Raw genomic sequence first — 461373 nt, 5'->3', positions numbered from 1 at the left:
ATTACCGATAAAGAAGGAAACATCATTTACGAAAGCGAAGCCCAAAAAGCCAAAAGAGTATTCACTAAAGAAAGCGCGCAAACCTTAACCACTATTTTACAACAAGCTGTTGAACAAGGAACAGGAGCTAGCATAAGAAATAGGTATAAAATTAAAAATCCACTAGCCAGTAAAACAGGAACTGCACAAGACTATACCAATGCTTGGTTTATGGCATACACACCAAATATTGTTCTCGGGACTTGGGTAGGGACCTCTAAAAATGACGTACATTTTACTAGCGGAAATGGTTCTGGTTCTTCTTTAGCACTGCCTATTGTAGCCAACATTCTAAAAGAAATAGAAAATACACCCGAACTAAAGGAAAAATACTTAAGCTCTTTTGATATACCAGAAAAAATATCTTCCTCAATCGACTGTCCCCCATACAGAGAAAAAGGAATTAAAGGATTTTTCAACAGACTTTTTGGAAAGAAAAAGGGAGAATAATTTAATGTAAACAATACAAAAATGCTGTCAGTTCGAGTATCGACCAAAGTGAGATGTATCGAGAACTATTCAATGATGTTAAAATGTCACGTCGAGTGATTCCGATACTATATCGGAATTGTATCGAGACGTCATTAGTAGGTTCTCGATACATTTTTTTCTTCTTCTCATCAGAAAAAATCACTCGAACTGACATGTTAAAAAAAGAATATTTAGTTAAATTAAAACTTAAGCAAACAACGTAGCAAAAGCCTCTTCAATCTTACTTACTAAAATCAGTTTTATAGAATGATTTTTGCTCGTAATCTTATTGTATTTTGAAGTCACAAAGGTTTTATACCCTAACTTTTCAGCTTCGGTTATTCGTTGATCTATTTTAGAAACAGGACGAATTTCGCCTGCTAAACCAACTTCAGCTGCAAAACACACATCTGGATTGATGGCTAAATCTTGGTTTGATGATAAAATCGCTGCTACCACCGCTAAATCTATTGCTGGATCGTCTACATGAATTCCACCAGTAACATTTAAAAATACATCTTTCGCTCCTAACTTGAATCCTGCACGCTTTTCTAACACCGCCAAAATCATATGCAAGCGTTTTAAGTTATATCCTGTGGTAGTTCTTTGTGGAGTTCCATAAACCGCTGTTGAAACAAGCGCTTGAATTTCTATCATTAACGGACGAATTCCTTCTAGGGTGGATGCAATTGCAGTTCCACTTAAATCAGCATCTTTTTTTGAAATTAAGATTTCTGAAGGATTAGAAACTTCTCGCAACCCATCTGATAGCATTTCGTAGATTCCTAATTCAGCAGTAGAACCAAAACGGTTTTTTTGTGAGCGTAAAATTCGGTAGGTATGATTTCGGTCTCCTTCAAATTGCAACACCACATCCACCATGTGCTCTAAAATCTTAGGACCTGCAATGTGTCCTTCTTTATTAATATGTCCAATCAATAATACAGGAGTAGCTGTTTCCTTCGCAAATTTGATGAGTTCTGCGGAAGTTTCTCGTATTTGCGAAATGCTCCCTGGTGAAGCTTCAATGGTATCCGTATGTAAAGTTTGGATAGAATCTATCACCAATACGTCAGGTTGCACCTCTTCTATATTTTTAAAAATCTGTTGTGTATTGGTTTCCGTAAGAATTAAACAGTTAGGATTTTTTCCTTCTATACGTTCAGCACGCATTTTTATCTGCGACTGACTTTCTTCCCCAGACACATACAACACTTTTTGTGGAATTTGTAAAGCGATTTGCAACAGCAACGTAGATTTCCCAATTCCTGGTTCTCCACCTAACAACACCACAGCACCTTTTACCAATCCGCCACCTAAAACAGTATCTAACTCTTGATTCTTGGTACCAAATCGCTCTTCTGGATTCAGTTGAATATCTTCAACTCGTAAAGGTTTTGCAACTCTTTTTTGTGAGTTTGATGGCGATTTCCAACTTCTTTTTTCTTCTTTTTGAATCACTTCTTCAACAATAGTGTTCCATTCTTTACACGAGCCACATTGCCCTACCCATTGCGCGTGTTGCGCGCCACAGTTTTGACAGAAAAAAGTAGTTTTGGTTTTTGCCATTCGATTTGTAAGATTTACTTACAAAGAAAAGAAATCTATTTGTTTTTATTGTAGATAGGAAGGAACAAAAACGCCAATCCACCAAAGACAATAATCATAAGTGTTTGAGCTGTCCACATAATCCAACCAAAGGCAGTTGCTGGTTCTTCTGCAATTCCAAATAATGCTAAAGCTCCAGCTACGGCAACAGGATACAATCCTATCCCTCCATTAGTCGCCGCAATCGCAAATCCACCAGCGATAAATCCGATTAAAACACCTCCTAACGGAACGTGCAATCCATCTATTGCCGGAATAGTCGCCCAAAACATCAATACATACATTAACCAAATAAATACGGTATGAAATATGAACGCCCATTTCTGTTTCATTTTCAAGATACTGGTGATTCCTTCAATTAATCCAACCACAAATTTTTTGATTTTTAATCCAATTCCAGATTGTGCTTTTTTTACAAACCTTGTAAAAATCACAAACACTAAAACCAAACCACCAGCAAGAATTCCAATTTTAATTGGATCAAAATTCTCGGTTAGTAACTCAAAAATAAAATCAAACTGTACAAAAAGTGTGATTACTATGATGCTAAGCATCATAATTAAATCTGCCATTCGTTCGGCAACGATAGTACCAAAACCTTTTTCAAACGGAATGTTTTCATAGTTAGTCATCACTGCTGCTCGAGATACTTCCCCTGCTCTTGGCACTGCATAGTTTACTAAATACGCTACTAAAACCGCCATAGTACTATTGCCAAAATCTGGTTTATACCCCATAGGCTCCAACAAAAACTTCCAGCGATAAGCACGGGATAAGTGACTTAACACCCCAAAGAACAACCCTAAAGCGATCCAACCATAATTAGCATCTTTAAAATATTGCACTAAGGTTTCAATTGAAATTTTTGACAATGAATACCAAACTAAAAAACCTCCCAAAATGAGAGGTAATAGTATTTTTGTGATTTTCTTTACTGATATACTCAAACTATTCTAGCAAGTTGTTTTCTTCGTTAGGAAATACTAATTGTGGTTTAAACTTTTTGGCTTCTTCTAACTCCATAAAAGCATATACAATTAAGATAAGTACATCTCCTTTTTGAACCCTGCGAGCTGCTGCTCCATTCAAAGTAATTTCACCACTCTTTCTTGGTCCTGGAATTGCATAGGTTTCTAAACGTTCTCCGTTATTGTTATTCACAATCTGTACACGCTCACCTTCAATAATTCCAGCAGCATCCATTAAATCTTCATCAATGGTGATACTTCCTATATAATTTAAATCCGCGTTGGTTACTTTAACACGGTGTATTTTAGATTTTACTACTTGTACTAACATGCTGCAAAAATAGTTGTTTTTTAATGAATACTAAGTTGTTTTTTGATGATTTTAACATTATTACAAACCTCATTCTTAACCCTAAACGCTAACTTTTTAATTATTCTTTAAACGAATATTATCAATTAAACGAATGTCTCCTGCAAAAACAGCTATAAAGGCACGATACTTCATGTTTTCTTTAATCTCTGTTACTGTTTGCAATGTTTTTTCATCTGCAATCGTAAAATATTCTAACTCAAATAACGGATGTTTTTTAAATTGTTTTTCTACCCATTTAGTTAGCTCTTCTGGAGCTTTTACTCCAAATTTCTTTTTTGCCTTTTTTAAAGTCTTATAAATAAATGGTGCTGCTTCTCTATGTTCTTTACTTAAACGAGTGTTTCTAGAGCTCATTGCCAGTCCATCTTCTTCTCTAAAAATTGGTCTTCCTTTTATTTTTACTGGGAGTTTGTATTTCTCAACTAGCTTTTTGATAATTTGCAATTGCTGAAAATCTTTTTTACCAAAATAAGCAGTATCTGGCTCTACTATTTCAAATAATGTTTTTACAATAGTACCCACTCCATCAAAATGACCATCTCTAAACTTTCCTTCCATTTGATATTCTAATCCATCAAAATCGAAGTTATCAGAAACTATATTTTCAGCATATATTTCCTGTACAGAAGGAAAAAATAGCACGTCACAATTAACAGACTCTAACAATGCCACATCATCCTCATATGTCTTAGGGTATTTATCTAGATCTTCTTTATTATCAAACTGTGTAGGGTTTACAAAGACGCTAACCACAGCAATATCATTCTTTTTTTTGGCTCTTTTAATAAGCGATAAATGCCCTTGATGTAGAGCTCCCATGGTCGGGACAAATCCGATTGACTTTTTATCCTTTTTTTGAGTGGATAAAAACTCTTTTATTTCGGATTTACTTGTGAAAATTTTCATTGTTATTTAATTGAAATGCATGCAAAATTAGCAATTTAACACGATTTTTGCATTAAATTTCGTATTTTTGCACCTTCAATAAAAGAGACCGATTTAATGAAGGATAAGAGAATTTTATATGTTTCATCAGAGGTAACACCATATTTACCAGAAACAGAATTATCGTCTACCGCATTTAACGTTGCTAAAAATGCACATTCTAAAGGAATTCAAACCCGTATATTCATGCCTCGATTTGGGGTGATTAATGAACGAAGGCATCAGTTACACGAAGTTATTCGTCTATCGGGTATGAACTTAATTATTAACGACATGGATATGCCTTTGATAATTAAAGTTGCTTCTATCCCTAAAGAAAGGATGCAAGTATATTTTATTGACAATGACGAATACTTTAAGCGTAAAGCTGTATACTCTGACGAAGATGATAAGTTATTTGACGATAATGATGAGCGCATGATTTTCTTCGCCAAAGGTGTTGTTGAAACTGTTAAAAAACTAAACTGGGCTCCTGATATTATTCATGTTCATGGGTGGATGGCTTCATTACTTCCTTTATATTTAAGAGAATTTTATAAAGAAGAACCATTGTTTGCTGAAAGTAAGATTGTAACTTCGCTTTACAATAGTGATATTGAGGACTTGAATAAAGAATTAGCTAACAAAGTTCGTTTTGATAAAATTGAAGATTCTAAAGTAGCTACAATCGAAACACCAAGTCATATTAATATTTTAAAGAGTGCTATTGAAAATTCAGATGCTATTATAAAAGGTAGCGAAGTTTTACCTGAAGAAATTGAAACTTTTATTGAAGAAAGCAATGTAAAAGTTTTAGACTTCCAATCTGAGGAAACTTTAACTGAATCATATTTAGAATTTTATAAAGAGAACGTTTTAGAATTAAGCGAATAATGATTAGAAAAATTGGTGTACTTGGTATTAGCTTGCTATGTTTAGCAGCTATTACATCTTGTGAAAAAGACTTTAGTGAAGTTGGAACAAACGTTATTAATAACGATAAATTCGAAACAGGAGAAATCTTATTAGATGTTAAAATAACCCCAATAGATGTAGAAAGCGTACAAGCTGATAATATTAACGCTACTATTAGTGATTATTGGCTTGGGGTATATAATGACCCTAATGCTGAAAAAATTGAAGCTTCAATAATTTCTCAGCTTAGCTACATATCTGGGCTGAAAAACAAAGAAAATGTTATTGATGGCGATTCTATTTTCAATTTAGATAAAGTTATTTTAAAAATTCCATACCAAGCTACCTCTACAGGTACTAATGATGGAATTACTAGTTTTAGGTTAGATTCTATTTTAGGCAATCCTGATATTGCAACTAATGTTCAGGTGTTTCAAAATGAAACATATTTAAACACATTAGACCCTAGTGATCCCTCTAAGAAAAACACGTTCTTTTCTGATGATGAATATTTAGGAAATAATATATTAAGTGAAGGAGGTATTTATGAGTTAAAACCTAAGGCTACTGATACTACTTTTATTTTTGACAGAATTGACAGATCCTCTTCATTAACAAGTACAACTACCTATAAAGATACTGTTAGAGCTATAAACTCACAAAAGCTTAAGGTTCCATTTTTAGCAATTCCTTTGGATATAACAAAAATGAAAGCATTATTTTGGGATAAATTTCATAGTGGAGAATTTGCATCTAAAGAGGCTTTTGACAATTATTTTAGAGGAATTAAAGTAATTGCAACAGGAAGTGATGGGTCTTTAGTTCCATTAAACTTAGCTTCTTCACCTACTCCATCTGTAGATTTTCACTATACTATATCTGAAGTAGATGGTACTACAGTAAAAGATACACTTCAAAAAAAGTACTCTTTCCCTCTTTCTGGTATAAGAAATAGTCATTACAAAATGACTCCTGCTACAAATCCAGCACCTACTAATAACTTTGTTATTCAAGGAACAGCAGGGAGTATGGCAAAAGTTGAAATTTTAGACGACACAAAAGTTCAAGAGTTAAAAAGTAATAATTGGTTAATCAATGATGCATCTCTTACTTTTTATATAAATCAAGCAATCAACAACGATTCTAACATTATTCCTCAGCAGTTATTCTTATATCAAAATAAAGAAAACGAAACAGGAGGTGTTTCACCTACTCAGTTAACTGATGCTTATGTTGACCCTACTTCTTTTGGGGGGCTTTTAGAGAAAACCGATGATGATAACCCCGAAAAATATACGTTTAGGATTACCGATTATATTTCCAAACTATTATCCGGAGAAGAAAACACAACTATTGATCCTTTAGTTTTAAAAGCATACAACCCTACAGATGCTCCTGTTAATAATAATATTTTAACAACTTCTGTTAAATCTTATAACTGGAACCCTAGAGCTGTGACGCTATTAAATGGCGATGAAGCTGCTAACGGAACCAAAAGAGCCGTTTTAAAAATATCATATTCAAAAGAAAAATAAGTTGTTATGTGTGGAATCACAGGATATATTGGACACAGAGATGCTTATCCGATTGTAATTAATGGACTAAAGCGTTTAGAATATAGAGGTTATGATAGTGCCGGTATCATGATGTATGATGGTGAAACAATGCATCTATCAAAAACCAAAGGAAAGGTTTCTGACTTAGAAGTAATTACAAACAAAGAAGAGGAAAGAAAAAAAGGACAAATAGGTATTGGGCACACTCGTTGGGCAACTCATGGCGTTCCTAACGATGTAAACTCTCACCCTCATTTTTCTCAATCTGGCAACCTTGTGATTGTTCACAATGGAATTATAGAAAATTATGATACCATTAAGAAAGAGTTAACCTCTAGAGGCTATGAATTTAAAAGTGACACAGATACAGAGGTTTTAATAAACCTTATTGAAGAAATTAAAAAAAGTGAGGAATGTAAATTAGGAAAAGCTGTTCAATTAGCTTTAACTAATGTAATTGGAGCTTATGCAATTGCTGTTTTTGACAAAACAAAACCTAATGAATTAGTCGTAGCTCGATTGGGTAGCCCAATTGCTATCGGAGTTGGAAAAAACAACGAAGAGTTTTTCGTAGCTTCTGATGCTTCTCCTTTTATTGAGTATACAAAAGATGCTATTTACCTTGAAGATGGTGAATTAGCTATTATAAAAAAGGACAAAGGAATTAAAGTTCGTAAAATTGAGAATGATAAAGAAATTGATGCGAACATTCAAAAACTACAATTAAGCCTTGAACAAATAGAAAAAGGTGGTTACGATCACTTTATGCTAAAAGAAATATACGAACAACCTAAAGCTATTATAGATACTTATAGAGGTAGAATGCTAGCTAATGAGGGGATTATAAAAATGGCTGGTGTTGATGATAATATGTCTAAATTCTTAAACGCTGACAGAATTATTATCGTAGCATGTGGTACTTCTTGGCATGCAGGTCTAGTTGGAGAATATCTTTTTGAAGATATGGCTCGTATTCCTGTTGAAGTAGAATATGCTTCAGAGTTTAGATATCGTAATCCAATTATAACTCCAAAAGATGTAGTAATTGCCATTTCTCAATCTGGAGAAACAGCCGATACTTTAGCTGCCATTAAGTTAGCTAAATCTAAAGGTGCTTTTGTTTTTGGAGTGTGTAATGTTGTAGGTTCTTCTATTGCAAGAGAAACACATGCTGGTGCATACACGCATGCCGGACCAGAAATTGGAGTAGCATCAACTAAAGCATTCACAACACAAATAACAGTACTTTCACTAATTGCTTTAAAACTAGCACAAGCTAAAGGAACTTTATCAACATCTGCAGTAAATACTTATTTACAAACGATGCAACAAATTCCTGCTCAGGTAGAAAGTTTATTGAAAATTGATGCCCAAGTTAAAGAAATAGCAGCCGTATATAAAGACGCTAAAAACTGTTTGTACTTAGGTAGAGGATTTAATTTCCCTGTTGCCTTAGAAGGTGCTTTAAAATTAAAAGAAATTTCTTATATCCATGCTGAGGGCTATCCTGCTGCTGAGATGAAACACGGACCAATTGCCTTAATTGATGAAAACATGCCTGTTTTTGTAATTGCAACAAGCAGAGGACATTACGAAAAGGTGGTAAGTAACATTCAAGAAATTAAATCTCGTAGTGGAAAAATAGTAGCAGTTGTTACGGAAGGGGATGAAACTGTTAAGGAAATAGCTGATCATGTAATCGAAATTCCAGATACAGAAGAAGCTTTCTCTCCTTTATTAACAACAATACCATTTCAACTACTGTCATATCATATAGCGGTAATGTTAGGTAAAAATGTTGATCAACCAAGAAATTTAGCTAAATCGGTTACTGTTGAATAACAATCGATTTTATTTAAAATATAAATCCTGAGAAAATTTTTCTCAGGATTTTTTATTTATCTTTTTCAAGAGTAATATAAACAGGAAAATGATCTGAAAAACCACCCTTATAAAAAGGTCCTATAAAAGTTCTAAACGGACTTCCCTCATATTTTCCATTGTATATTTTCAACCAATCTCTATTATAAATCTTTGCATTTAAAAAAGTATGCTTACTTTTTTCCGTGTCAAAAAAATCTCTAGAAAACATAATCTGATCAAATAAATGCCATTCTTTGAAATGAGTGGTTGTTCCTTTACCTCTTTCATATAAAGACTTCATTGGGTTATACAAGTCATCTGACACTAGGTACTCTTCAACACTTTTATTTACGGGGTTATCATTAAAATCTCCCATAATAATAAATTTTGCAGCACTTTCTTCTTCTTTAATCTTATCCATAACACTTCGAGTCAATTGCGCTGCTTTTATTCTATTGTTTTCAGTTTCAGACACTCCTTCTCTACGTGAAGGCCAATGATTAATTAAAACATGTATCTTTTCATTATTAAGTACTCCTTTAACCACTAACAAATCACGCGTATAATCTACACCCCCTTCTTCATCGGTTAATAAAAGTGAATGTGTTTCTGAAAATAGTACCTCAAAAAAATCTTTGTTGTACATCAAAGCAACATCAATACCTCTTTCATCAGGAGAATCGTAGTGAACATAATCATAATTGAAATTTGATAAATTTTTATGCTTTACTAAATCTTTTACAACTTTGGCATTTTCAACCTCTACTAAACCAACTATAATGGGTGGATGTGCGGATTGACTACTTCCCAACTGACTAATAACAGATGTTATTTTTCTCAGTTTATGACCATATTTTTTCCTATTCCATCTTAATTTACCATTTGGTGTAAAATCATCATCATAAGTATTTGGATTATCTACAGTATCGAATAAATTTTCAACATTATAAAAAGCAATCGTATATCTGTTTTTTCTCTTATTTGCTGTCATTTAAAAAAAATTATCTCTCGAAAATACAAAAATCAAAGAAGCTCTATAACATAAAGCTAACCTTAATTGTTAAGGTATTCGATAAAGTTTTAAAAACAACCTTATAGATTTTAATAAAAATTACTGAACTATTTAAAATTCATCAAAAAAGAAACGCAAAAAAAGGGATATTTTCAATATTAATTATATGTAAAACAGTTATAAGGCGCTTATTTATTTTACTTTAAAACAATATTTTATTAATCGTCAACACTTCATTAAAAACCTCATTTACAATACTTTTACATCGTTAAATTTTAACAAACAAACTTAAAACAAACCCTAAAACTCTAAAAAATGAAAAAGTTATTTGTATTAATGTTCGTCACTCTAATGAGTACTTCAGTTTTTTCAACAAACGAAAACCCTGCAAAAGAGCAAATTAGAACAAAAATAGTTGAACTATTAGGTAACCCTAACTTTGTTCTAGATAAAGAAGTAAAAACTACCGTAGAATTTTTAATAAACAAAAACGGAGAAATCGTTATTTTGAATGTTAACTGTGATACTGAACAAGTTTGTCACTATGTAAAAAGTAGATTAAATTATAAACTTATAACTAAGGAATTAACGGTGAAGAACCATATCTATAAAATGCCTTTAACTATAGAAAAAAGTAGTAAGTAATTACTTACCGATTATCCCCTAATAAAAAAAGCCTCATAGAGTTTCTATGAGGCTTTAATGTTATTATCTGTAAATTATACTGCTCCTTGATCAAGCATTGCATCAGCAACCTTAACAAAACCAGCAATATTTGCTCCTTTTACATAATCAACATATCCACCTTCTTGTGTACCATACTTTACACAAGCTTCGTGAATATTATTCATAATAGAATGTAACTTATTATCTACTTCTTCACGAGTCCAAGATAAACGTAAAGAGTTTTGAGACATTTCTAACCCAGATGTTGCTACACCTCCTGCATTTGAAGCTTTTCCTGGTGCAAATAAGATTTTTGCATTTTGGAATACTTCAATAGCCTCTGGAGTAGATGGCATGTTTGCTCCTTCAGCAACACAAATACATCCATTATCAACTAATGCTTTTGCTTCTTCTCCATTTAACTCATTTTGAGTTGCACATGGTAAAGCTACATCACACTTAGTTCCCCAAGGCCTTTCACCTTTAAAGAATTTTGCTGATGGATATTTTTCTACGTATTCATGGATTCTTCCACGTTTTACATTCTTTAACTCTTGTACAAAAGCTAATTTTTCAGCATCAATACCATCTTCATCATAGATATAACCTGATGAATCAGATAAAGTAACCACTTTAGCTCCTAATTGAGTTGCTTTTTCAGTAGCATATTGTGCTACGTTACCAGAACCAGAAACAACTACAGTTTTACCCTCGAAAGAATCTCCTTTGGTTTTTAACATATTTTCTGCAAAGTAAACATCTCCATAACCTGTAGCTTCAGGACGGATTAATGAACCTCCCCAAGAAGCTCCTTTACCAGTTAATACTCCGGTAAACTCGTTACGTAAACGCTTGTATTGACCAAACATGTAACCAATTTCACGACCTCCAACACCAATATCTCCAGCAGGAACATCAGTATCAGGACCAATATGACGTGCTAATTCTGTCATAAATGATTGACAAAAAGCCATTACTTCACGGTCAGACTTTCCTTTAGGATTAAAGTCAGATCCTCCTTTACCACCACCCATTGGTAAGGTTGTTAATGAGTTTTTGAAAACTTGCTCAAATCCTAAAAATTTTAAGATTGATAAGTTTACTGAAGGATGAAAACGTAACCCTCCTTTATAAGGACCAATTGCTGAGTTAAACTCAACTCTATACCCTCTGTTCACTTGAGTTTCTCCGTTATCATCAACCCATGGTACTCTAAACATAATAGTACGTTCAGGTTCAACCATACGCTCTAGTAATTTCTTACCTTGATATTTTGGATTATTTTCTATAAACGGAATTACTGTTTCTGCTACCTCATGTACAGCTTGCAAAAACTCTGGTTCATATGCATTACGTTCTTTTACGTAATCCATAAATGCTTGTATCTTAGATTCCATAAACTTAGTTGTTGTTCTGTTATTTTATAATATTAACAATTTTACTATGCAAATATAATTATTTTACTATTCGTTAATTTCTATTTTTCTGTTTATTTCCCTTATTTTATTGGTGTTTTTGCAAACACTATCAAAAGTCCTTTTTTTTACACAAAAAAACGTAAATTTGCACCTTAACTTTTGGAAAGATTATGTTAGACAAGGTAAAAGAATTGATTGGAGAGGTAAATGCTTTTAATGCCACTTCAAAAGAAGAAATTGAAACATTTAGAATTAAGTATTTAGGAAGCAAAGGAATATTAAAAGATTTATTTGCTGAATTTAAAAATGTACCTAACGACCAAAAGAAAGAATTTGGGCAAACCATTAATTTGCTTAAAAATTCTGCTGAAGAAAAAGTAAACATGTTAAAAGAAGCTATAGAAAATGCTGTTGAAGAAAAAGGTGTTTATGGCGATTTAACGCGTCCATCTGAACCAATTAATTTAGGTTCTCGTCACCCGATTTCTTTAGTAAAGAATCAAATTATCGAAGTATTTAACCGTATTGGTTTTACCGTTTCTGAAGGACCAGAAATTGAAGATGATTGGCATAACTTTACTGCTTTAAACTTACCAGCATATCATCCAGCGCGTGATATGCAAGATACTTTCTTCATTGAAAAGAACCCTGACACGTTATTAAGAACACATACCTCATCGGTACAAGTACGTTATATGGAAAACAACGAACCTCCAATTCGTACAATTTCTCCAGGACGTGTATTTAGAAACGAAGATATTTCAGCACGTGCACACTGTATTTTCCACCAAGTAGAAGGATTATATATTGATACTGATGTTTCGTTTGCCGATTTAAAGCAAACCTTATTATACTTTACCAAAGAAATGTTTGGTAAATCTAAAATACGTTTACGCCCGTCATACTTCCCATTTACTGAGCCAAGTGCCGAAGTAGATATTTACTGGGGATTAGAAACTGAAACCGATTACAGAATTACCAAAGGTACAGGTTGGTTAGAAATTATGGGATGCGGTATGGTAGACCCAAATGTATTAAAGAACTGTAATATCGACCCTACAAAATATAGCGGTTATGCTTTCGGAATGGGTATCGAGCGTATTGCAATGTTGTTATACCAAATTCCAGATATCCGTATGTTCTACGAAAATGACAAACGTTTCTTAGAGCAGTTTAAATCTGTAATTTAATTTTAAAGATAAATTCAAAAAAATAAAAGACGAAAGCGTTAAACTTTCGTCTTTCCATTTTAAAAAGTTTTCAATGAGAAAAGATATTGAAATTCCTAAAGTAACTGGCGTAGAAATCGCTGTAGTTTTAGAAACCAATGAAATTGACAACAAAGAAGATTGGAATGTGTACATTCTAAATAAAAAGGATGTCGATTTAGAAATGGTAGTTATTGTTTCTCAAGGATTCTCAGACACTAAAACTACTTCTGTTTTCCGTAGAAAAATAGATAAACTACCTGCAAATAGTTATCAAAAGTTTGAGCTAATGCAACCTGAGCTATTTGATTTAGACAACCGTTTTCAGGTAACATTTTTTGAAGACAAAAGACTACATGATAAAACTTTTATTTTTCAAGCAGAGACAATTCAAGAAGGTTTTTTAAGAGATATAGAATTCTTAGGAAAAAGAGGAATCGTTTGTAAATAAAAAACGAACCTAATAAAATTTACAAAAGAACGATAGTTGTTAATTCACAACTATCGTTCTTTTTTTATACGCACTTTTAGTATTTTCGTTAAAAATCCTGTTTCATGTTTTTAAGCATTCAAGACTTAGTTGCACAATTCTCTTCTTGGGTATGGGGAATCCCCTTATTAATATTACTTATTGGTGGTGGATTATACCTATTTATCTACTCAGGATTAGTCCCTTTCAGATATATTGGTCATGCTGTCGCCATTTTAAGAGGAAAATACGACAAAGCAGACTCTCCTGGAGATTTATCACATTACGAAGCCTTATCATCTGCCATAGCAGCTACTGTAGGAATGGGAAATATTAGTGGAGTTGCTATTGCCATTGCAACGGGAGGTCCTGGTGCTATTTTTTGGATGTGGGTAAGTGCTTTTGTAGGAATGGCAACTAAGTTTTTCACCTGTAGTTTATCGGTAATGTATCGAGGAAAAGATGAAAACGGAAATGTAAAAGGAGGACCAATGTATGTAATTACTGAAGGTTTAGGAAAGCGCTGGAAGCCTTTAGCTGTGTTTTTTGCTTCTGCAGGATTAATAGGAACTCTACCTGCTTTTCAAGCAAACCAATTAACACAAACGTTGATTGACGTTTTTCAGGTACAAGAAACCAATCATTTCACTGCAAAATTATTACTAGGAATTACCATTGCCATTATTGTAGCTATGGTAATTTTTGGGGGAATTAAACGAATTGGTAGTGTTGCAGGTAAATTAGTTCCTGTAATGGTAGTAGTATATCTTATTACAGTATTAACTATCCTGTTTTTAAGAATGGAACAAGTTCCGGGTATTTTTTCTTTAATTTTTGAAGATGCTTTTTCAGGAAAATCTGTTTTAGGAGGTGCTTTAGGGGTTTTGATAATTACTGGTGTTAAACGTGCTGCATTTTCTAACGAAGCAGGATTAGGTACAGCACCTATGATGCACGGAACAGCGAAAACCAAAGAACCTATCCGTGAAGGATTGGTTGCTATGTTAGGACCTGCTATTGATACACTATTAGTTTGTTCTTTAACTGCCTTGGCTATTTTAGCTTCGGGAGTTTGGAAAGGTTTTGAAGGTAACGGAATTTCTATGACATTGGCTGCATTTGATGCGGTACTTCCTCACAACATAGGAAGTGTTATTTTAACCATTTGTGTATTGATTTTTGCTTTCTCAACACTATTTACCTACTCCTTTTATGGATTGAGTTGTTTGAGTTTTTTAACCAATACTAAAATAGGAAAGAACTACAATTACATCTACATCCTTACCATTGTAATTGCCTCTATCATCAAATTAGACTTTGTTATCAATCTAATTGATAGTGCGTATGCTTTAATGGCAATCCCTACAGTATTGTCAACGCTGATTTTAGCTCCAAAAGTAAAAAGAGAAGCTAGAAAATATTTTCAGAAGCTAAAAACTAATTCGTTTTAATACGTTTAAGCTCTTCTATTATTTCAGAAGATAAAGAATCTATTTTTTTAGAGGTTTCTTTTATATTTTCTTGATGACTTATTGAATCCTTTACAACATCTAAAGTTGTTTTGGTTGAATTGATATACCAATCTTTCCAAGCTGAAATAATGGATAGTTGGGTTGATAACGAATCTCCCTTTTTTAATGCAATTTCGCTTTGCTTCTTTTCTTCTTGAAGTCTTGATATCGCCGCTTTTTCAATATCTTGAAGTATTAATTTTGCAGTAGTATTATCCGCATTTAATAAGGTATATGCTGAAGCCAATGAAGCAATTCCCACATTTTTCAGTGTTTTTTGAGACACTTTATCAATTCGATCATTATCCGTATGATAAAATTGGTCAGTAAAGTGCCAGAACAAAACACTAGGAATATTTCTCTTTAAAAAAGGCACATGATCGCTACCTCCTTCAAACGGATTTGTATTCACTACCCAATTTGTTCTCTTTCCTTGTTCTTTAAACTTCTTAATTAAAAAATCATTCAAATAGTGCGGAGTCATTTCTTCAAGCTTCATTTTGCGCCCTCCCCATTCGGTATGTTTGTCATTACCTCTTGTCCAAATAGCACTAGGATCAGGCATTTTTTCAATTAAAAAAGTACCGCCTGTTTTTTGGGTATCTTCTCCAACCATATCTAAAGAAATTCCCCATTTAATATCTTTTGCTCTAATTGTATCTTCTTTCACATATCTATTTGTTGAAATAATTTCATCTCCCCATAAAAAGGTTAAGCTTCTATTAGGTACAAATATGTTGTTTTTGATAAGCTTAGAAGTAAGTGTGGCCATTTCTAAAGCAACTCCAACACCTGTAGCATTATCGTTAGCTCCAGGTTCTTGTATGTGAGCACTAAAAATCAAACGCTCTTTAGGGTACTTATTCCCTTTTATATCAGCAACAATTGTCAGTTCTTCTGATGGATAAATATTGGTTTTAACTTGTACATTTAGAGATACTTTTCCTTTTAATAATGCTACTTTTAATTCTTCTTTCGCTTTATAAGACATGGCAACTGCCCAAGATTTTACTTCTTCATTTAACGGGATTGATCTAAATTGAATAGAAGTAGTATTTTTCTGAGGTTGTAAGTATTTTGGATTGCTATAGGTAATAAGCCCCAAAGCTCCGCCTTTTACAATAGCTTGATTAAATATTCTATGAGGGCTTGTTTCAGCAAAAACAATCTTCCCTTTAACATCTAACTCTTTCAACTTTTTTATGTCTTTAACATATACTACTTCAGCTGTCACCCCTTCTTTAGGTGTACTGTAAGAGTTTAAAGCAATCATATTTCTATTGGTGCTATGCTGTAAAAGAGGAATATCTTCTCCAACTATCATTACAGAAGCATTCACAGATTCCCAAGTAGGTTTTTTTAAGGGTCTTTTTTCTATTCTGTAGGTTAAAATATCTTTACTTGTAGCACTATCTTCTTTAACAAATCCTGATTTTTCTAATTCTTCTGCAATTTTGTATACACTTTTATTAAAGCCTGTGTTACCAACAACACGCCAATATTTTTCTACAAAAGAAGTTGTTTCATAAGCTAAATCTCCAGTAAACTCTTCATTTAAAATATCGAAATAATTAGAGGTTTTTAAAACTGGAACTACTTTTTCATTCTTACAACTTAGAAACAATAAAAGGACAGGTAATAAATAAAGTTTTTTTAGCATAACGGGATTTTGTGGCTTTAAATGTACACTTTTTATATCTTCTTGTACTGGTCAATTTTGCTTTCTTAATGACGACAGTTTATTTAATATGTTACAAAAAACTACAAACCGTATTGAAATTAAAAGTGAATGAATTTTAAGAGACTTTTGCTATTTCTTTATATAGTTTCTCCCTCTCCCTATCGGATAATCTTCATAAAAATCTTCAAAAGTTTTATCAGTCGTGTATTGATCACGTAGTACTTTGTAAACCATCAAAATTACTAATAGCTTACCTATCACTGTAAGTATAAACATCCAACTAAAGCCTATATTAGTAAAAGCCAAAACAGTAAGCACTAATAAAAAAATAGTGACAAACAACACCAAAAACATCGCTGAATTCTTCATAATCACACATTACCCAATAATTTACGAAAAAATTAATAAAAAAACAAAGCCCTAATTACTTTACAAAAAGTAACCTTAGGCTTTTAATGTTACTGTGGAGTATTTATTTTGAGATAGAAGAAAACGATTAATACTTTATTACTTTTCTACCTTTCACAAGCAAAGTTAAATCCTTAATTTTGCGCAGCTAAAATTTCTAGATTCCGAAATACCTTCGGAATGACAATTTGTAGGAAATCTCGCTATGCGAGAAAAAAACTTTTAAAAATGTACAGAACGCATACTTGTGGCGAGTTAAGAGCATCGCACATCAATACTGAAGTAACCCTTTCTGGATGGGTACAAAAATCACGTGATAAAGGTTTTATGATTTGGGTAGATTTACGTGATCGTTACGGAATTACACAGTTAATTTTCGACGAAGAGCGTACTTCTAAAGAGTTAATGGAAAAAGCCAAAACGTTAGGACGTGAGTTTGTAGTACAAGTAACTGGAAAAGTGATTGAGCGTCAATCTAAAAACGTAAATATTCCAACAGGTGATGTAGAAGTTTTAGTATCGAACTTAGAAATTTTAAACGAAGCTAAATTACCTCCTTTTACTATAGAAGATGAAACGGATGGGGGTGAAGATTTACGTATGAAATATCGTTATTTAGATATTCGTCGTAATCCGGTAAAAAACAGCTTAGTTTTCCGTCATAAAGTGTCGATGGAAGTTCGTAAATATTTATCTGACAAAGGATTTATTGATGTGGAAACTCCATATTTAATTAAATCCACTCCAGAAGGAGCACGTGATTTCTTAGTGCCTTCTCGTATGAACGCGGGACAATTTTACGCCTTACCTCAATCACCACAAACCTTTAAACAGTTGTTAATGGTAGGTGGTATGGATAAATACTTCCAGATTGTAAAATGTTTTAGAGATGAAGATTTACGTGCCGACCGTCAACCAGAATTTACACAAATAGACTGTGAAATGGCGTTTGTTGAGCAAGAAGATGTGTTAGAGATTTTTGAAGGAATGACACGTCATTTATTGAAAGAAATCAACGGAGTTGACGTAGAGAAATTCCCAAGAATTACTTTTGATGAAGCGATGCGTAAATATGGTAACGACAAACCAGATATCCGTTTTGGAATGGAATTTGGCGAGTTAAACGAAGTAGCACAGCACAAAGACTTTAAAGTATTTAACGATGCTGAATTAGTAGTAGGTATTGCTGTACCAGGAGGAGCTTCATACACTCGTAAAGAGATTGATAAGTTAATTGACTGGGTAAAGCGTCCGCAAGTAGGAGCTTTAGGAATGGTATATGTAAAGTGTAACGAAGATGGAAGCTTTAAATCGTCGGTAGATAAATTCTATGATCAAGACGATTTAGCAAAATGGGCTGAAGCTACAGGAGCAAAGGCTGGGGATTTAATTTGTGTGCTTTCAGGAAATACTAACAAAGTTCGCGTACAATTAAGTGCTTTACGTATGGAAATGGCAGAGCGTTTAGGTTTACGTAAACCAAACGAATTTGCTCCGTTATGGGTAATCGATTTCCCATTACTAGAATTAGATGAAGAAACAGGACACTACCATGCAATGCACCATCCATTTACCTCTCCGAAACCAGGTCAATTAGCATTATTAGATACTGATCCAGGAGCAGTAAAAGCTAACGCTTATGATTTAGTATTAAACGGAAACGAAATTGGTGGAGGTTCTATTAGAATTCACGATAAAGAAACTCAGGCAATCATGTTTAAGCATTTAGGATTTACCGAAGAAGAGGCAAAAGCTCAGTTCGGATTCTTAATGGATGCTTTTGAATACGGAGCACCACCACATGGAGGTTTAGCTTTTGGATTAGATAGATTGGTAGCTATTTTAGGAGGTCAAGAAACCATTAGAGATTTTATTGCCTTCCCTAAAAACAATTCAGGTCGTGATGTAATGATAGACGCACCTGCAACTATAGATGATGAACAACTACAAGAACTAAGCATCAAACTAGATGTGAAATCTTAAAAAATAAAAACCCTGCAAAATTTGCAGGGTTTTTTATTACCTTTAATGTACGTCTTGAAAAGGTAAAACTTCACGAAAACAAACCAATAACATATTATGAAACAAGCTATTTCTAAAAAGCTTAATGAACTAGAATCAACTGCTATTTGTGGTAACGACATTAGCTCTTCTGTTTTATATGTATCAGCATTGGCTATTGCTTTTGCTGGTCAGTATGCATGGATAACTCTATTAATTGTGTCGGTAGTATTGTTTTTATTTCGGAAAATTTACGGTGAAGTTGTTGGTGCAATGCCTTTAAACGGTGGCGCATACAATGCTCTATTGAATACCACAAGTAAGTTAATGGCCTCTTTTGCAGCAACACTTACCATACTTTCTTATATGGCCACAGCTGTTATTTCAGCCAATGAAGCAATTCATTATCTACACCATCTAATTCCCTCAATGCCTATTATTATAGCAACTGTTGGACTTTTAATGCTTTTTGCTTCATTAACTATTGGTGGTATAACAGAATCAGCTAAAGTAGCTGTCGGAATCTTTTTATTTCATTTACTATCGTTAATCGTTCTTGCCCTTTTTATTGTTTTCTATTTGTTTCAAAACGGAATTGGCACTCTTTTTAGTAACTGGGGGCATCAATCTGAAAACAGTATATGGTATGCTATCTTTTTTGGTTTTGCAGCATCAATGTTAGGGGTTTCTGGTTTTGAAAGTTCTGCAAACTTTGTTGAAGAACAACAAAAAGGAGTGTTTCCTAAGACGTTAAAAAACATGTGGGTAATTGTAAGTATTATTAATCCTTTAATGGCTATTTTTGCATTATCTCTTTTCGCAATCCCTGTTTTACAGAGTGCTGATTATCAAAACACCTTATTAGTTCAAATGGGAGAATTTGTTGGAGGTGATTGGGTTGCTGCAATTATTGCTATAGATGCTTTTTTGGTATTAAGTGGAGCTGTTTTAACAAGCTTTGTTGGCGTTACTGGTTTACTTGAACGTATGACATTAGACCGAATTATGCCTCAATTCTTTTTAAAAAAGAACAAAAGAGGTAGTTCTTATCGAATTATTATTTTATTCTTTATTCTGGCAGTTTCTGTGTTACTTATAACTAACGGAAATGTTGCTTTATTAGCTGGTGTATATACTATTTCTTTTTTATCGGTAATGGCATTGTTTGCTATAGGAAACATCTTATTAAAAATAAGGAGAAATCAATTACCTAGACCAGAAAAGGCAACGTGGGCTTCTGTTTTATTAGCTATAATTGCTGTATTATGTGCTTTAACTGGTAATATTTTAATGGAACCAAAAGATGGTTTACCTAGCAACACTTCTGTATTTTTAAACTACTTTATTCCAACTATAATTTTCATTATAATTATGTTAAATCGTACTGTTTTATTAAAACTAGTACTACAAATAATTTATGCCATCTTTAATCCTTTGAGACGATTAGTTTCAAGCATGGATAGGAAAATTACCAAAACCATTAACAAAATAAACGACCAAGAGTTTGTCTTTTTTACAAAGGGAGACAATATTGCTACTTTGAATAAGGTTATGCTATACATTATTAAAAATGAGCATACAAAAAAGATAAAAATTGTATTAGCACTTGACGAAGGGGATACAATTCCTGAAAACTTACCTAATGAGATCACTTTTCTAGATAAAGAATATCCCAAGATTAAAGTAAACTTTCAAGTTGTTCAAGGAAAATTTAGTCCTGAGTTAATTAGAGAACTATCTGAGAAATGGAATATTCCTATTAACTTTATGTTTATAGGCGCTCCAAGTGATAAATTCCCTTACAAAGTTGAAGAACTAGGTGGCGTCCGATTAATCGTCTGATAATTTTTTTTCTTCTTATTTAGTAAATCAAAAAGAGGATAGTATCTTTAAATATTCTTAACTAGCTTTTCAAAAATTAACTAAGCATCTAGAACACAATGCCTACATCTAAAGAAGCTTATAAAAAAATATTAATTTGGAGATACAAACATATCTCTGAACGACAGTTTGTATATGTTTTAAGTATTTTAGTAGGGTTTTTAGCAGGTATTGGCACCTTAATTCTTAAGAACCTTACTTTTTACTTTCACCGTATTTTAGAAGATGGGCTTATTAAAGATTATCATCATTCTTTGTACTTTATTTTTCCTATTATAGGGTTATTTTTAGTGTTTTACATAAAGAAATATTTCATCAAAAAAGATATTGGTCACGGTATTTCTACCACTTTACAGTCCATTTCTAAAAAGAATGGAATTATTGAGCGTTATAAAATTTATGCTTCGTTAATTACAGCCCCCATAACTGTAGGTTTTGGAGGTTCTGTAGGATTACAAGGTCCAGCAGTAAGTACAGGTGCTGCCTTAGGTTCTGGTGTAGCACAGTTATTTCATATGAACATGAGAACTCGTATGCTATTAATTGGTTGCGCTACTGCAGGAGCGATGTCTTCAATGTTCAAAGCTCCTATTGCTGCTATTATTTTTGCAGTAGAAATTTTTAGTTTAGACCTTGCTTTTGCTTCGTTAGTTCCGTTATTATTAGCATCTGTTTCTGCTGTAATTACTTCTTATTTCTTTTTAGGGAAAGATGTATTATTTAGCGTCCAACTTCAAGATGCTTTTGAAATTAACGATCTTATCTTTTACATAGCTTTGGCTATTTTTACAGGATTTTCTTCTGTATATTTTTCTAAAATCTATTTTAGAATCATTAATTTTTTCAAAAAATACAATCCTTTTAAACGATTAGTATTTGGTGGGGTTGCCATTGGTATAATGTTGTTTTTAATTCCTCCTTTATTTGGTGAAGGGTACGGAATTATCAATAATTTATTGTCTGAAAATGCTAGTGCCGCTCTCAAAAGTATCCATTATTCAATTGATTTTGACAATGTGTGGATGGTTATAATTTTTCTATTAATTATTGGTGTTTTTAAAGTAATTGCCATGACAACTACTTTTGCTGCGGGTGGAGTTGGTGGAATTTTTATTCCAACACTTGTTATGGGAAGTGCTTTGGGAAATGTTACTGCTAAAATTATCAACCAATTCGGATTTGATGTCTCGGAAACTAACTTCACGCTGATTGGTATGACAGGCTTAATGGCAGGGGTTTTACACGCACCTTTAACGGCTATTTTCTTAATTGCTGAAATAACCGGAGGCTATGATTTATTTGTTCCATTGATGCTCGTTTCAGCAGTTTCTTATGCCATTACCAAATACTTTGTTTCTAATTCAATTTATACTATTGAGCTAGCTAAACGTGGTGAACTTATTACGCACAATAAAGATAAAAATGTAATGATGATGATGAAGATTAGTAAAATTATTGAAAAGAACTTTATTAAAATTTACCCTGACATGACCCTAGGAGAGATGCTTAAACAAGCTGTTTCTAAATCGAAACGGAATATTTTTCCTGTTGTTGATAATGAAAATAAGTTTATGGGAATTGTTTTGCTAGATGATATCCGCCCTATGATGTTTAATCAAGAGCTGTACGATACAACTACTGTTAAAGATATTATGAAGATAGCTCCCGCCATTATTTTTTATGATGATGACACTGAAAAGGTGATGCAAAAATTTAAAGAAAGTGGTGCTTGGAACTTGCCTGTAGTTAAAAACGGTGTGTATGTTGGATTTATTTCTAAGTCAAAACTACTCTCTGTGTATAGAAACAAGCTAATTGAGGTTACTGTTTAGTTCAATGCTCTTAGTTCACATTTTGAAGTAAAAAAATAATTCCCTCCTTTAGATTGCTTAGGCACCCTATTATCCACACACATATAACGCAACTCACAATCTTTACATTCATCTATTACATCCTTATTAATGCTCCAATACTTTTGAAACTGTTCTGAATCTACAACCGCTTCCAGTTCCTTAAACGTTAGTCTTGCTATGTTCCCAAATAACTCTTCAGTTTCTGGAGCATTCAACACCCCTCCTTCTTTATTTATAAAAACCTTTTTATTAAAGTAGGTATTATATTTTTGAGATTCTGTAAATAAGGATATGTTTATCTTGAAAAAATATTCTTTTTTATTTACAAATCGTTTAGGTGATGTTATAAGAATTTTTGAAGATGATGTTTTTAACTGTTCGTCACTTAAGAGAAAAATTGTTTCTATCCTTTTATTCTCAACTATAAGTTGTTCATAATCGGTTATTTTTTCTCCTTTGTTAAATGGTGTTTCAAACACAACGGAAAAAATAGCAGAAGTGGTTAATTTTTCCATAATATTTTTCATAAGAAGAAATGATTTAGGAGCGTCAATTTTAAGATACAAGTATTCACAGCCTAATGCTGTAAGGTATGCTACTATTTTTTCGAACAAAGGATATGTTGTTTCACTTATCTCAATAATTGCATTTGATATTTTAGCAGGAGACCTCCATTTCATACTCAATTTAGGGAACAACTCTAACTCATCTTTATCTATTAAAAATGTAAGCTCTTTATTTGTTAAAAATTGAAAGTATTCTTCTACGACTTGCTCATTATCTTTACCACATAATTCAAATATTTCTGAAATAGTATGTTCTTCAAATAACTGAATGAAGTTGTATAAATCGTTAGGAATATTAAACATTTGTTTTCTTTGCAAGTCATATATAACAGATTTATCTCTCCCTAAAACTGGAATACAATTAGAAAACATTCTTACATATTTATTACTGTTCTTCATTAATTGGGTGTTGTATTGTTATTGGCTTGTAAAAACTTCTTTTTAAAGCATACCTATCGTGATATTTGCCTATTGATATTCTATTATGAATTAACGACATAGAGCTGTTACTAATAGATTTTATTTCTGATAAATAGATTACTGCAGATAATTTGTTTTTACACTCTTCTTTCGTTTTGTTCAATAACTGTTGAGCTTCTTTTTGAGATATCATAATTTTTGAGTTTGTACGCTATTTTTTCTTCTAAATAATAATTACATGGATAAGAAACCATACCAAATTGCCCTATAGGATTTACTTCTAAGAAAACATATTGTTTAGAGGGTGTGTAAATTAAATCGAAAGAACAACTCGTTAAATTTAGTTTTTCTGCCAACGTTTTTAATTTTATTTCAATGTCTGATGGTAGATTAAACGGAATTGTTCTATTGGGTTTTTGATTATTATAACATCTAAAATCTGTTTTAGTTTGTTCGTCTAACTGAGAGAAAATAGCCATTGAATAAAACTCTCCATCCAAAAAATAACTACGTATTTCGAGTGTTTTTTTAATGTTTTCTTGAAATAAACTAATCCCGAAAGTATCGTCAAATAAATCAGCTTTCTCTGTATTTATCGATGTTGTATAGGTAGGTAACCAATAAGTATCTCCGTACAAACTCATTGGGTCATTGATTGGCTTTGTAATTAACAATTTGTTTTTTAATTCTTCTCTTAAAACTTTTTTTTGATTTGTTATGGTAGTTTTAGGAATACACAGCCCCAACTGTTTTGCTAAGGTTAATACAATAAGTTTATTAACTTTTTTAAAGTTATAATTATTTATAGAAGGTTTTTGATGTAGTAAAAAATGTAAGTACTCAAATAAGTCTTTTTTTTCCTCATTATAAAACTCAGTTATTTTATCTCCTATAAAATCTTTTACCTCAATACAATCATACAGCGTAAAGTTTCCTCTTCGATACCAAACCGAAGTAATTTCATTAAAATTAACTGTTGCATCTTTAGTGCTAATAAGCACCTCTGAGGTGTTTATATTTACGGTTAAGCTGTTTATAAGCTCATTATTATTAAGCAGTATAAAATCTTCTTTTAAATAACTAAGCCATCTTATTATATCAATGGTGCTTTCATCTTGTTCTATAGATAAAATTAATATCATACTTCAACTATTTAACCCATTCTGCCAAAATAGAATTAACAGAATGGGTTATTAAGAACTAACTAATCTTTATAACCATCAGTTCCCATATTAATCCCGTCTACATAGGTTCCAATGTTAAAACTTCCTACATAGTCTTCTTCTCTCTCGTCTCTCCAATAAACACCAGATCCGTAGTAAAGACCTCCTTTAGTTGTGTCCATCTCATTTTGAGACATTTCAAACTCTTTTAATGATTTCATTTTTGAATTCATAATAAATATTAATTTGGTTACCTACTCTGTTTACTATGGGATTTTCGGCTTACTCCCTTTAATATCTGTATCAATTCTTACGTATTTTTACTTTCTTTTTTTAAAAGGTTGGATACAAATATTGAATTTTTAGCAAAGTGAAATTGAAGTGCTGGGGAACTATTTATAAAATCAGGAGGTACTATTTAAAAATTATAACAGCTTAATAAAGCTAATTTCTAATTCTAAAATCGTTTTTTGTTTGTTGTGAACGCTGTTACTGCTTATCGTTTTTCACATATTCACTAAGGTATTTTGTTTTTTATGAGCGTCTCCACAAAAATTCTTAAACAGCATTAAGTATTTACTTATTTTAAGACAAATTAGTGTGTCACAAACTTTTTTTTTGAGATACTGAAGTATTACACCTATAATCATCTACAAAAACTCTTGTTAACTGAACTCAAGTAATGTGGTTGTTACCATAGCAAAAAGAGCTACACTTTTAAAAATATAGCTCTCTTATTTTGGCAAATTGCTTGAAGTATATAAGTTTATTATCTAGTTAAAAAGGCAACCATTTTATCAGGAAAGTCGGTAAAACCACCATCTACATTAGCTTCAAAAAGTAATACTTGCATCATTTCTTCAAAAGAAGAAAACTCATCTAATTGATCAGCTCTAAAAGTGTACGGATGCACTTGTAATCCTAGTTTATGAGCTTCTTCAACCAATGTTGTAAACTGCCATTGATTTCCTTCTTTCTTATCTAAAAGTTGTTTATACCAAGGCCCTAACCCATCAGCATAAGTTGTGTAATGTTTTAGCTGTTTAGTTTCTTCTGGGAATTCAATCAACTGAACTAAAAACAAGTCAGATTCTAATTCTTTTCGAACCCTCTCCAGTTCTTTTGCATCAAAGCATTGAAACATACATTTGTCTTTCTTTGTTTTGTAACCATATTCTGAAAGGATATCCAATGTGATTTTGGCAATGTCTTTTCCATTTTGGTGATGGAATTCTGGATTCTTAATTTCAGGATAAATCCCGATATTTTTTCCTGTAGTCTTATTTAATCCTTGAATCAACTCTATTTCCTCTTGCAAAGAATGTAATTTAAAGTTGCCTTTTCCCTTCGGGAATCGATTTGGATACACCTGCTTTCCTGTTTTCGGATTAAAACGTTCTGTAACATTTAACTCTTGTAGCTCTTTAAAAGTAAAATCTATTACATAAAAACGTTTGTCTTCTCGCTTTCTTTCTGGAAACTTTTCAGCAACATTGGTAACATCATCCAAATATATATCGTGAATAACAACAGGGACATCGTCTTTACTCAATACTAAATCTTGTTCTATATAATCAGGACTCATAGCATACGCTATAGCTTTAGCTTCCATAGTATGTTCTGGTAAATATCCTGAGGCTCCACGATGAGCAATTACAATTTTCTTTTGCATATTCGTTGGTTTTATTTTTGGATTACATCCAAAGAAAAGAGATAAGAAAAACAGTATATAAAATTGTTTCATTATTTACAGATATACTTGAGCGGTTAAAACCAGCATTGTAAAAACTGTTAAGATAATTACCAACGGAATTACAAACTTCAACCATTTATCATAACCAACTTTTACAATAGCTAAGGATGCTAAAATTAAGCCTGTTGGGTTGATAAAAGCAAATAAACCCATACCGTATTGATATGTGTTTACAATTACCTCTCTACCTACTCCAACTGTATCTGCCAACGGAGACATAATAGGCATAGTCAAAACTGCCATACCTGAAGAACTTGGAATAAAAAACGACAACCCTGAATAAATAAATAACATTACATTGGTAAAAACACCTTTAGACATCCCTGTAGTAAACTCACTTGCGTGTTGTAAAATGGTATCGCTTATTAAACCTTGTTCCATTAAAACAGAAACTCCACGTGCAATACCTATAATAAAAGCAACTCCTAATAAATCACCTGCTCCTTTAATAAACGTATTTACAAAGTTTTCTTCTTTCATTTTGGCTAAAAAACCTATTAAAATAGCTCCTATTAAAAACACCACAGTCATTTCTTCAAACCACCATCCTAAGCGAGAAACTCCATAAATCATAATTATAAAGCACATTGCAAAAATGGTTAGTATAATTCGTAACCTACCCGTTAACGTATGCGTGTTTGAGGTTGAGCTACCAAAAAGATTTTCAATCATTTCTTTTTGATCGTAAATAATCGATTTTGTTGGGTCTTTTTGAACTTTGTTTGCGTAACGTAAAATGTAAATAACACAAATAACAACTCCTCCAATTAGCATTAACAATCTCCCTGTAAAACCAGTTGTCCAGTTAATCCCCGCAGCATCTGAAGCAATAATAACACTAAATGGATTTACTGTTGAGCACATTGTACCTATAGATGATCCAATATACACACACGCTAAAGCTACTATGGCATCGTATTTTGCTGCTAAAAATATTGGAATTAATATCGGATAAAAGGCAATAGTTTCTTCTGCTAATCCAAAAGTTGTCCCTCCTACGGCTATTAAAGTCGTTACTACAAATATGAGCCAATACTCTTTTCCTTTTAGTGTTTTTGCTAACCAGGTTATTCCAGCATCAAAAGCACCGGTAAAATTCATTATTCCAATAATTCCACCTAAAATTAGAACAAATAAAATTATATCAGATGATTGAATAATTCCTTTTATAGGAGATTTAAAAAATTCTAAAAAGCCTTGTGGTTTTGGATCTAACTGAGTATATGTTCCTGGTACACTAATTGGTTTTGCTATATCTCCATTTGTAAATTTCTCTAACGGAATTTTGATTCCTAAGCCTTCTAGTGTTTCTTGACTTGCAGGCAACGCTTTTTCGTCTTCTAAATGTAAATAAATAAATGAGTTACTGTTTTTTTGATACTGTAAGGTATCGAACTTACCTGCAGGTACAAACCATGTTAAAATAGCAACTAATCCTGCTATCAATAATAAAATGGTATGCGGGGTTGGGAATTTAATTTTCTTCAAGACAATGAGTTATTATTTATCTGCATAAAAGTAAAAAAAACCAAGAGATGCACATCTCTTGGTTTAATAATAATTAAAATAATTATTGGGAATTTGTTGAAAAAAGACTTTGGTTTTCTAATTTAACATAGAAGCTCTAGCTCCTCCTGGTTGAAAGATTGCTCTCATTCTGTTACGTTGACCATCTGTAAACATATACATACAAGCATCATCAGTATAATCCATATAGTTCATTGTCATATCTGCAGATTTACAATTAACTGTTGGATATGAAGGACAACCATAATTAGGTCCATCAGAAGCAGGTGTATCCTCTACAAAATCGTCTTGACGACATCTACCATCACCCCAAATATGACGAAGATTTAAGTAATGACCTATCTCATGAGTTAAAGTTCTCCCTTCATTATAAGGTGCTGCTGAACCTCCTGGCAAACTTGAATACAGTAACACTACACCATCAGTATCTGAATTTCCTCCTGGAAATTGAGCGTACCCTAAAATTCCTCCTCCAATATTACATACCCATACATTTAAATGAGTTTCTGGCGTAATTGGCGGATAAGCTTGCTTTACTGCATCGTTTGTTCCCCATGAAGATGTAGCGTCATCATGCCTAAAAGTGCCTGCTAACGTAAATGTTATTTCTGTATTGGTAGCATCGTTAATAAAATCAGTAGCTCCTGATGGTAACTGATTTGTGTTCGGGCTTGTAAAATCACTATTAATTACATTCATTTGTGATTGTACTTGCGAGTTTGTAACCGCACTAGCATCTGGCAATACGATATGAAAGTAAACGGGAATTGAGATATTTAAACCATCATCTATTGGTTCAACATCAACGTCTCCATCACCTCCTCCGTTATTTCCCCCATTTCCATTTCCTCCTCCTGGTGTTCCGTCTGGCTTTTTACTATTTAAAAATTTCCTTGTAGCGTATTCAACATCATACATTTTCTTATACAGTCCAGGGTTTTCTTTTACTTGTCGATTTAAAACTTTCATAGAATAGCATTTGTTAGACATAGTTCCTTTTGAAGCAACCTCATCTGTTTCAATGTAGAAGTCACTCATATCAACAGCTACTTCTTGAGCTATTTCTTGTTTATTATTTGTTTCATCTTGACAGCCAATTAGTAGACCTACCATTATTGCAAGCCCTAGAAAAAGTTTTTTCATTTTTTTGAGTTTTAAAGAGTTAGTTAAAATTTTCACTTTATAGCTATCCAATTTACAAATAACAGAAACAAATAGAAACAGGAAAAACACCTGATAAACAACAACTTAACCTCCTTTTCAACATTTGAAACTTATTTTTTCTAAATAAAAAAGCCAAGAGATTTAAATCTCTTGGCTTTTAATAATTGTAATAATTATTGAGAACGTCTTAAAAAAGACTATTGGTTTCTAGTTTAACATAGAAGCTCTAGCTCCTCCTGAAGCAAATAAAGCTCTCATTCTGTTACGCTGACCATCTGTAAACATGTACATACAAGCATCGTTTGTATAATCCATGTAGTTCATTGTCATATCAGCAGATTTACAGCTAACATCTGGATAAGTTGGACATCCATAGTTTGAAGCATCAGAAGATGGAGTATCAGCTACGAAATCGTCTTGACGACATCTTCCGTCTCCCCAAATGTGACGTAAGTTTAAGTAGTGACCTACTTCGTGAGTTGCAGTTCTACCCATGTTATAAGGAGCAGAAGAACCACCTGGTAAAGTTCCAGTTAATAATACTACACCATCAGTAGATGAGTTACCTCCTGGGAATTGAGCATATCCTAAGATACCTCCTCCTATTTCACACACCCAAATATTTAAGTGAGTTGAAGGAGTAATTGGAGGGTAAGCAGCTTTTACAGCATCGTTAGTTCCCCAAGAAGACTTAGGATCATTATGTCTAAAAGTACCTGCTAATGTAAATTGAATTCCTGTGTCAGTTGCATCATTGATAAAATCAGTAGCTCCTGAAGGAAGTTGATTTGTATTTGGATTTTTAAAATCGTCATTTAACACATTCATTTGTGCTTGAATTTGACTATCTGAAACACTATTTGCATTTGGTAAAACAACGTGTACGTATACAGGAATATTAATAGTTCCTAAACCGTCTTCAATAGGTAATACATCTACATCACCACCTCCAGATCCACCTCCTGGCTTACCTTTTGCTGTTGTAAGTTTTCTTGTAGCATACTCAATATCATACATTTTTTTGTATAATCCTGGGTTTTCTTTTACTTGTCTGTTTAAAACTCTCATTGAGTGACATTGTTCAGATCCTCCTTTGTGAGAAACCTCTTCAGTTTCTACGTAGAAGTCGCTCATGTCAATTGATTGTTGAGGGTCTAAAGCTTCGTCTTTAGAGTTTTCCTGACATCCTACTAAAACTGAGGCTGCTACAGCTAGTGTTAAAAAAATTCTTTTCATGTTGTGAATAATTAAAAAATTAGTTATTGATAAAACTGCCCATAAGGCAATAAACTTGTTAAAAAACTCAAAAGAGAAGGTTTCAACAATTAAATTGTTAAATACCTATCACTTTTACAATTATTTGAAGGGTTTTTTAACGATGTGCAATATATAATTTTTTTTCAATGCTAAAAAAAAGTTAAAAAAAAGTTAATTTCTTAGATTTTATCACTTGGGACCCTCCATTTCTTAACAATATATAAATGTTAAAATTTAACAAAAACAATAAAAAAACGTCAATTTTAAACAAATTAAATCATCAATAAGATAAATTCCAGGCTTTTAATATATGTTTTCAATAACACAAATACACTAATTTAAAATCACCTAAAAAGCATATCTTTACCTTCTATTTAAAAAAATTAATTATGGAAAATTCATTTAACTCAAAAGTGCTTGTTGCACAAGTCTCAGAAGCCGATAGAATTGCTTTTTACAAAAAAACCTATGCACACGTTGCTGGTGGGGTATTATTATTTGTTTTGTTTGAATATTTATTTTTACAAAGTGCTACTATTGTTGAATTTGCTTTATCTATGACACAGGGCTATAAGTGGTTATTATTATTAGGTGGTTTTATGTTAATTACTAATTACGCTGAAAGTACTGCTTTAAAAACCTCTGATAAGAACTTACAATACTTAGCATATTCAGGATATATTTTTGCTGAAGCATTTATTTTTATCCCTCTAATTTATATTGCGATAGCGTACACTAACAACTTTGATGTTATAAAACAAGCAGGAATTGTTACACTATCATTATTTGTTGGAATTTCATCAATCGTTTTTATTACCAAAAAAGATTTTTCTTTTATAAGAGCTGGATTATCTGTTGGATTTTTTATTGCTATCGGATTAATTATCGCTGGTGCTTTATTTGGGTTTAATTTAGGGTTATGGTTTTCAGTTGGAATGTGTGTATTAGCTGCTGGTTCTATTTTATATCAGACATCTAACTTAGTTCATAAATTCTCTACAGATGATTATATTCCAGCAGCATTAGGTTTATTTGCTTCTTTAATGTTGTTGTTCTGGTATGTATTACAGATATTTATGTCAAGAGATTAGTAAAACAAAACTATTATAAACTAAAAAGCCTCCAAAATTGGAGGCTTTTTATTCTTATCTAAAGTAAGTTCTTTTTAACTTAACATCATTTGTGCTTTCTTAACAGCATTTACCAATATATCAACTTCTTCTTTGGTATTATAAAAAGAAAAAGAAGCTCGTACTGTTCCTGGAATACAATAAAAATCCATAATAGGTTGTGCACAATGGTGACCTGTACGAACCGCTACTCCTAGTTTATCTAAAATAGCTCCAACATCATACGGGTGAATTCCTTCTAAATTAAAAGAGATAACAGATGTTTTGTTAGTTGTTCCATAGATTTTTAATCCATCTATTTTTTCTAACTCTTGTGTTGCGTACGATAACAATTCGTTTTCTTGCTTCTCTATGTTAGAAAAACCAACTGAATTCATATAATCTACAGCAACTCCAAAAGCTATTCCTCCACAAATATTAGGTGTCCCAGCTTCAAACTTATGAGGCAATCCTGCATACGTAGTTTTTTCAAAAGTTACAGTTTCAATCATTTCTCCACCTCCTTGGTATGGTGGCAATAATTGCAACAGTTCTTCTTTACCATATAACATTCCAACACCTGTTGGCCCGCACATTTTATGAGCTGAAGCCACATAAAAATCGGCATCTAATGCTTGTACATCTGGTTTTATATGTGGAACTGCTTGTGCACCATCAATCAACACATAAGCACCAAACTTGTGTGCAGCATGAATAATTTCTTTTATTGGATTAATTGTTCCTAGTGCATTCGATACATGATTACAAAAAACTAATTTTGTTTTTGGATTCAATAATTCATGGTATAAGTCCATGCGTAAAGAACCATCTTCATCCATCGGAATTACTTTTAAAATAGCTCCTGTTTTTTCACATAACATTTGCCAAGGCACGATGTTAGAATGATGCTCTAAAGCTGAAACAATTATTTCATCCCCTTCTTGTAAAATTGATGCGAAACCAGATGCTACAATATTAACCCCATGTGTTGTTCCTGAAGTTAAAATAATTTCATACGAATGCTTCGCATTGAAATGTTTTTGAATCTTAATTCTGGCTTCCTCATACTTATCAGTTGCTTCCTGACTTAATGTATGTACACCTCTATGAATATTTGCATTGTAATTAGAGTAATAATCTACAATAGTGTCAATTACTACCTTTGGTGTTTGCGAGGTTGCTCCGTTATCTAAATACACTAATTTTTTCCCATGCACTTCTCTATTTAAAATAGGAAAATCAGCTCGAATTTTATCTATACTAAACATGTAAAATATCAAATTTAGCACAAAGGTAGGGCTTGCGTTTCAAATACAAACATCAAACAATTAAATTCTTACATTTGCTAGAAACCCGTCACATGAAAAATTTAAAAAGAATCCTTTTACTCGTTTTAATTGCTTTAGCAATTGCTGTTTTTTACAACTACCCGAAGTTAAATATTTTGGCAGGATATTCTGCTAAAAACACTGCTTCATCAGTATTTCTGGCAGGAAGAAGTTTAGCTTTTACCGATGCTAATGACAATAATTTTTCTCCTATAAATATTACTTCTGATAAAATTAATACAGAAGAAAAATCAGCTACTGGTTCTGTGTATGGATTGCTAAAAAGAAAGGCTGTATACAGAGAAGGGCTTGGTGCTGTTTTGGTTACTAATGATTTTGATATTACCAAACCTCAACTTACTCCAAAACGTTCTGAACCTGATAATATCACTCCTTTTCCTTACGGAAACGCAGATCATAAAGACACTATTTTCGCTAACATTGATTATACAAAACTAAACGAAACTATTGATACTATTTTTAATGATAGAAATCAAACACGCTCGGTAGTAGTGGTATATAAAGACAAAATTATTTTTGAAAAATATGATACTGGTTTTACCAAAGAATCAAAACAGTTAGGTTGGTCTATGACCAAAAGTATTACAGGAACATTGTTCGGGATTTTAAAATGTCAAGGGAAAGTTGATGTTCAAGAAGACAACTTATTTTCTGAATGGGAAAATGACGATCGAAAAAACATTACGATTCATAATTTGCTACAAATGAATTCTGGTTTGGAATGGAATGAAGATTATAATAGTATTTCAGACGCTACTAAAATGTTATTTTTAGAAAAAGACATGACCAAAGTTCAAGTAAACAAGCCTCTCGTAGGTAAACCAAACGAAACTTGGAATTACTCTTCTGGAACTTCTAATTTATTATCGGGTATTTTACGAACAAAATTCGACACACACCAAGAGTATCTTGATTTTTGGTATAGTGGTTTAATTGATAAAATAGGAATGAACTCAATGATTGTTGAAACTGATATGAGCAATCACTTTGTAGGATCTTCATACGCTTGGGCAACAGCAAGAGATTGGGCTAAACTAGGCTTATTATATCTACATAATGGCGAATGGAATGGAGAGCATTTGTTTGATAAAGACTGGGTAAGTTATGCTACAACCCCTACTCCTACTTCAGATGGTTGGTATGGTGCGCAAATTTGGTTAAATGCTGGTGGTAGATATCCTGATGCTCCAAAAAATATGTTTTCTTTTAATGGATATAAAGGTCAAAATGTATTTATTTTGCCTAGTCAAGATTTGGTTGTAGTTCGTACAGGACTTACCAAAAACGCAGACGTAAATACCTTGTTAAAAGGAATTGTAAATTCTATTAAACTCTAAACCATGAATCCATTTTATTACGTGCTTTCTATAAACGGATTGCTTTTTTTATTCAGTATTATTTTTCATTTTTTCCCTCCTAAAAAAATCAATGCTATTTATGGGTATCGTACTAATAAAACTATGAAAAATGATACTATTTGGCAATTTGCCAATACTTTTTTCACCAAAGAGTTTATGAAGTATTCAGCAATTTCGTTAGTTGCTGCTTTAGTTTTAGCCTATATATCAAAAGAATTAACATGGCAACCTATGGCAATTATGTTATTGTCACTAGCCGTATCTGTTGTTAAAACTGAACAAGAAATAAATAAGAATTTTGATCAGGACGGAAATAAGAAGTAAAAAACTTATCAAGACGTATTAACCAAAAGACCTTGATGTTTTTATAAAAACATCAAGGTCTTTTTTTAAACTCATATGTGTCTTTTATACAGATTTCCTCTACAAATTACTTTTTATACTCTTCTTTGAATAAACATATTAACTTTCTCTTTATAAATTAAACACAACATGTAAACCAAAGAGCTATCAAAAACATAGTATATTTACTACCGGATAAAAGTATTTGTTAACCTATATATAACAACAAAATGAAGGGCCTGTAAAATTAATTCACATAATTAAACCAATTAATTACAATGGCTTTACTCAACAACAATGATAGCTCTACAACAATTTGTGAGCTAATTAACAAACAAATGATAGCTCATCCAAAACGAAGAGCTATTATAGACGGAACTACTTATATAAATTATGCTACTTTAATTAAGCGTAGTAATGAGGTAGCAGGAGAACTTAATAACAAAGGAATAAAACCTGGAGCTTTAGTTGGCGTATGTATGAACCGTTCGTGGGAATTGGTGGCTACTTTAATAGGCATCATGCAAGCAGGATGTGCGTACATACCTTTAGATCCTGCATACCCGAAAGATCGCATACACTACATGCTAGAGCACTCTCGCACCTCTGTTGTTTTTGTTGACTCTGATATTACAGCAAACTTATGTAACAGTGTTAATGAATTAATTCAGATAAATACAGTAGGTAATTACACAGACGTAACGATTAATACTTATCCAGAAGACTTGGCGTATGTAATTTACACGTCAGGATCTACTGGTCGTCCTAAAGGTGTAGCTGTTAAACACAAAAGCATTGTTTCTTTAGTAGAATCTATGAATGAATTATTTACAGAAGAGGATTTAAAAGGTATGGTTGCTGCCGCTTCTGTTTGTTTTGACACCTCCGTAATGGAAATTATAGGAACACTATCGTTGGGAGGAACCATCATTTTAGCAAAAAATGCCTTAGAACTCACCACACTTCCTGCAGTCGACCTTGTAACAATGTTTGTTATGGTTCCTTCTGCAGTACAAGCTATTATCTCTTCACAAAAATTACCTAAAAACTTACAATGCTTGGTATTTGGTGGTGAAGCTCTTAAACGCTCTTTGGTAGAACAAGTATACAAGCAAAAACCTAACCTAAAAGTATTCAATGCCTATGGGCCTACTGAAGACACTGTATATTCAACAATTGCTAAAATAAATAAAGGTGATCAATTAATTACAATTGGATCCTCCGTTCCTAACTCTTGTGCCTATATTTTAGACGAAAAACTAGTACCTGTAACTAATGGAGAAATTGGTGAGTTATACCTTTCTGGAACTAAACTAGCTCATGGCTATTTATTTGATGAAGAACTAACCAAAGAGCGGTTTATCAATGTAAATATTGGCAACCAAAATACAAGTATTCGTTTGTATAAAACGGGGGATTTGTGTCGTTGGACCCCTAATAATGAAATTGAATTTATTGGACGTTCTGATCAACAAGTTAAAATTAGAGGACATCGAATTGAACTTGAAGAAATTGAAGCTGTTATTGAAACTATGGAAGACATTGATACAGCTGCCGCCATAGTTACTGATGGAGGTATTGGTCAAAAAATACTTGTCACCTACGTAATCGGCAATAAAAACAAACAAATAAACTTTTCTGATGTTAAATCTTTTGTTGCAAAACACTTACCAAAATACATGATTCCACAAGTTGTTAAGCAAGTAGAAAAGCTACCACTACTTCCTAACGACAAGCTAGACAGAAAAAAACTAGCCAACCTTTCTATCAAGCTATCTTCTGAACTGGTAACCGAAGTTTCTCAACACTATCAAACCCCTCCAAAACAGCACACTTCTTCAAATGATTACAAAGAACACCTATTGAGAACCATTCAAAATGAAGTAGCTAAACTTCTTACCATGAACAACTCAGCAAATGTATTGCCTGATGATTCATTTGACAACCTCGGAATCGATTCGTTAACCACGCTAGAACTCAGTAGTAGGCTGAGCAACGTATTACAATTAGATATTAGTGCGTATGATATCTTTGAAAACCCTACGCCCAATGCCTTAATCAATCATATAATTGGCTCAAAAGAAAATACCAAAGAAAACAAGAATTTTAAATTAAAAACAGATACGCTTACAAGTTTTCAAACTCATATTCAGTCCAGTCACCCCACTTTCCAAGCAGCAAAAGTAACGGCTTGGTCAGTAAACGATAAAAGCAAACTAGTACAAGAAGTATTGCAAATGGTAAACGACACCCGTAGAAATCCATACAGTAAAGTGTTACTTACTGGAAGTGCTACCACAGGATTAGTAGGAGATGCATATAATGATGAAACACAAGAAGCAATTATTTGGACAACTAATCTATACCTAGGATTAAATCGTGATCCAGAAGTGATTAAAGAAGCTTCTATTTCTTTAGAAAAGTTTGGAACTGGTATGGGAACTTCAGCTGCTGCTTCGGGTATGACAAGTCAACATCTTGAATTTGAAGAAGAATTTGCGGACTTGGTAGGAAAACCTAGTGCATGTTTATTCCCTACAGGTTACACTGCCAATGTAGGTGCTGTTGCTGGACTTTTAGGGAGAAACGATATGGTTCTTATAGATCAACTCTGTCATGCTTCCATTGTAGACGGTGCTAGACTTTGTGGAGCCAAAGTTCGAACTTTTAAACACAATGATGCTGAAGATTTAGAAAGTATTTTACAGGCTGAAGTATCTCCGTATCGTTCTATTTTAGTGGTTTTAGAAGGAGTGTATAGCATGGGTGAAGGAGCTGCTCCCGTAGCAAAAATTATTAAAACAGCTAAAAAATATAATGCCCTCACTTTAGTAGATGAAGCTCACTCTTTTGGTTTTTACGGCAAAGGAGGTGCAGGGATATGTGCAGCACAGGGAGTAACCGAAGAAGCAGATTTTATAATGACAACGCTAAGCAAAGCCTTAGGAAGTCTTGGAGGTGTTGTAGCTGCTAGTAAAGAACATATTGATTTGTTAAAATCATCTTCCAGAGCCTATATTTTTCAAGCTTCTATTAGTCCCGCTGATATGGCAGCAGCGTTAACTGCATTAAGAAGACTTAGAAAAGATGATGCCTTACGTCAAAGATTATGGGATACGACTTACTACATGCGTCAAAAATTTGAAGATGCTGGTTATGATTTAGGTACTGGTGATGGTCCAATCGTTACGCCTCATTTTGAAAATAAAGACAAACTTTATGCTATTGTACAAGAACTTTACAAATTAGGAATTCAAACATCTGCTGTTACCTACCCTATTGTTGAAAGTGGAAGAGGGCGTCTTCGATTAATTTGTTCAGCTGCTCATACACGTGAAGACGTGGATAAGACATTAGCTGCTCTAATTAAAGCGGAACGTGAAGTTGACATTTTACTTGAAAAACAACAAAAGGACAAAAAAAATACAGCTGTTCCTTTTTTTGAATTAGAAAATTGGGCTAAAGATTTTTCACACTACTTAAAAACAGTAATCAATGAAAACACACCTAACTTAGCTATAGAGTTAAAAAACAATGAAAATCCTGACACTATTTCTATCTTACTAAAAGATAACAAGATTACTCTTAATCATAACATTACTTATGAACTACCTACTTGTTCTTTACTAATAAGTGAAAAAGATGCTTTAGATGCTTTAGAATCTTTTAATATTCAAGACTTATTACATACTATTTCTAATGGTTCTTGTACTTTAAAAGGTCAAATAGAGCCTTTTGTTTGGTTAATTGGGCGTATTTCAGAATATGATAAAGCTACTGTTTTACAAGTAAATTAAAAGGCTATTCATATTTTAAGACAAACTTATCTAAACGTTTTAACCAAAAGACCTTGATGTTTTAGCAAAAACATCAAGGTCTTTTTTTCAACTTATACGTGTCTTTTTTATTGACCGTCTTAATTGATTATTTTTTATACTCTTCTTTAAGCAGTGTAATATCATCAATAATTTTCTGCATATTTTCTTTTTTAGTTCCATCATACGAACCTCTTATGCGTCCTTCTTTATCAATTAACACAAAATTCTCTGTGTGAACCCAATCGCTTTCTCCGCCATCTCCTTCATCCAATACAGCAAAATAGTGTTTACGCGCTAAGTTGTAAATATGTTTCTTTTCTCCTGTTGTTACATTCCATTTTCCATCTATCACACCTTTTTCATCAGCATACTTTCGTAATTGTGGTACGCTATCCATTACTGGAGTTACGGAGTGTGATAAAAACATGATGTCGTCATCATTTTTATAATGCTCTTGCAACTCACTCATATTATACGCCATCGCAATACAAATAGTTTGACAACGTGTAAAAAAGAAATCAGCTATATAAATCTTTCCTTTATAATCAGCATTCGTAATGGTATCTCCATTTTGATTGATTAGGCTAAACTCACCTACTCTATGGTTTTTTGTTCTATTTCTTACAGAAGCATCCACCAATTTAGGATTGATATCAGCAGGGTTATAAATAGGTAATTTGTTATCAACTTTTACTAAATGATAAAAAACAGGAACTCCAACGGCGCAAAAAACTAAAATAAAAATTAAGGTGCTTTTTGACTTTTTAAAGAATTTAATATCCACAGTACTAAAATTTTCTGCAAAAATACGACTAAAAACAGGGTTTATAAACCCCTACCCTAAAAACTTTGTTAAAACAAATGCCCAACTGTTACACAAACTTTTAGAACTGTACTGAAAAACGTACATTTGTCAGATTTTAAATTTAGACGAACACCATATATGGAAATTTTAATAAAAGCATCACAATTCATTTTAAGCTTGTCGCTCTTAATCGTTTTACACGAATTAGGACACTTTATTCCAGCGAAATTATTCAAAACCCGTGTAGAAAAATTCTACCTGTTTTTCGATTATAAATTCTCTTTATTTAAAAAGAAAGTTGGTGAAACTGTTTACGGTATTGGTTGGATTCCGTTAGGTGGTTATGTTAAAATTGCAGGAATGATTGATGAAAGCATGGACACTGAACAGATGCAAAAGCCTGCGCAACCATGGGAGTTTCGTTCTAAACCAGCATGGCAACGTTTAATTATCATGTTAGGTGGTGTTATCGTAAACTTTATACTAGGTATTTTAATTTATATCTGTTTAATGTGGGCTTATGGTGAGAAATACTTACCGAATGAAAGCTTAAAAGATGGAGTTTGGGTTCAAGATCAACTAGGAAAATATTTAGGTTTAGAAACAGGAGATAAAATTTTAACAATTGACGGACAAAAAATAGAAAAGTTTAGAGAACTTCCGTTAGAATTTATTAACGGTACTTCTTATACTATTGAAAGAAACGGAACTGTTCTTGAAAAAGAAATCCCTACCGACTTTATCTCGAAGTTAGTAGACAGAGGTAAAGATGCTGGCGCTTTTATAACTCCAAGATATCCATTCGTTATTGCTGGAGTACAAAAAGACTCATTAAATGCTGATAGTAATATTTTACCAAAGGATATTATAACTGCTGTAAATGGACAAAACATAACTTATTTTGATCAAGCAAAACCTATTTTACATAGCTTAAAAGGACAAGAAGTTACATTATCTGTAAGAAGAGGTAAAGAGAACTTAAGTGTTCCTGCAAAGGTTTCTAATTATGGAAATTTAGGAGTTGCTCTTGGTGCTGTTTCTTTGGTAGATTTAGAAAAACTAGGTTACTATAACTTGGCTGAAAGAACCTATTCTTTTGGAGAAGCTATACCTGCTGGTACTCAAAAAGCATGGACAACCTTAACCAACTACATTAAGCAAATGAAAAAGATTTTAAATCCTAGTACAGGTGCTTATAAAGGTTTAGGTGGGTTTATTTCAATCGGAAGTATATTTCCTTCAGAATTTAGCTGGGAAACATTCTGGAACATTACAGCGTTCTTATCTATTATGTTAGGGTTTATGAATTTACTACCAATTCCTGCCTTAGACGGTGGTCACGTAGTATTTACCTTATGGGAAATGATTACAGGTAAAAAACCTGGTGATAAGTTCTTAGAATATGCTCAAATTACAGGATTTATCTTATTAATAGCATTATTACTATTCGCCAACGGAAACGATATATTTAGGTTATTCAAATAACCTATAAACAATACAAAATAAAAAAGCATCGTATTCAGTACGATGCTTTTTTTATGCTGTGTTTTAACTTAGTTTCTTTACTTATTTAAGTTTTCTGCCGCACGACGTTCTAACTCTGCTTGAAACTCTTCCATAACAGGCTTTACGGTACTTTCTGGTATATCTGCTACCTTTATATACATTAACCCATCAATAGCGTTATTAAACTTCGGATCTACATTAAATGCAACTAAACGAGCATTCTGTTTTACGTACTTTTTAATCAATACTGGAATACGTAACTCTCCTGGTTCTAATTCATCAATAATTTTATCAAATTTTTGCATATCAGCCTCAGTAGCATCAAATACAAAATCTTTATCAGCATCTTTTAATTTCACCTTGAATTCTTTCTTAGGGTGAATATATTGCGCTACATACGGATCGTAATAATGAGATTTCATAAACTCAATCATTAACGATTTTGAAAATTCAGAAAACTGATTACTTATACTTACTCCTCCCATTAAATATTTATGTTCAGGATAACGTAATGTAACATGCACGATACCTTTCCACAATAAAAATAGTGGCATTGGTTTTTGTTGATATTCCTTGATAATAAAAGCACGTCCCATTTCAATGGTTTTTTCCATCATAGGGTACAATTCTGGTTCTATTCTAAATAATGTTTGAATATAAAAACCATTTATTCCGTGTTTCTTAAAAATATCTTTTCCTAATCCCATTCTATAGGCTCCTACCAATCTGTTTTGTTGGTCATCCCATAAAAATAAGTGGTGGTAATATTTATCAAACCTATCTAGGTCAATAGGTTTATTTGTACCTTCTCCTACTTCTCTAAAGGTAATTTCGCGTAAACGACCTATTTCATGTAAAATATTTGGTATTTCTTTTGCACTAGCAAAAAACACCTCATAGTTCTTACTTTGTAATAATCTACTTCCTTTTTCTCGTAAAGCGTCAACTTCTTTTACAAATAAATCTGGTGATTTTTGAGAAGTGATTTTTTTGGCTTTCTTCGGAATTTTTAAATTGTGTGTTGACAATATTTTTGGAGATGCTTTCTCATACGGATTCGCCAACATGTAAGTTTTTCTACGTAAAAACTGGTAAAAATCAGGTATTTCAGTAAATGAATCTTGATCTTTAACTGATATAGGCTTACCAATTCTTACTTTAATAACTCTGTTTTTCTGAGATAATAATTCTGACGGAAGCTTTGCTGTTCTTAGTGTATCACTAATCTTAGACAATGTGTAAAACAGCTGACTATTTTTAGCGTGAAAATAAATAGGAATTACAGGTACTTTTGCTTTTTTTATCAAGCGTACAGCTCCTTGCTCCCATTCTTTATCAACCATTAATTTTCCATCACGATACGTAGATACTTCTCCTGCTGGAAAAAGTCCTAATGGCTTTCCTTCTCTTAAATGTAATAAGGCATTTTTAATTCCTGCTACACTCGATTTAGCATCCTTATGATTTTCAAAAGGATTTACTGGCATTACATAAGGCTTTAAAGGCTCTATTCTATGCAGTAAAAAATTTGCTATAATCTTGTAATCAGTTCTATGCTCTAATAAGAGTTTTAATAATAAAATACCATCTATCCCTCCAAGCGGATGGTTAGAAATTGTTATAAAAGGTCCTTCTTTAGGAATACGTTTTAAATCTTCTTCAGGAATTTCAAACTCGATCTGAAACTCATCTAACAAACCATTTAAAAAAGGTAAATCTTTTTTATGCTTGTGCTTGTTATAAATTTCATTAGCGGTAGAAATTCGCAAAACTTTCATCAGCAACCAACCTGAAAACGTTCCGAAAACGCCGAATTTGTCGGCTCCTATTGCTTTTGCAACTTCTTTAGGTGTTACTAATCCCATACATAGTTATCAATTGACATAACTGCAAATATAATCGATTTTTTGCAAGCTTTACATGTTTTCTTGAATCACTAACTGTGCTGTTTCAGTATTTATTTGACGAATGATTGATTTTCCTCGCTTTCTTATCGTTTTTATCGCTTCATCATTAAAATGACGAATTGTGTATAAAGTAGTATCCTTATAAGCTCTAATTTTATATGCTCCTTTTAAATCGTTATAAAAGTTTTCAAAATTATTGTACTTATCTTCTATACAAACAGAAAAACTAATTGCTGAGTTTTGAATTAGGTTTACTTTTAAGTTATAATCATGAAGCTTTTTAAAGACATCGCTAATATTATCTTCTACCATAAAAGAAAAGTCTTTTGCTGAAATTGCTACTAAAATTTGATTTTTCTTTACAATAAAGCATGGAACCTCAGGTGTTATTTTTTTTCCTCTTCCAACACATGTTCCTAATTTTGTAACATCTTCAAACGAACGCACATATAACGGAATGTTTTTTTGTTCTAAAGGTTGAATTGTTTTTGGGTGAATTACCGAGGCTCCGTAAAATGCCATTTCAATAGCTTCGGTATACGAGATTTCTTGTAACAAAGCTGTTTCAGAAAATACTCTAGGATCAGCATTTAATACTCCTTGAACATCTTTCCAAATAGTAACACTATCAGCATCCAAACAATACGCAAAAATACCTGCGGTATAATCGGAACCTTCTCTTCCTAACGTTGTTGTTTCTGTACCAAATCCTCCTAAAAATCCTTGTGTAATATTTAGTGTAGACACATCAACTTTTTCTTTGATTTGTTGCTCAGTTTGCTCCCAATCAATTTTAGCATCACGGTAAGTTCCATCAGTTTTTATGTACTCTCTTACATCTAACCATTGGTTCTCTACTCCTATTTCAGACAAATAAGCACTTACAATAGTAGTAGATAAAAACTCTCCAAAACCAACCATTTGATCGTATACATAGTTATAATCTTTAGAAGTATTTCGAGCCATAAACCCACTTAATTCACCAAATAAATGATTTACTTTATTATATACTTCATGGTTTGTGCTGAACAAATCGTTCAACATATTTTGATGAAAGTTTTCTACAAACTTCAAAGAGTCTTTAAGACTTTCTTTTTTATAGAAATAATCATTAACCACTTGCTCAAAAGCGTTTGTCATTTTTCCCATGGCAGAAATTACAACCAACGTATTTTCTGTACCTTCATGCTGCAATACTTTTGCAACATTTTTTACTCCACTAGCATCTTTTACTGATGCTCCTCCAAACTTAAATATTCTCATTACAAAATTGTTCTAAGCTTTGTTCATTCATATGGCACACTCTCCACTCATCATATACCGTTGCGCCTGTACTTTTGTAAAAATCAACAGCTCCCGTATTCCAATCTAATACTTCCCACGCCACTCTTTTGCAATTGTTTTTATGTGCATAATTCATAACAGCACTATACAATGCTTTTCCGGCTCCAATACCTCTTTTAGATTGAGTTACCATTAGATCTTCTAAGTGAATTGCTTTTCCTTTCCATGTAGAATAGCGTTCATAAAACAACGCCATACCTATAATCTTATTATCTTCTTCTGCAACAAAGGTTTTAAACTTCGGTTTTTCAGAAAATCCATCTTTAATAATATCTTCTACCGTAATTTTAACCGCGTTGGGTTCCTTCTCAAAAACAGCTAATTCGACGATTAAATCTAATATAGCTTGAGCATCTTTTTGCTCTCCTGATCTGATAATAAAACTCATTTCTTACTTTTTTTGGTAAAGATACTTCTCTTAAAACTTTCTGATAAAACAAATGAAAAATTAAAACACATCATATTTTTTTGTTGAAAATTTTAAAATACTAAATAAAAGTTGGCATCTTTGTACGCACAACACAAAAATTTGACATGAGTAACAAGCATATGACGCTGGGTGAGTTTATCATCAGCAAACAAAAAGACTTTAAATATTCTTCTGGTGAATTATCTCGTTTAATAAATTCTATCCGTTTAGCTGCTAAAGTAGTAAACCACGAAATTAGAAAAGCGGGATTGGTTGATATTACTGGAGCTGCGGGTGATATTAATGTACAAGGTGAAGCACAACAAAAACTAGATGTTTTAGCCAACGATTTATTTAAACAAACATTGATTAATCGTGAAATTGTTTGTGGTATTGCTAGTGAAGAAGAAGACGATTTTGTAGTTGTTGAAGGTCAAAACAAAGCCAACGAAAACAAGTATGTGTTGTTAATGGATCCTTTAGATGGATCATCTAACATTGATGTAAATGTTTCTGTAGGAACTATTTTTTCTATTTACAGAAGAATTTCTCCTGTTGGAACTCCTGTAACTAAAGAAGATTTCTTACAAAAAGGTAGCGAACAAGTGGCTGCAGGTTATGTTGCTTACGGTACCTCAACTATGTTAGTGTTTACTACTGGTAATGGAGTAAACGGATTTACGTTAAATCCTGCTATTGGTACTTTTTACTTATCGCACCCTAACATGAGTTATCCTGAAATTGGTAGAATTTACTCAGTAAGTGAAGGGTATTTCACACATTTCCAAGAAGGAATGAAACGTTTCTTAATTCACTGTAAAGAATTAAACGAAGCAGATAACCGTCCGTATACAGCGCGTTATATTGGATCGTTAGTTTCAGACTTTCATAGAAACATGATAAAAGGTGGTGTATATATTTATCCTGCTACTGCCATAACACCTAAAGGAAAATTACGTTTATTATATGAATGTAATCCTATGGCGTTTATTTGTGAGCAAGCAGGAGGTAAAGCTTCTGATGGGTTTACTCGTATTTTAGATATTAAACCTACCGAGTTACACCAACGTGTTCCTTTTTATTGCGGTAGTATACAAATGGTTGAAAAAGCAGAAGAATTTATGACTGAATTTTCATCTGATGATAAACCAACCTATTAAAGAATAGTTATTATTTATACTCAAATAAATTATCCATAAGGCAAACAGTTGTTTGCCTTATTTTTTTGGGTTAAATTTACATTCGGAAAAATGAAAAAATTAATCTATTAAAAAACAAATAATTATGGCTTTTAACTTACCAGAATTAGGATACGCTTACGACGCTTTAGAACCACATATAGATGCTAGAACTATGGAAATTCACCATAGCAAGCACCACAACGGATATACTACTAAATTAAATGCTGCTATTGAGGGTACTGATTTAGAAGGAAAATCTATCGAAGATATTTTAACTAACTTAGATATGAACAACGCTGCTGTACGTAATAACGGTGGTGGTTTTTATAATCACTCTTTATTCTGGACAGTAATGAACCCAGAAGATAGAGGATATTTATCTGGAGAATTAAAAGATGCTATCGAAGCTGAGTTTGGTTCAAAAGAAGCGTTTATCGATGCTTTTTCTAAGGCAGCTGCTACACAGTTTGGTTCAGGATGGGCTTGGTTATGTGTACACAAAGGAGGTAAAGTAGAAGTTTGCTCTACTCCTAACCAAGACAACCCATTAATGCCTGGTGTTACTTGTGGTGGAACTCCTATCTTAGGATTAGACGTTTGGGAACACGCTTATTACTTAAACTACCAAAACCGTCGTCCTGATTACATTGAAGCTTTCTTTAAAGTAATCAACTGGAACGAAGTAGAAAGAAGATATGCTGCAGCTAAATAATTTTAGCTTTAGTAATAAATAAAAAAGACCTGCATTTTGCAGGTCTTTTTTATTATGACACTTTTTGATATCGAAAACTTTTTGTTCTTTCTTCAAAACTAGTTTGTTCTATTGGTAGAACAGCATTTTCAAACAACTCTAATAAATCTTCTGAGTGTTTTGCTGTTGATAATTTTATCAAATCAAAATACACAAAAGAGCTCCAAAGTATTGCTTTCAATTCTGTCTTATCTTCATTCCACATGCGTATTTCAACTAACAAATTTCTTTCTCCATAATGAATTAACTGAGAATCTATCGTTACTGTTTCCATTAAGGTTGCTGGTTTTAAATAAGCTATTTGATGTGAACCTACCACCCAGCTCTTTCCTCGCTCTTTTCCGTGTTGGTAGATATCCAAATTATAATTAGCTATTAATTGATCTTCTCTAGCATTGATAAGATAATTGAAATAGGATGCATTATTTAAATGATTAAAAGGGTCACAATCTTGAAATCTGATTTTTGTTTTACTTTCTAAAATTTTTGGTATTTCCATGGTATTAAGTTTAAAATATACCAAACGGTATATTTTTGATTAAAAAAAAAGTTATTTCTGTAATTCTTGTTTTATAATTTGTTGTAGTACTGTAGATACATCTTTTAAGTAACTGTCATCTTTCATTATATGTGTCATATATACCGCTCCTTCAATCATGTAAAAAAAGCGTTTAGCATATAACATACTATCTATTGAATTTTTAATCTCATTGGCTTCTTTTGCTTTTTCAATGAGTATAGAAAACTGTTCTAAAATTCTGTGATTGTACGATTGAACCAGTTGAGCAATTACCTTATTTTGATTATTAGCATCTACACCGATGTTTAAAATAGGGCAACCGCCAAATTGCTTATTATATTCATAATAACCTTCATAAAAAAGTGCCACATTAAGTAACATTTCTATAGGTGTCTCACCCTTATTAACAGTTTCATTAAGGTCTTTTAGTACTTTTCTTACTGAAAACTTAAACGATGCTATGGCTAACTCTTCTTTATTTTCAAAATGCCCGTAAATGGCTCCTTTAGTCAAACCTGTAGCCTCAGTAATTTTAGATAAGCTCATGGCTGCATAGCCATTCTTATTAAAAATAGGCGATACGGTTTCTATTATAAAAGCCTTTGTTCTTTCTGATTTAGACATTTTTCAAAAAAGTTTGAGATACAAATATACACAAAATATACTGAACGGTATATTTTATACTCTGTAACATAAAAAACCGAAGGTTTGATGCTTCGATTTTTTACATTTTTATTCTTGATTGTCTTATTTATTTAGAAAGCGCTTGTTCTAAATCTGCTAATAAATCCTCTATATCCTCTACTCCAACACTTAAACGGATTAAAGAGTCGGTAATTCCTATTTTTAAACGATCAGCTTCAGGAATTGATGCATGCGTCATCGTTACTGGGTGACTTACCAAGCTCTCTACTCCTCCTAGTGATTCTGCCAAGGTGAAAATTTTAGTATTTTCTAAGAAAGATAAGGCTGCTTGTTTACTCTGATCTTTTAAACGGAAAGAAACCATGCCTCCAAAATCATCCATTTGCTTTTTGGCGATTCCGTGATTTGGATGTTTTTCTAACCCTGGATAAAAGACTTCACTTACTTTTGGATGTTCTAATAAATATTGTGCTACTGCTTTTCCATTTTCACAGTGACGCTGCATACGTAAGTGTAAGGTTTTTACTCCACGTAGTGCTAAAAACGAATCCATAGGTCCTGCAATAGCTCCTGCTGCAAACTGAATAAAATGTAATTGTTCTGCAAGTTTAGCATCCTTTACCATTAAAGCTCCCATCACCAAATCAGAATGCCCTCCTAAATATTTTGTTGCCGAATGCATCACTATATCAACTCCCAAATCTAACGGACGCTGTAAATAAGGGGTTGCAAACGTGTTATCAACCGCAACTACAATAGATGTTTTTATATTTTTTACTGCTTTGGTAATTTCCTCAATATCCGCAATTTTCATTAGCGGATTGGTCGGTGTTTCTATCCAAATGAGTTTTGTTTTTTCAGAAATAGCATTGGTTACATTCGTAACCTCATTCATATCCACATACCGAAATTTCAATCCATATTTTTCAAACATGTTGGTAAACATTCGATATGTTCCTCCGTAAATATCATCTCCTGCAATTACCTCATCACCTGAATTTAACGTTCTCAACACACAATCTATCGCCGATAAACCAGAGGAAAAAGCAAATCCGTGTGTTCCGTTTTCAAGAGTAGCAAACGCACTTTCTAAAGCAGTACGCGTTGGATTAGCTGAACGTGAATACGCATATCCTTTGTTAACACCTGGACTCGACTGTGCGTAGGTTGATGTTTGAAATATAGGAGGCATTACTGCACCTGTAGCTTCTTCAGGTTTTTGACCTCCATGTATGGTTTTCGTATTGAATTTCATCTGTTAACATTTATAGTTGCCTTACTTTAAATCAACATTATATTATTAGAGAACTAAACTAACTTACTCAAGTTCATGATAATTCCTAGGTGCATTCCCTCATGTAAATTATTAAAAGCTACAGCACTTTCAAAAGAATCTATCACAAAACCTGTACTGGTTTCGTATTCTTCATACGTTTTAAAAATTCCTGCTTCAAAATCTTCTTGTAAGGTATCTGGTAATCCAATTAACAGTTCTTTTACTTCTTCAAATTCTTCTTCAGTAAAATCTTTGGTAGGAAATGTTCCTTTTCTGTATCCTTCAATTAACTCATCAGGTGCTAAGCAATCCAATCCAGACATTTTATAATGCAATAGTTGCTGTGTAACCACTAAGTGTGCTACATTCCAAGCAATGTTGTTATTAAATCCTTCTGGAATTATATGTAATTGTTCATGCGATAAACCTTCTATTCTTTTTAAAACTAACGCTCTCGATTTTTTTAAAACTTCAAATTGTTTGTTCATTTTTCTAGTTATTTTAGCTATTTCAAAGATACCTATTTAGCCATGAAAACCTACAATGAGTGTTTGTTATTTAATGGTTAAAACTAAACTATAGCTAATACAATAAAAACGTAAACAGATGAAAAAAGTTTATTTTTTACAAACTTGTGATACTTGTCGAAAAATTTTAAAAGAAGTAAATATTGACGGATTTGAAAAGCAAGAAATAAAAACCAACCCAATTACAGTTGCTCAGCTGGAATCAATGCGCGAGTTAACAGACAGCTACGAAAGTTTATTTAATAAACGTGCTAAACTGTATCGAGAAATGGATTTAAAGAATCAAAATTTAACGGAAGCTGATTACAAACAGTATATTTTAGATGAATATACATTTTTAAAACGCCCAGTTTTTATTGTTGATGACCAAATTTTTATTGGAAACAGTAAAAAAGTAGTAGAGAACCTAAAAGAACTTGTGGGTTAAATAACAAAAAACTCCGACTGTAAAATGTCGGAGTTTTCTATAATGCTACTTTATATACTTCCCTTCGACTACGTTCAGGGAACATAGAAGTCTTCTAATTTGAAGCTATACTTTTATTTTTGGTAGAAGCCTCAACCATAGCGGATAACTCATCCATCGTAAGGTTGGTTTTAATTCCTAATAATACCATTTCATCACTTTTATCATGAACGTTGACGATAATTTCTTTAATACGGTCTTTTGTTTCTCTAAAGTACACCGTAACTCTTTCGTTGCCATCCTTAACTCTTACTAAAGTTTTCAATTTATTTCTTCGTGCAAATTTTTTAAAATCTTTTTGTACTGAAGCCATGTTGTTATTGAACACCATGATTTTATAATTTTTAGATTTCTTTAAGAAGACCCCAAACTCATCAGTATCTTCATCAGAGATGAACATATTGGCAAAAAAACTAGGAATATTTAAAGATACCTCGGCTCTATCTTTATTAGATTGGTAAAATGTTTTAAAGTTTTCTTTTTGCGCAAAAGAACTTAACACAAAAAGGCAGCAAAAGATGGTTGCAATTCGTTTCATAATAATAGTGTTTTAATTGAAGACGACTACTGCATGAATTTGTTACAAACAAAAAAGCCTTAACTTATTCAGTTAAGACTTTTTAGTTGGCCCACAAGGACTCGAACCTTGAATATCGGTACCAAAAACCGGTGTGTTACCATTACACCATGGGCCAATGTTTATAGTGCAAATATAAAAACAAAGTTTTATATTTAGAAATCATTAAACACTTTTTATAAAAAAATCCTCACGAAGTTCGTAAGGATTTTGTTGGCCTACAAGGACTCGAACCTTGAATATCGGTACCAAAAACCGGTGTGTTACCATTACACCATAGGCCAATTGCTTATTGCGGGTGCAAATATAAAACAAAGTTTTATTTCAGCAAATTTTTTACACTTTTTTTCGTTTACTTCTTTTTCAGCCTCAAAAATTTCATTTAACAGAACTTTATATGAGTCGCTATTTTAGAGAAACTGTTAAAATTATATTTTTGTTTTCAACGAAAAAATCATTAGTAATTAATACATTCGTACTTTATATCTAGATAAAAAACTATGACTGAGTTTAACTATAAAAAATGGAACATCATTTTAGGATGGGTTTCGTTTGCAGTAGCGTTAATCACTTATACCTTAACTCTTGAACCCACAGTGAGTTCATGGGATTGTGGAGAATACATCGCAACTGCTGTAAATTTAGAAGTTGGACACCCTCCTGGTGCTCCTTTATTTCAAATGTTGGGTGCTTTTTTCGCTATGTTTACTAGTGACCCTAGTCAGTTGGCTAAAATGGTCAACTTTATGTCTGGATTGGCAAGTGCTTTTACTATCCTTTTCATGTTTTGGACAATTACCAATTTAGCTAGAAGAATGGCTATAAAAAATGGAAAGTTAGGTAATAATGAAGCTATTGCTGTATTAGGAAGCGGATTAGTAGGTGCTTTAGCGTATACTTTTTCTGATAGCTTTTGGTTTAGTGCTGTTGAAGGGGAAGTGTATGCTATGTCTTCTTTCTTAATGGCGCTACTATTTTGGTTAGGGTTACGATGGGAAAGTGAATTAAATACCCCTAGAGGAAATAAATGGTTGGTATTGATAAGTTTTGTAGTTGGATTATCTTTTGGAGTTCACATACTATCCTTATTAGTAATTCCATCAATCGTTTTGGTATATTTCTTTAAAACGTATAAAGACATCAACATCAAAACAACTGCAATTGCTACGCTAGTTGCAATATTAGTTTTAGCGTTTGTGTTTAAGTTTTTATTCCCTTTCACTTTAAAATTCTTTAGTGCTGCTGAGTTATTCTTTATCAACCAAGTAGGACTACCTTATAATTCAGGAACTATTATAGCTGGAATTGTTTTAATAGCTTTATTCTTTTACGGATTAAAATATACACGTAAAAAGAACTTAGTTACTGCAAATACTTTAGTGCTTTCAGTATTATTCATAATGATTGGTTTCTCATCTTGGTTAATGTTACCAATTCGTGCGAATGCTGATACCATTATTAACGAGAACAACCCATCAAGTGCACGCGAATTATTAGCATATTATAACCGTGAACAATATGGTGATGCAAATGTTTTTTATGACAATTACTATTCTGTAGCTTACGATAGAGAACAAGATGCCGACAATCCTTATAAAGACGATAAACCTAAGTACGAAAAAATAGATGGTAAGTATGTTATTGTAAACAGATACAAAAATGTACTTCCAAATTATTCAAGTAAACACAAAGGGTTTATTCCTCGTATGGTAAATCCAGCTTCTGAGCAACAATACAAAAGCATTGCTGGAATTCCTGCTCGAAGTAAAAGACGTCCAACGTTTTTAGAAAACATCAGATTCATGGTTAAATACCAATTCGGCTACATGTACGGGCGTTATTTTATGTGGAATTTTGTAGGTCGTCAAAACGACCTTCAAGGACATTTAGATGAAAATGGAAACTGGTTAAGCGGTATCACTTTAGTTGATGAATTCTTTCTAGGCTCACAACAAAACTTACCAGATGACATTAAAAATAACAAGGGACGTAACACTTACTTCTTTTTACCTTTTATTTTAGGGCTTATTGGTTTGTTATATCAATTCAATAGAGATAAGAAGAATTTTTATGTACTAACACTATTCTTTTTATTCACTGGGTTAGCTATTATATTTTACACAAATCCTAAACCTTTTGAACCTCGTGAACGTGATTATGCGGTAGTTGGTTCGTTTTATGTTTTTGCTATTTGGATTGGCTTTGGAGTACTTGCTCTTTATGATTACTTTAAAAAGTACGCTAGTAAAAAAGTAGTTGCTATTGCCGTTTCAGTGGTTTCATTACTAGCTGTTCCTGCTTTAATGGGCTTCCAAAACTGGGATGATCACGATAGATCTGACCGTTATTTAGCTCAATTAAATGCACAAACCTATTTAGAGAGCTGTGACCCGAATGCAATCATCTTTACTATTGGAGACAATGACACTTTCCCTCTTTGGTACATGCAACAAGTAGAAGGTGTACGTAGAGATATTAAAATAGTAAACACAAGTCTTTTTCAAACAGATTGGTACATCGACCAAATGAAAAAGAAAACCTATGATGCTGACCCTATTCCATCACAGTTAACACACGATCAGTACAAGTATGGAACCTTGGATATGGCATACTACTACCCACTTCCACAGTTAAAAGATTCTTTACTTAACATAAAAGATTTTATGCGTTGGATAGCTAGTGATAATGATGCTACTTATTTAGACGCAGGAGATGGTGCTAAGGAAAAATTTTATCCAACCAACAGAATTCGTATCCCTGTTAACAAAGAAAATGCTTTAAAAACTGGATTAGTAGCACAAAAAGATGCTGATAAAATGGTAGATTATATTGACATTACTGTTGATGATAGAGGTTTATCTAAAGCAAGACTTTTAATGCTAGATATTTTAAATAATTTTGATTGGAAGCGACCTATTTACTTTACTGGTGGTGCAAATGCTGATGAAGAATACATTTGGCTAAAAGATTACTTACAATTAGATGGAATGGCGTACAAATTGGTGCCTATAAAAACATCTAATAAAGGGCGAACAATTTTTGACATGGGACGCATAGATCCTGAAAAAATGTATAACAATGTTAAAAAATGGGATTGGAAAACAATCAATAACGGAGAAATTTACCTAGATGAGCAAAGTAAGCGTAACGCAATTTCATTACGTAATAACTTAATTCGTTTATCAGAAGAATTCTTGCAAAAAGGAGATTCAGTAAATGCAAAAGACGTGTTAGATTTATCGTTACACAAAATGCCTATCAAAGACTTTGGTCATTACAACTTCTCTTTAGGTTATCCAGAATTGTATTATCGTATTGGTGATATTAATAAAGCTAGAGAAACTGCTGAAACTTTAGCTGATATTTTTCAACAGAAGTTAAAGTATTACAGTACGTTTAACACTGAAGATATTGATTTAATTATCGATAATTTAGAAACAACTCTGTATATGTATCAAAACTTAGTTCAGCAAATTACTAGATACGACAAAGATGAAGACTACGGTAAAAAGTTTTTTGAAGATTATATAACACATGCTCGTCTATTTAGTCATTTAATGCCAGAAGAAGAGCCTGAGCTTCCGCAAGAACTCGATACTATTAAGCCTTAATTTAATGAGGTTATATTTTATAAAGACACCACGTATACTTAAACGTTTATTCGCTAAATATACGTGGTCTTTTTTTTCTACTCAAAAAGAAATCTTTCTAACCTTTGATGATGGACCTATTCCAGAAGTAACGGAATTTGTACTTGATCAACTGAATGAATTCAATGCAAAAGCTACTTTTTTTTGTATTGGTGATAATATTCGAAAATACCCGGCTGTTTTTTCAAGAATTGTTAATGAAGGACACTCGGTAGGAAACCACACTTTTAATCATTTAAACGGCTGGAAAAACAGCAATACAGCTTATATTGACAACATAAGCAAATGCGAAAACTTATTATCGCATCAAAAAACAAAACTATTTCGTCCTCCTTACGGAAAAATAAAAAGAAAACAAGCCAAGCAACTTCTAGCAAATGACTATAAAATTATTATGTGGGATGTATTATCAGCAGATTTTGATCCGACTATTACTAAAGAAGAATGTTTACAAAACGTACTTAGAAATGTAGAAAATGGGAGTATTATCGTTTTTCACGATAGTATAAAAGCTAGCGATAAATTATATTATGCGCTTCCAAAAGTTCTAAAAGAATTTTCGTTGCAAGGTTATAAGTTTAAGGCAATTTCTTAAACAAACTGCTGAACTAATCCTATTAACGTATTAGCATCTTGCTCTCCTGTTTGGCGCCATTTCATTTCTCCATTTTTATAAATCATAAAAGTTGGATTTCCTTTGACACGTAAGGCATCAGCTAGAACTTCATTCTTTTTAATATCTATTTTAATTACTTTGGCTTTATCACCTAGTGCAGCAGCTACATCACGAAGTGTGTCTAAACTAGGTTCTAACTCACTCCAATCTGCATAAAAATCGATTAACACAGGTTTGTTAATGCTTATAATTTCACCAAACTTTGTCATCTTTTGCATACGTTTAATCACTAAAGAGCCTAAAATTACTAATTTTTTGTTAGGTAATTATTATGAAATTCTTAAAAATACTGAAAATCAGGCTTTTTTTAACTCAATTACAGTAATTTCTGGCCAAATTCCTACTCTACCAGGAAAGGCATGATATCCAAAACCTCTATTTACGTTAATGTATCTATCAAACTCTTTATACAATCCTGCCCATTGTTTATAAACATATTTTGACGGACTCCATTTTATCCAACCAGGAATTTCAATCCCAAACTGTAAACCATGCGTATGCCCGCTTAAAGTTAAATGATAATTAAAATCGTCTTCTTTTACTTTATACTCCCAATGGCTTGGATCGTGAGATAATAAAATTTTAAAATCGTTTTGTTGTACATCTTTAGAAGCTACTTGTAAATCACCCGCTTTGTTAAAACCCTTTCCCCAGTTCTCTACTCCTATCAATGCTATTTTTTGCCCATCTTTTTCAATATATCTATGCTCATTTAACAATAAATCAAATCCTATTTTAGGGTGAATATCTTTTACTGCTTGGAAATTTGCTTTTTTATCTTCTGGAGTTTTCCAATCAGAATAATCACCATAATCATGATTACCTAAAATAGAGTATTTTCCCATTGGGGCTTTCAATTCAGAAAACATTGATATCCAATCGTCCATTTCATGAGCAAAATTATTTACAATATCTCCTGTAAATAAAATCATGTCAGATTCCTGCTCGTTAATCAAATCTACTCCATATTTAATTTTTTCTTTATTATCAAAACTTCCTGAGTGAATATCGGTAATGTGAGATATGGTAAGCCCATCAAAAGCCTCTGGTAAATCTTTAAAACTTAACTGGTATTTTAGCACTTTGTAATTGTATTTTCCTTTAAAAATACCATACAGCATACTTGCAAAAGGTAGTGCTGCCAACCCTAAAGCTAGTTTTGATATGAAAGCTCTTCTACCAACCAAGTCTTTGGTTTCTTCTTTAAACAAAAATGAGATTCCCTTTTGAGACCATCTAACCACATCTTCACCAAACATCAATAAGAAAATCACCACCTTAGGAACTAAAACAAGTAAAAGCATTCCCATTGCCCATTGAAACTCTCTTGTTTGCCCCGAACTCCTATCATAACCAAAAATCACATAAAAAAAGTGTATGTAAGCTAATAACCCAATTAATAACCATCCATAACGAATAATTTTACTTCTTGTAAGTGTTTTTATTGCTTGAAAAGCATACGCTTCAAACACAATAATTATTGCGGATATTATAATAACTGTTACTAACCAACGAGACATCTATTTCATTTTTAAGGAGAAACAAAGATACTGCGATTCTTAAAATTGATTTTTAACATCTTGTTAAAGTTTTGTAGCTTTACCTCCAAAGTTCATAGAAACGATAGTTTTTCTACTTTTTCTGTAAACAAATCGATATCAACATTTTATTTCAATAGGCTTAAGACTTAACATGGCAAATCAAAAACGACTTTTTTTACTCGACGCGTACGCTTTAATTTTTAGAGGGTATTATGCCTTTATTAAAAACCCACGTATCAACTCTAAAGGGTTAGACACCTCAGCTATTATGGGGTTTACCAACTCTTTACTAGATGTAATAAAGCGTGAAAAGCCAGATTATTTAGCCGTTTGTTTCGACAAAGGAGGAAGTACTGACCGCGTTGAAGCTTTTGAAGATTATAAAGCAAACCGACAAGAAACACCTGAAGCCATTCGTTTAGCCGTTCCTTACATTGAAAAAATATTAGGAGCCATGAACATACCTGCCATTGTAAAAGAAGGATACGAAGCCGATGATATTATTGGTACGCTGGCTAAAAAAGCTGAGAAAGAAGGACTACACACCTACATGGTAACGCCTGATAAAGATTTTGCTCAACTGGTTTCTGATAATATTTTTATGTACCGCCCACCTCGTATGGGAAATGGATATGAAAAGTGGGGTGTTGAAGAAGTAAAAACTAAGTTTGGTGTGGAAAACCCGTTGCAAGTAATTGACTTTTTGGGAATGATGGGGGATTCTGTTGATAATATCCCTGGATTACCTGGTGTTGGTGAAAAAACAGCCAAGAAGTTTCTTGCTGCTTATGGTAGTATGGAAGGTTTGTTTGAAAACATCCATGAGTTAAAAGGAAAAATGAAAGAAAAGGTAGAAGCTAATCAAGAATTAGGCTTGCTTTCTAAAAAACTAGCGACTATTATGCTAGATGTTCCTGTTGAATTAGAATTGGATAAATTGGTTTTTGAGCAACCCAATATTGAAGCTACTAAAGAAATTTTTACTGAATTAGAATTCCGTCGTTTAACGGAAAACTTCTTAAAAACATTTGCTCCTTCTGAAGAAACTACTGCTGTAGTAGAAAAACCTAAAACAACAAAGACTAGTGCCTCAGGTCAATTCGATTTATTTGCAGCTCCTGGTAGTGGAAGTGCTAATAAAGACACAAATATTAATGGTTTTAAAACAATTGAGAACACGAATCATTTCTATCAATTAATAGATACATCTCTTTCAAGAAAATTATTGTTAGAGAAACTAACGCAACAAAATTCTGTGTGTTTTGATACTGAAACAACTGGATTAAAAGCCTTAGAAGTTGAACTAATTGGAATTGCTTTTTCTTGGGAAGTAGGTAAAGGATACTATGTTTCATTTCCAGAAAATCAAGAAGAAACAAAAGTCATCTTAGAAGAATTTCGTTCATTTTTTGAAGCTGAAAACATTGAAAAAATTGGTCATAATTTAAAATACGATATCAAAGTATTGTCAAATTACAACATGCCTGTAAAAGGGAATTTGTTTGACACCATGATTGCGCATTACCTTATCAATCCTGATATGCGTCATAATATGGATGTACTTGCTGAAACCTACTTAAATTACCAACCTGTTTCTATTACAGAATTGATTGGTAAGAAAGGTAAAAATCAACTTTCAATGCGACAAGTTGACTTAGCAAAACAAACCGAATATGCAGTTGAAGATGCTGACATCACCTATCAGTTAAAAGAGCACTTTTCTAAAGAGTTGGAAAGTGGTAATGTTACCAAGTTATTTAACGAAGTAGAAACACCATTAGTTTCTGTATTAACAGCCATGGAAATTGAAGGTATTAATTTAGATACTGACTTCTTAAAAACACTTTCAAAAGCCTTATCTAAAGACATCTCACAACTTGAGCAAAACATATACGAACAAGCCGGTGAAGAATTTAACATTGCATCGCCAAAGCAATTAGGACCTATTCTATTTGACAAGTTAAAACTAGTTGATAAACCTAAAAAAACTAAAACAGGGCAGTATTCTACAGCAGAAGATGTGCTTTCTTATTTAGCGAAAGATCATCAAATTGTAGCTGATATTTTAAAATATCGTCAGTATAAAAAATTACAAAGTACCTACGTTGATGCGCTTCCTAATGAAATCAACCCTAAAACTGGAAGAGTGCATACCGTATACGCTCAGGCTGTAGCAGCTACAGGACGCTTAAGTTCTAACAACCCGAACTTACAGAACATTCCTATCCGTACAAAACGTGGACAAGAAGTACGTAAAGCTTTTATTCCGAGAAATGAAGATTATGTATTGTTAGCTGCTGATTACAGTCAAATTGAATTACGAATTATCGCTGCTTTAAGCGAGGAAGAAACCATGATTAAAGCCTTTCAACATGGTGAAGACATTCACGCGTCTACTGCTGCAAAAGTATTCAACGTTCCTATTGAAGAAGTAACCCGCGAGCAACGTAGCAATGCTAAAACGGTAAACTTCGGAATTATTTATGGAGTTTCTGCTTTCGGATTGAGTAATCAAACCGATTTGTCTCGTAAAGAATCAAAAGAATTAATTGACACCTATTATGCAACCTATCCGAAACTAAGAAATTATATTTCTAAACAAGTAGATTTTGCTCGTGAACACGGGTATGTAGAAACTGTTTTACATCGTCGTCGTTATTTAAAAGACATCAATTCTCGTAATGCTATTGTTCGTGGTGCTGCAGAAAGAAATGCTGTGAACGCTCCTATTCAAGGTTCAGCTGCCGACATCATTAAACTTGCCATGATTAATATTTACAAGCGATTTGAACAAGAAAACTTCAAGTCGAAAATGTTACTACAAGTACATGATGAATTGGTTTTTGACGCACATAAAGATGAATTAGATATTATTAAACCGATTATTAAACAGGAAATGGAAAACGCCTTTAAAATGAGCGTTCCGTTAGATGTTGAAATAGATACAGGAGCTAATTGGTTAGAGGCGCATTAAAGTTTAGTAATTGCCTTTTCTAAAATCTCTTTTACCTGATGTTTTAAACTTTCAGGTTCAATTATTTTGGCATAATCTGAAAACACAATATACCATCTTGAAAAACCATGTTCAACATAAGATGTCATGAATGTCATTTCTACTTGGTTTCCTTTTACTTTTTCAGAGATAAAACCGTGTTGCATTTTACTATTGTTAATATATCGCACCACACTTTTATCAACAGAAATAACAACTTTTGTTTTTGGTATATTTTCATACTGACTACGGTATTCATCTAACGTAATGTGTTCTCTGGTAAAATTATGTTCAGTTGATTTTATCGCTAACATTCTATCGGTTCTAAATTGCCTGTAGTCGCTTCTTAAATGGCAAAAAGCCAATACATACCAAAATCCTGATTCGTGATAAATACCCACAGGTTCCACAAAACGTTCAGAAGGTGCTTCTCTATTTACCGCCTGATATTTTAAAAATACCTGCCTTTTTTCAGCAATACTTTCAAACAAGGTTTCAAGTGCATTTGGTAAACTATCGTTGAATAATTTATTTGTAGGATCCACCAATATTTGTGATTCTAAGGCAGAAATCCAATCTTTTTCACGACCACGTAGCACTGATTTTAACTTCATCATAGCAGACTCATAGTAGTTTCCTAATGATTTATCTACAAACTTCTGCATTAGTTTTTCGGCAGCCACAAAACTTCCTACTTCTTCTCTAGTAAACATAACAGGAGGCAAACGGTACCCTTCCATAATAGAATAACCAACACCAGCCTCACTTATTATAGGCACACCTGATGCTTCAAGCGTTCGTATATCACGATAAATGGTACGTAAGCTTACCTCAAATCTATCAGCCAATTCTTGTGCTTTTACTATACGTTTAGATTGTAACTGAATAAGTATTGCCACAATTCTATCAAAACGTTTTACCGTGTCTAAACTCATAATGCTATAACATATTTCCCAAAGATAGGATTTCAGGCTGAAGTATTTTTTAAATTTTAGCTTCAACATAATAACTATACTTTATACAAATAAACATACAGTAAGTGACAACCGCTTGTCAATAGACATTTTTAAAATTTATTTTTTCCTACTGACATAAAGCTGTCACCACCCCATATTAATTTTGGTTTCAAATAATAAAAATTACAATTATGGAATCAACAACAAGCACATTATTAGAACAAGTAATTACACCTTCTGAGTTATTAGCACATTGGCAAGGACATCGAGGTTTAACCCGAAGAACTATTGAAGCTTTTCCTGAGGAAGCCTTTTTTAATTACTCTATAGGAGGTATGCGCACTTTTGCTGATATGGTTATGGAACTTTTAGGTATAGCTGGACCTGGTATTAAAGAAATTGCTACTGGAGAAATTCAAGAATTAATTGAAGACGTTGACCACGGCAACAAAAAAACAAAAATTCTTGAACTTTGGGATGAAGCTACTGATGAAATAAACACCTATTGGGCACAGATAAAACCTGATCAATTTCAACAAAAGATTAAAATTTTTGGTCAATATGAAGGTACGGTTTGGTCATCAATATTCTATTTTATTGACAATGAAATCCATCATCGCGGACAAGCCTATGTGTATTTGCGCGCTTTAGATATTGAACCTCCATATTTTTATGAACGTTAATCAAACTAAAATGAAAACAGTTTTGGTATTTAAGACATCCATTACAAAAAACAATGAAATTAAAATTGTTCAACCTACTTTAAATCGTTTGATTACCAAAAATGACCGCTGGAATTTTGACTTAGAAGATTGCGATAATATTCTTCGGGTAGAGACTCAAATGATTAAAGCTGATGCCGTTTTAAAAGCAATACAACATCATGGTTTTTATTGTGAAGAATTGTTGTAAAAACGGTAATATTTTCTAGAAACAATAAAATATAATGTAAATAAGAAACCGAATAGAGAAGCAATTAGTTTCTCTATTCGGTTTATTTATTTTTTAAAAAGATATTATTTACTTAATTACAAATGTTTCATTTTCTACCACCCAATTAGCCCTTAATTTAAATACTGTTCCATAATAGATGATTTTCTCTGGCTGTTTTCTTAATAAGAAATCTCCAGTATCCCACATACGATTGTTATTTTCATCAACTATAGCTCTAACACTATATTCTTTGGGTTCTAATAAGGTAAATTCTATTTTTTTAGACGAAGTAATATATCTTTTTTCTACTACCTTATCTTGGCTTAATAGTTCAATAATAACAGGAGATTCTGTTTCGTTTTTAACATCCAACACAATACTTGCATAATCTTCTACTGTACGCGTTGTGAATTTATAATCTAACGTATCGTTCGTAGTTTCATAAATATCAGTTATTCCTTTAGGTAATCCCTTAAAGATGTAGCCATATTTAGGTTTCTTTTCAAACAATACAGCTAGTTTATTAATCGACTGCTTTTTCAACTCAAAAGCTACATCAACAGTATCTTTATCAATTAATGAGAATTTAGATTTATCAAAAGAAACAATTGGGTTGTTTGTTTTGATAAACATGGTGTCTTTTAGGTTTAGAACTCCACTTACACTAGATGACACAGATAAAGAGTCAATTTTCTTTTTTCTTAAAAACACAGTTACAGTATCTTTAAAATTCTGATTATTCACTATAAAATTCAATGAATCTCTCTCTATAGGTGTATACCAATAATTGAGTGTATCTTTATCTTCCTCAAACTGAGTGAATGACTTGTAGTTTTGTGGAACTTCCGATAACAGTTCAATACTCATATCTTCCTGCTTACCTTCAAAACCAAACTGAATTTTTCCTTTTGTTACTTCTTTTCCTCTTTTAAACTCATATGGCTGAATTTCTTTAAAAAAACGAATAGGTTTGTTTAGCAAAGTATCTTTTGGTAACGTAATTGTATCTACTACAAAACCAATTTTATCTGTTCTACTATTAAAAATATAATCGTTTGATGGTTCTTTTAATGCTAACATTAAATACTTTCCTTCACGCAGGTTACTAAACTCAAAATTTGTAGAATCTAACGTACTTGTTACATAATTTGGCTTTTTCTTAAAAATAATAGAATCGTTGTAGGTACTATCAAGCTTATACAACAAAACACTAACTTCTTTCACCTCTTTTTTATCAAAAGCATCAGCTACCGCACCTTTAATTTTTAAAGAGTCAATATAATTTCCTGTTGAAAACACATACTTAAAGCTCTCCAACTTATTGTTTTCGTTGTTATCTTGAACTGCATTTCCAAAGTTAAAAGTATAAGTAGTATTTTTCTGTAGCGTGTCTAATATTTTAATATTAATATACTTACTTGGTGTTCCTTGTGGTGTAATTAACGGTGGATTTTTCATTGGCGGAGAAACTACCAACTGTTTTTGTAGGTCTTTTAAAACAATATACTCATCAAAATAAATACGAATGTTATCATCTTTAAAATGAATAGTTTCATAAGGAGGATTTGCTGTAACCATTATTGGTGCAGCTTCATCTTTTGGACCTCCCTCTGGTCGTCCCTTACGTGCACAACTACTTACTAAAAAAGCGAAAAGAGTTACTAAAATAAAGTGTTTATTTTTCACAAATTAATGGTTTAAAATCCATTTTCAAAAGTAGTGAATTAAGATGGAATGGTATTAGTCTTTTTGTGTATACGCCATTGTAGCAACACTTATCTTTATGTTTTGCGCTTTTAAAAGTTCATTTGCACAAGCTTCTAATGTTGCTCCTGTAGTAATAACATCATCAATAAGTAAAACATGTTTATTTTCAAAAAGTGTGGTGTCAACAAGTTTAAACTTTGTTTTGTTATTAGAAAACCGTTCAAATCGTTGTTTTAATGTTTGCGTTTTAGTTTTGGAAGTTCTTATAAGAATATCTGGCTTATACTCAACATTCAAAATATCACTTAATCGTTCTCCAAACATGGTTACTTGGTTGTATCCTCTATTTTTAAGCTTTTTTGAATGTAATGGTACTGGAATAATGCAATCTACATCTACAAAAGTATTTAATGCTTTTAACCTCTCTCCAAACCAATCGGCTATGAATATTCCAATTTCTGGCTGATTCTTATACTTTAATTGATGGATCAATTTTTGGGTAACTCCTTTCTTTTTATAAAAAAGAAAAGAATGTACGGCTTGTATTGGTACTTTTCCATAAAAATTTGACATTAATGTAACATTTGTATGCTTATTATCGTCTATAATTGGTAAGTCGTTTTTACAGATAGTACACAGGAATGTTTCGTTTTGTAACAACGTTATTTCACAGTTTACACATAAATTGGGATAGAATAAGTAGAATATCTCTTTTAAAAATTGCATCTTTACAAGCCTTTTTTTAACAGAAAGATACAAAAAACAACAGAAGTTATATTTTGAGTAAAAAGTTTAATTTTTTCAAAGAAGCCGTAAAAAACTACAAAACATCGGGTACAGTTGTTCCAAGTTCAAGATACTTGGCAAATAAAATGCTAAAAGAAATTGATTTTAAAACTGCTGAAGTTATTGTAGAACTAGGTCCTGGAAATGGAGCTATAACACAATACATTTTAAAAAAACTTCACCCTAATACTGTATTAATTTGTTTTGAAATAAATGATGCTTTTTTTAAAGAATTAAAAAAGATTAAACATCCTCAATTGGTAGTTTTAAAAGCCTCTGCAGAAAACATAAAATTAGAAATAGAAAAACTAGGATACTCTAAAGCTGATTATATTGTTTCTAGTTTACCTCTAACTATAATTCCTAAAGAAATATCACACTCTATCTTAACAAAAAGCTACAACTTTTTAACTACTACTGGGCTTTTTATTCAATATCAATACAGTTTAACCTACTACAAAAAACTAAAAGAAGTTTTTGGTAATGCAATCGATTTAAGCTTTGAACCTCTAAATTTTCCCCCTGCTTTTATTTACAAATGTGTTAAAAAATAAATAGTATATTAGCACGGAGCATAACCCCTAAAATGATGCCTGCCTCAAAAATAAAAAACAATGGCTTCGTTGCCTTTTTAATTTTACTAATACTTGTTATTGGGTTTTTATCCTATGAAAATGCTAGAGACTATTCTGAACTCAAAGCTGTTTTTGAGCTGGAAAAAAAAGAGCTGGAAAACGAGTTAACAAATATTATTGAAGATTATGAAGAAGTAAACTATAAGAAAAGTGAATATTCATTAAAGTTAAGAGATGAACTTCATAAAGTGATTCAACTTAGAGATTCTGTTAAAAATTTAAAAGAAGTAGACTATAAATTTATTAGATACTACAGAAAAAGAACAGGGATACTTATTGAAGAAAACGAAAAGCTTTTTACTCAAATAAACCATCTTAATACCATAAATAATGAATTAATCACAAAAAATGATAGTGTACAGGAAGCTTTATTAGTTAAAGAAAAACAAAACGTTAAACTTACCAATATAAATCGTTTTTTAAGTAAAGAAAAACAAGCCTTAAAGAAAAAAATAGCTACTGCAGAAGTTATTGAGATTTCTACCATAAAAGCAGAAGCCATGAAAAAGAAAAAAAATGGAAAGTTTACCTCAACAACAAGATCTAATAAGGTAAACGCCTTTAAAATAGAATTTGATTTACTAGAAAACAAAGTAGCATCCCCTGGCCCTAAGGAAGTTTATATCCAAGTAATGGATACAAATAAAAAAGTTATTACTCCATTTAAAGAAGTAAGTTTACAAAACAAAAAAAAGATATGGTGTAGCGATATTTTAATTGCTGAGTACAATAACAAACAACTATCTATGATTTCTTTTGTTAGTGTAGATAGCAAAATTAGTTCAGGAACTTATCAAATAAATACATTTGTAAACGGTATTCAAGCAGGTAAAAAATATCTAGCCCTAAAATAAAAAGAACCCCCTTAAATTAATAAAACTTAATATAAATCAATCCCCCTAAACTATGAATCAACAAAAAACCAAAAATGTTTCAATTTTAGTATTAATTATTTTATCTCTTTTCCTTTTTTATTACTCGTTTCAAAAATCAAATGAAAATAAAAACCTTCAAAACATTTTCTTAGAAGAAAAAGCTGAGTTACAGCAAGATCTTGACGAAATGATTAAAGATTATACAGATGTAGTTGTAGGTAAAAAACGTTTGGCTGACAGATTAGAAGTAGAGCTAATAAAAATGAAAAATTTAAGAGATTCAATAAAACTCTTAAAATCTGACAACTTTGGACTTATAAGAAAATATAGAAGTAGAATTGCTAGCTTAGAGCGTGAAAACAAAAAACTTTTCATTCAGATAGATTCTTTAAATAGTGCGAATGATGCTTTAACACAAGAAAATGTTATTGCTAACGAAATTTTACAGCAAAAAGATAGTGTAAATGAGACTCTAACAGAAAAAAATAAAGAATTAGAAGCAAAAGTAGCTATTGGTGGAATTATTAAAACTAGCCCAGTAAAAGCTGTTGCAATGAAAGAACGTAGTAGTGGAAAACTAACATCTACTAGTAGATCTAGTAGAACTGATGCATTTAGAATTAATTTTGATTTATTAGAAAATCCAATTACTAGTGCTGGTGAAAAACGCGTATACATTCAAATTATTGATGAAAACAAAAATGTAGTTGCTCCAAAGGGAAAGACTGACTTAAAAAACGGGCAAAAAGTTCAGTATACAGACTCTCTTGAGGTTAACTACAACAATAACCGTTTAAGCCTTGTTTCTCTTGTTTTGGTTAACAGAGATGATATTAAAAAAGGAAAGTATGTAATTAGTGCTTTTGTGGATGGTGTTTACTCTGGAAATACAACGATAAAACTAAGATAAAAGCTTTAATAAGCACAAAATGTAAATAAAAAGTGAAGAGTTTAATTAAACTCTTCACTTTTTTCTTTTTCCATACCCTTAGTTTAAATCCTTATTTTATTTTTGCAACATGGCAAAACAAGAAGATCAATTTAAAAAAGTATTATCACACGCAAAAGAATACGGTTATGTATTTCAATCATCTGAAATTTACGATGGTTTAAGCGCAGTGTATGATTATGCTCAAAACGGAGTAGAATTAAAGAAAAATATTCGTGATTATTGGTGGAAAGCAATGGTGCAAATGCACGAAAACATTGTAGGTATTGATGCTTCAATACTAATGCACCCAACTACTTGGAAAGCCTCAGGCCACGTTGACGCTTTCAACGATCCTTTAATTGATAACAAAGACTCTAAAAAACGTTATAGAGCTGATGTTTTAGTTGAGGATTTCAGAGAAAAAATCAACGAAAAAATTCAAAAAGACATAACCAAAGCAAAAAAACGTTTTGGTGATGCTTTTGATGAAAATGAATTTAGAAGTACAAATCCTAACGTTTTAAGACGTCAAAAACAAATTGACGAAATAACAGTTGAATTAACAAGAGTTCAAGAAGAAAATGATTTAGAAGGATTTAGAAATTTAATTATAGACTTAGGCATTACATGTCCTGTTTCAGGCTCTAAAAACTGGACAGAAGTTAAGCAATTTAACTTGATGTTTGGAACGCAATTAGGAGCGTCAGCAGATAGTTCTACACAAGTGTATTTACGTCCTGAAACTGCGCAAGGTATTTTTGTAAACTTCTTAAACGTACAAAAAACTGGGCGTATGAAAATTCCTTTTGGAATTGCACAAACCGGTAAGGCCTTCCGTAATGAAATTGTAGCACGTCAGTTTATTTTTAGAATGCGTGAGTTTGAGCAAATGGAAATGCAATTTTTTGTAAAACCAGGAACTCAAAAAGAATGGTATGAAGAATGGAAAGAAACTCGTTTAAAATGGCATATGTCTTTAGGAATGGGAGAAGAAAATTATCGTTTTCACGACCATGATAAGTTAGCGCATTATGCTGATGCAGCTGCTGATATTGAATTTAAATTTCCATTTGGGTTTAAAGAGTTAGAAGGAATCCATTCTCGTACTAACTTCGATTTAAGTCAACATGAAAAGTTTTCTGGTAAAAAACTACAATACTTCGATCATGAAGACAATACTAGTTATGTACCATACGTAATTGAAACTTCAATCGGTTTAGATAGAATGTTCTTAGCTGTTTTCTCAAACTCTTTACAAGAAGAAGAGCTTGAAAACGGTTCAACAAGAACCGTTTTAAAATTACCTGCAGTTTTAGCACCTACCAAAGCAGCTATTTTACCGTTGGTAAAAAAAGACGGTTTACCAGAAATTGCTCGTAAAATTGTTGACGATTTAAAATGGGATTTCAATGTTGTTTATGATGAAAAAGATGCTGTTGGAAGAAGGTATCGTCGTCAAGATGCTGTTGGTACACCTTACTGTATTACGGTAGATCATGATACTTTAGAAGACAATACTGTTACCATTCGTCATAGAGATACTATGGAACAAAAACGTGTTAAAATAGAAGAATTAAGCAATATTATTAAACAAGAGGTAGATGTACGATCTTGGTTAAAAAAAATGGAAGCATAAATCTAAAAACAACAAAATAAAGTAAGAATCCTAAACGTAACTGTTTAGGATTTTTATTTTTGCAATAGTAAATAACTTTTACAAATCTTAATATCAAGTAATAGAAGCAACATTAGACCACAACTAAGAAAAATATAAAAACAGATGAAAACTGTACTTAAAATATTATTTGTCATCTTTTTACTTTGGATGATAGCAGGAGCTTATCTTTTAAACACAGAACACCCTAAAGCACAAGTAGTAATGGGCTTAGGCGTTTTGTACATGTCATTTATATTAATGCCATTATTTATATACTATAGGTACAAAGATGGTAAGTATAAAAAATATGTTATGAACTCCGATAAAGACAAAAAAAAAGCTGAAGATTAATCTTCAGCTTTTTTTACTTTATATTTTGTTCACTATTGTAAAGTAGGTGAGTAATTTGTTGGATAATCATCTGGTTTAGCTAAACCGTCTTTACCTATAGTAAAATTAGATCCGTAGGTAGCATCAATAGCAGCTAACATTTTATTAGCCATTAAAGCATATCCTCTACCAGTTAAATGAATTCCATCTAAACCAACTAAACCACCAGTTACTAAACTAGTATTCATATTGTAATTTCCAAATTCTAAACCAACTGTAGAAGCTTCTTGTAAAATAGCTTTAAAGTCAACAAAAGCATATCCGTTTGCATCTGCCATTGTTTTAAGGCTTGTGTTATAAGCGTCCGTTGCTACTTTTATTTCTGCCTGTTCACTAGGAATCAGAACCCACTTATCTTCCAAAGGCAAAGACACACCCTCTACAGAAAACATTCCTGCCAATTGTTGTGGTAAACCTTGAGACATTAAAAATGCAACTGAATCAGTATTCACCTCTCCTATCACATTCATACTTGGTAACACTAACAAATCATCAGCAGTAGCTTGTCTTGCTTGACCATAATAAGTACCTAATAAACCTGCTACTTTTTGCAATGTAGTTGCATCAGTAGGTAATCCAAAACTCGCTACAAAAGGAGGGAAAGTAGGACTTGCCAATAGAGCACCAACGATTTGAGCAGTTTTATTTTCTAACGATTCATCTTTAATCACAACAGCACTTGCAGCATCTGTAGCAAACACAATTGATCTTTCTGGAACACCAATAGCTTCAAAAACTCCATTTATCGCTCCAAAAACATTATTTAATGTTGGTATTTGCGCCCCAAAATCAGGGTTACTAGGATCTAATGGTGCGTGTGGAACTGTTGTAAAGTGAGGCAAACTTGTAATATATGGTAAGTTTGCCACTACACCTTTTGCTCCTGTTAATTTTAAGGCTCCTTCAACTGTACCTAAGGCAAAATCAAAAGTTGCTGTAGGTGTAATTGGACTAGAATCATCTCCTCCAGAGATAGCATAACCTAAAACATCGTTCCCTCCAAACTCAGACAAAGTAAAAAATGTTGGGTTTTGACCAACTGCCAATTCAATAATAGAAGCATTTGTATTTCCAGCTACTCTTATAGCATAAGGATTCGCAGCTGCTGGGAAATTAGCTAAATTACCATATCCTGGTGCAATAAAATGCGTACTTTTTGCTCCTGGCACCCCTACATTATTAAATGGTCCTGTTGGATTATTCAATGCAAAATCTGTAGTAGACATTGCCATTGGATTAACGTTACTTAAAGAGGTTGGACCGTCACCATTGAAAGTTAATCTTACATCAAACAACCTTTCTCCTGTTACCGGATGTAGTACAGGGTTTCCTGCTAAGATTAACCCTCCATAATTATCATTCATTAACGGTTGAGTAAATGTTCCTCCACCAATTAAAGCAAACTTCTTTGCCAACGTATTTGGAAAAGAATTTTCTTGCCCTGCTTTAAACAAAGCGTTATCTGTGAAACCTGCTGTAAAAGAAGCTCCAATAGCAACATATTTTGAAAAGTCTGCACTACCTGCTTCTAATGCTACAGTACTCTCTGCTTCTCCTTTAATTTCAGGTAATGTATTATCTACATCACAGGCGGCTAAACCTAGAAATAATGCAGACAAAAAAGTATATTTAATTGTATTTTTCATTGTTTCTTTTTTTAGTTGTTGATAGTCCAAGAAATGTAGTACTGAGAACCTACCGCTCCTACTCCAGGTGCACTTAAGTATTCTTCACCTGTTAAATTAGACCCTCCTACTTTAAACACTGATTTAATTGAAGGAACAGAATAGTTAATTTGAGCATCAAGAACTGTTCTTTCTTCTACAGTACCTTCTAAGAAAGTAGACTGCCAATAGAACTCATTTTGCCAACGAGCACTCACGTTAAATCCGAAGTTTTCAAATAGATTTGAATGACCAAATTGCATTTTCACTTTGTGCTCTGGTGTATTAAACCCAGCTTCAAAATCAGGGTCAGCTGCTTGATCAAAATCAAACTTAGACCATGTATAGTTTAATCCAACATCAAACCCATTAAATACCTTCGTGTTTAATCCTAAACCTACTCCATAAGAATCTACATCAACTGTTGAATTAGTTTTTACACTAAATGTTCTTACTAAATCTCTATTCGTTAAGTTCCCAACGGTTACTGGTGTATTTGGATCTACCAAAACAACTACATCTTTATTAGAAATGAAGTTTGAATACATATTATAGTATGTACTAAAATCAACAGATAATTTATTATCCCCTAACGGAACTGCTGCACGATAACCAACTTCAAAAGATTTTACTTTTTCTGGCTCTACTAAATCTGTAGTTGCCAAAGTAGGATTTCCGCTTGCTATAGAATTAGCAGAATACCCTCTTGTAAATACATCATTTCCTGTTAAAGTAAATGTTCCTGTTGTTGTTACGGCAGTAGCAGAAAAACGATCAGCGTTATCTGGAGCTGTTCCTAAAATGAATCCTGCACCAGTAGCTAATCCGATGTACTGATCTTGAGTCGTTGGATTACGGAAACCTGTTTGGAAAGATGCTCTAAAGTTATGGTTCTTGTTTTCCCCTGCAGCATATGCCAACGATACTCTTGGTGTAAAGTTACCATCAAAATTATCTGACTTATCAAAACGACCAGATAACGTTAATTTTAAACGATCATCCATCATTTTCTTTTGAAGCTGTGTATAAACACCGTATTCTCCATACTTAATAGGACCATTAGCATCTGTATAAATTGTTCCAAAAGAATTTAATCTATACTGTCTGTAAGAACCTCCTACTTGAACCTCTGCCCAATCAATGTAATCACGTAAGTTTAAATTTCCATCAGCATGATAATAGCTTGTATTATCTCTAAACTTTGAACCAGTTAGTAAATCTGGATCAGCGGTTACTTCGTTAAACAGTCTTGTAAATTCAGGCGTACCTGGTACAGCACGACCCTTATCAGCATAAATTCTCGCTGCTGCATGATTTGAAGCTTCAACATCAGGAACTGCACCTAAATAAGCTTTTGCATAATCTCCAAACCAGTCTGTATTAGATTTCCATTTGCTATTAATGTTAATTGCAGCAAAACGAGTATCATAAGAATCTCCAGCATCTTCACCTGCATAATACCCTCTTATGAAGAAATTTTTACCTCTTACTTCTAATTTATGTTGTTCCATAAAGAAGTTAGCTAAGTTATAACGGTTTTGTCCTTGATAAATGGTATTACCTGTACCGTATTTAGAATTCCAAATAATTTCAACACGGTCATTACCTAAAGGACGATAATGAATAGCTCCATTGAATTTTACACTTTTAGCTTCGTTAGACATTAAGTCTACTTCTCTATATCCTGTTCTACTAACCTTTCCAATGGCTCCTCCTAAATTAACAGAAACTTCATCTCCATATACATTTGCCCCATCATAGTTAGGGTCATCGTTATGACTCATTCCTGGAATGTATGTACCACCAATACCTGTTGTATTTCTATAATCAGTTGCATGCCACTCTTCTCCTTTTAAGTAAGAAAAACTAGCTTTAACTGCAAAATAATCATCAAAAGCATGTGCCATTTTAATTGTAGCATCATAATATCCATTATCTCCTGCTGCTTCTTGACTTGTTAAACCAGTTTTTAAACCAACGCTAATACCTTGTTCATTAAACGGGTTTTCACTACGCATTAACATAATACCGTTAAATGCATTAGCCCCATATAAAGCCGAAGCTGCTCCTGGTAAAATTTCAACACTTTTCACATCTACTTCAGAAATTCCTAATAAGTTTCCAATAGCAAAGTTTAATGCTGGAGAAGCGTTATCCATACCATCAACTAACTGTACAAAACGCTCGTTACCAAATGTAGCAAAACCACGCGTGTTTACCGTTTTAAACGTTAAACCTCCTGAGTTGATATCAACTCCTTTTAAATTTTCTAATCCATCGTAATATGAAGCAGAAGCTGTATTCTTTATCGCCCTTGAATCAAAACGTTCAATTGTTACAGGTGATTCCATAACACGTTCTGGAGTTCTCGAAGCCGATACAACTACCTCATCTAAAGATGTTGCATTTTCTGTTAAGCTAACCTCAACAACTTGGTTGTTTTTTGTTATCTCAACTGTTTTTGTTTGATATCCTAAAGAAGAAATTTCAATGGTAAACGGAGGGATATCTGTTACCGTCATTGTAAACTTACCATCAAAATCAGTAGACGTTCCTACTGCTTTTCTCGAAACTTTAATGTTTGCTCCTGGTAGTGGTCCACCAAGCGAAGCATCATTAACCGTACCTGTAATGGTAGTTTGAGCAACCATCATTGCTGTACCAAATAGCACAAATGCAACAAGTAATAGTTTTTTCATCATAATGTAAAATAATTTGTTAACTGTAGTGCAAAATACAATTTTTTTTCATTTGCAAAATATTTACCCTGCTTTTTTGTAATTATACTAATTATAAAGAGAAAAACTTACCAAAAACTAATTTTAGCTTTTATTTCTTAATTTATTATTTATCATCTTATACAAATTGTATTTTTGCCTAAATTTATTAGTTGTCTTGGAAATTATACATTCTATTTTTGATTTTACTCCTTCTCAAAAAACAATGGTCACCATCGGTACTTTTGATGGAGTGCATATTGGGCATCAAAAGATTATTGAAAAGTTAGTTAGTGAAGCAAAAGCTAGTAATAAAAAATCGGTTTTGCTAACATTTTTCCCTCATCCAAGAATGGTGTTACAAAAAGATGTTTCCATTAAGCTAATCAACACTATTGACGAAAGAGCTCAACATCTCGAAAAATTAGGATTAGATTATTTAATTATCCATCCTTTTAGTAGAGAATTTTCAAGACTAACCGCTTTAGATTTTGTTCGTGATATTTTAGTAAATCAACTAAACATTTCTAAATTGATTATTGGTTACGATCATCATTTTGGAAAAAATAGAGAAGGTAATATTGAGCAATTAACGGAGTATTCTCACTTATATGATTTTACTGTTGAAGAAATTCCTGCTCAAGATATTGATGAAGTATCGGTTAGCTCTACTAAAATTAGAAAAGCTCTTGCCAATGGACATTTAAAAACTGCTAATAATTATTTAGGTTATAACTTTTCACTTACGGGAAAAGTTGTAAATGGAAAACAGCTGGGTGGAAAAATAGGCTTTCCTACCGCAAATATTGACATCCCTGAAGATTATAAATTAATTCCTAAAACAGGTGTTTATATAGTAAAATCTATTATTGATAATACTACTATTTATGGAATGATGAATATTGGTAACCGACCAACAGTTGATGGTGAACACCAAACAATTGAAGTACATTATTTCAATTTCAACCAAAATTTATATGGTAAAGAATTAACTATTGAGTTACTTTACTATTTAAGAGACGAACAAAAGTTCGATTCTGTTTCTGGCTTAATTTCTCAATTAAAAAAAGACGAGCAAAACGCTATGCTTTTTTTAAAAAGTTACGCCAAGCTCTAACCTTAAAATCATACTTAAAGCCCCCCGGTTTCAAATAGCTTTAGAATTAGTATTATTGACGTAACTACATACAAAGTTAATTTTTTTAAACCTTACATAATGACAAGTATGTCATTATATATTTCATATGTTTTTAAGATTTTGTATCGAAAAAGAATAATGCTGTCAAAAAATGAGGTGACCTTAAAAAAGGTAGCCCTTTGCGTAAAAACTTTAAGAGAAGAGTATCATATTACTTCAAGTGAGTTTTATATTGATACTGGAATACATTTGGCAAGAATAGAACAAGGAAAAACAAATGTTACTATTACTACTCTTCAAAAAATATGCGATTATTTCAACATTACTTTATCTGACTTCTTTATGATGCTTGAAGAAATTTAGTATACAAAACACATTGCTTAAGTCTATAGCTTCTTTTATCTTTGCTTTTCTTAAAAAATTAAAAAGATGTTACAGGTTCAGTTTATTAGAGAAAACAAACAAACTGTTTTAGACGGATTGGCAAAACGTAATTTTGCTAATGCCGAAACAATTATTGAAGAAGTATTAACTGCTGATGAAACGCGTAGAGCTACACAAGTTTCTTTAGATACTATTTTAGCTGAATCGAACAAAATATCCAAAGAAATCGGAGGTCTTTTTAAGTCTGGTAAAGTTGAAGAAGCAAATCAACTTAAAGCAAAAACAGGTGAATTAAAAGAGCAATCAAAACAGTTAACAGAAGAATTAAATTCAGCTGCAGAGAAATTAAACGAATTATTATATCAAATCCCTAATGTTCCTCACCCGTCAGTAAAAGCAGGAAAGAATGAAGAAGATAATGAAGAGGTTTTTAAAGAAGGAATTGTTCCTGACTTAGGAGAAAATGCATTACCTCACTGGGAATTAGCGAAGAAATATGATATTATCGATTTTGACTTAGGTGCAAAAATTACGGGTGCTGGTTTTCCTGTATATAAAGGAAAAGGAGCTCGTTTACAGCGTGCTTTAATTAACTATTTCTTAGATAAAAATACCGCTGCTGGATATAACGAAGTACAGGTTCCTCATTTAGTAAATGAAGCTTCTGGTTTTGGAACAGGTCAATTACCTGACAAAGAAGGACAAATGTACCTTGTAACTGGTGACGATTTGTACTTAATTCCAACAGCTGAAGTTCCTGTAACTAATATGTTTAGAGGCGATTTAGTTAAAGAAGCTGATTTACCTATTGCAGTTACGGGTTACACTCCTTGTTTCCGTCGTGAAGCTGGTAGTTACGGAGCACACGTTCGTGGACTAAATCGTTTACACCAATTTGATAAAGTTGAAATTGTTCGTGTTGAGCATCCTGATAATTCATACAACGCTTTAAACGGAATGGTAGAACACATTAAAGAAATTTTACGTGAATTAAAATTACCTTATCGTATTTTACGCTTATGTGGTGGAGATACTGGTTTCACCTCTGCCTTAACCTTTGATTTTGAATTGTATTCTACGGCACAAGAACGTTGGTTAGAAATTAGTTCGGCTTCAAATTTTGAAACTTTTCAAGCAAATCGCTTAAAACTACGTTTTAAAAACAAAGAAGGTAAAAGTCAATTGGTACACACTTTAAACGGAAGTTCTTTAGCTCTTCCTCGTGTGTTAGCTGGAATTTTAGAAAACTACCAAACTGAAAACGGAATTAAAATTCCTGAGGTGTTGGTTCCTTACTGTGGTTTTGATATGATTGATTAATCAATCTTTAAATAAAAATGAAAAAATCCCAAGCCTCAATTACGATGCTTGGGATTTTTAATTAATCAATCCCCATTGAAAAAAATATGTTTAGTTGGCAACTACTGCTACCATTAATCTCTTGTATTTATTCATTTCTAACAAAGCTTCAAAATATTGAGGTATTTGACCTTTTCTCATAAACTCATTTGCATTCTGCTTCGCTATTTCATATTGTGTCGTAAAGTTTCTCATAGTTTACATTGTTTAGTTGTTTTACTAATAAAACAAAGTTCGTGCCAAAATGTTACATAGCTTTTCAAAAAAGCCCTCCTTTTAATAGTATTTTAACAATTTTGTTCTGTATTTTTGATAGATGAAATCCTCTTTACTGAATTAGGCTTAAAAGCGCAATGCTCAAAATTTTTCAAAATGAAAAAAATCATCATTCTATTTAATTTATTGATTTTAAGCTTGTTTTGTCACGCACAACAAAACGAGTTTATTATTGCTGAAAATTATTTTAGAAATAATGAATATGAAAAAGCAATTCAGTTGTACAAAAGATTATACGATCAAAGCCCTTATAATACAACCTACTTAAAAAAATTAATTACTTGTTATCAAGAAACAGAACAATTTACAGTTGCTGAAAATTTACTTACACAAAAACTAAAAGAAAAACCTAACTTATCTTATTTATATGTAGTTCTTGGTTATAATTTTGAACGTCAAGAAAAAATTGAGGATGCTAATAAATACTATCAAAAAGCAATAGAGTCCATTAATAAAAAAGCAAACTATGGTTCTTTAATAGCTGGTTTGTTTAAAAATTACAGCAAGTTAGATTTAGCCATTGAAGCATTTAATAAAGTAATGGAAATTAACCCTAAAGCCAATTATGGGTTTCAATTAGCACAAATTTATGGTGAAAAAGGAAACTTTGAACAAATGTTTAAATCCTATGTTGATTTGGTTGATAAAAATGAAGGTTACCTTAACAACGTTAAACGCTACGCTGGTAAATATTTAACTGATGATAGCGAAGATGAAAATAACATTTTGTTTAAAAAAGCACTATTGCGAAAGTCAATAAGTAATCCTAAAGATATTTGGAACGATCTACTTTCTTGGTTATTTATTAGACAAAAACAGTATAACAAAGCTCTTATCCAAAACAAAGCATTACTTGCAAGAAATCCTGATAATTTGGGTAAAATTAATGATTTAGGTAAAATAGCTCTAGAGAATAAAGACTATGAGACTGCAAAAGAATGTTTTAATCTTATTATTGAGAAAACGAATTACCCAAGAGATAAGTTCAATGCCATAAACAACAACCTAAAAATAGCAATTGAGACAAAACAACCTGATGTAGAAGAACGTTTTAATTCCATCTTCAAAGAATATGGAATTAACTCAAAAACACTTTTCACACAGGTAGAATATGCTAATTATCTAACTTTTACAAAGAACACCCCAGAAGAAGCAGCTACTGTTTTAAAAAACGCTTTAAACTTTACCAATTCAAAATTTATAAAAGCTTCCATAAAACTTAAACTTGGTGATGTTTTTGTTTACATGGGAAAGTTTAACAAAGGACTAATTTATTTTTCGCAAGTTCAAACACTGTTCAAAAATAATTACATAGGTCAAGAAGCTCGCTTTAAAGTAGCGCAAGCCTCCTACTTTAAAAATGATTTTACTTGGGCAAAAGCTCAACTAAAAATTCTAAAAGGATCTGCTACACAACTTATTGCCAATGATGCTGCAGATTTGTTCTTAACAATTTCCGATAACGAGCCAAAAGACAGCATTGATACAGGTTTAAAAGAATATGCGAAAGCTGATTTATTAGCTTATCAAAATAAAAATGACGAAGCAATTGCTATTTTAAACGATATAATTACTAATTATAGAGGGCAATCTATTGAAGATGAAGCCTTATTTAAACAAGCCCAGTTATTCGTTAAAAAGAAACAATATGATGAGGCTATTTTAAATTATGCTAAGATAATTGCCTTGGATAAAGAAGGAATTTATATTGACGATGTATATTATCACATGGCTGAATTATACAACAACGAATTAAATAACCCAGAAAAGGCTAAAGAATACTATCAAAAGATTATTTTTGACCTCCCATCGAGTATATATCTAGTAGAAGCTCGAAAAAAGTTTAGAAAATTAAGAGGAGACGATATTTAATAAATCAATTTTGAAAGTTTGAAAATAAAGTAATTGATATATTTTCAAACTTTCAAACTTCCAAATTAGAAGAAATGTACATATACAACGTAACAATAAATATAGACGAAAGTATACACTCTGAATGGTTAACATGGATTGAAAGCCATATACCAGAAGTATTAGCTACAGGACACTTTTTAAGTGCTAAAATGACACAAGTGTTGGTTGAGGAAGAAATGGGAGGTATTACCTACTCTATTCAATATACCGCGAAAACACGTGAAGATTTAGATAACTATTATAAACATAGCGCAGACAAACTACGTAACGACGGACTAAAAAAGTTTGCTGATAAAATGCTTGCTTTCCGTACCGAATTAAAAGTAGTAAATGAGTTTTTTCCAGCAGTAAATAGTAATTAGTTAATATCAAGAAACAAGATTATAGGCGTATAACGTCTAAAGTCTATCAATCTAAATCCATGACTGTAAAAGCAAAAAAACATTTAGGACAACATTTTTTAAACGATGAAAACATCGCTAAAAAAATAGCTGATACACTAACCGAAAAAGGATATGATAATGTATTGGAAATTGGTCCTGGAATGGGCGTTTTAACCAAGTACTTATTGGAAAAAAATCCAAAAGTAACAGTAATGGAGCTAGATTCAGAATCGGTAACCTATTTACAAGAAACATTTCCTGTTGAACATATCAAACTAAACACTTCAAAAGAGAAGTTTACCATTATTGAAGGAGATTTTTTAAAAAAAGACTTTACCGAAATATTTGATAAGCAACAAGTAGCCATAATTGGTAACTTTCCTTATAACATTTCTTCTCAAATCGTTTTTAAAGCTATTGAAAACCGTGAATTTGTTCCTGAGTTTTCAGGAATGTTTCAAAAGGAAGTTGCTCAACGAATTGCAGAAAAAGAAGGAAGCAAAACCTACGGAATACTCTCAGTATTAACACAAGCTTTTTACGATGCCGAATACTTATTTACAGTACCTCCTTCTGTATTCAATCCACCACCAAAAGTAGATTCTGGAGTTATTAGACTTATCAGAAAAGAGAACTACACACTTCCTGTTGATGAAAAATTATTTTTTAGAGTTGTAAAAACAGCTTTCAATCAACGAAGAAAAATGTTACGTTCGAGTTTAAAATCTTTTAATCTTTCGGATACCTTAAAAGAAGACCCTATATTTGCGATGCGTCCCGAACAATTATCGGTGCAAAAATTCATTGAGTTGACACATAAAATAGCTCAAAACAATAGTTAAAAGCTTATTTTTAATAAAACAAGTCTTCTTTTTGAATTAGATTTCAACATATTCAAAACCTCGATAATCAAGCAAAATCGCAAGCGATGGCATTAGAAATCACAAAAGACTTATTAGAAAACGTAAAAGAACTGATTCAACATCAAAAAGACACGGCTCTTTCTGAGGTTTTTTCTGACATTCACTATGCTGATATTGCAGAAGTTTTAGATGAACTGTCTTTTGAAGACGCTGTTTACATCATACGTTTATTAGATAGTGAAACAACTTCTGATGTGTTAATGGAAGTTGATGAAGAGGTTCGTGAAAAAGTTTTTGAACAACTTTCTGCCAAAGAAATTGCCGAAGAGGTTAATGAACTTGATACTGATGACGCTGCCGATGTTATTGCTGAACTTCCTGAAGAACGAAAGCAAGACGTTATTCAGAAAATCGAAGACCGAGAACATGCCAAAGAAATTGTAGAGTTACTTCGTTATGACGAAGATTCTGCAGGTGGATTAATGGCAAAAGAGCTTGTAAAAGTAAATGAAAACTGGAATGTACTTACTTGTGTAAAAAAAATGCGTCAGCAAGCTGAAGAGGTTACCCGTGTTCATTCTATTTATGTTGTTGATGATGAAGGTAAGCTAAAAGGACGTTTGTCTTTGAAAGACTTGTTAATGGCATCTACTCGTGCTAAAATTTCAGATGTTTACATTCCAAAAGTAGATTTTGTTCATGTACACGATGATGCTGAGGATGTAGCTAACATTATGCGTAAGTATGACTTAGAAGCTATTCCTGTTGTAGATGAATTAGGCGTTTTGGTAGGTAGAATTACCATTGATGATATTGTTGATGTAATTAAAGAAGAAGCTGAAAAAGATTATCAATTAGCAGCAGGTATTACACAAGATGTTGATTCTGAAGATAGTATTTTACAATTAACCAAAGCTCGATTACCGTGGTTATTCTTAGGTTTAATTGGGGGTATAGGAGCCGCAAGAATTATGGGCTTTTTCGAAGGTGCCTTAGAAGAAAATGCTATTCTTTTTATGTTTACTCCTCTTATTGCCGCTATGGCTGGTAATGTTGGTGTACAGTCATCAGCAATTATTGTTCAAGGATTGGCTAACGACGATGTAAAAGGAAGTGTTACTAATAGGTTATTAAAAGAAATGTCTTTAGCTGCTGTAAACGGACTTGTTTTAGCTATTATTTTATTTTTCTTTATCTGGGTTTGGAAAGGAGATATAACAATTGCCTCTGCCATTTCATCTTCATTATTTGCAGTAATTATTGTAGCCGGTTTAGTAGGTACTTTTATTCCTTTATTTTTAGATAAAAAAGGAGTTGATCCTGCCATTGCTACCGGACCTTTTATTACAACAAGTAATGATATTTTTGGGATTTTAATCTATTTCTGGATAGCAAAAATGATTATTGGATTTTAATCAATTGATTCTACTTTCTCTATCAGATTATCAATCTTGCTTTCAGGAATAAATCCTTTTAGCATTAATACAGCACCGAAAACAATTAACAATACTCCCATTCCTCGTTTTATTCTATAAATCACTAATGGAGTTAGTCTACTTTTTAATTGTTTAGCAAGTAATATTTTTCCTAAATCTGTAATTGCATAGCCTGCTATTACAGTACCAAAATACCAAACTAAATACTTCGGATTCATATCGTACGTAGGGCCTATAACCACGATTAAACCTAACCAAAAAGCCAACACCCCTATATTTATAAAGTTTAAGAAAAAACCTTTAAGAAGGAGTTTTAGGTAATTATTACTCTCTGGCAAAACAACATCAGGAGCTTTAGCTTCTTTCCTATTATTTTTATCTAAATAAGTAATTAACCCATAAATAATAAGTACCAACCCTCCAATAAGAAACAAGCGCGGATCATCTTTTATTTTTTCCAACAGACTTCTACTTCCAAAATAGGCTATTAACATAAATGAAATATCACCTAAAATCACACCTATATCAAAGGCAATAGCTGCACGAGCGCCTTTTAAAATACTTGTTTTAATTAGCATAAAAAAAACCGGCCCTATCATAAAAGCCATGAAAACACCTACGAAAAAAGCGTTTTTAAAGTCGTAAAAATCCATTCTATAAAGTTACGCTTTTACCTATACATCATCAAAATCTACTACTATTTTCTGTGTTGTTGGATGCGCTTGACATGTAAGTATTAACCCTTCTTCTAATTCATCATCGGTTAAAATAGAGTTTTTTGCCATTACAGCCTTCCCTTCCGTAACTTTTGCAATACAACTACTACAAACCCCTCCTTGACAAGAATATGGAGCGTCTAACTTATTACGTAAAGAAGCTGCTAAAACCGTATCGGTTTTTTCCATCATAAAAGCATGTTCTTCATCATCTAACACTACTTTAATTTCCGATTTCCCATCAGGAATATGTAGTGCTGCTTCTTCATCTGAAATGGTAGCAGTAAATAATTCAAAGTAAATATCTCTTTCATCAAACCCATTTTCCTGAAGTGTTTCAGAAACTGTTTGAATCATTTCTTCTGGTCCACATAAATATGCTGAATCGAAAGAAATATCTTTATGTATATTTTTTACGAAATAGTTTACATGCCCTTTATCAATTCTACCAAACTTAGTATTGGTTCTCACCTCTTGACTAAACACATAATGTAAGTTTAATTGAGAAGGGTGCTTTTCTGCTAACTCATTTAATTCAGCATAAAAAATAGTACTTTCAGCTCTTTTATTTCCAAAAACAAGTGTAATTGTTGAAGTTGATTCATTTTCTAACACCGTTTTTACCATTGATAAAACTGGGGTAATTCCACTTCCTGCAGCAAATGCTAGATAGTTTTTTTGCGCTTGAGGCTCTAAAATAAACTTCCCTTCTGGTTCAGAAACCTCTAAAAAAGTACCTTCTTTTAACTTGGTAGTTGCATAGGTTGAAAATTTTCCATGATCAACTGCTTTTACAGCTACTTTTATTTGTTTGCTATTAGGCGAAGCACAAATAGAATAGGCTCTTCTTATTTCCTTATCGTCTAAAGTAGCTTTTATGGTAATATATTGCCCTGCAATAAAAGTATAATTATCTTTTAATTCTGCTGGAATATCAAATAAAATAGACACAGCATCCGCTGTTTCCTTTATTATTTTTTCAATACGTAATTTATGAAATGTAGACATGTGATCTTTTTAAAGAACTACAAAAATAAGAAACTCAAAAAGAACAAAAGTTAGGGTTTTTATAAAATATATACCTAAGAATTTTATACATAAGAAAATTATGTATATTTGTTGCGAGTCGCAAAAATAAAACGCGTCTAAAAAATAAACCATTTAACAGATACAAAATGGGAAATCAGAAATTATATAAAGGTTCTTTACAAACAATTATTTTGAAGTTATTAGCTCAAAATGACAAAATGTACGGGTATGAAATCACACAAAAAGTAAAAGAACTTACCAAGGGTGAATTAAAAATTACCGAAGGTGCTTTGTACCCTGCCCTACATAAATTAGAAGCTGAGGGCTTATTAGATGTTGAAGTTACTAAGGTTGGCAATCGCTTACGTAAATATTATAAACTCACCGAAATCGGCACGAAAGAAACAGCTCATCGTCTTTCTGAAATGCAAGAGTTTTTAAGTACTATGCAGCAACTAGTAAATCCAAAATTTAGTTTAGAATAAAATTTCTCGCTATGGAATTAACAAAAGAACAAATTAAAAGAATAGATCTCTTCTTAGAAGGAATAGGAATTGAATATATAGACATCCGTTTTGAAATGGTAGATCATATTGCTACTGAAATTAAAAATAACATCGACGATACTACTACTTTTTTTGAAGGCAAAGGTTTTCAAGTACCTTTTATAAAGTATATGTTGAGCAGAAAAAAGGCTCTTAAAAGCCGATATGAAAAGCAGACCAAAAAATTACATTGGCACTATACAAAAGTTATCTTAAAAGACACCCTAAAAAAAGCTATACACCCTAAAAATTTACTCGTTATAATTTTACCTTCTTTTATCAGCTTATTTTTGGGCTCTAAATATATTAAAGAAACTTCCATTTTTATTTTTAGCTTATTAATGCTAAATCTTGTATACACTTCATATCTTTCTTATAAATTCACAAAAAAGCATAAGCTTATTAAAATTGTAAAAACTTATTCTTTTGTAAGCTCACTTTTTGTTATTATCGCTTTAAACTTTCCTAATTTTTTAGATGTTTTTTACAATGGTAATTATCAAGAAAGCACTATTTATATTCATTTATTAGCTTTTGTTTTTAATTACTTACTTACTCAAAGCTTTCTGGAAAAAAGAGATTTTATTGAAAAAAATATCAGTATTTAATTCAATAACTATGAAATTAACTGACCAACATATAGAACAACTATACAAATTTACACGTCAACATTTTGTTGAGCATTATGATGTACAAACTGAGTTAGTAGATCACCTTGCAAACGATATAGAACAAATTTGGATGGAAAACCCAACACTTACTTTTGAGCAAGCACGTGATAAATCGTTTAAAAAATTTGGAATCTTTGGGTTTATGGATGTAGTAGAGGAAAAACAAAAACAACTTGGCAAAAAATACCGTACGATTTTATGGAAGCATACAAAAGAGTGGTTTAGACTTCCTAAAATAATCCTTACTGCAAGTGTCTTTCTTTTTTTCTATTATTTTATACAAATTCCTATCGGCACATATGTTATAGGAGCTTCACTTTTTTTATTTGCTATACTTGATATATACTTAGTAACCAAATTGAAAAAAGATTTTAATACAAGAGCCAAAGAAAATAATAAAAAATGGATGCTTGAAGAAATGATTTTTAATGTAGCTTCTTTTGGAGGTGTAATGGTAGCTTCTAACCTTCCTCAATTATTTAATTACGCCAAAAATATTCCTTCTAATTTAGGGGCTTTGTTAATTTCATTTTTATTAACTATAGCTATTATTTACTCATATGTTACTCTTTTTGTTATTCCTAAAAAAGCTGAAAAGCTACTCGAAGAACATTACCCTGAATATAAATTAGCTAATAATTAATATAATCTACCTTTTCCCTTCAACCACAATCACTATTTCGCCTTTGGCAGGTTTTTCAGTATAATATGCTAGCACTTCTTTTGCACTTCCTCGTTTGGTTTCTTCAAATAATTTTGTCAATTCTCTAGAAACGGATATTTGTCTACCCTCTCCAAAATACTCTGCAAAGTTTGCTAAGGTTTTTAATAGTTTATGCGGACTCTCATAAAAAATCATGGTGCGAGTTTCCTCTGCCAAGAACTTTAATCGTGTTTGACGTCCCTTTTTTACAGGTAAAAAGCCTTCAAAAACAAATTTATCATTCGGTAAACCTGAGTTTACCAATGCAGGTATAAAAGCGGTAGCTCCTGGTAAACACTCCACCTCAATATTGTTTTGTACACAAGCTCTGGTAAGTAAAAAACCAGGATCTGAAATTGCAGGAGTTCCTGCATCCGAAATTAACGCAAACGTTTCTCCACTTTGCAAACGTTTTACAATCGTTTCAACCGTTTTATGCTCATTATGCATATGATGAGATTGCATAGGTGTAGCAATATCATAGTGCTTTAACAACTTCCCACTTGTACGTGTATCTTCCGCCAAAATATAATCTACTTCTTTTAAAATATTCAGTGCTCTTAGCGTAATATCTTCTAAATTTCCAATCGGTGTAGGTACCAAATACAATTTACTCATACAACAAAGCTACAACAAAGTTTTCTTACATTTGTCCTATGCCAAAAAAGCTGTTAAAAAATATTGATTTTCCTTCGGATGTAAAGAAATTAACACCTGAAAACCTACCACAACTAGCAAAGGAATTGCGTGAGTTTATTATTGATGTAGTTTCAACAAAAGAAGGACATTTAGGTGCAAGTTTAGGAGTCGTTGAACTTACCATTGCTCTTCATTATTTATTTGATACTCCTAACGATTTGCTAGTTTGGGATGTGGGACATCAAGCGTATGGACATAAAATTTTAACAGGAAGGAAAGATGTTTTTCACACCAATCGTCAGTTTGATGGAATTTCAGGTTTTCCTAAACGTTCAGAAACTGAATACGATACCTTTGGTGTTGGGCATTCCTCTACCGCTATTTCTGCAGCTTTAGGAATGGCAATTGCTTCAAAATTACAAGGTTTTGAAAAACATCACATTGCGGTGATTGGAGATGCCTCTATCGCAAGTGGAATGGCTTTTGAAGCGTTAAACCATGCGGGAGACACTAATGCTAATTTGTTGGTTATTCTCAATGATAATGCGATTGGAATTGATCCATCGGTAGGTGCGTTAAAAGATTATTTAACAAAAATCAAAGCTCCTCGATTAGAGATTGAACAGCATAATATTTTTGAAGCATTAAACTTCGATTATTCAGGACCTATAGACGGACATAATTTTGAAGAGTTACTACGTGAACTAGATCGATTAAAAAAGATTCAAGGTCCGAAATTTCTACATGTAATCACTACCAAAGGAAAAGGGTTACGACAAGCAGAACAAGATCAAGTAAAATACCATGCTCCTGGAAAATTTGATAAAGTTTCTGGGGATGTATTACCTAAAGAAGAAAGTAAATACACCAAATTTCAAGATGTTTTTGGAAAAACCATTGTTGAACTAGCACAACAAAACGAAAAAATCGTAGGAATTACGCCTGCTATGTTAACTGGAAGTTCGTTAAAATTTATGATGCAAGAGTTTCCTGATAGAACATTTGATGTAGGTATTGCTGAACAACATGCTGTAACCTTAGCTGCTGGTATGGCAACTCAAGGACTAATTCCTTTTTGTAACATTTATTCTACCTTTTTACAACGTGCTTATGACCAAGTAATTCACGATGTAGCTTTGCAAAACTTACCTGTAATTTTCTGCTTAGACAGGGCTGGATTAGTAGGTGAAGACGGAGCAACACATCACGGTGTTTTTGATTTAGCCTACTTACGTTCTATTCCGAATTTAATTGTTTTTGCTCCTCGTAACGAAAGTGAGTTACGTAACATAATGTTTACCGCTCAACAAGGGTTAGAGCATCCAATTGCAATTCGTTACCCAAGAGGGAAAGGCAAAGTAGAGCACTGGCAACTCCCATTCGAAACCATAGAAGTTGGAAAAGGAGCTTGTTTAAAAGAAGGAGCACAATTAGCAGTATTATCTATCGGAACCATTGCCGACAATGTTTCAGAAGCAATCAATCAACTTGAAAACAAAGAATTGGTTGCACATTACGATTTACGCTTTGTAAAACCTTTAGACACCCAACTTTTAGATACTATTTTCGACAAATTTGATACCATTATCACTGTTGAGGATGGCACTATCAAAGGTGGATTTGGAAGTGAAGTATTAGAATATGCTTCCGAAGTAAACTACCAAGGAAATATTAAACTATTAGGAATTCCTGATGAATTTATCCATCATGGAACCATTCAACAACTACAAGAAGTTTGTGGAATAGATGTTAATTCAATTAAAAAAATAATTCAAGACTTATTATAAAAAAAGCGAACCAAATTGGTTCGCTTTTTAACTCTTTATTTCAAAATTTATTTCTTCATTATCTTTTCAGAAAGTTTCTTTTGTCCTAATTCATCATATATTTCAACAATGTAAATTAAGTTACTTGAAACTGTAGAAACATCTATTGAGTTATTAATTACAGGTACTTCTATTACTTTTCTTCCTGATACATCTACTATTTTTGCGATCCATAAAATTGTATTCTTCCCTCCTTTAATATAAATCCTATCAACAGCTGGGTTTGGATAAATACTCATTTCCGAATTGTTTGTTTCTTCTATTTTTTTACTTCTTAGTTGCTCCTTTGCAGCAGTAGAAGTATTCAAACAAATTTGTTTGGTTTCAGAAGAGCCAAAACTTCCTCCTGAAGCTAATATGTCACTTTTGCTATTTGTTATTTCATATGAACCACTTCCATAACTGCAACATATACCATCACCATATTCGTCATTAATTGTAAAATCATAACACCCAACAGGTACACATTTTGACACAGTAATAGACTCTCCATTTCCTTGGGTATAATCACCTCCACTCATCACCGTTTGTCCATTGCTATCCTTCAAAGTCCAAGAAGTTTCATAAGAATATTTATCAAAAGTAATTGTTACGTTTATATCCTCACATTCTGGAGTCTCTCCTCCTCCATTATCAGGAGATCCTGTACTATAAGTAACCATCAATTTTGGAGCACTAGCACTACTTCCATCATATGATTCTGCTGTACGTTCTCCTGTTCCAGAAATATAAAACATCATAGAGTTACCAGAACTCCAATTGGACTTGTTCACAACGTATTGTACCAGTGATTTTAAATCAGGCGTTCTTTGTGCTGTTCCAGATGCTCCAACAGAACTCCAAGAACTAGGGTTCCAAGCAACCGATTGACTATAATAACTTCTTGAAGTTATATTATAGCTCTGAGAAGTAATGTCTGGTGCATTTGACGAATCTTGAACTTTGATTGCTAATGATGTACTTCCTGAATTTGTTTCATCTGTGGTAAATTGTATATATGCATTCGTTACTGTAGCATTTGCCGGTATATTTAAGTTTCTAAATAGCATTCCTACATGCTGGTTTCCTTTTGAGCTTCCATCATAAACCAATTCTAAATCAGAACTGTTCATATACATTTGCCCTGACGACTCGTATTGCTCAGCATCATCATTGGTACTATTGATTGTTGAAGTGACTGTTTTAGAAACGTTTCCTACAAAAACTGAAACTTCTTCAGAAGTAGTTTCATATCCATCATTATCTGTTGCTATTGCTTTCAGAATGTATGATTGGTTATCATTTGTTGGTGTCCAGTTATAAGAATAAGGAGCACTCATATCAGTTTCTACTAAAGTATTATTTACGTAAAACTTAACACTTGAAATAGTTCCATCACTATCGGTTGCAGTAGCAGAAATTGTTACTGGAGTGTTTACGGTATGTGATGAGCCTGATGATGGACTTGTAATTGCAACTTCTGGATAGCTAACGTTACTACTTATAATTGTTACCACACTACCATTAGATGGGCTCCATATATCTAAATTAGAAGGTATTGTGAATGGGTTTTGATTTGAAACTGAACCTACACTACTCGCATTATCTACCTTAATCGTTCTAACCTCTATTTTAGATTCTTCAACAAAAATCCATTTAAATTGATTAAAGGTACTCGCATCTCTCGTCCAGTTTTTTGAATCATTGGATGAACGTAAAGGAGCACCCCAGCAACCTTCTCCTACATAAACGGTTCCGTTTACATCATCTCTAACAAAACCTTCATCGCAATTACTTCCGCTGGAACAAGGTTTTACTGGCCATGTAGTTTTTACTGTGTGAGAATCCGATTCAAATACTAAATTCACTCCTTTGTCATAAAATAATTGAGCCCAACTTGAATACTCATCATTACCTTCTGATTTTGATGATACGTGTGGGCGCATCGGTTTATGGTATTGAGCAGATTTCCAAATAGAGTTATTAGCATTCAACTTTTGACTTAACCATGAATACTGACTCCCTCCTGCAGAAATCTCAGAGTTCAATGTATAAATTGTATATAAGTTGTTTCCAAATGTGATATCGTAATAAACACTCGTTGAAGGAACATTAAATAAATTATAAATACTATTATTTGAACCTTCGTGGTTTCCTCTCGTTGGTACAATAGGAAACATTCTTCCGTCACTTGCAGTTGTATATTGCCAATCGTTAAACCAACCTTGCCATTCAGAGCTTGAGTCTCCGTTAGTCATATCTCCTCCAAAAAACACAGCAGTTGGTTTTAATTTAGAAACTAATAAGTTAGCATCTCTTCTCGGTGTTCTATTGTTTCTTGAATCTCCTCCTGCAATAAACGACATTTTATCATTGGTGCTTGGAGCTGTTTTAAACCAAAAACGACTACTTACTCCTTGGCTGTCTTTAATTACAAAATAATAGTTAGTATTAGGACTTAAACCTGTTAGTTTAGCAAAAGTGTTACTCATTCCTTTGTAAGAAACTGAACGGTCTACAGATTTAGAGTTTGGATAATTTGACCAGTTGGTTCCATTATCTGTCGTTCCATAATACACAACTGGGTTAGATCCTGAAATTTGGTTCCAACCAATCATTATAGTGGTTGCTGGATTGTCTGTGATGATTAATCGATACTTATCATTAGAGGCATAAGTACTAAGAACTGCTAAGAATAACAGTGTTAAAATAATTTTTTTCATGGTGAGGGACTTTAAAGTTTACTAGTTAGTTACCACAAATATATTTTTTCCCTTTCAAATTAATAGATTATTTTTATTAAAATTAATCATATAATAACCTGACTAACATTAACCTAACTATTGTTTTATGGTTTACTAATCTTAGTTTAACAAACTACATACCCCCTATTTTTACTTTTGTTTAAACCTTACTTTATGAATACTAGAACCCTTCTTACTTTTTTAAAAATTTCTTCTTTTTTTATTTTTTCCGGCAGAGCTTACCAACATTTATTTTGGGATGCTCCATACAGAAGTTTCTTTTGGGACCAACACTTATTAGAACCCATAATTAATTTTGTTTTTGACATTAGTTGGCAGTCGTATGTTACTAACCTAAATACAGATTTTGCTATCCAAGTTTTAACTAGAAGTATTGGTGTTTTATACTTAGCATGTGCAATCATTTCAATAATAATAAATGAAGATTCAAAAAAATGGATGCGTAGTATCTTAAAACTAGGTGCAGTAAGTTTAGTTTTTTTAGCTTTAATGATTACTAAAAATAAGTTTTATCACCTTATAATGTTTTTTGAGCACACTATTCAGTTTGGAGTTCCTATTGCTTTATTATATTTCTTAAAACACAAAAACGCATCTCTTTTACTTTTTTATCTTAAGGTTTTTATCGCCTTAGCTTTTATATGTCATGGAATGTACGCTATTGGTATTTTTTATCCGTTACCAGGTAATTTTGTTACCATGACCTTAAACATCTTACCTGTACAAGAAGAAATGGCTAAAAACCTATTATTTGTAGCTGGTGTTTTAGATTTCATTATTGCTATTGCTATATTCATTCCTAAACTTTCAAAACCAGCCTTGTTATATGCTTGTTTTTGGGGCCTTGTAACTGCTTTGACTAGAATTTTTAGCGCTTTTCACTATGATTTTTCTTTGAGTATTATACACCAATACTTGTACTTAACAATATATAGGCTTCCTCATGGGTTAATTCCTTTATTAGTATACTTATACCTAAATAAAAATAGTTTGGAAAAAAGTAAGACTGTTAACAACTTAGTTTCATCTTAAATATATAGTACCATACTTAATAACAAATCTCAAGTTGTTTTATTCAACTTTCAGGAACTAATGGTTTGTAAGTTTTATATTCGCGAAAAATAACCCCCAAAATTTCAAAAATGAAACTATTATTTAAAACGTTAGTTTGTTCTTCTTTTTTATTCCTTTCATGTAGCGACAAGGAAAATATTCCTAACATTGAGCTTAAAACTTATTCATTTGATTCTGAAACCAATTCTACCTTAATGTTTCAAGATGAAGAACCTCAAGAAGTAATGACTTCTGAATCTCGTATGTACGAAATAAGCAAGGTAATAAGAGTTAAGCCTATTGATAATAAAACTATTGAAGTTGCTAATTTTGCTCCTATAGATATAGAAGATATAACTATTACAGCCACGATTGAAGCTGAAGGTTTCCTTAAACCGATTAAATTATTTAAGATTGATAAAATAAGAGCTCATGGAAAGCAAGAGATTAGCTATCCTTTTATAGATAACTCTTCAGTATTTTTAAACACAAGCAACCAAGAAGTTGATCTTTCTATTTTTAAGGATACAGGTATAGATCCTAATAATATTGTATTTGATTTTACTGGTGACAATGAAATTATCCAAAAGCTTAAAGGTTTACGTAAGCTAAATTGGGTGATAAAATACCACGACTTCGATGCTGAAAATAATCCTGATAATAATTGGGCTGAAGATATTACTGCAAAAGACATCCGCCGATTTACCGGATTAATGATTAATCTAGGATTAGTGTTTGCTTCTGATGATTTTAAAAATGAATTTATTAATGAAAATATTATTGGAAATGATGGTACAACTCCTTTAACAGAAAGCGAAAAGAAAGAAGCTTATAATATTATTTTAAACAAGCCACGCTATAATTGTGGTAAAGTTGTTAATGTTTCTGGTTTAGGGGGAGGTTCTACCTTTGGTTTAGCTGAACATGTACTTAGAGATTATATTCGTAAAGAAACTGGTTTTATAACTGCGCATGAAATAGGACATACTATTGGTTATAACCATTCTTCAAATATGACGTACCCTCATGAAGTAGATGGTGTAAGTACTGGAATTAGCCCTGTTACTACACGAATTATGAATCAGTTTTTTGAAAATAATTTATATCCAGTAACCTTAGAAAACTATTATATGTCATCTGATTTTGAATAAAAAAATAGCATAAAAAGAAAAGCGAACCAAATTGGTTCGCTTTTTTTATGATAATTCTCAAAATGTTTTGAGAAATTCTCTTTTCTTAGTTATTTAAAGCTTCTGCTCCACCAACGATTTCTAAAATTTCATTTGTAATAGCAGCTTGACGTGCTTTGTTGTATGTTAATAATAACTCATCACGTAATTCCGTAGCATTATCAGTTGCTTTGTGCATTGCAGTCATACGAGCACCGTGTTCGGCAGCAAATGAATCACGAATTGCTTTGTATAATTGCGTTTTTAATGACTTAGGAATTAACTCTAAAATAATTTCTTCTTTAGAAGGTTCAAAAATGTAATCTGAATTAGCATTTGATTCTCCTTCTACAGGTTGAATTGGTAAGAATTGCTCTACTTGTGGAATTTGAGTAGCTGCGTTTTTAAATCTGTTATAAATGATTTCAATTTTATCATAAGAACCATCTACAAATAAATTCATTAACTGCTCTGCAATTACAGCAACATTATCAAAAGTTAAGTCGTCAAAAACATCATTTCTGTTTTCAATTACTGTGTACTCTTTTGATAAAATATCGTCTCCTTTTTTACCAATTGTTAATAATTCAACAGCTGCATTGTTATATTTTTCGTTGATTGTTTTAACTGTTTCTTTGATTATAGATGAGTTAAAACCTCCACATAAACCTCTGTTTGAAGTTATAGTAACTAACAATACTTTATTTACCTCTCTTTCTGTTGAATATACTCCACCTGCATCGCTATCTAATGTAGCACTTAAGCTTTGTAATAATTCGGTAAGCTTAGATGAATACGGACGCATTGCTGTAATTGCATCTTGAGCTTTTTTCAACTTTGCAGCCGATACCATTTTCATGGCAGAAGTAATCTGCATTGTTGATTTAATCGAAGTAATTCTATTACGTATTTCTTTTAAGTTTGCCATTTAATTGAACTTAAAATTTATAAAACCCCCGTTGTTACACGGGGATGCCTTTTTTGTTTTTATTAAGCTGAAAATTTAGCTGAAATTTCTTTAGCAGCGTCTCTTAAAGTATCAATTACTTCATCAGTTAATTTTCCTGCTTTTAAAGTATCTAAAGTATCTCTATGCTTCGCGTTTAAGTACTCTAAATAATCTTTTTCAAATTCTTTTACCTTGTTTACAGGCACATCTTTTAACAAGTTCTTAGAACCTGCATAAATAATAGCTACCTGATCTTCTACAGTATAAGGATCGTTTTGCGCTTGCTTTAAGATCTCTACGTTACGCTTACCCTTTTCAATTACATTTAAAGTTGCAGCATCTAAATCAGAACCAAACTTAGCGAATGCTTCTAATTCACGGTACTGAGCTTGATCTAACTTTAATGTACCAGATACTTTCTTCATTGATTTAATCTGAGCCGAACCTCCTACACGTGATACAGAGATACCTACGTTAATCGCTGGACGAACCCCTGAGTTGAATAAATCAGACTCTAAGAAAATCTGACCATCAGTAATCGAAATTACGTTTGTTGGAATATATGCTGAAACGTCTCCTGCTTGAGTTTCAATAATTGGTAATGCAGTTAAAGATCCTCCTCCTTTTACTTTAGATTTTAATGATTCTGGTAAATCATTCATATCTTTTGCAATAGAATCATCAGCAATTACCTTAGCAGCACGTTCTAATAATCTTGAGTGTAAGTAGAATACATCCCCTGGGTAAGCCTCACGTCCTGGTGGTCTTCTTAATAATAAAGACACCTCACGGTAAGCTACTGCTTGCTTAGATAAATCATCATAAACAATTAAAGCTGGTCTACCAGTATCACGGAAATATTCTCCAATTGCAGCTCCTGCAAATGGTGCATATACCTGCATAGGTGCAGGATCAGATGCATTTGCAGCAACAATAGTTGTATATGCTAACGCACCTTTTTCTTCTAACATGTTAGCAATAGCTGCTACTGTTGAAGCTTTTTGACCGATAGCTACGTAGATACAGTAAACTGGTTGTCCTGCATCATAAAATTCTTTTTGATTTAAGATCGTATCAATAGCAACAGTTGATTTACCTGTTTGACGGTCTCCAATGATTAACTCACGTTGACCACGTCCTACTGGAATCATTGCATCGATAGATTTGATACCTGTTTGCATTGGCTCAGTTACAGGCTCACGGAAGATAACTCCTGGTGCTTTACGCTCTAAAGGCATTTCAAAAGTTTCACCTTCGATTGGTCCTTTACCATCGATTGGTTGCCCTAAAGTGTTAACAACACGTCCTACAATTCCTTCTCCAGCTTTTAAAGAAGCAATTCTTTCTGTACGTTTTACAGTAGATCCTTCTCTTACTGAAGTAGAAGCTCCTAATAATACAACACCTGCATTATCCTCTTCTAAGTTTAATACGATACCTTCTAATCCGTTATCGAATTCTACTAATTCTCCGTATTGTACGTTAGATAATCCATAAACACGTGCAATACCATCACCTACTTGTAATACTGTCCCTACTTCATTTAATGAAGCCTTAGACTCAAAATTTGTTAATTGTTCCTTTAAAATTGCTGATACTTCAGCTGGTTTAATTGCTGCCATCTTATTTCTTTTGATGTATAATTAAATTTTTGGAATGTAATGACCGTTGTCAAACTCTCTCCTTAACTCATTAAATTGGCTAGAGATGCTTGCATCGTACTGCACATCTCCAACTCGTAAGATAAATCCTCCTAAAATATCAGGATTTACTATATTCTCAATACTTGCATTGTTTCCTGTAAGGGCTACAATTTTAGCTTGTATTTTATCTTCTAACTCTTTTGTTAAAGCTACTGCTGTAGTAACTCTAGCAACTTTCATGTTCTTGTGGTAATCGTATATAACAGCATATTGCTTAGCAATAGGCTCTAACATTACCATACGCTTATTTTCCTCTAATAAGTTAAACAACCCTTTTACGATGTTATCTAGTTTATCACCAAAAAGTGCATTTAAAACTTTACGCTTATCTGCAGCTTTGATTACAGGACTTTTAAGCATAACATCTAAATCAGCGCTTTCAGCAATTGTATCAACGATTAACTTCATGTTATCGTTTACTAAAGTTTCATTTCCTGATTCTTTAGCTAAGTTTAAAATTGCTTTTGCGTAACGTAATGCTGCTCTTGATTCTTTCATCTACTGATTAGTTTAAAGTAACCTCTTCTAACATTCCTTCCACAAGCTTTAATTGATCATCTTGTGAAGCTAATTCTTTTCTTACAACCTTTTGAGCTATTTCAATAGATAAATCTCCTACTTTCTTCTTTAACTCAGCGATTGCTGCTTGTTGCTCTTGCTTAATAGTAGCTTTAGCGTTTTCTACCATAGTAGTAGTTTGCTCTTCAGCTTCTTGCTTTGCATCAGCAATGATTTTATCTTTAATTTCACGAGCTTCTTTCATCATTGCATCTCTCTCAGCTCTTGCTTCTTTTAATAAACGCTCGTTATCAGCTTGTAAATTTTGCATTTCTTTACGAGCATTTTCTGCCTGATCTAATGCATTTTGAATACCTTCTTCACGTTCTGTTAAAGCAGCCATAATTGGTTTCCATGCAAACTTGAACAATAAAACTAGTAAGATTACTAATATTAATGCTTGCATAGCAAATAGCCCTGGAGAAAAATCATTTATTAACTGATCCATTGTATCTGAAATTTAATCTTTTTACTGTTTTGTTTTTTGTTTAATTTGAAAACATTTCCTGTAACCAATCGTTACAGGAAAATGTTTTACTTCTGTTTTGTTTCGGAATTATTTTCCTAAGATTAAAGCACCAAATGCTAATCCTTCTAATAATGCTCCGATAATGATCATCGCTGTTTGGATTTTACCAGCTGCTTCTGGTTGACGTGCGATAGCTTCCATTGCACTACCACCAATTTTACCTAATCCTAATCCTCCTCCGATAACGATTAATCCTGCTCCAATTAAATTGTACATACTAATTGATTTATATATAATTAAACAAATTCTTATTCTAAATTAATGATGTTCGTGTTCTTCAACCGCCATACCAATAAATAATGACGATAACATTGTAAAAATAAATGCTTGTAAGAACGCTACTAAAATTTCGATTACTGTAATAAACAATGCTAACAATAATGAAATACTTGTAGACCCATATACCGTAAAATCTTTCTTAAGAGTAATCATTAATGCTATTAAGCTCATTACCACGAAGTGACCCGCTGTAATGTTGGCAAATAAACGCACTAATAATGAGAAAGGTTTAATTAACAAAAACCCTATTAATTCGATTACTGCTAATATTGGTCTTAAAATTACTGGCACACCTGGCATCCATAATGTATGCGCCCAGAAATCTTTACTACCATTTGTTAAATAAATCACTAACGTAAATACAGCCAAACAAACAGTAACTGCAATTTGTCCTGTAACGTTAAATCCAAATGGTGTCAATCCTAATAAGTTTAATATCCAAATAAAGAAGAATACCGTTAATAAGTAAGGCATAAACTTCATATACTTTTTCTCACCTATATTTGGTCTTGCAATTTCATCTCTTACGTAAAGCACTAAAGGCTCTAACACACGACCAACTCCTGTTGGAATTGCTCCTTTTTTATAACTTTTAGCTAACGAACCAAAACCTAACAACATTAACAAACCAGCGAACAACATACCGAATACACTCTTAGTAATAGAAAAATCTAAAACTTTACTTGCATTAGTAGCGTGGTGAGCTTCATCAAAAGAGACAGCTGTTTCTCCTTCGTTTAACTCGTATATTTTACTGTGAATTTTTACAAGTTTTACACCACCTTTTTCTACAACAACGTGACCGTCGTCGTTATGGTGAAATTCAGAAGACATAAAAGTTTTTAATCCTTGACTCGTCCAAACAATTACTGGCAAAGGAAAACCAACATGCTTACGTTCTCCTGCATCGTTTGTATACGAAAACAATGTAAAATCATGTGAATCTGCTAAGTGATGTTTAATATATCCATCAATTTGCTCTCGTGTATTAATCTGACCTCCGTTTGAAGTATCACCTCCTCCAGCGAATGCTGTAAATGAACTAAATACTATTGCTAGTACCGTTAAAAAATAGATAGGTTTTTTTGCTATCATCATACCTTACTAAATATAGAATTATGGTCTCTAAATTTCCGTGCAAAGGTACACAATAAATTAAAACTACAAACGGTTTTTTTATTTAGTTTTTCTGAGTCCTCCAAAGACATCAAAAAACAGTAAACTATCTATTATTCAATAACTTTGAAACACCAATAGCTTCAACCAATAAAAAAGTAAGAACAGGAAGTAGTATCGAAACTTTTTCAGGTTTAGTTAAACCTGTTTCAGAAAATATAGAATCTTGATATAACAAAATAAACACCCCAAACTTTACCAACATTAAACCAAGATACAAGTACCCTGTTTCGTTAGGTAAATAACTTATAACTATTTCTATAGCAGTGTAAATCACTAACGAGGCTATTAAGTTAAACGCGTACACTGATAGTAAAGAAAAAGATAAACTTACAGCATTATTTTCTATGAAGTAATTATTAATAAAGAATCCTAAAGCAGCTAATACAACTACAACTATAGTAAAAATTATAATACGTTTAATCATCGTTTTTTGTTAGATTGGTTACTTGTATAATTACCGAAAGCATAGCTCCGAAAACTGCCACAAGTGTACAAATTTTTACGTAAAGTTGGTTGTCGTTTGGATATTTTTGGTCTAACCATTCACCTAGTAAACTTCCTAGGTAAATAGTTAGTCCCATTTGAAGTGCGATTCCTGTGAATCGTATGTATTTATTAAGCGGTTTTTTCTTTGAGTCCTTGCTCATTCTTATTTAATTCTTTTACCGCTCCTTTCATGGCACAAGTAGCATTGAATTCAGCTCCTGGCTCTACAGATAGTTTTCCTATAACTACATCTCCTGTGATGTTTGCTGAAGATTTTACTGTTAATGTGTTTGATACAAACAACTCACCTGAAAACTCTCCTTCTACATCAGCATTAGTACACTCTACTTTTCCTTTAATAAGGCCAGTGTTACCAATTATTACTCTTCCATTAGTTTCTATGGTTCCTTCTAAAGTTCCATCGATTCTAAAATCTCCTTCAGAAATAATTTCACCTGTTATTTTAGTATTTTTTCCTATAATGTTTCTCTCTGCAACTTTGTTTTCTCCTGTTTTTTTACTCTCTTTACCAAACATATTCGGGGAATTTAAGGGTATTTATGTTTTATTTAATTGTTCTATGATTTCTTTTGCTTTCTTACCTTCTTCACTAGTTGCATAACTAACCGCAACAAACTCTAATGCTTTTTTATAAGTATCTTTATCTTGATATTTACCTATAGCCAAGGCTTTTAGGAGCGCAAATTTAGGGATTAAATTTGAATTTTTTAGTGTTGCTGAAAAATTATCTACCTCATTAACAACCTCTTCAAACTTGTTTTCTTTATATAAATAGTATATCTCTTTGTATTTATTTAAAACCTCATCTTCTTTTTTCTCTTCTACAAGTTTTTTATCAGGATTTAAAATTATTTTAGCAAAACTTGTTTCTGGATACTTCTGTAAAATAATATCCTTATGCTCATTTGCTTTAGTTATTTCTCCTTGCTTTTTATATATCTGATACAAGTGATAGCTTATAGGTAACTCTAGTTTATCATCTGTGCTAACTTTCCTTAAACGCTCCAAGTTCTTAATAGCTAATGTTTCATTTGTAAACTGCTCTTTATAAATTAACCCTAGCTGATATAATGCATCGTTACGTTCTTTTACTAAGTCACTAATTACATTTTCATCAGTAGGTATAGCATCAAGATATGTTGAAATCTCATATCTCTTATTTACTTTGTCACCATCAGTGTCATTGGACACATTATCTGCAACACTAATAGATTTATCTGATAATCGCCAATTATCTTCTAGTGGACGTGTTCCCCATATTTTTTGAAACTCTGCTCTTCCAAATCCTAATGCTTGTGTATTGTAAAAGTACCACTTCCCTTTATTTGCACTATTATTTATAGATGCTCCACCTCCAAAACCACTTCCAAAGTTCTGAGCATTGAGTATTTGTTGTCTTTTTTCCTCGTCTTCTTTCTTAATTTTTTCAATATACGCTTCAAAAAAAGAAGTTCTTTCATCTGGGGTCATAGCCACCAAGCTAAGAATACTATCGTTATTTTTAACGGTTTCTTCGTACTTTCTTAAAGTTGTAAGTCCTTTGTTTTTTCTACGAATTCTACGGATTCTTTTTTCTTGATCAAACTCTTTAGAAACCACTTGCATTACACTATCGTAATACGAACCTGCTAACAAATAGTCCTCTTTTTCAAAAGCCATGTTTGCTAAGCGTTCATAAGCATAGGTTTTTTGGTAATTGTTGTTATGCTTCGCTTGTAAAGACTTTTTATAATATTCTGCTGCTGCTTCAGGGTTATTTCTCCCTTCTTGAATTACCCCGGCTTGGTAGTATAACTCGTTTAAAAACTTACGGTTATCAGAATTCTTAATCAGTTTCCTTAACCTTACCAACATTAATATTGATGTTGAATCATTTGGAGTGTTTTTAGCAAGTTCTATATTTGCTCGAATACGGAACTTGTCTGGTGCTCTTTTAAATTCTGATAATTTTCGAAACACCATTCTTGCTGAGTCTTTTCTGTCTAATTCGCTATAAACCTGACCTAACACAAACATATTTCTGGCAGATTGTTCTCTATTATAATGTGTTTTAGTGGCTAATTTTAAATAGTCTACCATTTTTTGGATGGTATCTGTTTGTTCATAAGCCATTGCCATTGCAGTGTAAGCTTGCTCTTTAACCGATTTATTTATTTTTTCTTTCTCATCTAAAACATCTAACAACAGCAACAATGTCTCTATAGCTCTTTTCTCATTCCCTAAACGAATATTCGTTTTCGCTCTCCAAATTTTTGTCTCATAGTTTAAATCAGCTTTTGGGTAATTAACTATAACGTAATTAAAAGCTTCTAAAGCTGGAATGAAACGTTGAGTGTAGTATCTTGATTTTCCTAATAATAAATAAGCATCATCTATCTGACTGTTCCTTTCATAGCCATTAATGTTCATTGAGTGTGTTTGAACTGCTTTTATAGCTTTTTCTTCTGCTTTTTCAAAAGGTGTTAGATTTTTGTCTTCTTCTTCTTCGTCCGCTTTAAACCCTGTACCTGGGGTAAGTACTTTTGTAGCTAACTTACTCTCATCAAAAGTTATAGGTTCTATTTGTAAGCGTTTCCAGAAATTGTCTTCGTGCTTTTCTTGAATTTCTTCAAGTCCTTTTAAATACGCTTGCTCTCCATTAAAAAGCACATTGTATTTAGTAGTAACGGCATGGTAACTTCTATTTAAAAAAGCATCCTTTTTAACGCTACACGAATACACGATAGCTGCTAAAACACTGAATACTATTATCTTTACCCCTTTTTTCATATACTATTACTTTTACAGTACAACAACGTAATAATTGTGTTTTTTGTACGTAAAGAGGTAAAAATAATAATTATAAGATGATTTTTACCTTGTTTTATGCAGAAAAATAGCTTTCCAACTCTTGTAAGGTCTCTTGTGATGTATTTATGTCCTTTACAATATTTCCTTTATCTAATACTACGATACGCTCACAAACCTCAGTTACGTGACTTAAATCGTGACTAGAAACTAGTACAGTTACGTCATTATTTTCTGTTAGTTTTTTGATTATTTTTTTAAGTCGAATTTGTGTTGTAGGGTCTAAATTTGCAAAAGGTTCATCTAAAATTACCACTTGCGGATTCCCCATCATTGCAGCTACAATACCTACTTTTTTTTGGTTTCCTTTACTTAAGCTTCGTAAGTATTTTTTCTTTCCTAAAATTTCATCATTAAAAAACTCATCAAATTGAGCTAAGAAAGCTTTTACGTCAGCTTTATTCATTCCACGTAAATCTCCAACAAAATCAAAATATTCTTCAGGTGTTAAGTACCCTATTAAAAAAGTTTCATCTATAAACGAACCTGTGAACGTTTTCCAGTTCTCACTTTTGTTTACAATTACTTCATTATTTACAATCTCTCCTGTTGTAGGTCTAATTAAATCTAACAGCAAGTTAAACAAGGTTGTTTTTCCTGCTCCATTATTCCCTACTAACCCAAAAGATTGTCCGCTGGGTATTCTTAACTCTTCTAGGTTTAAAACCTGTGTACTTCCGTATGTTTTTGAAATATTATGTATAAATATCATTTTACTTAGTTTTTGGTTGATTATGATTTTTGGCTGAATGCGTGTATTGATGCGTACTTACTTTTAATATATCTTTTTTCTATAATGTTCATAAAGTAGTTTTTGAATGCTAAGGCTAAAGCTCCAGCAATTGCAATTGCTAAAACACCTGCATTGAAACTTACAAACTTGTTGAAAATCCAAAACAGAAACATAGGAACCCCCATTATTGGAATAATTATTAAAAATTGTGTTGCACTCGTACCTTGATAGTTTGAAAACCCACTTTTATTCAGGTCAATACGTTTTCGGTTAAAAGATCCTGCAAATAGTAAAAAGAGTGAATTAAATCCAATATTAAATATTGCCCCAGCGGTTATCATTAAAAAAATATCTAATCCATAGAAATAAATATAAGGGATACTTAACAAGTACAATGCTCCTGACATTACAACCATTAAATACCACTTGCTTTCTAAGAATTTTCGATAACGAATATTCTGACTCATAAGCATGTTGTAATACTCACTATCCCATGCTGGGATAAACTGTCCATAATTCAATGTAAAACCTCCCGTTACAAAAATTGCTGCAAATACTAAGAAAGCTGGCATTTTCTCTCGATATGTTTCTTCACCAAAGAAGATAGCTCCGTAAAAAAGAAATATAAACGACATAAAGAATACTGTTTTTGTACGTTTATTCCTCCAAATTTGGCGAATATCGTTTTTAATAAATGGTGCTACATCTCCCAACCTATCAACAAAAGATAAATCAGATTCCTTGGCTACTTCTTCTTTACTTTTTATAGCATCATCTAAATATGCTTTTTCTCTTAAGAGTTTAAAGTTTACATAGTATAGCCCTACCAACAAAACCACTCCTATTAATGACATAGCAGGAAAGTTATATACCGATTGAAAAACAGGAGCAAACACATCGTTTACGTTAAACAGCTGGTATTTATTTCCCAAAAACAATATCGCTAGTACAGCAATCATTACTCCTAATGCATAATTGTTTTTATTGATTAAAAAGTTAACATAGTTAGCACTTAATACTAGCATAATCATTAAAAACAACCACCCTAAAACTCCCATGGCATTGTATCCTTGCCCCATTAACACTATTGAAAAAGGCACATAAAAAAACAATGGCATTATATTGAAGAATGATAAAGCTGATTTTCCTAATACAAAATGAACAAGTTTTTCTTTTTTTACTGGTAAGTTTAGAAATGGCTTGATGTTTAATACTGGTAATTTTTGCATTAAATAGCGAAAAATTAAATCTCCAATTAATAAAAAAACAAGAAATCCATTAACAAAAAAAAGTGGATCTGTATTTGGGTATTCTTTTTTAATGAAAAAGTATCCTCCTATTCCTATCATTAAAAATGAAACTAGCATATACAATGCAAAAAATCCCATGATAATTTTTAATGCAATACTTTTTCCGAAATAAGAAGAGCGAAAAAACTGCTTCCATTCTAACTTTAAAAAATGTGCAATCATTTGGTTTTGTATTTGGTTGATTATCTTATTTGTCTTTTTCTACAGTTTTTTGTTACATAAAAAAAGCATCAATTTAAAAATTGATGCTTTTGAATATATTATTATGGAGATTTATTATGCCCATTGACAAATAACTCCTCCCATTAAGGCTAACGTAATAATCCAATACCCAGCATTAATAGCTACATATTTAACGCTTTTTCTTTCAAACAGTGCTTGAGTAGCTAAAATAGGTAAACCAATTAGTAAACCTATCATAGTTCCGTGAAGAGCTCCGTGTTTAAATGTTCTAAATCGATCTCCAAAGTTTGCCATAAATTCTTGAAAGTAAGCATAGGCTCCTCCTGTTTGTTCCATAAAACCTGCTTCTCCCATTAAGGTTGATTGTACTCCCCATTGATGGATTACTAACGTTTGTAAAATAAAAGCTAACAAAAAACTAAATACATAAGCTAAGCCAAAAATGAGTCCCATATTTGAACCCTTCATAGATTCATCGGTAAAACCGACCTCTTTCATCCATGCATTCTTAAAAAGCATAGGTCCATACCAAATAAAACCCATTACCATAGGTATTAATGCGGCAATTGCTGTGATTAAAAAATTAAATTTCATAAGATTATAAAGTTTTGGTTGTCAATCAAATATAACAAAAAAGCATCAAACTTACGTTTAATGCTTTTACTTGTTTCTTATGGTATTATCTTTTTTATTTGATTTTTAACGACTTTGCTATCGCTTCTAACTCAAAAATAAAGTCTCTTTTATTTACTGATGGCGCATAGGTAAAGCCTTCAAAAACAATAACGCGATTATTTTCTTTATCAATTATCGAGTAATTAATAAATGGACCTGCCATGAAATCATTCTTCACTTCCCACTTACCTCTTGTTTCATAAGCTTTTTTTCCATCTATTTCTGCATCAAAAGTAAATGGCGTATATGCTTGTTCGGTAATCATATGCATTCCTTCTTTACTTCCTGGAATATATTTTTTACCTATTGTATCTCTCATTCTTGTAATGTTATCAGCTACTTTACTTTCATCTTCTAACGGATAACTGTATATTAAAATATTATTCGTTCCATCGCCTCTTGCAATTCCACTTTTTAAGTGTTGACGCAACCATAAAAAGTCTCCAGTATCTTCAACAAGTCTAAATCTTTCAGGAATAGTTAATGTAATCCCTAAGTTTTTAATTGTTTCAAATTTACTTTCATCTAGTTTTTCTTTCTTAAAGATTCTCTGAGTAAACTTTACATCTTCATCTTTAAATAACTTAATTATTTCTTTTCCTCTGTTACGAATTAAATCTACTAAATCTCCTTTGCTTTTGGCTGTTGCATAAACTAATATCTGAGGATCAGCATATTTATTTTTTTCTACCTCAATTTTTTCTTTCTCTCCTTCTCTAAGAATTAAAACTGCTTTTGCATGCCTCATAAACCCATTAAACCCAACAGGGTCTATCTGACTCACAGAAAGCAATGTTTCAGGTTGCGGTAAACCTACTTGATGTTCTCCAAAAACAGAGCGAATTTCGTCTCCAATTTTACCCTCCCAATCATTTCCTTTGATTACTACCAATATTTTATTAGTATTTCCATTTGATGTTGGTAAAATATAGTCGCTCTTCCCTCCTTTATTTTTACACGAAACTGTTATAAAAATCAGGGCAAATAATGCTATTAGTTTATTCATAGTTTATGGTGTTTAGTAGTTGTTTTTTTTAGCTTTTAAATATTTTAAGTTTCATTCCTGGTTTCAAACTCTTAACACTCCAAATATTGTTCCATTTTTTAATTTCTTCAACAGAAACTGATGGGTACTTTTTTGAGATGGTCCATAATGAATCTCCTTCTTTAACAACATACACCTCATGCTTACCTGTTGGTGCTTTATATTTTTTCTTCGAAACCTTTTTTGGAACAGCCATTCTCTTAGGATAAATACTTAATCTTTGACCTATTTTTAAATGGTGAGTTCGTAAACCATTCCAACGTTTAATATCACTTACTCGTACTCCAAATTTATTAGCTATTTTACCTAAATAATCTCCACTTCGAACTCTGTAACGAATACGTTTATCCATTTCGAAGTACTTTGGTAATGGTTTCTCTCTTTTAGCATCATCTTCATTTGCCAGGGCATAAATTTCTTTTTCCTTTTCTAAGAAGTCCATTAAGTTTCTTCGAGGTAATCGAACTGCATAATTTTTTTCTTTTACATATGGAATAATATCTAGCTTATACGACGGGTTTAGAAACGCTAATAAATCAGAATCTATCCCTGTTTTTTCTGAAATCTGATCAAAACTAATGGTTCTTTTTACACGAACTGTATCTGTTTCAAAATTGAAGATTTTCGGTGCTTCAGGGTAAATATGGTGCTTTTCTGCATACTCAAAAATATACATCGTTGCATAAAACGCTGGTACATACCCTGCTGTTTCACGAGGTAAAAAAGGGCGAATATTCCAATAATTTTTATATCCTCCAGAACGTTTTATTGCCTTTGATACATTTCCTGGACCTGAATTATATGCTGCTAAAGCTAAATCCCAATCACCAAAAATTTTATATAGTTGACTTAAATATTGACAAGCTGCTTTTGTTGATTTTACTGGATCTTGACGTTCATCTACATACGAATTTACTTTCAAATCAAACTGAACACCTGTTCCATACATAAACTGCCATAAACCTGTAGCTCCTACCCAAGAACGAGCGTCTGGTCTTAACGCTGACTCAACTATAGCCAAATATTTCATCTCTAACGGAATGTCGTATTGATCTAAGTATTGCTCAAACATTGGAAAGTAATATTGAGCACGAGCCATTAATGCTGGGTAGTATTTTTTTCGGTATTTTAAGTAACTGTTTATTACTTTTTCTAACGCAGGATTATACTCTAAATGAAACGGCGTTTTTACATTTAAATCTTGTAATCTTTTCTTTAATAAATCAGTTGTTAGAATTGTGGTTGTATTTCCTAAAATATCTTTATCATTAATTACATATTGAATACTGTCAAACAACGATGAATTAAATTTTTCTTCAATCAATAAGCTATCAATCATCTTTAAATCTTCTGTAGAAAATAGCTCTTGGTTTTGCGCTAAGTTTATAGAGTCATTTACCACGACATCAATACTGTCTTTAGCTACGAATAAGCTATCAACAGGTTGTTGTGCAAAAATTGAAGTTGTAAAAAGTAGTAGTGTTAGTAATTTCTTCATGTTGGTTTTATAAATCTAATTCAACTGCAATTGGGCAATGATCAGAATGTTTTGCTTCTGGTAAAATATATGCTCTTGAAATTTTATCTTTTAATGGTTCGGTTACCATGTTATAATCAATACGCCAACCTTTGTTATTTGCTCTTGCATTTGCTCGATAACTCCACCAAGAATACTCTTGTTTTTCTGGGTGTAAATGGCGAAAACTATCAATAAATCCACTATTGATAAACTTCCCTAGCCATTCACGCTCTTCTGGTAAAAACCCAGATACTCCTTTCATTTTTGGGTTGTGAATATCTATTTCTTCATGACAGATGTTGTAATCTCCACAAATAACCAAGTTAGGAATTTCTTTTCTTAACTCTGTAGCATAGGTTAAGATTTCATCCATGTAGTTGAACTTATAGTCTAATCGAGCACTATTAGTTCCTGAAGGTAAATACATACTCATTACAGAGACCTCATCGAAATCTACACGAAGATTTCTTCCTTCAAAATCCATAGATTCTATTCCTGTACCATACTCTACATGGTTTGGTTCTTCTTTACAAAAAATTGCTACTGATGAATACCCTTTTTTCTCTGCTGAAAACCAATAATGGTATGGATATCCAGCGTTTTCAAACTCAGTTACATCTAATTGTTCTTTATGAGCTTTGGTTTCTTGAATACATATTACATCAGGGTTCGCTGCTTGTAACCAATCGATAAACCCTTTTTTTAATGCTGCTCTAATTCCGTTTACGTTGTATGAGATTATTTTCATCTATTTCTTAAAATACAAAAACGTAAAGCATAGTGCTTTACGTCTTTTTTAAATCCTATAATTTTGTTAAATATCCATTTCTGGAATGTCTCCTTCGACTACTAAAGTTCCTTCTGTAGCTGCTTGAATTTCTTCTACAGATACTCCTGGAGCTCTTTCTAATAAGTGAAATTTATTGTCTTTAATTTCTAATACCGCTAGGTTTGTTACAATTTTGGTTACACAACCTACACCTGTTAATGGTAATGAGCATTTTTTAAGTAACTTCGATTCTCCTCTTTTATTAGTATGCATCATTGCTACAATAATGTTGTCGGCAGAGGCTACTAAATCCATTGCTCCCCCCATACCTTTCACCATTTTTCCTGGTATTTTCCAGTTTGCTATATCTCCATTTTCAGCTACTTCCATAGCTCCTAAAATAGTTAAGTGAACATGCTTCCCACGAATCATTGAAAAGCTAGTAGCAGAATCAAAAAAACTAGCTCCTGGCATAGTTGTTATAGTTTGTTTTCCTGCATTGATAATATCAGCATCCTCTTCTCCTTCAAAAGGAAAAGGCCCCATACCTAATACTCCATTTTCTGATTGAAATTCTACCTCAATATCATCACGAACAAAGTTGGCTACTAATGTTGGAATTCCGATACCAAGATTTACATAATATCCGTTTTTTACTTCTTTTGCGATTCTCTTCGCTATTCCGTTTTTATCTAACATAACTAGCTTCTTTGTCTTACAGTTCGTTGCTCAATTCTCTTCTCATACTTTTCTCCTTGGAAAATGCGTTGTACAAAAATTCCTGGAATATGAATTTGATTTGGGTCTAATTCTCCTACTGGGACTAACTCCTCAACCTCAGCAACCGTAATAGTAGCTGCTCCACACATATTTGGGTTAAAGTTTCTTGAAGTTCCTTTGAAAATTAAGTTTCCAGCAGCATCACCTTTCCATGCCTTTACAAAAGCAAAGTCTGCTTTAAATGCTGGTTCTAATACATACATTTTTCCGTCAAACTCACGAGTTTCTTTTCCTTCTGCTACTTCCGTTCCGTAACCTGCTGGAGTGTAAAATGCTGGAAATCCTGCTTGTGCTGCTCTACATTTTTCGGCTAAAGTTCCTTGAGGTGTTAATTCTACTTCTAATTCTCCAGACAACATTTGACGCTCAAATTCATCATTTTCTCCTACGTAAGAAGAAATCATTTTCTTTATTTGACGATTTTGCAATAACAACCCTAAGCCAAAATCATCAACTCCTGCGTTATTAGAAATACAAGTAACATCTTTTACTCCTATTTTTACTAACTCAGCAATAGCATTTTCAGGTATTCCGCATAAACCGAACCCTCCTAACATAAAGGTCATTCCATCTTGCACACCTTGCAATGCTTCTTGTACGTTATTTACTTTTTTATTTATCATTATAGTTGTTGTTTTTAAGCTTTACTCACTAAGTGATTAAACATCTTATAATATACTAAAAATCTGTATCGTCTGGCGCTGTTTCTTCTTCCTCTCCTTCTTTTGGTTCCTCAGCTTTTGAACAGTCTAGGTTTATACTTATATCTTTAGGTTTTTCAAAACTTTCTTGACTAATCTCTAATGTTTTATCTTCATAACATTTTCTCATGAATATAGCCCATGTTGGTAGCGACATTGTTGCTCCTTGACCATACTTTAACCCTGCAAAGTGTGTAGCTCTATCTTCTCCCCCTGTCCAAACACCTGTTGCTAAGTTAGGAACAATCCCCATAAACCATCCATCTGATTGGTTTTGTGTTGTACCCGTTTTACCTGCAATAGGATTGGTAAATTTATAAGGAAAGCCTGTTGCTGCATCACCTGCTGAAGTCCAAGTTGATCTTAAACGTGCTCCTGATCCTAACTTTGTTACCCCTTGCATTAAGTCTAAAATTACATAAGCAGACTCTTCACTTAATACCTCTTTTGTTTCTGGTACAAACTCCTCTAAAACAGTTCCATTTTTATCTTCTATTCGGGTAATCATTAAAGGACTTACACGTAGTCCTTTATTAGCAAATGTTGAATAAGCACTTACCATTTCTAATAATGATAAATCAATTGCTCCTAATGCAATAGACGGATTTGCCTCTAATTTAGATGTTATCCCTGAAGATTCTGCAAGTCTAACTACATTTATAGGTGAAACTTTATCAATTAATTGTGCTGTAATTACGTTTATTGATTTTGCTAGGGCTTCTTTTAACGTAAGTTCTCCTCCATATTTACCTCCTGCATTTTTAGGTGTCCAATCTTCTGGCATTCCATATTTTTCCTTTGGAATAGTATATGGTGTATTTGGCAACTTATCACATGGTGACATTTTTAACTGATTAATTGCTGTTGCATATACAAAAGGTTTAAATGTAGAACCTACTTGACGTTTTTGTTGCTCTACTGCATCATATTTAAAATACCTGTGGTTTATTCCTCCAACCCAAGCTTTAATATGACCTGTTTGAGGCTCAATAGATACCAAACCTGAACGTAAGAAATATTTATAATGACGTATTGAATCATAAGGTGTCATTACCGTATCGCGTTCACCTTTCCATGTGAAAATACGCATATCAGTAGCTGTATTAAATACTTTATCTATTTCTTTTTCAGACTTGCCAGCAGCTTTCATTTGCTTATAACGGTCTGAATTTTGTTTTGCTCTTCTTATAATTTTCTCTATTTCCTTTTTGTTTATGTCATAGAAAGGAGCATTTTTATTTCTTTTTTGTTCTTTATCAAAATATGTTTGAAGGTTGGCCATGTGTTCATACACAGCTTCTTCTGCATATTTTTGCATACGAGAGTCTATCGTTGTATAAATTTTTAATCCATCTCTATAAATATTATACTCTTCTCCGTTTGGCTTCGGATGTTCTTTTACCCATTCTTTCAAGATGCTTCTCAAGTGTTCTCTAAAGTATGTAGCTAAACCATCACTATGCCCCTCTCTATTTATATTAAGCCCTAAACCTAACTTTTGTAATGAGTCTTTTTGTTGCTGAGTGATAAACCCATTTCTATTCATTTGTTTTAAAACAACATTTCTTCGTTGCTTTACCATCTCTTTTCTCCTTAAAGGATTAAAAAGAGAAGAATTTTTAAGCATTCCTACTAGCATTGCAGATTCTTCTACATCCAACTCTTTTGGTTCTTTTCCAAAATAAATTCTAGCTGCTGAACGAACACCTACTGCTTGATTTAAGAAATCATATTTATTTAAATACATGGTTATGATCTCTTCTTTGGTATATTGGCGTTCTAGCTTTACAGCTACTACCCATTCTTTTACCTTTTGAAGTACTCTTTTGAAAATATTTCGAGAAGCTTTTCCTGTGAACAACATTTTTGCTAGCTGTTGGGTTATTGTACTCGCTCCTCCACTTCCTGGTTTTAAAACGGCTCTTGCTGTTCCTCTAAAGTCAATTCCTGAATGTTCATAAAAGCGCTCATCTTCTGTTGCTACTAGTGCTTTTACCATACTCTCTGGTATGTCTTTGTACTTTATAGGTGTTCTATTTTCAACAGCATATTTCCCTAGAGTTTTACCATCTGATGAAATAATTTCTGTGGCTAAGTTATTTTCTGGGTTTTCTAACTCCTCAAAAGTAGGTAGCGCTCCAAACACTCCCCAAGAAGCTAGTAAAAAAAGCAGGCAAACAAATAGAAATCCTCCTAAAATGATACCCCAAAACCATTTAATGTACTTACTAAAATTTGTTGTTTTCTTCTCTGTCATTACTTTATTTTTTCTATTCTAAACCCTACGTGAGTTATTCCTTCTAATTCTTCAATTCCTTCCAGTTCTCCATTTTTACGCATGGCTTGTCGAACTTTAAAAGTATATTCTCCTTTTCGGGGAAACGTTATGTTTTCTTTATAAAAAAGTTTATTTTCTTTAATATCTGTAAAACCTTGCCCTAAAAATTTCCCTGTAACATCTGCCATATCATACTCCAATGTATCTATAATTATTTGTCCATCAGGAAAATTCATTTGCGTAATTAAAAAAAGATTACTGTATGCATAATCTTTATTATTTCTAAGGTTTATAAAAAGGTTTTTCTTACCAATAGAATCATTAATTGGAAATGTAAATTGTATTGCATTTTTTTTATTCCATGAACTTTTAGGAAGCGCAATATAATTGTCAAACTCACTATTTGAATCACATGAAGCTAATAGCATGGCTACTAAAAAAATGATGCCAATTTTACTTCTCATTATTGGTATTGTTTTTATTATCGCTATTATTTCTTTTTCGTTGATTGTTGTTTTTTCTTCTAGGGTTTCTCGGTTTTTTTTGTTGCCCTTGTGGTTTATCAGTTGTTTTACTTTCTGGTTTTGGCTTTCTAGTTTTTGGATTGTTTTTAGGTCTTGGTTTCCTGTTATCAACCCTCTTCTTTTCTGTTTTTTGGCCTCCTTCAGGTTTTTCCGTTTTCCCTTGTGGTTTTTTCTTTTGCCTTTTATTTGTTTGTGGTTGTTTATCTACTTCCGCTTTATTTGCTGGTTTTCTTTTTCTACGCCTACTGTTTTTACGACTTTTTTTAGGTGCATCAAAACGCGTTAAACTATCTTGACCAACAACATTCTCAAAATCGACAGAGACCTCTTCAGTTATCTCCAATTCATATTCTTCTAACGGTAAAGCAAGTTCATTATTTTTGTTTAATTCTATAATCTCTTGAACTTGATCTAACGATAGTTTATACCATTTAAAACTTTCTTCTTTGTAAGTGTACCAAAGTAGTTTTTTAAAGATATCCATCTTAACAAAGACAGCGTCTCCTTTTTCTGTTTTTAGCACTTTATCTTGCTTCGGAAAGCTTTGCAAGGCGTCTAAATATGTATCTAATTCGTAGTTTAAACAACATTTTAGTTTGCCACACTGCCCTGCTAACTTTAATGGGTTTAATGATAGCTGCTGATAACGGGCTGCTGCTGTATTTACTTTTCTAAAATCGGTTAACCAAGTAGAACAACATAATTCTCTACCGCAAGAACCAATTCCACCTAAACGAGCTGCTTCTTGACGCATTCCTACCTGACGCATTTCTACTCGTATAGAAAAAGCACTAGCTAAGTCACGAATTAACTGACGAAAGTCTACACGTTCGTCTGCTGTGTAATAAAAAGTAGCTTTGGTTCCGTCTCCTTGATATTCAACATCAGAAAGTTTCATTTTTAACCCTAAACGGCTAATAATTTCTCTTCCTTTTCGTTGTGTTTCTAACTCTCTTCCTCTGGCTTCTTGCCAAACATCAATATCTTTTTGAGAGGCTTTTCTGTAAATTTTCTTTACATCATCACTATCTGCAGTAATTTTCCTTTTTTTCATTTGAACTCTTACAAGTTCGCCTGCTAAAGAAACAATACCAACATCGTGCCCTGAAGATCCTTCAACTGCAACCACATCTCCCATGGAAAGGGTTAAGTTTTCAGGGTTTTTATAAAAGTGTTTTCGTCCATTTTTAAAACGGACTTCAAAAATATTAAATGGTGCTTCACCTGAAGGTAAAGTCATATTTGATAACCAATCAAAAACAGCGAGCTTATTTCCACTTCCACATGTGCCTGTAGCACAATTTCCGTTACTCTTACAGCCATTTGGCACACCGCTTTTGTTAGTTGAGCAACTGCTACAACTCATACAATAGTATATTTTTTTGAAATATTTTTTAAACCTGTGGTGTTTACAGTATCAAAAAATATTTTTATTATTTGATTTTCAGCTGCATAAAATTTACTTTATAACAACTATCCTTAATCTGTAAAGATACATATTCTAATGAAAAGTGAAAATTGATTTTTTTGTTAAAAAAAATGCTGCTTTTAAGTTAAAAAGCAGCATTTTTTATTTGTTTTTATGTCTTCATGGACTATTTGTTCTTTTTTGCCCAGTTATCTCTTAGTCCAACTGTTTTATTGAATACTAAGCTTTCAGCTGTTGAATCATCATCTACATTAAAATATCCTAAACGTTGGAACTGAAAACGATCTCCAATTTTTGCTGTTTGTAAGCTTGGTTCAACGTAAGCCGTAATTTTTTCTAGCGAATTCGGATTTAAAAACTCCATAAAATCTTTGTCTTTATGGCTGTCCGGTGCTTCATCTGAAAACAATCTGTCATACGCTCTTACCTCAGCTTTTACCGCATGTTTTATAGAAACCCAGTGTAAGGTTCCTTTCACCTTACGTTTACTTTCTTCTGTTCCACTTCCTGATTTTGTTAATGGATCGTACGTACAGTGAATTACCGTAATGTTTCCATTTTCATCTTTTTCTACACTATTAGCCGTGATGAAATACGCATTCTTTAAACGCACTTCTTTTCCTAATTTTAAACGGAAGAATTTTTTGTTTGCTTCTTCTCTAAAATCTTCACGCTCTATATAAATCTCTCTTGAAAATGGAACTTCTCTTGTTCCTGAGTTTTCATCTTCTGGATTGTTTTCAGCAATTAAAATCTCGTCTTGATCTTCTGGATAATTATCTATTACCACTTTTACCGGATCTAAAACAGCCATTACACGATTTGCTGTTTTATTTAAATCTTCACGGATTTTAAACTCTAGTAATGCTACATCAATCACGTTTTCACGTTTAGAAACCCCTACCGTTTCAATAAAGCTACGTATAGAAGCAGGCGTATAACCACGACGACGTAATCCTGAAATAGTTGGCATACGTGGATCATCCCATCCTGAAACGATTCCTTCTTCCACCAACTTCATTAACTTACGTTTACTCATTACGGTATAACTTAAGTTTAAACGTGAGAATTCTCTTTGTTTTGGTGGTAATGGGTATTCTGATTGACTATATTCATACACATTATCTCTAAACCAATTGTATAGTTCACGGTGAGGTTTAAACTCTAATGAACATAGTGAATGGGAGATTTGCTCTATATAATCACTTTCTCCGTGTGTCCAGTCGTACATTGGATAAATTACCCAGTCACTTCCTGTACGGTGATGCTCTTTCTTTAAAATACGATACATGATAGGATCACGCATTAACATATTTGGTGAAGCCATATCTATTTTAGCACGTAACACATGGGAACCTTCTTCAAATTCACCGTTTTTCATACGTGTAAATAAATCTAAATTTTCTTCAATACTTCTATCTCTATTTGGACCTGCTACTCCTGGTTGCGTTGGCGTTCCTTTCTGTTCAGCCATTGCTTCAGAAGATTGGTTGTCTACATATGCTTTTCCGTCTTTAATTAATTGAACTGCCCAATCATATAATTGTTGGAAATAATCAGAAGAATAGCATTCTTTTTCCCATTGATACCCCAACCAAGCTACATCTCGCTTAATAGCATCTACGTATTCTTGCTCTTCTTTTGCTGGGTTTGTATCATCAAAACGAAGGTTTACTGGAGCATTGTATTTTTCTCCTAAACCAAAACTAATACCAATAGCTTTTGTATGTCCTATATGTAAGTATCCGTTTGGTTCTGGTGGAAAACGAAAACGCAAATTTTCTTTTGGCATTCCGTTTGCCAAATCTTCTTCAACAATTTGCTCTAAAAAATTCAATGATTTCTTTTCTTCTGACATCTTTATAAATTATGTACGTGTTCTATTTTTGCAACCTTCTATTGTTCTCTCTTAAAACATAATCAATTAAGAGCTTCCTAAAAGGTTTAAACAACAAAATTACATAGAATCTATGAGATAATTACACAAAGAAAATTATGGATTATTTTTTTTAATAAAAAAACGGAAAACCTATATAGATTTTCCGTTTTTGGTATTTAATGTTTCGTTTGAATTTACTTCCCGTACGAATTGTTTTCTTGATTTACGTCTGCCATTAGTTTTGAAGGATCAATTTCAACTGATTTCACTTCTTTTTTTGTTGTAAAAGTGTACGTTGGATGTGCAAAAGTCCAATCAGTTATTATGGTTGCGTTGGTTGGTTTCTCTCCACGCATCATACGTAACGGAATATTAAATGATTCTTTTGAACCGTCTGTATACGTTACTTCAACATCAATAGGCATTGGCATTTGACCAATACGTTCTAAGGTAATTTCTTTTCCGTTTACTGATTTAATTCCGTAATCGATAGTATGTGTTGTCTGCGTCCATTCATTTAAATACCAGTCTAACTGAAGTCCTGAAACTTTTTCAGCTGTACGTTTAATGTCATTTGGTGTTGGATGCTTAAAAGAAAAGTCTTCAAAATATTTCTTTAGTGTTTTTGCTACATTTTCTTTTCCAATAATATATTCTAATTGAGATAAGAAAATGTTTCCTTTTGAATAACTCGCAACTCCATACGCTGTATTCGTGTGATACCTATCAGCGTGTGTTGTTAAAGGCTCTTCAATATTATTTTTTACCACGTAATTATACCCTCGATAAGATCCTGCATGTGGATTTTCTTTTCCTTCTCCTAAAATTTCATTTTCTGCTTTGTTTGAAATATAAGTGGTGAACCCTTCATCCATCCAAGGATGCTTACTTTCATTGGTCGCTAACAAGAATTGGAACCAAGTATGTGCTAATTCGTGTGCTGTTACTCCAAATAAGCTTCCCCATTTACGTTGTCCTGTAATTAATGTACACATTGCATATTCCATACCTCCATCTCCTCCTTGAATAACTGAGTATTGCTTATATGGGTACTGACCTATATGCTCACTAAAATACGTCATTAGTTCAGCTGTTTTAGGTTGTAACTTTTTCCAGTTTTCTAAATACTCAGCATCTAATGTTTTCTTGTAAAGGAAATGTAAGTCGATTCCATTGTCCATTTTATAGGTATCATGAATAAACTCAGGATCTGCTCCCCAAGTAAAATCATGTACGTTTGGCGCAGTGAATTTCCATGTTAATTTATCTCCTGACGGAAGGTTTAACGGTTTTATTTTGTCTTCGTAACCATGACCGACTTCTTGTGGGTTTTGTACATATCCTGTTCCTCCAACTACATAATTTTTATCAATATGAAGTGTTACATCAAAATTACCCCAAACTCCATGGAATTCTCTTCCTAAGTATGGTGGTGTATGCCAACCTTCAAAATCATATTCAGCCATTTTAGGATACCATTGTGTCATTGACAAAGCAACTCCTTCAGCACTATTACGACCTGAACGACGGATTTGTTTTGGTACTTGCGCATCAAAAATCATATCAAACGTTACACTTTCTCCTGGTTGAATTGGTTTGTTTAATGTAACTTCTAAAATCGTTCCAACAGTTTCGTGTTTTACTATCGAACCGTTTTGTTTTAAAGAACTTACTTTAATGTATCCTATTTCTGAAGGTGATAATTTACTAATACGATCTCCTACTCTTCTATCTGGGTCTTGGATATTTCTTGAACGAACATCCATTTGTGAGTTTGGTTGAAATGCATTGAAATATAAATGATAGAATACTTTATTTAACGCATCTGGTGAATTGTTTGTGTACACCAATTTCTGTGTTCCTTTGTATTGATATGTTTTAACATCCATATCAATATCCATAGTATAATCAACATGTTGCTGCCAATATCCTTGGCTAGATTGCTTGTGTACTTTTGTTTTTGTTACGGTTTTGTTTTTTGCACTATTTACGGTAGCACAAGAAATAACCGGTAACAATAAAAGGCTTAAGATTATTTTCTTCATATTAAACTGGTTTAATTCCCATTGAGGTTAGTGTTTTCTTAAAATCGCTTAGTTCTTTTTCATTTTTTAATACTGGAAAACTACGTCTTTTTCCATTATGTAATTTTAGAAAAACCCGCTCTCTTCCGTAGGCTTTTCTTGTTTCTATTCCTTCAATTTCATTAAGTAAGTGTTTAGATTTCCATGATCTTTTTACCACGTAATAAAATATTACTACTACAGAAACTACTGCAAGTAAAAACATAAAAACAAAAAGAGTTTCATTGTTTTTATAACTCATTAAATACAACTGAACTCCCATATTAATTCCATTAATTAACATCAAAGAGATTATTAACCATGAATGCATTGGCACTTCATCTTTAATTGTTAATTCCTGTGTTTTTTTGTTAAATTCTAGTTGCATGTGTTTTCTTATAACAAAAAAAGAGCATCAAAAAATAATGCTCTTTTTTAGCTTGTTTATACTGGTTTTATTTTCTTCCGTTTACCATTCTATCAGCCATTCTTACTGCATTGTATGCATTTACAACACGCCCTGATACTGATAATTCTGAGAAAGGAACTTTTACAGGCGCAGTACCATATCTAGCTCCTGTTCCTGGTTTAACAACCTCTAAATCTATTTTAGTTCCAGAGTTCATTAAAATGTGCTTTACCTGACTTGCCGTTAACTCAGGGTAGTAAGAACGTACTAATGCTGCAACTCCTGCTGCTGCTGGAGAAGCCATTGAAGTTCCATTAAACTTCTTGTATTCATTATCTGGAGTAGTTGAATATACTTGTACTCCAGGAGCAAATACGTCTACGTTCTTTTTACCGTAATTAGAGAAGTTTGCTGGTAATGTTTTATCATAATTAGCACTCATTGCTCCAATAGTTAAAAAGTTATCTGCAACTTCATTCATTAAATCTGGTGCATCGTTAGGGAAAGTCTTCTCAACATCAATATTTTTACCGTCATTTCCTGCTGCATTTACGATTAATACATCTTTAGATGCTGCATATTTAATTGCATCGTAAACCCACTCTTTGTTTGGTGAAAAAGCCTTTCCAAAACTTGTATTAATTACTTTCGCTCCATTATCAACTGCATAACGAATACCCAAGGCTACATCCTTATCGTACTCATCTCCTTCAGAAACTGAACGTACAGCCATGATTTTTACATTGGCAACCCCGTTCATTCCTTTATCGTTGTTTCTTGTTGCTCCAATGATACCTGAAACGTGAGAACCATGCGCTTCATCTTTTTCAGAATGACCTATATTACCATTTCCATATCCTGGTTTATCGTTAATATCATACGCATTATCACCAACAACAGTACGGTAATCTGTTTTTAAGTTATCTTCATTTATCGTAGCTATAGATTTTTTAATATCACTAGACAAATAATCACTGGTTTCTTTTAATGAAGAAAAACCATAGCCAAAGTACATTTTAGCTATACTAATTGCATCTTTTACGTTTTTATCTTTAGTATTTATACTCATTATCTCCTCAGCTGAGTATGCATCCTTATCAAGGTGCTTTTTTATTTGTTCTTGTGCTTTTTTAACATTTGCTAAACGGTTTTCCATATTTAATTTTCTCACTCTTGCTTCTTCAACTTTTTTCGCATGAAAATTCTTCACCTCAGCTAATAGTTCTGCACTTGCAACTTCTGGTTTCATTAGAATACGCTCGTATTCTAAGTGCTCTTTGTAAGAATCTCCTAAAAAGTTCCATCCATTAATATCATCAACATATCCATTTTTATCATTATCTATTCCATCTCCAGGTATTTCCTTGGTATTTACCCAAGCTACATCAACTAAATCCTCATGTTTTAAATCAGTTCCAGAATCAACGACACCAACTACAACTTCTACATTCTTTTTCCCTTTTAAAAACTCATAGGCTTTATTTACACTCATTCCAGGAATTGTATCTGTAGCCAAGTCTAAATGTTGCCAGTTTTCTTGCTCATAGTCTGTTAATTCAGCTTTTTTCGCTGGAATGTTCACTACGGTATTACTTCCTGCTGGCACAGGGATTTTGCTTACTGTTTTACAACTAGCCAAGGTAGCCACTGCAATTGCCGAGTAAAATACGGGCTTTAAAACTCTCATAATCTCTATCTTAATTTAAAACATTTGTAAAACTATTATTATTTTTCTACTTTTAGGCTTTATTAACAAAATTTTATAAATAATGAAAAAGTTAGAAAGATTCAAAACATTTGAATTAGCAAAAGAAAAAGTTAAGACAATTAAGGGTGGTAGTAATGGTCAGGATGCAGTTATGAAAAGTGAGATGGATGGAATATATGAAGAATTTTTCGGAGGAGGTACGCGTACTCGTCCTACTAAAAGATATTCTAGTAGACACGGTTGTACGGGTGATTGTTAAAAACAAAAAGCATGTTTTTTAAAAAACATGCTTTTTTAATTAAAAACATCTGTAAACTTAAATGTTTCCTTTAAACGAACTCCTTTTTCTGCATGCTTTACGGTTATTACTTCGTTGTAAGCATCATGTTCTAAAAACAGGTAAAATTCTTTATCTGCTGCTTCGTTTAAAAAAGCTTCTTTCTCTTTTAAGGTAAGTAGTGGCCTTGTATCGTACCCCATAACATAAGGCAAAGGAATATGACCTGCTGTTGGTAGTAAATCTGCCATAAACACCAATGTTTTTCCTTGATATTCTATTTTCGGTAGCATTTGTTTTTCGGTATGTCCATCTTTGAACAACACATCAAACCCAACATAATCTTTTGCGTTTAGATGTAAAAAGTTTAGTTGTCCGCTTTCTTCAATTGGTAAGATGTTTTCTTTTAAAAAAGATGCTTTTTCTCTCGCATTTGGGTGTACTGCCCAATCCCAATGACGTTGGTTACTCCAAAAACGTGCGTTTTTAAAAGCTGGTTCATACCCCGTTCTATCTTTGTTCCATTGAATTGCTCCTCCACAATGATCGAAATGTAGGTGTGTTAAAAACACATCTGTAATATCATCTCTATGGAAACCATGTTTTGCCAAAGAAGTATCTAATGAAAAGTCTCCATATAAATAATAATATCCAAAAAACTTATCGGATTGCTTATTACCAATACCTGTATCAATTAGTGTTAAACGATCACCATCTTCAATCAACATACAACGCATGCCCATTGAGATCATGTTGTTTTCATCGGCAGGGTTTGTCTTCTGCCAAATCGTTTTCGGAACTACGCCAAACATAGCGCCTCCGTCTAATTTAAAGTTTCCTGTTTCTATCGGATAAATTCGCATAGCTACAAAGATGCAGAATTTTAACGAATTATTTTGTTAAGGAAAACAAAAAGTGCCTAGTTTCTAGAAATGCTATCTGCCATAATTAAAGCATTGTAAGCATCAAGTTTTAAGTATTTATTGTATTCTAGTAAAAACAAAAAGATGAACCTAAGTCCATCTTCTTGCTTGTTTTAATTATATTACTACTAAGAATTATCTTCTACAGTAGCATTTGGTGCATTCATTTTTACTGAAGTTATACCATTTTCCATAGCATCTTTACTTGAATACATTTATAACTGAATTTATTTTTAGCTTCCATTCTTTTATAACTAAAAGAATAATAAAAAGTTCAATAGAAGAAATCAGACCTATATAGTAAAACAAGTATTTAGTTCCATGTGTTGAATTTAACACCAACTCAATTAAATAAAGAAATAAAGTAAAAACCCACATTTTACTTAAAACTGTACTCGGTGTCTCTAATTTTTTAAACTTAAAATAGTTTATAACAAGCAAAACTGATTTAATTATAAATAATATAACAAATACATTACTGAGACTAAAAACAACCTCTTTTTTTTCTATTAAAATAATATATGAACAAACAATCCAAAATAAATAATTTGATAGAATATTGTTGATATTATTCTCTCTAATTTCTTTATATGATATAATAAACCCTAGCAACAATAATAAAGCAATTATAATATCATAGAAAGTCTCTGGAATTTTATAGTTGACACATAATGATATACCTAAAAAAATTATAAATCTTATAGCTAAGTTTTTCATATCCTATTATTTATCAATTAAAACTTCTAAAGCTCCCAAAGGTTTTTTCTTCTTTTTGTCTTCGTAAAACTTTAAAGTTACTGTACTACCTACCTTAGAAGACATGCCATAGGTATTTGAAACACTTTTTATTTCATTATTTTGTATTGATAGCCATGTTAATTCATCATAACTTAATGAGTGACTTTTATAAGAGTCTTTATAACCTATTCTTAAAAATATTTTTTTTTCATTAATTGTGTTGTATGAAAAAAGTTTTAGCAGTCCAAAAGACTTATTAACTTTAAATTTATCAAACCATAAACTTAAATCATTTTCTATAAGTTTCTTAAACTCTTCATCTCCTTCAACTATTATTACATTCTTTTTTGGTACAATCCTTAAAAAGTTGGAATACTTTTTAGATTCTGAGATACTATTCGAAGGATAATGATAATAATTCACAAATTGTCCATGATTTGTCAATGTAATAGTGGCTACATAATAGACTATAGATAATAGTAGACACACTAATAAAAGCTTAATTATTTTGTTTTTCATTGACTTTTCAATTTGTTTTCTTTCTCTTTTTTATTTCAATCAAAATAAAAAAAGCTCAGCGATTATTGCTGAGCTTTTTGAGGTGTCGAGCGGATTCGAACCGCTGTAGATGGTGTTGCAGACCACTGCCTAGCCACTCGGCCACGACACCTTATATTGATAAGGACTGCAAATTTACAGCTTTTATCTTTTTTTGCAAGCTTTTTTTACTTTTTACGCACATCTGATAAAACAATTGCTACCTCAGCAACATTTCCTCCAATGGGTGGATTAATTTTAGCTACGCTAACTTCTGCTTCATCAACAAGTTGTATTTCTTTAAAAATTCTACTTAAAATTCGTTGAGCAACATGCTCTAATAATTTAGAACGAATCGCCATTTCTTCTTTTACAATTTGATTCAAATGCACATAATCTACCGTATCAACCAAATCATCGGTTTGTGATGATTTTTGTAAATCGGCTTTTACTTCGATATCTACTCGGTATTCCGAACCGATTCTTGCTTCCTCATCTAAGCATCCGTGATTTGTAAAAACACGAATGTCGTTTACACGTATAATTCCCATGCCGCAAAAATAGCAATGTTTACTTATTTAAAAGCATTCTTCGTGTTTTTTCAATAATCGTAAAAGACCTTAACAATATTATTCATTTCTTAAAAGAATAAGATTTCTCACTTCGTTCGAAATGACGTCTTTATTAATTCGTAAAGAAATCGAATATATTACTTAAAGCACTTGTTTTAGCCTTATAAAACTCTGTATAACTACATCTTTTACAGGTTACACTCGTAAACTTTTTATTTTGAACATCAAAAATTTTAGATAACGTTCCTCCCGTTGCTCTCATTTCAGCTACTTCATAGGTTTTATTCTCACATTTCGGACAGGTATAATTTAATGGCTTACTCATAAATATTTTTAGTTTTTTATTTATAAGAGTCGAAAAATTAAAAAATGTTACAAACTACTTTATTTCAAATGTTTGATTCAACTCACCCATCGTTACTTTATACTTTCCTTTTGGTAAATAGTATTTATCATTCTTTGCTTTTTTTATCTCAGTATCTTTGTGTTTCTTTAAGTAATTTTTTCTTCCTTTTTCAGAAAAAGAAACATCATACACTACTTCATTAAATCCTTTTGTTACATTAGTTTTTATAGTGTTTACCAAAACTTTATCTGAATATACTTCTAACTCAACTTCTTTATTGGTATTTACATAAAATGGAATTGTAATTTTTGGTGTATTTGGTTCCAACCATTTACTCCAAGAACTACCCCAAGATTTTCTTTTCTTAATGTCCTTAATACTAAAAATAGCTTCTTTATTATTAAATTCTTGCAACGAAGCAATATTGGCTTTGTATAAACTACGTCCATGTGTACCCACTACTAAATGTTTTGCTTTCGGTTGAATTACCAAATCATGTACTGCTACATTTGGCAATCCGTTGCTAAAAGCTTCCCATGTTGCTCCTTTATCAAAAGACACATACAATCCGTTATCGGTTCCTAGGTATAGTATATTCTCTTTTTTAGGATCTTCCTTAATCACATTTACCGCAGAAGTTGGAATATTATTACTGATGTTTTTCCATGTTTTTCCATAATCATCAGACATGTATACATAAGGAGTAAAATCATCAAAACGGTATCCGTTTAACGTAACATACACACGTTCTTTTTTATGTTTTGAAGCTATTACACGACTTACCCATAAATTTTGTGGAAAAGAATTGGAAATCTTCTCCCAGCTTCCTCCTCCATTTTTAGTAACATGTACTAGCCCATCGTCAGAACCCACATAAATCAACCCGAATTGGAATGGACTTTCTGAAATCGTAGTTAAGGTTCCGTAAGCAACATTTCCTTTTTTTCCTCCTTGAGTTAAATCATCAGAAGTAGTTTCCCAATCATCTCCCTGGTTCAAAGAACGATGCAATTTATTTCCTCCTAAATACAAAATATCTTGATTGTGTTTTGATAGGTGAATAGGTGTTTGCCAATTAAATCGAAAAGGACTCTCACCTAACTTGTGCTTTGGCTGAATATACTTTTGCTTTCCATTAGCTCTATCAATTCGATAGTAATTTCCAAATTGATATCCTGTATATACAATGTTCGGATTTCTATCATCAACTGCTACCTGCATACCATCACCACCCATTAAGCTTTCATAAGGGTTCTTTCCTGTTTGCTGCCATCTTTTATCAATTTTTGCATTATGATTTGCTACCCAAACACCATTGTCTTGTAATCCTCCATACACCTTATAATTTTTTTGATTGTCAGCATATACGGTATAAAACTGACCTACCGCTGGTTGGTTTAATTTCGTCCAACTTTCACCATCATCATATGAAATATTCAATCCGCCATCATTTCCATCAATTAAATGTCCTTGTTTTTTTGGATTTACCCACAACGCCTGATGGTCGGCATGTACATTTTCTTTACTGATAGATGTAAACGTTTTTCCGCCGTCTTTTGATTTTAAAATAGGAACTCCTAAAACATAAATCCCATTTTCGTCTTGCGGATCTACGCGAACCTCTCCGAAATAATAGCCGTATGAATAATACAAGTCATCTAAATATCCTTCGTGTGTCTTTTTCCATGTTTTCCCACCATTGCTAGTTTTAAAAACCTCGGCACCTACTACTGGTGTATCAAACAAGAGTGCATTTGCATCTTCTAAATACTTTGCCAAATCAATTGGTTTTACGGAACCTGATCGTACCATTTGTTTTACATTTTCAGCACGGTACTTTTCTTGAAAACCATTCATTTTTAAGTAGGTATTCAGTTTTTTATCTTTTAAATCCAAAAACTCAGCAACCGACATTGTTTTAAAATCTTCTTTCGTCAAAGCATTAGAATCTTCATCTTTTTTCGCCTCTTTTTTTCTTCGGAATTGACTATCGTGAAAAGCATATACCGTGTTTTCATTATATACAGCTAGCCCTATTCTACCTACTCCATCTCCATTTGGAAAACCATTGTTATCCGAAATTTTAGTCCACGTATTTCCTGCATCTGTCGATTTATAAATTGCAGAATTTTTTCCGTCTCCATCAAAATTCCATGCTTTTCGTTCACGCTCCCAAGCAGCAGCATATAAAATATTGAAGTTGTTTGGTACCGGTTGAATGTCAATAACTCCAGTATTTTCATCAATAAACAAGGTTTTTATCCATGTTTTTCCTCCATCAGAAGTTTTAAAAATTCCTCTTTCTTTGTTTGAAGAATATAAATGTCCTATTGAGCCAACGATTACCTCTTCTGGATTTTTCGGATTGATTAAAATTCGCCCAATATGATGTGAATCAGGTAACCCTACGTTTGTCCAAGTTTTACCTTTATCAGTAGATTTTAAAATTCCGATTCCTGCATACGATGAACGAGAAGAATTATTTTCTCCTGTTCCTACCCAAATTGTTCCATTTTTCCAATCTACAGCAATATCACCTACATTTTGTGTAGGAGAATTATCTAAAATTGGAGTAAAAGTCGTTCCGTTGTTGTTAGTATGCCATACTCCTCCAGAAGCATATCCTACATAAAACTCTGTAGTATTTGCTGGATTCACATCAATATCCACCACACGCCCACTCATTACTGTAGGTCCAATACTTTTAAACGGTATATTTTTTACTGTAGAATTTGTAATTAATACTTCCTTTTGTTGTAAAGCTTGTTTTATTTTCTCTGAAGATGTAGGTTGCTGTGCAACTATTGTAAACGGAAATAAAGCAATAAAAACTTTGGCTAAGACTCTCATTATAATTTGGTTTAGAAGAAGTGAAAATACTGTAAGCAAATACTATTTCAAAAAAATTAACAGAATATTGAGAGACTTCTTTTTGAAGTTCTTGTCAAACAAAAAAATGATTAGCTTTGTTTAACCTCAAAATTTTTAGGCTATGACTATTTTTATTCTTTCTGTTAGTGACCAAATTTATTCAACACAAAGAATATACAAAGAAGCTCGTCGTCGTGGACATAAAGTTGAAATTATAAACCATTTAAAATGCTCTATAAAACTTGGCGATGGTAAACCTGCTATTCTATATCAAGGTAAAAATATTATTGATATTCCTGATGTTATTATTCCTAGAATAGGTGTTTCTGCTATGAAACACGGAGCAACAGTTGTAAAAGAATTTGAAATAAATGGGGTTTACAGTACCGCTAGTTATTTAGGTATTGTTAATGCGCAAAACAAAGCTCGTACTTTGCAAATAATGAGTAGAAATGGACTTCCTATTCCTCAGACTGTTTTTTCTGTTGACGCTGAAAACATTAGTGAGCAAATAGATTTATTAGGTGGCTCTCCTGTCATTATTAAACTACAAGAAGGAACACATGGCTCTGGAGTAATTTTAGCTGAAAGCAAAAAATCAGCTATGTCTATTATTGAAACCATGCACGGAACAAATACCAGTATTTTATTACAAGAGTTTATAAAAGAAAGTAATAGTGAAGATATTCGTGCTTTTGTTGTAAATGGTAAAATAGTCTCTTCTATGAAACGTAAAGGACTAGAGGGTGATTTTCGTTCTAATATTCATAAAGGAGGCAGCGGACATAAGGTCACTTTAACTGCTGAAGAAGAAAAAATAGCTATTAAAGCAGCTCAATATTTAGAACTACCTATTGCTGGTGTTGATATGATACGATCAAAAAGAGGACCTTTATTAATTGAAGTTAACTCAACTCCTGGCTTACAAGGAATTGAAGCATATACCAAAGATAATATTGCCAAAGCCATTGTTAAATTTTTAGAAGAAAAATGTTCGAACAAAATTTTAAAAACGGAATCATAGAAATTCGTGGACAAAAAATTGGTTTAGGTGAATCTAAATTAATTAAAATCCCAATTGATAGATTGCCTACAGGAACTCTAATAGAAATTCCTGTGTATATTTTTAATGGTGATCAATTAGGCCCAACTATTCTACTACAAGGTGGTTTACACGGAGATGAAGTAAACAGTATTGAATTAGTCAGAAGAATGTTAATTGACAAATCGTACAAAATTCACCGAGGTTGTGTTATCGTTGTTCCCTTGTTGAATGTGTTTGGTTTTTTAAATATGTCGAGGGACATGCATGGTAAAGACGTAAACCGTAGTTTCCCTGGTTCAAAAACAGGTTCCTTAGCAAGTAGAATGGCGTATTACTTAATGAAAGAAATTACCAATAATGTAGATTTTGCTATTGATTTCCATACAGGAGGTGAACAACGAAATAACTTTCCGCAAATACGATTCACCCCTGAAGATGAAAAAGGATTTCAGTTAGCCAGCATTTTCAATGCCCCATTTATGTTTGGCTCTAAACTTATCCCTAAATCTTTTAGAAATCAATGTTATAAAAACAATATTCCTGTAATTGTGTACGAAGGAGGAGAATCTTTACGACTAGAAGAAAAAGCTATTCAGCAAGGTATTAATGGAACGCTTCGTGTTTTAAAACATTTTAAAATGATTAATAAAAGTATTGAAATACCTAAAAATACTACTTCAATACACATTAATAAACACAAATGGGTTCGAGCCAAGGTTGCTGGTTTATTTACTTCTATTGTACATAATGGTGAAAAAGTAAAAAAAGGACAAGTTTTGGGACATGTTATGGATACCTATGGGGAAACAAATTTTTCCGTAAAATCTCCTTACAATGGCTATATCATTGCTAAAAACAACTTTCCAATCATTAACATGGGAGATGCTTTATTTCACTTAGGAAAACCATAACAAACTGATTTTATTTGTTTTATAAATTATTTTTCACTTACTTTAATTCCAATTAACTAATCAAAAATTATAAAATTATGGAATTTCTTATTAGCTTATTAAGTGGAGCAGTAGGTGGTAATCTTGCAGGTGCTTTGTTAAAAAAGTACTCTTTAGGTACCCTTTGGAACTCAGTTGTAGGAATTTTAGGTGGTGGCCTAGGAGCTCAATTATTAGGAATGTTAAACATTGATATTTCTGGTATTATCGGAAACATTGCTGGAAGTGGTGTTGGTGGAGCTGTTTTACTGGTTATTGTTGGTATTATTAAAAGTGCCATGGCTAAAAGTTAAACACATATTAAAACTTAAAACTAAAGAAAAGACGCTTTAAATAAGGCGTCTTTTTTATTTATAGACGAAGCCCAATAAATAGCAGTACCTTTGTTGGCTCATAGTCGTGTTATTTTTTAATACTACTGAAGAATTATATATGACATTTACATCGTTAGGTTTATCAAAAGCTTTAGTAAAAGCGGTAACCGAAAAAGGGTACGAAACACCCTCTCCTATTCAAGAAAAAGCAATTCCAGTTATTTTAGAAGGCAAAGACGTATTAGCTTCTGCACAAACCGGAACAGGAAAAACTGCAGGATTTATCTTGCCTATTTTACAAAATATATCAGAAAAAAAGAATCCAAAATATCGTCCGATCAAAGCATTGGTACTAACACCTACAAGGGAATTAGCTGCTCAAGTATATGATAATGTGCGCGAATACAGTACACATTTAAATATTAAATCTACCGCTATTTTTGGTGGCGTAAAACCAAGCTCTCAAATAGCAACACTTAAAAACGGAATTGATGTTTTGGTAGCTACTCCTGGTAGATTAATAGATTTACACGAGCAAAATCAACTTTCTTTAAAACGTGTTGACGTTTTAGTTTTAGATGAAGCCGACAGAATGCTTGACATGGGTTTTTTACGAGATATAAAAAAAATAATCTCTTTTTTACCTCAAAAACGTCAAAACTTATTGTTTTCGGCAACTTTTTCAAAAGAAATAAAAAAATTAGCACAAGGTATTTTACACAACCCTGTATTGGTTGAAGCTGCCCCAGAAAATACAACGGCCGAAAAAGTAAACCAGAAACTATATAAGGTTCCTAAAAGTAAAAAAACCGAACTAGTTGGTCAGTTGATTTCAAAAGGTAACTGGAGTCAGGTATTAATTTTTACTCGAACCAAACACGGTGCTAACAGGTTGACTGAAAAACTAATTAAACGAGGAATTTCTGCCGCAGCTATACACGGAAACAAAAGTCAAGGAGCAAGAACCAAAGCTTTAAAAGGTTTTAAAGACAATTCTATTCGAGTATTGGTAGCTACTGATATTGCTGCACGTGGATTAGATATTCCATTGCTTCCACACGTTATTAATTTTGAACTTCCTAACGTTCCTGAAGATTATGTGCATCGAATTGGTAGAACAGGAAGAGCAGGCGCTAGTGGAGAAGCTATTTCATTAGTAGCCCAAGAAGAAGAAACTTACTTAAAAAGTATTGAGAAGTTATTAGGGCAAAAAATTACTATTTCTGAATTAGAAGGTTTTGATTTATCTACTATAAAAAATGAAGTAACTACTGAACGACCAAAGCAGCAATCTAGAAATAAACCAGCTAAAAAATCGTTTAAGACATCTTCTGATCCAAAGAAAAAAACAAAAAAAACCTCAACAGAAAATTCAAAAAAACATACTCCTAGAAAACGAAATAACCGTAAAAGAAGGAATAGCAACAAACCATCTTAAGAGTTAATTAAAATCGCATTTTATCTATTTAATTATCAGTATTTTTGGCACTTCACTAATCAAGCAAAACAATATTTTGGTATAAATATTGTTATATTTACTGTGTATTACAAAAACCAATAATTATGAAAAAACATGTTTTATTACTAGTTGCATTGGCAACTTTTTTTACCGCATTTGTTAGCTGTTCTAGTGACGATCCCCAAACGTCTCAAGTAGCAGTTCGCTTAGTAGACGCTCCTGGTGATTACGATAAAGTAAACATCGATGTACAGGACGTAATGATTAACGTTGGAGACGAAGAAAATGGTTGGCAAAGCCTTGGAAATGTTACTCCACAAGTATACAACTTACTTGAGTTAACTGGTGGAATTGACGCTTTATTAGTAGACACTGAAATTCCTGCTGGTAAAATTGGGCAAATTCGTTTAGTTTTAGGTGAAAACAATTCTATTGTAGTAGATGGAGAAACATATCCATTAGCAACCCCTAGCGCACAACAATCAGGATTAAAATTAAACGTACACCAAGATTTAGTAGGTGGTGTAAAATATACGTTTATACTAGACTTTATGGTTGATAAATCTATCGTTGTAACTGGTTCGGGTGACTACATTTTAAAGCCAACTATTAGAGTGACTACTGAAGCTGCTTCTGGAGCTATTTCTGGAATGGTAAATCCTTTTGAGTATCAAGTAGCAGTTGAAGCTGCTTCCGCTACCGATACAATTACAACAGTAACAAACGAAGAAGGTAAATTTATGTTACACGGTGTTCCTGCAGGTACTTACAATGTAACTTTTACTCCTGATGAAGCTTCTGGATTAGCTCCTAAAACTGTTGAAGGAGTTAACGCTGTATTAGGTGAAAATACTGATATGGGAACTGTGGAGTTAGAATAACTCTTCATCTATAAATTATCACAAAGGATGCTGTAAAAAGCATCCTTTTTTTATACTTTTAAGCTAAATTTTTTTCGTAAAATGGAAGCTTCAAAAAAAGCTATTACACAACGCATACAGAACATCGTAAATGATGAAAGTTTAAACACGTTAATTCCTGAAATCATTAACTGTTTTAACGAATTATCCTTATCTAGAAATGAATTTTTAGTTAAAAAAGGAGAACCTTGTCGTTATTTTTGTTTTGTAGAAAGTGGCATTTTACAATATGCTGTTACCGTTTCTGGACAAGAAAAAACCACCTATTTAGCCTTAAGAAATGGTTTTGCCTCTTCTTTAAAGAGTTTTTTACAACAAACTCCCTCCCCAAAAGACATAAAAGCATTAAGTACCTGTAAACTTTGGGTGTTAAAAATTAATGACTTTAAACACCTAATGAAAAACAACAAAGCTTTTCATCAATTTTATTATAACTTTATAGAAAATCAAATTTTTTTAATTGACGATTATCGTATTGACCTGCTGACTTTAACTCCTGAAGAACGTTATAAAAAATTACTCGTGAACGAACCCAAATTACTTCAGGAAGTTCCTCTTCATTATTTAGCTTCATTTTTAGGAATTTCTACCCGACATATGAGCAGAATTCGAAAAAACATAAATTAGCGCCAAATGGCTAATATTTGCACAGTTTCTTTCCGTATTTTTGAGGGAATCTTATCAATTTAATTGAATCATTATGAAATACCATGCAATAAATAGCCAGTTATTTATAAAGAATCGCAAAAACTTTATGGCTCAAATGAAGCCAAATAGTTTAGCTGTTTTTAACTCAAACGATATATATCCTGTAAGTGCTGATAGTACGTTACCTTTTGAACAACACCGTGATATTTTCTTTTTAAGTGGAGTTGATCAAGAAGAAAGTATATTAGTTTTATTCCCTGATTGTCCGAAAGAAAATTTACGTGAAGTATTATTTTTACGTGAAACTAATGAGCATATTGCTGTTTGGGAGGGAGAAAAACTAACCAAAGAAAAAGCGTTAGAAACTAGCGGTATTAAAAACGTACACTGGTTGCAAGATTTAGAAAAAGTATTGGCTGAAATGATGGCTTTAGCCGATACGGTTTATATTAACACAAACGAACATTACCGTGCTAGTGTTGAAACTGAAACTCGTGAAGCTCGTTTTACTAAATGGTTATTAAACAAATATCCTGCACATTCAGTAGCAAAAAGTAACCCAATTTTACAACGTTTACGTTCGGTAAAAGATCAAATTGAAATTGATTTAATTCAAACTGCTTGTGATATTACTGAAAAAGGATTCAGACGTGTATTAGATTTCGTAAAACCTGGTGTTTGGGAATATGAAATTGAAGCAGAATTTATTCACGAATTTGTTAGAAATCGTTCTAAAAAATTCGCTTATACGCCAATTATTGCTTCTGGTAACAATGCCAACGTATTGCACTATATTGAAAACAACCAACAATGTAAAGCAGGTGATTTATTACTAATGGATGTTGGAGCTGAATATGCAAACTATTCTTCGGATATGACACGTACCATACCTGTTTCTGGTCGTTTTACAGACAGGCAAAAAGCGGTATACAATGCTGTTAACCGTGTAAAAAACGACGCTACAAAAATGTTAGTTCCAGGAACTCTTTGGGCTGAGTACCATATTGAAGTTGGTAAATTAATGACTTCGGAATTATTAGGTTTAGGGTTATTAGACAAAGCTGACGTACAAAACGAAGATCCAAATTGGCCAGCATACAAAAAATACTTTATGCACGGTACCTCTCACCACATGGGCTTAGACACACATGACTACGGATTGTTACATGAGCCAATGCAAGCAAATCAAGTATTTACGGTAGAGCCTGGTATTTATATTCCTGATGAAGGCTTTGGTATTCGTTTAGAGGATGATGTTGTTGTTCAAGAAACAGGGGAACCTTTCAACTTAATGCGCAACATACCTATTGAAGCTGACGAAATAGAAGATATTATGAATAAATAGTATCATTTCCCATACTTTTAAAACGTCATTAAAACTCCTTTTTTTGGAAATTTTAATGACGTTTTTTCTTCTTAAGACAAACCATTTTACTGTCATTCCGAACGACAAAGGAGGAGGAATCTTTTTCTTTCAATTCCCAAAGGTTAACTTTTTTTACTACTTTTAGTACTCAAAATATTGTTATGATGATGACTTATATAGAAATGATTGGAGTATGGCAGCTGATTCTAATCTTAATTATTTTACTTGGAATTATTCCAACAATTATTGCCCTTATTGATATTTTAAAAAGTGAGTTTAAAGGAAACAATAAAATTGTTTGGATTCTCATTGTTTTATTAGCTAACTTTTTTGGTGCTGTTTTATATTTCCTAATTGGAAGAGAACAAAAAATAAAAGAGTAAACAAAACCCTTCACCATGAAAAACCTACTTTACATATTTGCTTTTGCACTAATTTCGTGTGCTTCTAGCCAAATTAACAAATTTGATAATTCCGATTTGGTCGGAACATGGAATTGGACCAATACCGATGGTGGTTTTGGAAACCATATTCATAAAACTCCTGAATCACTTGGTAAAAAAGTACAGCTTACCTTAGAAAAAAACTATCAGTTTTCAATTTTTGAAGATAGCAAAGAGACTTTTAAAGGCACCTATACTTTAACAATGAAAAAAGCTATTTATTCTAATAAAGAAGAAAGGTTTATACAACTATCTGGTGACCAACAAATTTCTGGAATTATACTCTCAGGAATCATTAGACTTACAAAACCTAACATCTTAGAGATTTCCGATAATAATTACGACGGACTAGGAAGCATGTTTTCACGTGTTGAATAAATAAAATGTCATCTTATTAAAAACAGTAAAAACCCTTACTATTTAGCAGGGTTTTCCTTTGTTTATTTCAATTTAAAATATTTATTTAGGCTCTTCTCCCTCATATAACTAATGAGTCTCTCAACTATCTTTCTGTACTTTTTATAATTAACATATTGATGCTCATTAGCTGATTTAAAAATAACTAAACTGTTAATTATGGAACTAAACGAAACTAAACTACACGATTTATTAGGCAAAGTGGTTACTGAAATGGGAGCCGCCGCTAATGGACCTCTTGTTACTATAGGTGACAAACTTGGATTGTACAAATCTCTTTCTAAATCTGATTCTTTATCTTCTAGTGAATTAGCCACAAAAACAAATACTTCTGAAAGGTATGTAAGAGAATGGTTAGCTACTCAAGCTGCATCTGGATATGTAGAGTATGATGCGGACAATAACAAATTTTATATGACGCCTGAACAAACGGCTGTTTTTGGTAATAGTAAAAGTCCTGTTTTTATGACAGGTGGGTTTTATGCTGTTTCTTCTGTATATCATGACGAACCTAAAGTAGAAGAAGCTTTTAAAACTGGAAAAGGAATTTCTTGGGGAGACCATAATACCTGTTTATTTTGTGGTACCGAAAAATTCTTCAGCCCTTCTTATGAAGGAAATTTAATTCAAAATTGGCTGCCTGAATTAGATGGAGTGGTAGAAAAGTTAGAAGAAGGCGCTAAAGTTGCCGATATTGGATGTGGTCATGCTGCTTCAACCATTATAATGGCAAAGGCTTTTCCTAATTCTACTTTTGTTGGGTACGATTTTCATGATGAATCCATAAAAAAAGCAAAGAAAAAAGCTAAAAAAGCCGGAGTTGATAATATTTCTTTTGAAGTAGCCACCGCTAAAGATTTTCCTGGAAAAGATTATGATCTTGTCTGTTTTTTTGATTGTTTACATGATATGGGAGATCCAGTAGGTGCTTGTAGACATGTAAAAAAAGCTTTAAAACCTGATGGAACTTGTATGATTGTTGAACCTTTTGCAAATGACGAATTAAAAGACAACCTTAACCCTGTTGGGCGTGCTTTCTATGCTTTTTCAACTACTATTTGTACTCCTTGTTCTTTAAATCAAGAAGTTGGGCTTGCGCTAGGGGCTCAAGCAGGTCAAAAAAGATTAGAAGATGTTGCTACCAGAGGGGGATTTACTCAGTTTAGACTAGCAACACAAAATCCTTTTAACCTTATTTTAGAAGCTAGACCTTAATAAAAGCCTTTATTCTAAAAAAAATAAAAAGAGCCCTGTGTAGGGCTCTTTTTCTATTATTAATCAATTTTAGATACTACTTCACTGTTAAAGTGTATTGTGGTGTTGGATTCAACGGACAAAAGTACACGTACTCCCCTTTTGTTAAGGTTACCTTTTTAGAACTTGACTTACTGTTGTTTTTTACTAAAGAAGTTACATATGCGTTTTTTATATGGTGCTTTTCTTCTGTTTTTCCTTTAGGTGCTAATACAAACCCTACATCGTGTCCTACATTCTTGTTTGAAATTTCAAAAACATAGGTTCCTTCTGAAAGGGATAACGATTTTTGAGTGAATTTTCCTTTTGTTTGTTCTAAAGAAATGGTTTTTGCTTTTTGTGCATTTGCTGTAAATGCTAACCCTACTAATAATACTAAAATAGCTACTACTTTTTTCATTTTTATTGATTTTTATGGTTTTACTTTTTATAGATGAATAGCTCTGTAACCTAAAACCCCATAACTACACTTTGTAAATAAGGCTACAAGAGCTATTCGTTTTTTATGCATTTTGTGTGAATTTTCCTGCTTCTACTTTTGGAAAATCAACTTCAGTTTCTGCTATGTGATTTACATAGTTTGTTAAAGTGTTGGCTACAACATTTAATACAATTTCTAAAATATCTCCGTCGTTATATCCTGCTGCTTTTACCTCAGCTATTTCTGCTGAACTTACATTTCCTTTGTTTTTTGTAACACTTTGTGCAAATTGTAAACCTGCTTTGGTTTTAGTATCAGAAGCCTCAGCTTGTCGGTTTTGTTCAATTTCTTCCTCTGACAAGCCATTGTTTTTTCCTATTGCCGTGTGTGCTGATAAACAGTAGTTACATTCATTTTCTTCTGCTATAACTAAAGCTAATTGCTCTCTAAATTTGTTTGAAAAATTCCCGCTTCCATTTAATTCTCCCAAGTTTAGATAGCTTTGTAAAAGTGCTGGTGAATTTCCCATTACTTTAATTAGGTTTGGAATAAATCCTAACTTATTTTGAACTGCATCAAACAATTCTTTTGATTTTCCTGTTGTGGTTTCTGGATTTAAAGTTTCAATTCTTGTACTCATAATTTTACTATTTTAAAGTTGTCTTTTTAGTTTGTTTTTTCACAGTTACATAATTCTCTTTCAGGAAACTGCTCATCGTATTCTTGATATCCCCAACAATTAGGGCATTGGTTAATTTCTGTTCTCATAATTCGTTGTTTTTGAATTCTGATACAAAGGTGCGACAGGAATAGACCTTAAAAAATGGACAAAGGTTCTTAAAACTTGGACAAGCTATTTTTGCTAACATTTTTCTTACAAAAAACTAGCTTTTTATTCATGGTTTCGTAAAATACAGGTAACGTAACAACACCTTTATAGCTGTACTTTTAAGGCGTCGAAAAGGTTGTTTGTATTAGTGTAACAAAAAACTTTATTAGTTGTGTAGTTTACCACGCGTTGCGTGGTTTTTTCTTTTATAAGCTATAGCTTCTTTTAAATTGTTTTGGCGATTGCCCAGTAGCTTTGGTAAAAAACCGAGAAAAGTAGGCAGGATCGTTGAATCCCAAATCAAAAGCAACTTCTTTAATAGAATCATCTGTGTACAACAACAATCTTTTTGCTTCGGTAATAATTCTATTTTTTATAAAGTCACTAGGAGTTTGTGTTCCTATTTTTTGAAGGTGTTTTGTTAGTGATTTTGGTGATAAACCTAACCGATAAGCATATCCTGTAACTCGGTGTATCTTTTTGAAGTTCTGTTCTACCAATAAGCTAAAATCTTTAAAAAGCTTGGTTTCTACACTCTCCTTTACAACATCTTTTTCTTTTTTTATACGTACAGAATATACAATAAACTGTTTTAAAAGAGATTGTAGCATATCGTATTGCGCTGTTTCTTCTAACTCAAACTCTTCTATTAGGTTTTGAAGAATAAAATCTAATTTTTGCGTTTCTTTTTCTGAAGGTACTACAAAAGGTGTTTCGTATATATTATTAAACAATACTCCGTTACATGACACCTCAGCATCGTGTGTTTGAATACAATAAAAATCTCTTGTAAAACTAAGCTGATAGGCTTCTTTAATTTTTTCTGAATCTACTGAAAAAACTTGTCCTGGTGATAAAAAAAACAGTACCCCATCTTCAAAAGAGTAACTTTTAAAATCGATATTATACCTCCCTTTTCCTTCTTTTATCCAAAACACCTTATATTGATCTATTTGCTGTGGTGAGTTTACCACACATAATTCTTCAAACTGAACTGTTTGTAACGAAAAAATATTTTGATAGGAATAGTTTTGAATATCTTGTACCGCCATTTACGCATAGTTTTTTCCTTTGTCGAAAAAAATGGAGAGAGCTGACAAGTTTTTTATAATTAAAAATTCGCTTTAAAACCCGAATAATTTATGATTCGGTTTTTAAAACGAATTTTAATAATGTAATTTATAGTGAAATTTAAAACCCTCTATATACTTTCCCTTTTATCAGGATTTAAATCTACTCTTAATGAACTAGAAGAAACAGTTATTTTTAAAATGGCACTATCTTTAGGCTCTATAATTACATCTGAACTTTCTTGTCTTTGCGAATAAGTAACATTTTGGAGCCCTTTTTTTATTGACTCTACTAAATTATTTATATTATGCTGATCAGTAAATTCAAAATACATCCACTCTGTGTAATAACAATTCTTATCTATGTCATCATATTTTTTAAAAACAACTTTTGTAATACCTTCTTTACTAATTTCCTTTTCTTCTAAATAAAAATCAATATCTTCATTTAGCTCTTCTGGATATGAGATATTATTATCTAAATCTCCTATAAACCTTGTCAACCAGTAAATATCATTTGCATATCTTTTAGTATAACTTAATATAAGTAACTCTACTAGATTTTCAATGCTTGTTTCTTTTACATATTTTTTAAATTTAATCGAGTCCGGTCTAAGCTCTTCTTTTTTTCATCTCTACCATCTAAAATTAACTCTCCTTTGTAGTATAAAAAATCTAGGTTAAAATCTAATTTCATAATTTGTTTAATATAAAAAAGCTTCCCATCTCTCTTTAGTTTTGAACTTGATTGACCTCTTTTAAAATTATACTCCTTTTTTCATTATTATCTTTCTGGAAATACTATTTCATATTCTTCACCTATTTGATTATCTTCCTTATCAATCTCGTTCCATTCAAATTGATGCTTTAAATTTTCCACTTTAAACCTCTTAGTTAAAGTATCTATAAACTTATTTGCTTCTTCAAATGTCCCTTTTAATTCACAATCGAAAATAAAACCCCGATGTCCATCTTCATGAATATAAATATCCACATTCTCATCGTTATAATTTATTTCTTTTTCTATATCAGAAGCATAACGATCTCTTACTTTAGATGCTATTAATAATTCTTTTAGTAAAGAAATTAACAAATTATAATCTACTTCTATATACCCTGAATATACATATCTTTTTATCATTATTTCTCTGTTTTTTCATTAGAATCATATTTCTTTGCTGGTATATAGAAATTGGTTACTTTTCTCTCCCTATTTTTATCAACAAAATCCCTAATTTCTTTTTTACCTTCTGCTGTTAACTCAGGGGTGAAATAAATAATTTCATCTTTCAACTTAAAAATATGGTTTAACTCAGGGCAATATTTAAAAAACATTTTCATTTCCTTTATAGAACTCTCATAATCAATCCCTTCATTACCTCTTAGTTCATTTTTTCAGAATCAACATCAGGAAGATTTAACAAAACAGGGTCAAGCCAATTAATTAATTTAGCAACTAAATGGTAAATTCCTCCTTTTTCCTTCATAAAAGAAAAGGCCTCTTCTAAATAGCCATCCTTCTCTATATTTTTAGGGGCTCTCAAATACTTTATCATTTCCTTTAGTAATGTTTTTACTTCTGTTTTCATATCGATATTGAAAAAGAAAAACCACCCAATATCAGGTGGTTAATTTTATAACTATAAAAACTCATCTATTTTTTCTTCATATATATTAATTAAAATATAATCTTTTGTCGCTTCAATATTTTTTGTGAGAGAATCTGTAAAAATATATTTTGTTACTTCTCCTACAATTTCTTTTGTATATATCTTTCCTTCAATTACTTCTTCTATCCAACTATGAATATTCAATTGAGGAGTCTTAAATCTAATTTTAAGTGACCTTAAATACCCAATTACCTCTTCATTAAACTCTAAAGGGTAAATATCTTGAAGCTCTCTAATATTTGTGTTTTCAATTAATTCTCTGTTTTTTTCGTCCCATTGCATTTGCCCTGTTTTAATATATCTATACTCCCAAGGATATTTATCTTTTAAAACCCAAATTAATGTACCTACAAAATCTTTTAAAGAACAACTTAAAAGCTTATTTTTAAAAACTTCTCTATGAGGAAAATTTAATTCTAAATATTTGGGGTCAACATATTCATTTGTATCAAGCGCATGTTTCAATGGAGATTGGTAAAATAACCAATCTGTTAATTCTTTATCTGTTATCATAATCTATTTTATTTGTAAATAATGTATTCAATTTTGTCTTTAATTTTACTCAAAATATATTCTTCTTCAAAACGTTCATATTTTAATTGAAATTTTACCTTCTCTTCAAAATATTGAGTTTTCATTATATTCTCAAGAACAAACTTTTCTCTTGCTACTGCTAAACTATCATAAATTTTAATAATTTCATTTTTCTCAAAACTTTTTCCTTTTTTAAGCTTCAAACTATAAACTACTCCATCTAAGTTTATAGCCCTCAATTCATTTAAACCGTATTTTAAAAAAATTTTTATATCATCATCACTAAACCTAGAAAAATTTGGGTGGTTATGTGTAATAATGGCTCCCTTTAACATTCTAATTCTGTCTATAGTCATTTTTTCCTTTTCACCAAAAGCCCTACTAATTAATACTTCATCATTACTCTTTGATGTGAAAGGTCTAGAGGTTTTAAAATGTCCTTGTTTATTCCAGATAAAAGCGTACTCCCATTGATCTTCAATTTCTTTTATTTTCCCTACTTTTTTCAGAATCAAATCTTCTACTTTTTTCAATTCTAAAGGTGCATTATCTAATGCTTTTGGTAGTTTCTTTGAGAATTTAGCAATAAAAGGACTAATATTAAGAGTAGTCTCTAAAAGCTTAACACCTGAAAGCTCTTCCAACACTCTAGTTTTCAAAATTTCATCAATCTCTCCTTTTTTAACCAAATCATCTAAAGATTTAGTGAATTTAGGGTTTTCAACAAGTTCCTTAGCAGTTGCAGATAACTTGTTTTTTAAAAACACGGTTGCTTCACCCGCTAGAGATAACATTTCTAAATAAAATAAGTACTTAGAAGTTGTTTTTCCTAATCCGGTATCATCTAGTTCTGTAAGTTTTAATAAGGTATTTACCGTACCTGAACTTACTTCTATGATCCCTGTTGTTGCTCTGGCTGCTCCTATTAAAGCTGTTAACTGTTTTGTTTTATACAATAAGGTTTTACCATTTTTTAATAGGTTGTAAATACGACCAGCTTTAAGGATGTTTCCTATCCCAGAAACAGTGGTTATAATATCTACTAAGTACTGGCTTCCTTTTAATACATTTTGCCAAAAAGCCGTTTCGTTATTAGCAAATAATACAAAGGCAGGTAATTTAAAGGATAATGTGTCTGAATCATCTCCTTCTTTTAAAATAAACTTCGGTGTTTTGCTATTTATCAACACAATAGGCGCAAAAGGATGATAGAAATACTGTTGTGATTGATAATCATCTACTACTTCTGTACGACCGGTTTCTATAAACCTAGATTTACCATCATCTCCAATATTAATTAGTTCTGGTACTTTTTTGCTGCCTACTTTAACTCTAACTTTAACATCTATTTCCTCCTTTTCTCCTTTCCAGTTTATTTGCGCATTATCATAATGAAATCCTAAGGCTGTATCAGAACGGTAATCTAATAATACGGGGCTTTTTTCAGTAATGTTGATTAGCTTATTAGTTTCAGGATTAATATCGGCATAAGAACTACTTTTCCAGATCTTCCAAATAAAATACACATAGGTTTGAAAATGCTCTCCATCTAGCCCTTTTACAAGCTTATATAACAATAATTTGCCATCCACTTTTCTGGTAATTAAATTGGAAATAAATTCATTATTAATACCTGCTATATGTTGTTTTTCTTTTTCGGTTTTAATAACTCTATTGCCAAATGTTTCTTCTACCTGTTTATGTGTGTATCTGTGGTAAATAATTTTTAACAGCTTTAGTATCAAATCTTCATCATTAATACTTAAATTATTACGGACATATCCTTTTGCTAAAATTTCTAAGGTGTTCCACAAAGAGGCACTCCCTTCAAACCTATCGTATAAAGGTTGTGATAAGTGATATATTAATGCTACTTTTTTTGCGTCGGCTCCACTTCTATTTAAAATCCCTACTATATGTGCTGTAACTTCTACTAAAAAATAGCTGCGCCATTTTGATCTGAAATCATTAAACTCATCGTAATAATAAAAGATGGTTTGGTTTAAAAAACTTAATACCGTTGTTAAGTCTTTAAAGTGAATTCGTATCCCCATAAAAGGATAATCTTCTTCAGCAGGTACAACTCTTCTAACTTCATTGCTATCTTTTTTATAATAATATGATAATTGATAAGTATATTCTCCTCTTGCACCACTTCTGGACAAAATTGGAAAACGGTGCAATAGCCCCCCTGTATTTTCAGATTCTATTTTTATTTTTTCATTAGCAGATTCCCCATATACATTTGTATAATGATACGTTACTATAGGTGTGTATTCTTTTACATATAAAAAAGTACTGGGCTTATAGCTTATATAATCATTAGAACTACTAGCATAGGTAGCAAAAATTACCGCTACTAAATGATTTTCTTCGTTTATATAAAATTCATATCCTTGGTTAAATATTTCATCTGGTATACGTACTTCTTTAAGGTTAGCTAGTTCTTCTTTATCAAAAACCCTATCATCTTTATCATAAGAAATGTTTTTATAAAAAACCTCTCCCGAACTAAATCCATGCAATGTATAAGCCACATTATTTTCATCTATATACAAGGTTTGAGGTATACTAGCTTCCTTGTATGCTTGTTGAAAAACTCGTATTTGCATCGCTTCTTCTTCATAAGATGCTTGCTGTGTAATTTTTTTTAAGATTACTTCTTGGCTTCCTTTTTCTTTGAATTCTGGTATTTTCAGATATTCAAGTAAATCTTCTATATCTATAATTTTTTTCATTCTTTCTCTTTTAATTCAACAATCGGTAACCTACACCTACATTATGGGTAGGTTGATTGAGTTGGTTGATGTTTACTCGGTAACTAGCAAACCATTTTCCTTTTCGGTTGTATTGCAGTCCGAAACTGAGGTTGTCAAAGGTTTGTGGGTTTCCTCCTATCTCGGTAAAGAGATACAAGCCACTTCTGTAGCTTTTTGGATGCTCAATCGTTTTGGTAATAGTTATTTCTCGGGGTACTTTGAGTTTATACGATAACTGACTATCTAACAATTTTCCTTTTACCAAATCGTAGTTATAAATTTCTACATCGGCATTCTTTAAAGTATCTCGGTATATTTTTGCGGCTACATAGTCGTTAGTGTCTTTGATAAAAATGGTGTCTTTTACAATCTTGGTGACATCATTTTTATGGACATACACTTTTTGGTATTTAATGGTTTGCACCTTAAACGTGTCTATTTTAGTTTGCCAAACGGTGTCTTTTCCCACGGTTATTTTAGGTTCTTGAGGTGCTACTTTTTGGTTTCTTTTATTAAAAAGATTGACAAATAACAACACTATAATGACACCCAATAGCAACCTATCGGTTTTATGATTAAAAAAATTCATGCTTTTTTGTTTTAGGTTTTATACCATTTACAACTTGAAATCATAACTGGTATTAGAAAAATGTTTGTCAGTTCAAAGAGCGAAGAATGCGTAACGAGAAATCACATAAAAATGAGATTTCTCCTCGTACCTTGTCGAAATGACACAAAACACTAAAATTTACTAGAAAAAGAACCACTAAAAACAAATGCTAGTGGTTAAAACTTTTGGGTTGTTGGTTATGGGGTGTATATATTAGTTCTATAAGTTATATTCAACCTAACTTCTCCATTAGAAAAATTAACATTCTCAATATAAGAGCCATTTAATTCTCTAAATCTAAGCGTTCCAGAACCTACATTGAAATCTACTAATAGTTTATCTGGATTTGCATAATTACTTCCATTAAAAAGAGTCATATTTGAAGAAATCCAGTAACCAGAAGCTGATGCAGGGAAAGGCATACCACCTATGTTTAAATCTAATGTACTTCCTGTCCCATTTATATTTTGTATTTGCAAATACAAATGAACTAAATTACCTATTCTAACATAAGATGAGCCAGTAGTACTACCATTAGTATAAGTGCCTCCTCCAAGTACTGGAGTAAAAGCACCCTCCTCATAAAAATTTGCTTTTTGTAAGCCTGCATTAGTGGCATCTGCTAGAGGAATTACTGCATCTGTTCCTGTGCTAGAAGCTACCGTTCTTGTGGCTGCATCATATGATAAATCGGTAGCTCCTCCACTGCCTGCTGTCGCATTAATTATAGGTTGTAGAGGGTCTGTAGCATCAATCGTAATGTTTGAACCTGCTTGTAGTTGTGGGATGTCATTTAAATGAGCTATAATACCAGATTTACCTTGAAGTGTATGAACTGTGCTCCCTACAATATCTGCCTCAATGGTGGCTGAACCTGCATTTCCAGACTCAGTAAAATCTAAGGCATTTCCTCCTGTCCTAATCCTTCCTCCTGAAGTTATATTTTTTGCCGCATTTACAGAGTCATTACTTTGAATATATTCTGTATATAAACTTGACCCAATGGTTTTAACACCTGTTATTGTTTGATTAGTATCAATCGTAACAAAATTTCCATTGACTCCTCCTGATAGACTACTTAAATCTACCGTAAAAGTAGAATTATCATCACGGGTAAAGGTTGCCAACCCATTGGCATCAACGGTTCCTGATACCAATCGTGCTAAGTTGGTATTGTCTAAATATGGTGTTAAATCAATTTGTGATACACTTACTCCGTCTTTTAATAAATCAACGGTATTGGTTCCTGAAATAGGTGATAAGGTATATTCAGGAACTTGCTGCTCAGAAGCTACACTTACCTCTCCTGTTTCATCAATTACAAACCTTCGGTTTGCTTCTCCTTCAGGTTGTTTTGCATCGATATAACTATCAATTAAATCGGAATATTGTTGTTGTGTAGGCTTGTCACCTGTTTCAAAAAATTGTTTTAAAGTTTCTTTGTTTTGTTTCATTTTTGTTCTTTTTTATCGTTTTTAAATTTGTTTTTGATAAAAAAGAGGCGCTAAAAACGAATGCTAGCGACTAAACTTTTGTGTTTTTTATTCTTTTTCTTCAAGCAAGGGTTCTAATGTATTTATTAACCTGCCACTGCTCTAATCTTTTTTACAAAGTAGTTTATATGGTATAATTTTAATGATATACCCAATTTGTTCCGTCGTACATTACTAAAGCAATGTTACTTCCTCCTTCAGATGCAACTCCTCTATACGCTACTGAACCTGCATCTGTTATCGTTGCTATATCTCCTGCAGATGGTGAAGAAGGTAAATTAGCGAAAGTTACTGGTGTTGTGTTTATTGATGTAGAAGTTAATTTACTTGTACTTATACTTCCTGCAAATTCAGAAGGTAATGTACTTTCTGATTTGATGAAATAAGAATTTCCATTTACAGTAGGTAAAGCATCGTTTCCAGCTCTTATATAAGCTAAATCACCTGTTACTGTAGCTGAACCTCCATCTATATCTAGATACATTACGCTTGCTTCCCCTACTGAACCGTTTGTGAAGACTAATGAATTATGCTCTCCTTGCATATAATTAGCAGTAGCACCAGTGTTATCTATAATTGTTGATGAGCTAATACCTCTTAGATAATCAATAGTTGCAGCACCTGTAATTTTACTATCATTAGTTGTACCAACAACAAAATTTCCGTCACCATTACCTGAAGCTTCTCCTGTATTTTTAGTTCCATAAGCAAAATTAAAGTTGCTAGAGCTAGAATTTCTCCCCACTAAGTTACTTCCAGTAACCCCTGCATCTTCAACTGTAGAATTATTTACAACTCTGGCTACCAAGCCAAAAGTGTTAGTATTTGTATTAGAAGGCGTTGAAGAAGCTTGTCTATCTACATCAATAAATTGAGAAGCGTTGGTACTAGTAGAGGTTGATTTCTTTTTAACGGTAAAGTTTGAGCCTGCTATTCCTGAAGTGGTACCTAATGGATCAACTACTATTCCTTTACTATAAACTTCTCCTTCTGTATCTATATTACCTAATTTATCTACAGTAAAGGTGTTTGTGCCTTGGCTTTGTCCTACATAATTATAACCATCCGCTGTTACATCTGCATCAGAAACAATACTATCACCATTACCTTGATTAAACGATTTAATACCTGTACCTTCACTAGCATTTATAGAATATATACCTGAATTTATTGAACTTCCATTGTAAGACCTTATCCCAATTCCTCCTCCATAGTTTTCTGAGTCTATTCCTGTACCTGTTAATTGGTTATTAGAATAAATTCCTATCCCTGTAGAATTGTTTTCTGAATAAACTCCTGTTCCTGTGCCTTCATTAACAGAAACCATTCCTTCACCATCCAAATTATTTAAAGAATATATGTTATTTCCATCAGCATCATTTTGAGTATATATGCTAGCTGAAAAAGCTGTATTAGTCATACTCAAACCTATCTGTCCATCAACTGAAACATTTGAAACTATATTTGGATTTGCAGTTCCTGTATTAAATGTTTTAGTTCCTGTTATTGTTTCATTAGATGTTTTGTCAACAAAATCTGCTGCATCTTTACCTCCTATAGTCATTGCATCAACGTTTGTTAATTGACTTCCATTACCGTTAACATCTAATTTATTAGTTAACGTAGTTTCTATGTTTTGAACCTGATTAACAAATGCATCTGAGGTCTTTATTATAGGATTATCTGGGTCTGTAGTATCAATCGTAATATTTGTTCCCGCTTGATATTGAGGAACAGTATCTTTTAAGTTACTCAAATCTACTGTAAAAGTTGAGTTATCATCACGAACAAATGTCGCTAACCCATTAGCATCAACTGTTCCTGATACTAATCGTGCTAAATTCGTATTGTCTAAATACAGCGTTAAGTCAATTTGTGATACACTTACTCCGTCTTTTAATAAATCAACCGTGTTAGTTCCAGAAATGGGAGATAATGTATATTCAGGAACTTGCTGCTCAGAAGCTACACTTACCTCTCCTGTTTCATCAATTACAAACCTTCGGTTTGCTTCTCCTTCAGGTTGTTTTGCATCGATATAACTATCAATTAAATCGGCATATTGTTGTTGTGTTGGCTTATCGCCTGTTTCAAAAAATTGTTTTAAGGTTTCTTTGTTTTGTTTCATTTTTGTTCTTTTTTATCATTTTTAAGTTATTTTTGATAAAAAAGAGCCGCTAAAAACTGTTTTTGTTAGGGGCTAAACTTTCTAATTATTTCAAATATTAATTTTTAATACAACTAACTTAATATCTCCTTTGATGTATATGAGAAATTTATGTATAACGTTTCATTATCCCAAACCCTATCTTTAATATTTACTCTTCCTAAATCATGTCTTACATAACAACCATAATTCTCATGAGCTTGTATATTATAAACGGTTCCTGAGACAGATACACCAATAGGGAAACCGGCAATGTTAGGTGCTATATATACTTCTCCATAAGTAGCTTGGCCATCAGACGTTACACCTGATAATATTATATCAACAAAAACACGGTCTCCAATAGTATAATACTCCCCTTCTGAATTCTCTACTGAAAATGAAGAACCTGTAGCAAAAAAACTAGGTGTAAATACACCTTCTGTAATATTAACTCTAGGTGCTGCATTAATCACTGGTTGTAAAGGATCTGTTTCATCAATCATAATATTAGTTCCTGCTTGGTAAGTTGGAACTTGTTGCTCAGAAGCTACACTTACTTCTCCGGTTTCATCAATTACAAACCTTCGGTTTGCTTCTCCTTCGGGTTGTTTGGCATCAATATAACTATCAATTAAATCGGAATACTGTTCTTGAGTAGGTTTATCGCCTGTTTCAAAAAATTGCTTTAAGGTTTCTTTGTTTTGTTTCATGTTTTGTTCTTTTTTATCGTTTTTAAATTATTTTTTTGATAAAAAAGAGCCGCTAAAAAGAGTGTTAGCGACTAAACTTTTTCTTTGTCGTTGTTTTTTTGTTTTTCGGTTGTTTGCTCTAAGGTACTTTGCATACCCGCTTGTTTTAACAAACTGTGCAATGCTTTAAAGGGGTTTACTCCATAAATTTTGTTGTAGTTTTCTAAAATTGACTTTGTTTCGGTAATAGCTATAAATCCTGCTATTATTTTTAAAAAAGGAACTTCATTTACAATGTGTTTTTCTAAAAAATAAGCTGATATAATTACCAAGTTATAAATAACAAACTTAGAAATGGTATGTCCAATTCGTTCGCTTTTTATAGGTATTTGTAACTTTAAAGAAGCATAGGCTCCTGTAATAAAATCAACTACGATTAGCAACATCATGGTAGTTAACACTCCATTTAAAGGCGACAATAAAGCAAGCAACCAAAAAATGAAATGTGAAAATTTATCCATTCTTTTTTAGTTTTCTAAAGTCTAATACCCTGTTTTTAGGATATGCTTTAATACTTACACTATTTCCTTGATTACCTCCTAATAGATATACATATCGTCTGGTTTCTTTAATTAAAAAGCCAACATGTCCTTTCCAGCTACTAGGATTTTCTCTCCATAAAACTACCACATCTCCTGGTTCTGGATTTGTAGTAGAGTCTCCTACCGACAACCAACTACGCGCTGTTAATTGGTTAGTGTGTTCATAACCTGCTTTTTTGGCTACCCAATTTGCAAAGGCACTACACCAAGCGGTTTCATCTTTAAATTTTCCTCCATCAAAACCTAATGAAGTAAAATAGTTTACAATTTGAGGATGATCTTTTGAGCCTTTCACCTCTTTGACTCCGTATTGCGATAACGCTACTGATATTAAATTATTCATACAAATGTTTAATTTTTTTAAAGCGCTTGCAGACAAAACTTGTAAGTTGTTGATTCTTTTTCTTTTTTCTAGACCTGAAAGGGGTTAATCATAACTTTTTTTCGTTTCTGCTTACATTAAAGATTAATAAATAATAATGAACTGTTAGAAAAGCAAGACAAATATACAACATATTACAGTTAAAAACAAAACAAATTACAAATATTTTGCATTATGTTTTAATTTAGAGGTGTTATTGAAAATTCACTATAACTTTTTACATAAAAAAAACCGTCTAAAATTTTAGGCGGTTTTAAAACTTCTATCAAATCTAACTAAGCTTTTATAAAAATATTTTTAATCTATAAAGCTTGATAAGCTTCTTTAGCTTCTATAACTTCATTTTTAAAACCATTAATATTCGGTGAAAACTTATCAATTAAACCGTCTAGACAATCTATAAACTCTTTACTTTGTAACTCATAAGAAACCTTTTCAAATCTAGAACATATCCACTCGATAGATACAAGATCTAACTGATTTAACAACTCTATAGTAACACTAGGCTTTTTTAACAACACCTGCTCTATTTCATCTAGTAAAACATCTATTTTGGGATCATTTACATGAGTGCTTTCCATGTACTCAACGTCTTTTTTTATTTTCTCTACTAATTCTTTCATTATCTTAATTTTAAAAAGGGTTAATTTCTAATTCTTGTACACTTTTTCTTGGTTGCATAGCATTATCTGGAAAAATAGTTGCTGGTTTTCCTTTAGTTTTAATAACTCCTACCCTTACACCATCATATACATCAAATAGTGGAGGTGGTCCATCTTGTAATTGTTTAAATGCATCTAAATTATTCCTAACAACATATTTATATGCTTCTTCAATTTTAGCACTATTCCAATCTTTAGGAAACCATGATTGTCCTGTATTATTTCTTCCTTCAACCAACTTCTTAATTCTCTTATCATGACCTTCTACACCACCAATTCTTACACCGTTTTCATAGGTATGCTCAACCCTATATTTTCTTCCTATCTCATCTAAGAAAACCAAATTATCCTGACCATGCCCACCTACTCTCATTTTCCCTGGCAACATGCTTCTCTTAGGATTAGCAGGCAAAGAAAACTCTCCATGATTTACGTGCTTTAACACATCTTCTGTTATCTCAGAAAAAATTCGTTTTATATCATCCAAATATTTTTTAATAGCATCATCTGTTTTACCTTTGAATTTAGTAAAGATTTCTTTTAAGAACTCTTCTGCTTGCTTTTTAGTTAAATCTGCTGCAATATTTTTACCATCGTATAAAAATGAATACAATCCGTCTTCATTTTTAATCATACTTACCCCAAGACCATTCAGTTTTCTCCAAGCACTTGCCTTAAATATTTTAAATACAGTCTCTACAAAAATACTTACAGGATCTACTAATGTATAAGCTACATTATCAATCACTAAAGCCTTAGCCTGAAACTTAACAACCAACTCACCAATCCATTTTTTAAGATCATCTAAGTGTTTTACAAAGTTTTTGGCAAATTCTTTAAGCTTTCTAATCGCAGCTAAAACTACATCTACTGTTATTTCTGCTGTTTTTACCACTTTTTTAGCTACTACATTCGCTAACTCTTGATACGATTTTAATACTGCTTTGGTTGCTTTGGCTATATTGGCTGTTCCTCCAGTAGCAATAAACTGTACTACTTCCGAAGCTATAAAACCAACCAAAAACCCTATATAATACCCTAAAGCACCTGGATCTATCATGATTTTTGTATTGAATGCCTTAGCAAATAAACCTATTAATAGTTTAGCAGTAGTTATAGGCATTTCTATTAAAAACTGCATCCATGCTTTTAGGTTTGTTAACGTGAAGGTATTGAGCACTAAATCGATAAGGTTTTCAAAACCTTCTGCTAATAAACGTAGGTAATGACCTGGTTTTTCAAAGAACTTTCCTGTTTGGATAACGCCATTTAAAACATCTACCAAAATAGCTAAAATATCAAAGATAGATTTAAAGAAATCAATAATACTATTAATAAGCCCTACTAACAATCCGTTAATAAAATCGTAGGTGTTTTGTGCGTTTTCTTTTACACCGTCTAAAAACTCTTTAAGTATACCTGGTACGTGCTTAAATAACTTAGTAATACGTTCACTTTTAAAAGGCATAAGCTCTTTAAACAACCAATGTTTATTAAATCGCTCTGCAAACGTTACAACTGGAGCTTCAACAGGAACTACATATTTTTTATAAATTGAATTTGCTAATTCTTCGGAAGAAAAACTCTCATTAATATTAAGTTTTGGTAATAGCGGATTGTATTTTGAGTTCTCTTTTCCTTCATCCGTTGTTTTCCAATAGTTTTCACCTAACTGTAACTTACCTATTTCTTCGCCTGAGCTTTTTAAGAATTTAGACAAATTACTTAAGGTAACATCCGCTCCCCAACGTACTATTTGCCCTCCTTTTTTCAATACCAAATAAAAATCGCTCTCTGTTGATTTTTTAAGTTCTTGCTCAAGCATTTTACTTAGCTCGTTCGTAAATACATCTACTCCATAAGCTCTAACAATTTTCGCTATGCAAATTCTGTTCGTTTCTATAAGAGAATTTACATTTTTCCCTTTTTTTATTCTGAACACTGTTCCAAAAAGGTTACTTCCCGAGCTACGCTCAATAAAAATAACTACCTCGTGTGCACTTACATTTTGTATCGCTTCATAAGCTTGTAATAATTGCGCTCCATCTTCAGAAATAAATACAGTTGTAAAAGCTTCATATTGGATACTTTTAACATCTCTGGTAGTTGGTGAAGGATTTGCATTTACAATTACCTCCTCTAAATCGATACTATTATCAAGTTGGATATAAAACTTCTCATTAATTTTGTAATATGATAATATTCCACTATCAAAATCAAAGATGGTATTTTGAATAAATGTAAAGTTTTCATCATTTTCTTCGTATTCTAGTTTACTAATTTGTCCATAAGGCGAATTATTTTCTAGAAAAAAATCTCCATATTCACCAGACAATCGACTATTAAAATGTAGTAACCATTTATCTGCAGTTTTTACTCCTTTTTCTATTTCTACATATATATTGGGACTTGGAACTGCGGTTTCTTTTATTTTTTGTTGCTGAACATCTGAAAACACCACCAAATCTTTAAAATTGGTTTTGTGTTTAAAATGTTTGCTTCCATATTCATGAGCATGCATATTTTTTTGTTTTTTATGATTAGTAAAAAACAAACCTCACCCAGCCCTTCTCTTTTAAAGCAAAGAGAAGAGTATTAGAAGTATTATTACGAGCTATACTTGGCAACCCTTTAAGTTTAAAACTCTTGATACATAGATTGCTTCATTTTTTTCGCAATGACGTAAAAAAATATAGGGTGAGGTTTGTGACTGTGTGTATAGAAAAATGTTTGTTAAACAAACATTTTTACTGCACTTATGCTACATTATTGGTATCGCCTACAATATCGTAATCTACACCATCTGGTCCATCTCCTATCTTATAGGTACTTACATCAAATAAGCCTTGACCTTCACAGTCTGGATTACATGGTAAACCTCCTTCATTTAATACTACAGAATCTGCTTGCAACACGGTTAACGTTGTTGGTACACGAGTTTCCCAAGTACCTTCTACCTCACCTTCAATGGTTTGCATTTCTTCGGCAACAGAAACATATAAATCGTGATCCATATCGGTAACCATACCTTGACCATTCCAAATTTCACCAGTTTTCATATACCAGTTTACAGCTTCTTCAAAACCTGGACGTACCGGTACTACTGATCTTGCCATACCACTTTGTAAAAAGGCTTGAAAAATAGGATCGCTACCTTCGTTGTACTCAAAATTAGCATCCCAACTACCTTCTGCTCCATAGAAATAAGGATAGAATGTATACGCCATAATTTCCCAATCAAATGCTTGTTCAAAAAACTTAACTGTTTCAGCGTGCTTTTGAAATTTAGACGTTCTTACAACATGTTTGGCATCCACTTCTTTACCTTCTTCTTTATAATTATCTTGAGCGGTAACAACATCAAAAGGTTTTGTCATTAAATCGATAGCAATACGTTTTAATTCACGCTTTTCAATACTACGGTTTATTTGAGAACTTAGTTCTTTTTTCTTTTCATTAGGCTCTTTTTCAGTTTCTTGAGATTTTTTTAAATCTTCATATTCTTTTAAACGCTCATTATAAGCATCTATAATAGCTTTATAAGTTTCATTTTGCCATTTTTCAATACCTTTTCTATCTACCCTACACTTTATAACTACATTTAAACTACCTGTAAAAAAATCAACTTGTGTAGCAGAAACAGCAACATTACCTGTATGTCCTGACATTGTTCTAGTAACCTCTTTATGCAACTTCGGTTGATTTTCTCTATCTGTTATTTTAATGCTTCCTACATTAATAAAGAACCCTTTTGCATTTGCAGCTTTATCATCCTCTACACCTGAATAACTTACATTAACTTCAACCGACTCATAACCCTCAGGTAATTTTACATCCCCTTCAATTGAAGATGATTCATAAGCGTTAATAGTTTTAGTCGAATCTAATTTAAAAGATTCACTAACATAAATCTCATTAACTGGTGCGGTTTCAACCTCTGCATTATAAATCGAAGCTAAATACTGATAATTGTTTTGGTTTAATTCTTTTGAGTTATTAATAGCATACATTCTTAAACCACTTGGATGAACAGGTTTTCCCAAAATATCAAACCCTGTTGGTGTTTTTTCATTTTCTCCGCCATTTTTCAAATATGATTCAATATAAAACTTCGCAGGTTCTGGTAACGCAAATTCATACATTAAGCGTTTACCATAATTTATCAACTTATTCTTATAAATCTTATCTACCCAACGATACACTCCTGTAACGTGTTTATCTCCTTTACGGTTATCAAATCCATGAGTATTATTCTCTTCATATTCTCGTAATATACGAGACGTACGTTTGGTACTAATTTTCTGAACCACACGTTCTAAAGCTCTTTCTGTTACCTCCTGAGCATACGTTTGCGCTTGTAAATTAGAATCAGAAGCAGAAGTTGATGAAGAGTTATTATAATTAGCTCCTGCAGAAAATCTAGTTTTAGCAAATTCAGCAGACACACTTGCATTTGCTCCAAAACTAGTAGCATTATCACTATTTACAATAGACGACGCTTCGTTTTGCATTTCATTACGTTCTGTTGAAGTAGTGTCCGTCAAGTTTTCTACTTCTTTTTCTGTTGTTGTTTCCGTAGTTGTTTCTGAAACTCTTAAATCTCTAGTAGAACGCTCTTTATATTCGCGTGCCATGATATTTTCTATGTGCGACACTTCTCCGGGTACATAGCAACACACTTCTTGTTCTACTCGCCTAAAATCTGCTACTCCTAATTGAGATATTCCATAAAGAACACCTTTTCCATCAGTACTTGTATCCCCTGAAGCATTACCACTAACTATACATTGACCAACAAAATTGTTAGTTATTTCATAATACCCATCATCAAACTTAACCTGAAACATAATGTTTTTAAACTCTAACGACACTCCGTTACTTAAAACAAAACTACCGTTCAAACCAAATACAGGTCCTGAAATTAACTGTTCTAAATTTCCTGGAAATAACTCAATTCGTAACAACGTATCATCAAAACTAGCAGGACTACTCTTAAATGAAGTACCAGTATACGGTACCTGAGCATCAACATCATCTAAAGTATAACTTGCCTGTGTTACTCTTACATTAGTAGAATCTTCAACCTTTAAAAACATAATAATTTTTGATCCCTTCCCTATTTGACCAAAAACATCTCCCGAATAAGAGTACAATGGTGTACTTTTACTAAGGTTATAATTTAGAGTACCCCCTTGAATAGAAATAGCTCTTACTTTTTCTGGAGTGTTTTCTAAAATTTTCTGATTCTCTTCTTTTATTTTTTGTCTAAGAACCGTTTTAGCTTCATAAAAATTATCATATAATTTAAGTCCTTCAGAATTTAATAAATCTTTAGTCCCTTCTGAATACTGAAAAGTAGTTGTTGTTGTACCGTCCGCAGCTCTACTAATCTCTTCTGCTTTTTCAAATTCAAACTTAGGCAATTCTAAATCTGGATATATTTCTAATCTTTTTTCAAATCCTGACTTAGCGTCTACAATTGTTTGAATCGTTGGTTGAGCTGCATTTTTTATATCTTCTACAGCTAATTCATGAGCTTGTAAAGCTTCTTTATATCGTACCTGCTCACTTTTATTATAAACATACTCAGCTTTTTCAATTTCCTTTAAACCTAGTTCATATTGTTGTAAACGTGTTTTAGCCATCTCAACCTGTAAACTAGATGTCAAATACTCTGATGAACTAGGACTTATGTTTGTAGCTCCTCCTTCAAATTGTTGATCTGAAATAACCACTTCTTTAGGTACAATAACACTTGCATTCGCTCTACGTACAAATTCTTTTTCATTTTCTTCTGTAAAAACAATTTCCCCCTCTGTTTCTTGTGAAAAGCTGTTAGTAAATACATTAAATGCTTTTAAAAACTTATTCGCTACCAACATTTGAATCAGTCCTTCTCGAACAATAGCCGATTCCTTGTTAATGGTTTGATGAAATAAGTTTTCCCATAAAACTAACTCTTCATCAACAGTAAGTTCTTGTGCTGCATATAAATTAGCATCAATACCAGCATACGATAATACTGTCTTATTGCGTACTAACCATCCAGAAAACTGATATAACGCTTCGTGTAAATTTTTAATCTCTACCCTACTCGCTATTGGTGTAAAATTCGTACTATAAGCTCCTTTTAATGCTGTTTTTCTTTCTTCATCTGTAGTGGCTCCTTGTATTGCTTGAAAAGCTAAACTTTCTGCTTTTTTTTCTTCTGGAAAGGAAACAAATCCAGTTTCTTTGTCTTCAATTAATTGTGGACTACGTAATGTTACAAACCTAAAAAGGTTTGATTTGATTGGTTTTTTACTCATTTTTATAAAATTTAATTAATTTTTTAATCAAGCTCAAAAAGAGCCCTGTTTAGTTGCTTTTCTAACAGTTCTTTTTTCTTGATTTTGGTTTTATTCAAAAAAATGTTTGAATAAACGAGTATAGATTTCAAAAAAGTGAAGAAAATCAAGTTGAAATCTTAAAAACACAATCGCTAAAACCACACAAATGTTTGATTATTACAATTTTTTTGTATATTAGCAATTCATTAACGAGGCAAATATAAAACATATTACACATTTAAACAAACAAAAGTTTAACTATTTTTGCAATATGTAAAAACATAAAATGTTATGGGAATTTCCGAAAAAATAGCAGCAATTAGAGATGCTTTTAACTTAAATAACTTTTCTTTTTCAAAAAAAATAGGTGTTACTGGAACCACTATAGATAGTATTATTAATGGGAGACCTCAATCTGACGGTAGTAGAAAAAAAACAAAACCTGGTTACGATGTTCTTACTTCTATTATTAATGAATTTAACATTAATCCTGATTATTTATTTGGAAAAAGTGATATAATGCTAAAAACAGAACCTACAAATATTCAAACATATTCTGGAGTTCCTCAGGTTGTTTCTGTGAATTCTTCAGGTAATGAAAACGTGGTTTATGTTCCTATACAAGCAAGAGCTGGTTATTTAAATGGTTATGGAGATTCAAATTATATAGAACAACTTCCTTCTTTTAATATGCCTCATCTTAACAATGGCACCTTTCGTTGTTTTGAAGTACAAGGAAACTCTATGGTGCGTACTTTTTTTGATGGAGATTTAGTTTTTGGAAAGTATGTTGAGAATTTACATGATATTAAAGATGGTCGTGTATATGTAATTGTAAGTAAGAATGATGGTATTGTTTTAAAACGTGTAATTAATAGAATAGAAGAAAGAGGTAAACTTATTTTAAAAAGTGATAATAAAGATGGTAACTACCCTACTTATACCATAAATGCTGAGGAAATTATGGAAGTTTGGTATGTAACTATGTTCGCCTCTAAACAAATGCCTGAACCTGTTGATGTTTATGATAGATTACACGATTTAGAAAGTAAAATTGTTGAATTAGAAGAGCAAATTAGCAGTAAAAATTAATTTTTATGCTTAAAAAACTGCTTTTTTTAGTTCTTTTACTGCCTTTTTATACCACTGCACAATCCAACTGGCAACAATTTAAAAAACTACAAGGAGCTCAAAAAACATGGGTACTACTCCATCCTTTTAAAGCAAAAAAAGCTTTTATTGTTTCACGTGAAGCATCAAGAGTAAGTGACTCTCTAAGAGTTTCTCCCTTGTTAGATGGCGATCATGCAGGCGGACAAGTAGATGCATTTCGTCATGCTTTTTGGATGGCTTTATCACAACAACAAATTGGTGAAAATGCTGCTCGTTCACTTGGCAAAGCTCACGAAAAAGATAACTATAAAACATACAAAGAGCGAAAATTAGAGGACGGTGTTATTCCTGATCAAATTTCTTCAGAAATGGATTTATTTAACAACGAAGTTGGTTTAACACTTTCCAAAAAAGGTGGTAACCTTCCTAAAAATGGATTGATTTACAGAGTAATCAACGCCATTCATCAAGGAAAATTAAAAATTATTAAAAAAGATAAAAACGGTAATTTTCTAACTTGTAATAATGAGGTTATTTCAAAAAAAACATTAATCGGCAAGTGGAAGAATAACAAATGTTTGGTTAGTTCTAATTATAATAGATAAATGCAAAAAGTATATGTAATTTCAGGTACCATATGTACGGTAGATTTATGGCAATATGTTTTTCCTAAACTAAAAAACATACTTCCAGTCCATATTGATATTACTCCTGCCAATTCTTTTGAGGAAATTAATCAAATGATACTGAATCACATTGAAGAGCCAGCCACTATCATTGGTTTTTCTTTAGGTGGGTTTTCTGCTATGAATTTTGCAACTCATCATCCTGAAAGAGTAAAAAAATTAGTTATAGTTGCTGCCAACACTGATGGATTGAGTGATTCAGAAATTCAACTAAGAAAAAGCACTATTGACTTTTTAGAAAAGCACACCTACAAAGGAATATCTCAAGCAAGAATTCAACAGTTTTTACACCCAGATAATCACCGTAATTCCGAAATTATTTCTGTTATTAAAAAAATGGATGCCTATTTAGGAAAAGATGTGCTACTTCGTCAATTAAGAGCAACTTCTGCTAGATTAGATATTTCACAAAAAGTTTTAAATTTAAACATACCTATTTTTTTTATTGCTGCCGAAAATGATGCGCTTATCAACCCAAAAAAACTAAAAGAGTTTGCCAAAAAAACTGAAAAAGGAACATACGTAATGATTAAAAATTGCGGTCATATGATTCCTCTTGAAAAACCTGAAGAACTGGCATCAATAATGAACCTAACCATCAACGAATAATATAAAATGTCAACCAGCCTTAATAATGTTATCAGTTACAGCCCTAATTTTTTAACTGAAAAAGATGCTACAGAGTTATTTAAACAATTAATAAGCCTGTCTGAACTTACAAATATGATGGAAATGAGACTTTCATCTGATGAGGTAATTAAATACAGCTTTGGTAAATTAATGTTTATTGACTCTGATTTAATGGAGAAAAATGTTTTTCAAAAATCAGCTTGGGGAAACACTATGATATGGCCAAAATATATGCTTCCTTTAAAAAAACAGGTTGAAGAACATACTGGACAGGAATTTAAAACTTGTGTTTGCATTTATTATCCCGATGGAAATTCTGGTATCAGTTATCATTCAGATAAAATGGCTTTTGGAAACACTGATATTATTCCTTCAGTTAGTTTAGGTGAAAAACGCATGTTTTATCTTCGAGAAAATAAAACGATGATTGAAAACAAGATACTTCTGGAGCATGGAAGTTTGTTGGTTATGGAAAAAGATTGTCAAGAATACTACGAACATAGCCTACCCGAAAATCCTGAATATTTAAAACCAAGAGTCAATTTAACATTCAGAAAATATGGTTTTTAAACAAAAGCTTCACTAATTATGAAAAGCACAATATTATTTATTACTTTTTTAATTGTTCCTTTGGTAGGCATCTCTCAAAATTCAGATGAATTAATTCTAAAAATCAGAACTGAATTCCAGCGTATAAATTCAAGCAATCAATTAGAGACAGTTGAATTATTTAATGAAGAATTTATGGAATATAGGGCTGATGGTGGTGGACAACTTACTGGTTATTTTGACAATAATAATTTAGTAAAAATAACTGAATGGGTCGGCCCCACCTATGGATCAATCATAACAGAATCCTATTTTAAGGATAATCAGTTATTCTTTGTTTATCAAAAAGAAAATAAATTCAAGGATATTCTTGATAGCTCTGGAAAATGGATAGGTTTAGATGCATCTAAGGAAGAAACAAAATTTGAAGGGAGATACTATTTTTATAACAAGATACTCATTAAGAAAATTACCAAAGGAAAACGAATGTTTGCCCAAGTGTTTGAGCAAACTAAATTTTTAGAACATGTTAATTCAACTGCTGAATTATTAAGAAAAAAGAGGAAAGAAAAAAATAAATAGCATTAAAACAGTTACATATTTGATAATGAAATCTTAATAAAACCTCCCTCTATTTAAACCCATTCTAAATATTTAAGAAAACAATTCGTAAAGTTTGTTCAAGTACTATCATCCTCTTAAATTTGTGCTATTATTTAATCAACAAACAAAATAATGAGCGGATTACTAAAATCTTCTATCGGAAGAAAATTTGCCATGGCACTTTCGGCATTCTTCCTGATGTTTTTCTTATTACAACATTTTGCAATTAACATTACTTCGATTTTTCCAGATAATGGAGCTACATTTAACAAATTGTCGCACTTTATGGGAACAAATACGTTAGTTCAATATGTAATGCAACCCATTTTAATATTTGGTGTGGTGTTTCACTTTGTAATGGGATTCATCTTAGAAATTAAAAACAAAAGTGCTCGTAAGGTTAGCTATGCTAAAAATAATGGAGCTGCAAACTCTACTTGGATGAGTAGAAACATGATTTACAGTGGTGCTGCTATTTTAGCGTTTATTGTATTACACTTTATTGATTTTTGGTTTCCAGAAATCAACACCAAATTTATTCAAGGTGACTGGAGTGGTTTACACGATGGTGAGTTTAGATACTTCCACGAACTACAACACAAGTTTTTAAGCCCAATTAGAGTTGGTGCTTATGTAATTGCTTTTGTTTTCTTAGCATTACACTTATTACACGGATTTAATTCTGCTTTCCAATCTGTGGGAGCAAATAATAAATATACTAAAGGATTGAAAACTTTTGGTAAGCTTTACGCAATCTTAATTCCGTTAGGATTCGTAATTATTGCATTATTTCATCATTTCAATCACTAATACGCAACAAGTATGGCAACTTTAGATTCAAAAATTCCAAAAGGTCCATTAAAAGATAAATGGACAACTTATAAAGATAAAATTGACTTGGTAAACCCTGCTAACAAGCGTTTAATTGACGTTATTGTAGTGGGTACTGGTTTAGCGGGTGGTTCTGCTTCTGCAACTTTAGCAGAATTAGGATATAACGTTAAAGCTTTTGCTTACCAAGATTCACCTCGTCGTGCGCACTCTATTGCAGCACAAGGTGGTATTAACGCAGCAAAAAACTATCAAGGTGATGGTGATTCTTTTTACCGTTTATTTTATGATACAGTAAAAGGTGGAGATTACCGTTCTCGTGAAGCAAACGTTTATCGTTTAGCTGAGGTTTCTGCAAATATTATTGACCAATGTGTGGCTCAAGGAGTTCCTTTTGCACGTGATTATGGTGGACAATTAGATAACCGTTCGTTTGGTGGGGTATTAGTATCTCGTACTTTCTATGCGAAAGGTCAAACAGGTCAACAGTTATTATTAGGTGCGTATTCAGCAATGAACCGCCAAATTGCTCGCGGTAAGATTGAAATGTTCAATCGCCATGAAATGTTAGATTTGGTAATTGTTGATGGAAAAGCTCGTGGTATTATTGCTCGTAACTTAGTTACTGGTGAAATTGAGCGTCACTCTGCACATGCAGTAGTAATTGCTTCTGGTGGATATGGAAATGTATATTTCTTATCAACCAACGCAATGGGATCTAACGCTACAGCTGCTTGGAAAGTTCACAAAAAAGGAGCATTCTTTGCGAATCCTTGTTACACGCAAATTCACCCAACTTGTATTCCTCGTTCGGGAGACTATCAGTCTAAACTAACCCTAATGTCTGAATCGTTACGTAACGATGGTCGTATTTGGGTTCCTAAGAAAATGGAAGATGTATTAGCTATTAGAGAAGGAAAATTAAAACCAACTCAAATTGCTGAAGAAGATAGAGATTACTACTTAGAAAGAAGATATCCTGCCTTTGGTAACTTAGTACCTCGAGATGTGGCTTCTCGTGCTGCAAAAGAGCGTTGTGATGCTGGTTATGGTGTAAATGCTACTGGTGAAGCTGTTTACTTAGATTTTAAATCAGCTATTGAGCGTTACGGTAAAGAGCAATGTAAATTACATGGAATTAAAAACCCTTCACAAGAGAAAATTATTGCTGAAGGTGAAAAAATAGTAGAAGCTAAGTACGGGAACTTATTCCAAATGTATGAAAAGATTGTAGATGACAATCCATACAAAACACCAATGATGATTTATCCTGCAACTCACTACACCATGGGTGGAATTTGGGTAGATTATAACTTAATGACTACTATTGATGGTTGTTATGCTATTGGTGAAGCAAACTTCTCTGATCACGGTGCTAACCGTTTAGGAGCTTCTGCATTAATGCAAGGTTTGGCTGACGGATACTTTGTGTTACCTTACACAATTGGTGATTATTTATCTAACGATATCCGTACAGGTAAAATTTCAACTGAAACTAAAGAATTTGAAGAAGCTGAAAAAGCGGTTAAAGATCGTATTGATTTCTTCATTAACAATAAAGGAGAGCATTCTGTAGATTACTACCACAAGAAATTAGGAAAAATTATGTGGGAAAAATGTGGAATGGCACGTAACGAGCAAGGTTTAAAAGAAGCGATGGCTGAAATTAAAGAGTTACGTGAAGATTTCTGGAAAAACGTAAAAGTTCCTGGAGAGGCTAATGAAATGAACCCAGAATTAGAAAAAGCTGGAAGAGTAGCTGATTTCTTAGAGTTAGGAGAATTATTTGCTAAAGATGCCTTAAACAGAACTGAATCTTGTGGAGGACACTTTAGAGAAGAGTCTGTTGAATTAGACGGACCTCAAAAAGGAGAAGCAAAACGTGATGATGCAAACTTTGCTTATGTAGCTGCATGGGAGTATAAAGGAGAGCCAGCTGATGCTGTATTACACAAAGAAGAATTAGAGTTTAACGATATTGAATTAAAACAACGTTCATACAAATAAGAGAGAATTATGAATTTAACACTTAAAATTTGGCGTCAAAAAAACGCAAGTGATAAAGGAAAAATGGTCGAATATAAGGTGACCGATATTTCTGAGCATATGTCTTTCTTAGAAATGATGGACGTATTAAACGAACAGTTGGTTAGTACTGGTGAAGAGCCTATAGCATTCGACCACGACTGTCGTGAAGGAATCTGCGGAATGTGTTCAATGTATATTAACGGTGAAGCACACGGACCAGATCGTGGTGTAACTACATGTCAGTTACACATGCGTATGTTTAACGATGGTGATACAATTACAATTGAGCCATTTAGAGCTGCTGCATTCCCAGTAATTAAAGATTTAGTTGTTGATAGAAGTTCTTTTGAAAGAATTCAACAGGCTGGTGGATACATATCTGTAAACACTTCTGGAAATACTACAGATGCAAATGCTATCTTGGTTCCTAAAGAAAATGCTGATAAAGCAATGGATGCTGCCACATGTATTGGTTGTGGTGCTTGTGTTGCTACTTGTAAAAACTCATCTGCAATGCTTTTTGTAGGAGCTAAAGTATCTCAATATGCTTTATTACCTCAAGGACAGGTTGAAGCGACTGAACGTGTTAAAAACATGGTTGCACAAATGGATTTAGAAGGTTTTGGTAACTGTACTAATACTGGAGCTTGTGAAATTGAGTGTCCTAAAGGAATTTCTTTAGAAAACATTGCTCGTATGAACTCAGAGTTCTTAAAAGCAAGTTTTAAAGGATAAGATTTTATAACTTTTATAGATATAAAAAACCGAGGCTAATGCTTCGGTTTTTTTATGCTTTCTTTTATACTTAATATTTACACACTCATACCTTTTTTTTATTTGGAGGTATAAAAAACATATACATTTGTCGCCGATGATTACAATACGATAATCTGTGGGGGACTATCTATTACCAAATCAATCATATCTCCAATTAGAGATAAAAAGCCTGAGTCTATAAACTCAGGCTTTTAAATTATTAAACTCTATCTTTTTCTTTCTCTTTTTCAACATGCCCTTTTATTTTTAGCATTTTTCTAGATGCTTTAGCATTCGATATAATCGTAATGGCTTTTGAAAATCCTCCTACTCTTCTTGTATCATATGATACTTCTATTTGTCCTTTTTCACCTGGCATAATTGGTTTTTCTGGTTTTTTAGGAACTGTACACCCACAAGTAGATTTAATATCTTTTATAATCAATGGTTCAGTACCAATATTTGTAAACTCAAACACACGAACCCCATCAGCGCCTTGTTTAATTTTTCCGTAATCGATTGATGCTGTTTCAAATTGAAACTCTTGAGCGTTTGCCATAATTGCCATTAATCCTACAATTACACATAATACAGTATTTCTCATTTTTAATATTTTTTAGTTAGTAATAAATATTTTATTTCTTCGAATGTATCTTAATATCTCCCCATAAAAAAACTAATCGTATACACTACTTTAAAACATGTACAAACAACTTATAACATGTTATTGATACAAAGAAAAATGTCGTTGGTACTTTCTACTTTGATTACAGCTTATATTTTGTTTACTTTGAAATACACAATGAGCTTTTTAAAAAAACATAGCGCTGAAATTCTAATCCACCTACTTTTTTGGGCTTTATTTATCTTTATCTCGCTTTTTGTATTTACCCAATATTACTGGACAGAAAATCCTTTTTTACAGTACTTTTTTATTCTTATCATTATCGTATATACTAACAATCAACTATTGTTACCGCTATTCGTTAAAAAGAAATGGTATGTGTTATACGGAATTGCTTTTATCTTTATTTCAGTTTTAGCAACTCAACTATACTGTAATGTTTTTGCACGTTGTGGATGTTCCATTATGAAGTGCTTAAGCGATTATTTATGGCAAACTCTAGTCCCTCTATTATTTTTCTCTTTTATATGGATGTTGTTTAAGTTTTTAGACGGACAAGAAAAATTAGCACAAACAACCCAAGAACGAACAGAAATGGAGTTGAAATTTTTAAAATCACAAATAAATCCGCATGTGCTCTTAAATAATTTAAACACGATTTACGCGTATTCTATTGACAAACCTAATGAAACCCCCAATTTAATCTTAAAACTCTCAGAAAACCTTAAACATGTCTTATATGAGACAATTTCTGAAAAGGTTTCTCTTGAAAAAGAACTGCTTTTCATACAAAACTATATCGATTTTCAAAAAATTCGAACTGAAGGAGTGAAAGAAATTGATTACCATTATAAAACTGATAGTAATCAATACCAAATTGCTCCACTCCTTTTAATTACCATTATTGAAAATGCTTTTAAACATAGCATTGCACATAGTAAGATTGATGTTTCTATCAACGTTACTAACCATCAATTACATTTAATAAGTAGTAATCAATTCAACATAAACACAAATAAAAATACCAAAGCCATTGGCTTAGAAAACTTAAAAAAGAGATTGCTGTTAATTTATCCAGATAATCATTCTCTTTACATTTATCAAAAAGGAGATGTTTTTACTGTAGAACTGAAAATAGATCAATTATGAAATGTATAATTATTGAAGATGAGTTGCCTGCGCAAGCTATTTTGAAAAAGTATATCGGTAAAATTCCAGATGCTGAAATTGTACATACGTTTCAAACAGCAATACAAGCTAATGAGTTTCTGAAAAACAATACTGTTGATGTTATTTTTCTAGATATTAATTTACCTGATATTTCTGGGTTAGACTTTATAAAAACAGTTAAAAACCCTCCTAAAATAGTTATTACAACGGCTTACCCTGATTATGCAGTGAGTAGTTTTGAGTTAGAAACAATTGTTGATTATTTGGTAAAACCCTTTTCTTTTGATCGCTTTTTAAAAGCAATTAGTAAAGTAGAAAGTCAATTATTAAAATCAAAAACTTCAGAAAAAGAAGCTACTTATTTGAATATAGATAAAATTATACATAAAGTATATCTAGCTGATATTTTATACTTAGAATCTGATCGAAACTATGTGCATTTTATCACCTCATCAAAAAAATTGACAATTATAGATTCATTAAAAAACTGGAAGGAAACTCTAAGTTCAAACAAATTTGTACAAATACACAAATCGTATATTGTAAATTTAGAAAAGATTGAAAAATATACAGGAACTTTTCTTTATACAAAAAACATCAAAATTCCTATTGGTAGAACTTATAAAAACAACCTATTGACTCTTTTAAAAACCAAGAGTCAATAGGTTATTGGGACTACTCCCAAGTATTTTCAGCTGCATCACCATTCCAAATAACCGTAGCTAAATACGGATTATCAATAAACGGGTTTCTGTTTCCTTGCGCATTAGCAACTGCATTGTTACGTTGAATTTCTAAATCAGACACAGGGTCATCAGCATTCCACTGTAACAATAAAGTAACCATATTGCTATCAGAAGCTGCAGCAGAACCCACAGCTACATTTTTTGGTAAACATTGATTGCCGTAACGTAAGTACATATACATCATCATACGCGCTACATCTCCTTTCCATTCATCTCCTGGGTACCAATTTCCTGAGACATCTCCTGCATTTCCAGAGCCATTTGCAAACTTTTTACTAGATCTTTGGTTATTAAACGTTACATCTGAAGGTCTTAAATGATGTGCATCTGCACCTGGACCTGAAGTTCCTAAATTTGGATTTCCTAATGACTTAGGGTATACATGCTCTCTATTCCAATCACCTGTATTTCCGCCATTAGCATCTTTACTACGAGTTCTATCTGTTACATAATTACCATCTGTATCGTCATAACCATAAATTAAAACCACCTTATTATTATCTGAAGGATCTAAATCTGATTGTTTTAATACATTCCAAACATCTGGCGTATAATCTAAGAAGGTAGTATGACTATTAATAATTTCAGTAGCTAAAACATCTTTTAAAGAACTTCCTGTTAAGGTAAAGTCTACATCTTTATAATATTCTGATAATTCAGAAGGGATATTAAAACTTCCTGGATTCCCATTGGCTGAAGCATTTACATTAATGATTACCGTTGCAGTAGAACAATTACTTGGCGTAATTGTACTGCAAATAGTATACTTAAAAGAATCTGTACCTACAAAATCTTGTGCTGGCGTGTATATAAAAGCATTATTGCTCCTAACTATAGTTCCATTTCTTGCAGAACTAGTCTCAAACGTTACTTTTACATTTCCTGAAGTATAAGTATCATTCTCTAAAAAACTAGCCAATACATTCTCTTTATTTTCTTCAGCCTCAAAGGAATCATCAACAGCTACTACTTTATCTTCTGTTGGTACAACATCATTGTCACTTCCTCCACAGTTAATAAACAACATTAAAATTGTTATTATTCCTATTATTTTCTTCATGATTGTATCTTAAATAATTAGTCTTTTTTATGTTTATCATGTACTTTGGTAGGTACATTATCATTCCATACTGTTAAAATATCTGTCGCTACACTTGCTCCACTTCCTGCTGCAATTGCAAACTGACTTCTCCACCCAGCTAAGGTTCCGCAAACATATAACTCTTCTTTTATTAAGTGGTTGAAATTACGTAGCTGAATTCTATCTTTCATAGCATTTGCTCTAATATGACGCTCTACATATTGTTCTAAACCAGCTATTTCAAAAGGTTTTGAATAGTTTAGGGCTATAACAACTGTTTTACTGTAATATTCATTTTTATTGGTGATTATCTTATATCCATTTTCATCATCCAAAACAGCTATCACTTTTTCATTTTCAATTTGAGATACTTCTGGGTATAAATTTTTTAACTGATTTCTACCGCTTTCTAGAATATCTTTTCCTAAAGTTTCTGGAGCTAAGCCTAGAACATTATTAAAGAGAGCATCTTGTAGGTGAGAAGAACGTTGATGTATTATAATTCCAACTGTTTTTCCTTTTGCATATTCTTTAGTAAGTGCAGAACCTAAAACTAAAGCGCATTGCATACCTGATACTCCTCCTCCAACAATAAGTACATCAAAAACCATAGTTAAGCTACTAACATTTTAAAATTAGCCGCAAATAATTTAACTGCAATAGCTAACAAGATTACACCAAATATTTTTCTTATAATTTTTATTCCGTTTGGTCCAATTACTTTTTCAATCTTTCTAGACGTTTTTAACACAATATAAATTACAATTACATTTAATAAAACGGCTACAATAATATTTTCAAGGTTAAATTCCGCACGTAATGAAAGTAGTGTTGTTAAGCTACCAGGACCTGCTATTAATGGGAAAGCTAAAGGAAAAACAGTTGCACTTAATGCTTCTTCATCATCTTCTTTATAAAGTGTGATTCCTAATATCATTTCCAATGCTAGAAAAAACAAGATAAAAGCACCTGCCACCGCAAATGAGTGTACATCTATACCTATTAAATTTAATAGTCTCTGTCCTAAGAATAAAAACAGAATCATAATAAATCCTGCTATTACAGAAGCTTTTTCTGATTGAATGTGTCCTACTTTTTTACGTAAATCAATAATGATAGGAATGTTTCCAACAATATCAATTACCGCAAACAGTACCATAAAGGCTGTAAAGATTTCTTTGAAGTTAAAGTCCATAGTTGATATATTTTCGCGTGCAAAATTATATAAGTAATGTTACAATCTAGTATTTTTGCATTTAAATTTACGGGAAGTTAATGCAAACTTCCAATTTTAAACACAAATTATGTTTCAATTAGGAAAAACAATAGTTTCAGAAGACCTTATAGAAAAAGAGTTTGTCTGCAACTTATCTGCTTGCAAAGGTGCTTGTTGTATAGATGGTGATGCAGGTGCTCCACTTGAAAAAGAAGAAACAAAAATTCTAGAAGAAATATACCCAAAAATTAAACCTTTTTTACGCAAAGAAGGTATTGAAGCTATTGAAAAACAAGGCACTTGGATTACTAGTGATTTTGGTGAATTAGAAACTCCTTTAATTAATGATGCTGATTGTGCTTATGTTATTTTTGATGATAAGGGTACTGCCTTATGTGCCATTGAAGAAGCATATAACCAAGGTATTGTAGATTGGAAAAAACCTGTTTCTTGCCATTTGTATCCTGTTCGTGTAAAGGATTATAGTGAATTTGCTGCCGTAAACTACCACAAATGGAAAATTTGTGATGATGCTTGTTCTTTAGGTAAAGAATTACAAGTTCCTTTATACAAATTTGTAAAACAAGCTTTAATTAGAAAGTTTGGCCAAAATTGGTATGATGAACTTGAAAAGGTAGCTGAAAAACATTTGAAAAGATAAGACAAAAAACGACGCTAAATAGCGTCGTTTTTTATCTTATTAGTATATACATACTTAACTAATGTTTCCCATTATTTTTCTGTGCAAGCGAATAGCATATCCATCTGACAAACCTGCTACATAGCTAGAAATTTGCATAATTCTATCGTATAAACTTTCTTTTTCTTGTTGATACTCTTGTGGAATTAAATTCAACACCAACTTATCATAATTAGATTGTTTATTATCAAACTTGTTATTTAAAGCAGTTACAAAAACATCTAAAAGGTCTCCAATGATTTTATATCCTGCCACTTCTTTTTCAACAACTTCTTTACTTCTGTAAATTTTATCAACGCTTATTTTAATAATATCATTAATCTGAGCTTCGTATTTACATTTATCTAATAACCCTTTATCGAATGTTCCATTTAAAATAGCTTCTTCATTATCTAAAAAGATGGTTACTGCTTCATTAATTAATACTCCTATAGCTAAAGCTCGTAAATAACTTACACGATCTTTAGTATGCTGTAATGAGTGGTATTTTTTACTATCAATCGTATCTTTCACCAACTTAATCATGTATTCTAAGGCATAATCTTCTTCAATTAAACCTAGATTGATTCCATCTTCAAAATCGATAATTGTATAACAAATATCATCAGCTGCTTCAACTAAGTATGCTAATGGGTGACGATAATAAGAAACACCTTCTGATTCTTTTTTCAATAATCCTAAATCTTGCACGACATCTAAAAAAGCATCTTTTTCTGACTGAAAAAAGCCATATTTCTTATCTACAATATGTTTAGTCGGCTTCTTCGGTAAACTCTCTTTAGGATACTTTAAAAAAGTTCCTAGAGTTGCATACGACAAACGTAAACCTCCTTGAATTCCTTCTCTATTTTCTGTAAGAATTTTAAACCCATTAGCATTTCCTTCAAAATCTATTAAATCTTGATATTCTAAATCGGTTAATTGGTCTTTATACTGAAGTCCTTTTCCTGTTTTAAAATATTCTCCAATGGCTTTCTCTCCTGAATGTCCGAATGGTGGGTTCCCAATATCGTGCATTACTGATGCCGCGGCTACAATTGCTCCAAAATCGTTAAAGGTATATCCTAACTCTTTTAATTTTGGGTGGCGCTCTAGTAATTCTTTACCTACTCTTCGTCCCAACGTACGCCCTACAACTGATACTTCTAAACTATGGGTTAATCGTGTATGGACAAAATCGGTTTTTGATAATGGAATTACCTGTGTTTTATCTTGTAAGCTACGAAAAGCTGATGAAAATATAATTCTATCAAAATCTACCTCAAAACCTAAACGAGTTTCATCTTGTTTTGCACGTTCACGTTTTTGGATATCGCCAAAACGTTTTAAAGATAGGAGTTGTTCCCAGTTCATCATTAGAGTAAAATTTTTTTCGAAAATACTAAAAAAGAGAAGCCTGTCGACCTCTCTTTATCACTTTTAATTTTGCTTCGACTACGCTCAGCAATCTTTAATGAATAATTAAAACTAATTCTTAAGATCCACACATTAAACAATCGTCTGGACCTTCTGCATTTTTAGAAGCTTCAACCATAGCCTTAAACTCTTCTGGACTCATTGGCTTATCTTCTTCTTTCTTTTCTACATTTAACGTAAACTGCTTCGCATTTACAGCAGATTTGGTACGTAAATAGTACATTCCTGTTTTTAATCCAGATTTCCATGCGTAGAAGTGCATAGAAGTTAACTTCGCATAGTCAGGATCTTTCATAAATAAGTTTAACGATTGAGATTGATCGATAAAATATCCTCTATGGCGCGCCATATCAATAATATCTTTCATACTCATTTCCCAAACTGTTTTGTATAAATCTTTTAGTTCTTGCGGAATTATGTCAATATGTTGGATAGATCCGTTTGCACGCATAATATCTTCTTTCATATTGTTGTCCCATAAACCTAATTCTACTAAATCTTCCAATAAGTGTTTATTTACTACAATAAACTCTCCAGACAGTACTCTACGTGTATAAATGTTAGATGTGTAAGGCTCAAACGCTTCGTTATTTCCTAAAATTTGAGAAGTAGATGCTGTAGGCATTGGTGCTACTAATAGTGAGTTACGAACTCCGTGTTTTTTTACATTTTTACGTAATTTTTCCCAATCCCAACGGCCACTCAATTCTTCATCTTTAATTCCCCACATATTGTGTTGGAATTCTCCTTCTGACATTGGTGAACCTTTAAAAGTAGAATAGGCTCCTTTTGCCTTAGCAACTTCCATTGATGAGGTTACAGCTGCAAAATATAATGTCTCAAAAATTTCTTGGTTAAGCTTCTTCGCTTCTTCTGAAGTAAACGGTAAACGTAACATGATGAAAGCATCTGCTAATCCTTGAATTCCTAATCCTACTGGACGGTGACGGAAATTAGAGTTCTCTGCTTCTTTTACAGGATAATAGTTACGATCAATTACTGTATCTAAATTACGGATTACTTTTTTCGTTACTTTAAATAACTTTTGATGATCGAAGAACTTATTTCCGTTTTCATCTTCTGCAACAAACATTGGTATTGCTATTGATGCTAAGTTACATACTGCTACTTCATCTTCTGCAGTATACTCCATAATCTCAGTACATAAATTTGAAGAACGAATCGTTCCTAAATTCTTTTGGTTTGACTTACGGTTTGCTGCATCTTTATACAACATGTACGGAGTACCTGTTTCTATTTGTGATTCTAAGATTTTTTCCCATAAATCACGTGCTTTAATAGTTTTTCTTCCTTTCCCAGCAGCTTCATAACTTGTATACAACCGCTCAAACTCTTCACCATAAGTATCGTATAAATGAGGACACTCGTGTGGACACATTAACGTCCAATCAGCATCTTCTTGTACACGTTTCATGAATAAATCTGAAATCCACATTGCATAGAATAGATCACGCGCACGCATTTCTTCTTTACCGTGGTTTTTCTTTAAGTCTAAAAAGTCAAAAATATCTGCATGCCAAGGCTCTAAATACATTGCAAAAGAACCTTTACGTTTTCCTCCTCCTTGATCTACATAACGTGCTGTATCGTTAAATACACGTAACATAGGTACAATTCCATTTGATGTTCCGTTAGTACCTGCAATATAACTTCCCGTAGCACGGATATTGTGGATAGATAAACCTATACCTCCTGCAGATTGTGAAATTTTAGCCGTCTGTTTTAAAGTATCATAAATTCCATCAATACTATCGTCTTGCATTTGTAGCAAGAAACAAGATGACATTTGTGGTTTTGGCGTACCTGAATTGAATAATGTTGGTGTTGCATGGGTAAAATATTTTTTACTCATCAATTCGTATGTAGCAATTGCCTCATCAATATCTTCTTTGTGAATACCTATAGCAACGCGCATTAACATTTGTTGCGGACGTTCAACAATGTTTCCGTTTAACTTTAATAAATAAGAACGTTCTAATGTTTTAAAACCAAAATAATCGTAGTTAAAATCACGACTGTAGATAATTGTTGAATCTAATTTATCAGCATTATCCATGATGATTTTATACACATCATCCGCTAGTAAAGGAGCTTTATTTCCTGTACGTGGATTGATGTATTCGTACAAATCAGTCATTGTTTCCGAAAACGATTTTTTGGTATTCTTATGTAAGTTAGATACGGCAATTCTCGCTGCTAATTTCGCATAATCAGGATGAGCAGTTGTCATTGTCGCAGCAATTTCTGCTGCTAAATTATCTAATTCAGAAGTAGTTACCCCATCATACAGTCCTTCAATAACACGCATTGCTACTTTTACTGGATCAACGATATTGTTTAATCCATAACACATTTTTCTAACCCTTGCTGTGATTTTATCGAACATCACAGGCTCTTTTCTGCCGTCTCTTTTTACTACATACATATTGATATTGGTTTTTGTTGGTTAATAGCGTCGTCAAAACATAGTTGTTTACGACAACATGTAAAATGTTAATACTAGTTTGTTTCTTTTGAAACGATTATAACGCTAAAGCACTGTAAAAAGTGCTGTAACTGAGTAAATACTGCATGTAGGGGAAATAGCAGCTTATTGGTTCCTAAAAATCTGCATCAAAGCTGATGCTTCCTGTACCTCCAGATTTTACTCCGGCTTTTTGGTACTCTGATACTCTCTTTTCAAAAAAGTTAGTTTTTCCTTCCAAAGAAATCATTTCCATGAAATCAAATGGATTGGTAGACTCATATTCTTTTTCGCATCCGAACTCTAAAAGTAGTCTATCGGTAACATACTCTAAATATTGTGTCATTAACGTTGCATTCATACCTATTAAACTCACAGGTAAAGACTCCGTTATAAATTCTCTTTCAATATCTAAAGCTGAAATTATAATATCTCTAATTCTTTCTTTTGGTACTTTATTTACTAAGTGATTGTTGTGTAAGTGTACAGCAAAATCACAGTGCATTCCTTCATCACGAGAAATTAACTCGTTCGAGAATGTTAATCCAGGTAATAATCCACGTTTCTTTAACCAGAAAATAGAACAGAAAGATCCTGAGAAGAAAATTCCTTCAACCGCTGCAAAAGCAATTAAACGCTCAGCAAACGAATCAGATTCAATCCATTTTAAAGCCCAATCTGCCTTCTTTTTAATGGCAGGAAAAACTTCAATTGCCTTGAATAACCTATCTTTCTCTTCTTCATCCTTGATATATGTGTCAATTAATAACGAATACGTTTCAGAATGAATATTCTCCATCATTATTTGGAAACCATAAAAGAATTTAGCTTCTGAGTATTGAACTTCGTTTACAAAGTTTTCTGCTAAATTTTCATTTACAATTCCATCAGATGCGGCAAAAAATGCTAAAACATGCTTAATAAAGTAACGTTCATCGTCTGTTAACTTAGAATTCCAATCTGTTAAGTCTGAATGTAAATCAATTTCTTCAGCAGTCCAAAAACAAGCTTGTTGCTTTTTATACCATTCCCATAAGTCGTTATGTTGAATTGGAAAAATTACAAATCTGTCTTTGTTTTCTTGTAAAATTGGTTCAATCGATGCCATGCTTTTTAAGCTCTTTTTAGTGTGTTATTTTTATTCCCTGAGTATAGAAACAAAGATTGGAAAAATTGCTAAATTTTGAAAGCTATACTTATTCACAAATCCCTTGAAGTTTTTAACAAATTACTTTTTTATCTTCAATTTACAACTTTTTTAAGCTTTTGCAAAAACTTAAAAATCAATGATTTAAAATTAAAAAAAACGCTTGATAAGTGATACTCACTGAGTTTCTTATTTTATGTTTCAACATAAAAAAAGTGACACATTTTGCGCCACTTTTTAAACCTTTATATTCTTCTTTTTTAGGTTACTTTTTAACCTTTAAAACGTCCTCTATTATTTGTTCAATTTGTTTTTTTGGTAATGCTCCATGTGCCATTTGAGGTTCATCGTTAGCAGGACAAAATAACATAGAAGGAATGCTTCTTATTCCAAAAGCAGCAGCTAATTCTTGTTCTGCTTCTGTATCTATTTTATAAATATGAACTTTCCCTTCATACTCTGCACTTAATTCTTCCAAAACAGGAGCTAATGCTTTACATGGACCACACCAATCAGCATAAAAATCAATTATTGCAGGTAATTCTCCTTCAAACTTCCATTCTTTATTTTCTTCATAGTTAAAAACCTTTTTTAAAAAAGCTTCTTTGTTTAAATTTTCAGTCATGCTTATTATATTATAATTATGTAAAGGTAGTCGTTTTTATTTCAATAGATTTACAAGGGTGTTTTTGTTAAAATCATCTTAAAATAAATGACTATGAGTGTTTTTCTTCTAAATTTGGTCGAATTAACCAATTTTTTAATCATGAAAAAAATCCTTCTTCCCATTATTTGTGCAGGAACAATTTTAGTTTCTTGTAAAGAAGAAAAGCAACCTAAAAAAAATATTAGTGTGAATTATCCAGAAACAACTAAAAAACCTGTTGTAGATGAATATTTTGGAACTAAAGTAACCGATAACTATCGTTGGTTAGAAGATGATAGAAGTACTGAAACTGAAGCTTGGGTAAAAGCTGAAAACGAAGTAACTTTCGATTACTTAGATAAAATTCCATATCGTGAACAATTAAAAGACCGTTTATCAGAATTATGGAACTACGAAAAAGTAGGAACTCCATTTAAAGAAGGTGACTACACCTATTTTTATAAAAATAACGGATTACAAAACCAATATGTTTTATATAGAAAAGATAAAGAAGGTAAAGAAGAAGTTTTCTTAGACCCTAATACATTTGCTGAAGATGGAACTACATCATTAGGTTCAGTAAGTTTTACCAAAGATGGAAAAACTGTAGCGTACACTATTTCAGAAGGAGGAAGTGATTGGAGAAAGGTTATTATAATGGACGCTGAAACCAAAGAAATTAAAGAAGATACTTTAGTAGATGTAAAATTCTCTGGAATAGCTTGGAAAGGAAACGAAGGTTTTTACTATTCTAGTTATGACAAACCTAAAGGAAGTGAATTATCTGCTAAGACAGATCAACATAAATTATACTTCCATAAATTAGGAACTCCTCAAAGTTCTGATGAAGTTATTTTTGGAGCTACTCCAGAAGAAAAACACCGTTATGTTGGTGGGTATTTAACAGAGGATAACAAATACTTATTTGTGTCTGCTTCAACCTCAACATCAGGAAACAAGTTGTTTATTAAGGATTTAACAGATCCTAATAGCAAATTAACACCTATCATTGACAATTTTGATAGCGATACTGATGTAATTGATAGTAAAGGAAGTAAGTTGTACTTAGTAACCAACTTAAATGCTCCTAACAAGAAAATTGTTACTGTGGATGCTGCAAACCCAACTCCAGAAAACTGGGTAGATTTTATTCCTGAAACTGAAAACGTATTATCTCCATCAACAGGAGCTGGATACTTCTTTGCAAAATATATGGTAGATGCTGTTTCTAAAGTAGTACAATACGATTTTGACGGAAAATTAATCCGTGAAGTAAAATTACCAGGTGTAGGTTCTGCAGGTGGTTTTGGAGGAAAAGCAGATGCAAAAGAATTATACTTCTCTTTTACCAACTACAATACTCCAAGTTCTTCATATAAATTCAACCCAGAAGATGGAACTTATGAACTATACTGGAAACCCGCTATTTCATTCAACGCAGATGACTATGAAAGTAAGCAAGTATTTTATACTTCAAAAGATGGAACAAAAGTTCCTATGATTATTACCTATAAAAAAGGATTAGAGTTAAACGGTAAAAATCCTACTATTTTATATGGTTATGGTGGGTTCAATGTAAGCTTAACTCCAAGTTTTAGTATTGCCAATGCAGTTTGGATGGAACAAGGTGGTGTATATGCTGTACCTAACTTACGTGGTGGTGGAGAGTATGGTAAAAAATGGCACAATGCTGGTACGCAGTTAAAAAAGCAAAATGTATTTGACGATTTTATTGCTGCTGCCGAATATTTAATCAGCAACAACTACACTTCTTCTGATTATTTAGCAATTAGAGGAGGATCAAACGGAGGTTTATTAGTAGGAGCTACGATGACACAACGTCCTGATTTAATGAAGGTAGCTTTACCTGCTGTAGGCGTATTAGATATGCTACGTTACCACACATTTACAGCTGGGGCTGGTTGGGCGTATGACTACGGAACTTCTGAACAAAGCAAAGAAATGTTTGAATACTTAAAAGGATATTCACCAGTACACAATGTAAAAGAAGGTACTCAATATCCTGCAACTATGGTAACCACAGGAGACCATGACGATCGTGTAGTACCAGCTCACAGTTTTAAGTTTGCTGCTGAATTACAAGAGAAACAACAAGGAGACAACCCTGTATTAATTAGAATTGAAACCAATGCGGGTCATGGAGCAGGAACTCCTGTAGCAAAAACTATTGAACAGTATGCTGATATTTTTGGATTTACTTTATTTAACATGGGATTTGAAACATTACCAAACGCTCCTAAATCGAAAATAAAAAGTTAAAAACTGTAACATTTTTATAAAAACAGACTCTTATTAGAGTAAATTTACTACCTCGGGACAAAATCTCGAGGTAGTTTGTTAAAATTAAGATTCATTCAAAAAACATTAAAAATGAAAACCATTCACAAAATGCTGTTTACTACTGCCGTTGCTTCTTTAGGAGTTATTGCGTGTAAAACAGACAAAAAGCCTGAAGAAAAAGTACAGGCAATTGTTTTAGAAAATATGGATACTTCGGTTAAACCTACCGATGATTTCTTTAGATATGTTAACGGTTCTTGGATTGATAACACTGAAATTCCTGCTGATGAAACTTCTTGGGGAGGATTTAATCAGTTGAGAAAAACCACTACCAAAGATGTATTAGCTATCTTAAACAAGGCTATTGAAGAAGGTAACTTCCCAAAAATAAAAGATGCTGAAGGAAACGAAATAGATTCTGATCAAGAAAAAGCGGTAAACTACTACGAAACCATCATGGATACCGTAGCTAGAAATAAAGCAGGTAAAGCACCTGTACAACCTTTTCTTCAAAAAATTGAAGAAATTAAAGACTTAAACGACGTACAAACTTTCATTACCAATATGGCTCCTTATGGGGGTGCTGGTTTTTATGGTTTTGGAGTGTTTAACGACCTTAAGAACAGTAGTATGAATGCGGGTTACATGGGAGCTGGCGGACTTGGTTTATCAAGAGATTACTACGTAGATGAAAAGGTAAAAGACAAGCTTGAAAAATATGAGGTGTTTGTAGCTAAAATGTTACAAGAATTTGGTGATGATGAAGCTACAGCTAAAAAGAATGCAGCAACTATTGTTGCTTTCGAAAAGAGTTTAGCTGAACCTAGAATGACAAAAGAAGAGCGTAGAGATACACGTAAAATTTACAACCCAATGACTCTTGCTGAATTAGCTGAATTGGCTCCTGTAATTGATTGGGAAGCTCATTTAAAAGGTATTGGAGTAGATAGTATCGATAAAGTTATTGTTACAGATCCAGGGTATTTCAAAGCAATGAATGAAGTACTTAAAAATAGTCCTATTGAAACTGTTAAATTATCATTACGTTGGAATGCTATCAACAACTCATTAGGTTTATTATCTACTGATTTAGAAAAAGCTAACTGGGAATTCTACAGTAAAGAAATGCGTGGAGCTAAACAACAACGTCCAAGAGACGAACGTGCTTTAGCTAATTTAAATGGCGCTATTGGCGAAGCTTTAGGTAAGTTATATGTAGATGAAAAGTTTCCACCTGAAGCGAAGCAAAAAGCTAAGGAAATGATTGATAACGTAATGTTAGGTTTTGAAAAACGTATTGCGCAACTACCTTGGATGAGTGCTGAAACTAAAGAAAAAGCTTTAGAGAAATTACACAAATTAACTGTTAAAATTGCATATCCTGATAAATGGAAAGACTACTCAACTTTACTTGTTAAAGGATTAGATGAGGGAGGTACATATTTTGACAACGCTGTTAATGTTCGCAAGTGGAACTTTGAAAAAGATATGGCTAAATTAGGTAAAGAAGTAGATAGAACTGAATGGGGAATGTCTCCTCAAACTGTTAACGCTTATTTTAATCCTGTAAACAATGAAATCGTATTCCCAGCAGCTATTTTACAACCTCCTTTCTATAACTACAAAGCTGATGAAGCTGTAAATTATGGAGGAATTGGAGCAGTTATTGGTCACGAAATCTCTCATAGTTTTGATGATTCTGGTGCTCGTTTTGATGGTGATGGAAACTTAAAAAATTGGTGGACAGAAGAAGATGCTGAAAAGTTCAAAGAAGCAGGAAGTAAATTAATAAAGCAATTTAGTGATATTGTTGCTATTGATAGTATGAACTTAAATGGTGAGTTTACTTTAGGTGAAAATATTGGTGATTTAGGTGGTGTACAAGCTGCTTATGAAGGATTGCAAATTTTCTTAGAAAAGAATGGTCGTCCAGAAAAAATTGACGGATTTACTCCTGAACAACGTTTCTTCCTTTCTTGGGGAACTATTTGGAGAACTAAAATGCGTGATGAAGCATTAAAAAACCGTATCATGACAGATACGCATGCTCCTGGAATGTACAGAGCTTATATGCCTCTTAAAAACGTAGATGCTTTTTATGAAGCATTTGATGTTAAAGAAGGAGACAAAATGTACTTAAAGCCAGAAGATCGTGTAAGAATTTGGTAAATTCAATTAAAAAATAAGTACCTTTAAACCAGTGTATATACACTGGTTTTTTGTTTTCCAAAAATTAACAACAAGTTTTGTATATTCCAAAAAATAGTAAGTAATTCGCCCTCCTTAATTTTTAATAGAATGAGACTAATTGGAAGGATTGAAAAAATATCCTTTTTAAACTGGGAAATAGAAGATTTACCTGTAAAAATTGATACAGGAGCCTATACTTCTGCAATACATTGTAAGCATATTGAAGAAAAAGACGGAGTATTAGAGTTTATATTACTCTGTCCTAAAACAGAAAAGTATAATAATAAATTGCTCCAAACAACAAAGTATAAAGTAAAAAGCATAAGAAGTTCAAACGGAAAGAAACAAAAAAGGTATGTTGTTTCTACATCCGCTATTTTTTATGGTAAAAAATACAAAATAAAGCTATCGTTATCAGATAGAGGTAAAATGAATTATCCAGTATTAATTGGTAGAAAATTTTTAAATAAAAAATTTATTGTGGACGTTTCACAAAAAAACATCACATCAAAAGAAATATAAAAAATGAAAATTGTTGTTCTTTCTAGAAACCCTAAATTATATTCAACCAAACGCTTAGTAGAAGCAGGCGAAAAAAGAGGTCATGAAATGGTCGTATTAGACCATACCAAATGTGATCTTATTATCGAAAAAAGAAAACCTGCGATAGTATACAATCATGAACTTGTAACTGATGTTGACGCTATTATTCCTCGTATTGGTGCTTCAGTTACTTTTTATGGTACCGCAGTTGTACGTCAATTCGAAATGATGAAAGTATTTTCTGCTGTAGAGTCTCAAGCTTTGGTACGCTCTAGAGATAAACTAAGTAGTTTACAAGTACTTTCGAGAGCAAATTTAGGACTTCCAAAAACGGTTTTCACCAATTATTCAAAAGACACTTCAGAAATTATAAAAAAAGTAGGTGGTGCTCCTCTAATTGTTAAACTTTTAGAAGGAACACAAGGCCTTGGTGTTGTTTTAGCCGAAACCAGAAAAGCTGCAGAATCTGTTATAGAAGCTTTTAACGGTTTACAAGCTCGTGTAATTGTTCAAGAATATATTAAAGAAGCTAAAGGAGCTGATATTCGTGCTTTTGTAGTAGATGGTGTTGTTGTTGGTGCTATGAAACGTCAAGGAAAAGAAGGTGAATTTAGGTCCAACCTACACAGGGGAGGAACTTCAGAAATTATAGAATTAACTGATGAAGAAGAAAATGCTGCTTTAAAAGCTGTAAAAGCAATGAAGTTAGGTATTGCTGGTGTAGATATGTTACAATCTGATAGAGGTCCTTTGATTTTAGAAGTTAATTCTTCTCCTGGTTTAGAGGGCATTGAAAAAGCCACTGGAAAAGATATAGCAAAAAGTATTATACGTTACGTAGAAAGAAGCGCTTAAAACAAAACCGATACAAAAGAGTATCGGTTTTTTGTTTCTCTCTAAAGAGTTACTTTTGCAGATATGCTACAAGTAAACAATATTTCATTCACTTATCCATCTAAAGAAAAAACCTTAGAAAACATCCATTTTACACTTCAAAAAGGTGAGCACTTATGTGTAATGGGTGAAAGTGGTTGTGGAAAATCTACACTTTTAAAAATTGTATATGGTTTACTAGATGTTGATAAAGGGAACTTATATTGGAATAATATTCAAATTTTGGGTCCCGAACATCACTTAGTTCCTGGAATGGAATTTTTTAAATATGTAGCGCAAGATTTTGACTTAATGCCTTTCACATCTGTAAGTGAAAATATTAAAAAATTCTTGTCACGATTTTATCCTAAAGAAGCTGAAGAAAGAACACAAGAACTTTTGGAAGTTATTGAAATGACCGAATTAGCGAACGAAAAAGTTAAAAACTTAAGTGGTGGACAGCAACAAAGAGTAGCCATTGCAAGAGCGTTGGCTAAAGAACCAGAATTATTATTGTTAGACGAACCTTTCAGTCAAATAGACAACTTTAAAAAGAACTCATTAAGAAGACGATTATTTGCATATTTAAAAAAGAAAAATATTGTCTGTATTGTTGCTACACACGATGGAAACGATGCACTTTCTTTTGCTGATACCATGATGGTAATCCGCAACAACCAAATCATTGCATATGACAGTCCAACAAACTTATATAAAAACCCAAAAGAAAAGTATGTTGCTTCTTTATTTGATGATGTAAACGAACTCACCATAAATAAACAAACATTACTACTATATCCTAACTTACTTGAAATTACCAAAAAACCATCAAAACTAGAAGGAACAGTACTTAAATCTTATTTTAAGGGGAATTATTGGCTAATCGAAGTTGCTTATAACAACCAATCCATTTTTATAAACCACTTTGAAAATATTGAGCATAAAAAAACAGTCTCATTTAAGTTAAAAGAGACTGTTTAAACCAATAATAACTATCTCAATAATTATTACTCAACTATCTTAAAATAAATTATTTTTCTAAAAAATACACCCTTACCATCTTAAACACCAAAAGATAAAAGTGTATTATAGCTTCTTTTTCTGTTCTGGTTATAACAACCTTTCCAAAACTAAAACAAATAACTTTTATTTTACCCTACCTTTTTTTCTAAAAAATTTCTTTTATGATGTTTTTTGCTCCGTTGAATTCAAAAGATTCTCCTTCCTTTTTCCCTAAAATTAGCCTTCCAATAGGTGAAGATGGAGATATTGCGAAATATTTTTTATTTTTAAAAGTTAACAACCCTACACTCACACTAATAAAATAGTTTATAGTTGAGGTGGTTATAACCACACTTCCTAAATGAGCTATTCTTGAAGTTGTATCTGTATTAATTTTAGCAAGTGTTTCTTTCATTTGAGCAATTCCACTAAGTTGCTGACTCGCTTTTTCCATTTCTAACTGCAACATTGCTCTTCCTGTTTCATGTTTATCTCCCGCAGAACTTTTTGTTTCAGATTGTAATGCTTTTTGATGAGAAGTAATTGTTTCTTCTACAGTTTGTAAACGTTTATTTACATACAACTCACATTGTTTGTATAACTCTTCTTTAATATTCATTTTTTACTTTTCTAATCAATACTAATTTACAAGTTGCGCTAACTCCTTCCCTACCAAACTTCCTATAGCAACTCCCATTCCTCCTAATCGTACACCACAAAACACATTATTTGAAAGCTGTTTTACAATCGTTTTTTTCTGATTTCCAACTCCCATAATTCCGCTCCAACGATGTTCAATTTCAACTTTAGTATTTGGTAAAATTGTTGTTTTTAAGATTTCTTCTAATTTATTTTGAATAAGCGCTGTTTGTCCAAATTCAATAGTTTTCTCCCCTTTAAAATCAAGGTTTCTTCCTCCTCCAAACAAAATTCTATCATCAATATTTCTAAAATAATAATAACCTTTATCTAAATGAAAGGTTCCTTTTATATGTAAATTTTCAATTGGTTTCGTAATTAATACTTGTGCTCTAGCTGGTTTCACGCTTTCATTTAATAATTGATTTGCAAAACCATTAGTAGCAATAAATAGTTTTTTTGTGTTAAATGTAATTTGGTTCGTTTCAACCTCTACCTGCTCATTATTTTCAATAAACTTTTCAACCTGAATGTTATTGATAATTTTTATTCCTGAAGACAATACTTTTTCTAACAATTTCGCAGCCATTTTACCAGTATCTATTTGACCTTCAAAATTATTGGTAATATAGTTTTTATAAATGTTTTGAAAATTAAACTTATTATGTTCTACCGTAAAAACATCTGAATTAAATAATGGTTGCAAAAGCTTATTTATAGCTTCTTTTTTATTCAAACAAGATTCATATAACTCTTTTGTTAAAAACAGTTCATAGCCTTTATTTTGTTGAAAATCGATTTTATTATCACCTAAAGTAGTTCTTAAAAGCTGTAATCCTTCACAACGTTTTTTTACTAAGTTAAATACCTCTTCTTCTGTATGTGTTTGTAAATCATCGATTAATTCTGATAAGCTTCCAAAACAAGCAAAACCTGCATTTTTTGTGCTGGCTCCTTGTGGTAACACTCCTTTTTCTAAAACTAGAATTTTTGCCTTGGGGTATTTTTCTCTTAATTGCAATGCACAATTTAACCCCACAATTCCACTTCCTACTACAGTAAAATCAACATTTGTAAACCACTCTTTTAGTTCCCAGTAACTGAAATTCAACTTCATATAAATCTGATTATATTTGTGACTTGGCACACTCCTTGAATGTCTAAATTTAAACATTAAAAAACAACTCTATGAAATTAATTGGAATCTTAATTTTAGCTCTAAGCTTTACGAAATGCGCAAGTGTAAAAATGGAAAACAATCATCCTTTCAAAATAGAATCGGCAAGTTATTCTCATGTAACAGGAGGTGTAAAAGGTAGTTATAACTCTACTAACTTAATTATCAATTTCACTGCTGAAAAACCTGTTGATTTTCAAAAAGTATATTTTCAAAACAGGATTACCAAAGCTATTGTTGAGCAACATAACGATAAACAATACATTGCTGCACGTTATAAAACCTCATCTAATGACCGAAAGGATCTTATTTTACATGCTGATCCTAAAAAAGAGTTTGGAAATACTCCAAACACTCCTGCAGAAGAATTTCCTTTTGAATTAAAAGAAAATGAAGCAATGATTTCTTATGTCATAGGAGAGAAAACACACTACGTTAAAATAGAAAACATTATAAAAAAAGATAAGGTCTTTATGCAATAAAAGCCTTAGCATAGAATAGCTTTAAACACCTCTTTTTTGAGGTGTTTTTATTTTTGGCACGTAATTTGAAAACCTATAAGCATAACCATAAAACGAATGCTTATGAAACGTATAAAATTACTTTTAGTACTACTTATTAGTGGTGTAACACTTACGTCGTGTGTTGTAAGAAATGAAATTGTAGATGATGGTTTTTCATTAAACGAATATATTTCAAGTTATGATTTATGGTATGTAGATTATCACAGAACAACTGGTAGTGGCGAAGTTCCTTTTTTATCAAGAGCTTTTACTATTTCTTTTTTAAACGGAACCATGTATGCAAATAACAATATTGTTGATATTGGTAAAACCGGAAATGGTTTAGGTATAGCTGTGGGTAACTATAGTACATACGGAACAATTTTAGAAACACGTCACGATATAGATGGATATTTTGAATTTGATGTGGTACAACTTTCTAGTAACGAAATTAGAATTGATGATTTATCGCAAAATGTCAGTTATTATTTAGTAGGTTATCAAGTAAATTCTTTTGATTATGACATGTTGTTCTATGAAAATATTGAGTATTTTTTACAAGAGTTTAAAGCTTGGGAAAGAACTAGAAGATCTGGTGGTGTTGAAAACCCGTTTGATTATGAAAATTATTTACAGTTTACTCCTGAAAATGATGTAACATTCTACTCATCGCATGACCCTTTTGGCACAAATATTGATTATATAAACTGGGACTTTAAAGGGAGCTATATAGTTCGTAATGTTCAGGGTGAAGAAAACTTAAAATATTTAACACTTAATTATGATAACGGAGATACTGAAGAATTTGACTTAACCGTTATAAATGACGAAACGATACAGTTATACCATGTAAGTTCTCAAATAACATATGTTTTTTCAGGAAGAGGTTTTATACAATATCTTAAAGGAGAAAAAACAAGTACTGCTAAACCAGCTGTAAGAAATAGTGGTAGAAAGCGTACTAAAATAGAAAGAGAAACAGTTCCGAAAAGGAAATAAAATAAAGTTTGGTTAGTTGATTTTTGGTTGGTGTAGTAGCCAACTAAAAGGAACCGCTCCGTAAGGGGCGGTTTTTCATTTTATAATAGTTGCTTAGCATAAAAAAGTTTACCTTTATACAAAACAAAAAACCATGCAACAAACTGCTTTAATTACTGGAGCAACCTCAGGTATTGGTAAGGCAACCGCTCAACTTTTTGCAACAAATAACATCAATTTAATTCTTTGTGGTAGACGTATTGAAAAGCTACAAAAACTGCAACAAGAATTATCAAAATTTACCAAAGTACATATACTTCAGTTTGATGTTCGTTATAACGAAGAAGTACAAAATGCAATCAATAGTTTACCTGACGAATTTAAACATATTGATATTCTTATTAACAATGCTGGAAATGCTCATGGATTAAACAGCATTCAAAATGGAAATATTGACGATTGGGACGCTATGATTGACGGAAACGTTAAAGGCCTATTATATGTTTCAAAAGCTATCATCCCTCAAATGGTTGAACGCAACAACGGTTTCATTGTAAATATTGGTTCTATTGCAGGAAAAGATGTGTATCCTAACGGAAATGTGTATTGTGCGTCAAAATTCGCTGTAAATGCCTTAAATAAGGGAATGCGTATTGATTTGAATCAACATAATATTCGCGTATGTGCCATTCACCCTGGATTGGTAGAAACAGAATTTTCTGATGTTCGTTTTAAAGGAGATTCTGAAAGAGCTAAAACTGTATATCAAGGATACAAAGCACTACAACCTGAAGATATAGCTGATATTATTCACTTTGTAGTTACTCGTCCGTACCATGTAAATATTGAAGATTTAATTGTATACCCTACAGCGCAAGCTAGTGCAACTATTGTGAACAAAAACGCTTAGATTGTGATTAACAAACGTCTTTTAATTAAAAACTTACTGTCGCATAACGACGAAAATAGTTTTTATGATAAAAAGCAAAAGTTATCCTTAGGTTCTAAAGAAGGAAAAGCTAAATTTATAAAACACGTTTGTGCGCTTTCTAATTCAAACCCTAACAATAACTCTTACATTGTTATTGGTATTGAGGATGAAGAAAATAAAATTATTGGGGTTGATTTTTACGATGATAGTAAAATTCAAAATTTGGTAAATGCTTATCTGAATAATCCTCCAAAAATAGAATATGAAAATGTTCCTTTTCCTCGTTTGCAACGTCATAAGGTAATTGGATTGGTAACTATTTATCCTACCAAACTAATCACATCTTTAGCTAAAAATGCCTGGAAGTATCGTAGAGGAACTATTTTTTATCGCAGAGGCAGCAATTCCATGCCTGCTGAAGAAAATTTTGTTCTAAAAAATAACAATAAAGCTATTGTTGAAGCTATTGAAAAAAACGCAAGTAACAATATTCAACTTACCCTTGATGGCGTTTTCGACTTTATTAATAGACACAAACCAGAATATAATCCGCAATACAAAGTATTTAACGAACAATTTGTACTTTGTTGGGCAGGAAAAAAGAAAATTATAAATAATGAAGAGTTTTTTACTCGTGTTGATATTGAATTAGTAAACGAACAAGTACGTTTGTTTTTTTCTTCGTTAGATGATGTACAAATTAGTTACAACGAACAGTCTTTTATTATTACCGAATACATTGTTTTAGGAATTGATAAGACTGAAAAAAGATACCCGCTAGAAAAAACAATTATCAATTTTAAAGATAACGGCAAGCATGATATTGTTACGGAATTTCTCTTTGAAGCTCCTCAATATCATAATGATATATTACAACTCATTTATAAAAACAATAATAGTATTGTTGCTAAAATTGTGAAAAAGAAGTCACTTTCAGTTACTGAGCATGAAGATGTGTATCGATTACCCACCTCCTATTTAATCTGTTATTTAAACGGGTTTGAAGACGCTCCTATACAACTTAAAAAAGCAAAAAATTATATTAAAAATTTAGAAGATAAAACTACCTATATTAAATATAAAGAAGCCATGCGCGTAATACGTAAGGTAAAGTATAATTAGAATATTTTAACTGAAAGTTATTATCGTAATTTCTGTATTAATTTATCTTTTCAAATTTTTGAGAATATCCTTCATTAGAAATAAAATTTAAAATTAAATACTGATTCTTTAATTCAAAAGATATAGTTGCAATATTAGGGTTTTGACAACCAGTAGTTATAGTATTGTTTTCATAAGTTCCTGAACTTATCATTTCATCTGAGTATGGATCACATAAAGAATTATTAGTTGTTAATGTTCCATCACTTTTAAATTCAATAGTTTTATTACTTCTAACAGGTTCAAAAGTTCCACTACCATCTCCTGGGTCTGCTAAAACCTCAATTAATTTCCATTTTCCTATTAATTCTGTTTCTAAGTTATCTTCATCGTTGTTACAAGAGAACATAAGGCTAACAACCAATAAAAGTAAAATTTGCTTTTTCATGTTTTTAGATTTACCATTTAATACTTAGATGTTTATTAGTACAAAAGGTTGCGTCAAATTAGGAAAACAGCATGATTAAGAATATGAAACCAATTTAAATATTTAATTACCTCAATGCTAACTGAACAATCGATAGCTATAGGTCCTAAAATAAAAGTTTCCTAGAGGCACAAAGAAAACGGATGATCCAAAACTACCTATGGTACCAATAACTCTAGCTACTAAAGCTAATAGCAAAAATATGAAGTTAATATTTTTATTCTAACATCGCAACCACTCTTGCAGGTGCAGCAGAAGCCCCTATTATTTTTAAAGGAAATACGGCTACTTTAAATCCAGTCAACGGTAATGCGTCGAGGTTTACTAGTTGTTCCATATGACAATATTCCTTGTTTTGTCCTACCAAGTGTCCTTCCCAAAACAATTCAGAATTATTAGTTTCTTTTGCTTTTTGAATCATATAAGGAAGTGGTAAATCCCAACCCCAAGCATCAATTCCCATCACTTTAATTCCTTGGTCTATCAACCACTCAGTAGCTTTAGCACTTACTCCTGTACCTTTTTTATGAAAGTCTTTTGTTCCGTTAAGTTTATCACGTCCTGTTTTAAGCAACACAATCATATTTGGTTGTATTTCTAACTGGTTTTCTTGTAAAAACTGTTGAATATCTTCAACTGTGATTGGATCAAAATCTACCTTATGTTTCATGTCAATCACTATCCCTTCTCCAAAACACCAATCTAACGGAACTTCATCTATCGTTTTTGCTTTTTCACCATTTACAGTAGGAGAATAATGCCAAGGAGCATCGATATGAGTTGTAGAATGTACTCCCATTTTTTGAATTGTATCGTCCGCCCAACCTGTAAAGTTTTTTGGAAAAAGTTTAAATGGTAATCCTAAAATTCTAATTAACCATTTTGATTTATGATGTGGTTTATGTTTTATTTTAACTTTCATAAACCATGGATCTTGTTTATTGTATTGAATAGGTTTGGATAGATCGATAATTTTCATAATACTTTATAGTTGCTCCAAACAAATATAAAAGAAAATCCCTCGCTAGTTACGAGGGATTTCTATTGTTATTATGCTTTTCCGCCATCCAAATTATCTTGCCATTCTTTTAGTTCTTGCCATTTACCTTCATAAGCAAGTTGTGCTTGTTTTGGCCAAGTATTTGGTTTATGAGCCCTGTAACGGTCTCCTCCACTTTTCAACACTTCTTGACATTTATCTATTGAAGTTTCCCCTAACTCCTTCCAAGTACTAATTCCAGAGTTATGGAAAAGTTCTTCTATTTTAGGTCCCACACCTTCAATTATTTTTAAATCATTTTCCTTTATTTTTTTTCCAAAAATCGTTTTGGCTAAAGATGCATCAAAAGGTATTAACACACTCGATTCTTTCGCTAATTTTAAGTCTGTTTCTAAAATAGACCTGCTTTCTTTACATTTTCTCAAGCTTGACTCTAGCTTGGCTATTTTATTTTTTAAAAGAACTTTCTCATTTCCATTTTTGCTTTTACTCAATAATCTTCCTAATAAATAGCCTAATATAGCAGAAACAACACCTACTATTAATGGAATTAATATACTCTGATTCATAATTCTGTTTTAAGTTTGGTTACGTTTTTGGTTAATTAAATTACTGATTGTTAATTTATTAAAAATTATTTAATCTATTAAGAGATTTTTAAGACCTTATCTTAAATAATTGTTAAGTGTGCACTTTTAATGAAACGTTTTGTTTTAATAGGCGTCTTTTAGCTGTAACCTAATCTTAAAATAAAAACTTAACATCATGAAAAAATTTGTATTAACTGCTTTAGCAATCGCTTTATCTTTCGGAACTATCACTGCTGCTTCAACTTCATACGAAGCTCCTGTTAAAACTACCTTAGAATATCCTAACGTAAGTACTTTTTGTAAGTTAATTAGAGCTGGAAACTTTGAGGCTGTAAAAGCTATGGTTGAAAATGGAACAGATATTAACAGAAAATCTACCGGATTAACTCCTTTAATGTTTGCTGCTAGATATAACAAAGCAGATATTGTTCAATTATTAATTGATAGTGGAGCTAAATTAAAAGTAAAATCAGAAAGAGGGTACACTGCCTTAGAGTATGCTAAAATGTCAAAAGCACACGAAGCTTATACAATTATTGCTGCTGCTTTAGAAAAATAGTATAACCACCAACTTAGTTAAAAACAAAAAGTCTCATCGAAATGATGAGACTTTTTTATGTTTTGAAAACTATGTTTTCTTATAAATCGAACTTAATTCCTTGTGCTAAAGGTAACTCATCAGAATAGTTTACGGTATTTGTCTGACGACGCATGTATACTTTCCAAGCATCAGATCCAGACTCACGTCCACCACCTGTTTCTTTCTCACCACCGAAAGCACCACCGATTTCAGCTCCTGAAGTACCAATATTAACGTTAGCAATACCACAGTCAGACCCTGCGAATGATAAGAATTTTTCAGCTTCTTTCATTTCTGCTGTCATGATTGAAGAAGATAATCCTTGCGCTACTCCATTTTGTAATTCAATAGCGTTTTCAACATCTCCTGAATACTTCATTAAGTATAAAATTGGAGCAAATGTTTCATGTTGAACGATTTCATAGTGGTTTTCAGCTTCAATAATTGCTGGTTTAACGTAACAACCACTTTCATATCCTTCTCCTTCTAAAACACCTCCTTCTACTAATACTTTACCTCCTTCAGCTTTTGCTTTTTCAATAGCAGCTAAATATGTATCTACTGAGTCTTTATCAATTAATGGTCCAACGTGATTGTTTTCATCTAATGGGTTTCCAATCTTAATTTGACCGTAAGCTCCAACAATCGCATCTCTTACTTTATCATATACAGATTCGTGGATGATTAAACGACGTGTTGATGTACAACGTTGACCACAAGTACCTACAGCACCAAATACAGCTCCAGGAACTACTACTTTTAAATCAGCAGTTGGAGTAATAATAATTGCATTGTTTCCTCCTAATTCTAATAATGATTTACCGAAACGCTCAGCAACTTTAGCACCAACAATACGTCCCATTCTTGTAGAACCAGTAGCTGATACTAAAGGAATACGTGTATCTTCAGTAATGTATTCACCAACTTTGTAATCTCCATTAACAATACAAGAAATACCTTCTGGTAAATCGTTAGCTTTTAAAACCTCAGCTATAATATTTTGGCAAGCTACTGAACATAAAGGAGCTTTTTCTGAACCTTTCCATACACATACGTTACCACAAATCCAAGCTAATGCTGTGTTCCAAGACCAAACAGCTACAGGGAAGTTAAATGCTGAAATAATACCAACTACTCCTAATGGGTGCCATTGCTCACGCATTACGTGTCCTGGTCTTTCTGATGGAATTACTTGTCCGTTTAACTGACGAGATAAACCTACAGCAAAATCACAGATATCAATCATTTCTTGAACCTCACCTAAACCTTCTTGGTAAGATTTTCCCATTTCGTAAGAAACTAACTTACCTAATGGTTCTTTTAATTCTCTTAATTTGTTTCCAAATTGACGAACAATTTCTCCACGTTGAGGTGCAGGCATTGCTCTCCATGTTTTAAATGCTGAGGTAGCAGCATCCATCACTTTTTCGTAATCTTCTTTGGTAGAAGCTTTTACTTTTCCTATTAACTTTCCATCTACTGGTGAATATGATTCAATAATTTCACCGTTTGAAAAGTTTACTGAACCTGTTGAAGTTCCTTCATTTATTTCTTGTAAGCCTAAAGTAGCTAGAGCTTCTTTAATACCAAAATCTGCCATATTTTTATATTCTAATTTTAGTTGTTTAAATTTAAAGCTCAAAACTACGAATAATTTTACAATTAATAAATTAAACAAACACTGTTGTTTTTGTTTAAAAATTAACAAATAATCATGAAAAATATTTATTTCTTCCTTGTTTTACTACTCATTTTATCAGCTTGTAATTCACCTAAAACAACTTCTAACAAACAAAATGATACTCCTGTAAATGAGTTCGCTATTATTATTCATGGGGGTGCTGGTACCATTTTAAAAGAGAATATGACTCCCGAAAAAGAAACTGCTTATAAAGCTAAGCTAGAGGAAGCTATAAAAACAGGATATGAGATTTTAAAGAACGGTGGTTCTAGTGGTGATGCCGTTGTAAAAACTATTCAAGTTATGGAAGAGTCTTCTCTTTTCAATGCTGGAAAAGGAGCTGTGTTTACACATGAAGAAACTAATGAATTAGATGCTTCTTTTATGGATGGAAAAACATTGAATGCAGGTGCCGTAGCTGGAGTAAAAGACATTAAAAGCCCTATTGAAGCTGCAAGAACTGTAATGACAAACTCTGATCATGTAATGCTTTCAGGAGTTGGAGCTTCTCAATTTGCTAAAGAACAAGGATTGGAAATTGTAGATCCTAGTTATTTTTATACTGAAAATCGCTTTAAATCTTTACAACGAATTAAAGATAAAGAAAAAACAACATTAGATCATGATGATAAAGAAGCTGCTTTTTATGATACTGATATTAAAAATAGTAAATTTGGTACTGTAGGCTGTGTAGCTCTAGATAAAGAAGGTAATATTTCTGCGGGAACTTCTACAGGAGGAATGACCAACAAACGATGGGGACGAATTGGAGATTCACCTATCATTGGTTCGGGTACTTATGCAAATAATAAAACTTGTGGTGTTTCGTCAACTGGTTGGGGTGAGTATTTTATACGATCTCAAGTAGCCTACGATATTTCTGCTCAAATGGAATATCAACAAAAATCATTAAAAGAGGCTACCAAAGATGTTATTCAAAACAAATTAACCAAGCTTGGTGGAACTGGTGGTGTCGTTACTTTAGATAAAAATGGTAATATGTCTTTTGAATTTAATACCGCTGGAATGTACAGAGCTTCAATGAATGATAAAGGTGATTTAGTAATAAAAATCTACAACGATTAAAACTGGTAGTTTATACCTGTATAAACACCTATAAAGTATGGCTGAAACCCATTTGAATCATTTTTAAATGTATTTAACTGGGTTTTTAACATTGGATTAATATTCAAAGACCATTTTTTACTGAACTTATAACTAAGATCCACTCCTAAATTTCCACTAAAATTAACGCTATTTAAATTGTTTGCTTCTCCTGAAGTTGAAAAAGCAGCAGTTTTTAAGTTTACATCATTCTTATTTAAAAACAAGGAACTAAAACCAACAACCACTTGGGTTTTTAATTTTTTTCCTTCCAGTACACTGTATTTAACTTCTACTGGAACCTCAATGTACCCATAACTTTGATTCAGTTCTCCATCAAGGCTTCCCGAACTTATAGATACTGAATTTGTACTAAAACCTGTTTGAGATGTATCACTTAATACGTAACTTTCTCCTGAGCTAAACGTTACATTTGAACTACTTGATTTTACTGGGTTTACAGCTACATTATTATTTGAGAATCCCATTTCTTGTAAATGTATACCCGATTGAAGTGTCCACTTTTTATTTAATTGATACGCTACTTGAACTCCGTACGAATAGCTTGTATTTCCTTTTGTTGAATTTGATAAACTCGCGTCTATTGGAGATGATTCAGAAAATGAATTTGAATTTAATATCGCTACAGTTGGAGAGACTGTCCAAAGTTTCTTTTCCTTTTCTTCTTTTTCTTCTTCCTCTCCATTTACAACTGCTAAAAAGTCTTTTTTAGGTTTTATAGTCTGATTAATAGTATCTTTTTCTTTTATCAAAAAAGTATTTTCTTTCTTTTTAAAAACTGGCAAGCTATTTTCAAGCTTGCCAGTAAGTTGCATTTGTTTCACAACATCATTTTTAGCCAGTAAAGCCCCTTCAACTACTCTACTTGACGTGTTGTTGCTATCCTTTCCATGCAACTCTTTTTTGCTAACCTTCACAACATGATTAGCGGTTAAAACTTCATTTTCATGAAGCTTTTCTTTCAATACATTTTTCTTTTTCGTTTCTTCTTTTACAATAAGTGTTTCTTCTATATTTTCTTTTGTTGGATCTTTTAGTAAATCATCTTTTAACTCCTCTTTTTTACTCGATTTTTTTTCGGGTGCAAACTTAGGTGATTCCACAATAATAGCATCTACATCCTCCATATTTTCTTCATCCTTAACATAAGGGTAAAATAAAAGACCTAAAACAAGCACAGCAGCAACTCCTCCTGAAAACCACCAAAGAGGAAAAACTCGATTTTTTTTCTTTTTTTGGAGCTTTTCTTCAATAGTACTCCACACTCTTTCGTTTGGAGTAACCTCCAAATCTTTAAGTTTTTCTTGAAACAGTCTATCGATGTTTTTTTCTTCCATCTGTTATGCTTTTGCCTCTTTTGCTTGATATAATTCCATTTCTTTTTTCAATATCTGTCTTGCTCGTGATAAGTTTGATTTTGATGTTCCTACAGAAATATTTAATAATTCTGCTATTTCTTTATGTGAATAATTGTCTAATACATACAAGTTGAAAACTAAACGATACCTATCTGGTAAACTTTGAATGAACTCTAATAAAACATCAATATTCACATTTTCAGTTTCAAGCTCCACTTCTTCTACTATTTCCTCATCTGGAGCTTCTGAAACTAGTTGTAAAGGTGATTTTTCTCTATACTTTTGTAACGCTGTATTTATAGTTATTCTCTTCATCCATCCTTCAAAAGAACCTTTATGCTGATATTGAGGCATCTTTTTAAAGATAGTTAAGAAGCTATCTTGTAATATATCTTCTGCATCTTGATAATTGCGAGAATACTTTAAACACAGCGCAAAAAGTTTACCAGAAAATAGCTGGTAAACTTGTGCTTGCGCTGTGATATTTTGATGACAGCATCCTTGTATGAGTTTTTCTAAATTGATGTTACAAATTTACTGGAATTACCACTTCTTCGTATACATCTTCTCCTTCTTCATTCTTACCTTTCCAAAACTTAAAAACATAATCTTCTTCTTGAGTTGCCTCAACAGGAAAAGCATATTCTTCTTGTCTTGCATCTTGTGTACAAGCAACATCAAGAGCTACTATTGCTGTACCAGCTACAATTCTAGTTGTATCTACTTTTTGGTAGTACAATCCATTAAAAGAGTAACAACTGTTGGGTAACGTATACTTTATCTTAATTGTATCAACTTCTCCGAATGTAAAACTTTCAGGGGTTGTGGCACTATCAACCTTTAAAAACTCATACCTAACATTAGGGCCGTCATCATCTAAACAAGAATAAAACGTAAATACACTTAAAAAAAGGATTAAAAATTTTTTCATGACATATATAATTGGGGTTATTATTTTTAATTTTCCATGGTTTATATACTAGATGAAAAAAAATTAAAAAGGTTGCGTCGAATACTCTTACTTTTGTAAAAGTTTATGAAAAGTACCATTTTTAACATACAATCTACAGAAGATTTTAACACAACAGTATTACAAGTTTTTAAACATCAGTTTACAAATAATAAAGTGTATCGTTCTTTTTGTGATTTGATATACGTTCATCCTTCTGATGTACATACTATTGAACAAATTCCGTTTTTACCTATTCAGTTTTTTAAAACTCGAGAAGTACTTTCCTCTACAAATGAAATTCAAGAAACCTTTACAAGTTCTGGTACTACAGGAAGTACAACCAGTAAGCACTTAGTTACTGATTTATCTTGGTACGAAACTAGCTACTTAAAAGGTTTTGAACATTTTTACGGTAATATTGAAGACTATGTTGTATTAGCTTTACTGCCTAATTACCTCGAGCGAAAAGGATCTTCTTTGATTTATATGGTTGACGACTTAATTAAACGTTCTAAACATCCAGAAAGTGGATTTTACCTCAACAATCTTAGTGAACTGGCTGAAAAACTCATACAATTAGATAAACAAAATAAAAAAGTATTACTTATAGGCGTTTCTTTTGCTTTGTTAGATTTGGTAGAACAATATGATTTCAATCTTTCTAATATCATCATTATGGAAACCGGTGGAATGAAAGGAAGAAGAAAAGAGCTTATTCGTAACGAATTACATGCGGTTTTGAGCAATGGATTTGGTATAAAAGAAATTCATTCTGAATATGGAATGACAGAATTGTTAAGTCAAGGGTATTCAAAAGGAAATGGTATTTTTAACTGTCCGCCTTGGATGCAAGTCTTAACTCGTGATACAGAAGATGCTTTGACTATTTTACCTAAAGGAAAATCAGGTGGAATTAATGTAATTGATTTAGCAAACTACAATTCTTGCTCTTTTATTGCGACACAGGATTTAGGAAAAGTATACCAAGACAATAGTTTTGAAATTATAGGGCGATTTGATAATTCAGATATACGCGGTTGTAATTTAATGGTTTTGTAATTAAACCACTTTTTTATACATCTTCTTGTACACTATCTTTTGTATCTATTTCAACAATTCTACATTTTTCAAAATCCATTTCGGGATAGGCTTTATTTGCCCAATCACTCAACTGTTTCAAAACAGGTAATAATCCAATAGATTTTTCAGTTAATGAGTATTCTACACGAGGAGGAACCTCTGCAAACGATTCTCTTAAAAGTAATCCATCATTTTCTAGTTCTTTAAGTTGATTTGTCAACACTTTTTTTGAGATTGTCGGTATCAACGCATTTAACATCCCAAACCGCATTGATCCATTAGATAATAAATACATAATTATTGGTTTCCACTTGTTTCCAATAATATTCATAGTATGTACAAGTGAACAAGCATTTGGGTTGTCTATATATTTTCTAGCCATTAGTTACTTTTTGGTTACCACAAATTTTTCAAAACTAAAACACAATAGTTTATTTTTTAAACTATTATTAGTTTCTTTGTGAAACAAATGTAATAAAATATTTAAAAATGAAAAACATATTTATCATTAACGGTCATCAAAAATATCCGTTTTCAGAAGGAAAACTAAATTCAAGTTTAATAGAAAAAGCAGAAAAATTCTTTAATAACAAAGGTTTTAGTGTGAAAAAAACTACCATGGAAGATAACTACGATATTAATGAAGAAATTGAAAAGTTTAAATGGGCTGATGTAGTCTTTTTTCAAACTCCTTTAAACTGGATGGGGGTTAGCTGGTCATTCAAAAAATATATAGACGAAGTATTTTCTATGGGAATGATGGGAGAAATGTCTGATGGTGACGGAAGAAGTAAAGAAGCTCCAAAAAAGAACTATGGATTAGGAGGTAAACTGAATGGAAAATATATGATGTCTGTTACAGCAAATGCCCCTAAAGAAGCTTTTAATAACCCTAATGAAACTTTTTTTAATGGAATAAGTGAAGATGATCTGCTAAAACCAATGCATCTAAATTTTAAGTGGTTTGGTTTTGAAACTATGCCAACGTTTATGGCTTATGATGTAATGAAGAATCCAGAAATTGAAAGTGATTTCAAACGCTTTGAAGAACATTTAACTACAAATTTTAAATAAATTATGAACAGACCAACACCAAAACACAAAGCTCCAGATTTAAAATTTAAGTTATTAGATGGAAACCTATGGAGTTTAGAAAAACAGAAACCAGACAACTTTATCTTAGTTGTTTTTTATCGTGGTTTACATTGTCCTATTTGTAAAAAGTATTTACAACAATTACAAGAACTGTTACCAGAATTTGAACAAAGAGGAGTAAATGTAGTTGCCGTGAGTATGGATACGGAAAAAAGAGCAAAACTTTCACGACAAAAGTGGGAACTACCTGATCTCACTTTAGGATATGAACTGTCAGAAGATACAGCAAGAGAATGGGCTTTATACTTAAGCGCAGGGGTAAAGGAAGGTGAACCTGATAAATTTAGCGAACCTGGTTTGTTTTTAATTGATACTAAAAATCAAGTGTATTATTCTGCAATCAATAGTAATCCTTGGGGTAGACCGTATTTACCATCTTTTGTAAAAGCAGTTGATTATATTGTCTCTGCAAATTATCCTGCTCGTGGAGAAATGTTATAGTTTATTGTTTTTTACTATCTTCCCAGTCAATTAACCTCTATTAGTTCAAGCTATTATGAAAAACTGGGCAGAAAATGTACAGTGGAATCCATCTGCAGTTGCATTTCCTCATTCGGAAAATGAAATTCAACAACTTGTTTTAAAAGCTATACGATTTAATCAAAAAATTAGAGTCATTGGTTCTGGTCACTCTTTTACTTCTTTATGTAGTACTGACGAAATATTAGTAACACTCGACAATTTTCAAGGACTCTTTTCAATTGATAAAGAAAAAAATCAAGCTACTGTAAAAGCAGGAACAAAACTATCACTTTTAGGAGAACTCCTTTTTAAAGAAGGATTAGCTATGGAAAACATGGGTGATATCAACGTTCAATCAATTGCAGGAGCCATAAGTACAGGTACACATGGAACTGGTATTGGTCTAAAATCTATCAGCAACCAAGTCGTTGGATTAAAATTTGTGAATGGAAAAGGTGAAATCATTGAGTGTTCTATCGAAAAAAATATTGAGTTATTCAAAGCTGCTCAAGTATCATTAGGTTGTTTAGGTATTATCACTGAAGTTACTTTACAATGTATTCCTGCTTATAAACTAAAACTTCAAAACAAAAAGGAGAAATTAAGCGATGTGTTGGCTACTTTGGACGAAAGAAATTCTCAAAACCGTAATTTTGAGTTTTACTGGATTCCATACACAAATACTGCTTGGACAAAAACTTCCAACATTGTGGAAGATTCTGAGCCTGATAAAGTGATTTTTTTTAATTATTGGACTGAATATGTACTAGAAAACTATGTTTTTAAGTTGATGTGCGAGTATGCAACAGTTTTTCCATCACAAAATAAAACTGTTGCTAACATTACAGCTGCTAGCATAAGTAATGTAAAAAAAGTATATCACAGCCATAAAGTATATGCTACGCAACGAATGGTAAAATTCCATGAAATGGAGTATAATATTCCTGCAGAAACTTACCAAGATGTATTTAAAGATGTGCAAAAAATTGTCAACTCAAAAAAGTTCAATATTCATTTTCCTGTTGAAAATCGCTGGGTAAAAGGAGATGATGTTTTTATGAGTCCTGCATATGGTAGAGATTCGGCATATATTGCTTGTCACGTATACAACAAAAAAGATAGTAGTGTTTATTTTGCTGCTCTAGAAGAAGTTTTTAAAGCCTATAATGGAAGGCCTCATTGGGGTAAAATGAATACATTCACTTCGGAAGATATTGCTAGAATGTATCCTAAATTCCCCAATTTTATGGCTTTCAGAAAAGAGCATGACCCAGAAAATATATTTGTGAATCCATATCTTCAAAAACTGCTAGGTATTTAATCGTATGGATGTTTACTTTAAAAACATAAATCAAGAGCTAAAAAATTACAAACGAGCTATTCCTTGTTTGTTGGTAGATTTAGATCTTTTAGATGAAAATATAGTCGAAGCGCTTTCTAATTTTAGAAACGATGCTTCACTCAGAGTTGTAGTAAAATCATTGCCTTCTATTCAACTAATCGAATACATTTTTAAAAAAACAAACTCAAATAAGTTGATGGTTTTTCATCAACCTTTTTTAACCGATTTAGCTTCTCGATTAGATAACAAAGCCGATGTTTTATTGGGTAAACCCATGCCTATAAAAACTGCGGAATATTTTTACAACAACTTACCTCAACAGCACAACGGATTTAATCCGTTTACTCAAATTCAATGGTTGGTTGATACCGAAAAACGAATTGAAGAATACATTAATTTGGCAAAACAACTCAATCAAAAATTACGATTGAATATTGAAATTGATGTGGGTTTACACCGCGGTGGGTTTTCTTCTTTAAAAAGTTTAACAAAAGGACTATCACTTATTGAAAACAATCAAAATTTTGTTGAATTTTCTGGGTTTATGGGATACGATCCACATGTAGTAAAACTTCCAAAGATTATTCGTTCTCAAAAGAAAGCACTACTATTAGCGAATCAATATTATGAAGACTGTAAAACCTTAGTTAAAAATTATTTTCCTAAGCTATGGAATGAAAATTTAACCTTTAACGGAGCGGGAAGCCCTACTTTAAACTTACACAAAACACGCTCCTCTCCTATTAATGATATTGCTATTGGTTCGTGCTTTGTAAAGCCTACAACTTTTGATATTCCTTCATTAAGAAACTATAAACCAGCAGCATTTATAGCTACTCCTGTTTTAAAAACTTTTTCTAATACAACCCTTCCAGGTTTAGAAAAACTAAAACAATTTTTTACTAAAAAATCTGCTTTTATTTATGGTGGATTTTGGAAAGCAGATTACTACTATCCTAAAGGAATAAAACAGAACAACTTATTTGGTGCATCAACCAATCAAACCATGATTAACATTCCTAAAAACATTTCTTTGCAAGTAGATAATTTTGTCTTTTTAAGACCACACCAAAGTGAATTTGTTTTTTTACAATTTGGAGAAATTTTACCTGTTAGAAATGGTAAAATTCAACAACCGTGGCAATTATTACAGCAATATTAAAAGTACCTTATGAATAGATTAGATAGGTTAATGAATATTATGTTAAGTATTCAATCTAAAAAATATGTAACCGCTGATTTTTTGGCTGAAAAATTTAATTTAAGCGTGCGTACTATTTATAGAGATTTAAAAGCCTTAAGTGAAATAGGTGTTCCTATTTATTTTGAAAAAGACAGAGGATATACATTAGTGCAAGGTTACTTTTTACCTCCTTTACATTTTACTACCGAAGAAGCAAATGCTCTTATTTTATTGCAATCATTAGCTAATAAATTTACCGATAAAACTATCTTTAAAAACTCTGAATCGGCTTTAAAAAAAATTCAAACAGTTTTAAAACATCAAGACTGGGAAAAAACAGCTTCCTTTTCATCTAAAGTAGAAGTTTATTCTCCTTACAAAAAGGATAATGATAACTTATCTAAGATTCAAAATGCAATAACAGATAAACTTATAGTTTCTATTACCTACTCAGATGCTAAAGGGAATACAACTGAAAGAAAAATAGAACCTATTGGCATTATTTTTTATACTGAACAATGGCATGTTATTGCTTGGTGTTGGTTGCGTGAAAATTATAGAGATTTTAAAGTTGATAAAATACTTAGTTTAAAAGTTATTAATCAACATTTTAAAAAAGAACATACATATACCATTCAAGATTACATGAAAATATTTTAAAATTCTTGTTTTTTCACTGACATAATGTTGTCATTGACTGCTATTATTTTTGACCTATTAACATTAAAAAACGTAAAGAATAATGATTAAAAATGTAAATTTAATAGTACCTGAATTGCAGTTTGATGAAAATAACGAGTTAATTATTAGCCCTTCTCCTACTTCTTCAAAAGATGATTTTGATTTTTTTCAAGGAAAATTTAAACTCAAAAATTTAAAGCTTAAAACTTTTTTTGATAATTGTAATGAATGGATAGAGTTTGAGTCTACACAAGAAATGTATAAAGTACTACATGGTTTAGGAAACATAGATAATTTTATTGCTATTAGAAACGGGAAACCTTTTGAAGGAATGACTGTTAGATTATTCAATCCAAAAACCAAATTATGGAGTATGTATTGGGCAGATTCTAGTAGAGCAACATTTGATCCTCCAGTAATAGGTTCTTTTGAAAACAACATTGGTTATTTTTACACCAAAGATGTTATTAATAACCAAAACGTTATCGTCGTTTTTAGATGGGATGTTACAGATAAAAATAAACCTATTTGGAGTCAAGCATTCTCAAATAACAATGGTAAAACTTGGGAATGGAACTGGTTTATGTACATGACCAAAGTAGAGTAAAAATTTACAGCTTATTTTATAATAGTTTGTAAGTTTTTTATTTACTCCCGACTAATTCTAAAACCTAATTTTATGAAGAACATTTTTATCCTTTTACTCTTTCTAATATCATCTGCAGTATTAGCTCAAAAAACAGACTACAATACTAAAAAAGGCTATGTAGCCGAAGGCTACGATGTTGTTTCTTATTTTACAAATAGTGAACCCGTTGAAGGAAAAAAGAAATTTCAAACCACTTACGATGGAGCTAAATTCAAGTTTTCCTCAGAAAGAAACTTATCCCTTTTTAAAGAAAATCCAACAAAATACATTCCTCAATATGGTGGATATTGTGCTTACGCTGTAGCTGCTAAGAAAACAAAAATGTACATTGACGCTGAAGCTTATGAAATTAGAGATGGTAAACTATACCTTTTTTATAGTTCTTGGCTTTCTAGCAAACTTGATGATTGGAAAAATGGTGATACTAAAAAGTTACAAGCTCAAGGAGATATAAACTGGGAAGAACTAAAACATAAAAAGGATTAAAATGAAACATGTATTCATCTTCTTTCTATTTTTTTCGAGTATTGTCTTCTCACAAGAATACAATACCAAAAACGGAGTAATTGCTAAAGGTTACGATGTAGTAAGTTATTTTAATAATAAAGCCGAAAAAGGAAATAAAAAACTTACAACTAAATATAATAACGTTTCCTTTCGTTTTTCGTCAAAAGAAAATTTAGCTACTTTCCTTATAAATCCTCAAAAATACAACCCTCAATATGGTGGATATTGTGCCTATGCCATTGGAAAAACTGGTGAAAAGGTGGATATTGATCCGAAAACTTTTGAAATACGAGATGGTAAACTGTATTTATTTTATAACTCTTGGGGAACCAATACTTTAAAAATGTGGTTAAAAGAAAATCCAGAAGAGCTAAAAAAACAAGCCGATACTAATTGGAAAAAATTGAATCGTTAGTTTTAGATTTAATAGTTGCGGGGGCGACTTCTAAAAGGGCTGATAATTTCAGCTCTTTTTTTATGTCTACCGTTTCTTTTTATTCTTATTTTTGGTTGATAAAAACAGCTCTATGAATAATTTCTCTTCTTTCAATAGAAAAAACATTCAACAAGAATTACAAACTACCGAATTTGATATTCTAGTAATTGGTGGTGGTATTACAGGTGCAGGTATTGCTTTAGATGCTGCCTCACGTGGAATGAAAGTCGCTTTAATTGAAAAAAATGACTTTGCTTCGGGAACCTCTAGTAAATCTACCAAACTAATTCATGGAGGTTTACGCTACTTAAAACAATTTGATTTTTGGTTGGTAAAAGAAGTGGGTACTGAGCGTGCTATTGTTCATAAACTAGCGCCACATTTGGTAATTCCTGAAAAAATGATTTTACCATTGATTGAAGGTGGAACTTACGGTTCGTGGCTAACATCAATCGGGCTTAAAGTTTATGATGTGTTAGCTTCTGTTGAAGGAGATGATAAACGTAAAATGCTTGATAAAAAAGAAGCGTTAGAAAAAGAGCCTTTGCTACCAGAAAGTATTTTAAACGGTGCTGGCTTTTATGCCGAATATCGTACCGATGATGCTCGTTTAACTATTGAAGTTTTAAAAACAGCTAGTCAATACGATGCTCAAATATTGAACTACACGCGTGCAGATGAATTTATTTATGAAAACAAGCGTGTAGTAGGTGCTAAAGTAACGGATGCTTTTACTGAAGAAAGTTATGATATTAAAGCTAAATATGTAGTAAACGCAGCTGGTCCATGGGTAGATGAGTTGCGACAAATAAACAATTCTAAAATAGGAAAACGTTTGCATTTAACCAAAGGAGTTCACTTAGTTGTTCCGCATGAAAAGTTGCCTGTAAAACAATCTGTGTATTTCGATATTCCAGACGGTCGTATGATGTTTGCTATTCCTCGTGGAAAGGTAACTTATTTTGGAACTACTGATACCAATTACCAACAGGATAAAAATACTGTAGAGACCTCAATGGTAGATGCTTTGTATTTAATTGAAGCCGTAAATAACATGTTTCCTGATATTCAATTAACTATAGATGATATTCAATCATCTTGGGCAGGATTGCGTCCGTTAATTCACGAAGAAGGAAAATCAGCTTCAGAATTATCTAGAAAAGATGAAATTTTTGTATCTGATACCAAGTTAATTTCAATTGCTGGAGGAAAATTAACTGGTTATCGAAAAATGGCAGAACGGATTGTGGATATTGTTGCGAAAAAAATGAAACGTCGTTTTGAAGTTGAATTTGATCCAATTCAAACTGAAGAAATTGTTTTAGCTGGAGGTCCTTTTCAAAACTACAAATCAGTAAAATTATACATTAATCAGATTTATAAACGTATAAAATCATATGGTTTTACCGAAAAAGATGCTAGTTATTTAGTACACAACTACGGTAAACAAACTGAGCTTATTTTAGATAAGTTTGATGAACTAAACGAAGAAAATTTGCAAGAACGTTTATTAAAAGCTGAAGTATGGTTTACTATAAAACACGAAATGACTTGTACTCCTACCGACTTTTTTATGCGAAGAACGGGACGTTTATTTTTTGATAAACCAAGTGTTGATTTATATAAAAACTTTGTTATTCAAGAGTTTACAGAACGTTTTAAGTGGAATGAAAACACAACTTTAAAGCACCAACAAGAATTAGACAAAAAAATAGATTTAGCCGTAAATTTTAACTAGTTTCTTATACGTAAAATTAAACGAGTATTATATCTTTGGCGACTGCTAAAATTGGCTACGTAAAAGGTTTGTACAATTAATTTTTTAAGTAATATGAAACAACTAGTACTTGTATTTTTTCTATTAACCACTCTTATAGCAAAAAGTCAAACTAATATTATTTCTAATTCAGATTTTGATAATATTAAAATAAATAATATTGCTTTAACTGACATAAAAAAGACCTTTGGAAAACAAGAAAAAGTAGAATCTTTATTGGGTACTACTACATCTTTTGAAGATAATGGTTTTTACTACTATTTTAAATTTAATGGTTTAAAACTTGATTTTTCTACTTCTGGAAGAAAACCTTACATCGAATCTTTAGATGTTTTAAGTAGTGAAGCTACTTTTACAATTAAAGGGATTACAGTTACTATAGGAGATCCTATTAGTAAATTAGGAGATGTTGCTTTAAGTACTGGTAGAAATGGCTCTAAAAGTATTTTATATGCTGAATGTGATAGTTGTGATGTCTTTATAAACATAGCTTTTGATCAAGCAACTAAAAAAATTACAAAGATCAATTATTTTGATATGTCTTAATTGATTTACTTTAAAAAGTATATTAAAAATGCCTAGAAGTAATTTTCTAGGCATTTTTTTAGTATGTATTAGATTTTCTCATTTAACTATTAAAAGATTACTTTTTGACTTCGAATATATTTTATAATCATATTCATCATCCTCAAAAACTTGATCTGCCAATAAATGCCTATCAATTTCAATAAACTTTATTCCTTTTTTTCCATTAAGAAAAACAAATAAAACAAAACTATCATGATGTTTTATTGTATTAGGTGTTTCACTTAAATCATAACCAGATATTTTGCTTAAATCTGTGTAGGGTCCAGCTATTAGTAATTCGTCCCATTTAAAAGAAGAAATTGTATCAAGAGATAAATTAAAAGAGTTTTCTTTTTGTTTATCTAAAAAAGAAGTAATTCTTTCCTCTGTGTTCAACAATCTATTTTTATTTGTACAAGAAAAATTAACTATTAGAATTAGTAATACTATTATTTTTTTCATTTTAATTACAAGTTTTTAATGTTTTAATTTCATTATTTTGGTTTGCACTAATAAAATCTTTGTAAAATTGACTTTCTATCAAATTTAAGTGATTTAAAGAATAGTTGTAACCCCAAGAGTTATTCTTTAAGTCCATAATTTTTTCATCTAATTCACTAGAAGGTGTTTCACACTCATGAGCATCTCCTAATTTAGAGGCATTGGAATATCCTATACTTTTTGTATTTAACGCAGAAAAATAGGCATGTCTAAAAGCATCTGCTAATGTATTTCTTAAGCCACAATTAGGAAATAGTCTTGATGTAGCTTCTTCCGCTTTTTTTCTATTTTCAGTTATACTAAAAACTGTTGAAGGATTTGATTTAAAAAATTCTTTTTCACATTCAGTTAACCTATTCCAATCATCATAAGATTGATCATCTTCTGGACTACTAGAACCTCCTCCTCCTCCTTCTGGTAAAATTGAATCTTTTTCACATACTACTTTACTGTATAAGTATTCTCTACTTAGCTCTTTACCATCTACATAAGTAACCAAATACCAATCTACTATCTCACAATCTTCTCCTCTTTCTTGTAAATTAGTCTCTTTATTAATTGAAAAAGAATTAAAACTGCTTCTAAGTAAAACATTTGAACTTGAAAAAGTTATTTCTTCTACATTTTTACTTTCTTCAAAAACATTCGTTAATTTATCTGATATAAAAACTTTAAATTCCTCTATATAATTTCCTTGGGCTTCTTTTTGAAAGAGCAAGTAAAGGTATATATACTTTATTTCACCATTACTTGAGTTAATTTGAGTGGGGCTGCTGTTTCCTAGAGGAACATATACCTCTTGGTTAATTATTATAACTTTATCCCAGTTAGCTTCTCCAATAAAAAAAGTATTTTCTTCTAAAAGAGGATTGTGGTTTTTATTAAACCATGCATGAGCTTTCGCTATTTCAATATCAATAAATGTTGTAGTTTCATCTTGACAATTCCATAGCAACAGCGAAATCCCGAACAGGAAAACACCTAGCTTTAAAAGGTTAGCAATTTGTTTGTTTCTTTTTTTCATGGCATATACATTTAAATTAATTACAATTCTTTATTCAAAAGTAGTTTCTCATAGTTTTTATACAATAAGGGTTTTCCCTAGTTGTTTTAAGTTCTTCTCAGTGCTAGCACTGAGTTTTCTTTAACATTTTAATATAAAAACCTAATTTTCTGCTACTTGAATTCAAAGTAAAGTATAAAAAATTAGAAACAGGTAAGTCAGTGACTTACTAAAAGTAGGTCACTGACTTACTTTTTCAGTACGTCAACTGTACTGTTATCAGTATTTTAATTAAAAAAGTCTTTAGATTTCCTTCTCATGCTCTTCCAAATCTTTAGTTAGATCTAATTTTCGAAGTGTTGGGTTTACAATTCCTGTGGTAATAACTGTAATTAATGTCATTGTTCCACCAAAAACCACTGCTGTTACTGTTCCCATTAACTTTGCTGTTACCCCACTTTCAAAAGCTCCTAATTCGTTAGAAGAACCTACAAACATAGAATTTACTGAAGCTACTCTACCACGCATATGATCGGGTGTTTTTAATTGTAAAATAGTTTGGCGAATTACCATAGAAACTCCATCGGTTACACCACTAAAGAATAGGGCTACAATAGAAATCCAAAAAACGGTTGATAAACCAAATACTATAATACAAATTCCGAAACCAAATATAGCTGCTAAAAGCTTCATTCCTGCGTTTCTACTGATAGGTATATAAGCAGTAACTAACATCGTTAAAAAGGCTCCTATGGCAGGTGCAGCACGCAATGCACCAAACCCTTCTGGTCCAACTTTTAAAATATCTTGAGCATAAACTGGTAATAATGCAACTGCTCCACCAAATAATACCGAAATCATATCTAATGTAAGTGCTCCCAAAATAGCTTTTGTTTTATATACAAAACGCACTCCTTCTTTTAAACTTTTCATTACGGGTTCTCCTATTTTTGGATTTAAAATTGGTTTCTTTTTGATAAAAAATACCGTAAAAAATGATACTGATACTAAACCAAATACAATACATAAAGACCAATGTACTCCAATCCATGAAATGGTTAATCCTGCAAAAGCTGGTCCTAATACTGAAGCTATTTGCCAAGTTGAACTACTCCATGTTGCAGCGTTAGGATATAATTTTTTAGGTACAATTAAAGCTATTAATGAAAAAATAGTAGGTCCGAAAAACGAACGTAATAATCCACCAAAAAAGACCAAAGCATAAATAGCGTAGAGTACAGTGTTTTTATTCCAATCTTCAATAAAACTAGGTAATGTTAAAAAGAATAACCCTAAACTTATCAGTGAAAATAAACCAATACACAAGGCTAGTAGATTTCTTTTTTCTTTTTGATCTACAATATGACCAGCAAACAACGCCATGGATACTGCAGGAATTACTTCCATTAATCCAATGATTCCTAACGATAATGGATTTTTGGTAATACTGTATACCTGCCATTCGATAATAATAAATTGCATTGACCATGCAAACACTAAGGCAAAACGTACTAAAAGAAAAATATTAAACTCTTTGATTCTTAGGGATGCGTAGGGGTCTTTTTTCTCCATGAATTAATTTAATTTGAGATCCATTAAAATGGCAAATGTTTCATTAACATCTCTTTCTTTCACCACTATGGTCATTTCGTGTGTGGTAGAAATTACTTCTTGTACTGCAATGTTAGCCCAAGCAAATTGTTTTAAAATGAAGTAATAAATACCTGATTGATCTAAATTTCCTTTTGGTAGTTTTATAGTTATAGAAGCTAAATCATTTACATTATTAATTAATGCTTCTTTCTTAAAAATTTCTTCAACAAATGGTTGTAAGTTTTTACTTGTAACAATATTTGTTTCAAAAATACCTTGTGAAACTGTTAAAAAATAATCTTTACTATCAGCAGATTTACTTAAAATTTTAGCAATTTCTTTTAATAACGAAGTAGTATTCTTGAAAGTGAAGTCGCACAAATCAGAACGGACAATCACGTCACCCAAATTTAAAGCAAGTCGCTTAATATTTTTTCGAACTCTCAATTCATTTGCTGGTGATAGTCTATTAATAGCCATCATAACTGCACCTACTTTCACTTCTTTTTTTAACAGTTTAGAAACTTCAGGTAAAATTTCTCTTGCTAACGATGATACATTAATTAACTTCTCATTTAGAGCTTCTTCTATGAAAGGAGTTTTTCTGATGGTAATTTCAACAGCTTCTTGAATTGTTTTCATGTTTGTTTAGTTTTAAACTAAAAGTAACAAAAATACAATTAATAGTGAATTTATACTATATATTTAATTTGTAATATATTTAATTAAAAACTTTGTTAATCAGATTTTTAAACTAAATTTGTTTTTATTGTATCTTGTTACAAGACCTATACACAACTCAATTATAGAAGCGATTGATGGGGCTTCTTAATTTTTATTAAGAAGGATTATTTGTACAAATGCAAACAACTAATCTAATCTATTTGTTAACTTTAAAAACTCATCTTTCGCTTCTTTTTTGTCATACAAAACGTTATAAACAGCGTCGATTATTGGAGTTTTAGCTTTGTTTTTTTGATTGATTTTATATGCACTTTTTGTAGCATAGTATCCTTCAGCAACCATACTCATTTCTAACATTGCAGATTTTACAGTGTAGCCTTTTCCTATCATGTTTCCAAACATTCTATTTCTACTAAATGTAGAATATCCAGTAACTAACAAATCACCTAGGTATGCTGAATTGTTGATATTACGCTTCATTTTATGAATCTTTTTAATAAAGCGTTTCATTTCTCTAATACCATTACTCATTAATACCGCTTGAAAATTGTCTCCATAGCCTAAACCATGAGCAATTCCTGCTGCTATAGCATAAATATTTTTTAACATCGCTGCATATTCAGTACCAATAATATCATCAGATATTTTAGTTTTAATATAGCGTCCTGCAATAGCTTCACTAAGTTTTTTAGCTTTTTCTTCATCTTGACAAGCAAGTGTTAAATACGATAAGCGTTCCATTGCTACTTCTTCTGCATGACATGGTCCAGATATTACCCCAATATTTTCATATGGTATATTGTATTTTTCATGAAAATGTTCACCAACAATTAATCCTGATTCTGGTACAATTCCTTTAATGGCTGAAAAAATAACTTTATTCTCTAAGGAAGCAGTAAGTTTTTCTAATTCTCCGTTCAAAAAAGCAGAAGGAACGGCAAAAATTAACACGTCATAATTTTCAACAATATAATTTATATTCTCAGACAAATCTAACTGTTCAGGATGTAACTCTGCTGAACTTAAATAACTAGGATTATGTTTGTTACGTTTAATATGTTCAATAGCATATATGCTACGCATATACCAACCAATAGTTTCTAAATTTTCTGATAACATTTTAACAATAGCTGTTGCCCAACTTCCACCTCCTAAAACGGCTATTCTAGTTTGATTGCTCATAAGTAGTATTTGTTTGTAGTACAAAATTAAGAAATCTATAATCGACTCTCTAAACTTAAAGGTTATTATATTTGAAAACTGAAAATCAAAAGAACATGAATGTACAAATCATAAACAAATCAAAACACCAAACTCCAACATATGAAACTGAAGGTTCAGCTGGTATGGATTTGCGTGCCAATATAGATGCTGCTATTATTTTAAAACCTTTAGAAAGAGCTATTATTAAAACAGGTTTATTTATTGCGCTTCCTGTTGGATATGAAGCTCAAGTTCGTCCGCGTAGTGGGCTTGCTGCTAAAAAAGGAATAACTGTTTTAAATTCTCCTGGTACTGTTGATGCGGATTATCGTGGTGAAATTGGAGTTATTTTAGTTAATCTATCTAATGAAGATTTTGTAATAAACGACGGTGAGCGTATTGCACAATTAGTGATTGCAAAACACGAACGTGTAAACTGGCAAGAAGTAGCTATTTTAGATGAAACTGAACGTGGTGCTGGTGGTTTTGGAAGTACTGGAGTTTAAATTATACTCTTATATACTTGACTCATTTTTCTAACTTCATCAAACAATAATTCAAAAGCTAAAAAGCAATTTGAATGGTATTGGTACCCTACTTTTTTATAAAAAAAGCTGTTCTAGATAACCAGAACAGCTTTTTAAAATAGTAATAGTTTGAACTTTAAATTTAAAATTTCTTATTCTTGGTTTTCAATAGCTTCTTTAATTTTATTTTCAAGTTCTTCCATTAATTCAGGATTATCTTTAATAACACCTTTTACAGCATCTCTACCCTGACCTAATTTAGTGTCTCCATAGCTAAACCATGAACCACTTTTCTTTATAATTCCGTACTCTACACCAATATCTAAAACTTCACCAACTTTTGATATTCCTGCACCATACATAATATCAAATTCAGTTTGTTGAAATGGTGGAGCTACTTTATTCTTTACAATTTTAACTTTAGTGCTGTTACCAATTACTTTATCACCATCTTTAATTTGTGTTCTACGACGAATATCTAAACGAACCGATGCATAGAATTTTAAAGCGTTACCCCCTGTTGTAGTTTCTGGGTTACCAAACATAACTCCAATCTTTTCACGTAACTGGTTAATAAATATAACTGTACAGTTTGTTTTACTAATCGTACCTGTTAACTTACGTAGAGCTTGTGACATTAAACGAGCATGTAATCCCATTTTAGAATCACCCATTTCACCTTCAATCTCAGATTTTGGTGTTAATGCTGCAACCGAATCAATTACTACAATATCAATAGCTCCTGAACGGATTAAGTTATCAGCAATTTCTAAAGCTTGCTCACCATGATCTGGTTGTGAAATAATTAAGTTATCTACATCAACGCCTAAACTTTCAGCATAAAAACGATCAAAAGCATGTTCAGCATCAATAAAAGCAGCAATACCTCCAGCTTTTTGGGCTTCTGCAATTGCATGTATTGTTAAAGTTGTTTTACCTGATGATTCTGGTCCGTAAATTTCTATAATTCTTCCACGAGGATACCCTCCTACTCCTAGGGCTAAATCTAATCCTAAAGAACCTGACGATATTGCATCTACATCTTCTACTTGGCTATCTCCTAACTTCATTACGGTTCCTTTACCGTACGTTTTATCTAACTTATCTAGTGTAAGTTGAAGCGCTTTTAATTTCGCTTCTTTTTCTTTATCTGCTGCCATAAATCGTGCTAATTATTTTAAGTAATAAGAACGGCTAAGTTACTAAAAAGTGACATTAATTTTTACTTTTTTTAGTTTTATTATACATGATTATAAATATGATATAAATCAGTTTTAAATAAAATGTTTAGTAGTACTTTTGCTATGTGAAATTAAAGTTTACATATCGATTATTTAGCTTTATAATGGCTTTAACAGTTATAAATTCTAGCTTATATCAAGCTTATGTATCGATGTATTTTTTTGCATATCAAGATTATATTATCAAGGAATTATGTGTGCAAAAAGACAATCAGCAAGGGTGTAATGGTAAGTGTTATTTAATGAAAAAATTAGACTCTACTGTTTCAAAAAAAGATACACCTGCTTCACAATCTGAAAGTGAAAAAGAGTTTAGAGGTACTTATGTTTTATTTTTTAATAAAAGTACCTTGTTTAATTTTGAAACCATCTTCAATTCAAATAATGAAGATTATGAATACTACTTGCAAAAAATACCCTTATTAGTATTAGATAAGGAAATTCCTCCTCCAAAACTTTTTATGAATTATATCGCTTAAAGAAGATTTCATTCTTCATAATTAATAGCACTGTTAGATATAAAAATATTTAACTGTGAGGTGCTGCACATTCAATACTTAATAAAAAATAAATCATGAAAGTTTTAAAATACATATTATCAATCCTATTAATCACCATCATTTCTTCATGTAGTAGTAATGACATAGACGAAAAAGAAATAGATGAAACAACAACATTAAATTATATTCAAACACTATCAAATACAACACATAATATTGAAATATTTTCAACAGAAAAAAGCTTACAACAAGGTTATAATGATATTTATTTAAGAGTAATTGATAAAGCTTCAGATTCATATGTTACAAATGCTATGCTTACTTGGAATCCTATGATGCATATGAGTAATATGATGCATTCTTGTCCGAAATCTCTTATAACGAAAGCAGACGGTACAGAAACTCTTTACAAAGGATATATTATTTTTCAAATGGCAGAAAATGACACTGAAAAATGGAGTCTTACAGTAAATTATACTATTGATAGTAAAGAGTATTCGATAGAAGATCAAATAAGTGTTCCTGCTGCTGCAAAGAAAAATGTAGCTGTTTTTATGGGGGCTGATAAAACAAAGTATGTGCTTGCTTTAATTAACCCTACAACACCAAAAGTAGGAATGAACGATTTTAAAGTAGGTTTATTCAAAATGGAAACAATGATGTCATTTCCAAAAGTGGAAGACTACCTAATAAAAAATGATCCTAGAATGCCAAGTATGGGAAATCATACTTCACCTAATAACACTGATTTAACCTTTGATTCAACTACTAAATTATACAAAGGTGACTTATCATTAACAATGACAGGATATTGGAAGTTAAACTTGATGGTTTACAACAATTCAGAAGAGTTAATAAAAGGTGAAATGGTTACTGAAGAGAATGAAAGTAGTAGCTTATATCTAGAATTAGAATTTTAATTTATTACGAAGCTGTTTACAAACTACTCTTTTCTCTTTCGAAACTTCGGGAAAAATTGTACAACGAAATTATCCAAACTGATATTAGTTAATAATATTCGTTAGTAACAATTTAAGTTGTAAACAGCTTCTTTTTCAAACTTTTCGAATAATGAAGCATTATATAATACTCCTACTCTTGGGGTTGTTTTCCCTTACTATTCAATCACAAGAAAACAATGAAAAAAAAGACACAATAGAAACTCACACCTTTTTAAATGAAGTGATTGTTATTGGTAAAAGAGATAATAAAATAAATAATAAAAAATATGCCAAACCATTGGCCAACTTAGATGATTTTCTTGAGAAATCAGCTAAAATAAATATGATTAAAAGAGGAAATTATGCCTGGGAACCTACCTTGAATAATATGATTTCTGATAGAATTAATGTAACTATAGATGGAATGCAAATTTTTGGTGCTTGTACCGATAAAATGGATCCTATCACATCTTATGTAGATATTTCAAATCTTGAAAAAGTAGCAGTTTATTCTGGTCAACATGGTGCAGAAAATGGTCAAACCATTGGTGGTTCTATCGATTTAAAACTAGATAAAAATAGTTTCACTAACGAGTTTAAAAAAGTAGTTACAGGAATAGATTTAGGATATGAAAGCAACTCAAACACTAAAGTTATAGGTGTTGAAGCCAATTATAGTTCTAAAAACTTCTATGTAAACACTGATTTTATTAATAGAAATGCTGATAATTATGTAGATGGGAATAATAATGAAGTTCTATTTTCTCAATACAGTAAATATAATTTTTCAACTATAGCAGGTTATAAAATTTCAAATAAAGAAAAATTAGGTGTTACTTTTATTTTTGACAAGGCTACCGATATAGGTTATCCTGCTTTAGCTATGGATGTTTCTTTAGCAAAAGCTACCATTGCTTCGATAAATTATGAGTATAAAAACAATAATGCTCTATTTAATTATATAGATGCTAAATTGTATGCTAACAGTATTAAACATGTTATGGATGATACCAAAAGACCAAACGTGTCTATTCATATGGATATGCCAGGTTGGAGTGATACTTATGGATTTTATGTGAAGTCTCAACTCAAGAAAAACAAACATCGCTTTTCTGTTAATCTTAACGGACATTATAATAAGTCATTAGCAGAAATGACTATGTATCCAGCGAACAGTAATGAAAAACTAATGTTTATGCTAACATGGCCAGATGTAAGAACTTTATATAATGGATTGTTTATAAGCGATAATATTACCTTAAACAATCAAACATCTATTCAATTAAGTACTCGATTAGGATACCAGAATAATAAGATTGCAAGTGATTTTGGTTTGGGTAGCTTACAAATATTTTATCCGAATTTACCCCCTTCAAAAAATAGATTTTTACCAAGTTTTTCAGCTCAAATTATCAACAAAACACAGCTGTTTACTGTTACAACTTCATTAGGATATGGAGAGAGAGCTCCATCGGTAAGTGAAGGATATGGAAACTATTTATATAACAGTTTTGATAATTTTGATTACATCGGGAATCCGAATTTAAAAAATGAAAAATCGTTAGAGTTCAATTCTAAAATTGATTTTAAAAACAATGATTTAACTATCGGTTTTGAAAACTCTTTATTTTATATTTCAGATTATATTATAGGCGTTATTAATCCTGATATTAAACCTATGGTTATAGGTGCGGATGGAGTAAAAGTATATAGCTCTTTAAACAACGTTTTACAATTTAATTCCTCTTTAAATTTAACCTATAAATTTACCAAAGAGCTTACCTTTGATAGTACTGTAACTTATAACTATGGAAAAGAAATTAATGGAGAAAATTTGCCTTTAATTTCCCCTCTAACTTATAATGTAAATATTGATTTTACAAAGAATCTTTTTACATCAACTTTTGAAGTTGTGGGTGCAGGAACACAACATAATTTTTCTAAAAATTACGGAGAAGACAAAACTAAAAGTTATACAATTTTTAATATTGATGCTGGTTATAAATTTTACATAAACAACGATTCATTCATAATAAAATCAGGAGTAGAAAATATATTTAACACGTACTATTCTACTTATTCAGATTGGCAAAATATACCTAGAATGGGGCGAAATATTTTTGTTAATTTGTCATACATTTTAAAATAGTTTATGTCAAACCATCGTCACTTTATAATTTACAAACCTTACGGTTTTCTTTCTCAGTTTATTACCAATCAAAAAAAAGGAGGTAAACACAAATTATTGGGTGAATTATACGATTTTCCTGAAAATACAATGGCTGTAGGTAGGTTAGATGTAAAATCAGAAGGTTTGTTGTTGTTAACAACCGACGGAAAAGTAAGCGACTTTATTACTACCAGAGGTGGAGTTGAAAAAGAATATTATGTTCAGTTAGACGGAGCTATTACTTCAGAAGCTATTGAACAACTACAAAATGGGGTTGAAATTGGTTTTGACGGAAAAAAATACATGACTAAACCTTGCAAAGTTAGAGCAATGGATACGCCAGATTTACCTGAACGTTCTAAAAAAATTAGAGATGCTCGTCACGGTCCTACTCCTTGGATATCTGTTACCTTAACCGAAGGGAAATTTAGACAAGTACGTAAAATGACCTCTGCCGTTGGTTTTCCTACACTCCGTTTAGTACGTGTTCGTGTGGGTGATATTTTATTAAGTAATATGCAAGTTGGTGAAGTTAAAGAAGTTGAGGAATTGGTTTAGTTTCTAACCATTCTTATATGCGGAATTCCGTCTTCTAAATATCCTTCTCCTACTTGTTTAAATCCGTGAGATTCGTAGAATTTTTGTAAATAGGTTTGTGCAGAAATAGTTATGGCAGTTTCTTTGTAGTTATCAACAATAGCTTTGATAGATGCTTTTATCAAATCGTGTCCGTAACCATATTTACGTTCACTTTCCTTTACTACTACCCTGCCAATACTAGGTGTATCAAAATATTCACCACTATTAAACAAACGAGTATAGGCTATTATTTTACCTTCCTTAATTCCTATAACATGTAAAGCTTTTTGATCTTTACCATCAATATCTTGATAGACACAATCTTGTTCAACAACAAAAACTTCAGAACGTAATTGAAGTAATTCATATAGTTCTGAAGTTGTTAATTCTTGAAATCTTTTTACTATAAAATTCATTAACAGCAAGCTATTTTATTTACTCTATTCGCGTGACGACCTCCTTCAAATTCGGTAGATAAAAAAATCTTCACAAAACCTAAAGCTTGTTGCAACGATACAAAACGAGCTGGAATAGTTAAAATATTTGCATCGTTGTGTTGACGTGTTAATTCCACCAATTCGTTATTCCAACATAAAGCAGCTCGCACTCCTTGGTGCTTATTAGCAGTCATTTGCGCTCCATTACCACTTCCACATAAAATAATTCCCATTTCTGCTTGTCCTGTTTCAACAGCTTCAGCAGCTGGGTGAATGGTATCTGGGTAATCCATACTATCGGTTTCATTCGTACCAAAGTTGATTACTTTATGCCCTAATTCTTCTAAAAGTTTAACTATTTCAAATTTGTATTCGGTGCCTGCGTGATCATTTCCTACAGCGATTGTCATAATTTGTTGATTTTAATTCAGTTGTGAATTACAAAAATACAGTTATTCACGGTTATCAACAGTAATTAACAATGCTTTTTTTACCATTCTTAATAACCTCTTTAAAATTAAGGGGTTAAACTATATTAACTAATTGTTAAGAACTAATAAAATATTCTGAAAAGAAAATTTGATTTTCTAGATATTTTTTACAATACAAGAACAAGAATTAATTATGCAACTTTTTTTTTGAGATTTTAATGAACATTTATCAACATTAAATTAACCCTTTTTTTACATTGAAAAGAAAATTAACTATTCAAAATTTTCAGTGAATTGCTGTTTATAACTTTTGTTAATAACTCTATTTTATAGTTGATTTTTAAAGTTTTATTTAACTAATAACTTGTTTATTTATTTTAATAAGTCACTTAACCAAAAATAAAATCCACTTTTTATGCTACATATTAACACACTATAATAACAATCATTTCTTTTTTTAAATTTTTAAAATCTCTTTTATTAATAATATAATATGTTAATAACAGTTTTTTTGAAATTTAAGTTTTAGAGACTCCTCTACTAACCATTTACTGAGTTACAAAAATTAGAGTAACTTCTTTGTCTTCTTTTATGGCAAATTGCAAAAAATAAGACGTAAATACTACGTTTGTTGAAAAGTGATAATAAGTGAGAGAAAAAGACTTAAACAGCTTTTTTAGATGCTTTAATAAGGTAAATAGTATCTTTAGTTACTACTTCTGAAGGAGTTTTTTTGTTTAAAGTCGTATTTATACTCACTACAGTTACGATAATTCCTGTAATGAATATAAAAATAAAAAGTGCTATTATTTTTCGTAAGTTTTTCATTTATAACGACTTTCTTACTATAAAGACGTATGAATTTAAGAAACGTTACAATTTTATTAAGTTTTTTTTAACTTTTTAAGGAATAACTATTTGAATAGCACTTTTAATAATACTAACTTTAACTTGTCCTCTACCTATTAACTCACCATCTGCTTGGATATAAGGAAGTTCATCATTGTTTTTAGGAGTTATTAACAATGAGCTAGCCAAATGCGTTTCTACTTTTTTATGTTGAAGAATTTTTCCGTTGTATAATTTTTTAATTGAAAATAGTAAGTCCCAAAAGGACAAGTTTTTAGCTATTGTTATATCAAATAAACCATTATTAGAACATTTATAATCAGTTAATTGCATACCTCCTGCTGAATATTTACAAATACCAAACAAAGTCATTAAACACTTTGTTTCAACAGATTTATTGTTAATAGTTATGTTAAAAGTAGTTTTTTTGTAGAGTAATAAACCCGCTAGCCCACTCAATAAGTAGGCTATAGATCCAAATCTCTTTAATTTATTCAACTTGTTAACAACATATCCGTCATAACCAATACCAGCTACATTATTAAAATAGGAAGAAGTATCAGATAATTCCAAATAACCGATGTCTTGAAAAATAGTTTTCACTTGCTTTATTAAACCAACGGCAGCTTTTATATTCTTAGGTATATTATAAGTTTTAATCCAGTCATTACCAGTACCTAATGGAATAACAGCAATAGTTATTTCTTCAGGTTTTATAGTATTTTGAGTCATAATTCCGTTAATGACATGATGTAAAGTACCATCACCCCCAACAGAAATTATTTTCTTATAACCTTTGTTAATGGCTTGCTGAACAATAATTTTTTCGTGATTAGAATATTCAGTTTTTGCATATTCATAGGTTATATTATTAAATTTTAATTCCTGTTGAATATCTGACCAATATTTATTGAACTTACCATTACCAGCTACAGGATTAACAATAACATACCAAGAATTATTCATACCATCACTTTAAATAAAGATTGGAAAAGTACGAAATCAATTTATAACAGTTATTTAAATTACTAGCATTAATTTTATTCGTACTTTGGTTGAAAATTAAATAAGACGAAAGATTAATGACTAGAAAGAAAAAAATCTACAAAAAAAAGGGTAAAGTTATCAAAGATCTTACCCGTAACATTTTCAAAATACTTAACGAAGACAGTAATAAATATTACAATTACAAACAGATTGCTTCTAAATTGAAGGTTTCTGATACTGATGGCAAAAATCAAATTATTAAAAAGTTAGCAGAATTAACAGCTAACAAGAAAATTAAAGAAGTTGATAGAGGTAAATATCAAATAAATGAAGATCGTAAATACCATGTTGGTACTTTAGATGCTACTTCTAATGGAAATGCTTATTTTATTTGTGATGATTTTGAGCACGATATTTTTGTGCCTTCAGTAAATTTAGGTAAAGGTTTACATAACGATACTGTAAAAGCCTATGTGTATAAAAAGCGTAGAAGCAATAAACTTGAAGCTGATGTTGTAGAAATTATTGAGAGAGCAAAAACTGAATTTGTTGGTGTATTACAAATGAATAAAAATTTCGGATTTGTTATACCAGATAGCACTAAAATGTATGCTGACATTTTTATTTCTCAAAGTAAATTAAATGGAGCAAAAGATGGTGATAAGGTAGTTGCTAAAATGACTGATTGGCCTGAAAATTCTAAAAATCCATTTGGAAAAATTACTCAAGTTTTAGGAAGACCAGGAGATCACGATACAGAAATACATTCTATTTTATTAGAATATGGTTTACCTTATGAATTTCCTACTGAAGTAGAGAAAGAAGCATCTGAATTACCTATTGAAATTACTAAGGAGGAAATAGCTAAGCGTAGAGATATGCGAGGAGATTTAACATTTACCATAGATCCTAAAGATGCTAAAGATTTTGACGATGCTTTATCATTTACAAAACTTGAAAATGGTAATTATGAAATAGGTATTCACATTGCTGATGTTTCTCATTATTTACAACCAAAAACTATTTTAGATGACGAAGCTTATGATCGTGCTACATCAGTATATTTAGTTGATAGAGTGGTACCAATGCTACCTGAAATGTTAAGTAATGGAGTTTGTTCATTACGACCAAATGAAGAAAAACTGACTTTTTCAGCAGTATTTGAAATGAATGAGAAAGCACAAGTTATTAACCAATGGTTTGGTAGAACTGTTACATATTCTGATAAACGCTTTGCTTATGAGGAAGCCCAAGCAATCATTGAGAATAAAAATAATATAATTCCTGCAGATGTTTCTTTAACTGGAGAAGCATATGAAGTTGATGAAACTATTGTTGAAGCTACATTGAAACTTGATGAACTAGCTAAAAAAATGCGTAAAAAGCGTATGAAATCTGGAGCTATTTCTTTTGATAGAGTTGAAGTTAAATTTCATTTAGATGAAAATGCTAATCCTACAGGAGTTTTCTTTAAAGAAGCTAAAGACGCTAATAAACTGATTGAAGAATTCATGTTATTAGCAAACAAAAAAGTAGCAGAATTTGTAGGACTTTCTGCAGGAAGACCAAGTAAGAAAACTTTTGTGTATCGTGTACACGATGAACCAGATGTAGAAAAACTAGCATCGTTACAAAATATTGTTAGCAAATTCGGATATAAAATTAATACAGAAACACGACAAAAAACATCTGATAGTTTAAATAAATTATTATCAGACGTTCACGGTAAGGGAGAAGCTAATATGGTTGAAACCTTAGCGATACGTTCAATGAGTAAAGCTGAATATACTACACAAAATATAGGTCACTATGGATTAGCTTTTGATTATTACAGCCACTTTACTTCACCAATACGTCGTTACCCTGATGTAATGACGCATCGTTTATTACAACACTATTTAGATGGCGGAAATTCGCCTAAAGCAGAAATTTATGAAGAAAGGTGTAAACATTCTTCTAAAATGGAAGAGTTAGCCTCTAAAGCAGAAAGAGATTCCATTAAATATATGCAAGTTAAATACATGCAAGATCATAAAGATCAAGAATTTGAAGGAGTAGTTTCTGGTGTAACAGAATGGGGAATTTATGTTGAAATCAAATCTAATAAATGTGAAGGTATGGTTAGAATCAAGGATATTAAGGATGATTATTATATCTTTGACGAAAAACAATATGCTGTGATTGGACAATCAACCAAGAATATGATTCAACTGGGTGATGAAGTAGTAGTAAAAGTAAAACACACCGATTTGGAACGTAAACACCTTGATTTCAATTTGATTTCACACTAATTTGTACAGTTTTAAACAATAAAAATTAAGATTTACCTTTATAGTATTGGTATAATTATTGGTTATACTCAATTAACTAATGAATTTATTATGAAGAAGTTAGCAATATTAAGTTTGTTTTTGATGACCGTTTTAGCATCAGCTCAAACAACGATAACTAAAAATTTAGGAGACTTTTCAATTGTAAAAGTGTATAACGGCATAGATTTAAAACTCGTAAAATCTGATGAATCTAAAATAATAGTTACTGGAGAAAAAACAGATAAAGTTAAAATTAAGTTGGATGGAACTACCTTAAAAGTATTATTAAGATTCCCAGAAACTACTGCCGATGGTAAAGTGAAGGCAACATTATATTACAATAAAACTTTATCAATCATTGATGCAAATGAAGGAGCAACAATTACAGGAAAAGATATTAATCAACAAAAAGTTGAAATTAGAGCTCAAGAAGGAGCTTTTATTAATCTTGTAGTTAATGTTAAGCATTTGAATGTAAAAAGCTCTTCAGGAGCAGTTATAAGGCTTTCTGGAGCAACCAAGAATCAAAATGTAAATGCTGATTTAGGAGGAATGTATCACGGATACAAATTATCGGTAGAAGAAATGACTATAGTAAAGGCTGGATCTGGTTCTAAAGTTGAAGTACAATCAGGAGAAACACTAGATGCTAAAGTATCATTTGGAGGTTCAATTTTTTACAAAGGAAAACCTGAAGTATTTAGAGACAAAAAAGTAATTGGTGGAGTAATTGAACACCGAAGTTAATTTCGTATCTTTGTAGCGCAAAATTTAATAAAAATGAATTTACTTACTATATTTTTAGGAATGATTGGACCATGGCAAATAGCTATTGTCGTTGCATTAGTATTATTATTATTCGGAGGTAGAAAAATTCCTGAATTAATGAGAGGTTTAGGTACTGGTATCAAAGAATTTAAAGATGCCACTAAAGATGAAGAGAATACTGATAAAGTAGAAGAAAAGAAATAAGATAATTATCTTATTAACAATAAAAAGAAAACCGAAACATCTAATGTTTCGGTTTTTTATTTAATTAAAGTTTTACGGCTGTCCCAGAAGCTGTAACCATTAGCATGCCTCCATTGGCGCCAACGGTTTCATAATCTAAGTCAATTCCTATAACTGCATCAGCTCCCAATCTTTGAGCTCTCTCTTCCATCTCCTTCAAAGCTATTTCTTTAGCTTCTCTTAGAACTTTTTCATAAGAACCAGACCTACCTCCTACTATATCTCTAATACCAGCAAAAAAGTCCTTAAAAATGTTTGCACCTATAATTGTTTCACCCGTAACAATACCTAAATATTCTTTAGCTGGTTTATTTTCTATTGAAGGTGTAGTTGATAGTATCATAATTATTCTTTGTCTTTATTTTCTTGTGCTTTTTTCATTGCCTCACCTATTTGATTACTTGCTGTAAAGCTAGCTACCATATCATTTAACATATTACTACCTGCTTGTGGTGAATTTGGTAATAAAATCAAGTTACTGTTAGTTTCTTCACCAATTGATTGTAAAGTATCGTAGTGTTGTGTAACAACAATTAAAGCTGATGCTTCTTGACTGTTAATTCCTACTTTATTTAAAACTTCAACAGATTCTTCTAAACCACGAGCAATTTCTCTACGTTGATCTGCAATACCCTGACCTTGTAAACGTTTGCTTTCAGCTTCTGCTTTAGCTTTTTCAACAATTAAAATACGTTGTGCGTCTCCTTCAAATTGAGCTGCTATTTTTTCACGTTCAGAAGCATTAATACGGTTCATTGCCGCTTTTACTTGAGCATCAGGATCAATATCAGTTACTAAAGTTTTTATAATGTCATAACCATAATCAGCCATGGCATCGTTTAATTCAGTTTTTACGGCGATTGCAATATCATCTTTTTTAACAAATACATCATCTAACTTCATTTTAGGTACTTCTGCACGTACCACATCAAATACATAAGATGTAATTTGATCGTGTGGATAATCTAGCTTATAAAAAGCATCGTACACCTTATCACGAATTACTTTGTATTGTACAGAAACTTTTAACTTAACAAATACATCATCTAAGGTTTTTGTTTCTACAATTACATCTAGCTGTTGAATTTTTAAACTTAACTTACCAGCAATTCTATCCACAATAGGAATTTTTAATTGTAATCCTGAATGACGAATGCTTTGAAAGCGACCAAAGCGCTCAATAATAGCTGCTGTTTGTTGCTTAACAATAAAGAATAATGATAAAAATACAAGAATTCCGATAACAATAACCGGATACATATAAATTGACATAGTTTTTAATTTTTTAAATGTTAGTAATTTTTTTGATAAAGATACTACTTAATGGTAGATAATTATTAGACGAATTTTATTTGAATTGTTACAATTCTTATTTAAAATTTATATTTGTAAAAAATCAATTATATGGAACTTATACAACAAAGCATAACAGAAATTTTACTTTTACTTTTTTTAATCGTTACTTTTTTACAATCGGGAATAGATAAGGTAACAGACTGGAAAGGAAATTTATCTTTTATTAGAGGACACTTTAAAGATTCTCCCTTAAAAAATTCGGTACCTTTTTTACTTGCTGTAATTTTAGTGATGGAATTATTAGCTGGCGCATTAATGTTTGTTGGAATTTTTCATTTATCAACAACAGGAAATCATAATATTGCTTTAATAGGTGCTGAGTTATCAGCTGTAACTTTAATCTTTTTATTAATTGGACAACGATTAGCAAAAGATTATGCTGGAGCAATGACATTAGCAGTTTACTTTATAATAACAATTTTAGCTGTCTATTTATTAAATAGATAAAAACTATTATTTTTATTTTTAAATAAAAATAATTTATTAAAAAACCTCTTAAAAAGTGCTTTTTAAGAGGTTTTTTAATTTTAGTAAGGTGTTTGTATGTTTTAATATAATAAATTAGTTAAAACAGTTTTAAAATAAGTTTTATCTGTTTTTTATGATGTAAATTAAAGAAGAATATTCACCTGAAGCATTTGCTTTAAAATTTGATTTCAACCCTGTTAAAAAAGCTTGAATTGGTCTTGATTTTTTTGTTTTATATTTTTCAGATAATAAAGAAACATAAAAAGAATCAAATTTCATTGGAAGTGTTTTTTCTACTTTCATTTCAACTAATGAAAATATTTTTGAAATAGCTGTTCTTGAAAAATGCCACAAGTGTCTTGGAACATCATAAGCTGCCCAAAACTCTTTGTAGTGTTTTGCATCAAAGCTTTGATAATTTGGAACAGCAATAATTAAAACACCATTAGCTTTTAAAAGTGATTTTAATTGCTGTATGTATTCTGTTAAATTAGGAATATGTTCTAAGACATGCCAAAGACTAATAACATCAAATTGTTTGCTTTCTATTTTAGAAAGGTCTTCTAAAAGATTTATGTTTTTATTCTTAGCAAAATTTCTTGCCTTTTCAGAGGGTTCAACACCAGTAATTTTCCAGCCACCATTTTCACACACTTTTAAAAAATCACCTGTACCAGCACCAACATCTAAAATCAATTTATCTTCTGTATTAAAAGAGTTAATTAATTTTAGTTTCTTTTTTAAAGTGTAGTTTTTTACAAACTGATATGTTTTATCAAAAAGAGATGTTTTACTATCTGTATGTGAAATATAATCTTCACTAGCATAGTATTTATCTAAGTTATTAGGTACAGGTGAAGTTACTAACATATCGTATTCTTCATTTTTCATTACCTCATAACTCTCTTTCGACACTGTATGATCAATACAGTTTAAAAAAGGTTTTAAGTTCTTATAGAACTCTTTTTTTGTAATCAAATTAATAAAATGTGTTGAGTGTTCCTTATGGAACTTTGGTTTTTGGTTGAACAATTATACATAAAAAAATAAAACGTTCCACATGGAACATTTTATTTTTTGTAATTCTAAATTAATATTTACCTACCCATGTAAACAAGTAATACAGATATATCACTTGGTGATACTCCACTTATTCTACTTGCTTGTGAAATTGAAGTAGGTTGTATTTTAGATAATTTTTCTCTAGCTTCATATGATAAAGATTTCACTTTACTATAATCAAATGTAGAAGGAATAGGTACGTTTTCTAATCTATTTAATTTGTCTGCATTATTCTTTTCTTTTTCGATATAACCAGAGTATTTTAAATGGATTTCAACTTGCTCTATAATTTCATTATCAATTTCGTTTTCTTGAATATAATTTTCAAGCTTATTAATCGATCTAAAATCAGAAAACGTTAATTGAGGTCTCGCAGCAATTTTATATAATTTCATAGATTGATTAATCGTTGCTAAATTTTTCTCTTCTAGAATAGGGTTGATATCCTCTTTTGTTACACTCAATCCTTTAATATAATCGATTAAGTTTTGAGTCTTGTTTTTCTTCTCTTCTACTCTATCCATTCTTTCTTGAGAAGCTAATCCTAATTTATAAGATTTTTCTGTTAAGCGTAAATCTGCATTATCTTGTCGTAAAAGAGTTCTATATTCAGCACGAGAAGTAAACATACGATACGGTTCCTCTGTCCCTTTTGTGATTAAATCATCAATTAAAACACCTATATAGGCTTCGCTTCTTTTTAGAATAAAAGGCTCTTTATTTTGAGTTTTTAACGCTGCATTTACACCTGCCATTAAACCTTGAGCAGCTGCTTCTTCATAACCTGTTGTACCATTAATTTGACCAGCAAAAAATAAGTTCTCAATTAACTTAGTTTCTAAGTTGTGTTTTAATTGTGTTGGTGGAAAATAATCGTATTCAATTGCATAACCGTATCTAAAGAATTTTACGTTTTCAAATCCAGGAATAGAACGGATAGCTTTGTCTTGAATGTCTTCTGGAAGTGATGTAGAAAATCCGTTCACATAAATTTCTACAGTATCCCAACCTTCTGGTTCAACAAAAATTTGATGACGTTCTTTCTCCGCAAAACGATTAATTTTATCTTCTACAGACGGACAATAACGTGGTCCTGTGGATTTAATTCTACCATTAAACATTGGCGAGCGTTCAAAACCTTCACGAAGTAAATCATGTACTTCTGGATTGGTGTAAGTAAGATAACAAGAGCGCTGTTTAGTTAATGGTTTTGTTACGGGTAAATAAGAGAATTTTTCTGGAGCATCGTCACCAGGTTGTTCGGTCATTTTACTATAATCTAATGAACGACCATCTACACGAGGAGGAGTTCCTGTTTTCATTCTACCAGCTTCAAAACCTTTAGCTACTAAATCTTCAGTAATACCAGTTGAAGCTCCTTCACCTGCTCTACCACCACCAAACGTTTTTTCACCAATATGAATCAATCCGTTTAAAAAAGTACCAGCAGTTACAATTACTGTTTTGGCTTTTATTTCTAAACCTAAGGCAGTTTTTACTCCTATAATTTTATCACCATCAAACACTAATCCATTCACAGAGTCTTGATAAAAATCTAGGTTTTCAGTTTGTTCTAACATGGTTCTCCAGCACTCTGCAAATTGCATTCTGTCCGATTGAGCTCTTGGGCTCCACATAGCTGGTCCTTTAGATTTATTTAGCATTTTAAATTGAATCGCGGTCTTGTCAGTTACAATACCACTGTAACCACCAAGTGCATCAATTTCACGAACTATTTGCCCTTTTGCAATTCCACCCATAGCTGGATTACAACTCATTTGAGCAATGTTTTGTAAGTTCATTGTAATTAACAAAGTGTGTGCTCCCATGTTTGCACTTGCTGCAGCAGCTTCGCTACCAGCATGTCCACCTCCTACTACAATTACATCGTATGTTGTATTAAATAAACTCATTTTTTATAATCAGTTCCACGTGGAACTCTTTTATTTTTTATCTAAAATTTCTAAACATTCATTTTCTTTAGAGCGCATAATTTGCTTCTCTTCATCAGTCTTATCTTTGTATTTCATGTAATGTAAAATACCATGAATTATTACGCGGTGTAATTCATTTTCAAAAGAAGTATTAAACTCCTTTGCATTCTCTTCTACTCTTTCTACTGAAATAAAAATATCACCTCCAACTAACTTACCTAACGTATAATCAAAACTAATAATATCAGTTAATGTATCGTGTTGTAAAAACTCTATATTTATTTTATGTAAATAAGCGTCATCACAAAAAATATAGTTGATTTCTCCCAATTCAAAACCTTCTCTTTCGATACACTCTTGTATCCATTTAGAAGTGTTTTCTTCATTGTTTAATTGAAACTTGGTTTCGTAATTAAATGCGATCATTTCTTTATATCAAATACTATTGTTATTATTTAAAAACATAATTAAAAAGCAATAGTATTTTGTATAATCTAAAGGCTTTTTAATACGTTATTTTCTATCCTTTGGAAGGCTAAAGTACTCTTGCACCTTCTTTTTGTAATTTTGGCGCAAAGGTAGTGATTGTCTGTTTAATATCTCAGTTTGGTTATAAAACAACTTTTTAAACTTCAATTCCTTAGTTGTATTGTTATTAAACTCTTGTAAATTGGTGTTTGATTTACGTTGTTTATCTCTGTTTTGTTCGAATGTAGCCTTGTCTAATTTAAGTAGCTCGTAGTTTAATTGCTGCATTCTATTAATACTTTCTTGTGTAAAACCTTTTTCTAAAATTTCATTCTCTAACTCCTCCATCTTTTTTAAAGCTTTTTTTGCTTCCTTGTTTCCAGAATTTCCTTCGTTAATAGCATTTTTTAACTGTTCTCTAAGTTGTGATTGTTCTTTGTAAATTTGATACAATTCACCATCTAAATCATCATTTTGTTCACCGTTTTGCCCTTCTTTTTCACCTTTATTTTTACCGTCTTTTCCATCCTTTGGGTTTCCTTGATTTTTCTTTTGCATGCCTTGTTTCATCTTTTCCATTAATTCACTTTGCTTTTGAATGATGTCTGGTAAGCTAAACGATTTACCTTTCCCCTTCCCTTTTCCATTTCCAGGTTTTGGGTTTTGCATAGCGTCTAAAGTATTACTCAACATATCCGCTAATGTATTTGCTGAAGTCATTACATACTGTTGATTAGAGATTCCGTTTTGAAAATAATTATCTGCAAAATTTTCTAAAGACTGATCTAGATTATAATGAGCTTGTGCTAAGTGATCTTGAATTTTTGAAGATATACTAGGAACTCGCATTGAAAGTACAAATAAGCTATCATCAATATGTTCAAAATAGGTTTTTAGTTGGTGTTGTTTCTGAAGGTTTTTACCAAAGTTAGGATGTGATGAATTTGAGGAAGAAAACTCATTCATTAAAGCTTCTTGGTCGAAAGAGAATGTGATAAGGTTTTCTAATATTTGACGTAAACCTTCCATGTTTTCTTCTTCCATTTCTGCACTCATAGATTGCATTGATTGTTGCATCTTCTGACTCATTTGCTGCATTTTTTTAGCAGCTTTTTTTTGATTTTTCTTTGTTTCAGAAGCGTTATTTTTATCTAAATTTTCTTCAGCTTTATTAAGTTCTTCTTGAGTTTGTTTTTCCAAATCTTCCATAGAAGGAATTTCCATGGGTTGTTTTAAACCTTGATTATCTTTTTCTAAATCATCTAACTCTTTCTTTGTTTTTTGAAACTCTTCATTAATTTGTTGCTGTTCTTCTTTGCTAGATTCTTTGTTACTTAACTCTTCTTGTTTTTTTGATAAATCATCGAGTTTGTTTGCTAATTGATTCATCTTTTGTTCTACATAAAAGCGCTTAGTCATTTCTAAAATACGTTCCAAACTACGTTCTTGTTGTTTGTTTTGTTCAGCTAGTTCTTTTGTCTTTTTAATTAAATCTTCTTTTTTAAGTTTATCAGCTAGCTTGTTTAATTCATCTAATAATTTTTGTTGCTTTTCTAACTTTTTAAGTTCTTCAATACGCTTTTTAAGGTTTTCTTTTTTCTGCTCAAGAGTTTCATTTTCCTCTTTCTTTTCAGAAAAATTCTCTTGTAATTTTTGTGTTTGACGTTGCATCATTTGCTTGTATTGCTCCTGACGCTTTATTAAATTCTGAATTTTCTTTTGATCATTCCAGTTAATATTCTTTTTGTTTTGTAAATCAAACTGTATTTTCTCTAAATCTTTCTTACTTTTTTGTTGTTGATCTAGTGAGTTAGTTATGTTTTCTATGTAGTTTTTTTGTTCTTGTAATAGCTCTTCCTCTATTTCTTCTTTTGTTTTTTGTTGGTAGCTAAACTTTCTACTCATGGCTTTTTTACTACCATTTACAACATCATTATCGTATACTTGAAAGTACATTTCATAGTCTATTCCCTCTTTTAAATCTAAACTTCCAGGAAATTCAAAATAAAAGGTTTGAATGTTCTCTTTATTTATTTTAATCACTTGATTATCAGTGTTTTGATTATTGTTTTTGTCGTAATAAACCAATTCTAACCTCTTAAAACCATAATCATCAGCAATTTGACCCACAAACTGGGCATTTCCACGAGAAATACTATCAATATTTGAATTTACATTGATAGTTGGATATTCATCTTTAGTTACATTAATAGAAAACTGTAGCTGTTCGTAATCTGTTAGATTTTTGTTAGATGTTGTAATTTGATAATTAGTATTGTTCAGTACACGTTTAGAAAACTCAAATTCGTTGCTTTCTTTTTGTTTAAAAATTGTTCTTTTTTCTTTTTCTATAAAGGTAACTGTATCGGTTTCAGAAGTTTTAATATCCCATTTTACAATTGTTCCTTGTGGAACATTTAAGTTTCCGGTGTTGTTAATTGTTTCAGAAGCTTTTCCTATGTATGATGGATAGGTTAGATTTAATGAAATATTTTGAATCGATGGGGTTTTAATAATCGTTATAGTATACTCATTAGATTCAATTCCATTGGCACTTGCATAAAATAAAATAGGATTTTGGACTTCAGAAAAGGTATATGAAAACAAACCATTTCCTTCATTTTCCATAAAATATTGTTGACCATTAAAATGAATTTTGGTTTCTTGTGGTATCACCTTCCCTTCTGTTTGTATATATACAGTTATATCTTTTCCTTTAATAACACGTAAATCTTTTGCGGTTAAATTAAAATAAAAAGGAGCTGGAGGATTATAAGCTACCGAATGATTTACTACACGATTAAAACTTTGTGAAAGTTTACTTGATGTTCCTGTAAGCATAGAAATTCCCCAAATTAAGAAAGGAATTAAAGCATATTTTACATACTTTCTATTTCTACTAAAGTCAATGGCCTTATTAAAAGAAACAGGCTGTAATTCTTTCGATTTTTGCTCAATACTAGCAGCTAATAAATCAGACTGCTGATTGTTTTGTTGTAGCTGTAAAACATTTAATAATTTATCTTTTACTTCAGGAAAATGATTTCCAATTATTTTAGAAGCCTCTTCAAAAGAAATTCCTTTTTGTAAACCTGCAATTTTAAAAATAGGAAAACAAATAAAACGGAAAAATAAGAACACTTCTACTATAATAAATAACCAAAATAAAAAGGTTCTGGCGGTTGGTTTTAACCATAAAAAGTATTCAATAAACAGAGTGAAGAGCAAATAAATTAATCCTAAAGAAACAAATAAAATGCTTCCTTTTATCAATTCATTTGTATAAAACTTCTTACTAAACTGCTTTAGTTTTTGCTGTATTTTATTAAAATTTTCCATATTCAAGTATAAAAATACGTGTTTTAAGAGGAAATTTTAGTTAAAGATTTATTTAAACCCCTATTTTTCATTAATAAACCCCTTTAAACATGCTATTTGAAGAAAAAATAAGGATTTACCATACCTTTTGTAAGGGAAAAAAGTCGATGAGTTTTTAAAGTTGAATTAAATTGCTGGTACTAATTTTAAAAAATTTAAAGATGTTAAAAAACATTTCAAGCTTAGGTGTTTTACTTAATAAGGTAGCACAAAAAAACATAAAAGGAGGTTTCTTTTCAGGAAATAATGAATGTGATATAACAGGATGTCATGAAAGGTATCCGGGAGGAAATGGATATGTAGGTTTTGGAGAAGGTAATCCATGTGCTTTTGATACACCGACAGGAATAAGTTGTACAGGGATTATACAAAATGATTTATGTTGTATAAGCTAAGGTCCAGAAAATGTATGAAAGCAGTATTTATTTAAATACTGCTTTACTTTTTTGTGATGTGTTATAAAAAATATTACCTAAAGAATAACTCTTTTGTAAGGAACGAAAGCTTTTGTAAACTAATAATAAAAATATTTTAGTATGAAACAACTAGTTTTACCAGCATTATTTTTAATTACATTTAATGCTTTTTCTCAAAGTCCGTGGACAAAAAATAAAAATGAAGGATATATTCAAGCTTCATTTACTACTATTGGAAGCTATGATAAAATCTATGGTAATCCAGATTACAAACCTCAACGAGAAATAACCGATAACACATTACAACTATACGGAGAATATGGTGTAACAGACAAAACAACATTATTTGCTAACATTCCTTTAAAAATGGTTAAAACAGGTAATTTTACAGAAGATATGTCTGTAATTTTTCCTTCTTTTACTATTGAAGAAACTTCTGAAACCTTATTAGGAAACATCCAATTAGGAATAAAACATAACTTTTCTAATAATAAATGGTTGTTATCAGGACAACTTTCTATTGAAGCGAATACAAGCAGTTATAAAGAGAATTCAGGAATACGAAGTGGCTATGATGCGTGGACATTCACACCGTTGTTTTTAACAGGAAGAGGTTTTGATTCATGGTATATACAAGTATTTACAGGATTTGATATTAGAACAAACGACTATAGCTCTAACTATAAATTAGGAGGAGAAGTTGGTTACAAAGCACTAAATTGGTTATGGGTAGCAGGCTTTTTAGACGGTGTTGCCTCTTTAAAAAATGGAGACGTTATATTGCCTCAAGAAAATTTAGCTACAGGTTTGTATGTAAACGATCAAAGCTACGCAGCCTTTGGATTAAAACTTATAGGTGAGTTCAATAAATCTTTTGGAGCTAATGTTGGTTTCGGAGGTGCTTTTGCAGGAAGAAATGTAGCCAAAGCTCCAGCATTGAGTTTTGGATTGTATCATAAGTTTTAAAAAAGTATGGATAACCCATACTTTTTTTAAGGCAAAATAAACGAAGAATTTTTAAAGTTGAATTAAATTGCTAGTACTAATTTTAAAAACTTTAAAGATGTTACAAAACATTTCAAATTTAGGTACTACCCTAAACAAAAAAGAACAAAAAAATATTAATGGTGGTTTTGGCGGAGGAACTATGCAATGCTCTACAAATAGCGATTGTGATATTCTTAATTCTTACCCAGGGATGGAAAATGAACGTTTCTTTTGTTATTGGGGGTATTGTCAAATATCTTAAAAACATATTATGTTAAAGAATATTTCAAATTTAGGTAGTACACTAAACAAAAAAGAGCAAAAACTTATTAATGGAGGTTCTCAATTTTTTTGTTCTGTTTGTGTAGATTTTTGTAGATCGCAAAACTTTCAAACTAAAGAAGAGTTTAGTGCTTGTTTTTATGATTGTAAACAAGATATGTGCTAAGAAACAGTAAGCGGACTTCGGTTCGCTTTTTCATATTAATCTATAAATTTAAAAATTATGTTAAAGAACATTTCAAAAACTGGTAAATTACTTAGTAAAAAGGAACAAAAGATAATTAAAGGAAATGGTGGATGCTTTCCTCTTGAGCCTTGTGATGTGGGTTATGTGTATGATTACACAGCTTGTGCATGTGTTCCAGATAACTCATAAAAATTATTTTAAAAGCGAGTTTAACTCGCTTTTTTTCTTTTTTCTCTTTCCTCCTTTTTCTTTTCTATTAACATACAACTATCTTTGCGCTTTCAAATCAATAAAAAAATGACTGAGAACGTAAGAGTACGCTTTGCTCCGAGTCCGACAGGACCTTTACACATAGGTGGTGTAAGAACTGCTTTATTCAATTATTTATTTGCTAAAAAACATAATGGAACCTTTGTTTTACGTATTGAAGATACAGATCAAACCCGTTATGTAGCCAATGCAGAACAATATATCATCGATTCGTTAGAGTGGTGTAATATTCCATTTGATGAAGGTCCAGGTAAAAACGAAAAATTCGGACCTTACCGTCAGTCAGAACGTAAAGATTTGTATAAAAAATACGCAGATCAGTTAATTGAATCTGGTTGGGCGTATTATGCTTTTGATACAGCTGAAGAATTAGATGCACACCGTAAAGATCATGAAGAAAAAGGAAAAACCTTTATTTACAACTGGCACAATCGAGAAAAAGGAAGATTGGTAAATTCATTAGTATTATCTAAAGAAGAAGTTGCGGCTAAGATTAGTGCAGGAGAAAAATACGTAATCCGTTTTAAAACTCCACAAGACGAGACCTTAATTTTACAAGATGAAATCCGTGGTACGATTAAAGTGGAAACAAATACCTTAGATGATAAAGTATTGTTTAAATCTGATGGTATGCCAACTTATCACTTAGCAAATATTGTAGATGACCATTTAATGGAAATTTCACATGTAATTCGTGGTGAAGAATGGTTACCTTCTCTCCCACTACATGAGTTATTATATCGTGCGTTTGATTGGAAAGCACCAAAATTTGCACACTTACCATTAATTTTAAAACCAGTAGGAAAAGGAAAATTAAGTAAGCGAGATGGTGATAAATTAGGTTTTCCAGTATTCCCGTTAGAATATACCAATGAGCAAACAGGTGATGTTTCACGTGGATACAAAGAGGATGGTTATTTTGCTGATGCATTTATAAATATGTTAGCATTCTTAGGATGGAATCCTGGAACAGAACAAGAAATTTTTAGTTTAGAAGAATTAACAGAAGCGTTCGATTTAGCACGTGTAAGTAAATCAGGAGCCAAGTTTAGTCCAGACAAAACTAAATGGTTTAACCAACAGTATTTACAGCAAAAGTCTAACGAAGAGCTTACAGCATTATTTTTGCCTATTCTTGAAAAAAAAGGAATAATTACAGATAAAGATCAGGCAGAAAAAATAGTTTCTTTAATAAAAGAGCGTGCAACGTTTGTAGCTGATTTTTGGGAGTTATCTAGCTTTTTCTTTAAAAATCCTTCAGAATACGATGCAAAAGCGGTTAAAAAGCAATGGAAAGATACTACGAGTGAGTTAATGCAAGAATTAGTAGAAGTAATTTCTAAAATAGAAGATTTTTCAATTGAAAATACTGAAACTGAAATTAAAGGATGGATTACCTCAAAAGAAATAGGATTTGGTAAAGTAATGCAACCACTACGTTTAAGTTTGGTAGGAAAGCTTGCGGGCCCAGATTTGTTTGATATTATGACAATGATAGGCAAAGAAACTACTATTACTAGAATACAAAACGCGATAAAGGAACTATCATAAAAAATAAAAAAGCCGCTGTTTAAGCGGCTTTTTTTATATATTAAATAGAGGTTTAAAACATACAACCTCCTAAATGTTTGGCAGCATTACGACCATTATTAGCACCACCATTATTCCAGTTTAATTTAAATACAACACCTAAAGTTCCTTGAATGTGTGAACGCATACTTTCATAGCCTTCAAAAGAGTGTTTGTAGTATAATTGTGGATTAACACCAATATTATCACTAACCCAATAAATTCCACCAGCACCAACATTAAGTGTAGGAGTCATTTTACGTTCAGAATCAACTACACTACCTCCTATAAAAACATACGGAGCAAATTTGTTAAACATAGCATTCAAGTTATAACGAAACGAAGCATCCATAGAAAAATACTTTGCTGAGTTTTTAATAAAACCAACATCATCAATAGTATTAAAAGACATAGCACCGTCTAATGAAAAACGATCACCTATTGGCATGGTTAAGCTTAAAGTAGGTACTTGAAATAAATATTGATCGCCAATAAAAGCAGCATCACTTTCACTAAATTTTGTTATTCCAAAACCTACACCTATTTGCCAAGAGTCGTTTAAGTTTTGAGAAAAAACGGATGTTGTTAAACAAGTAAAGATTGCTATGAATAAAATTTTATGTTTCATCGGGAGATAAGTGTTTAGACTAATAACTGGTTTAATAAGTTTTTAGTATAATTAATTTAATTGGCATTTACCTTTTTAATAGCTGCGGTAAAATCATCTAAGTCGTTATTGTTTAAAACTAAATGAACGGCTTCATCGCAAACTTTTTCAGCATTCTCAGTAGAGAAATGCAAAGCTACTGCAATTTTACGGAGTATACCAACTTCTTCTTTAGCTACATCTTCATCAGCAAAAATCATTCTAGTTAAACGATACAAGCGCTCTATACGTTCATCGTAACTTACAGGAGCGTTTATCGGGTACTTTTCAGGATTTTTTAAAATTAGTTGATATTCTTCTTCACTAATATTTAATTTTTTTGCAGCTCTGTCTAATAACAATTGCTCTCCTTCTGAAATAATTCCATCAGTTTTAGCAATTTTTACTACGCTAGCAAAGTGCCCTATTTCTTGTTTGTGTTTTCCGGTTGAATATAAATCTGATATTGACATAATTTTTTTGTTTTTTCTAATTGAAAGTAAGTGGTTTTATGTAGAAGCAAATTTTAAATAAAGTCACATAAAATACCGTCGAAAGTTAACAATTCTGGCTAAAAACAAAGTATTATTTTTTCTTATTATAATTTAAAAACACATAAATTATGTTAATTAAAAACAGTGGTTTTTTATCTGTTTTAAAGAGTTTTTATTTTTAGCTAATACAAATGCTTATGAAAACTTTTTTTAACCCTTTAAAACACCGATTACGCTGGTTTTAATAAAAATGATAGAGAAAAAAATAAAAGAATAAATAATACTTATAAATTTTAAAAAGTGAATCGATAAAATTTAAAATAGTTTTACTCTTGAAAAATTACTAACTTGTTAACAAATGAATTTTTAATCTTATCAAAAATGAAAACGGTATATACTATTTTAATTTTATTAGTTTCGGTTACGTTGAGTTTTTCACAAAACAATGAAATAATAGAAAAAGAGGTTAATCAACAAATATGGCAACCATTTAAAAAATCTTTTGAAGCCAGAGATTGGGAATCATTTAATAATTTACATACTAACGATGTGTTAAGAGTAAACAAGTACGGAATTCGTATAGGAGAGGAATACAAAAATTCAATACAAACATCCTATAAAAAACAAACAACCAAAAAAAGACGAATAGATTTTTGTTTCAATCAAAGAATCTATAAAGAAAACACAGGTTATGAAGTGGGGTATTATCGGGTTATATATACTGAAAAAGATAAAGAACCTCGCACAGTATATGGTAGGTTTCATGTGGTACTAAATAAAAAGAATAATACTTGGTTAATTGCACAAGATTGGGATACTGACACCATGAATGGAAAACCAATTACCAAAGAAGATTTTGAGTCAGGTAAATGTTTGTGAATTAGATAATAACTTTTAGGTTCTTTTACTCTACATTTTTTATTTCGACTGTAAAGAGAAATCTGTTTAAATATTTTAGCAGTAAATATCCCATCAAGACTGAAACTGACTTAAAAAAATGTATCTAATTCAAAACTAAATAACTAAGAAAAACACCACTTTTTTATCTGTTAAAATATTGTAAAATTTGAATTCTATTAAGTGTAAAATCTGAACGAAAATGTAAATTTGTGTAGAGTTTTTGCGCAGAGTTCCCCACGATTGTTAATTACTTCAGCTTAAAAAAAGAATAGCAAAAACATTGCTGTAGTTTCTATTCAGTCACTCTTCTCAAAAAAATTGAAAAGAAAACTAAAAATTTTATTGTAAATGAATCAATTTGATAAGCATCAAATCATTCCTTTTTATTTAGGAAACGAAGCCTCTATTAAAGAAGCTCTAGTAAAGTACAAAGAATTATTAGACACCAACAAAGCAGTCGTAAACCAGGTGTTTGATGTAGAGTTTAAAATTATTGAAAACGATACTCAACGTCGTATTCAAGTAGCAGATACCAACAATCAAAAGTTGGTAAAAAGTGCATTGAACATGGGACCAGATGGAGGCCCAAGCTATTACCCAGATCATATTGGAGATACTGATGAAATTTATATTTCTGAAGTACTCTTTTTTGCCATTGCACTAGAATATCCTTCATTAAAAGAAGCGGTAGTTACCACCGCAAAAGCAATAGTAGCACACAGTAGGCGTTTTAATGATACTTGGAATTTATGGATAGACGATATGCGTGTTTTTGGTATCGAGGCGTTGTATATGCTAGCGCGAACAGATGCTAATTATACCTACTTATTATCGCAATTTTTAATTCCTTATTGGGATGATGAACACGCTGTAGGTTACGAAGAGTATTTACGCGATTTATTCCAAAAAAATGGATGGAACAGACCTATGATTAAAGCTTTTATTTGGTGTGATAATAGTTATTTTAGACAAGCTATTGTAACATCACAAGAAAAATCATTAGGAAATTATTTAAAAGCAAATCCAGAAGAATATACCTATTTTAAACGAGCGCTTCAAGAGCGATTTTTAGAAGAACCAGTACTATTACCTTACAGTGATGATGACCCAGAAGAAACACATCCTGTATTAGATATTTACTTCAGTTTAGTAGTTGTTGCTGAAGAATGGGCTGAGTCGATAGAGGATAATGAAGAGGTATTACAAGAACATTTTATTGAAGACACTTTAGAAAATGAGGCATTTGATTTAGAAAAAAAGATTAAAAATGCACTTCAAAAACCTTTAAGTAAAATTAATGAAGAAGCGCAAAGAGAAAAGGACGAAGACGAAGAAAGAGAAGCCTATTTTGATAATTATGAATATGGAGACGGTTTAAAAAGTGTAAAGGAACTAATCTTACACTTACATCGTGGTGCAGATCTTTGGAAATATGTACAAACTGGTCAACATAAAGATGCTTTAAACGATTTACCACAGACAGATTTATTGCCCTTAGCTAAAGAGCATGCTCGTGTTATGTACTTACGAATGCTGTATTTCACAGGTGGTTATCGTGATGAAAATGAAGTTCGTGAATCTCTAGAAAATATTATTAGTGATGTTACAGCAGAATTACTGTCATTAGAAGAAGAAGATGTTGAAGAAATTTATCAAAACGGTCTAATTCTTACCATTAAAACACGACCTACAGGTACACCAGAAGATACAGAAGTAGCACAAAGACAACAAGAATGTAACGAAATGTATTTACGTATACTAGATGTGTTTTATTACGCCTTTGGTAAAAAACCGTTTGATGACGATATTAAAGATATTGTAACTAAAAACGATCCTTTATTAAGTGTCGAAGAGTATCAGCAACGCTATCATCCGCAGCTTTCAAAAGAAGCAACACCAGAAGAGAAAGAAAAGCATGAGAAAAATATCATAATAGAAGTATTACGAGAGTTTGCAGATCTTGATACAAAACTTTCTAAAAAGAATTTTGACGATGCAGCTTTTGTTTTTGAAGAAAAAAGAGAACGACGCGATTGCTCTTGGTGGCCAAAAGACAATTTAGGATGTTGTGCTTTAGCAACGCACTTACTCTTTCAAGACTTTCAACAACGTGTAGGTGATGAATATACTCAAGGTTTATTCAATTATATCAATGAAAATGTTTGGACGTTAATAGCTAAAATGGTAGAAGAATCATTGATAAATCCTATTGATGAAAAGGATAAAGATTTAGATCCTATTAAAGAGCAAGCTTTAGGATATATTACTGAGGTAAACAGCACGTTAACGGAAGAAGAAGCACTAGAAATATTCAAAAAAGTCTTACGAGTAGACAAAAAAGAAGAAGCAAGTACTAAACAAAAAAAGTACGATTTATTCGATAATGCTTATGAAGACAATCAACGTACAGTACTTATTTGTTATTGGTTATCACAAATGCCATTACCAAGTCAGCATCAAGCAAAGCGATTGTGGAAACTATGGGTTGCTTTAGCTCCACAAAAAGTAATACAATTATTAGCAAAAATAACAGCAGACGATGAATACGACTATTCATTTGAAAATCCATTAAAAGAAATTGATTTTTACGACAGAATTGAAAAAAATGGAGTACCAAAATCACAAAGTATTGCTTTTCAAATGGTAGTAGCTCAAAAAATGTTTCATAATAGTTGGGAAGGAGATAAAGCCCCATATTTAGTATGGTTAGATAAATATAATGAAATAGACAGTACTGCAACAGGTATGTTTGATGTAATAGATAAAAAGCGTGCACTAGCCTTAGATGAAGGAATGCACTACATTGATGCGCATAGACGAATTGAATATTTTATCGATTTATCGTTACAAAACGAACGTTTTCCTTTCAATCAACCAGAAGCATTTAAAGAAACAGTAAGTAAATTATTTCAAGAAAACTTAGTACCGTGGTATAAAAGATTGACTACATACAATGCCACCATCTGCAAAAGTTTTTATAATTACTATAACGATGAAAATGAAGAAGTCTCTGCTTTAGAAAAATTGCCAATATCATTTCATCCAAACGCAGTTACCAACCTTTCCACAAAAAATAACGACTATAACCAAGTTCAATTACTTCAAAAGAAAGGAGAAGAACTCGTTATTTTACAGTTAGACAAAGCGTATAACGATCATAGGTTTGAAGACTCACAAATAACATCAAAAAAAGTATCACTACCATACGGTCAGTTTGTGTTATTTCCAGAAGAAATAGATACAGAAGCAATTTTAAACTCCATTCATAATAAAAATACTGATAAGGAAGATGTTGAAATGTTAGTTACCAAATTACAAGAATATTTAGATGATGAGGTGAGTTATGCAGATATGGCATCATTATGTAATAAAATGCTCAAAAAAGAAGAATTTAGAGCTTACGACAGAAACTATTCAGCAATGACCATTCAGCAATTTATTTGGATGTTACCAGAGGAAAAACAACATCGTTTTATCAAGCTTTTTGCAAACCATAGCTTAGAAGGAACCCAAATGCTAACAAGAGACTTTACTAAAGCATTTTTACGAATGAAAGTACGTGAAAAAAAAGTGAGCTTAGAAGAAATAAGAGAAAAATCAGAAGAAGATGAGTACAAAGAAGCAGCATTTACATACCTACTAAATCTTTTAGATAGTTTAGAGGTTAATCCATCATACATTGCAGATATAGCACTTGATGAATATAATGAAGCCTCAAAACATTGGTTTATTGCTTTAGGAGCAGAAAAACTGTTTGATTTATCACAAAACTTCTCAGTTGACAAACGTGTAGAACTAATAGAAATGCTTTCCGAATCTGAAGAAGCTACAAACGTTTTAAAACCCTTTTTAGAAGATGTATCCAGAATGGTAAGAGATGCTGTAGAAAGTGTCTTAAACACTTCAGAAACGATATAAAAACAAAAAAGCTGTCTATTTAGGCAGCTTTTTATTTATTTCTTACTTATCATTTCAAGCTTTCTGTCATTTCGAGCGATAGCGAGAAATCTTATTCATGTCAGTCAGAAACACTCTAGAAATTAGCTAACATAAAATTATAAGATTTCTCAGTCGTACCTCCTTCGAAATGACACGTGAGGTTTTTAATTGTCCTGTCATTCCGAACGAAGAGAGGAATCTCATCCAAGGTAGTCAGAAACATTCATGAAAGTTCCTGATACACCACTATAAGACTAATTCACTCCCCACCTACATCATAATAACATATGAGCAGGTATAACTGATTAAAATAAAGGAATAAAAGCGTAAAAATAATTTTCAAAATACCTTATTTTTATCAACATAAGCTATAAAATCAGACTATGAACAACGAGAAGAATTCTGAAACTTGGAAAAAACTCTACCAAAACTCACAAGAACTTACCAAACCAACCTCAGTAGATAATATACTTTCTGATGATGATGTGATCTTTTTAAAACAAGAATTAAAAAACATCATCAATCGATTTTTAGACAAAGGAGAATTGCACAAAGGCATTAAAGTATACATAAACCACGAACTGCAAAACGGAATAGCAGAAGAAATGGTAGCCAATAGACCAAAAGAAGAGGAAACTATTGAACAATGGTGTGTGAAGCTTTTCAGAGATCAAAAATTCGGAGTTGTTTTCAATAGTTTAGAAAGCTTTAGCAATGAGTTTACCGAGAGAATGTGTCACATTGTAGCTCCCTTACTTCAAAAAGCAGGAATGCCTTTAGGCGGACTCTCTTTTTTATTTTTTATGGGAAACTATGGTTTTACTCCTTTCGGAATTCATAAAGAAGCCAAAGGAGAAGAAGGTTTCTTGTTTCATTTAGGCCCCAACCATAAAGATTTTTACACTTGGGATATTGAAGAATACAACCAAATAGAACACAATACGCAAGTTTTCCACGAAGTAGATGCAATGTTACCAACATCTACAACATATCCGTTAAAAGCAAAATCGGCCATGTTTATTCCGCATCATGTATACCATATTGCAAAAACCGATGAGTTTTCGTTGAGTGTGGTAATGGATTATATAAATCCGTCGAGAGATTATTTAGAAAAAACAATTGCCACACAAATAGCCTCAAAAGAGCTACAAAAAAATCCGAATGTAGGGTATTTACCACCAGTAGATGTAACCACCGAAGAATTGGATTGGAATAGCTTATTAAACCGTAAAACGTGGGAACAGCAATACAAAAAAACACTTTCAAAATATATTACTAGGCTAAAAAGTAACGCAGGAGTTTTACAACCTTCAATAGTTGAGAACAAAGAAAGTTTACCCAACCCGCCATTTCAAATTAAGGGAAAAACGATTTTTCCGTTGTTAATACATACAGAAAACACAGAGAAAACCTGTATAATGGCAAGAGGAAATGAAGTTGTTGTTAGTAATAACTCACAACTAAGTACAATTATAGAAAAGCTAAACACAGGAGAAACCATAAGTTTTGATGAACTACAAAACCACCTCACTCCTACTTGGGAATTGATGGATGTATTTGATTTTGTAAGTCAGTTAGCACGAGTTGGAGCGATTGTTATTCATAAGGGATAACCTTACTGTCATTTCGAGCGATAGCGAGAAATCTCTCTCAAGGGAGTCGGTCACATTCTTGAAAGTACCCAACACAGGATTGTAAGATTTCTCAGTCGTCCCTCCTTCGAAATGACAGTAGGGTTTTTAATTGTCTTGTCATTTCGAGCGATAGCGAGAAATCTTTCTAATTTGAGTCACGAACATGCTGTTGAAGCACCTAACAGACAACCATAAGATTTAGCTTCGCTGAACCTTACGATTTCTCACTTCCGTTACACTTTAGTTCAAAATGACATTTGAGTTGTCATTCCGAACGAAGAGAGGAATCTTTTTATGGGAGTTAGAAATATCATTGAAAGTTTCCTATATGTGATTGTAAGATTTCTCACTTTCGTTACACTTCAGTTCGAAATGACGTGTAGAATTTTTCATATATTTAAAAGAAAAATGCTAAACAAATACGTTGTATACATCATTACAAACAAGAATAAAACCACGCTATATATTGGTGTTACCAACGATCTTCAAAAACGATTATCGCAACATTATTTTGATAGTGAACATGCTAAAAAATCCTTTGCAGGAAAGTACAACTGCTATTATTTAGTTTACTATGAAAATTTCGAGAGCGTAAAAGAAGCAATTCAACGAGAAAAAGAATTAAAAAAATGGCGCAGAGAAAAGAAAGAAAACTTGATTAATAGTTTTAATCCTGAGTGGCATTTTTTGAATAATGAAGTGTTTTAATTAATACTGTCATTCCAATTCTTTCTGTCATTTCGAAGGAGCGATTTTATGAGCGACAGAGAAATCTCATTCATGGGAGTCAGAAGCATCCTTGAAAGTCACTAACACACAACTAAAAAATTTCTCAGTCGTTCCTCCTTCGAAATGACGTTGTAGTTGTTGCTTTATTCTTGGTGTCCTGTCATTTCGAGCGATAGCGAGAAATCTGTTTAATTTGAGTTGAAAAATATCCTTTAAAATACCTAACACACGATTAAAAGATTTCTCAGTCGTCTCTCCTTCGAAATGACGTAATGAGTTGTCATTCCGAACGAAGAGAGGAATCTCATTCATGGGAGTTACAAATACTCTCTAAAGCTACAAACACCCTTACAAACTCACACACAAATAAATACCCCTTGCCTCTCTCCTCTTTTTTTACTATGTTTAACACGCTAAAAAAGTAAAAAGTAGTACTACCCCTTATCTCAACTATTTTTTTATTTAAAAAGTAACAACAAACACTTCTTTATGGGTTACCGTAAAGAATAGTATTTGTATATGTTTAATTTTAAAAAAAGTTACATATCTAAGCTTAAAAATATGGCAGATAATAATCAAATAGTACTTCAAACATTAATTGAACAGAACAGAAAGGAATTGTACCCAGAGTTATCAGCAGATGATTATTTTCACTTATTTGTTACAGAACAAGTTATGAAAGATTCGGAACTCTCTTATGATGAAATCGAAGAAGGTATTGTAGATAACGGAGGTGATGGGGGAATCGATTCAATTTATACATTTGTTAATCAGGAGCTTGTGCAAAGAGATAGTGAGTTGATTGATGGAAAGAGAAACTCAGTAATTGATGTTTATATTTTACAATCAAAAAACGTACATAGTTTTGGAGAAACACCAATAGAAAAATGCAATTCTTCAGCCATAGATATATTTGATTTAAATAAATCTATAAATTCACTGAGAAGAGTGTACAATTCAGATTTACTTGCTAATGTAGAAGTTTTTAGAAAACAGTACCTTCACTTAGCTTCAAAATTTCCTGTTTTAAGATTTCACTATTTTTACATAACAAAAGGTTCCGAAATACATCCAAATGTAGAAAGAAAAGTAGAAATTTTGGTAAACTCAATAAAAACACACTTTGATAAGGCAGAAGTATTATTTGACTTTGTTACAGCAAAAAAACTTATAGACTTATCAAGAAAAGAACAATTAAGAAGTAAAGATGTAGTTTTAAATGATAACCCTATTTCAACTCAAGATGGAGGGTACATTGCAATTGTGCCGATAAAAAATTATCATGACTTTATAACAGATGATAATACTAATCTAATAAGATATTTTTTTGACGCTAATATTAGAGATTATCAAGTTAATGTTGATGTTAATAAAGAAATTAGAAAAACATTAATTAATCAAAATGAAAATGAAGATTTTTGGTGGTTGAATAATGGAGTTACAATTACAGCAATCGATGCAACTTTTGCAAGTAAAAAACTACATATAGAAGACCCTCAGATAGTTAATGGACTTCAAACTTCTTTTGAAATACATAAGTATTTTTCTGAGAATAAAATAGAGAGTGAGAAAAGGAATGTGCTTTTAAGAGTTATTAAAGTGCAAGATGAAAAAAGTAGGCTGAATGTAATAAAAGCAACAAATAGTCAAACTAATATACCTCCAGCATCTTTAAGAGCTACTGATCCTATCCATAGAGATATTGAAGATTTTTTATTCTCAAAAGGTTATTATTATGATCGAAGAAAAAATTATCATAAAAATCAAGGAAAACCAGTAAATAAAATTATTAGTATACCATACTTGGCACAAATAATAACTGGAATTTATAATCAAAAACCTGATTATGCAAGAGCAAGACCTTCTACATTAATCAAAAACAATAGTGATTACCAAAATATATTTAAGGATAGTTTGTCTTTAGAGATGTACCATAAAGGAATTCTTATTCAAAAGAAGGTTGAAGTTCTTTTGAAAGAGTATGATACTCCAAAACTTTCAAGACCTCAAATTGGAGACATAAAATTTCATGTTGCAATGTATGTTACTTCTATCTTATGTGATAAAATAAAACCAACATCTGGAGATATAGGGAAAATAGACATTAGCAAAATGACAGATGAAATAGTTAATAATGCAATCCAAAACACGTATATAGTTTATGATGCCATGGGAGGAACAAATTCGGTAGCTAAAGGGAACGAGTTTGTGAAAGAAGTATTAGAGCAAGTTCAAAATGAACTAAAAGATAAGAAGGAGGTTTTATCAAATCTTAATAAATAAAATATTATAACAAAATTATCAGATAAACACACTTTATTAAACTGAAATAATCCTCGTACATTTGCGTAAAATTTTTGTACGTTGAGCAAGCAAGCAATTGTAAATCACTATCAACAATCTGAGAATGTAAAACAGATTGTAAATCAGCTTCAACAAGATCCACACCATTTTCAAATCACGAATTTGGTCGGTTCTTCGTTGTCTTTTGTCATTTCCGAAACTTTTAAACAAGCCGATAAACCTTACTTGTTAATTTTTAACGACAAGGAAGAAGCTGCTTATTATCTAAACGATTTAGAGCAGTTATTAAGCGATAAAAACGTGTTGTTTTATCCGGGTTCGTATCGCAGACCCTATCAAATTGAAGAAACCGACAATGCCAATGTACTGCTACGTTCAGAGGTGTTAAACCGTATCAATTCTCGTAAAAAACCTGCGATTATTGTTACCTACCCTACTGCCTTGTTCGAAAAAGTAGTCACCAAAAAAGAGCTGGAAAAAAACACGCTAAAAGTGGTGGTGGGCGAGCAAGTATCGCTCGATTTTGTCAACGAAGTACTGTTCGAGTACCATTTTAAACGTGTCGATTTTGTAACCGAACCAGGAGAGTTTTCGGTACGTGGTGGAATTATCGATGTGTTTTCGTTTTCTCACGACGAACCCTATCGTATAGAGTTTTTTGGCGATGAGGTAGACAGCATCCGAACGTTTGATGTAGAAACGCAACTTTCTAAAGAAAAACTGAAGAAAGTAAGCATTATGCCGAATGTAGAAAATAAAACATTGCAGGAGTCACGAGAAAGCTTTTTAAAATACATATCGGCTAAAACGGCTGTTTTTGTGAAAAATGTAGACTTATTAAGCGATTCGCTGGATAAATTCTACCGAAAAGCAGAACTATCGTTTAACGAATTATCTACTGAAATCAACCATGCAAAACCCGAAGAATTGTTTTGTAACGGAGAGCTCATTCGTAATCAACTACAAGATTTTACAACAGTTGACATCGGTAAAAACCGTCATTCCGAACGTGGTGAGGAATCTTATGAAGGCGTTCCAAGTATCAACTTCGATACCCACCCACAACCGTCTTTCAACAAAAAATTCGACCTATTAATTCAGAATTTCAACGAATTTTCGGCCAAAGGATTTACCAATTATATTTTATGTTCTAACGAACAGCAAGCACAACGTTTCCACGATATTTTTGATGACCACGAAGAAGCTAGTACTGAGCGTAGTCGAAGTAAAGTTTCCTATGAAACCATCGTGTTTCCGTTGTACCAAGGATTTGTAGATATTGATAGTAAAATAGTTTGTTATACCGATCATCAAATCTTTGAACGTTATTACAAATTCCGACTCAAAAACGGATACGCAAAAAAACAATCGATTACGCTACAAGAGCTTACCAAGTTAGATGTGGGTGATTATGTAACACATATCGACCATGGTATTGGAAAGTTTGGAGGACTTCAAAAAATAGATGTAGAAGGCAAAAAGCAAGAAGCTATCAAGTTAATTTACGGCGATCGCGATATTTTGTACGTAAGTATTCACTCACTACACAAAATTTCCAAGTTTAACGGAAAAGACGGTAAACCGCCTAAAGTATATAAACTAGGGTCGAATGCTTGGAAAAAAGTCAAGCAAAAAACCAAAGCCCGCGTAAAACATATTGCGTTTAACTTAATTCAGTTATACGCAAAACGAAAACTACAAAAAGGATTTGCTTTCGGACCCGACACACATATGCAACATGAGCTGGAAGCCAGTTTCTTATACGAAGATACACCCGATCAGTTCTCTTCTACTCAAGAGGTAAAAGCCGATATGGAAAAAGAACAACCGATGGATCGTTTGGTATGTGGTGATGTTGGTTTTGGAAAAACAGAAATTGCCATTAGAGCGGCTTTTAAAGCGGTAGATAATGGAAAACAGGTTGCGGTGCTCGTACCAACCACGGTTTTAGCATTTCAGCACTTTAAAACCTTTTCTAAGCGATTAAAAGACTTTCCGGTTACGATTGACTACCTAAACCGTTTTAGAACCACAAAACAACGCAAAGGCGTGTTAGAAGGAGTTGCTGATGGAAGTGTAGATATTGTAATTGGAACGCACCAGTTAACCAATAAAGCAGTTCAGTTTAAAGATTTGGGATTATTGGTTATTGATGAGGAACAAAAATTCGGGGTAGCAGCAAAAGACAAACTAAAAACCATTAAAGAAAATGTAGATACATTGACTTTAACGGCAACACCGATACCACGTACTTTACAGTTCAGTTTGATGGCGGCGCGTGATTTATCGGTGATTAAAACACCACCACCCAACCGTCACCCCATAGAAACCAACGTGATTCGCTTTAGCGAAGAAACCATTCGCGATGCGATTTCGTACGAAATTTCACGTGGTGGACAGGTGTTTTTTATCCATAACCGTATTGAAAACATCAAAGAAGTAGCAGGATTGTTACAACGTTTGGTGCCAAGTGCTAAAATTGGTATTGGACACGGACAAATGGAAGGAAAAAAGTTAGAAGAACTCATGCTTGGTTTTATGAACAATGAGTTTGATGTATTGGTGTCTACCACCATTATTGAAAGTGGATTGGACGTACCGAATGCGAATACTATTTTCATCAACAATGCGAATAACTTCGGATTGTCGGATTTACACCAAATGCGTGGTCGTGTAGGGCGTTCGAACAAAAAAGCCTTCTGTTATTTTATCACGCCACCGTATCATCATATGACCGACGATGCGCGTAAACGAATTCAGGCATTAGAACTGTTTTCTGATTTAGGAAGCGGATTGAACATTGCCATGAAAGACTTGGAAATTCGTGGTGCTGGAGATTTATTAGGTGGAGAACAAAGTGGATTTATCAATGATATTGGTTTTGATACCTATCAGAAAATCCTACATGAGGCCATTGAAGAACTGAAAGAAAATGAGTTTAAAGACTTATATCCTACGGATGAAAATGCGCCAAAAGAGTATGTAAAAGAGGTGCAAATTGATACCGATTTTGAAATTCTTTTCCCAGACGACTATGTAAACTCAGTAACGGAGCGTTTGAGTTTATACAACAAATTAGGAACCTTAACTACGGAAGAGGAATTGCAAACTTTTGAGACCGAAATTATCGATCGTTTTGGAGAATATCCAACGCAAGTTGCCGATTTATTAGACAGTGTTCGTATCAAATGGTTAGCGAAAGAACTAGGTTTAGAAAAAGTGATTTTAAAGCAAAAACGTATGTTGGGTTATTTTGTATCCGATCAGCAAAGTGCTTTTTACCAAACAGAAGCTTTTACCAAAATGTTGAGGTATGTACAGCAAAATCCGAAGAGCTGTGTAATGAAAGAAAAGAAAACCAAAAACGGATTACGTTTACTCATCACCTTTATTAAAATTGATAGTGTACACAAGGCGTTAGAAACCTTACAGAAAGTATAAAACGTCATTGCGAGCGAGGAACGAGCGAAGTAATCTGTTTATTAAGAACTCACGACTTAGAGATTGCTTCACTTTAGTCTGTCTTGAGCGACAGTCGAAAGATTCGTAATGACAAAACAAAGAAGTTGTCTGTTCGAGTGGTTTTCACGATTAGAATGAGTGAAAATTGTATCGAGAACCAGCTTATATGCATCTCGATACAAATTTCTTTCCTCTATCGAAAAAAGAAATTCACTCGATGTGACAATGTAAGCTCATAACCAGAAGATTGCTTCATTTTCCACTTCGACTCCGCTCAGTGTCCATTCGCAATGACGGGAATAAACAAAACGTCATTTCGAGCGGTAGCGAGAAATCTCACTCAATGAAGTAACTCATTTTCTTAAGATTTCTCCCTCTGGTTGAAATGACATACTTTTACGCTCATGCAAAACAACCACATACAACATGTTTCCGGATTACTTTTAGCAACCTTATTCATTAGTACTTCAGGAGTATTAGGAAAGTATATTGCAATGCCTTCGGAAGTTATTGTATGGTTTCGTTCGGCATTTGCTATGGTGATTTTGTATGTCTTTTGCCGATTCAAAAAGATTGATTTAACCATACAATCAAGAAGGCACTTGTTCCCTTTTTTAATGGGGGGAATTTTTATGGGTGCACATTGGATTACGTATTTCTATGCGTTAAAACTGTCTAATGTAGCTATCGGAATGTTGTCGTTATATACCTTTCCGGTCATGATTGCCTTTTTAGAACCCCTGTTTTTAAAAATTAAATTCAACCCGATTCATATTGTGTTAGGGTTGATTGTGTTGCTAGGTTTATACATTTTAGCTCCTGATTTTGACATTCAAAACACACAGGTGCAAGGTGTGTTGTTTGGCTTGCTTTCTGCATTATGTTATTCCATCAGAATTTTGATTTTAAAGCAGTACGTACAACAATACAACGGAGTAATGCTCATGTTTTATCAAGTGGTAATAATTACCATAACCTTAGCCCCTGTCTTATTTTTTATGGATGTTTCAGGATTTCAAGAGCAGCTCCCCTATTTACTGTTATTGGCTTTGTTAACAACGGCTATCGGACATAGTTTAATGGTACATTCACTACAGTTTTTTTCGGCATCAACCGCAAGTATAATTAGTAGTATTCAACCTATTTTCGGAATTTTGTTAGCGTTTATTTTCTTAAACGAAATTCCTACGTGGAACACGTTTATTGGTGGAAGCTTAATTTTAGCAACTGTGATTATTGAAAGTATTCGAAGTAGAAAAGGCTAGTGTAATCTTTGCTGTTGTTGAATAATGGTTTTCATACTCACATCTTCGTAATTTCTACGAACAAAAGTTAGTGCACTGTCTAAAACCTCTCCCATACCATCACTATCTCTAAAATTAATATCTCCTGTAAATTCAAAAATTTCAGATTTTAATTGTTCGATATTTTTGGGTGTAGAAATATTATCTGATTTCATAGCTGAAAGCAAACGATTCAATCGAGAACGTGAACCTAAAATTCTTTTAGCAACAATTGATCGCTCTTCTATTTGATATTGCTCAATTGATTCTGAAGTAAGCTTATCTCCAACTAGTTGAACTAGCTTTAAATTTTCTTTAAAAAACTGCGGATAATAAACTTTAAACTTCCCTTCGTAACATTGTTGGTCAAAATCTATCGGACGAATTTTATATACCACATTTTCAAAATCGTGTGTGGGCACTACTACGTAGTTATACGAACGCATATCGCCTAACAAACGAATCATACAACGCTCGTTAAATTTAACAAACTCTTTAGCCAGTTGTGCTTTTTCAATGTCTAAACAATCATCTAAATAATCATTGATAAAAACATCTCCTGGAATTCCTGATATATGCTCTTCTATCAACGTGTCTTCATATACCAAAAAGTTTAGGTTGTAAGGAGATAAAATATCCTCTAACTCTAGTCCGTAAATACGAGAAGCATCGGTTTTTTTTACGTAAAAATAGGTGTAGTTATCATTTAAAATATTTCGAATTTTTATACGAAAAGGTTTAGAGTTACCAAACGTACAAAAATCGATAGCATCAACATTTAAATGCTTAATACTGGCATCAGAACCGTTAGAGTGTAAAATATTATATACTTTTTTTAGGTATAAATCAATTTCAGCCCGCTCAAACTCATTATAAAAAACACGTATCCATAAGGTATCATTATCGTGTTTATCATACACAGCAACCGAACCTTGAAAACGCAACAAATCATCATAAAAAATAGGGATTTTTATAGTTCTGTTATGTCTTTTTAAGTAGTTTCCTAGTTTTTTGGTAACAGGAAAAGCTGGTTTTTTTTGTGATATGAGTTTATATTCTGACATGCTTCAAAGGTACTAAACTTCAAACATTTTTCCGGGTAAAGGTTTTATAACCCCTTTTAATTCCATTTGAACCAAAACAGAGGATAGTTGATAAGTAGGAAGATTACAATCTAACGCAATAACATCTAACAATTGTTTACCATTTTGCTCTAAGTAATCGTGTATTTTTTGTTCGGTTTCATTCAAATCAACAAATAACTTTTCTTGCTTAGGTATGGCAGTTTTCTGTAAATCCCAATTAAGCATTTTTACAATATCTTCAGCAGAGGTTAATAAATGTGCTTGATTGTTTTTAATGAGGTTGTTACAACCTTTGCTATATATATCGGTTGCTCTACCCGGTAGCGCAAACACATCACGATTGTACGAATTGGCAATATCAGCAGTAACTAACGACCCTCCTTTTTTAGCAGATTCAATAATAATGGTTGCTTTAGATAGCCCAGCTACAATACGATTTCGTTTTAAAAAATTTTCTCTCATAGGTTGCTCATGGTGCCAAAACTCGGTAATAAAACCACCATTCTCATTTACTTGATGAATATATTTTTTATGTGTTTTTGGGTATATTTCATCCAATCCGTGTGCTAAGACAGCAATAGTTTGCAGGTTGTTTTTTATTGCAGCTTTGTGTGCGCAAATATCTACTCCATAAGCAAAACCACTTACAATTATAGGATTGTATTCTTTTAAGTCTTTAATAAGTTGATTGCAGAAATCGCGTCCGTACGAACTCATTTTCCGAGTTCCTACAATCGAAATAATTTTATCATTGTTTAAGTTGAGGTTGCCGTCTTTAAAAAGTAAGATTGGAGCATCAATACAATGTTTTAGCTGTTGCGGATAATTGTCATCTAAAAAATAAGAAAAAGTAGTGTTGTTTTGTTGAATATAATACAGCTCCTCCTCTGCTCTTTTCAGGTTACTTTCATCAAAAAGATATTGAGTTACATGAGTTCCTATTCCGTTAATTTTATGGAGTACATTTTTCTTCTCTAAAAATACTTGTTCAACACTTCCTACAGAGGTAATTAGCCTTTTTGCCAAAATATCACCTATGTTTTTAGTTGCTTGTAAACGTAAAATAGCAAGTAATTTTTCTGTATTCATGATAGCAATAATTTGAGTATCAATATACAAAAAACTGTTAATAAAAATTACAAGAATACTTGAAAGTAATGCACTAAAAAGCTATATTTGTTATTATGACATTAGCCAACTACATTAACGATTTATTATATAGATACGATTGCGTAATTGTTCCTAATTTTGGAGGATTTGTAACCAATAAAATTGGTGCTAGAGTAAATACAACTACTCACACTTTTTATCCGCCAAAAAAACAACTAACGTTTAATGCATATTTACAGCATAATGACGGTTTATTGGCAAACTATATAGCTTCAAGTAAAAATATTTCTTTTGAAGAAGCTATTGCTTTTATTGCAGAGGAAGTTGCACAATGGAATGAAAAGTTAGCAACAACAACTGTTACTGTTGCTTCTGTAGGAAGCTTGTCATTAAACGAAGCAAAACAAATTATTTTTGAACCAAATCCATCAAGTAACTTTTTAAAAGAATCTTTTGGATTAGCTGAGGTTTCAACACCTTCTGTAGAAAGAGTCAAAGAAGTAGCAATTAAGTCATTACCTGCCACTACTAAAGAAAGCAGAAAAACAATTCCGTTGTATTTAAAAAGAACTGCAGCTGCAGCGGTTTTTGTAGGAATTGCTTATGTGGGTTGGAATGGTGTTCAAAATCAACAACAAGTATTAGCAAACCAAGAAGAAGCTGTTGAGAAGAAGATTCAATCAGCAACTTTTGTAATTGAAAATCCGTTACCTACTATTAACTTAAATGTTAGTAAAGAAGATAGAAACTTTCATATCATTGCAGGAGCTTTTCAAGAAGAGCACAATGCTGAAAACAAATTAGCAGAGTTACAAGATAAAGGGTATGATGCTTCTATTGTTGGAAAGAATGGCTTAGGTTTAACTCAAGTAGCTTTTGCAAGTTATGTAACTAAAGAAGAAGCTAGAAAAGCCTTAGAAATTATTAAAGAATCTGTTAGCGAAGACGCTTGGTTATTGGCTAAATAAACTGCATTTATTTTAGGTAGATTTTTTTGTTGCTGTATCTTTGCATCAAAATTTAATTGATGAGAGCAAAATCACCAAGAGAATCGTTAACTGTACTTACCGATTTAGTTTTACCAGGAGAAACAAATTATTTAGATAATCTTTTTGGAGGAGAGTTATTAGCTCGTATGGATAGAGCTTGTAGTATTGCTGCACGCCGTCATTCGAGAAGAATTGTAGTAACAGCCTCTGTAAACCACGTAGCCTTTACCAAATCGGTACCTGTAGGGAGTGTGGTAACTTTAGAAGCAAAGGTTTCACGTGCTTTTAAATCATCAATGGAAATTTATGTAGATGTTTGGATTGAAGACCGTCAATCTGGTGAAAAAACGAAGGTAAATGAAGGAATTTACACGTTTGTTGCTGTTGATGAAACAGGAAAACCAGTACCAATTCCTCAAATTGAACCAGAAACCGAATTAGAAAAACAACGTTACGAAGCAGCATTGCGTAGAAAGCAATTAAGTTTGGTTTTAGCAGGGAAAATGGACCCTAAGGAAGCAATAGAGTTGAAATCTATTTTTATGGATTAAAACAGTTTATATTTCATCTACATTGCCACTTTCAGATAAGAGAATGGCAATGTTTTTTGTTTTATCAAATTGTGAAAAGATAATAATCATAATTACCGTGATAGGTACTGAAAGTATCATTCCAGTAATTCCCCAAATTTCTCCCCAAACAGCTAAAGAAAGTATGGTAACTAGCGGACTTAAATTTAGCGACTTTCCAAAAACTCTAGGTTCTACAACATTACCAACTACTACCTGAATACTACCTACAGCAAATAATATGACTAAAAAAGGAGGAAACTCTCCAAACTGAATTAAACAAAATATGGCTGGAAAAGCAGTTGCTATTAGCGACCCTATAGTAGGTATATAATTCAATAAAAAGATAAGAAATGCCCAAAACGGAGCTCCATCTACACCTACTAACAGCAATACAAAATAACTAAGTATACCGGTTAATAAGCTTACATAGGTTTTTAGTCGTAAATAATTTGAAATTGAGTCTTCAATCTTTTTTAAGATAACTTGAAAGCTTTTAGGATTATTTTGAGTGCTCATAAACATCTTCTGTAACTTCTTTTTAAAATTACTTTCCTCTAAGAAGATAAATAAGGCGTAAATAATAATCATAAAGGTATTTCCTAGCAAACTACTAATTCCGTTCGCTATATCGCCTAAAACAGAGCCATAATCAAAATCTCCAATAACTGATTGTAGCGACTTGATAATGTCGATATGAAAATAAGCATCTAAACGTTTTATAATAGCATCAACATTCGGTTCATATTTAGAGTATGAAGTGGTTAGGTTTGAAATACTGTTGGTAATTATTTCCGAAACAAAGCCAAACCCTAAGATGATAAATGTAAAAACAAATACATTGCTTAGCCAAAAAGGAATAAAGCGTTTGGCAAAAGGAATTTTGTAGATGGTTTTGCGAATTTCACGTGTTAAAAACCAAAAAATAAGTGCAAAAACAAATGGAATTAAAATTCCTTTTCCAATAACCAATGTTGCAATAATTGCTACGGTTACAATAATAAAGTTTGATGCGTTTTTCACACGTTTAAATTTGATTACAATTTAAAAATAAAATTTATAACTATTTTTAATGGTATTATGAGCGAATCCACTGTGCAGGATTCAATCGATTTCTGTTTTTGTATAGCATAAAACTAAGCTGTGTTTTACCAGTAACTTTATTGGTAAATACCTTTCCTAATTTATCGCCAGTTTTTACTATATCTCCTTTTTTCACATACACTTCTTTTAGTTTATTGTATGCAGAAATATAGTTACCGTGTTGTACTAATACAGATTTTCGACCATCAGAATGTAATTGAATAACTAGCACTTTTCCGTTAAAAATACTTTTTACATCAGTATTTGCTTTGGTAGCAATATATAACCCGTGACTATTTATACTAATTCCGGGAAATGTTGGGTGTGGTTGTACTCCAAATTTTCGTGTAATAACACCTTTAACAGGCCAAGGTAAATTACCTCTATTTTGTTCAAAATTAGCAAGTAAAGCTTTTTCTTCGGCATTTAAAATAAAACCAGAGCTTTTGGTTTTACCTTTTGTAGTTTTTTTGCCTTTGTTTGCTTTAGCAATAGCATCTCTAATTAACTTATCAATTCTTGCAGCAATTCTTTTTTCTTCTCGTTGCTTTTTCTGTAAATCGCTTTTATATTTTTTTTCTTCTTTTTTAATTTTAGAGATGAGTTTTTCTTGGTTTTTCTTATCGTCTTCAATTTCTTTTTTCTGACTTTTCTCGTCAGAAAGTAACGCTTCTTTTGATTTTTTTTGAGCAGTTAGTGAATCGTTTAATTGCTTTACCTCTTTCGCTTTTACGATAATTTCTTCTCCTTGTTTTTTTCTGTAATCTTTGTACTGTTGCATGTACTTTAAGCGCTTATAGGCTTGGTAAAAGCTTTCAGAAGATAATAAAAACATGGTTTTACTCTGTTGCGATTTACTTTTATAAGATTTAACTACCATGTCTCGGTAGTCATTTTTTAACTCAGCTAGTTCGTCGTTGTATTTTTTTAATTGTTGTTCGTTAGACTTAATTTCTTTTGAAAGTAACTTAGTTTCTAATTCAATAGTTTCTATTAAGCGTTCTCTAACACCAATTTTTTGGTTTAAATCTTTTAAATCATCTAAAGCACTGCTCTTTTTTTTCTTTGTTTTGAATAAAAGATTATTAACCTGCTCTATTTCATTTTTAAGTTTCTTTCGCCTATTTTCAAGCTCTTTCCTACTTTGAGCAAAAGAAGAAATTCCTACAAAAAACAGGCATAAAAAAGAGATGTAAAAAACAGGGTACTTCATAATTATAATTGAATTTCTTTATATCCGTTAGGAATATTAAAACTTACATTTAATTTAGTGTCATATTCTACTGAACGAGTTGTAATATCAATAATAGTAAACTTATTTTTTTCTTTAGCTCTTATGTTAATTTTTTCAGGAAAAAAAGTAGTGTTTTTTTTATGATATTTTGGATAACTAATGTCTAAACGTTGATCTTTTAACGAGTTTACTATTAATTGCTTGTTTAGTTTAAAGTGTTTAGGGTTTACATAGAAAAACAAGTCGAATAAAGTAGGTTGTTTTTTAGGAGATAATTGATATGATTTTTCTTGAATTTGAACTTCTTGACGTTCAGATTTTACATCCATCAACGCCTCTCCTAATAACATGCTTTGTAACTGTTTAAAATTAATATCGGTTCCTAATAATTTTTTTAGCATCATAAAATCTCCATCAAAATAGCTTTTTTCATAAGGAGAGTAAAACTGAACTTTTGTAGGAGTGATTTTAGCTTTAAAAATAGAGATGATTTTGGTTCCTTTTAACCAAATAACTTCGTCTTTTTTAATCTTCATTCTTACTGAAAAACCTAAACTTTCTTTATTGTTTTTGTAATTAACTTTTAAACGAGCATCTACCGTTTTTTTGTCAAAATTTGTAGCAATATGCTTTTTTGCTACTTTGCGTGCTGATAATTCTTTAATAGCGACATCACCAGTAACGTTTTTGGTAGATTTACATGAAGTTAAACCTAAAAATAATATAAGTAATAAAGTGGTGTATTTCATAAATTTTATACTAACGAAACCTATTTTAAAATCTTTTCAGCTTTGTTTTTATAGGAATTGGCTTTTTTGACATCATTCAATCCTTGGTAAGCTTTAGATATTTCTAAGTAAAATTTAGCTTCTATTTCATTATTGTCAATAACAAAATCAATGCCGTTCTGTAAGGTTTCTAATGCTTTTTTATAATCTTTATTGTTATTAAACGCTTTTCCGTTCATTAAATATACAAAAGGTTGCGCAGGAAAAAGAGCTAAACCTTGTTCACTATATTTTAACAGGTCAGTATCATTGTCTGCAGCCAACTTATCTAGTAACATTTTTAAATTATTATAAGATTTTTCTTTTTCAAAAAGTGATTTAGGATCAAGGTTTTCAGTGACTTTTGTTGGTTGCTCTTCAGTTGTTTTTCGAGTATTTATTTTTCTTTCAATAGAACGAAGTCTGGCATTTAATAATTTAGCTTCTTTTAACTCTGCCAATACTTTTTTAGCAGAGGTAACATCTTTGTTTTGGAGATGTAAAAAAACAAGTAACTGTTTTTTCTTTGGGTTTGTTGCAGCTATTTTTTGTTGCGCAATTATAGCATCATCAAAATTGGCTAACTTTCTTAAAATAAAAACTTTGTGTTCAAGCATCCAAACATTATTAGGTTCCAATTCTAAAGCTAAATCAATGTAAGATAGAGCTTCAGGGTTTCTACCTAACTTTTCATAGTTTTTAGAAAGCTCAAATAAAACAGTTTTGTTGTTTGGAAGTATTCTGTTACACTTTTCTAAATTTTGTATAGCTTTTTGGTAATTAAAAATAGCTTTGTCTGAAAGTGCTCTAAAAAAATATTGTTGAAATTCAATATTGTTTTTTTCAGCAATGTTAACTGATGCTGGTATGCTATCTTGAGCGTTTAGAAAGTGAGAAAAGAAAAGAAAGAAAAAAGACAATATTACTTTAGAAAAAAAGTTTTTTTCTCTCTTCTCTCTTCTCTTTACTATTGAGGTTTTATGTAAGCTCTGTATAATCACCTATACTTACCGATGTATAATTAGCATTGTATTTTGCATGGTTACCAACCATAGCATTATCTAAATTGGCATTCGAAATATGAGCATTTGTTTGAATTAAAGAGTTAGTAATTGTTGAGTTTTCAACAACACTGTTTTCACCAATTGAAACAAAAGGGCCTATTTTAGTGTTTTTCAACACTACATTTTTTCCAACATAACAAGGTTGAATAATTTCAGCGTTCTCTAATACAACGTCTTCAGATACTAAATTGTTGCCGTCTGCTTGTTCAAAACCTAAAACTTGTTTGTTGGTATCTACTGTTGGGTCTTTTTTACCGCAATCCATCCAAGTATTTACTTTTCCAGGAATAAACTTGGCTCCTTTTACTTTTAAAGCTTCTAGAGCTTCTGTTAATTGATATTCACCAGAAGGTCTGATATCGTTATCAATTAAATATTTTATCTCTTCTAATAATTTATCAGCATCTTTAAAATAATAAATACCAATAATGGCTAAATCTGAGACAAACTCTTTTGGTTTTTCAACAAAATCAGTAATAAATCCGTCTTTTAATTTTACTACACCAAAAGCGCTTGGATCTTCCACTTGCTTCACCCAAATAGCTCCGTCAGCGTTAGCATCTAATGTAAAATCAGCCTTAAATAACGTATCAGCAAAAGCTACTACGCAAGAACCACCTAATGATTCTTTAGCACAATAAATAGCGTGAGCAGTTCCTAATGCTTCTTCTTGCACGTATACAGAACCCTTTGCACCTAAGTTTTCGGCTATTTTTATTAATTTATCTTTTGTGTCTGCAGGAAACCCTTTAGCAGCAGGTCCAATTATAAAAGCAATTTCCTCGATAGGTTGATCTACAACAGAAGTGATATCTTCCACTAATCGTTGTACAATTGATTTACCAGCAATAACTGTTAATGGCTTAGGAGTTGTTAATGTATGAGGTCTTAAACGAGACCCAATTCCTGCCATTGGTACTATAATCTTCATATTCTTTCTTTTCGTTTTTAACGGTGCAATATACCATTAATAACGCAGTGAAAAAAGTTATAGTCCTTTTGGTATAGCTTCTATTAATGTTTGGGTGTATTTTGTCTTTGGATGTTGGTAAATTTCGTCAGCATCAGCTATTTCTTCAATCCTACCCTTGTTCATTACAACTAATTGATCGGCCATATATTTTACGACAGATAAATCATGAGAAATGAATATGTAAGTAAAATTAAATTCTGATTTTAATTGATTCAATAAGTTTAACACTTGAGCTTGTACAGACACGTCCAGAGCAGAAACAGATTCATCACAAATAATTAGTTTTGGCTGTAAAGCTATGGCACGAGCAACTCCTATACGTTGACGTTGACCGCCAGAAAATTCATGTGGGTAACGATTAAAATGAGTTGCCTCTAAACCTACTTTTTCTAATAAATTGCACACATATTCTTTTCGTTCTTTATTAGAATTTAAAATGTTATGAACTTTCATAGGTTCTAAAATAGCATTACCAACTGTAACTCTGGGATTCAGTGAAGAAAATGGGTCTTGAAATATAATCTGAATTTCTTTTCGAAGTTTTTTAAAGTCTTTTCTCGAGAGTTTGGTAATATCTGTTCCGTTATACAGAATGCTTCCCGAAGTGGCTTTTTCTAGTTGTAAAATAGTTCTGCTTAAAGTGGTTTTTCCACAACCGCTCTCTCCTACTAGTCCTAAAGTTTCACCTTCATAAATTTTAAAAGAAACATCATTTACCGCTTTTACAACAGTTGGTTTTGAAAACCATGAAGCATTGCTGATAAAATCTTTATGTAAATTCATTATTTCTAATAAAGGATGTCGATTATATATTTTTTGATGGAAAGCAGTGCGTTCTTCATCCGTATACACTGTAGAGTCTATAGTTTCGTTAATAAAATCTTTAACCGTAGGTAGGGTTTTTAATCGTTTTTCTGTATTTGGTTTTGAGTTGATTAAAGCTTTTGTATAATTTTCTTTTGGGTGTAGAAAAACATGATTAGCACTTCCCTTTTCTACTATTTTTCCCTTATGCATTACCACAACAGAATCTGCAATTTCAGAAACCAATGCTAAATCGTGTGAAATAAAAATAATTCCCATTTCAAACTCTTGTTGTAGTTCTTTTAATAGTAAAATAATTTCTTTTTGTACTGTTACATCCAATGCTGTGGTAGGTTCATCAGCAATTAAAAGTTGAGGTTTACATGCAATAGCCATGGCAATCATTACACGCTGTTTTTGTCCACCACTTATTTGATGAGGATACGAATCGTAAATAGCTTCAGGTCTGGGAAGTTTTACCTTTGAGAATAAGGAAATAACTTCTTCTTTTATTTCATTATGTGATAGTTGTGTGTGTTGTTGTAAAATTTCAGCAACTTGAATACCACAAGTTAGAGTTGGATTTAAAGAAATCATCGGTTCTTGAAAAATCATGGCTATTTGGTTACCACGTATTTTTTGAAAATCTAGTTCATTAAAATCTAACAAAGATTGTTGGTTAAAAAGTAGCTTACCTTTTATTGTAGCAGTTTTAGGAAGTAATCCTAAAATAGCTAAAGAACTTATTGATTTTCCGCTACCACTTTCTCCTACGATTCCTAGTGTTTTATTTTTTTCAACACTAAAAGAAACCTGTTGAACAACAGGCTGAGAGTTTTTAAAGGAAATTTCTAAGTTTTTAACTTCTAGCATTAATCATAAATTTTAATAAAAGTACAATTAATATTTTCATTTTATTCTTAAAAACTAATCAAGAATTTAACTAACTGTTAATAAATAGATTAGTTATGTATTGAGTAATGTAAAAAGAAATAGATAATTCAGTTTAAGTAGGTGTTTTTTTCTTATATAAAAACATTTATAATTGTTAAAAATATATTGTTTTTTAATTTTTATTATGGATTTCTTAATAAAAATATATATTTGCTCCCGCTTTTAATTGAAAGAAAGCAAAAAAACTAAAAAAATTAATTAAAAACCCTTCAAAATGAAACGAAAAATTACCCTTGCACTTGTGTGCTTGTTTATGGTAGTTACTGCCTTTTCTCAACAAAATCAGACGCAAGTAAAAAGAACTTGTGGAGTAATGGAAGATTTAGAGTATAGAAAATCTAAAGATCCTAATCTTCAGAACCGTATGGATCAAATCGAAAAATTTACTCTGAGTAAAATTCAAGATTTAGAAAACCGTCAAGGAAAAATAGAGGGTGAGATTATTACCATACCTGTAGTAGTACACGTTTTATACACAAATTCGACAAACAACATTAGTGATGCTCAAATTCTTTCACAAATTGATGTATTAAATAAGGATTTTCGTAGACAAAATACGGATAAAACAAATAAATGGGCACAGGCAGCTGATACTCAAATAGAGTTCGCTATGGCTAAAATTGACCCTAGTGGTAACTCAACTACAGCAATTACTAGAAAACAAGTAAGCAGCTCAGATTGGGGAACAAAATATAAAGCGTATAACGCAATGAAAAGTTCTGCATCGGGAGGAGTTGACCCATGGGATACCACTGAATACTTGAATATGTGGATTGTTCCAAAAATGACTAATACAAGTCCTGTAGGAGATAGAACTATTTTAGGTTTTGCACAGTTTCCAGGAGGAGATGCTTCTACTGATGGTTTGGTAATGATTCATGATGCTTTTGGTTCTACAGGAACGCTTAATCCTTCGTTTAACCTTGGTAGAACTACCACACATGAAATAGGTCACTTTTTTAATTTACGTCATATTTGGGGTGACGGTGGTTGTGGTGTTGATGATTTTGTAGCAGATACTCCAGAATCAGATGCTGCGAATTATGGTTGTAAAACAGGACATGTTTCTTGTGGTACAGAAGATATGGTTCAAAATTATATGGATTACTCAGATGATGCATGTATGAACTTATTTACTTTAGGTCAAAAAAACAGAATGCGTGCTGTTTTAGAAGCAGGAGGAGCAAGACGTTCATTAGCACTATCTAATAAGGCAGATGCGCCAGCAGTTTGTAATGTCACAGTGCCAACAGGTGTAAATACATCTTCAGTTACTGCTACAGGAGCTACAGTTTCTTGGACAACTATTTCAGGAGCAACATATGATGTAAGATATAAAGCAACAACGAGTTCTTCATGGACAACAGTTGCCTCTTCTTCGAATTCTGTAACTTTAAGTGGATTATCAGCTTCTACTTCATATGAAGTACAAGTACGTAGTAAATGTTCTTCAACAAACTCAAACTATAGTGCTTCTGTAAACTTTACAACACCATCAGTAACCATTTCATATTGTACTTCAAGTGGAAACACTACCTATGAAACAGGAATAACAAAAGTGGTTTTTGGTACTATAAATAATGCAGATGGTACAGCAAAAGATAAGGGATATGAAAACTTTACAAATTTAAGTACGACCGTTTCTCAATCTTCATCAACAAATCTTACGGTATCAGTAAATACAGATGGAAACTATAGAATTGATGTTTTTGCTTGGATTGACTGGAACCAAGATGGAGATTTTACAGATAGTGGAGAAGCGTATGATTTAGGTAATATTAGTAATGTTTCTAATGGGGCTTTACCTACAAAAGCGATTGTTGTTCCTGCAAATGCGAAATTAGGAAGTACAAGAATGAGAATTTCAGGAAAATATAATTCAGATCCTACATCTTGTGGGACAAGTTTTGATGGAGAGGTAGAAGATTATACAGTGGTAGTTGGTACTACACAGGCAGATACTCAAGCACCAACCGCACCAGTAAACTTAACAGCAGCTAGTGTAGCACAAACTTCTTTAACATTAAGCTGGACAGCTTCAACTGACAATGTTGGTGTTACAGGGTATGATGTATATCAAGGAGCTTCTAAAATGGGTTCAGTAACAGGAACTACAACAAATGTAACAGGATTAACAGCAGGAACAGTATATACGTTTTCAGTAAAAGCTAAGGATGCAGCAGGGAATGTTTCAGCATCAAGTAATACAGTAAATGTAACGACACTATCTAATTCAGTATCTTATTGTGCTTCTAAAGGAAGCAATTCATCTTATGAGTGGATTGATAATGTTGAGTTAGGAGGAATGAAGAATGCAACTGGAGATAATGGAGGGTATGCTAATTTTACTTCAAAAGTAGCAACTTTAGCAAGAGGAAGCTCAAATCAAATGATTGTTAGCGCAGGCTTTAAGAGTTCATCATATACAGAACACTGGTCAGTTTGGATTGATTTTAACCAAAACGGAACATTTGAAAGTAGTGAAAAAGTTGTAACTGGACCTTCATCAAGTGCGAATAACTTAACATCAACAGTTAATGTACCTTCAGGAGCTACATTAGGATCAACAAGAATGCGTGTTTCAATGAAGTTTGATGCTGCTCAAACAGCTTGTGAAACATTTAGTTATGGTGAAGTTGAGGATTATACGGTAAACATTGTTTCGAGTGCAAGAGAAGATAATATTGTAGACGCAGAAAGATTAGGAAATGAAACAACTCAAAACTTAGAGGTATATCCAAACCCTACTATTGATTTTGTAAATGTTAAATTAAGTTCTTTAGCAGAAGATACTACATTTAGAATTGTAGACACAAGAGGAAGAGTAGTTAAATCAGGAGTTTTAGATGCTACAAATATTAATGTTTCAAAATTAAAAACAGGATTATATATTCTTGAAGTTAATGACGGTCAAAAGCTATTAAAAACTAAACTTTTGAAGAAATAAACTTAAAAAGTAAAGCATAAAAAAGTAAAAGCCTTAGAGATTCTTCTAAGGCTTTTTGCTGGTTATTAGTATGTTATAGTGAATTTATTTTTCGTTTTTATAGGTTTTTAGTAAAAAAAATATATATTTGCTAATGTTTTAACAAAAAATTAAGAGCGTTTTTTCTAGGTAGAAAAAATGTTCTTAAATAAACTTTAAAAAACCCTTCAAAAATGAAAAACAAAATTACCCTAGCACTTCTGTGCTTATTTTTTGTTGGTGCTTCGTATGCCCAAGAAAAAAGAAACTGTCACTCAATGGAAAACCTAGAGTACAGGCAATCCCTCAATCCTTCTTTAAAAAATAAAATGCAAGAAATAGAGTCTTTTACTCAAAAAAGAATTGCAGAAAAGAAGAACTACCAAGGAAAAATAGTAGGAAATATTATTCAAATTCCAGTAGTTGTACACGTTATTTATAGTAACTCACAAGAAAACATTAGTGTAGCACAGATTCAGTCACAAATGGATGTTTTAAATGAAGACTTTAGAAGAACTAATTCAGATAAGACAAACAAATGGTCACAAGCAGCGGATACAGAAATAGAATTTTATTTAGCTCAAGTAGATCCAGATGGTAATCCAACAACTGGTATTACAAGAAAATCATCATCTAAAACTTCATGGGGAACTAGTGATGCGATGAAAAAATCTTCACAAGGAGGAGTAGATCCATGGGATACCTCTGAGTACCTTAATATGTGGGTATGTAATATTGGTGGCGGAATCTTAGGATATGCGCAGTTTCCGGGAGGTAGTGCTGCTACTGATGGAGTTGTAATGAGTCCACAATATTTTGGTAGTTCAGATAAAGGATCAGGTTTTTACTTATCAGCTCCTTTTGACAAAGGAAGAACAACTACGCATGAAGTAGGTCACTTTTTAAACCTAAGACATATTTGGGGTGATGGAGGCTGTGGTGTTGATGATTTTGTTTCTGATACTCCAGAGTCTGACGCTGCAAATTATGGATGCTCAACAGGACACACATCTTGTGGTTCAGAAGATATGGTTGAAAATTATATGGATTATTCAGATGACTCTTGTATGAATTTATATACACTTGGACAAAAAAACAGAATGCGTGCTGTTTTAGAAACTGGAGGAGTACGTAGAAGTTTAGCGTTATCTGATAAAACAGGAGGTTCTACTTCGTGTACAGCAACAGTACCAACAGGAGTAACTGTTTCTAGTATTACTTCTTCAGGTGCATCAGTATCTTGGACAGCAGTTTCAGGAGCTACATACGATGTGAGATATCGTCAAACAGGAACTTCATCATGGACAACTAATGCGGTTTCTGGAACTTCAACATCTTTAAGCGGATTATCAGCTTCTACTCAATACGAAGTACAAGTACGTAGTAAATGTTCAGACGGATCAAATTCAGCATACAGCGCCTCTTCAACTTTTACAACTTCTGAAGTAACAATTTCTTATTGTTCTTCAAAAGGAAATAGTGTTTCTGATGAGTATATTGGAAGAGTACAATTAGGAACTATTGATAATAGTTCGGGAGGAGGAAATGGTTATTCAGATCATACAGGAATTTCAACAAATTTAGCAAAAGGAACTTCTCATACTATTACCATTACACCAACCTGGACAGGAACAATATATAACGAAGGATATGGTGTTTGGATTGATTATAATCAAGATGGAGATTTTTCTGATTCAGGAGAAACAGTTTGGACAAAAGCGGCATCAAAAGATACGCCAGTTAGTACATCTTTTACAGTACCAGCTTCAGCTACGGATGGAGCGACAAGAATGCGTATAGTTTTAAAATATAATGCAACGCCAACAGCATGTGAAGCTTCATTTTCTTATGGTGAAGTAGAAGATTATACAGTAGTAATTGGAGCAGGAGCACCAGATACAACTGCGCCAACTGTGCCAACAAATTTGGCAGCATCAAGTGTAACGCAAACTTCATTAACGTTAAATTGGTCAGCATCTACTGATAATGTTGGAGTAACTGGTTATGATGTTTACCAAGGAACAACAAATATTGGGTCTGTAACAGGAACTACAATGAATGTAACAGGATTAACAGCAGCTACAGCTTATACTTTCTCAGTAAGAGCAAAAGATGCTGCAGGAAATGTTTCGGCTTCTAGTAGTGCAATAAACGTAACAACTTTATCAAACTCTGTATCATACTGTGATTCAAAAGGAAATAACTCTTCGTATGAATGGATTGACAATGTTGAATTAGGAGGAATGACGAATGCAACTGGAGATAATGGAGGATATGCTGATTTTACTTCAAAAACTGCAACTTTAGCCTTAGGAAGTTCAAACCAAATGACAATTAGTGCAGGATTTAGTAGTTCTTCATATACAGAATATTGGGCTGTTTGGATTGATTTTAATCAAAATGGAACATTTGAGAGCAGTGAAAAAGTTGTAACAGGATCTTCATCAAGTGCTAATAACTTAACAGCTACAGTTGATGTTCCTTCGGGAGCAACTTTAGGAGCAACAAGAATGCGTGTTTCTATGAAATATAATTCTGCTCAAACACCTTGTGAAACATTTACTTATGGAGAAGTAGAAGACTATACAGTAAATATTGTTTCTAGTACAAGACAAGAATCTTCAGCTAGTGTAAATGGAGAAAGACTGGGTAATGAAAACACCTTAGATTTAATGGCATACCCTAATCCAGCAGTAGACTTTATACAAGTAAAATTAGCCTCTAGAGCTGATAATATGACTTATAAAATTGTAAATACAATTGGTAGAGTAATGAAAGCAGGTCGCTTAAATTCTTCGAGCATTGATGTTTCTAAACTAAATACAGGTATGTATATTTTAGAAGTTAATGATGGTCAAAAACTACTAACTACTAAGGTATTTAAAAAATAAATCTTACAAAAGCCTGAGAAATAACTCAGGCTTTTTAATTAAATCAATTAACTAAACCCTTCAAAAATGAAACACAATTATGCAAGAACTGTGTTTTTATCTGCTTTTCTATTCGCAGGAGTTTACACCATAAACGCCCAAGAAAATAGAGAGTTAAAACACGTTAAGTTCAACAAATCTTCAAAGGTGTCTTTACAAAAAGCACCAGATTTAATTAGACAAAAATTAAAGCTATTTAAAAATGATGGCTTACAAAAAATTAAATCAAACAGAGATGAATTAGGTTTTACACATGAAAAATTTCAACAAAAATTTAAAGGAGTAAAAGTAGAGTTTGCCACTTATACAGCGCATGCAAAAAATGGTGCTTTAATGAGTATGAATGGAGAGTTTTATGATGTAGGAAAAGTAAAAGTAATTCCAAAACTTTCAAAAGCTCAAGCATTCCAAAAAGCTTTATCACACACAGGAGCAGAAAAGTATTTATGGGAATTTCCTGAGGCTGCCAAAGAAATGGATAATTATAAAAAGCCTGAAGGTGAGTTATTAATTCTTCCTAGAGAGGTAATTGGAAAAAAAGAACCAAGACTAGCTTATAAATTTGACATCTTTGCTACAAAACCACTTAGCAGAGGTTATTTATATATAGATGCTCACACAGGAGAAGCATTATTTTACAATGCTATTATTAAGCATTTAGATGAATTTGGTCATGTAGGTGAACTTACCGAACATGCTAAAAAAAGTAAAAAAGCTACAGAAGCTATAACAGCAGCGTTTGTATCAGGTACTGCACAAACTCGTTATAGTGGTACAAGAACTATTGAAACGTCACTAAGTGGAGGTAACTACATTTTAAGTGATTCTGGAAGAAAAATTTACACCAGAGACGCAAAAAACCAAGCACCAGGTTCTACATATCCATATGTTACAAATTACGATCAATTTACTGATAATGATAATAATTGGACCACAGCTGAACATAGTGCTAACAAAGATGATGCAGCATTAGATGCTCATTGGGGAGCAATGATGACTTATGAGTATTTTTTACAAAAGCATAACAGAAATAGTTATGATAACAGTGGAGCTCAAATTAGAAGTTATGTACATGTTGATACGAACTACGATAATGCCTTTTGGAATGGTTCGGTAATGTCTTATGGAGACGGTTCTTCTAATGGGCAGGAAGGAAACGGAAACTTTGATGCTTTAACTTCTATTGATGTAGCTGCTCATGAAATAGGGCATGCCGTTTGTACTTATACAGCAAATTTAGCATATCAAAGAGAGTCAGGAGCTTTAAACGAAGCTTTTTCAGATATTTGGGGAGCAGCTGTTGAACATTTTGCAAAAGGAAATGGAAATGATTTAAACCCAGATCTTTCAGTTTGGTTAATAGGAGACGAAATAGACAGACGTAGTGGTTCTGCTGCTTTACGTTCTATGAATGATCCAAAATCACAAGGGCAACCAGATACTTACGGGGGAACTTATTGGAAGAACCCTAACTGTGGAACACCTACAAGATTTAATGACTACTGTGGAGTTCATACAAACTCAGGAGTTTTAAATAAATGGTTTTATTTATTAACTGTTGGAGGTTCTGGAACAAATGATGCGTCTGATACATACAATGTTACTGGAATTGGTATGGCAAAAGCTGCAAAAATAGCATATCGTACGGAAGCTAATTACTTATCAGCTAATTCAACATATGCTGACGCAAGAACAGCAGCAATTCAAGCAGCTACCGATTTATACGGAGCAAACTCTCAAGAGGTAATTTCTACAACAAATGCTTTTTATGCAGTTAATGTAGGAGAAGAATTTGTACAAACTTGTGCTTTAGCAGCACCAACAAACTTAAATTCATCAAATATTGGTGATAATGGATTTACAGTAACTTGGACGGCAGTTTCAGGAGCAGCTTCTTATGATATAACCATTGGAGGAAATACAACAAATGTAGCAGGAACAACATTTAATGCTACAGGGTTATTAAGCGGAACAGAATATACTGTATCTGTAGCTGCTAAATGTACAGCAGGTGGAACAGGAACACCAGCAACATTAAATGTAACGACAACAGGTACACCACCACTTAATTATTGTTCTTCAAAAGGAAATAGTGTTGCTGATGAATATATTGAAAGAGTCCAATTAGGAAGCATAGATAACACTTCTGATGGAGGTGGAGGATATTCTGATTTCACTACAATTTCAACAGATTTATCTATTGGTGATTCTAATACAATAACTATCACCCCAAAATGGACAGGTACTGTTTACAGTGAAGGTTATGGAGTATGGATTGATTATAATCAAGATGGAGATTTTTCTGATGCTGGAGAAACTGTTTGGACAAAAGCAGCATCGAAAGATACTCCTGTAAGTACATCATTTACAGTGCCAGCTTCAGCAACTCAAGGAACTACTAGAATGAGAATTGTATTAAAATACAATGCTACACCAACAGCTTGTGAAGCAACATTCTCTTATGGTGAAGTAGAAGATTATACAGTTAATATTACAAATGCTACACCAGATACAGAGGCACCAACAGCGCCTTCTTCAGTAACAGCATCTAATATTGAAGAAACGACAGCAACATTAAGTTGGACAGCGTCAACAGATAATGTTGGAGTAGCTAGTTACGAAGTATTTAATGGAACTACAAGTGCAGGAACTGTTAGTGGTACATCAATGAACTTAACAGGACTGACTGCAAATACTACATATAACTTTACAGTAAAAGCTAAAGATGCTGCAGGAAATGTTTCAACATCAAGTAATACAGCCACTTTTACAACCAAAGATGTATCTGCAGTAGAGTATTGTACTTCTCAAGGAAACAATTCTTCTTACGAATGGATCGACAGAGTTTCTATGGGAGGAGTTGATAACACTACAGGAAACGATGGAGGTTATAAAGACTATACAAACCTAATCATGAATGTAGCTCCAGGGTCTAATCGACTTTATGTAAGTGCTGGATTTAGTAGTTCTTCTTATACGGAGTACTGGAAAGCATGGATTGACTACGATAAAGATGGTGTTTTTGAAGACACTGAAGTTGTTTTAAGTGGGTCCTCTTCTAGTGCTGGAGACCTTTATGAAGACTTTACAATTCCATCAAATGTTTCAGGAACTACAAGACTTAGAGTTTCTATGAAGTATAACAGTGCTCAAACAGCATGTGAAACATTTACTTATGGTGAAGTAGAAGATTATACTGTTAATATTTCTTCTGGTTCTTCAGTAGCTGCAATAACTGGTTTTGCAGCAAATATTAGCGGAGAAGCAATAGGAAATGAAGAAAGTTTAGACTTACTAGCATATCCTAATCCAGCAGTAGATTTTGTACAAGTTAAACTTGCTTCAAAAGCAGAAAAAATAAGTTATAAAGTTATAAATACTGTTGGTAAAGTAGTAAAAGAAGGTCATTTAAAATCTTCTAATCTAGACATTTCAAAACTAAATACAGGAATGTACATTTTAGAAGTAAATGACGGACAAAAACTACTTACAACTAAATTGTTTAAAAAGTAAGTTTTTTAAGAACATTAAAGAAAGACAAGAGTCTGAGTTTTTACTCAGGCTTTTGCTTGTTTTAAATTGTAAATACCATGAGAATAAAATCTTTGACTTAGCTAGGGGTGGCTAAACTATTAAAATTTAGTTTGTAAAGGGTTAAAAATGAGTCTATTCAAAAGGTATAAAAGATAAAGAAAAGGTTGAATTGCAAAAGAACTAGGAAATAAAAACTTAATTATTCAACTTAAATTGATTCAAATGAACAAAAAGTTTAAATTTCTGATTGGAGGGCTGTCTGTTGCAGCGATTTCAATTATTGGTTCAGATTATCTTAAAAAGCAAGATGTTGCTGATAAATTGGCCGAACAACGTAAAGTACATAGTACTTTTTTAAAGGAAAGTCCTTTAAATGAATCGTTAAAATGGGGGAAAAAAGAAAGAAAACTTAAAGGGTTGCCACCCAATAGGTATTTCGATCAAATGCAATTACTTACCATGAATCCAGCTACAGGAAAAATGGAAGATGGAAGTCTAGCAGGATTGAGAGAAGATCTGTTAAAAAAACGAGCACAACAAAAAAACCCAGGAGACAATGGAAATTCATGGACAGAAAGAGGTCCTAACAATGTAGGGGGACGTACAAGGGTTGTTTTATTTGATCCAAATGACGCTACAAACAGTACTGTATATGCAGGTGGAGTAAGTGGAGGTTTATGGAAAAACACTGATATTAGTAATGCGAACTCGCAATGGACAAGAGTACAAAATGTACCAGGAAACTTATCTGTAACGTCTATCACAGTAGATCCAAGAAATTCTAACAGATGGTATGTAGGTACAGGAGAACAATATACAGCAGGTGACGTAGTAGGAAATGGTGTTTATGTAACTACCGATGGAGGTACAACATGGAATGCAGTTAATATACCAGCAGCTGGAGAAGCAATTATTAATCACAATGCAAGTAATGTTTTCTTATCAGGAATTCATTATGTAAACGATGTATTAGCATGGGATAATGGAGCTTCAACAGAATTATTTGTTGCAGTAGGAGCACATGTGTATGGAGATTCTTCTAGTCCTAGAAATTGGTTAGGGTTACAGTCTGCAGGGTTGTACCGTTCTACAGATAATGGAGCTACATGGAACAGAATAGAATCTGCTAACATGAAGTATGCTTTTGGAGGAAGAGACTATTATTACATAGCTAATGATTTAGAAGTAAGTGCAAATAATACACTATGGATGGGAACTATCGGTTCTGCTTTAGGTCAAGGCGGAGGTAGAGTGTTTAGCTCTACAAATGGAGGTACTTGGACAGAAGCAGCTGCATCTCCATTAACTGAATCTAATAGAGTAGAAATTGAACCTTCTGCTACCGATGCAAATAAAATTTACGCATTAACACAAGGTACAACAAGTACAGCGCCTGTTCATATTTATAAAACAACCAATGCTTTTTCAACAGCAAGTGCAACATCATTACCAAATGATGCTGATACTGGAATTGCAGCAAACGATTTTTGTCGTGGACAAGCATTTTATGATTTAGTAATTGAAGCAGATCCAACAAATGACAATATCGTATATGTTGGAGGTATTGATTTATTTAAAACAACAAACGGAGGTTCTTCATGGTCACAATTATCACATTGGTATGGAGGTTTTGGCCATCAAAATGTTCATGCAGATCAACATTCAATGGCCTTTGGAAATAATGACTCTTCTAAAATATTATTCGGAAATGATGGAGGAATCTATTATTCAGGAAATGCAGGAAGTACAATTAGTGTAAGAAACAAAGGCTATAATGTAACTCAGTTTGTAAAAGCAGGAATTGGTCCTGATGGCGCAGGAGATGTTAATGGAATTTTTAGTGCGGGTGCTCAAGACAATGGAACACAAGCATTTAGAAATGCAGTAGCAGGAATTAATAGTTCAACTGAATTAAGTGATGGTGATGGGTTCTATACCTTTGTTGATAAAGATGGAGACTATATGATTGCAACCTATGTAAATAATGTAATATATAGGTTTAGCTTACCTTGGAACGGATTAGGTAGACGACAAGGAGGAGCAACAACATTATCAAGCGATCAAAATACGGGAGACTTTGTAAACCCTATGGGATACGATAATGATGCAAACCGTCTATTATCAAACGCTTCAACAAGTTCTGCGAAGTCAATTTTGAGTATTAATGTAGCATCAAATTCAAAAGGAAATATTACAAACGCATTATTAGATGCAAGCCCAACTGCTTTTCAAGCATCTCCTTTTACAAATAATGCATGGTTTGTAGGATTAGCGAATGGTAAACTATTAAAGTTAACGAATGTTACAAATTCTAGTGCTACATGGTCAAATATCAATACACCTTTTGTTGGTTCAGTATCTTCAGTAAGGTTTGGAGCTACAGAAAATGATATTTTCGTAACGATACATAACTATGGAGTAACGAGTGTTTGGGCTACTTCAGATGGAGGAGCAAATTGGGTGAGTAAAGAAGGAAACTTACCAAATATTCCTGTAAGAGATATTTTACAAAATCCATTAGATAGAACAGAAGCTATTTTAGCAACACAATTAGGAGTTTGGTCAACATCTAACTTTAATGATACAAACCCTAATTGGAATCAAGCGTATAATGGAATGAGCGATGTTAGTGTTACTTCATTTGATTATTGGAACGTAAGTGGAGATCATGTTACTAACAAAGTAATTGCATCTACCTACGGTAGAGGAGTGTTTACAGGTTCATTTACAAGTAATGCAGCTGCCGATACAGAAGCACCTTCTGCTCCAACTAATTTAGCTGCGAGTTCTATAACAGCAACAAGTTTAACGTTAAATTGGACAGCATCAACAGATAACGTAGGTGTTACAGGGTATGATGTGTACCAAGGAGCAACTAAAATAGGAAGCTCAACAATAACTACATATAATGTAACAGGTTTAACAGCAAGTACAGCATATACATTTACTGTAAAAGCAAAAGATGCTGCAGGAAATATTTCAGCAGTGAGTAATACAGCAAATGCTACTACTACAGCAGCAACAATTACGTATTGTACCTCTAAAGGAAATAGCGTTTCAGATGAGTATATTGGAAGAGTTCAGTTAGGAAGTATTGATAATTCTTCAGGAGGAGGAAATGGATACTCTGACCATACTGGAATTTCTACCGATTTAGAAAAAGGAAAATCAAACACTATTACGATTACACCAACCTGGACAGGAACAAAATACGACGAAGGATACGGAGTTTGGATTGATTACAACCAAGATGGAGATTTTTCTGATGCCGGAGAAACGGTTTGGACAAAAGCTAAATCTAAAGATACTCCAGTGAGCACATCATTTACAGTGCCTAGTTCAGCAGTAGATGGAGCTACAAGAATGAGAATTGTTATGAAGTATAATGCAACACCAACAGCTTGTGAGGCATCATTTTCTTATGGTGAAGTAGAAGATTACACAGTAAATATTACAGCTGCTGTAGCAGATACTCAAGCACCAACAGCACCTAGTAGTTTAGCTTCATCAAGTGTAGCACAAACTACATTAACCCTATCATGGACAGCATCAACAGATAATGTAGGTGTTACAGGATACGATGTATATCAAGGAGCAACTAAGTTAACAACTGTTACAACAACATCTTACAATGTAACAGGATTAACCGCTAATACAGCTTATACATTTTCAGTAAAAGCAAAAGATGCTGCAGGAAATGTTTCTTCAGCAAGTAATACAGTAAATGTTACTACTTTAGATAATGTTGTTACTTATTGTACTTCAAAAGGAAATAGAGTTACTTATGAATGGATAGATTATGTTTCTTTTGGAGGAATGAGTAATACAACTTCTGCAAATGGAGGATATGGTGACTTTACTAGTAAAATAGCAACAGTTACTCAAGGAACAACCAATCAAATTATTGTAAGTGCAGGATTTAGTGGTTCTTCATACACTGAGTATTTTACCGTTTGGATTGACTATAACCGTAATGGAACTTTTGAGGCTAGTGAACAAACTTCTTTAGGTTCGTCTAGTACAGCAGCAAACAGATCAGCTAATATCTCTATTCCAGCAGACGCGTTATTAGGACAAACAAGAATGCGTGTTTCTATGAAATATAACGGAGCATCAACAGCTTGTGAAACTTTTGCAGATGGAGAGGTAGAAGATTATACAGTGAATATTGTTAATTCATCATCTTCAGTAGCAGTCTCAGGTACAAGTGATGAGTTTGCTGAACCATTAGATAAAGAAGCAAAATCAAGCTTAACAGCATATCCAAATCCAGCTGTAAGTAATGTTACTGTAAAATTTGGAAGCAACGAAAATGTAAGTTATAAAATAACAAATACCATTGGTAGAGTTGTGTTAACAGGTAAAACAGTTAATGGTACTGTAAATGTTTCTAACTTAAAAACGGGAATATATTTATTAGAAGCAAATGATGGTAAAAAATCAGAAACCATTAAGTTAATGAAGAAATAAAAGCATTTCTTTTAATTATAATAAAACCTGAGCAATTGCTCGGGTTTTTTGTTTCTTTGCATAAAATTATAGAGAATGAATTACCTATCAGTAGAAAATATAGCAAAATCGTATGGTGAAAAGGTCTTGTTTGAAGATATTTCTTTTGGAATTAATAAAGATCAAAAAATAGCCTTTGTTGCTAAAAATGGTAGCGGAAAAACCTCTATTTTAAACATTATTGCTGGAAAGGATACACCAGATGAAGGACAAGTTATAAGCAGAAAAGGAATTAATATTGCTTATTTGGCGCAAGACGATGACTTGAATCCAGATTTAACCATTGAAGAAACGATTTTTTCTACAGAAAACACTATTCTTCCAATTATTCAGCAATATGAAAAAGCATTGCAAAATCCTGATGATGCAGAAGCATATCAAAAGGCATTTGAACTAATGGAACAGCATAATGCATGGGATTTCGAAACACAATACAAACAAATTTTATTCAAGTTAAAACTTGATGATTTATCACAAAAAGTAGGAAATCTTTCTGGAGGACAAAAGAAGCGATTGTCGTTAGCAATTATTTTAATTAATAAACCAGATTTATTAATACTAGATGAGCCGACAAACCATTTAGATTTAGAAATGATTGAATGGTTAGAAGCCTTTTTTGCGAAAGAAAAAATTACGTTGTTTATGGTTACGCACGACCGTTATTTTTTAGAACGTGTGTGTAATGAGATTATTGAATTAGACAACGGAAAACTATATAAATACAAAGGAAACTATTCGTACTATCTTCAAAATAAAGAAGAACGAATGGCTTTAGAAGCCACAAATTTAAGTAAAGCTAAAAGCTTATTTAAAAAAGAATTAGATTGGATGCGTCGTCAACCAAAAGCCCGTACAACCAAATCTAAATCACGTATTGACGACTTTTTTGAAATAAAAAAGAAAGCACATCAACGTAGAAAAGAACACGAAGTTCAGTTAGAAATTAACATGGAGCGTTTAGGAAGCAAAATTGTAGAGCTTCATAAATTAAAAAAGAACTTTGGAGATAAAGTTATTTTAGATGGATTTGATTACGTTTTTAAAAGAGGAGAACGTATAGGAATTATTGGGAAAAACGGAACAGGAAAATCCTCTTTCTTAAATATGTTAACAGGTAAAATTCCTGTTGATGGTGGAAAAGTAATTGTAGGTGAAACGGTAAAGTTTGGGTACTACACTCAAAAAGGAATTCAAATAAAAGAAGGGCAAAAAGTAATAGAAGTCATCAAAGAATTTGGAGAAGAAATTCCGTTAACTAAAGGAAGAAGAATTTCTGCAGCTCAATTATTAGAACGTTTTTTATTCGACCGAAAAAAGCAACACGATTTTGTTGAAAAGTTAAGTGGAGGAGAGCAAAAGCGTTTGTATTTATGTGCGGTGTTAATTCAAAACCCTAACTTTTTAATTCTTGATGAGCCTACCAACGATTTAGATGTAGTAACGTTAAATGTGTTAGAAAGCTTCTTATTGGATTATCCCGGAAACTTAATGGTAGTATCGCACGACCGTTATTTTATGGATAAAATAGTTGACGGTTTATTTGTTTTTAAAGGAAATGGAGAAGTAGAGAATTTTCCAGGAAACTACTCTGATTACAGAGCATATGAAAGCTCTTTACCACCAGAACCTAAGGAAGAGAAGAAAGTAGCTGAAAAGCAAGAAAAAATACCACAGAAAGGGAAGTTAAGTTATAACGAAAAACGAGAGTTTGGTCAATTAGAAGTAGATATTGAAAAGTTGCAAAAAAAGAAAGCAAAATTAGAAGCGCAATTTACCAACGGAGAAATAGCGATGGATGATATCAATGAAAAATCTTTAGAGCTACAAGAAATTATAGAAAGTTTAGAGGAAAAAGAAGAACGCTGGTTTGAACTTTCGATGAAACTGGAAGGAAATTAATAAAATTTACGTTAAAATAGTAGTTTCTGAGAAGCATTCAGAAACTACTACTTTTAATAATGTTTACTAACATATTAATTCTTCTGGAACACATACAGATTGCTGGCAGCTGTATTCTCGAAAGCAACCAGAACCATCATCTTCTACGGTAAAATCATAACAATCATCTGCTGTTTCACAATTGTTGCCATAATTACCTCCATTAATTGATTTTTGTTCTACCTTACTTAAAGCTCTCCAGTTTTTTAAATTAATTTTTTCCATAATTTGTTTTTAGGTTAATCTTTTAAAGGTAAGTTATTTAAAGTTGATTTAGAATGATTTTTTTAAACATTAACTATATTCTGTTCTTCAATCAAAGGCTTATTTAAAAACCGCAATAAAAGTTGAGCTACCGCTACGGTATCTCGTTCACAATACTCAACAATACGTGATAGATTTTTTTCTTGGTAATATACATTAGCAACTTCACTTCCATCAATATCTTGTTTGGGTGATGGAATTCCTAAAATAGCAGTTAGTAATTTTAAAGAAGTGTAGTGCTTATAATCGCCAAATTTCCATAAATCCATTGTATCTAAATGCGGAACTTCCCAAGGTTTTTTACCAAATAAATTGAGTTTATTAGGCAATTCAATTTGATTGATAATCATACGTCGTGCGATATACGGAAAGTCAAATTCTTTACCGTTGTGTGCACATAAAAGATGGTTTGGATGGTTAAAATGTGTGTCTAACAAATTTTTAAAATCAATCAAAAGTTTATGCTCATTATCACCATAAAAAGAGGTAACTCGAAGTTGGTTTTCACCTTTACGCTCTACAAAATACCCGACTGAAATACAGATTATTTTCCCAAACTCAGCCCAAATACCAGCTCGATGGTAAAACTCTTCAGGAGTAAATTCATCTTTACGTTGATATTGTGTTTTTAAAGCATACAACTCTTGCATTTCAGGAGATAAATCAGCAAATAATTCTACTTCAGGAACGGTTTCAATATCTAAAAACAAGATGTTTTGTAAGTTGATTTTATTCAGCATTTTTTTCTTTGATTAAAACATAAAAAGTAGCATCAGATAAGTAACTTTCTAGAGCGTCATCATCTATTTTAGATAAACTAACACTTTGAAAAATAAGTTTTACATTCAATATTTCAAAATGCTGTTCAATAGTCATTAAATTAGGTGATATATTATAGTTTTTTTGTTGAGCCTTAAGTTTTTTTATCATTTCAGAACAATCAATTTTGCCTATAGAAGCATTACCTTTTGAGATTCTGATGGTGTTTGTTTTTTCACTTAAATAAAAACGATATCCCTGAATTTTATTTTCATTATCATAGCTATTGAGGTACAACCTTTTTAATACATCGTATTTTTGGGTATTAATAGTTAGGTTTTTCTCATCAATATTATAATAACCTTCAAAAAGTAAATTATTTATATCATTAGAATTATCAGTTACTTTTATATCTAAACTATCCATTAATCTATTTTGTAATTGCCAACGGCTATTAGTTTTAAAAGTTGTTTTTGGGTTATAACCTAAGATGTTCTTTACTTTATGCAATTCATGTTTATTGTTTAAGTATCTAATAATAGAACGAAGTTGATTTTTCTTTTCAAAAGTGGTAGAAAAGTTATCTTTTTTAATATCAGTATATATCTTTTCAAATCGAAGAAGTTGACTCTTTGTTGATACCGAAAAAACGCCCCAAAACCCAAAAGAAACTAGAAAAGTAATAAGAGCCAAACTAAAAGGAAATATCTTAATTTTTTTACGTTTACTAAAAAGTATGTAGAGGCACATGGCCAAAATCCAACAAGCTAAAACAAATACGAAATAACGGTTTTCGGTGATACCATATTCATTAATACGTCTAAAAATAGCAACAAAAAGTAAAACAATTAACGGTAATAATAAATAATAAAACCATGGATAAAACTTTTTAATTGTGCGAGAATTTATAGTTTTTTGAATAGGATTGATAAGTATTTGAACAATAAATCCTAAGAAAGAAAGAGCAATAATTAAATAAGAAACCCATCCTTTAGGCAAGTTCCAGTTGATTACTATTTTTAAGCTATAAGCATATAAAATGATGAGGTATAAAATTACTAGCGGAATTAAGATGTACTTAACCAATACCTCTAAAGCTTTGGTGTAGTTAATAGCAAGTTGATTATGAACATCTTTTGGAAAATCAGAAAGATAAATCCAGGTATTTATAATTCCTATGCAAAACACAAAAACCTGAAAAAAACGTTCTCCTTTAAAATCAATAGCAAACAAATGTTTAATAGCCAGAAGTGCTAATACAATTCCTAAATATAAAACCAGAGAGAAAAAAAGACTTCTAACTAAGGCTATAAAAAGGGATTTTAAATAATTAAAATACGCAGATTTATTCCAACTAAACATAAAAGGAGCTACCATTACAAGTAAATGCCCAGTTATGAAGTAAAGAACAAAACGAATGATTGAGTTTTGATGAATTTCAAAACCATCAACCTCAATACTAATATAGAACAGGCTTAGAAAACCTAAAGTTAGTAAGAATATCCAAGTTTTATCTTTTTTAAATTGTTCTTCAAAAAAACGAGTTGCAATCAACCAACTAACTCCTAAAATAAAAGTTAAAATAACCTTGCCGTAAAAAGCACTATCAAAAGTATTAGTTTCAATTGTAAATAAAGTAAATAAGGTACCTACAATTGCCCAGAACAATGTTATAGGGAATCGCTTAAAAGTATTTTTAGCTCTGGAAGTAATTTCCCCAAGAGAAGAAATGATTTTCATAGTAAACAATTTGTATAAAGATACAAAAACGACAAAAAATGAAAAACAAAAGATTTCTTGTATTTCTTTTAAGCAAAAGTTTAGTAAATATTAAATGAACGTTAAGTTAAGGATGCATATAAAGGGTTTATTTTTTTATGATTACTTTTGAGTAACACAATAAAAATGAATAATGAACACTAGCGACATTAAAATTTTACTAGTTGATGATGAACCAGATATCTTAGAAATTGTAGGATACAATTTAAAATCAGAAGGATATCAGGTTTTTACTGCAAACAATGGTGCAGAAGCTGTTAAAACAGCAAAAAAAGTAACTCCACATTTAATTTTATTAGATATTATGATGCCTGAGATGGATGGTATCGAAGCGTGTGAAAAAATTAGAAACGTAAAATCTCTCGAAGACGTTATAATTTCTTTTTTAACCGCTAGAGGAGAAGACTATTCACAAGTAGCAGGTTTTGATGCTGGAGCAGACGACTACATAACTAAACCAGTAAAGCCAAAAGTGCTGATAAGTAAGGTTAAATCGTTATTACGTCGTTTAAAGACAGAAGAAAAAGCAGATACTACTACAAAAATTGGAGATATAGTCATCAATAGAGATGAATATGTAGTTTTTAAAGGAGAAGAAAAAATATCTTTACCAAGAAAAGAATTTGAACTATTCTCTTTATTAACTTCAAAACCTGGAAAAGTATTTAAAAGAGAAGTTATTTTAGACAGTGTTTGGGGAAATGAAGTAGTTGTAGGAGGTAGAACTATAGATGTACATATACGTAAACTCCGAGAGAAAATAGGAGATCACTATTTTAAAACAGTAAAAGGAGTTGGATACAAGTTTGTGCTAGACGAAACAGACAAATAATTTTTAAACCCAAAAATTAATAAGTAGATTGCTAGCTAGCAATCTATTTTTTTATCATGAAATGAGCTATAATAATTCTTGATATTATGCAAGATAACTATTAGCGAATTACATCTGATATTTAAAAACAATAGAAAATAAACAGATGAAAAAAATAAAAAAAACATATAACTACGCACTTTGGTCGGCTTTATACTCAACACTATTATCTATAGTTATAGCAGTATTATCGTATTTATTTTTATTAAATAGCTTAGGAGTAATAACCATTGTAATTTTTGGTATTGCAATGTTTATCATCTCTTTTTTCGTAATTCAATATAGAGCAGAGCACTTTATTTACCAACGAGTAAAAAAGATGTATGAAGATATATCTATTTTGGATGTGAATGATTTAAAAAGAAATAAAGTAACAACAGATGTAGAGGCTTTAACAAAAAGTGTACAAGAATATGTTGAAGGGAAGAGTGAAGAGATAGCGAATTTAACGCAACGCGACTCGTTTCGTCGTGATTTCTTAGGAAACGTAGCTCATGAGCTTAAAACACCACTTTTTACAGTGCAAGGATATATTTTAACGCTTATTGAGGGAGCAGCAGAAGACAAGGAAATTCTTGAAAAATATTTAGAAAGAGCTAACAAGGGTGTAGAACGATTAACGTCAATTGTGAAAGACTTAGATATGATTGCTAAGTTAGAAACAGAAGGTATGAAAATGAACATTCAAACTTTTAACATTATTGAGCTTATTCAAAATGTGTTTGACTTGTTTGAAATGAAAGCAAAAAAGAGAAATATTACGTTGCGTTTTGATCGTGTGTATGACTTTCCTCATTTGGTAAAAGGTGATATTGAACGAATAGAACAAGTACTAATTAACCTTGTTGTAAATTCTATTAAATATGGTAGAGTGGGAGGAATTACTACCGTGAGTGTTGAACCTTATAACCAGCATAAGTTTATCATTAAAATAAATGATAACGGTGAAGGAATAAAGCAAGAACACCTTTCACGTTTATTCGAGCGTTTTTATCGTGTAGATCAAAGTAGGTCTCGTGAACAAGGAGGGTCTGGATTAGGACTTTCTATTGTGAAACATATTATTGAAGCGCATAACGAAACGATTCTTTTAAAGAGTGTACATGGAGAAGGTTCAGAATTCTCGTTTACGTTAGAAAAAGCAATGAAATAAAAAAAGGAGTTGATTATCAACTCCTTTTTTTATCCTTAATTTATTCTAGTTTTTTAATAACCCTACACGGGTTCCCAAACGCTAATACATTATCGGGAATATCTTTTGTAACAATACTACCAGCACCAATAGTTACATTATTTCCTATAGTAACACCAGGTAAAATAACTGAGTTACCGCCTATCCAAACATTATCACCAATAAAGACAGGTTTAGCAGCTGTTAAGTATCGAGTATTGGGTGTTTTAATTATTCTTTCAGAAGCTTTTAAAGGATGAATTGCCGTATATATTTGAACATAAGGAGCAATTAATCCGTTTTTACCAATCGTAATCTTATTATTATCTAAAAAAATACAGTTTGTGTTTACAAACGTATTTTCACCGATTGAAATATTTTCGCCATAATCACAAAAAAAAGGAGCTTCAACCCAAACACCATTTCCTTTAAACTGAAGGAGATCATTTAAAATTGATGCTTTTTCTTGTGTTAATTCTGAATCAAGATTATTATAAAGCTTCAATAATTTACGCGCTTTATGGTATATTTTTATTAATTCAACATCTCTTGAATCATAAAAATCACCCTTAAGCATTTTCTCCTTTTCAGTCACATTACCTATTTTGGCTGTTATTTTAAATCGAATCCAATATCTTTTCGATAATTCATTTTATCAAAAGTTATTTTATCAATGTTTTTGTATGATTTTTCTAAGGCTTCTTCCATAGAAGCTCCAAAAGAAGTAATTGCCATAACGCGTCCACCACTAGTAACTACTTTACCATCTTTTAAAGTAGTTCCAGCATGAAAAACAATAGAATCTTCCACAGTATCAAAACCTGTAATTTCTTTTCCTTTTTCGTAAGCTTCAGGATATCCTCCAGAAACTAACATAACTGTAGTTGCTGTTTGTGGAGTAACTTCATATGATTTTTCTCCTAAAGTTTGCGTTGCAACTCCTTCAAATAAATCGACTAAATCTGATTGTATACGAGGTAATACTACTTCTGTTTCAGGATCTCCCATACGAACGTTGTATTCAACTACAGATGGATTTCCATTATCATTCATCAATCCGATAAAAATAAATCCTCTGTAATCAATTCCGTCTTTTTGCAAACCGTCTATCGTTGGTTTAACGATTAATTCTTCCACTTTCGTTAAAAAATCACCCGTTGCAAAAGGAACAGGAGAAATAGCGCCCATACCGCCTGTATTTAGCCCTGTATCGCCTTCTCCAATACGTTTGTAATCTTTGGCAGAAGGTAAAATTTTATAATTTTTTCCGTCAGTTAAAACGAAAACAGATAATTCAATTCCTTTTAAAAATTCTTCAATAACGACTGTTGATGAAGCGCTTCCAAATTTTTGATTAGAAAGCATTTCTTCTAATTCAGCTTTAGCTTCCTCTAAATCATTTAAAATCAAAACTCCTTTTCCAGCAGCTAATCCGTCTGCTTTTAATACATACGGAGCATCTAATGTTTCTAAGAATTTTTTTCCTTCAGCTAAAGTATCAGTAGTAAAAGATTGGTAGCGAGCTGTAGGAATGTTGTGTTTTTCCATAAACTGTTTCGAAAAATCTTTACTTCCTTCTAATAAAGCACCATCTTTTTTAGGTCCGATTACAGGAATGTTTTTTAACTCTTCATCAGCTAAGAAAAAGTCGTGTACACCTTCTACTAAAGGAGCTTCAGGACCTACAACTACCATGTTGATGTTGTGTTGTAAAACGGTTTCTTTTACCTGTGCAAAATCAGTTGGATTAATGGCTATATTTTTAGCAATAGCATCAGTTCCTGCATTACCAGGAGCTACAAAAAGGTTGTTAATTTTCGTGCTTTCTGAAAGTTTTTTAGCAAAGGCGTGTTCTCTACCGCCCGATCCTAAAATTAGAATATTCATTGTTGTGTGTTGTTGTATTGTGAATGCAAATATAAAATAAGAAAAAGGGCTATGAACAAAACCAGTCTTTAAAATTACATAAAAAAGCTAAAAAGACATCATTTCACTTGAAATAATGCCTTTTTACAGTATAATTAGGTTCTTAGTAGTCGTCCTACGACTAAAATATTTGTTCTAGTATCTTTTGTGTGATAGCGTAAGTTGGTGTTACTCCACTCATTCCAAGTCCTCCAGAAGCAAGGGTAGCACCGGTTTCTAGCGGGTTATCAGAAGCGTAATACGCATAACGTACTTTCACATTTTCTGAAATATTTCCTCTAATTCTTGAGGCAGATTGAATGGCTTTTTGGTAGTGTGCACCTTCCATTTCTAAACCAATTACATTCCAAGTTGAATCGTGGAAGAATCGTAATAAATCTTTATTTTGTAATGAAGTTCCTAACACAGTAATCATTGCGCCATCAAAAACTTGAACACCAAAACCTTCTAAATCTTCTTTTGATAATTCGTTTTTAAACGGATAATTATCAGCAGTTCCCTCAAAAATATGTGAAGAAGGAATCATAATATCTCCTTTACCACCTTCTAAAATACCTGCTTTTCCCATGATAGAAACAGATTGAACATCTAAATGGATTTTTTCTCCTTTTGTTTTATAAGGCTTTAACAATTCATCCATAGTTTCAAAAGCCTGTTCACCAAAGGCATAGTCCATCACAATAATTACAGGGTCTTTTCCAACAGAATTAACTTTGTTAAAAGAGTTTGTTTCAAAATCAATCTTTCTTGTGTCAATTACCTGAACATTGATATTAGTCCCAGATGTATCTTTGATATATATCAATCCGTTTTCTGAAGCATAATTTTTAACGGCAGACTGCAAAGCACTGCTATTGGCATTACTTAATACTTCAAAAAGTTGAAAATCTTTATGTTTTTTAGCTTCTTTTGGTAAAGCATTTTGAGCATAAATACTATTCATTACACTGTGCATATTCGCACTGATTATATGAATAGGGCGCTCTATTAATTCGTTGTCTAACAATACTTTTTTAATGTTGTTAGCCCATATCTCTCCATAATAGTGGTGTCCAATTTCTTCAATTAAAACAGAACTGAATTTAATTGAACGTTTTTGGTCGTATAAAGCTTCATTAATAGCAAGCTTACCTAACCAATAAATGAGATGAAAAAATCTATTAGGATTTTCTTCTGTTGCAAACGTGTTGTAAGCATCATATACTTCATCGTAAGTTCTTCCTAAAATATTACCAAGGTGTACAACAATTACATCTTTTTCTTCATCCGTAAGTGTTTTATTGTGTATTACAATATCTTCTAATAATAGCCATTCACGAATAAAACTTTCTCCATTATTAAAAACTACACGGTCTTTAATTTTGTGAGATTCAATAAATAAAAATGTCAAATGAGTAAGAATGTCATAAATTTCTGAGCGACCTCTAGTAATTTCAATATTCATTTGATTTTTATCAATACGGTAGCAGTTTCTTCTTCTTTTAGGAGGAATAATTGCTTTGAATTTTGAATTACGATATCCTTCGTCAGCAGTTAAATAAATAAACTGACATTCTTCAATTCCTTCAGGTAAGCGTTCAATAACGTATACCAGTCCGTTTAATTCAGTTTTGTTTTCTGCAATAGAACCATAAATTTCTGGACGTAAAGACAATAGTGATTTGCGTAAGGTTTCACCAGAAACACCCATTGGTTTGTAAAAACCGCGACTAAATAAGTGTCGCATTGAAATGTATAAACGCTCAATAGCATTTGTAGATTCTTGGGCTCTTGTACGTTCTTTTAGGATAGGTTTTGACATATGTTTTTAAAGTACAAATATACAAATTATGTTAAAGAAGCTATTTTTTTAAAATACTGTTATATTTTTTAGGATTATTTAGCAAGTTAACAGCATTTTTTATAGTTATATCATTTTTAAATAAATGCTTATACATTCCTTCTTTGTACGCATAACGCTCAATAATTTCATTTTCAATTTCTTTTGATAGAAGATCTTCATTAACCAAAACTTTAGCAACTTTAGCTGCTTTTAATTGTTGGATAATCGCGTTATATTCAGAAGTGATTTTGTTGTTGTTTTCTACTGATTCGTATGCTTTCTGAAAAAGCTTCTCTTCTTTAGATACAAAAGCGGTGTCTTTGCGAAGTAAATACTCTTTAAAGTTATTGAAATCAGAAGAAGAAAAAGTATAGTTTTCAGTAGATAAACTAGGATTTTGATATGTGAAATCAGTTACAAAATTGAATATTGCTCTTGATTTTAGTAAATCATCTGTTTCTTCTGTTTTTTTCGAAAAATTACTTGTTATATCTGGAGTTACCCCTCCACCATCATATACTTTTCGTCCGTTTTGAGTTGTGAATTCATTAAGAGTAGCATCAGAAAACTTAGGTACTTCACCTGTTTTTGGATCCCTATTGGCATAATCTAATTCTTGAATACAACGTCCGCTTGGGGTGTAATATTTAGAAATTGTAATTTTCATTTGGGTTCCATAACTTAAATCAAAGTAACGTTGTACTAACCCTTTTCCAAAAGAGCGCTCTCCCATAATTACTGCTCGGTCGTAATCTTGCAAAGCACCTGAAACAATTTCTGAAGCAGAAGCCGATCGGCCATTAATTAAAACTACAATAGGAATTTCAGCATCTAAAGGAGCTTTATTTGTTTTATAGGTTCTACTGTTTTTTTGAGTTTTTCCACGAGTATCTACAACCTTTAAACCTTTAGGAATAAATAAATTGGTAATGTTTATTGCATCAAATAAAGAACCACCAGGGTTATATCTTAAGTCAAAGACTAACTTTTTCATTCCTCTTTTTTTAAGATCACCAAATGCGTTCACAACACTTTCAGTAGCTTTTTGACTGATAAATCGTGTTAAAACTATATATCCTGTTTCAGTATCAATCATATCGTAAAAAGGAACAGGATCTAAAACAACTTTATCAAGTTTAACTGACACACTTTTTGTTTGACCGTTTCTTTCTACTTGTAAAGAAAGTTGTTTCCCTGGAACTCCTTTTAACATTTGTGAAAATTGATTTCTCTCCAAAGCAGCTAATTCTTGTCCATTTACATTAGTAATAATATCACCTGCTTTTAAGCCAGCTTTATCAGCCGAAAAACCTTTATAAATTTCAGAAACCACAATTCCTCTTTTGGTGTAAAATGTAGAAATACCAATACCTCCATATTCACCTTCACGACGAATACGTGCATCTTCAACATCTTGTTCGTTGTAAAAATTAGTGTATGGATCTAAATTTTTAAGGGTGTTTTTTATCGCCTTGTCAGTTAAATCACCAGGGTTGATTTCATCAATATAATTAATGTTCAACTCTTTAAAAAGGTTGTTGTAGATTTCAATTTGTTTCGCAATCTCAAAAAAACGAGATTGAAAAGAAAGGAAAAGGGAGATGACTATAAGGGAACTAAAAAAAAGGAATTTTCTATTTTTCATCTTGAGTAACTTCTGTAATAAACTGTGTTAATAATTTCTTCATTTTATGCTCTATATCGGCATATTTCCATTCATCTCTTGCAAGATAAGAAATCATAAACACATATGGTTTATCTAGAGTCTCATAAATAGTATGCTTTTCTTTACGGTAGGTTTCACGAAGTAATCGTTTTATACGATTTCTATCCACTGCTTTTTTAAAATTACGTTTAGGTACAGAAACTCCAACTTGTACAGGAAATTTAGAGGTATGTTCGGTTTGTATATATACCATTCTTAGTGGAAAAACTTTTATCACTTTTCCCTCCTCATATAGTCTTCCTATGAGCTTTTTGCTTTTTAAACGCTCCTCTTTTCCTAAAGTAAATCTCATTAGTACAAACATACGCAAACCTGCACGAATAACCATTTTTTTAAGTATTTTTGAAACAATTCTTTTAAGAAACCACAAAAAACAAATCGCGATTAATTTTACATTTCTCTTATACAATTAGTAGAATTAATTTTAAAACATATTTATGAAGTCTGATTTATTTCAAGCGCCAGATTATTATCAAGTAAATGATTTATTAACTGATGAACATAAACTTGTTCGCGATACAGCTCGTGAATGGGTTAAGAAAAACTTGTCTCCAATTATAGAAGAATATGCACAACGTGCTGAGTTTCCAAAGGAATTAATTAACGGATTGGCAGAAGTGGGAGCTTTTGGATCTTATATTCCTGAAGAGTACGATGGTGCTGGGTTAGACCAAATTTCTTATGGGTTAATTATGCAAGAGCTAGAAAGAGGTGATAGTGGAATTCGATCTACTGCTTCAGTACAGTCCTCTCTTGTTATGGGGCCTATTTATAACTACGGAACCGAAGCTCAACGACAAAAATATTTACCAAAATTAGCTTCTGGTGAATGGATGGGAAGTTTTGGGTTAACAGAACCTAATCATGGTAGTAACCCTGGAGGAATGGAGACTAAGTTTAAAGACATGGGAGACCATTATTTGTTGAATGGAGCAAAGATGTGGATTTCAAATGCGCCAATTTGTGATGTAGCAGTTGTATGGGCAAAAAATGAAGAAGGTCGTATTCATGGTTTGATAGTAGAACGTGGTATGGAAGGTTTTTCTACACCAGAAACTCACAACAAGTGGTCGTTAAGAGCATCTATTACTGGGGAGTTAATTTTTGATAATGTAAAAGTTCCAAAAGAAAACTTATTACCTAATAAATCTGGGTTAGGAGCGCCATTGTTGTGTCTTGATTCTGCACGTTATGGTATTGCTTGGGGGGCTATTGGTGCTGCAATGGATTGTTACGACACAGCGTTACGTTATGCGAAAGAACGTACACAATTTGGAAAACCAATAGGACAGTTTCAGTTACAACAAAAAAAGCTAGCGGAAATGATTACCGAAATTACGAAAGGACAGTTGTTAACTTGGCGTTTAGGAGTATTAAAAAATGAGGGTCGTGCAACATCAGCACAAATATCTATGGCGAAACGAAACAATGTGGACATGGCATTAAAAATAGCACGTGAAGCAAGACAAGTGTTAGGTGCAATGGGTATTTCTGGAGAATATTCAATTATGAGGCATGCAATGAATTTAGAAAGTGTAATAACCTACGAAGGAACGCACGATGTACATTTATTAATCACAGGATTGGATATCACAGGATTAAATGCATTCAAATAAAAAAGAAGAAGAAGCACTCAAACGTTAAACCACTAACACATTATTAAAGAGTGCTTCTTCAATCAACTATTAAAACTAAATTTACCTACCCTTTCTTCTTGCCACCATTAACAAGAATTAAAAGAGCGGCTACTAAACCTATACAAACTAAACCGAAAATAATCATCATAATGGTTCCGTTTGTCCAAGATACCATTGGGATGTTCATTAATTGTACCATTTCTTCTTATACTTTACTGTCTCAAAAGTACAAGCATAGTTTAAGTAAAAACATGATTTTTATCAGGGTTTTTAAATAAAGTAAAGAATTTAGTAAAAAAGATTTTTTTTAGGAAGTAAGTTGTTTTTTACTTTTGGATTATTCAGAATTACGGTTTTATACTCCTCAAAACTTTCATAATTATTTGGAGAATCTTTAATTTGTTCATAAAGAAAAGATTTATCTTTTTGAGGATAAATAATAATAGTTTCTCCAAATCTTAAATCAAATAGTTTCATATTTAAAAGTAAGATTGAAAAACCGTCAGGGCTAGAAGAAAAAACCCAATCAAATTTATTATTTGATGTTTTAAAATACCCTTGAGCTGTTAAATAAGGATAGTTTCTTGAATCTACTAAGGTTGTTTCTTCAGTTTTTTTATCATTTGTTAAGATGATTAATGTTAGTTTTTCTATAACTTTATCACTATCAGGGCTTATAAATTCACCAATTCGAACTCCTTTAAAAATATATTTTTCCTTTTCAATAATAAAAGGAACACTAGAAACGGCATAATCGTATTCGGCTACAGGAAAAGGCGATTTGTTTAGTGGGTAACTTTCAAAGACTTCAGTGTATTTTTCATACGTTTCAATATCTTGTTTAAACAAAACCGAGTCCCATTTTGTATTATCTAGGTGTTGGTTAGCTTTGCTTTCTAATGCTTCAAGGCTCCAAATAATTTTATTCGTGTTTTTTTTAAGAACTGTAGTTTTACTTTTTTTACAAGAAAAAAGAAGTATACTAAACATTAGAAATAGCAGTGTTTTTTGTGTCATTTTGAATGGTTAATTAATCATTTTATAAAGAAAGTTTACTAGTTAGATGTGTAAATAGGTATTACTTTTTTAATAAAGAGTCAAAGCCATCGATACTAGTTTGGTTTCTGTCATTCCAATATTGTTTAATTCCTTCTTCACCTTTTTCAATAGCCCAATCATTTAATTGATTTCGTTCTCCTTGGTATTCATAAAAAGGAATAGACATTCCGCAAGAGGTTTGTACGTTTTCAACAGAAACAATAAATATTTGACGAGTACCTGGAAGTTTAGGAAATAACTTGACATAATTTTCCCATTTATCATGAATTGGAAGAATTTCTTCTGCTTTTCCATATAACCTGAGTATGTTTGGAGCTCCTTCAAAAGCACAAAACATAATTGTTATTCGGTTGTCAGCTAACAAATGTGCAGAGGTTTCGTTACCGCTTCCTGTAACACTTAACCAAGCTACTGTATTTTCGTTAAGTATCCTAAAGGTGTCCATTCCTTTTGGAGAAAGATTAATTCGTCCTTCTTTTGCTGCTGTAGCAACAAAAAAGAGCTTTTGTGCTTCAATAAACTGTTGAATTCTAGTTGTTATTTTATCGTAAAACTTTGCCATGATTTTTATTTTTTAATCAATCCAATCTTTAGTACGTTCAACAGCTTTTTGCCAAGTACGGTATAATTTTTCTCTTTTTTCTTTAGAGAAAGAAGGGGTAAATGTTTTGTCTATTTTTCTTTTGTTAATTATGTCGCTTTGTTGCCAAAAACCAACACAGAATCCAGCCAAATAAGCAGCTCCCATTACGGTGGTCTCAATTTCTTCAGGACGCTCTACAGCTACATTTAAGATGTCTGCCTGAAATTGCATCAGTAAATTATTAGCACATGCTCCGCCATCTACTTTTAAAGAAGAGAGTTGAAGCATGCTATCTTTTTGCATAACATCTAAAATATCTTTGGTTTGATAAGCTAATGATTGTAATGTGGCTTTAATTAAGTGATTTTTTCCTGTATCACGAGTCAAACCAAAAACAGCACCTCTAGCGTACATATCCCAATACGGAGCACCCAAGCCAGCAAAAGCAGGAACTACGTAAATTGGGTTTTCTTCGGTAACTTTTTCAGCAAAAAGTTCACTTTCTTCAGCATTATTAATAATTTGTAGTCCATCTCGTAACCATTGAATTGCTGAACCAGCAACAAAAACACTTCCTTCGAGAGCATAATACACTTTGTTGTTAATTCCCCAGGCAATCGTAGAAATCAAACCGTTTTCAGAATATTCTAAGTTTTCCCCTGTGTTCATCAACATAAAACACCCTGTTCCGTAGGTGTTTTTTGCTTCTCCTTTTTTAAAACATGCTTGTCCGAATAGTGCAGATTGCTGATCTCCTGCTATTCCAGCAATTGGAATTTGAACTCCTTCTAATTCGTAGTTTCCAAAATGAAAAGATGAAGGTTTTACTTCAGGTAACATTGAAATTGGAATGTTTAGTTCTTTTACTAAGGTTTCATCCCAACACAAGTTTTTTATATTATATAGCATGGTACGTGATGCATTGCTATAGTCTGTTGCATGAACTTTTCCATTGGTTAAGTTCCACAAGAGCCAAGAATCAATAGTTCCAAATAACAAATTTCCTTTTTCAGCTTCTTCTTGAGCTCCATCTACATGATTTAATACCCAATGAATTTTAGTTGCAGAAAAATAACTGTCAATTACCAATCCAGTAGTTTTACGCACATAGTTTTCGAGTCCAGTTTCCTTAAGCAACTCGCAAGTATCAGCAGTCCGTTTGTCTTGCCAAACAATAGCATTGTATATTGGTTTACCTGTGTTTTTATTCCAAACTACAGTTGTTTCACGCTGATTAGTAATACCTATTCCTGCTATTTGTGAAGGTGATATTTTAGCCTGCTCAAGAGCTTGTTGTAAGGTTTTTAACTGAGTTTGTAAAATTTCATTAGCATCATGTTCTACCCAACCAGGTTGCGGGAATATTTGTTGAAACTCTTGTTGAGTTTTTGCTATAATCTTTTCTTCTTTATTAAGAATAACTGTACGACAACTAGTTGTTCCTTGGTCTAGAGCAATAATATATTTTTGAGTCATTTAGGCATAAAATGATTAAACGCCTAATTTACAATTTTAGTCATATGTAATAAAAAAAACCTTCTAGAACTTCTAGAAGGTTTACACGTTTAAGTTTGGTTAGTTAACTTTTAGTGTCTTAGAGCATATCCAGCACCTTTACCGAATTCGGCTAAAACTGAAAGTAAAGTGTTTAAACCTTTGCTCGTCTTGCGTAGTAGTAATTTTCCCATTTTTAAAATAATTTAATTCCCCTTAAATTAATTGTCATTAAAGAATGAACACTACAAATATATGTTGATAATCAGAGGTATAAAACGGGATTTCCGAAGTTAAAAATGCAATTTTCCGAAAGAGCATAAAAAAACCTTCTAGAAATTCTAGAAGGTTCATTATTCCCCTTAAATGTCTTTTTTCAATTAATCTTGAAAAGAAGATGTTACAAATGTAAAGAGAGATTGAAGGCTAAAAAAGGGTATTTCCGCAAAAAAAAGTGTGGTTTTCCGCAAGAGGTTAAAAAGGAGCTATTTTCAAACAAAAAAGCCTCTAGATATCTAAAGGCTTTTTTTTATATTCTCTCTCTTTCAAGATTCTTCCCAACAATGGTTTTGAATTCTTTTGCGAAAGTATTCTTTGTTTCTAATGTGTAAAAAGGGATAACCGTAAAAATAAATGCGTATTTCCGCAATAAGGGTTAATCTATAATTCCTAATTCTTTTGCTTTTAATACTAGGTCTGTATTGTTATTGGCTTGTAGATCTGTTCTAAGCTTAGAAAGTTTGCTTTCTATAGAGCGGACTTTAATTAATGACCCATCACTTTTTTTAATTAAACCTTCTAGATTAGAAATTTTAGCATGTTTAGGAAGCTCTTTTAAAATTTGGATGGCAATATCATCCATTTGTATTTCTACTAAAGCTCTTTTTAAAAGTTTTTGATGGATTTCATGCGTATAATATACCTCTCCTTTTAACATTTTTTGAATAGCAAAGGTTAGCTCATCAGTGCTACACTTTCCTTTTAAAATATAGGCAGAAGGGTTTAAATTATGTATTACATTAAAAATTCTGTTTGTTTCAGAGTGCCCTGTAATTACACCTACTTTAATAGGAATTTCTTCTTTAAGTATAGACTTTATAAAAGCTTCTCCACCATCTAAAACAACATTTTTACTTTGATTATCAAAACTCAAATCGGTAAAAACAATATGAAATGGATTTTCGTTTAAACTTGATTTTATTTTAGAAAAAGCTTCGTCACATGAATTTGCCGTTTCAATCTCTAAACCATCTATATCTTTCAAATATGAAAGAATTCCTTCAAGAATTAACTGATGGTCATCAACTAAAAGTATTTTTGTTTGTCCAGCCATTTAGGGGTATTTGAATATCGGTTTGGGTTCCTTTACCTACTTCACTATTAATGGTTAACGTTCCGTTTAACTCTTCAATGCGCTCTTGTAGGTTTTGTAAACCAATTCCTTTTTTACTAATCTTGGTATCGAAACCAATACCATCATCAATAATACCCAAATGTACGTATTTTTTATGTACAGAAAAATTGATAATTATCGTACTTGCTTTTGCATACTTTTTACAGTTTTGGATGCTTTCTCGAGCGCTTAGGTACAACAAACGCTTTATGGAATTATCAACTGTAGTCCAATTATAGTTTTGTAATCCGTTTACCTTTATTTTAAAATCAGGGTCAAAATAATCACTCACTAAATTAATAATTTGATTTTTAAAGGAAACCTTATCAAAACTAACACTACTTAGTTGATGTGATAAATTACGTACATTTTCTTTTACTGCATCTAATTTTTGAGCTTCTTCTAATAAATTAGACTTTTCTAACTTACGATGTAGTAAGCGTAAATCTCCTGCTACTTCATCATGCAAAGATTTAGCTATTTGTTTGCGTTCATGTTCTCTTACTTGTACTTGTTGTAGTTGTGCTTGATACAATAACTTTCTTCTACGTTGAAAATAAAACATAACACTAAAACCAAATAGTAAAAGACCAACAGCAGCAGCTAGCCACCCTATCGTTTTTTGTTGTTTATGATAAAGTATTTCTGCTTGCTTTTGTTGATTTTCCGTTTTTAAAACCACATTTTCTTTTTCTTTCTTATCGGTTTCATATCTAATTTTAGCAAATTGATTTTTTAACCTACGCTCGTTTTGAAACAAACTGTCATTTAAGGTAATGTACTCTTCTAAATACTGTTTTGATTCTTCTCCTTTTGTAAGTTCTGAAAGGTTTTTTAAAGCCTCTAACCAACGTTTATTGTTTTGGGTTTGTTGGGCATATTGTAAAGCTTCATTAGCATGAAATAGAGCTTTATTAGTTTGATTAAGGTTTTTGTAATAATCAGAAATGTTTATATGTGTGGTACAAAGACCACTATAGTCTTTTAATTTTTTACGAAGAGTAAGAACTTCATTATATTGTTGTAATACATTTTTTTTGTTGCCTAGTAAAAAATTACTTGAAGCAAGGTTTTCTAATAATAAAGCATATTGAGTCGGATATTTGTGTTTAATACTATCAAAGGCCAATCCTTTTTTGAAGAAATTAACAGCTTTTTGATGTTTTTTTTGTTTTTGATACAGAAGGCCAATATTATTAGTTATATATAAATAACCAACACTATTTTTATTTTCTTTGTTTATTTTAATAGCTGTATCATAATGTTTTAAAGCTTCATGTTTTAAATTAAGTTCTCCTGAAACAAGCCCCAAACTATTATATACTCTTTCTAGATATTGATAAGATTTTATAGGTTCTAAATATTTTAAAGCTTCAATTAGGCTGATTTCAGCTCCTAAATAATCCTTAACATCTTTTTGTATAAGCCCTATACTTAATAAACGTCTACCAACGGCTAGTGAGTCGTTTAACTTTTTTGAAATATCTTTTGATTGATGGTAATAAAAATAAGCGCTATCAATATTTAGTAGTACTCTTTGTTCTAGGGCTTTAAAGTGTAGATGCTTTGCTAATAACGTAGAATCTTTAGTGCTATGATATAAGTTGTAAATATTTTTATTTGCATATTGAACATCGTTAAGGGAATTGTTATAAAAGCCTTGTACTCCTAATTCAATATTTGACTTTTTAATTAGGGAATTAACCCCTGATTGTTTAGCAAAATATGTCGCTTTTTTGAGAAAAGGTATTTTTTTATTACGATATGTTTTATTTGCCTTTTCTAAATAAAAAGAAACAGAATCTTGCTCTTTTTGTTGAGCAAAAAGAAAAGAAGAATAAAATACTATAAAAAAAAATAGTTTATTCATTTTTTTAAAAACAAAACCATTACTTTTCAAAAGTAATGGTTTTAATTTAAGTGTTACAAAAGTAATTTTAATATTGTTTGCTAAGGGTTACTTACCGTCTCCACCTTGACTACCACCATCTCCTCCTGTATTATCACCACTTGTTGTAGGATCATCAACCGTATCAGGGCTTAAACTCATTGCTGTTTCTTTTAAGTACTTGTTTTCCATGTTAAATAGGGTTTTTAATTACAAAATAACTCTTGGGGATGGGGGTAATCAAGTGTCTAATGTAATAGGTTTTTAGGAGAAAGTCAAAAATTTAACACTCTACTTTTAAAAGTAGAATAAATAGTATTATTGTAAAAAAGAAGTTATAAACTCTAAATAAGAAGATTACTTCGTTTTCATTTTAGTAAACAAATCCCACAACACTACGCCACAGCTCACCGAAATATTTAAAGAGTGTTTGGTACCTAGTTGAGGTATTTCGATACACATGTCAGAAGCAGAAACGACTTCTTGTTGTACACCTTTTACTTCGTTACCAAACACTACCGCATACTTTTGGTTAGTTTCAGGGGTGAAAGTATCTAACATCGTACTATTTTCAGCTTGTTCCACAGATAAGACCTTTACATTTTCGGCTTGTAGTTTTTCAACCAAGTCTATAGTGTTTTCAATATATTCCCAATCTACAGATTCAGTAGCGCCTAAAGCAGTTTTATGAATTTCTTTGTTAGGTGGAGTTGCTGTAATACCACACAAGTAAATTTTTTCAATTAAAAAAGCATCCGAAGTTCTAAAAACAGAACCTACATTATTCAAACTACGGATATTATCCAATACTACAATTATAGGGGTTTTATTAGTTTGTTTAAACTCTTCAACGGTTTTTCTACCTAGTTCGCTGTTTTTTAATTTTCTCATTTTTGTTAGGTAACTTTTTGAGGTCAATAGCTAAAAGCTAATGACTAAAAGCTAATGACTAAAGACTTTTTTCTATCTTCGCAAAACTAACCCAAAAAATCCACAAACTTGGCAAAAACAAAGGCAAAAAAGGTAACTCCATTAATGCAACAGTACAACGGAATTAAAGCAAAATATCCGGATGCGATGTTGTTATTTAGAGTAGGCGATTTTTATGAAACCTTTGGAGAGGATGCGGTAAAGGCATCGGAAGTTTTAGGTATTATTTTAACCAAAAGAGGAAGTGGTAGCGAAAGTGAAACTGCGTTGGCAGGATTTCCGCACCATTCTTTAAATACCTATTTACCTAAGTTAGTAAAATCTGGATTACGTGTTGCTATTTGTGATCAGTTAGAAGATCCAAAAATGACTAAAAAGATTGTAAAACGAGGAGTTACAGAATTAGTGACCCCTGGAGTTGCGTTGAATGATGAGGTGTTACAATCAAAATCAAACAACTTTTTAGCAGCAGTTCATTTTGGGAAAAAGCTATTAGGAGTTTCGTTTTTAGATGTGTCAACTGGAGAATTTCTCATTGCACAAGGAAATGAAGAATACATCGATAAGCTTTTACAAAATTTTACACCTAGTGAAGTTTTGGTTGAAAAGAAACACAAGCAACGATTTTTAGAAGCTTTTACCAATCGTTTTCATACATTTTATTTGGATGATTGGGTGTTTCAAAAAGATTATGGAGATGAATTACTTCGAAATCACTTTAAGGTAAAAACATTAAAAGGATTTGGGGTTGAAGAATTAGAATACGGAATTGTGGCAGGTGGTGCAGCAATGTATTACTTATCGGAAACACAACACAACAAAATAGAACACATACAATCTATTAGCAGAATTGCGGAAGATAATTATGTGTGGATGGATCGCTTTACAGTAAAAAACTTAGAGTTATACGGAGGTAATTCGGTGAACTCGGTTTCGTTACTAGATGTAATTGATAAAACGATTTCTCCAATGGGAGGGCGTTTGTTAAAACGTTGGTTAGCGCTTCCGTTAAAAGATTTAGACCAAATTCAGAAGCGACACGAATTAGTGAAGTTTTTAATTGATGACGATACTTTTTCTGAAACTGTAACCTACCAATTAAAACAAATTTCCGATATCGAACGACTGATATCGAAAGTTGCTACGGGGAAAGTATCTCCAAGAGAGGTTATCTTATTGAAAAATTCGTTAAAAGCAATTCTTCCTATAAAAGAATCCGCAGAAAAAAGCAATAACAAATCAGTTCAGGAAATAGGAAAACAATTGCACGATTGTAAGGTGTTGATTGATAAAATTACAGAGACTGTTTTAGAAGAAGCTCCTGTAAATATTAATAAAGGAAATGCGATTGCAAATGGAGTTTCAGAAGAGTTGGATGAACTGCGAAGTATTTCAAACTCTGGAAAAGAGTATTTAGATACGATGTTAGCTCGTGAAACGGAACGCACAGGAATTCCGAGTTTAAAAATTGCGTTTAATAATGTTTTCGGATACTATATTGAAGTTAGAAATACGCATAAAGATAAAGTTCCTGAAGAATGGATTCGTAAGCAAACCTTAGTGAATGCGGAACGTTACATTACCGAGGAATTAAAAGAATACGAAGCAAAAATTTTAGGAGCAGAAGAAAAAATTCAGCAATTAGAAACTGAGATTTTTGCCAAATTAGTACAATATATTATTGGCTTTGTACAACCTGTACAGCAAAATGCACAAAATGTAGCTAAGATTGATGTGTTGCAATCTTTTGCAACCTTAGCTACCGAGAATAATTATGTACGTCCGTTAATGGATGATAGCACCGATATTGAAATCAAAAATGGTCGCCACCCGGTTATTGAAAAACAATTACCAATAGGTGAAGAATACATAGCGAACGATGTGGTGTTGAACCGTAATCAGCAACAAATTATCATGATTACAGGTCCGAATATGTCGGGTAAATCGGCAATTTTACGTCAAACAGCTTTGATTGTATTATTGGCACAAATGGGAAGTTATGTTCCTGCTCAAAATGCCCGAATAGGTATGGTGGATAAGATTTTTACCAGAGTAGGTGCGAGTGATAATATTTCGATGGGTGAGTCAACATTCATGGTTGAAATGAACGAAACCGCATCGATTTTGAATAATATTTCCGATCGTAGTTTGGTGTTGTTAGATGAAATTGGACGAGGAACGTCTACCTATGATGGAATTTCTATTGCTTGGGCGATTTCAGAATACTTACACGAACATCCATCGAAAGCAAAAACGTTGTTTGCAACACACTATCACGAGTTAAACGAAATGACTTCAACGTTTGAGCGTATCAAGAACTTTAATGTATCGGTTAAAGAATTAGATAATAGCATTATTTTCTTGCGTAAGTTGGTGAAAGGTGGAAGTGATCATAGTTTTGGAATTCACGTGGCAAAATTAGCGGGAATGCCAAGTATGGTAATTCATAGAGCAAACAAAATTCTAAAAGAGTTAGAAGACTCACATTCACACAAAGAGGTTAAAGAAACCTTGAAAGAAGCACAGCACGAAGATATGCAAATGAGCTTTTTTCAGTTAGATGACCCATTGTTAGAAGATATTAGAGAAGAAATTTTGACCACAAATATTGATACCTTAACACCTATTGAAGCCTTAATGAAGCTGAATGAAATAAAACGTATGTTGACGAAAAAGTAAATGTTTTGCAACACGACATTAGCTTTAAACATATAAACAAACTAGCTATGCCTGCCCTAATTGCAGGAGTGGCAGAACCTTTACTTTCTACTACAGATTTAGCCATTGTGGGGAATATTGAATACAATGCTACCGAAAGTATTGCTGCGATTGGTATTGTAGGGGCCTTTTTATCGATGTTAATTTGGGTGTTTGGGCAAACACGCAGTGGAATATCATCTATTGTCTCTCAATATTTAGGTGCTGATAAACTTGATGAAATAAAAAACTTACCAGCACAAGCCATTGTTATTGTGTTAGGAGTAAGTGCGCTTATTTTAGGGTTGAGTTACCCGTTTGCAAAAGAAATTTTTGAATTATACAATGCTTCAGGAACCATTTTAGACTATTCTGTTGAGTATTACAAAATTCGTGTTTTCGGATTCCCGTTTACGCTTTTTACGATTGCTGTTTTTGGTACGTTTAGAGGTTTGCAAAACACTTATTATCCGATGGTAATTGCACTCATTGGAACGTTTATTAATATTGTACTAGATGTTGTTTTAGTGTATGGAGTAGAAGGGTTTGTTCCTGCTATGCATATTCAAGGGGCAGCATATGCAAGTGTTGTAGCACAAGCTACTATGGCAATAATTTCGGGGGTGTTATTAATAAAAAAAACAGATATTCCATTAGGTTTTAGCTTGCCATTTAATGCAGAAATACCAAAATTTATAGTGATGGTATTGAACTTATTTGTGCGAACCATAGCGTTAAATATTGCTTTATATTTTGGTACTTCCTATGCTACTGATTATGGCGACGCTTATATCGCAGCTTATACGATTGGTTTCAATTTATGGCTTATGGGGGCTTTTATGATTGACGGCTATTCTTCCGCAGGAAATATACTATCAGGTAAATTATTAGGAGCAAAAGCATATAAAACCTTAGTCATGTTAGGAAATCGATTAATTACTTACGGATTCCTTTTCGGACTCTTACTCACAGTTATTGGTTTTGTTTTATATGAATTCATAGGAAAAGTATTCACCAAAGAACCAATCGTTTTACAGGAGTTTTACAATACTTTTTGGATTATTTTAATTATGCAGCCTGTATGTTCTATCGCCTTTATTTATGACGGAATGTTTAAAGGGATGGGAGAAATGAAGTATTTGCGAAACATTTTATTATTGGCAACAGGATTGGTGTTTATACCTACCTTATTGTTTTTTGATTCATTAGATTATAAACTGTACGCCATTTGGATTGCTTTTTTCTTATGGATGATTGCTAGAGGAACTCCATTAATTATAAAGTTTAGAAGAAAGTTTTTACCACTTGCTCAAAAAACGTAATTTTGAGCAAACAACAATAAACAAATGACTACAACTAGAGAAAACGGAAGTTTATATACACATATTGAAAATAAGATTGCTACGGTTGAATTTGGGCATCCAGCAAGTAACTCCTTTCCAAGTGTGTTATTAGAACGTTTAGCAAATGAATTTGATAAGCTTTCAATTAATAATGAAGTTTCAGTAATTGTATTAAAATCAGAAGGAGATCGTGCTTTTTGTGCAGGTGCTTCTTTTGATGAGTTGGTAGCGATAGACAATTTAGAAGACGGAAAAGCTTTTTTTTCAGGTTTTGCGAATGTGATTAATGCGATGCGTCGTTGTTCGAAACTAATTATTGGGAGAGTACAAGGAAAAACTGTAGGTGGTGGAGTTGGATTAGCAGCCGCTTGTGACTACGTGTTAGCTACAGAACACGCTTCTATTAAACTTTCTGAATTTACAATAGGTATTGGTCCATTTGTAATTGCACCTGCCGTAGAACGTAAAATAAGCGTAAGTGGGTTAGCAGAATTAACTTTAGATGCTACCAGTTGGAAAAATGCTTATTGGGCTAAAGAAAAAGGGTTGTATGCACGTGTTTTTGAAACGCAAACAGAATTAGATAAAGAGGTTGAAATCTTATCAGAAAAACTTGCTTCCTATAATCCTGAAGCATTAGCTGAAATGAAAAGAGCCTTGTGGATTGGAACGGAACACTGGGAAGAACTATTAATAGAAAGGGCAGAGACATCTGGTAAATTAGTGTTGTCTGATTTTACCAAAAAAGCATTAGAAAAATTTAAGAAATAAGAATGTTTGTAATTCAAAACGGAAAAAGTACCACTGCTTATAAGGCAGGGTATGAAGTAGGACAATGGATAGCACATAACCCTATGTTAGCGGTGTTTACAGGAGCGGTAGTTTCAGTAGGTTTTGTGTGGATTTTAACAAAAGTTGTAAAGCAAATTCGTACTTTTGGCGAATAAAAACAGAATATTATGGGTGGAGATTATTTATTTGCCATTTTAGCTGCAGGAGTTGCTGTAGTGTATTTTTTTAACAAGTACAGAGCAAACAAAAAATTTAAAAGATAATAGAGGTCTTTTTAGTAAGGATAAAATATGAGCAAGATTCGAATTACCAAACAGTTTACTTTTGAAACTGGACATGCATTGTATGGTTATGATGGGAAGTGTAAAAATGTTCACGGACATAGTTACAAGCTTTCGGTTACCGTAATTGGATCTCCAATTACAGATACATCTAATGTGAAGTATGGAATGGTGATTGATTTTGGTGATTTAAAGAAGATTGTAAAAGAAGAAATTGTAGATGTGTTTGATCATGCTACAGTATTTAATAAAAACACACCTCATGTTGAATTGGCACAGGAGTTAAAAGACCGCGGACATCATGTGATTTTAGTTGATTACCAACCAACAAGTGAAATGATGGTGATTGATTTTGCTAAAAAAATACAAGATAGGCTTCCAGAAAAGATTAAGCTACACGCCATTAAGCTACAAGAAACGGATACTAGTTTTGCAGAGTGGTATGCTTCTGATAATTAATATCTAAGATAGAAGTTAATGGATTGAAAGTTAGTTACTTTCCATTGAATTCATTCATAGTATTAGCTAAACCAGCGGTAATAAAAGAAGTAACTGCTTTTACTGAAAAAGGGATGCGTTCAATCATTGCACTTTCTTCTTCTGCACTCCATTTGCCTAAAACGTAATCTACTTGACGACCTTTACTGTATTCAGCTCCTACACCAAAGCGAAAACGAGGATAAGCACCAGTGTTAAACTTATCTTGGATATCTTTTAATCCGTTATGCCCACCAGAACTTCCTTTTCCTTTGATACGAATTTTTCCAAAATCAATGTTTAAGTCATCGGTAATAATTAGTAGGTTTTCTACTTGAATATTTTCTTTTTGCATCCAGTATTTAACCGCTTTACCACTTAAATTCATATAAGTATTAGGTTTTAAAACAATTACTGTTTTACCCTTTATTTTAAGTTTGGCAATATCACCTAATTTTTCAGTTTCGAAAGAACCTTCATGTTCTTTTACAAAAGCATCAGCAATTTTAAAACCTATATTATGGCGTGTGTTGTTATATTTTTCGCCAATATTCCCTAAACCTACAATTAAAAATTTCTTCATCGTATTGTCTTCTATAGCTGTTGATTGTGTTTTTTTAAAAACACATAATTTGTTTATAAAAGCATTAAAAATCATGTGGCAAAAATAAAAAAAGCGCTACACTTGGTAACGCTTTTTATTATTTTGACTACATAAGTCTTATTTTTCTGCTTCTGCTGCTGCTTTTGCCGCGTTACGAGACATACGTACTTGAGCAACTACTGTGTTGTCTGGGTGTAAAATAGTATAGTTATCGTTCTTTAATTTAGTAACGTATAACTTATTACCAATTTCTAACTCTGTAATATCAGCTTCGATAAAATCAGGTAAGTTTGCTGGTAATGCTTTCACTTTTAACTTACGTAAGTTGTGACGTAAAGCACCCCCTACCATAACACCTTTAGAAGATCCAACTAAACGAACTGGGATGTCCATAGTTACAGCTTTGTCTTCAAATAATTGGTAGAAGTCTACGTGTAAAATGCTATCATTTACTGGGTGGAACTGTATGTCTTGTAATACAGCGCTATATGTTACACCATCTAATTCAATCGTAGCAGTAAATACGTCTGGAGTATATACTAATGGCTTGAACGATTTTTCGTCAGCTGAAAAGTGAACAGGCTTGTCTCCTCCGTATAATACGCAAGGAACCTTTCCAGCATTACGTAAGGCTTTTGTTGCTTTTTTACCTACGCTTTCTCTTTGAGATCCTTTGATTGTAATTGATTTCATTACTTTGTTTATTAAATTTATTTACATTAAAAATTGATCGCTAATAGATGTATTGTCTTGAACTTTATGCATCACATCAGCGAATAAAGCGGCGCAAGATACAACTTTTATTTTAGAAATACTCTTTTTTAAAGGAATTGTATCTGAGACTATTAACTCTGTTAACTGTGAATTTTGAATTCTTTCGTAGGCATTTCCTGATAGAATTGGGTGAGTACAGATTGCTCGTACACTTTTGGCACCACGTTCCATCATTAAATCAGCTGCTTTTGTAAGTGTTCCTCCTGTATCAATCATATCATCAACAAGAATTACATTTTTACCTTTTACCTCACCAATTAGCTCCATATGTGCTATTACATTAGCTTTTTGGCGTTGCTTATAGCAAATAACAACATCACTTTCTAGGTATTTAGAATAAGCATAAGCTCTTTTTGAGCCTCCCATATCAGGAGAAGCAATAGTCAGATTATCTAAACCTAAGCTTTTTACATAAGGTAAAAAGATGGTAGAAGCGAATAAATGATCTACTGGTTTTTCAAAGAAACCTTGAATTTGATCAGCATGTAAATCCATGGTCATAATTCTAGTTGCTCCAGCAGTTTCTAATAATTTAGCGACTAATTTAGCTCCAATTGCTACACGAGGTTTATCTTTTCTGTCTTGACGAGCCCAACCAAAATAAGGCATTACAGCGGTAATATGCCTTGCCGATGCACGTTTGGCAGCATCGCACATTAATAACATTTCCATTAAGTTATCAGTAGAAGGAAAGGTTGATCCAACGATGAAAACTCTTCTTCCTCTGATTGATTCTTCAAAAGCTGGTTGGAATTCACCATCACTAAAATGTGTGGTAATTACATTTCCTAGTTTGGTTCCGTAAGCATTGGCAATCTCCTCTGCTAGTTCAATACTTTGTGAACATGCAAAGATTTTTGGGCTTAATTGATTTGTAGCCATTTACAAAAAGATATTTTTAGTTAGTGTTGTTGTTGAGGCAAAAATAAAACTATTTTAAGAGTTTAAAAGATATTTTAAATGAAATATTTTATAGATTTGCACTCACCAAAAGCCAAAGTGGTGGAATTGGTAGACACGTCGGATTCAAAATCCGATGCTCGCAAGGGCGTGTGGGTTCGAGTCCCACCTTTGGTACTTAAAATCAATTATATAGATGTTAGTCAGCATTTTTGTAATTGGTTTTTTTTATGTCTTTTTTGTAATAACAGGTACTTTTAAAGGTACTCTTTTTTTATTTTAAAACTTAGTTTAAATACTTTAACTGTAGTAAATTACCTTCTTCTTGAGCGTTTTATATCTACAATATTAAATATTCCTGTTAAGTCATTCATGTAAACTGTCTGGTCTTCATAGTAGGGATTAAGACTTTTCAGTATTAGTTTACCACTTGAAACATCATGTTCAATAATTCTTTTTACTAAAATACCTTCGGTTTTATGAACAATGATAAAATCCCATTTATGAATGTGTAGTTTACTTGTCCAATACTCATTTCTTACTTCTCTCCCCAAAAGTAAATCGCCCTCTAATATACTTTCTCTTGGGTTATCACACTCCATACTATCTCCAACAACTTCAAATGTAAGATAGTTTCCTTTATATTCTCTATCCACTTCCCATGGGATTTTAGGTAGCTCTTCTATATATTCGTCGTCTTCCCAACCAGATAAAAAACCAGCTCTAGCCCTTTTACTTATTAATGGAACTAATTTAAACTGTCCATATTCTATCCATTTTGCATCAGTACTGTTTACTTCCATTTTACCTGCCTCAGCTATCAACCATGATAAGTTTAAATCTTTATAGACATCTGTAATTGTTACTAAAAAGGTATCAGAGATTGAGCTATTTAATTTGTCAGAATCAAGAAAACCTCTTTTAATACCAGTATCTCTGTAAAATTTAGCTTTACTAATGCCTTTAGTATCAAGATAATGCTTTAATCTTTGTTTTGAAGAAGCGAAAATCATCGTTATAAGTTTTAAATAAGCGAAAATCATCGTTATATTTGCGCTCTGAATTTCGACGAATTTACAAAAAAAAGATATAAATGCGTGGAAATTCGTCATTTAATTAATATATGCTACAAAATAACTTGACATTAACGATGCAGCACTTCGGAAAACTAACAGCTTCCGAAAGAGAGTTGTTTTTGTCTGTTATTATAAATGATAATGTAAAACCAAAAGAAAAGCCTACAAAAAAGAATGAAAAGCATAAATATGATGAAGAATATTTTTATCAATTATTGAAGAAAAAGCATAATGAAGAAGTAAGACAGCGATTAAAAAAACGCAAAAAGCGCAAAGACACCACAGCGATAAGTAAGCACTTATTGTAAGTAGCTCACAACATTAAGGTTGTGGGTTACTTTTTTAAAGCAAAAAACGGTTAGCTGTCACTAACCGTTTAAAAAATTGCTATGAAAAAGAAAAAAATTCTGCAAGGACGCAGAACCTTTTAAGAACCTCGAATATATGAAAAAAAATAATACATCGCTCACAGCGATAGGATTGTACAATCAAAAAGTACATGAGTATTTACAAAACACAACGTTGGATGCGATAACCCAACTAGCTATCAAGCTATTTAAAGACAATGCGCAGCGCAATAAGCTAAACAATACGCAATACAACAAAGCCGTAGAGGAATTTAATACCCAACATGGGTATTTGCTTTTAAAAAAGGGAAAAGAGCATGAAAAAGCGATAAGTAAACACTACAACTATATCAACTATCCTTTTTTAGATAGAAGTGCTATGAAAAGCACGATGGATAACTACCGTCAATATGTACATAGCTACAATCAGCAAGCTATAGAGTACAACAAAGCCATAGCTGAGTACAACAAAACGGTTATAGTTCCTAATACTCCAACACTAGCCCAACAAGTCGCAGACTTTACAAAGAAACACCGTAGTGAATTTGCTACTATCTACAACAAAAGAGTAGCAAAATTCAATGCGCAAAAAAACGCAAACTATATCGCAAAAAAGCGCAAACCAACCATCAAGTATACCACGGAGCTTTTATTTAATGTCTTGGTAGGCTTTTATATCGCCCAATTAAAACAACGCAATTCATATCTCTTAGAAATGAATCGTCCAACTAGTGTATTAAAAAATGCCTTACCAAAGTTAACGATAGACCACCGCAAACTAGCGACACACACCATCGCAGAGATACCAAGACTTGCTATTTGTAAAAAAACAGCGCAAAACCACATCAAACGCCTTAGAGAAGCCAACATCTTAATCAACTATACATATACCAACCAGTACAAACCCATAACGGTTAATTTTCACCCTGAAATCCTAACAATTTTAGACGGAAATCCACCAAAACCCAAAAGAATTGAAAACCAATTTTTTAAACAGGAGAACTGGAAAGAATTACCTGATAATAATGATACTACTAGAACCTTTTTATTAAAAGAAAAAGAAATAAAAGACTGTGTACATAACACAGGATTCCAAAAGGAAGAATTTACATGTCCTGCGGACGGCTTCTACAAGAACACCACAGTGATAAGTAAGAAAACAACAACTCGCCCGCGCCAAACTTCCGAAGCAGTCAAAGCCCTGTTACCTGATTTTTTAAAACAAGAAAAACCAAGCCAAGGCACAAACAGTCCACTTACGCATAATTTTCTAGCTCGATTGCAAGACGATAGAGAACTAGCGCAAGAACTGGCAAACGGTGTGTATGATAATTACAAAGGATTGCGTTATGACTATTTGCAAAAAATAGAACTCTACGCCAATGTAACAACTGAAGAATTTAAGGCAATTTTACTACAAGATTGTATCAAAACATCTGCAAAATTGTGGAAACAGCACAATGTTTATGTAGGTGAATGGAAAAAAGCCATCAATTACCTAAACAACAAACTATTTACAAACATCACTCAAAAGACAACCCTGATTCAAAAGCTCAAAGAGTACCGTTGGAAACTAGAGTTTGCCCGCAAGTGGTTTATCAAATCACAAGTAACCGCATTGTATCCCTCGTTGTACTTTGATAAAACACGTACCCAAACCCATGAAATAGGCTTTTTCGGCTTGCATAAAGTATGGAAAACCCATGTGAAGTATCAGGAACAAAAGGCAATAGAAAAAGCGCAACGACAAACGCAACAAAACGCAAGAAAGCGCAAAGCGACCTATCAAAAGAAAATTACAACAGCTATCAAGAAATATGAAAAAGGCAATTATACAGCAAAACAGCTATATACCTATGTACAAACCAACCTACCACATAGCTATCTATCAGCATTGCCCTCTATGATACACTATAACAATCAAAACAGAATCTAAAAAATGAGCAAAAAAGAAAATCGATGCCATTGCGGAACAGGACACAAAATCACTTGTCCTAAATGCAGCAAGTTAAAAATGGTTATCCTCTTAAAAAATGGCAACAGTCATTTAAAGTATAAAACAAGCCATACCACCTATGCAAACCCAGTTTGGTATAACCATTTGAGTAAAAATAGTAAAACCATCAACACCTTAATCAATAGCATGTACAAACGATTTCAAAAGTCAAAATACATAGGCGCTACCAATAAGCTTATGTTTTTTGACAATCAGACCAAACAACATATCACGACAATAGTAACCGCATAAAAAGAATAACAAAGCATCAACCAACACAGAAAAAGGGTTTGTAGTATGAGACTGAAACTCTGAAACCCCGAAATACCCATTAAGCTCGCCAGTAAATCAGTCTATCGTTGGGAGATCAGAATTAGATAAAAAATAAGCAATGAACAGTTATCAAAAATGGTGTGAACTCCAAGAAGAAAAGCAGTATTGGAAGACGCAAGAAAAACACAATAAAGCGCAAGGAAACGCAAAAAGAGAACTACAATTAAAAAAAGAACATGAAAATACAACAATCAGCAAATGGTAATATAGTTATCACAGGAACATCAGGAGCGATAGAACATATTTTACCCACAATGTCTATCCATAAGCATCCGAGATACCCTAATGAAGCAATACTAATCACCCACAATACCAATTACAAAGACGAACAACAAGGCATTACCATACTCGCAAGAAATGTAACTAATGTAAACGATACGAGATTTTATGGAAATGCACACAGTCTAAAAAGTATGTTAGAAAACGAATTAGTATTACAAGGAGGAACAACGGAAGTTCCACCCAAAACCAAAGAACAAGACCCGATGTATGTTGCTTACTTACAAGCCAACACTTACGAAAAGCTGTTAAGTTTTGTTAAAGAACATCAAGACAATATCGGAGGAAAAAGATACCATGAAGACGGTAGAATAAGCGAAGAAGAATTTTTTTGTCAGTTTGAAACATTTATCATCCGAGTAACGCTGCGTTACTATTACAAACAAGACAATCAAAGCCTTATTAACTACATTCTAATGTCAGGAAGCACCAATTACGTACACGAACCCAAAAAGGTTTGTGTGTATGATGGCAACAATACCATTACAGGGTATGTCTATGAGAAAGCCTATTAGCAGTAAACACACGAACAATGACCGCTATTTACAGTAAAAAGAAACTATTTGAAAAATACTATTACCTACCAGAGAGAGAAATGCGAGCAACGATTAATGAGATTATCGCAGAGATACGCCATTTACCTTTTGAGGTAGCCAAACATAAAAAAAAACTACGTCCAAGTGAAGTAAGAAGATTTTTAGAAGTATATGATTTGAAATAAATAAAAAAAACTAAAAAAGTATTTATTATTTTTGCGTTTAATCTTAAACGCTATATTGCATATAGAAATACCGATTAATTTCACACATCACTTAATCATACATCTATTAATTTAAAGAAAACTTGATATAGAACATTTCTGGAAGAGAAAATAAACAATAGAACTCTTTAATGTTTAGGAATTAAAAAAGCATACAATATTTTACAAGTTATTTTAATATGCTTGTTAGAAATAAAAAATAAAAAATGATTGAAACCAAGGTTATCATTTCAATTCCCGAAGGGAAGTTAAGAGATTATATTGACGGAACTATTCGAAAGGACACGCCAGAGGAATACGTTAGGCAGACTGTTGAAAAAAGACTAATCAACGAACATAAATATTCAAAAGACCAAGTCAAAATTGAATATGGTGTACAAATGGGGTCAGGTAAAAAACGTGCAGACATTGTAATATTTCCAGAAGATTCGACAGAAGAAGAAATGAAAGACCAAGACAATGTTTGGTTAGTCATTGAATGTAAAAAAGAAGCTGTTAAACCAACAGACAAAAACAACGGAGTTGAACAAATGAAGTCTTACATGGCTGCTTGTGCAAATTGCGAATGGGGAATGTGGACAAATGGAATGCATAAAGAAGTTTGGAGGAAAGTAAAAAATGAGAAAGGCAAATACGTTTACGAAGAATTTAACGACATTCCTTCTGCTGATGGAACAACGGACGAGCAAGAAAGACCAAACCGAAACACGTTAATAAAGGCTTACGAAGACAATTTACTTTTCACTTTTAAAACTTGTCATAACATAATTTACGTGAATGAAGGTTTGCAAAAGCAACCTGCATTTTTTGAGTTTTTAAAAATCATTTTCTGCAAAATACATGACGAGAGAAACTTGCTTGAACCAATAGAATTTTTTACCACTTCAAAAGAACGTAACTACAAAGACGGACAAGCAAGTGTTTACAAACGTATTTCTAAAATATTTGATGAAGTCAAAAAACGTCATGGACAAATATTTGACAAAAATGACGAGATAAAATTGCTTCCAAGAACAGTTACATATTTAGTCGCAGAACTTCAAAAATATGCTCTTTTAACAACAAATATTGACATTAAAGGAAAAGCCTATGAAGAAATTGTTGGAGCAAATTTAAGAGGAGATAGAGGAGAGTTTTTTACACCGAGAAATGTAATGAAAATGGCAGTAGCCATGATAAATCCGAAAGAAACTGAACGTGTTTTGGACAGCAGTTGTGGTACGGGCGGATTTGTCGTTACTGCAATGACTTCTGTAATTGATTCACTACGTGAAAGAATGGAAAACCAATACGGAGAAGAAGAAGGTTGGAGTGCAGATATAAGAAAAGTATTTAACGATAAAATATCTGAAATAGCTGCTGAAAATTATTATGGTTTTGACATTAACCCAGACTTGGTTAAAGCCACTAAAATGAACATGGTAATGAATAATGATGGAAGTGGGAATATTTTACAACTTAATTCATTATTACCACCAGCAGAATGGGAAGAAGAAACCAAAAAGAAGCTAGCTAAAGCATTAGGGATTTCAGCAAGAGATATCCGTAATCATAGAAGTTTAGGACATTTTGATGTCATTGTAACGAACCCTCCTTTTGGCTCAAAAATTCCAATCAAAGACCAACAAATTTTAGAACAGTTTGACATTGCTTACATATGGAACAAAGACGAAGATGGAAATTGGTATAAAACAGACCGACTTCAATCAAGTGTTCCGCCTGAACAGCTTTTTATTGAACGAATTATACAACTTCTAAAAGAAGGAGGAAGAACTGCAATTGTCTTACCTGATTCTATTTTAGGTGCACCAGGACTTGAGTTTATTCGTCATTGGTTGGTTAAGAACACCAAAATTATTGCAAGTGTAGATTTACATGCAGATGCATTCCAACCAAGAAATGGAACACAATGCTCTATCCTATTCCTTCAAAAGAAAACCAAAGAAGAAATTGCCGAAGAAGAAAAATCAAGACAAATAATCGACTACGATATTTTCATGACAATGATTGACCATATTGGTCATGACAAAAGAGGTGGCAAAATTTTTAAACGTGATGAAAAAGGAAATATCGTGATGCTTGAAGTTGAGGAACTTGTAAAAGAAAAAGATGCCGAAGGCAATTTAATTGCACGTAAAGAAATTACACAAGAAAAAATTGTAAATGACCAAACTATCCATGTTGCTGATGTTTTCAGCAGTTGGAAAACAAAACAAGGAATAGCATGGTAGATAAAAGCAATTTAGCATACAAATTTCAAGAAGTTGAAAAGGAAATTGATTACACCTATTTACCTGATAAACTTCAATATACTTCAGTTTCTCTTACAGAAGTCTTTTCTAATAAATTGAGATTAGAAGCAAGTGCATTCAGTATTGCAGCAAGAAATGCAATCGAAAAACTTCAACAATGTAAAAATGGCGTATCTAATTTATATCCAAATCCTGACTTTGTTATAGATGCATTTCATGCACCACGCTTTAAGAGGAATTATATAAAATCAACTGTTCCAAATTCAGTTGGGTTTTTAGGAAGCGCTGAAATGTTAAATATTAAACCTAAAGCAATCAAGTTTCTTCCTAAAGCACAGGCAGTTCAAAAAAACTTGTTTGTAGAAAAAGGAACGGTTTTAATATCGTGTTCAGGAACAATTGGGAAAACAACTTTTGTAAATAAGACTCTCAAAAACTATTCATTCAGTCAACATATCATTCGCTTAATCTGTAAAGAATATTCAGGGTATGTATATGCGTTTTTGAACACCAATGAGGCACAGGCTCAAGTCCAATCTTTAATATATGGTGCTGTAATTCCAGAAATTGAACCACACCATTTGGAAAAAGTAATTATTCCAAATGCACCTGAAAGTCTTAAAAAAGAAATTCATGAGCTAATTGTTGAATCTTTTGATTTGAGAGACCAATCTAACGACCTGATTGATAAAGCAGAACAAATCTTATATAAAGAACTTGATTTAAAACCGATTGAAGAACTAAAAGCAGAGTATTTCGATAATTCTGTAGAATTAAGGAATTACACCACAAAATTGAGTGATTTAAGATTGCGTTTTGATGGTTCATACCACATTCCAATTGTTCAATTGGTAGAGCAAGAAATCAAGAAAAACGCAAAAGAAATATCTTCAATTGGTGAACTTTCTAAAAACATAATTCTTGCAGGTGTATTCAAAAGAACTTATGTAGACAAAGAAAACGGAGTGCCATTTCTTGGCGGACGAGATATAACGCAATTGAATCCGAAAGTTGAAAAATTCCTCTCTAAAGCTGTGCACGAAGCAAGAATCAAAAAGGAATTAGAGGTTTTCGAAAATTACGTCTTGATTTCAGATAGAGGAACAATTGGAAAAGTTCAAATTGTACCAAAACATTGGAATGGTTGGGCAGTAAGTCAGAATATTATAAAAGTCATAGCAAACTCAAATGACCTTGCAGGATATTTATTTTGTTTCCTCAATTCGGATTATGGACAAGTCTTAATCAAAAGAGAAATTTACGGTTCAGTAGTTGACATGATTGACGATAAAAATGTTGACGGAATCCATATTCCACTTTTAAAGAATGAAAGAAAGCAGAATGAAATAAATGACTTGGTTTTAAAAGCAAATGAATTGAGATATGAAGCTCATTTAAAAGAGCAGGAAGCTATAAAAAAAATGGAAGAGATAATAGATAACAAAACTTCTCTACATACAAAAAGATGAGCTAAACTTGACAAAAGCTAGCATAAACTAACTAATTACAGCATAACTTAGCGAAGCCTTTCAAACCCTGAATGCTCACAAAACACTTCAAGTACTTTTGACTCAGCAAAAGAAAAAGAAGTGAATCCCGAGGCAATTAATACCATCTTATACAGACCCATCCAAATAGGAAGTACGTACGACAAGTTACTTCCACATAGCGACTGTAGTAGTGTAAAAATTGCCAACGGAGACACCAAGGTAGCAATTGAAAGTATGGCATTGTGGGCATATAAATACCAACACCACACCCAAAAGCTATCCCAAGAAAAATTTGCAAACCACCCCTTACAAAAATTATGCAAGGAGCTACACAAGTTTTTGTATCAGCATCTACAATACAAGATAGATACTTACGACCAATTATTACGTAGCCCTGCCTGTGCTTGGGCGACTCGCTCACAGGGATTGGATTGCAAAAGTTATAGCATTTTCGCAAGCAGTGTGTTATTAAATTGTGGGGTTACACACTACTTGCGACGTGTTATACAACAAGAGGGCGAGGGCTACAGTCACGTATATGTAATAGTCCCCAAAAACCAACACACATTTGACCTAAACGACGGGTACTATACCATAGACGGCACCTTACAAACATTCAAAGAACAGGACATACACCAATCTGACGATGTACTAATGACACCCAAAACCCAAGGCTTATCAGGAGCTATTGGAGGAGAACTGGTAAAAGGCGTTGGAAAACTAGTGAACTATGCCGTGAGTGAATTCATACAAGAAATGAACTCCTGTAGTGGTTCGTATTACGATGCCTCAGTAGTAGAACTTAAAATCAGACGTGATTTACGAGACAAGTTACAACAAAAAATTACCCAATTAGGCGAAGCCATCACTTTTAGAAACCGTGCAAGGACACAACACCTGTTCAACGAAATATTCAAAGAAGTAGATTTAGGCATTGCCCATTTACGTAACGAAACCGCCTATAGTTCCTATGAACATTGCGACGGAGAAACCCTAGCCCATGCGTTAGCCTTTGCGGAAAAATTAAAAACATTTATCGATAATTTTTTCGAAGAATTTAAAAAGCACGCTCCCTATTTCAAGGTAGAAGAATTTACCAAGTCAGCCAATGTGAACAGTAGAACGCTCTATTTTGTGGTGGAAAACGAGACCAACCCCATCGTAGCTGACTACCGTTTTATTGTGGTACGAAAAGAAATATCCACCTATGGACTAGACCCGATATTTCCATTTGAAGCCAATGCAGCACAATGGTTAGTAAACAACCTAGCCCATTTACAAAAAACCTATAACGACGGACGGGAAAAAAGCTATGAAAAAGAAATAACCCCACTGTTAGACAACGTAAAAGCCTTACGAGCCAAAGCACATTTAGGCGGAGAAATGCTGTATTATTTCGAACAACCCTTACAACGAGAACTCTACAAAGTATGGTTGCGATACGATGCAAACTACACCCAATACCTAAAAGAAGAAGCTCAAAACACACGTACCGCTAATGAATTAGCCCTACGAGACTATCAAGAACGCTTTAATAAAAATGTGGCAGAAGATAAGCAAGCCAAAAAGCGCAAACGCTTAAAAATCCAAGTAGGTATTGGCGCAGCAGCCTCCGCCTTGCTCGTATTGTTTTTACAAAAAAAATAAAAAGTTATGAATGAAGAATTTGACACCATAGGCACGCATGTTCCGTATGGGCTGTATGGTTGGTTCGACGGCTTTTGTCCCTCCAATGGAATTGCCAGTCGATTGAACAACCAAGCCAAAGGCGTATGGGCGCAAAAATCCGAATGGGACAACAAGTACAAGGCACTCCAAAACGGACGACAAGCCGCCGAATGGGAAAGCCTTAAAAAAGAAGTACGGCGCTTAGAACAAGCCATAAAAGCCGAACAGCAACAATTAGCCCAAGAAGAAGGCATCGCTGATGCGTTAGGCTTAGGCGCTTGGTGTAACGGGGCAGTCTCCAAAAGAAAAAAAGCCGAAGAAAGTTTGCGCAATGCAGAAAAGTCCCTAGGACACATCAAAGGCGCTTTTCAAACCTTGGAACGTCAACAGACCCAAGGTATCAAAGAAGCCAATGCAGTGATTAAAGCAAACCAACAAAAGCTCAATGCCATTAAACAAAGCATTGTCCAAGTCAAGCAAAAAATTGCAAAGTACAAAGCAGAAAGAGACCATGAAAAAGCCCAAGCCGTTAATGCGACACCCGCAGAGGTCAGCAACGCCAACAAGAAACGCATTGCAGGAATCGCCAAAGAAAACGCACCATTGATACTAGGAGGTATTGTACTGTTAGGCGCAGTCGTCTATCTCAATAAAAAAAGTCCAACCCACAAAACGGTGAAGTCCGTAAGTGTATAAAACTAAGAATGATGAATTTGTTACAAACACACCTATTGCTTGCCGAACAAGAAGAAGCTTTAGAGAGTCAGGCACTTTCTAAACCACAAGCAAGCGGACTTCATGGATTTTGGGACGGAGCAAATCTAATGGGAATAATCAATACCGTTGGCGGAACATGGTCGCAAATAGAACAAGCCCGAAACGGAAAACCAGTCTATGTACAACAAGCCAATGGAGAAACCAAGGACATTGCCCCGATGCTAATTGCCAAGTTAGAACAACAAGCACAAGCACAGCAAACCTCGGTAGACAACTTGGTAAAAATGATGCAGCTACAATTACAAACGCAACAAGCCCCTAAAAAAGACAACACGCTGTTGTATATAGGAGTTGGAGCAGGCATACTCGTATTGTTAGGAGGCATGTACGTAATGACACAAAAAAAATAAACGATGAGAAAAGAATCAATAGAAAACTCGGTAGTCAGTTTGCTAAGTATGAGTGCAGGCGCAATGCTTTCACGTGTAACCGCTAAAAAGCTACCGATGCAAAACACCAAGCTAAAAAAAGGCATGTTAGCCTTGGCAGGTGTCCTAGGCGCAGCCTATTTGGACAGGAAAACCACAGGCAAAGCCATTGCACAAGACATGGCGATGGGAACAGCCGTCACCCAAACAGGCGAACTCGTCAAAGAACTGTTGGATGAAAAGTTGCAAAACAACCCGCTATTACATTCCGCTTTAGGATCTCCTTATGACAATTGGAACGAACCCTTTGCACTAGATAGCACCGACTTTTTATCAAGTTACACCAGTCCCAACTACGATGGAATTTCCGAAGACATTTCCTACGAAACCGTAGAAGATTTTAATAGTTAAAGAACAAAAAAGAGAAAAGAAAAAGATGAATTTTTTAAGAAACGAAGAACCTTATTTACGAGTAACCGAGTATTTAAAATACAAGAACTCCAAACGCAAAGAAAACGAAAAGTGGAACATCAGTGCGATGAAGCCCATGCCAAGCTTTTTATACGCCAACAAAAAAGTAGATGTAGGCGGTACAGTGTCCCTGTTAACAGGTTCGTCAGTAGCCAAAAGAGGCGTGACCAATTTTGACGGAAACTCCCTAGTCAAAGGACGTGTCTTTGTAGCCAATGGCATTACGTTTAAATGTGCCATTGACGATGCCAGCAAGCCAGAGCAAGACATTGCCTATAGCATTGCTAAAGTTCCAAATACCTTAATGCAATCGATGGTTGTAGTCAAGCAAAAAAACGAAATCCTAATTGAATTACCGATTTGTGACATTTTAGGCGCTACCGAAAGCGGTAACCACTATTTCAAATTAGGCTCATTTGCCCTGTTGGAAGACGACACCATTACCGAAATTGAAATCCAATACCCAGAAGGTGCAAAAATCACGTTAGAAGACGGAAAAGCCCTGTTCGCTTCTGCACGCTTATCAGGATTTGCGACCTATCAAAAACGCTAAGCTCATTTTTATAACCACACTTTGCGCTAAGACAGGCGCAAAGTGTTACCACAAGTACCGAAGATGAAAAAGATATACAAACGCATAAAAATCAACAAAGACCTTTTAAAGACCAATCTTCCCCCTGAAGAACTCTTACAAAATGAGGTCAGCGACACCATTCCCACAGGAAAAGTAATCGGAGTGTATTTTATCTCCTATATGCCCCCTATGGACACAGGTATGCGCACAGGAGAAACGATGTCGAGATTAGTTCCTTTCGGAATTTCTCAAACAGACATTACCCTCAAAGACAGCAGAGGACATTTGCTGACTGAGACCACGGACATCAAAGACTATGAACACAAAAGCGGAGGCTATAACGAGGGCTTTAAAGAACTTGACTTTGAAAGCAAAAACGAACGTGTAACTATCAGTTGGGAAACCCTAGGAAACAGACCTATTTGTGGCGAGTTCATTTTTGAGATAGAAGCCCCTAACCCGTGCTAAGAATGAAGACCATATACCACAGCGAACAGTTTACCGATGATTTTGAGATAAACTTTTCCGAGAAGAACGATTGCAAAGGCGTTGTAAAGCTTGAAATACACCCACACGAGCTAAGTGTCCCTTTGCTTATCAAAGACGGTTCAGGACAGCGAATCACTGCCCAAGCCCCCTTTGTAATAAACACCAATCATCCAATTGTAGACGGCTTGATACGCTTTGAATTTTCAGAATACCCAGCACTCACAGCCGTACAAACAACACCCTTTAAAAAAGCCATAGTAAGGTATTTATATTGTGAATAATCAATTATCGAACATCGTAGAAAACCACCTGCAAGGAGGAAGCAATCATGTCATCAAGGTATCGAGTAACGGCGTAAAACTTGTCAAGTCAGCTTCGGCACAGAAGTACGCCTTTACCTTAGAGGACATAGAAAGCAAATACGGTTCGATAGCCCAATTTTTACAAGCCTTACCCGAAAAAGGATTTAGCGGAGCGGTGGTCTTTACCTTACAAAAAACCTATACCAAGGATGGAAAAACCACCTATCACACGCTACAAACACTCACAGAAAAATTAACCCAAGATATGAATGCTACCGACCCCACTACTGCCTTTTTAGGAGCGCCAGAGCTGATGGCAAAGATGGTACAAGCAGAACGTTCGGCAGACTATAAAGAACAAGTACAAGAGCTAAAAGAAACCGTCAAAGACCTGCGTTCTCGAAACCGAGTATTAGAAGAAACCAACAGCTCACTCACCATTAAGTTGGAGACGGCAAAAGAACGAGAAGAACTCAGAGTCGAGCGAGAACTGCTGAAGAAAAAAAGCTTTTTAGAAACGCCTGCCTTTGAAAAGACCATGGAAACTTTGGGGGGGATGCTTCCTAAAATCTTAGAAGCTTCAGGAGGTAATGCCGTAGGACACCCGAGCCAGTTAGCAAGTCCGAATGTTTCGCCCATACAAAAAGCCTTTGTACAAAAGCTTCCCACTGCCACCGACGAACAAGTGATGTTTTTTAACTATTTGCTTGACAACTGGCAAGAAGATTTAATCACACAAGTAGCACAGATTATCGAACAACAACAAGAGCACCATGAAGATACAAACTAAAAAAGAAGCCATTGCCCAATTAGAAAAATTACCAGAAAAAGTATTGATACGACTAGCAGAACTATCCAGTCATAAAGAAGCACAAAGCTACTTTGCATGCCCGATAAAATACGGCGCAGTCAAGAGCTTTTTAAGGTAGAAAGCAACAACAAGATACAGGAGAAAAAAAAAGCGATGAAAAAGAAAACAAGTGTATCAAAAGTTGCCACCCGAAACAACGCTAAAAAAGCCGTTAGCAAAGCCAACGAAGCCAGTGCCTTTTTACTAGCCAACAAACCGCTACTGCTAGTAGCAGGCGGAAGTGTCGTAGCGTATTTCCTATACAAAAGGCTCAAACAATCAGCCGATGCGGTAACCGAAGTCTTTCAAGACGTAGCAAACGACCATATCGAAGCAGACCTACATATCAATACAGGAAAGCTAAGTATAGACAAAGAACAAGCGAAGATTTTAGCCAAGTCCTTACTAGATGCTTTTAACGACACCGCTTTTGGACTTCCTGCCACCGATGAAGCCAAAGTACAACAAGTCTTTGACAAACTACAAACAGGCGATGACTTTAGGCTCGTGTATAAAACCTTTGGTAGAAGAAAACGGATGGGAGGCAAAACCCCAACGGTATGGCTCGATAAAAAGCTTGCGGACGATTACGATTTAATCTACTGGCTTAAAGCAGAGATTTCAGAGACGTGGGACAGGCAATTATACCACCAAATCAAACAACTAGTACAAAGCGCAGACATGCCCTTTTAAACAAAAAAAATGAAAAAGAACAATGGAAGCAAGTTTACCAATTTACGGGTTGGCATGTCCCGACACCCAACAAGCCCAAGAAGAATTTGACACGAAAAAAAATTGCGGATGTACGATGAATACAACAGCACAACAATTAATCAGCGGAATCATTATCAACGGAAGCACAGGAAAACCCTTTGAAGCAGGGCTTGTCAATGTGTACAATACCCAAACCAAAAAAGGAACAACACCCGATGCAAACGGAGCATTTCAATTGTATGCCAGTCCTACCGATGTGATACACATTTCCTTTGTGGGCTATGATACCCTACAAATAGCAGCCTCAAAACTACCTGCCACCATCACGTTGCAGGAAAGCTCGGAACTACTATCAGAAGTAGTGATAACCGCTAATAAGAAAGGAGATAACAATTATATCTATGCCAGTATGGGACTGTTAGGCTTACTGTTTATGTATGCCATTGCCAAGGATAAGAAAAAGAATAAAACGACGACCTAATGGAGTTTATACTCATGCACTGGGAAAAAATCACAGGTATTTTAGGGCTAGTTTTTTCCTTTTTCGCAGGCTTTAAAATGCGGAAGATACGCCACCAAGAAGCCAAGAACCTAGCCCTAGAAAGACGTTACAAAGCCGATTTACAAAAGCTAGAGAATTACAAACGAGCCTTTGACATCAATGCAGAAATGATAGAAAGCATTAAAAGTGATTTTATGGCTCGTATCGGTTCACTACATCAGTATATCGAACAATTGGAACACATGAATACAAAGCTACACAGCATTGTAGCCAAGCAACAACAAGAACTCGACAAATACATTACAAAATATGGAAAAGACATTTAAAATACTCAGTATTGTTTTATTACTACTGATTACAGCGTGTGGGACAACCAAACACAGTAAGACCCACACTTTAGAAACCCAAGTGGATAGTGTTTATGTACAAAAAGACAGTGTACAGAGCATCACTATCAATAGCGCTATTCAAGACAAAATATTTATAAAGGTTGCCACTGGAGATACCCTACTAGACAGCCTAGTTAATCAAAAATTACAACACTTTGCCAGTAGCAAACAAAGCGGTACAAACAGTTATAGCATTCGCTACGATACCCAAGCCCAAGGATTTGAGATACGCAGTACCATAGGCGCTACCAAGGAGGTTGTAACCAAACAGCGGGATAGTACATCAACGAGCCAGTACAAAAAGCACAAACAAGAGGTAAAAGAGCAAGCAACAACACACCGATTGCCCTTGTGGGTTTGGGTACTGCTCTTAGTCCTTGCAGGCATGGTCTATGGAATCGTCAAAACAACTTAAAACCACGAATGAACACAAGAAAGCTATGGGTCGTTGGAGCAGGCATAGGCTTAATAACCCTAACCGCTTTTATCAGCCAAAAGAAAGCCCAACTGACCCGTATAATAGAACAATTACAGTTTCGTGTTTCAGGAATTAGAAATGTGCAGCTCTCATGGCAATACATCGCCTTAGAACTAGACATACAGCTACGAAATCCAACGAAAGAACATTTGAATATCAATACAGGATTTATAAGTGCAAAAGAGCTACGAGTGTATGAAAAGAAGACAGGGAAGCAATTAGCCTTTACCAAGCTGAATACCCACAAAATTAGCATTCCTAGTGGCGGTATGTACCAGTTACCACCCACGCACATTACCCTGCCTGTACTCACTGTAGGACAGTTGGTTTTTGAGGAGCTTCAAAAAAAGCAACAGGACTTTATAAAGGCGTTGCGTTTTGAACTGGACGTAGCCAGTTTAGGAAACACACGAACCGTACAATTTTAAAAAAGAAAAAAGAAAATGGCAAGCTATGAACTATTCAAACCCTCTTTAGAACAAGCAGAGGGCGGGTATCAAAACCTAAAAAACGACAAAGGAAACTACAACTCAAAAAAAGAACGAGTTGGAACCAATCACGGAATTTCCGCTAAATTCTATGAAAAGATACTAGGCAGACCTCCGAGCATCAACGATATGAAAAGCCTTACCAAAGTAGAAGCTCACATCCTTTTTAAAAATGAGTTTTGGGACAAAATGCAAGCCGATAGCATCCGTAGTCAGGCAGTGGCAGAAATGATAGTCGACCATGCGATAAACGCCAATCCAAGAGTAACCGCAGGTATCGTGCAACGCTCTTTAAACCGATACTTTGGCAAAAACCTACAGGTAGATTATGTCATAGGATCTAATACTGTTAAAGCCATTAACTCGGTAGATGCCAAACAGCTTTTTGAGCGTATAGGAAAAGAACGTCTCGCCTATTACAAACGCTTAAAAGACTACCAATACTTTGCAACGAGCTGGACAGGAAGAGTGTTTGCACTAGCTCATAAGTTTGGTGTTGACCTCAAAAAAAAAAGGCAACAACGTTGCTGGTAAGTATTACTAGTATAGCCCTTATCAGCTATGTGATATATACAAAAGCTAAAAAGAAAAAGAAAAAATAAGATGAATACCATACAAAAATTTCAAGCCTTAGACGGCAAGGAAGTCAGCCGAAGTACTTTAGAAAGATTAGTAACACAGGCAAAAAAAGAAAACAATACGGAGGTTATTTATAGGGTCTCAAAAATCTTAAACGACCACCCTAAATACACGACGTTTAACATCTCAGTCAAACGATATGCCACAGGACTGAATGCACCAAGGCATACAGGAGCATACAAAGAAGCCTTAACCAGTTGCGGACGTTTGCGCAAAGGATGGCGTTTTATCAAAGGACGTGTAGTCAAAGCAAGCGCCAAAGTACCCAAACCTACTCGAAAAGGATTGGCAGCCCCAAAAAGAAAAGAGGGATTGACCGCTAGTGGACGTTTGAAAAAAGGCTATAAATATGCAAAGGGAGGTAAGATTGTAAAAGCTACCTCAAAAAAAAAAAGTGCTGTAGCGCCTGCCACTAAACCCCAACAACCTGCTGAAAATATCCCCTTAGAATTTTTAGCAGGTTTAGACTTCATTCAGGAAGAAGACACCAATACCACAGGACTGAATGCCCCTGTAAGCCCCGACCAAATCTATCAGATGATTACGGATAAACTTATCAGTGCTATCAAGAGCGCTAAAGGAACACCAAAGTTGGGATGGGATGATACCTTTTTAGAAAAAGGCGGGTATCTATCACCTGTGAGCTTTGCCTCTAAAAAAGCCTATAGAGGTATCAATATCATACTGCTAAAAAAAGGCAATCCTTTTGGAGCGTATAAAAACCCTTATTTCTTAACCTTTAAACAAATACAAGAAGCAAAAGGGAAACTCAAAAAAGGCGCTAAAGGGTTAGAAGTAATCTACTTTACCCGCCTGTATAAATTTTCAGATGCTCAAAAAGGACTCGAATACGCCACCTATAACAAACAAAAAATGCAAGACTTTTTACAATCGAAAGGCTATGATACGAGTCATTTTGATTTTCTCGTACAGACTATTCCTATCTTAAAATACTATACGGTTTTCAACGGAGCAGATATTGAGGGCATTGATTTTGGATTGAATAAACTAACCGCTTTGGAAAAAGCACGTTTAGGTTTTGTTTCACCAAGTGCCCCTCATAATACAGAAGAAAAGAACCCGATAGCAGAACTTATCATTCAACACTTTCCGAAAGACAGTGCGAAGATAGTACACGGATTTAAAGGAGCGAGTTACAACCCCACTCAGGACAAAGTAAAAATGCCCAAGTACGAAGCCTTTTATCAAAGTGTTGACTACTACAGTACGCTATTCCACGAAATGATACACAGTACAGGACACCCAAGCCGATTGAACCGTCCTTTTGGAAAACGTTTTGGTGATGTGGTGTATGCCAAGGAAGAACTCATAGCAGAATTTGGAGCGGTGTTTTTATCCGCACAAGCAGGAATTTTATGGAAGACACAAGCAAACCATGCGGACTACCTAAAAAACTGGCAATTGGCGTTACAATTTATGCAAGAAGATACAAAGCTTTTAATGCGTGCAGCTAGTGAGGCACAAAAAGCAGTGGATTACCTCTTACAAGTAGACACTAACAAAGAACCCAAGTTTTACAAAGCACTGGTAAAAACCAGTCAAAAAGCAAGCTCAAAACCAACGAAAACACCTGCTTTAAACAGATCCATCAAAAGAGTGTCAAAGCCTCAATCCAATAACAATATACCAGGGAATCTCAATACAAACTCGGTAGCCTACAAACGAAAGCAACTACGACATAGAACCTTTGAGTATTACCAAATTGAAGATGTTGTATTGGCAAGCTTTTTAGGAAAGCTAGAGATAAAAACCAAAGAAAGTTTGGTGATTACCCTAGCAGGGAAACGAGGTTCAAGTAAAACACACTTTGCCTTTAAGTTTATCAATGTACTAGCTCAAAAATACAAGGTAGGTCATGCTTCTATGGAAGAACACCCTGAAAGTGCGTTGTATTGGGACAAAGCGGATATGTATTTTAACGAAGTAGCAGAACGAAACTTGTCCAATCCTGATATTGAAAACCTAGACCAATTAGACAAGCTGATTAGAGAAAACGATGTGATTGTGATTGATAGTTTTGCTAAATTAAAGGAACTGGATAGCAAGTTTGAAATTGACAAAGACTTACGAAAGAAGTACGACGGAAAGTTGTTTTTTATCATCTTTCAACAAACCGCAGATGGTAAAATGCGTGGTGGTGCTAAAAGTGGCTTTGATGGGGATTGTATTTTCTTTACCGAGAAAACAAATCATTATAAAACCAACTTTATTTATACGGATAAAAACCGTTACCAAGATAAACCACTCGATGAGTTGAAATACAATATTTATTCAGGGAAACTCGACCCGATTGTGTCTGAAGAAGTGGTTACAGAAAATCTAATGCCAAAAGAGGTGGAGTTTTAAAAATATTCCGCAAGATGATTTACAGTTGTTTTGCGGGATTTTTTTGTACTAAGAGTTAATAAAATAAAACCTTACTTTTGTTTTTATGGATATAAAATTGACAGAAGCGGAAAAAATAAAAATTCTAAATTCAGATGATATTTACGGAATCATGCAAAAGGTATTACTCCGTGAAAGTAAGATAGACCAAAACAGAGAACATTTTTGGATTATTGGGTTGGAAAACAACAACCGTATTCTTTTTATAGAACTGATAAGTTTAGGGACAGTTAATGCAACGTTGGTAGAACCTATGGAGGTCTTTAGTCTTGCCCTACAAAAAAGAGCTGTAAAAATTGTGTTATGTCATAACCACCCAAGTGGAGAGTTAACGCCATCGGATAATGATAAGAATTTAACCGATAGATTGATACAAGTAGGTATTATAGTAAACACCCACGTGATAGACCATTTAATTATCTCTGATAAGAGTTATATGAGTTTTAAAAACATAGGTCTTTTAGAGGAATTAGAAAAAAGCAAAAGATATGTTCCTAAATATGTTTTAGAAGAACAGATAAAAAAGGAAATGTCAAAAATAATTGAAAAGAATAGAAATATTGAAATAGCTAAACAGTTAAAAAGAAAAGGAGTTGATAATGAAACGATTATTTTTGCTACTGGTTTAACCATTGAAGAAGTGAAAAAATTACGAGTGAAACGAATGTAAATATGTATTCATCAAGTTCTATTTAAAACTTGTCTGAACTGATAGAAGAAACGCTCTATTAGACGTAAATCTTCAGTAATGATTTCTGCTGTTCCACGCATTTCGTGTTTAAATACTATAGTTTTATCATAAGAAGTAACTAACTTTTTAGGAAGTAGCACATCTACCGTATAAAAACCCTCTTTATCAGGAATCATAGAAATATTATTGACTGTTCCTTTTAAAACGCCAAACTCATAATCAGGGTAGTTTTGCAATTTTACATTTACTCGTTGTCCAATTGTTATTTTTCCAGAGTTCTGAGAAGGAGTTTTTAATTTAGCTATATAGGCTGAATATTTAGAAGGAATAATAGTAAAAACCAAATCTCCTTGTGTTACCGTTTGATTTTCATTCCAATAATTCAAAAAAGATACCGTTCCATTTATTTTAGATATAAAAGCATATTGTAACTCCCAATCTTTAATAGCTTTCTTTAATAAATTAAAAGATTGAATAGTATTTTTTAATAAGGTCATTTCTTCACGAATACGAGTGATTTCAGTTCCTTTAGAGGTTTTATTACTGTTGGCAATTGCTTCACGTAATTGAGAGATTGAAGAACTCATGTTTTGATAATTGCGCTCTGCTTGTAAATAATCTAATTGTTTAGTTTCATAATCTTTTGCAGAAATTACACCTTTTTCAAATAAAGATTGACTTCTATCTAAGTCTTTCTTTTTAAAACCTAATTCAGCTTTGTTTATTTTTTTTTGAGATTTAAGGTTTTGTAGTCTTCTTCTTAGTTCAGATGTAGTAATGCTGTTAGCAATTGCTTCATTTGAGTAGGGTTGCAACTGCTTGTTTAAAATGTATTGTATATAGCTATTCTCAAAATTAGCATAGGCATTTTCTATATCTCCAAGAAATAAAAGAGGCATTTTTTCAAGAGGATAAGAAAAGCTATCCTTTTTCAAGGTAATAGTATCTAAAATAGACTTCAGAAAAAACACATCTTCATAATTAGCTGTATTTTCGATAAGAGCAATAGGGCTACCCTCTGTGATTTGCTGATTGTCTTTTACTAAAATAGTATCTATTTTCCCTGTAACTCTAGCAAATGCTTTTTGAGGAGGAATTTTTGTAGTTATAGTAGCCTCTGAAGTGATAATATCTGGATACTTGATAAACCAAGATAAAAGTAACAGCATTAAAATTAAGACTAAAAATAAAGAGTTTCCCCAACGAATCATCCAATGAGGTACTTTAGTAAGTATTTCTTGTACTTCTTCACTTCGTAATTCTATATTATCTAAATGATTATTTTCTGGCATTTTATTTTCCTAATTCTAATTGGTTTTTTACCAAATGATAGTAATTTCCTTTTTCCTGAATTAAAGTATCATGATTTCCAACTTCTGCAATTTTTCCTTTATCTAAGACAACAATTTGATGTGCATTTTTCACAGTACTTAGTCTGTGTGCAATAACAACTACTGTTTTATTATTGAAAAATGTATTGAGTTTTTCCATGATGACTTTTTCATTGTTGGCATCCAAAGCAGAAGTTGCTTCATCAAAAAATAAAAAGTTAGGGTTTTTATAGACTGCTCTAGCAATAAATAAACGTTGTTTTTGACCCGTACTTAATCCAATACCTTCATTTCCAATTTTTGTATTATATGATAATGGTAACTCTTCAATAAACTCCTGAATATTAGCGACATCAACGGCATGAGCTAACTTCTTTTTATCAATGTAATCATCACCAATTGCAATGTTATTAGCAATAGTGTCATTAAAAATATATCCTTCTTGCATAACAACTCCGCATTCACCTCTCCATTTTTTCTGAGATATATTTTTAAAATCGTGTTTTCCTAGTTTTATTTCTCCAGAGTCAGGATTATAAAACTTTAATAATAATTTCATTAGGGTAGTCTTACCACTTCCACTAACCCCTACAATGGCAGTGATTTTATTTGTAGGAATATGTAAGTTTATTTTTTTGAGCACTTTTTTTTGAGTGCCAATGTATCTAAAAGAAACTTTTTTTAGGTCTAAGTTTAAGCTTGTATTAAAGTCTGTGATGAGTTCTTTATTAAGTGGCTCTTCATCTTCTTTCTCATGGATTTCTGATAAACGTTCTAAAGAAATTTTGGCATCCTGAATTTCACGCATAAAATCAATTAGTTGTGAAATAGGGGAGTTTAATTGTCCTACAATGTAGCTAATGGCTAGCATCATACCTAAAGTAATTTCTCCATCAATAACCAATTTAGCTGATAAGATTGTTATCAGAATGTTTTTTAATTCATTAATGAAATCTGAACCAACATTTTGGTATTGTTCTAGCGCAAGACCTTCAACTGAGACTTTAAATAGTCTAGCTTGTAAATACTCCCAAGACCAGCGTTTTTTCTTTTCAGCATTGTGTAGTTTTATTTCTTGCATTCCATTTACAAGTTCTATAACTTTACTTTGTTCCTCACTAAGTTCAGAAAAACGTTTGTAGTCTAAAGTTTTTCTTTTTTTTAAAAAAAGAGTAATCCATAAAAAGTAAAAGAAACTACCAACTAGAAATATTGCAAAAATTTGGATATTGTAATAAGCTAATACAAAGCTAAATACAAGTAGGTTTACTGTTGAAAATAAAACGTTTAAAGAAGATGTTGTTAAAATCCTTTCAATTCGCTCATGGTCGCTAATACGTTGTAAAATATCTCCTGTCATTCTAGTGTCGAAAAAAGAAATAGGGAGATTCATTAGCTTAATAAAAAAGTCTGAAATTAACGAGATATTTATACGAGAACTTAAATGTAATAATATCCAACTCCTTACAACTTCAATAGCAGTTCTACCAAAAAATAGAGCTAATTGAGCGAATAGAATTAAATAAATAAAATGAATATCTTGGTTTTTAATGCCTACATCAACAATACTTTGGGTTAAGAAAGGGAAAATTAATTGCAATAAACTACCAGCTAATAAACCTATAGCTAACTGCACTAAAAATTTCTTATAAGGAAATAAATATTTTGCAAGAAAAGAAATACCTAGCCTTTCTTTATTATTATTGAAATCAACATCGTAAAATTTTGGAGTTGGTTCTAATAATAAAGCTATTCCCTCTCTAGTAGTCTCTTTAGCATTATTACCTATCCAAAACTTCAAAAATTCCTCTTTAGAATATGTTATTAAACCATAAGAAGGGTCTGATATATGAAATAAAGTTCCTTTGTTAGATATTTTATATAAGACCACAAAATGTTCTTTATTCCAATGTAAAATACAAGGTAAGGGAGCTTCAAGTAGTTTTTTCAAGGTTAGTTTTACACCTAATGACTTAAACCCTATTTTTTCTGAAGCACTGCTAATTCCTAAAAGAGTACTACCATCCCTCGTTGTTTCACTTAATCTACGTATGTGTTGAACTGGAATGTTTTTTTTATAAAATTTCGAAATTATTCTAATACAAGTAGGACCGCAGTCTTTTTCTTCTGCTTGCTTATATACAGGAAACTTACTCAATTGATTATTTAGATTATTTCAGTTAGACCATAATTTTCAATAGCCACTTTTTTTAGTTGGTTTTCACTCCATTTTTCCCACTTATTAGTGTATGGGTTATAACCACATTTTATAGGCTTTGAAAAGTTATCTTTAGAGTCTTCTATATATGCTCTACAATCTGTACAGACATACCTAAACTCACAATCTTTACAGATGCTGATTTGATCTTTCTTTATAGACCAAATTTGTCTAAACTTTTCACTCTCTACAACTTTTTTTAAAGTGGTATTTTTAATGCTACCATAATCGTTTGTCATAGATGGGCAATTTTTAATTAAACCTTCTTTATCTACAGAAACTTTCCTATTTAAGCAAGAGTTATAGTTTTTAGACTCGGTAAAGGTTTTTAGGTTAATAGAAAAGTATTTTGGAGATATTATTCCACAATGTAATTCTGAGTTTACTTTTTGTTTAGTGTATATTAAATATTTATTTCCTAAGTCTATTATGTCTTCAAAAGTTGAAGAATGCACAACACACTGATTTACCCTAGGATAGCTAGATATAATATCTATAAGCCTATCTTTATTAGTCCATTCAGAAACTTCTAAATAAACCTCTACAGAAGCAATAATAGACTCTTTCTCTTTGAGGTAGCTTAAAATTGAAGTTAGTTTTTCTTTCTCAATTTTTGAAAAAAAGCGTATTTGGATAGATTTACACTTTAACTCATCAAGTTGATTTAATACATTTATTATGTCATAACTTGATTTTGAATGATAATCGATTATAGCATTTGAGATTTCATGTGGGTAGTCCCAATCCATGTTCAACTTAGGAAACCTTTCAGGGTGCTCAGTAAAAAACACACAGTCTTTTTCTTCAAGAAATTGAAAATAACTATCTATTATATCGTCATATTTGTTATTATACGCCTTTTTAATATCTTCAACTGTCTTTCCTAAATGATTTTCTAATAATTCATATAAACTATTAGGGATGTAATGCATTTGTTGTAATTGCAAATCACATATAACAGAGCGTGAAGCTCCTTTAACTAAAATACAATTACTATATAAGGCTGTCTTTTTAGTCAAAATCAATTATTTTTGAAATTGGAGAAAAATGTTTTTCTGAAGTGAGAATTTTTCCATTATACAAACTAATTTCTATTCCTTGTGAGCTTTCACTATTTTCAGATGTTATTACTTTTTGTTCAAAAGTAAAATGAGTTAAAAGTTGATAGTTTACAGGAAGACTTTCTAATTCTTTTTTCAAAAAACCTTTATAAAAAGGAAGTTCATTTATTTTCATATTAATTCTTTTGCTATTTCTCTTTCAATATAATAATTACAAGGTGTAGAAACCATACCAAATTGACCATTAGGGTTGACTTCTAAAAAATAGAAATCATTATTTCTATCTACTAACATATCAATAGACCCGGTATCTAAGCCCATATTAACCATGAATTTATTTAACTTTTCCTCTATGCTCTTAGGTAATTGGTAAGGAACAGTCCTATTCGGTTTGGAATCATCATACTTTCTAACATCTATTTTTGTTTGCAAGTTATTTTGTGAGAAAATAGCCATAGAATAAAATTTTTCTTTTAAATAAAAAATTCTTAGTTCATATAATTTTTCTATACTTTCTTGAAACAAACTTGGAAAAAAAGTATCTGGTAATGATTGGATAAATTCACTAGATACTAACTCTGTATATCCTTCTAATGAAATATTATCGAAAGTAAATGATGGTGAGGCACTAATCCCTTTCGTTATAAGATTGTTATCACAATTTTTCTTGCGTAAAAGTAGGTCTTCTTTAGAAGAAGTAATAAAGGTTTTAGGGATTCTCAAGCCTACCTTTTGGGCATGTTTTAACTGTGCAAGCTTTTGGTCTTTAACTTGGTATGAACCTAAAGATTTTACTTTATTATTAACGAAGATTTGAGTAAAAAAACGGATAATTTCATTCCACTCACTATCTAGGTGACTATAAATTAAGTATTCTAAATCTTTATTGTTATTGTTAATTGAATAGTCGTTGGCAAGATAACCTCTTCGATACCAAAAAGAAGTTATATTTTTAGAGCTTATAAACTCTTCTCTAAATTGAAAAATTATTTCTTCTTTTTGATAGTCTATAGAAACAATTTTTAAGTCGTTCTTGTTGGCTCTTATAATATTTAAGGAATTAAAGCACCAATCTAAAACTGTATTTGTACTTCTATCTAACAGTTCGGACACTATTAAAATCATAAACTACTTCAAACATTTAAATTTTGATTTTCTTTTTCTATAATAATCCTTTAAAGGTTCAAAACCGATTTTTTCACGTTCTATTTCTGCTTTTTTACAGTCACATATTTTGGTGTTTAAATATGTTCCATACTTGTTACAGGTATTTATTTTTATCTTTCCACTTGACTCTTTAGTTATTTTAATTGCATCTCCAAAGTATTTATAATCAATAATTCTAGCAAAATGATAAGGATACATTTCTCCTTTTAAAACAGCATCTAATATATAAGGCTTTAATGTTTTTATTTGTTTTCTTTTAAAATGCAATAACATTAGAGAAATATTGTCTGTAACATCGTATTTTCCTTTAGGTGTATTCTCTCCTATGATAGAAAAACCAGGCCATTTATTATTGTTTTCTTCTATTATTTTTAAGAGTCTATTATAATTATAATAATCTGTTTTTTTTGTTTGCTTCCAACTTCCGAAAATAGGACGTCTAGCCTTTTGATCTTGTTTTATCATTTCACGGATTTCATCTCTTAGAGAGACATTTATGTTAGATAAGTATGTTTCTTCTAATTGTTTTTTTTCAGCTTTCAGTTTTCTCCAAAAAGTAGATTCCTTAAAGTTTCTAAAATCTTTTGTTTTTATTCTTTTAAAAGATAATCCGTTTTTAAGACTTAGTTGTAAATGATTATAGGTTGTTTGACAATCACCTAGTTTTTCAGAGTTCTTAGCAGCTAAAAAATAATCTTCTTTAAAAGGTTTTTTAACCAAAGTAAAGGCAATATGATATAATGAATCTGATTTCGCATAATTCCCATTTAAATTATTAATTTCAGCATCATTAATTTTTTTATAATATTCTAAATAATTTTGGGAATAAACCCTAACTGTAAAAAAACAAGCAAAGCAAACTAATATTAAAATGTATTTTTTCATATCAATATAATTATAAAGAAAAGACCTTCCTTTTATAAGTTATAGAAGGTCTTTGTTAATTTTAAAAGGTTATAAACTTAATTTAACACTTACCTTCGTAGCGCTTTTTAAATTTTTTCCTCTCATTCCCGCCATCATTATCATCAATAACTTTAAAACAATAAGTATTTCCTGATCCACCTGGTTCATTTCTGGTTTCAGATTCGAAACGTTTACTTCTTGACCCAAGGATTGAACTTTGTTGTGTTTCAGATATTTTAAAAGAAATGAAAGATTCTATTTTTTCTATTTTTTTCATAATTGTATATTTTTAATTGTTAATAAAATTCTTTTAAGTTATGATTATTGATTATCAAATTCATCACACTTACCCGCTCTGTCGTACCTGTCTTTAGGTTTTGATTTGATTACTTCTCCTGAATTATTATCAATTACTTTATGACATGATCCAGAACCCGAATCTCTTGCAAAACTTTTGGTACGTCCACCAGCAACTTGGTTCATTACCTGTTTTGAAACCTGAAAGCTTTCAAAGCTTTCGACTTTACTTAAATTTTCCATATTATATTGGATTTAAAATTAAACTTACATTTTTAGTGTAGCTATTTTCCAAATAAAATTTAAAAATCTATTATTTTTACCAAAAAGTTGATTTTGAAAACTCATAGCAATATTCATTTTCTTTCATTCAATAGCTACTCAAAACTACAAAAAACAATTACATGAACAAAGAAAAATTTATTTTTTTAACAGAAATATTAAGAAGACTTTCTGTTTCGGTAAGAAAAGAAGAAATAAAAAAACGACTTGAAACTTATTATTATGAGCCTAATTTAAATGAATTCTCTAATATTTTTAATACTTGGGGTATTAAGAATTTATTAGTAGAAATTCCATTAGAAATGGTTGAGAAAGCTCCTAAACCTATGTTATCATTAACCAATGATAAAGAGTATTTTTTTATATGGGAGAAAAAAAACGAGAATTATGTATGCTTCTTCTCTAACGAATCAAAATACAAAACGATAAGTAAAGAAGAACTGTTAAGTATTTGGAGTGGCTTTTCTATTATACTTGAAGCAAATGAAGATTCAGGAGAAATAAATGAAGAAATAAAGATTGAAGAGAGAAAGAAAAATGATATCATAAAAGGGCTAATTATAACTAGTTTTTTTTCTTGTATTATTTTAAGCTTTTTTTATATAAATGAAAATGATATCTTTTTCTTTATAATCTCTATTTTTGGGTTTTCGTTTTCATCTTATTTATTATTAAGAGAACATTCTTTTTTTACACAAGAGGGGTTTGATATTTGCAAAATTGGGAAAAAATTTGATTGTGATAAAGTTGTCTCATCTAAAGATAGTAAACTATTAGGATTCTCACTATCAGAGATAAGTATAGTTTTTTTTCTATTTCTTATAGTAAACACATTAATAAATAGACAAGATAACTCTGTACAATTTGTTTTACCACTTATATACATGTCAGGCTTAAGTATTTTTTATTCATTATATCAACAATTGAGGCTAAGAACTTATTGTATTATGTGTCTTTCAATTGTGTTAGTTTTAAGTTCTCTTATTCTTTTTTCTTACGAAAGGTTTGCGTTGAGTTTTGTTATTCCTAATATAGAAGTTTTGTTTTCATTGGCTATTTCTATTTTAGTTACGAGTTTGGTAATAAATAACTTACTGTTAAATGAGAAATCTAAAAAGTTTTCTTATCGTTTAGATTCATTTTTCAATTCTCCTATAATCTCATTTGGGTTTGTTAATAGTGATGTTGGAAATAAGATGTTTGAAAATGAAATTGTAATAGGAGAAAATGCTGCTGACTTTGAAATTATATTGTTTATGAACCCTGAATGCAAAAGGTGTAAAGCTATTTTAAAAAATTTATCAAGATTGTTTTTAGAGTTTGAAAACTCTATAAAGTTCAGAGTTTTGTATTCGGGCGTAACTGACAGTAATTTTAAAAGTAAAATAATGTTCTTTGAACTATTTAAATCTATGGAAGCTTTAACTCAAAAAGAGAAACTCTTTTTTTTAAAGAATAACTTAAATCTTGTTACAAAAAAGAAAGAACTTCCTAAAAAGGTTGATGAATCATTAACAAGACAAAGTGAGTGGTCAAATGAACTCAACCTAGATGGAACACCCGCTATTATATTAAATGGGGTCATATTGCCTTCTTTTTTTGGAATTGAAGAATTATCTCAACTTTTAAGGAGAATAATAAGTTTTAGTCATTAATAAAAAACTAAAATATAACAGTATAATTTTCTGTATAATCATCAGGTAGAGAAGCTCCAATATCTCTCAAATAATTTTCTAACCCACTTAATGATTTATGCCTTGTTATAGTCATTAACCTATGTTTTGCCTGCAAGTCAGTTAATCCTTGTTTCTTAAAAGAAGTAAAGAGTATTTTTGCTGCTGTGTGTCTTGCTGAATAGATACTATGGTTGTCATTTAGGTTAATCTCTTTTCCTATATCATCTTTTAACTTCTTGAAGCGTCTACTAAAAAACTCATTTTTAGAAGACTCTTTTTTTACTTCCCATTTCCCTGGGATTTCTTTTTTGGTAAACAGAAAATCATCAGCATTATAGTTTTCTAAAGTCATTTTTTGAAAAACCTCTTTTAAAGGTTCAATTATCAGAATATTTGCCCTTTCTGTTTTTGTCTCTGCAAATAATATAGTGTTGTTCTGTAAATCAATATCTTTTACTTTCAATCTACAAATTTCAACTGGTCGCATTAGAGCATAAATGACAAATTTCATGTATTGATAAAGATATTTATCATTTTTTACAAGATAGTTTTTTATTGCTTCTAATTGTAGTATTGTGAAAGGTTGATTTTTTTCAGGCTTAGCTTTTAATGATGGAATATCTTTAACAAAGTTATAGCTTAAAATATCATCAGCCACTAATTGAGACAATAAAGAAGAAATAAGCCTTTTAAAGTTATTTCTAGTTGTGTTAGATGAAGTGTCTGAGATGTGGTTTAAAAAGATTATAATATGTCTTTTAGTAAGTTGGTCTATATCTTTATTGGCAAGCTTTTTTTCTGTTATCCACTTAACAAAGATGTTATACATGCTAGAGTTTCCATGTCTTGTTTTTTCAGCCCAAACTTTATTTTTTTCGTTTAAAGCTAACTCTAAAGCTTCTGATATAGTATAGCTTTTCTTGTCCAAAATTTCTTCCTGTTTTTCTTCAAAAGGGCTATAACCTTCTTGAAGCAAACGGAGTCTAGCTTTCTTTAATGCATTACCTATTCTTTTTCTTTCTGTTATAGTTTTAACCCTATTCAGACCTCTTTTTTCAATTATTTTATCCATAGCCCCAGTGAATGGATTTCTATAATAATACCATATATGCCATGGCTTATTTATATTAGGTTTATTAGTTCCTTTAATCTTTGGGATATAAAGCTTAGGTTCAGAAAACATTTTTTTAATTGAAATTACAGGTACTTTTGTAGGTACTTTTTCTTTGTCAAAGAAAATAAAATTTTTCATCATTTATGTTTTTAATTTATAAATGACTGATAAACATATTTATAATTGATTTTTTTAAGACTCTTGAACTTTGTTCTAAAAACGAAAAACATTATATTCAAAATCCGATGCTCGCAAGGGCGTGTGGGTTCGAGTCCCACCTTTGGTACAAATTTTAGAAAGCTGAGTTTTTAACTCGGCTTTTTTATTTTGAAATTATTCAATTTGTAGTAAGTTTTACTTTATTACACTTATTTTATTTCATGGTTTGCATCAGGACCAAAAATTTCAACTTTATTTTTGTTTAATCCATTAGAAACATTGATTTGTATAGAGTTTTTATTTAATGCTTCACGAGTTATTTAGGTAAATTTCATAAAAAATCCAATTAATAGGGTTCTGGTTTGTTGTGGTTTTCTTTTTTAAAACTGTTTTGTACTTAAAAATATGCTCAAGTTTTTATTCTATTTTAAAATAGAATTTCTACATAGTTTTAATTTTTGGCATGTTACTTGGTAATATTTAACTGTGTATCAAAAAAATGATAGACATTTAAAATCAGATCGTATGAAAAATTTTGTTTTACTACTTACAGGACTTTTACTAACGTCATTTACGATTAATGCATCAGAACCAGGTACTTATGCTGGTGAAGGGTATTCCAATTATGGAAAATCATTCATTTTTACAGAGGCAGGTGTTGAATTTGCTGTGTATCCAGATGGGCAATTCGATTTCTATTTGAATGGTTCAAGAAGAGGAGTAAATGTTAATTTTAATGCTCCTGGAGTAAATATAAGTTTTAATTCAGGTTATAATTATGATCCATTTGTACAATATGATGATTATGGTGCGGTAGTTCAAATTGAAGATATTCCAATTTTTTATGATCATTATGGTAGAATAGTACAGGCAGGTGATGTGTTTATTAGATACAATCGTTGGGGAAGAGTAGCTCGAGTTGGTGGATTGTTTGTTCACTATAATAGTTATGGGAACTTCTTAAATTGTACTGGATATATCAACAGTTTTAATAGATATTATGTGTATAGACCTTTTCACAGATATTTTGCAGTCCCTGTAGTTGATAGGTGTGTGGTTTGGAATCGCCCATATAGAAGATTTTATTCTCCATATAGATATTCGTATTCGGTATATAGAAACAATTATTATGATGGGTATTACAAAAGGTCATATAGAAACCGTAGTTATTATAGGCCAGAGAATAGTGTAAGAAATTTTAACAGAGGACGTAGGCTTGCCAATGCGAGAAATGTGAATTTTAGATCGAAAGATCATAGAAGAACAATGTATCAAAGAAACGATCGTAACTATCGTAAAAATACTAAAGAGAATTTTAGAGTAGCAAATAATAATAGGGATTATAGTAGAAATAGATCTCGTACAGTAGCAAGAAATACTAGAACAGTTTTTAGAGAAAGAGGAAGTAATAATTCTATTTCAAGAAGAACTCCAATTACGAGAGAAAGAAACAGAAATGAGGTAGCTGAGAAATCTAATACTAGAACATCAAAATATAATAGACCTAAAAGAAATGCTCAAACAAAAAGTACAAGAGGATATTTTAGGGATCGTTCTAGAAATGCAACAAATAGAGATCAAAGAAGTTATAAAAGTAGAGGGAATTCGTCAAGATCCAATGCTAAAATAAATAGAAGTAGAAATTTTAACAGATCAAAAGAAAATGTTTCAAAATCAAGAGAGGTTAGAAGCAGAAGATAAAATAGAGTTTATTTATAAATGAAAAAAACCACACTTTTTAAAGTGTGGTTTTTTAATACTTTAATTTTTATAAAATATAAATATGTTTTTTTGATGGAAAAAGACAAAAATGACGCTTACAGAGTTTAGAAAAAAACTTATAACTTTTTTATAAAACGAATAACGTCTTTAAACTCTTCAGGAGTGTTAATGTTTCTTATCAGATTATCATCAACCTCAATAATTTCAACATCAGAATTAATCAACATTTTGCGAGGACAAGAATACCCTTGTGCTAAATACTGAAGTAGTTTTCCGTAAGCTTTTGGTTCGTAAATGGTAATTAATGGTTCAGGAAATTCTTTGTTTTTTCCTTTAACAGCAGTAGCCACTTTAGCAGGATTTCTCTTTTGTAATAATAATTGAATAAGCTCATTATTTACAAATGGAACATCTGTAGCCATAACAAACCATGCTGAGTTTGGGTCTTTTTGAAAAGCAGAACAAATGCCTCCAAAAGGCCCTAGATTAAAAAAGGTATCTGGAATTTCATTTGTCGTTTCTGGTGAGGTAGATAAATCTCTTACAGAGTAAAAAGTTTCTAAATTGTTGTTTTCTAGTAACTCTTTTACATGTTCTTTTTGAGGCTTTTTATAGTACACTAACTCCGATTTGTCACGTCCCATTCGAGTACTTTTCCCGCCTATTAAAACCAATCCTTTTACAGGAGCAATATTTTCTTTAATGAGATTATGTATATGATTAGATATTTTATCAATTTCATTAATTGTATATGAGGTAATATTTTTGATGTTTGGAAAACGTTCTAGTAAACAATCAAAATACCTTGAGTCTTCATTCAACTTAATTATAAACTGGATGTTTGTTAATTGGTCTAACCTTTTTTTTACAGAAGCTTCTTTTTCGTCATCTAAAATCAAAATTTGTTTCGCCCCTTGGTAATGATTTCCATTAATAAAGACAAAATTGTGATTGTAAAACTGTAAGCGTTGTTCATACTTGTTTACAGGTGAAATAGTCTTTATTTGTAAATTACCTTCATGATGAAAGGTATATTCAGATAGGGTATTTTGCTCAACATCTTTGGCGTGTGAAGCATCAAAATATCCTAAATTGTATTGTGATAATTTTGCAGAAACTTCATGAACCAAATCAGCAATAACTCCGCATTTGGTTCCTAAGATAGCTACTTCATTAGACGCAAAATTATCATTATACTTCTTAACTAGATTTGTATGTTTAGTATGTTTTTTATCCATTTTTAATATCCGATTTACCACCAGTTTTCTCTATCAATTTCACTTCTTGAATCACCATTTTTTGACTGATTGCTTTACACATATCGTAAATGGTTAAACAAGTTGCAGAAGCTCCTGTAAGCGCTTCCATTTCTACTCCTGTTTTTCCTTCAATGGTCACTTTACAAAAAACCTCTACATACTCATCGTCTACAATATTGATGTCGATATCCACTCCATTGATTAACAAAGGATGACACATTGGAATAATATCAGAGGTTTTTTTCACTGCTTGAATTCCAGCAATGATAGCGGTTTGAAAAACAGGTCCCTTTTTAGTGATGAGTTCATCATTAGAAAAATGACTCACAATTTCTGAACCTAAAAACATAGTAGCTTTGGCAATGGCTGTACGTTTCGTGATTTTTTTATCAGAAACATTTACCATTTTAGGTTGATTTTGTTCGTTTATGTGGGAAAAGTTGCTCACTTTATATAAGTTTTAAATGTTGAGTTTTTAATTTTTAGTTAAACTCTGTTGTGATGTTTTTACAATTGCTGTTAATAGCCTAATTAGCTCGTGAATGTCCGAAAGTATATCTGTAACATCAATATTTGTTAAGTCACTTTCTTTTAATAAACGTAACCAATATTTAGTTTCTCTAGCTTCTTTTGAAGAAATAGACATTTTAGAAATAAAGTCTCTCTTACTTTGACCAGCTAAAGCCTCTTCTATATTTGCTCCTATTGAAGTTCCACTTCTTAAAAGCTGTTTTGAAATTATAAACTCTTGCCTTGAACAATACTTTCCTTCATTTTAAATTTTTAACTCAAAACTAAACATTAATAATTAAAAACCCCGATACGTTAGTATCGGAAAAACACTTCCTTTTTTAAATACTACTTCTTCGGTTTTCGGGAGCTCGATAAAACCATCTGCTTCTACTAAGCTAGCCAAATCTCCTGAGCCATTTCCTTGTATTGGAGTTGCGTATACTTGTCCTTTTTCAGAAGTTAATTTTACTTGTAAAAAACAGCTTAGATTAGGTTTAAAAGTAAGGTCTTTTACTAAAATTGCTGTTTTTTCTTCGGAAGAAACTCCAACAGATTTATAATGCCAAGGGTAAAAATACACCAAACAATTTACAAAGGTTGAAACTGGATTTCCAGGGAATGCAAAGACATTGCAGTTATCTGTAGTGCCGAACCAAAATGGTTTCCCAGGTCGTTGCGAAATTCTGTGAAATAACTTTTGAACACCCAATTCATCTAAAACTTCAGGTAAAAAATCAAACTTCCCCTTACTAACTGCTCCACTAAATAACAGTACATCGTATTGTTTTAAATACGATTCAATTTTTTCTTTTAAAATTTGTTTTTCATCAGTAATATGGGCTGTTTCTGCTGGAATTTTTAAATCGTTCAATAAGGAAACTAACGTGTATACATTGCTTCTACGAATTTGATGATCTAATGGGTTTTCATTTACATCAACCAATTCATCCCCTGTAGAAACAATCATTACTTTTGGTTGTTTAGCTACTTTAACAGTAGCTTTACCCACAGTAGCCAGTACTCCAATTTCAGCAGCAGAAATTATAGTGTTCTTTTTTATTAGAATTGTACCTTCACTTTTATCAGAACCCTGTGTATGGATGTTTTGTCCTTCTTTAATTTCATCAATAGTAATAGTAGCTACTAGCGTATTAATCTCAACATCTTCATAGCGAATTACTGTATCAGTATTGTTAGGTAATACAGCTCCTGTCATAACCTCATAACAGTTGGCGGCATTATCCAGTGTTTGTTGTGGACTTCCAGCAGCTTGGATTCCTTCAGTTTTAAAATCGCGAACACCGTGCTCAAAAAAACGATGATTAATCGCAATACCATCCATTGCCACTCGGTTGAATGGAGGAAAATCTCTATCAGCGACAATATCTTCTTTTAAAACTCTTCCGACAGCTTGTAAAAATGGAATTTCTTCAATTCCGAAATCTTGTGTGTTTTCTAAAATTATATGTTTGGCTTCTTCTACTGTTATCATTTCCATCCTTTAAATAAAGTTATTAAACCTACAATGATAAGACCTAACCCACCTACAAGACCTTTCAATGAAGTTGAAACATCCCATAGATTATCGTCTTTTTTGTGGAGTTTAAAAACAAAAAGTAAAGTTATAACTCCAACTAATATAGAAAGTAAACTATATATCATAATTATCCGCCTATTGTACTCATACTTTCGGTTACGTTTCCTTTTCTATTTGCCTCAGCCACAAAACCATTTTCAGGTTTTTCTTTTATCAATGATAAAAACAAGGCTTTTAAGTCTTCATTGCTTGCACCATTTCTAATAAAGTCACGTAGGTTGAAAACGCCATCATCAAATAGGCAATTTTTAAAAGTTCCTGTTGAGGTAATCCTAATTCGGTTGCAATCATTACAAATAGTACGAGTGAATGCAGGGATTATCCCTATAGTTCCTCTATGATTTTCTATAGAAAAATTTCTAGAAGTAGATGACTTTTTTGAGGGAAGTTCAGTAACAGTAAACTCAGACTGTATGTTGTTTAAGATTTTGTTATAGTTCCAAACTTCTTCTGCGTTTCGTTGCCCTTTTCCATTAAAAGGCATTTCTTCAATAAAACGAACTGCAATATCCTTGTCTTTAGTAAGCTGCACAAAATCGTTAATTTCATCAGTATTGAATCCAGACTGAACAACCACATTCAGTTTTAAATTCAACGAACTTTTTTCTAATAACTCAAAGGTTTTATATACTTCTGGGAAAACATCTCTACGGGTAATTTTAGCAAACTTTTCAGGGTGTAAACTATCAATGCTTAAATTGATATTCTTTACCTTTTTAAGTTTTTCTATCGTTTTGATGTGTTTGGAAATAAGCGCTCCGTTGGTCGTGATATTGATGTCATCTAACAAATCATTATACGATAACATTTCTAAAAAAGAAACAAAATCTTTTCTAACAAAAGGTTCTCCACCTGTTAAACGAACTTTATTTACACCTAATTCAGTAAGTACTCGAATTATTCGGTACATTTCTTTGTAGGTAAGTAGCTCTTTTCTTGGTACAATATCAATTCCTTGAGCAGGCATACAATATTGACAACGTAAGTTACAACGGTCGGTTACTGCTAAACGAACGTAGTTGATTTGTCTTCCAAAATTATCTATGAGTGTGCTCATAGTGTAAAGGTACGGATTAATCAATCAATTTTTCCTGTCATTTGTCATGGTTTTGTTGAAAGATAATACAGACTTTCTCAAAACGAATGGTTACACAATTTCCATTTTTTTAAGAAGAAAAGAAGCATTCATGTTTTTACAAGTTCCAGGCTTTATCGTGTAATCGAAAAACAATTCATTGTTTACAATTTCAGCATCAAAATAATAATTCAGTATTTGAGGATACTCATTAGCTAGTTCACACAAACTTACATCGTGAGTAGCTATAATTCCAGTAGATTTTGAACGTGTAAGTTTTTCAACAAATTTTCTAGAGCCTGATGCTTTATCTTTACTGTTTGTCCCTTTTAAAATTTCATCAAGAATAATAAAATAGCGATCGGTTTCAATAGTATCAACAATAAATTTTAACCGTTTTAGTTCCGAATAAAAATAAGACTCATCCTCGGTTAATGAGTCAGATGTTCGCATACTGGTAATTAATTTTACAGGAGTGTATTGATAATTAGTGGCGCATACAGGTAGTCCACAATTTGCCATGACTAAGGATAAAGAAACGGTGCGCAAAAATGTACTCTTTCCTGCCATGTTAGCACCAGTTATAATGAAAAATTGTTCCTTAGAAATCGTAAAGTCATTGTTAACTCTTTTTGAGGGTTTCAAAAGTGGATGCCCAAGGTTTTGAGCAATAATACCGTTGTTTTCTTTTTGAAGAGTAGGGAAAGCAAAAGTAGGGTGATTAAAAACGAAGTTGGCAAAAGAGTTATAAGCATCGAAAAAATTTACAACGTTAAACCACTCATCGGTAGTTTCTTTATAGGAAAGAATCCATTTTTCTACTCTTATTGCAAGGGTAATATCCCATAAAAACAAGCCATTTCCAATAATAGCAATAACAATATTATTACGCTGGTCGAAAGTGTCTAAAATTTTAGAAAACTCTTTAAAAATAACAGATGCTTTTTTTGTTTTAGTAGCTATTTTTTGTTGCTTTTCTTTTAGAAGAGCAGAGGTAAAAGTTTCTTTTTCTATTTGCTCCAGAAGTAAATAATACTGTTTAAAAGTATCTTTAGCCTTACTTGAAGAGGTGTAAATATGTTGTGTTTTTTTAATATGGAAGATTGTAATTGTTAAACCGATAAAAAACCAAATTAAAACAACTGAAAAAGGAATAGCACCAAAAACCAATAAGACTATTAAAGTTATTGAAATGGTTGAAAAAAATATAGAAACCCACCTTAAAGAAGTTGCTAGTTTTGATTCATAGTTGATTAACCATTTTGTAATCACTGAGGATTCTTGAGTGGTTGACGAAACCAAATGTGCTAGTGAAGTAAAATGTTGTCTCCAATGAATTTTTTCAGATAATTCTTTAAGTGCTTTTTGTTTTTCTTCAATAAAAGTAATCGAATTACTCGTTAATAAGGAGGCTAGAAGTTTTTTACCATTGGTTGTTGCAGTTCTATTGATATATTGAAAAAAAGAACCTTTTCCGAATAAGTCAATATCATTACTATAAGAGTGTGTGGAATTTGTAAACTCTGCTCCTTCAGGAAGTGATTCAAAATGACCATTAAGAACATCAATTTCTAGTTGGTTATTATCTTTTTTAAGCTGAAGTATAGTACGTTTTTCTTTTACTTGTTGATGCTGTATAACTAAAAAAACAAATAGTAAAATACCAATTGAACCGAATATAAAAGGTATATAAGGTTGATAGAAGGTTAAATAAACTCCAAAAGAAAAGCCTAAAAAAACAAATAGCCTGAGTATTCTTATAAAGGTTATTTTACTGTTTGTTTTTGAAAGTTGAACAGCTAAATTTTTCAGTTCTTTATTGTAAAAATCTTGTGGTTGTTGCATTTTTAATTGAAAAGGATAAATGTACAGCATTACAATAAATATCTTTTAATAAAATCGTATTTTCGTTGTATGCCAACATCACTCGAACTTCAAATAAAAACGCTACCAAATTCACCAGGAGTTTATCAATATTTTGATAAAGATGATACGATTATTTATGTTGGAAAAGCTAAGAGTTTAAAGAAACGAGTTTCGTCTTATTTTACTAAGAATCACGAGAATGGTAAAACACGAGTTTTAGTAAAAAAAATTGTTCGAATAGAACATGTGGTGGTTGATACAGAAACAGATGCGTTACTTCTTGAAAATAACCTGATAAAAAAATACAAACCACGATACAATGTCTTGTTAAAAGACGACAAGACATATCCATGGATCTGCATTAAAAAAGAGCGATTTCCGCGCATATTTTCTACAAGAAGAGTTGTTAAAGATGGATCGGAGTATTTTGGCCCATACACCAATGTGCGAACGGTACATGCGTTGTTGGATTTAATTAAAGAGTTATACCCGCTACGTACTTGTAATTATGATCTAAGTCAAGAAAAGATTGACGCTGATAAGTATAAAGTTTGCTTAGAATATCATTTAGGTAATTGCAAAGGACCTTGTGAAGGATATCAAACGGAGGAGAGTTATTTAGAGGATATCAGAGCAATTAGAAACATCATTAAAGGAAATTTTAAAGAGAGTTTACAACAGTTTGAAAAAATAATGCTTGACTTTGCTGCTGATATGCGATTTGAAGAAGCGCAAAAAATCAAAGAAAAATTAGCGTCTTTACAAAATTATCAAGCCAAATCAACAATAGTGAACCCATCAATTAATAACGTAGATGTATTTTCTATTATTTCTGATGAATCGCATGGTTATGCAAACTTTTTAAAGATAATGAATGGTTCAATTGTACAATCGTATACCACGGAGATTAAGAAAAAACTAGAAGAAACGGATAAGGAACTTCTTGAGTTGTTTATTATTGAAACTCGTCAGCGCTTTCATTCGTTATCAAGAGAAATTTTTGTTCCGTTTAAGGTGAATGTGGGAAATGATATCAAAGTCACGATACCAAAATTAGGAGACAAAAAACGTATTGTAGAACTGTCTGAACGTAATGCTAAGTTTTATCGTCAAGAACAGTTTAAACAAATTAAAATTGTAGATCCAGACCGTCATGTAAAAAGAATCATGACGCAGATGCAAAAAGATTTACGATTAGGAAAAGAACCTCGTCATATAGAATGTTTTGATAATTCGAACATACAAGGGACAAACCCAGTTGCTGCATGTGTAGTTTTTAAAGACGGAAAACCGAGCAAAAAAGACTATCGTCATTTTAATATCAAAACAGTTGAAGGTCCCGATGATTTTGCTTCAATGGAAGAAGTAGTATATAGAAGATATAAGAGATTATTGGACGAAGAACAACCTTTGCCACAGTTAATAGTAATTGATGGAGGAAAAGGGCAGTTGTCTTCTGCTTTAAAGAGTCTAGACGCTCTAGGTTTAAGAGGAAAAATAGCCATTATTGGTATTGCAAAAAGATTGGAGGAGATTTTTTACCCAGGAGATCCAGTTCCGTTATATTTAGATAAAAAATCAGAAACGCTTAAAATTATCCAATATTTGCGTAATGAAGCACACCGCTTTGGAATTACTTTTCATAGAAACAAACGAAGTAAAAGTGCTATACAATCAGAATTAGAACAAATCCCAGATATAGGAAAGCAAACTATTACTAATTTATTACGAAAGTTTAAGTCAGCAAAAAGAGTTAAAGCTGCTACTTTAGAAGAATTGAAAGAAGTGGTTGGAAATGCTAGAGCTCAAAAAATATACAAACACTATCAAAAAAAAGAAGAATGAAAAAGTTGCTAATTTTATTATTACTACCAGCACTCATGTTGGCACAAGATCAACCTAAGGTAGGTTTGGTGCTTAGTGGTGGTGGAGCCAAAGGAATTGCTCATATAGGGATCTTAAAAGAGCTTGAAAAAGCGGGAGTTCAGGTAGACTATATTGGAGGTACAAGTATGGGAGCCATTGTTGGTGGGCTATATGCTTCAGGATACACGGCAGATCAGATAGAAGAAACTGTTCTTAAAACAGACTTTATGGATTTACTACAGGATAAGGTTTCTAGAAGAGAGAAACCCTTTTTTAGTAAAGCTCATGGAGAAAAATATGCTATTTCTTTACCCATAAAAAAAGGGAATTTAGGGTTGCCTTTAGGTTTGTCAAAAGGACAAAATGTGCTTAATTTTCTAACAGAATTACTAGCTCCTGTTGATGAAATTACTGATTTTTCAAAACTTCCAATTCCTTTTTACTGTATAGGAACAAATATAGAAACAGGAGAAGAGGAAGTTTTAGAAAGTGGGTCACTACCGTTAGCTTTAAGAGCTAGTGCAGCGTTTCCTTCGCTATTAAACCCAGTGGACATTGATGGGAAATTATTGGTTGATGGGGGAGTTGTAAACAATTTTCCTGTAGATGTAATGAAAAAGAAAGGAGTAGATATTGTTATTGGTGTGAGTGTACAAGGAGAGTTGTTAAAAAGAGAAGAGCTGGTATCAATAGCCTCACTATTGTTGCAGATTATTAATTTTCAGATGTATAAAAAATCTGACGAACAGGTAGAGTTGTTGGATGTTTATATAAGACCAAACGTGATTGACTACAGTGTGATATCTTTTGATGTAAAGAATGAGATTTTAGAAGAAGGAGAGAAAACAGCAAAACAGTATAGAGTAGTTTTTGATAGCATCGCAAAAATGCAACCGGTAAAAAAACAGATTCCTAAAATTGAGCCTAAAGAAAAGAAGTTTTTGGTTGATAGAATTATTATAAAAGGAAATAAAAATTACACAAATAACTACATCTTAGGTAAACTACAATTACGAGAAGGTGATAGTGTTTCGTATAAAGAAGTTTCTAAAAAAATTAACACGTTAACAGCCTCAAAAAATTTTAAAAGAATTGATTACCATTTTGAAAAGTCTTTTCAAGGGAAAAAGCTTGAGCTAACAGTTAAAGAAGAAAAAATACAATCGTATTTACGACTTGGGTTACATTATGATTTACTGTATAAATCGGCAGTATTGCTAAACTATAATCATAAAAAAATGCTTTTTCAAAATGATGAATTTTCTTTAGATGTTGGTGTAGGAGACAAAATTAGATATAACGTTGAGTACTTTATAGATAATGGGTTATTACCAAGTTATGGTTTCAGAACAAGGTATAATGTGTTTAATAGCGATTTTATATATAATACAGGTCTTATAAACGGGAAATATAGAGATTTTTCTACAGAATTATACTTACAAACAACATTAGATAAAAAATTTGCAATAGGTATAGGAGCTGAGCATAAAAATATTAATGCAAGTACAAAAAATATTTCTACAGAAGGAAAAGAAGACTTTTTTGATAATAGTAACTATGTAAACACTTTTGCTTTTTTAAAATTAGATACTTATAACAAAGAAATGTTTCCTAAGAAGGGCTTCTATGCAGATATAGGATTTAAATGGTTTTTGTGGTCTGATAGAAACAATAGATTAGATGAATTAATAGAAAGTAGCGAGCCTTTTCACCAATTTTCTCAATTAGGAGGAACATTAGGGTTTGCAACTACTTTTTATGATAAATTGACATTTCAGTATACCTCACAAGCAGGATACACACTGGGAAAAAAAACGTTTGAAATATTTGATTATCACCTAGGAGGGTATAACCAAAACTATATTAATAATTTTATTCCAATGTATGGGTATGATACAGGTGGGTTAAATAATCAGTCTTATTTAAGGTCTGAGTTTAATTTACGTTATGAAGTTTATAAAAAACATTATGCAATGTTTATAGCTAATTACGCACGTGTAGAAGAGGATGTGTTTGAAAACGGAGATTTATTTAAAAACACTAAGTCAGGATATGCTGTTGGATATAGTGTAGAGACTTTTTTAGGGCCTATAGAGTTAAAATATTCATGGTCCCCAGATCATTCAGACCACTATTGGTTATTTAACCTTGGTTTTTGGTTTTAGAGATAAAAAAAATCCCGTATCATTTGATACGGGATTTTTATTTCATAATAAGATTGCCTTACTTACTTTTCTTATTCTTTTTTAAATAGAATTTATATTGTAAGTATTGGTAAGCGTCTCTAGGTAATACTTTAATCCACTTTTTGTGTTGAACAAACCATTTAAAACGAATTGAATTAACGCCTTTTGTTAAATAAGCAGCTATAAATGGATGCACGTTTAATGTGATTTCTTTATACTTTTTACCGCTGTTTAATATGCGTTCTAATTCGGCTTCTATTTTGTCTAGTAACACAATAGGAGCTTCAACTTCCCCATTTTTATTTGGGTTTGGTTCACGTGTTTTTATCTCTAATTCAGGTCGTACACGTTGTCTTGTAATTTGAACTAAACCAAATTTACTTGGAGGTAAAATTTTATGTTTAGTACGGTCTAAAGACATCGCATCTTTTAAATGTTGATATAATTTCTGTCTGTTTTCAGCAGATTTCATATCAATAAAGTCAACAACAATAATTCCGCCCATATCTCGTAATTGTAATTGACGAGCTATCTCACTGGCAGCAATTAAATTGACTTCTAAAGCAGTTTCTTCTTGGTTTAAGGATTTGTTAGAACGGTTACCACTATTTACATCTATAACATGTAAAGCTTCGGTATGCTCAATAACTAAATAAGCCCCTTTACTCATTGAAACTGTTTTACCAAACGATGTTTTTATTTGTCGCTCAATACCATATTTTTCAAAAATAGGTACATCAGAACGATGGTGTCTTACAATGTTTTCCTTTTCAGGGTATATTTCTTGTAAGTACTCTTTAATTTCAACCTTTAGGGTTTCATCGTTGGTTACTATACTTGTAAAAGAATCGTTCATAACATCTCTTAAGATAGAAGATGCTCTGTTTAACTCACTTAATATTTTTGTTGGAGTATTGTTATTAGCTATGCGTTTGCACATGGTTTTCCAACGGTCAAGTGAGTTTTGTAAATCTTTGTCAAGTTCTGCTACCTTTTTACCTTCGGCAACAGTACGTAAAATAAGTCCAAACCCTTTAGGCCTGATACTTTTTGCTAATTTTTTTAAACGCTCCTTTTCTTTCGGATCTGCTATTTTTTGCGATACCGATATACGGTTAGAAAAAGGAACCAAAACTAAAAATCTACCTGCAATAGAAAGCTCCGAACTAATACGCGGACCTTTGGTAGATATAGGTTCTTTTACAATTTGTACTAATAAATTTTGACCTGATTTTAGTACGTCGTTAATACTTCCATCTTTGTTAATATCTTCTTCAAAGCGAAAGTTTTTTAAAGTGAATTCTTTGTAATTACCTGTGCTTACTTTCTTAATGAATTTATTCAAAGATTGTACTTGCGGACCTAAATCGTGGTAGTGTAAAAAACCATCTTTAGGGTATCCAACATTTACAAAAGCGGCATTTAAACCAGTCATTACTTTTCCTATTTTAGCAAGAAAAATATCTCCGACTGAAAAGTTATTGTCGCTAGTTTCTTTGTTTAACTCAATAAGTTTACCATCTCTTAGTAAGGCGAAATCAATATCAGAAGAATTGGAACGAATTATTAATTCTGTTTTCATTCTGAATATGGTTTTATGCCAACGTAAAATTTACGAAGACGGATTAAAATTTGTAAACAGGTATATTATTTATACCATTTTTAAGGTGTTAAAACCTTAATGTCAATGAACGTAACTTATAAAAGCAACGAAAAAGTAAGCTACTGCTTACTTTTTCTTATGACGATTTGCTCTTGCTCTTTTCTTTCTTTTGTGTGTAGAGATCTTAGCTCTCTTTCTTTTTTTACCACTTGGCATAGTTAAAATGTTTTGTAAAACCTTAAAGGTAAAGGTTTTGGGTTAATACTTTTTTAATTACTTTACAGCTACTTTTGTTTTTACCCCTTCAGTAAATACTTTTGAAGGCTTAAAAGCAGGTATGTTGTGTGCAGGAATCTTGATAGTTGTATTCTTAGAAATGTTTCTACCAGTTTTTTCTGCTCTAGTTTTAATAATGAAGCTACCAAAACCTCTTAAATATACATTATCACCATTCTCTAATGCATCTTTTACCTCTTCCATAAATGCTTCAACAGTCGCTAAAACGTCCGCTTTTTCAATTCCGCTCTTATCTGAAATCTTAGATACGATATCTGCTTTTGTCATTATAAATATATTTTGTTTGTTTTCTTTTAAAAAATTGAGGGTGCAAATATATGATAATTAATCTATTCCGAAAAAAATAAGAATAAAAATATCTAAATTAAATATACTAATTTTGCGTTCACAATTTACATAAATGATTTTAGCTAAGCAACTAGTATACTGGTATTTACAAAACAAAAGAGATCTTCCTTGGAGAAAAACAAAGGATCCGTATCGTGTTTGGTTGAGTGAAATTATGTTGCAACAAACACGTGTGGCACAGGGCTTACCCTACTTTTTAAAGTTTACAGAAGCATTTCCAACGGTGTTTGATTTAGCCAAAGCAGATGAAAGTGAAGTATTGAAGTTATGGCAAGGACTTGGTTATTATTCACGCGCAAGAAACTTACATTTTACAGCTAAGTTTGTAGCAAACGAATTAAATGGAATATTTCCTAAAACATATAAAGAGTTACTTAAATTAAAAGGGATAGGAGATTATACTGCATCAGCGATTGCTTCTATTTGTTATAATGAGCCAGTTGCAGTTGTTGATGGTAACGTTTATAGGGTTCTTTCTCGTTTTTTTGGTATAGATACACCAATTAATTCTACAAAAGGAATTAAAGAGTTCAAAGAATTAGCCCAAACTTTAATTGATACATCACAACCAGGAGTATATAACCAAGCTATAATGGATTTTGGAGCGTTACATTGCAAACCTCAGAATCCTATGTGTAGTGAGTGCCCACTAGTAAATAGTTGTGTAGCTTTTGCAAAGAGTAAGATTAAAGAACTTCCTGTAAAAGAGAAAAAGATAAAAGTAAAAAAAAGATACTTTAATTATTTGGTTCCAATAACAGAAGAAAACGAAACTGTTTTAGAAGAACGAAAGGGTAAAGGTATTTGGCAAGGACTTTATCAGTTTCCTTTGATAGAAACACAAAAGATTACAAGTGAAGAAGAGTTGGTAGAAAGTGAACAATTTGTAAAACTTTTTCCAAATGAAACCACAATCTCTCTTTTTAATAATGAAGATATTGTTCATAAACTATCACATCAACATTTAGTTACTAAGTTTTGGGTAGTAAAAACTACGGATGTAAACACAAGAACCATGGATTGGGCAACCGTTAAAGAGCGCCCAGTACCAGTGTTAATTGATAAGTTTTTAGAGGAATATTTAAACAAAGAATCTTAAAATTTGTATATTTGATTTTACACAAAATTATAATGCTATGGCAGGAACAATAAACAAGGTTATTTTAATAGGACATTTAGGTGATGAGGTTAAAATGCATTATTTTGAAGGAGGAAACTCAATAGGTCGTTTCCCTTTAGCAACTAATGAAACCTACACTAATCGCCAAACAGGAGAAAAAATAACAAATGTTGAATGGCATAATATAGTAGTGCGTAATAAGTTGGCTGAAATTTGTGAAAAATATTTAACCAAAGGAGATAGAGTGTATTGCGAAGGGCGTATAAAAACACGTCAGTATGAAGTTGATGGACAAAAAAGGTATACAACCGAAATTCATGTACAAGACATGACGTTTTTATCAACAAAAAAAGATCCAAACAATGCACAGCCAAATGTGGCGCCAACTCAAGGGAGTCCTAATCCTACACCACCTAGTGTAACTAATGAAGAAGATGATGATTTACCATTTTAGTTTAATTAAATTTTAAAAATTGGATCCAGAACCCGAACCTTTACTTTTAGTATTATCAAGTTTTGATTGGTTGACTACTATCAACTGTTTGTTGTTACTTTTATTATTGATTTGTTCTGCATTAGTTTCAGGAACTGAAGTTGCTTTCTTTTCAATTTCGCAAACAGAATTAGATGAGTTATCAGCGAATTCCAAAGAAGAAAACACTGTAGTAAAACTACTTCAAGACCCTAAAAAGTTATTAGGAACCATTTTAATAACAAATAACTTTATTAATATTCTTATTGTATTGCTCTTTGCAAGTATTGGTAAGGTGTTATTTGCAGGATTAGATTACGAATTGGACTTTTATTTTTTCAATGTATCTGTCCTTTTTTTAATAGAAATAGTACTCATTACTTTTTTAATTTTATTGTTTGGTGAAGTGTTACCTAAGGTATATGCTAGTAGAAAATCATTACAGTTTGCAGAGTTTATGGCGAAACCTATTCAAGCATTAAATACTATACTAACGCCATTAAGTTTACCACTTATCAAATTAACAAGTGTTGTTGAAAATAAGCTAGGTAATAAGAATAATAACCTTTCTGTAGAGCGTTTGTCACAAGCGTTGGAGTTAACATCAGATGATGCAACGACTAAAGAAGAACAAAAGATTTTAGAAGGGATTGTAAGTTTTGGGAATACTGAAACGGTACAAATTATGAAGCCTCGAACTGATGTGTGTGCGATAGCAGACGATACTAGTTACGAAGAGGTGTTACAAACTATTTTAAAGAATGGATACTCGAGAAATCCAGTATATCATGAAAGTATTGATAATATTACTGGAGTTTTATATGCAAAAGATTTATTAGAGCACTTGAATAAGAAGACATTCAAGTGGCAAAAACTGTTGAGAGAACCGTTTTTTGTTCCAGAAAATAAAAAGTTAGATGATTTGCTGGTTGAATTTCAAGAGAAGAAAAAGCACTTGGCAGTTGTAGTTGATGAGTATGGAGGTACTAGTGGAATTGTAACGTTAGAGGATGTAATAGAAGAAATTGTAGGTGATATAAATGATGAATTTGACGATGAAGACCTAACTTATTCGAAACTTGATGAAAATAATTATATTTTTGAAGGAAAAATAACCATTAAAGATTTTTGCCGTGTATTAGAAGATGAAGACGAGGAAAAGTTTGAAGAGGCTAAAGGAGAAAGTGAAACCATAGCAGGTTTTATTTTAGAGGTCTCAGGAAAATTCCCAAAAAAAGGTGAAAAAATAAACTTCAGTAATTATACGTTTACTATTGAAGCGTTGGCTAAAAAACGTATAAAACAAGTAAAAGTTACCCGAAATGCGTAAACTCTTTTTGCTGGCATCAGCAATATTTTTAATAAGTTGTGGTGAGGAAACCTTGCCTAAACCCAAAGGTTATCTAAGTTTAGAGTATCCTGATAAAATTTATAAAAAAGAAAATTTAAATAAACCATATACGTTTGAAATAGCTCAAATAGCTCAAACTAAAGATTTACCAAAAAACTGGATAAAAGTTGAGTATCCAAGTTTAAAAGCATCGGTAGATATTACGTACCGTCCTATTGAAGGAAATTTAAGAGAGTTATTAATAGAATCTGAAAAACTAGTATTTGAACATGCTATTAAAGCTGATCAAATTACTGCTCCAGTAGAATATGCAAATCCAAATACAAAAGTTTACGGAAGTTTATACCAAATTTTAGGGAATGCTGCTTCACAAGTGCAGTTTCATGCAACAGATAGCTCTAAACACTTTTTAAAAGGGTCTTTATTCTTTTATACCAAACCAAATTACGATTCTATTTTACCAGCAGTTGAATACATCAAAAAAGATATGATTCATATGATGGAAACGTTGGGGTGGAAGGAGTAAAAATTAGTATTGTGAAGTTGGATGTGAACTTTTTAGAAGTTTTGAAAACTCATAAACAGGTAGAGCCTTTTGACTATGACTTAGTTGTAGATTGGGCTGTAAATATGCTATTGAATAATTATAACTATGAAAGCTTGATAAAAATAGCTTCTATGAGTAAGCCTATTTTTGAAGAAGAAATTGTTGATTATGTGACAGAAGTTTTGAATGATTTTAAGATTGAGGAATTAGTGGCGGTTGATACTTTTAAAAGGAAAGCAAATTATCATGTTAAAATGATTTTGCAAAGCAATGAAATAAGAAAACATTTAGAATCACTTTATAAAATTTATTTAGAAAGTGACAATCCAGATTATAAAGTTTTCTTTAACTTACATCATGCTTGGAAAGATTTAGAATCAGATTTTATAAAGCAAGAAATGAACGGAATTCAGATGTATTATAAAGGAGCGACACTAGAAAATATCAAGGAGTTGATTATTTTAGAATCAAAAAAATGGTTGGAGTCTTGTGATTTATACTCTTGTTAAATGAATGTCTTTCCTACTCTGCAACCACAAATAAAATTGTAATCCGAATAAAATAGCACCTGATAATAAGTGTACAGCTTGCGTGCCTAAAGGGAATTCTGCATAGTACATTAAAATACCCGTAATAGTTTCTAAAAAGATTAAAGCAACAATCCAATTTACTAGTTTGTAACCTAAATTTCTTACCTGATTTAAGTAAAATAATCCAAGGTTTACCAATACAATAGCTATAGTAAAGGAACGGTGGATGTAGAACTTTATATTCGGATCCATCAAACTATAATGTTTGTTTTCAAAGCCATGTAACTTTACTTGTTCGTCAATAAATTGGCGTACCTGAGTTCCTAAAGCAATTTGTATTAGCGAAAATATAGCTGAAAGAATTACTAACTTACTAAATAATGAATTGTATTTGTAAGATGTTTTCTTTCGATCGGAAACGATGTAAAGCAGCCATAATAATAAAGCAACAATAACTAAACCTCCAACCATATGAATGGTGATAATTGTTGGTTTTAGGTTTGAGTCTACAACAGTTTTTCCTAGCCAAGCTTCAAACAACATTAAAAAGAAAGCTCCGAATGATAAAAGAGTTATTTGTTTGTTTTCTTTCCAAAACTTAACAGAAACAAAAATTAAAAACAAAAAAGGAATTCCTGCCAGAGCAGAACTTAATCGGTTAATATACTCTGTCCAAGTATGAAATTTGTTGAATTTAGCGTAATCGTGTTTGGTGTACTTTTCCCAGTTATTAGCATTAAATTCATCAGTGGTTTTAATATTGTGACCTGCTACAAATAAGGCTTCATCTTTTACGATAATCATCCCTTTTTTATACTCAGAATTAGGCTGCCAAGTAATTTGTTCTTCAGAAGTTGGAGGAATATAATATCCAAAACATTTTGGCCAATCTGGACAACCCATTCCTGAACCTGTCATACGAACAACAGAACCAGCTAAAAAAATAACATATACAGCAATCAACGAGATTTTTACAATGAGAGGAAAATGTTTCTTCATCTGATGAAAAGTTTTAGCAAAGATACTTAAAAGGTATAAAAAAAGCTCCTGATTTAGGAGCTTTCGATATTGTTTGAATTAGCAATTATGCTTTATCACAACATGCCATAGTACAATTTTCTTTACAGGCAGTTTTTTCAGCTTCAGTTTTTGTACAGCCTTCTTTTTTAGAATTAGCGTCACAAGATTTTTTTTCTGCCTTCTTTGCTGTTTCAGAAGCCTTATACATGTCACCGCTACCAATTCCTTCTACAAAAGCAATTAAATCTGCTTTATTAGTTTTATTTGCGTCATATTTAATAGTTGCAATACTATCATTAAAAACAACGTTTGCTTTTAAAACACCTTCTTTTTTACTTAAATCAGAAGCTATTTTTCTAGCACAACCTATTTCACAAGTCATTCCTGAAATACTTAAAGAAAGCTCTTTAGCATCAGCTGCTACCTCTGTTTTTTGCTCTTGAGTTGCCTCCTCTTTTTTAGCTTCATTTTTACATCCGACAGCTAAAAAGCCAACTAAAGCTAATGCAAATAGTATTTTCTGAATTTTCATCATTTTTATTTATTTAGTTATTCAGCAAATTTATCAATAAAATCAAAATTAAAAATAGAAATAAACGACTTTTGTGCTTAAATTAATTGAAAATGAATAATCAACAACAAAAATGGTTGTTTTTAATAGTGCTTTCACTAGTTTGGGGAAGCTCTTTTATTTTAATGAAAAAGGCATTGATTGGGTTAACTCCAATTCAAGTAGGAGCTTTACGTATGTTAATTACAGCAGCTTTTTTGTTGTTTGTTGGGTTTAAGAGTTTAAAGAGAATAGAAAAGAGGCATTGGAAATATGTTGCTTACACAGCAGTTTTAGGCACTTTTTTTCCTGTGTTTTTATTTGCTTTTGCTGTAAGTAAAATAGACAGTTCCATACCGGCTATTTTAAACTCGTTAACGCCTTTTAATACATTTATTTTTGGGGCGTTGGTGTTTGGGTTTACTTTTAAAAGAAAACAGTTTTACGGAGTTTTAATAGGGTTGGCAGGAACTTTAATTCTTATTTTGAAAGGAGCTGAGTTAAATCCGAATCAAAACTATTGGTATGCCATTTTAATACTAATAGCTTCAATAGGATATGCGTTTAATGTAAATATGATTAAAAAATACTTAGATGATCTAGATGCATTGGCAATTACAACTGGAAACTTTTTGCTATTGATTATACCAGCGTTTGTAGTTTTGATATTTTCTGGATTCTTTTCAACTTTTGAAGTAACAACAGAAACTACTTCAGCATTAGGTTATATTACAATTTTAGCCGTAGTGGGAACAGGAATAGCAAAAGTGTTGTTTAATAAAATGGTGCATTTATCATCTCCCGTTTTTGCAGCTTCTGTAACATATTTAATTCCTGCTGTTGCCGTAATGTGGGGAATTATTGATGGAGAAAAATTAAGCTTAATTCAGTTGTTAGCGGGAGGCATTATTCTGTTTGGAGTTTGGTTAGTAAATAAAGCAAGATAATTTTAAAAATTACTTCATAATAAAAAGAGCCAAAATATTGCATTTTGGCTCTTTCATTTTTTATAGACTTAGGTCTAATTCTTATTTAAAATCAGCGTCAGATACCCCTTCGTTAATTTTAATTTCTTTTGTAATGAACTCAAAAGTCATTGGTCCATTCTTTTGAATCATTTTATGAGGGAATTTAATTCCATTTACCTCTTTGTAATCTGAAAAAACAACAGGTACTTTCATTTCTCCTTGTGGTCCTTTAGCGGTTTTTACTTCTTTAACCTTTAATCCAGATTTTACATCATAAAAAATTTCTTTTTTACCGTGTTTAATCACATAAGCATTGTTTCCATCTATAGGCTCAATCCTATCTATAGTTCCAGCTTTATAAGCTTTGTCAGCAAAAGGAGCAGCAGTATTTTTAACTTCTTCTAATTCATCACCTGTCATTTCTTTTTTCTGACCATTTACTTCTTGATATCCTTTAGTTCCGTCAAAAATTACTTTTTGCATTACATTACCCATCATAGAAACAACTACAGAAGATTTATTAGGAGTAGCACTTTTTTGGACTAAACTTAATTGCATTCCTTGAACTGCAGCATTAGAAGTAATCATTACAGATTTTACGTTTGCTACTTTGTCTTTTCCTCCAATAGCTTTAAAATAATCATCCACTACACTAGAGGCTGTAACACCGCTAGGTATAGGTAAACTCATAGCTGGTTTATCAGTAGGATTTCCGTTTTTATCAAAATAGTTGATTTTATAATCAGCTGTTTTTTCTAAGTTCTTTAAAACATCAATTCCTTTACCTGTAATAATAATACGAGCTTTATCTCCTTTGAAGTACTTAATAGCTGCATTTTGAACATCATCTAAAGTAACAGCGTTAATATTTTTTAAGTAGTTTTTGTAGTAATCAGCAGGTAAGTTGTTTGTTAAAATATTTAAAGCATATGAAGCTACTGTTTGAGGTTTCTCAACGTTACGAACAAAGTTTCCGATGTATTTAGCTTTAGCTATATCTAACTCTTCTTGAGTTGCTTTTTGATAACGAATTTTGTTGATTTCTTTCATGGCTTCAACCATTGCACTATCAGTAACCATATTTCTTACCGAAGCGGTTGTTTTAAAGCGAGAAGCATATCTACTTGATCCAATTCCTGAGTAAGCTCCATAGGTATATCCTTTATCTTCACGAAGGTTTTTATATAGTCTTCCAGTACCTCCTCCACCAAGAATTTGGTTGGCTAATAAAGCAGCATAGTAATCTTTATCGTTCATCTTTAAATCTACCGCGTTAATAATAGATAATTCAGACTGAACAGCATTTGGCATATCAATAAAATTGATTTCTGTAGTTGAAGGATTTTCAACTTTTGGTAATTTTTGAGCAACTAAATCACCTTTTTTCCAAGTTCCAAATAAGTCTTTAACCTGTGATTTAATTTCATTAAAGTTTACATCACCAATTATAATTAAGTATGCATTGTTAGGCTTATACGTCTTGTTGTATAAATCTTTAACATCTTGTAGCGTAACATTTTTTAACGTTTCTTCAGAGGTAAACTCTCCAAAAGGATGGTTTTTACCATACGTTAATGCGTCTTCTACTCTACTAGCAATAGCTTTAACACTCTTAGCGCTGTTTTTAATTCCGTCAAGAGATTGTTTCATTTGCTTATCAAACTCCTCTTGAGTAAATACAGGGTTAAAAGCAGCATCAGCCATTAATCCTAATACTTTTGGAAAGTACTTTGATAAAGAGCTTGCTCTAGCCCCTTCATCCCAAAATGAGATGTTAGCTCCTAAAAAGTCAACTTCCTCATCAAATTTTGCTTTTGGAGTATTGGTTGATCCTGTTCCTAACATTCCACTTAACAAACCTTCAACCCCTTTCTTATTTCCAAAAGACATTGGTGGGTTATCAATAGTTAATGTAGCAGATACTCTTGGTAATTTATGGTTTTCAACCACTAAAACTTGCAATCCATTTAGTAAAGCAAACTTTTTAGGAGTTCCTAAGTTAATTTTAGGAGCTGGACCTGGTTTTGGTTGTTGGGTTCTATCAATCTGTGCTGAAACAGTTAATGATAGAAATAATATTGTGACAATTGAAAATATTTTCGTTTTCATTAAAATTCAGTTTAGATGATTATTTCTTTTTTGGTAAATATTCGATAACAACACGACGGTTTTTAGCTAAATATTTTTTAGCAACGTCTCTAATTTCTTCTTTTGTAATAGAGTTGATAACTTCTAACTCTTTGTTAATTTGGTTAGTGTTTCCAACTAACATATAATTTCTTGCTAACGAATTAGCAATACCTTGCACACTAGAGTTTGAAGCAACAAACTGGTTTTCAAATTTGTTACGAACTTTTTGTAAATCTCTGTCAGAAATTAATTCAGTTTGTAATTTCTCAATTTCTTCATCCATTTCTTTAATTAAATCATCTAAAGATGTTTTTCCTAAAGGAATAGCTCCAATATTGTAAACACTGTAATCTTCTAGGTTACGAGCAAAAGAAAATACCTGTAACGCTTTTTTCTTATCGTCAACTAATTTTTTATATAATCTAGAGCTTTTTCCGTCACTTAAAATAGTTGAAATAACATCTAATACCTTTGAGTCTCTTTCTTTCATTGAAGGAGTTTTGTGCGCTAATAAAATAGCAGGCAACTGGATATTAGAGTCGTATTCTTTTACACGTTTTTCTTGAGTTCTTTCAGGCTCTACTACTTTGTCTCTTTTTGGAAGTGTTCTTGCAGGAATTGGCTCAAAATAATCTTTAATTAACTTTTTAGTAGAAGCTTTTTCAAAATCACCAGCTACTACTAATACAGCATTGTTAGGCATGTACCATTTCTTATAAAAATCTTGAAACTCGCTTAGTTTAGCGGCATCTAAATCTTTAATATAACCAATCATAGGTCTACCGTAGTTGTGCTTGTCAAAAATATGACTGTATACATCTCCGTATATAATTTTTCCATAAGGAGCATTGTCCATACGTTGACGCTTCTCTTCTTTAACTACTTCGTTTTGAGTATCTACAGCTTTTTGGTCGATAATTGGGTGTAATAATCGTTCAGATTCCATCCATAAACCTAGCTGTAAGTTATTTGAAGGGAATGTTTCGTAGTAATAAGTTCTATCCCAGTTAGTGTTAGCATTACCTGTTCCACCATTAGCAGCTTCAATTTTATTCCATTCACCACGACCAATGTTTTTAGTTCCGGTAAATAACAAGTGCTCATAAAAATGTGCCATTCCTGTTTTTCCATCCTCTTCATCCTTTGATCCTACATGGTACATTACTCCAACAGTAACAACAGGAGCAGAATTGTCTTGATGCAAAATAACGTGCATTCCGTTGCTTAAATCGTACTCTTCAAACTCAACTTTTTGTGCATTAGCCGATAAGCATAACAACAAAGCTGAAGCTAGAGTGATAACTCTTTTTCTCATTGATTGAAATTTAATTTTTAATGATTTTCGTGTATTTGACGTGAAATTAGAGTATTTGTTACAGTTGAAATAATAAAAACAAACCTTTTTTATGCTAAAAGAGTAATTTTCTGAGTAATACATTTTTTTTTGAAGTAAAAAATGTATATTTGCACCCGCATTTTTATTTAAGAAAGTGTGAATAAAGTATAAACGCAAAACAAATAGTATGTACGCAATCGTAGAGATAGCAGGGCAGCAATTTAAAGTAGCAAAAGACCAAAAAGTATACGTACACCGTTTACCAGAAGCAGAAGGATCAAAAGTAACTTTTGATAATGTAATGCTTATTGAAGATAAAGGAAACGTAACTATTGGCGCCCCAGCTATAGAAGGTGCAGGAGTAACTGCAAAGATTTTAGGTCACTTAAAAGGTGATAAGGTAATCGTTTTCAAAAAGAAAAGAAGAAAAGGTTACAAAAAGAAAAATGGACACAGACAGTATTTAACTGAAATCCAAATCGAAGGAATTTCTGCATCAGGAGTTAAAAAGGCAGCGGCTAAAAAAGAAGCTCCTAAAGCTGAAGCAAAAGAAGAATCGAAGGATTTAAGTTCAATGACTGTAGCAGAATTAAAAGCTTTAGCTAAAGAAAAAGGTATTTCAGGATACACTTCTTTAAAGAAAGCAGAATTAATTGAAGCATTAAGTAAATAATTAACTTTAAAAACTTACAAAGATGGCTCATAAGAAAGGTGTCGGTAGTTCGAAGAACGGTCGTGAATCAGAATCGAAACGATTAGGAGTAAAGATTTTTGGAGGACAAGCTGCTATTGCAGGTAACATTATTGTTCGTCAAAGAGGAACTCAACACAATCCAGGTGAAAACGTTTACATGGGTAAAGATCATACTTTACATGCTAAGGTTGATGGTGTTGTAAAATTCCAAAAGAAAAGAGATAATAAATCATATGTTTCTGTAACTCCATTCGAGGCTTAAGAAACTAACTGATTAGGATAAAATAAAAGCTCAACTAAATTTAGTTGAGCTTTTTTTGTATATAAATATAAACGAACATAAAAATTTATATATAAAAAAACACCACTTTAAAGTGGTGTTTCATAACTTAATATCATTATTGATTAATCCCCCAATTTATCAATATGATTCCCCTTGTGTATTACACTGCAAATATCATATAAAAGAACGTTTATTAATGTAAAGGATGTATAAATGGTGTGCTTTTTTGTGTAAATGGTAAAAAAAATATGTTTACAACACAGTTTTGAGCTGGTTTTTGCTAAAATCGTATTGGTTACATTTTATTTTTAAAATATTATCTGTTACATTTGATATAAATGTACATGAGATGTTAAGAGCAGTTATAGTTGATGATGAGCCAAAAGCAATACAAGGGCTTTCTTGGGAGTTATCAAGCTTTGGGAATGATATAGAAATTATAGAAACATTCACGGTTGCGGAAAAAGCAATTAAGTTTATAAATGAGAATAGTATTGATTGCCTTTTTTTAGATATTGAAATGCCTACGATGGACGGTTTTCAATTGTTAGAAAAAATAGAAAATAAAGATTTTGCTATAATCATTACAACAGCATATAATGAGTATGCAATTAAAGCATTAAAGAATCAGGCAATAGACTATCTACTTAAACCTATTGATTCTGATGATTTAGAGGAAACAATAGGTAGAGTTAAACAACATTATAAGAAGAATAATAATACTGAAAAGGTTGAAAAAATATTATCAAGCTTTAATAAGAAGTTTAATAGGAGAAAAATAACTATTAATACTGATGGTAAACTAGTCTTTTTATCTCAAGATGAAATTTTATTTGTAGAGTCAGATGGTAATTATTCAACGATTCATACTACTGGAGCGAATAAGAAAATCGTAGTTACAAAAAAACTAAAAGAAATAAACTCATTACTTCCAGAAGATCACTTTTTTAGAATACATAATTCATTTATAATTAACTTGAATAAAATAAAAGAGTTTTTAAAATCAGATGGTTATGTTGTATTAGAAAATAACCATAAAATTCCTGTTTCTAGACAGAGAAAGTCGGATTTCCTAGAAAAATTTTAAATGAAGAAATTAATAATAATTACCTTTTTATTTTCTGTAGCACTTTCTTGTTTTTCACAAGAAGAAGAGATAAGTATAGATAGTTTAATACAGCAAGCAATAGAAAAAAAGATAGATGATTATTATGATTTATATCGTTTTTTTAAGCGTGAACGATTTAATAAACAAGACATAGATTTTCTTTTAAAAGAGAGTCAGCAAAAAGAATACAGATTAGGAGAGGTATATGCTTATAATTTGTTGGGAAGACACTATAGAAATAACTCTTTTTTTGATAGTTCAATAGAGAATTATATGAAAGCTCTTGAGTTATCAAGAGAAATAGAAGATGTCAATGCAGAAATTGTTACACTTAATCAAATAGGAGTAGTATATCGAAGGCAAGATAAGATTAGAAACGCCTTGAATTATCATCAAATGGCACTTGAATTAGCTGATAAGATTGATATACCTGATATTGATACTAAAATAAGTATAAGCATATCAAACAATAGTATTGGTAATATTTATTTGGCTCTTAAGCAATACCAACTGGCATTAGAAAAGTTTAAAAAAGCAATTTTAATTCAAGAAAAAACAGAGGATAAAAGAGGGCTGGCAATTAACCATCAAAATATGGGACTTGCTTTTCAAAACTTGGGAGATATTGATGCTGCATTAGAGCATTACAACAAATCTTTACAATACAATATAGAGAATAATTCAAGTATAGGAAAAGTTATTTGTCATAACAGTATTAGTAATGTTTTATTGTTACAAGGAAAGTACGATGAAGCTTACAAATATATAAGTGAAGTGTTGCCTATTTCAGAAAAAATAGGAAACCAGTATTATACATCTGATGTGTACATAACGTTTGGTAATGTACAATTAAAGTTAGATAGTTTAGATAAAGCAAAAACATATTTAGAGAAAGGCTTAGAGGTTGCTAATAAGCATAAAATTCCCTCAGGAATTAATCAATCTAACTTGTATTTGTCTGAGCTATATGAGAAAAAAAAGGATTACGAAAAAGCATATAGTTTTTATAAGAAAGCTATTGAAGGAGAACGTAAAACATTTAACGATAAAAATATACTATACGTAAACAACCTTATTAATAAATATGATAATGAGGTAAGTAGAAATAAAATAAAGAACTTAGCGAAAGAGAATGAAATAGCGAAACTAAAACTATTACGAAACAGAAATGTTTTAATTATAGCATTAGTTTCTATAGCATTGTTAGGAGTATTGTTGTATTCTATGTACAGACAACGATTGTTGAATAATGACAAAAAAATATTGATGCTGGAACAGGAGGCTTTGAGAATTCAAATGAATCCACACTTTGTTTTCAATGCATTAAACTCTATCAAGCTGTATGTTATAAATAACGAACAGAAGAATGCGGTATATTACCTAAATAAATTTTCAAAACTAATTCGAAGTATTTTAGAATCTTCATCTGTAAAAGAAGTAACGTTGAGTGAAGAACTAAAAACAATGAACTTATACATGAGTATCGAGAACATTCGATTATCAAATGAAGTTAATTATATAGAAAATATAGATTCAAACGTAAATATAGAAAGGATAAAAGTTCCGCCATTAATATTACAACCCTTTTTAGAAAACTCTATTTGGCATGGACTTTCATCTAAGAAAGGAAAAAAAGAAGTTTCGTTGTCGGTTACAAAAATATCAGATGAGTTTATACAAATTGATATTGTAGATAATGGAATTGGTAGGGATGCTGCTATGAAAATTAGAAAAAACAAATCGTTGAATAGAAGGTCGATAGGTATAGATTTAACTAAAGAACGATTACGAAACTTTGCCAACGAGTATGCCAATAATTATTCATTAATTTATACAGATATAATTGATGAAGAAGGAAATCCTAAAGGGACCAAAGTTTCGTTGAAAATACCAATACTTTAAAAATCAAATCGTAACTGTACCCAAACAGGTTCAGTTTTCTCAGTATTTAAATTACTAAAAGAAATTCCTAATAACCTAACAGAGTTATTAAGTGTATCTTGGTACAATAGCTCTTTTACGATAGGATAGAACTCTTTTTTTAATTGTAGGTAATGGTTTGTAGTTTTACTACGTGTTTGTTGCGTAAAATCACTGTATTTAATTTTAAGAGTTACGGTTTTTCCCTTAGTATTTGATTTTTTCATTCGACGTTCTAGTTCGTCAGCAATTTTATCAAGTCGTTCTAACATAAAAACCTCAGAAGATAGATTTTCTCTAAAAGTAGTTTCAGCAGCGATTGACTTTCGAATTCGATTAGGTTTTACTACTGAATTATGAATGCCTCTAACAATATTGTAATAATGTACTCCCGATTTTCCAAACAATTTGGAAAGCTCTTCTAATGATTTTTGTTTTAAATCTAGGCCTGTAAAAATACCTAGATTGTGCATTTTGGCGGCTGTAACTTTCCCTACACCATAAAACTTATTTACAGGTAATTGTTCTAAAAACTCAAGAACCTCTTCTGGATTAATAGTTTTCTGTCCGTTAGGTTTATTAATGTCAGAAGCTACTTTGGCAATAAATTTATTAATAGAAATTCCTGCCGACGCTCGTAGCTCTAATTCTTCCCAAATTCGCTGACGAATTTCTTGGGCAATCATACTAGCCGATGGATTTCCTTTTTTGTTTTCAGTAACATCTAAATAAGCTTCATCTAGCGATAGAGGTTCTACCAAATCGGTATAATCGTAAAAAATCTTCCTAATTTTAGAAGAAACTTCTTTGTAGCGATCAAATCTTGGAGGAACAAAAATGATATGCGGACATTTTTGTTTAGCCAACACACCACTCATGGCAGAACGAACTCCAAATTTTCTAGCTTCGTAACTAGCAGCAGAAACTACACCTCGCACCTCACTACCACCAACAGCAACTGGTTTTCCTCGCAATTCAGGATTATCCAATTGCTCTACAGATGCATAAAAAGCATCCATATCTACATGAATAATTTTACGAAAAGGAGGTTGTAATTCCATTCTGTAAAAATAATAAAAGCCCTCTTAAGATTAAGAGAGCTTTATAATATGTCTTTGTTCTTTTGGTATAAAGTTATACTTGTTTTACCTCAATAATTTTAACTGGACAGGCTTTTTTCGCTTCGTGTGAAGCCTCAAAAATACTATCGTCATGCGATTTTATGGTAAAGAAACCTTTTTTTTCTGTAGAATGTAGTAAAACAGATTTTCCGTCTTTTTTAGACATTTGAAATTGTGCTGGAGCTAACTCCACACAATAATTACAGCCAATACACTTGTTTCTTTGTAAGGTAATTACAACCATTAGTTTTTAGCAAATTCAGTTTTAACAATTTTGTATAACTTATCTGAAGGGCGAATTCTGAAGTCTAGTTTCATAGTAACTTCATCGCCTTTGGTAGCGGTTTGTGCTTCTTTATCGTTTACAAACATGCTTTTTAATTCCATTTCTTGAGCACCTGTGGTTGGTCCTGTAATTAAAATAGTATCACCAATTGCTAAATCGTAGGCTTCAATCTTAAACTCTCCAACTTCTGCTTTTGGAAAATAATGCATTCCCTTTCCTAAGTATACTTTCTTTTGAGTAGCATGCGAACCAGGTTCTTTGCTCCATTCTCCTAATTTCTGACCTAAGTAATATCCGTTCCAGAAACCACGATTGTATACTTTTTCCAATTCTTGCATCCAGCTAATAACCTTCTCTTTATCGTAAGTTCCGTTGTGTAAACTGTCAATGGCATCACGGTAACATTTAATTACTTTGGCTACATATTCAGGTGCACGACCACGACCTTCAATTTTTAATACTTTAATTCCTGCGTCGGCAACCTGATCTAAGAAATCAATAGTACATAAATCTTTTGGAGACATGATGTACTCATTATCTAATTCCATTTCAAAACCAGATTCTTGATCAATTACCGTATATTTTTTACGACAATTTTGTTTGCAGGCTCCTCTATTTGCAGATGAATTATGCGAGTGTAAACTCATGTAGCATTTTCCAGAAACCGCCATACATAAGGCTCCGTGACCAAAAATTTCAATTTCTAACAAACGACCAGAAGGCCCTTTGATTTCTTCTTTTTCAATCTGCTCAGTAATCTTTTTTACTTGACGTAAGCTTAATTCTCTACTCAATACCACAGTGTCGGCAAACATGGCATAAAACTTAACCGTTTCGATATTGGTAATGTTAATTTGAGTAGAAATGTGAACCTCCATACCTTCTGCTCTAGCCATTGCAATTACAGCTTGATCCATTGCAATTACAGCAGTAATGTTCGCTTCTTTAGCTCTTTTGATTAAGGTTTTTACGATAGACAAATCATGGTCGTACACGATCGTATTTAGTGTTAAATAGGTACGAACATTTTTTTCTGAAGACCTACGAGAGATTTCTTCTAAATCATCTAATGTAAAATTGATAGATGCTCGAGCACGCATATTTAATTGCTCCACACCAAAATATATAGAATCACATCCATTGTCTAAAGCTGCCTGTAACGATTCAAAATTACCAGCAGGAGCCATTAACTCAATCTTTTGCATTACTTTTTAAATTTTAAAGCTTCTGAACGTCCTTTTTTAAATATCTTATTGCTTGCGTGTTTCCCTTTACGCAATTCTTTTTGCTCTTCGTATGGTAAATGAATGATGTCTTGACATTCAGGAGAACAGGTGTTTTCCATTTTTTCAGCACATTCATCACATTGAATGAATAATAAGTGACAACCTTCGTTAGCACAATTGGTATGTGTGTCACAAGGTTTTCCACATTGATGACAATTGGCAATTACATCATCAGAAATTTTTTCAGCTCTTCGGTGATCAAAAACAAAATTCTTACCTAAAAACTTGTTTTCTAACCCTTCAGATTTTACCTGACGAGTATATTCAATAATTCCTCCTTCAAGTTGGAAAACATTTTTAAAGCCTTTATGTTTGTAGTAGGCAGAGGCTTTTTCACATCGAATTCCACCTGTACAATACATTAATAAGTTTTTGTCTTCTTTATGGTCTTTTAAATCTTCTTCAATAATATCTAACGAGTCTCTAAACGTATCAACATCTGGAGTTACTGCACCATCAAAATGTCCAATTTCACTTTCGTAATGGTTACGCATATCTACACAAACTGTATTTGGATCTGCTAGCATTTCATTAAACTCTTTAGCATTTAAATGCACTCCTTTGTCAGTAACGTCAAAAGTGTCGTCATTTAATCCGTCAGCAACAATTTTGTTACGAACTTTTACTTTTAGTTTTAAAAACGATTTATTATCGTGCTCAATAGCTACGTTTAAACGAATTCCATTTAAAAAAGAAATACTATCTAGTTGTTTTTTTAACGCTAGAAAGTTTTCTGAGGGAACAGATATTTGAGCGTTGATTCCTTCGTATGAAACATATGTTCTTCCTAAAACATCTAGTTCGTTCCATTCAAGGAATAATTTATTTCTAAATAAAGTTGGGTTTTCTATCTTATGATATTGATAGAATGAGATAGTAATACGGTCTTTACCCGCATCATCAATTAATTTAGCGCGTTCTTCTGCGCTTAACTTGTTGTACAGTTGCATGCTATACTTTTTTAAGTTAGACAAAAATGTTGTGGTTTTTCTAGAAAACCGGTGCAAATGTACTGATTTTTTGAGTTTTACTGTTTAAAACAATACTATTTAAGCTTAAATGGTATATTTTTTAAATTTTAACGTATTTTTTCTAACAAAAGAGATACAACCAATTTGTTTTTTTTAAACCTTTGTAGCATACAAACAATAAATTTTATACTCAAAAATCAAAAAAATGAGAGTAGCAGTGGTAGGAGCTACCGGAATGGTAGGTAATGTAATGTTACAAGTATTGGCAGAACGTAATTTTCCAGTAACAGAATTAATTCCTGTTGCATCAGAGCGTTCAGTAGGAAATCAAATTGAGTTTCAAGGAACAAATTATACGGTTGTAGGTTTAGAAACTGCAGTAGCTATGCAGCCAGATATTGCATTGTTTTCAGCAGGTGGAGACACTTCTTTAGAGTGGGCACCAAAGTTTGCAGCTGTTGGTACAACAGTAATTGATAATTCATCTGCATGGAGAATGGATCCAACGAAGAAGTTGGTAGTTCCAGAAATTAATGGAGATGTGCTAGCTAGTGAAGATAAAATCATTGCAAATCCTAACTGTTCAACTATTCAGTTAGTAATGGCATTGGCTCCGTTGCACAAAGAGTATAAAATGAAGCGTGTGGTAATTTCAACGTATCAATCTGTTTCAGGAACAGGTGTTAAAGCGGTTCGTCAATTAGATAATGAAGAAGCGGGAGTTGAAGGCGAAATGGCATATCCGCACCCTATTGGAAGAAATGCATTACCACACTGTGATGTATTTTTAGAAAATGGATATACTAAAGAAGAAATGAAGCTGGTAAAAGAACCTAAAAAGATTTTACGAGACGATTCTTTTGCAGTAACAGCCACAGCAGTTAGAATACCAACAGCAGGAGGACATTCTGAGGCTGTAAATGTTCAGTTTGAAAATGACTTTGAATTAGGGAAAGTACGTGAGTTATTAGCACAAACTGAAGGTGTTATTGTACAAGATGATGTACAAAATAATGTATATCCAATGCCTATTTTAGCAAATAATAAAGATGAGGTTTTTGTAGGTAGAATTAGAAGAGACGAATCTCAGCCAAATACCTTAAATATGTGGATTGTTGCTGATAATTTACGTAAAGGAGCGGCAACTAATACAATTCAAATAGCAGAATATTTAGTGGCTAACAACTTAGTTAAGCCATCGGTTACTGCTTAGTTATAAATTTATAATAATACGTTTAAAATCCTGTGCTTGTAAGTGCAGGATTTTTATTTTTGAAATATGAACAGAGAACAAATAATACAGAATACGATTGAGTTTGTAAAAAACACTTTGAAAGGAGCTGAGGGCGGACACGATTTCTTTCATATTGAACGTGTATATAAAAACGCCTTATTAATTGCAAAAAATGAAAAAGTTGATGAGTTTGTGGTTTCTTTAGGTGCATTGTTGCATGATATAGCGGATAGTAAGTTTTACGATGGTGATGAGGCTATAGGTCCGCAAAAAGCAAGAGTTTTTCTTGAAAGTCAACAAGTATCAGAAGAAATAATTACTCATATAGAAAAAATTATCACCAATATCTCTTTTAAAGGAGGAAACTTTAAACAAAATTTCACTTCTCCTGAGTTAAATGTTATCCAAGATGCAGACCGATTAGATGCCATAGGAGCTGTTGGGATAGCTCGTTGTTTTAATTATGGTGGATTTAAAAATAGAGAATTATACAATCCAGAAGTTCCTCCTAATTTAAAAATGACAAAAGAAGAATATAAAAAATCAACAGCACCTACTATTAATCATTTTTATGAGAAGTTATTGTTGTTAAAAGATAAAATGAATACTACAACAGGAAAAGCAATCGCAGAGCAAAGACATGCTTATATGGAAGGTTTTTTAGAACAGTTCTATAAAGAATGGAATGGAATGATTTAGTGCTTATTGTGTTGATAATGTAAAAAATATGTTATTTTAATAAAAAATTTACGTTAAAATTTGTGTGTTATTGAATTTAGTATATATTTGCTCCAGTTAATAACCCCCATTTTATTAATGTAATCCCCTTATTGTAAAAATAGCATCTAAATTTTAATTTAGATGCTATTTTTTTGTAGTTGCTTCTGTAGTAAAAAAAATTACTTTTCTGGAAATTCAGGTTTTCGTTTTTCTAAAAAAGCAGTAGTTCCTTCTTTAAAATCTTCAGTTCCAAAACAGTTTCCAAATTCTGTAATTTCGCTTTCAAAACCATTTACACCATCTTTAAAATTATCATTTACAGCTTTAATTGCTGCACTAATTGCAACAGAAGAGTTGCGCATAATTTTTGAAGCTATTTTTTGGGCTAAAGGTAATAGCTCTTCTTGCGAGGTTACATGGTTTACCAATCCAGCTTCTTTAGCTTCGTCAGCAGAAATCATACCTGCTGTCATAATTAACTCCATGGCTTTTCCTTTACCTACTAATTGAGGTAAGCGTTGTGTTCCACCATAACCAGGGATAACTCCTAAAGAAACTTCAGGTAGCCCCATTTTAGCATTATCAGAAGCTACTCTAAAATGACAAGCCATTGCTAACTCTAATCCACCTCCTAAAGCAAAACCATTTACAGCGGCAATAACAGGAGTTGATAAATTTTCAACAAAATCAAATAAAATTTCCTGCCCTTTTCTTGCTAACATTCCTCCTTCTTCTACAGAGAAATGTGCAAATTCAGAGATGTCTGCTCCAGCAACAAACGCTTTTTCTCCACTACCTGTGATGATAATTACTTTAATACTAGTATCTTCTTCCAGAGCTTTAAAAGCATTATGAAGTTCTTCAATAGTAGCTTTGTTTAAAGAGTTTAATTTTTTTGGTCGGTTAATGGTAATAGTTGCCAATTTGTTAGTTTGCTCAACTAAAATATTTTCAAAATTCATAATTATGTTTATGTTTTAGGTAATATTACAGTAAAAACAGTTCCAACTCCTTTAGTTGAAGTAAAGGATATTGTACCGTCATACGCTTCAATTATATTTTTTATGATAGATAGTCCTAAGCCCATTCCACTAGTTTTAGTAGTAAATTTAGGCTCGAAAATTAACTCCTTATTTTCATCACTAATACCTTTTCCGTTATCAGAAACTGTTATTTTAACATTATTTCCTTCAGAAGCAACTTTGACTTCTATTTTAGGATTCTTATCGGTGTCTTTTATTGCCTGAATTGAGTTTTTAACTAAGTTGGTAACAATTCGTATCAATTGTGTTTTATCTAAACTAGCGTATAATTCTTTTTCTTGAGGGAAATAATGTATGTAATCTTCAGTAAAAATATCTAACGAGTGTTTAACGATATCAACTACATTCAATTTTTCTCTACGTTGTGTAGGCATTTTAGCAAAATCAGAAAAAGCAGAAGCAATAGAACTCATTACATCAATTTGCTGAATAAGTGTTTCGCTGTATTCAGACATTTTTTCTTTGATATTAGGATCTTCTGGATTGAATTTTCTTTCAAAGCTTTGTACTGATAAACGCATAGGTGTTAACGGATTTTTAATCTCGTGAGCTACCTGTTTGGCCATTTCTCTCCAGGCTTGTTCACGTTCACTCTGCGCTAGTTTTACAGCACTTTCTTCTAACTGGTCAATCATGTTGTTATAAGCGGCAACTAGCGAATTGATTTCTGAACTGGCAGAGTTTAAGGTAATTTTTTCGTTACGCTTATTTAAACGGGTCTCGTTTATTTTTTGCGAGATGGTTTGAATGGATCGAGTAATATAAGTTGATAAAAAGTAAGCTAAAACAATGGCAATAATGAGCATTAGCAAATAAACTAATGATAGACGAGAAATAAACTCTCGTAGTTCATGTTTTTGCTCTTCGTTATCTTGTGCAATTTGTAATTCTAAAATTCCAATCCTTTTAAAACGAGGGTCGTTTAAGTAAGTGTATGAAGATTGGTAAGTGATACCTTTTTCGGTTCTGCCTTTTAAAATTTTATGATTTGAATTGTTGGCTAAATCTCTAACGGTTTCGTTAGCTAAGTTTTGCCCTTCTTTTTTATCAAAATTATAAGGAATGGAAGATTTTAACAACTTTCCATCCATGTCGTACATAGAGATAGTAAGCTTATGAACATAAGCGATATCATAAATTCTATCTTGAAAAATTTTGGATAAATTCTCTGTAGTTACAGGGTAGGTGGTTCTACGTTTAAGCTCTATTTCAATATCTTGCTTTGTAGAGAATTCTTTACGTTCAAAACGTGCAGTATTATAATCTTTTGTTTGCTCGTCGTATTGGTAAATAGTAACGATTACAATTAAAATTGATGCCAATAGCACTAAAAGTATCATTGACAAGAAAATTCTAATTCGAAGTGATATGTTATTGAAAATACGCAATTTTATAACTCAATTTTTTTAGTTCTCATAAGCAAAGTATCATCTGTTTCTCCATCATTATCCCAGTCATAAGTAGAGGTAGCACTAAAACCATTGTTAGTTTGTGTAATTTTATACCAAGCCTGTACTTGCTTTCCTAAATACGGATAATCAACAAATAAACTATCTCCACTAGTTTTCCACTTACCGTTAGTTTCACCAACTTTTTTCCCATCGGCTTGTACAAACCATGCAGAAAAAGTACCATCGCTGTTATAGGTAGATTGTGCTTTTCCTGAATTAGGTTTGCTAAAATCGTCTTCAAAAACAGAAGTGCTATCGGTTTCGTTGGCAGTTAAATATTCAATTTTCAAATATGTTGTTTCCCAATTTCCAACCAAATATTCTTGTAATAGCGGTCCTTTTTTTTCTTGTTTACAAGCAACAAAAAGTATTCCGAAAATAAGCGCGGTAATTATGTGTTTTGTTTTCATGATTAAGATTGGATTTTTTCTTCTTTGGTGTGTAGAAGACGTGTTAGTTTAATAGATAAATCTAATAAAATAATTTTAGCATTTCCGTTTCTTTCAATATGGTACTGTGCGTCACTTACTTCTTTTTCTATGATTAAGATATTAGCACTATGAATAAACGGAGCAAATTTTGCGAGTTCGAAGTTTGCAGACTGAGTTTCTAAAAAAACTAAATCTGGCGTTCCGTAATTTAGAAGTAAAGCTTGCCTAAAAAATTGCAAACAATATTGTAAGAATTGTTTTTGAGTTTCTCTACCAGATTTAGCGATTTCTTCCGACCAACCTATTAAGTCTTGAATAACAGCAGCGTTTCCTTTGGCTCTAAATGCGGCTCTAATCCAAGTAATAAACCATTGTTCAAAAACTAAATCGTTTGAATTGTTGTTTAAAATATGTAAAGCCTTGTTATAATTTCCTTCTGATTGATGAGCAATCTTTATTGCTTCGTTTTCCGATATTTCTTTTTGCTGTGTTAGAGCATTGGCTATATCACTTTCACTTAGTACAGGGAAATGTAATGCTTGACATCGAGATTTTATGGTATTAATAATCTGCTCTTCATGTTCAGTAACAAGGATGAAAATAGTTTTACTTGGTGGTTCTTCAATCAGTTTCAATAATTTGTTAGAGGCGGCAACGTTCATCTTTTCTGCCATCCAAATAATCATTACTTTAAAACCACCTTCATATGATTTTAACTGTAGTTTTTTTACAATGTCTTCCGCTTCATCAACACCAATTTGTCCTTGTTTATTTTCAACGCCAATATGTTGTAACCAATTAAATAAACTTCCATAAGGTTGCTCCTCTATAAAAGAACGCCAGTCTTCTAAAAATAAATTACTGACAGGATGTTTTTTAACGGAATCATTTGTAGTTACGGGAAAAGCAAAATGTAAATCAGGATGCTGTAGTTTGCTACATTTAATGTTACAGGCTTCTACATTATCGGAGAAGTTACATAATAAGAATTGAGCGTAGGCAATGGCCATGGGTAAAGTTCCGCTTCCTTCTTTACCAACAAAGAGTTGTGCATGCGGAATTCTGTTATTTTCAGCCGATTGCTGTAAGTGGTTTTTTATATGTTCTTGCCCAATAATATCGTCGAAAGTCATACCACAAATATAAGACATCAAACAAAGAGAACAACCTATTGTAAATAAATGATATATTGTTTTGATATACTGTTTAGAACGATTCTATTTTAGTATATTTGCAAGCTAAAAATATATCTTTTGAGTACTATCGCATCGTTACATTTAGGGGAAAAAGGAATTATATCTGAAGAGTGCTTGGATAAAATTCCGTTGAAATTATTAGAAATGGGGTGTTTACCAGGAAGTGAAGTAGAATTGCTTCAAATAGCCCCGTTAAAAGATCCGATGTATATATGTGTAAACGGAAGTCATTTAGCGATTCGAAAAGAAACAGCTTGTCAAATTTCAATTATAAAACTATAGCTGATGAGTAATCGTATTAATGTAGCATTAATTGGAAATCCTAATACGGGTAAAACATCGTTATTTAACCAGTTAACAGGTTTAAACCAAAAAGTAGGAAATTACCCTGGTGTTACGGTTGATAAAAAACAAGGGGTTTGTAAATTGCCTAATGGTAAAAATGCAACGATTACTGATTTACCTGGTACTTATAGTATTAATCCTACCTCTATAGATGAAAGCATTGTTTTAAAAGCTTTGATGACTACGCATCAAGAAGAAAAGCCAGATGTAATTGTAGTAGTTGCTGATATTGAAAACTTAAAAAGAAACTTATTACTCTTTTCGCAAATTCAAGATTTAGAAGTTCCGACAATTTTAGCGTTAAACATGGCTGATCAACTAAAGCGAAAAGGGATTTCTATTGATATTCCTGCTTTAGAGAAAGAATTGCATACCAAAGTGGTGTTAATGTCGGCAAGAAAGAATGAAGGAGTTGATGACTTAAAAGAAGAAGTAGCTAATTATAAATCATTAAAGGCATACTCAAACTTTAACGAATTATCTCAAAAGATAGATAGTACCTACTTTGAAAAGTTAGCTAAAGTAAGTAACGAATTTACAGCTTATGAGTTGTGGATGATGCTTACAAAAAATCATAAACCATTACTTTCTTCCTCAGAAAAAGAAGCGATAAAAGAATTTGAAGGGGAAATTACAAAACAAAAAAAGTATCAACATAAAGAAACGATATATAGATATCAGCAAATAAATGCTGTTTTAAATAAAACCTACAAGGTAGATGCCTCTAAAGCTACAGATGTTCGTAGTAAACTAGACAGCGTTTTTACTCATAAAATATTTGGGTATGTTATTTTCTTCGGATTGTTATTACTGATATTTCAATCTATTTTTGACTGGGCTTCTACTCCCATGGATTTCATCGATGGTTTATTTGCTAATATCGCAGAGTTTACTAAAGCGCAACTGCCTGCAGGAATGTTTACTGATTTACTAACCGATGGAGTTATTCCTGGGGTAGGTGGAGTTGTAATTTTTATTCCTCAAATAGCTATTTTATTTTTGTTTATATCTATTCTTGAAGAAACAGGATATATGAGCCGCGTTGTATTTTTAATGGATAAAATTATGCGTCGTTTTGGAATGAGTGGTAAAAGTATTATTCCATTAATTTCAGGTACTGCATGTGCTATTCCAGCAATTATGGCAACCAGAACCATTGGTAGTTGGAAAGAACGATTAATTACCATTTTAGTAACACCGTTTACAACATGTTCTGCACGATTACCTGTATATGCTATTTTAATAGCTTTAATTATTCCTGATACTAAGTTGTTTGGCTTTTTAAGCTTACAAGGATTTACTTTATTAGCTTTGTATATCTTAGGGTTTGCAGCAGCAGTTATTGCAGCATATGTACTACATAAAACACTGAAGATAAAAAACAACTCACTTTTTGTAGTTGAAATGCCTAATTACAAAATACCATCAATAAAAAATGTGTTTTTTGATGTATTAGACAAAACAAAAGCATTTGTTTTTGGAGCAGGAAAAATCATTTTAGCAATTTCAATAGTACTGTGGTTTTTAGCATCTCATGGACCATCATCTTATGAAAATGCTGAGAAAAGTGTTGTAGAGAATACTGCAAATAAAAATCTTTCAGAAGAAGATTTAGCCAAGAAAATAGCATCTGCTAAGTTAGCAAACTCATATATAGGAATTGCAGGAAAAACAATAGAACCAGTTGTTAAACCATTAGGGTATGATTGGAAAATAGGTATTGGATTAATTAGTTCTTTTGCAGCAAGAGAAGTGTTTATTGGTACATTAGCAACTATTTATAGTGTAGAAGAAGATGGAGAAGATACTACCACTATAAAACAGAAAATGGGATCAGAAATAAACCAGGATACAGGAGAGAAACGATTCAACCTTGCTACTGGAGTGTCTTTATTGTTATTTTATGCTTTCGCAATGCAGTGTATGGCAACATTAGCAATTGTAAAAAGGGAAACAAAAAGTTGGAAGTGGCCAATGGTTCAGTTAGTGAGTATGGGAGTTTTGGCATATTTATCAGCATTTATAGCCTATCAAATTTTAAGTTAATGCAAGAAGTTTTAACATATGTAGTCGTTTGTGGAGCAATTATTTTTTTAGTGAAAAAGTTCTTTTTTAAGCCTAAAAAAAATAGCAGCTGTGATACAAATTGTAACTGTTCCTAAGTGAGAAAGGATAAATAACCAAACTGTTTTTTACAAAAGATGTATGTTTGTGGTATCATCCTTGTAGGAAGTAGGTAAATTATAATTAGTAAAAAATTAAAATGAAAAAAATAGTATTAGCAGCTGTAGTTTTTGTCAGTTCTCTCACGTATGCACAACAAGAGGTAAAAGTAGATTTACTAGACGCATTGGCTTTTAAAACGCTAGAGGTGTCTTACGAGTATTATACAACTGATCGTTCTTCGGTTGGTATTTCAGCTTTGTTTAACTTTGAAAAAAAATCAGCAGATTTTAGATACAATGAAGAGCGAATGTTTACTCCATTTTTCCGCCATTATTTTACAAATAATAGCAATTGGAACTATTTTGGAGAAGTGTTTATGGGAATAAATACGGGAGAAAGAGAAATTGAAGTAGAAGGAAGCACAGTTAAGCAGTATAAAGAATATACAGATGGAGCTTTAGGTTTGGCTTTTGGATCAAAATATGTGTCCTCAGGAGGCTTTGTGCTTGATATATATGGAGGTTTGGGTAGAAATCTGTTTACTTCAGAGGCCCGTTCAATTGTGCCTAGAGTAGGAATAAATTTAGGATATCGTTTTTAAGATATTCAATTTAAATACAACTAAAAAGCTCGCAATTGCGAGCTTTTTAGTTTATATATAATATATCATTCATTAAGCAACTTATTCGGTTGGAATTTGCTTTTTGCTTTTAATCAAATTAGAAAAGACAAAACTCAATATAGCAGGTAATACCCAACCTAAATTCTGATTAGCAAAGGGAATGTTGTTTTTTATTTCAACTAAGTAATTAGGATTGATAATAAAGCCTAAAAAATCTGGAATACTAAATAAAAAGGTTACCGCTACTACACTTTTAAAAACTAAAGTTGAGGTGTATTTTTCAGGAAGTACATTTAGTACAATTAAAACAATAGTAATTGGATAAATAAACATCAAAGCAGGTAGTGCAATATTGATAATATATTTCACATCAAACTGACCTACAGCAATTCCTAGTAAACAGCTAATAATAGCAGTAACTGTAAAGATCTTTTGAGAATTATTGCTAATTCCTTTAAAATAATCGGCAGTTCCAGTAATAATTCCAACCGCTGTTGTAAAACAAGCCAAAGCAACTAAAACACTAAGAAAAACACTTCCAATATTTCCTAAAGTTTGATTGCTCAGAGAGTTTAAGATTTCTGTTCTATTAGCACTTTCAGAAAAGGTAGAACTAAATAAAACCCCATTATAAATAAGGCCAGCATAAATAATTAATAAGCCTATACCAGCAATAAAACCTGCTTTGGTTATAAGCTCTTTTTTCTCTTCAAAAGTTGTATTCGTGTTAAAATTCATTGAAATGACTAAGACACCACCAACAACTATGGAAGCAATAGCATCAAAAGTTTGATATCCTTCTAGCAAACCATCAACAAATGGAGCTTTAAGGGTCGTTGGAGTAATCATATCTGGAGCTGTAAAAAAACCAACGAAAATAATAGCCAATAAAATGAATATAATAAGAGGAGTTAAAAACTTGCCTAGTAGATTTAGTACTTTTGACCGGTTCATGGTAAAAAGAAAAACAAGTCCGAAATAAATTGTACTAGTAACTAAAGAACTACTGTTGCTAAAGTAAGGAGCAATGGCCATTTCATGAGTAACCGAAGCAGTTCTTGGTGCAGGTAAAGCAATACAAATAGTGTATACAACAAAACAATATATAAGGCTAAAAGTAGGAGATACTTTTTTGCCGAAATCGTACATAGTACCCTGTAGTTTAGCATGGGCTAAAATACCTATCATAGGAATAAAAACAGCAGTAATAAAAAAGCCAATAGTTACCCAAAACCATAAGCTTCCAGCATTTTTCCCTAAAAATGGAGGCAAAATTAAATTACCAGCCCCAAAAAACATTGAAAATAAAGCAAATCCGTTTATAAATATCTCCTTAGTTTTGTGCATTGCTTAACAAATTAATAAGCGACGAATATACATTAAAAAATGATTGCAAAATTTAAGGAAACAACTGTTTTTTATACAGATACTGGTAAAGGAAGTAGTATTGTTTTATTACACGGGTTTTTAGAAAATAGTACTATGTGGAATGAGGTGGTTAGTGAATTGTCTAAAAAAAACCGCGTGATTTGTATTGACTTATTAGGGCATGGAAAAACAGGATGTGTTGGGTATATTCATACGATGGAAGAGATGGCAGAAGCAGTAAAATCTGTTTTAAGAGAATTAAAAATTCGTCGAGCTACCTTTATCGGACATTCCATGGGTGGATATGTTGCTTTAGCTTTTGCAGAAAAATATCCAAAAAACGTAAAAGGAATTTGTTTAATGAACTCTACCTCTCAAGCAGATAGTGAAGAACGAAAAAAGTTGCGACTCAGAGCTGTTGAAATGGCTAAGGAAAATTACGAAACATTGGTAAAAATGTCAATTAGTAACTTGTTTGCAGAGAATATGCGTTTACAGTTATCCGAAGAAATAGAGAAAATAAGAGAAGAAGCCTTAAAAACACCTGTTAGAGGGTACATTGCAGCTACAGAAGGAATGCGTTTGCGTAAAAACAAAGAAACTGTTTTAAAAACAATAGAAAAGAGGTTAATAATTGCAGGAAAAAATGACCCAATATTAAATTATATTACTGTTGAAGAAGAAGCAAAGAGAACCAATACCCCATTAATTGCATTACCAAACGGACACATGAGTCATGTTGAAGCAAAAGAAGAACTATTAAAAGCACTAACCAACTTTATAAAAGCTTGATAAAATCTGTTACTTTTGTAGCGCACAAAAAGAATACATTTCATGAAAACTCATCATCTAGCCAAACAAAATTCTATTCTTAATAAATTCCTAGCTGAACTCAGAGACACATCAGTTCAAAAAGATTCGATGCGTTTTCGTAGAAACATTGAACGAATAGGAGAAGTTTTAGGGTATGAATTAAGTAAAGAGCTGAATTATGAGGCAAAAGAAATAACCACACCCTTAGGAACCAAAAAAGTAGAGTTAGCTACAAACAATATAGTGCTATGCTCTATTCTCAGAGCAGGCTTACCATTACATAATGGAATGTTAAACTATTTTGACGATGTGGAAAATGCATTTATCTCAGCATATCGTCATCACCCTAATAATGATGAAGAGTTTGAAATAGTTGTAGATTATTTTGCATCACCCTCTATTGATGATAAAACATTGTTATTAGTAGATCCAATGTTAGCAACAGGACGCTCTATGGTTGAGGTTTATGAAGGCATAAAAAAATACGGAACCCCAAAAGAAATAATTATAGCTTCCGTTATTGGTTCTGTAGAAGGCGTAGCTTATGTAGCTAAACACTTGCCAGAAAGTACTACTTTGTGGATTGCTGATATTGATGAAAAATTAAACGACAAAGGTTATATAGTTCCTGGTTTAGGAGATGCGGGTGATTTAGCCTATGGAGCAAAACTGTAGTTTATACAATAGCACTTACAAAAAAAGAAGCTATTAAGAATAAAATAATAATAGCATCAGCATACCACTTCTTTTGAAAAAACTCTATTCCATTAGCTAGAATAACAGAAACAGGAAAAAATACATATAAGAACTCACTCCCAGAACCGTCTTGAACTAAAAGTAAAATAGCTGTAGTTATTACAAGGTGAGTGAGAATCAATATCCAGTTTTTTCTGAATTTATTTTTAACAGCAAGTGCCTTTGGACTTTTTAACATGATAGAAGCAATTAAAAAGGAACCTATAAAAAGAATAGGGAACAAATACTTCTCATGAGAATAAAAGCTTAAATCAGGATAAAAATTCCAATCAAAAAGCAACCAAAACTTTTCAAGGTTATCATACCAAAAATAGTAAGTGAAATACAGAAAAATAGGAGCAAAAAAACCAATTACAGGTGTTAATAATGTTTGATAGGTAAATCGTTGGTGTAAAAATATAGACAAGTAAAGTAATATCAGTAATAAAGGAGCATAAGGCTCTATTAAAAATGAAATACCAAGCCATAAACCACCATCAAACAATTTATGAAGTATGTTTTTTGAAGACTGTAAACTATATACTTTTCGTAAAAAAAGAAGTATAGTTAAATTAGCGTAAAAAGTTTTATTTATCTGTATAGTATCAGGAAAAAATCCAATTAAGATCACAAAAAACAAAAAAGCAAAAGAGTTATCGTAAGTCAATAAGTTCTTAGCAATAATAAAATTATACACTGAAAAAACAACTAAAAACCAACCAAGTTCTTTAACAAGGTTGAAAGATAATTCCTTAGAAAAAATACTTAAAACAAAATACCCTAAGAATAGTACAAACAGTACAACAAAATTTATAGGTTTAGATTTACCGAAAAAATTGGCTAACATTGTTTCTTTTTATATTTTTGCAGCTGTAAAGATACTTAAGATATGATAGCAGGCAATATTTTTAGATGGATTGGTAGTTTATTTACCGACTTTTTATTTGCACCATTCAATTGGTTACGCTTAACAGTAGCTAAATCAGATGCAGGTTGGTGGACTTCAAACGCCGTAAACTGGTTCTTTTTATTAATCCTATTAGTGTTATTTGCTTACTGGATGAAAGAAGCTGCTCGTTTTCAAAGAGAAGGAACAGAAGATAGAGCCTAATTTCTATACACTTTGGGAAGTAAAAATAAACTAAAACGTTTCAGAGAAAATGAAACGTTTGATAACGTTATTCAACCAACACGAGAAGAAGTTATTAACGACTTTTTTTATAAAGGAAAGTGGAATACTTTTTTTAAAAATAACAACCCAATAGTCTTAGAGCTAGGTTGTGGTAAAGGTGAATATACGATTGCTTTAGCAGAAAAAAATCCTGATAAAAACTTTATTGGAATTGATATTAAAGGCGCACGATTTTGGCGAGGAGCTAAAACAGCACTAGAAAATAACATGGAAAATGTAGCTTTTATTAGAACTCAAATAGAGTTAGTAGATTATATTTTTGCTGAAAATGAAGTTTCTGAAATTTGGATAACCTTCCCAGATCCACAAATTAAGTATAAGCGTACTAAGCATCGTATGACGAATTCTGAGTTTTTAAAGAAATACCATGGTATTTTAAATTCAGAAGGAACAGTCAACCTAAAAACCGATAGTGAATTCATGCACGGTTACACTTTAGGTTTATTGCATGGAGAAGGTCACGAAATTTTACATGCAAATCACGATGTGTATAAAAATGTGTACAGTCCAGAAGAGGTAACCGGTACGCAAACATTTTACGAAAAACAATATTTAGAAATCGGAAAACCGATTACTTATATAAAATTTAAACTTAATTATTAATCCTGCTTTTTTGCAGGATTTTTTGTTTTTAGGCTTTTCTTCGGTCGATAGGTATTCGTTAAATGTCACTATCTTTACCACATGGCAGATAAAAATTTCTTCGAAAAAGTGTACGAAGTAGCGCGTTTAATACCACATGGAAGAGTTACAAGCTACGGAGCTATAGCAACCTATTTAGGAGCAGCTCGTTCAGCAAGAATGGTAGGTTGGGCAATGAATAACTCTTCAGAAAAAGAAGTACCAGCACATCGAGTAGTAAATAGAAAAGGATTGTTAACAGGAAAACACCATTTTGATGGGACAAACCTTATGCAACAATTATTAGAAAGCGAAGGAATAGAAGTTATTGACAACCAAATTCAAGACTTTGAAAAGGTATTCTGGAATCCAAGTGAAGAATTGTGATAAACTTCAGAGATATAACATACTTAAAAGAAGGAACTGTCCGACAAAAAGAAGCCCATAAAGTGTTGTTAGAGCTGAATATTTTTGAACTATTAAAACACTTCAATCCTATTTTAGTGGGTACTATACCCATCAATATTGATGTAACATCAAGTGATTTAGATATCATCTGTCAGAGTGATAATCATGAAGACCTTATAAAAGTTGTGAGTGAAAACTATGGAGAGTTTTTAAGGTTTGAAGTAAAGACGATTCCATCATATAAAAATTTAAAAACAACAATCATTACACTTGAGTATAAAACCTTTCCAATAGAGATTTTTGTGCAAAATAAACTTCCAGAAGAGCAAGACTCATATCTACACATGCTTGTTGAATATCAGGTGTTGGTAAAAGCCGGAGAAGAATTCAGGTCTAAAATTATAACTCTAAAACAACAAGGACTCAAAACTGAACCAGCATTTGCAAAACTTTTAAACTTAGAAGGTAATCCGTATGAAGCGTTATTAACATACGGGTTTGAGAAAGGTTATATTTCTTGATTTTTCCTAAAAGAATCAAGTTTAAAATCATCTATAAAACCAACTTATCAACCTATAAATATTACCAATCTAAAGACTTTATTTTCTGAGGGCTAAAACGTATCTTTGCAGTTAAGATTAAATAAAAATAAGCAACAAGCTTATCGCTTGCTGTTTAAAGCATATAGCATAAAACATGAGTTTTAAAAAACAAGATATATACAAAGCGTTAGAAACCATAACAGCACCAGGAGAAGGTAAAAGTTTAGTAGAAAACGAAAATATAACCAATGTAGTTACATTTGGAGATGAGGTTATTGTTGATGTTACTATAGCAAATCCGTCATTACAAGCCAAAAAGAAAATAGAAGTAGAGATAATGAAGGCTATTCACCAACACGTTGATCAAAAAATCGATGTAAAAGTGAATGTGAAGGTGGAAGTTCAACAAAAAGAAAATCCAAATCAAATTAGAGGAAAAGAAATCCCTAATATTCAAAACATCATAGCTATTGCTTCAGGTAAAGGAGGAGTAGGAAAATCTACGATTACCTCAAACATGGCTGTCTCATTAGCAAAAATGGGATTTAAAGTAGGAGTGTTAGATGCCGATGTTTATGGGCCATCACAACACTTAATGTTTGATGTTGAAAGAGAAAAGCCATTAGCGGTAAACGTAAATGGGCGCTCAAAAATGAAGCCGATTGAAAGTTACGGAGTAAAATTATTATCACTAGGTTTCTTTACCGACCCAAGTCAAGCAGTAATTTGGCGTGGGCCAATGGCTTCAAAAGCACTAAATCAATTAATATTTGATGCAGATTGGGGAGAGTTAGATTTCTTATTAATCGACTTACCTCCAGGTACAGGAGATGTACATTTATCAATAGTACAAGCAGTGCCAATTAACGGAGCAGTTGTAGTAAGCACACCACAAAACATTGCCTTAGCAGATGCTAAAAAAGGAGTAGCAATGTTTAAACAAGAAAGTATTAACGTACCAGTATTAGGTATCGTTGAAAATATGGCGTATTTTACACCAGAAGAACTTCCTAACAATAAATATTATATTTTTGGAGAAGGAGGTGCTAAAAATTTAGCAGAAGATATTGAAACAAGTTTCTTAGGAGAAATACCATTAGTACAAAGCATACGTGAAGCAGGAGATGTTGGACATCCAGTAGCTTTACAAGAAAACACACCACTAGCAGAAGCTTTTACAGAGGTAACCAAAGAAATGGTTTCGCAACTATTAAAAAGAAATGCAAACTTACCACCAACAGAAGTAGTACGAATTACTACCATGAGTGGTTGTAGCTCAAAATAAGCAGTTATGGCAACAGCAGACATAAGAAATAACGTAGAAAAAGCGTTGGAAGAAATCCGACCTTTTTTAGTAAGTGATGGAGGTAATATTAAACTATTATCTATAGAAGACAGTACAGTAAAAGTACAATTAGAAGGAGCTTGCAGCGGTTGTTCAGTCAATCAAATGACCTTGAAAAACGGAGTAGAAGCAACAATAAAAAAATACGCACCAGAAATTACAGAAGTAATTAATGTAGCATAACTGATAAAAGTCAGGTTTTAAGCTAGACTATTGCTTTAATTTTGGGCGTTCGGGCGTGCTTTCGTTACTCGCTTTCCAATTAAAAAATTGGAAGAGCTCAAACAAGCCACTCAATCACTAACGCATACATATTCCTGTCTTATTTCAAAAGGCAGGAATCTCAGTATAAATAAGAGAATTTTGTTATAAAATGATACAAACAGATATATTAATTATTGGAGCAGGACCTACAGGATTATTCACGGTTTTTGAAGCAGGATTATTAAAATTACGTTGTCATTTAATTGATGCCTTACCACAACCAGGAGGGCAGTGTTCAGAAATTTATCCGAAAAAACCAATTTACGATATCCCAGCATATCCAGAGATTTTAGCAGGTGATTTAACGGATAAATTGATGGAGCAAATTAAACAATTTGAACCAGGATTTACCTTAGGTGAGCGCGCTGATACTATTGAAAAACAAGAGGACGGAACGTTTATCGTTACCACTAATAAAGGAACAAAACACCAAGCACCAGTAGTAGCAATTGCAGGAGGTTTAGGAAGTTTTGAACCCCGTAAACCACCTATCCCAAATATTGCTAATTTTGAAGACAAGGGAGTGGAATACATGATTAAAGAACCAGAAATTTATCGTGGTAAAGACGTGGTAATTGCTGGAGGTGGGGACTCTGCTCTAGATTGGTCTATCTTCTTAACAGATGTAGCAAAATCGGTAACGTTAATTCACCGAAGAAATGAGTTCCGTGGAGCTTTAGACTCTGTTGATAAAGTACAAGAATTAAAGAATGAAGGAAAACTAATGCTAATTACACCAGCAGAAGTTAAAGGTATTGTAGGAGAAGAAAAAGTAGAAGGTGTAGTAGTAGAGCAAAAAGATAAAGAACCGTTTACATTACCTTGTGAGCATTTTATTCCATTGTTTGGACTATCTCCAAAATTAGGACCAATTGCCAATTGGGGATTAGAAATAGAAAAAAATGCCATAAAAGTAAACAACGCTTTAGACTATCAAACCAATGTAGAAGGAATTTACGCAATTGGAGATGTAAATACCTATCCAGGAAAGTTAAAGTTAATTTTATGCGGATTCCACGAAGCAACGTTAATGTGCCAGAGTGCTTATAAACGTATTCATCCTGATAAAAAATACGTGATGAAATATACAACGGTTGGTGGTGTTGATGGATTTGATGGTACTAGAAAAGAAGCGCCTAAAGCTGTAGTTAAAGCGATTAATTAAGCATGACATTAACTGAATACATACAACAATTATCAGAAGATAAATTATTGTACTTCGCCTTGCCCGTATTTTTTATTTGTATGTTGGTAGAATACCGAATAGCAAAAGAAAAATACCATGGTAAAGACACCGGAGTATCAATGTTAATGATGGTATTTTCTGCTATTGTTGAATTTATTCCGAAAATCTTAGCCTTTGTAGCGTTTTTCTACTTGTATGAAATGAGTCCGTTAAAAGGTGTTGTACAACGCCAATGGTGGGCGTGGATTTTATTGTTATTGGCTGATGATTTTGCTTACTATTGGTTTCATCGCTTAAATCACGAAGTACGTTTGTTCTGGGCAGGTCATGTACCACATCATTCGTCAGTGCATATGAATTTAGGAACAGCATTGCGTCAAGGAGTGGGTGAACGTATTCATAAATTTTTCTTTTGGATGTGGATTCCGTTATTAGGATTTGATCCATTAATGATGTTTACCATGATGGGAATCAGTTTAATTTATCAGTTTTTTGTACATACAGAATTGGTAGATAAGCTTCCGAAGCCTATTGAATTAATTTTCAATACACCATCACATCATAGAGTACATCACGCATCTAATATTCGTTATTTAGATTGTAATCATGCTGGAATTTTAATTATTTGGGATCGTATGTTTGGCACTTTTTCTGAAGAATTAAAAGAAATTGATAAACCAGTATATGGATTAACCGTAAATATTGAAACATTTAACCCAGTAAAAGTGGCAACCCATGAATATACTGCAATTTGGAATGATGTAAAAAGAGCAGATAAATGGAGTGATAAACTCAATTATATATTCAACTCACCAGGTTGGACACATGATGGAGAAGATAAAAGAGCAAAAGTTTTGAGGAAAAAGTTGTTTGGAGACAGGAAATAGGAATTAGGAAATGGGGATAAAAAGATTTGAAGATATCATTGCCTGGCAAAAAGCACAGGATTTTTCTTTAGAGGTTTACAAGCATTTTAAATCTAGTAAAGAATATTCTTTTAAAGATCAAATTACAAGGGCATCCGTTTCTATTTCTAATAATATAGCTGAAGGTTTCGATAGAAGTTCAAATCAAGAATTTATTCGATTTTTATATTACGCTTTAGGTTCTAATAGTGAAGTTCGTTCCATGCTATATTTAGCTGTGCGTTTAGAGTTTATATCTAAAGAAAAATCAACAAAGCTAATACATCAATCTAATGAAATATCAAGAATGATTTTTGGGTTGATAAAATCAATGAAAAACTAATCCTATACACTAACCCCTTATTCCTAAGTACTAACACCTAAAAATATGGAACAAGATATTACGATAAAAATTACCGATCGTGACGGAGTAACGCATGAGGTACAAGCACCAACAGATATGGCTATGAACTTAATGGAAGTAGTTCGCTCATACGAATTAGCTCCTGAAGGAACTATTGGTATTTGTGGAGGAATGGCAATGTGTGCATCATGTCAATGTTATGTAAAATCAGATCATGAATTGCCAGAAATGGGAGATGATGAAGAAGCAATGTTAGCAGAGGCTTTTTATGTAGAAGATAATAGCCGATTGGGTTGTCAAATACAAATGACTCCCGATTTAAATGGTTTAGAAGTTGAGTTAGCTCCAGAGAGCTAAGAACAAAAGAATAAAGTTTTTAAAGCGCAGTATTTGGTATATACTAAATACTGCGCTTTCTTTTTGTAAAATATGCTATTTACGTCATTTTAAATTCCATTTACGTCATTTAGTTTGTTTGGTCTGAATATACTTTTGCTTTAAATTATTAAGACTAAATAAAAATAAATGATTCTTAAATCTAGCCCTTCACTAAAAGAATTGTCATTAAATAGCTATTTGTTTAGTGATGAATCAGCACAGTTGTATGAAGAGTATATTCAGAAAACAACCACTTATATTCAACAATTTTTATCCAAAAGAACTTTTTATCAAGGAGACAACCTTGAAGAAATTTTAACAAATAAAGAACAAGCGAAACTGGTAAATATAGAAGAGACACAACCTATAGATAGTGTTTTAGAAGAGTTGAATAACTTGTATATAAAAAATGCAATAGCATTTCATAATCCAACATACGTAGCACATTTAAATTGTCCAATTACTTTACCATCAATCATTGCAGAAATGATTACAACCACAATCAATACTGCAGTAGAAACATGGGATCAGAGTACTTCAGCAACTTTTATAGAACAAGAAGTTATTCAATGGATAACCAATGTATTTAAACTTTCAAATAATTCAGATGGTGTTTTTACAAGTGGAGGAACACAATCTAACTTCATGGGGTTATTAATGGCTCGAGATAATTATGCTTTCAAACATTTTGGAATTAATATCAAACAACATGGGTGGAGTAATGAAATAAGTAAGTTCAGAATTTTTTGTTCAGAAAAAGCACATTTCAGTATTCAAAAAAGTGCTGCTTTGTTAGGTATGGGCTATGCTGCTGTTATACCCGTAAAAGTTGATAATAAAATGCAGATGGATACAAATGAACTTGTGCTGGCTATAGAAAAAACAAAGCAAGAAGGTAATATTCCTATAGCAGTGGTAACAACATTAGGTACCACTGATTACGGTAGTTTTGATCCAATACAGACTATCGGAAAGATTGCCAAAGAACACAACATGTGGTTGCATGCTGATGGTGCTTATGGTGGCGCTTTTGCGCTTACGAATACTCATAAAAAGCATTTTGAAGGTATTGAGTTAGCTGATTCGATTACCATAGATTTCCATAAAACCTTGTTTCAACCTGTAAGTTGTAGCGCTTTCTTGGTTAATAACAAACAACATTTTCAATATGTATCATATTATGCAGATTACTTAAACCCTATTGAAGATAAAGATCCACAACGTCCTAATCTTATAGAAAAATCAATCCAAACAACACGTCGATTCGATGCTTTAAAAGTTTGGTTAACCTTAAAAATTTTAGGAACAAAAACTATTGCTAATTACCTAGAAGATGTACACTCTTTAACAAAGGAAGTATATAAAAGTATAAGAGATCAAGAATGTTTTGAAATTGCTCATGTACCAGAACTAAGTACGCTCGTATTTCGATATAAAGCAGAAGGTGTAATTGAAAATAACATTCATAACACGATTAATTTATATATCAAAAACACCTTATACAAAGCAGGAAAAGCATCAATTGCAAGTACAAAATTAGACGGAAACATTTATCTAAAATTTACGCTGCTAAATCCTAAAAATACAACTAACAATCTCCTTAATATCATAGAAATGGTTAAAACTACGGGAGAACAATATAAAACTACAAACTAAAAAAGATGAAGAACAGTATATTAGATTTTATAGCCATTGGTGTAGGTCCTTTTAATTTAGGATTGGCATGTTTATCAGAACCAATTGAAAACTTACATGGAGTCTTTCTTGATAAAAAAGAGAAGTTTGATTGGCACCCAGGAATGTTATTAGAAGACACTACCCTACAAGTACCTTTTATGGCAGACTTGGTAACACTTGCCGACCCTACAAGTCCTTTCAGTTTTCTTAACTATATAAAAGAACAAGGAAGAATTTATTCTTTTTACATACGAGAGAACTTCTTGCTACTTAGAAATGAGTACAACCACTATTGTCAGTGGGTAATTAGTAAGCTTTCTAACATATATTTTAATACAGAAGTTACGAATGTAGACTACGATCAAAAAGACGGTATTTATGTAGTTACGAGTGTTTGCACAAAAACACAAGAAATTAAAATCTATAAAGCAAAAAAACTGGTTTTAGGAACAGGAACACAACCTTACGTTCCTTCATGTTGTAAAAAATTAAAAGATACTGCTGTTCATTCATCACAATACTTGCCTAACAAAGAACAATTACAAAATAAAAAAAGGATAACAGTATTGGGAAGCGGACAAAGTGCTGCTGAAATATTTTCTGATTTATTACAAGAAATAGATACTAAAGACTATGAATTAAATTGGATAACCCGTTCACCACGTTTTTTCCCTTTAGAATATGCCAAACTAACGCTAGAAATGACTTCACCGGAGTATGTAGACTACTTTTTCAATTTACCAGCATCCAAAAGAGATACACTCATTAAAAATCAAAAGCATTTATACAAAGGGATAAATCAAGATTTAATAGGGGCTATTCACGATACATTATATGCAAAAAGAGTCATATCAAAAGAACCTCTAAAAGTTTCATTACGTACCAACTCTGAGTTGAAAACTACCAAAGTATCAGATGAAGGTATTAAGTTGGAACTTCATCAAGTAGAACAAGACAAATATTTTGAACACGAAACAGACGCATTGGTTCTTGCTACAGGTTATGAATATCAATTACCTGATTTTATAGAGGGAATTTCAAACAGGATTTTATGGGATTATCAAGATCGATTTGATGTACAGCGCAATTACAGCATAGATAAAAATCACAACGAAATCTTTGTTCAGAATGTTGAGTTACATACCCATGGTTTTGTAACACCCGATTTAGGGATGGCAGCCTATAAAAACTCATACATCATTAAAGAAATAACAGGAGTAGAACATTACCCTATTGAGCAGAAAATTGCATTTCAGCAATTTGAAGTAACACAGGAAGAAGAAATAGAACTCAATGTCTTTGCATAGAGGTATGAAGTTAAAAACATTTTTAATACTAATGACACTGGTTGCAGTAGTAAGTGATTATTTACTGCATCCATTTTATCCGCAGTTTTTCGAGCTTCGCTTTGGAATGACAAACCCTAAAAATGTAGGTTACTACTTTGCAGCTATCTGTTTTATGGTAATGATTGCGTTTCCATTTTGGGCGTATGTTTCTAAAAAAGTATCAGAACTAAATATATTAGTTTACACTCAAGCAATTGCAGGTGTATTAGCTCTGTATTGCTATTATACTACATCATACATTAATTTCTGGATAGTATCTCTTGTTATGGTATTATTTAAAGGAAGTTACTTGTTAGTGTACCCTTACATTTTAAAGATTATTACCAAAGAAGAACACCCAAGTACAATTGGGTTACTTTCTGTAGTGGTGCATTTAGGAGGAATTTTAGGAGCTGTATTGGGAGGTGTAACTGTAGATTATATAAACCCGAGTAGTATTTTTTTAATCATGGCAGCAGGAGATTTTATTCAAATGGCTATGAGCGGTTATTTATTAAAAAGTAAAAAACACGCTACCGATTTAATTATTTCACAAGAACCAGCGGTTACCGATAAAAAGCTTATTCCGAAAGGATTTATTTTAAAGCTAGGTCTAATTACATTGATACTATACTTCAGTGATTTTTTAATAAGACCTTTCTTTTCAACGTATTGGGAAAGTTTTTCAGTGTATAAAAGCAAATTGGTTTCAGGTACTATCTATGCCATTCCTGGTTTTGTAGCATTAATAGCCTTGTGGATTAACAACAAACGAAAATCAAAAGGACACGAAGGAATTATCAATGCCTTGTGTATTGGGTTAATTGGACTTATGCTACAAGGAATACCTAATGAATCAGTAGTTGTTTTAGGGCGAATTATTTATGGTTGGGCAATTTTTCAAGGAGTCGTGAAATTTGACATCCTATTATTTGAATTAAGCTCACCAGATTCGTACTCAGTAGATTACAGTAAAATACATTTCTTTCAAAACTTAGGTGTGCTATTAGCTTCGCTAAACGTAGGAATTATAGTCGATAGTTTCGGTTTACGAATACCGTTTGTCCTTGCATTAGGAGGGTTTTCACTAACACTAGTCTTGTACTTTATCGTATTTAAATCGGTAAGGAAAGTACACAAAAAATTAGCTAAAGCCTAAATTATGACAACAGATACCATCGCTTTTTCAAAAGAGTACAAAGACTTTGGAAGAATTACCATTCGTCCTTTTCAAGTACAAAAAGATAGTGTTTTCTTACAAAAATGGGTAACTCAAGAATATGCTGTTTTTTGGGGTATGCAAAATGCAACAGTAAAAGAAGTTGAAGAAGAATATACTCAACTTATAGCTCCAGAACATTACGATGTTTTTGTAGGAATGTTTAATGATGAACCTGCATTTGTAGTAGAACGTTACAACCCGCAATTAGATATTATTAATGGTTTTTATAAAGCTAAAACATCCGATTGTGGTGTACATATCATAGTAGCACCACCAAAAATCACTAAAACACCAAACTTTACGTGGTTTATGTTTCGAGCAATCATGGATTTTGTCTTTACGAACCCTATCATCAATAGAATAGTAGTAGAACCAGATATCCGAAACAAAAAAATGTTTGCACTGTGTCAACGTATAGGTTTTCAATTAGGAAACGTAATAGAACTCCCTAACAAAACAGCGCAATTAGCATTTTTAACGAAAACCAATTACCAACAAAAAATCCAATCCTTTTCACCATCAAAAAGAAGTGCCATGAATACTTTAGATAATGTGGTTTCTCCACAACAATCAACGCAACATATACAACCAGAAGTTTGGCAAAAAGCCAACTTATTATTAGTAAAAAAAGCATTGTGCGAGTTTTCTCATGAACTATTAATTCAACCAGCAATAATTCAAGAATTAAGCGATGGGTACAATCAGTATAAAGTTTATGCAGATGATATTGAAATCCAATACGAATTTGAAGCAAAACCAATGGCTTTAAATCATTTTATGATTGATGAAAGCTCTATAAAAAAATATGCAAAAGATGTTGAAGAAGAAATCGATGCAATCACGTTTATAAAAGAGTTTAGGAAAGCATTAGGAATTGCTGATGAAAAAATGCCTGTGTATTTAGAAGAAATTATAAGTACGTTGTACGGAAGTGCATTTAAAATGACCAAAGGAAACCCAACATCAGCAGCATTAGCAACAGCTGATTTTCAAACGATAGAGCAATCTATGACCGAAGGACATCCAGGGTTTGTAGCAAATAATGGTAGAATAGGTTTTGATAGTAGCGATTACCGTTCCTATGCGCCAGAAGCAGGAAACTCTTTTTCGTTATTATGGTTGGCAGGACATAGATCAAAAGCAATTTTTTCAGCAATAGAAGCATTGCCTTATGAAACTTTAATACAACAAGAGTTAGATGCAGATACCATAGCACAATTCAATAAAATAATTGAAGAAAAAGGCTTTAGTTCAAAAGAGTACTTATTTATTCCTGTTCATCCATGGCAATGGTTTAACAAGCTAGCTACGATTTTTGCCTCTGAAGTGGCTAAAGGAGATTTAATCTGTTTAGGATATGGACCAGACCAATACTTAGCGCAGCAATCCATAAGAACCTTATTTAATATAACCAATCCACAGAAATTTTATACAAAATCGGCATTGTCTATTCTAAATATGGGCTTTATGAGAGGTTTACCATTGTATTATTTAGGAACCGCTCCAAAAATGGCAGTTTGGTTAGAAAACTTACTGTACAACGATGCTTACATAAAAGCAAACGGATTTAGAATGTTAAGTGAAATAGGTTCGGTTAGCTATGTGAATCCATATTTTGAAGAATTTGGTCCACACAACGATTACAATAAAATGCTAGCTTCATTATGGAGAGAAAGTCCATATTCAGTAGTTAAACAAAATCAAAAACCGCTAACGATGGCTGCATTATTACATATTGACCATCATGGAAAAGCATTGTTGCCAGAAATAATTAAAGACTCTGGAATTTCAATAGACAGCTGGCTACGTAGTTATTTAAAAGCGTATTTAAGTCCGATGTTGCACTGTTTTTATAAGTACGATTTGGTGTTTATGCCACATGGAGAAAACATTATTTTGGTATTAGAAAACAATGTTCCTGTGTATGCTTTACTAAAAGATATTACTGAAGAAGCATGTATTTTAAATCCGGAAGTAGAGCTACCAGAAGAGTTAAAAAGAATGTATGCGCCAGTACCAGAAGATGTAAAACTATTATCAATATTCACAGATATGTTTGATGGTTTCTTCCGTTTTTTAGCTCCAATTTTAGAAGAACATGCTGATTATAACGAGGATCATTTTTGGAAGTTGGTAGCAGAGAATATTCAAGAATATCAAGAACAGTTCCCAGAATTATCGAGCAAGTTTGAACAATATGATTTGTTTGCTGAAGATTTTAAGCTTTCGTGTTTAAATAGATTGCAATTAAATAATCATAAACAAATGATTGATTTAGACGACCCTGTTGCCTTACTACAATTTGCAGGAAAACTAGAAAATCCGATAGCGGTATTTAAAACTCAGGAAGTATAATTATGGTTCAAACATATCAAACAGTCTTCAGTAAAAAAATAACAGGGCTAGGAATAATAAGTATTCGTCCGTTTCAATTGGAAACAGATACACTAATGTTGCACAGCTGGGTAACAAAACCGTATGCAAAATATTGGGGAATGTTGGAAAAATCGTTAGAAGAAGTACGTGCCGAATATCAAGAAATTGAAAAGAGCCCACATCATTATAGTTATATCGGGATGTTAAATGATGCTCCTGTGTTTTTGATGGAACAATACAAAGCATCAGAAGACATCATTGCAAACTATTATGATGTACAAGAAAAGGATTATGGAATGCATGTTTTGGTAGCTCCAGTGGAAAAAAGAATACCCCAGTTTACATGGCATGTGTTTTCAACTATCATCGATTATTTTTTCAGTGTACCACAAATAGAAAGAATTGTTGTTGAACCAGATGTGAATAATGAAAAGATTCATACGCTAAATAGAAAAGCAGGCTTTGTATATCAAAAAGAAATTGAGTTACCTCATAAAAAAGCTGCATTGGCATTTTGTACTAAAACAATGTATCAATCAGCTTTAACCAAACTAGAACAACATGATAAATAATATAGCACATTTACAACCCGAAGTATGGAGGTTTGTAAATCGTCAATTAATAAAAAAAGCCATTAGCGAGTTCTCTCACGAACTTATTTTAACTCCTGAATTTATTTTAGAAGATGAGGATGGAGGTATATACCAAATAACGTCGGATAATAATAAGTTTATCTATCGCTTTAAAGCAAAAAAGTATTTACTAGATCATTGGTTGATAGATGCTAAAAGTATTAGCAAAAAAGACAATGCTTCGGAAGAAGTTTGCCTAGATGCACTAAATTTTATAACAGAGTTTCAAAATACTTTGGGGATTCCTAATGAGTTTCTAGCAACCTATTTAGAGGAAACAACAAGTACGCTTTCAGGAGCAGCATATAAGTATACAAACGAGAAATTTTCAGCAAAAGAATTGGCTGAAAAAAGCTTTCAAGAAATAGAACATGCGATGACTGAAGGTCATCCTTGTTTTGTGGCAAATAATGGTAGAATAGGATTTAACATTGATGATTACCATGTATATGCACCAGAAAGCAATCATCCATTTAAACTTATATGGATTGCAGCTCATAAAAAATATACGATCTACACAGCTGTTGAAGGTTATGAATATGAAAAACTTTTAGAAAGCGAGTTAGGAAAAGAAAAACTAACGTCATTTAAAGAAGTTGTAAAGAAGCAAAATGTGGCCTTAGACGATTACATTTTTATGCCTGTGCATCCTTGGCAATGGAAAAATAAAATAGTAGCCGTTTTTGGGGCAGACATAGCACAAAAGAATATCATTTTGGTAGGAGAAAGCGATGATGAATTTTCAGCGCAACAATCCATCAGAACACTTTTTAATGTTTCGTATCCAGAAAAGTTATATACGAAAACAGCCTTGTCGATTTTAAATATGGGATTTATGCGTGGATTATCTCCTTATTACATGCAAAGCACACCTCACATAACTCGATGGATTACTAATTTGTTGACAGATGATACGTACCTAAAAAATAATGGTTTTACCATGTTAGGAGAAGTGGCAACAGTAGGATACCACAATCATTATTACGAGGTATTAGGAAAAACAAATCCGCATAACAAAATGCTATCAGCGCTGTGGAGAGAGAGTCCGTTTACAAAAATTAGCTCCAACCAACGTGTGCTTACCATGGCAGCTTTGTTACATGTAGATTATCAAGAAAAATCTTTGTTGGCATCTTTAATAGAGATGTCACCATATGATACAAGTACTTGGGTTCAGCGTTATTTAAAAGCCTATTTAGCTCCATTATTACACTGTTTTTATAAGTACGATTTTGTGTTTATGCCACATGGAGAAAATCTTATTCTAGTGCTAGAAGAAAACACACCAGTATATGTGCTAATGAAAGACATTACTGAAGAAGTGATTGTTTTTAATGAAGAAATGTGTTTGCCAGAACATGCTAAAAGACTGTTCACTAAAACTTCTGATAAAATGAAAGTGCTCTCAATCTTCACTGATGTTTTCGATTGTTTCTTCCGATTTATGGCACAACAATTAGATAGTTATGCGAATTTTTCAGAAGAAAACTTTTGGCAGCTGGTGGCAGAATGTGTGTATGAGTATCAGGAAGAGCATCCAGAGTTTTTAGAGAAATACGAACGATACGATTTGTTTGTTGATGAGTTTGACCGCTGTTGCTTAAACAGGTTACAATTAAGTAATACAAAACAAATGTTGAGTTTAGTCGATCCAATTGAAAGCTTAAAACTGGAAGGAACCTTAGAAAATCCGTTAGCGAAATTTAAAAAAGGAGAGGAAATAGAAACTAAGATAACAATTCAAAACACATAAAATAAACACATTACAAATGCAAAAAACACAAAGAGTAAGAGCAGTAGACTTTGTAAGAGGGTTTAGTGTTCTTATTATGATTCCAGTACATGTGATGATGATTTTTTCCAATATGGATACTTGGGAAAACTCGATAACTGGAAATATAGCTCAGATATTAGAAAGAGGATCACCGGTTTTCCTTATTGTAATGGGAATATCATTTGCATTCTCAAGAAACTCAAATAAAAAAGGAATCCTTAAAAAAGCTTTATTCATTATTACTTTAGGGTACATTTTAAACTTCTTAAGATTTATAGTACCACTTTTATTTTTTGGAGGTTTTCCAGAAAGTTTTGTAGAAGCAAGTGGGCTTCAAGTAAGTAATCCGTATGGCATGTTAAACTACTTCTTAAAAGGAGATATGTTTCAACTGATAGGTATATCATTGTTTTTAATAGGGATATCGTTCAAGTTCTTAATTAAGAATAAAAACATACTCATACATATAGCACTGGTCGTTATGTGGCTTTCAAAAATTGTAAGTGGTATTCAGTTAGGAATCCCTGGGGTAGATTATGTTTTAAACCTTATTTGGGGTAATAACTTTGATGTGTACTTTCCTTTATTTCCGTGGATTTCATTTGTTCTAATGGGACTGTATTTAGGATTAAGATACCAGGAAGCACCTGAAAATGCCGATAAATCTTTGTTCAGACCAATGTTGTATATAGGCATCGTTTTTCTTGTAACAGGAAAGTTGTTGTGTGATTATAATTATGAATACCATTTTGGAGATTATTATCATTTAGGTCCAGGAGGAAGTATGGGATTAATGGGGTGTATCTTAGTTCTTTTCTGGGTGTATTATATAATAGAACAAAATCTTCCTAAGAACAATTATGTAAGCAGATTGTTTTTTTACTGTAGTAAGAATGTTACCCCTTTTTATATGATACAGTGGGTGTTAATTTATTGGTTGTTAGTGTTTACAGAATTTTCAGCTTATAACGAACCAATGGTTTTAGCCATTATGTTGGCTGTAAACTTAGGAACTTTCAGCTTATTATATCTGTTTAACAAATACAAGGTTGCTAAGAGAAGTAAAAAAACAAGGGTAACACAACAAATGGCATAAGTATGAAGAAGTTATTAGTTATTATCGTTGTTTTGTTACAGTTTAAATCCGTAGCACAAGCAACATTAGCAGGGAGTTATGGATTAGACCCTATCGTTCAAGAATTTTTAGAAGCAATTCATTCTTATCAAGGCCCACCATTACAAGATTTGCCTTTGGATGTGGGAAGGCTAGCAATGGAAAACATGCAAAAAGATTCAACCTTAACGTATGATGAAGTAACTTTTACAAAAGTTACCTTTAAAGAAGAGAATCAAAAAGTAAACGCAGTAATAATTAAGCCTAAAAAAGAACAAAAGTTGCTTCCTACATTAATATACTTTCATGGAGGAGGTTGGGTGTTTAATAGTTTTGAAACACATAAACGTTTGATGAGAGATATTGTTTTAAAAGCCAATGTAGGTGTTGTTTTTGTAGAGTATTCTAGAGCACCAGAAGTAAAATACCCTGTGACAAATGAAGAAGGATATACAGCAGCTTTATTTATATCGAAATATGGAAAAAGATATGGATTAGATTCAAACAGAATTATAGTTGGTGGTGACAGCGTAGGAGGAAATATGGCAACAGTCGTAGCAATGAAGGCTAAAGGAAAAGGAGCCCCTAAAATTCTTGGGCAAGTGTTGTTGTATCCTGTAACCGATGCTAATTTAAATACCAAATCATACGAACAATTTTCTAAAGGACATTATTTAACTAGAGCTACTATGCAATGGTTTTGGGAAGTATATGCTCCTGATAATAGTACGCAATCATTAGCAACTGTAGCCCCTTTAAAAGCTAGTTTAGAGGAACTTCAAAATTTACCTAAAACACTTTTAATAACAGCAGAATATGATGTGTTAAGAGATGAAGGTGAGGCGTACGCTAAAAAATTAAGAGAAGCTAAAGTACCAGTTATTTCAACAAGATATGGAGGAACAATACACGATTTTATAGTATTAAATGCCCTTAGAGAAACAGAAGCTTCAAAAGCAGCAGTAGCACAAGTCTGTACTTTTTTAATGAATAATTTTTATAACAATAATTAAGAAATGGATTTATCATCTATAAAAACACTTGTAGGTCAATTAGAACACATGAGTGTAATAGTGCTTGTTTTAATGCTAGTTGAATGGGGAATTCTTATAGTAACAAGTTATGTAGAAAAAAACAAAGAAGGAGTCGTTAGTATTGTATCTTATTTAGTGCAAAGTATACCATATTTTTTATTGTCAAAAGTGTTTGTTGTGGCTAGCATGTTTTGGTTGTATGAAAACAGACTTTTCACCTTGGGATTTCAATGGTATGTCTGGGTTGCGGCTTACTTGTTGTACGATTTTACAGTGTTTTTTATTCATTTATTAGGACATAAAGTTCGAGTTTTATGGTGTATTCATGGAGTACATCATACTGCAGAAGAAATGAACTTAACTGTAGTTGCACGAGGATCAATATTTGATGTGTTTTTTACTCCGTTTAATTTTATATGGCTTCCAATAGTAGGATTTCATCCATTGATGATTTTTGTAATTGAACCCATAGCACGATTATATGCCACACTAACACATATAAATGAAAAAGTTATTGGGAAACAAAAACAGTTAGATAAGATATTAATTACACCTTCAGTTCATAGGGTGCATCACGCTAAAAATCATATTTATTTAGATAGAAATTATGGTGAAACCTTTAGTATTTGGGATCGCTTATTTAAAACTTTTCAAAAAGAGTTAGATAATGAAAAGATTGAATATGGAATTATGCATGACAAATTGAATAGCGAAAGCCTATGGGATGTGCAGTTTCTATTATGGAAAGAATTATGGTTAGACGTTAAAAATGCACCAAGGTTAATAGACAAAGTAAAATATGTTTTTATGCCTCCAGGTTGGAACCACATTGATGGAGGAAAAAAGGCAAGAGAGTATAGAGAAGAAGCTTGGTTAAATAAACTTGATAAATAAAAGAGTATAAAATTATATTCTAGTTTTTAAGAAGAGAAGAATAATTCTTTCTAAACTCTTTAGGAGTTACTTTTTCAAACTTTTTAAAAGCAGCTGTAAAATGGGTAGGGTTTTTATATCCTACCATATCAGCTACTTCATAAATAGGTTTTTGAGTATGAGCTAATAAGCTTTTAGCCTTCTCCATTCTTAATTTTTTAGAATAATTGAAAATTGTTTCATCGAACAATTTTTTAAACTCATTTTTTAAAACATTTTGATTCAAAAGCACCTTACGAGCAAGTTGCTGTATGGATATTTGTTCGTGTAGATTTGTTTGAAGTATAGCTTCTACCTTATATATTTTCTTAAGAATATTTTCATTAGAGCTGCTTGCTTTTTCTGTACGAACGGCTAATTGTAGATGTAGTAATTCTAACGTTTTTGATTCTAAAAAAAGACGTTTAAGCAACCCTTTTTGTGAATTAAGAAGTATTTCATTAACAACTTTCTCCATATTAGGAGTTAATTGTTGAGTAAAGTTTTCTGTTTTTTTTAAACCAAATACCTTGTTATTGGACAAAAGATCCTGCATTTGATGTTTTTGTATAAAAGAATCATACATGCTAATTTTAATTTCGTTTATAGGTTTATCTCTATAAAAAAAGGCTTTGTTCTCTTCATTGTTACTGTATAGAAGGCAACTTTCATTCTTTTCAAGAATAAGGTCATTTTTGGAATCAAGAGAACGAATAATTTTTTCCCCTTCTATTAAAACAGAAAGATCCAAAGAGCTTAAGTTATGATTTGAAGTAAAAAGAAAATCGTGTTTAAATCTAGCATTAATTATAGTAATTAGTAAGCCATCAAAATAGTAGCTAGTTATGATTCCGCTACCATATGAAGGATTAACAGTATAGACACAGGTTGTTATACCACAGTTTATGTTTTTATTTTGTAACTGTAGTATGTTTTTTAAATACAATGTTTCATCATTGACTATGGCAATTTCCATAAAATTGGGGGACAAAGGAAATTTGAATTAAGCTTATTAAATATTTTTAATCCATTTATAAATATTAATGATTAAAAAGATACTTGATATAGCTACTAAAAGGAGCATGAATATTTCAGAGAGGTTACTCGCTTCATGGATAATGGCTTCAAACAAATGATATACGTTATATAAACCAGCAATACTAGCCCAAACTAACGAAGTTATTTTAAACCATTTCTTAGAAACTTCAATAGTTAGTAAACCAAAAAGCAAACACATTCCTTCAAATAAGATGCGATATATGTGATGTATAAAAGGAGCTTCACCTGTTGCGCCTTCCATTACTAAAGTTTCATTGTAGTATATATTGAATAGTCCATATATATGGTGAACTATCCAGCCAATTGCTAAAAATATCCAAAGGATTATAATTTTTGTTCTCATAGGTATGTGATTTTTATTGTTTAATAGTTGCTTTTTCTGGTTAGTTAAATCTTTAGTTGTCTTTTGTGCTTCTTCAGCTAATAAATGTTTGCGATTTTTATAATCTATAGGATGCTTTGTAAAGGCACTTTTAGCTTTTGCTTCTGGTTTAATTTTAAGGTAGATAAATAACGCAGTAATTGAGATACCTATCCATAACAAATCAACTGTAAGAATGTCAAATTGTTTAGCTTTATACGTGTTCCAAATCCAGTTATTAGAAACAATACCACTAGCAATTGGAACTAAAAAACCAAGTACAGCTCCTGCTATTAAAGTAGTTTTATTTGTGAGGTAATTATTTCGTTTAAATCTGAAGAAAATGGTAGCTAGTAACCAAATAACAAAAAACCAAGTATATAAAATGCTCATTTTTTGAGTTTGATAAGCTTCGGGTAACAATTTTACCACCAAGAAAAATAAGGCAATAACAGGAAATAATGACAAACAAATAGCAAGATAAATATGTCCTACTTTAGCTGTGTATAAACGCTGTTTTAAACTCATACTTTTCTTATTACGAGTTTCTATCCATATGAGCACACCAGTAATAATTACAAAACAAGTAATAAGTGCTAGGATAAAGTAAATAACTTTTACAGCAATACCCCCGAAATTACCATAATGTAGGCGGCTTACAGAAAGCTGGATGTCATCTGTATACTTACTTTCATTAGGATTTCTTACAACAGAAGTTTTATCAGTTTCAAAATCGTAAATCACCATTCCCGAACTTAAAAAACGTTCTTTATAATCTAGCTCACCAATTAAGCAATATTTCATGTTGTTACCGCCATAGTTTTTTATTAAAACATAATTAGAATTAAAATGAGACCAGCGGTTAGCGTTTTCTTTTACAAACTGGTTTACACTTGGAATTTCTTTATCTGTTTTAGCAGTCCATTCATAAGATGTACGGTCTGGACGTAAATCTTCCATTAGTTTATTTTGATCTCCACCATATAAAAAATTAGCAGGAAGCAAAACAAAAAGACTTAAACAGAAATAAGCAGCAGTAACAGCATACATAAATTGAAAAGGAAGTCCAATAATACCTAATGCGGTATGTGCGTCTGTCCAGACTCTTTTTAAAGCAATTTTGGGATCAAATTGGTAAAAGTTTGTAATGATTTTTTTCCAATGTACAATCACACCAGTAACAATGGCAAATAAAAAGAATAAGGAAACAAAACCAGCAAGGTAAATTCCAATAATAGGTATTTGTGTAAAGAAATGCAAGCGGTATAAAAATTCTCCTAATCCATATTTCTCTACATAACTAGCTGTTTCACCAGTATGAATATTTATAGCTTGATAGTTTTGGTATTTTGCTTCATCAGGAATGTTTACTGTATCTTTTGCAGCTGAGGTTAACACATAAATGTTGTCACTTTTATGCCCCAAATAAAAACGAATATCTCTACTCGTTAAATGATAATTTTCTGAAAGTTTTTTTAATAAAAAGTCATAGTTAATATTTTCTCGAGCAATATTTTGCGAATGCTTACCGTCTTCCCAAGCTTCTATTTCATCTTTAAAAAGGGCAAAAGATCCTGTAAAAAAAATCACATATAAGGCTACACTTATAACAATACCACTAACGGTATGTGTATTGAAAAACACATTGTAATTTCTGTTACTCATTATACAAATGGATTTTGTTGGTTTCCGAAGTAATAAACAATGTATAGTATTATTAAAGCTACAAGGTATATAACCCAAGCATTCCATCCATTTTTAAACAGAAAAGGAACAATTAACAGAGCACCCCAAACAATAAAAATGGTGTAAATAGAGGTAATTAATATTTCCTTTGGATTGGGTAACCATAAGACTAAACACATGTGTAGTAAAGCACTTATCATATATCCACCTATTAAGCCTGCAGAAATTTTAGCAAACTGTTGCCAAGGTGATTGGTTTAAGTATTTAGAGTTAGCAGGCATATTATAAAAAGTATTCTATTATAAAGGTTAACATAAATAAGACTGTTAAGAAAATATAGTTTATCGTTCTTAAAGGAATAATGAGAATAATAAGACTTAGAAACAGAGAAATAGCTACAAGCCATGTGATAATTCCTGCTGAAAGCCCAAAAAAAGAGATGGATAAGAATAACCCTATAAGTAAGAAGATTAATCCAGTTGTTTTGGTGAAAAAACTATTAGACTGAAACCATTTTTGCAAGGTAAAACTATCAGATCGATAAGCTTTTTCAGAGGAGTTATATAAGGCATAACATCCGAGGAAAATAATAAGAAAGGTAACTGTTTTCATAGTGGTTTATTGAAATAACAAAACCCTAAACATAAAAGTTCAGAGCTTTGTGTTTGCAACATTTAATAATTCAAATAGCTATTCATAGTTCAGTTAAAGTTTATAACTAAAACTTATAGTTTGTTGTCAATGAAATATGTAGCACAGTGCCAAATAATTTTATAGTCATCTCCTTTGTAGGTGCCAGGAGTTTTTTCTTCATGAGTAGTTTCTACTGTATACATAGTTTTTTTAGGTAACTTGAAAGTAACCAATCCTTTTTTATTGGTTTTTTCTTTTACAAACCATTTGCCTTCAGCAAACAATGTAACTTCCCCATCTTTTAAGGCTGAATTTTTATACAATACTTTTAAAGTGATTTCATCAGTGTTTTTATGATGTTTTGGAGTGACATCTATAATTTCAATTCCTTTTGGGTTTGTACTTCTTAATTCACTAATTGAGTTACCAACTACCACTCGTGCTTTTGCGTGATATTCCGGTTTAAAGATTGTATAATCGTATTTTGTATAGTCAAACACTTTTATTTTTTTGTTGTCTAAAGCAATAGTATAGGTTCCTTTTTGTTGTGGAATAAAAGAAGTGCTATAGTAATCGTTTTTAGCGATTGTTTGTAAAGAGGTCTTACTTCCATCAGGAGCGATTAACCAAATAGTAAAGTCTTTTACATTGTTATAGTTATCTCCTCCTACCTTTTCAATAACACCTTCAGAAAATTCTCCAAAACGAATTTTAATTTCGTGTTCGTTGTTTAGTTTTCCTGTAGGGTTGGTTTCAATCCATAAGTAATGAGCAAACGAATTACTAATTACTGTTAAAAATAGTATTGTTAAAATTGATTTTTTCATTTTTAATAATTTATAAAACCACCTAAGAAAATAGGTGGTTTTAGTTTATTTAGAATAAGTTGTAAGTAAGAGATACTCTACCGTTAATTCCTGGTTCAGATTGCCAGTATAAGTACGTTCCGTAGTTTGCACCAGAATACAAATGTTTGTTTAAAATATTGTTGATATTTAAAGCAACACGTAATTTGTTGTTCTTCCAATGAATACCACCATCCATTCTAAAATAGTCAGGTAATTCTGTTTTGTTGTCTGCGTTCCAAGCCCAAGAAGATCTATCTACTAAATATTGATATCCTAGAGAAAGACCAAAACCTTTCAGAGCTGAATTTTCATTAAAGTTATAATTTAACCACCCATTAGTGATATGTTTTGCATGTCCAGCAATTCTTGTTCCTACTGTATTTGGAATGTCAGACTTTGCAATCTCAACATTTGTATTTGCGTAATTTAACAATAAGTCTAATTCACTTGTAATGTGTGCTTGCATATCAAATTCAAAACCTTTCGACTCTACTTCTCCAAGTAAAATGCTAAACTGACGAGTAGGATCGGTAGGATCACTTGTAGTCATGTTATTTTTATTGATAATATATGCACTTAATGAAGCGTTTATTTTACCGTTTAACCAATTGGTTTTTAAACCAGCTTCGTAAATAGTTCCTTCAATAGGGTCAAACCTCTTTCCTGTATTATCAATAGCATCATTTGCTAAGAATGATTGGTCGTATAATCCATAAGCGGTAATTTGCGGAGTAATATCAGCACTTAAACCAATTCTAGGAGTAAATTTTTTAGTGGTAATATCCCCTTTAGGCTGTAATTCAGTATACCTACCCGCTAATGTTAAACGTATTTTATTCTCTAAAAACCCTATTTCATCTTGTGCATACAAAGAATTAATTTTAGTTCCGTAAGTATATAAACTAGCGCGTTCTTTTAAAGGAGTACTTCTATCAAATACTGGAAAAACTCTATCTCCATAAGTTGGGTTATAAATATTGAATGGATTAGCAGGAGAGTCTACCGTACCAGCTTGACTAAAATCAGCAAAATACTCTTTGTCAGTATAATCAAAGCCTCCCATAATTTTATGGCTAACAGCACCTGTGTTGAATTTTCCGTTAGTGTATAACTGGAAATATTCACTTTCAGAAATAGCATCCCAAATGCTTACACTTCTAATAGCATCACCATTATTTTGTATACTACCTAACCATGCAGAAGCCCCTTCTTGTGTGTAAAGCATTGTTACATATTTTGCTTCCACTGACCAGTTTTCGTTAAAGTTATGAGTTAGTTGGTTTAGTAAACTAACTTCTTTAATGTCAGTATCTGGGAAATTACTATCAACCATAGTAAAATCTTTTGGTAGGCTACCAAACCCTTTATCAACAGGACCAAATATATAAGCTGCACCAATAAGAGTGTTAAGTTTTTGGAAAGAAAATTCGGTTAAGAAGTTTGTTTTATCTGTTATTTTATAAGATAAAGAAGGAGCGATACCAATACGTTCGGTATCTTCAAACTTTCTATGACTTCCTGTATTTTGATATAAAAGATTTAAACGAGCTAATAAACGTTTGTCGCTTGTTAAAGCACCACCAAAGTCAGCCGCCGCTCTATAAGTGTCAAAACTACCAGCCATTAAGTTTACATATCCAATTTTTTCTTCTGTAGGTTTTTTGGTTACTACATTGTAAAAACCACCAGGTTCACCAGCAGCCATCATAAAACCAGAAGGTCCTTTAACAAATTCAATACGATCTACCATAAAAGTATCTTCGGATAATGGTCCCCAAGAATCTTGGATGTTCACTCCATTCCTAAAAGCAGGTAATCTGAATCCGCGCATGTTAACACGAGCAAAATGTCCCCAATGCTCTATATTACTAACACCACTAACATTTTTAAAAGCACCTTCTAGCATGTTTGTAACAAGTTGATCTTGTAATATTTCTGAACCTACTACTTGAACATTTTGCGGTAATTGTTTAATTGGAGTTTTTAAGCGTAAAGAATTTGAAACATTGTTTTTAGAATATCTGTTTTTTACTCCATTAATCGTAACTTCATCTAATTGATCAATAGCCTCTTTAAGAATAATTTTACCAAGATTTTTAGATTCGTTACCCTTAAGTTTTACGGTAATTGTTTTTCTTTCAAAACCAACCATTGATAAGTTAACTACATATTTACCTTTTTTTAAGTTTTTGAATTCAAACTCTCCTTTTTCGTTGCTGACGAGTCCTTTGTCAGTTGGAGTTAAAGTTATGTTTACTGAAGTAAGGAAATCATTATTGTCTGATATGATGATTCCTTTAATAGAATTGTTTTGGGCAACTAATGTTGTCGTAATAAATAAAAACAATACCAACGATACAGGTATAATTTTTTTCATTTTGTTTCTTTATTTAGATTTAATAAAAATTATTTTAACAACACAAATGTATTCCAGGAGGTTTAAGTATCAAAATTTATTTAGATTAATTTTAAATAAAAAAATCTAAAATTTTGAAATTTAATGAGATATCAACATCTTTTAATTTTGGTATATTTGTAAAACGCAACTAAAAAACCTATTAAAATGCATTGGAAAGATCTTTTAGCGCATTTAAAGTTCATGATAAAACGGAATCCGGAGTAGCTATTTTTGATTGATTTTTGAGATTTAGTCACCACTAGTAATTAGTAGGATAAACTGACTAATAAAGAAAGGGAGTTAATTGGGAGATTAACAAATTGTTGAATTATAAAATTAAGAAAAGATGCCTTTTTATCATAAATTAGGAAAAATTCCACATAAGCGACATATTCAGTTTCGTAAAGAAGACGGAAGTTTATATTACGAACAATTATTTGGTACGATTGGTTTTGATGGAATGTCTACTAACAGTTACCATGAATATAGACCAACAATGGTCAAAGAAATTCGTAAACAATATTCGGTAGCACCTAAAGTAGCGAAAGAAAATAATATTCAATCATATCGTTTTAGAGGATTTCAAGTGCAGCCAGAAAATGACTATTTAAAAAGTAGAAAAGTAGTACTTACCAACTCTGACTGTAATATCATTTTAGCGGCTCCAAAAGAGTCTACCAAAGAATATTTTTACAAGAATACTGATGCAGATGAGGTAATTTTTATCCATAAAGGAACAGGGAAGTTACGTACGATGTTAGGTAATTTAGATTTCAAATATGGTGATTATTTAGTAATCCCTCGCGGAATCATATACAAATTAGATTTCGATACGGAAGATAATAGATTGTTTATTGTAGAATCTTATCGTCCAGTATACACTCCAAAAAGATACCGTAACTGGTTTGGCCAATTATTAGAACACTCGCCATTTTGTGAGCGTGATATTCGCAGGCCAGAAGAATTAGAAACACATAACGAAAAAGGAGACTTCGTTATCAATGTAAAAAAACAAAACGAAATTATTGAAATGGTATATGCAACACATCCTTTTGATGTTGTTGGTTATGATGGATATAATTATCCTTATGCTTTTTCAATTCATGATTTTGAACCAATAACAGGACGTATACATCAGCCGCCTCCAGTACATCAAACATTTGAAACAGATGCATTTGTAATCTGTAGTTTTGTGCCTCGTTTATACGATTATCATCCAGAAGCTATTCCAGCACCATACAATCATAGTAATATTGATTCTGACGAAGTATTATACTATGTAGATGGAGATTTTATGAGTAGAAATGATATAGATGCAGGTCATATTTCTTTACATCCAGCAGGTATTCCTCACGGGCCACATCCAGGAGCTACTGAAAGAAGTATTGGAGAAAAAGTAACTGAAGAACTAGCGGTAATGGTTGATACTTTTAAGCCATTAAAAGTAACTGAAGAAGCTATGAAAATAGCAGATGAAGATTATTATAAATCTTGGCTTGAGTAATTCAGTATATTAATGTGACAATTTGAAAATGTGTCAATTCAATTTTCAAATTAACTAATTATCAAATTTTCAAAATAGAGAGAAATGTCAAAAGAAATAAAATCAGTAAACTACGGTTTAGAAAAAATATTTGAAGGAGCGCAAGACTTCTTACCACTTTTAGGAACAGATTATGTTGAGTTTTATGTAGGAAACGCAAAACAAGCAGCACATTTTTATAAAACAGCTTTTGGTTTTCAATCACACGCATATAAAGGTTTAGAAACCGGTTCTACAGAAGAAGTAAGTTATGTGTTAAAGCAAGATAAAATTAAATTAGTTTTAACAACACCATTAAATAGTAAATCTCCAATTAATGATCATATTGTAAAACATGGTGATGGAGTTAAAGTGGTAGCGCTTTGGGTAGAAGATGCAAGAAAAGCATACGAAGAAACAACTTCAAGAGGGGCGAAGTCATATATGGAGCCAACTGTTGAAACAGATGAACATGGAGAGGTTGTAAGAGCAGGGATTTACACGTATGGAGAAACAGTTCATATGTTTGTTGAGCGTAAAAACTACAACGGAACATTTTTACCAGGTTTCCAAAAATGGGAGTCAGATTATAATCCACCAGCAGCAGGATTAAAATATATCGACCACATGGTAGGTAATGTTGGTTGGAATCAAATGGATGTTTGGGTAAAATGGTATGAAGATGTAATGGGGTTTGAAAACTTCTTATCATTTGATGATAAACAAATTCATACAGAATACTCGGCTTTAATGAGTAAAGTAATGTCTAACGGAAATGGAAGAATTAAGTTTCCAATTAATGAACCAGCTGAAGGAAAAAAACGTTCTCAAATTGAAGAGTATTTAGATTTTTATGAAGGAGCAGGTGTGCAACATATTGCAGTAGCTACTGACGATATTATAAAAACAGTAAGCCAATTAAAATCTCAAGGAGTAGAGTTTTTATCAACTCCGCCAGAAGCATATTACCAAGCAGTTCCTGGCAGATTGGAAGAATTTAGTCATGAGTTAAGAGAAGATATTGAAAAGCTAAAATCTTTAGGAATTATGATAGATGCTGATGAAGAAGGATACTTATTGCAAATCTTTACAAAACCAGTAGAAGATCGTCCTACATTATTCTTTGAAATCATTCAGCGTATGGGAGCTCGTGGTTTTGGAGCTGGAAACTTTAAAGCATTGTTCGAATCAATTGAAAGAGAACAAGAATTAAGAGGAACTCTGTAAAAACTTATTTTTATAAGATAAAGCAAATTAAAAACCAAGATTCAAGACAGTATAAATTGCCTTGTTTCTTGGTTTCTTAATTATTTATATAATGAATCAAAATAGGTATTTGAATATAAAATCTCCTTTCTCATAAAACTTACTTTATGTTAAGAGTAAGAATTTAGAGTAATAATAAAAGAACAAACAAATGAGTAAAGAAGAAATATTAAAAGCGATAGAAGAAAAATATGATAAATTAGGAGTTCCTGTTGAAGCAATGCTAGAAGGACTGCTTTGGAGTGAACCTATAACCTATTGGGATTATATACAAACAGATGCACTTTTAGGATTGCAAATCCCTAGAACTACGTTGCCAGATGAAATGGTTTTTATCATGTATCATCAAGTAAACGAATTGTTGTTTAAAATGATTTTGTGGGAAATTGATCAGGTAGCAAAATCTGAAGAAATTACAGCAGAAAAATTTTCAAAACACCTAATGCGCATTAGCCGCTATTTTGATATGTTATGTAGTTCGTTTACAGTAATGGGTGACGGAATGGATGTAGACCAATACTTAAAATTCCGTAACACATTAACACCAGCAAGTGGTTTTCAAAGTGCACAATACCGTAAAATTGAATTTGCATCTACTGATCTTATTAATTTAATAGATGCACGTTATAGAGATACAATTGATAGAAACTCATCATTTAAAAATGCCTATGATCATTTATACTGGCAAGCAGCAGGGAAAAATTATACCACAGGTCAAAAAACAACACTTTTAAAATTGTTTGAGAAGAAGTATATGGGTGATTTTATAGATTTTATGGAAGATTATAATGACTGTAACCTTTCAAAAAAATTCAAGCAATTACCTAAAGAAGTCCAAGAGAATGAAGAGCTAATTAAAGCAATGCGTCATTATGATTACACAGTAAATGTAAAATGGGTAATGGCACATTACAATGCTGCAGGGAAGTATTTAGGAGGAAGTGATGGAGATCTAGAGGCTACAGGAGGAAGTAATTGGCGTAAATATTTACACCCAAAATATCAAAGAAGAATTTTCTTTCCGTACCTGTGGAGTCAAGAAGAATTAAAAAACTGGGGAACTTTTTAAGCTCTAGTAATAATAAAATAAAAGCTGTTTAATATTCTGTTAAACAGCTTTTTTAATTTTTGGAACGGTAATTGTCCATCAATTTTCATAAGTTTGAATATTATGAGAAAAAGAATATTGTTTTTTACATTTTTAGTCGTTGCACAAAGTTTTTTTGCACAAAGTGAACCAAGAGCATACAAAAGTGGAGAATGGCTTCGTTTTGATATGAGTTATAGTGGGTTCTTAAAAGCTGGAACAGCGGTTTTACAACTAAAAGAAAAGAGTTTAAATAATCAGAAAGTACTACATGCTGTAGGAACAGGTAAAACAACAGGTGTGATTAGTTGGTTTTTTAAAGTTGAAGATAGGTACGAAAGTTACTTTGGAATTGATAAAGTTGAACCTTATTTATTCAAAAGAAAAATAGATGAAGGAGGTCATAAAAAGAACCGTCATATAACTTTCAACCATAAAAAAAACACAGCGTACGTACAGGATTTTCGTAAGCAAAAAGACACATTAATTTCTGTTAATTCTCCTCAAGATATGATTTCTACCTTCTATTTTTTAAGAAGTCAGAATACTAAAAACTTAAGAAAAGGAGATGAGATTAAACTTGATATGTTTTTTGACAATAAAAGTTACCCATTTAAATTACGATTCTTAGGGCACGAAACCTTAAAAACAAAGTTTGGTAAGGTTAAAACACAAAAGTTTAGGCCATTGGTTCAGGCTGGTAGAGTTTTTAAGGCAAAAGAAAGTGTTACTATTTGGATTTCAGCAGATGATAATAAAATACCAATAAAAATGAAGGCTTCCTTAGCTGTAGGTTCATTGCGCGCAGAATTAGATGCCTATAAAGGTTTAGCAAACCCTTTTGAGATAGTGGTTGATTAAAAAAATCACATAAGCTGTTTAAGAATTGTTAAAGTGGAAGGAAAAATAGTATTTATTTGTACTTTTGCGCATAAACTCAAATTTAAAAGCAGCTTTTTTTTGAAAAAATTCATTCTTACATTCATTCTTCTATGTCTTTTCTTTTCATGTAAAAAAGAAAAGAAAGTAGTTGTAGAAGAACCCGTTAAAATAGAAAAACCAAAACCTGTTATAGCTTATGGGTTTAATTTAGATAATTATAAGGTTATTAACGATACTATAAAAAATGGAGAGAGTTTTGGAGTTATTATGGATAGACATCATGTTATGTATCCAAAAATTAATGAAATAGCAACCAAAATTAAAGACACATTTGATGTAAGAAGAATACGATCAGGGAAAGCATACACAATTTTAGCTTCTAAAGATAGTTTAGATCAAGCTCAGGTTTTTATCTATAAACATAATAAGGTGGAAGCTACTGTTATCGATTTTAAAGATTCAATAATATCTGCATATAAACATAGAAAAAAGATAAAAACGGTTGAAAAAGAAATAGCTGGTAAGATTTATTCTAATTTATCTATAACAATGGATAGTTTGCAACTAAAACCAACATTAACGAATACAGTTGCAGATATTTATGCTTGGACGCTAGATTTTTATCGTCTGCAAAAAGGAGATACATTTAAGTTGATATTTGAAGAAAAATTTATAAATGATACTACATTTGTGGGATATGGTGAAGTAAAAGCCGCAATTTTCACTCATGGAGGTGAAGATTTATATGCTTATAAATTTGTAGCTGATTCTATTAAGAAAATTCCAGAATACTACGATCAAGATGGGAATATGTTGCGAAGAGCATTTTTAAAATCACCTATAAAATTTCAATATCGAATTTCATCACGTTATAATCTAAGAAGACGAATAAAATTATATGGTAACAGAGTAAGGGCTCACAAAGGAACTGATTTTGCTGCTAGGTATGGAACAGAAATTATGTCTACAGCAAATGGTACTGTTATTGAGTCAGCAAGAAGAGGAGGAAACGGAAACTATGTTAAAATAAAGCATAATGGTACTTACACAACACAATACTTACACATGAAAAGACGTAATGTTAGAGTAGGAGATTATGTGAAGCAAGGAGATATTATTGGTTGGGTTGGTATGACAGGTAACACAAGTGGTCCGCATGTTTGTTATCGTTTTTGGAAAAATGGACGTCAAGTAGATCCATTCCGTGAAAAATTACCTTCGGCTGAACCCTTAGATCCTAAAATAAAGCCAACATATTTAGAATATATAAAACCATTAAAAAGACAGTTGGATAGTATAAAATTGCCACAACCAGAACCGCTTTCATTTAAAGAAAAAGAAACTTTAGCTACACATTAATTATGCCATTACAGAATATAAACCCTACAGAAACTAAAGCTTGGGAGAGGTTAACAAAACATTTTAATGAGGCGAAAGGCTATGAGTTAAAGGAACTGTTTCGTAAGAATAAAAACAGAAAAGATGAGTTTTCTATTTATTTAGACGAATTGTCTGTGGATTATTCTAAAAACAGAATAACTCAAGAAACAATTGATTCATTGATTTCTTTAGCTGAAGAAGTTGAATTAAAAGATGCTATTGGAAAATATTTTTCAGGAGATAAAATTAATGTTACAGAAAATAGAGCCGTATTACATACAGCTTTAAGAAGTAACACTGATATTCCTGTTTTTGTAGATGGAAAAGATATAAAGCCTAAAATTAAAACCGCTTTACGAAAGATGAAAGCTTTTAGTAATAAGGTTATTTCAGGTAAATGGAAAGGGTATACAGGAAAATCAATTACAGATATTGTCAACATTGGTGTTGGTGGATCGGATCTAGGTCCTAAAATGGTCGTAGAAGCATTACAGTTTTACAAAAATAAGTTAAATACACACTTTGTATCAAATATTGATGGAGATCATGTTGCTGAAATCTTAAAAAAAATAAACCCAGAAACGACTCTTTTTGTTATTGTTTCTAAAAGTTTTACTACTCAGGAAACTATTAACAATGCGAATACAATAAGAGATTGGTTTTTAAAGTCAGCAACTGTTTTTGATGTTTCTAAGCATTTTGTAGCAGTATCATGTAATACTAAAGCAGTTGATAATTTTGGGATTGATAAAAAAAACGTATTCCCTATGTGGGATTGGGTTGGGGGTCGATTTTCTCTTTGGTCAACTGTAGGGTTATCAATCTCTTTGTCGTTAGGTTTTGATAATTTTGAAAAATTGCTAAAAGGAGCTGAAAAAATAGATAAACATTTCAGAACTTCTGATTTTAATGAAAATATACCAGTTATATTAGCTTTGTTGAGCGTTTGGTATAATAACTTTTTTGATGCAGAGACTGAAATGGTGATGCCATATAGTGAATGTCTAGAAAAGCTACCTGTTTATTTACAACAAGCTGTGATGGAAAGTAATGGTAAGGATGTAGATAGAAATGGAAATAGGGTAGATTATCAAACAGGAACTATTGTTTGGGGAGGAACAGGTGTAAATTCTCAGCATGCTTTTATGCAGCTATTGCATCATGGAACTAAGTTAATACCAGTTGATTTTATTGGTTTTAAAGAATCATTACATAACTTAGAAAATCATCATGAAAAATTGCTTGCAAATTATTTCGCACAACAAGACGCATTAGCTTTTGGCAGAACAAAAGAAGAAGCACATTTAGATCTAAAAACAAATGGTCAATTAAATCAAATAAATACACTTTTACCTTATAAAATATTTAGAGGTAACCATCCTAGTAATTCAATAGTCTTTAAAAAACTAACACCTTATTCTTTAGGAATGCTTTTAGCTATATATGAACATAAAATTTTTGTACAGGGAGTTATATGGAATATATTTTCATATGATCAATTTGGTGTTGAATTAGGAAAAGAATTGGCTCAAAAAAAACTTACAAACGATTAAACTCTACTCAATCGTATTTTTTTTAGGTTTTTTAACATAGATATAGATTTTGTTAATAATAGTACTTAAAGTTAATTCATTTTAAATCAGCAGGTAATCCGTTGTTTTGTATATTGAGTCGTCTTAATTTCTTGTTAAAACTTAACATTAAGTTAATATTAGCACTAATGAAAAGCGGGATATTTGCACCTGCATTTAATAACAATTAGATTAAAAAATGAAAACATTTAAAAATGTATTACTTGTAGTTTTGTTCTTCGTAACGGCTACAGTTTTAGGTCAAACAAAAATTACTGGTACAGTAGTTGACGAAATGGGGGAACCATTACCAGGAGCGAACGTTGTAGTAAAAGGGACTACAAACGGTTCAGCAACTGATTTTGATGGAAAATTTATACTAAACGCTAGCTCAGAATCTGGGGTAGTAGTAGTATCGTTTGTTGGGTACACCAATAAAGAGGTTTCTTTTTCAGGGACATCTGATTTAGGAACGATTGCTTTAGAACCTTCTAATGTTTTAGGTGAGGTTATCATCACTGGAGTTATCGATGTAGCAAAAGATAGAGAAACTCCTGTAGCAGTATCTACTATCAAAGCTGAAGAAATTCAAGAGAAATTAGGGTCGAAAGAATTTCCAGAGATTTTAAACACAACTCCTTCTGTTTATGCAACAAAACAAGGTGGAGGTTTTGGTGATTCAAGAATCAATATTCGTGGTTTCGATCAAAGAAACACAGCTGTTATGATTAACGGTATGCCTGTTAACGATATGGAAAACGGATGGGTTTATTGGTCTAACTGGGCAGGTTTATCAGATGTAACTTCTGCTATGCAAGTGCAAAGAGGTTTAGGGTCTTCTAAATTAGCAATTTCTTCTGTGGGGGGTACTATAAATGTACTAACTAGTTCAGCTGATAAAAAAGAAGGAGGTAGAGTTTATGCTAGTGTAGGAAATGATAACTACTTAAAGACGACTGTTTCTTACAATACAGGTCTATTAGAAAATGGTATGTCAGTTTCAGCGTTATTTGGTAGAACAAATGGAGATGGTTATGTTGACGGTACTGAATTTGAAGGGTATAGTTACTACTTAGCATTTGGGTACAGACCAAATGATAATCATAACTTACAGTTAACAATTACAGGAGCTCCACAAAGACATAACCAAAGAGGTTTTGCTCCTAGTATAGCTACTTATATTCAATATGGTAGTAATGGAGAACCTAATAGAAGATATAATTCTGATTGGGGGTATAGAAACGGAAAAGAAGATACTTTTAGTGGAAACTTCTACCATAAACCGGTGGCGTCATTAAACTGGGATTGGAATATTAACGATAACTCTAAGTTATCTACTGTTTTATATGCTTCTTTAGGACGTGGAGGATCTGTAGGTTCTTTAGGACGTATAAATGGAGCAAGATCTTATTCAGATGATTTAAAAAATGAAAATGGATTGATTCGTTTTGATGATATTGTAGCGTGGAACTCTGGACAGTCAGTTCCTGATTTTGGAGATGATAGAGAAGGTTATACTGGAGGTGAAGGTGGTCCTGCTTCTATTCAAGGACAGTTTATTAATGGAAATAACAGTAATACACCTCATAGGAATTTAATACCAGGATACGATAGAAATTGGAGATATAGTGCTGAAAATGGAATTACTCAAAGATCTTCAATGAATTCACATAACTGGTTTGGAGTTATTTCTAATTTTAATACAGAATTAAATGAGAATTTAACACTTGACTTTGGTGTTGATTTAAGAACTTATAAAGGAATTCACTATAGAAGATTAGTTGACTTAATGGGAGCAGATGCTTATATTGATAATGATGATATTAATAATTTAGGTAATGTAGTAACTGAAACTTACGAGCCTTCTATCTCTAACATTTTAAATGTATTTTCTAACGTAGATGATGAAGTAAAAGTAGATTATTACAATGATGGTAAAGTAAACTGGATGGGTGGATTTACTCAGTTAGAGTATAAGAACGACGATATTTCTGCATTTATTCAAGCGGCTGTTTCTCGTCAAGGATTTAAAAGAATTGATTACTTCAACTATTTAGATTCTGACCCAGAGCAAGAGTCTGACTGGCAAAATTTATGGGGAGGAAACGTAAAAGGTGGTCTTAACTGGAATATTAATGAAGAGCATAATATTTTTGGTAATGCTGGTTTCTATTCTAAACAACCTTTATTTGATGCAGTATTTCCTAACTTTAATGATAATAACGTAAATGAAGGGTTAACAAACGAAAAGATCTTAGGATTAGAGATAGGTTATGGTTTCCGTCATGAAAATTATAGTGTTAATTTGAACTTATATAGAACATCTTGGAAGGATAGATTCCTAAGAGCATCAGCTACTTTTAACAGAGGTCAAGCAGATGAAGTAAGAGGTACTGCTAACTTAGAGGGTGTTGAACAAGTTCACCAAGGTGTTGAGTTAGATGCAACTGCAAAATTTGGAAACTTAACAGTAAGCTTAATGGGGTCTATAGCTAATTACGAATATGGTGCAGATGTAACTGCTACTTATTTTGATGAAGCAAATAATCCTGTTTTAGTTAATGGTCAAGAGCAAACACAAACTTTATACTTAGATGGTAAAAAAGTTGGTGATGCTCCTCAAACGACTTTCAGATTAGGTTTTGATTACAAAATAACTGAAGGATTAAGGTTTGATATTAGTAGCTTTTACGTAGGGAACTTATATGGTGGTGGAATTGATCCAGAATCTTTTGGAGCTAGCTCTACTGATTCACCGTCAGATATATTAGAAGCTAAAAATAGACAAACTATACAGTTACCAGGTTATGCATTAATAGATACTGGATTATCATATAAGTATAGCTTTAAAAATAATAGCTCTATTGGATTAAGATTAAATGTTAGTAACTTAACTGATGAATTATATATTTCTGAATCTGATACAAACATTGAAGCAAATGCTGGAGATAATACTTACAGAGGAATTAATACAAATAACAGAGTATACTTTGGGTTAGGTAGAACTTGGAATATTGGTGTAAATTATACATTCTAATTGCTGTCTACATAAAATTAAAAACCACCTCAATTGAGGTGGTTTTTTTATGCAGAAAAATCAGTACTTTTACAGATATAAAATTTAAAAATCATGATGAAAACATTGCACTCTTATTGGGCATATATTGTATTAGTAGTTTTAATTTTTACTGTGGTAAATGCTATTATAGGATTAGTACAAAAAAAAGAATTTACCCATAAGGAGTTCCGTTTAGGCTTATTCACGCTAATTACAGCACACATTCAATTATTAATTGGTTTAGGATGGTACTTTATGTCGCCTTGGTATAAAGCTTTAAAAGCTAATGGAGGAGAAGTAATGAAAGAATCAGCGGCAAGATTACTAGCTGTCGAGCACCCATTAATGATGATAATTGCTATTGCCTTAATCACCATAGGATGGTCTAAACATAAAAAACAAGTAAAGAGCGAAGCTAAATTTAAAACCTTTGCCATCTTTTACGGATTGGCTTTAGTACTAATACTAGCAAGAATTCCTTGGAGTAATTGGTTTTAAGACAAATTTATAGTCCCGCTTTCGCGGGATTTTCTATTTTTGCGCACTAGTAAAGTTTTAATAATGAAATCGGTATGTTTTAATAATAGGTTTTTAATTATTAAATAACGAGACTAGGCAAATAATAAAACAACTAAATAGAATGAAAATCTTAAGCTATTTACTCTCATCAATCTTTGCATTGGTGTTTTTTTCTTTACTATTAATCTTTCATCCAATACAATGGCTGGGGTTAAAACTTTTTGGTCAAGAAGGACATCAAAATGTAGTAAATATCATGAATTGGTTTCTAATAAAATCACTGTTAATATTAGGAATTCGTGTTCAGTTTGAAAATAAACATGAGTTACCAGAAAATACTACCTTAATTTTTGTAGCTAATCATCAAAGTACATTTGATATTCCGCCAATTATTTGGTATCTTAGGAGACACTACCCAAAGTTTGTATCCAAAAAAGAATTAGGAAAAGGAATTCCAAGTATCTCTTTCAACTTAAAGTATGGAGGAGCGGCTTTAATTGACAGGAAAGATCCTAAGCAAGCCCTATCTGAATTAGGTAAGTTCGCCAAACGAATTAATAAAAATAAATGGTCTGCAGCGATTTTTCCGGAAGGAACAAGAAGTAGAACAGGAAAACCAAAGGCATTCTCTGTAAACGGACTTAAAATGATAGCTAAATACAATCCACAGGCTTATATCGTTCCGTTATCAATAAATAACTCGTGGAAAGTATTTAAATACGGAAAATTCCCATTAGGAATTGGCAGTCCGATAAAAATCGTAACTCACGAACCTATAAAAGTAGATAGCTTACCGTTTGATGAGTTAATTACCAAAGTGGAAACAACAGTTAAATCTGGAATACACTAAAAACAAACAACAATAAATATAAACCCTTAAATTTAATTATGTCATTACAAAACATTCGAAAGGAAGTAATGCAAACGCTGGAAAAAAATATTGACAGTTTTGTAGACAAATTCTTAATGCCAATAGAGAAGATTTGGCAACCGACCGATTTTTTACCGAACTCACAACAAGATTCTTTTATTGATGAAGTAAAAGAGATTCAAGAGCTTTCAAAAGAACTTGATGATGATTTCTGGGTAGTTTTGGTTGGAGATACTATTACTGAAGAAGCATTACCAACGTATGAATCTTGGTTGTTAGACCTAGATGGAGTAACCCAACAACCGGATAATGGTTGGGCAAAATGGATTCGTGCTTGGACAGCTGAAGAAAATCGCCACGGAGATGTGTTAAACAAGTATTTATATCTATCAGGAAGAGTAAATATGCGTGAGGTAGAAATGTCTACACAGCATTTAATTGCCGACGGATTTGATATCGGTACCGCTACCGATCCGTACAAAAACTTCGTATATACAAGTTTTCAAGAATTAGCAACGTATATTTCACATAATAACGTAGCTAAAATTGCCAAAAAGCAAGGACACAAAGCCTTGGCTAAAATGTCTAAGATCATTGCAGGAGATGAAATGCGTCACCACATGGCCTATACAGAATTTGTAAAAGAAATTTTTAAGATAGACCCAAGTGAGATGATGTTGGCGTTTCAACACATGATGAAACACAAAATAGTTATGCCTGCAATGCATTTAAGAGAATCTTTTGGTGCTAAAGGAAGTTTATTTGACGATTTTTCTACAGTAGCACAACGAGTAGGTGTGTATACTGGTTTTGATTATGTAGATATCTTGAAGAAGTTAAATACGACTTGGGAAATAGATAAGATAACCAATTTAACTCCAGAAGCAGAAAAAGCACGTGATTTCTTAATGAAATTACCGGATAGAATGTATCGAATCACCGAACGTATCGTAGTACCTGATACAAAATTCAATTTTAAATGGATGATTCCTGCATAAGAATAAAAAAGCAACCTATTAGGTTGCTTTTTTATTGCAATATAAATTTGTCCTTGTCATCTAAAAAACAAAATCGATCACGGATTTTTGTTTGCTCATTTTTATCTAATTCAACAATCAATATTTCTTCAGTTCCTTGATTATTTTTTACCAAACAATTTCCTAAAGTATTATAACAAACTGTATTCCCAATATATTCATAACCGTTAGTGTCTACTCCTACTCTATTCACACCAATGGTATAACTCATATTTTCAATTGCGCGAGCTTTTAATAAAGTATCCCAAGCTTCAATACGAGGTTTAGGCCAACTGGCTACATATAGCAATAAATCATAATTTTCAGTATTTCTAGCCCATACAGGAAAACGTAAATCATAACATATTAACGGGCAAATTTTCCATCCTTTATAGTCAACGATGATTCTTTCAGTTCCTGCAGAAAATACTTCATGTTCGCCTGCCAGAGTAAAGGTGTGTTTTTTGTTATACGAATCTATTTTCCTAGAAGGATGCACAAATAACAAACGATTGTAGAAATAATCATCTTCACGAATAACAATACTACCTGTAATAGCTGTAGATCTTTTTTGAGCTAAATTTTGTAACCATTGTACCGTTTCACCTTCCATAGTTTCAGCAACTGCTGAAGCATTCATGGTAAAACCTGTAGTAAACATTTCTGGTAAAACGATTAAATCAATCTCGTCTGATAAACTATTGATTTTTTCTTCAAATCGTTTTCTGTTTTCTGTTGGATTTTCCCAAACTAAATCCGATTGAATCAAAGCTACTCTTAAGTGATTCGTTGTGTTCATGAATATAGGCTATTTGTACTCTCAAAAATAGGATAAAAATTGTACTTTGCTTACAAGAAAATCAAGGTATGCAGTCTTTTATTTCAGAAACGTTAGATACTATTTTACAAAACACCAAATCGTTTGAAAATGTTGTGTTTATATTGCCTTCACAAAGGGCAGGAGTTTTTGTAAAAGAAACGTTTAAAAAGAAAATTTCGGCAGGTTTTTTACCAGAGATTATCAATATTGGTGATTTTGTTGAAGAAATTTCTGAAATGAAAAAGATTGATTCAGTTCAGCTCCTTTTCCATTTTTATACCATTTACAAAGAACAAGAAGAGAACCCAGATTCGTTTGATGTGTTTTCATCGTGGGCATTTACGCTTCTACAAGATTTTAATGAAATCGATCAGCATTTGATTAATTCAAGAGAAATATTTGTGTATTTGCGAGATATCCATCGTTTACGAAAATGGTCAGTAAAAGGAGAGTTTAAAGAAACAGAATTGATGAAAGATCACTTTTCTTTTATGGAAAAGTTGAATAAATATTACGATGCCTTTTATCAATTTTTGGTTGAAAACAATATCGGATACCAAGGAGTTTTATATAGAGAGTCAACAAAAAAAGTAGCGGATTTCATTCATGAAAATCAACAAAAGAAATACTTTTTTATAGGGTTCAATGCATTAAATGCTGCGGAAGAATTGCTATTTGAACAGTTTTTGTTGAATGGAAAAGCAGAAGCCTATTGGGATATTGATAAAACGTTTTATGAAAGTCAACACCAAGCAGGAAGCTTTTTAAGGAAGTACAAAACTCGATGGAAGTATTATCAGCAGCACCCAATTCAAACGATTAAAGAATACTTTTCAGAAAGTAAACATATTGAGGTAATCGGAGCTTCTAAAAACATCACGCAGATAAAGTATGCAGGAGAGATTTTAGAAAAACTTCCTAACTATAATAATACAGCGTTGGTGTTGGCGGATGAAACATTATTGCCAATTACGTTGAACTCATTACCAGCAACTGTGAATGCTATTAATATTACGATGGGATATCCACTAAAAGATATTCCAACAACGAGCTTAATATTTGCTATTTTTCAATTATTTCTGAATCAAGAGAAGTTAGAAAAGAAGGAAGAAAACCTTTTTTACCATAAAGATGTGGTTCGCTTGATAAAAGATGCAACTATTTACAGATTATTACAGGTAGATGAGCAAACAAACATTGCAGACGTACTTTCAGAAACAGTAGCCAAAGAGAATAATACCTTTATTAATCAAGAAGAAATCATAACATTTCTTTCTCCAGTTAGTAAGGAGATTAAAGAAAGAGTTGTCTCTATTTTCAATTCGTTTGTATCGATTAGTGAGTTCTTAAATAGAATTATAGAGTTAATTAACTTGTTGAAAGAAAATACTAACGAGTTAGAAAAGGAATATTTATTCCGTTTTTACACAGCATTTACTCAGTTACAAAACTTACATAATGAATTTGGATATGTACAAGATTTAAAAACCTTGCATCAATTTTTTAGACAACTAATACAGTCAGAAAGTTTATCATTTCAAGGAGAACCGTTACAGGGATTGCAGCTAATGGGTGTACTAGAAACACGTGTATTAGATTTTGAAAATGTAATCATTACTTCAGTAAATGAAGGGGTTTTACCAGGAAATCATCAACAGAACACATTTATTCCTTTTGATGTAAAGATTGAGTTTGGTTTACCAACATACAGAGAAAAAGACGCGCTGTTTTCCTATCACTTTTTCCGATTATTACAACGCGCCAAAAATATTTACATCTTGTATAATACCGAACACGATGTTTTTGGAAGTGGAGAAAAAAGTCGTTTTGTAACACAGCTGGAAATGATGCGAGATGATATTACTGAGAAAATTATCAGTCCGAAAGTAGTAACGTCTCCTATTCAATTAAAAGAAATTCAAAAGGATAAAAAGGTATTAGAGCGTTTGCAAGAAATAGCTCAGAAAGGAATTTCTCCATCTGCATTGACTAACTATTTATACAATCCGATTGCATTTTATAAGCAGAAAATTTTAAAAATAAACGAGCTAGAAGATGTAGAAGAAACTGTTGCCGCCAATACAATGGGTACGGTAGTACACGATACATTAGAAGAGTTGTACAAACCTTATTTAGGGAAGTTTCTACAAGTACATGATGTTGAAGGAATGCAAGAGAAAACTAAAAAACTCATTACTTTTTACTTTTCGAAGCATTTTAAAAACGGTGATGTAACCACAGGTAAAAACCGATTGATTTTTGAAGTAGCCAATCGTTTTGTAGAGAATTTTTTATTGAAGGAAAAGCAACTGCTGAAGGATGAGAATAACCAACTAAAAATAATCGCTACTGAGCAAGAGTTGTCTTCAGAAATTATGGTTGAAGGAATTAATTTTCCGATAAAAATAAAGGGAATTGTAGATCGTATTGATGAACTAAATGGTGTTACTAGAATTATTGATTATAAAACAGGAATGGTTGATAGTACGAACTTAAAAGTACTCGACTTTGAAGTGATACGCGACTTAAAATATCACAAAGCAATTCAGGTAATGTTATATGCGTTTTTGTATACTCAACACACACAATTTAATTTTGAGAAGCCATTGACAGCAGGAATTATCTCATTTAAGAATTTAAAAAGTGGCTTTTTACAGATGAATTTCTCATCTAATTATCGAAAACCTGATAATGCTATTAAAGAAGAAAGGTTAGAAGAATTTATGACCGAAATCAAAGCTGTGTTAACAGAACTATACAATCCTGAAGTAAGTTTTATGGAAGCTACTAATTTACCTTATTAATAATGTTTTTTAATCTTGTCAATTAACTCAAGAGCATCTTCTTTTTCCATTCTTAAAACCAAGTCTTCAGCGAGATTTTCAATTTTATCTTTACTGAAAATATATAATTCTTTATAAATCATATTACATAAGTCGGAAAGAAATTTTTTGATAAAAGGCTCAATTCTAGTATAAAAAATTAAAAGATGTTTGTAGGTAATTATTTTTTCTGAAAAGAAAGGACACGTAGGAACTCTATCATATTCTTCTTTATTAAAAATCAGTTTTAATGTTTTTTCTTCTACTTTTTTAGAATGTTTTATTGAGTTATTTAGTTGCTTTAATTGATATATTTCTTCATATCCTTTTACCTTTTTTAGGTTGATGTTTTTACTATTTAAAAAAGTTTCAACCGTTTTCCAGTTAAAAAAATCTCGTTTGTTTTTTATTCTAAAAGCATCAGAAATAAGCTTTTTAATATTAAGTTCTATAAATTTAAAAGCATATACAATTTTCATTTCAGCTAATGCTTTTAGCTCTTCTTGAATAGACCAAATTTCACTTTCAACTTCCAATCTAGATGATTCATTTTCGAAATTGAAAGTTTTCGCATTAAAATTTTGATGATTAAACTCTTGTTGAGGATACTTTTTTAATTTTTCGTTAAGTGTTTTTATGTCTTTTTCTTTAGAAGAAATTAAACTGTCTATTGAAGTGTCAAATTTATTGTTCTCGAATTCTAAAGTAGCTAAAAAATGATCAAATGATGCTTTATTTATTTCCCTTAATTCAGAGATAGTTGGGTAATAATATCCATTTTTAATTTCTCCTTCCATAATTTTTTTCTAAAGTTAATATTATAAGTTTACTACTTAAATCTCTAAATAAACAATTTCCCAATCTTGGTCGTTACTTGTGTAGGTTTTTAAAGTTCTAAAACCAATCGCTTTATGTGCATTGACAGATCGAGTGTTTTTCTCATCAATTTCTGTGATAATAGAGTTATATATTCCAGAGAATTCTTCTTTCATTTTTGCATATAAACCTCTAAAAATTCCCTTTCCTCGGTAGTGTTTGTCTATGCAAACCTGCCCCATTAAAATATAAGGTTTACTTCCCTCTGAAGTAGTGTCTATTTCATCAAACATAGGAATGAGAATAGGGATGTCATTTCTGAAAACTTTAGACATTGATAAAGCATAACCAACAACAAGTCCATTACTTTTTGCAATAATATGTGGATGTACATCGTTCATTTTTTGGAACAATTCTAAATTATGACGAACCGTAACAAATCCCTGTTCTTTTTTATCTGCTTCTGATAAATTTTCGGGCAAGTTTTGTTGTTGTAACTCTAATATTTGAAGTAATTCTGTTGGGTTGGTTGCGGTAGTAAACTCAATCATAATTTAAAGATAAAAAAGTGGAGCATATCGGAGTCGAACCGATGACCTTTTGACTGCCAGTCAAACGCTCTAGCCAACTGAGCTAATGCCCCAATAAAGATTGTTTTGCATTTACATTGTTAGAAATGACTTAATACCAAATATAGTATTTTTAAGGATGCGCATTCACCCAAACTTCTCCATCTTCAAAAAATTCTTTTTTCCAAATAGGTACTGTTTCTTTTAAGGTGTCAATGGCATACTGACAAGCTTCAAAAGCGGCTTTTCTGTGTGGAGAAGAAACCGTAATAATTACAGGGATATCACCAATAGTTAACAAACCTTCTGCGTGATGAATGGCAATTTTTTTTACCCCAAATTTTTCCAAAGCAGCATCTGCAATTTTTTGCATTTCCTTAATTGCCATGGGCTTGTAGGTAGAAAAATCTAATTGAGTTACTTCCTTATTTCGTGTTGCATTTCTAACTGTACCTACAAAAACAGCAATCCCACCACAAGAAGGATCTGCCACAAAATCGTAACACTCTTGTAAGTTGAGTTTTTCTGAAGTTATTTTTATAGATGATGTGTTCATATTAATCAGCGTGTAAGTTTAACAAAGATATAAGATTGAAAGCTCAAAAAGAATAGAAACCAATCAGATTTAAATAATTATTTTTGTTTGCTGAAATAAAGAACACAACTATAGAATACAACTTAAAATGAAAACATTGAACGATTTCAATTTCGAAAATAAAAAAGCATTAATCCGTGTAGATTTTAATGTGCCTTTAAATGATATTTTTGTAGTAACAGATGATACAAGAATTCAAGCAGCAAAACCAACTATTATTAAAATATTAGAAGACGGTGGTAGCTGTGTATTAATGTCGCATTTGGGGCGTCCAAAAGGTAAAGAAGATCAGTTTTCGTTACGTCATATTGTTAGCAAGGTAACAGAAGTATTAGGCGTACAAGTGAAGTTTGTTGATGATTGTATTGGCTCAGCAGTTGAAGAAGCCGTAACTAATTTAAAAAGCGGAGAGATTTTATTACTTGAAAACCTACGTTTTTATCCAGAAGAAAAAGCAGGAGATGTTGCTTTTGCTGAGCAATTAGCTAAATGGGGTGATGTGTATGTAAACGACGCTTTTGGTACTGCACACAGAGCACACGCATCTACTGCAATTATTGCACAATTTTTTCCAGAAAATAAGTGTTTCGGAAACTTGTTAGCAACAGAAATAGAAAGTATCGATAAGGTATTAAACAATTCAGAAAAACCAGTGACCGCTATTTTAGGAGGCGCAAAAGTGTCGTCTAAAATTGGTGTGATTGAAAATATTATTGAAAAAGTAGATCATATTATTGTTGGTGGAGGTATGACATTTACGTTTATCAAAGCTTTAGGAGGTAAGATAGGAAACTCATTAGTTGAAGAGGATAAATTAGAGTTGGCATTAGAAATTTTAGCAAAAGCAAAAGAGAATAATACAGAAATTCATTTACCAGTAGATGCAGTTATTGCAGATGCTTTTTCAAATGATGCCAATACGCAAGTTGTAGACACAAATGAAATTCCTGATGGATGGATGGGATTAGATTGCGGGCCTAAAACCGTTGAAAAATTTGCTGAAGTTATTGCAAAGTCTAAAACAATTTTATGGAATGGTCCTTTAGGAGTTTTTGAAATGGAAAAGTTTGCACAAGGAACCATTGGTTTAGGAAATGCTATTGAAGAGGCAACTAAAAATGGAGCGTTCTCGCTTGTAGGAGGGGGAGATTCAGTTGCTGCGGTAAAACAATTTGGATTTGCTGATAAAGTAAGTTACGTGTCTACAGGTGGAGGAGCAATGTTAGAAATGCTAGAAGGGCGTACCTTACCAGGAATTGAAGCAATTCTTAATTAGTGAATTTGAAAATGAGTTAATTAGCTAATTTTCAAATCAACAAATTTTCAAATTAAAAAGGATGAAATACACTACACTACCAAATACCGATGTAAAAGTTTCTAAAATTTGTTTAGGGACGATGACATGGGGACGACAAAATACCGAAGCAGAAGGACATGAGCAAATGGATTATGCTTTAGAACAAGGAGTAAACTTTTTTGATACTGCGGAACTGTATTCTGTACCAGCAACACCAGAAACATATGGAGCAACAGAAAAAATTATTGGTTCTTGGTTTAAGAAAACAAGAAACAGAGAAAAAGTAGTGTTAGCGTCTAAAATTGCTGGAGGAGGCGATTACACAGCTCATATTAGAACAGGTGGTTTCAATAGAAAAAATATATCAGAAGCCATTGAAGGTAGCTTAAAACGCTTACAAACCGATTACATTGATTTATACCAATTGCATTGGCCAGATCGTGGAGTAAACTGTTTTGGAGTACGTGATTATCCGTATAAAACTTCTGCGAAAGAAGCTGAAAAACATTTAGAGATTTTAGAAACCTTGAATGACTTCGTAAAAGAAGGGAAGATCAAACACGTTGGTTTGTCTAATGAAACACCTTGGGGAACGATGAAATATCTGCAAATGTCAGAACAACATAATTTACCAAGAATGGTTACGATTCAAAATTCGTACTCATTAATTCATAGAGGATATGAAGTGGGGATGTCTGAGGTTTCGATGAGAGAAAATATAGGTTTGTTAGCTTATTCTCCATTAGCACAAGGAGTATTAACAGGAAAATATATTGATGGAAAAACCCCTGAAGGCGCAAGAGGAACATTATTTCCAAGGTTTATAGCTAGATATAAAAATGAAGGTTCAGAAAAAGCGGTTTTAGAGTACCAAAAAATAGCTAATAAACACGGATTAACATTAACAGAGTTGTCTTTAGCATATATTAATCAGTTACCATTTGTAACGAGTAATATTATTGGAGCTACGAAAATGAGTCAGTTAAAAGAGAATATCAATTCTATCAATATAGAATTGTCTGATACTATTTTAGAAGAGATAGAAGCGGTGCACAAAGCTATCCCGAATCCAGCTCCATAGTTGGGTTAAAGATAAAAATGAAAACGCCTGAAAAATGTTTTTCAGGCGTTTTTTATATCAAAATATTTCGATACTAACAAACACAGTGAGACCAATCTAAACCATATTTTTCCATTTGATCTTGTATGTAAAATTCTCTATCACCTTCACGCCAAGCAGTTCTACAAAAATCTGCACAGTCATAAAACATTCTTCCTCCTTTAATTTCTTCTTGGTCTTTTCTGTTTAATCTTTTTCCTAGATTTAAAATTTGTTTTTTCATAATAATAACGATTTAATTAATTTGATTAAATCCCTGAACATTTTATAGACACTCAAGGTTTGTGTCTATTTTCTCGCGAAAGAATTTTAATGAGTTTAAAAATACTATTTTTATTATAAAGTTTAGCTAAATCAATAACTTAATTCTGTTGGAGTGCAATTTTGATAGGGTAATAAAGGAAACTGTTGTAAAAACAAAAAAACCCGAAGTAATCTTACTTCGGATTTTTTTATTTTTTGTTTAAAATTATTCTTCAACTATTTTAAAAGAAGAAGCTTTAAATTTACCGTCTTCAATTTTTCCAGTAACTTCAGCCTTTCTAATTACATTACAAAAACCGATATTTTTATCATGAGCATCACCATAATCATCTATGTGTGCACCATCAATAAAATAGGCTTGCCCATCTATTTTTACAGCTAAATCACACCCTTGTTGGCTATCTAAACCAAATTTACATTGACCACACGAAGCCTCTACTATTTGTGTTTTTTCTTTAGGATTACTACATGCAACAATTCCTAAGAACACTAAAATTAATATTTTTTTCATGTTGTGAATTTATGAAAAATAAGCGTAAAAAACCCAGAATAAATTTATTCTGGGTTTAATTAATTATAGTATTTAAACCTCCTAGCTCTCCTCTTCACCAACAAGTTCTCCTTGTGTGGTCACAGAGCCAGTAGTTGCGTTTCCGTAGACAGGAGTTTCATTTCTTAGAATATCAATTACTCTTGCGAAATTATCTGCTGTCATATATGGAGTTTCCTGTCTTTTTCCCTGAAATGTTGTAAAGTAAAATTTACCTAAATCAATTTTAGGATCCCATAAAGCCTGATAGCCTTTCAGTTTTGTCCACCCTGTCGTTCCTTGTGCATAATGTGGCATAATATGTTAGTTTGAGTTAATAGTAGTGTAAAACTATCAAAAAACACAGCCAACAAGGGTTATCTATTTCCCATTTTTAATAGGGACATATTCCTTATTTTTGAAGGATAAAATAACTTATTCATTAAAGGGTATATAATTTAATATCCTATTTTACCTCGAACTCTTTGTAGCACATCTTTAGCTATTATACGAGCTTTTTCTGCACCTACAGCTAAAGCTTCGTCAATTTCATGACGGTTTTCCATATAGTGACTATACTTAGCACGTACATCATCAAATTTGTCTACAATTAATTCATAAAGAGCTTGTTTTGCATGTCCGTAGCCATACCCTCCATTTTCATAATTAGCACGCATTTGAGCTATTTGTTCTTCAGAAGCTAACAATTTATATATAGCAAAAACATTGTCACTATCTGGATCTTTTGGATCTTCTAACGCTTTACTATCCGTTTGAATAGCCATAATTTGCTTACGTAACTTCTTGTCTGGGAGGAAAATATTAATGAAGTTATTCCTTGATTTACTCATTTTTTCACCATCAATACCTGGAACTAATTTGGTGTCTTCATTTATTTTTGCTTGAGGCGGAACCAAGGTTTCACCTACAATATTATTAAACCTGTTAGCAACGTCGCGTGTCATTTCTAAATGTTGTAACTGATCTTTTCCTACTGGAACAATTTCAGCATCATACAATAAAATATCCGCAGCCATTAACATTGGATAGGTAAATAATCCAGCGTTTACGTCAGCCAAACGATCAGCTTTATCTTTAAATCCGTGTGCTAAGGTTAAACGTTGGTACGGAAAAAAGCAGCTTAAATACCAAGTTAATTCAGTAACTTCAGGAATGTCACTTTGACGATAAAATACGGTTTTGTTAATATCAATACCACAAGCAAGCCAAGTTGCCGCAACACTATAGGTGTTTTCTCGCAATTCGTTTCCGTCTTTAATTTGAGTTAAAGAGTGCATATCGGCAATGAAAATAAACGATTCGTTTTTAGAATCGTTTGCCATTTCAATTGCAGGTAAAATTGCTCCTAATAAATTCCCTAAATGCGGGGTCCCTGTACTTTGTACTCCTGTTAAAATTCTTGACATAAGTCTGTTTTGAAATGTTTTTAAATAAGTGCTTGCTTAAGTGAGCAAAAATAAGCTTAAAATTTATCAAACAAAAGAAATTACTACATTCGCATATTGGGGAGACCTTAATGCTCTCAACTTTGTTGAGAAAATAAGCATAAGGTTAATTAGTTGATTATAATTTAAAAGAGTTGAAATATCTATTTTTTCCTATTCGTTTTATTTGGCGTATTTGGTTCTACACATTAATTGTAGTTTCAATATTAATAATGGCGCCTTTTATGTTGGTTTTAACGTCAGATGAAAAATATTACCCAGTTTTTTGGAAAGTTGTTAGAGCTTGGGCTTATTTTTTAATTTATGGTATGGGTTTCCGATTAAAAGTTGAAAAAGAACAAGAAATAGATCGAAATAAAAGCTACATGTTTTGTGCTAACCATGCGTCGTTTATAGATCCATGGATTCTAATAGCGATGAGTAAAAATCCAATAGTTTTTGTAGGAAAGAAAGAATTGGCAAAGTTTCCAATTTTTGGTTTTTTTTACAAAAAAGTGGTTATTGTAGTTGATAGAAGCGATTTAGAAAGTAGAAAAAAAGTATATGAAGAAGCACATAAAAGATTAAAAAATGGAACAAGTGTTGCAATTTTTCCAGAAGGATTAGTGCCTGCTGAAAACATCGTTTTGGCTCCTTTTAAAAATGGAGCATTTAGTTTAGCTATTGAACATCAAATTCCAATCGTCCCTCAAGTGTATTATGATGGAAAACGTTTGTTTTCTTGGGATTTTTTTAAAGGTGCCCCTGGAACACTGAGAGTAAAACAATGCAAGTTTATTGAAACAGAGAATCTGGCTATTGGAGACAAGAAAAAACTTAAAGAGCAAACATATAATGTAATATACAATGAATTGATAAATGACGAGTTGTATATGAAAGATACTAACCGACCTAACAATGAGCGAGAATTTAAATCACTTTTATAGCGAAAAAGAAGAAAGGTTAAACATCCTTACTCACGGGTTTGGATTGTTGTTAAGTATTATAGCCTTTCCTTTTTTAGTGAAAAAATCCCTTAATTATCATGCTTTTTGGAAAATAGCTAGCTTTTGTATTTATGGGTTAAGTATGATAATTCTTTATGCAGCATCTACATTTTATCATGCCGCCAAAAAACCTAAACTCAGACGAAGACTCAATATTTTTGATCATGCAGCTATTTATGTATTAATTGCTGGAACATATACCCCATTTTGCTTAGTCGTATTACCGCCAAAACTGGGTTGGTATATGTTTATTTTTGTTTGGTTATTTGCCAAAACTGGGGTTGTACTAAAGCTTTTTTTTACAGGACGGTTTGACAAACTATCAACTGCATTGTATTTATTAATGGGGTGGCAAGTTGTTTTTGTAATTAAGCCTTTAATGGAAAACTTATCAGATAAAGGCTTGTTGTATCTTTTTCTTGGTGGAGTTTTTTATACTGTAGGAGCTATTCTATATTCTATTAAAAAATTGGAATATAATCACGCAATCTTTCATGTTTTTGTTCTCTTGGGTAGTTTGAGTCATTTTTTAGCGATCTATATGTGTGTTTAAGACCAGTTCGTATACGGATACTTACTTAAGTTTGAATTGTAATACTTAGCGATTCCGGTAACTTCTTTACCTAACCACTCTGGTTTTGAAAAATGTTCGTTTTCGTCTTCTAACTCTACTTCAGCAATAAGCAAACCATTATTGTCTCCCAAAAACTCATCTACTTCAAACGTATGATTGCCAATGCTTATTAAATATCGATACTTTTCAATAATACCTTTTTCGCATAAATTAAAAAGACTTTCAGCTTCTTCCTTGTCAATTTCTTTTTCCCATTCAAAACGAGTAGTTCCATTAGTGTTTGAAGGACCTTTAATGGTTAAAAAGCCTTTATCATCTTTAATGCGAACACGCACCACACGTTCTTTATCAGAGTTTAAAAATCCTTGTTTGATGTAGTTTTTTTGAAAAGCTTCTTGTTTAAAGTCTGTAGATTTTACCAAGAATTTTCGCTCTATCTCTGTTGCCATACTAAAGGAATCAATTTTACACGAATGTACTATTTTTGTTGGTATTATTGGTATATCTTTGAGTAATGATTTTAATAGATAAGCTTAATTAAATGGCAGTAATTACTACAAAAGTCATCGTTTTGAGTTCTCTTAAATATGGAGATACTAGTTTGATTGTAAAATGTTTTACTCTACAAGAAGGAGTAAAATCGTACATGATAAAAGGAGTGCTGAAATCAAAAAAAGGAAAGTTAAAGCCTGCACATTTTCAGCCATTAACGCAATTAAACCTTACGGCAAACCATAGTAACAAAAGTTCGTTGCATTCTATTAAAGAAGTACAGGTGATTCACCCGTATGAAACTATTTATACTTCAGTTGTTAAGCAAACAATTGTATTATTTTTATCTGAAGTGTTATCATATATTCTACAAGAAGAGGAAGAAAATAATCCTTTATATAGTTATATTGAAACATCTTTGATTTGGTTGGATACGCATGATGAGATTGCAAACTTTCACTTACTGTTTTTGTTAAACTTATCTAGGTATCTTGGCTTCTATCCAGATACTACCAATATTGATAAGACAGCATTTAATTTATTAGAAGGAGGCTTTACAGATACCGAATATGAAAAACTAACGATTTCAGGAAAAGAAATAATGCTGTTTAAAAGCTTGTTAGGCATAAATTTTGATGCAATTAATTCAATTTCTTATTCAAAAAAAGAAAGACAAATTATTCTCCGAATTATAGTTCAGTATTATGAATTACATTTGGAAGGATTTAGAAAGCCTAAATCATTAGATGTTTTAGAAACTGTATTTAATTAATATGAAACACAGAATTACTGTATTTTTTTTACTATTTGTTACCACAATTTTTTCTCAAACTATTACTGTTATTGATGCTGAAACGGGGAAACCTGTAGAGGCTGTTGCTGTTTTTAATAAAAGCAAAACAACGTCTGCTATAAGTGATGAATTAGGAAAGGTTGATGTTTCTGATTTTAGAGTGAATGAGTTACTTACGTTTGCACATGTATCTTATGCTGAATATCAAGAAAAAAAATCAGTAATAAAAAGAAATAACTATCATGTTTATTTATCGAAAAACTCAGAACAGTTAGATGAGGTAGTTGTTTCGGTTTTTAAAAATAGAGAGAAAGCCAACCGTATTGCAGAGCAAATAGCGGTAGTATCTTTAAAAGAAATAGAAAAACTATCACCTCAAACTTCAGCAGATTTATTAGCAAGTGTTCCTGGAATTAAAGTTCAGAAATCACAGTTTGGAGGAGGAAGTCCTGTCTTACGTGGAATGGAAAGTAATCGAGTACTTTTAGTGGTTGATGGTGTTCGTATGAACAATGCAATTTACAGAAAAGGACACTTACAAAATTCAATAACAGTGGCTCCAAACTTATTAGACAGAACAGAAGTTGTTTTTGGACCCTCATCGGTAATTTATGGTTCAGACGCATTAGGAGGAGTAATTCATTATTACACTAAAACCCCAAAACTATCAGAAAAAGGAAGTGAAATTAAAGGGAATACTTTTTTACGATATAGTTCGGTAAATAATGAAGTAACCAATGTGGTTTCTACCGAATTAAGATTTAAAAAATGGGCTTCTTTTACAAGTATATCTCATAGTAATTTTGGAGACTTAAAGATGGGAGAAAACCGTTCTCACGGTTTTGAAAATTGGGGGAAAGTTCCTTTTTATTCTAATAATACTCGTACTTTTTATAACGACACACCAGTAGTTAATTCTGACCAAAACCTACAAAGAAATACAGGTTACAGTCAAACAGACGTATTGCAAAAGTTTTATGTGCCTTTTTCAAAAAACACAGATTTTAAATTAAATATTCAATATTCAACTTCTTCTGATATACCTCGTTTTGATAAGTTAAATGAATTGAAAAAAGGAAGTTTAAAGTTTGCTGAATGGTATTATGGGCCTCAAAAACGTTTGTTAATATCTCCTCAGTTAATTATCAATCCAAAGAAAAAGTGGATGGATAATGGAACCATTACTTTAGCTTATCAAAATATAAAAGAAAGTCGTATTCAACGAAAGTTTGGAAGTCTAGATAGGTCTTACAGAAAAGAAAGTGTGGATGCTTTTAGTTTGAATGGAGATTTTACAATACCATTAGCAGAAAATAGAAATTTAGGATATGGAATTGAAGTTACTTACAATGATGTGGAGTCTAATTCTTACGGAAAAACGTTACGAGTTAATGATAGTAACATAATTGGTTTTGATGGAGATTTTACAGTGCAGTCGCGTTACCCAGATGTGGGAAGCAGTTATTTGAGCTCTGCTTTTTATGTAGATTACCGTCAAGATATCAATAGTAAATCAACGTTAAATACAGGTATAAGAGGAACAAATACAGTATTAAAAGCAAAATGGTTAGATGAAACTTTTATTGATATTCCTCAAAATAATATTCAATTAGATAACCAATCGTTAACAGCAACTATAGGTTATGTGTACAAGCCTAATAAAACTTGGCAATTAAATACAGTATTATCTTCTGGTTTCAGATCACCAAATATTGATGATGTAGGAAAGATAAGAGAGAAAAACGGAAAAGTAACCATACCAAATACTAGTTTAAAACCAGAACACGCATATAATGCTGAAATTGGAGCTCAAAAATATTTTAATAATAGAAAATTTAGAGTTGGGGCAAATGTGTATTATACTTTATTGAATAACTACATTTATAGAGAGAGTTTTGAATTGAATGGAAGCTCAACTATTGAATATGATGGAGAGGACGGAGCTATTGTTGCTAATGTAAACAAAGGAACAGCTTATGTTACGGGTGCCACGGTAAGTTATCAAGGGAGGCTACATAAAAACTGGAATACTTCTGGGTTTGTTACGTATACCTATGGTAAAACATACGATACCAACGAACCAATGTCATCTATTCCACCACTATTTGGGCGTTTTGATTTAAGCTATGTAAACAAGAAGTTTGAAGGTGGAGCTAACCTAGTATTCAACGCAAAAAAAGATATTTCAGACTATAATATAACAGAGGGTATTGATAATCATGAACAAACACCAATTGTCAATGCAAATGCAACCGAAGATATTGATAAATATTACGGAAGCCCTAGTTGGGTGACTGTTGGATTATATGGAAAATATCAATTTACAAAAAACATAGCTTTACAAGCACAATTGTCTAACTTGTTTGATGAGCATTATAAGGAATTTGCTTCAGGAGTTTCAGCTGCGGGACGTAATATTTCAGTATCTTTGCTAACCAATTTTTAAGTGAAAATCCAAATGATTAATTTTTTCAGATTAGTAAGTTTATTAGAAGGAATATCTTATATTTTATTGCTTTTTATAGCAGTTCCAATTAAATACATGCAAGGAAACCCAGAGTATGTTAAAATGCTTGGTATGCCTCACGGATTGTTATTTGTAGGATACATAGTATTGGCAATCATGTTAAAGTACGAGCTAAATTGGAACGGTAAAACTTTCGGAATTGTTAGCTTACTTTCTATCTTACCTTTCGGAACATTTTTCGTTGGAAAATACTTAAAAAAAGGCTGAGGCTTAGTTTTTTCAAATGGTAATAAATTATCCTCCACTAACTGGAGGAATAATTGCGATTACATCATTTTCTTTTATGAGCATATCGTCAGTAGCGTAACTTTCGTTAATGGCTACCGCATACGAACTCATTTTTTGTAACTCAGGGAATTCTGCTAAAAGAAATTCTTTAAAACTAGCAACAGAACTTTTGTTAGGTAGTTCAATTTCCAAAGAAGAACTATCAACTAAGTCTGTAGCCATACCGAAAAATAGAATGCTTATTTTCATAGTAGCAAATCTACAATTTTATCCCGAAAACTACTCTGTTTTCAGATTTTCCATTAAAGTAAGAACGAGCAAAATCTACACGTAAAAAACGCCATTTTCCAACACCAACATTATCTAAACCAATAGCAAACTCAGAATAAGGTTTGTTACCTGCTGTAAATAATCCTTTAGCACCAGTAACTAAATGAAAGTTAAGTTTATTTAACAAAGGAACCTTACTTAACAATGCTCCTTTAAAATTATATTCTCCATGAAGTTCAGCGTATTTATCATTAGAACTTAATTGATAATACGGAAGCATGTAAAAGTTGTCCAAATAGTTGTCTTTTGGAGATATTAACAAGCGATTTCCGTTAAAATGAGCATAATCTATAAACGGAATGTCTTTTTGCTCTAGAAATATGCCTCCTCTTGCTTTGTAAGCAAACTCACCCCAATTACCCAAATTGATTTGTTGATACAATTGAGAAAAAATCACATCTGAATTCCATTCAGAATTTCCTGAGCCAAAGTTTTTTTGATAGCCAATATATAGCGATGGGTACTTACGACTTGGGATATTATATTTTCCATCAGGATATGATAAGTACTTTTGTCCAAAATTTATGTTTGCCCCTACAGAGAAAGTCCACATTTGATGAGGTGTAAAACCTGTTGAAAAATCAGTAGGGTTTTGCGGATTATTAGAAGTGTAGTCTAAATCGTCTTGCGGAAACATTGCATAATCGGTTGTATTAAATAATGGCTTTCTGTCTGCAAATTCTAAAGAAGAAAACATGCGTATTCCGTTCGTTACTTCTTGAGAAAAGGATGTTTTAGCAAATGTCTTTTCATATATTTTCAAATAATTTCTTTCAAAACCAACAGAACTTATCGTATTCCAAAACTTAGAAATTGGTTGTTTTGGGTTGAACTGTGGTGTGGCAATTCCTCCAGAAATTGTTAAAACAGGTCGCGTAGTATTGTTCCAACGATAGTTAAAGTTGGCTGTAGGACGCACTTTTTTCTCTGAAAAACCATAATTAACATTAGCCCCAATACTAAAACGTTTCCCTTTTTTGTTAAGTGATTTTCGATAGTTAACACCTAAAGAAGAATTCCACCCTTGCACCGTATTAAAGTTAAGGCTTTCAATGGGGGAAGAAGTGCTTAACGACCACTTGTTGTAAGAGTCTCGATAAGTGTACCCAGAAAGAAAATCTAACGGTTTAAATTTATTGTTTTTGGTGTCAATAGAATCTAAATATTTCTTCGATTTTCGAATGGTTTTTATGCTGTCTTTTAATTTGTAATCTGATATTTCTTCAGAAGTTAAAGTTACGGGACGAATTTTATTCCAGTATAGCGAATCCTTTTCAGTAGCATTTTCTGCAAACGAAAGTACTTCGTTACCAAAAGTATCTTCAGTAAAGTTAGGGTTGAAATTATAGTTAGAATAAGCAGCAGAAAATCGACCGTTGAAATGGAACCCAAATAAACCAGCTTTAAAATCTATAGTTTGTGTAATGGGTATCCACGCTTTGTTTTTAGTAGAGAAATTATAGTTTTGCTTAATGTGTAGTGAATCTACGATAGGCAAGCTTATTTGTGCACCAGTGACCATAACATCAGCACCGTAAATAGCCCAATCATCTTCAACAATATAAATAAAACCACTAAAAACACGATCGTTCTTTCGTTTTGGTAAAAGTTGAATTTTGTTAATTAATTTTCCGTTTTTATCATAAAAAACACCTGTTAGTTTATAGTTGTAGTATCCAAAAGCACCATTAGCAATGGGAGAAACAACTTTAACGTCAGCCAAATCAAAAGAATTTTCATAAAAATTAAAATTTACATCTTCTGCTTGATTAAAACTAATTCCGTTGTCTTGTCCACTAACTTTTGAAGCTATAATATGCTCTTTAAAGTTTTTAGGTCTTTTTTGAAAAGCGATTTTCGATACGGTTTCAGAAAGATATACTACACCACTTCTTGTAGAATCCAATCCGCCACCCATGTCACCAATATCTTGCCCTAAAAATTTTTTGGGTAAATCTTTTACTTTAAATAAGCCGCGAGAATAAAAATCAGCAGTATACTCAGCAAATTTATCCGTGTTTTTTGCTTTACTAGCAATAGCATTCCTAATAATTTTGTTAGCAGGATTTTCTTCAGAAGAAACAACCACTTCATCTAAGGTAACTTCTTCTTCAGCTAAAACAACATTTAATGTAAAAGGAAAAGAGTCAATTTCAACAGTTTTTTTAACGGTTTTATAGCCTAACATTTGAAATATTACAGTGTGTTGTCCTGTTGAGTTAAAAGCTAATTCATAGTCGCCATTTGTGTTGGTTGTAGTACCTGTAATAGTGTTTTCTAAATATACACTTACAAAAGAAATAGGCTGGTTTTTAGTATCGGTAACTTTTCCTGTAATTTGAGAAAAAGTAATTGAAGAGCATACTAAAAATAAAAATGTAGTTATGATTTTCATAGTCAGTTAGTTGTTGGTAACAAACATAAAAGAAGAACTTTGTAAAGTGTATTTAAGAATTGTTAAATAACCTACAAAGTTCTCTTAATATATGTAAGACTATGAAGTAAAGAAAATGTTACAAAAGATTATTTAACAGTGTCTTTTTGTTGTTTTTTCTTCTTTTTTCCAAACAAACCACCTAAAACATCCGTTACTTTTTTAACGGTTTCTTCTTTTTTGTTGGTTGTACTAGTGCTGTCTTTCTTTTTGTTTCCGAATAAACCACCTATAGCGTTGTTTACTAACTTGTCTTTTTGTTGCTGAACCAACTTCTGACTTAACTTAGTAACTGATGAAGATAAATCTGTTTTTACAGAAGGATTTGTCATGTTACCTGTAATGTTAGCAGTAACAGGAACCGTAATATTTTGCTGGTCTTTTGCGCTCAATTTAGAAAGTAATCCTTGTGCTTCGTTACCTAAATATTTTGCAGGAACATTCAGAGTGACATTATAGCTCATTGTCTTATCAAACCCATGGCTTCCACCAACGGTAATACCAATGTCCTTATATTTTAAATCAAATGGTTTTACCACCACTTTACCTTCTTTAAAAGACAGGTGTGTTTTAATATCAGATAAATCTAGTTTTGATAAATCAATGAACGATAATTTATCATTTAATAAACTTAAAGCTTTTGTTTTTTGCGGATTTATACTAGTAGTTAATAATTCTGCTAAAGCTTTACCCGAAACAGACGCTAAGTTAGGTGTAAAATCATCATTTAAACTTCCGGCTAAGTCAATGTCAGAATTTAATTTACCATTCATAGCACCTGCTATAGGACTTATTGATTGTAGTAAATCTAAACTGGTAAACGATTGAGCAATGTCAAAAGATTTAATACCTAATTTCATGTCGAAAGTAGGTTTCTTTTGTTGTGTGTTAACTTCTCCATTTAAAGCAATTTGACCATTAAAAATACCAGCATTCATGTTTTGTAAAATGGCTTTTTCATCTTTTAAAAGCAATGTTCCTCTTACATTTTTTAAAGTCAAGTTATCGTAATATACAGTTTTAGCGTTAGCAGAAACAGCACAATCTAAAAATGCAGGGATTTTTAAAGATTCAGTTGGTGTATCTTTTTTAGAGTCATCTTCGTTTTCGACAGTTTCAGGATTTTCTTGCATAAAATCACTAACATAAAAGTTGTTCGAATTCAGTTTGAAATTTCCACGTAATTTTTTGTCAGAAAGTAAAAAACCTAATAAGTTTTTAAGTGTTCCAGTAGCATTTAAGTCACTTTTTCCAGTTGTAGCATCAAACTTTGTTAAGCTAACGGTACCAGGTGTAAAATTGACAATTGTATTTTTAATATGAAGAGGGTTTACAACATCTTCCGAAGAAAAAACAAAGTCGCTTACTTCCATTTTTCCGTTATTTTTAATACGGCTTAAAGTATTATTCTCAAGTGCTTTCATGTCGAATTCCGTATACAAATCAGCCTTTAAAATTCCGCTTAACTCATTTTCTAAATTAATAGGATATGCTTTGTTAATATTAGCAAGGTTTAAAACACCTTTTAAACTAGCATTTACCTTTGGATTAGTAGTTAGGTTATAAATATTTCCTTTTCCAGAAAAAGTATCCTGATCAATCTTAAAAGAAAGACCATTAATAGTAACAAACGTATTTTCGGTTTTACCAGTAGTGTTTTTTATTTGTGCATCAATATTAATGTTTTGAACACTTTTAGGTAAATCTGGATATTTAAATGAAGCATTATTTGACTTCATAGAAATATCTAACTTCGGAATGTGTTTATCGTCAATAATTCCGTTTATCTTTCCGTTTACACTAAAATTACCCGTAGTGCTTACACCAGCAATACTTTTGGTATAAGCTTCAGGAATTAAACCTAAAAAGTTTTTAAAGTCGGAAGACGGAGTTTTGAAGTTGATATCAACCTCTTGGTTTTTCTCGTTAACTTGAACAAAACCATCAAATACCAATGGAAGGTTATTTAATTTAGCCTCATTTTTTAAGAAAGAAAACTTCATATTAGTTAAGTCCATTCCTAAAATAGCATCTAATTCTATTTTTTGGTTCTTGGCATACGAATTACCGTCCATTCCAAAAGATACTAAAGTAGATGTTTGGGTATCTAGTTCTGTATTTGATTGAGAAAAGTCACCACTTCCACTATGGTTTAACTCGGTTAGCTCAAGGTTTAGTTTACCTTGTTCATCATTGTATTTTACAGTAGCGTTGTTAATAGCATATGAATTAATAGACAGTCCAAAAGTAGATGGTTCTTCATCTTTTGTCTCTTCTGTCTCAGATGGTTTTGCAATATCGTAGTTAGCATTTCCTTTTTTATCAACCAATACATTTACTAGAGCATCATCAATAGTAAATGATTTGATGTTTAGCTGCTCAGATGAAGCTTTAAAAAGCTCCGTAAGTTTTAATGCTAAGTTTACTTCTTTAGCATATACTAAAGTATCACCTTCAAAAGGAGTGTTGTTAATAACCGTTAGGTTAGATAATTGAACTGATGCATTTGGGAAATTTCTAAGCAGGCTTAAGCTAGAATCGCTAAAATCAACTTTGGCGTTTACGTTGTTGTTAATGGTAGTTTTTACCAAGTTCATCACTTTATCTTGAAATAGTAGGGGAATACTAACCAAAAGGATGAAGAAAAAAACTACAATACTTAATAATATTTTATATATCTTTTTCATAATGAATAAAGTTTATCATGTAATACTAACGAACAAATTTCAACATTTATTTGTAAATAGAAAGTCAATGAAATGATAAATTTTCTTTTGGTAATTTTGCGGCGATAAAACCACGTATTTTGAATAAGAAACAGCAATACTCAAACTTTATAAAAACACAAGCAAAACGTTTGGGTTTTTTGGGTTGTGGTATTGCCAAAGCTGACTTTTTAGAAGAAGAAGCACCCCGTTTAGAGCAATGGTTACAAAATGGGTATCATGGTGAAATGCGTTATATGGAAAATCACTTTGATAAACGTTTAGACCCAAGGTTGTTGGTAGATGGTGCAAAATCTGTGATTTCTTTATCGTATAACTATTTCCCTTCGGAAGTTCAGCAAGAAGGAAGTTATAAGATCTCTAAATACGCTTACGGACAAGATTATCATCATATTATAAAAGGAAAGTTACGGGAACTATTACAGTTAATTAACGATGAAATTGGAGAGGTTTCTGGTCGCTGTTTTGTTGATTCTGCTCCTGTGCTAGAACGAGCTTGGGCGCAAAAGTCAGGGTTGGGTTGGAAGGGGAAACACTCGTTATTAATTCAAAAGCAACAAGGATCATTTTTCTTTTTAGCTGAATTAATTATCGATTTAGAACTTGAATATGATGAGCCTTTTAAAACAGATCATTGTGGAAGTTGTACTCGTTGTATTGATGCTTGCCCAACACAAGCTATTTTACCAAATAATACAGTTGATGGTAGCAAATGTATTTCGTATTTAACAATTGAGCTAAAGGATGCAATTCCGTCAGAATTTAAGGGAGAAATGCAAGATTGGATGTTTGGTTGCGATGTATGTCAGGATGTATGCCCATGGAATCGTTTTTCACAACCACACGAAGAAAGTTTATTTACGCCTCAAGAAAATTTATTGCAAATGAATAAACGTGACTGGCAAGAATTAACACAAGAAACCTTTAGTAAAGTGTTTAAAAAATCAGCAGTAAAGCGTACTAAGTTTTCAGGTCTGTTAAGAAATATTGACTTTATAAAATAATAAAACCGCTTTGAAAAGCGGTTTTATTTATGTTTTGAAGATTATTTAGGATTCGTCTCTCCGAAGAAAAACCAATTAAGTCCTTTTTTAATCATTCCGCTTTCTTTGGCAGGAGTTTGTTTGTCTGCTTCTTTTGTGTTAGCCGTTTCTCCTTCAAATAGGTTTACAACAAAATCTTCGTATGAAGAGTTAACTTCTTCTTGTAAATATGAATTAAAATATAATTCACTTGCTTTTTCACCTTTAACTTTTTCAATTTCTAATAGTGTTTTGTACAAAGGTTCTATTTTTTTTATTACGCTTTCAGGTAAGGATTTTCTTCTTCCGGTATATCCGGTAATTTTTCCATTATCATCTTTTTCTACATCAAAATCAGTAATAACCCAATAGTATCTACCAGTTCTTGTTAAGTTTTTAACAATAGCATGGAAGTTGTTTCCCTGTTTTAAGTTGTCCCATAAAACTTTGAAGACTACCTTAGGCATGTCGGGGTGTCTAATTACGTTGTGAGGCTCTCCAATAAGTTCTATTTTATTATACTCCGAAGCTTCTTCAAAAGTATCATTCATATATAAAATAGTTCCTGCAGGGTCTGTTTTACTAATAATTGTTTTTGATTTGTCCCATTTTACTTCCTCATCTATAACTTTGGAAGGTCTAAGAGAATTGTTTGTGTGCATTTTTTTTGTTTTAATAGTTATTCGGGGTGGTTTACTTAAAAATAATCAGCAAATATAAGGTTTTTGATGGAGGAGTATGTTTTGAATGAATTTTTAGTTGAGGTAAAAGAAGATAATTTTTATTTGGTCTAAAAAATTGATTGTTAGATAATTGTATTGTGTTAGTTTTTCTTTTGTAATGATAGAATCGTGTTGTTTTAATAAAGAATGGGTATTGGGATAATTTTAAAAGAAAAAGGATTGAGACAACTGTCTCAATCCTTTTTGGAAAAATGTTTTTTAAGAGGATTATTTAGGGGAATAATAAGTTTTACGTCGGGTTTGTTTCACCGAAGAAAAACCAGTTCAGTCCTTTCTTTAAAGGATTGGTTTCGTTTTTAATTTTTTCAGTTTCCTCTTTAGAAAGTTCTTCATTAAATAAATCAACAACAAATTCATTGTATGTTTTACCAACTTCTTCTTTTAAGTAAGTGTCAAAATACATTTCGCTTGCCTTTTCGCCTTTTAGTTTTTCAATGTCTAACAGTGTTTTATATATAGGTTCAATCTTTTTTACCACTCCGTTAGGAACGGCTTTTCTTCGAGCTGTATATCCTACAATTTTACCTTCTTCATCTTTGTCAATAGTAAAATCGGTAATAACCCAGTAATACCTACCGGTTCTTGTTAGGTTTTTAACAATTGCATGGAAGTTTTCGCCTTTCTTAAGAGCGTCCCATAAAACTTTAAAAGCAACTTTAGGCATATCTGGATGACGAATAATATTATGAGGTTCGCCAACTAATTCAATGGTACTATATTCACAGGTGTTAGAAAAAACATCGTTAGCATATAAAATAGTTCCGTAAATATCAGTTTTACTTACAATGGTTTTTGTTTTATCCCATTGTACTTCTTCGTCAATAATGTGTCTTTGTGTAGTTTCCATTTTTATTTGGTTTAAGGTTAGAGCAAAATTCAGGAAATTTTTAAAGATGAAATATGACTTTTATCAGGTTGCAAATTCTTTTTACTTCATAACAAAATGTATATTTGTAAGTTCAAACAAACAAGAACGAACCTATGAGAGATTCTAGAAAAAGGCATGAAGCACTACTTTATCATGCTAAGCCGAAGCCGGGAAAAATAGCAGTAGTACCTACCAAAAAATATGCAACTCAACACGATTTATCGTTAGCATATTCACCAGGAGTAGCAGAGCCTTGTTTAGAAATAGCAAAAGACAAAAACAACGTTTATAAATACACATCAAAAAGTAACTTAGTAGCTGTTATTTCAAATGGAACAGCAGTTTTAGGATTAGGAGATATTGGTCCTGAAGCATCCAAGCCTGTAATGGAAGGAAAAGGATTACTTTTTAAGATTTTTGCTGATATTGATGTTTTCGATATTGAAGTAGATGCAACTGATGTTGATAAATTTGTTGAAACAGTAAAAGCTATAGCTCCTACTTTTGGAGGAATTAACTTAGAAGATATTAAAGCTCCAGAAGCTTTTGAAATAGAAAGGCGATTGAAAGAGGAATTAGATATTCCGGTAATGCACGATGATCAGCATGGTACAGCAATTATTTCAGCCGCAGCCTTAAAAAATGCTTTAGAAATTAATGAAAAGGATATTAAGGATGTAAAAATTGTTGTGAACGGAGCAGGAGCTGCAGCAATATCATGTACGCGTTTGTATCTAGCTTTAGGTGCGAGTCGTGAAAACGTAATTATGTGTGATAGTAAAGGGGTTATCAGAAAAGATAGAGATAATCTAACATCACAAAAAGCGGAATTTGCTACAGATCAAGATGTAAACACTTTAGAAGAAGCAATGTTAAATGCCGATGTGTTTATTGGTTTGTCAAAAGGAAATGTGGTATCTCCTGAAATGCTATTATCAATGGCGAAAAACCCAATTGTTTTTGCGATGGCAAACCCAGAACCAGAAATTGAGTATGATTTAGCTATTGCGACAAGAGACGACATTATTATGGCAACAGGAAGATCAGATCACCCTAATCAGGTGAATAATGTATTAGGTTTTCCTTTTATTTTTCGTGGAGCATTAGATGTACGCGCAAAAAAAATTAACGAAGAAATGAAGATGGCTGCTGTACATGCATTAGCAGATTTAGCAAAACAATCAGTGCCAGAACAGGTAAATATTGTATATGATGAAGTAAGCCTTTCTTTTGGAAAAGAATATATTATACCTAAACCATTTGATCCAAGATTAATTTATGAAATTCCACCAGCAATTGCAAAAGCTGCGATGGACTCAGGAGTAGCTCAAGAACCTATTGATGATTGGGATAAGTATCGTGAGGAGTTGATGGATCGTTCAGGAACAGGAAGTAAAGAAGTACGACTACTACATAACAGAGCTAAAAAGAATCCTAAGAGATTAGTGTTTGCTGAAGCAGATCATTTAGATGTATTAAAAGCAGCACAGAGAGTATATGAGGAAAAAATTGGAAAACCGATTTTATTAGGAAGAAGAGAAATTATTTTAGAGCTGAAAACTGAGTTAGGATTTGATGCAGATGTGCCAATTATTGACCCTAAAACAGATGAGGAAGAAGGAAGAAGAAACCGATATGCTGAAATATTTTGGAAATCAAGACAACGTAAAGGAGTTACGTTTTTAGAGGCGCAAAAATGGATGCGTGAACGCAACTATTTTGCAGCAATGATGGTAAATTCAGGGGAGGCAGATGCATTAATTACAGGGTATTCAAGACCTTATCCTTCTGTGGTAAAGCCAATGTTAGAGTTGATTGAAAAAGATCAAGGAGTAACAAGGGTTGCAGCAACAAATATGATGCTAACGAAGCAAGGACCTATGTTCTTAGCAGATACTACAATTAATATCAATCCAACAGCAAAAGATTTAGCAAAAATTACACAATTAACATCTGTGTTGGCTAAAATGTTTGGAATGAAACCAAATGTTGCAATGTTAGGGTTTTCGAATTTTGGATCATCAAAAGCAGAAAGCTCAACTAAGATTAGAGAAGCAGTCTCTTACATTCACCGTCATTATCCAAATGTAGTGGTAGATGGTGAACTACAGGCAGATTTTGCTTTGAACCCAGAATTATTAGCAAAAGAATTTCCTTTCTCTAAGTTAAATGGGAAAAGAGCAAACGTATTAATTTTTCCTAATTTAGAGTCAGCTAACATTACTTATAAATTAATGAAAGCTGTTGATGAAGTAGAAACTATAGGGCCAATTTTATTAGGGATGAGCAAGCCAGTACACATTTTGCAATTGGGGGCGAGTGTAGATGAAATGGTAAATATGGCTGCAGTGGCAGTTGTAGATGCTCAAAACAAGGAAATGAAAGCTAAAACCAAGGTTTCTCAATAGCATAGAGAGAAATTTTTTTAAAAGATAATTTTGTCTATTTTAGACAAATAGAAAAAATAGCTGGATGATAACACAAATAAGGGGAAAACTTGTGGAAAAAAATCCTACATACGCTGTTGTAGATTGCAATGGAGTAGGATATTTAATGCATATTTCTTTAAACACATATTCATCATTACCAAACGATGAATATGTGTTATTGTATACACACTTATCTATTAGAGAAGATGCTCATACGTTGTATGGGTTTTCAACAAAAACAGAACGAGAAGTTTTTAGGTTATTAACCTCAGTTTCAGGTGTAGGACCAAGCACTGCACGAACAATGCTATCTTCAATGACTTCACAAGAAGTTTCACAAGCAATAGCTTCTGAAGATGTGAAACTAATTCAAACAGTTAAAGGTATTGGAGCCAAAACAGCACAACGAGTTATTGTTGATTTAAAAGATAAGGTATTAAAAACCTTTGATATTGACGAAGTTTCTGTGGTACAGAACAATACAAATAAAGAAGAAGCGTTATCAGCTTTAGAGGTTCTTGGATTTGCGCGGAAGCAAGCTGACAAGGTAATAGGGAATATATTAAAAGAAACACCTGATGCAAGTGTTGAAAAACTTATAAAACAGGCGTTAAAAAATTTATAAAAAAGGTTGGAAAAAGCAGTTATGAATAGACTACTTACGGCACTTACTGTTTTAGTAAGTGTTGTTTCGTTTTCACAAAATACTCAAAAAGATAGCATTAACGCTGTTAAAAAAGATACTGTAATTCCCCTCAAATACAATTTTAAATACAATCAAAACGGAACACTTTACTTAAACAACCCTTCTCAAAAAGTAGTAACTTATGATAAGGCGTTGAATAAGTTTATGATTGTTGAAAAAATAGGAGACTACTATGTAGGTACCCCTATTTTTATGACACCTAAAGAGTATAATGAGTACCGTTTAAAAAATGATTTAAAAGATTACTTCAAAGAAAAAGTAGATGCTACTAATCCTAAAAAGAAAGGAAACGAAGCAGCTCGTAAAAATTTATTACCTAAATACTATGTAAATTCTAAGTTTTTTGAATCCGTTTTTGGAGGTAATACTGTTGAGGTAAACCCAACAGGACAAATAAATATTAAACTCGGAGGTGTATATCAAAACAATGAAAACCCTCAAATCTCTGTTGAAAATCAAAGCAGCTTTACATTTGATTTTGATCAACAAATTAGTGCGAGTTTACAAGCAAAAGTAGGTAAACGATTAACGGTAACGGCAAATTATGATACCCAATCTACTTTTGATTTTCAAAATATTATTAAGTTAGAATATACTCCAACTGAAGATGACATCATTAGAAATATCGAGGCGGGTAATATTAGTATGCCAATTAAAAACTCACTTATTAATGGAGCACAATCGTTATTTGGAGTAAAAACAGAGTTACAGTTTGGTAAAACATACGTAACTGCTGCATTCTCACAGCAAAATTCACAATCTAAAACAGTAGTTGCTGAAGGTGGAGCAACCATAGAACCATTTGAATTAAGAGCATCTGATTACGATAATGATAGACACTTCTTTTTATCACAATACTTTAGAGAAAATTACAAAGAAGCTTTAGAGAATTATCCTTTAATTAACAGCCCTATAAATATTACAAGGGTTGAGGTATGGGTAACTAACAGAAATCAAAATGTAAGTGATTATAGAAGTATTGTAGCTCTTGCCGATTTAGGAGAATCTGATGATGCAAATGAGGTAAATCCTGCTGAAATAACAACAACACCAGGAGCTATATCAGTTAACTCTGAAATTATACCTTATAATGGAGTGAATAATTTGAGTTCATTATTAGCAGCAAATTCTGGAGGAATAAGAGATGTAGCAACGATTGATGCAGCCATTAACGGTATAGGAGTACCGGCACAACAAGGGTTTAACTATACATATTTACAAAATGCTCGTAGATTACAACCTAATGAATTTAAACTACACTCACAGTTAGGTTTCATCTCATTAAATAGAAGGTTGAATGATGGAGAGGTTTTAGCAGTGGCTTTTGAGTATACTGTAGTAGGAGCCTCTAATGGAGAAACAGTATTTAAAGTAGGAGAATTTTCAAACGATGGAATTGTAGCGCCAGCAAATATTGCAGTTAAGTTATTGCGTAGTGAAATTTTAAATACGACAAGACCAGGAGATGATACGGAAGCTTTTCCAACTTGGCGATTAATGATGAAAAACGTATATGCACTTGGAGCATTTCCGCTACAACGTGACGGATTTCGTTTTGAATTATTGTATCGTGATGATGAAACAGGAACGCTACAAAATACTCTGCAAAAAGCACAAACTCCTGGGATAACTGATAAGCCATTACTACGTATTTTAAACTTAGATAAATTAGATCAAAGTGAATATGCTATTCCTAATGGAGATGGTTTCTTTGATTATGTTGAAGGAATTACAGTAAATTCTGAAAGAGGGTATATTTTATTTCCTGAACCAGAACCATTTGGTAATGATTTAAAAGACGAACTTACTAACCCAGCAGATCAAGATAAGTATGTGTTTGAAGAGTTGTATTTAACTACAAAAATTCAAGCTAAAAACGAGTATCAGAACTTAGATAAATTCTTCTTAAAAGGATATTTTAAATCAGAAACGAGTAGAGGTATTTCTCTTGGAGCTTTTAATGTTCCTAGAGGTTCTGTACGAGTTACAGCAGGAGGAAGACAACTGGTTGAAGGAATAGATTATGTGGTAGATTATCAGTTGGGTCGTGTGCAAATTTTAGACCCAGGTTTAGAAGCATCTGGAGTACCAATTAATGCATCTGTAGAAAATAATACATTCTTTAATCAACAACGAAAAACATTTATTGGAATTGATGTTGAACATCGTTTTTCTGAAGATTTTATTTTAGGGGGAACTTTTTTAAATGTTAGTGAAAAGCCAATTACGCCTAAGGTAAATTTAGGAGGAGAACCTATAGATAATATCATGTTAGGGTTGAATTTAGATTATTCTTCAGAAGTACCTTATTTAACAAAACTAGCAAATAAATTACCTTTTGTTGAAACAGAAGCACCGTCTAATGTTTCGGTTAGAGCGGATATGGCTTATTTATTACCAGGATCTCCTAGTGGAATAAATGTAGATGGTACTGCGACATCGTATTTAGATGATTTTGAAGCTTCACAAATACCCATTAATTTAAATTCACCACAGCAATGGTTTTTAGCCAGTACACCAGAATCTCAAGGTTTTGATGGAGGTACTTTTGGTTTAGAGTATAATTACAAAAGAGGAAAATTAGCTTGGTATAATATAGATCAGTTATTCTATGGAAGCGGAAACAGACCAGATAATATTGATGAGAATGAACTATCTAGAGATGAGGTACGTCAAATTCGTTACAATGAATTATTTCCTAACACAGACCTAGATATTACACAGCAAAACTTAGTTAGAACTCTAGATTTAGCTTATTACCCTGCAGAAAGAGGTCCGTACAACTATAATGAGAATGCAAATACCGTTACAGCTGAAGAGCGTTGGGGAGGTATTATGCGATCGTTAACAACAAACAATTTTGAACAAGCAAATGTTGAGTATATCCAGTTTTGGTTAATGGACCCATATGAAAACTACTCAATTACAACTGAAGAAGGTTTACCAGCGGGAATTAACCCTAATGATCCAACGAATCAAGTAGGAAAGTTATTTATAAACTTGGGTAACGTTTCTGAAGATATTTTAAAAGATGGAAGAAAGCAATATGAAAATGGACTTCCTGCCGATGGACAAAAAGCTGATGGAGGTAATATCCAGACTTCTATTTGGGGAGATACACCTATAAACCCTTCTATTATATATGCTTTTGATTCTAGTAATGATGCGAGAACAAATCAAGATATTGGTTTAGATGGGTTAAACGATGAAGAGGAAAGAGCAAAATATCCAGCATTTGCTGGGTTAGATGATCCAGCGGGAGATAATTTTCAATTTTTTAGAGGAGGGGCTATAGAAAATACCAATCCATCAGTTTTATCTAGATATAAAAACTTTAACGGGACAGAAGGTAACTCACCAACAGCGAGTCAATCAAACGAATCGTACCCAACATCATCAACAACATATCCAGATACAGAAGATATCAATAAGGATCAAACAATGAATCCTGTAAATAGTTATTTTGAGTACGAGGTTTCGTTGAATAAAACAGATTTAGTATTAGGTCAAAATCATATTATTGATGTTAAAACACAAAATGTAACACTTTTAAATGGAGCAACAAGAACCACTAAGTGGTATCAATTTAGAATACCAGTTAGAAATGTTACCGATGCTCAAAAAATTAATGGAATTACTGATTTTAATAGTATTCGTTTTATACGAATGTTTTTAACGCAATTCAAAATGCCAGTAGTATTACGTTTTGGAGAGTTAGAATTGGTAAGAGGAGATTGGCGTCGTTACACAAAAACATTACCAGACACTAATATTCCTTCTGAAGATTTAGATGCAGATGAATTAAACAAGTTTGAGGTAGGAGTAGTAAGTATTGAACAAAATCAAGATCGTTATCAATTACCACCGGGAATTCAAAGAGAGCGTTTACAAGGAACCAATAGAATCCAACGTCAAAATGAGCAATCTGTAACGTTAAAGGTAACTGACTTAGAAGCTGACGAGGTTAGAACGATTTATAAAAATATTAGTATTGATATGCGTAGGTATAAAAAACTACGTATGTTTTTACATGCAGAAAATCAAAATAGTGCAACCGGAGCTAATGATGATGAAATGGTTGCTATTATACGTTTAGGTACAGATTTAAACGATAACTATTACCAAGTAGAAAAGCCATTAAAAATATCTACATCAAACGCATCATCTTTAGATGTTTGGCCAGCAGAAAACAATTTAGATATTCCGTTAGAAGAATTAGCTAACTTAAAAATTGAAAGACCTACAGGAAGTAACCTTACTGATGTGTATTCGTCAACAAGTTCTAATGGATTAAAAATTTCTGTGAGAGGTAATCCAACATTAGCACAAGTAAGAACAGTAATGTTAGGGGTGAAAAATACTGTTGCTGACGATAAAACTGTAGAAGTTTGGTTTAACGAATTACGTGCAGTAGGCTTTGATAATAAAGGTGGATGGGCAGCTGTGGTAAATGCAGATGCTAATATGGCCGATGTGATGGATGTGTCTTTAGCAGGAAGAATGTCAACCATAGGTTTTGGTAATGTAGAAGATCGTGTACAACAAAGAAGTATTGAGGAGATAAAACAATATAGTGTAGCAACAAATATTCAGTTAGGTAAAATGATGCCTAAAAAATGGAACATGCAAGTGCCAATGAATTATAGCTATGGAGAAGAATTTAGAGATCCAAAATACGATCCACAATTTCAAGATGTAGAATTAGAAGACGCTATTGACAAAAACCCAAATAGTAAAAATGCCCAAGACTATACAAGAAGAAAAAGCATTAGTTTTATCAATGTAAAAAAGAATAGAAACCCAGAAAGTAAAAAGAAACCTAAATTTTATGATGTAGAGAATTTCTCTGCTTCGTATGCACATAGTGAAGAGTTTCACAAAGATTACAATATTGAAAGTTATGTAAACAAAAATGTAATGGCAGGCGCTAGTTATAATTTTACTTTTGTTCCTTTTAATATAGAACCATTTAAAAAATCAGAAGGATTTAAAAATAGATACTTACAATTTATAAGAGATCTAAACTTTAATCCGGTGCCAAAAACAATAGCATTAAACTCAAGAATTAACAGAAATTATAATAGTCAGCAGTCAAGAAACTTAATTATTGACCCAGTAAATCCGTTACCTGCACAACCTGAGTTAATTCAACGAAGATTTTTATTTAATTGGGATTATACAATCGGTTTTGACTTAACTAAATCGCTACAATTAAACTTCAATGCAACAAACAACTATATATACGATAGTTTTGGGGAAGATGAACAATTAGAAGTTTACGATCAGTTTTTTAGTATAGGAAGACCAGATAATTATCATCAGAAGTTAAACGCAACTTATAAACTACCATTAGATAAATTCCCTTTTCTAAATTTTATCAATGCAGATTATGGTTATACAGCTGATTTTGATTGGAAGGCAGGATCGCAAAGTTATATTGAGCAAGTTGGGAACATGATTCAGAATGCCAATACCCACAACTTAAATACTAATATAGATTTCGGTCGTTTTTATAAAATTGTGGGAGTAGATAAACTATTATTAAAAGGAACAAAAAAGCAACCGACTCAAAAAGGAACAGCTACATTAGGAGGAAATCAAGTGGCGCAAAAACCACAGCTTAAAAAGAAAGCTACTTTTGGTCAGAAATTAGGAAAAGGAGTATATGATGTATTAACATCGGTAAAAAGAGCAAAAATCAGTTACTCTCAAAATAATGGAACTTTACTACAAGGATATAAACCTTCAGTTGGATTTTTAGGAAGAAATGGTTTTGATGGAGGCTTAGCTCCAACATTAGGATTTGTGTTTGGTAGTCAAACGGATATTTTAAATACAGCTATTGAGAATGGATGGTTAATTACCAGAAATGCTGGAGATGAATATTATAGTAAAAATTACTCTAAAACAAGATATAAAAAACTAGACTATAACGTATCTGTAAAACCTTTTAAAGATTTAACTATTGATTTACGAGGGAACAGAATTCAAACAAGTAATTTAACACAACAGTTGGATGTTGTTTCAAATGGTAGCGGAGGTTTTGAGCAAGATCCAAATATTAAACCTTTTGAAACAGGTAATTATAGTATAAGTCATTTTATGTTAGGAACTATTTTTACAGATAATGAAACATTGTATCAAAATTTCTTAGACTATAGGAGTACTATTTCTAATAGATTATCAGCTGAAACAGGCTTACCTAATACAGGTACAGCAGCATACCAAACAAATGGACAGCAAGCAATGTTACCAGCGTTTATTGCAGCATATTCAGGTAACAGCCCAAATTCAGTAAGTACAGGAATCTTTAAAAACATACCAATTCCAAACTGGACATTACGTTATAATGGATTTATGAAGTATAAGTGGTTTAAGAAGAATTTTACTTCGTTTACCTTATCACATGGGTATAAATCGTCATATACTATAGGTAATTATACGAATAACCTGCAATACGATTCTAATAATAGAGAAACAAATATAAATACTTCTGGTAATTATCAACCAGAACTCTTAATTTCGTCGGCAACTTTAATTGATGAATTTTCACCATTAATTAAAGTAGATTTTAGAATGAAAAATTCAGTTTCATTCAAAGGAGAGATAAGAAGAGACAGATCTTTAACATTAAATTTTAACAATAATACTTTAACAGATGTTAAAGGAACAGAATATGTTTTAGGATTTGGATATAAGATAAGAGATGTTAAATTTGTCACCAGATTTACAGGGAAGAAAGAAACTTTAAAAGGAGATATAAATTTAAGAGCTGATATATCGTTAAGAGACAACTTAACATTGATAAGAAGCGTAGATGAAGAGAATAGTCAGATTACAGGAGGTGAGAAATTATTTGGATTAAAATTTATTGCCGACTATAATTTAAGTAGCAATTTAACAGCATCTTTTTATTATAATCACCAAACGTTTGAATACGCAGTTTCTACAACTTTTCCAAGACAATCTATTAATGCAGGAATTAATTTAGTATACAACTTAGGAAATTAAAACAAACACAATAAAAAATCATTACAATGAACATTCCATCAGAATTAAAGTACACCAAAGACCACGAGTGGGTTAAAGTAGAAAATGGTGTAGCAACTATTGGTATTACTGATTTTGCACAAGGAGAGTTAGGAGATATCGTATACGTTGACGTAGATACATTAGATGAGGAATTAGATGCTGAAGAAGTTTTCGGTTCTGTAGAAGCAGTAAAAACAGTTTCAGATCTTTTTATGCCTTTATCAGGAGAAGTAGTAGAGTTTAACGAAGCGTTAGAAGATGAACCAGAATTAGTAAACTCGGATCCTTATGGAAATGGGTGGATGATAAAAGTGAAATTATCTGACGATTCACAAGTAGCAGATTTATTAAGTGCTGAAGCGTATCAAGAACTTATTAAAGGATAAACTAATCATAATAGCAATACTAATAACTTTAAGTATTGCTATTATTAGTTTAATCAAACTAGGAAAAGCACCCATACAAATTAGCCATATAGATAAGTTAGAACATGCTTTTGCTTATTTCGTGTTAAGTTTAGTATGGTTGCTAGCTTTAAAAACAACAAAAATTAATAAATATATTATCGTTTTTTGTTGTTTTTTTTACGGCATAATTATTGAGGTTCTACAAGTTACAACCACGTCATATAGATCAGGAGAGATTTTAGATATAATGGCAAACACGACGGGTATTTTAATAGCTTTCATAGTTTACAACTCTTTTTTTAAGAAAAATAAAGCTATTTAAAGATTAAGCTTGTAAAAGTTGAAATAAATTAATTAAATTAGCGAACTATTAAAAACATTTAGGATGGAAATCAAGAAAAATCCAAAATCAAACTTAGAAAACTATAGTAAACTATTTATGCAAATAGGTTTGGTTTTAGCTTTATTTGTAACGTATGTTGCTATTGAAAATAAGACATATGATAAAGAGTATGGAGAGCTAGGTATGGCTAACATGGCTACTGATATTGAAGAGGAAACTATTGAGCTTCAAATTGAGCCACCAAAGCCAAAACCAAATACACCTCCACCACCAGCTCCTGAAAAAATTGAAGTAGTAGAAGACGAGGAAGAAATTGAAGAAACAGTAATTGAATCTACTGAAACTGATGAATCTGAAGCTGTAGAGGTAGAAGATATTCAAGAAGTAGAAGAGGTAGAAGAAGTGGTAGAAGATGTACCATTCGCTATTATTGAAGAAGTACCTGTATTTCCAGGTTGTAGCGGAACAAAGGCTCAAAAGAAAGAATGTTTAAATAAAAAGTTACAGAAGCATATTCAACGTAACTTTAATGCGGAACTTGCGAATGAGTTAGGTTTATCTCCAGGGAAGAAAAGAATCTATGTTCAGTTTAAAATTGACAAAGATGGATCTATTACAAATGTAGCAGCTAGAGCTCCGCACCCAAGGTTAAAGAAGGAAGCAGAAAGAGTTGCTAGAAAGATACCTAAAATGAAACCTGGTAGACAAAGAGGTAGACCAGTAAGAGTAGGTTATACTTTACCAATTACATTTAATGTAGAGTAGTAATAGCTTTAACAAGATATAAAAAAGGCGATCCAATTAGGATTGCCTTTTTTATTGGCACGTTTCTTGTTTTTAACAAAGTATTAACATAAAAATAGAATACTATGAAAACACCTAAAAAACATGCTAAGAAGCAATTAGAAAAATTCTCAACTATTTTCACACAGTTAGGCTTGGTGCTAACTTTGTTTGTAGTTTTTCTTGTTTTAGAACATGAAACAGCCAAAGACATTGCAATAGTTGAACCTACGAATGCACAGGTTTATGAGAAGGTTTACACTTTTGACACTCCCGTTATTGTAAAAAGAGAAGTAAAAGAAATAGAAAAACCAAAGCAAGAACGCGTAATTAAAGAAGTATTTAAACCAGAAGTAGTAGATGATAACACAGAAAACACCACTGTAATAGATTTGCCTGTTGATGATGGTTCTATAGATGCTGCAACACTAACTCAGGTAAAAGAAGAAGAGGTAGTTGATAAAGACGATGATCCAGTTTCAATTAACAATGTGCAAAATAGACCTGTTTTTAAAGGATGTGAAGGGCTCTCAGAAGAAGAAAATATGAAATGCTTTGAAAGAAAAATACAACAGCATATTCAACGTAATTTTAACTCAGAATTGGCGCAAGATGTAGGATTAAGTTCTGGAAAGTATAAAATAATAACTCAATTTATTATTGATAAAAAAGGGGATGTAGTTGACGTTAAAATTAGAGCACCACATTATAAATTAAAAAAAGAAACTGATAGGGTTGTAAATAAAATACCAAAATTTACTCCAGGAAAACAGAATAATAAAGAAGTAAAAGTAAAATATACGCTACCTATTACTTTTAGAGTGGAATAAAAAGTAAAAACTCAGCCAACTGGTTGAGTTTTTTTATTTTTGTTGTATATGGATACAAACAAAACATTTTTTGCACATGAAACAGCAGTTATTGATGATGGTTGCGTAATTGGAGATGGTACCAAAATATGGCATTTCTGCCATATCATGCCTAATTGTACCATTGGTAATAACTGTAATATTGGACAAAACGTAGTAGTGTCACCACAAGTTATTTTAGGGAATAATGTAAAGGTTCAAAATAATGTTTCTATATATACAGGAGTAACATGCGAAGATGATGTTTTTTTAGGACCTTCTATGGTTTTTACAAATGTAATTAATCCACGTAGCGCCATAAAAAGACAAGATCAGTACTTAGAAACAGTTGTTAAAAAAGGAGCGAGTATAGGAGCAAATGCAACAATTGTATGCGGTAACAATATTGGAGAATACGCTTTTATAGGAGCAGGAGCTGTGGTAACTAAAGAAGTTAAACCTTATGCGTTAGTTGTGGGAAATCCATCAAAACAAATAGGGTGGATTAGTGAGTACGGACATCGGTTAAATTTTGATGATGAAGACTTGGCTACTTGCCCAGAAAGTGGAGATAAATATGCCTTGAAAAACAACGAGTTAAGAAAACTTTAAGTTAAAGTTTAAAAAAAGTAAAAAATTTCGAAAAAAATATTTGTGAAAAGAAAAATCTTATTTATATTTGAACAGTGGTTTAAAAACCACTTTCTTTTTCTTTTTCATAGCAATTTTTCCCACTCAATTTTGAGTGGGTTTTCTTTTTATAAAAACTTCCCAAATAAAGTAACTGTATAGAATAATATACTCTAAAGTAATTAACCAAAGATTTTCTTGCCATGGAGAGTTAGCGTAAGCTTGATAACTTAGAATAACAACTAAACTCCACAAAACAGCATAACGATATTGAGTAAATACAGATAAAATTAAAAGCGTTGCTATATACCAAGGATGCATTGTTGTTGTTAAAAAATAGTAGAACGACAAAGCAAATAGCATACTTAGAATTAACTGTTTTGTAGACTTGTTTTTTTTGAAAAAAGTAAGAATTAATAAAAAGCAAACGGTAAGAATAGGTATTGTTTTGCCAATAATAGCAATCTCATTATAGCCTCTAAATAGATAACCAATTTCTCTAGCTAAGTAGTAAAAACTAGCATTAAACTCAAAGCTTCTAAACCATAAGCCAACAGAGTTGGTATAGTTTGAAATTAACTCTGGAGAATAGAAAGGAAGAAAAAGTAACACAATTGTTAGAACTACAGTTCCGTAAAAGAATGCTAATTTTTTGAATCCTTTAAGAAGTGAAAAATCATTCTTTACAAACCATTGAAAAAATAAAGGTAAAAAGAGTAAAGGAATCAGTTTTACAGAAACTGAACAAGCCAGTAGTATAGCTGCTAAAAACCACTTCTGTTTATGTAGTGTATAAATACTCCAAACCAGAAAGAATAACATAACGGGTTCAAAATGTAAGTTTCCAGTAAGTTCAATTATAACAAATGGGTTTAAAACGTATAGAAAAATGTTTTTAACGGGTAATTGTAATCTTTCTAAAAGTTTTTTACCAAAGTATAAAATACCAATATCAGCCAAGATAATAAGTTTTCGCATTACAATGACGCTCCCAATAATGCTGTTTTTAGCAAACAGAGCGCCTATTAAAAAGCATAACTGATTAATTGGGGGGTAATTGGTATAATGACTACCATTCAAAGCTCCCATTCCTTCATATAATTCTTTAGCTTGGTTAATAGGGTAGCTATGTTGCTCAATAAATGTTTGAGGTAAGGATAAATAAGGGTTCAACCCTTCTAAAATCATACGTCCATCCCAAATAAAACGATAGAAATCTTGAGATAGATTAGGAGTAGCAAAAAAGAAAACCAATCGAAATAAGACCGAAATTGCAGCTAAATGAGCAAACGATAATTCTTTATCTCGTAAAAGAGCAAAATAACAAGTAAATAGGCTAATCCAGAGAAAAAGTAACTTGTTAAATTCGGTGCGTTCAATTGTATAAGCAAATAAAAAATAAAGAACAACACTAACAAAGGTTAGTATAATTGAGCTATATTTTTTTAAAAAAGACATTTAAGCTTTTGAGAAAATCGATTTAAAAAAGACATATCCAAAACCAACAAATAACATTAAATGAAAAGGGAACAAACCAAAGTCTCCACCCTGATCACCAACAGTAAAAGCACTATACATACCAAAAGCAAAGTATAAAGCTAACAAACCTTCTATAATTACATGTAAAGAGGGTCTTTTACGAATGTATTTATTGTTTTTCCAACTATCTTTTAACGACTTAATATTGAATTTAGGGGTTCTTACAAATTCACTTTTTTTACCTAAATGACCTTCTAAAACAGCAATTGTATTGTGTAAAGAGAAGCCCATGGCAATAGAGAAAAAAGCGAAAAAGGCACCAATATATTTGATAAAATTCCAGAAACCTCCTCCATAAGTCCTTTTATACATAAACCAGTAGCAGACAAAGAAAATAAAGGTGCTTACAATAAAAAAGCTCATTACTAAGAAGTAAATTTTCAAATGCGCATATTCATTTTTAATATACAACATAGGTATACTTAAAACAGCTACTAAAAAGATACAAGTAAACATTGAACTGTTTAGTAAATGTAGCGTTCCATGAAGTTTTGTTTTAAAGGGAATAGTAGAACTTGTAATAATCCTTTTTAACATTTTCTGAAAATTCTCAGCTCCCCCTTTATTCCATCTAAACTGTTGTGAACGAGCAGCGCTAATAACTACTGGTAATTCAGCAGGAGTAACAACATTTTCTAAATATTTGAATTTCCAGTTCTTTAATTGTGCACGGTAGCTTAAATCTAAATCTTCCGTTAAAGTATCTCCCTCCCAGTTTCCAGCATCGTAAATACACTCTTTACGCCAAATACCTGCAGTACCATTAAAATTAATAAAATGTCCTTGGCTATTTCTACCTACTTGTTCTAACGTAAAATGAGCATCTAAAGCAAACGCTTGAATTTTTGTTAAGGTTGAATAATTTCTATTAATATGTCCCCAACGAGTTTGAACTACGCCTATTTCAGGATCTTTAAAATACGGAACAGTTTCCAATAACCAATTTTCCTTAGGTAAGAAATCGGCATCAAAAATAGCAATAAACTCACCTTTGGCCGTTTTAAGTCCTTCCTTTAAGGCGCCAGCCTTAAATCCTTGACGGTTTTCACGTCTAATATGTTGAATGTCTAAACCTGTTTTTTGAAGCTCTTTAATTTGTTTAGCTGTGCTCTCAACTGATTCATCGGTAGAATCATCTAATACTTGAATTTCTAACTTTTCGCGTGGATATTCTAATTGAGCAATATTGTGTAATAAACGCTCCATTACATATAGCTCATTATAAACAGGAAGCTGTATTGTTACATACGGAACTTTGTTAATGTCAGATAAATCTAATTTGGGTGTGCTTTCCTTTTTTTTCTGAGCTTTCAAATAGTTGATAAGCAGGTTTAACTGAGCTATAGCGTATAACAATATAAGTACTAATGATATAGTGTATAGTGTAATTATTATGTATTCTAAGACCATTATTTAAAGCTATATTTAAAGATCCAACCTAAAATTTTTATGCCGGCTAATATACTACCTTTTACAGTTCCTGAAACCTTTGAAACGCCAATTCTATTTCTATATTTCATAGGAATTTCTGTATAAGTTAATTTTTGTTTCAAAGCTTTTAATTGCATTTCTACTGTCCATCCATACGTTTTGTCTTCCATGTTTAAAGCTAGTAGTTTATCATATTTTATTGCTCTGAAAGGACCTAAATCAGTGAATTTTGCACCAAAAAACAACTTCATCAAAGTAGTTGCTAGCCAATTACCAAAAACTTGTTGAGGAGTCATAGAACCCTTTTCACGTAGTCGTTGTACACGAGCACCAATTACAAAATCAATGTTATCATTCATTATTGGGGCAACAAGCTCAGTAAGTTGTTCAGGATAATCAGAATAATCTCCGTCTAAAAAAACAACGATATCTGGTTTTTCTTTTTTAATAGAAATATATTCCATCCCTTTTAAACAAGCATATCCGTAGCCTTTTCTATTTTCAGAAAGTACTGTAGCACCTGCATTTTTAGCATTGATTTCAGTATTATCTGTTGAATTGTTACTAATAACAATTACCTCGCTTACTATGGAAGGAATGTCATTGATTACATGGGCAATGGAATCTTGTTCGTTATATGCGGGGATGATAACTTTTATAAGTGGGTTCATTAATTATTTTAAGTCGTTGAGATTGTTTTCTTTTGCAAAAGAAGACAAATTATTCCATTCTTTTAGCTTTAGTCCTTCTTTAAACTTTATAGCTTTTGTTAACTTTTGTTTTTTGTATAACAAACAGTATCCATTTTTTTTGTCGTTTTTGATTTGACATTTTTGATAAATACCTCCTTTATTATTGTAAAAGACCCACCATTTGTTTGGTAATCCATTAATAAAATGTCCTTCCTTTTTTTTAAAAGAGTTTTCATAGTAAAAATGCCAATACTTAACAGGAAGGTTATTTTTAAAACTACCTTCTTTTTTAATGTTTCCATTTTTATAATAAAAAATCCAATAATCGGTTTTTTTATTATTTTCAAGCCAGCCTTCTTCTTTTAGTGTTCCTTCTTCATAAAATGATTTATGATATGTTTTTTGCCCAACTAAAGAGAAAGTAATAAAAAAGCATAGTATGAAAACATTACTTTTCATTTACCAATTTCATTAAATCAACATCGTTACCTAATAAAACCTCTGTTGGATTGATACGTCCTTTTTCCGGACCATTTTCCAACTTTAATACTCCACGAGGACATACTGCCGAACAAATTCCACAACCAACACAACTTGCACGAACAATATTTTCTCCTTTTTGGGCATATGCACGTACATCAATACCTTGTTCACAATACGTAGAACAATTTCCGCAAGAAATACATTGTCCGCCATTGGTAGTAATTCTAAATCGAGATTTAAAACGTTGTACAATTCCTAAATAAGCAGCTAAAGGGCAACCAAAACGGCACCAAACACGGTTTCCAAAAATTGGATAAAACCCGGTACCAATAACTCCTGCAAACCAAGCACCTATTAAAAAGCTATAGGTATCTTTAATCCATTGAGAATTTATTCCAAGGAAAGATTGTGCTCCAGTAAAGTAACAGTATAATGTTACAACAGTCATTATTAACGAAAATACTAAGACACTATGTATTAACCAGCGCTCTAGTTTCCATGCATTCATACTTTTGTCAGAATGCTGGCGGTATGGATCACCTAAAGTTTCAGCTAAACCACCACAACCACAAACCCAAGAGCAATACCATCTTTTTCCAAAGAAATATACCATTACAGGGACAATGATAAGCGTAAGTACAATACCCCAAACTAAAATAAATAAACCAATAGCTCCGCTATTTCTCAAGCTATCTAAATTCCATTCAAAAAAGAAATCATAGTCTAACGGAAAAGCATTTTTAAAATCATACCCAGGCATATTTAAACTGGTCATGATTTCTGGAATAAGGAAGGCAAATACAATTTGAAAGAATAAAACAGAAGTTGTTCTAATAACTTGATATTTGTTATGTCTGTATTTTATATACATTCTTACTCCCATTGTAAGCATAATCACACAGTATAAAAAACCATATACAAACCATTGGCTAGCTTCTCCACCGTTTAAAAATTTGCTGATAGGGTCTAATATAAAAGTCCAGTTCACCACATAATCAGGGAAAAAATAAAGCAACAAGTAAAAAACAACTAAGTAAATTAAAACTAACCAAGCTATCCATCCTCGATTTGTACTAGCTTCTAAATAAATACCATTATTCTTTATTCCTTTTGGACCAAGTACTATAAAATTAGGAAGTATAAATAACAACGCTCCCAAAATACCTAACCCAAAAGTAAGTAACCATAGCAATCCTGAGTTGTTTTTCACAAAACCATTGCCTGATTTTTTAGCCAATTCATAACTTAGCGTATGGGGTTTACCGTAGATTAAATATTGATATTGTTCACCTTTTTTATCCCAATTTTTTTCAGCATCGTATTTAGCAATTAGAGTATTGTAATGATTGTTAGATGCTTCATAGGCATTCCTAACTCGACTAGAAAACTCAAAAATATTCAAGCTTTCATCGGTAACGATAGCTTTACTGAGTTCCTCTTTTATAATTTCGCTTTTATATCCTTTTTCAGTAATAAATGAGTCTAACTCTGATTGATTTAAATTAAAAAAACCAGTAAAAATTACTCCTGAAAAAATGATTAATCCTATTAAGAATAGAAGTAAACCTGTTTGTTTTATTATTTTCATCCTAAACTCTGCTGAAAATTCGCTTCCAGCTTTTCTTTTTTAATTGAATATTGGTGTTGTTTTCTTTGTTGAATTTTGCTACAATTTCTGATTCGTGAAGTTTATAGAATTCAGGATCGAAGTTTGCGTCTGCTAAATGCTCTAAAGTATAAGTTACAGACTGCTTTTCATTCAAAACTTTGTCAAAAAATTCATGACGCATGCGTATCCCTAATGTATTTATGCCAAGGAATTCTTGTGTGTTTTTATCGTAGTTAATTCGAATACATTTTTTACCACTCTCATGTTCCCAGTAAAAATGCGCTTCATTTTTTTTAGGTTGTGGCCATACCCAACCATAGGTTTGGTATTCAATATCAATAAACTTTGCTGAGTTAAACCAGTGTCCTGGTTTATATTGAATTCGGTTGCCACAAATAGTTTGCGCAACGGTTTCACCCATCATTCTACCAGTGTACCAAACGGCTTCAATAGGACGACGTAAACCAATTGCTTCGTGTTGTTCTGCACAATCTCCAATTGCATACACATCTTTGATGTTGGTTTCTAAAAAACGATTGACTTTAACTCCCCTACCAAGCTCAATTTCCGAGCCTTTTAAAAAATCAACATTTGGAGAAACACCAGCAGTTAAACCAACAACGTTACAAGGTATTTCTTCACCAGTTTCTTCAATAATTACAGATGTAACGTATCCGTTTTTATCTGATTTTATTTCTTTTAGAGTTACACCTAATCGTAAATCGATATGATTTTCTATAATTTCACGATTTATCATGGCAGATTCTTCCTTGGGTAACACTTTGTCCCAAAAACTATTTTCACGAACTAAAAAAGTAACAGGAATATTTCTGCTATGAAGCATTTCGGCAAGTTCAATTCCAATTAAACCTCCACCAACAATAACAGCTCTTTTACATACTTTGTTGTTTGGAGCATATTGTTCAAGAGCCTCTAAATCTTGTTTATGATACATTCCCATAACACCTTTTAAGTCTTGTCCAGGCCAACCAAACTTGTTAGGTTTAGAGCCAGTGGCTATAATTAACTTATCGTAAGACAGTTTTTCTCCAGTGCTAAAGGCTATTTCTTTTTCTGATGAATGTACTTTTGAAACAAAACCTTTTTTGAGATTGATTCTGTTTTTTTTCCAAAACCAAGATTCGTAAGGTTGTGTATGTTCAAATTTCATGTGTCCCATGTACACATACATTAAAGCTGTTCTTGAAAAGAACTCATCAGTTTCAGAAGAAATAATGGTAATTTTTTTGTCTGATAATTTTCTGATATGCCTTGCGGCTGTAACTCCAGAAATTCCATTACCAATAATAACAACGTGCTCCATAAATGTTGATTTGCTGTTTAGGTCGTTGCTAAAGTTAAGAACTTAATAAAGGAATTGAATTTAGAATGATTTTAAATAATAGGGTTTTGTAAGAGAAGTTTTTTTTAGACGACCTATGATTTATATAAAAAATTAACCTTATGAAACGACAACTAGTTAGCCTTACAGTTTTACTGTTTTTTGTAGTACAATTTTCAAATGCTCAAGATGATAAAGCAGAAAAATCAAATATTCAAACGTATACACCATCTAAACTTTTAAATAATGGTCAATGGGATATTAAATGGTTTAATAACCTATATACAGAAACAAAATTTGCCGATGCAGATGGTAACACCAAATCGAAATTAAGAGAGAACTACTTTACTTCAACGTTGGAGGCTTTCACTGGAATTTCTAAAAACAATCGCATTAACGTAGGAGCAATTGTAGAGTTTCGTTCCAACACAATTGGAGGACGTCAAGCATTATCAGTATTTAGTTTAGAAGATAATCCAAACTCTGAAAGAAAAGGAATTACATCAATTGCACCAGCTATTAAGTTTCAACCATTAAAAAATGTAGGAAACTTTTCCGTTCAATCAGCAATACATATTCCTTTAGTGAGTAATGAAACAGAAAATGGTGTCTTTTTAGATCAAACAGCATGGACTTTTCAAAACCGATTTTTTTACGATTATACTTTTTCTAGTGGAAAATGGCAGCTATTTACTGAATTAAACACTGAGTACAATTTTGGTGATGATAATAGCTTTGCGAACAATACTTTTTTGTTAGCACCAGGAATTTTCTTTAGTTATTTTCCGAATGAAAAGTCTACCGTATTAGTTTTTTCTCAACATTCACAAAGGTTTGGAGATTTTACACAAGATTACACAGCTTTAGGTTTGGGAGGAAAATATCAATTAACTAGTGTTTTAAACTTGGAAGTATTGTACAGTAACTTTGTTAGAGGAACAAATAACGGATTGGGGCAAAGCTTTAATTTAGGATTACGAGCATTATTTTAAAAGTAGTAAATTAGAGGAGTAATGAAAACTTTAAAACTCCTTTTAGTAAGCTTTATCCTTTTTATGGGCTCTTGTACGAGTCAGTCAAAAAAGATAAATGGTGTTAGTTTTGTTGCTTCTTCAAAAGAGATAACAAATCAACATATTGATGATGTAAAAAAGGTATCAGCAAATTATGTTACACTGATGCCTTTTGGATTTGTTAAAAATTTATCATCTCCAAATGTGATTTATAACTCTAAGAAACAATGGTTTGGAGAGACAAAAGAAGGTGTGAAACAATATGCCAAAGAGTTTCAACAAAGTAAAATAAAGATTATGTTGAAACCACAAATTTGGGTTTGGAATGGTGTGTATACAGGATCTATAAAAATGAATTCCGAAGATGAATGGAGAAAATTAGAACGATCGTATGAAGACTTTATTCTTGCTTTTGCCAAAGTAGCAGAAGAAATTAATGCAGAAATTTTTTGTATTGGAACAGAATTGGAGCAGTTTGTAAAAAACAGACCAGAATATTGGAAAAAACTCATTAAAAAAATTAGAAAGGTATACTTTGGAAAATTGACCTATGCAGCAAATTGGGACGAATTTAAGCGAGTAGACTTTTGGGAGGATTTAGATTTTATAGGAATTGATGCTTATTTTCCGTTAAGTGATCAAAAATCCCCCACTCTTAAAGATTTTGAAAAAGGTTGGCAACCCCACAAAAATGAGGTTATTCAGGTTCAAAGTAAGTTTAATAAGCCTGTTTTATTTACTGAGTATGGGTACAGAAGTGTAAATTTTACGGGGAAAGAACCATGGAACTCAGGCAGAATAGAAGGAGATGTCAATTTAGAAAATCAACAAAAAGCATTACAAGCTTTGTATAATCAATTTTGGAAAGAAGATTGGTTTGCTGGTGGTTTTGTTTGGAAATGGTTTCATAATCATAAAGAAGTTGGAGGGGAAGATAACAATAGGTTTACACCTCAAAACAAACCAGCAGAATTGACTATAAAAAAGATGTATGAAAATAGTAAATGAGAAATATAAAAATAAGCATCTATTTTTCTTGAAGACAATAATTCTTGTAACATTTTGGTTGTCTGTAAACTGTTATTCACAAGAAAAAAGTATAGAAAAGATTACTTTTTCAGGAGCCAAAAAAACGAAAGCACATGTCTTAAAGAAAATACTGAAATCAAAAGAAAATAAAGTGCTTGATTCAATGGTATTAAAAGAAGATATGATTCGTTTGAAGCGCTTACCAGCAATTTCTAATGCGTATTTTAAAACATCATGTTCTGAGGGTAAATGTAATGTTATTGTAACTGTAGAAGAGAACTTTACAATAATTCCAGAAGTCAATTTTCACAAAACGATCAATCAAAGATTAGCCTACAGAATTGGAGTGGGTGAGTATAACTTTTTGGGGAGGAACATGACCTTAGGTGCGTTTTACCAATACAATGGTTTTGATTCTTATGGAATTAACTTTAAGGCTCCTACGTTATTTTCAGCAAAATGGGGGGTGTCATTAAGTCATCAAAACTGGACGAGTGAAGAACCACTGTATTTTGATAGTGAATCGGCCAATTATAAGTATCAGAATATCTCTTATGAAGCTTTGGCTTTATACCAACACGATTTTAAAAATCAGTTTCAGTTTGGAATCAATTTTTTTAAAGAAAAATATAGCTATTTAAACGGAAGCACTTCATCGGATGTTCCTGCTGAGTTAAATGTAGATAAAAAGCTACTGAAGCTAATTTATGTTTTTGATAATCTAGATTATAATTATCAGTACATCAATGGGATAAAAAATGAGTTTCATGGACAATATGTAACTTCTGAAAATGAATATCAGAATGATTTTTTAATTTTTTGGAATGACTTTTTTTACTTTAAAAGAATAGGTGA

424 protein-coding genes, 5 tRNA genes and 1 pseudogene (2 of these 430 cut by a window edge) are annotated in these 461373 nt (G+C 32.2%); 217 read left to right on the top strand and 213 right to left on the bottom strand.

The window, feature by feature from the left end; translation table 11 throughout:
* A protein-coding gene (locus D6T69_RS03675; protein ID WP_125066509.1) for a transglycosylase domain-containing protein crosses the window boundary here: on the top strand, positions 1-489 show its final stretch. Its footprint begins 1698 nt before the window's first position; only the last 489 of its 2187 coding nucleotides appear in the window; its start codon lies off the left edge, out of view; it ends in the stop codon at positions 487-489.
* 228 nt (positions 490-717) lie between these two features.
* On the opposite strand, the gene radA is transcribed toward D6T69_RS03675, so the two are convergent.
* The 4 genes from radA to panC all read right to left on the bottom strand — a co-directional run bounded on the left by radA (position 718) and on the right by panC (position 4365).
* Entirely contained in the window at positions 718-2079 is a 1362-nt protein-coding gene (radA, locus tag D6T69_RS03670) for a DNA repair protein RadA (RefSeq protein WP_125066508.1), read from the bottom strand.
* Positions 2080-2114: 35 nt separating this feature from the next.
* Positions 2115-3065: a lysylphosphatidylglycerol synthase transmembrane domain-containing protein gene (locus D6T69_RS03665; RefSeq protein ID WP_240628358.1), complete on the bottom strand. Its 951-nt coding sequence runs from the start codon at positions 3063-3065 to the stop codon at positions 2115-2117.
* Position 3066: 1 nt separating this feature from the next.
* A complete protein-coding gene (panD, locus tag D6T69_RS03660; protein ID WP_028891458.1) occupies positions 3067-3417 on the bottom strand; it encodes an aspartate 1-decarboxylase in 351 nt (116 codons plus the stop codon).
* A gap of 96 nt (positions 3418-3513) precedes the next feature.
* Positions 3514-4365, bottom strand: a complete 852-nt coding sequence (gene panC / locus D6T69_RS03655; protein ID WP_125066507.1) for a pantoate--beta-alanine ligase — start codon at positions 4363-4365, stop codon at positions 3514-3516.
* A gap of 96 nt (positions 4366-4461) precedes the next feature.
* Here panC and D6T69_RS03650 point away from each other — a divergent pair, with 96 nt between their 5' ends.
* Genes D6T69_RS03650 through glmS form a run of 3 tightly spaced genes read left to right on the top strand, consistent with a single transcriptional unit; the run spans position 4462 to position 8696 of the window.
* Positions 4462-5277, top strand: a complete 816-nt coding sequence (locus D6T69_RS03650) for a glycogen/starch synthase (protein WP_125066506.1) — start codon at positions 4462-4464, stop codon at positions 5275-5277.
* Complete coding sequence (locus D6T69_RS03645; protein WP_125066505.1) at positions 5277-6833, top strand: DUF4270 family protein; 1557 nt, start codon at positions 5277-5279, stop codon at positions 6831-6833. The genes D6T69_RS03650 and D6T69_RS03645 overlap by 1 nt, the downstream gene beginning before the upstream one ends.
* 6 nt (positions 6834-6839) lie before the next feature.
* On the top strand, positions 6840-8696 hold the full coding sequence (gene glmS, locus D6T69_RS03640) for a glutamine--fructose-6-phosphate transaminase (isomerizing) (RefSeq protein ID WP_125066504.1): 1857 nt from the start codon (positions 6840-6842) through the stop codon (positions 8694-8696).
* 52 nt (positions 8697-8748) lie between these two features.
* On the opposite strand, the gene D6T69_RS03635 is transcribed toward glmS, so the two are convergent.
* Positions 8749-9708 carry an endonuclease/exonuclease/phosphatase family protein gene (locus tag D6T69_RS03635; RefSeq protein ID WP_125066503.1) on the bottom strand — a complete coding sequence of 320 codons (960 nt, stop codon included), beginning with the start codon at positions 9706-9708 and terminating at the stop codon, positions 8749-8751.
* A gap of 336 nt (positions 9709-10044) precedes the next feature.
* Here D6T69_RS03635 and D6T69_RS03630 point away from each other — a divergent pair, with 336 nt between their 5' ends.
* On the top strand, positions 10045-10374 hold the full coding sequence (locus D6T69_RS03630) for a hypothetical protein (RefSeq protein WP_125066502.1): 330 nt from the start codon (positions 10045-10047) through the stop codon (positions 10372-10374).
* 74 nt (positions 10375-10448) lie between these two features.
* Here the strand turns inward: D6T69_RS03630 and gdhA are convergent, their stop codons facing one another.
* Complete coding sequence (gdhA, locus tag D6T69_RS03625; protein ID WP_125066501.1) at positions 10449-11792, bottom strand: NADP-specific glutamate dehydrogenase; 1344 nt, start codon at positions 11790-11792, stop codon at positions 10449-10451.
* Positions 11793-11983: 191 nt separating this feature from the next.
* On the opposite strand from gdhA, the gene pheS reads away from it, so the two are divergent.
* From pheS to D6T69_RS03610, 3 genes are all read left to right on the top strand, one after another.
* Positions 11984-13003: a phenylalanine--tRNA ligase subunit alpha gene (pheS, locus tag D6T69_RS03620; protein ID WP_125066500.1), complete on the top strand. Its 1020-nt coding sequence runs from the start codon at positions 11984-11986 to the stop codon at positions 13001-13003.
* 73 nt (positions 13004-13076) lie between these two features.
* On the top strand, positions 13077-13472 hold the full coding sequence (locus tag D6T69_RS03615) for a hypothetical protein (protein ID WP_125066499.1): 396 nt from the start codon (positions 13077-13079) through the stop codon (positions 13470-13472).
* Positions 13473-13576: 104 nt separating this feature from the next.
* Positions 13577-14941: an alanine/glycine:cation symporter family protein gene (locus D6T69_RS03610; protein ID WP_125066498.1), complete on the top strand. Its 1365-nt coding sequence runs from the start codon at positions 13577-13579 to the stop codon at positions 14939-14941.
* Here D6T69_RS03610 and D6T69_RS03605 read toward each other — a convergent pair.
* Both D6T69_RS03605 and D6T69_RS03600 read right to left on the bottom strand, forming a co-directional pair.
* Positions 14928-16661, bottom strand: a complete 1734-nt coding sequence (locus tag D6T69_RS03605; RefSeq protein ID WP_125066497.1) for a M28 family peptidase — start codon at positions 16659-16661, stop codon at positions 14928-14930. The genes D6T69_RS03610 and D6T69_RS03605 overlap by 14 nt on opposite strands.
* 150 nt (positions 16662-16811) lie before the next feature.
* Positions 16812-17051 (bottom strand): hypothetical protein, encoded by a 240-nt coding sequence (locus D6T69_RS03600; protein ID WP_125066496.1) that lies wholly within the window; start codon positions 17049-17051, stop codon positions 16812-16814.
* Positions 17052-17318: 267 nt separating this feature from the next.
* Here D6T69_RS03600 and aspS point away from each other — a divergent pair, with 267 nt between their 5' ends.
* The 3 genes from aspS to D6T69_RS03585 all read left to right on the top strand — a co-directional run bounded on the left by aspS (position 17319) and on the right by D6T69_RS03585 (position 22804).
* A complete protein-coding gene (gene aspS / locus D6T69_RS03595; RefSeq protein ID WP_125066495.1) occupies positions 17319-19073 on the top strand; it encodes an aspartate--tRNA ligase in 1755 nt (584 codons plus the stop codon).
* Positions 19074-19169: 96 nt separating this feature from the next.
* Entirely contained in the window at positions 19170-20933 is a 1764-nt protein-coding gene (locus D6T69_RS03590) for an APC family permease (protein ID WP_125066494.1), read from the top strand.
* Between the two features lie 98 nt (positions 20934-21031).
* Complete coding sequence (locus D6T69_RS03585; RefSeq protein ID WP_125066493.1) at positions 21032-22804, top strand: chloride channel protein; 1773 nt, start codon at positions 21032-21034, stop codon at positions 22802-22804.
* Here D6T69_RS03585 and gwsS (D6T69_RS03580) read toward each other — a convergent pair.
* The 8 genes from gwsS (D6T69_RS03580) to D6T69_RS03545 all read right to left on the bottom strand — a co-directional run bounded on the left by gwsS (D6T69_RS03580) (position 22801) and on the right by D6T69_RS03545 (position 30654).
* On the bottom strand, positions 22801-23790 hold the full coding sequence (gene gwsS / locus D6T69_RS03580) for a grasp-with-spasm system SPASM domain peptide maturase (protein ID WP_125066492.1): 990 nt from the start codon (positions 23788-23790) through the stop codon (positions 22801-22803). The two genes, D6T69_RS03585 and gwsS (D6T69_RS03580), sit on opposite strands and share 4 nt — an antisense overlap.
* On the bottom strand, positions 23777-24004 hold the full coding sequence (locus D6T69_RS03575) for a hypothetical protein (RefSeq protein WP_125066491.1): 228 nt from the start codon (positions 24002-24004) through the stop codon (positions 23777-23779). Before D6T69_RS03575 ends, gwsS (D6T69_RS03580) begins: the two co-directional genes overlap by 14 nt.
* A complete protein-coding gene (gene gwsG / locus D6T69_RS03570) occupies positions 23949-24953 on the bottom strand; it encodes a grasp-with-spasm system ATP-grasp peptide maturase (RefSeq protein ID WP_125066490.1) in 1005 nt (334 codons plus the stop codon). The genes D6T69_RS03575 and gwsG (D6T69_RS03570) overlap by 56 nt, the downstream gene beginning before the upstream one ends.
* 62 nt (positions 24954-25015) lie before the next feature.
* Positions 25016-25195 (bottom strand): hypothetical protein, encoded by a 180-nt coding sequence (locus D6T69_RS03565; protein WP_125066489.1) that lies wholly within the window; start codon positions 25193-25195, stop codon positions 25016-25018.
* A 548-nt stretch (positions 25196-25743) separates the two neighbouring features.
* Positions 25744-26718, bottom strand: a complete 975-nt coding sequence (gene glpQ, locus D6T69_RS03560) for a glycerophosphodiester phosphodiesterase (RefSeq protein WP_125066488.1) — start codon at positions 26716-26718, stop codon at positions 25744-25746.
* Between the two features lie 3 nt (positions 26719-26721).
* Positions 26722-28215, bottom strand: a complete 1494-nt coding sequence (locus D6T69_RS03555; RefSeq protein WP_125066487.1) for a YfcC family protein — start codon at positions 28213-28215, stop codon at positions 26722-26724.
* Between the two features lie 117 nt (positions 28216-28332).
* Entirely contained in the window at positions 28333-29397 is a 1065-nt protein-coding gene (locus D6T69_RS03550) for a zinc metalloprotease (RefSeq protein WP_125066486.1), read from the bottom strand.
* A gap of 228 nt (positions 29398-29625) precedes the next feature.
* Positions 29626-30654, bottom strand: a complete 1029-nt coding sequence (locus D6T69_RS03545; protein WP_125066485.1) for a zinc metalloprotease — start codon at positions 30652-30654, stop codon at positions 29626-29628.
* 410 nt (positions 30655-31064) lie between these two features.
* Between D6T69_RS03545 and D6T69_RS03540 the strand changes: the two genes are divergently transcribed.
* Positions 31065-31766, top strand: a complete 702-nt coding sequence (locus tag D6T69_RS03540) for a Bax inhibitor-1/YccA family protein (protein WP_206197832.1) — start codon at positions 31065-31067, stop codon at positions 31764-31766.
* A 74-nt stretch (positions 31767-31840) separates the two neighbouring features.
* On the opposite strand, the gene D6T69_RS03535 is transcribed toward D6T69_RS03540, so the two are convergent.
* Positions 31841-33052, bottom strand: a complete 1212-nt coding sequence (locus D6T69_RS03535; protein ID WP_125066483.1) for an aminotransferase class V-fold PLP-dependent enzyme — start codon at positions 33050-33052, stop codon at positions 31841-31843.
* A gap of 92 nt (positions 33053-33144) precedes the next feature.
* Here D6T69_RS03535 and D6T69_RS03530 point away from each other — a divergent pair, with 92 nt between their 5' ends.
* From D6T69_RS03530 to D6T69_RS03520, 3 genes are all read left to right on the top strand, one after another.
* Complete coding sequence (locus D6T69_RS03530) at positions 33145-34470, top strand: serine hydrolase domain-containing protein (RefSeq protein WP_125066482.1); 1326 nt, start codon at positions 33145-33147, stop codon at positions 34468-34470.
* A 3-nt stretch (positions 34471-34473) separates the two neighbouring features.
* On the top strand, positions 34474-34815 hold the full coding sequence (locus D6T69_RS03525; protein WP_125066481.1) for an SdpI family protein: 342 nt from the start codon (positions 34474-34476) through the stop codon (positions 34813-34815).
* Between the two features lie 296 nt (positions 34816-35111).
* Positions 35112-38630, top strand: coding sequence for an amino acid adenylation domain-containing protein (locus tag D6T69_RS03520; protein ID WP_125066480.1), 3519 nt, complete (start codon positions 35112-35114; stop codon positions 38628-38630).
* 127 nt (positions 38631-38757) lie between these two features.
* Here the strand turns inward: D6T69_RS03520 and D6T69_RS03515 are convergent, their stop codons facing one another.
* Positions 38758-39435: an SCO family protein gene (locus tag D6T69_RS03515; RefSeq protein WP_125066479.1), complete on the bottom strand. Its 678-nt coding sequence runs from the start codon at positions 39433-39435 to the stop codon at positions 38758-38760.
* A 159-nt stretch (positions 39436-39594) separates the two neighbouring features.
* On the opposite strand from D6T69_RS03515, the gene rseP reads away from it, so the two are divergent.
* Positions 39595-40941 (top strand): RIP metalloprotease RseP, encoded by a 1347-nt coding sequence (gene rseP, locus D6T69_RS03510; protein ID WP_125066478.1) that lies wholly within the window; start codon positions 39595-39597, stop codon positions 40939-40941.
* 77 nt (positions 40942-41018) lie between these two features.
* Here the strand turns inward: rseP and D6T69_RS03505 are convergent, their stop codons facing one another.
* Genes D6T69_RS03505 through D6T69_RS03495 form a run of 3 tightly spaced genes read right to left on the bottom strand, consistent with a single transcriptional unit; the run spans position 41019 to position 44601 of the window.
* Entirely contained in the window at positions 41019-42827 is a 1809-nt protein-coding gene (locus D6T69_RS03505) for a GNAT family N-acyltransferase (protein ID WP_125066477.1), read from the bottom strand.
* Between the two features lie 51 nt (positions 42828-42878).
* Positions 42879-44132, bottom strand: coding sequence for an aspartate kinase (locus D6T69_RS03500; protein ID WP_125066476.1), 1254 nt, complete (start codon positions 44130-44132; stop codon positions 42879-42881).
* Positions 44119-44601, bottom strand: coding sequence for a GNAT family N-acetyltransferase (locus D6T69_RS03495; protein ID WP_125066475.1), 483 nt, complete (start codon positions 44599-44601; stop codon positions 44119-44121). The genes D6T69_RS03500 and D6T69_RS03495 overlap by 14 nt, the downstream gene beginning before the upstream one ends.
* A 146-nt stretch (positions 44602-44747) precedes the next feature.
* Here D6T69_RS03495 and fbp point away from each other — a divergent pair, with 146 nt between their 5' ends.
* Complete coding sequence (gene fbp, locus D6T69_RS03490; RefSeq protein ID WP_125066474.1) at positions 44748-45782, top strand: class 1 fructose-bisphosphatase; 1035 nt, start codon at positions 44748-44750, stop codon at positions 45780-45782.
* 124 nt (positions 45783-45906) lie between these two features.
* A complete protein-coding gene (locus D6T69_RS03485; RefSeq protein ID WP_125066473.1) occupies positions 45907-46515 on the top strand; it encodes a superoxide dismutase in 609 nt (202 codons plus the stop codon).
* Positions 46516-46567: 52 nt separating this feature from the next.
* Here D6T69_RS03485 and D6T69_RS03480 read toward each other — a convergent pair whose 3' ends face one another.
* The 4 genes from D6T69_RS03480 to D6T69_RS03465 form a co-directional block, all read right to left on the bottom strand.
* The gene (locus D6T69_RS03480; protein ID WP_125066472.1) at positions 46568-47053 is read right to left on the bottom strand and encodes an acyl-CoA thioesterase; all 486 of its coding nucleotides are present in this window, start codon (positions 47051-47053) and stop codon (positions 46568-46570) included.
* Between the two features lie 51 nt (positions 47054-47104).
* Entirely contained in the window at positions 47105-47698 is a 594-nt protein-coding gene (locus D6T69_RS03475; RefSeq protein WP_125066471.1) for a TetR/AcrR family transcriptional regulator, read from the bottom strand.
* Between the two features lie 127 nt (positions 47699-47825).
* Complete coding sequence (locus D6T69_RS03470; protein WP_125066470.1) at positions 47826-48974, bottom strand: cystathionine gamma-synthase; 1149 nt, start codon at positions 48972-48974, stop codon at positions 47826-47828.
* Between the two features lie 53 nt (positions 48975-49027).
* The gene (locus D6T69_RS03465; RefSeq protein WP_125066469.1) at positions 49028-49483 is read right to left on the bottom strand and encodes a DinB family protein; all 456 of its coding nucleotides are present in this window, start codon (positions 49481-49483) and stop codon (positions 49028-49030) included.
* 118 nt (positions 49484-49601) lie between these two features.
* Between D6T69_RS03465 and D6T69_RS03460 the strand changes: the two genes are divergently transcribed.
* Positions 49602-49949: an arsenate reductase family protein gene (locus D6T69_RS03460; RefSeq protein WP_125066468.1), complete on the top strand. Its 348-nt coding sequence runs from the start codon at positions 49602-49604 to the stop codon at positions 49947-49949.
* Between the two features lie 94 nt (positions 49950-50043).
* Here the strand turns inward: D6T69_RS03460 and D6T69_RS03455 are convergent, their stop codons facing one another.
* The 3 genes from D6T69_RS03455 to D6T69_RS03445 all read right to left on the bottom strand — a co-directional run bounded on the left by D6T69_RS03455 (position 50044) and on the right by D6T69_RS03445 (position 50849).
* Complete coding sequence (locus tag D6T69_RS03455; RefSeq protein WP_125066467.1) at positions 50044-50526, bottom strand: DUF4252 domain-containing protein; 483 nt, start codon at positions 50524-50526, stop codon at positions 50044-50046.
* An 86-nt stretch (positions 50527-50612) separates the two neighbouring features.
* A tRNA-Gln gene (locus D6T69_RS03450) sits at positions 50613-50683 on the bottom strand.
* Between the two features lie 95 nt (positions 50684-50778).
* Positions 50779-50849, bottom strand: a tRNA-Gln gene (locus tag D6T69_RS03445).
* Between the two features lie 216 nt (positions 50850-51065).
* On the opposite strand from D6T69_RS03445, the gene D6T69_RS03440 reads away from it, so the two are divergent.
* Both D6T69_RS03440 and D6T69_RS03435 read left to right on the top strand, forming a co-directional pair.
* Positions 51066-54176 (top strand): glycosyltransferase family 117 protein, encoded by a 3111-nt coding sequence (locus D6T69_RS03440; RefSeq protein ID WP_125066466.1) that lies wholly within the window; start codon positions 51066-51068, stop codon positions 54174-54176.
* 4 nt (positions 54177-54180) lie between these two features.
* Positions 54181-54810: a polysaccharide deacetylase family protein gene (locus D6T69_RS03435; RefSeq protein WP_125066465.1), complete on the top strand. Its 630-nt coding sequence runs from the start codon at positions 54181-54183 to the stop codon at positions 54808-54810.
* Here D6T69_RS03435 and D6T69_RS03430 read toward each other — a convergent pair.
* Together D6T69_RS03430 and D6T69_RS03425 are read right to left on the bottom strand one after the other, a co-directional pair.
* The gene (locus D6T69_RS03430; protein WP_125066464.1) at positions 54807-55100 is read right to left on the bottom strand and encodes a thioredoxin family protein; all 294 of its coding nucleotides are present in this window, start codon (positions 55098-55100) and stop codon (positions 54807-54809) included. The two genes, D6T69_RS03435 and D6T69_RS03430, sit on opposite strands and share 4 nt — an antisense overlap.
* Positions 55101-55187: 87 nt before the next feature.
* A complete protein-coding gene (locus D6T69_RS03425; protein ID WP_125066463.1) occupies positions 55188-56411 on the bottom strand; it encodes a metallophosphoesterase in 1224 nt (407 codons plus the stop codon).
* Between the two features lie 172 nt (positions 56412-56583).
* Between D6T69_RS03425 and polA the strand changes: the two genes are divergently transcribed.
* Positions 56584-59406, top strand: a complete 2823-nt coding sequence (polA, locus tag D6T69_RS03420) for a DNA polymerase I (protein ID WP_125066462.1) — start codon at positions 56584-56586, stop codon at positions 59404-59406.
* On the opposite strand, the gene D6T69_RS03415 is transcribed toward polA, so the two are convergent.
* Positions 59403-60359, bottom strand: coding sequence for a helix-turn-helix transcriptional regulator (locus D6T69_RS03415; RefSeq protein ID WP_125066461.1), 957 nt, complete (start codon positions 60357-60359; stop codon positions 59403-59405). The two genes, polA and D6T69_RS03415, sit on opposite strands and share 4 nt — an antisense overlap.
* Before the next feature lie 212 nt (positions 60360-60571).
* Between D6T69_RS03415 and D6T69_RS03410 the strand changes: the two genes are divergently transcribed.
* Together D6T69_RS03410 and D6T69_RS03405 are read left to right on the top strand one after the other, a co-directional pair.
* Positions 60572-61063, top strand: a complete 492-nt coding sequence (locus tag D6T69_RS03410) for a DinB family protein (protein ID WP_125066460.1) — start codon at positions 60572-60574, stop codon at positions 61061-61063.
* A 10-nt stretch (positions 61064-61073) separates the two neighbouring features.
* A complete protein-coding gene (locus D6T69_RS03405) occupies positions 61074-61292 on the top strand; it encodes a hypothetical protein (RefSeq protein ID WP_125066459.1) in 219 nt (72 codons plus the stop codon).
* A gap of 108 nt (positions 61293-61400) precedes the next feature.
* Here the strand turns inward: D6T69_RS03405 and D6T69_RS03400 are convergent, their stop codons facing one another.
* Together D6T69_RS03400 and D6T69_RS03395 are read right to left on the bottom strand one after the other, a co-directional pair.
* Positions 61401-62999 carry an Ig-like domain-containing protein gene (locus D6T69_RS03400; protein ID WP_125066458.1) on the bottom strand — a complete coding sequence of 533 codons (1599 nt, stop codon included), beginning with the start codon at positions 62997-62999 and terminating at the stop codon, positions 61401-61403.
* A 54-nt stretch (positions 63000-63053) separates the two neighbouring features.
* Entirely contained in the window at positions 63054-63746 is a 693-nt protein-coding gene (locus D6T69_RS03395) for a ComF family protein (protein WP_125066457.1), read from the bottom strand.
* Positions 63747-63799: 53 nt separating this feature from the next.
* Between D6T69_RS03395 and D6T69_RS03390 the strand changes: the two genes are divergently transcribed.
* The 5 genes from D6T69_RS03390 to D6T69_RS03370 all read left to right on the top strand — a co-directional run bounded on the left by D6T69_RS03390 (position 63800) and on the right by D6T69_RS03370 (position 68255).
* Entirely contained in the window at positions 63800-64360 is a 561-nt protein-coding gene (locus D6T69_RS03390; RefSeq protein WP_125066456.1) for a class I SAM-dependent methyltransferase, read from the top strand.
* Between the two features lie 32 nt (positions 64361-64392).
* Positions 64393-65295 (top strand): hypothetical protein, encoded by a 903-nt coding sequence (locus D6T69_RS03385; RefSeq protein ID WP_125066455.1) that lies wholly within the window; start codon positions 64393-64395, stop codon positions 65293-65295.
* A 52-nt stretch (positions 65296-65347) separates the two neighbouring features.
* On the top strand, positions 65348-66226 hold the full coding sequence (locus D6T69_RS03380; RefSeq protein ID WP_125066454.1) for a hypothetical protein: 879 nt from the start codon (positions 65348-65350) through the stop codon (positions 66224-66226).
* Positions 66227-66335: 109 nt separating this feature from the next.
* The gene (locus tag D6T69_RS03375; RefSeq protein WP_125066453.1) at positions 66336-67883 is read left to right on the top strand and encodes a glycine--tRNA ligase; all 1548 of its coding nucleotides are present in this window, start codon (positions 66336-66338) and stop codon (positions 67881-67883) included.
* Between the two features lie 144 nt (positions 67884-68027).
* Positions 68028-68255: a hypothetical protein gene (locus D6T69_RS03370; protein ID WP_125066452.1), complete on the top strand. Its 228-nt coding sequence runs from the start codon at positions 68028-68030 to the stop codon at positions 68253-68255.
* A gap of 32 nt (positions 68256-68287) precedes the next feature.
* On the opposite strand, the gene D6T69_RS03365 is transcribed toward D6T69_RS03370, so the two are convergent.
* Positions 68288-69940: an SGNH/GDSL hydrolase family protein gene (locus D6T69_RS03365; protein ID WP_125066451.1), complete on the bottom strand. Its 1653-nt coding sequence runs from the start codon at positions 69938-69940 to the stop codon at positions 68288-68290.
* An 11-nt stretch (positions 69941-69951) separates the two neighbouring features.
* Positions 69952-72660: a TonB-dependent receptor gene (locus D6T69_RS03360; RefSeq protein ID WP_125066450.1), complete on the bottom strand. Its 2709-nt coding sequence runs from the start codon at positions 72658-72660 to the stop codon at positions 69952-69954.
* Between the two features lie 193 nt (positions 72661-72853).
* Between D6T69_RS03360 and D6T69_RS03355 the strand changes: the two genes are divergently transcribed.
* From D6T69_RS03355 to serS, 3 genes are all read left to right on the top strand, one after another.
* Positions 72854-73792, top strand: a complete 939-nt coding sequence (locus D6T69_RS03355; RefSeq protein ID WP_125066449.1) for a bifunctional riboflavin kinase/FAD synthetase — start codon at positions 72854-72856, stop codon at positions 73790-73792.
* 99 nt (positions 73793-73891) lie between these two features.
* Complete coding sequence (locus D6T69_RS03350; RefSeq protein WP_125066448.1) at positions 73892-74176, top strand: helix-turn-helix domain-containing protein; 285 nt, start codon at positions 73892-73894, stop codon at positions 74174-74176.
* 66 nt (positions 74177-74242) lie between these two features.
* A complete protein-coding gene (serS, locus tag D6T69_RS03345; protein ID WP_125066447.1) occupies positions 74243-75517 on the top strand; it encodes a serine--tRNA ligase in 1275 nt (424 codons plus the stop codon).
* A gap of 90 nt (positions 75518-75607) precedes the next feature.
* Here the strand turns inward: serS and D6T69_RS15930 are convergent, their stop codons facing one another.
* Complete coding sequence (locus tag D6T69_RS15930) at positions 75608-75751, bottom strand: hypothetical protein (protein WP_164506679.1); 144 nt, start codon at positions 75749-75751, stop codon at positions 75608-75610.
* A gap of 177 nt (positions 75752-75928) precedes the next feature.
* Between D6T69_RS15930 and D6T69_RS03340 the strand changes: the two genes are divergently transcribed.
* The 4 genes from D6T69_RS03340 (at position 75929) to mgtE (ending at position 80407) form a co-directional block, all read left to right on the top strand.
* Positions 75929-77704, top strand: a complete 1776-nt coding sequence (locus tag D6T69_RS03340) for a tetratricopeptide repeat protein (protein WP_125066446.1) — start codon at positions 75929-75931, stop codon at positions 77702-77704.
* Between the two features lie 74 nt (positions 77705-77778).
* The gene (locus tag D6T69_RS03335; RefSeq protein WP_125066445.1) at positions 77779-78108 is read left to right on the top strand and encodes a DUF4286 family protein; all 330 of its coding nucleotides are present in this window, start codon (positions 77779-77781) and stop codon (positions 78106-78108) included.
* A gap of 59 nt (positions 78109-78167) precedes the next feature.
* Positions 78168-78971 carry a 16S rRNA (adenine(1518)-N(6)/adenine(1519)-N(6))-dimethyltransferase RsmA gene (gene rsmA / locus D6T69_RS03330; protein WP_125066444.1) on the top strand — a complete coding sequence of 268 codons (804 nt, stop codon included), beginning with the start codon at positions 78168-78170 and terminating at the stop codon, positions 78969-78971.
* Positions 78972-79057: 86 nt separating this feature from the next.
* Positions 79058-80407: a magnesium transporter gene (gene mgtE / locus D6T69_RS03325; protein WP_125066443.1), complete on the top strand. Its 1350-nt coding sequence runs from the start codon at positions 79058-79060 to the stop codon at positions 80405-80407.
* Here the strand turns inward: mgtE and D6T69_RS03320 are convergent.
* Together D6T69_RS03320 and D6T69_RS03315 are read right to left on the bottom strand one after the other, a co-directional pair.
* On the bottom strand, positions 80404-81081 hold the full coding sequence (locus D6T69_RS03320) for a LysE family translocator (protein WP_125066442.1): 678 nt from the start codon (positions 81079-81081) through the stop codon (positions 80404-80406). The two genes, mgtE and D6T69_RS03320, sit on opposite strands and share 4 nt — an antisense overlap.
* A 21-nt stretch (positions 81082-81102) precedes the next feature.
* Positions 81103-82152 (bottom strand): ferredoxin--NADP reductase, encoded by a 1050-nt coding sequence (locus tag D6T69_RS03315; protein ID WP_125066441.1) that lies wholly within the window; start codon positions 82150-82152, stop codon positions 81103-81105.
* 167 nt (positions 82153-82319) lie between these two features.
* On the opposite strand from D6T69_RS03315, the gene D6T69_RS03310 reads away from it, so the two are divergent.
* From D6T69_RS03310 to D6T69_RS03300, 3 genes are read left to right on the top strand one after another with little or no spacing between them, the layout of a single operon-like run.
* A complete protein-coding gene (locus D6T69_RS03310; RefSeq protein WP_125066440.1) occupies positions 82320-82658 on the top strand; it encodes a PadR family transcriptional regulator in 339 nt (112 codons plus the stop codon).
* A gap of 11 nt (positions 82659-82669) precedes the next feature.
* On the top strand, positions 82670-83326 hold the full coding sequence (locus D6T69_RS03305; protein ID WP_125066439.1) for a hypothetical protein: 657 nt from the start codon (positions 82670-82672) through the stop codon (positions 83324-83326).
* Positions 83327-83336: 10 nt separating this feature from the next.
* Positions 83337-84032: a hypothetical protein gene (locus D6T69_RS03300; RefSeq protein WP_125066438.1), complete on the top strand. Its 696-nt coding sequence runs from the start codon at positions 83337-83339 to the stop codon at positions 84030-84032.
* Positions 84033-84038: 6 nt separating this feature from the next.
* Here the strand turns inward: D6T69_RS03300 and rsmI are convergent, their stop codons facing one another.
* A complete protein-coding gene (rsmI, locus tag D6T69_RS03295) occupies positions 84039-84710 on the bottom strand; it encodes a 16S rRNA (cytidine(1402)-2'-O)-methyltransferase (protein ID WP_125066437.1) in 672 nt (223 codons plus the stop codon).
* Positions 84711-84748: 38 nt separating this feature from the next.
* On the opposite strand from rsmI, the gene dxs reads away from it, so the two are divergent.
* Positions 84749-86518 carry a 1-deoxy-D-xylulose-5-phosphate synthase gene (dxs, locus tag D6T69_RS03290; protein ID WP_125066436.1) on the top strand — a complete coding sequence of 590 codons (1770 nt, stop codon included), beginning with the start codon at positions 84749-84751 and terminating at the stop codon, positions 86516-86518.
* Positions 86519-86565: 47 nt separating this feature from the next.
* Here dxs and D6T69_RS03285 read toward each other — a convergent pair whose 3' ends face one another.
* Positions 86566-89259 (bottom strand): Ig-like domain-containing protein, encoded by a 2694-nt coding sequence (locus tag D6T69_RS03285; RefSeq protein ID WP_125066435.1) that lies wholly within the window; start codon positions 89257-89259, stop codon positions 86566-86568.
* Between the two features lie 195 nt (positions 89260-89454).
* Here D6T69_RS03285 and D6T69_RS03280 point away from each other — a divergent pair, with 195 nt between their 5' ends.
* Positions 89455-90333, top strand: coding sequence for a hypothetical protein (locus tag D6T69_RS03280; protein WP_125066434.1), 879 nt, complete (start codon positions 89455-89457; stop codon positions 90331-90333).
* Between the two features lie 110 nt (positions 90334-90443).
* Positions 90444-91505 carry a hypothetical protein gene (locus D6T69_RS03275; protein ID WP_125066433.1) on the top strand — a complete coding sequence of 354 codons (1062 nt, stop codon included), beginning with the start codon at positions 90444-90446 and terminating at the stop codon, positions 91503-91505.
* An 85-nt stretch (positions 91506-91590) separates the two neighbouring features.
* On the opposite strand, the gene atpG is transcribed toward D6T69_RS03275, so the two are convergent.
* The 25 genes from atpG to D6T69_RS03150 all read right to left on the bottom strand — a co-directional run bounded on the left by atpG (position 91591) and on the right by D6T69_RS03150 (position 118058).
* A complete protein-coding gene (gene atpG, locus D6T69_RS03270) occupies positions 91591-92451 on the bottom strand; it encodes an ATP synthase F1 subunit gamma (RefSeq protein ID WP_125066432.1) in 861 nt (286 codons plus the stop codon).
* Between the two features lie 62 nt (positions 92452-92513).
* Positions 92514-94094, bottom strand: a complete 1581-nt coding sequence (gene atpA / locus D6T69_RS03265) for a F0F1 ATP synthase subunit alpha (protein WP_047788151.1) — start codon at positions 94092-94094, stop codon at positions 92514-92516.
* Positions 94095-94115: 21 nt separating this feature from the next.
* Positions 94116-94673, bottom strand: coding sequence for an ATP synthase F1 subunit delta (gene atpH / locus D6T69_RS03260; protein WP_125066431.1), 558 nt, complete (start codon positions 94671-94673; stop codon positions 94116-94118).
* Positions 94674-94680: 7 nt separating this feature from the next.
* Positions 94681-95181, bottom strand: a complete 501-nt coding sequence (locus tag D6T69_RS03255) for a F0F1 ATP synthase subunit B (protein WP_125066430.1) — start codon at positions 95179-95181, stop codon at positions 94681-94683.
* A 108-nt stretch (positions 95182-95289) separates the two neighbouring features.
* On the bottom strand, positions 95290-95478 hold the full coding sequence (locus D6T69_RS03250; protein WP_125066429.1) for a hypothetical protein: 189 nt from the start codon (positions 95476-95478) through the stop codon (positions 95290-95292).
* A 42-nt stretch (positions 95479-95520) separates the two neighbouring features.
* The gene (atpB, locus tag D6T69_RS03245; RefSeq protein WP_125066428.1) at positions 95521-96639 is read right to left on the bottom strand and encodes a F0F1 ATP synthase subunit A; all 1119 of its coding nucleotides are present in this window, start codon (positions 96637-96639) and stop codon (positions 95521-95523) included.
* 124 nt (positions 96640-96763) lie between these two features.
* The gene (locus tag D6T69_RS03240) at positions 96764-97144 is read right to left on the bottom strand and encodes a DUF6168 family protein (protein WP_125066427.1); all 381 of its coding nucleotides are present in this window, start codon (positions 97142-97144) and stop codon (positions 96764-96766) included.
* Complete coding sequence (locus D6T69_RS03235; protein WP_115899543.1) at positions 97137-97367, bottom strand: AtpZ/AtpI family protein; 231 nt, start codon at positions 97365-97367, stop codon at positions 97137-97139. Before D6T69_RS03235 ends, D6T69_RS03240 begins: the two co-directional genes overlap by 8 nt.
* The gene (locus D6T69_RS03230; RefSeq protein ID WP_125066426.1) at positions 97336-97743 is read right to left on the bottom strand and encodes a bactofilin family protein; all 408 of its coding nucleotides are present in this window, start codon (positions 97741-97743) and stop codon (positions 97336-97338) included. Before D6T69_RS03230 ends, D6T69_RS03235 begins: the two co-directional genes overlap by 32 nt.
* A 21-nt stretch (positions 97744-97764) precedes the next feature.
* Positions 97765-99996, bottom strand: a complete 2232-nt coding sequence (porW, locus tag D6T69_RS03225; protein ID WP_125066425.1) for a type IX secretion system periplasmic lipoprotein PorW/SprE — start codon at positions 99994-99996, stop codon at positions 97765-97767.
* 94 nt (positions 99997-100090) lie between these two features.
* Complete coding sequence (locus D6T69_RS03220) at positions 100091-100786, bottom strand: ABC transporter ATP-binding protein (RefSeq protein ID WP_125066424.1); 696 nt, start codon at positions 100784-100786, stop codon at positions 100091-100093.
* 20 nt (positions 100787-100806) lie between these two features.
* On the bottom strand, positions 100807-102279 hold the full coding sequence (locus tag D6T69_RS03215) for a DUF5687 family protein (protein ID WP_125066423.1): 1473 nt from the start codon (positions 102277-102279) through the stop codon (positions 100807-100809).
* Between the two features lie 114 nt (positions 102280-102393).
* Positions 102394-102894 carry a DUF1761 domain-containing protein gene (locus D6T69_RS03210; RefSeq protein WP_125066422.1) on the bottom strand — a complete coding sequence of 167 codons (501 nt, stop codon included), beginning with the start codon at positions 102892-102894 and terminating at the stop codon, positions 102394-102396.
* A 94-nt stretch (positions 102895-102988) separates the two neighbouring features.
* A complete protein-coding gene (locus D6T69_RS03205; RefSeq protein WP_125066421.1) occupies positions 102989-103981 on the bottom strand; it encodes a DUF4837 family protein in 993 nt (330 codons plus the stop codon).
* Between the two features lie 28 nt (positions 103982-104009).
* A complete protein-coding gene (locus D6T69_RS03200; protein ID WP_125066420.1) occupies positions 104010-105518 on the bottom strand; it encodes a lytic transglycosylase domain-containing protein in 1509 nt (502 codons plus the stop codon).
* A 7-nt stretch (positions 105519-105525) separates the two neighbouring features.
* Complete coding sequence (locus D6T69_RS03195; protein WP_047788142.1) at positions 105526-106287, bottom strand: exodeoxyribonuclease III; 762 nt, start codon at positions 106285-106287, stop codon at positions 105526-105528.
* A 66-nt stretch (positions 106288-106353) separates the two neighbouring features.
* Positions 106354-107007, bottom strand: a complete 654-nt coding sequence (locus D6T69_RS03190; RefSeq protein ID WP_125066419.1) for a 3-oxoacid CoA-transferase subunit B — start codon at positions 107005-107007, stop codon at positions 106354-106356.
* A gap of 2 nt (positions 107008-107009) precedes the next feature.
* Positions 107010-107711 carry a CoA transferase subunit A gene (locus D6T69_RS03185; RefSeq protein WP_073182417.1) on the bottom strand — a complete coding sequence of 234 codons (702 nt, stop codon included), beginning with the start codon at positions 107709-107711 and terminating at the stop codon, positions 107010-107012.
* Positions 107712-107766: 55 nt separating this feature from the next.
* Complete coding sequence (locus tag D6T69_RS03180; protein WP_125066418.1) at positions 107767-110046, bottom strand: penicillin-binding protein 1A; 2280 nt, start codon at positions 110044-110046, stop codon at positions 107767-107769.
* Entirely contained in the window at positions 110046-110531 is a 486-nt protein-coding gene (locus D6T69_RS03175; protein WP_125066417.1) for a gliding motility lipoprotein GldH, read from the bottom strand. The genes D6T69_RS03180 and D6T69_RS03175 overlap by 1 nt, the downstream gene beginning before the upstream one ends.
* A complete protein-coding gene (gene ricT / locus D6T69_RS03170) occupies positions 110521-111957 on the bottom strand; it encodes a PSP1 domain-containing protein (RefSeq protein WP_125066416.1) in 1437 nt (478 codons plus the stop codon). The genes D6T69_RS03175 and ricT overlap by 11 nt, the downstream gene beginning before the upstream one ends.
* Before the next feature lie 229 nt (positions 111958-112186).
* Entirely contained in the window at positions 112187-113878 is a 1692-nt protein-coding gene (locus D6T69_RS03165) for a glutamine--tRNA ligase/YqeY domain fusion protein (protein WP_125066415.1), read from the bottom strand.
* Between the two features lie 215 nt (positions 113879-114093).
* Positions 114094-115944 carry a M1 family metallopeptidase gene (locus D6T69_RS03160; RefSeq protein WP_125066414.1) on the bottom strand — a complete coding sequence of 617 codons (1851 nt, stop codon included), beginning with the start codon at positions 115942-115944 and terminating at the stop codon, positions 114094-114096.
* Position 115945: 1 nt separating this feature from the next.
* Positions 115946-116350, bottom strand: a complete 405-nt coding sequence (locus D6T69_RS03155) for a hypothetical protein (protein ID WP_125066413.1) — start codon at positions 116348-116350, stop codon at positions 115946-115948.
* 67 nt (positions 116351-116417) lie between these two features.
* Positions 116418-118058, bottom strand: coding sequence for a S8 family serine peptidase (locus D6T69_RS03150; RefSeq protein ID WP_125066412.1), 1641 nt, complete (start codon positions 118056-118058; stop codon positions 116418-116420).
* 82 nt (positions 118059-118140) lie between these two features.
* Here D6T69_RS03150 and D6T69_RS03145 point away from each other — a divergent pair, with 82 nt between their 5' ends.
* Positions 118141-118338: a hypothetical protein gene (locus D6T69_RS03145; RefSeq protein ID WP_125066411.1), complete on the top strand. Its 198-nt coding sequence runs from the start codon at positions 118141-118143 to the stop codon at positions 118336-118338.
* 35 nt (positions 118339-118373) lie between these two features.
* Here D6T69_RS03145 and D6T69_RS03140 read toward each other — a convergent pair whose 3' ends face one another.
* The 8 genes from D6T69_RS03140 to D6T69_RS03105 all read right to left on the bottom strand — a co-directional run bounded on the left by D6T69_RS03140 (position 118374) and on the right by D6T69_RS03105 (position 124322).
* The gene (locus tag D6T69_RS03140) at positions 118374-119219 is read right to left on the bottom strand and encodes an MBL fold metallo-hydrolase (protein WP_125066410.1); all 846 of its coding nucleotides are present in this window, start codon (positions 119217-119219) and stop codon (positions 118374-118376) included.
* Positions 119220-119407: 188 nt separating this feature from the next.
* Positions 119408-119473, bottom strand: a complete 66-nt coding sequence (locus D6T69_RS03135) for a DUF1508 domain-containing protein (RefSeq protein ID WP_240628406.1) — start codon at positions 119471-119473, stop codon at positions 119408-119410.
* A gap of 7 nt (positions 119474-119480) precedes the next feature.
* Positions 119481-119996, bottom strand: a complete 516-nt coding sequence (locus D6T69_RS03130) for a hypothetical protein (protein ID WP_125066409.1) — start codon at positions 119994-119996, stop codon at positions 119481-119483.
* Positions 119997-120002: 6 nt separating this feature from the next.
* Complete coding sequence (locus D6T69_RS03125; protein WP_125066408.1) at positions 120003-120536, bottom strand: hypothetical protein; 534 nt, start codon at positions 120534-120536, stop codon at positions 120003-120005.
* Positions 120537-120616: 80 nt separating this feature from the next.
* A tRNA-Cys gene (locus tag D6T69_RS03120) sits at positions 120617-120687 on the bottom strand.
* Positions 120688-120742: 55 nt separating this feature from the next.
* Entirely contained in the window at positions 120743-121105 is a 363-nt protein-coding gene (folB, locus tag D6T69_RS03115; RefSeq protein ID WP_125066407.1) for a dihydroneopterin aldolase, read from the bottom strand.
* A gap of 133 nt (positions 121106-121238) precedes the next feature.
* Positions 121239-121451 carry a zinc ribbon domain-containing protein gene (locus D6T69_RS03110; RefSeq protein WP_125066406.1) on the bottom strand — a complete coding sequence of 71 codons (213 nt, stop codon included), beginning with the start codon at positions 121449-121451 and terminating at the stop codon, positions 121239-121241.
* 54 nt (positions 121452-121505) lie between these two features.
* Complete coding sequence (locus D6T69_RS03105) at positions 121506-124322, bottom strand: VPS10 domain-containing protein (RefSeq protein ID WP_125066405.1); 2817 nt, start codon at positions 124320-124322, stop codon at positions 121506-121508.
* 142 nt (positions 124323-124464) lie between these two features.
* Here D6T69_RS03105 and D6T69_RS03100 point away from each other — a divergent pair, with 142 nt between their 5' ends.
* The 10 genes from D6T69_RS03100 (at position 124465) to D6T69_RS03055 (ending at position 133120) form a co-directional block, all read left to right on the top strand.
* Positions 124465-125367: an ATP-grasp domain-containing protein gene (locus tag D6T69_RS03100; RefSeq protein ID WP_125066404.1), complete on the top strand. Its 903-nt coding sequence runs from the start codon at positions 124465-124467 to the stop codon at positions 125365-125367.
* Positions 125334-126299: a succinylglutamate desuccinylase/aspartoacylase family protein gene (locus tag D6T69_RS03095; protein ID WP_125066403.1), complete on the top strand. Its 966-nt coding sequence runs from the start codon at positions 125334-125336 to the stop codon at positions 126297-126299. Before D6T69_RS03100 ends, D6T69_RS03095 begins: the two co-directional genes overlap by 34 nt.
* 77 nt (positions 126300-126376) lie before the next feature.
* The gene (locus D6T69_RS03090; protein WP_125066402.1) at positions 126377-126631 is read left to right on the top strand and encodes a hypothetical protein; all 255 of its coding nucleotides are present in this window, start codon (positions 126377-126379) and stop codon (positions 126629-126631) included.
* A gap of 139 nt (positions 126632-126770) precedes the next feature.
* Entirely contained in the window at positions 126771-128090 is a 1320-nt protein-coding gene (locus tag D6T69_RS03085) for a DEAD/DEAH box helicase (protein ID WP_125066401.1), read from the top strand.
* 125 nt (positions 128091-128215) lie between these two features.
* The gene (locus tag D6T69_RS03080; protein WP_125066400.1) at positions 128216-128992 is read left to right on the top strand and encodes a DUF4382 domain-containing protein; all 777 of its coding nucleotides are present in this window, start codon (positions 128216-128218) and stop codon (positions 128990-128992) included.
* An 81-nt stretch (positions 128993-129073) separates the two neighbouring features.
* Positions 129074-129658: a Crp/Fnr family transcriptional regulator gene (locus D6T69_RS03075; protein WP_125066399.1), complete on the top strand. Its 585-nt coding sequence runs from the start codon at positions 129074-129076 to the stop codon at positions 129656-129658.
* 73 nt (positions 129659-129731) lie between these two features.
* Entirely contained in the window at positions 129732-131024 is a 1293-nt protein-coding gene (locus D6T69_RS03070) for an aminopeptidase P family protein (protein ID WP_125066398.1), read from the top strand.
* Between the two features lie 185 nt (positions 131025-131209).
* On the top strand, positions 131210-131428 hold the full coding sequence (locus D6T69_RS03065) for a PLD nuclease N-terminal domain-containing protein (protein ID WP_125066397.1): 219 nt from the start codon (positions 131210-131212) through the stop codon (positions 131426-131428).
* Positions 131429-131443: 15 nt separating this feature from the next.
* A complete protein-coding gene (locus D6T69_RS03060; RefSeq protein WP_125066396.1) occupies positions 131444-131866 on the top strand; it encodes a hypothetical protein in 423 nt (140 codons plus the stop codon).
* Between the two features lie 198 nt (positions 131867-132064).
* Positions 132065-133120: a class I SAM-dependent methyltransferase gene (locus D6T69_RS03055; protein ID WP_125066395.1), complete on the top strand. Its 1056-nt coding sequence runs from the start codon at positions 132065-132067 to the stop codon at positions 133118-133120.
* A 76-nt stretch (positions 133121-133196) separates the two neighbouring features.
* Here D6T69_RS03055 and D6T69_RS03050 read toward each other — a convergent pair whose 3' ends face one another.
* The 18 genes from D6T69_RS03050 to D6T69_RS02965 form a co-directional block, all read right to left on the bottom strand.
* Positions 133197-133559 (bottom strand): cupredoxin domain-containing protein, encoded by a 363-nt coding sequence (locus D6T69_RS03050; protein ID WP_125066394.1) that lies wholly within the window; start codon positions 133557-133559, stop codon positions 133197-133199.
* A gap of 103 nt (positions 133560-133662) precedes the next feature.
* Positions 133663-134220, bottom strand: a complete 558-nt coding sequence (locus tag D6T69_RS03045; protein ID WP_125066393.1) for a carboxymuconolactone decarboxylase family protein — start codon at positions 134218-134220, stop codon at positions 133663-133665.
* 395 nt (positions 134221-134615) lie between these two features.
* Positions 134616-135461 carry a helix-turn-helix domain-containing protein gene (locus D6T69_RS03040; RefSeq protein ID WP_125066392.1) on the bottom strand — a complete coding sequence of 282 codons (846 nt, stop codon included), beginning with the start codon at positions 135459-135461 and terminating at the stop codon, positions 134616-134618.
* A gap of 149 nt (positions 135462-135610) precedes the next feature.
* Entirely contained in the window at positions 135611-135982 is a 372-nt protein-coding gene (locus D6T69_RS03035; RefSeq protein ID WP_125066391.1) for a hypothetical protein, read from the bottom strand.
* Between the two features lie 281 nt (positions 135983-136263).
* Positions 136264-136620 (bottom strand): hypothetical protein, encoded by a 357-nt coding sequence (locus D6T69_RS03030; RefSeq protein ID WP_125066390.1) that lies wholly within the window; start codon positions 136618-136620, stop codon positions 136264-136266.
* On the bottom strand, positions 136620-136814 hold the full coding sequence (locus D6T69_RS03025; RefSeq protein ID WP_125066389.1) for a hypothetical protein: 195 nt from the start codon (positions 136812-136814) through the stop codon (positions 136620-136622). Before D6T69_RS03025 ends, D6T69_RS03030 begins: the two co-directional genes overlap by 1 nt.
* 47 nt (positions 136815-136861) lie before the next feature.
* Positions 136862-137068 carry a hypothetical protein gene (locus tag D6T69_RS03020; RefSeq protein ID WP_125066388.1) on the bottom strand — a complete coding sequence of 69 codons (207 nt, stop codon included), beginning with the start codon at positions 137066-137068 and terminating at the stop codon, positions 136862-136864.
* 51 nt (positions 137069-137119) lie between these two features.
* On the bottom strand, positions 137120-137662 hold the full coding sequence (locus tag D6T69_RS03015) for a hypothetical protein (RefSeq protein WP_125066387.1): 543 nt from the start codon (positions 137660-137662) through the stop codon (positions 137120-137122).
* Between the two features lie 8 nt (positions 137663-137670).
* A complete protein-coding gene (locus D6T69_RS03010; RefSeq protein ID WP_125066386.1) occupies positions 137671-140421 on the bottom strand; it encodes a hypothetical protein in 2751 nt (916 codons plus the stop codon).
* 10 nt (positions 140422-140431) lie between these two features.
* Positions 140432-141031 carry a hypothetical protein gene (locus tag D6T69_RS03005; RefSeq protein ID WP_125066385.1) on the bottom strand — a complete coding sequence of 200 codons (600 nt, stop codon included), beginning with the start codon at positions 141029-141031 and terminating at the stop codon, positions 140432-140434.
* A 218-nt stretch (positions 141032-141249) separates the two neighbouring features.
* Complete coding sequence (locus tag D6T69_RS03000) at positions 141250-142506, bottom strand: autotransporter outer membrane beta-barrel domain-containing protein (RefSeq protein ID WP_125066384.1); 1257 nt, start codon at positions 142504-142506, stop codon at positions 141250-141252.
* Positions 142507-142684: 178 nt separating this feature from the next.
* Positions 142685-144673, bottom strand: a complete 1989-nt coding sequence (locus D6T69_RS02995; protein ID WP_125066383.1) for a beta strand repeat-containing protein — start codon at positions 144671-144673, stop codon at positions 142685-142687.
* Between the two features lie 113 nt (positions 144674-144786).
* Positions 144787-145404 carry a hypothetical protein gene (locus D6T69_RS02990; RefSeq protein ID WP_125066382.1) on the bottom strand — a complete coding sequence of 206 codons (618 nt, stop codon included), beginning with the start codon at positions 145402-145404 and terminating at the stop codon, positions 144787-144789.
* A gap of 71 nt (positions 145405-145475) precedes the next feature.
* A complete protein-coding gene (locus tag D6T69_RS02985; RefSeq protein WP_125066381.1) occupies positions 145476-145904 on the bottom strand; it encodes a phage holin family protein in 429 nt (142 codons plus the stop codon).
* Positions 145897-146328 carry a TIGR02594 family protein gene (locus tag D6T69_RS02980; RefSeq protein WP_073182396.1) on the bottom strand — a complete coding sequence of 144 codons (432 nt, stop codon included), beginning with the start codon at positions 146326-146328 and terminating at the stop codon, positions 145897-145899. Before D6T69_RS02980 ends, D6T69_RS02985 begins: the two co-directional genes overlap by 8 nt.
* Positions 146329-146669: 341 nt before the next feature.
* The gene (locus D6T69_RS02975) at positions 146670-146990 is read right to left on the bottom strand and encodes a hypothetical protein (RefSeq protein ID WP_073182395.1); all 321 of its coding nucleotides are present in this window, start codon (positions 146988-146990) and stop codon (positions 146670-146672) included.
* A 10-nt stretch (positions 146991-147000) separates the two neighbouring features.
* On the bottom strand, positions 147001-149550 hold the full coding sequence (locus D6T69_RS02970) for an EndoU domain-containing protein (protein ID WP_125066380.1): 2550 nt from the start codon (positions 149548-149550) through the stop codon (positions 147001-147003).
* Between the two features lie 235 nt (positions 149551-149785).
* Entirely contained in the window at positions 149786-153337 is a 3552-nt protein-coding gene (locus tag D6T69_RS02965) for a hypothetical protein (RefSeq protein WP_125066379.1), read from the bottom strand.
* 312 nt (positions 153338-153649) lie between these two features.
* Between D6T69_RS02965 and D6T69_RS02960 the strand changes: the two genes are divergently transcribed.
* From D6T69_RS02960 to D6T69_RS02925, 8 genes are all read left to right on the top strand, one after another.
* Entirely contained in the window at positions 153650-154450 is an 801-nt protein-coding gene (locus D6T69_RS02960) for a S24 family peptidase (RefSeq protein WP_073182393.1), read from the top strand.
* 5 nt (positions 154451-154455) lie between these two features.
* Positions 154456-155076: a DUF6973 domain-containing protein gene (locus tag D6T69_RS02955; protein ID WP_125066378.1), complete on the top strand. Its 621-nt coding sequence runs from the start codon at positions 154456-154458 to the stop codon at positions 155074-155076.
* Complete coding sequence (locus D6T69_RS02950; RefSeq protein WP_125066377.1) at positions 155077-155766, top strand: alpha/beta fold hydrolase; 690 nt, start codon at positions 155077-155079, stop codon at positions 155764-155766.
* Between the two features lie 6 nt (positions 155767-155772).
* Positions 155773-156357, top strand: coding sequence for an alpha-ketoglutarate-dependent dioxygenase AlkB (locus D6T69_RS02945; protein WP_125066376.1), 585 nt, complete (start codon positions 155773-155775; stop codon positions 156355-156357).
* An 18-nt stretch (positions 156358-156375) separates the two neighbouring features.
* The gene (locus D6T69_RS02940; protein WP_125066375.1) at positions 156376-156918 is read left to right on the top strand and encodes a hypothetical protein; all 543 of its coding nucleotides are present in this window, start codon (positions 156376-156378) and stop codon (positions 156916-156918) included.
* 153 nt (positions 156919-157071) lie between these two features.
* Positions 157072-157749, top strand: coding sequence for a succinate dehydrogenase cytochrome b subunit (locus D6T69_RS02935; RefSeq protein WP_125066374.1), 678 nt, complete (start codon positions 157072-157074; stop codon positions 157747-157749).
* Between the two features lie 12 nt (positions 157750-157761).
* The gene (locus tag D6T69_RS02930; protein ID WP_125066373.1) at positions 157762-159777 is read left to right on the top strand and encodes a fumarate reductase/succinate dehydrogenase flavoprotein subunit; all 2016 of its coding nucleotides are present in this window, start codon (positions 157762-157764) and stop codon (positions 159775-159777) included.
* Between the two features lie 9 nt (positions 159778-159786).
* A complete protein-coding gene (locus D6T69_RS02925) occupies positions 159787-160533 on the top strand; it encodes a succinate dehydrogenase/fumarate reductase iron-sulfur subunit (protein ID WP_125066372.1) in 747 nt (248 codons plus the stop codon).
* Positions 160534-160774: 241 nt separating this feature from the next.
* Here the strand turns inward: D6T69_RS02925 and D6T69_RS02920 are convergent, their stop codons facing one another.
* Entirely contained in the window at positions 160775-161158 is a 384-nt protein-coding gene (locus tag D6T69_RS02920; RefSeq protein ID WP_125066371.1) for a DUF1573 domain-containing protein, read from the bottom strand.
* A gap of 198 nt (positions 161159-161356) precedes the next feature.
* Between D6T69_RS02920 and D6T69_RS02915 the strand changes: the two genes are divergently transcribed.
* Positions 161357-162328, top strand: coding sequence for a sensor histidine kinase (locus D6T69_RS02915; RefSeq protein WP_125069159.1), 972 nt, complete (start codon positions 161357-161359; stop codon positions 162326-162328).
* A complete protein-coding gene (locus D6T69_RS02910) occupies positions 162325-163014 on the top strand; it encodes a LytR/AlgR family response regulator transcription factor (RefSeq protein WP_125066370.1) in 690 nt (229 codons plus the stop codon). The genes D6T69_RS02915 and D6T69_RS02910 overlap by 4 nt, the downstream gene beginning before the upstream one ends.
* A gap of 10 nt (positions 163015-163024) precedes the next feature.
* Here D6T69_RS02910 and D6T69_RS02905 read toward each other — a convergent pair whose 3' ends face one another.
* The 3 genes from D6T69_RS02905 to D6T69_RS02895 are packed head-to-tail and all read right to left on the bottom strand — an operon-like array spanning position 163025 to position 165371.
* Positions 163025-164155 (bottom strand): endonuclease, encoded by a 1131-nt coding sequence (locus D6T69_RS02905; protein WP_164506678.1) that lies wholly within the window; start codon positions 164153-164155, stop codon positions 163025-163027.
* 17 nt (positions 164156-164172) lie between these two features.
* Positions 164173-164787 (bottom strand): FAD-dependent oxidoreductase, encoded by a 615-nt coding sequence (locus tag D6T69_RS02900; protein ID WP_125066369.1) that lies wholly within the window; start codon positions 164785-164787, stop codon positions 164173-164175.
* Between the two features lie 2 nt (positions 164788-164789).
* Complete coding sequence (locus D6T69_RS02895) at positions 164790-165371, bottom strand: MarC family protein (protein WP_047788084.1); 582 nt, start codon at positions 165369-165371, stop codon at positions 164790-164792.
* 109 nt (positions 165372-165480) lie between these two features.
* On the opposite strand from D6T69_RS02895, the gene D6T69_RS02890 reads away from it, so the two are divergent.
* Positions 165481-166053, top strand: coding sequence for a DUF3109 family protein (locus tag D6T69_RS02890; RefSeq protein ID WP_125066368.1), 573 nt, complete (start codon positions 165481-165483; stop codon positions 166051-166053).
* A gap of 54 nt (positions 166054-166107) precedes the next feature.
* Here the strand turns inward: D6T69_RS02890 and D6T69_RS02885 are convergent, their stop codons facing one another.
* The 4 genes from D6T69_RS02885 to trxA all read right to left on the bottom strand — a co-directional run bounded on the left by D6T69_RS02885 (position 166108) and on the right by trxA (position 171765).
* Positions 166108-167445, bottom strand: a complete 1338-nt coding sequence (locus D6T69_RS02885) for a deoxyguanosinetriphosphate triphosphohydrolase (protein WP_125069155.1) — start codon at positions 167443-167445, stop codon at positions 166108-166110.
* Between the two features lie 121 nt (positions 167446-167566).
* Entirely contained in the window at positions 167567-169954 is a 2388-nt protein-coding gene (locus tag D6T69_RS02880) for a ribonucleoside-diphosphate reductase subunit alpha (RefSeq protein ID WP_125066367.1), read from the bottom strand.
* A gap of 175 nt (positions 169955-170129) precedes the next feature.
* Entirely contained in the window at positions 170130-171101 is a 972-nt protein-coding gene (locus D6T69_RS02875; protein WP_125066366.1) for a ribonucleotide-diphosphate reductase subunit beta, read from the bottom strand.
* 304 nt (positions 171102-171405) lie between these two features.
* Positions 171406-171765, bottom strand: a complete 360-nt coding sequence (trxA, locus tag D6T69_RS02870) for a thioredoxin (RefSeq protein WP_047788090.1) — start codon at positions 171763-171765, stop codon at positions 171406-171408.
* A 141-nt stretch (positions 171766-171906) separates the two neighbouring features.
* Here trxA and D6T69_RS02865 point away from each other — a divergent pair, with 141 nt between their 5' ends.
* The 5 genes from D6T69_RS02865 to D6T69_RS02845 all read left to right on the top strand — a co-directional run bounded on the left by D6T69_RS02865 (position 171907) and on the right by D6T69_RS02845 (position 178674).
* Positions 171907-174066, top strand: a complete 2160-nt coding sequence (locus tag D6T69_RS02865; RefSeq protein ID WP_125066365.1) for a prolyl oligopeptidase family serine peptidase — start codon at positions 171907-171909, stop codon at positions 174064-174066.
* A gap of 111 nt (positions 174067-174177) precedes the next feature.
* Positions 174178-176256: a M13 family metallopeptidase gene (locus D6T69_RS02860; RefSeq protein ID WP_125066364.1), complete on the top strand. Its 2079-nt coding sequence runs from the start codon at positions 174178-174180 to the stop codon at positions 176254-176256.
* Between the two features lie 129 nt (positions 176257-176385).
* Positions 176386-176799: an ATP-dependent zinc protease family protein gene (locus tag D6T69_RS02855; protein ID WP_047788093.1), complete on the top strand. Its 414-nt coding sequence runs from the start codon at positions 176386-176388 to the stop codon at positions 176797-176799.
* A gap of 3 nt (positions 176800-176802) precedes the next feature.
* Positions 176803-177675, top strand: coding sequence for a 30S ribosomal protein S6--L-glutamate ligase (gene rimK / locus D6T69_RS02850; protein ID WP_125066363.1), 873 nt, complete (start codon positions 176803-176805; stop codon positions 177673-177675).
* Positions 177676-177738: 63 nt separating this feature from the next.
* Complete coding sequence (locus D6T69_RS02845; protein WP_125066362.1) at positions 177739-178674, top strand: ABC transporter ATP-binding protein; 936 nt, start codon at positions 177739-177741, stop codon at positions 178672-178674.
* A gap of 187 nt (positions 178675-178861) precedes the next feature.
* Here the strand turns inward: D6T69_RS02845 and D6T69_RS02840 are convergent, their stop codons facing one another.
* A complete protein-coding gene (locus D6T69_RS02840; protein ID WP_125066361.1) occupies positions 178862-179314 on the bottom strand; it encodes a GreA/GreB family elongation factor in 453 nt (150 codons plus the stop codon).
* A 21-nt stretch (positions 179315-179335) separates the two neighbouring features.
* On the bottom strand, positions 179336-180445 hold the full coding sequence (locus D6T69_RS02835; protein ID WP_125069153.1) for an NAD(P)/FAD-dependent oxidoreductase: 1110 nt from the start codon (positions 180443-180445) through the stop codon (positions 179336-179338).
* 77 nt (positions 180446-180522) lie between these two features.
* Here D6T69_RS02835 and D6T69_RS02830 point away from each other — a divergent pair, with 77 nt between their 5' ends.
* The 4 genes from D6T69_RS02830 (at position 180523) to D6T69_RS02815 (ending at position 184045) form a co-directional block, all read left to right on the top strand.
* Positions 180523-180993, top strand: a complete 471-nt coding sequence (locus tag D6T69_RS02830; RefSeq protein WP_125066360.1) for a hypothetical protein — start codon at positions 180523-180525, stop codon at positions 180991-180993.
* 102 nt (positions 180994-181095) lie between these two features.
* Complete coding sequence (locus tag D6T69_RS02825; protein WP_125066359.1) at positions 181096-182013, top strand: hypothetical protein; 918 nt, start codon at positions 181096-181098, stop codon at positions 182011-182013.
* Positions 182014-182146: 133 nt separating this feature from the next.
* The gene (locus D6T69_RS02820) at positions 182147-182902 is read left to right on the top strand and encodes an SDR family NAD(P)-dependent oxidoreductase (RefSeq protein WP_125066358.1); all 756 of its coding nucleotides are present in this window, start codon (positions 182147-182149) and stop codon (positions 182900-182902) included.
* A gap of 3 nt (positions 182903-182905) precedes the next feature.
* A complete protein-coding gene (locus D6T69_RS02815) occupies positions 182906-184045 on the top strand; it encodes an ATP-binding protein (RefSeq protein WP_125066357.1) in 1140 nt (379 codons plus the stop codon).
* Between the two features lie 37 nt (positions 184046-184082).
* Here D6T69_RS02815 and D6T69_RS02810 read toward each other — a convergent pair whose 3' ends face one another.
* From D6T69_RS02810 to D6T69_RS02795, 3 genes are all read right to left on the bottom strand, one after another.
* Positions 184083-184472 (bottom strand): hypothetical protein, encoded by a 390-nt coding sequence (locus D6T69_RS02810; RefSeq protein ID WP_125066356.1) that lies wholly within the window; start codon positions 184470-184472, stop codon positions 184083-184085.
* Between the two features lie 256 nt (positions 184473-184728).
* On the bottom strand, positions 184729-185490 hold the full coding sequence (locus D6T69_RS02800) for a cyclase family protein (protein ID WP_125066355.1): 762 nt from the start codon (positions 185488-185490) through the stop codon (positions 184729-184731).
* A 71-nt stretch (positions 185491-185561) separates the two neighbouring features.
* Complete coding sequence (locus D6T69_RS02795; protein ID WP_125066354.1) at positions 185562-186080, bottom strand: hypothetical protein; 519 nt, start codon at positions 186078-186080, stop codon at positions 185562-185564.
* A 196-nt stretch (positions 186081-186276) separates the two neighbouring features.
* On the opposite strand from D6T69_RS02795, the gene D6T69_RS02790 reads away from it, so the two are divergent.
* Positions 186277-186660, top strand: a complete 384-nt coding sequence (locus D6T69_RS02790; RefSeq protein ID WP_125066353.1) for an ankyrin repeat domain-containing protein — start codon at positions 186277-186279, stop codon at positions 186658-186660.
* Positions 186661-186739: 79 nt separating this feature from the next.
* On the opposite strand, the gene amaB is transcribed toward D6T69_RS02790, so the two are convergent.
* On the bottom strand, positions 186740-188281 hold the full coding sequence (gene amaB, locus D6T69_RS02785; RefSeq protein WP_125066352.1) for an L-piperidine-6-carboxylate dehydrogenase: 1542 nt from the start codon (positions 188279-188281) through the stop codon (positions 186740-186742).
* A gap of 114 nt (positions 188282-188395) precedes the next feature.
* Between amaB and D6T69_RS02780 the strand changes: the two genes are divergently transcribed.
* Positions 188396-189448, top strand: coding sequence for an isoaspartyl peptidase/L-asparaginase family protein (locus tag D6T69_RS02780; protein WP_125066351.1), 1053 nt, complete (start codon positions 188396-188398; stop codon positions 189446-189448).
* Here the strand turns inward: D6T69_RS02780 and D6T69_RS02775 are convergent.
* From D6T69_RS02775 to D6T69_RS02765, 3 genes are read right to left on the bottom strand one after another with little or no spacing between them, the layout of a single operon-like run.
* Positions 189445-190824 carry an outer membrane beta-barrel protein gene (locus tag D6T69_RS02775; RefSeq protein WP_125066350.1) on the bottom strand — a complete coding sequence of 460 codons (1380 nt, stop codon included), beginning with the start codon at positions 190822-190824 and terminating at the stop codon, positions 189445-189447. The two genes, D6T69_RS02780 and D6T69_RS02775, sit on opposite strands and share 4 nt — an antisense overlap.
* A 3-nt stretch (positions 190825-190827) precedes the next feature.
* The gene (locus D6T69_RS02770) at positions 190828-191328 is read right to left on the bottom strand and encodes an RNA polymerase sigma factor (protein ID WP_317125313.1); all 501 of its coding nucleotides are present in this window, start codon (positions 191326-191328) and stop codon (positions 190828-190830) included.
* A 43-nt stretch (positions 191329-191371) separates the two neighbouring features.
* On the bottom strand, positions 191372-191776 hold the full coding sequence (locus D6T69_RS02765; RefSeq protein ID WP_125066348.1) for a hypothetical protein: 405 nt from the start codon (positions 191774-191776) through the stop codon (positions 191372-191374).
* A gap of 105 nt (positions 191777-191881) precedes the next feature.
* Here D6T69_RS02765 and D6T69_RS02760 point away from each other — a divergent pair, with 105 nt between their 5' ends.
* Positions 191882-192856 carry a LuxE/PaaK family acyltransferase gene (locus D6T69_RS02760; RefSeq protein ID WP_125066347.1) on the top strand — a complete coding sequence of 325 codons (975 nt, stop codon included), beginning with the start codon at positions 191882-191884 and terminating at the stop codon, positions 192854-192856.
* Positions 192857-192869: 13 nt separating this feature from the next.
* On the opposite strand, the gene D6T69_RS02755 is transcribed toward D6T69_RS02760, so the two are convergent.
* Positions 192870-193259, bottom strand: coding sequence for a winged helix-turn-helix transcriptional regulator (locus D6T69_RS02755; RefSeq protein ID WP_125066346.1), 390 nt, complete (start codon positions 193257-193259; stop codon positions 192870-192872).
* 107 nt (positions 193260-193366) lie between these two features.
* On the opposite strand from D6T69_RS02755, the gene D6T69_RS02750 reads away from it, so the two are divergent.
* From D6T69_RS02750 to D6T69_RS02705, 10 genes are all read left to right on the top strand, one after another.
* Positions 193367-193951 carry an NAD(P)H-dependent oxidoreductase gene (locus tag D6T69_RS02750; RefSeq protein WP_125066345.1) on the top strand — a complete coding sequence of 195 codons (585 nt, stop codon included), beginning with the start codon at positions 193367-193369 and terminating at the stop codon, positions 193949-193951.
* Positions 193952-193954: 3 nt separating this feature from the next.
* Positions 193955-194473 carry a peroxiredoxin-like family protein gene (locus D6T69_RS02745; protein WP_125066344.1) on the top strand — a complete coding sequence of 173 codons (519 nt, stop codon included), beginning with the start codon at positions 193955-193957 and terminating at the stop codon, positions 194471-194473.
* A gap of 55 nt (positions 194474-194528) precedes the next feature.
* Complete coding sequence (locus D6T69_RS02740; RefSeq protein WP_125066343.1) at positions 194529-195815, top strand: D-arabinono-1,4-lactone oxidase; 1287 nt, start codon at positions 194529-194531, stop codon at positions 195813-195815.
* A gap of 4 nt (positions 195816-195819) precedes the next feature.
* A complete protein-coding gene (locus D6T69_RS02735; RefSeq protein ID WP_125066342.1) occupies positions 195820-196998 on the top strand; it encodes an alanine racemase in 1179 nt (392 codons plus the stop codon).
* A 9-nt stretch (positions 196999-197007) separates the two neighbouring features.
* Positions 197008-197679: a helix-turn-helix transcriptional regulator gene (locus D6T69_RS02730; RefSeq protein WP_125066341.1), complete on the top strand. Its 672-nt coding sequence runs from the start codon at positions 197008-197010 to the stop codon at positions 197677-197679.
* Positions 197680-197761: 82 nt separating this feature from the next.
* The gene (locus D6T69_RS02725) at positions 197762-198307 is read left to right on the top strand and encodes a hypothetical protein (protein ID WP_125066340.1); all 546 of its coding nucleotides are present in this window, start codon (positions 197762-197764) and stop codon (positions 198305-198307) included.
* A gap of 72 nt (positions 198308-198379) precedes the next feature.
* Positions 198380-198835 (top strand): YHS domain-containing (seleno)protein, encoded by a 456-nt coding sequence (locus D6T69_RS02720; RefSeq protein WP_125066339.1) that lies wholly within the window; start codon positions 198380-198382, stop codon positions 198833-198835.
* A gap of 1 nt (position 198836) precedes the next feature.
* A complete protein-coding gene (locus tag D6T69_RS02715) occupies positions 198837-199271 on the top strand; it encodes a YHS domain-containing (seleno)protein (RefSeq protein ID WP_125066338.1) in 435 nt (144 codons plus the stop codon).
* Positions 199272-199383: 112 nt separating this feature from the next.
* Positions 199384-201030, top strand: a complete 1647-nt coding sequence (locus D6T69_RS02710) for a glycerol-3-phosphate dehydrogenase/oxidase (RefSeq protein ID WP_125066337.1) — start codon at positions 199384-199386, stop codon at positions 201028-201030.
* A 93-nt stretch (positions 201031-201123) separates the two neighbouring features.
* A complete protein-coding gene (locus D6T69_RS02705) occupies positions 201124-201615 on the top strand; it encodes a hypothetical protein (RefSeq protein WP_125066336.1) in 492 nt (163 codons plus the stop codon).
* Positions 201616-201693: 78 nt separating this feature from the next.
* Here D6T69_RS02705 and D6T69_RS02700 read toward each other — a convergent pair whose 3' ends face one another.
* From D6T69_RS02700 to D6T69_RS02680, 5 genes are all read right to left on the bottom strand, one after another.
* Positions 201694-202098, bottom strand: coding sequence for a hypothetical protein (locus D6T69_RS02700; RefSeq protein ID WP_125066335.1), 405 nt, complete (start codon positions 202096-202098; stop codon positions 201694-201696).
* 1 nt (position 202099) lies between these two features.
* The gene (locus D6T69_RS02695; protein ID WP_125066334.1) at positions 202100-203161 is read right to left on the bottom strand and encodes a DUF6973 domain-containing protein; all 1062 of its coding nucleotides are present in this window, start codon (positions 203159-203161) and stop codon (positions 202100-202102) included.
* Between the two features lie 282 nt (positions 203162-203443).
* Entirely contained in the window at positions 203444-204712 is a 1269-nt protein-coding gene (locus D6T69_RS02690) for an MFS transporter (RefSeq protein WP_125066333.1), read from the bottom strand.
* 3 nt (positions 204713-204715) lie between these two features.
* Complete coding sequence (locus D6T69_RS02685) at positions 204716-205375, bottom strand: hypothetical protein (RefSeq protein ID WP_047788067.1); 660 nt, start codon at positions 205373-205375, stop codon at positions 204716-204718.
* 228 nt (positions 205376-205603) lie between these two features.
* Positions 205604-206599 (bottom strand): NAD(P)H-dependent glycerol-3-phosphate dehydrogenase, encoded by a 996-nt coding sequence (locus D6T69_RS02680; RefSeq protein WP_125066332.1) that lies wholly within the window; start codon positions 206597-206599, stop codon positions 205604-205606.
* Positions 206600-206694: 95 nt separating this feature from the next.
* Between D6T69_RS02680 and dut the strand changes: the two genes are divergently transcribed.
* Complete coding sequence (dut, locus tag D6T69_RS02675) at positions 206695-207126, top strand: dUTP diphosphatase (protein ID WP_125066331.1); 432 nt, start codon at positions 206695-206697, stop codon at positions 207124-207126.
* Positions 207127-207299: 173 nt separating this feature from the next.
* Here dut and recA read toward each other — a convergent pair whose 3' ends face one another.
* On the bottom strand, positions 207300-208307 hold the full coding sequence (gene recA, locus D6T69_RS02670; RefSeq protein WP_125066330.1) for a recombinase RecA: 1008 nt from the start codon (positions 208305-208307) through the stop codon (positions 207300-207302).
* A gap of 185 nt (positions 208308-208492) precedes the next feature.
* On the opposite strand from recA, the gene D6T69_RS02665 reads away from it, so the two are divergent.
* The 4 genes from D6T69_RS02665 (at position 208493) to D6T69_RS02650 (ending at position 212557) form a co-directional block, all read left to right on the top strand.
* The gene (locus D6T69_RS02665; RefSeq protein ID WP_125066329.1) at positions 208493-208867 is read left to right on the top strand and encodes a hypothetical protein; all 375 of its coding nucleotides are present in this window, start codon (positions 208493-208495) and stop codon (positions 208865-208867) included.
* A gap of 95 nt (positions 208868-208962) precedes the next feature.
* Positions 208963-209808 carry a hypothetical protein gene (locus tag D6T69_RS02660; protein ID WP_125066328.1) on the top strand — a complete coding sequence of 282 codons (846 nt, stop codon included), beginning with the start codon at positions 208963-208965 and terminating at the stop codon, positions 209806-209808.
* Positions 209809-209959: 151 nt separating this feature from the next.
* Complete coding sequence (locus D6T69_RS02655) at positions 209960-211978, top strand: TonB-dependent receptor plug domain-containing protein (protein WP_125066327.1); 2019 nt, start codon at positions 209960-209962, stop codon at positions 211976-211978.
* A 3-nt stretch (positions 211979-211981) separates the two neighbouring features.
* Positions 211982-212557: a pseudouridine synthase gene (locus D6T69_RS02650; RefSeq protein WP_125066326.1), complete on the top strand. Its 576-nt coding sequence runs from the start codon at positions 211982-211984 to the stop codon at positions 212555-212557.
* On the opposite strand, the gene D6T69_RS02645 is transcribed toward D6T69_RS02650, so the two are convergent.
* The 4 genes from D6T69_RS02645 to D6T69_RS02635 form a co-directional block, all read right to left on the bottom strand.
* Positions 212554-212994 carry a GNAT family N-acetyltransferase gene (locus tag D6T69_RS02645; RefSeq protein ID WP_125066325.1) on the bottom strand — a complete coding sequence of 147 codons (441 nt, stop codon included), beginning with the start codon at positions 212992-212994 and terminating at the stop codon, positions 212554-212556. The genes D6T69_RS02650 and D6T69_RS02645 overlap by 4 nt on opposite strands.
* Positions 212994-213425: a ribose 5-phosphate isomerase B gene (gene rpiB / locus D6T69_RS02640; protein WP_073182358.1), complete on the bottom strand. Its 432-nt coding sequence runs from the start codon at positions 213423-213425 to the stop codon at positions 212994-212996. Before rpiB ends, D6T69_RS02645 begins: the two co-directional genes overlap by 1 nt.
* A gap of 684 nt (positions 213426-214109) precedes the next feature.
* Complete coding sequence (locus tag D6T69_RS15925) at positions 214110-214274, bottom strand: hypothetical protein (RefSeq protein ID WP_164505163.1); 165 nt, start codon at positions 214272-214274, stop codon at positions 214110-214112.
* Positions 214275-214349: 75 nt separating this feature from the next.
* Positions 214350-215261 (bottom strand): diacylglycerol/lipid kinase family protein, encoded by a 912-nt coding sequence (locus tag D6T69_RS02635; protein WP_125066324.1) that lies wholly within the window; start codon positions 215259-215261, stop codon positions 214350-214352.
* Between the two features lie 116 nt (positions 215262-215377).
* Between D6T69_RS02635 and rnr the strand changes: the two genes are divergently transcribed.
* The 3 genes from rnr (at position 215378) to D6T69_RS02620 (ending at position 218566) form a co-directional block, all read left to right on the top strand.
* Entirely contained in the window at positions 215378-217573 is a 2196-nt protein-coding gene (gene rnr, locus D6T69_RS02630; protein ID WP_125066323.1) for a ribonuclease R, read from the top strand.
* 90 nt (positions 217574-217663) lie between these two features.
* On the top strand, positions 217664-218341 hold the full coding sequence (locus tag D6T69_RS02625) for a head GIN domain-containing protein (protein WP_125066322.1): 678 nt from the start codon (positions 217664-217666) through the stop codon (positions 218339-218341).
* Between the two features lie 33 nt (positions 218342-218374).
* On the top strand, positions 218375-218566 hold the full coding sequence (locus D6T69_RS02620) for a Sec-independent protein translocase subunit TatA/TatB (protein ID WP_125066321.1): 192 nt from the start codon (positions 218375-218377) through the stop codon (positions 218564-218566).
* A gap of 64 nt (positions 218567-218630) precedes the next feature.
* Here the strand turns inward: D6T69_RS02620 and D6T69_RS02615 are convergent, their stop codons facing one another.
* Positions 218631-218948, bottom strand: a complete 318-nt coding sequence (locus D6T69_RS02615) for a heavy metal-binding domain-containing protein (RefSeq protein ID WP_125066320.1) — start codon at positions 218946-218948, stop codon at positions 218631-218633.
* A 2-nt stretch (positions 218949-218950) separates the two neighbouring features.
* Positions 218951-219877 carry an SPFH domain-containing protein gene (locus D6T69_RS02610; RefSeq protein ID WP_047788054.1) on the bottom strand — a complete coding sequence of 309 codons (927 nt, stop codon included), beginning with the start codon at positions 219875-219877 and terminating at the stop codon, positions 218951-218953.
* A gap of 132 nt (positions 219878-220009) precedes the next feature.
* Here D6T69_RS02610 and D6T69_RS02605 point away from each other — a divergent pair, with 132 nt between their 5' ends.
* On the top strand, positions 220010-220408 hold the full coding sequence (locus tag D6T69_RS02605) for a DoxX family protein (protein WP_125066319.1): 399 nt from the start codon (positions 220010-220012) through the stop codon (positions 220406-220408).
* Positions 220409-220549: 141 nt separating this feature from the next.
* Here D6T69_RS02605 and D6T69_RS02600 read toward each other — a convergent pair whose 3' ends face one another.
* The 4 genes from D6T69_RS02600 to D6T69_RS02585 all read right to left on the bottom strand — a co-directional run bounded on the left by D6T69_RS02600 (position 220550) and on the right by D6T69_RS02585 (position 227232).
* The gene (locus D6T69_RS02600) at positions 220550-221407 is read right to left on the bottom strand and encodes a class I SAM-dependent methyltransferase (protein WP_240628355.1); all 858 of its coding nucleotides are present in this window, start codon (positions 221405-221407) and stop codon (positions 220550-220552) included.
* Positions 221408-221526: 119 nt separating this feature from the next.
* Positions 221527-223404: a tRNA uridine-5-carboxymethylaminomethyl(34) synthesis enzyme MnmG gene (mnmG, locus tag D6T69_RS02595; RefSeq protein WP_125066318.1), complete on the bottom strand. Its 1878-nt coding sequence runs from the start codon at positions 223402-223404 to the stop codon at positions 221527-221529.
* 30 nt (positions 223405-223434) lie between these two features.
* A complete protein-coding gene (ybeY, locus tag D6T69_RS02590; protein ID WP_073182353.1) occupies positions 223435-223851 on the bottom strand; it encodes an rRNA maturation RNase YbeY in 417 nt (138 codons plus the stop codon).
* Between the two features lie 87 nt (positions 223852-223938).
* Positions 223939-227232, bottom strand: a complete 3294-nt coding sequence (locus D6T69_RS02585) for a DUF4175 family protein (RefSeq protein ID WP_125066317.1) — start codon at positions 227230-227232, stop codon at positions 223939-223941.
* Between the two features lie 200 nt (positions 227233-227432).
* Between D6T69_RS02585 and D6T69_RS02580 the strand changes: the two genes are divergently transcribed.
* The 5 genes from D6T69_RS02580 to gltX all read left to right on the top strand — a co-directional run bounded on the left by D6T69_RS02580 (position 227433) and on the right by gltX (position 230964).
* The gene (locus tag D6T69_RS02580; RefSeq protein WP_125066316.1) at positions 227433-227666 is read left to right on the top strand and encodes a hypothetical protein; all 234 of its coding nucleotides are present in this window, start codon (positions 227433-227435) and stop codon (positions 227664-227666) included.
* Between the two features lie 141 nt (positions 227667-227807).
* A complete protein-coding gene (locus tag D6T69_RS02575; RefSeq protein WP_125066315.1) occupies positions 227808-228653 on the top strand; it encodes a hypothetical protein in 846 nt (281 codons plus the stop codon).
* 97 nt (positions 228654-228750) lie between these two features.
* Entirely contained in the window at positions 228751-228936 is a 186-nt protein-coding gene (locus tag D6T69_RS02570; protein ID WP_125066314.1) for a hypothetical protein, read from the top strand.
* Between the two features lie 243 nt (positions 228937-229179).
* Positions 229180-229332 (top strand): hypothetical protein, encoded by a 153-nt coding sequence (locus D6T69_RS15920; protein WP_164506677.1) that lies wholly within the window; start codon positions 229180-229182, stop codon positions 229330-229332.
* Positions 229333-229440: 108 nt separating this feature from the next.
* Positions 229441-230964: a glutamate--tRNA ligase gene (gltX, locus tag D6T69_RS02565; RefSeq protein WP_125066313.1), complete on the top strand. Its 1524-nt coding sequence runs from the start codon at positions 229441-229443 to the stop codon at positions 230962-230964.
* Between the two features lie 52 nt (positions 230965-231016).
* Here gltX and D6T69_RS02560 read toward each other — a convergent pair whose 3' ends face one another.
* Together D6T69_RS02560 and D6T69_RS02555 are read right to left on the bottom strand one after the other, a co-directional pair.
* A complete protein-coding gene (locus D6T69_RS02560; RefSeq protein ID WP_125066312.1) occupies positions 231017-231610 on the bottom strand; it encodes a transporter family protein in 594 nt (197 codons plus the stop codon).
* 56 nt (positions 231611-231666) lie between these two features.
* Positions 231667-232101 (bottom strand): tellurite resistance TerB family protein, encoded by a 435-nt coding sequence (locus D6T69_RS02555; protein ID WP_125066311.1) that lies wholly within the window; start codon positions 232099-232101, stop codon positions 231667-231669.
* 402 nt (positions 232102-232503) lie between these two features.
* On the opposite strand from D6T69_RS02555, the gene D6T69_RS02550 reads away from it, so the two are divergent.
* From D6T69_RS02550 to D6T69_RS02520, 7 genes are all read left to right on the top strand, one after another.
* Positions 232504-233001 (top strand): nuclear transport factor 2 family protein, encoded by a 498-nt coding sequence (locus D6T69_RS02550; protein WP_125066310.1) that lies wholly within the window; start codon positions 232504-232506, stop codon positions 232999-233001.
* 369 nt (positions 233002-233370) lie between these two features.
* Entirely contained in the window at positions 233371-236940 is a 3570-nt protein-coding gene (locus D6T69_RS02545) for a hypothetical protein (RefSeq protein WP_125066309.1), read from the top strand.
* Positions 236941-237344: 404 nt separating this feature from the next.
* The gene (locus tag D6T69_RS02540) at positions 237345-238574 is read left to right on the top strand and encodes an RNA methylase (RefSeq protein WP_125066308.1); all 1230 of its coding nucleotides are present in this window, start codon (positions 237345-237347) and stop codon (positions 238572-238574) included.
* A 429-nt stretch (positions 238575-239003) separates the two neighbouring features.
* Positions 239004-239303, top strand: a complete 300-nt coding sequence (locus D6T69_RS02535; RefSeq protein ID WP_125066307.1) for a GIY-YIG nuclease family protein — start codon at positions 239004-239006, stop codon at positions 239301-239303.
* 582 nt (positions 239304-239885) lie between these two features.
* Positions 239886-241607 carry an AIPR family protein gene (locus tag D6T69_RS02530; protein WP_164506676.1) on the top strand — a complete coding sequence of 574 codons (1722 nt, stop codon included), beginning with the start codon at positions 239886-239888 and terminating at the stop codon, positions 241605-241607.
* An 81-nt stretch (positions 241608-241688) separates the two neighbouring features.
* Positions 241689-245069: a transcription-repair coupling factor gene (mfd, locus tag D6T69_RS02525; protein ID WP_125066305.1), complete on the top strand. Its 3381-nt coding sequence runs from the start codon at positions 241689-241691 to the stop codon at positions 245067-245069.
* Positions 245070-245494: 425 nt separating this feature from the next.
* The gene (locus D6T69_RS02520; RefSeq protein ID WP_125066304.1) at positions 245495-246355 is read left to right on the top strand and encodes a DMT family transporter; all 861 of its coding nucleotides are present in this window, start codon (positions 245495-245497) and stop codon (positions 246353-246355) included.
* Here D6T69_RS02520 and D6T69_RS02515 read toward each other — a convergent pair.
* Both D6T69_RS02515 and dprA read right to left on the bottom strand, forming a co-directional pair.
* Complete coding sequence (locus tag D6T69_RS02515; RefSeq protein ID WP_125066303.1) at positions 246352-247437, bottom strand: flagellar basal body-associated FliL family protein; 1086 nt, start codon at positions 247435-247437, stop codon at positions 246352-246354. The genes D6T69_RS02520 and D6T69_RS02515 overlap by 4 nt on opposite strands.
* A 12-nt stretch (positions 247438-247449) precedes the next feature.
* A complete protein-coding gene (gene dprA / locus D6T69_RS02510) occupies positions 247450-248547 on the bottom strand; it encodes a DNA-processing protein DprA (RefSeq protein WP_125066302.1) in 1098 nt (365 codons plus the stop codon).
* Between the two features lie 95 nt (positions 248548-248642).
* Here dprA and D6T69_RS02505 point away from each other — a divergent pair, with 95 nt between their 5' ends.
* Entirely contained in the window at positions 248643-249536 is an 894-nt protein-coding gene (locus D6T69_RS02505) for an HU domain-containing protein (protein ID WP_125066301.1), read from the top strand.
* Positions 249537-249595: 59 nt separating this feature from the next.
* Positions 249596-250108 carry an acyl-CoA thioesterase gene (locus D6T69_RS02500; RefSeq protein WP_125066300.1) on the top strand — a complete coding sequence of 171 codons (513 nt, stop codon included), beginning with the start codon at positions 249596-249598 and terminating at the stop codon, positions 250106-250108.
* 6 nt (positions 250109-250114) lie between these two features.
* Here the strand turns inward: D6T69_RS02500 and D6T69_RS02495 are convergent, their stop codons facing one another.
* Genes D6T69_RS02495 through D6T69_RS02470 form a run of 6 tightly spaced genes read right to left on the bottom strand, consistent with a single transcriptional unit; the run spans position 250115 to position 256924 of the window.
* On the bottom strand, positions 250115-251149 hold the full coding sequence (locus D6T69_RS02495; RefSeq protein ID WP_164506675.1) for an AI-2E family transporter: 1035 nt from the start codon (positions 251147-251149) through the stop codon (positions 250115-250117).
* Between the two features lie 55 nt (positions 251150-251204).
* Positions 251205-252422: a murein hydrolase activator EnvC family protein gene (locus tag D6T69_RS02490; protein WP_206197831.1), complete on the bottom strand. Its 1218-nt coding sequence runs from the start codon at positions 252420-252422 to the stop codon at positions 251205-251207.
* A 2-nt stretch (positions 252423-252424) separates the two neighbouring features.
* Positions 252425-253192: a DUF4292 domain-containing protein gene (locus D6T69_RS02485; protein WP_125066298.1), complete on the bottom strand. Its 768-nt coding sequence runs from the start codon at positions 253190-253192 to the stop codon at positions 252425-252427.
* A 20-nt stretch (positions 253193-253212) separates the two neighbouring features.
* Positions 253213-254130, bottom strand: a complete 918-nt coding sequence (locus D6T69_RS02480; RefSeq protein ID WP_164506674.1) for a tetratricopeptide repeat protein — start codon at positions 254128-254130, stop codon at positions 253213-253215.
* Positions 254131-254188: 58 nt separating this feature from the next.
* Complete coding sequence (locus tag D6T69_RS02475) at positions 254189-255205, bottom strand: sugar nucleotidyltransferase (protein WP_125066296.1); 1017 nt, start codon at positions 255203-255205, stop codon at positions 254189-254191.
* 57 nt (positions 255206-255262) lie between these two features.
* A complete protein-coding gene (locus D6T69_RS02470; protein ID WP_125066295.1) occupies positions 255263-256924 on the bottom strand; it encodes an ABC transporter ATP-binding protein in 1662 nt (553 codons plus the stop codon).
* A gap of 295 nt (positions 256925-257219) precedes the next feature.
* Here D6T69_RS02470 and D6T69_RS02465 point away from each other — a divergent pair, with 295 nt between their 5' ends.
* The 5 genes from D6T69_RS02465 (at position 257220) to D6T69_RS02445 (ending at position 272842) form a co-directional block, all read left to right on the top strand.
* The gene (locus D6T69_RS02465; RefSeq protein ID WP_125066294.1) at positions 257220-259952 is read left to right on the top strand and encodes a GEVED domain-containing protein; all 2733 of its coding nucleotides are present in this window, start codon (positions 257220-257222) and stop codon (positions 259950-259952) included.
* 212 nt (positions 259953-260164) lie between these two features.
* Entirely contained in the window at positions 260165-262861 is a 2697-nt protein-coding gene (locus D6T69_RS02460) for a GEVED domain-containing protein (RefSeq protein ID WP_125066293.1), read from the top strand.
* 66 nt (positions 262862-262927) lie between these two features.
* On the top strand, positions 262928-266413 hold the full coding sequence (locus D6T69_RS02455; RefSeq protein WP_125066292.1) for a M4 family metallopeptidase: 3486 nt from the start codon (positions 262928-262930) through the stop codon (positions 266411-266413).
* 243 nt (positions 266414-266656) lie between these two features.
* Entirely contained in the window at positions 266657-270904 is a 4248-nt protein-coding gene (locus tag D6T69_RS02450) for a GEVED domain-containing protein (RefSeq protein WP_240628353.1), read from the top strand.
* A 75-nt stretch (positions 270905-270979) separates the two neighbouring features.
* On the top strand, positions 270980-272842 hold the full coding sequence (locus D6T69_RS02445) for an ABC-F family ATP-binding cassette domain-containing protein (RefSeq protein WP_125066291.1): 1863 nt from the start codon (positions 270980-270982) through the stop codon (positions 272840-272842).
* A gap of 66 nt (positions 272843-272908) precedes the next feature.
* Here D6T69_RS02445 and D6T69_RS02440 read toward each other — a convergent pair whose 3' ends face one another.
* From D6T69_RS02440 to D6T69_RS02430, 3 genes are all read right to left on the bottom strand, one after another.
* On the bottom strand, positions 272909-273106 hold the full coding sequence (locus D6T69_RS02440; protein WP_125066290.1) for a hypothetical protein: 198 nt from the start codon (positions 273104-273106) through the stop codon (positions 272909-272911).
* 62 nt (positions 273107-273168) lie between these two features.
* Positions 273169-273885, bottom strand: coding sequence for a 3'-5' exonuclease (locus D6T69_RS02435; RefSeq protein WP_125066289.1), 717 nt, complete (start codon positions 273883-273885; stop codon positions 273169-273171).
* Entirely contained in the window at positions 273875-275644 is a 1770-nt protein-coding gene (locus tag D6T69_RS02430) for a DUF4153 domain-containing protein (protein WP_125066288.1), read from the bottom strand. The genes D6T69_RS02435 and D6T69_RS02430 overlap by 11 nt, the downstream gene beginning before the upstream one ends.
* 172 nt (positions 275645-275816) lie before the next feature.
* On the opposite strand from D6T69_RS02430, the gene D6T69_RS02425 reads away from it, so the two are divergent.
* Together D6T69_RS02425 and D6T69_RS02420 are read left to right on the top strand one after the other, a co-directional pair.
* Positions 275817-276515: a response regulator transcription factor gene (locus tag D6T69_RS02425; RefSeq protein WP_047788022.1), complete on the top strand. Its 699-nt coding sequence runs from the start codon at positions 275817-275819 to the stop codon at positions 276513-276515.
* Between the two features lie 145 nt (positions 276516-276660).
* Positions 276661-277707 (top strand): sensor histidine kinase, encoded by a 1047-nt coding sequence (locus D6T69_RS02420; RefSeq protein WP_125066287.1) that lies wholly within the window; start codon positions 276661-276663, stop codon positions 277705-277707.
* A 40-nt stretch (positions 277708-277747) separates the two neighbouring features.
* Here the strand turns inward: D6T69_RS02420 and D6T69_RS02415 are convergent, their stop codons facing one another.
* From D6T69_RS02415 to rnpA, 5 genes are all read right to left on the bottom strand, one after another.
* Positions 277748-278320, bottom strand: a complete 573-nt coding sequence (locus tag D6T69_RS02415) for a sugar O-acetyltransferase (RefSeq protein ID WP_125066286.1) — start codon at positions 278318-278320, stop codon at positions 277748-277750.
* Positions 278321-278337: 17 nt separating this feature from the next.
* Positions 278338-279612 carry a phosphoribosylamine--glycine ligase gene (gene purD, locus D6T69_RS02410; protein ID WP_125066285.1) on the bottom strand — a complete coding sequence of 425 codons (1275 nt, stop codon included), beginning with the start codon at positions 279610-279612 and terminating at the stop codon, positions 278338-278340.
* A 160-nt stretch (positions 279613-279772) separates the two neighbouring features.
* Positions 279773-281452 carry a DUF6909 family protein gene (locus D6T69_RS02405; protein WP_125066284.1) on the bottom strand — a complete coding sequence of 560 codons (1680 nt, stop codon included), beginning with the start codon at positions 281450-281452 and terminating at the stop codon, positions 279773-279775.
* A gap of 40 nt (positions 281453-281492) precedes the next feature.
* Entirely contained in the window at positions 281493-282995 is a 1503-nt protein-coding gene (locus tag D6T69_RS02400) for a S41 family peptidase (RefSeq protein WP_240628351.1), read from the bottom strand.
* Positions 282996-283107: 112 nt separating this feature from the next.
* Positions 283108-283527, bottom strand: coding sequence for a ribonuclease P protein component (gene rnpA / locus D6T69_RS02395; protein WP_240628349.1), 420 nt, complete (start codon positions 283525-283527; stop codon positions 283108-283110).
* A 109-nt stretch (positions 283528-283636) separates the two neighbouring features.
* Between rnpA and D6T69_RS02390 the strand changes: the two genes are divergently transcribed.
* Positions 283637-284815, top strand: a complete 1179-nt coding sequence (locus D6T69_RS02390; RefSeq protein WP_125066282.1) for an acyl-CoA dehydrogenase family protein — start codon at positions 283637-283639, stop codon at positions 284813-284815.
* 85 nt (positions 284816-284900) lie between these two features.
* On the opposite strand, the gene D6T69_RS16145 is transcribed toward D6T69_RS02390, so the two are convergent.
* The 8 genes from D6T69_RS16145 to D6T69_RS02360 form a co-directional block, all read right to left on the bottom strand.
* The gene (locus D6T69_RS16145; RefSeq protein WP_262706665.1) at positions 284901-285035 is read right to left on the bottom strand and encodes a hypothetical protein; all 135 of its coding nucleotides are present in this window, start codon (positions 285033-285035) and stop codon (positions 284901-284903) included.
* A gap of 89 nt (positions 285036-285124) precedes the next feature.
* On the bottom strand, positions 285125-285826 hold the full coding sequence (locus D6T69_RS02385) for a hypothetical protein (RefSeq protein ID WP_125066281.1): 702 nt from the start codon (positions 285824-285826) through the stop codon (positions 285125-285127).
* Positions 285827-285914: 88 nt separating this feature from the next.
* Positions 285915-286457, bottom strand: coding sequence for a pyridoxamine 5'-phosphate oxidase family protein (locus D6T69_RS02380; protein ID WP_125066280.1), 543 nt, complete (start codon positions 286455-286457; stop codon positions 285915-285917).
* A 12-nt stretch (positions 286458-286469) separates the two neighbouring features.
* Entirely contained in the window at positions 286470-287954 is a 1485-nt protein-coding gene (gene glpK / locus D6T69_RS02375) for a glycerol kinase GlpK (protein WP_125066279.1), read from the bottom strand.
* Between the two features lie 673 nt (positions 287955-288627).
* On the bottom strand, positions 288628-289305 hold the full coding sequence (locus tag D6T69_RS02370) for a response regulator (RefSeq protein ID WP_125066278.1): 678 nt from the start codon (positions 289303-289305) through the stop codon (positions 288628-288630).
* Entirely contained in the window at positions 289274-291235 is a 1962-nt protein-coding gene (locus D6T69_RS02365; RefSeq protein ID WP_125066277.1) for a tetratricopeptide repeat-containing sensor histidine kinase, read from the bottom strand. The genes D6T69_RS02370 and D6T69_RS02365 overlap by 32 nt, the downstream gene beginning before the upstream one ends.
* An 87-nt stretch (positions 291236-291322) precedes the next feature.
* Positions 291323-291445 (bottom strand): hypothetical protein, encoded by a 123-nt coding sequence (locus tag D6T69_RS16140; RefSeq protein WP_262706664.1) that lies wholly within the window; start codon positions 291443-291445, stop codon positions 291323-291325.
* A 165-nt stretch (positions 291446-291610) separates the two neighbouring features.
* Complete coding sequence (locus D6T69_RS02360) at positions 291611-292144, bottom strand: RNA methyltransferase (RefSeq protein ID WP_125066276.1); 534 nt, start codon at positions 292142-292144, stop codon at positions 291611-291613.
* A gap of 108 nt (positions 292145-292252) precedes the next feature.
* Here D6T69_RS02360 and mutS point away from each other — a divergent pair, with 108 nt between their 5' ends.
* The 5 genes from mutS (at position 292253) to D6T69_RS02340 (ending at position 297755) form a co-directional block, all read left to right on the top strand.
* Entirely contained in the window at positions 292253-294862 is a 2610-nt protein-coding gene (mutS, locus tag D6T69_RS02355; protein WP_125066275.1) for a DNA mismatch repair protein MutS, read from the top strand.
* Positions 294863-294909: 47 nt separating this feature from the next.
* Positions 294910-296202, top strand: coding sequence for an MATE family efflux transporter (locus tag D6T69_RS02350; RefSeq protein WP_369919204.1), 1293 nt, complete (start codon positions 294910-294912; stop codon positions 296200-296202).
* A gap of 24 nt (positions 296203-296226) precedes the next feature.
* On the top strand, positions 296227-296994 hold the full coding sequence (locus D6T69_RS02345) for an enoyl-CoA hydratase/isomerase family protein (protein WP_125066273.1): 768 nt from the start codon (positions 296227-296229) through the stop codon (positions 296992-296994).
* A gap of 2 nt (positions 296995-296996) precedes the next feature.
* On the top strand, positions 296997-297170 hold the full coding sequence (locus tag D6T69_RS15915) for a hypothetical protein (RefSeq protein ID WP_159611134.1): 174 nt from the start codon (positions 296997-296999) through the stop codon (positions 297168-297170).
* A gap of 135 nt (positions 297171-297305) precedes the next feature.
* Complete coding sequence (locus D6T69_RS02340; RefSeq protein WP_125066272.1) at positions 297306-297755, top strand: 6-pyruvoyl trahydropterin synthase family protein; 450 nt, start codon at positions 297306-297308, stop codon at positions 297753-297755.
* 34 nt (positions 297756-297789) lie between these two features.
* On the opposite strand, the gene pth is transcribed toward D6T69_RS02340, so the two are convergent.
* The 3 genes from pth to D6T69_RS02325 form a co-directional block, all read right to left on the bottom strand.
* A complete protein-coding gene (gene pth, locus D6T69_RS02335) occupies positions 297790-298356 on the bottom strand; it encodes an aminoacyl-tRNA hydrolase (RefSeq protein ID WP_125066271.1) in 567 nt (188 codons plus the stop codon).
* Positions 298357-298494: 138 nt separating this feature from the next.
* The gene (locus tag D6T69_RS02330) at positions 298495-299070 is read right to left on the bottom strand and encodes a 50S ribosomal protein L25/general stress protein Ctc (RefSeq protein WP_125066270.1); all 576 of its coding nucleotides are present in this window, start codon (positions 299068-299070) and stop codon (positions 298495-298497) included.
* 21 nt (positions 299071-299091) lie between these two features.
* The gene (locus D6T69_RS02325; protein WP_125066269.1) at positions 299092-300033 is read right to left on the bottom strand and encodes a ribose-phosphate pyrophosphokinase; all 942 of its coding nucleotides are present in this window, start codon (positions 300031-300033) and stop codon (positions 299092-299094) included.
* 111 nt (positions 300034-300144) lie between these two features.
* On the opposite strand from D6T69_RS02325, the gene D6T69_RS02320 reads away from it, so the two are divergent.
* Positions 300145-300228 (top strand) — tRNA-Leu (locus D6T69_RS02320).
* A gap of 137 nt (positions 300229-300365) precedes the next feature.
* On the opposite strand, the gene D6T69_RS02315 is transcribed toward D6T69_RS02320, so the two are convergent.
* The gene (locus D6T69_RS02315) at positions 300366-301064 is read right to left on the bottom strand and encodes a S24 family peptidase (protein ID WP_125066268.1); all 699 of its coding nucleotides are present in this window, start codon (positions 301062-301064) and stop codon (positions 300366-300368) included.
* 110 nt (positions 301065-301174) lie between these two features.
* On the opposite strand from D6T69_RS02315, the gene D6T69_RS02310 reads away from it, so the two are divergent.
* From D6T69_RS02310 to D6T69_RS02200, 24 genes are all read left to right on the top strand, one after another.
* The gene (locus D6T69_RS02310; RefSeq protein ID WP_125066267.1) at positions 301175-301435 is read left to right on the top strand and encodes a hypothetical protein; all 261 of its coding nucleotides are present in this window, start codon (positions 301175-301177) and stop codon (positions 301433-301435) included.
* A gap of 136 nt (positions 301436-301571) precedes the next feature.
* The gene (locus tag D6T69_RS02305; RefSeq protein WP_125066266.1) at positions 301572-303410 is read left to right on the top strand and encodes a hypothetical protein; all 1839 of its coding nucleotides are present in this window, start codon (positions 301572-301574) and stop codon (positions 303408-303410) included.
* 78 nt (positions 303411-303488) lie between these two features.
* A complete protein-coding gene (locus tag D6T69_RS02300) occupies positions 303489-303722 on the top strand; it encodes a hypothetical protein (RefSeq protein ID WP_164506673.1) in 234 nt (77 codons plus the stop codon).
* 139 nt (positions 303723-303861) lie between these two features.
* On the top strand, positions 303862-304008 hold the full coding sequence (locus D6T69_RS15910; RefSeq protein WP_164506672.1) for a hypothetical protein: 147 nt from the start codon (positions 303862-303864) through the stop codon (positions 304006-304008).
* Positions 303980-304597 (top strand): hypothetical protein, encoded by a 618-nt coding sequence (locus D6T69_RS02295; protein ID WP_125066264.1) that lies wholly within the window; start codon positions 303980-303982, stop codon positions 304595-304597. The genes D6T69_RS15910 and D6T69_RS02295 overlap by 29 nt, the downstream gene beginning before the upstream one ends.
* Positions 304598-304614: 17 nt before the next feature.
* The gene (locus D6T69_RS02290; protein ID WP_125066263.1) at positions 304615-304803 is read left to right on the top strand and encodes a hypothetical protein; all 189 of its coding nucleotides are present in this window, start codon (positions 304615-304617) and stop codon (positions 304801-304803) included.
* Between the two features lie 245 nt (positions 304804-305048).
* Entirely contained in the window at positions 305049-307073 is a 2025-nt protein-coding gene (locus D6T69_RS02285; protein WP_125066262.1) for an N-6 DNA methylase, read from the top strand.
* Complete coding sequence (locus tag D6T69_RS02280; RefSeq protein ID WP_125066261.1) at positions 307067-308563, top strand: restriction endonuclease subunit S; 1497 nt, start codon at positions 307067-307069, stop codon at positions 308561-308563. Before D6T69_RS02285 ends, D6T69_RS02280 begins: the two co-directional genes overlap by 7 nt.
* A gap of 255 nt (positions 308564-308818) precedes the next feature.
* Positions 308819-310231, top strand: a complete 1413-nt coding sequence (locus tag D6T69_RS02275; protein WP_125066260.1) for a hypothetical protein — start codon at positions 308819-308821, stop codon at positions 310229-310231.
* 6 nt (positions 310232-310237) lie between these two features.
* Complete coding sequence (locus D6T69_RS02270) at positions 310238-310948, top strand: coiled-coil domain-containing protein (RefSeq protein ID WP_125066259.1); 711 nt, start codon at positions 310238-310240, stop codon at positions 310946-310948.
* A gap of 8 nt (positions 310949-310956) precedes the next feature.
* Positions 310957-311379 carry a hypothetical protein gene (locus D6T69_RS02265; protein ID WP_125066258.1) on the top strand — a complete coding sequence of 141 codons (423 nt, stop codon included), beginning with the start codon at positions 310957-310959 and terminating at the stop codon, positions 311377-311379.
* 3 nt (positions 311380-311382) lie between these two features.
* Positions 311383-311808 carry a hypothetical protein gene (locus tag D6T69_RS02260; RefSeq protein ID WP_125066257.1) on the top strand — a complete coding sequence of 142 codons (426 nt, stop codon included), beginning with the start codon at positions 311383-311385 and terminating at the stop codon, positions 311806-311808.
* 25 nt (positions 311809-311833) lie between these two features.
* Positions 311834-312421, top strand: a complete 588-nt coding sequence (locus D6T69_RS02255) for a hypothetical protein (protein ID WP_125066256.1) — start codon at positions 311834-311836, stop codon at positions 312419-312421.
* Between the two features lie 63 nt (positions 312422-312484).
* Entirely contained in the window at positions 312485-312910 is a 426-nt protein-coding gene (locus tag D6T69_RS02250; RefSeq protein ID WP_125066255.1) for a hypothetical protein, read from the top strand.
* 2 nt (positions 312911-312912) lie between these two features.
* Entirely contained in the window at positions 312913-313212 is a 300-nt protein-coding gene (locus tag D6T69_RS02245) for a hypothetical protein (RefSeq protein WP_125066254.1), read from the top strand.
* The gene (locus D6T69_RS02240) at positions 313205-314023 is read left to right on the top strand and encodes a hypothetical protein (protein ID WP_125066253.1); all 819 of its coding nucleotides are present in this window, start codon (positions 313205-313207) and stop codon (positions 314021-314023) included. The genes D6T69_RS02245 and D6T69_RS02240 overlap by 8 nt, the downstream gene beginning before the upstream one ends.
* Before the next feature lie 96 nt (positions 314024-314119).
* Positions 314120-314776, top strand: a complete 657-nt coding sequence (locus D6T69_RS02235) for a hypothetical protein (protein WP_125066252.1) — start codon at positions 314120-314122, stop codon at positions 314774-314776.
* 22 nt (positions 314777-314798) lie between these two features.
* The gene (locus D6T69_RS02230) at positions 314799-315278 is read left to right on the top strand and encodes a carboxypeptidase-like regulatory domain-containing protein (RefSeq protein WP_125066251.1); all 480 of its coding nucleotides are present in this window, start codon (positions 314799-314801) and stop codon (positions 315276-315278) included.
* On the top strand, positions 315278-315625 hold the full coding sequence (locus D6T69_RS02225; RefSeq protein WP_125066250.1) for a hypothetical protein: 348 nt from the start codon (positions 315278-315280) through the stop codon (positions 315623-315625). Before D6T69_RS02230 ends, D6T69_RS02225 begins: the two co-directional genes overlap by 1 nt.
* Positions 315609-316103, top strand: coding sequence for a hypothetical protein (locus D6T69_RS02220; RefSeq protein ID WP_125066249.1), 495 nt, complete (start codon positions 315609-315611; stop codon positions 316101-316103). Before D6T69_RS02225 ends, D6T69_RS02220 begins: the two co-directional genes overlap by 17 nt.
* A gap of 8 nt (positions 316104-316111) precedes the next feature.
* Positions 316112-316594, top strand: a complete 483-nt coding sequence (locus D6T69_RS02215; RefSeq protein ID WP_125066248.1) for a hypothetical protein — start codon at positions 316112-316114, stop codon at positions 316592-316594.
* Positions 316595-316609: 15 nt separating this feature from the next.
* Complete coding sequence (locus D6T69_RS02210; RefSeq protein WP_125066247.1) at positions 316610-317188, top strand: glycoside hydrolase family 108 protein; 579 nt, start codon at positions 316610-316612, stop codon at positions 317186-317188.
* 69 nt (positions 317189-317257) lie between these two features.
* Positions 317258-319660 carry an ArdC family protein gene (locus tag D6T69_RS02205; protein WP_125066246.1) on the top strand — a complete coding sequence of 801 codons (2403 nt, stop codon included), beginning with the start codon at positions 317258-317260 and terminating at the stop codon, positions 319658-319660.
* Between the two features lie 85 nt (positions 319661-319745).
* Positions 319746-320369 (top strand): JAB domain-containing protein, encoded by a 624-nt coding sequence (locus tag D6T69_RS02200; protein ID WP_125066245.1) that lies wholly within the window; start codon positions 319746-319748, stop codon positions 320367-320369.
* An 11-nt stretch (positions 320370-320380) separates the two neighbouring features.
* On the opposite strand, the gene D6T69_RS02195 is transcribed toward D6T69_RS02200, so the two are convergent.
* The 8 genes from D6T69_RS02195 to D6T69_RS02160 all read right to left on the bottom strand — a co-directional run bounded on the left by D6T69_RS02195 (position 320381) and on the right by D6T69_RS02160 (position 327613).
* A complete protein-coding gene (locus D6T69_RS02195) occupies positions 320381-321682 on the bottom strand; it encodes an HlyD family secretion protein (RefSeq protein ID WP_125066244.1) in 1302 nt (433 codons plus the stop codon).
* A 1-nt stretch (position 321683) separates the two neighbouring features.
* Positions 321684-323879 carry a peptidase domain-containing ABC transporter gene (locus D6T69_RS02190; RefSeq protein ID WP_125066243.1) on the bottom strand — a complete coding sequence of 732 codons (2196 nt, stop codon included), beginning with the start codon at positions 323877-323879 and terminating at the stop codon, positions 321684-321686.
* An 8-nt stretch (positions 323880-323887) separates the two neighbouring features.
* A complete protein-coding gene (gwsS, locus tag D6T69_RS02185; protein ID WP_164506671.1) occupies positions 323888-324958 on the bottom strand; it encodes a grasp-with-spasm system SPASM domain peptide maturase in 1071 nt (356 codons plus the stop codon).
* On the bottom strand, positions 324951-325175 hold the full coding sequence (locus tag D6T69_RS02180; RefSeq protein WP_125066241.1) for a hypothetical protein: 225 nt from the start codon (positions 325173-325175) through the stop codon (positions 324951-324953). The genes gwsS (D6T69_RS02185) and D6T69_RS02180 overlap by 8 nt, the downstream gene beginning before the upstream one ends.
* The gene (gene gwsG, locus D6T69_RS02175; RefSeq protein WP_125066240.1) at positions 325172-326125 is read right to left on the bottom strand and encodes a grasp-with-spasm system ATP-grasp peptide maturase; all 954 of its coding nucleotides are present in this window, start codon (positions 326123-326125) and stop codon (positions 325172-325174) included. The genes D6T69_RS02180 and gwsG (D6T69_RS02175) overlap by 4 nt, the downstream gene beginning before the upstream one ends.
* Before the next feature lie 3 nt (positions 326126-326128).
* Positions 326129-327052, bottom strand: a complete 924-nt coding sequence (locus D6T69_RS02170; protein ID WP_125066239.1) for a hypothetical protein — start codon at positions 327050-327052, stop codon at positions 326129-326131.
* Positions 327053-327134: 82 nt separating this feature from the next.
* Positions 327135-327350 carry a hypothetical protein gene (locus tag D6T69_RS02165; protein WP_125066238.1) on the bottom strand — a complete coding sequence of 72 codons (216 nt, stop codon included), beginning with the start codon at positions 327348-327350 and terminating at the stop codon, positions 327135-327137.
* A gap of 44 nt (positions 327351-327394) precedes the next feature.
* Entirely contained in the window at positions 327395-327613 is a 219-nt protein-coding gene (locus D6T69_RS02160) for a hypothetical protein (protein WP_125066237.1), read from the bottom strand.
* A gap of 161 nt (positions 327614-327774) precedes the next feature.
* On the opposite strand from D6T69_RS02160, the gene D6T69_RS02155 reads away from it, so the two are divergent.
* A complete protein-coding gene (locus tag D6T69_RS02155; RefSeq protein ID WP_125066236.1) occupies positions 327775-329307 on the top strand; it encodes a vitamin K epoxide reductase family protein in 1533 nt (510 codons plus the stop codon).
* A gap of 7 nt (positions 329308-329314) precedes the next feature.
* On the opposite strand, the gene D6T69_RS02150 is transcribed toward D6T69_RS02155, so the two are convergent.
* A complete protein-coding gene (locus D6T69_RS02150; RefSeq protein ID WP_164506670.1) occupies positions 329315-330580 on the bottom strand; it encodes a tyrosine-type recombinase/integrase in 1266 nt (421 codons plus the stop codon).
* Positions 330581-331126: 546 nt separating this feature from the next.
* Here D6T69_RS02150 and D6T69_RS02145 point away from each other — a divergent pair.
* Positions 331127-332302 (top strand): hypothetical protein, encoded by a 1176-nt coding sequence (locus tag D6T69_RS02145; protein WP_125066234.1) that lies wholly within the window; start codon positions 331127-331129, stop codon positions 332300-332302.
* 137 nt (positions 332303-332439) lie between these two features.
* Here the strand turns inward: D6T69_RS02145 and D6T69_RS02140 are convergent, their stop codons facing one another.
* The 6 genes and pseudogenes from D6T69_RS02140 to D6T69_RS02115 form a co-directional block, all read right to left on the bottom strand.
* Positions 332440-333561, bottom strand: a complete 1122-nt coding sequence (locus tag D6T69_RS02140) for an NTP transferase domain-containing protein (protein WP_125066233.1) — start codon at positions 333559-333561, stop codon at positions 332440-332442.
* On the bottom strand, positions 333554-334030 hold the full coding sequence (moaC, locus tag D6T69_RS02135; protein ID WP_125066232.1) for a cyclic pyranopterin monophosphate synthase MoaC: 477 nt from the start codon (positions 334028-334030) through the stop codon (positions 333554-333556). Before moaC ends, D6T69_RS02140 begins: the two co-directional genes overlap by 8 nt.
* A 27-nt stretch (positions 334031-334057) precedes the next feature.
* Positions 334058-334330 (bottom strand): annotated as a pseudogene (locus D6T69_RS02130) (four helix bundle protein); the annotation flags it as partial.
* 60 nt (positions 334331-334390) lie between these two features.
* Positions 334391-335587: a molybdopterin molybdotransferase MoeA gene (locus D6T69_RS02125; RefSeq protein WP_125066230.1), complete on the bottom strand. Its 1197-nt coding sequence runs from the start codon at positions 335585-335587 to the stop codon at positions 334391-334393.
* A 172-nt stretch (positions 335588-335759) separates the two neighbouring features.
* Positions 335760-336749 (bottom strand): GTP 3',8-cyclase MoaA, encoded by a 990-nt coding sequence (moaA, locus tag D6T69_RS02120; RefSeq protein WP_125066229.1) that lies wholly within the window; start codon positions 336747-336749, stop codon positions 335760-335762.
* A gap of 90 nt (positions 336750-336839) precedes the next feature.
* The gene (locus tag D6T69_RS02115) at positions 336840-338612 is read right to left on the bottom strand and encodes a MutS-related protein (RefSeq protein WP_125069142.1); all 1773 of its coding nucleotides are present in this window, start codon (positions 338610-338612) and stop codon (positions 336840-336842) included.
* Between the two features lie 69 nt (positions 338613-338681).
* On the opposite strand from D6T69_RS02115, the gene uvrC reads away from it, so the two are divergent.
* Together uvrC and D6T69_RS02105 are read left to right on the top strand one after the other, a co-directional pair.
* Positions 338682-340478, top strand: coding sequence for an excinuclease ABC subunit UvrC (gene uvrC / locus D6T69_RS02110; RefSeq protein ID WP_125066228.1), 1797 nt, complete (start codon positions 338682-338684; stop codon positions 340476-340478).
* Positions 340475-342664 carry a patatin-like phospholipase family protein gene (locus tag D6T69_RS02105; protein WP_125066227.1) on the top strand — a complete coding sequence of 730 codons (2190 nt, stop codon included), beginning with the start codon at positions 340475-340477 and terminating at the stop codon, positions 342662-342664. The genes uvrC and D6T69_RS02105 overlap by 4 nt, the downstream gene beginning before the upstream one ends.
* A gap of 58 nt (positions 342665-342722) precedes the next feature.
* Here the strand turns inward: D6T69_RS02105 and D6T69_RS02100 are convergent, their stop codons facing one another.
* Together D6T69_RS02100 and D6T69_RS02095 are read right to left on the bottom strand one after the other, a co-directional pair.
* Positions 342723-344267: an Rne/Rng family ribonuclease gene (locus D6T69_RS02100; protein ID WP_125066226.1), complete on the bottom strand. Its 1545-nt coding sequence runs from the start codon at positions 344265-344267 to the stop codon at positions 342723-342725.
* Positions 344268-344561: 294 nt separating this feature from the next.
* Positions 344562-344852: an HU family DNA-binding protein gene (locus tag D6T69_RS02095; protein ID WP_047787990.1), complete on the bottom strand. Its 291-nt coding sequence runs from the start codon at positions 344850-344852 to the stop codon at positions 344562-344564.
* Positions 344853-344985: 133 nt separating this feature from the next.
* Between D6T69_RS02095 and mutY the strand changes: the two genes are divergently transcribed.
* From mutY to D6T69_RS02070, 5 genes are read left to right on the top strand one after another with little or no spacing between them, the layout of a single operon-like run.
* Complete coding sequence (gene mutY / locus D6T69_RS02090; protein WP_125066225.1) at positions 344986-346032, top strand: A/G-specific adenine glycosylase; 1047 nt, start codon at positions 344986-344988, stop codon at positions 346030-346032.
* 37 nt (positions 346033-346069) lie between these two features.
* Positions 346070-346507 (top strand): single-stranded DNA-binding protein, encoded by a 438-nt coding sequence (locus D6T69_RS02085; protein ID WP_125066224.1) that lies wholly within the window; start codon positions 346070-346072, stop codon positions 346505-346507.
* A 19-nt stretch (positions 346508-346526) separates the two neighbouring features.
* Positions 346527-347855: a gliding motility-associated protein GldE gene (gene gldE / locus D6T69_RS02080; RefSeq protein ID WP_164506669.1), complete on the top strand. Its 1329-nt coding sequence runs from the start codon at positions 346527-346529 to the stop codon at positions 347853-347855.
* Positions 347848-348402 carry a gliding motility lipoprotein GldD gene (gene gldD, locus D6T69_RS02075; RefSeq protein ID WP_125066223.1) on the top strand — a complete coding sequence of 185 codons (555 nt, stop codon included), beginning with the start codon at positions 347848-347850 and terminating at the stop codon, positions 348400-348402. The genes gldE and gldD overlap by 8 nt, the downstream gene beginning before the upstream one ends.
* Positions 348390-348932 carry a hypothetical protein gene (locus D6T69_RS02070; protein ID WP_125066222.1) on the top strand — a complete coding sequence of 181 codons (543 nt, stop codon included), beginning with the start codon at positions 348390-348392 and terminating at the stop codon, positions 348930-348932. The genes gldD and D6T69_RS02070 overlap by 13 nt, the downstream gene beginning before the upstream one ends.
* Here the strand turns inward: D6T69_RS02070 and D6T69_RS02065 are convergent.
* On the bottom strand, positions 348918-349952 hold the full coding sequence (locus tag D6T69_RS02065) for a COX15/CtaA family protein (protein ID WP_125066221.1): 1035 nt from the start codon (positions 349950-349952) through the stop codon (positions 348918-348920). The two genes, D6T69_RS02070 and D6T69_RS02065, sit on opposite strands and share 15 nt — an antisense overlap.
* A gap of 85 nt (positions 349953-350037) precedes the next feature.
* Positions 350038-350508 (bottom strand): cation transporter, encoded by a 471-nt coding sequence (locus D6T69_RS02060; protein ID WP_240628345.1) that lies wholly within the window; start codon positions 350506-350508, stop codon positions 350038-350040.
* Between the two features lie 89 nt (positions 350509-350597).
* Between D6T69_RS02060 and D6T69_RS02055 the strand changes: the two genes are divergently transcribed.
* Positions 350598-351470, top strand: a complete 873-nt coding sequence (locus tag D6T69_RS02055; RefSeq protein ID WP_125066220.1) for a DMT family transporter — start codon at positions 350598-350600, stop codon at positions 351468-351470.
* A gap of 81 nt (positions 351471-351551) precedes the next feature.
* Here D6T69_RS02055 and D6T69_RS02050 read toward each other — a convergent pair whose 3' ends face one another.
* Positions 351552-353600: a M16 family metallopeptidase gene (locus tag D6T69_RS02050; protein WP_125066219.1), complete on the bottom strand. Its 2049-nt coding sequence runs from the start codon at positions 353598-353600 to the stop codon at positions 351552-351554.
* Between the two features lie 19 nt (positions 353601-353619).
* A complete protein-coding gene (locus D6T69_RS02045; RefSeq protein WP_125066218.1) occupies positions 353620-354936 on the bottom strand; it encodes a M16 family metallopeptidase in 1317 nt (438 codons plus the stop codon).
* 208 nt (positions 354937-355144) lie between these two features.
* On the opposite strand from D6T69_RS02045, the gene rplU reads away from it, so the two are divergent.
* The 4 genes from rplU (at position 355145) to D6T69_RS02025 (ending at position 358944) form a co-directional block, all read left to right on the top strand.
* Positions 355145-355630, top strand: a complete 486-nt coding sequence (rplU, locus tag D6T69_RS02040; protein WP_125066217.1) for a 50S ribosomal protein L21 — start codon at positions 355145-355147, stop codon at positions 355628-355630.
* Positions 355631-355652: 22 nt separating this feature from the next.
* A complete protein-coding gene (rpmA, locus tag D6T69_RS02035; protein ID WP_028891690.1) occupies positions 355653-355913 on the top strand; it encodes a 50S ribosomal protein L27 in 261 nt (86 codons plus the stop codon).
* A gap of 370 nt (positions 355914-356283) precedes the next feature.
* Complete coding sequence (locus D6T69_RS02030; RefSeq protein ID WP_125066216.1) at positions 356284-357021, top strand: LytR/AlgR family response regulator transcription factor; 738 nt, start codon at positions 356284-356286, stop codon at positions 357019-357021.
* Positions 357022-358944: a tetratricopeptide repeat protein gene (locus D6T69_RS02025; RefSeq protein ID WP_125066215.1), complete on the top strand. Its 1923-nt coding sequence runs from the start codon at positions 357022-357024 to the stop codon at positions 358942-358944.
* Here the strand turns inward: D6T69_RS02025 and dinB are convergent.
* The 4 genes from dinB to trhO form a co-directional block, all read right to left on the bottom strand.
* On the bottom strand, positions 358941-360023 hold the full coding sequence (dinB, locus tag D6T69_RS02020; RefSeq protein WP_125066214.1) for a DNA polymerase IV: 1083 nt from the start codon (positions 360021-360023) through the stop codon (positions 358941-358943). The two genes, D6T69_RS02025 and dinB, sit on opposite strands and share 4 nt — an antisense overlap.
* Positions 360024-360096: 73 nt before the next feature.
* The gene (locus tag D6T69_RS02015) at positions 360097-360327 is read right to left on the bottom strand and encodes a ferredoxin (RefSeq protein WP_047787972.1); all 231 of its coding nucleotides are present in this window, start codon (positions 360325-360327) and stop codon (positions 360097-360099) included.
* Positions 360327-361574 carry a peptidase U32 family protein gene (locus D6T69_RS02010; protein WP_125066213.1) on the bottom strand — a complete coding sequence of 416 codons (1248 nt, stop codon included), beginning with the start codon at positions 361572-361574 and terminating at the stop codon, positions 360327-360329. The genes D6T69_RS02015 and D6T69_RS02010 overlap by 1 nt, the downstream gene beginning before the upstream one ends.
* Positions 361574-362605, bottom strand: coding sequence for an oxygen-dependent tRNA uridine(34) hydroxylase TrhO (gene trhO, locus D6T69_RS02005; protein WP_125066212.1), 1032 nt, complete (start codon positions 362603-362605; stop codon positions 361574-361576). Before trhO ends, D6T69_RS02010 begins: the two co-directional genes overlap by 1 nt.
* Positions 362606-362831: 226 nt before the next feature.
* Here trhO and D6T69_RS02000 point away from each other — a divergent pair, with 226 nt between their 5' ends.
* Both D6T69_RS02000 and D6T69_RS01995 read left to right on the top strand, forming a co-directional pair.
* On the top strand, positions 362832-363839 hold the full coding sequence (locus tag D6T69_RS02000; RefSeq protein WP_125066211.1) for an aspartate-semialdehyde dehydrogenase: 1008 nt from the start codon (positions 362832-362834) through the stop codon (positions 363837-363839).
* Between the two features lie 66 nt (positions 363840-363905).
* Positions 363906-364559 (top strand): HD domain-containing protein, encoded by a 654-nt coding sequence (locus tag D6T69_RS01995; protein ID WP_125066210.1) that lies wholly within the window; start codon positions 363906-363908, stop codon positions 364557-364559.
* Between the two features lie 200 nt (positions 364560-364759).
* On the opposite strand, the gene D6T69_RS01990 is transcribed toward D6T69_RS01995, so the two are convergent.
* Genes D6T69_RS01990 through D6T69_RS01975 form a run of 4 tightly spaced genes read right to left on the bottom strand, consistent with a single transcriptional unit; the run spans position 364760 to position 368638 of the window.
* Positions 364760-365542, bottom strand: a complete 783-nt coding sequence (locus D6T69_RS01990; RefSeq protein ID WP_125066209.1) for an enoyl-CoA hydratase/isomerase family protein — start codon at positions 365540-365542, stop codon at positions 364760-364762.
* 8 nt (positions 365543-365550) lie between these two features.
* Positions 365551-366963 (bottom strand): sensor histidine kinase, encoded by a 1413-nt coding sequence (locus D6T69_RS01985; protein ID WP_125066208.1) that lies wholly within the window; start codon positions 366961-366963, stop codon positions 365551-365553.
* 50 nt (positions 366964-367013) lie between these two features.
* Positions 367014-367484, bottom strand: coding sequence for a hypothetical protein (locus D6T69_RS01980; protein ID WP_125066207.1), 471 nt, complete (start codon positions 367482-367484; stop codon positions 367014-367016).
* A gap of 2 nt (positions 367485-367486) precedes the next feature.
* On the bottom strand, positions 367487-368638 hold the full coding sequence (locus D6T69_RS01975) for a DNA polymerase III subunit (RefSeq protein ID WP_125066206.1): 1152 nt from the start codon (positions 368636-368638) through the stop codon (positions 367487-367489).
* A 120-nt stretch (positions 368639-368758) separates the two neighbouring features.
* Between D6T69_RS01975 and D6T69_RS01970 the strand changes: the two genes are divergently transcribed.
* From D6T69_RS01970 to D6T69_RS01955, 3 genes are all read left to right on the top strand, one after another.
* Entirely contained in the window at positions 368759-368983 is a 225-nt protein-coding gene (locus D6T69_RS01970) for a FeoA family protein (RefSeq protein WP_047787963.1), read from the top strand.
* Positions 368984-368986: 3 nt separating this feature from the next.
* Positions 368987-371092 (top strand): ferrous iron transport protein B, encoded by a 2106-nt coding sequence (gene feoB, locus D6T69_RS01965; RefSeq protein ID WP_206197830.1) that lies wholly within the window; start codon positions 368987-368989, stop codon positions 371090-371092.
* A 217-nt stretch (positions 371093-371309) separates the two neighbouring features.
* Complete coding sequence (locus D6T69_RS01955) at positions 371310-371813, top strand: DUF3575 domain-containing protein (protein ID WP_125066203.1); 504 nt, start codon at positions 371310-371312, stop codon at positions 371811-371813.
* A gap of 81 nt (positions 371814-371894) precedes the next feature.
* Here D6T69_RS01955 and brnQ read toward each other — a convergent pair whose 3' ends face one another.
* Positions 371895-373181: a branched-chain amino acid transport system II carrier protein gene (gene brnQ / locus D6T69_RS01950; protein WP_125066202.1), complete on the bottom strand. Its 1287-nt coding sequence runs from the start codon at positions 373179-373181 to the stop codon at positions 371895-371897.
* A 39-nt stretch (positions 373182-373220) separates the two neighbouring features.
* Here brnQ and D6T69_RS01945 point away from each other — a divergent pair, with 39 nt between their 5' ends.
* Positions 373221-373994, top strand: a complete 774-nt coding sequence (locus tag D6T69_RS01945; protein ID WP_125066201.1) for an alpha/beta fold hydrolase — start codon at positions 373221-373223, stop codon at positions 373992-373994.
* Between the two features lie 42 nt (positions 373995-374036).
* Entirely contained in the window at positions 374037-374690 is a 654-nt protein-coding gene (gene upp / locus D6T69_RS01940) for a uracil phosphoribosyltransferase (protein ID WP_125066200.1), read from the top strand.
* A gap of 1 nt (position 374691) precedes the next feature.
* Here the strand turns inward: upp and D6T69_RS01935 are convergent, their stop codons facing one another.
* A complete protein-coding gene (locus D6T69_RS01935; RefSeq protein ID WP_125066199.1) occupies positions 374692-375597 on the bottom strand; it encodes a DUF6427 family protein in 906 nt (301 codons plus the stop codon).
* A 42-nt stretch (positions 375598-375639) separates the two neighbouring features.
* Between D6T69_RS01935 and D6T69_RS01930 the strand changes: the two genes are divergently transcribed.
* The 19 genes from D6T69_RS01930 to D6T69_RS01840 all read left to right on the top strand — a co-directional run bounded on the left by D6T69_RS01930 (position 375640) and on the right by D6T69_RS01840 (position 394006).
* Positions 375640-375861, top strand: a complete 222-nt coding sequence (locus tag D6T69_RS01930) for a DUF6341 family protein (protein ID WP_099214833.1) — start codon at positions 375640-375642, stop codon at positions 375859-375861.
* A gap of 12 nt (positions 375862-375873) precedes the next feature.
* A complete protein-coding gene (gene trmB / locus D6T69_RS01925; protein WP_125066198.1) occupies positions 375874-376545 on the top strand; it encodes a tRNA (guanosine(46)-N7)-methyltransferase TrmB in 672 nt (223 codons plus the stop codon).
* Between the two features lie 81 nt (positions 376546-376626).
* Positions 376627-376950, top strand: coding sequence for an MGMT family protein (locus tag D6T69_RS01920; RefSeq protein WP_125066197.1), 324 nt, complete (start codon positions 376627-376629; stop codon positions 376948-376950).
* Positions 376947-377492, top strand: a complete 546-nt coding sequence (locus D6T69_RS01915) for a DUF4269 domain-containing protein (RefSeq protein WP_164506668.1) — start codon at positions 376947-376949, stop codon at positions 377490-377492. Before D6T69_RS01920 ends, D6T69_RS01915 begins: the two co-directional genes overlap by 4 nt.
* Before the next feature lie 175 nt (positions 377493-377667).
* On the top strand, positions 377668-378798 hold the full coding sequence (locus tag D6T69_RS01910; protein ID WP_125066195.1) for an Mrp/NBP35 family ATP-binding protein: 1131 nt from the start codon (positions 377668-377670) through the stop codon (positions 378796-378798).
* A 6-nt stretch (positions 378799-378804) separates the two neighbouring features.
* Positions 378805-379041 carry a NifU family protein gene (locus tag D6T69_RS01905; protein WP_099214828.1) on the top strand — a complete coding sequence of 79 codons (237 nt, stop codon included), beginning with the start codon at positions 378805-378807 and terminating at the stop codon, positions 379039-379041.
* Positions 379042-379231: 190 nt separating this feature from the next.
* A complete protein-coding gene (locus D6T69_RS01900; RefSeq protein ID WP_125066194.1) occupies positions 379232-380287 on the top strand; it encodes an NAD(P)/FAD-dependent oxidoreductase in 1056 nt (351 codons plus the stop codon).
* 2 nt (positions 380288-380289) lie between these two features.
* On the top strand, positions 380290-381195 hold the full coding sequence (locus tag D6T69_RS01895) for a sterol desaturase family protein (protein ID WP_125066193.1): 906 nt from the start codon (positions 380290-380292) through the stop codon (positions 381193-381195).
* Between the two features lie 10 nt (positions 381196-381205).
* A complete protein-coding gene (locus D6T69_RS01890; protein WP_125066192.1) occupies positions 381206-381556 on the top strand; it encodes a four helix bundle protein in 351 nt (116 codons plus the stop codon).
* Positions 381557-381601: 45 nt separating this feature from the next.
* On the top strand, positions 381602-381934 hold the full coding sequence (locus tag D6T69_RS01885) for a 2Fe-2S iron-sulfur cluster-binding family protein (RefSeq protein ID WP_125066191.1): 333 nt from the start codon (positions 381602-381604) through the stop codon (positions 381932-381934).
* Positions 381935-382102: 168 nt separating this feature from the next.
* The gene (locus D6T69_RS01880) at positions 382103-383611 is read left to right on the top strand and encodes a pyridoxal phosphate-dependent decarboxylase family protein (protein ID WP_125066190.1); all 1509 of its coding nucleotides are present in this window, start codon (positions 382103-382105) and stop codon (positions 383609-383611) included.
* Between the two features lie 5 nt (positions 383612-383616).
* Positions 383617-384939: a lysine N(6)-hydroxylase/L-ornithine N(5)-oxygenase family protein gene (locus D6T69_RS01875; RefSeq protein WP_125066189.1), complete on the top strand. Its 1323-nt coding sequence runs from the start codon at positions 383617-383619 to the stop codon at positions 384937-384939.
* The gene (locus D6T69_RS01870; protein WP_240628344.1) at positions 384926-386119 is read left to right on the top strand and encodes an MFS transporter; all 1194 of its coding nucleotides are present in this window, start codon (positions 384926-384928) and stop codon (positions 386117-386119) included. Before D6T69_RS01875 ends, D6T69_RS01870 begins: the two co-directional genes overlap by 14 nt.
* Positions 386120-386122: 3 nt before the next feature.
* Positions 386123-388537 carry a GNAT family N-acetyltransferase gene (locus D6T69_RS01865; RefSeq protein ID WP_125066188.1) on the top strand — a complete coding sequence of 805 codons (2415 nt, stop codon included), beginning with the start codon at positions 386123-386125 and terminating at the stop codon, positions 388535-388537.
* Positions 388538-388539: 2 nt separating this feature from the next.
* The gene (locus D6T69_RS01860; protein WP_125066187.1) at positions 388540-389130 is read left to right on the top strand and encodes a GNAT family N-acetyltransferase; all 591 of its coding nucleotides are present in this window, start codon (positions 388540-388542) and stop codon (positions 389128-389130) included.
* Complete coding sequence (locus tag D6T69_RS01855) at positions 389120-390943, top strand: IucA/IucC family protein (protein WP_125066186.1); 1824 nt, start codon at positions 389120-389122, stop codon at positions 390941-390943. Before D6T69_RS01860 ends, D6T69_RS01855 begins: the two co-directional genes overlap by 11 nt.
* Before the next feature lie 16 nt (positions 390944-390959).
* A complete protein-coding gene (locus tag D6T69_RS01850; protein WP_125066185.1) occupies positions 390960-392060 on the top strand; it encodes a heparan-alpha-glucosaminide N-acetyltransferase domain-containing protein in 1101 nt (366 codons plus the stop codon).
* A 2-nt stretch (positions 392061-392062) separates the two neighbouring features.
* Positions 392063-393091 carry an alpha/beta hydrolase gene (locus D6T69_RS01845; protein ID WP_125066184.1) on the top strand — a complete coding sequence of 343 codons (1029 nt, stop codon included), beginning with the start codon at positions 392063-392065 and terminating at the stop codon, positions 393089-393091.
* 3 nt (positions 393092-393094) lie between these two features.
* Entirely contained in the window at positions 393095-394006 is a 912-nt protein-coding gene (locus tag D6T69_RS01840; protein WP_206197829.1) for a sterol desaturase family protein, read from the top strand.
* Positions 394007-394025: 19 nt separating this feature from the next.
* Here D6T69_RS01840 and D6T69_RS01835 read toward each other — a convergent pair whose 3' ends face one another.
* From D6T69_RS01835 to D6T69_RS01810, 6 genes are all read right to left on the bottom strand, one after another.
* A complete protein-coding gene (locus D6T69_RS01835) occupies positions 394026-395000 on the bottom strand; it encodes a helix-turn-helix domain-containing protein (protein WP_125066183.1) in 975 nt (324 codons plus the stop codon).
* Between the two features lie 36 nt (positions 395001-395036).
* Positions 395037-397109, bottom strand: coding sequence for a PepSY-associated TM helix domain-containing protein (locus D6T69_RS01830; protein ID WP_125066182.1), 2073 nt, complete (start codon positions 397107-397109; stop codon positions 395037-395039).
* Positions 397109-397411, bottom strand: a complete 303-nt coding sequence (locus D6T69_RS01825; protein ID WP_125066181.1) for a hypothetical protein — start codon at positions 397409-397411, stop codon at positions 397109-397111. Before D6T69_RS01825 ends, D6T69_RS01830 begins: the two co-directional genes overlap by 1 nt.
* A 1-nt stretch (position 397412) precedes the next feature.
* On the bottom strand, positions 397413-397742 hold the full coding sequence (locus D6T69_RS01820) for a hypothetical protein (RefSeq protein ID WP_125066180.1): 330 nt from the start codon (positions 397740-397742) through the stop codon (positions 397413-397415).
* A gap of 113 nt (positions 397743-397855) precedes the next feature.
* The gene (locus D6T69_RS01815; protein WP_125066179.1) at positions 397856-398590 is read right to left on the bottom strand and encodes a DUF4198 domain-containing protein; all 735 of its coding nucleotides are present in this window, start codon (positions 398588-398590) and stop codon (positions 397856-397858) included.
* Between the two features lie 49 nt (positions 398591-398639).
* Positions 398640-400988 (bottom strand): TonB-dependent receptor domain-containing protein, encoded by a 2349-nt coding sequence (locus D6T69_RS01810; RefSeq protein ID WP_125066178.1) that lies wholly within the window; start codon positions 400986-400988, stop codon positions 398640-398642.
* 367 nt (positions 400989-401355) lie between these two features.
* Between D6T69_RS01810 and D6T69_RS01805 the strand changes: the two genes are divergently transcribed.
* From D6T69_RS01805 to D6T69_RS01760, 10 genes are all read left to right on the top strand, one after another.
* Positions 401356-402513, top strand: coding sequence for a homogentisate 1,2-dioxygenase (locus D6T69_RS01805; RefSeq protein ID WP_125066177.1), 1158 nt, complete (start codon positions 401356-401358; stop codon positions 402511-402513).
* A gap of 84 nt (positions 402514-402597) precedes the next feature.
* A complete protein-coding gene (hppD, locus tag D6T69_RS01800) occupies positions 402598-403758 on the top strand; it encodes a 4-hydroxyphenylpyruvate dioxygenase (RefSeq protein ID WP_125066176.1) in 1161 nt (386 codons plus the stop codon).
* Positions 403759-403948: 190 nt separating this feature from the next.
* Positions 403949-404866: a tryptophan 2,3-dioxygenase family protein gene (locus D6T69_RS01795; protein ID WP_125066175.1), complete on the top strand. Its 918-nt coding sequence runs from the start codon at positions 403949-403951 to the stop codon at positions 404864-404866.
* Positions 404867-404968: 102 nt separating this feature from the next.
* Positions 404969-405745 carry a DUF3108 domain-containing protein gene (locus tag D6T69_RS01790; protein WP_125066174.1) on the top strand — a complete coding sequence of 259 codons (777 nt, stop codon included), beginning with the start codon at positions 404969-404971 and terminating at the stop codon, positions 405743-405745.
* Between the two features lie 99 nt (positions 405746-405844).
* Entirely contained in the window at positions 405845-407125 is a 1281-nt protein-coding gene (locus tag D6T69_RS01785; protein ID WP_125066173.1) for a peptidoglycan DD-metalloendopeptidase family protein, read from the top strand.
* Positions 407126-407127: 2 nt separating this feature from the next.
* Positions 407128-408699 (top strand): glucose-6-phosphate isomerase, encoded by a 1572-nt coding sequence (gene pgi, locus D6T69_RS01780; protein WP_125066172.1) that lies wholly within the window; start codon positions 407128-407130, stop codon positions 408697-408699.
* Between the two features lie 217 nt (positions 408700-408916).
* On the top strand, positions 408917-411754 hold the full coding sequence (locus D6T69_RS01775) for a TonB-dependent receptor (protein WP_125066171.1): 2838 nt from the start codon (positions 408917-408919) through the stop codon (positions 411752-411754).
* 96 nt (positions 411755-411850) lie between these two features.
* Positions 411851-412273: a hypothetical protein gene (locus D6T69_RS01770; RefSeq protein ID WP_125069134.1), complete on the top strand. Its 423-nt coding sequence runs from the start codon at positions 411851-411853 to the stop codon at positions 412271-412273.
* 142 nt (positions 412274-412415) lie between these two features.
* Positions 412416-413144 carry a lysophospholipid acyltransferase family protein gene (locus tag D6T69_RS01765; protein WP_125066170.1) on the top strand — a complete coding sequence of 243 codons (729 nt, stop codon included), beginning with the start codon at positions 412416-412418 and terminating at the stop codon, positions 413142-413144.
* Between the two features lie 38 nt (positions 413145-413182).
* Positions 413183-414163, top strand: coding sequence for an acyl-ACP desaturase (locus D6T69_RS01760; protein ID WP_125066169.1), 981 nt, complete (start codon positions 413183-413185; stop codon positions 414161-414163).
* A gap of 31 nt (positions 414164-414194) precedes the next feature.
* Here D6T69_RS01760 and D6T69_RS01755 read toward each other — a convergent pair whose 3' ends face one another.
* A complete protein-coding gene (locus D6T69_RS01755) occupies positions 414195-414980 on the bottom strand; it encodes an amidohydrolase (protein WP_125066168.1) in 786 nt (261 codons plus the stop codon).
* 68 nt (positions 414981-415048) lie between these two features.
* On the opposite strand from D6T69_RS01755, the gene D6T69_RS01750 reads away from it, so the two are divergent.
* On the top strand, positions 415049-417805 hold the full coding sequence (locus D6T69_RS01750) for a PD-(D/E)XK nuclease family protein (RefSeq protein ID WP_125066167.1): 2757 nt from the start codon (positions 415049-415051) through the stop codon (positions 417803-417805).
* Here D6T69_RS01750 and D6T69_RS01745 read toward each other — a convergent pair.
* The 4 genes from D6T69_RS01745 to D6T69_RS01730 form a co-directional block, all read right to left on the bottom strand.
* On the bottom strand, positions 417802-418620 hold the full coding sequence (locus D6T69_RS01745) for a hypothetical protein (protein ID WP_125066166.1): 819 nt from the start codon (positions 418618-418620) through the stop codon (positions 417802-417804). The genes D6T69_RS01750 and D6T69_RS01745 overlap by 4 nt on opposite strands.
* 36 nt (positions 418621-418656) lie before the next feature.
* A complete protein-coding gene (locus D6T69_RS01740) occupies positions 418657-419190 on the bottom strand; it encodes a GNAT family N-acetyltransferase (RefSeq protein WP_125066165.1) in 534 nt (177 codons plus the stop codon).
* A gap of 18 nt (positions 419191-419208) precedes the next feature.
* A tRNA-Ala gene (locus tag D6T69_RS01735) sits at positions 419209-419282 on the bottom strand.
* 59 nt (positions 419283-419341) lie between these two features.
* Positions 419342-419764 carry a molybdenum cofactor biosynthesis protein MoaE gene (locus D6T69_RS01730; RefSeq protein ID WP_125066164.1) on the bottom strand — a complete coding sequence of 141 codons (423 nt, stop codon included), beginning with the start codon at positions 419762-419764 and terminating at the stop codon, positions 419342-419344.
* Between the two features lie 127 nt (positions 419765-419891).
* Here D6T69_RS01730 and D6T69_RS01725 point away from each other — a divergent pair, with 127 nt between their 5' ends.
* Complete coding sequence (locus D6T69_RS01725; RefSeq protein WP_125066163.1) at positions 419892-421079, top strand: phosphoglycerate kinase; 1188 nt, start codon at positions 419892-419894, stop codon at positions 421077-421079.
* 61 nt (positions 421080-421140) lie between these two features.
* Positions 421141-422181, top strand: a complete 1041-nt coding sequence (locus tag D6T69_RS01720; protein WP_125066162.1) for an NADP(H)-dependent aldo-keto reductase — start codon at positions 421141-421143, stop codon at positions 422179-422181.
* Positions 422182-422254: 73 nt separating this feature from the next.
* On the opposite strand, the gene D6T69_RS01715 is transcribed toward D6T69_RS01720, so the two are convergent.
* From D6T69_RS01715 to trpS, 4 genes are all read right to left on the bottom strand, one after another.
* Positions 422255-422443 (bottom strand): hypothetical protein, encoded by a 189-nt coding sequence (locus tag D6T69_RS01715; RefSeq protein ID WP_125066161.1) that lies wholly within the window; start codon positions 422441-422443, stop codon positions 422255-422257.
* 246 nt (positions 422444-422689) lie between these two features.
* Positions 422690-422995, bottom strand: coding sequence for a DUF6370 family protein (locus D6T69_RS01710; RefSeq protein ID WP_125066160.1), 306 nt, complete (start codon positions 422993-422995; stop codon positions 422690-422692).
* Between the two features lie 81 nt (positions 422996-423076).
* On the bottom strand, positions 423077-423331 hold the full coding sequence (locus D6T69_RS01705; RefSeq protein ID WP_115899774.1) for a hypothetical protein: 255 nt from the start codon (positions 423329-423331) through the stop codon (positions 423077-423079).
* Between the two features lie 140 nt (positions 423332-423471).
* On the bottom strand, positions 423472-424440 hold the full coding sequence (gene trpS, locus D6T69_RS01700) for a tryptophan--tRNA ligase (RefSeq protein WP_125066159.1): 969 nt from the start codon (positions 424438-424440) through the stop codon (positions 423472-423474).
* A 251-nt stretch (positions 424441-424691) separates the two neighbouring features.
* Between trpS and D6T69_RS01695 the strand changes: the two genes are divergently transcribed.
* On the top strand, positions 424692-425405 hold the full coding sequence (locus D6T69_RS01695) for a lysophospholipid acyltransferase family protein (RefSeq protein ID WP_125069132.1): 714 nt from the start codon (positions 424692-424694) through the stop codon (positions 425403-425405).
* Positions 425377-426018, top strand: a complete 642-nt coding sequence (gene trhA, locus D6T69_RS01690) for a PAQR family membrane homeostasis protein TrhA (RefSeq protein WP_125066158.1) — start codon at positions 425377-425379, stop codon at positions 426016-426018. Before D6T69_RS01695 ends, trhA begins: the two co-directional genes overlap by 29 nt.
* On the opposite strand, the gene D6T69_RS01685 is transcribed toward trhA, so the two are convergent.
* Positions 426015-426488, bottom strand: coding sequence for a CYTH domain-containing protein (locus tag D6T69_RS01685; protein WP_125066157.1), 474 nt, complete (start codon positions 426486-426488; stop codon positions 426015-426017). The two genes, trhA and D6T69_RS01685, sit on opposite strands and share 4 nt — an antisense overlap.
* A gap of 92 nt (positions 426489-426580) precedes the next feature.
* Here D6T69_RS01685 and recO point away from each other — a divergent pair, with 92 nt between their 5' ends.
* From recO to D6T69_RS01670, 3 genes are read left to right on the top strand one after another with little or no spacing between them, the layout of a single operon-like run.
* A complete protein-coding gene (recO, locus tag D6T69_RS01680) occupies positions 426581-427303 on the top strand; it encodes a DNA repair protein RecO (protein WP_125066156.1) in 723 nt (240 codons plus the stop codon).
* Position 427304: 1 nt separating this feature from the next.
* Positions 427305-429770: a TonB-dependent receptor gene (locus D6T69_RS01675; RefSeq protein ID WP_125066155.1), complete on the top strand. Its 2466-nt coding sequence runs from the start codon at positions 427305-427307 to the stop codon at positions 429768-429770.
* 12 nt (positions 429771-429782) lie between these two features.
* Positions 429783-430058: a DUF3817 domain-containing protein gene (locus D6T69_RS01670; RefSeq protein WP_125066154.1), complete on the top strand. Its 276-nt coding sequence runs from the start codon at positions 429783-429785 to the stop codon at positions 430056-430058.
* Between the two features lie 27 nt (positions 430059-430085).
* Here the strand turns inward: D6T69_RS01670 and moaD are convergent, their stop codons facing one another.
* The 3 genes from moaD to D6T69_RS01655 form a co-directional block, all read right to left on the bottom strand.
* Positions 430086-430328: a molybdopterin converting factor subunit 1 gene (moaD, locus tag D6T69_RS01665; RefSeq protein ID WP_125066153.1), complete on the bottom strand. Its 243-nt coding sequence runs from the start codon at positions 430326-430328 to the stop codon at positions 430086-430088.
* Positions 430329-430338: 10 nt separating this feature from the next.
* On the bottom strand, positions 430339-432804 hold the full coding sequence (locus tag D6T69_RS01660; protein WP_125066152.1) for a DUF5686 family protein: 2466 nt from the start codon (positions 432802-432804) through the stop codon (positions 430339-430341).
* A 128-nt stretch (positions 432805-432932) separates the two neighbouring features.
* Entirely contained in the window at positions 432933-435530 is a 2598-nt protein-coding gene (locus D6T69_RS01655) for an AsmA family protein (RefSeq protein ID WP_125066151.1), read from the bottom strand.
* A 119-nt stretch (positions 435531-435649) separates the two neighbouring features.
* Between D6T69_RS01655 and queG the strand changes: the two genes are divergently transcribed.
* On the top strand, positions 435650-436573 hold the full coding sequence (queG, locus tag D6T69_RS01650; RefSeq protein WP_125066150.1) for a tRNA epoxyqueuosine(34) reductase QueG: 924 nt from the start codon (positions 435650-435652) through the stop codon (positions 436571-436573).
* Between the two features lie 41 nt (positions 436574-436614).
* On the opposite strand, the gene D6T69_RS01645 is transcribed toward queG, so the two are convergent.
* Positions 436615-437253 (bottom strand): PAS domain-containing protein, encoded by a 639-nt coding sequence (locus tag D6T69_RS01645; protein ID WP_125066149.1) that lies wholly within the window; start codon positions 437251-437253, stop codon positions 436615-436617.
* Positions 437254-437563: 310 nt separating this feature from the next.
* Positions 437564-438181, bottom strand: a complete 618-nt coding sequence (locus D6T69_RS01640; RefSeq protein WP_125066148.1) for a PAS domain-containing protein — start codon at positions 438179-438181, stop codon at positions 437564-437566.
* A gap of 134 nt (positions 438182-438315) precedes the next feature.
* Between D6T69_RS01640 and D6T69_RS01635 the strand changes: the two genes are divergently transcribed.
* From D6T69_RS01635 to D6T69_RS01600, 8 genes are all read left to right on the top strand, one after another.
* Positions 438316-440610 carry an NADP-dependent malic enzyme gene (locus D6T69_RS01635; RefSeq protein ID WP_125066147.1) on the top strand — a complete coding sequence of 765 codons (2295 nt, stop codon included), beginning with the start codon at positions 438316-438318 and terminating at the stop codon, positions 440608-440610.
* A 64-nt stretch (positions 440611-440674) separates the two neighbouring features.
* On the top strand, positions 440675-441256 hold the full coding sequence (ruvA, locus tag D6T69_RS01630; protein WP_125066146.1) for a Holliday junction branch migration protein RuvA: 582 nt from the start codon (positions 440675-440677) through the stop codon (positions 441254-441256).
* A 21-nt stretch (positions 441257-441277) separates the two neighbouring features.
* Complete coding sequence (gene sov, locus D6T69_RS01625) at positions 441278-448348, top strand: T9SS outer membrane translocon Sov/SprA (protein ID WP_125066145.1); 7071 nt, start codon at positions 441278-441280, stop codon at positions 448346-448348.
* Positions 448349-448374: 26 nt separating this feature from the next.
* Positions 448375-448755, top strand: a complete 381-nt coding sequence (gene gcvH, locus D6T69_RS01620) for a glycine cleavage system protein GcvH (RefSeq protein ID WP_047787900.1) — start codon at positions 448375-448377, stop codon at positions 448753-448755.
* Entirely contained in the window at positions 448721-449098 is a 378-nt protein-coding gene (locus tag D6T69_RS16135; RefSeq protein ID WP_262706663.1) for a VanZ family protein, read from the top strand. Before gcvH ends, D6T69_RS16135 begins: the two co-directional genes overlap by 35 nt.
* 63 nt (positions 449099-449161) lie before the next feature.
* Positions 449162-449884, top strand: a complete 723-nt coding sequence (locus D6T69_RS01610) for an energy transducer TonB (protein ID WP_125066144.1) — start codon at positions 449162-449164, stop codon at positions 449882-449884.
* Positions 449885-449988: 104 nt separating this feature from the next.
* Positions 449989-450732, top strand: coding sequence for an energy transducer TonB (locus tag D6T69_RS01605; protein ID WP_125066143.1), 744 nt, complete (start codon positions 449989-449991; stop codon positions 450730-450732).
* 48 nt (positions 450733-450780) lie between these two features.
* The gene (locus D6T69_RS01600) at positions 450781-451362 is read left to right on the top strand and encodes an acyltransferase (RefSeq protein ID WP_125066142.1); all 582 of its coding nucleotides are present in this window, start codon (positions 450781-450783) and stop codon (positions 451360-451362) included.
* 123 nt (positions 451363-451485) lie between these two features.
* Here D6T69_RS01600 and D6T69_RS01595 read toward each other — a convergent pair whose 3' ends face one another.
* From D6T69_RS01595 to D6T69_RS01570, 6 genes are read right to left on the bottom strand one after another with little or no spacing between them, the layout of a single operon-like run.
* The gene (locus tag D6T69_RS01595; protein ID WP_125066141.1) at positions 451486-452838 is read right to left on the bottom strand and encodes a mannosyltransferase; all 1353 of its coding nucleotides are present in this window, start codon (positions 452836-452838) and stop codon (positions 451486-451488) included.
* Positions 452839-454329 carry a cellulose synthase family protein gene (locus D6T69_RS01590; RefSeq protein WP_125066140.1) on the bottom strand — a complete coding sequence of 497 codons (1491 nt, stop codon included), beginning with the start codon at positions 454327-454329 and terminating at the stop codon, positions 452839-452841.
* Positions 454329-455021 carry a glycosyltransferase family 2 protein gene (locus tag D6T69_RS01585; RefSeq protein WP_125066139.1) on the bottom strand — a complete coding sequence of 231 codons (693 nt, stop codon included), beginning with the start codon at positions 455019-455021 and terminating at the stop codon, positions 454329-454331. Before D6T69_RS01585 ends, D6T69_RS01590 begins: the two co-directional genes overlap by 1 nt.
* Before the next feature lie 3 nt (positions 455022-455024).
* Complete coding sequence (locus tag D6T69_RS01580) at positions 455025-455501, bottom strand: toxin-antitoxin system YwqK family antitoxin (protein WP_125066138.1); 477 nt, start codon at positions 455499-455501, stop codon at positions 455025-455027.
* Positions 455491-457113, bottom strand: a complete 1623-nt coding sequence (locus D6T69_RS01575; RefSeq protein ID WP_125066137.1) for a 4Fe-4S binding protein — start codon at positions 457111-457113, stop codon at positions 455491-455493. Before D6T69_RS01575 ends, D6T69_RS01580 begins: the two co-directional genes overlap by 11 nt.
* Position 457114: 1 nt before the next feature.
* Entirely contained in the window at positions 457115-458458 is a 1344-nt protein-coding gene (locus tag D6T69_RS01570) for an NAD(P)/FAD-dependent oxidoreductase (protein ID WP_125066136.1), read from the bottom strand.
* Between the two features lie 140 nt (positions 458459-458598).
* Here D6T69_RS01570 and D6T69_RS01565 point away from each other — a divergent pair, with 140 nt between their 5' ends.
* The 3 genes in view from D6T69_RS01565 to D6T69_RS01555 are tightly spaced (at most 21 nt apart) and all read left to right on the top strand, a layout consistent with a single transcriptional unit that may run on beyond the window.
* Positions 458599-459468 carry a transporter gene (locus D6T69_RS01565; RefSeq protein ID WP_125066135.1) on the top strand — a complete coding sequence of 290 codons (870 nt, stop codon included), beginning with the start codon at positions 458599-458601 and terminating at the stop codon, positions 459466-459468.
* Positions 459469-459489: 21 nt separating this feature from the next.
* On the top strand, positions 459490-460497 hold the full coding sequence (locus tag D6T69_RS01560) for a glycoside hydrolase family 113 (protein ID WP_125066134.1): 1008 nt from the start codon (positions 459490-459492) through the stop codon (positions 460495-460497).
* On the top strand, positions 460481-461373 hold the 5' portion of the coding sequence (locus D6T69_RS01555) for a POTRA domain-containing protein (RefSeq protein WP_125066133.1). Its footprint extends 406 nt past the window's final position; the window shows 893 of its 1299 coding nt (coding positions 1-893); the start codon lies at positions 460481-460483; its stop codon lies off the right edge, out of view. Before D6T69_RS01560 ends, D6T69_RS01555 begins: the two co-directional genes overlap by 17 nt.

The organism is Tenacibaculum singaporense, assembly GCF_003867015.1.
In the GTDB taxonomy this organism is placed as follows: Bacteria; Bacteroidota; Bacteroidia; order Flavobacteriales; family Flavobacteriaceae; genus Polaribacter; species Polaribacter singaporensis.
Note: the sequence above shows the minus strand (reverse complement) of the source record. Positions and strands in the feature narration are given on the sequence as shown.

What these genes read in the sequence shown, in the direction of transcription:
- radA (WP_125066508.1), bottom strand. Translation starts at nt 2,079, where the DNA reads ATGGCAAAAACCAAAACTACTTTTTTCTGTCAAAACTGTGGCGCGCAA.
- panD (WP_028891458.1), bottom strand. Translation starts at nt 3,417, where the DNA reads ATGTTAGTACAAGTAGTAAAATCTAAAATACACCGTGTTAAAGTAACC.
- panC (WP_125066507.1), bottom strand. Translation starts at nt 4,365, where the DNA reads ATGAAAATTTTCACAAGTAAATCCGAAATAAAAGAGTTTTTATCCACT.
- D6T69_RS03650 (WP_125066506.1), top strand. Translation starts at nt 4,462, where the DNA reads ATGAAGGATAAGAGAATTTTATATGTTTCATCAGAGGTAACACCATAT.
- D6T69_RS03645 (WP_125066505.1), top strand. Translation starts at nt 5,277, where the DNA reads ATGATTAGAAAAATTGGTGTACTTGGTATTAGCTTGCTATGTTTAGCA.
- glmS (WP_125066504.1), top strand. Translation starts at nt 6,840, where the DNA reads ATGTGTGGAATCACAGGATATATTGGACACAGAGATGCTTATCCGATT.
- D6T69_RS03635 (WP_125066503.1), bottom strand. Translation starts at nt 9,708, where the DNA reads ATGACAGCAAATAAGAGAAAAAACAGATATACGATTGCTTTTTATAAT.
- D6T69_RS03630 (WP_125066502.1), top strand. Translation starts at nt 10,045, where the DNA reads ATGAAAAAGTTATTTGTATTAATGTTCGTCACTCTAATGAGTACTTCA.
- gdhA (WP_125066501.1), bottom strand. Translation starts at nt 11,792, where the DNA reads ATGGAATCTAAGATACAAGCATTTATGGATTACGTAAAAGAACGTAAT.
- pheS (WP_125066500.1), top strand. Translation starts at nt 11,984, where the DNA reads ATGTTAGACAAGGTAAAAGAATTGATTGGAGAGGTAAATGCTTTTAAT.
- D6T69_RS03615 (WP_125066499.1), top strand. Translation starts at nt 13,077, where the DNA reads ATGAGAAAAGATATTGAAATTCCTAAAGTAACTGGCGTAGAAATCGCT.
- D6T69_RS03610 (WP_125066498.1), top strand. Translation starts at nt 13,577, where the DNA reads ATGTTTTTAAGCATTCAAGACTTAGTTGCACAATTCTCTTCTTGGGTA.
- D6T69_RS03605 (WP_125066497.1), bottom strand. Translation starts at nt 16,661, where the DNA reads ATGCTAAAAAAACTTTATTTATTACCTGTCCTTTTATTGTTTCTAAGT.
- D6T69_RS03600 (WP_125066496.1), bottom strand. Translation starts at nt 17,051, where the DNA reads ATGAAGAATTCAGCGATGTTTTTGGTGTTGTTTGTCACTATTTTTTTA.
- aspS (WP_125066495.1), top strand. Translation starts at nt 17,319, where the DNA reads ATGTACAGAACGCATACTTGTGGCGAGTTAAGAGCATCGCACATCAAT.
- D6T69_RS03590 (WP_125066494.1), top strand. Translation starts at nt 19,170, where the DNA reads ATGAAACAAGCTATTTCTAAAAAGCTTAATGAACTAGAATCAACTGCT.
- D6T69_RS03585 (WP_125066493.1), top strand. Translation starts at nt 21,032, where the DNA reads ATGCCTACATCTAAAGAAGCTTATAAAAAAATATTAATTTGGAGATAC.
- gwsS (WP_125066492.1), bottom strand. Translation starts at nt 23,790, where the DNA reads ATGAAGAACAGTAATAAATATGTAAGAATGTTTTCTAATTGTATTCCA.
- D6T69_RS03575 (WP_125066491.1), bottom strand. Translation starts at nt 24,004, where the DNA reads ATGATATCTCAAAAAGAAGCTCAACAGTTATTGAACAAAACGAAAGAA.
- gwsG (WP_125066490.1), bottom strand. Translation starts at nt 24,953, where the DNA reads ATGATATTAATTTTATCTATAGAACAAGATGAAAGCACCATTGATATA.
- D6T69_RS03565 (WP_125066489.1), bottom strand. Translation starts at nt 25,195, where the DNA reads ATGAAATCATTAAAAGAGTTTGAAATGTCTCAAAATGAGATGGACACA.
- glpQ (WP_125066488.1), bottom strand. Translation starts at nt 26,718, where the DNA reads ATGAAACAATTTTATATACTGTTTTTCTTATCTCTTTTCTTTGGATGT.
- D6T69_RS03550 (WP_125066486.1), bottom strand. Translation starts at nt 29,397, where the DNA reads ATGAAAAAACTTTTTCTAGGGCTTGCAATAATGGTAGGTCTACTAATT.
- D6T69_RS03545 (WP_125066485.1), bottom strand. Translation starts at nt 30,654, where the DNA reads ATGAAAAGAATTTTTTTAACACTAGCTGTAGCAGCCTCAGTTTTAGTA.
- D6T69_RS03540 (WP_206197832.1), top strand. Translation starts at nt 31,065, where the DNA reads ATGGAAAATTCATTTAACTCAAAAGTGCTTGTTGCACAAGTCTCAGAA.
- D6T69_RS03535 (WP_125066483.1), bottom strand. Translation starts at nt 33,052, where the DNA reads ATGTTTAGTATAGATAAAATTCGAGCTGATTTTCCTATTTTAAATAGA.
- D6T69_RS03530 (WP_125066482.1), top strand. Translation starts at nt 33,145, where the DNA reads ATGAAAAATTTAAAAAGAATCCTTTTACTCGTTTTAATTGCTTTAGCA.
- D6T69_RS03525 (WP_125066481.1), top strand. Translation starts at nt 34,474, where the DNA reads ATGAATCCATTTTATTACGTGCTTTCTATAAACGGATTGCTTTTTTTA.
- D6T69_RS03520 (WP_125066480.1), top strand. Translation starts at nt 35,112, where the DNA reads ATGGCTTTACTCAACAACAATGATAGCTCTACAACAATTTGTGAGCTA.
- rseP (WP_125066478.1), top strand. Translation starts at nt 39,595, where the DNA reads ATGGAAATTTTAATAAAAGCATCACAATTCATTTTAAGCTTGTCGCTC.
- D6T69_RS03505 (WP_125066477.1), bottom strand. Translation starts at nt 42,827, where the DNA reads ATGGGATTAGTAACACCTAAAGAAGTTGCAAAAGCAATAGGAGCCGAC.
- D6T69_RS03500 (WP_125066476.1), bottom strand. Translation starts at nt 44,132, where the DNA reads ATGAGAATATTTAAGTTTGGAGGAGCATCAGTAAAAGATGCTAGTGGA.
- D6T69_RS03495 (WP_125066475.1), bottom strand. Translation starts at nt 44,601, where the DNA reads ATGAGTTTTATTATCAGATCAGGAGAGCAAAAAGATGCTCAAGCTATA.
- fbp (WP_125066474.1), top strand. Translation starts at nt 44,748, where the DNA reads ATGAGTAACAAGCATATGACGCTGGGTGAGTTTATCATCAGCAAACAA.
- D6T69_RS03485 (WP_125066473.1), top strand. Translation starts at nt 45,907, where the DNA reads ATGGCTTTTAACTTACCAGAATTAGGATACGCTTACGACGCTTTAGAA.
- D6T69_RS03480 (WP_125066472.1), bottom strand. Translation starts at nt 47,053, where the DNA reads ATGGAAATACCAAAAATTTTAGAAAGTAAAACAAAAATCAGATTTCAA.
- D6T69_RS03475 (WP_125066471.1), bottom strand. Translation starts at nt 47,698, where the DNA reads ATGTCTAAATCAGAAAGAACAAAGGCTTTTATAATAGAAACCGTATCG.
- D6T69_RS03470 (WP_125066470.1), bottom strand. Translation starts at nt 48,974, where the DNA reads ATGAAATTCAATACGAAAACCATACATGGAGGTCAAAAACCTGAAGAA.
- D6T69_RS03465 (WP_125066469.1), bottom strand. Translation starts at nt 49,483, where the DNA reads ATGAACAAACAATTTGAAGTTTTAAAAAAATCGAGAGCGTTAGTTTTA.
- D6T69_RS03460 (WP_125066468.1), top strand. Translation starts at nt 49,602, where the DNA reads ATGAAAAAAGTTTATTTTTTACAAACTTGTGATACTTGTCGAAAAATT.
- D6T69_RS03455 (WP_125066467.1), bottom strand. Translation starts at nt 50,526, where the DNA reads ATGAAACGAATTGCAACCATCTTTTGCTGCCTTTTTGTGTTAAGTTCT.
- D6T69_RS03440 (WP_125066466.1), top strand. Translation starts at nt 51,066, where the DNA reads ATGACTGAGTTTAACTATAAAAAATGGAACATCATTTTAGGATGGGTT.
- D6T69_RS03435 (WP_125066465.1), top strand. Translation starts at nt 54,181, where the DNA reads ATGAGGTTATATTTTATAAAGACACCACGTATACTTAAACGTTTATTC.
- D6T69_RS03430 (WP_125066464.1), bottom strand. Translation starts at nt 55,100, where the DNA reads ATGACAAAGTTTGGTGAAATTATAAGCATTAACAAACCTGTGTTAATC.
- D6T69_RS03425 (WP_125066463.1), bottom strand. Translation starts at nt 56,411, where the DNA reads ATGTCTCGTTGGTTAGTAACAGTTATTATAATATCCGCAATAATTATT.
- polA (WP_125066462.1), top strand. Translation starts at nt 56,584, where the DNA reads ATGGCAAATCAAAAACGACTTTTTTTACTCGACGCGTACGCTTTAATT.
- D6T69_RS03415 (WP_125066461.1), bottom strand. Translation starts at nt 60,359, where the DNA reads ATGAGTTTAGACACGGTAAAACGTTTTGATAGAATTGTGGCAATACTT.
- D6T69_RS03410 (WP_125066460.1), top strand. Translation starts at nt 60,572, where the DNA reads ATGGAATCAACAACAAGCACATTATTAGAACAAGTAATTACACCTTCT.
- D6T69_RS03405 (WP_125066459.1), top strand. Translation starts at nt 61,074, where the DNA reads ATGAAAACAGTTTTGGTATTTAAGACATCCATTACAAAAAACAATGAA.
- D6T69_RS03395 (WP_125066457.1), bottom strand. Translation starts at nt 63,746, where the DNA reads ATGCAATTTTTAAAAGAGATATTCTACTTATTCTATCCCAATTTATGT.
- D6T69_RS03385 (WP_125066455.1), top strand. Translation starts at nt 64,393, where the DNA reads ATGATGCCTGCCTCAAAAATAAAAAACAATGGCTTCGTTGCCTTTTTA.
- D6T69_RS03380 (WP_125066454.1), top strand. Translation starts at nt 65,348, where the DNA reads ATGAATCAACAAAAAACCAAAAATGTTTCAATTTTAGTATTAATTATT.
- D6T69_RS03375 (WP_125066453.1), top strand. Translation starts at nt 66,336, where the DNA reads ATGGCAAAACAAGAAGATCAATTTAAAAAAGTATTATCACACGCAAAA.
- D6T69_RS03370 (WP_125066452.1), top strand. Translation starts at nt 68,028, where the DNA reads ATGAAAACTGTACTTAAAATATTATTTGTCATCTTTTTACTTTGGATG.
- D6T69_RS03365 (WP_125066451.1), bottom strand. Translation starts at nt 69,940, where the DNA reads ATGAAAAATACAATTAAATATACTTTTTTGTCTGCATTATTTCTAGGT.
- D6T69_RS03360 (WP_125066450.1), bottom strand. Translation starts at nt 72,660, where the DNA reads ATGATGAAAAAACTATTACTTGTTGCATTTGTGCTATTTGGTACAGCA.
- D6T69_RS03350 (WP_125066448.1), top strand. Translation starts at nt 73,892, where the DNA reads ATGACAAGTATGTCATTATATATTTCATATGTTTTTAAGATTTTGTAT.
- serS (WP_125066447.1), top strand. Translation starts at nt 74,243, where the DNA reads ATGTTACAGGTTCAGTTTATTAGAGAAAACAAACAAACTGTTTTAGAC.
- D6T69_RS15930 (WP_164506679.1), bottom strand. Translation starts at nt 75,751, where the DNA reads ATGAGAAACTTTACGACACAATATGAAATAGCGAAGCAGAATGCAAAT.
- D6T69_RS03340 (WP_125066446.1), top strand. Translation starts at nt 75,929, where the DNA reads ATGAAAAAAATCATCATTCTATTTAATTTATTGATTTTAAGCTTGTTT.
- D6T69_RS03335 (WP_125066445.1), top strand. Translation starts at nt 77,779, where the DNA reads ATGTACATATACAACGTAACAATAAATATAGACGAAAGTATACACTCT.
- rsmA (WP_125066444.1), top strand. Translation starts at nt 78,168, where the DNA reads ATGACTGTAAAAGCAAAAAAACATTTAGGACAACATTTTTTAAACGAT.
- mgtE (WP_125066443.1), top strand. Translation starts at nt 79,058, where the DNA reads ATGGCATTAGAAATCACAAAAGACTTATTAGAAAACGTAAAAGAACTG.
- D6T69_RS03320 (WP_125066442.1), bottom strand. Translation starts at nt 81,081, where the DNA reads ATGGATTTTTACGACTTTAAAAACGCTTTTTTCGTAGGTGTTTTCATG.
- D6T69_RS03315 (WP_125066441.1), bottom strand. Translation starts at nt 82,152, where the DNA reads ATGTCTACATTTCATAAATTACGTATTGAAAAAATAATAAAGGAAACA.
- D6T69_RS03310 (WP_125066440.1), top strand. Translation starts at nt 82,320, where the DNA reads ATGGGAAATCAGAAATTATATAAAGGTTCTTTACAAACAATTATTTTG.
- D6T69_RS03305 (WP_125066439.1), top strand. Translation starts at nt 82,670, where the DNA reads ATGGAATTAACAAAAGAACAAATTAAAAGAATAGATCTCTTCTTAGAA.
- D6T69_RS03300 (WP_125066438.1), top strand. Translation starts at nt 83,337, where the DNA reads ATGAAATTAACTGACCAACATATAGAACAACTATACAAATTTACACGT.
- rsmI (WP_125066437.1), bottom strand. Translation starts at nt 84,710, where the DNA reads ATGAGTAAATTGTATTTGGTACCTACACCGATTGGAAATTTAGAAGAT.
- dxs (WP_125066436.1), top strand. Translation starts at nt 84,749, where the DNA reads ATGCCAAAAAAGCTGTTAAAAAATATTGATTTTCCTTCGGATGTAAAG.
- D6T69_RS03285 (WP_125066435.1), bottom strand. Translation starts at nt 89,259, where the DNA reads ATGAAAAAAATTATTTTAACACTGTTATTCTTAGCAGTTCTTAGTACT.
- D6T69_RS03280 (WP_125066434.1), top strand. Translation starts at nt 89,455, where the DNA reads ATGAATACTAGAACCCTTCTTACTTTTTTAAAAATTTCTTCTTTTTTT.
- D6T69_RS03275 (WP_125066433.1), top strand. Translation starts at nt 90,444, where the DNA reads ATGAAACTATTATTTAAAACGTTAGTTTGTTCTTCTTTTTTATTCCTT.
- atpG (WP_125066432.1), bottom strand. Translation starts at nt 92,451, where the DNA reads ATGGCAAACTTAAAAGAAATACGTAATAGAATTACTTCGATTAAATCA.
- atpA (WP_047788151.1), bottom strand. Translation starts at nt 94,094, where the DNA reads ATGGCAGCAATTAAACCAGCTGAAGTATCAGCAATTTTAAAGGAACAA.
- atpH (WP_125066431.1), bottom strand. Translation starts at nt 94,673, where the DNA reads ATGAAAGAATCAAGAGCAGCATTACGTTACGCAAAAGCAATTTTAAAC.
- D6T69_RS03255 (WP_125066430.1), bottom strand. Translation starts at nt 95,181, where the DNA reads ATGGATCAGTTAATAAATGATTTTTCTCCAGGGCTATTTGCTATGCAA.
- D6T69_RS03250 (WP_125066429.1), bottom strand. Translation starts at nt 95,478, where the DNA reads ATGTACAATTTAATTGGAGCAGGATTAATCGTTATCGGAGGAGGATTA.
- atpB (WP_125066428.1), bottom strand. Translation starts at nt 96,639, where the DNA reads ATGATGATAGCAAAAAAACCTATCTATTTTTTAACGGTACTAGCAATA.
- D6T69_RS03240 (WP_125066427.1), bottom strand. Translation starts at nt 97,144, where the DNA reads ATGATTAAACGTATTATAATTTTTACTATAGTTGTAGTTGTATTAGCT.
- D6T69_RS03235 (WP_115899543.1), bottom strand. Translation starts at nt 97,367, where the DNA reads ATGAGCAAGGACTCAAAGAAAAAACCGCTTAATAAATACATACGATTC.
- D6T69_RS03230 (WP_125066426.1), bottom strand. Translation starts at nt 97,743, where the DNA reads ATGTTTGGTAAAGAGAGTAAAAAAACAGGAGAAAACAAAGTTGCAGAG.
- porW (WP_125066425.1), bottom strand. Translation starts at nt 99,996, where the DNA reads ATGAAAAAAGGGGTAAAGATAATAGTATTCAGTGTTTTAGCAGCTATC.
- D6T69_RS03220 (WP_125066424.1), bottom strand. Translation starts at nt 100,786, where the DNA reads ATGATATTTATACATAATATTTCAAAAACATACGGAAGTACACAGGTT.
- D6T69_RS03215 (WP_125066423.1), bottom strand. Translation starts at nt 102,279, where the DNA reads ATGATTGCACATTTTTTAAAGTTAGAATGGAAGCAGTTTTTTCGCTCT.
- D6T69_RS03210 (WP_125066422.1), bottom strand. Translation starts at nt 102,894, where the DNA reads ATGAAATTTAATTTTTTAATCACAGCAATTGCCGCATTAATACCTATG.
- D6T69_RS03205 (WP_125066421.1), bottom strand. Translation starts at nt 103,981, where the DNA reads ATGAATAAACTAATAGCATTATTTGCCCTGATTTTTATAACAGTTTCG.
- D6T69_RS03200 (WP_125066420.1), bottom strand. Translation starts at nt 105,518, where the DNA reads ATGAAGAAATTACTAACACTACTACTTTTTACAACTTCAATTTTTGCA.
- D6T69_RS03195 (WP_047788142.1), bottom strand. Translation starts at nt 106,287, where the DNA reads ATGAAAATAATCTCATACAACGTAAACGGAATTAGAGCAGCATTAAAA.
- D6T69_RS03190 (WP_125066419.1), bottom strand. Translation starts at nt 107,007, where the DNA reads ATGTTAGATAAAAACGGAATAGCGAAGAGAATCGCAAAAGAAGTAAAA.
- D6T69_RS03185 (WP_073182417.1), bottom strand. Translation starts at nt 107,711, where the DNA reads ATGATAAATAAAAAAGTAAATAACGTACAAGAAGCATTGCAAGGTGTG.
- D6T69_RS03180 (WP_125066418.1), bottom strand. Translation starts at nt 110,046, where the DNA reads ATGACAGAGAAGAAAACAACAAATTTTAGTAAGTACATTAAATGGTTT.
- D6T69_RS03175 (WP_125066417.1), bottom strand. Translation starts at nt 110,531, where the DNA reads ATGAGAAGTAAAATTGGCATCATTTTTTTAGTAGCCATGCTATTAGCT.
- ricT (WP_125066416.1), bottom strand. Translation starts at nt 111,957, where the DNA reads ATGAGTTGTAGCAGTTGCTCAACTAACAAAAGCGGTGTGCCAAATGGC.
- D6T69_RS03165 (WP_125066415.1), bottom strand. Translation starts at nt 113,878, where the DNA reads ATGTCAGAAGAAAAGAAATCATTGAATTTTTTAGAGCAAATTGTTGAA.
- D6T69_RS03160 (WP_125066414.1), bottom strand. Translation starts at nt 115,944, where the DNA reads ATGAAGAAAATAATCTTAAGCCTTTTATTGTTACCGGTTATTTCTTGT.
- D6T69_RS03155 (WP_125066413.1), bottom strand. Translation starts at nt 116,350, where the DNA reads ATGCAACTAGAATTTAACAAAAAAACACAGGAATTAACAATTAAAGAT.
- D6T69_RS03150 (WP_125066412.1), bottom strand. Translation starts at nt 118,058, where the DNA reads ATGAGAGTTTTAAAGCCCGTATTTTACTCGGCAATTGCAGTGGCTACC.
- D6T69_RS03145 (WP_125066411.1), top strand. Translation starts at nt 118,141, where the DNA reads ATGAAAAAGTTAGAAAGATTCAAAACATTTGAATTAGCAAAAGAAAAA.
- D6T69_RS03140 (WP_125066410.1), bottom strand. Translation starts at nt 119,219, where the DNA reads ATGCGAATTTATCCGATAGAAACAGGAAACTTTAAATTAGACGGAGGC.
- D6T69_RS03130 (WP_125066409.1), bottom strand. Translation starts at nt 119,996, where the DNA reads ATGAAAAACTTAGCTATAAGATTTATAATTTTTTTAGGTATATCATTA.
- D6T69_RS03125 (WP_125066408.1), bottom strand. Translation starts at nt 120,536, where the DNA reads ATGAAAAACAAAATAATTAAGCTTTTATTAGTGTGTCTACTATTATCT.
- folB (WP_125066407.1), bottom strand. Translation starts at nt 121,105, where the DNA reads ATGGGAATTATACGTGTAAACGACATTCGTGTTTTTACAAATCACGGA.
- D6T69_RS03110 (WP_125066406.1), bottom strand. Translation starts at nt 121,451, where the DNA reads ATGAGTAAGCCATTAAATTATACCTGTCCGAAATGTGAGAATAAAACC.
- D6T69_RS03105 (WP_125066405.1), bottom strand. Translation starts at nt 124,322, where the DNA reads ATGAGAGTCTTAGCCAAAGTTTTTATTGCTTTATTTCCGTTTACAATA.
- D6T69_RS03100 (WP_125066404.1), top strand. Translation starts at nt 124,465, where the DNA reads ATGACTATTTTTATTCTTTCTGTTAGTGACCAAATTTATTCAACACAA.
- D6T69_RS03095 (WP_125066403.1), top strand. Translation starts at nt 125,334, where the DNA reads ATGTTCGAACAAAATTTTAAAAACGGAATCATAGAAATTCGTGGACAA.
- D6T69_RS03090 (WP_125066402.1), top strand. Translation starts at nt 126,377, where the DNA reads ATGGAATTTCTTATTAGCTTATTAAGTGGAGCAGTAGGTGGTAATCTT.
- D6T69_RS03085 (WP_125066401.1), top strand. Translation starts at nt 126,771, where the DNA reads ATGACATTTACATCGTTAGGTTTATCAAAAGCTTTAGTAAAAGCGGTA.
- D6T69_RS03080 (WP_125066400.1), top strand. Translation starts at nt 128,216, where the DNA reads ATGAAAAAACATGTTTTATTACTAGTTGCATTGGCAACTTTTTTTACC.
- D6T69_RS03075 (WP_125066399.1), top strand. Translation starts at nt 129,074, where the DNA reads ATGGAAGCTTCAAAAAAAGCTATTACACAACGCATACAGAACATCGTA.
- D6T69_RS03070 (WP_125066398.1), top strand. Translation starts at nt 129,732, where the DNA reads ATGAAATACCATGCAATAAATAGCCAGTTATTTATAAAGAATCGCAAA.
- D6T69_RS03065 (WP_125066397.1), top strand. Translation starts at nt 131,210, where the DNA reads ATGATGACTTATATAGAAATGATTGGAGTATGGCAGCTGATTCTAATC.
- D6T69_RS03060 (WP_125066396.1), top strand. Translation starts at nt 131,444, where the DNA reads ATGAAAAACCTACTTTACATATTTGCTTTTGCACTAATTTCGTGTGCT.
- D6T69_RS03055 (WP_125066395.1), top strand. Translation starts at nt 132,065, where the DNA reads ATGGAACTAAACGAAACTAAACTACACGATTTATTAGGCAAAGTGGTT.
- D6T69_RS03050 (WP_125066394.1), bottom strand. Translation starts at nt 133,559, where the DNA reads ATGAAAAAAGTAGTAGCTATTTTAGTATTATTAGTAGGGTTAGCATTT.
- D6T69_RS03045 (WP_125066393.1), bottom strand. Translation starts at nt 134,220, where the DNA reads ATGAGTACAAGAATTGAAACTTTAAATCCAGAAACCACAACAGGAAAA.
- D6T69_RS03040 (WP_125066392.1), bottom strand. Translation starts at nt 135,461, where the DNA reads ATGGCGGTACAAGATATTCAAAACTATTCCTATCAAAATATTTTTTCG.
- D6T69_RS03030 (WP_125066390.1), bottom strand. Translation starts at nt 136,620, where the DNA reads ATGATAAAAAGATATGTATATTCAGGGTATATAGAAGTAGATTATAAT.
- D6T69_RS03025 (WP_125066389.1), bottom strand. Translation starts at nt 136,814, where the DNA reads ATGTTTTTTAAATATTGCCCTGAGTTAAACCATATTTTTAAGTTGAAA.
- D6T69_RS03020 (WP_125066388.1), bottom strand. Translation starts at nt 137,068, where the DNA reads ATGAAAACAGAAGTAAAAACATTACTAAAGGAAATGATAAAGTATTTG.
- D6T69_RS03015 (WP_125066387.1), bottom strand. Translation starts at nt 137,662, where the DNA reads ATGATAACAGATAAAGAATTAACAGATTGGTTATTTTACCAATCTCCA.
- D6T69_RS03010 (WP_125066386.1), bottom strand. Translation starts at nt 140,421, where the DNA reads ATGAAAAAAATTATAGATATAGAAGATTTACTTGAATATCTGAAAATA.
- D6T69_RS03005 (WP_125066385.1), bottom strand. Translation starts at nt 141,031, where the DNA reads ATGAATTTTTTTAATCATAAAACCGATAGGTTGCTATTGGGTGTCATT.
- D6T69_RS03000 (WP_125066384.1), bottom strand. Translation starts at nt 142,506, where the DNA reads ATGAAACAAAACAAAGAAACTTTAAAACAATTTTTTGAAACAGGTGAC.
- D6T69_RS02995 (WP_125066383.1), bottom strand. Translation starts at nt 144,673, where the DNA reads ATGAAACAAAACAAAGAAACCTTAAAACAATTTTTTGAAACAGGCGAT.
- D6T69_RS02990 (WP_125066382.1), bottom strand. Translation starts at nt 145,404, where the DNA reads ATGAAACAAAACAAAGAAACCTTAAAGCAATTTTTTGAAACAGGCGAT.
- D6T69_RS02985 (WP_125066381.1), bottom strand. Translation starts at nt 145,904, where the DNA reads ATGGATAAATTTTCACATTTCATTTTTTGGTTGCTTGCTTTATTGTCG.
- D6T69_RS02980 (WP_073182396.1), bottom strand. Translation starts at nt 146,328, where the DNA reads ATGAATAATTTAATATCAGTAGCGTTATCGCAATACGGAGTCAAAGAG.
- D6T69_RS02975 (WP_073182395.1), bottom strand. Translation starts at nt 146,990, where the DNA reads ATGAAAGAATTAGTAGAGAAAATAAAAAAAGACGTTGAGTACATGGAA.
- D6T69_RS02970 (WP_125066380.1), bottom strand. Translation starts at nt 149,550, where the DNA reads ATGCATGCTCATGAATATGGAAGCAAACATTTTAAACACAAAACCAAT.
- D6T69_RS02965 (WP_125066379.1), bottom strand. Translation starts at nt 153,337, where the DNA reads ATGAGTAAAAAACCAATCAAATCAAACCTTTTTAGGTTTGTAACATTA.
- D6T69_RS02960 (WP_073182393.1), top strand. Translation starts at nt 153,650, where the DNA reads ATGGGAATTTCCGAAAAAATAGCAGCAATTAGAGATGCTTTTAACTTA.
- D6T69_RS02955 (WP_125066378.1), top strand. Translation starts at nt 154,456, where the DNA reads ATGCTTAAAAAACTGCTTTTTTTAGTTCTTTTACTGCCTTTTTATACC.
- D6T69_RS02950 (WP_125066377.1), top strand. Translation starts at nt 155,077, where the DNA reads ATGCAAAAAGTATATGTAATTTCAGGTACCATATGTACGGTAGATTTA.
- D6T69_RS02945 (WP_125066376.1), top strand. Translation starts at nt 155,773, where the DNA reads ATGTCAACCAGCCTTAATAATGTTATCAGTTACAGCCCTAATTTTTTA.
- D6T69_RS02940 (WP_125066375.1), top strand. Translation starts at nt 156,376, where the DNA reads ATGAAAAGCACAATATTATTTATTACTTTTTTAATTGTTCCTTTGGTA.
- D6T69_RS02935 (WP_125066374.1), top strand. Translation starts at nt 157,072, where the DNA reads ATGAGCGGATTACTAAAATCTTCTATCGGAAGAAAATTTGCCATGGCA.
- D6T69_RS02930 (WP_125066373.1), top strand. Translation starts at nt 157,762, where the DNA reads ATGGCAACTTTAGATTCAAAAATTCCAAAAGGTCCATTAAAAGATAAA.
- D6T69_RS02925 (WP_125066372.1), top strand. Translation starts at nt 159,787, where the DNA reads ATGAATTTAACACTTAAAATTTGGCGTCAAAAAAACGCAAGTGATAAA.
- D6T69_RS02920 (WP_125066371.1), bottom strand. Translation starts at nt 161,158, where the DNA reads ATGAGAAATACTGTATTATGTGTAATTGTAGGATTAATGGCAATTATG.
- D6T69_RS02915 (WP_125069159.1), top strand. Translation starts at nt 161,357, where the DNA reads ATGAGCTTTTTAAAAAAACATAGCGCTGAAATTCTAATCCACCTACTT.
- D6T69_RS02910 (WP_125066370.1), top strand. Translation starts at nt 162,325, where the DNA reads ATGAAATGTATAATTATTGAAGATGAGTTGCCTGCGCAAGCTATTTTG.
- D6T69_RS02905 (WP_164506678.1), bottom strand. Translation starts at nt 164,155, where the DNA reads ATGAAGAAAATAATAGGAATAATAACAATTTTAATGTTGTTTATTAAC.
- D6T69_RS02900 (WP_125066369.1), bottom strand. Translation starts at nt 164,787, where the DNA reads ATGGTTTTTGATGTACTTATTGTTGGAGGAGGAGTATCAGGTATGCAA.
- D6T69_RS02895 (WP_047788084.1), bottom strand. Translation starts at nt 165,371, where the DNA reads ATGGACTTTAACTTCAAAGAAATCTTTACAGCCTTTATGGTACTGTTT.
- D6T69_RS02890 (WP_125066368.1), top strand. Translation starts at nt 165,481, where the DNA reads ATGTTTCAATTAGGAAAAACAATAGTTTCAGAAGACCTTATAGAAAAA.
- D6T69_RS02885 (WP_125069155.1), bottom strand. Translation starts at nt 167,445, where the DNA reads ATGAACTGGGAACAACTCCTATCTTTAAAACGTTTTGGCGATATCCAA.
- D6T69_RS02880 (WP_125066367.1), bottom strand. Translation starts at nt 169,954, where the DNA reads ATGTATGTAGTAAAAAGAGACGGCAGAAAAGAGCCTGTGATGTTCGAT.
- D6T69_RS02875 (WP_125066366.1), bottom strand. Translation starts at nt 171,101, where the DNA reads ATGGCATCGATTGAACCAATTTTACAAGAAAACAAAGACAGATTTGTA.
- trxA (WP_047788090.1), bottom strand. Translation starts at nt 171,765, where the DNA reads ATGACTGAAAATTTAAACAAAGAAGCTTTTTTAAAAAAGGTTTTTAAC.
- D6T69_RS02865 (WP_125066365.1), top strand. Translation starts at nt 171,907, where the DNA reads ATGAAAAAAATCCTTCTTCCCATTATTTGTGCAGGAACAATTTTAGTT.
- D6T69_RS02860 (WP_125066364.1), top strand. Translation starts at nt 174,178, where the DNA reads ATGAAAACCATTCACAAAATGCTGTTTACTACTGCCGTTGCTTCTTTA.
- D6T69_RS02855 (WP_047788093.1), top strand. Translation starts at nt 176,386, where the DNA reads ATGAGACTAATTGGAAGGATTGAAAAAATATCCTTTTTAAACTGGGAA.
- rimK (WP_125066363.1), top strand. Translation starts at nt 176,803, where the DNA reads ATGAAAATTGTTGTTCTTTCTAGAAACCCTAAATTATATTCAACCAAA.
- D6T69_RS02845 (WP_125066362.1), top strand. Translation starts at nt 177,739, where the DNA reads ATGCTACAAGTAAACAATATTTCATTCACTTATCCATCTAAAGAAAAA.
- D6T69_RS02840 (WP_125066361.1), bottom strand. Translation starts at nt 179,314, where the DNA reads ATGAATATTAAAGAAGAGTTATACAAACAATGTGAGTTGTATGTAAAT.
- D6T69_RS02830 (WP_125066360.1), top strand. Translation starts at nt 180,523, where the DNA reads ATGAAATTAATTGGAATCTTAATTTTAGCTCTAAGCTTTACGAAATGC.
- D6T69_RS02825 (WP_125066359.1), top strand. Translation starts at nt 181,096, where the DNA reads ATGAAACGTATAAAATTACTTTTAGTACTACTTATTAGTGGTGTAACA.
- D6T69_RS02820 (WP_125066358.1), top strand. Translation starts at nt 182,147, where the DNA reads ATGCAACAAACTGCTTTAATTACTGGAGCAACCTCAGGTATTGGTAAG.
- D6T69_RS02810 (WP_125066356.1), bottom strand. Translation starts at nt 184,472, where the DNA reads ATGAAAAAGCAAATTTTACTTTTATTGGTTGTTAGCCTTATGTTCTCT.
- D6T69_RS02800 (WP_125066355.1), bottom strand. Translation starts at nt 185,490, where the DNA reads ATGAAAATTATCGATCTATCCAAACCTATTCAATACAATAAACAAGAT.
- D6T69_RS02795 (WP_125066354.1), bottom strand. Translation starts at nt 186,080, where the DNA reads ATGAATCAGAGTATATTAATTCCATTAATAGTAGGTGTTGTTTCTGCT.
- D6T69_RS02790 (WP_125066353.1), top strand. Translation starts at nt 186,277, where the DNA reads ATGAAAAAATTTGTATTAACTGCTTTAGCAATCGCTTTATCTTTCGGA.
- amaB (WP_125066352.1), bottom strand. Translation starts at nt 188,281, where the DNA reads ATGGCAGATTTTGGTATTAAAGAAGCTCTAGCTACTTTAGGCTTACAA.
- D6T69_RS02780 (WP_125066351.1), top strand. Translation starts at nt 188,396, where the DNA reads ATGAAAAATATTTATTTCTTCCTTGTTTTACTACTCATTTTATCAGCT.
- D6T69_RS02775 (WP_125066350.1), bottom strand. Translation starts at nt 190,824, where the DNA reads ATGGAAGAAAAAAACATCGATAGACTGTTTCAAGAAAAACTTAAAGAT.
- D6T69_RS02765 (WP_125066348.1), bottom strand. Translation starts at nt 191,776, where the DNA reads ATGAAAAAATTTTTAATCCTTTTTTTAAGTGTATTTACGTTTTATTCT.
- D6T69_RS02760 (WP_125066347.1), top strand. Translation starts at nt 191,882, where the DNA reads ATGAAAAGTACCATTTTTAACATACAATCTACAGAAGATTTTAACACA.
- D6T69_RS02755 (WP_125066346.1), bottom strand. Translation starts at nt 193,259, where the DNA reads ATGGCTAGAAAATATATAGACAACCCAAATGCTTGTTCACTTGTACAT.
- D6T69_RS02750 (WP_125066345.1), top strand. Translation starts at nt 193,367, where the DNA reads ATGAAAAACATATTTATCATTAACGGTCATCAAAAATATCCGTTTTCA.
- D6T69_RS02745 (WP_125066344.1), top strand. Translation starts at nt 193,955, where the DNA reads ATGAACAGACCAACACCAAAACACAAAGCTCCAGATTTAAAATTTAAG.
- D6T69_RS02740 (WP_125066343.1), top strand. Translation starts at nt 194,529, where the DNA reads ATGAAAAACTGGGCAGAAAATGTACAGTGGAATCCATCTGCAGTTGCA.
- D6T69_RS02735 (WP_125066342.1), top strand. Translation starts at nt 195,820, where the DNA reads ATGGATGTTTACTTTAAAAACATAAATCAAGAGCTAAAAAATTACAAA.
- D6T69_RS02730 (WP_125066341.1), top strand. Translation starts at nt 197,008, where the DNA reads ATGAATAGATTAGATAGGTTAATGAATATTATGTTAAGTATTCAATCT.
- D6T69_RS02725 (WP_125066340.1), top strand. Translation starts at nt 197,762, where the DNA reads ATGATTAAAAATGTAAATTTAATAGTACCTGAATTGCAGTTTGATGAA.
- D6T69_RS02720 (WP_125066339.1), top strand. Translation starts at nt 198,380, where the DNA reads ATGAAGAACATTTTTATCCTTTTACTCTTTCTAATATCATCTGCAGTA.
- D6T69_RS02715 (WP_125066338.1), top strand. Translation starts at nt 198,837, where the DNA reads ATGAAACATGTATTCATCTTCTTTCTATTTTTTTCGAGTATTGTCTTC.
- D6T69_RS02710 (WP_125066337.1), top strand. Translation starts at nt 199,384, where the DNA reads ATGAATAATTTCTCTTCTTTCAATAGAAAAAACATTCAACAAGAATTA.
- D6T69_RS02705 (WP_125066336.1), top strand. Translation starts at nt 201,124, where the DNA reads ATGAAACAACTAGTACTTGTATTTTTTCTATTAACCACTCTTATAGCA.
- D6T69_RS02700 (WP_125066335.1), bottom strand. Translation starts at nt 202,098, where the DNA reads ATGAAAAAAATAATAGTATTACTAATTCTAATAGTTAATTTTTCTTGT.
- D6T69_RS02695 (WP_125066334.1), bottom strand. Translation starts at nt 203,161, where the DNA reads ATGAAAAAAAGAAACAAACAAATTGCTAACCTTTTAAAGCTAGGTGTT.
- D6T69_RS02690 (WP_125066333.1), bottom strand. Translation starts at nt 204,712, where the DNA reads ATGGAGAAAAAAGACCCCTACGCATCCCTAAGAATCAAAGAGTTTAAT.
- D6T69_RS02685 (WP_047788067.1), bottom strand. Translation starts at nt 205,375, where the DNA reads ATGAAAACAATTCAAGAAGCTGTTGAAATTACCATCAGAAAAACTCCT.
- D6T69_RS02680 (WP_125066332.1), bottom strand. Translation starts at nt 206,599, where the DNA reads ATGAGCAATCAAACTAGAATAGCCGTTTTAGGAGGTGGAAGTTGGGCA.
- dut (WP_125066331.1), top strand. Translation starts at nt 206,695, where the DNA reads ATGAATGTACAAATCATAAACAAATCAAAACACCAAACTCCAACATAT.
- recA (WP_125066330.1), bottom strand. Translation starts at nt 208,307, where the DNA reads ATGGCAGCAGATAAAGAAAAAGAAGCGAAATTAAAAGCGCTTCAACTT.
- D6T69_RS02665 (WP_125066329.1), top strand. Translation starts at nt 208,493, where the DNA reads ATGGCTTTAACAGTTATAAATTCTAGCTTATATCAAGCTTATGTATCG.
- D6T69_RS02660 (WP_125066328.1), top strand. Translation starts at nt 208,963, where the DNA reads ATGAAAGTTTTAAAATACATATTATCAATCCTATTAATCACCATCATT.
- D6T69_RS02655 (WP_125066327.1), top strand. Translation starts at nt 209,960, where the DNA reads ATGAAGCATTATATAATACTCCTACTCTTGGGGTTGTTTTCCCTTACT.
- D6T69_RS02650 (WP_125066326.1), top strand. Translation starts at nt 211,982, where the DNA reads ATGTCAAACCATCGTCACTTTATAATTTACAAACCTTACGGTTTTCTT.
- D6T69_RS02645 (WP_125066325.1), bottom strand. Translation starts at nt 212,994, where the DNA reads ATGAATTTTATAGTAAAAAGATTTCAAGAATTAACAACTTCAGAACTA.
- rpiB (WP_073182358.1), bottom strand. Translation starts at nt 213,425, where the DNA reads ATGACAATCGCTGTAGGAAATGATCACGCAGGCACCGAATACAAATTT.
- D6T69_RS15925 (WP_164505163.1), bottom strand. Translation starts at nt 214,274, where the DNA reads ATGAAAAACTTACGAAAAATAATAGCACTTTTTATTTTTATATTCATT.
- D6T69_RS02635 (WP_125066324.1), bottom strand. Translation starts at nt 215,261, where the DNA reads ATGAATAATTCTTGGTATGTTATTGTTAATCCTGTAGCTGGTAATGGT.
- rnr (WP_125066323.1), top strand. Translation starts at nt 215,378, where the DNA reads ATGACTAGAAAGAAAAAAATCTACAAAAAAAAGGGTAAAGTTATCAAA.
- D6T69_RS02625 (WP_125066322.1), top strand. Translation starts at nt 217,664, where the DNA reads ATGAAGAAGTTAGCAATATTAAGTTTGTTTTTGATGACCGTTTTAGCA.
- D6T69_RS02620 (WP_125066321.1), top strand. Translation starts at nt 218,375, where the DNA reads ATGAATTTACTTACTATATTTTTAGGAATGATTGGACCATGGCAAATA.
- D6T69_RS02615 (WP_125066320.1), bottom strand. Translation starts at nt 218,948, where the DNA reads ATGATACTATCAACTACACCTTCAATAGAAAATAAACCAGCTAAAGAA.
- D6T69_RS02610 (WP_047788054.1), bottom strand. Translation starts at nt 219,877, where the DNA reads ATGTCAATTTATATGTATCCGGTTATTGTTATCGGAATTCTTGTATTT.
- D6T69_RS02605 (WP_125066319.1), top strand. Translation starts at nt 220,010, where the DNA reads ATGGAACTTATACAACAAAGCATAACAGAAATTTTACTTTTACTTTTT.
- mnmG (WP_125066318.1), bottom strand. Translation starts at nt 223,404, where the DNA reads ATGAGTTTATTTAATACAACATACGATGTAATTGTAGTAGGAGGTGGA.
- ybeY (WP_073182353.1), bottom strand. Translation starts at nt 223,851, where the DNA reads ATGATCGCATTTAATTACGAAACCAAGTTTCAATTAAACAATGAAGAA.
- D6T69_RS02585 (WP_125066317.1), bottom strand. Translation starts at nt 227,232, where the DNA reads ATGGAAAATTTTAATAAAATACAGCAAAAACTAAAGCAGTTTAGTAAG.
- D6T69_RS02580 (WP_125066316.1), top strand. Translation starts at nt 227,433, where the DNA reads ATGTTAAAAAACATTTCAAGCTTAGGTGTTTTACTTAATAAGGTAGCA.
- D6T69_RS02575 (WP_125066315.1), top strand. Translation starts at nt 227,808, where the DNA reads ATGAAACAACTAGTTTTACCAGCATTATTTTTAATTACATTTAATGCT.
- D6T69_RS02570 (WP_125066314.1), top strand. Translation starts at nt 228,751, where the DNA reads ATGTTACAAAACATTTCAAATTTAGGTACTACCCTAAACAAAAAAGAA.
- D6T69_RS15920 (WP_164506677.1), top strand. Translation starts at nt 229,180, where the DNA reads ATGTTAAAGAACATTTCAAAAACTGGTAAATTACTTAGTAAAAAGGAA.
- gltX (WP_125066313.1), top strand. Translation starts at nt 229,441, where the DNA reads ATGACTGAGAACGTAAGAGTACGCTTTGCTCCGAGTCCGACAGGACCT.
- D6T69_RS02560 (WP_125066312.1), bottom strand. Translation starts at nt 231,610, where the DNA reads ATGAAACATAAAATTTTATTCATAGCAATCTTTACTTGTTTAACAACA.
- D6T69_RS02555 (WP_125066311.1), bottom strand. Translation starts at nt 232,101, where the DNA reads ATGTCAATATCAGATTTATATTCAACCGGAAAACACAAACAAGAAATA.
- D6T69_RS02550 (WP_125066310.1), top strand. Translation starts at nt 232,504, where the DNA reads ATGAAAACGGTATATACTATTTTAATTTTATTAGTTTCGGTTACGTTG.
- D6T69_RS02545 (WP_125066309.1), top strand. Translation starts at nt 233,371, where the DNA reads ATGAATCAATTTGATAAGCATCAAATCATTCCTTTTTATTTAGGAAAC.
- D6T69_RS02540 (WP_125066308.1), top strand. Translation starts at nt 237,345, where the DNA reads ATGAACAACGAGAAGAATTCTGAAACTTGGAAAAAACTCTACCAAAAC.
- D6T69_RS02535 (WP_125066307.1), top strand. Translation starts at nt 239,004, where the DNA reads ATGCTAAACAAATACGTTGTATACATCATTACAAACAAGAATAAAACC.
- D6T69_RS02530 (WP_164506676.1), top strand. Translation starts at nt 239,886, where the DNA reads ATGGCAGATAATAATCAAATAGTACTTCAAACATTAATTGAACAGAAC.
- D6T69_RS02520 (WP_125066304.1), top strand. Translation starts at nt 245,495, where the DNA reads ATGCAAAACAACCACATACAACATGTTTCCGGATTACTTTTAGCAACC.
- D6T69_RS02515 (WP_125066303.1), bottom strand. Translation starts at nt 247,437, where the DNA reads ATGTCAGAATATAAACTCATATCACAAAAAAAACCAGCTTTTCCTGTT.
- dprA (WP_125066302.1), bottom strand. Translation starts at nt 248,547, where the DNA reads ATGAATACAGAAAAATTACTTGCTATTTTACGTTTACAAGCAACTAAA.
- D6T69_RS02505 (WP_125066301.1), top strand. Translation starts at nt 248,643, where the DNA reads ATGACATTAGCCAACTACATTAACGATTTATTATATAGATACGATTGC.
- D6T69_RS02500 (WP_125066300.1), top strand. Translation starts at nt 249,596, where the DNA reads ATGAGAGCAAAATCACCAAGAGAATCGTTAACTGTACTTACCGATTTA.
- D6T69_RS02490 (WP_206197831.1), bottom strand. Translation starts at nt 252,422, where the DNA reads ATGAAGTACCCTGTTTTTTACATCTCTTTTTTATGCCTGTTTTTTGTA.
- D6T69_RS02485 (WP_125066298.1), bottom strand. Translation starts at nt 253,192, where the DNA reads ATGAAATACACCACTTTATTACTTATATTATTTTTAGGTTTAACTTCA.
- D6T69_RS02475 (WP_125066296.1), bottom strand. Translation starts at nt 255,205, where the DNA reads ATGAAGATTATAGTACCAATGGCAGGAATTGGGTCTCGTTTAAGACCT.
- D6T69_RS02470 (WP_125066295.1), bottom strand. Translation starts at nt 256,924, where the DNA reads ATGCTAGAAGTTAAAAACTTAGAAATTTCCTTTAAAAACTCTCAGCCT.
- D6T69_RS02465 (WP_125066294.1), top strand. Translation starts at nt 257,220, where the DNA reads ATGAAACGAAAAATTACCCTTGCACTTGTGTGCTTGTTTATGGTAGTT.
- D6T69_RS02460 (WP_125066293.1), top strand. Translation starts at nt 260,165, where the DNA reads ATGAAAAACAAAATTACCCTAGCACTTCTGTGCTTATTTTTTGTTGGT.
- D6T69_RS02455 (WP_125066292.1), top strand. Translation starts at nt 262,928, where the DNA reads ATGAAACACAATTATGCAAGAACTGTGTTTTTATCTGCTTTTCTATTC.
- D6T69_RS02450 (WP_240628353.1), top strand. Translation starts at nt 266,657, where the DNA reads ATGAACAAAAAGTTTAAATTTCTGATTGGAGGGCTGTCTGTTGCAGCG.
- D6T69_RS02445 (WP_125066291.1), top strand. Translation starts at nt 270,980, where the DNA reads ATGAATTACCTATCAGTAGAAAATATAGCAAAATCGTATGGTGAAAAG.
- D6T69_RS02440 (WP_125066290.1), bottom strand. Translation starts at nt 273,106, where the DNA reads ATGGAAAAAATTAATTTAAAAAACTGGAGAGCTTTAAGTAAGGTAGAA.
- D6T69_RS02435 (WP_125066289.1), bottom strand. Translation starts at nt 273,885, where the DNA reads ATGCTGAATAAAATCAACTTACAAAACATCTTGTTTTTAGATATTGAA.
- D6T69_RS02430 (WP_125066288.1), bottom strand. Translation starts at nt 275,644, where the DNA reads ATGAAAATCATTTCTTCTCTTGGGGAAATTACTTCCAGAGCTAAAAAT.
- D6T69_RS02425 (WP_047788022.1), top strand. Translation starts at nt 275,817, where the DNA reads ATGAACACTAGCGACATTAAAATTTTACTAGTTGATGATGAACCAGAT.
- D6T69_RS02420 (WP_125066287.1), top strand. Translation starts at nt 276,661, where the DNA reads ATGAAAAAAATAAAAAAAACATATAACTACGCACTTTGGTCGGCTTTA.
- purD (WP_125066285.1), bottom strand. Translation starts at nt 279,612, where the DNA reads ATGAATATTCTAATTTTAGGATCGGGCGGTAGAGAACACGCCTTTGCT.
- D6T69_RS02405 (WP_125066284.1), bottom strand. Translation starts at nt 281,452, where the DNA reads ATGTCAAAACCTATCCTAAAAGAACGTACAAGAGCCCAAGAATCTACA.
- rnpA (WP_240628349.1), bottom strand. Translation starts at nt 283,527, where the DNA reads ATGGTTATTCGTGCAGGTTTGCGTATGTTTGTACTAATGAGATTTACT.
- D6T69_RS02390 (WP_125066282.1), top strand. Translation starts at nt 283,637, where the DNA reads ATGAAGTCTGATTTATTTCAAGCGCCAGATTATTATCAAGTAAATGAT.
- D6T69_RS16145 (WP_262706665.1), bottom strand. Translation starts at nt 285,035, where the DNA reads ATGGTACAATTAATGAACATCCCAATGGTATCTTGGACAAACGGAACC.
- D6T69_RS02385 (WP_125066281.1), bottom strand. Translation starts at nt 285,826, where the DNA reads ATGTTTAGTATACTTCTTTTTTCTTGTAAAAAAAGTAAAACTACAGTT.
- D6T69_RS02380 (WP_125066280.1), bottom strand. Translation starts at nt 286,457, where the DNA reads ATGGCAAAGTTTTACGATAAAATAACAACTAGAATTCAACAGTTTATT.
- glpK (WP_125066279.1), bottom strand. Translation starts at nt 287,954, where the DNA reads ATGACTCAAAAATATATTATTGCTCTAGACCAAGGAACAACTAGTTGT.
- D6T69_RS02370 (WP_125066278.1), bottom strand. Translation starts at nt 289,305, where the DNA reads ATGGCTGGACAAACAAAAATACTTTTAGTTGATGACCATCAGTTAATT.
- D6T69_RS02365 (WP_125066277.1), bottom strand. Translation starts at nt 291,235, where the DNA reads ATGAATAAACTATTTTTTTTTATAGTATTTTATTCTTCTTTTCTTTTT.
- D6T69_RS16140 (WP_262706664.1), bottom strand. Translation starts at nt 291,445, where the DNA reads ATGGAAAACAAGTACTTAAAAGAAACAGCAATGAGTTTAAGCCCTGAT.
- D6T69_RS02360 (WP_125066276.1), bottom strand. Translation starts at nt 292,144, where the DNA reads ATGAGAAAATTAAAAAACAGCGAACTAGGTAGAAAAACCGTTGAAGAG.
- D6T69_RS02350 (WP_369919204.1), top strand. Translation starts at nt 294,910, where the DNA reads ATGCCTGCCCTAATTGCAGGAGTGGCAGAACCTTTACTTTCTACTACA.
- D6T69_RS02345 (WP_125066273.1), top strand. Translation starts at nt 296,227, where the DNA reads ATGACTACAACTAGAGAAAACGGAAGTTTATATACACATATTGAAAAT.
- D6T69_RS15915 (WP_159611134.1), top strand. Translation starts at nt 296,997, where the DNA reads ATGTTTGTAATTCAAAACGGAAAAAGTACCACTGCTTATAAGGCAGGG.
- D6T69_RS02340 (WP_125066272.1), top strand. Translation starts at nt 297,306, where the DNA reads ATGAGCAAGATTCGAATTACCAAACAGTTTACTTTTGAAACTGGACAT.
- pth (WP_125066271.1), bottom strand. Translation starts at nt 298,356, where the DNA reads ATGAAGAAATTTTTAATTGTAGGTTTAGGGAATATTGGCGAAAAATAT.
- D6T69_RS02330 (WP_125066270.1), bottom strand. Translation starts at nt 299,070, where the DNA reads ATGAAATCAATTACAATCAAAGGATCTCAAAGAGAAAGCGTAGGTAAA.
- D6T69_RS02325 (WP_125066269.1), bottom strand. Translation starts at nt 300,033, where the DNA reads ATGGCTACAAATCAATTAAGCCCAAAAATCTTTGCATGTTCACAAAGT.
- D6T69_RS02315 (WP_125066268.1), bottom strand. Translation starts at nt 301,064, where the DNA reads ATGATTTTCGCTTCTTCAAAACAAAGATTAAAGCATTATCTTGATACT.
- D6T69_RS02310 (WP_125066267.1), top strand. Translation starts at nt 301,175, where the DNA reads ATGCTACAAAATAACTTGACATTAACGATGCAGCACTTCGGAAAACTA.
- D6T69_RS02305 (WP_125066266.1), top strand. Translation starts at nt 301,572, where the DNA reads ATGAAAAAAAATAATACATCGCTCACAGCGATAGGATTGTACAATCAA.
- D6T69_RS02300 (WP_164506673.1), top strand. Translation starts at nt 303,489, where the DNA reads ATGGTTATCCTCTTAAAAAATGGCAACAGTCATTTAAAGTATAAAACA.
- D6T69_RS15910 (WP_164506672.1), top strand. Translation starts at nt 303,862, where the DNA reads ATGAACAGTTATCAAAAATGGTGTGAACTCCAAGAAGAAAAGCAGTAT.
- D6T69_RS02295 (WP_125066264.1), top strand. Translation starts at nt 303,980, where the DNA reads ATGAAAATACAACAATCAGCAAATGGTAATATAGTTATCACAGGAACA.
- D6T69_RS02290 (WP_125066263.1), top strand. Translation starts at nt 304,615, where the DNA reads ATGACCGCTATTTACAGTAAAAAGAAACTATTTGAAAAATACTATTAC.
- D6T69_RS02285 (WP_125066262.1), top strand. Translation starts at nt 305,049, where the DNA reads ATGATTGAAACCAAGGTTATCATTTCAATTCCCGAAGGGAAGTTAAGA.
- D6T69_RS02280 (WP_125066261.1), top strand. Translation starts at nt 307,067, where the DNA reads ATGGTAGATAAAAGCAATTTAGCATACAAATTTCAAGAAGTTGAAAAG.
- D6T69_RS02275 (WP_125066260.1), top strand. Translation starts at nt 308,819, where the DNA reads ATGGCATTGTGGGCATATAAATACCAACACCACACCCAAAAGCTATCC.
- D6T69_RS02270 (WP_125066259.1), top strand. Translation starts at nt 310,238, where the DNA reads ATGAATGAAGAATTTGACACCATAGGCACGCATGTTCCGTATGGGCTG.
- D6T69_RS02265 (WP_125066258.1), top strand. Translation starts at nt 310,957, where the DNA reads ATGATGAATTTGTTACAAACACACCTATTGCTTGCCGAACAAGAAGAA.
- D6T69_RS02260 (WP_125066257.1), top strand. Translation starts at nt 311,383, where the DNA reads ATGAGAAAAGAATCAATAGAAAACTCGGTAGTCAGTTTGCTAAGTATG.
- D6T69_RS02255 (WP_125066256.1), top strand. Translation starts at nt 311,834, where the DNA reads ATGAATTTTTTAAGAAACGAAGAACCTTATTTACGAGTAACCGAGTAT.
- D6T69_RS02250 (WP_125066255.1), top strand. Translation starts at nt 312,485, where the DNA reads ATGAAAAAGATATACAAACGCATAAAAATCAACAAAGACCTTTTAAAG.
- D6T69_RS02245 (WP_125066254.1), top strand. Translation starts at nt 312,913, where the DNA reads ATGAAGACCATATACCACAGCGAACAGTTTACCGATGATTTTGAGATA.
- D6T69_RS02235 (WP_125066252.1), top strand. Translation starts at nt 314,120, where the DNA reads ATGCCCGATAAAATACGGCGCAGTCAAGAGCTTTTTAAGGTAGAAAGC.
- D6T69_RS02230 (WP_125066251.1), top strand. Translation starts at nt 314,799, where the DNA reads ATGGAAGCAAGTTTACCAATTTACGGGTTGGCATGTCCCGACACCCAA.
- D6T69_RS02225 (WP_125066250.1), top strand. Translation starts at nt 315,278, where the DNA reads ATGGAGTTTATACTCATGCACTGGGAAAAAATCACAGGTATTTTAGGG.
- D6T69_RS02220 (WP_125066249.1), top strand. Translation starts at nt 315,609, where the DNA reads ATGGAAAAGACATTTAAAATACTCAGTATTGTTTTATTACTACTGATT.
- D6T69_RS02215 (WP_125066248.1), top strand. Translation starts at nt 316,112, where the DNA reads ATGAACACAAGAAAGCTATGGGTCGTTGGAGCAGGCATAGGCTTAATA.
- D6T69_RS02210 (WP_125066247.1), top strand. Translation starts at nt 316,610, where the DNA reads ATGGCAAGCTATGAACTATTCAAACCCTCTTTAGAACAAGCAGAGGGC.
- D6T69_RS02205 (WP_125066246.1), top strand. Translation starts at nt 317,258, where the DNA reads ATGAATACCATACAAAAATTTCAAGCCTTAGACGGCAAGGAAGTCAGC.
- D6T69_RS02200 (WP_125066245.1), top strand. Translation starts at nt 319,746, where the DNA reads ATGGATATAAAATTGACAGAAGCGGAAAAAATAAAAATTCTAAATTCA.
- D6T69_RS02195 (WP_125066244.1), bottom strand. Translation starts at nt 321,682, where the DNA reads ATGCCAGAAAATAATCATTTAGATAATATAGAATTACGAAGTGAAGAA.
- D6T69_RS02180 (WP_125066241.1), bottom strand. Translation starts at nt 325,175, where the DNA reads ATGAAAATAAATGAACTTCCTTTTTATAAAGGTTTTTTGAAAAAAGAA.
- gwsG (WP_125066240.1), bottom strand. Translation starts at nt 326,125, where the DNA reads ATGATTTTAATAGTGTCCGAACTGTTAGATAGAAGTACAAATACAGTT.
- D6T69_RS02170 (WP_125066239.1), bottom strand. Translation starts at nt 327,052, where the DNA reads ATGAAAAAATACATTTTAATATTAGTTTGCTTTGCTTGTTTTTTTACA.
- D6T69_RS02165 (WP_125066238.1), bottom strand. Translation starts at nt 327,350, where the DNA reads ATGAAAAAAATAGAAAAAATAGAATCTTTCATTTCTTTTAAAATATCT.
- D6T69_RS02160 (WP_125066237.1), bottom strand. Translation starts at nt 327,613, where the DNA reads ATGGAAAATTTAAGTAAAGTCGAAAGCTTTGAAAGCTTTCAGGTTTCA.
- D6T69_RS02155 (WP_125066236.1), top strand. Translation starts at nt 327,775, where the DNA reads ATGAACAAAGAAAAATTTATTTTTTTAACAGAAATATTAAGAAGACTT.
- D6T69_RS02150 (WP_164506670.1), bottom strand. Translation starts at nt 330,580, where the DNA reads ATGAAAAATTTTATTTTCTTTGACAAAGAAAAAGTACCTACAAAAGTA.
- D6T69_RS02145 (WP_125066234.1), top strand. Translation starts at nt 331,127, where the DNA reads ATGAAAAATTTTGTTTTACTACTTACAGGACTTTTACTAACGTCATTT.
- D6T69_RS02140 (WP_125066233.1), bottom strand. Translation starts at nt 333,561, where the DNA reads ATGGATAAAAAACATACTAAACATACAAATCTAGTTAAGAAGTATAAT.
- D6T69_RS02125 (WP_125066230.1), bottom strand. Translation starts at nt 335,587, where the DNA reads ATGATAACAGTAGAAGAAGCCAAACATATAATTTTAGAAAACACACAA.
- moaA (WP_125066229.1), bottom strand. Translation starts at nt 336,749, where the DNA reads ATGAGCACACTCATAGATAATTTTGGAAGACAAATCAACTACGTTCGT.
- D6T69_RS02115 (WP_125069142.1), bottom strand. Translation starts at nt 338,612, where the DNA reads ATGCAACAACCACAAGATTTTTACAATAAAGAACTGAAAAATTTAGCT.
- uvrC (WP_125066228.1), top strand. Translation starts at nt 338,682, where the DNA reads ATGCCAACATCACTCGAACTTCAAATAAAAACGCTACCAAATTCACCA.
- D6T69_RS02105 (WP_125066227.1), top strand. Translation starts at nt 340,475, where the DNA reads ATGAAAAAGTTGCTAATTTTATTATTACTACCAGCACTCATGTTGGCA.
- D6T69_RS02100 (WP_125066226.1), bottom strand. Translation starts at nt 344,267, where the DNA reads ATGAAAACAGAATTAATAATTCGTTCCAATTCTTCTGATATTGATTTC.
- D6T69_RS02095 (WP_047787990.1), bottom strand. Translation starts at nt 344,852, where the DNA reads ATGACAAAAGCAGATATCGTATCTAAGATTTCAGATAAGAGCGGAATT.
- mutY (WP_125066225.1), top strand. Translation starts at nt 344,986, where the DNA reads ATGATTTTAGCTAAGCAACTAGTATACTGGTATTTACAAAACAAAAGA.
- D6T69_RS02085 (WP_125066224.1), top strand. Translation starts at nt 346,070, where the DNA reads ATGGCAGGAACAATAAACAAGGTTATTTTAATAGGACATTTAGGTGAT.
- gldD (WP_125066223.1), top strand. Translation starts at nt 347,848, where the DNA reads ATGCGTAAACTCTTTTTGCTGGCATCAGCAATATTTTTAATAAGTTGT.
- D6T69_RS02065 (WP_125066221.1), bottom strand. Translation starts at nt 349,952, where the DNA reads ATGAAGAAACATTTTCCTCTCATTGTAAAAATCTCGTTGATTGCTGTA.
- D6T69_RS02060 (WP_240628345.1), bottom strand. Translation starts at nt 350,508, where the DNA reads ATGATGAAAATTCAGAAAATACTATTTGCATTAGCTTTAGTTGGCTTT.
- D6T69_RS02055 (WP_125066220.1), top strand. Translation starts at nt 350,598, where the DNA reads ATGAATAATCAACAACAAAAATGGTTGTTTTTAATAGTGCTTTCACTA.
- D6T69_RS02050 (WP_125066219.1), bottom strand. Translation starts at nt 353,600, where the DNA reads ATGAAAACGAAAATATTTTCAATTGTCACAATATTATTTCTATCATTA.
- D6T69_RS02045 (WP_125066218.1), bottom strand. Translation starts at nt 354,936, where the DNA reads ATGAGAAAAAGAGTTATCACTCTAGCTTCAGCTTTGTTGTTATGCTTA.
- rplU (WP_125066217.1), top strand. Translation starts at nt 355,145, where the DNA reads ATGTACGCAATCGTAGAGATAGCAGGGCAGCAATTTAAAGTAGCAAAA.
- rpmA (WP_028891690.1), top strand. Translation starts at nt 355,653, where the DNA reads ATGGCTCATAAGAAAGGTGTCGGTAGTTCGAAGAACGGTCGTGAATCA.
- D6T69_RS02030 (WP_125066216.1), top strand. Translation starts at nt 356,284, where the DNA reads ATGTTAAGAGCAGTTATAGTTGATGATGAGCCAAAAGCAATACAAGGG.
- D6T69_RS02025 (WP_125066215.1), top strand. Translation starts at nt 357,022, where the DNA reads ATGAAGAAATTAATAATAATTACCTTTTTATTTTCTGTAGCACTTTCT.
- dinB (WP_125066214.1), bottom strand. Translation starts at nt 360,023, where the DNA reads ATGGAATTACAACCTCCTTTTCGTAAAATTATTCATGTAGATATGGAT.
- D6T69_RS02015 (WP_047787972.1), bottom strand. Translation starts at nt 360,327, where the DNA reads ATGGTTGTAATTACCTTACAAAGAAACAAGTGTATTGGCTGTAATTAT.
- D6T69_RS02010 (WP_125066213.1), bottom strand. Translation starts at nt 361,574, where the DNA reads ATGCAAAAGATTGAGTTAATGGCTCCTGCTGGTAATTTTGAATCGTTA.
- trhO (WP_125066212.1), bottom strand. Translation starts at nt 362,605, where the DNA reads ATGCAACTGTACAACAAGTTAAGCGCAGAAGAACGCGCTAAATTAATT.
- D6T69_RS02000 (WP_125066211.1), top strand. Translation starts at nt 362,832, where the DNA reads ATGAGAGTAGCAGTGGTAGGAGCTACCGGAATGGTAGGTAATGTAATG.
- D6T69_RS01995 (WP_125066210.1), top strand. Translation starts at nt 363,906, where the DNA reads ATGAACAGAGAACAAATAATACAGAATACGATTGAGTTTGTAAAAAAC.
- D6T69_RS01990 (WP_125066209.1), bottom strand. Translation starts at nt 365,542, where the DNA reads ATGAATTTTGAAAATATTTTAGTTGAGCAAACTAACAAATTGGCAACT.
- D6T69_RS01985 (WP_125066208.1), bottom strand. Translation starts at nt 366,963, where the DNA reads ATGATACTTTTAGTGCTATTGGCATCAATTTTAATTGTAATCGTTACT.
- D6T69_RS01980 (WP_125066207.1), bottom strand. Translation starts at nt 367,484, where the DNA reads ATGAAAACAAAACACATAATTACCGCGCTTATTTTCGGAATACTTTTT.
- D6T69_RS01975 (WP_125066206.1), bottom strand. Translation starts at nt 368,638, where the DNA reads ATGACTTTCGACGATATTATTGGGCAAGAACATATAAAAAACCACTTA.
- feoB (WP_206197830.1), top strand. Translation starts at nt 368,987, where the DNA reads ATGAGTAATCGTATTAATGTAGCATTAATTGGAAATCCTAATACGGGT.
- D6T69_RS01955 (WP_125066203.1), top strand. Translation starts at nt 371,310, where the DNA reads ATGAAAAAAATAGTATTAGCAGCTGTAGTTTTTGTCAGTTCTCTCACG.
- brnQ (WP_125066202.1), bottom strand. Translation starts at nt 373,181, where the DNA reads ATGCACAAAACTAAGGAGATATTTATAAACGGATTTGCTTTATTTTCA.
- D6T69_RS01945 (WP_125066201.1), top strand. Translation starts at nt 373,221, where the DNA reads ATGATTGCAAAATTTAAGGAAACAACTGTTTTTTATACAGATACTGGT.
- upp (WP_125066200.1), top strand. Translation starts at nt 374,037, where the DNA reads ATGAAAACTCATCATCTAGCCAAACAAAATTCTATTCTTAATAAATTC.
- D6T69_RS01935 (WP_125066199.1), bottom strand. Translation starts at nt 375,597, where the DNA reads ATGTTAGCCAATTTTTTCGGTAAATCTAAACCTATAAATTTTGTTGTA.
- D6T69_RS01930 (WP_099214833.1), top strand. Translation starts at nt 375,640, where the DNA reads ATGATAGCAGGCAATATTTTTAGATGGATTGGTAGTTTATTTACCGAC.
- D6T69_RS01920 (WP_125066197.1), top strand. Translation starts at nt 376,627, where the DNA reads ATGGCAGATAAAAATTTCTTCGAAAAAGTGTACGAAGTAGCGCGTTTA.
- D6T69_RS01910 (WP_125066195.1), top strand. Translation starts at nt 377,668, where the DNA reads ATGAGTTTTAAAAAACAAGATATATACAAAGCGTTAGAAACCATAACA.
- D6T69_RS01905 (WP_099214828.1), top strand. Translation starts at nt 378,805, where the DNA reads ATGGCAACAGCAGACATAAGAAATAACGTAGAAAAAGCGTTGGAAGAA.
- D6T69_RS01900 (WP_125066194.1), top strand. Translation starts at nt 379,232, where the DNA reads ATGATACAAACAGATATATTAATTATTGGAGCAGGACCTACAGGATTA.
- D6T69_RS01895 (WP_125066193.1), top strand. Translation starts at nt 380,290, where the DNA reads ATGACATTAACTGAATACATACAACAATTATCAGAAGATAAATTATTG.
- D6T69_RS01890 (WP_125066192.1), top strand. Translation starts at nt 381,206, where the DNA reads ATGGGGATAAAAAGATTTGAAGATATCATTGCCTGGCAAAAAGCACAG.
- D6T69_RS01885 (WP_125066191.1), top strand. Translation starts at nt 381,602, where the DNA reads ATGGAACAAGATATTACGATAAAAATTACCGATCGTGACGGAGTAACG.
- D6T69_RS01880 (WP_125066190.1), top strand. Translation starts at nt 382,103, where the DNA reads ATGATTCTTAAATCTAGCCCTTCACTAAAAGAATTGTCATTAAATAGC.
- D6T69_RS01875 (WP_125066189.1), top strand. Translation starts at nt 383,617, where the DNA reads ATGAAGAACAGTATATTAGATTTTATAGCCATTGGTGTAGGTCCTTTT.
- D6T69_RS01870 (WP_240628344.1), top strand. Translation starts at nt 384,926, where the DNA reads ATGTCTTTGCATAGAGGTATGAAGTTAAAAACATTTTTAATACTAATG.
- D6T69_RS01865 (WP_125066188.1), top strand. Translation starts at nt 386,123, where the DNA reads ATGACAACAGATACCATCGCTTTTTCAAAAGAGTACAAAGACTTTGGA.
- D6T69_RS01860 (WP_125066187.1), top strand. Translation starts at nt 388,540, where the DNA reads ATGGTTCAAACATATCAAACAGTCTTCAGTAAAAAAATAACAGGGCTA.
- D6T69_RS01855 (WP_125066186.1), top strand. Translation starts at nt 389,120, where the DNA reads ATGATAAATAATATAGCACATTTACAACCCGAAGTATGGAGGTTTGTA.
- D6T69_RS01850 (WP_125066185.1), top strand. Translation starts at nt 390,960, where the DNA reads ATGCAAAAAACACAAAGAGTAAGAGCAGTAGACTTTGTAAGAGGGTTT.
- D6T69_RS01845 (WP_125066184.1), top strand. Translation starts at nt 392,063, where the DNA reads ATGAAGAAGTTATTAGTTATTATCGTTGTTTTGTTACAGTTTAAATCC.
- D6T69_RS01840 (WP_206197829.1), top strand. Translation starts at nt 393,095, where the DNA reads ATGGATTTATCATCTATAAAAACACTTGTAGGTCAATTAGAACACATG.
- D6T69_RS01835 (WP_125066183.1), bottom strand. Translation starts at nt 395,000, where the DNA reads ATGGAAATTGCCATAGTCAATGATGAAACATTGTATTTAAAAAACATA.
- D6T69_RS01830 (WP_125066182.1), bottom strand. Translation starts at nt 397,109, where the DNA reads ATGAGTAACAGAAATTACAATGTGTTTTTCAATACACATACCGTTAGT.
- D6T69_RS01825 (WP_125066181.1), bottom strand. Translation starts at nt 397,411, where the DNA reads ATGCCTGCTAACTCTAAATACTTAAACCAATCACCTTGGCAACAGTTT.
- D6T69_RS01820 (WP_125066180.1), bottom strand. Translation starts at nt 397,742, where the DNA reads ATGAAAACAGTTACCTTTCTTATTATTTTCCTCGGATGTTATGCCTTA.
- D6T69_RS01815 (WP_125066179.1), bottom strand. Translation starts at nt 398,590, where the DNA reads ATGAAAAAATCAATTTTAACAATACTATTTTTAACAGTAATTAGTAAT.
- D6T69_RS01810 (WP_125066178.1), bottom strand. Translation starts at nt 400,988, where the DNA reads ATGAAAAAAATTATACCTGTATCGTTGGTATTGTTTTTATTTATTACG.
- D6T69_RS01805 (WP_125066177.1), top strand. Translation starts at nt 401,356, where the DNA reads ATGCCTTTTTATCATAAATTAGGAAAAATTCCACATAAGCGACATATT.
- hppD (WP_125066176.1), top strand. Translation starts at nt 402,598, where the DNA reads ATGTCAAAAGAAATAAAATCAGTAAACTACGGTTTAGAAAAAATATTT.
- D6T69_RS01795 (WP_125066175.1), top strand. Translation starts at nt 403,949, where the DNA reads ATGAGTAAAGAAGAAATATTAAAAGCGATAGAAGAAAAATATGATAAA.
- D6T69_RS01790 (WP_125066174.1), top strand. Translation starts at nt 404,969, where the DNA reads ATGAGAAAAAGAATATTGTTTTTTACATTTTTAGTCGTTGCACAAAGT.
- pgi (WP_125066172.1), top strand. Translation starts at nt 407,128, where the DNA reads ATGCCATTACAGAATATAAACCCTACAGAAACTAAAGCTTGGGAGAGG.
- D6T69_RS01775 (WP_125066171.1), top strand. Translation starts at nt 408,917, where the DNA reads ATGAAAACATTTAAAAATGTATTACTTGTAGTTTTGTTCTTCGTAACG.
- D6T69_RS01770 (WP_125069134.1), top strand. Translation starts at nt 411,851, where the DNA reads ATGAAAACATTGCACTCTTATTGGGCATATATTGTATTAGTAGTTTTA.
- D6T69_RS01765 (WP_125066170.1), top strand. Translation starts at nt 412,416, where the DNA reads ATGAAAATCTTAAGCTATTTACTCTCATCAATCTTTGCATTGGTGTTT.
- D6T69_RS01760 (WP_125066169.1), top strand. Translation starts at nt 413,183, where the DNA reads ATGTCATTACAAAACATTCGAAAGGAAGTAATGCAAACGCTGGAAAAA.
- D6T69_RS01755 (WP_125066168.1), bottom strand. Translation starts at nt 414,980, where the DNA reads ATGAACACAACGAATCACTTAAGAGTAGCTTTGATTCAATCGGATTTA.
- D6T69_RS01750 (WP_125066167.1), top strand. Translation starts at nt 415,049, where the DNA reads ATGCAGTCTTTTATTTCAGAAACGTTAGATACTATTTTACAAAACACC.
- D6T69_RS01745 (WP_125066166.1), bottom strand. Translation starts at nt 418,620, where the DNA reads ATGGAAGGAGAAATTAAAAATGGATATTATTACCCAACTATCTCTGAA.
- D6T69_RS01740 (WP_125066165.1), bottom strand. Translation starts at nt 419,190, where the DNA reads ATGATTGAGTTTACTACCGCAACCAACCCAACAGAATTACTTCAAATA.
- D6T69_RS01730 (WP_125066164.1), bottom strand. Translation starts at nt 419,764, where the DNA reads ATGAACACATCATCTATAAAAATAACTTCAGAAAAACTCAACTTACAA.
- D6T69_RS01725 (WP_125066163.1), top strand. Translation starts at nt 419,892, where the DNA reads ATGAAAACATTGAACGATTTCAATTTCGAAAATAAAAAAGCATTAATC.
- D6T69_RS01720 (WP_125066162.1), top strand. Translation starts at nt 421,141, where the DNA reads ATGAAATACACTACACTACCAAATACCGATGTAAAAGTTTCTAAAATT.
- D6T69_RS01715 (WP_125066161.1), bottom strand. Translation starts at nt 422,443, where the DNA reads ATGAAAAAACAAATTTTAAATCTAGGAAAAAGATTAAACAGAAAAGAC.
- D6T69_RS01710 (WP_125066160.1), bottom strand. Translation starts at nt 422,995, where the DNA reads ATGAAAAAAATATTAATTTTAGTGTTCTTAGGAATTGTTGCATGTAGT.
- D6T69_RS01705 (WP_115899774.1), bottom strand. Translation starts at nt 423,331, where the DNA reads ATGCCACATTATGCACAAGGAACGACAGGGTGGACAAAACTGAAAGGC.
- trpS (WP_125066159.1), bottom strand. Translation starts at nt 424,440, where the DNA reads ATGTCAAGAATTTTAACAGGAGTACAAAGTACAGGGACCCCGCATTTA.
- D6T69_RS01695 (WP_125069132.1), top strand. Translation starts at nt 424,692, where the DNA reads ATGGCGCCTTTTATGTTGGTTTTAACGTCAGATGAAAAATATTACCCA.
- trhA (WP_125066158.1), top strand. Translation starts at nt 425,377, where the DNA reads ATGAGCGAGAATTTAAATCACTTTTATAGCGAAAAAGAAGAAAGGTTA.
- D6T69_RS01685 (WP_125066157.1), bottom strand. Translation starts at nt 426,488, where the DNA reads ATGGCAACAGAGATAGAGCGAAAATTCTTGGTAAAATCTACAGACTTT.
- recO (WP_125066156.1), top strand. Translation starts at nt 426,581, where the DNA reads ATGGCAGTAATTACTACAAAAGTCATCGTTTTGAGTTCTCTTAAATAT.
- D6T69_RS01675 (WP_125066155.1), top strand. Translation starts at nt 427,305, where the DNA reads ATGAAACACAGAATTACTGTATTTTTTTTACTATTTGTTACCACAATT.
- D6T69_RS01670 (WP_125066154.1), top strand. Translation starts at nt 429,783, where the DNA reads ATGATTAATTTTTTCAGATTAGTAAGTTTATTAGAAGGAATATCTTAT.
- moaD (WP_125066153.1), bottom strand. Translation starts at nt 430,328, where the DNA reads ATGAAAATAAGCATTCTATTTTTCGGTATGGCTACAGACTTAGTTGAT.
- D6T69_RS01660 (WP_125066152.1), bottom strand. Translation starts at nt 432,804, where the DNA reads ATGAAAATCATAACTACATTTTTATTTTTAGTATGCTCTTCAATTACT.
- D6T69_RS01655 (WP_125066151.1), bottom strand. Translation starts at nt 435,530, where the DNA reads ATGAAAAAGATATATAAAATATTATTAAGTATTGTAGTTTTTTTCTTC.
- D6T69_RS01645 (WP_125066149.1), bottom strand. Translation starts at nt 437,253, where the DNA reads ATGCACACAAACAATTCTCTTAGACCTTCCAAAGTTATAGATGAGGAA.
- D6T69_RS01640 (WP_125066148.1), bottom strand. Translation starts at nt 438,181, where the DNA reads ATGGAAACTACACAAAGACACATTATTGACGAAGAAGTACAATGGGAT.
- D6T69_RS01635 (WP_125066147.1), top strand. Translation starts at nt 438,316, where the DNA reads ATGAGAGATTCTAGAAAAAGGCATGAAGCACTACTTTATCATGCTAAG.
- ruvA (WP_125066146.1), top strand. Translation starts at nt 440,675, where the DNA reads ATGATAACACAAATAAGGGGAAAACTTGTGGAAAAAAATCCTACATAC.
- sov (WP_125066145.1), top strand. Translation starts at nt 441,278, where the DNA reads ATGAATAGACTACTTACGGCACTTACTGTTTTAGTAAGTGTTGTTTCG.
- gcvH (WP_047787900.1), top strand. Translation starts at nt 448,375, where the DNA reads ATGAACATTCCATCAGAATTAAAGTACACCAAAGACCACGAGTGGGTT.
- D6T69_RS01610 (WP_125066144.1), top strand. Translation starts at nt 449,162, where the DNA reads ATGGAAATCAAGAAAAATCCAAAATCAAACTTAGAAAACTATAGTAAA.
- D6T69_RS01605 (WP_125066143.1), top strand. Translation starts at nt 449,989, where the DNA reads ATGAAAACACCTAAAAAACATGCTAAGAAGCAATTAGAAAAATTCTCA.
- D6T69_RS01600 (WP_125066142.1), top strand. Translation starts at nt 450,781, where the DNA reads ATGGATACAAACAAAACATTTTTTGCACATGAAACAGCAGTTATTGAT.
- D6T69_RS01595 (WP_125066141.1), bottom strand. Translation starts at nt 452,838, where the DNA reads ATGTCTTTTTTAAAAAAATATAGCTCAATTATACTAACCTTTGTTAGT.
- D6T69_RS01590 (WP_125066140.1), bottom strand. Translation starts at nt 454,329, where the DNA reads ATGGTCTTAGAATACATAATAATTACACTATACACTATATCATTAGTA.
- D6T69_RS01585 (WP_125066139.1), bottom strand. Translation starts at nt 455,021, where the DNA reads ATGAACCCACTTATAAAAGTTATCATCCCCGCATATAACGAACAAGAT.
- D6T69_RS01580 (WP_125066138.1), bottom strand. Translation starts at nt 455,501, where the DNA reads ATGAAAAGTAATGTTTTCATACTATGCTTTTTTATTACTTTCTCTTTA.
- D6T69_RS01575 (WP_125066137.1), bottom strand. Translation starts at nt 457,113, where the DNA reads ATGAAAATAATAAAACAAACAGGTTTACTTCTATTCTTAATAGGATTA.
- D6T69_RS01570 (WP_125066136.1), bottom strand. Translation starts at nt 458,458, where the DNA reads ATGGAGCACGTTGTTATTATTGGTAATGGAATTTCTGGAGTTACAGCC.
- D6T69_RS01565 (WP_125066135.1), top strand. Translation starts at nt 458,599, where the DNA reads ATGAAACGACAACTAGTTAGCCTTACAGTTTTACTGTTTTTTGTAGTA.
- D6T69_RS01560 (WP_125066134.1), top strand. Translation starts at nt 459,490, where the DNA reads ATGAAAACTTTAAAACTCCTTTTAGTAAGCTTTATCCTTTTTATGGGC.